Raw genomic sequence first — 409,926 nt, 5'->3', positions numbered from 1 at the left:
ATCTTCGGCGCGCTATTCTGGTTCGCCATCGCGGGCGGTCCAGGCGCGCTAGGGTTCCGGTCTGGCCAACACGCTCGATGCCATGTGGGGCTACCGCACGCCACGCTATTTGCGCTTCGGCTGGGCCGCCGCTCGGCCTTGACGATGTGCTCAACTGGATTCCGCCGCGCCTCACCGCGGCAAGCTATGCCGTGCTCGGCGACACAACACGCACGGGCGCTGCGTTGCTGGCGCGAACAGGCGCCGCGTTGGGACAGTCCGAACGCCGGGCCGGTCATGGCGTCGGGCGCGGGCAGTCTGAAACGTGCTGATCGCGGCCCCGCGATGTATCACGGCGCGCTGGAACACAGGCCCGACGCTCCGGTTTCGGCCACCCGCGAAGGCCACCCATGTCACGCGGCGTTTGATGCTGGTTGAACGGACGGTCATCCTCTGGCTGGCGGTACTGATTGTGCTGGCCTTGCTGAGTGTGCCGTTTCATGGTTGATCGAATGGCGGGTCGCCACGCGTGATACCGGCATCACGCTCCACGACGTGGTCCACGGCGGCAATCTGCACGAAGCGGCAGAACCGTTACGGCATTCCGTACGCGCAATGGCTCGATCTTTCGACGGGTATCAATCCACACGGCTATCCGGTGCCGCCGGTTCCCACCGATGCCTGGCGCCGCCTGCCCGACGAGGGTGACGGTTTTGCCGCCTGTGCCGCGCGTTACTATGGCGCGCCCGGCGCTGCGTATGTGCTGCCCGTAGCAGGAAGCCAGGCAGCGATTCGCGCGCTACCCTCGCTGCTGCCCCGTGCCCAGGTCGGCATCGCGCCGCTCACGTATAGCGAATATGCGCCTGCGTTCGAGCGGACAGGACATGAAGTCGCGCCACTGGATACGTCGTGGGACACCTTGCCCGACGCGCTCATTCATGTGGTCGTCGTGAATCCTAACAATCCGACTGCGGAGTATCTGAGCACCGACAAAACTGCTGCACTGGCATGCGCAACTCGTCGCGCGCCGGTGGCACGCTGTTGATCGACGAGGCTTTCGCCGATGCGATGCCTTCGGCCTCGCTCGCGGCAAGCACCATCTCGATGGGCTGATCGTGTTGCGTTCGCCGGGAAAATTCTTTGGGCTCGCCGGTGTGCGCGCAGGTTTCGTACTCGCTGCGCCGGTTTTGCTCGAAGCATTGCGTCGCAAGCTCGGGGCGTGGACTGTCAGCGGCCCCGGCCCGACATGCGGTCAACGCCGCATTCGCAGACGAAGCGTGGCAACAGCAGATGCGTACGCGGCTCGATGCCGAAAGCGCCCGTCTGGTGAGTCTGTTGCAGGCACACGGTCTCGCCACACACAGCACGCCGCTCTTTGCGTGGACCGACGACGCGCGCGCCGCCGCGCTGCATGAAGCGTTAGCGCAACGCGGCGTGTGGACGCGGCTGTTCGCGGCATCGGGCAGCGTGCGCTTCGGGCTGCCTGCGAGCGACGCCGAATGGACGCGCTTCGAAGAGAGTTTGCGCGAGGCTGTTCGATGATTCGACTCTCGCGCTTCACCATCGTCGCGGCATTGTGCGCGAGCGTACTGCACGCGCACGCCTCCATTACCGTCACCGACGACACCGGCGCAACCGTCACTCTGCCCGCGCCCGCACAGCGCGTCATCAGTCTTGCGCCGCATGCCACCGAACTGCTGTATGCCGCGGGCGGTGGCGCGAAACTGGTCGGCGCCGTGTCCTACAGCGACTATCCGCCAGAAGCGAAGGAACTGCCGCGCGTTGGCGACAACAAGGCGCTCGACCTCGAACGGATCGTCGCATTGAAGCCCGATCTGATCGTCGTCTGGCGGCATGGCAATGCGCAGCGGCAACTCGATCGCCTGCGCGAAATGCATGTGCCGTTATTCTTCAGCGAGCCGCATCATCTCGACGACATTGCCGTGTCGCTGACGAAGCTCGGGCAATTGCTCGGCACTTCGCCGAGCGCCGACGCAGCGGCGGTGGCATACCGTCAGGACATCGCACGATTGCGCGCGCAATACACGAGCCGGCCGACTGTCAGTGTGTTCTATCAGGTGTGGGATCAACCGTTGATGACGCTCAACGGCGACCATATGGTCAGCGACGTAATTGCGTTATGCGGCGGACGCAATGTGTTTGCGAAACTCGAACCGCTGGTGCCGACCGTCTCCACCGAAGCGGTGCTCGCCGCGAATCCGGAAGCGATCTTCACCGCCGCACCTGGCGCGACGCATCCGGATACGCCCCTGCCGCAACTCGATACATGGCGTGCGTGGCCGAGCCTGAAGGCGGTGGCGAACAACAATCTATTTGCGATCGACGGCGATCTGATCAACCGGCCGGCGCCGCGTATTGCGCAAGGGGCGAAGCAGATGTGCGAAGACCTGGATCTCGCGCGCTCGCGAAGGAAAAGCGGCGCGCAGTGACGCCGCTGCGAAGGTTGTGAAGCGGGAAGTGCCGCGTTAGCGTGAGACGGCATCTGCCCGCTTGAACGGCCAGTGCTCGAATTCGGAAAGCCGCAACCGATAGCGCGCGACATTGCCCAGATACAGTTGATCGAGATCGGACTGGATCGCATCGACAAACGAAGATACATCGGCCGCGTCCACCCGATCCTGCGCAAACGTTTCGACCTCGCCGCGCGTGCCGACAAGGCCGGCGCGAATCACTTCCTGCACCACCTGTATCAACGCGTTGCGATACTTGAGACGGAACGCGTCCGGCTCGCCGATCGATTGCCGAATCGCCAGATAACGCTGACACGAGCGCTCGTACGCCCAGATAAAAACATCGCGCAACAACTCGACGCGATTGGTTTCGTACACGCCGAGCGTGCCGTCTACATAGGCTTTTTCGGGAACGTCGATGAACGACAGCGGACACAGATTCTGCCGGATCAGCGGGATATTCGCGGTCAAACGCGAGACCCGCTTGTTGACGTCTTCGAACGGCTGCAAATACGGCAGGTGCACCATGCCGAAGAAGGCCTGCTCGAAGGGATCGTCGATCTGGGCGGCCTTGTTCAGCACCGCCTCGAAGCACTCCGCGATCTGCTGCGGCACGGCGAGCGGAAAAAATACCGTGCCGCTGATCTCCACTTCGCGCGAGCGCAAACGGCCGCTGGAGAACGGGTCGGACATCAGGTTGTCGGAAAGAATCGCATGAAGGTTCAGTACGGTGAACCGGTTGAAGCCCACTTCGTCCGCGCTCTCGACGATCATTTCGATCGCGGCCTTGTGATTCAGGATCATCTGCGTTTCCTGGGCGTCCTTGCCTTCGGCAATGTGCCCTTGCTCGATCAGCCGTACTGTATCGAGCCGCGTGTACGTATTGCCCTCGAGCCGCGACGACGCCCACGACAAATCGATCAGAAGCCGGCTCATGATGTCGCGCGCGTAGGTACCGGCCGGCCGTATATCCGCCGACGTGCGCCCCCACTCATGCAGACGCACACGCTGCGCTTGCGATAAATACATGTCCTGATTCGGACGATAGCGTTCGAGAAACGCGCGGTTATAGCCGACCGGCCGGCGCTCGTGCAGCGGCCTGTTCACTTCCGTACGCACCTCGAGACCCGCACTCGATACGGGTACGTAGGCCTCACCCGAGGTGCTTGCACCAACGATAGCCTGTGCGGGTAAAACAGCCGCGCTGGAAGCGGCAACCTGCTTGTAGGCCACTGCGCGACCCGCGCCTTCCGAGATGATCCGGCCCGCTTCGAGCAATACGTCGAGGCGACGTTGCAGCGTACGGCGCTGCATGGGATGGCAACGCGTGGCAAGTGCCGATGCCAGCGCGCGTATGCTCCGCCCCTCGGCGCTTGCAGCAATAAGCTGCTCGATCAGATCCAATTCTTGCTTGATGCCATTGCTGTTCATGCGCGCCACCCCAAGGTCCATGTGTCGCGATAAATCTTAATCGCGACACTTTCCCTTGAAATTGTGACATAAAACGCGCTAATCGCGACACTATTCATGGCAAAATTTGTCACGATTTCCATTTTCGCGATATATCTTCTGAAAAAGTGTCACGAATAAAACTGGGACTAACGCAATTCAGGGGAGACGGCAAGCGCCAAACCCGGCCCCTCTCACGCATTCCACCTCACCAACGACCACTGCTGCGCCTCCCCCTCCCTGCGCAGCCAGACAATCCCGGTCATGTCCAACGACCAGCGCAGACAGCGTTCCAACGGCACGTCCAGCACCAGCGACGCGATCGCCCGCATGACCCCGGCATGCGTGACCACATAAGCCGGCGACAACTCACGCGTCTGCGCGAACGCGTCGAACCACGCCCGCACCCGTGCGACGAACTGCGCGACGCTTTCACCGCCATGCGCTCGCGCGTGGTCGAAGTTGGCCGCCCAGTCGTCGAGCAACTCACGATCGATCGCGTCCCAGCGCTGCTGCTCCCAATCTCCGAAGTTCATCTCCTTCAGACGATCGTCATAACCGAGCGCGCAGCCGAAATCGTTCGCCATCGCAGCGGCGAGCGCCGAGCAGCGCATCAACGGACTCGATATGAACACGCGCGGCGCCGGCACCTGCAACGTGGCGAGTTTCAATGCAAGCGCGGTCGAGGATACTTCCGCATCCTCGACAAGCGCGACGTCGCTCTGGCCGTAGCACACGCCCGCATCGAGCGCGACGGCGGGATGACGGATCAGTACGATATCCATGCAAGCCCCAGCAGATAGATGCTCAATTCAAGAATCTGTTGTGCGAAGCCCAGGCAATCGCCGGTGTAGCCACCAATACGTCGAACGAAGTAACGGCCCATCACAAACCGCAGCGCGGTGAGCACGGCGAAGGCCGCGCCTGCGAAGCGCCAATCCGGCAAACCGGGACCATTCGGCCAGAGCAGCAACGGCAAACCGAACACCGCTGAGCAGAGCAACGCGGAACCGCTCAAACGTTGCGCAACGGGTTTGGCTTTGCCTTCGGCGCGCGCATAATCGAGCGTCGCCAGATAGCTGATTGCGAATACGCGGCTCGCGGCATGCGCTGCAATCATCAGACTTGCGGCGCCCATCGGCGGCAATGCGGCGAGCGTTTGCCACTTCAGTGCTAGCGCGATCACGAGCGCGATGGCGCCGAAAGCACCGATGCGCGAATCATGCATGATGCGCAACACGTCCTCGCGCGTATAGGCGCCACCGAACGCATCGACGCAATCGGCAAGTCCGTCTTCGTGAAATGCGCCGGTGACCAGGAGCGACGCCGCCATTGACAGCAGAACCGCTACACCCGCTGGAAAGACATACAACGCCGCGAAATAAACCAGCGCGCTCAGTCCGCCGATCAACAAACCGACTAGCGGAAAATAACGCGCTGCCGCATTCAGATAGTGCGGCTCATAGCCGACCCAACGCGGCACCGGCACGCGCGTGAAATAGCCAAGCGCCGTGAAGAAATAGCGCAGCTCCGCGAGCGGGTTCATGAACGAGCCGGGTGCGCGCTTCTGAATGACCGCGCTTCGTATAGGAGATCAAGCATCGCGATTCGCCACACCGGCCGATTCGAAGCTCGCCATTTCGTTGACGAACGCCACCGCCGCGCGCAGCAGCGGCACCGCGAGTACCGCGCCCGTGCCCTCGCCGAGACGCATATCGAGCGCGAGCAACGGCAGCGCGCCGAAATGATCGAGCATGCGCCGATGCCCGGCCTCGTTCGACGCATGCGCGAACACGCAATACCCGCGCACGTTCGGTGCGAACGCGTCAGCCACCAGCAATGCCGACGTCGCGATGAACCCGTCGACGAGGATCGTCATACGCGCCTGGGCCGCGGCGAGATAGGCGCCCGTCATCATGGCGATTTCGAAGCCGCCGAAGGCGGCGAGCACGTTGAGCGGGTTGTTAGAAACAGCGTGATGCGCAAGTGCCGAGGCCAGTACGTTGCGCTTTTTCGCGAGCCCGGCATTGTCGAGACCCGTACCCCGCCCGACGCATTCGTCGATCGGCACACCGCACAGGCGGCTCATCAGGCACGCGGCCGACGACGTATTCGCAATGCCCATTTCACCGAAGCCGATCACATTGGTGCCGAGCGCCGCGTGATGTCGCACGCGAGCCGCGCCCGCTTGCATCGCGGCAAGCGCCTGTTCGTGCGTCATCGCGGGTTCGTGCGCGAAGTTGCGCGTGCCGGCCGCAACCGGAATATCGATGAGGCCTTCAGTGGACGGAAGGGGCGTCGCAATGCCCGAGTTGACCACTTCGAGTTCGACACCGGAGACGCGGCTCAAGGCATTGATCGCCGCGCCGCCCGCGAGAAAGTTCGCGACCATTTGCGCGGTCACGGCTTGCGGATAAGGACTCACGCCTTCATCGGCAATACCGTGGTCGCCGGCGAACACGATCATCGTCGGACGTTCGACCGTGGGGTGCGTCGTACGCTGGATCAACCCCATCTGGCGCGCGAGCGTCTCGAGCCGCCCAAGACTGCCGGGCGGCTTGGTCTTGGTATCGATGATGTGTTGCAGTTCGGCACGCAGCGTTTGATCGAGCGGTTCGACTTCGGTCAATCCCGGCAAACCTGGCAAAGAAGTCATAGACGTTTCTAAAAGAGAGGGTGTTTGATGAAGCGCCTAGCCTGCCGGTGTGTCATCGGCCGCAGGCGATTCGTGACGCGAGCGCGGCGCGGGAATCAACGCCTCATGCTCGCCGTCGCGAATCAGAATCAACGGGTAGCCGAACGCGCGACTCGTCAGCGTGGGCGTCAGCACATCGTGCACCGGTCCGGCATATGCGCCGCCGTTGCCGTCGAGCAGCAGCGCATGCGTCGCGAAGCGGCGCGCGAGGTTCAAATCGTGGCACGAAAACATCACTGTACGCCGAGGCTCGTGCGTCCAGGCAGTCAGCGCCTCCAGGCAGTCGATCTGGTGGTGCAGGTCCAGATGCGAGAGCGGTTCGTCGAGCAGCAACAACGGCGCCTCCTGGCACAGTACCGCCGCCAGCGCCACGCGTTGACGTTCGCCGCCCGAGAGCGATAGCACGTCGCGCGCAGCAAATACGGCGAGGCCCAAACCGTCCAGCGCGGCATGCGCGGCAGCACGATCGGCCTCGCCCTCCCACCCCCAGCCGGTCAGATGCGGAAAGCGGTTCAGCATCACAATGTCGAGCACGCTCGCGCTGAAAGCGTCCGCTGCGCTTTGCGGCATCAGCGCGCGACGCTGTGCAAGCGGCAATGGCTGCCAGTCGGCAAGACGCACGCCGTCGAGTTCGACATGGCCCGCCGACGGTTGCGCCAGACCAGCGAGCGTCGATAACAAGGTCGTCTTGCCTGCGCCGTTCGGTCCGGCGATACACCAGATCTCGCCTGCGTAGAACGTATGCGTAAATGCGTCGAGCAAGGTACGCGTGCCCGCGCGCAAGGTCAGGCGTTGCGCGCTGAGCGCCGCATGCGGTGCGTTGTGTGCGTTCATCATCGGCGCCTGCGCAACAGCATCCACAGAAACACCGGCACGCCGACGATCGACGTGATCACGCCGACCGGCAATTGCGCCGGCGCAATCACGGTCCGTGCGATCAGGTCCGCGCCCATCACCGCGACACCACCGCCGAGCGCCGCGGCCGGCAGCAGCATGCGTTGATCGTTGCCGAACGCGAGCCGCAACATATGCGGCACCACGAGGCCGACAAAACCGACCGTGCCTGCCGTCGTCACCGCAGCAGCAGCGGCGAGTGACGCCACAAGATACACGCGCAAGCGCAGCGGCATCACGGCGACGCCAAGCGCCTGCGCAGCGGCGTCGCCTCGCAGCAGCACGTTCAGACGCGGCGCAGTGGGCACGATCGCCACGAGTACAACGACGAGCGCCGCGAGCGCCGCCCATGGCATCGTGCCGCCGTTCAGATCGCCGGTTAGCCAGAACAGCATGCCGCGCAGCCGGTTGTCCGGCGCGAGGTTGAGCAGCAACGTAATGACAGCGCCCCAACCGGCCGCGATCACCGCGCCGGTCAACAGCAAACGCGGCGACGTATCCTGCGGCTCGCCGCGCCACAACTCGCGGCGTGCGAGGCCGAGCACCAGCAGGATCGACACGAAGGCGCCGGCGAACGCGCTGGCGTCGACGATCCACCACGCGCAACCGGCGATCATCGCGACCAGCGCGAACGTCGCCGCGCCGCCCGACACACCTAATACGTAGGGTTCGGCCAACGGGTTGCGCAACAGCACTTGCAGCAACGCACCGGCGAGCGCAAGCAACGCGCCGCACGCGAAGCCGGCCAGCGCACGCGGCAACCGCAGCCTGCGCACGATCTCACCCGCAAGATCGGCGGACTCAACATGCGCCGCGTGCGACGGCAGCAGCGCCGCCATCACGCGGCCGGGTGCGAGCGACACGCTGCCGAGCGCAAGCGACGCCATCAGCACAGCCAGTGCGATTCCCGCGAGCGCGAGCCAGATCGCGGCCGCGCGCTTCGCGCTCATCACACGCATCATGGTCGTGGGCATCGGACTCGAGCCGCGGTTCATCGACGCGTTCTCATGCAGGGACGTTCGTCACTGCTGCTGCAACCAACCGTGACATACACACCGCGCCGCGGCGAGTTATACGAGTAGACCGTTTCATAGTCCTTGTTCAACAGGTTCTGGATCTGCGCGGCGACGTACCACGCCTTCGTGATCGTCGAAGCTCGGCGCGCGGAACGAATCCGAATAGCTTGCAGTCGCCTTCCAGTGCCCGGTGATGTCGAAGCCGTAGCCAAGATAGTAACTGTTCGCCCCGCCGAAATCGGAATACTGATCGCGCCGAACGTTGGCCTGAATCTGGTTGCGTGCGAAGCGCCCCGTATAACCGACAAAGCCCGAATCCATGTGCCGGTCGGGCGCCGCGAACGTATCCGAGTCGAGGCTCTGCTGCGTCTGCGTGTGATCGCTGCCGCAGCCCACTGAAAAATTGAAGCGCGACGGATGGTCGCCGCCGTCTTTCGTGAAGACCTGTACCACGCCGCCAATTGCACCGCAGCCGTATAACGCGGACACGTTGCCGTTTTCCACTTCGACGTGATCGATCTGGTCGAGCGGAATCTGCGCGACCAACGCCGCGCGCGCGATGGGGGACAGCATGGGATGACATTCCTGTGGATAGCATGCGCGGCCCGCTTCCCCGCGGGCCGACGCGTAACGAGGCACCCGCGCTGTTTTACGTTTGCGTGCGGACGAGCCTCTCCCTCTGGCCGGTATCCGGGCTGACGACACATCGATCCCGCCTTCCCACGCGTGACGCGCAGTGGCACACTCGCGTGTTCAGCTTCAAACACGCGATCGGGATCGACCTGCATGACGAATGCGGTCGCTTACCGTTGCGGGGGCAGCGCAGGTTCGCGCGTTCAGGCGAGGCGCGCCCTGCTTCCCGTTTAACTGCACGCACTGTGGAAAAGTGCGCGCGGGCACCAGAGTGCGTGCAGTTTAGGAGCGGCATTCGGGTCCGTCAAGAATGGTTAATCCGTGCGCAATCTGTTCTGTTAAGTGCAGGTTATTGTCCGATGCGCGGCTTGCTTTTCATCATATGGTCGATAAAAGCCTGCACATTGCGATGTTGTTACGTCTCGAAACGAGACAATTGTCGGAACCTGCGACATTCCGCGCTAAAATGCAATGTCTTTAGAGGACGCAGCAGATGCTCACCGAACTCGAATCACTTTCACAGAATATCGGCAAGCTGATTGCGATCAGCCAACGCCACAATGAAGCGCGGCTCGCGCTCGAAAATCTGCTCGCCCAAACGCGTGCGGAAGCAGAGGCCACGCGCACCGAGCTCGACTTGATGCGCGAGGAGCGCGATGCACTTCAAGCGGAACGCGACGCGCTGTCGGCCAAGATCGACGACGCACAGGTACGCCTGAATGCGATCCTCGAAAAGTTGCCGCGGGCCCGCGCGCACAACGAGCCGGACAATCAGCTCGATCTGCTCGAGGCCGCCCCGCATGAGGTCGAAGCGGAGAGCGACGTCACCCGCCATGGAGAAAATGCATGACCACCAAGCAGATCGAAGTATCGATTCTCGGCGTGCCCTATCGCCTCGCCTGCTCGCCGGAAACTGAAGGCGCGCTGCTTGAAGCGGTGGCACGTGTCGACGCCGAGATGTCGAAGATCCGCAATAGCAGCAACGTGCGCGGCACGGATCGCATTGCCGTCATGGCTGCGCTGTCGCTGGCATCGGAACTGCTTAAGCTGCAAACGAGCGTGCGACACGGAGAAGCATTTCCCGCAGAAGAAATCCGGCGTACAATGCACCAAATGAACGAACAACTGGGCACTGTGATTCAGCAGTACAGCACGCAGTAAGTACCCAGCTGTCTCGAACAATCTCAAGTGGCCGGTCCTGAGATCGGCTGCGAATTCAAGCGTAATGCATGAGCCAAGACTCATGCAAACGATTGAGTTCAATCGGTTTGACCTCCCTGCCTGGTTCGCCAAGGTCATATATTCCTTGAACCAATGCCATGTGCACGGTTGTGGAAATTTGTAGCACGGGTGTGCGCGTCACTCTGTCTGATGTACCCGAAGTGCTGCTAACTGCGACCAATTCTGAACCCCCGGTTCAGGATGCCGGCCTAGCGGCTAAGGCGGGGACCTTCTTCAAGACGGCATCGGACTTCGGTTCGGTGCCGTTTTTCTTTGGGCCTCGATTTTTCTTCTGTATTCTCAAACCTTTAACGTTCTCTTCGATTCATGCGCTACTGGCTAATGAAGTCCGAACCGGACGAAGCAAGCATCGACCATCTCGCCCAGGCACCGCAACACACGTTGCCGTGGACTGGCGTGCGCAACTATCAGGCACGCAATTTCATGCGCGACATGATGCAGGTCGGCGACGGCGTGCTGTTCTATCACTCGAGTTGCCCCGCGCCGGGCATCGCCGGGCTCGCGGAGGTATCGTCCACCGCCTATCCGGACCCGACCCAGTTCGACAAGAAAAGCCCCTACTACGACGCGAAATCGACGCAGGAAACGCCGCGCTGGCTACTCGTCGACGTGGTGTTCAAGAAGAAGATTCCGTTGATTCCGCTCGCCGCGCTGCGCGAGCATGAAGAATTGAAGGACATGCGCGTGCTCGTCAAAGGCAATCGCCTGTCGATCACGCCGGTGACCGAAGCCGAATGGCGCTTCATCACCAAACGTCTTGTTTGACGTTGCCTACGGACATGTGGAGCGTTGTTGCTTGAGTTATGCTCAAATCCGCGCGCGGATGAAGGCAAACGTTGAGCAAACGTCAAATTAGGGAACCAAGCCCAGGTTACAAGCGCCTAACGGACTCGCAAACGTTGTGCCATTGCATAACGTTCGCTCCAATCGTGCACAACCTGTTCTAGCAAGGAGTCCAAGAATGACGAAAAACACCGCACGTGCACTCGCTCTCGCTCTCGTATGCGTCGCCCCTGCCGCGCTCGCGCTGACGCCGGCCATGGCCCGCGCACAAGACGCGGCGCATTATCAGCCGGCGGGCGTGCTGTCGCTGAATGCACAGGCCAGCGCTGAAGTGCCGCAAGACGTCGTCGACATCACGCTGTTCTACGAGCAGGAAGCGAGCGATCCGTCCGCGCTCACCGCCACGCTGAATCAGCGCGCCGATGCGGCGCTGCAAAAAGCCAAGAGCGTGAGCGGCGTCACGGCGCGCACCGGTTCCTTCTCGATCTTCCCGTCTACGGATCGTGACGGCCGCATTTCCGCATGGCGCGGCCGTACGGAAGTCGTGCTCGAATCGCACGACTTCGCCGCGGCGTCGAAACTCGCGGGCCAGATGGCATCGATCATGCAGGTCGGCAACGTGCAGTTCTCGTTATCGCCTGAAGCGCAGCGCGCCGCGGAGCAGAAGCTCACCGGCGAAGCCATCAAGTCGTTCCGCGAGCAGGCCGCTTCGTCGGCGCAGGCGTTCGGCTATAACAGCTATTCGATTCGTGAAGTCAACGTCGGGCACAACGGTGTCATGCCGCGTCCGATGATGATGATGAGCGCGCGCGCCATGGGCGCCGATGCCAAGGCATCCGCGCCGGTGCCGATCGAAGGCGGTACGTCGACCGTGACGGTCAACGTGTCGGGCTCGGTGCAGATGAAGTAACGTGGCTAATGCTTGAATTACCGCTAGCCTGAAGTACGGCAGGCGTGAAGTACCGCTGTAAAGGAAAAAGCCACGGCATGCCGTGGCTTTTTTCATTGGCTGACCACTACGATAAAACGTAGCGCTCAGTTCGCGCCGACCGCGTGCGACGATTGACGCCGCGCACGGCGATAGGACCACACCAGCATGCCGATGCCCGCGAGAATCATTGGCAGCGAGAGCCATTGGCCCATTGAGAGGCCCATTGCGAGCAACCCAAGGAAGTCGTCCGGCTCACGTGCGAATTCCACCGTGAAACGCGCGAGGCCGTAGCCGATCAGGAACACCGCGGAAATCGCGCCCATCGGCTTGGGTTTGCGCGAGAAGAAGATCAGCACGAAAAACAGCGCCACGCCTTCCAGCGCAATTTCATACAACTCCGACGGATGACGCGGCAGCATGTGATATTGCGCGAACACTTCGTTCAGATGCCATTGCGCGGCCAGTTGCGGATGTGCAGCAAGCCAGGTGGCGTCGTCCGGCGCTGCACCTGGAAACAGCATCGCCCACGGCGCCGACGGATCGGTCACACGGCCCCACAACTCGCCATTGATGAAGTTGCCGAGACGCCCGGCCGCGAGCCCGGTTGGCACCATTGGCGCAACGAAATCGGTGACTTGCAGCCACGAGCGTTTGCGCTGGAACGCGAACAGCACCATTGCCAGCGTCACGCCGAGGAAGCCGCCGTGAAACGACATGCCGCCTTCCCACACCTTGAATATGTCGAGCGGATGCGCGAAGTAAAAACTCGCCTTATAGAACAGCACATAGCCGAGCCGGCCGCCGAGAATCGTTCCGAGCACGCCGTAAAACAGCATGTCGTCGATATCTTTAACGGTCCAGCCTTGCGCGGCGACGTACGGCAAACGCAGCCGCAGCCGGCCGACGACGATCGCCGCGATAAACGCAACGAGGTACATCAGTCCATACCAGCGCACTGCGAGCGGCCCCAGATGAATGGCAACGGGGTCGAAATTCGGGTGAATGAGCATCGTGTTGTTATGGGCAGTTCAGGTTCAGAAGCGGATTTCTAGTCGGTTTTCATCATGTAGCAGCCGGCGGTTTGCACACCATGCGGCGCATGCATTGGACGGTTCGATTTGCAATGCGTTCGCGGCGGTGTCAAGACTCGACATGCCGTGCAACGTATTACGCCGCGACGGTGGCCGCATGCGCTCGCACGATCTCGATGAAGCCGGCCAACACCGGGCTCACCTCCGCCGTGCGCCAGACCAGCCCCGTCTCGATCGCCGGCACCGATTCGGAGAGCGGCCGGTACACGACGCCGGTGCGGCGAAGGTTACGCAACGATTGCGGCACCAGTGCGACGCCCATGCCGGCCGACACGAGACTCACGATCGTCTGCATCTGAATCGCCTCCTGGCCGACCCGGGGCGCAAGGCCTGCGACGCCGTAGCAATCCATAATGATGTCATAAAAGCCTGGCGCCAAACGTCTTGGGAAGATCACGAGCGGTTCGTCGGCGACGTCGCGCAGGCTGATCGGCATGTCCAGCCACTCGGCATGCGGGTTAGCATTCGACCCCGCGGCGCTGCTCACGCGCGCCGCCATTTCCGTCGACATCGCGATCACCAGCGGCTCGCGGGCGATCGGCAGCCACGAGAGCTGGGTGGCATGGCGCGACGGCAGCGGCGCGATCACGAGACCCGCATCGATGCGCCCGGCCACCAGTTCGTCGACCTGCACGTCGCTGGTGGCTTCGGTCAGTTCGAGACGCACCCGCGGGTGGCTTGCGCCAAAATCGCGCAGCAACAGCGGCAAAAGTCCGTAATCGGCTGTCGAGACGAAGGCCAGCGAGAGCACCCCCGCCTCGCCTCGCGCGAGGCTTTGCGCCAGCGGCCGTAGGCCCTCGGCGCCCGCCAGCAGGCGCTGAACCTCCGGCAACAGATCGGCGCCCACCGGCGTGAGTTCGACCGAGCGCTTGGTGCGCGCGAACAACTCGACGCCAAGTGTTTCCTCCAGCGCCCGAATCGCTTGCGACAACGGCGGCTGCGTCATGGAAAGGCGCGCGGCCGCGCGCCCGAAGTGTTTTTCTTCGGCGACGGTCACGAAATAGCGCAACTGGCGCAGGTCAGGAATGGCAGGCAACATGATTAATACATTTTACGACCTAATCGAGCCTGAATAATATATTGGACACGCGCTTCGCAAAACTGCATCCTTGCGCGACGCGTCGGAACTACACTGAACTGACGCGCCGGCCGAACCCGCCGGCAACGCATTGGCAGCGTAGGCGCGGCCCCTGCGGCAACACCCGAGCCCCGAACACGCAGCACAGATCAAAACAAAACAGATTGGAGTTCCCCATGGCATACAACCGTCGTTCGAAGAACATCACGCAAGGCGTGGCGCGCTCACCGAACCGCTCGATGTACTACGCACTCGGCTACGAAAAGGCTGACTTCGACAAGCCGATGATCGGCATCGCCAACGGCCACTCGACCATCACGCCGTGCAACGCCGGCCTGCAGCGTCTGGCTGACGCGGCGGTCGCCGCGGTCAAGGGCGCCGATGCGAATCCGCAGATCTTCGGTACGCCGACGATCTCGGACGGCATGTCGATGGGCACCGAGGGCATGAAGTACTCGCTCGTGTCGCGCGAAGTCATCTCCGACTGTATCGAGACGTGCGTGCAGGGCCAGTGGATGGACGGCGTGGTCGTGATCGGCGGCTGCGACAAGAACATGCCGGGCGGCATGATCGGCATGCTGCGCACCAACGTGCCGAGCATCTACGTGTACGGCGGCACGATCCGTCCGGGCAACTGGAAGGGCACCGATCTGACCATCGTGTCGTCGTTCGAAGCCGTGGGCGAATTCACGGCCGGCCGGATGTCGCAGGAAGATTTTGAAGGGGTCGAGAAGAACGCATGCCCGTCCACGGGCTCGTGCGGCGGCATGTACACCGCCAACACGATGAGCTCGTCGTTCGAAGCTCTGGGCATGTCGCTGCTGTATTCGTCGACGATGGCGAACCCCGATCAGGAAAAGGTCGACTCGGCAGCCGAATCGGCACGCGTGCTGGTCGAAGCGGTCAAGAAGGATCTGAAGCCGCGCGACATCGTCACGAAGAAGGCGATCGAAAACGCCGTGGCCGTTCTGATGGCGACCGGCGGCTCGACCAACGCAGTGCTGCACTTCCTGGCGATCGCGCATGCGGCCGAAGTGGAATGGACCATCGAAGACTTCGAGCGCATGCGCAAGAAAGTGCCGGTGATCTGCAACCTGAAGCCGTCGGGCCAGTTCGTCGCGACCGATCTGCACAAGGCGGGCGGCATTCCGCAAGTCATGAAGATTCTGCTCGACGCAGGCCTGCTGCACGGCGATTGCATGACGATCACCGGCAAGACGATCGCCGAAGAACTGAAGGACGTGCCGAGCAAGCCGCGCGCCGACCAACAGGTGATCTTCCCGATCGAACAGGCGCTGTACAAGGAAGGCCACCTCGCGATCCTGAAGGGCAACCTGGCGGTTGACGGCGCGGTCGCCAAGATCACCGGCCTGAAGAATCCGGTCATCACCGGCCCGGCCCGCGTGTTCGACGACGAGCAAAGCGCGCTGGAAGCCATTCTGGCCGACAAGATCGTCGCCGGCGACGTGGTGGTGTTGCGCTACCTCGGTCCGAAGGGCGGCCCCGGCATGCCGGAAATGCTCGCGCCTACGTCCGCGATCATCGGCAAGGGTCTCGGCGAAACCGTCGGCCTGATCACCGACGGCCGCTTCTCGGGCGGCACGTGGGGCATGGTGGTCGGTCACGTCGCGCCGGAAGCGTTCGTGGGCGGCACGATCGCGTTCGTGCAGGAAGGCGACTCGATCACGATCGACGCGCACAAGCTGTTGCTGCAACTGAACGTCGACGACGCCGAGATCGAACGCCGCCGCGCCGCATGGCAAGCACCGAAGCCGCGCTACACGCGTGGCGTGCTGGCGAAGTACTCCGCGCTCGCGCTGCCGGCCAACAAGGGCGCGGTGACGGGCTAAGCGCGCATTGAACACGCGCTGAGCAGGCGCTGATTCGCCGCGGTTCTTCCGGGCGAATCGGAAGCACTGCTCGACGTGACATACGCTGCAGAAGCTACAAAAATTAGCTACGCAAAAACGCAAAGGGGCGCACGGAAAACCGTGCGCCCCTTTCCTTTTATAATGCGTGCACCACGAGTCGGGCACCTGCACCGACGGAGACCATAATGAAATCAATGTCGTATGCAGCGCTTGCGGCCGTCGGCGTGCTGAGCGCTTCGTTTAGCGCCAGCAGTTCGGCCGCGCAAGCGGAGGCCCCCGTCGGCCTCGCGCTTGCCCAGCAGCAGAACTGCATGAGCTGCCACGCGGTGTCGCGTCCATTCATGGGACCGGCGCTGCATGACGTCGCCGCGAAATATGCCGGCCGCGACGATGCCGCCACCTATCTGAAACACAAGATTCTGGATGGCAGCACCGGCGTGTGGGGGAAGGTGCCGATGCCCGCGAATACGCAACTCACGCCCGATCAGGCGGCTATGCTGGCGAGCTGGGTAATGACGCTCAAATGATTGAGGCCGGAAAGAAACTCGAATGAACGCGGCTGGCTGAAAGCGGCAAGCGCACCCGGATAAAGGTGCACCCCCTGCTTTCTGCTGTGCTCAGGCGCTGCCCGAGCGCCGCGCCATCTCCTGATCAACCGCTTCCCTTACCCAGCCGGTCAATTCGGTCTCCAGCGCCAGCGCCACTTCGCGCGTGATCTGGTTGACGAGCCACGAAGTGTGATCCTGCAACGCTTCGCGGCAACGTGCTTCGATGATGCCACGCCCCTCGCCCGTCAGAAAACCCGCGAACCGTCCACGCAGACGTTCGGCGATGACATCCGCATCGAGAGTCGGCTGCGGCCGCGCATGGGCCTCGCGATCGATATCCGGCGGCACGATCGCGCCCGCCTCGATCGGCGCATGCGGTTCAGCGCGATCGAACACGCCCGCTGACGGCGCCACGGCAGGCTGATGGCCGTGCCGGTGGTGATCACCAGCGTGGTGCGCCCTCGATCGTTTTTTCGGATGAGCGGGTTCTTCCGGATGTGCCTGCTCTGACGCATGCGCGGGCTCCGGCGCAAGCGTCGGCTCCTTTTGCGCGGGCGCGGATTCTGGCGCAGGCGCTGGCTCGTGCCTGGTTTGCGGCGCGAAAACCGGTTCTCGCGCGGCCTCGGGATCAGGCACCGGCTGCGTAGCGGGCGCCGTTTCGCCACCCGTCGCATGACGCGCCTGAGCGGGATTGCCCTGCACGAGAACCTCGTGCAGAACCGGGATCGAGTTATCGTTAGGGTCGGACACGCGCACTCTCCGTGTTTGGGTCCAAGCTGAAGCAGGCCGCGCGCGCGTCGAATCCGTACGACAAAACACCACGCGACGCGGGCAAAATGAGACCTAGCTGCCTTGCTTGTAGTTGTTCAAAGCATAGCCGCGATCGCGATAGAAACGATAGCGTTCACGGCCCGCCGCGAGTTCCTCGTGTGCGTTACCGACCACTTCCAGCAATCTTTCGAAGCGCGCGAATTGCGCCGGCACCGTGGCGCCAAGATTGAGCAGCACCTGATGGTGCGGCACATCATCGAGGTTGGACGCCAGCACGATCGGCGTTTGCGCAGCAAGCGGCGAACCCGCCATGCAGTGCGGCACGAAGTCGAGCGGCGAGAACGTCCACAACAGTTCGTCGAACGCCCGCAGGCGCTCGGGCTCGGCCAGCACGATGGTGGGCTGGCCCGCCTGATACGCCTTGCGGATCAGGCGGCACGCATACAGCAACGAATCGCCGACGTTCGAGTGAAAATCGATTCTCGTCATCGGCGGCTCCGTTTTGCGTCTGCCGCGACACCTGCAACCTTACTGCAATGCGTCATTGTGGAGCGCGACCGTCCGCGGCCCTATCGATCAGGAACTGCGCGAGCAAGGGCACCGGGCGGCCGGTCGCGCCCTTCGCCTGGCCGCTCTTCCATGCGGTGCCGGCGATGTCCAGGTGCGCCCACGGATACGCTTCGGTGAAGCGCGACAGGAAGCACGCCGCCGTCACGCTGCCTGCCGGACGGCCGCCGATGTTCGCGAGATCCGCGAAGTTCGACTTGAGCTGATCCTGATACTCGTCGTCGAGCGGCATGCGCCAGGCCGGATCGGACGCTTCACGCGACGCATCCAGCAACTCGCCCGCCAGCGCGTCGTCTTTCGAGAACAGACCGCTGTTGTGATGACCCAGCGCGATGATGCAGGCGCCCGTGAGCGTGGCGATGTCGATCACCGCTGCCGGCTTGAAACGCTCGGCATAGGTCAGCGCGTCGCACAGGATCAGCCGGCCTTCGGCGTCCGTGTTCAGCACTTCGATCGTCAGGCCCTTCATGCTGGTGACGATGTCGCCCGGCTTGGTGGCCGTGGCCGACGGCATGTTCTCCACAGCCGGGATAATGCCGACCACGTTGATTTTCAGGCCCATTTCGGCGACGGCGCGCAACGTGCCCAGCACCGAACCGGCGCCGCACATGTCGTACTTCATCTCGTCCATGCCCTCGCCCGGCTTGAGCGAAATGCCGCCGGTGTCGAACGTGACGCCCTTACCGACCAGCACCACCGGCGCGGCTTTCGCGGCGCCGCCGTGGTACTGCAGCACGATGAACTGGGCCGGTTCGACCGAGCCCGCCGTGACCGACAGGAACGAGCCCATCTTGAGCGCCTCGCACTGTTTCTCGCCGAGCACCTCGACCTTCAGCTTCCAGTCTTTGGCGAGCTTCTTCGCGGTGTTGGCAAGGTAGGTCGGCGTGCAGACGTTGCTCGGCAGGTTGCCGAGGTCGCGCGTCAGATCCATGCCGTTGGCGAGCGCCGCGCCCTGCTTGGCCGCGAGCTTGGTGGCCTTCTCGTCGCCGGTATTGACGCTGAACACGATGCGCTTCAAGGCGCGCGCCGCGTTGTCCGGCTTGCTCTTCATCTGCGTGAACTTGTAGGTCAGCTCGCGCAGCGCGAGGATCGCGGCGCGCACGCCCCAATCGGTCGAGCGTTCGAGGATCGGCAGTTGGGCGAGCGTGAACGTCACCTGGACGATCTTGGTGCCGAGCAATGCGCGCCAGGCGGCCCGCACGGCTTCGCCGTAGGCTTTCTGGCTGAAAGCATCCTGCTTGCCGAGTCCGACCAGCAGCACGCGCGAAGCGCCGATGCCTGAGACTTCGTGCAGGAACAGCGTGGTGCCGGCCTTGCCGTCCATGTCGCCGGCCTTGATGATGCGGGTCAGGAGGCCCTTGGTGGCCGCGTCGATCTCAAGGGCCGCGCCCGAGAGTGTTTGCGACTCGAACACGCCGATTACGATGCAATCGGATTTCCCGGTCAGGAAACCGTTTGACGAGCCTTTGGTCCAATCACAGGCTTTTATGCTAAAGTCCATCGCGCTTGTCCTCGGATAAAATCTGGGCTTAGGATGAAAGCCGCAATTATCCGCTATTTTTCCCGCGGCGGCTGCACCGGAGGCGTGAAGGGAAACAACCCGCGCGTCACTGAGAGCGCCCCCTCTCATCATCAATAATGATCTTCGAACGCTCCCTCCAGCGCGAACTCGCGTATACGGCTGGTGCCGTGTTCATGGTTCTCCTCACGCTCGTGCTGACGACGATGATGATCCGCATCGTCGGCCTCGCCGCCTCGGGCGAGATCGATCCGCGCGACGTGCTGGTCCTGATCGGCCTGACCGTGATCGGCTACCTGGCCATCATGCTCGTCGCGACCCTGTTCGTGTCGATTCTGTTCGTCCTGACCCGCTGGTACAAAGACTCCGAAATGGTCGTCTGGCTCGCCTCGGGTGTCAGTCTGACCCGCTTCATCAAGCCGATCGGTATTTTCGCCACGCCGATCATCATTCTCATCATGTTCTTCGTGTTCGTCGGCTGGCCGTGGTCGAACCAGCAGAGCAAGCTGCTGCGCGCGCGCTTCCAGCAACGCGACGAAGTCTCGCTGCTGGCACCGGGCCAGTTCCGCGAATCGGCGGCCAGCCACCGGGTGTTTTTCATCGAGAAGATGTCGCCCGACCAGGCACGCGTCGAGAACGTGTTTGTGACCAGCACGGAAAACGGCAAGCTCAATGTTGTGGTGTCGAAAACCGGCCACACCGAAACACACAAGAACGGTGACCGCTTCGTCGTGCTGGAAAACGGCCGCCGCTATGACGGCGAACCGGGGCACCCCGATTTCCGCATCATGGAGTTCGAGCGCTACGGCGTGAAGATCCAGAGCCAGCCGGTCGTCAATACGCCGACTACTACCGGCTTGTCCACGTCCACGCTCCTGCGCAACCCGACCAACGACAACCTCGCCGAATTCGCGTGGCGCGCGGGCCTGCCACTGATTGCGATTAACCTCATGCTGCTGGCGATTCCGCTTGCGCATCAAAACCCGCGGCGCAGCCGCACGATCAATCTGGTGATGGCCGTCCTGATCTATCTAACCTATTCGAATCTGTTGAACGTGGTCCAGGCGTGGATCGAGCAAGGCAGGATATCGTTCGCAATTGGACTGGTTGGCCTGCACATTATCGTGGCAGCGATCGTCGTGTTCATCTTCTGGCTACGCGTGCGCAACCGGCCGCTGTTCACGCGGGCGATGTTCAGCCGTTCGCAGGGGGCCTGAGCGATGCGCATCTATGAAAAATACTTCGCGCGTCAGATCTATCTCACGTTCATCTTTATTCTGTTCGCGTTCTCGGGTCTGTTCTTCTTCTTCGACCTGATCAACGAGCTGAACTCCGTCGGCCACGGTAACTACAAGCTCCAGTACGCGGTGCTGCGCGTCGCGCTGCAAACGCCGTCGCGCTTCTACGAAATCATTCCGGTTGCCGCGTTGATCAGCGCGATCTATGTGTTCGCGCAGATGGCGGCGAACTCCGAGTACACGATTTTTCGCGTGTCCGGCCTCGCCACCAATCAGGCGCTGCGCTCGCTCATGAAGATCGGCATTCCGCTGGTGTTCCTGACTTATATCATCGGCGAAGTGGTCGGTCCGTACACGGATCAGTTGTCGGAACGCGTGCGGCTTGAAGCGCTGGGGTCGTCGGTATCGAGCAACTTCGAATCGGGCGTGTGGGTGAAGGACACGCTCACCGCGCGCGCGGACGGCGAACAGGTAACGCGCTTCGTGAATGTCGGCGAATTGAAGCCGGACGCAACGATCAGCAACGTGCGGATTTACGAATTCGATTCGAAGTTCCGTTTGTCCAACGTGCGGATTGCGAAGAGCGGCACGTATCAGCCGCCGGGTCACTGGCAGTTGACTGATGTGACGGACACGCAATTGATCGACGTGCCCCCTCCTCCCGGCACACCGGCCGATGCGTTGAATCCGGTGTATCGCGCGAAGCAGGTGACGGTGCCCGAGTATTCGCTGCGGTCGGAATTGACGCCGCAGATTCTGTCGGTGTTGTTGGTGTCGCCCGACCGGATGTCGATGTTCAACCTGCTCCGCTACATCCAGCATTTGACCGAGAATCATCAGGACACGCAGCGGTATGAAATTGCGCTGTGGCGCAAGCTGCTGTATCCGTTTGCGGTGTTCGTGATGCTGGTGCTGTCGTTGCCGTTTGCGTATCTGCATACGCGCGCCGGCGTGGTCGGTGTGAAGGTTTTTGGCGGGATTATGCTGGGGATGAGTTTCCAGCTGTTCAACACGCTGTTCTCGCATATCGGCACGTTGAATACGTGGCCTGCGCCGTTGACTGCGGCTACGCCTGGGCTCGTTTATCTGGTGCTTGGGCTGGTCGGGTTGAAGTGGGTTGATCGCCATTAGGAGCCTGTGTCATGGCTACGCATGGGATGGTGTTGTTTGGGCATGGCGCGAGGGATGTGCGCTGGCGCGAGCCGTTTGAGAGGCTTGCTGAGAAGTTGCGGGTTGCCCGTGGTTCTGATGCTGGCGCTGGGCCGGTTTTGCTGGCTTTTCTTGAGTTGATGGAGCCGGATTTGCCTACTGCTGTGGATTCTCTGGTCTCCGACGGGTGTTCTGTTGTGACGGTTGTGCCTGTTTTTTTTGGGCAAGGTGGGCATATCAGGAAGGATTTGCCTGCGCTCGTCGAGCGGTGTCGTGGGTTGTATCCTTCTGTTGAGATTAAGTGTGCTGTTGCGGTTGGTGAGGATGAAGGTGTGTTGGACGCTGTTGTTGAGTATTGCCTTCGGCAGGGTTGATTTGTTTTTTTGCCTTTGGCGGCGGCATTGGTTGTGTGCCTGCGGTGTTGGCCTCTTCTTCTCTTCTTAGCCTGCGCGGCGCTTATTTTCTGTGTGCTTGCTGTGTTGGCCTTTCCTTGTTTTCTTAGTGGTCTATTAGCGTCGCCCCTGTGCGGGGCGGCACTTTTCTTTGCCTGCGGTCTATCGGAAAACCAACTACGGCGCTCTGCATTTTCCTCGGTGCCCGACCTGGTGAGCACCATCGAACAGTACGTCGAGAAGCACAACCGTGATCCGAAACCGTTCATCTGGACGGCAAAGGCTTCCGATATCCTGGCGAAAGTCACGCGTGCCAGGAAGAAGCTGAATAAGATGCAATCCGTTTGACGCAGACCACTAGCGGCAGCTAGTGCCCCCTGACGCCGGAATCAGCCGTTGGATCAAATGAAGTCACAATGAGCCTGACGATATCTGGCAGTTTGCCGGATTTCCTCAAAGCATCGGCGACAACACGCGGTTCGAAGAAGGCACGCCAAGCGTCAGCAACAACGCACGGTTTGATGAAGTACCGCGTCGGCGCGCGCAGCGCCGCCGGAAGTATGAGTGCCTTGTCACCAGGGCTGAATGTGCGAGGGCACAGATTCCAGATGCACCACTACCGTGGCTGCGCGGGGGACCCGCTTATGGGCTGGCGGTGTGAGCCGCTTTCTTTTGCCTACTTTTCTTTGCGGCAGGCAAAGAAAAGTAGGTGTGCCGCCCCGCACAGGGGCGACGCTAATAAACCAATAAGAAATCAAGGAAAGGCCAACACCGGAGGCAAACAACCAAAAACGACTGCCAAAGGCAAAAACCAAACCTAAGCCGCGACTAAAAGCCCATCCGCGGAGCGGACAACCTGCTGCCGAGCAGCAAAGGCCTCCCCGATCATCAGAAGACTAGGCTGCGAAACATCAAGCCACTGCTGAGCCTCACCGCAGGCAAGTTCAGAAAGCGTGAGAGTGAGCATCCGCTCACGAGGCGTACTACAGGCTTCGACAATCGCAACGGGAGTCGCGCTATCCCGCCCAGCCTCAATCAACTGTTGAGCGATCTCAGGCCCACTATCCCGCCCCATGTAAAACACGAGCGAATCAGCATTCACCTGCTCGCGAATCGCCTCAGTATCAGCCGCCCGGCTATGCGTAGCCAACGCAACACTACGAGACACACCGCGAAGCGTCAACGATCGCTTCAGGGAAGCCGCACTAGCCAGCGCAGCCGTAATCCCGGGCACCACCTCATACTCGATGCCCGCAGCCTCAAGCGCACGCATCTCCTCATCGGCACGCCCAAACAACATCGGATCGCCACCCTTCAGACGCACCACCACGTCATGCTCCAAAGCCGCATCGACGATCTGCTTGTTGATGAACTGCTGCGCAGTGGAAAGCTGCCCGCACCGCTTGCCCACAGCAATCCGCCGCGCACGTGAAGGCGCATAGTCCAACATCGCAGGCTCGACAAGCGCATCGTGCAACACGACATCAGCCGTACCCAGCAGCCGCGCCCCACGTACCGTGATGAGGTCCGCGGCACCTGGCCCTGCTCCGATCAGATAAACCTTACCCATGTCCTTTAACCTGTTCGTTAGGGTGCCCGCGGTACACAACTACGCTTCGCTCGCTTACGCCGAAAACGCCCGGATCATCCCGGCTGCAACCGTGTGATGCGTCGCTTCATCGATCAGCACGAATGCGCCCGTGCCCTGATGCGAGTCGTACACGTCGCACACCAACGGCTTTTGCAAGGTCAGCGCCACGCGGCCGATATCGTTCATCGCCAGCTCCTTGCGATCGGTTGCCTGCGACAGCGTATGCACATCGAGCACTTCCTTGATCGAACCGATCCGCGCGAACACCGTGTTGGTGGTCTGCTTCAACAGATACTTGCGTTGCGTCGACAGCGGCGTGTCGTCGAACCAGCACAGATCGGCTTCCAGCTTCTTCGCCGGCTCCGGTGCCGCTTCACGCAGCACGAAGGTATCGCCACGCGACACGTCGACGTCTTCGGCCAGACGGATCGTCACGGTTTGACCGGCAAACGCACGGTCCACCGCCGCGGTACCGCCCGTTACCGGCGCGATGATCTCGGCAACCGTCGCTTCGCGGTTTGCCGGCAACACGACGATGGTATCGCCGACCTTCACCTCACCCGCCTCGACACGGCCCATGTAGCCGCGGAAGTCGTCAGCCTGGCTGCCGTCCTGACGCGCCACCCATTGCACCGGAAAACGCAGCGCCTGACCCGTCGGAATATCGACCGGCAAGGCTTCGAGCAAATCGAGCAGCGGCTCGCCTGCGTACCACGGCATGCTTTCGCTAGCCGTCACGATGTTGTCGCCCTTCAGCGCCGACACCGGCACGAAGCGCACGTCGTTCAGACCCAGTTGACGCGCGAGCTCGACATACGCATCGCGAATCTCGTTGAAGCGCGTTTCGCTATAGTCGACGAGGTCCATCTTGTTGATCGCGACAATCGCGTGCTGCAGCCCGAGCAGCTTCACGATCGCGCTATGACGCTTGGTTTGCGGCAGCAGTTGAGCGACGCCGTCTACGAAGGTCACGCGCGTTGCATCGACCAGAATGATCGCTGCGTGCGCCGTCGATGCACCCGTCACCATGTTGCGCGTGTACTGCTCGTGGCCCGGCGTGTCGGCGATGATGAACTTGCGCTTGGCCGTAGCGAAATAGCGGTAAGCAACGTCGATCGTGATGCCCTGCTCGCGTTCGGCTTCGAGGCCGTCGGTCAGCAGCGACAGATCGATTTCGTCGCCCACGGTACGCTTATTCTTTGCGCGCGACAGTGCCGAGAGCTGGTCGCTCAAAACCGCCTTGCTGTCGTACAGCAGGCGGCCGATCAACGTGCTCTTGCCGTCGTCGACGCTGCCCGCAGTGATAAATCGCAGCACGCCGAGGTCTTCTGGTTGACGAATACTCATGATTGCATTGTCCCGGTGTGCTTAGAAATAACCTTGTTTCTTACGCTGTTCCATCGCGGCTTCGGAGACCTGATCGTCCATCCGCGTGGCGCCCCGTTCCGTGATTTCGGTTACGGCCGTTTCGGCGATGATCTTCTCGAGATCGTCGGCATCGCTTTCCACCGGGCACGTGCAGCTGATATCGCCGACGGTGCGGAAACGCACCAGCGCGGTTTCGCTGGTTTCGCCTTCGTGCATCGGCGTGAGCGGCGTGACCGGTACGAGCAGGCCGTTGCGGCGCACGATCTCGCGCTGATGCGCGTAATAGATCGACGGCAGTTCAAGCTGTTCGCGAGCGATGTATTGCCACACGTCGAGTTCGGTCCAGTTCGAGATCGGGAACACGCGCAGGTGTTCGCCGTTGTGCAGACGCGCGTTGTACAGGCTCCACAGTTCCGGGCGCTGCGCCTTGGGATCCCATTGGCCGAATTCGTCGCGGAACGAGAAGATCCGTTCTTTTGCACGGGCCTTTTCTTCGTCACGGCGCGCGCCGCCAATCAGTGCGGTGTACTCATGTTCCGCGATCGTTTCGAGCAGCGTCACGGCTTGCGCGGCGTTGCGCGAATCCAGTTCGCGGCGCAGACGCACCGTGCCGCGCTTGATCGAATCTTCGACGTGGCCCACCACCAGTTCGGCGCCAATCTCTTTCGCGCGGCGATCGCGGAAGTCGATCACTTCGTCGTAGTTGTGGCCGGTGTCGATATGGACGAGCGGGAACGGCAGCACGGTCTTGCGATTCGCGCCAATGCCGAAGGCCTTCAGCGCGAGGTGCAGCACCACCACCGAATCCTTGCCGCCCGAGAACAGCAGCGCAGGCTTGCTGCATTCGGCGACCAGTTCGCGCAGGATATGAATCGATTCGGCTTCGAGCCAATCGAGGTGATCCATCCGGTTCGCGGTGTTGGCAAGCGGTGCATTCACAGTGGATTCGAGCGTGGTGCTCATGTTTGGGTCCTTCGTTGATTCGCGTCGCAAGCGGTTGCCTGCTTCGCGGAAGTATTCAAATCGGTATGTGCGGCGTTCAGATCAGAAACCAAGGCCCGAATCGCCCTAATGCTTGATGTCAAAGCGCTTTAAGCCGAAGCGTTCTCGCTGCTGTTGAAGGGGATCGGCGTAATCGTCGTGATATGCAGGCCACATTCCTTCGTATCGCGCGACTCCCACCACCAGCGCCCTGCCCGGCTGTCTTCACCGGGACGGATCGCGCGGGTACAAGGTTCGCAGCCGATACTCGGATAACCGCGCGCATGCAGCGGATTGACCGGCACGTCCAACGCTTTCAGGTAGTCCCACACTTCAGCTTCGGTCCAGTCCGTCAGCGGATTGAACTTGGCGATGTTACGCGCCGCATCGTGTTCTTCCTCGTGCAGTTCGGCACGCGTCACCGACTGTTCGCGACGCTGGCCCGTCACCCACGCGCTGACATCCGACAGTGCGCGGTTCAACGGTTCAACCTTGCGGATTTCACAGCAGCGCTTGCGCAGATCGACGCTTTCATAGAATGCGTTCAGACCATGCGAGCCGACATATTCCTCAACCGCGGCAGCTTGCGGATGAAACTGCTCGATATCGTAACCGTAGCGCTCTTTCACGCGATCGATCATGCCGAGCGTTTCCGCATGCAGACGGCCCGTGTTCAGCGAGAAGATGCCGATCTTCACGCCACGCGACAAAATCGCGTGCGTGAGCAGCATGTCTTCCGCTGCGAGGCTGCTGGCGAGCTTCACGTTCGCGTGACGCGCGGCGATCGAGTCGAGCAGCGCATCAAGGCGCTCGACCTTCGCGGCGAGTTCCGGCGTAAGCGATTGTGCGCCGCTCATGCCGGGACCTTTGTCAGTTCGCCCGCTTCGCGGCGGCGGAACAGCGGCGACGAGTTCACCGCGCCCTGATAGTTGAAGCTGAATTCGTCGAATGCCTTGAGCGCGTCGTCGAAGTCTTTGTCCGAACGCAACGCGTAAGCGTCGAAACCGCAGCGGAACATGAACGACAACTGGTCGCGCAGCACGTCGCCGATCGCGCGCAGTTCGCCCTTGTAGCCATAACGCTCTCGCAACAGGCGGCCAATGCTGTAGCCGCGGCCGTCGCGGAACACCGGGAAGTCCACGCCGATCAGCGCGACCGTGTCGAAGTCGCCGACAATATCCGCCGGTTCGCTATCCGGCGCGAGCCACACGCCGATTTCAGCGGCGTTGCGCGAAGCGATCAGCGCATCGCGTTCAGCCTGCCACAGCGCGAGCGGCACCAGCACTTTGCCGGCCGGCAAGGCAGCGACTGCGGGCAACGTGCCGTCTTCAGCGGCGCGCACCACCGTCCAGTCATCGTTGACGATCGCGCGGTTCTTGATGATAGAAGCCATCTGTTCAGTATCCTTTTCGCGATTACGCGTGAGCCGGTTGACGCGAAGCGTACACACGTTCCTTGAACGGGGTCATGCCGATGCGGTTGTACGTTTCCACGAAGCGTTCGCCTTCGTGACGGTTTTCCACGAACGTATCGATCACCTTGCTGATCACGTCCGGCATTTCTTCCGCCGAGAACGACGGGCCGATCACGCGGCCGAGATGCGCGCCCGTGGCGCCCGTGCCCTGCTCGCCGCCGAGCGTCACCTGATACCACTCCGAGCCGTCCTTATCGACGCCCAGAATGCCGATGTTGCCGACGTGGTGGTGACCGCAAGCGTTGATACAACCCGAGATGTTCAGCGACACGTCGCCCAGGTCATACACGTAGTCGAGATCGCTGAAACGTTCCTGAATCGCCAGCGCGATCGGAATCGACTTCGCATTCGCGAGCGAGCAGAAATCGCCGCCCGGGCACGCGATGATGTCGGTCAGCAAGCCGATGTTCGGCGTCGCGAAACCTTGCGCCTTGGCCTTTTCCCACAGCGCGAACAGGTCGCGCTTCTTCACGTTCGCGAGAATCAGGTTCTGTTCGTGCGACACGCGGATTTCGCCGAGCGAGTATTCGTCGGCCCAATCGGCGACCGCTTCCATCTGCGCGTCGGTGGCATCGCCCGGGGCAATCGTGGTCGGCTTCAGCGACAACGTGACGGACGAATATCCCTCTACCTTGTGCGGACGCACGTTACGTTCGACCCAGCGTGCAAACGCACGGTTTTCCAGCAAATGCTTTTCGAACGACGTATCCGTGTCGGCCAGCTTTTCATACACCGGCGGCTGGAAGTATTGCGACACACGATCCACTTCGGCTTGCGTGAGCGTCGACGGACCGTCCTTCAAGTGTTGCCATTCTTCTTCGACTTGCGCCGAGAATTTCTCCGGGCTCAACGCCTTCACGAGAATCTTGATGCGCGCCTTGTAGATGTTGTCGCGGCGGCCGTAGCGGTTGTACACGCGCAGCACGGCTTCGCAGTACGTCAGCAGGTGTTGCCACGGCAGATCTTGACGGATGATCGCGCCGATGATCGGCGTACGGCCCATGCCGCCGCCGGCCAGAATGTCGGCCACCAGTTCGCCCTGCCCGTTCTTCTTCAGATACACGCCCATGTCGTGGATCTGCACGGCAGCGCGGTCTTCCTTCGAACCCGACACGGCGATCTTGAACTTACGCGGCAGCCATGCGAATTCCGGGTGGAACGTCGACCATTGACGCAGGATTTCTGCCCAAGGGCGCGGATCGACTACTTCGTCCGGTGCTACGCCCGCGAACTGGTCGGCCGTGATGTTGCGGATACAGTTGCCCGAGGTCTGGATGCCGTGCATTTGCACGGCCGCGAGCTTGCGCAGGATTTCCGGCGTTTCTTCGAGCTTGATCCAGTTGTACTGGATGTTCGAGCGCGTCGAAAAGTGGCCGTAGCCGCGGTCGTGCTCGCGCGCGATCTGGGCCAGCACGCGCATCTGGTCGCTGCGCAGATTGCCGTACGGAATCGCGATGCGGTGCATGTACGCGTGACGCTGCATGTACAGGCCGTTCTGCAGACGCAGCGGACGGAACTCCTCTTCGCTCAATTCGCCCGACAAGCGGCGGCGAACCTGATCGGCGTATTGCGCGACCCGCTCATCGACGATGGTCTGGTCGTACTGATCGTATTGGTACATTCGGGGACCCCAATTTTTTGCGTGACACACGGCAGTCCGGTTCCGCCGCGCCCTAGATATCTCTATTTGTCAGTCCAGCCGAGTCAGGGTTTAGACCCATCTCTCATTTGCTTATGACAAATACAGATATCCATATTGAAAAAGATGGACAGATCGTAATAAACTCGCCTTATATTTCAAACGACTAAAAAATTCTTTTGATATGCGGAGAGGTTATATATGAACCTGCATCAATTCCGCTTCGTCCGCGAGGCTGTGCGGCAGAATTTCAACCTGACCGAAGCGGCCAAAGCCCTGTTTACAAGCCAGCCGGGCGTCTCCAAGGCGATCATCGAGCTGGAAGACGAGCTGGGCGTCGAAATCTTCACGCGGCACGGCAAGCGGGTGCGCTCGCTGACCGAGCCGGGGCGCATCATTCTTCAGTCGGTTGAGCGAATTCTGCAGGAAGTGGAGAGCCTCAAGCGGGTCGGTAAAGATTACGCAGCCCAGGATCAGGGCAATCTGGTGATCGCCGCCACCCACACCCAGGCCCGCTACTCACTTCCGGCCGCCATCGCCGAATTCAAGAAGCGGTTCCCGAAAGTTCACCTTTCCATCTTGCAAGGCAGCCCCACCCAGGTGGCCGAGATGGTGATTCACGACCAGGCCGACCTCGCCATCGCCACCGAAGCGATCGCTAACTATAAGGAACTGGTCTCGCTGCCGTGCTTCCAGTGGCACCACGTCGCCGTGGTGCAGCCGGATCATCCGCTGCTCGACCGCAAACTTTTGTCGTTGGACGATCTGACCCAATATCCGCTGATTACGTACGACAACGCGTTCGCCGGCCGCACCAAGATCAATGAGGCGTTCCGCCTGCGCGGCTTGCATCCGGATATCGTGCTGGAGGCGATCGACGCCGACGTGATCAAAACCTACGTGGAACTGGGACTGGGCGTCGGCATCATGGCGGATATCGCGTTCAACGCCGAGCGCGACCGCCATTTGCGCGCGATGCCGGTCGGCCATCTGTTCGGCAGCAACGTGACACGGGTCGCGCTTAAGCAGGGCGCGTATCTGCGCAGCTATGTGTATACGCTCGTCGAACTGCTGTCGCCGAGCATGAACCGCAAGCTGATCGAACAGGCGCTCAAAGGCGAACACGAAACCTACGAACTTTGAACTGACTACGCTTCCCGCTACGGAGACCCTTGATGACGTCGCATAAAAATAAACTTCGCGGCCTGGCCGCCGCCCTTGGTTTTGGCGCGCTCCTGCTCGCCACCGCAGCACAGGCCGACATCAAGGTCGGCATCGACCTGTCGAGCACCGGCCCCGCCGCCGTGATCGGCATTACGAGCAAGAACGCGATGCTGATGTGGCCGGCCACGATCGCCGGCCAGAAAGCCGACTACATCTTCCTCGACGACGCCTCCGATCCGGGCAACGCGGTGCGCAACATCCGCAAGCTGATCAGCGAAGACCATGTCGACGTGATCGTCGGCCCGAATATCACGCCGGCCGCCATGGCCGCGCTCGATCCGGTCGCGGAAAGCCAGACGCCGATGATCACGCTGATCGGCTCGGCGAGCGTGGTGGAGCCGCAGGAAGGCAAGAAGGTGTGGGCCTACAAGATGGCGCAGACCGACAGCGCGATGGCCGACGTGATGACGCGCTATATGTCGAACCACAACGTGAAGACGGTGGGCTTCATCGGTTTCGCGGACGGTTACGGCGAGAGCTGGCTCAACGAATTCAGCAAGTTCGCGGCCTTGCGGCATATCCAGTTGGTCGCGACGGAGCGCTACAACCGCACCGACGCCAGCGTCACGGGCCAGATCCTCAAGCTGATGGCGGCCAAACCGGATGCGATCCTGATCGCCGGCGCCGGCACGCCGACCGTGCTGCCGCAACGCACGCTGGTCGAACGCGGCTTCAAAGGCCCGATCTATCAGACGCACGGCATCGCCACGCCCGAGTTCATCAAGCTGGGCGGCAAGGACGTGGAAGGCACGCTGTTCCCGACCCAGCCAGTCGTGGTGGCGCGCACGCTGCCGGCCGATCATCCGGCGAAGAAGGCGGCGCTCGCGTTCACCAATGAATACGAAGCGAAGTACGGCCCGGGCAGCGTCACGCAGTTCGCGGGCGACGCGGCAGGCGTGTATCCGCGTTTGCAGGACGCGGTGGCACGCGCGTTGAAGACGGCGCAGCCAGGCACGCTGGCGTTCCGCGTTGCCTTGCGTGACGAACTGGAACACGCGCATGAACTGGTCGTGCCGAATGGTGTGGTCAATACGAGCCCGAAGGACCACGTCGGCCTGGATCAGCGCGCGAGCGTGATGGGCATCATCAGGAACGGCAAGTTCGTTTATTTGAGTCAGTGAGCATGCAAGCTGCGTGTACCATGCTGACGGCCAGCTTTCAGTGAACTGCGGGTTCAGGCTAATTTTGCCGATTCCGTGCGAGATGCGCGGCGCCTTGACACCACAAGGCCGCCGCCTCTCGCCAGCCCGTGAAGTCCGTCAGACCGCGCATGCTAAAAGCCAGAAAACGCATTTTCGTCGCTGCCGTTGTAGCCGTTGTGATCCTCGCCATCGCGGTGGGCCACGCCATCAGGAAGCGTAGCGGCGCCGCTGCCGCCGGCGTCGAGACCCCCGCTTCCGTCGTCGAATTCGCGCCCGACGACCTCACCACCGTCAGCCGCCGCACCCTCTCTGAAACGCTGCCGCTGACCGGCTCGCTGCGCGCCGTCACGCAAGCCGCGGTCAAATCGAAAGTGGCCGGCTCGGCGCTCAACGTCATGGTGCGCGAAGGCGATTCGGTCAAGACCGGCCAGATTCTCGCGAAGATCGATGCCCGCGACTATGTGGCCCGCGCCGAGCAGACGCGCGGCCAGATGGCAGCCATGGCCGGCCAGCTCGACATCGCGAAGCAAACACTCGACAACAACCGCGTGCTGGTCGAAAAAGGCTTCATTTCAAAAAACGCCTTCGACACCGCGCAAAGCCAGTATCAAATCGCCCGCGCGAATCTTGACGCGGCGAAGGCCGCGCTGGCGTCGTCGAATCTGTCTCTGGACGATACCGTCGTGCGCTCGCCGCTCGACGGACAGATCGCCTCGCGCTCGGTTGAACCGGGCGAGAAAGTGGCCGTCGATAGCAAGCTGTTCGACGTAGTCGATCTGCGCACGCTCGAACTGGAAGCGCCGGTGCCGGTCGGCGAGATCGGCCGCGTTCGCATCGACCAGCCGATCCAGATCGCGTTCGACGGGATCGACGCGCCCGTCCAGGGTGCGATCACGCGCATCAATCCGGCCGCGCAAGCCGGCTCGCGTTCGATCATGGTGTATGTGCAGGTTGCCAATCCGTCGGGCACGCTGCGGGTCAGCATGTTCGGCACCGGCACGATCTCGGTCGGCAGCCGGCAAGACGTGCTGGTCGTCCCTGCCACCGCCATCCGCACGGACGGCACGCGCCACAGCGTCTATGCGCTCGTCAACGGCAAGCTGGTCGAGCAAGCGGTGCAAACCGGCGCGACCGGCGACGCCGACGGCGATACATGGACCGAAATCGCCGGCGGCCCGCTCGCGCTCGGCCAGCAGATCGTGAAGAACAATCTCGGCTCATTGCGGATCGGCAGCACCGTGCATGTGGTGCAGCCCGCCCAACCCGGGCAGGCGGCTTCGCAAGCGGCCAGCGTGCCGGGCGCAAGCAGCGCACGCTGACCGGAGCCCTCGCCTATGTGGTTCACCCGCATCAGCATCGGCAACCCGGTGCTCGCCACGATGATGATGATGGCGCTGCTCGTCATCGGTCTGTTTTCTTATCAGCGGCTCAAGGTCGATCAGTTCCCGGACATCGCGTTCCCGGTCGTGGTCGTGCAGACCGCGTATCCGGGGGCGTCGCCGGAATCGGTCGAGTCGGACGTCACGCGCAAGATCGAAGAAGCGGTCAACACGATCAGCGGCATCGACGAAATCACCTCGCGTTCGTACGACGCGCAATCGGTCGTGATCGTGCAATTCGATCTTTCGGTGGATGCGGTGCAGGCCGCCCAGGACGTGCGCGACAAGATCGCGCTGATCCGCCCCGATCTGCGCGACGGCGTGAAGGACCCGCGCGTGCTGCGCTATGACCCGGCGGATATGCCGATCATCACGGTGGCCATCTCGAACGCGCCGGGCGCGTCGCTGTCCACGCGCGATCTCACCACGGTCGCCGATCAGATCGTGCGCAAACGGCTCGAAACGGTGCGCGGCGTCGGCTCAGTCTCGCTGGTGGGCGGCGTGAAACGGCAGGTGCAGATCGACGTGAATCCGCAGAAGCTGCAGGCGCTTTCGATCGGCGTCGATCAGGTGATTCGTGCGGTGCAGAACGAGAATCAGGAGATTCCGGCTGGGCCGCTCACGTCGAGTAATGTCGAGCAGACCGTGCAGGTCAAAGGCCGTTTCGAGAAACCGGACGACTTCAAACGCATCATCGTCGCGCGTCGCGGCGCGCAGTCGGCGATTCCTACTGCTTCATCAGCGACACAGCCCGTCACACTCGATCAGGTCGCTGACGTGGTGGACGGCCAGCGGGAACCCGACAGCATGGCCTTGCTCAACGGCCAGCGCGCGCTGTTCCTGTCGATCATCAAGGCGCAGGGCGAAAACACCGTGGATGTCGCCCACGGCGTGCGTGACGAAGTCACGCGCTTGCAGCCGCAACTGCCACCCGGCGTGCAACTCAGTATTACCGACGATTCCTCGATCAACATCGAACAAAGCGTCAACGAAGTGAAGCGCACCCTGCTCGAAGGCGCGCTGCTGACGGTGCTGATCGTGTTCCTGTTCCTCGGCTCGTGGCGCAGCACGGTGATCACCGGCCTCACGCTGCCGATCGCGCTGATCGGCACCTTCGCGGTGATGTACGCGTGCGGCTTCACGATCAACGTGATCACGCTGATGGCGCTGTCTTTATGCGTCGGCTTGCTGATCGACGACGCGATCGTGGTGCGCGAAAACATCGTGCGGCACGTGCAGCTCGGCGCGGACCATCGAACCGCCGCGCTCGACGGCACCAAGGAAATCGCGCTCGCCGTGCTGGCGACCACCTTCTCGATCGTTGCGGTGTTTCTGCCGGTGGGCTTCATGGGCGGCATCATCGGCCGCTTCTTCCATCAGTTCGGCATCACGGTGGCCGCTGCCGTGCTGATCTCGATGTTCGTGTCGTTCACGCTCGATCCGATGCTGTCCTCGATCTGGCCGGACCCCGATCTGCACGACACGGACACGGGCCGCAAAGGCTATCGCTACGGACGCTTGATCGAACGTTCACTGCATCTGTTCGACAGGCAGATCGACCAGCTCACCGCGTTTTATCAGCGCCTGCTCGGCTGGTCGCTGAAGCATCGCGCGATCACGCTCGTCGTGGCTGCTGCGACGTTCTTCGGCAGCCTGTTTCTGGTGCCGTTTGTCGGCACCGAGTTCGTGCCGAATGCGGACTTCTCCGAAACGCAGATCGGCTTGAACACACCGGTGGGCACTTCGCTCGAGGCCACCTCGGAAAAGGTGAAGCAAGTGCAGGCGATTCTCGCCACCTACCCCGAAGTGCGCTTCAGTTACGCGACGCTCAACTCGGGCAACACACAAGGCAAAAATACCGCGCTGATTACCGTGCGCCTGAAGGACCGGCGCGACCGCACGCGCGGCATGGTCGAATTGAATCAGGTGTTTCGCGCGCGGCTCGCCTCGGTGGCGGGGGTGTCGATTACTGAAATCGGCGTGCCCGACGGCGCCGGCAGTACGAAGGCGATCCAGTTGAGCTTGCAGGGCGACAACATTGACGAACTGCGCCGGCTTTCGGATGCGGCTCAGGCACGGATGGTAAAGATCCCAGGGCTCGTCGATCTCGATTCGAGTCTCAAAGCGGATAAACCGATCGTCGCGATCAATGTGAAGCGCGAACTGGCGTCCGACCTCGGCGTGGGCGTGGCCGATATCGGCACCGCGTTGCGGCCGCTGCTCTCCGGCGACGCCATCAGCACCTGGCGCGCGCCCGATGACCAGGACTACGACGTCAGCGTGCGCTTGCCGCGCGCGCAGCGCCAGGACGTCGATGATCTCGCCAGGCTGATGATCGCGACCAACCGCACCGACGCGAACGGTGCGCCAGTGCTGGTGCCGCTGCGGCAGATCGCGGATATCGTCAAGACGACCGGGCCCGATGTGCTGAACCGGCGCGACCTGCAACGCGAGGTGATGCTGTCGGCGAACGTGAATGGCCGCTCGCCCGGCGAAGTGGCCGCGGACGTCGCGAAGGCGCTCGACGCGATGCATTTGCCGGCGGGCTATCACTATCGATTCGAAGGCTCGACCAAGAGCATGAACGAATCGTTCGTGTATGCGGTGGAGGCGTTGGCGCTCGCCGTGATTTTCATCTACATGATTCTCGCGTCGCAGTTCGCGAGCTTCGCGCAGCCGCTCGCGATCATGGCGTCGCTGCCGCTCACGTTGATCGGCGTGCTGCTCGCGCTGCTGCTGTTCGGCAGTACGCTGAACATGTTTTCGATCATCGGCTTCGTGATGTTGATGGGCCTTGTGACGAAGAACGCGATTCTGTTGATCGACTTCGCGAATCAGGCACGGCGCGGCACTTTGCTCGACGCGTCCGGCAAGGGTCGCATGATGGAGCGGCGTGAAGCGCTGCTCGAAGCGGCGCGCGTGCGTCTGCGGCCGATTCTGATGACGACGCTGGCGATGATCTTCGGCATGCTGCCTCTGGCAGCGGCGCTCGGCGAAGGCGGGGAGCAACGCGGGCCGCTCGGGCAGACGGTGATCGGCGGGGTGATTACGTCGTCGATTCTGACGCTGGTGGTGGTGCCGGTGGTTTATACGGTGCTGGAGGATTGGGCGGAGTGGCTGCGGCGCAGACTCAGAAGCAAGGGTTAAGGTGCTGGGGTTAAGGTGCGGGGCCGCGCAATAAAGCAATTTCGCGCGCCCTGCGCGAAGTTGCTACAGTAGAACTCTTTCCCCCGACCAGCAGTCCCCCATCATGCGTACCACCCGAGCCATCCACGCCGTCGAGCGGCTGAAAACCCGCAGCGGCAATCCGCAGTTCGCGGCGATCAGCCTGTCCGGCGGGCTGTTTTATCTGGTCGACAAATCGAGCGGCACGGACAAGAAAGTCTCCGATCCGCTAACGCTCGACGACTTCGTCAAATTCGTCGACGGTTTCGGACCGCCGAAGCCGCGCAAGGCGAGCAAGCTCGATATTGCTTTTGAAGAGCAGATCAGGAAGAGCAAGGGCGGCTGAGGGACGTGCAACGGCAAAGAAGGGCTTTTAGCGTCAGCAGCGGCGAGCCGTACTGAACCCAAGGCTGGCGGCTCAGCCGCCACGCTCAGCCATTCGCGATCTCGCGCCACTGACCGTCCGCCGCGCTGCTCGCCAACACCGCATCGATAAAACGCAGGCCCGCCACGCCATCATCCACCGTCGTCAACAGCAGGCTTTCGGCGGGCAACGGTTGCCCCGCATTCAACGCTTCGATCTGCAACGCCGCATCCTTGTACAACTGCGCGAACGCTTCCAGATAACCCTCAGGATGCCCCGCCGGCACGCGCGTCGCGTGTGCCGCGAGCGCGCTTTGCACCCGTCCTCGCGTCAGGCGCTCGGCCGAACCACCCAGCGGCGTGAACCACAATTCGTTCGGATTCTCCTGATCGAAACTCAAACCAGCCTTCGTCCCATACACCCGCAGACGCAGCGCATTTTCCGCGCCGCTCGCGACTTGGCTCGCCCAGAGCATGCCGCGCGCGCCGTTCGGATAGCGCAGCATCGCCTGCACGTGGTCGTCAATACGACGACCCGGCACGAAGGTATGCAATTCCGCCAACAGCGACGACGGCGTCATCCCGGTGATGAAGGCCGCGAGATGATACGCGTGCGTGCCGATGTCGCCGAGACAGCCGGCAGGACCCGCTAACGACGGATCCGTACGCCAGCCGGCCTGCTTGTTCGTGCCGTTCGTTTCGATCGGTTCAGCCAGCCAGTCCTGCGCGTATTCGACTTGCACCACGCGTATTTCGCCGAGTTCACCATTCTCGACAAGCTCACGTGCATGCCGCACCAGCGGATAACCGGAATACGTATGCGTCAGCGCGAACAGCTTGTTCTTCTCGCGCGCGAGCTTCGCTAGCGCCTCGCCTTCCGCCAACGAAATCGCCAGCGGCTTGTCGCAGATCACATGGATGCCCGCTTCGAGAAAAGCCGTCGCCACCGGCGCATGCAGATGATTCGGCGTGACGATCGCAACTGCGTCGATACCGTCGTCGCGAGCGGCTTCGGCACGCGCCATCTCACCCCAATCCGCATAGCTGCGCGCGATACCGGACTCGGCCGCGCTCGCTTGCGCGCGCTGCGGATCGGACGACAACGCACCGGCCACCAGTTCGAACCGGTCGTCGAGCCGCGCCGTGATCCGATGCACCGCGCCAATAAACGCGCCTTGCCCGCCGCCGACCATGCCGAGCCTGAGTCTTTTTTTTTGTGGCATAGCCACTACTCCTTTGCGATCTGCTTCAACTCACCTGAAAATCACCGTCAAATGCCAAGCACGCGTTTCAACTGCGCGGCATCCACGCCACTGCCCGCGAAATCGTCGAATGCATGTTCTGCCACACGAATAATGTGGCGGCGAATAAACTCCGCGCCTTCACGCGCGCCGTCCTGTGGATGCTTCAACGCGCACTCCCACTCCAGCACCGCCCAGCCCGGAAAATCGTATTGCGCCATCTTCGAGAAGATCGCGCCGAAATCGATCTGCCCGTCGCCAAGCGAGCGGAAGCGTCCCGCGCGTTCGACCCAGCCGCTATAGCCGCCGTACACACCTTGCTTGCCGTTCGGACGAAACTCCGCGTCCTTCACATGGAACGCCTTGATGCGCGCGTGATAGATGTCGATGAACGCGAGGTAATCCAGTTGCTGCAACACGAAATGGCTTGGGTCGTAGAGGATGTTCGCGCGCGGATGCTGTTTCACCGCGTCCAGAAAACGCTCGAAGGTCACGCCGTCGTGCAGATCCTCGCCCGGATGCAGTTCGTAGCACACGTCCACACCTGCTTCGTCGAATGCATCGAGAATCGGCGTCCAGCGGCGCGCGAGTTCGTCGAAGGCCGTCTCGATCAAACCTGCCGGACGCTGCGGCCACGGATAAAGATAAGGCCACGCCAGCGCCCCGGAAAACGACACGTGGGTATTCAGCCCCAAACGTTGCGACGCTTTTGCCGCCAGCTTCATCTGATCGACCGCCCACTGCGTGCGCGCGGCAGGATTGCCGCGCACATGCTGCGCGGCAAAGCCGTCGAACAAGGTGTCATAGGCCGGGTGCACGGCAACGAGTTGCCCTTGCAGATGCGTCGACAGTTCGGTGATCGTGACGCCCGCATCTTCCGCGATCTCACGCAACTCGTCGCAATAGCTCTGGCTCGCCGCCGCCTGTTCGAGATCGATCAGGCGCGTATCGCACGGCACCTGGATGCCCTTGAAGCCAAGACTCGCCGCCCAGCCCGCAAGATGTGCGAAGTTGTCGAACGGCACCTCGTCGCCCATGAACTGGGCGAGAAAAATCGCCGGCCCTTTGATGGTTTTCATCGTACGGTTCCTCGAACTATGGCGCACCTGTCATGCCTCTGCGACAGAAACACGGCAAGCGCGCGCCGGATGCCCAAGCATCGGAACATCAGAACGGCGAGTCAGGAAAATAGAACTGCTGCGCGTTTTCCTTCGTGATCAGCACCGACGGAATGATCGTGGTCGGCGGCAGTTTGTCGCCCTTCAGGCGCGCTTCGGCGGTGAGCTTGATCGCGTCGTAGATGAATTTCGGCGAGTACGACACGTCGGCCTTGATCATCGGCGCGCCATCCATCACGTTCTTCACCATGCCCTTGGAACCCGCGCCGCCGAACACGATCTTGATGTCGGTACGCTTGGCCTGCTCGATCGCTTTAAGCACGCCAACGGCCATGTCGTCGTCGGCGGCCCAGACGGCGTCGATATGCTTGAAGCGCGTGAGGTAGTCCTGCATCACCTTGAAGGCATCGTCGCGATTCCAGTTCGCGTACTTGCCGTCGAGGATCTTGATGTTCGGATAGGCCTTCAGCACGCCCGTAAACGCGGTCCAGCGTTCGTTGTCGAGCGTGGTCGGAATGCCTCGCAGCGCGACGATGTCGCCCTTGCCGTCGAGCGCTTTCGCCAGATACTCGGCAGGAATCTTGCCGAACGCGGTGTTGTCGCCCGCAACGTAGGCATCCTGCGCACTGGTGTCGGTCAGACCGCGATCCACCACCGTCACGTACACGCCCTTCTTCTTCACCTGAGCAACCGGCTGCGTCAGCGAAGCCGATTCGAACGGGAAAATCACCAGCGCATTGATCTTGTTCACCGTCACCAGATCCTGCAACTGGTTCGCCTGTTCGGGCGCGCCGGCCGCGGTCTTCACGATCACCTTCAGATCGGGATGGGTTTTCTCAAGATCGGCCTTCGCCTTGTTTGCCCACCAGACGATGCCACCCGTAAAGCCGTGATCCGCCGTCGGAATCGCGACGCCCAGCGTGACTTTTTCATCGGCACGCGCGACGCCTGCCGTGCCCAGTATCCCCAACGCCAGCATGCCGGCGCCGATCGCTCGAATGACCTGCTTCATGGTTGTGTCTCCAATTGTGAGGCGTTCATGCGCCCCGATTCTCGAACTCGCCGTTGTATCCCTTGAAGCTCAACGCTCAACACTTACGCCTTACCGTCGTCCGCGCTGTACAAACGCGACGAAGATAATCACGACGCCCTGCACCGCCGCGTTCAGATACACGCTGATGATGCTGGTCAGATTCAGAATGTTGGCGATCACCGAAAGCAGGATCGCGCCGATCACCGTGCCGACCACGCGCCCTTCGCCCCCCTTCAGCGCGGTGCCGCCCACCACCACAGATGCAATCGCTTCCAGCTCCCACAACAAGCCGGTGGTCGGCGTGGCCGAACCGAGCCGCGGCACATACAGCACCGTCGCAACGCCGACGCAGATTCCGAGCAATACGTACGTAACGATCTTCACGGTATCGACGCGAATCGCCGCATAGCGAGCGACCTGTTCGTTCGAACCAATCGCCTGCACGTGACGGCCGAACGCGGTGCGATTGAGGATCAACGCGCCGCCCGCGGCAACCACCAGGAACACCCAGATCGGGACCGGCACGCCGAAGAGACTCGCGTAGTAAGCGGGTCCGTATAGATCGGACAACGAGTTATCCAACGTCAGCGCGCCGCCATCCGCGAGCCACGTCAGCACCGCGCGAAAAATGCCCAACGTCCCCAACGTCACGATGAACGGCTCGATACGTCCCTTGGTAATGAGCAGGCCGTGCGCGCAGCCGAACAACCCGCCGAGCACCAACGCCAACACAATGCCGAGCGTCACGATCAGCAAGGGCGCAAGCGTATGGCCGCCCACACCGGCGGCCAATCCGTTCATCAACCAGATCATGCTGCCCGCGATCAGCGCCGCCATTGACCCGACCGACAGGTCGATGCCCCCCGAAATGATCACGAAGGTCATGCCGACCGCGATGATGCCGATGAACGACGTGCGCGTGAGCACGTTCATCAGGTTGTCGAGCGTCGCGAAATCGCGGTTGAGCAGCGTGCCGACGACGCACAGCGCGATCAGTCCTACCAGCGGCCCGAGCGCATACAGACGATGCGCGAAGCGCAACGCGCGGCCGGATTGGACGGCTTCAGTGGGTGCCGGTCGCATGGGCGATCAACTCCTCTTCGGTCAAGTGCTCAAGCGTGAGCGTGGTTTGCAGGCGTCCCGCGCGCATCACGGCAACGCGATGGCACAAACCAATCAGCTCGATCAGTTCGGATGAAATGACGATCACCGCGCGGCCCTGCGCGGCCAGACGATGAATCAGGAAATAGATATCGCGTTTTGCGCCGACATCGACGCCACGCGTCGGCTCGTCGAGCACGATCACGTTCGGATCGGGCTGCAGGAATTTGGCGAGCGCGAGCTTCTGCTGATTGCCGCCGGAGAGCATGCGCGCGCGGCTCGACAGATCGCCCGTGCGAATGCCGAAGTCGCTCACCGCTTTCGTCAACGCCGCGCGCCCCGCCTTCATATCGAGCAAGGGATGCGCGTAGCGTTCGAGCGTCATCAGCGTGACGTTGTCCTGCAGGCTTAGATTCACATGCAGGCCCTTGCCTTTGCGGTCTTCGCTCAGATACGTGAGGCCGTGGCGCATGGCGTCGCGTGGGCTTTTCAGATCGGCGCTACGGCCGGCGATTTCGATGCGGCCCGCCGTGCGTTTGCGCAATCCGATGATCGCTTCGAACGCTTCCGTGCGACCTGCACCGACGAGGCCTGCAAAGCCCAGTACTTCGCCAGCGCGCACGTCGAAGCTCAAATCTTCGACCCAGTCCGGCACGGCCAGGCCTTCTACTTTCAAAGCAATCGGTGCGTCGGCAGGCACGGTGATTTTGTCGGGGAACATATCGGACACGTCGCGCCCAACCATCAGATTCGCCATCTGCTGGCGCGCGAGCCCCGCGGTTTCGCCGCGCGCCACAAAGCGGCCGTCGCGCATCACGATCACTTCGTCGGTAATGCGCTCGACTTCATCCAGCTTGTGCGAGATGTAGACGATGGTCACGCCGTCGGCTTTCAACTTCAGCATCAGCGTGAAGAGGCGTTCGGTTTCGGACGGCGTGAGCGTGGCGGTCGGTTCGTCCATGATGAGCAGACGCGCGCGGCGCGACAGCGCTTTGGCGATCTCCACCATCTGCTTTTCAGCGACGATCAACTCGCGTACTTTCGTATCCGGCGCTTTCTCGAGACCGACCTGCGCGAGATAGCGCGCGGCTTCAGCGCGCATGGCGGTGTCCTCGACGAACCAGCCGCGCTTTTTTTCGTGGCCGAGATACATGTTCTGCGCGATCGTCAGATGCTCGGCGAGATTGAACTCCTGGTGAATCAGCACGATGCCCGCCGCTTCCGCATCGCGCGACCCGATGAACTGCCGCGCGTGACCGTCGAGCAGCACGGTGCCCGAGGTCGCCGTTTCGTAGCCGGCGAGGATTTTCATGAGCGTCGACTTGCCTGCGCCGTTCTCGCCGAGTAAACCGTAGATGCGCCCAGGCGCCAGCTCGAAGCTCACGCCATGGAGCACGCGCACCGGCCCGAAGTCTTTGCGAATATCGTCGAAGCGAACGGCGAGGCTCATGGCTCACGCGCTCCTGCGAATCACGAGGCGATGCGGCAGCAACACGCCCGGCACGTTCGCCAATGGATTCGCCAGCCGTTGCAGCAGCAGGCGCGCGGCGGTTTCGCCGAGCTCGCGCATCGGCTGTGCGATGGTGGTCAGCGGCGGATCGATCTGCGCAGCAAGCGAGATGTCGTCGAAGCCGACCACTGCCACATCGTCCGGCACGCGCTTGCCGACGTTGCGCAAACCGTGGATCACGCCGATCGCCAGCGTGTCGGAGACGGCGAAGATCGCGCTCGGCGCGTTAGGCTGCTGCATCAGCAAGGCCGCGGCCGATGCGCCCGCCTCGTAGTCGAGACTATTTAGATTCATGCGCCAATGGTCGTCCGGCGTGATGCCCGCTTCGATTAACGCATCCAGATAGCCCTGCTGGCGCTGCCGCGCGTACAGATAGTCAACATCCGAATTGATCAGCCCGATACGCCGATGGCCGCGCGCAAGCAGATGTCGCACTGCGTCGCCCGCCGCCCGATAGTTGTCGATGCCGACGTAGGGCACGCCCGTCGTCGGATCGAACTCGCAGCACGCGACCCACGGCAACTCGCTCGATGCCTCACCGAGCGCCTGCTGGATGGTGGCGGGATCGAGGCAGATCGCGCCGTCCGCGCGGCGGCGGCGCAGCAGATCGAAATAGCTGCGCTCGCGTCCTGGATCGGCGCCCGTGTCGCATAGCAGCATGAAGTAGCCGTGCTGGCGCGCGACGCTGTCGATCCCGCGCACGATCTCCGCGTAGAAGGGGTTGCCGACATCGGGCACCATCGTTAGCAGCAGCCGGCTTTCGGCGGTGCGCAGATTGCGCGCGAGTTCGTTGACGCGATAGCCGCTGGCGTCGACCGCCGCCAAGACCTTGTCGCGCGTGGCGGGCCGCACGTTTTCGTGGCCGTTCAGCACGCGCGACACGGTCGCCACCGAGACCCCCGCCTGCTCCGCCACCTGGGCAATCGAAAGCCCCTCGACCGGACGCGACGGCTGAGCCTCAGGCGGCGGGCGCTTTCTCGCCGCTGGCGACGACAGCGGCGCCGCCGCGGGCGCCGCTTTGGGCAACGACTTGGACACGTGAATTCGCTCAAAAATGTAATCGATTACATTTTTGAGCGATGAAAGCCGGAATCGCAAGGACGGATCGCTAGGGATTAACACGGGGTCGGACGCGCCGTCCCAGGGTAGCGGCCGGACGGCGCACTGCCCACGACGGCGTGGATTCGCGCCGCCATTTGGTACAATCCCACAGTTACCCTGCCGTGGCCTGCATACCGGGTTGTCCCCCGGAGTTGAACCCCGAGGCTGCCGGTCAGCGGCAAAGAATCGCAAACTCGCCAAACCACACTGCCGAATCCACCATGAACATCGAGCAAGCGCGTTTCAACATGATCGAACAGCAGATCCGCCCCTGGGAAGTGCTCGACCAGGACGTGCTGAATCTGCTCTCGATCGTCAAGCGTGAAAACTTCGTCCCCACCGTCTATCGCGATCTGGCCTTCGTCGACTTCGAAGTGCCGCTGCCGGCCGGCCAGCACATGCTGGCGCCGCGCGTCGAAGCGCGTGTGCTGCAGGAACTGGCGGTGAAGAAACACGAAAGCGTGCTCGAAATCGGCGCCGGCTCGGGTTACATGGCCGCCCTGCTCGCGCACCGCGCGCAGCACGTGCTGACGGTCGACATCGAACCGGAACTCGCGGAACTGGCGAAGAACAACCTGATCGCCAACGGCGTGCTGAACGCCGAAGTCGCCACTGGCGACGCCTCGCGCGGCTGGGCCGGCGCGGCGCCGTACGACGTGATCTGCGTCTCGGGCGGCCTGCCGGTGCTGCCGCAGGAAATCCTCGAACACCTCAAAATCGGCGGCCGTCTGGCGGCGTTCGTCGGCGTCGCGCCGGTCATGAAGGCGCAGATCATCACGCGTATCGACGAGAAGCAATACCGTATCGCCGACGTGTTCGAAACCTATGTCGAGCCGCTGACCAACGCCGTGCAGCCGCCGCGTTTCAAGTTTTAATTCGCGCGTTTTATGGACGGCCGGCGCGCCGCCGTCCTCTGAACTGGATGTCCTGTTGATGCAAAATCTGACCGCTCCCGCGCTCGCCGAATGGCTCGCCGATCAATCGCGTCCCGCCCCCGTGCTGCTCGACGTGCGCGAACCGTGGGAAATCCAGACGGCGTCGATCGCCGGCGCCGTATTGATTCCGATGCGTGAGATTCCCGCGCGCAGCGAAGAGCTGGACGACGACGCGCAAATCGTCTGCGTGTGCCATCACGGCGCGCGCAGCGCCCAGGTCGCGATGTTCCTCGAATCGCGCGGCCATACCAACGTCTTCAATCTGCAAGGCGGGATCGACGCGTGGTCGCGTCAGGTCGATCCGTCCGTTCCGACCTATTGATCGCACGGTCGCGATGATCCGCCAGCGGGTGCCGGTCCTCGCGGCCGCTCTGGCGCTTCATTGCGCGGCTCTCGCGTTTCTCCCGATCCCGGCGCACGCCGTCGGCCTCTCCCAGCTTTACGACGAAGCACTCTCGAACGACGCGCAGCTGCAAAGCGCGCGCGCGGCGTTTGCCGCCAATAGCGAAGAGTTGCCGCTCGCCCGCGCCAAACTGCTGCCGCAAGTCTCCGCGTCGCTCACCGCGAACCGCCAGAGCACCGATTTCGGCGGCGGCTTTCCGGCCTCCTACGGCAATAGCAACGGCTATGTGATTTCGCTCACGCAGCCGCTGATTCACGTCGATACCTGGTACGGCTATGCGCAGGGCAAGCTCGCGGTGGATTCGGCGCAGGCGTCGTTTGGGGCTGCGCGGCAGGATCTGATCGTGCGGCTGGGTCAGGCTTACTTCGACGCGCTCGCATCCCAGGACAACCTCGCGATTGTGCGCTCGCAGAAAGCGTCGATCGCGCAGCAGCTCGAATCGGCCAGGCATTCTTTCGAAGTCGGCAACACGACGATCACCGATACCAACGAAGCCCAGGCTAAATACGATCAGGCGATCTCGCAGGAAATTGCCGCGCAGAACGATCTCGCGGTGAAGCTGGCGGCATTGCAGCAGATCGTTGGGCATCCGGTCGAGCATGTGGATGGACTGGCCGCCGGCGCCCCGCTGCCGCCGCCCGTGCCCGCCGACATCAACCAGTGGGTCGATACCGCGAGCGATGCCAACCATCAGGTCGTGCTGAAGCAGATCTCGCTGGCTAATGCACAACGCGAGACGTCGAAAGCCAAGGCCGGCCATCTGCCGACCGTCGACCTGGTTGCAAGTCGTTCGCGTAGCAGTCTCGGTGCGGCCGGTGCGGGTAACTTCGGCGGCAATTTCGGTGGTGGCTTTGGCAGCGGCGCGAACACGCCCGCGCCTGGGACACCGGCGCTTGCTGCTGAACTGGGCAATCTGGGGTCGTCATACACGAATAGCACGATCGGCGTGCAGGTCACCATTCCGATCTTTGCAGGCGGCGCGACGCAAAGCCGTGTGCGTCAGACGCGCGCACTCGAAGACCAAGCCGCCGCCGATCTCGATACGGCCCGGCGCAATGCCGCGCTGTCGGCACGACAAGCGTTTCTCGGCGTGGTGAGCGGGCTGGCGCAAGTGCACGCGTTGCAGACCGCCGAGCGATCGGCGAACACTTCGCTCGAATCGAATCTGCTCGGGTATCAGGTCGGTGTACGAATCAATATCGACGTGCTCAATGCGCAAGATCAGCTGTTTTCAGCACGTCGCGATCTGGCGAAGGCGCATTATGACACGCTGATCAATAGTCTGAAGCTGAAGGCTTCCACGGCGAATCTTACCGATCAGGACGTGCTGCAGATGAGCGCGCTTCTTTCACCCGTCGACGATGGGTCGTTGACCGCGCTGCCACAAGTGCCGACGGTGCCGCATCCGGGTGTCGCCGCCAAAGGCGCTGCTGGGAAGCTTGGGCGGCGGGCTATGCCGAATGCGGCGGCGGTGCAGTAGTAGCACCGATTCACCTCATCGTTTTGTTCCCCGATTGACCCTCTGCCCGCGCAACGTTTCATTCGTTGCACCTTTGGGCTACCTGCTACTCACCGCTGTGTGCTGGCATCCATCGTCTTACGTCGTGCCATGTGTTGCGCTGCGCAACTTAAGACAGCTTGTGACAACCCTGACGCCACGCTTTGAGCCCCTTCCCGTTGCCATCAAGGAAATTTCCTACGGTTTCCTGATCATCCTGCAGGCAACATGCTCCGACCGTATTTCCCCGGAGCAGTGTGATGAAATTACCCTATGCGTAGGATGGCAGCGCATCTTACGTCGTGTGTCGTGAACACTTTCGGGGAGAAAATCAGGGAGCCTCGCACGCTTCTACCCGCTGTATTCAGGGCGAAAATTTTGCGAGACGCACTGACGAAGGCCTCCGTGAAGAAGGTGGTACCCAACACGGGGCCGTTCGTCGCTTTCAAATTGCCAGGTTGTTAATGAGAGGGCCAATGGCACGGGAAGCGCATAACGCGCTCTTCATCTCGCAATCCAACCTTTGGGCTAATCCGTCTCCCTCAGCACCTCAGCCACCGTCCCAAATATCTCCTCAATCTGCGCCTCTTCCACAATTAACGGCGGCGAGAACGCCAAAATATCCCCGGTATAACGCGTCAATACCCCCTTCTCAAAGCACCGCACAAACACATCATAAGCACGCGCCCCAGGCGCCCCGGCACGCGACGCCAGTTCCACCCCACCCACCAGCCCGAGATTGCGCACATCAATGACATGCCGCTCGTCGCGCAGCTTGTGAATCTCGCGCTCGAAGATCGGCGCCATCCGTGCGGCCCGCTCGAAGAGCCGTTCACGCTCATACAGATCGATCGTCGCGCACGCCGCAGCGGCAGCAATCGGATGCCCTGAATACGTATAGCCATGAAACAGCTCGATCCCACCCGGCGCCCCGTTCACAATCGAATCGTGAATCTTCGCGCTTGCAGCGACAGCGCCCATCGGCGCGGCCGCATTGTTAGTACCCTTGGCCATCGTCAACAGATCCGGCGTCACCCCAAAATATTGCGCGGCGAACGGCGCACCCAACCGCCCCCAGCCAGTAATCACTTCATCGAAAATCAGCAGGATGCCGTGCTTGTCGCAAATCTCCCGCAACCGCTGTAAGTAGCCTTGCGGCGGAATCAGCACGCCGGTCGACCCTGCCACCGGCTCCACGATCACCGCGGCAATCGTCGACGCGTCGTGCAGCGTAACGAGCCGCTCCAGTTCGTCAGCGAGATGCGCGCCCCACGCGGGCTGCCCTTTCGAAAACGCCGCCTCCTTGATGTTCAGCGTATGCGGCAAATGATCGACGGCAGGCAACAGTCCGCCCGAAAACGCCTTGCGGTTCGGCGCAATACCGCCCACCGAAATCCCGCCGAAGCCCACGCCGTGATAACCACGCTCGCGTCCGATAAACCTCGCGCGCTGCCCTTCGCCACGCGAACGGTGGTAAGCCAGAGCAATCTTCAGCGCGGTATCCACCGCCTCAGAACCCGAGTTCACAAAGAAGATGTGCTTCAGATCGCCCGGCGTGTGCCGCGCGATTTTTGTTGCGGCTTCGAAAGCCTTCGGGTGGCCCATCTGAAACGTCGGCGCGAAGTCCATTTCGGCCGCCTGCGCCTGCACGGCGGCCACGATCTCGTCGCGGCAATGCCCCGCGTTCACGCACCACAGCCCGGCGGTGCCGTCGAGAATGCGCCGGCCGTCGTGTGACGTGTAGTACATCCCCTTCGCGCTCGACAGCAGCCGCGGCGCGCTCTTGAACTGACGGTTCGCGGTGAAAGGCATCCAGAACGCGGACATATCGGGTGTGTTGACGCTGGCGCGCTCATTCATGTCGTGTCTCCTTGCGTGGGTGGTCTTCCAGTGTAGGCACAGCGCGGCGCATGCACAAAGGCGCGGCGGTCATGCACCGCCGACGCCCCATGGCCGATCGACACGCTTCGTTGCGGCGCGGCACGCACCTGAACGAGGCGCACACCCGGCTCCTGCACCATTTTCGCGCCGCATTACGCATAACTGCCGCGACGCACCACCGCGCCGCAGCACGCAGTAGCACGCAACTCGCGGACTTCAAGTCGAAAGTGCCGCATGGCATGTGCCTTGCAGTACACAAGCGGCAAGTCATGCGGGATAAGCCCTGCTGGCTGAAATCGACGCCCATAAACATTCACCATTCATGGCAAGGGGAAATACATGAAACGTCGTAGTCTGTTGAAGTTCGGCTCCATGTCGAGCGCGCTCGCGCTTGCAGGTCAGGTTCCGTTTGCTCAGGCGCAATCGGGCAGCGGCCCGATTAAAGTAGGCGTTCTACATTCCTTGTCAGGCACGATGGCGATCTCGGAGACATCGCTCAAAGACACCGCGCTGATGACCATCGCGGACATCAACAAGAACGGCGGCGTCATGGGTCGCCAACTGCAGCCGGTGGTCGTGGACCCGGCGTCGAACTGGCCGCTGTTCGCCGAAAAAGCCCGCCAGCTGATCACCCAGGAAAAGTGCGCCGTCGTGTTCGGTTGCTGGACCTCGGTGTCGCGCAAGTCGGTGCTGCCGGTTTTCGAAGAACTGAACGGCCTGCTGTTCTATCCGGTGCAGTACGAAGGCGAAGAAATGTCGCGCAACGTGTTCTACACGGGCGCCGCGCCGAATCAGCAAGCGATTCCGGCAACCGAATACCTGATGAGCGCGGAAGGCGGCGGCGCCAAGCGCTTCTTCCTGCTGGGTACCGACTACGTCTACCCCCGCACGACCAACAAGATCCTGCGCGCGTTCCTCAAGTCGAAAGGCGTGCAGGAAGCCGATATCCAGGAAGTCTACACGCCGTTCGGCCACAGCGACTATCAGACCATCGTCGCGAACATCAAGACCTTCTCGCAGGGCGGCAAGACCGCGGTGATCTCGACCGTCAACGGCGACTCGAACGTGCCGTTCTACAAGGAACTCGGCAACCAGGGGTTGAAGGCGTCCGACGTGCCGGTGGTCGCATTCTCGGTCGGCGAAGAAGAGCTGCGCGGCATCGATACGAAACCGCTGGTCGGCAATCTCGCGGCATGGAACTACTTCATGTCGCTGCGCAACCCGGCCAACGAGAAGTTCAAGAAGCAATGGGCTGCATGGGTCAAGGACAACAACCTGCCGGGCGGCACCAAGCGCGTGACCAATGACCCGATGGAAGCAACTTTCGTCGGCATCCATATGTGGAAGCAGGCGGTCGAAAAAGCGAGGAGCACGGACGTGGACAAGGTACGCGTGGCGATGGTCGGCCAGACGTTTGCCGCACCGTCGGGCTTCACGCTCGAAATGGACGGCAATCACCATCTGCACAAGCCGGTGATGATCGGCGAAGTGCGCGCCGACGGCCAGTTCAACGTGGTGTGGCGTACCAAGACCGCGGTTCGCGCGCAGCCGTGGAGCCCGTACATCGCCGGTAATTCGAGCAAGCCGGATGTGGTCAGTTCGATTCCCGCATTCCTGAAGCGCTCGCGCGTTGCCTGAGTCTGAACCTGGGCAGAGCCGGGGCCGAACCGCTGCTCTGCCCGACACGGACGCTGCAAGACGCAAGACAACGGCGTGGCACCGGTGCAGCACCGCGATGCCGCGCCGCCTCGCCGGTTTTTCTTCAAAGGCCATCATGGCGTTTTCATTTCCGAAATTCGCACGACGCAGCATCGGCGGCCTCGCGCTCGCGCTTATCGTTAGTGCGCCGCTTACCGCCTTTGCGCTCACCCAGGCCGATGTCGCGCCGCTCGCCGGTGACGACTTCGATGCGAAATCCGCGGCAATCGACAAACTGATTGCCAACCACGACAAAGAATCGCTCGCGGTGCTCAAAGCCCTGTCCGAGGACAGCGCGCTCGCCACCGATTCCGGCGCAGTGCTGCTGCAAGACGGCGACACGGCGCGCGATGCCGTCACCGGCAAAACAGTCGCCGCCAGCGACGCGCAACCGGTCACGCTGAACAACCTGCTGCGCTCGAAAGTGGCGGGCGCACTCTCAGGCCTGCAACTCGATTCGCCCGACGCCGCCACACGCGACGCCGCCATCACCTCGCTGCTGCAAAACCCCGATCCGTCGATCAAACCGCTCGTCGATGCGGCGCGCGCAAAGGAAACCAACCCGGCGCTGAAAAAGCGCCTCGACACGCTGTGGGCGATGACCGCGCTGCACGACGCCGACCCGGCCAAGCGCCTGGAAGCCGTGCAACTGGTCGCGGCGCGCCACGATCTCGACATGAACGAACTACTGCGTCCGCTCGTCGCGAAGAAGCCGGACGGCACCTTCAACGAAGCCGACGACCGGGTGCGCGCCGCCGCGCAAAACGGCATCGACGAACTCGATTCGATCCAGCGCCGCAGCCAGATTGCGGGCACGCTGTTCGCGGGCCTGTCGCTCGGCAGCGTCTTGCTGCTCGCCGCATTGGGCCTCGCGATCACGTACGGGCTGATCGGCGTGATCAACATGGCGCACGGCGAATTCCTGATGATCGGCGCCTACGCAACCTACGTCGTGCAGAACCTGTTCCAGCGCTTTGCGCCGGGTGCGTTCGACTGGTATCCGCTGCTTGCCGTGCCCGCGTCATTCGCTGCGGCCGGACTGGTCGGCATCGTGCTCGAACGGCTGGTGTTGAAGCATTTGTACGGCCGTCCGCTCGAAACCTTGCTGACCACCTTTGGCGTCAGCCTGATCCTGATTCAGGCAACACGTATGGTGTTCGGTGCGCAGAACGTTCAGGTGATCAACCCCGCATGGATGAGCGGCGGCGTGACCGTTCTGCCGAATCTGATCCTGCCGTACAACCGGTTGGCGATCCTCGCGTTTTCGCTGATCGTCGTCGGAATTGCCTGGGCTGTCCTAACTAAAACGCGTCTAGGTTTGTTCGTGCGCGCCGTTACGCAAAACCGGCGGATGGCCGCGTGCGTCGGCGTGAAAACCGCGCGCGTCGATTCGTATGCATTCGCGTTTGGCGCGGGCATTGCCGGCCTGGGTGGCTGTGCGCTATCGCAGATCGGCAATGTGGGACCGGACCTCGGCCAGAGCTACATCATCGATTCGTTCATGGCCGTGGTGCTCGGCGGCGTCGGGCAACTCGCCGGCACGGTGATCGGCGGCTTCGGACTCGGGTTGGTCAGCAAGGCGATCGAGCCGTTCTGGGGCGCGGTGCTCGCCAAGATCGCCGTGCTCGTGCTGATCGTGTTGTTCATCCAGAAGCGTCCGCAGGGCATGTTCGCCCTCAAGGGCCGTAGCGCGGAGGCATGAGATGACATCGGCTACCTCATCGGCGCATGTCGGCACGGCGAGCGGTGGCGCCGCTGTCGGACGTGAAGCACAGTCCGGCTTCGCGCTCGGCTTGCCGCCACGTCCCGCGCTGCTGTCACGCCGCGCGTGGCTCGCGCTGATCGCACTGATCATCGTGTTCGGTCTCGGTGTGCCATTCGCGACTCTGGTGGTCCCGGAAACGAGCCCGCTGCATCTGTCCGCGTATGCGATGACGATCACCGGCAAGTTCATGTGCTACGCGATCGCCGCACTGGCACTCGATCTCGTGTGGGGCTACTGCGGCATTCTGAGCCTGGGACACGCGTTGTTCTTTGCATTGGGCGGTTACGCGATCGGCATGTACCTCATGCGTTCGATCGGTCACGAAGGCAAATACGGCAGCGACCTGCCCGACTTCATGGTGTTTCTCGACTGGCACCAACTGCCGTGGTACTGGCAAGGCACGCAGCATCTCGGCTACGCGCTGCTGCTGGTGGTGTTGGTGCCTGCGGTGGTCGCGTGGGTATTCGGCTTCTTCACGTTCCGTTCGCGGGTGAAGGGCGTGTACCTGTCGATCATCACGCAGGCGATGACGTTTGCCGCGATGCTGCTGTTTTACCGCAACGAAACGGGGTTCGGCGGCAATAACGGTTTTACCGACTTCAAGCGTATCGGCGGCTTTCCCATAACGCATCCGGGCACGCGCACTGCCCTCCTGCTGATCACGTTCGCGGTATTGATTCTGGCCTTCATCGGCGCCCGGGCAATCGTCACGTCGAAGCTCGGCCGCGTGGTCACTGCGGTACGTGACGGCGAAACGCGTTTGATGTTCCTCGGCTACAGCCCGCTCGCCTACAAGCTGTTCGTGTGGACCGTATCCGCTATTTTGTGCGGGATTGCCGGCGCGTTGTATGTGCCGCAGGTCGGCATCATCAACCCGGGCGAGATGTCGCCGGGCAACTCGATCGAGATGGCTATCTGGGTTGCGGTGGGTGGACGCGGCACGTTGATCGGACCGATCATCGGCGCGTTCGCGGTGAATGGCGCGAAGAGCTTTTTTACGGCGAACTTCCCTGAATACTGGCTGTTCTTTCTTGGCCTGATTTTCGTGCTGGTCCCGCTGTTGTTGCCGAACGGCGTCATGGGGCTGATCGAAATGGTGACGCGCAAGAGGAACCGTTCATGAACGAAAACCCGATGGTCCCTGACCTTGCCTTACCTGAAGAGCCTGCTGAACGGTTGTTAAGCGGTGTCGCGAGTATGGGGCACGCGGTTGTGCCGGGCGAGATCGATATTTCGCACGGGACGATTCTGTACCTTGACGACGTGACCGTGAGTTTCGACGGGTTTCGCGCATTAAATGCGCTGACTTTATCGATCGACGCGGGTGAGTTGCGTTGCATCATCGGGCCGAATGGCGCGGGCAAGACGACGATGATGGATGTCATTACCGGAAAGACGGAGCCGGATTCGGGCAAAGTTTTTCTGGGGCAGTCGATCGATTTGACCCGGATGAATGAGCCTTCTATTGCGCGCGCCGGGATCGGGCGCAAGTTTCAGAAGCCTACTGTTTTTGAACAGCATCCTGTGTGGGAGAACCTTGAGTTGGCTATGAAGGCCGACAAGGGATGGTGGGCTTCTTTGCGTGCGCGATTGGATCGTGCTGCGCAAGCGCGGATTGAAGAGACGTTGGCTTTGATTGGGTTGGAGAGCGAGGCTCGGCGGCTCGCTGGCGAGCTGTCGCACGGGCAAAAACAGCGGCTCGAGATTGGGATGTTGCTGATGCAGCAGCCGGCGCTGTTGTTGCTCGATGAACCCGCGGCAGGCATGACAGATGACGAGACGATGCAGTTAGCCCAGTTGCTGAATCATTTGCGTGGGACGTGTTCGATGATGGTTGTCGAGCATGATATGGAATTTGTGGCGGCTCTTTCGGGTGAAAAAGGGAAGGTGACGGTGATGGCCGAAGGGCGAGTGCTCGCCCACGGCACGCTTGATGAGGTGAAGAGAGATGAGACGGTGATCGAGTCTTATCTCGGGCGGTAACGGCCACAATCAAACCACGACCGCAAAAACCACCAGAATTCAAGGATCGACCGACATGTTAGAAGTGGAAAACCTGAACCAGTACTACGGCGGCAGCCACATTCTCCGCGACGTGAAACTCACGGTGCCCGACGGCAAACTCACCGTGCTGCTGGGTCGCAACGGCGTCGGCAAAACCACCTTGCTTCGATGCCTGATGGGCGTCGTCCAGACCAAAAGCGGTTCAATCGCCTGGCGCGGCACACCGATCACCAGGCTGCCGACCTACTCGCGTGTGGAAAAAGGTCTGGCCTACGTCCCGCAAGGCCGTGACATCTTCCCGCGATTGACCGTCGAAGAAAACCTCCTGGTAGGCGCGGCCAGCAAGAAAGCCCCGAAGAAAATCCCGGACCGCATCTACGAACTGTTCCCAGTCCTGAAGGACATGCGTAGCCGCCGCGGCGGTGACCTCTCCGGCGGCCAGCAACAGCAACTCGCGATCGGCCGGGCGCTAATGAGCGATCCGCAATTGCTCATCCTCGATGAACCCACCGAAGGCATCCAGCCGTCGATCATTCAGGACATCGGCCGAACGCTGCGTCAGTTGGTCGAAGAAATGGGCATGACCGTGCTGCTCGTCGAACAGTACTACGACTTCGCCAAAGAAATCGCCGATCGCTATTGGGTCATGAGCCGCGGTGAAATCGTCGCGGGTGGCGAAGGGGCGAACATGGATACGGATGGCGTGCGCGCACTGATCGCCGTCTGACCGGCGCAAACGGCGCAAACAGCGCGGCGTGCTATTCTCGCCGCATCCTGTGGCAACGCGGCTCGTCGTTGCCTGACGCGTGCAGGCACACCGCGCATTGACGCGTCTGTTGCCACGTCTGTTACTGTGCCCGATACCGCGCCCAGCCGTTCATTCATTCGCAAGTCCGCTCGCATGTCGCTTCACGAAAACCACGCCGCACTCGCCACTGCGCAACCCATCGCGCACTCGCAATGGCGCGCACGCCTCGAACTCGGTTTCGTCAAAGACGGCGAACGAACCACGCTCAAGCATCGGCTGCATGATGGTCCGTTGCGCGTACAACGACCGCTCTATCCGGAAGGCCATGCGATCTGCCATGCAGTGATCGTGCATCCGCCGGGTGGGATTGCGGGCGGCGATCAACTCGATATCGACGTGGACGTCGGCGACAACGCCCATGCCGTCATCACCACGCCTGGCGCAACGAAGTGGTACAAATCCAATAGCCGTGCGGCACGACAGAATATTGCGGTGCGCGTCGGCCCTCAGGCCAGGCTCGACTGGCTGCCGCAGAACAACATCGTTTTCGATCACGCCAACGCGATGCTGGATTTTTCGCTAACGCTTGGCGAAGGCGCTACTGCGATTGGTTGGGATGCAACTCAGCTTGGGCGGCAAGCGGCTGGTGAGCGATGGTCAAAGGGGCAGTTACGAGCCGTATCGCGAATCGTTGGCGCGAACGGCGAGGCGCTGTGGCTCGAACGTGCGAGTCTTGCCGCGGAGGATCCGTTGCGGGATGCGGCGCAAGGGCTTGCCGGGTTCCCCGCTTATGGAACGCTGTGGGCTGTCGGGGCGGCCTGCAATGATGCACTCGCCGAAGCGCTCACTGCCCAGCTGCCGTTTGATGATTCGTTGCGGGCGGCGGCTTCCTGTGTCACTGAAGGGGTTTTGCTCGTGCGGGCGGTTTCGCGGTCAATGGAGATGCTGCAGCGTGCTTTGACTCAGTGCTGGCTTCAGTTGAGGCCTGTTGTGCACGGGGTTGAGGCTGTGCCGCTTCGCATCTGGTCGACCTGATTCGCGCAGCATACGCACCTGACAGCGCAGCTGGCCTTTCACCTTCGCAAGACGCCGCGAGCACCAATCTGGCGCGCCCGACTGCCCCACGTCGGTGCGTCATCGTGTCTTTTGCCTCGCCAAGCCATATTGCACTGCCATGGCACACACTTTGCATCGAATCTCCCACGATGCTGCCGCGTCCTGACGGCAGCCGACCGCTTCTCGCCACCACCGCTCACCTAACATGACCCGATCGACACTTCGCCCCGCGCGTCGCGCCTGGCTCGCCGCACTGTTGCTCTCGCCCGTCCTCGCCATCCACGCGCCCGCCGCTCACGCGGATACGCTCGATAACATCGCCAAGGCCGGTGTGCTGAAAGTCGCCGTGCCGGAAGACTATCCGCCATTCGGCTCGGTCGGCGCGGATATGAAGCCGCAAGGCTATGACATCGATACCGCCGCCATGCTCGCGAAGTCGATGAACGTGAAGCTCGAACTCGTGCCGGTCAATAGCGCAAACCGCATTCCGTATCTGCAAACAGGTAAGGTCGATCTGGTGATTTCTTCGCTCGGCAAAACGCCTGAGCGCGATAAGGTCATCGATTTTTCGACGGCCTATGCACCGTACTACCAGGGCGTGTTCGGTCCCGCCGACATCAAGGTCACCGGCCCCGCCGATCTCACCGGCAAGACAGTCGGCGCCACCCGCGGCGCGCTCGAGGAAATCAGTCTCACGCAAATGGCGCCGAACGCGACCATCAAGCGCTTCGAAGATAACAACGCGACTATCGCCGCGTTCCTCTCGGGGCAGGTGCAGTTGATCGCTGCCGGTAACATCGTCGCCGCCGCCATCCTCGCCAAGAATCCGCCGCGTCGTCCGGAACCGAAGTTCGTTATCCAGAATTCGCCGTGCTTCGTCGGTATGAACAAGAACGAACCCCGCCTGCAACAGAAGGTCAATGCTGCAATCGCAACGGCCAAGCAGGATGGCACGCTCAATGCGATGTCGAAGAAATGGTTCGGCGCTGCGCTGCCAGCCAATTTGTAAGCGCGTCGTTAGCTGAACTTGATACCGTGGCTGGCTTTAATGGCATTGCACTTGTCATGGACGCATCCCGTGCGCAACGCGCGATCGCGGCCATGACGCGCAAAGCCTGTCACTGTCGCAGCCGGCCCAACCCGGGACCGGCGCAACCCTATGTAGATATTCGATGAAGCTGACACCTCGCGAGAAGGACAAGCTGCTGATTTTCATCGCCGCGCTGCTCGCCGAACGGCGCCGCGCTCGCGGCCTCAAACTGAATTACCCGGAAGCGATCGCCTTCATCTCCGCCGCGCTGATGGAAGCGGCCCGCGACGGCAAGACCGTCGCCGAAGTCATGCACTACGGCACCACGCTTCTGACGCGCGCCGACGTGATGGAAGGCGTGCCGGAAATGATCCCCGACATCCAGGTCGAAGCCACGTTCCCCGACGGCACCAAGCTCGTCACCGTGCATCATCCGATTCCTTAATCACGCAAGGCAGCCCCATGATTCCCGGCGAACTCCTCATCGACGACGGCGAACACGAACTCAACGCGGGCCGCGCCACCGTCACGGTGGTCGTGTCGAATACCGGCGACCGGCCGGTGCAGATCGGCTCGCACTATCACTTCTACGAAGTGAATGAGGCCCTTTCGTTCGATCGCGAAACGGCACACGGCTTTCGCCTGAACATCGCGGCAGGTACCGCCGTGCGCTTCGAGCCCGGCCAGGAACGAACCGTCGAACTGGTCGAACTGGCGGGTGATCGCGTCGTCTGCGGCTTCAACGGCAAGGTGATGGGCAAGCTCTGATGCGCCACTCGCGCGCGCCTGCCCTGACCACCCCGCTCATTTCCGGACCCACACCATGACCTTACGCATTGGCCGCCGCGCATACGCGGAAATGTTCGGCCCCACGACCGGCGACCGCGTTCGCCTCGCCGACACCGAGCTGCTGATCGAAGTCGAACGCGATTTCACGACCTACGGCGAAGAAGTGAAATTCGGCGGCGGCAAAGTGATTCGCGACGGCATGGGCCAGTCGCAACGCGTGCATGCCGACGTGGTCGATACAGTCGTGACGAATGCGGTGATTCTCGATCACTGGGGCATCGTCAAGGCCGACATCGGCATCAAGAACGGCCGTATCGCCGCAATCGGCAAGGCGGGCAATCCCGACATCCAGCCGAACGTGACGATCGCGATCGGCGCATCTACCGAAGTGATCGCGGGCGAAGGCCTGATCGTGACGGCAGGCGGCATCGATACGCACATTCATTTCATCAGCCCGCAGCAGATTGAAGAAGCACTCGCGAGCGGCGTGACGACGATGCTCGGCGGCGGCACGGGTCCCGCAACCGGCACGAACGCGACGACCTGCACGCCAGGTCCGTGGCATCTCGAACGCATGCTGCAAGCCGCCGATGGTTATCCGATGAATCTCGGCTTTCTCGGCAAAGGCAACGTGAGCCGGCCGCAACCGGCGCTGGAACAGATCGCCGCGGGTGCGATCGGTTTGAAGCTGCACGAGGACTGGGGCACCACACCCGCCGCAATCGACAACTGTCTTTCCGTCGCCGACGACACCGACACGCAGGTCGCGATCCACACGGATACGCTGAACGAAGCGGGTTTTGTGGAAGCGACCGTGGCCGCGTTCAAGGGCCGCACCATCCACACGTACCACACGGAAGGCGCGGGCGGCGGTCACGCTCCGGACATCATCAAGGTATGCGGTGAAGCGAACGTGCTGCCCTCCTCGACGAATCCGACGCGCCCTTACACCATCAACACGCTTGAAGAACACCTCGACATGCTGATGGTGTGCCATCACCTGGACCCGTCGATTGCGGAAGATATCGCGTTCGCCGAGTCACGCATTCGTCGCGAGACCATTGCTGCCGAGGATATCCTGCACGATCTCGGCGCGTTGTCGATGCTATCGTCGGATTCGCAGGCGATGGGCCGTGTGGGCGAGGTCATCATCCGCACGTGGCAAACCGCGCACAAGATGAAAGTGCAACGCGGCGCGCTGCCTGAGGACAACGCTCGGCACGACAACTTTCGCGCGAAGCGTTACGTTGCCAAGTACACGATCAACCCGGCCATCACGCACGGTATCTCGCATGAAGTCGGTTCGATCGAGCCAGGCAAGTGGGCCGATCTGGTGTTCTGGGAGCCGGCGTTTTTCGGTATCAAACCGTCGCTGATCCTGAAGGGCGGCATGATCGCGATGGCGCAGATGGGCGACCCGAACGCGTCGATTCCGACGCCGCAACCGGTCCACTATCGCGAGATGTTCGCGACGCGCGGCGGTGCGCTGGGGCGCACGTCGCTAACCTTCGTATCGCAGATGGCCGCCGATGCAGGTGTCGGCGAACGCTATGGTCTGAACAAGCGGATCGTCGCCGTCAAGAACTGCCGCAACATCACGAAGGCCGACATGATTCACAACGCGTGGCGTCCGGCAATCAGCGTCGATCCGGAGACGTATCAGGTGATCGCGGACGGTCAGTTGCTAACGTGCGAACCCGCAACCGTGCTGCCGATGGCGCAACGCTACTTCCTGTTCTAAAGCATGCGCACACTCGACAAACTGATTGCGCCGCATCTGAAGCTGGCACCTGTGCTGGTGAAGCGCGCGCCCACCCTGACGCTCGCTTTCGACGACCGCCGCAAGAGCCGTCTCGCGGCCACGCTCGATAACGGCGAAGAGGTCGCGCTGCTGCTGCCGCGCGGCACGGTGCTACGCGACAGCGATGTTCTGGTCGCCGACGATGGCGGTCTGGTACGCATCGTCGCCGCGCCCGAAGCAGTGCTGGTTGTCCGCGCGAAAGATGCATTGACGTTGACGCGCGCCGCATATCACCTCGGCAATCGTCATACGCCGGTCGAGGTCGGCGCGGATTATCTGAAGCTTGAATACGATCCGGTACTGGCCGATATGCTCAAGCGCATCGGCGCAAGCGTGGATCAGGTGTCGATGCCGTTCCAGCCGGAATCCGGCGCGTACGGCGGCGGTCACAAGCATGGCCACGATGAGACGTTTGCGGAAGACTATGCGTTAGCGCAGCAGGTGTTCGGCGAGCATCATGGGCATGAGCATGCGCAGGGTCACTCGCATGACCATGGCCACGATCATCCCAACGACGATCACGTCCACGACGAATCGTGCGGTCACGGCCATCACCACCACCATGCGCATCGCTGAACTCACGGCGCTGCTACATCTTGCGTCGCCGGCACTGCCGATCGGCGCATTCAGCTACTCGCAAGGTCTCGAAGCCGCAATCGAAGCGCACCTCATCACCGACGCCGATTCCGCCCGCGATTGGATCGCGAGTGGCTTAACCGATGTGCTCGCACGCGGCGAACTGCCGTTTCTCGCGCATCAGATGGAACGCTGGCGCGCACACGACGCAGACGGCTTGAAAGAAGCGAACAGCGAATTCCTGGCAAGCCGCGAGTCCGCAGAATTAAGGCGTGAGACGGAGCAGATGGGCTGGTCGCTACGACAGTTGTGCGTCTCACTGGAATGGGGCGACGCCGAACGGAGCATCACATTGGCATCGCTCAAGCCTTTGGCCCAGCCCACGGCTTTCGCCTTCGCCGCGTACGCCCACGATGCAGCGCCCGACGCCGCGCTCGCGGCCTACGCATTCAGCTGGGTGGAAAACCAGGCCGCCGCCGCATTGAAGGCCGTACCGCTCGGCCAACTCGCAGGCCAGCGAATCATTGTCGCGTTACGCGAGCCGATCGACGCGGCTGTCACGCGAGCATTAGCCACCTCACCCGACGACATCAACACCTTCGCGCCGCAATTGGGCATTCTGTCGGCGCGTCACGAGTCGCAGTACTCGCGGCTCTTTCGCTCATAAAAAGATCCATCATGAACGCACCTCAACACCTCCGCACGAAGAAACTGCCGCCGCTGCGTGTGGGCGTCGGCGGCCCGGTTGGATCGGGCAAGACCACGTTGCTCGAAATGCTCTGCAAGGCGATGCGCGAGCAGTACGACCTCGTCGCGATCACCAATGACATCTATACGAAAGAAGACCAGCGTTTGCTGACCGTGGCGGGCGCGCTGCCGGCCGAGCGAATCATGGGCGTCGAAACGGGTGGCTGCCCGCATACGGCGATTCGTGAAGACGCGTCGATCAATCTCGAAGCCGTCGACCGCATGCTGACGCGTTTTCCCGATGCTGACATCGTGTTCATCGAGTCAGGCGGCGACAACCTGGCAGCGACTTTCAGTCCGGAATTGTCGGACCTGACGATCTACGTGATCGACGTAGCCGGCGGCGAGAAGATTCCGCGCAAAGGCGGACCGGGGATTACGAAGTCGGATCTGCTGGTAATCAACAAGACCGATCTCGCACCGATGGTGGGTGCGAATCTGGAGGTGATGGCATCAGACGCGAAGAAGATGCGCGGCGAGCGGCCCTTCGTGATGTGTAATCTGAAGGCGCTCGACGGATTGGAAGTAGTGGTGAAGTTTATCGAAAAGAAGGGGTTGTTGAAGGCTTAACGCCTTACTCGCCCGGATGGCATTCAAGCAGGAATGCCATCATTTCGGTTCCATCTTTCGATAGATAGAAGCGGACCATCTTTTCGTTGAAATCGCCCGCGCGCTGCGCCGGCACGCTGATCGCGTCGATACCGTTCGACATCAGCACACCATTCATCATGAAGCGCGACGTGCGCTTGTTGCCGTCGAAGAAGAACTGCTGCAACGCGCCGAACAGGAAGAAAGCGCAACCCCGTTCAAATGCATTCGAAACCTGATCGGTCAGTGCGCGTGTGCCCGCGGCAAAAACCCGGTTGAGTTCAGGCGCTCCGGGCAAGGTCGGCAACGGGGTATGCCGCCCAGCCTCACCCAACGCTACGTCGGGCGTGTATCGCGTCTCCTCGCCTTCCCCACGGAATACGCCCCACTCGAGCGCCTCATTACGCGCGACAAGGCGATGCAGGTCGCAAAACGTCGTTTTATCGAGCGCAAACCGACCGTTCTGCACGATAGCAAGCAGATGTTTCGAACTCTCCGCGAGATTAAGGACCTGCTCCTGATCAGAAATCTTGCGTCCACCCACCGTTACACCGTCGAGCAGCGTCTTTACCTCGGGAAAGGTAAACGGATTACCTTCGAGTACGCTCGCATCCCACACGAATTCCGGCAGCATCCGATGAAAGCGAAAGCACACCCGTTTGATCGAATGAGTCGGCAAGTCTTGTCGGATCGCGGCGCGATCCCATTGAAAGCCGAGGTCGGTGAAAAGCGTCATGGCAGGTTGGAAAGAGGCAGTTTGGATCACAGGGCCGTCAACGCTTGAGCCCGGTGTTGGCAGAATATACGATTTATCGGCACGCGAAGCGATAGGGCGCGGCCCGCCTTGGCAACGCTCGAATCCCTATTCCGGCAACAACGCCATCAACACATCAACAGTCCGTGCCGTCGCCCCGCGATGCCGCGCGGCAAACGCCGAGGCCGCGCCGCCCATTGCGAGCCGCGCCGCCTTATCGCCGAAGAGTTCGCGCAATGCCCGCGCCAGATCAGCCGGATCCTGCACCTGCACCGCCGCACCCGCCGCGACGGCATCCGCCGTGGCTTGAGTAAAGTTGAACACGTGCGGCCCAATCAGCACCGGCACGCCAACCGCACAGGCTTCGATCAGATTCTGCCCGCCCAGCGGCAGCAAACTCCCGCCGATAAACGCCAGATCCGAAGCAGCATAGTAAGCGCCCAGCTCGCCCATCGAATCGCCGAGCAGCACGTTCACATCAGCAGGCAAAGCAGGCACACCGCCGCTAGTCGTCGAGGCAGCCGATGCCACCGCCGCGCCCGGCGCCCACGTCGAACGCCGCTCAAGCCGCAAACCGCCCTTCTCCACCAGCGCCGCCACTTCGTTAAACCGTTGCGGATGACGCGGCACCAGAATCAGCAAAGCATCGTCGACGCCCAGCGCTGCGAACGCCTGCAACACCAGTTCCTCTTCGCCTTCGCGTGTACTGGCCGCGACCCACACAGGCCGCGTGCCGATCGCCGCACGCCATGCGTGACCGCGCGCCGCCAATTCCGGCGGCGTATTCATATCGAACTTCAGGTTGCCGAGCACGGCGACGTTACGCGCACCGAGTGCGGTAAGCCGCTCGGCATCCGCCGGACTCTGCGCCAGCACGCGTGCAAAGCCGCCGAACACGTCTTTCGTGGCATGTCCAAACTTGGCCGCGCGCTTATGCGAGCGTGCCGACATCCGCGCATTCGTCAGCACGAGCGGCACATCCGCGCGACGGCATTCGTCGATCAGCGTCGGCCACACTTCGGTTTCCATCACCAGACCGAGCGACGGCCGCCAAGCCCGTAAAAACCGCCGCACCGCGTGCGGCATGTCGTACGGCAGATAGCTGCGCAACACACGGTCGCCGAAAATCTGCTCACCGGTGGCTCGGCCGCTCGGCGTCATATGCGTCAAAAGAATGCGTGCGTCGGGGCGCGCCTTCATCAGCGCGTCGATCAACGGTTGCGCGGCACGCGTCTCGCCTACCGACACCGCATGCACCCAGATCAGCGGCGCATTGTCTTCCGGCAACCGGCCACGCGAGTAACCGAAACGCTCGGCGATATGCTCGCGATAGCCGCGCTCCTTGCGCGAACGGATCAGCAAACGCAGCACGGCAAGCGGCGCGATGATCCACCAGAGCGTGTTATAAATTGCCCTCAGCATCGGGACTCCGCACGCCCGAGTGCGAATCCGGATGCAAGCGCGATTTTCACCGCGCGATCGAACCAGACAGCGGCGCTCAAACCAGCGCCCTGCCCTTCAGGCGCTCGAGAATGCCGAGCGGCGCGCATTCCGGCTGCGCCATCGCCTTAACCGGCAGGAAGAAGGTCTGCTCCAGCATGAACTGGCCGGACATCACCGCGTGCGACGTCTGGTCGGAGAAACACACCCACACGCTACCCGGCGGAAACGGCATGGTCTCCTGCGGGCTCGACTTCTGATACTCGAGATCGGCCTTCATGCCGTCATGCAGATTCAGCATCAGATGGTCGTATTCGCTGCGCGGCGATTTGGTGACGTGCAGCAGGTTCAGCAGCCCACGCCGAGCCCGGCATCTGCGGTTTGATGCGCGGCAGGAAGCGTTTGGCCATATCCTCGAACGGCTCGCCAACGCGCCATACGCGCGGCGCCCCAAGCGGATTGACGTTGGTGAACACGCGCAAAATGCGCTCGCCGTAATTCGGCCGCGACGGAAAGGCATCGACGTGCAACCGGCTATCGTCCTTACGCCAGGATGTCTCGCGCCCTTCCACCTGATGCAGCCGCAGGCTGGTCGGCGCAACGCGCAGCTTGCTGTTGTATTCGGGGAACAGCCCATCTACCAGCGTGCGGGCATTGGCCTGATAGCGCGCGATCAACGCGCGTACCGCCGATTGCGTGACCGCATCGCCAGCCACGCCGTGCAAGGCGCCGCCGTTCGGCTCAAGACTGATGTTCTTGCGGCTCGGATCGGCCAGGGCGGGATCGAGCAGCGCCTGTTCGCCGCCTTCGATCGCAAAGCGCAGGTTCGGGAAATACAGCACTTTGCCGCGTTCGACGCCGGCCAGCAGCATCTCGCGCGGCACGGACAGATTGCGTCCGTGCCAGTCGGCATTCGCTACTTCGATGATCTGGGTTTCGTTCATGGTCGCCCTTGAAAACGGATGGAGCGTAAGGCGAAGCACACCGCATTACAGCGCTACAGCATTAGAGCAGGCCGAAACCGGCCAGTGCGGATTTGACTTCTTGCAGCGTGGGCGGCTTGCCGGCCGTGCCGCGATTGACGACGTTCGGCGACCAGTAGCCGCCGGTCCGCCACGCGGTGGCGAAATTGTACAACTCGACCGTTGGCCGCTTCAGCGCGGCTGCAATGTGAACCAGACCTGTGTCAACGCCGACTGTCGCGGCGGCCCCTTCGATCAGGCCAACCACCGCCGGCAACGACAGCTTGGGTGGCACGATGGCCGCGGCACCGAACTCCTTCGCCAGACGTTCGCTGGTGACGCGTTCTTCCTCGCTGCCCCACGGCAGCACGATCGACGCGCCGCGCCGCACCAGAGACTGACCGAGGTCGATCCACGCGGCATCGGGCCACTGCTTGTCGGCGCGCGAGGTGGCGTGTACGAACACCACGTAAGGCACCGGCAGGTTCAGATTCGCCTCCGACAGAGCCAGCGCCGCGCGGCCGGTGTCGATGCCGAAGTCGATCTCGTCGGTGGGTTGCGGCTGCGGGTCGTTCAGCGCCGCAGCCACCAGTTGGCGCGTACGCTCGACCACATGGGTGCGCGGCTCGATCGGCACCCGTTTACCGTAGAAGAAGCGCACGGGCCATTCGAAGCCCGCGCCGTCGGTACGGTTTGCGAGGCCGACCAGCGGTCCGCGCGCCATGCTCGCGACCCACGCGGTCTTGATGAGCCCCTGGCAGTCGATCACGAGATCGTAGTTCTCGGCGGCGAGCGCGCGGCGAAACGCACCAATCTCGCGCCAGTTGTCGACCGACAGGATGCGCTTGCGCCAACGCCGCAGCGACACGGGAATCGCCCGTCGCACGCCGCTGACGAGCTCCACGAGCCCCACGAAGCTCTCTTCGACGAGCCAGTCGATCTGGGCATCGGGATGGCGGCGTCGGATATCGGCGATCACCGGCATGTTGTGAACGACGTCGCCCAATGACGACACCCTCACGATCAGTATCTTTTGCACGCTCAAGTGTGGGAAAACCGGCTATCCGGCCCGAATATGCATTGAAAGGACCGCAATTCTAGCGCGACACGGGTAAATGGCATGAAAAAACGCGGCGCGGTAAGTGAAACCCGCGCCGCGTTCGACGGCAGCCGCGGTTCACGAAGAACCGCGCCGCCACTGGAGCATTTAGAACGGCAGCTTCGCGTCCGGCTTCTCCGCCATGATCACGCGGCGGAAGTCTTCCTGGATGCGCTTGAGTGCCGCGTCGCTATCGGCCTCGAAACGCATCACCACCACCGGCGTGGTATTCGACGAGCGCGCGAGGCCGAAACCGTCCGGATACTCGACACGCAGGCCGTCGATCTTCACGACGTCATCCGCACCGGTGAAGGTGGCGTTTTGCTGCAAACGCGCGATCAGTTCGAAATTTTCGCCTTCTTCGAGCTTCAATTGCAGTTCCGGCGTGGAATTCGAGTTCGGCAGCGAATTCAGCAGCGCGCTCGGATCGGCCACGCGCGTGAGGATTTCCAGCAGACGCGCGCCCGTGTACAAACCGTCGTCGAAACCGTACCAGCGGTCCTTGAAGAACACGTGGCCGCTCATTTCGCCCGCCAGCGGCGCGCCGGTTTCGCGCAGCTTCGCCTTGACCAACGAGTGGCCGGTCTTCCACATCAGCGGTTCGCCGCCCTTCTCCTTGATCCACTTGCCCAGATTGCGCGTGCACTTCACGTCGTAAATGATCTGCGCGCCCTTGTTGCGCGACAAGACTTCTTCGGCGAACAGCATCAGCTGGCGGTCCGGATAGATGATCTGGCCGTCTTTGGTGACCACGCCGAGCCGGTCGCCATCGCCATCGAACGCGAAACCGATTTCAGCGTCGGTTTCCTTCAGCGCGCGGATCACGTCCTGCAGATTCTCGGGGTGAGCCGGGTCCGGGTGATGATTCGGGAAGTTGCCGTCGATCTCGGTGAACAGTTCGACCAGTTCGCAGCCGAGCTTCTTGAAGAGCATTGGAGCCAGGCCACCTGCCACGCCGTTGCCGGTGTCGACCACGATCTTGATCGGGCGTGCGAGCTTGACGTCGCCGGCGATGCGGTCCAGATAGGCGTCGGCGATATCGTACTCAGTGTACGTGCCGCTACCTTCGGAGAAGTTTTCGTCAACGATGCGCTGATGCAGCGCGAGGATCTGTTCGCCATAAATGGCCGCGCCGCGCAGGACCATCTTGAAGCCGTTGTAGTCGGGCGGATTGTGGCTGCCCGTCACGACGATGCACGAATCGACGCGGCGTTCGCCACCGTCGAGCTGCAACGGCACGCTGGCCGCGAAGTAGCCGACCGGCGTCGGCACCATGCCGACGTTGACCACGTCGACGCCGGCCGCACGCAGGCCGTCCGACAGCGCCTGGATCAGCTCGGGACCCGAGAGGCGTCCGTCACGCGCGACCACCACGGCGTCGCCGCCCTGCGCCCGCACTTCGCTGCCGAAGGCGAGGCCGATCGAACGCGCTGCATCCGCGTCGAGCGTCTTGCCGATTACGCCGCGAATGTCATACGCCTTGAAAATAGATTTGGAGATCATGTTGGCTCACTTGCGTGCAATGGAAAATTTTGACCGACGCATCGCTGAGGAATCGGTAAATTACGCATCAAATTCGTTATTCACCGACGGATATGACATCGCGAAGCGCCCTTGCCGGAAGCGATCCTGTTCCAACTTATAATTGCGCTTTTCGGACCCACCTTATAAACGCCATTCTAATGCTTAGACGCCCTCCATTTGCAACGTTGCCGTTACAAACGGCCGGGTGGGCAGTCGCGCGCATTACGCTTCTCATGTCGCGGGTGCCGCCCATACAAATGACACAATCGACGCAAACCGCACAACAAGCGCCATTGCATCGGCGAGCGGCCACGGGATGCTGACGCTAAAACGCTTCGCCAATCCCGACGTCACGCGCGCCTTCACCAATATCGTCTGGCTCGGGCTGGAGCGGCTCACGCAGATCGGTGTGGCAATCGCGATCAGCGGCATGCTGGCGCGCTACTTCGGGCCGGATACCTTCGGCAAATGGCAGTATGCGAATACGCTGCTGCTGGTGCTTTCGCCGATCACCTGGGTGTGCGGCGCGGAAATTCTGGTTCCCACCATCGTCAGCCGGCCGCCAATCCAGCTGGGCACGGTGCTCGGCAGCGCCTTCGCGCTGCGCTTCTCGGTGTCCGTCGCGGCGCTGCTGCTCACGTGGCTCGGCATCGCGCTGCACTTTTTCGATCCATTGGTGGGCGTGATGCTCGCCGGCCTCGCGGTGACCATGCTGTTTCGCGAGCCGTTCGTCGGCGTGATCAACGCGTGGCTGCAAAGCATGACGTACAGCAAGCCGCAGTTGCTCACCAGCATGAGCACCGCGGTACTGAAAGCCGGCTTCGTCTATCTGCTGGTGCGTGCCATGGCAACACCCGCGCGCTTTGGTTGGCTGTGGGCGGCCGAATCGGCGGTGATCGGCGCGGTTCTGCTGGTCTATTTCACTCGGCGGCATGGCGGCAAGCTCGGCTGGCACCTCGACCGCTCGCTCTTCAGGCACTTCGCCACCGCGGGCACGGTGTTCTGGCTCGGCCTGATCTGTATGTATTTGTTCCTGAAACTGGACAGGCTGATGCTCGAACGGGCGATTTCCTTCGCCGACCTCGGCCGTTATTCCGCCGCTCAGCAGTTGAACGAAAACTGGATCACGCTCGCGCTCATGCTCGCGCAGACGATCGCGCCCGCCTTCGTCTACCGTGTGCAGGACGCCGCGCAGCTTCGACGCAACGTGTGGCGGCTCACCGCCATGACCGCCGCGCTGATGGTGAGCGGCGCGATCGTGCTGGACCTGCTGGCCGGCTTCATCATCCGCCACGTGTTCGGGCCGGATTTTGAAGGCGCGATCGAGATTTTCCGCTGGGCCGTGTGGCTTTCCGTGCCCGCCGGCATCGAAGCGATCGGCAACCTGATCGTGCTGAAATATCAGGCCAAGTTCGTGTTGCTCTCAAAGTGGCTGCTGGCACTGGCTGTGGCGTTCATCGTCAATTTACTGGCGATCCCGCGGCTTGGCGCTTACGGTGCGCTGGTGGGCCTGGCGGCTGGTTATCTCGCCGCCGCGTCAGTTAATCTTTATTACATTCGTTTCAAATTGCGCCCATGACGAACTCATCCGCCACAGCGCTTTCCCTCGATGATGTCGCCGTCCTGATGCCGGCGTACAACGGCCAGGCTGACGTCGATCTCACGCTGGCCTCGTTCAGCGAAAACGCGCCGATCCACGTGCTAATCGTCGACGACGGCAGCACGCCGCCAATCGTCGCGCCGGCGATCCCGAACATGAAGATCGACGTGCTGCGCATGCCGCAGAACGGCGGCATCGAGCGCGCGCTGCAAACCGGCGTCGACGCCCTGGCGCAGCGCGGCTTTCGCTACGCAGCGCGCATCGACGCGGGCGACCGCAGCGTGCCGCAGCGCCTGGCCAAACAACGCGCGTTCATGGAATCGCATCCTCAAGTGGCCGGGCTCGGCATGTGGACGCAGGTCGTCACGCGTGAAGGGAAACCGCTTTTCATGCTGACGCCGCCCGCCGAGCCGGATGCGATCCGGCGCCTGCGCTTCTTCCGTTCATGCCTCGCGCATCCTTCCATGATGCTGCGTATCGAGGCCGTCCGCGCGGTCGGCAACTATCGTGCGGCGTATCCTTCCGCCGAAGACCTGGATCTGTTCGTACGCCTGATGGCACGCTACGACTGCGCGAATCTGCCGGAACTCGGGCTCTATTACGAGTTGAACGAAGGCGGTATTAGCGCGACCAAACGGCGCCGCCAGGTGAACTCCACGTTGCGGCTGCAACTACGCTACTTCAACGCCGCCAATCTGTACGACTGGCTGGGGCTCGCCAAGAATCTGCTGCACCTGGTGACGCCCTACCGCGCCTTGCAACGGGTCAAACGCAGCTTGCTGGCGCCGCGTGCGAGCCATTGATTTCGTTGCTCCGTCATCCACCCTCTCATTCACCGTCGAGCCCGTTCCCGCATGAAGCCTGCCCTGAAGTCGACGCCCGCACTGCGTATTACACTCGTCTGTAACACCGCCTGGGCAATCTATACGTATCGGCAAGGGCTGATTCGCATGCTGGTGGGACGCGGCGTCGACGTGACGGTGCTCGCGCCGCGCGACCGCACGTTCGAACTGCTCACCGCAATGGGGTGCCGTTGCATCGAATTGCCGGTGGCATCGAAAGGCACCAATCCGCGCGACGACCTGCGCACGCTTTTGTCGTTGTATCGTTTGTATCGCAGCATCCGCCCGCACGTGGTGTTCCATTACACGATCAAGCCGAACATTTACGGCTCGGTCGCCGCGAAACTGGCGGGCGTGCAGTCGGTGGCGGTGACCACCGGGCTCGGTTACGTGTTCATCCAGCAGAGCCGCGCTGCACAGGTCGCAAAAAAACTGTACCGTTTCGCCTTCCGTTTCCCGCGCGAAATCTGGTTTCTGAATCGGGACGATCAGGCCGCGTTTGTGGAGCAGAATTTGTTGGTGCATCCTGAGCGTGCGCGTCTCCTGCATGGCGAAGGGGTCGATCTCGAACAGTTCGCCTTCACCCCGCTGCCGGAGCGGGCAGCGTTCAAATTCGTGCTGATCGGGCGGCTCCTGTGGGACAAGGGCGTTGCCGAATATGTCGAAGCCGCGCGACGCTTGCGCGAACGTTATCCCCAGGCGCGGTTCCAGCTGCTCGGGCCGGTCGGTGTCGACAACCCTAGCGCGATCACCCGCGAAGAGGTGGCCGCGTGGGAGCAGGAAGGCATCATCGAGTATCTTGGCGAGGCGCACGACGTGCGGCCCTTCATTGCCGAGGCGGACTGCGTCGTACTGCCGTCTTATCGCGAAGGCGTGCCTCGCACGCTGATGGAAGCATCGGCGATGGGCCGGCCGATCGTGACAACGGACGTGCCCGGCTGCCGCGAAGTGGTGGCGGATGGTGTTAACGGACTGCTGTGCGAAGTGCGCAATGCAGAGAGTCTCGCGGCGAAGCTGGCGCACATGCTCGACATGAGCGGCGCCGAGCGCCGTGCAATGGCTGAACGCGGCCGACAGAAAGTCGCGCAAGAGTTCGACGAACGCGTTGTCGTCGAAACCTATAAGGACCTGGTGCAGAAAATGACGGGCGTTTTACTTTAACGGAGCAACAGCATGACCACGAAGGGTACGATTCTGGTAACGGGCGGTGCAGGATTTATCGGCTCGCACACGTGTGTCGAACTGCTGAACGGCGGTTACGACGTCGTGGTAATCGACAATCTCGTGAACAGCAACCGCGAATCGCTGCGGCGCGTGGAGCAAATCACCGGCAAGCCCGTGACTTTCTACGAAGCCGACGCGCGCGATGAAGCTGCGCTCAACCGTATTTTCGACGCACACCCGATCACCGGCGCGATTCACTTCGCCGCGCTGAAAGCCGTGGGCGAATCGGTCGCCAAGCCAATCGAGTACTACAGCAATAACGTCGGCAGTTTGCTGGCGCTGCTCGGCGTGATGCGCGAACGCAATGTGAAGCAGTTCGTGTTCAGCTCTTCGGCGACGGTGTATGGCGTGCCGAAGAGCTCGCCGATCGATGAATCGTTCCCACTGTCGGCCACCAATCCTTATGGGCAATCGAAGCTGATCGCCGAGCAGGTTTTGCGTGATCTGGAAGTGGCGGATGCGTCATGGCGGATCGCGACGCTGCGATATTTCAATCCGGTTGGCGCGCATGAGAGCGGGTTGATTGGCGAGGACCCGGCTGGCATTCCGAATAACCTGATGCCGTATGTGGCACAGGTTGCCGTCGGTAAGCTGGAAAAGCTGCGAGTATTCGGTGGTGACTATGAAACGCCGGACGGCACCGGAGTGCGGGACTATATCCACGTTGTGGACCTGGCGCGCGGGCATCTGGCCGCGCTGGATGCGCTGGTTACGCGCGATGCCAGCTTTGTCGTGAATCTCGGCACAGGCCAGGGGTATAGCGTTATCGACGTCGTCAAGGCGTTCGAGAAAGCCGCGGGCCGACCGGTGCCGTACGAAATCGTAGCGCGTCGCCCGGGTGACGTGGCTTCGTGTTTTGCGGATCCCGCCGCGGCTCTGGAAGTGATTGGCTGGCGCGCCCAGTTTGGGATCGAGCGGATGTGCGCGGATCACTGGCGGTGGCAGTCGACGAATCCGCACGGATTCGCCTGAATGAAGTAAATGTCGACGGCGGAACGAGTCGCCTGGCAGGGACTCAGCCGCTGTCGATCACCCAGAACCTCGCACTGCGTGCGTTCCATGTCGTGCTGCCTCCAGGCAATCCGCTCAATCTCCGCAATTAGCGAACCTCCCGGCCTTTATATGTCGATCTGACATTCCGCGAGTCCGGCCGAATTCAAATCGTAAAAGACCGTCAATTCAGTTTTATTCCGCCACCTTGCCGCTTTAATTCGCATTCTTTTTGCGGATAGAACCTAATTCATTCGTACCATATTGAGAATACTTTCCCAATCGTTTCGTAGGCCTACATAGTTATATTTTTTCAATGTGCGCTATCACACGGTGCCATTGACCCCGTAAAGACAAGATCAAAGGGCGCTGGGTGCTTCCACCTTATCGAACAGTCCCATCTTGCCTACCAGAATCTCGTCAACGGGAACAGACATATGAAAGACATCGTTCATATCACGGAAGCCTTCGGAGGGGGGGTTCTGTCGATGCTAGTCGAGCTTTCCAATCGCGCTGCGGAGGCCGGGGCCAATGTTTCCGTCATTTATTCATTGCGGCGTGAAACGCCTCATGATTTCGCGCGCCTGTTCCATCCGAAGGTGAAAATGACTTATGTCGCGATGTGCAGAGAGATCAGTTTTTAAGAAAGACTGGTCGAGCCTGCGCGCACTGGTTCAAAACCTGCGCGACCGCAATCCCGAAGTTATCCACCTCCACTCGTCGAAAGCCGGCGCGCTTGGGCGCGCTGCCGCCAAGATTGCGTCTCCTCACGCCAAAGTACTCTATTCGCCGCACGGCCCCGCTTTTCTACGGCGCGATGTATCGCCCACGAAGCAGTTCGCCTATCTGAGCCTTGAGCGATTGGCCAACTATATCGGTGGAACGATCGTCGCATGCTCACGTAGCGAACTTCATGAAATCAAGGGCCGAGTTCACGCGCGCGCCGCCATTCTGATCGAGAACGGGGTCGACGTCAGTGAAATCCCCGCACGGTACCAACGCACCGACGGCAAGATCGTTGTCGGCATGACAGGCCGGGCGTCGTACCAGAAGAATCACGAGGTGTTCATTCAACTCGCGCATGAACTTCAGAATCCCGCTGTCAGCTTTGTCTGGATAGGCGGGAACACAGAGGACGTGCCGGCGTGTTACCAGGGCGACGCGGTGACGTGCAGCGGTTGGGTCACCCGTGCGCGCGCATTGGAATTGATGTCCGAACTCGACGTCTACGTTCAGACGTCCCGCTGGGAGGGCATGCCTCTGGCGCTGATCGAGGCGCAAGTCGCGGGCATTCCTGCGGTCGTCACTAACGTAGTCGGCAATCGGGATGTCGTTATTCACGGCGTAACCGGTTTTGTGGCGACAAACGCCGAGGAAATGGCGATCTATCTTGCTCTTCTCCGTGACAACTTGACGCTTCGGCAGCAAATGGGTGCGGCCGCGAGAAAGCGCGCGATGGAGCGTTTTTCCATGGACGCGATTTTTCGGGAGTGGAGACAGCTTTACGGTCTTGCCGACGAGCGGAATACCAGCAAAGAGCCCTTGATCACTGACATCGCGCTTCCTTACGAAGTCAATCGCCAAATCTGACTTCCGGAGACAACGGTGTGAAGAATATGTACCCGGCTGCACCCACATTCATCTACAACGGTCGCTTCGCCACACAGAAGACGACCGGCGTACAACGCGTTGCACGTGAATTGATCGTTGCGCTTGGGCATTTGCCCGACAACGGCAAGGTAACCGTCGTCGTTCCGCCGCAACAGGATCTTCTCTCAGTGGGCAATACGACTACCGTCAAGATCGGATTTGGAAAAGGCGTGTTCTGGGAGCAGCTCGTTCTCCCCTTGTTCGCCGGCCGTCACCGTATTGTCAATCTCAGCAACTCGGCTTCGATCTTCCGCTTCAACCAGGTTATTTATATGCACGACGCAGCGGTGTTCGATACACCTGCCCATTTCTCCTGGCGTTTCCGGACGTGGTACAGGCTAATGTTCTGGATCCTTGCACGGACTTCAAGTTGCGTGGTCACCAATTCGAATTTCTCGAGGCTGCGTCTTGCTCACCACTGCGGCGTGCCGGCAGCACGAATCAGCGTCGTTCCGCTCGGCGCGGATCATCTCGATGCAATCGTGCCCGATACCAGCGTGCTGCATGAACACGATTTGACCTCGAGGCGTTTCGTGCTGGCGGTCAGCAGCATGAATCCCACGAAGAACTTTGGCCGCATTCTGGAGGCCTTCCGCCAACTTGGCGATCCTGAGATCGATCTGGTCATTGTCGGCATGAAAAACGCGAGCGTGTTCGGCGATGTCGAAGACGTTCAAGGCGTCGCGCCCAACATCAAGGCTGTCGGCTATATCAGCGACGAGAAGCTGAAGGCGCTATATCAGCACGCACACTGCTTTCTCTATCCATCGATCTATGAAGGGTTCGGCATTCCACCGCTCGAAGCGATGCGAAGCGGCTGCCCGGTTATCGTGGGTCGCTTGGCGGCACTACCGGAAACCTGTGGAGATGCCGCGCTCTATTGCGACCCCTACTCGTCAGACGATATTGCAGACCAGTTACGGACGCTACTTCGCTCACCTGAACTCCGGACGACTCTCATAGAGCGAGGTCGTGCGCACGCTGCCAAGTACCTCTGGGACTCAAGCGCCAGGATGCTCACTCAGGTTATCGATCGATCCCGGCGCAGGGTGTGACTTCGCTCACATCGCCTCGCAACCCTCCGCCGGCGATTCGGATCAGGATGATCGGCATGCCCGCAGGCCATACTTCGTTCCAAGGAGAATATCAGTGAGGTTGGGCATCTATTGCGATTCGAGCGTCAACGGTGGCCACGAGGAAATGCTCAAGCGACTCATTCTCGCACTCGTAAAGTGCCCGGGGATTGTCAGCCTCGCTATTCTCGTGCCGGCCGAGAATAAACTCATGTCGGCCTTTGCTAACGATATCGCCAGACGGCATCGTCAGGTCGCGGTCATCTCATTGACATTCACTTCCGAGTCGATTCACCGCAACCCGCTTGCTCTCCTGTCGGCGACGTGGCGCACGGCCGCTCTATTGCGCACGCTTCATCTGTCGAAACTCGTCATCGCTCAGGGAACCATCGTGTCTGCCGTCGCCGGTTTGTTCGCCGCACGACTGACGCGAACGACGGCCGTCAGCTACATCCCTCTGGTTGATGACGATACGGAAGCGGGCGTTCCCGCAACAGAACGAATCAAATCGCTGGTTAAACGTGCGCTGTACCATCTACCGCACCAGTACATCACGCTGAATGATCATCTGCGCGGAAAGCTTTTGAAGCTGGCGCCGGGAACGCCTGCCGCGATTCTCGAAAACTATGTCGACGACAGATTTAGCCAGACTACCCTCACCCGCGACGCGGCACGCAGCGTACTTGCCTTGCCCCAATCCGGAAAGTTCATTTGCGCACACATTGGCCGGATTCACTTACAGCATAAGCGGCAAGATTTCCTGCTCGCTGCCATCGAACGACACCCGGAGGCGTTTGCGAATACGCTTGTGCTCATCGTGGGTGACGGCCCGGACGCCGAGACATTGCGGCAAATGGTGCAAAACAGTGAGATCCTTTCCCGTTGCGTCAGGATCATCGGCGCGCGGTCCGACGTACTGCCTTATATCGTGGCAAGCGATGTTATTGTGTTGCCTTCGGCCTATGAAGGCGTGCCGCTCGTCATGATCGAGGCCATTCTGGCAGGCCGCCCGATCGTGGCGTCGCAGGTATCGGCACTCGGATCGTACTTGCCGGCTGCGCTGCTATTTCCTGCTCACGATCAGGACGCTTTTGTCGAAAGAATATTCTCCGCGCCGACCTATCCACTCACGGGGCTGACCGATTCTTTTCGACTGCGGTTCTCTCGCGAAGTGTTTGACGCTCAAGCCCAGCGCATCCTACTGCAGACCGTGTCGCAACGCCGCCTTGCGGACCATCTTGAGCACAATGCCTCTGATCTCGGCACAAAGTAACGAGCGGTCAAGCAGAAACGTGGCACCGAAAATCACTGCACCGAGCGTAACCTCGGTGACCAGCTTCAGGACATGTCCCATCGAGGAAGCGTCCAGTAATTCCGAAACGACCAGAACGCTTGCCACCATCGGCATCGTCATTCTCAACGGCACGAAACACGCGTTGAAAAACTCTCCAAAGCTTGGACCGAGCACGCGCTTCAGCATGAATTGATACATCGGCAGAAGCATAATCGCTTCGACCGTGAGAAGCGAAATCGCCACGCCCAGCGCGCCGCCCAGATAGGCGCCGACGATGATGGCGGGCAACATCGCGGCCGTCTTTGTCAGGTTGAACAGGAAACTTATTCTGATGTTTGCGGTTGCCATCATCAACGATGCGACCGGGTTTCCGAGGCAGCGGAAGGCCCCTACCAGACAAAGCACTCTCAATACCGGCGTGGCCCAGAGCCATTTTTCGCCAAACATGCACAAGACAAAATCCGGCGCGACGACCATCAGTCCGAACACCAGAGGAAAGTTGAACATCGCGATAAACCCCGTCAGTTTGTAGTAATTTTGACGAAGCTTTGCGATGTCATCCTGAATGATCGAGAAGACGGGAAAGAGTACGCGCGTAAAGAATGGATTGAGTCTCGCCGGAAAATTGACGGCACAGTTGAGCGCCAGGTTATAGCCGCCAAGTGTCGCCGCACCCAGCACCCGACCCGCGACGATGCCGCCAAAATTGACGTTCAGATAGTTCACCATCGAGTCCATTGCCTGGAAGACACCGAAGCTGAGATACGACCTCGTCTCCGAGAACCTGAACCGCAATCCGGGCCTGTGCAGTTTGCGCCCGTTCAGATTGAGCAACACCACGCGGCACACGGCCGCCGTCAACGCACCGATAACCGGGGAATAGGCGCCATAACCTCGCAGTGCGGCGACAAGCGTCGTGATGAATAGCACCATGCTGGATGCCACCTCGATCTTCGACAGCATGTCGAACATCAGTTCACGCGCCATCAGCGATTGGTATAGCAAGCCATGCGGTGAGACGAAGAACATCAATGCAGCGAGGCCCACTAGCGTCTTCAGCTCCGGCTCCGAGAAGAACCATGCTGCCACTCCGCTTCCCGCCAGCAGGAGTCCGCCGAGACCCGCACCGAACAGGACATTGAGCCAGTAAAGCGATGAAAGCTCATTCGGAGCCACGTTCTTGCGCTGTACGATCGCCGTGCTCAGACCCATGTCGAGAAACATGTCGGCAAGCGTCGTCACCAAGGAAACCATACTCGCCAGGCCCAGTTCGCCCGGCCTCAGCAGATGCGCCAATATAGCGACCTGCAAGAACTGGACGCTGACGATCGAGATCATGGATGCTGCAGACCACTTTGCCCCCGAAATCGCCTTTTCACGTAATGACATTACTTTCCTTGCTGTCGTCTGAACTACACAGGGCAAAGCCGCACGCGCATCAGGAAGAAAAAATATCCATCGTGTAGCGGAGAGTGAAGGGTTGATGTCCGGGCCTGATACCGGAGACTTCTCCAGTGTCAGGCGCCGGCGTTTGCATGCGGGATGCGCTTAATAACGTCGGGCGCCGTGCAGCGTGTAGTCGTCACGTTCGCCATATCGTGAGGGAAGAAATCCGTTAAAAATATGCCCCCCCACATTGGCACCGACGTTCGCCAGCCGCTGCAGGGCTTCTTCGACCTGACGTGACCCGGTGTAGTCGGCACGCGACACGAGCAGAACCAGATCGCAACCTTGAGCCGCGATCGACACGGCATCGCTCACAGGAAGAACCGGAGGCGAATCGATCACCACGTAGTCGAAGCGATCACGCAGCTTGTTCAGCATGTCCCGGAACGCGGGACTGCTGAGTAGCTCTGCGGGGTTCGACGGATAAGCTTCACCCGCACCCAGGATCGACAGCCTGGTCCCTCGGATCGCACAATCGCATCATCGAGTTCCGCCGTTCCCTTGAGTACCTCCGCGAGCCCCGGCCTATCCTGATCCGCCCGGAGACGACTCAATTTCCCCTGCCGCATGTCGCCATCGATCAGCAGGACCGATGCCTCGGTCTGCGAAAGCAGATAGGCGAAATTGGACGAAACAAAGCTCTTCCCGACACCCTGCGTCGGACCCGTGAACAGAATCACCTTGTTCTTCAGCCCGCTCCCGGTTCCCGAGAGCAACGTTCTCACGCTGCTCGGCAATGCGCGTAATGCTTCAACGCTCGGATCCCCGGGACTGCTCACCGCCAGCAACTTCACCGGTTCGTCCAGACGACCTCGCGAGTCGACGCCACCGCGAAGCTGCGCCTTGGATCGCGCAACCACAGCGAGGCGCGGCAGATCCGAAATGGTGTTAATTTCTTGCGGCGTACGAAGTTCCTTTCGATTGAGCGACACGAGATGGACTGCAAGCGTGCTGGCAAACAATCCGCCGAGAATCGAACCAAGCAGAATGATTGTCTTACGCGGCCACGAGGGCTTCTCCGACGCGATGGCCCAGTCCATCACGCTTACACCGGACGCGGTACTCGCCGCGGCCACTTCGAGTTGCTGAACATTGGCCAGCACCCCGGTGTAAAGCTGCTTGTTGATCGTGGCATCCGTGGATAGCCTCACATACTCGCGCTGTGTGGCCGGCAGATTCTTCGTCGCTTCGGTGTTCTGCTGAATATCCTGCTTCACCTGATCCAATTGTTGGACCAAGCCCCTATATACCGGGCTATCCGGACCGAATGTCTGCCGCTTGTCGTCGAACTCGAGTCGCAAGGCCCGTTGTTTTTCGGCAAGCGCGTTCATGTTCGAAATGAGCGCTGACCCTTGCTGCTCCATGTCGATCGCCTGATGCTGCGTACGGAAATCGCTAAAGCTGTCTTCCGCACGATGCATCTCTTCCTTCAATTGCGGCAAGCGTGCTCGCAGGGTTTCCAGCTTCAGGCGTGCCTGGTTTGCGCGATCGTCGACATTGCGATTGACGAACGCCTGCACGATGGTGTTGACCATCAGTTGAGCGGTCAGAGGCGAGTTGGATTGATAACTCAACCTCAACATCGACGAATCTCGCACCGATGAATTCTGACTGGAAACAGAGGTTTTCAATTGCGTGCTGATATTCTCGTAAGCCGTTTGCATGGACACCTTGGACAGCGTGAACTCCACGCCCGGCCGAGCGCGCAACACATCGATCTTCAACTGCCCCGGCGCGCTCCCCTCGTCGGTCGCCACCTGGAATGCCACGGCCTCGCCAACTCGGCCCTGCGCAAGCTGATGGCTGTCTTTGTCATATAACGTCCAACTGCCCGCTTCGCCCGTCACCACGCGGAACTTGTCGCCCAGTGCGGCGCCTGGCACCTCGAAGATTCCGGGTTTCAGTTGTTCACCGCCCCAGGCATATCCACTCAGCCCCAGGAACGGCCGCGACAATACGGTGTCGGCCGCATGGCGGGATGCGAGGTAGCGGCCGATCAACGGAAAGTGGCTTTCCGTCTGCACGGTAATATCAGCCCCGGTCTTTGCAATCGCTTCGTCGACTATGGTTCGCGAAGTGAGAACATCGGTTTCGTCGTCGGCGGATTGGTCCGCCGACGTCGTTCCCGATACGTCGGATAGCGCGCTGACTGACGCACCAGGTTTGATCTGTACTCGCAGCAGTGCGTCGGCCCGGTATTGCGGCGTCGCGAGCAGGATGTACAGTCCGCCCATAAAGCAACACGTGCCGAAGATCACTGCGAACAGCAACTTGTGCCGGGCAATATTTCGCCAAAGACCGGTAAGCCCGTCGTTTTGGGCCGGAATAATGCCGACCGCCGATTGTCCGATGAATGAACTCATTTCATTTCCCGCGATAAAGGACGAAGGGGAACCCGTAAGTACACAAGCTTCCAGCTATCGAACATGCTCAATTGAATCTGCTGAAACACGTTCGCTCTACGCCGCCTTCGCGGCTACAGGCGAAACGCTGACGAACACCGGGCCACGCGCTTCAGGAACTGCAAGTACGCCGTTCGCGATCAGATCCCTGCCAGACATGTCAGTGATCCTCGCATGCCCCGCAATATGCGAAGCGTCCAAGTCCAGTGTATTTCCGTCGCCGTAAGACCAGATCACATATCTGAGCTCACCCGATTTCATACTCAACTTCAGGACAACATATTTCTGCTTCTCGTCGATGTAGTACTTCGCACTATTTGTGTTTGCCGTAAACGAAAACAGATACTTCGATGCGTTATAAGCCGGCAGCTTGTGATTGTTCACGTCCAGCAGACCGAAGTTGTGTTCCGGATTCGTCGGATCTTTACCGTCGTCGCGCATGTCGTAATAGGCTGTGAGCCCAACGCCCGCTATCCAGTCGACCAGAAATCGCCGTACCGTGTACTTGGCCTGAAGTGCCAGCGCCACCGGTGAATGCCCATTGGGTGTCGTGCTTACATAGCGGTAACCGTAACTCGGGTAAGACCATTCCGTCGTCCAGATTGCCGGCGCATGCTTATACGTGGACAAGTCCTCACGCAACGATCGGTAGTCCGCAAATACCGACTCCGGATATTCCTGGCGGTATGCGTGCACACTGATCGCGTCCGGGCCACGTTCGGTCGCACTGGAAATATCGCCAACCGATCGGATGAAGCCGAGGTCCATTTCCTGGACGCCTCCCGAAGCAATCGTCACATTCGGATCGGCTGCCCGGGCTGCCTTCACTGCGGTCACCAACAGGTTCCGATATTTCGATGGAGACGGTTTGGCGAGCCAGTACGTCGGGTGATTCTCTTCGTTCCACACCTCGTACCTGACGTTGTCCCGGCTGTATCGATGCACGGACTGATACACATAGGTGTAGAACGCTCCAAGCTGAGATGGGGTGGTTGGTGGCTGATCCGGGCTGTACAAAAAATGCTTGTAACCGAGGATAAAAAGCGCTCCCAACTTTCTCTGCGCGAGATTGGATACCAGCGTGTCGAAGTCCCCGAAATGCCAGCCGTCATTCTTCTGAACGTCTTCCCAGAAAAGATCCGTGCGAACAAAGGAGAAACCCACGTCTCTCACCGCATCCAGCAATTGCGCATCCTGGATGTCGTGAATTGCCACGCCAGTATCAGCTCGCGCCTCGGCAAACGAAGGTAGCGCGACGTAGGGCACTTCGTCGGATTGCGTCGATCCGTTCAGAACGACCATCGGCGTTGTCGGCATGGCAAAGGCGCGAATGACGAACACCCCCGCCAGTGCAAGGACCACGCCCACGCACCCTGCGACGGCAATAAGCCGACCGAATCCCCAGTTTTGCTGAGCCTTCATCTACTGCCCCCAAGCCGGTACAGTTAGTACACCGCGCACCGTTAGTGTCAGATCTTCCGCAGCTTCCTGAATTGCCGCATCACAGCATCGACTTTCGTTCTCTCACGGACATCACAGGACCGGGATTCAACCGAAAGCGCTGCCCTTCCGCGTCTAGCCATAGAGACTTCGCCGCGGCGCCAAAGAACAGCAGGCAGCCAAGCGATTCGAAGATGTCCGTGGTAATGCCGCTAATCAGCAGAAACAACAACATGGTCCATGCAAATCTATCTTTTGACTCACCAACGAAAAACAGTCTCGACAACAGCGTCCCGAAGATAATCACACCGAGTACGCCAAAGTTCGCGATGACATACAACGCACCGTTGTCCGCATAACCCACGTTGAAACCAAAGTTTCCGTGGTAGTAGGTAGTCGCCGCGCCAAACCCGCCCGGACCGATTCCGAACCAGATCATGTTTTCCCGAATCAGGCCCTGCAGCAGGAGCGGCCACGTATTCTCGAATCGATCCTGAAACGAAGAAAGCGTGCCGCCGCCGATCACCGAGTGATTGATCGCCGCCGTTATCGCAAACGAAGCGAGCGGCAACAGAAGCACAGAAGCCGCTGCCCAGATGGCGGCTCTCCTGATCGTGTCCAGTTTCCCGAACCGCTCTATGCCCAGGACGATTGCAAGCGCAACCAGCGCTGTCTTGTTGGTCGTTGCCCAGATAGAGAGTGCCGCTACCGCGAGCATCATCGACGCGAACGTGAGCGAGCGGAATCTGGGCAGCAACCATATCGACAGCAAACCGATCATTAACCCTGTAGCAGCGCTGTCACGTCCGAACCCCGGCAAACGCGGCGTTTCCCCAACAAAGTTCGAGCTCGTGACGTGTACCGCCGTCCCATCAATCACCGTGCTTGCCCCGACCCACGGCAGCGGGGTGAAGTAGCCGGCATAATTCACCAGCACGCCTAACATGCACACCACGGCGACCGCCACGAGCGCAATCCGGGCGCGTGGCCGCCCCAGGATTTCGATCGCTTCGGGCGGCGCCAATATGGCGAAGAACATCGGTAAGACGGTCCACGCCCAGAAAGCCACTGCGCTTGGACCGACGCCATTGAAAAGCGATACGCATGCCTGCATGGCGAGGTACAGCAAGACCAGCAGGTGGCTCACCTTCGGTCTATACGAAACGATCAGCACAATGCATGCCGCCATCATCAGCTTAGGCAAATAGATGGCCTGCGGCGCCCCTGCCAGCGACGTGTAATAGCGGATCGCCCCTGACATGACATCGCTCAGTATTCCGATGAAAAAGGTCAGTACCCAGAGTCCGCCCATCATGCGTTCCCAGCGTCGATTGGCACGCGATTTTCGTCACGTCCGGACGACGCGAATGGATCATCCCGTGCCAGGTTTTCCCGTGATGCATCAGAGTCGGCAACAACTGAGAATTTCCGAATCACGTTGTCGGTAATCTGCGAAACAATGGCGTGACTGCTCGCGCCGCTATCGCCTAGAATCCGCGGCCAATCTGTCGTGCCGCAATTGAACACCATCCCTTGATTCGAGCCGCCACCCAGATCCGCCTTAAACGTACCCATCGCACCGGCGCCGCCGACTTCCCAGCCTACGAGGCTCGCCGTATTGGCAAGCGTCGTGAACCCGTTCGAATCCGGCGGCACGCCGTCGGCTTCATAGCCGACCAGATGATCTTCCGCGCCGAAGGTCTGCCCGTCTTTGAGGTGGGTGCCGGCGAATGCCCAATGGTCTGCACGTTGTACGGTGAAGCCGATCGGTTCGCGCCCGGTTTTCACCCATTTTCGTCTGAACCGGCCCCAGACACCGTACGTTCCCCCACCATAGCCGTAACTTAAGCCGATCAGATCGCTTTCATTGAAGTCCGGCCAGGAGTCGCCGAGTCGATTCATTTCCTTGATGGTCTGCGGATCCTCGTTCGCACCGAAATCGATCGGCCGGTAGCAGGTATTCCCGCTGAACACCGCCAGATTGCCCCCGCCGGCAATGAAGCGCGCGACGTGGTCGCGCATCTGCTGACTCCAGTACTCGTGGTGACCGACGCTCAGCATGCAACGGTATTGGGTCAGATCGAGGTCTGTCCCACGATGCAGGTCCACGTCGGTGTAGAAGTCGCATGCGAAGTGACGATCGCGTAGCCAGCGGATAAACTTCGCGTCCCAGTGCGTGAAATGCTGCCGGGGGGAGCGCCTGTCATACGGATCTTCGGCATGGCCGATCTGAATACCGAGCCCGCCGCCCGGCCGGAGAAGGCTCACCTTCAGCGCCGGGTGTGTGCGATAAATGGGATCGCCGTAAAAGCAGCCACCGCCAATCGAGTTGTAGGCATGATAGGTGGCGATCGGCACCACGTATGCGATGGATGCGGCCGGTGAACGCGGCCGGATGACAATGAGCGCCATGCTGTCGCTGTCCGGCGGCCCGGCGTAGACCGGCAAACGTGCCGCGCAACGGCGCCCCAGGTCCGTCAGCGGTTCACCGTTCGGCCCGACCTCGTAAGCAATCGCTGCATAAGCACCGCTTTCCAGTTCTTCCGTCTCCGGCTTCACGGTAATCGTCGACCAGTTCCAATCGCTGTCGAATCGAACCGGCTTGCGCTCGCGCGACGACTCAAACACATACTTACCGTCGATCAGCGTCGCCGTCACATCCCGCGTGCCGGTCGCAATCACCCCGCCTACGCTGATCAACGATTCTTCATTCTGCTGCTGATAGATCGCGATCGAGAACCTGCAGCGCGGCTGCACCGCCAGGTCAAGATGCTCGCCGGCTGTGAAAGATGTATGAAGTGGATAGAGTTGCATGCCTCGTGCGCCTCGAAAAGTCACTTGTCGGTTGCCGGCTCAAGGATGGTTGTCCAATCCACGAGAATCGACACGGCGCGGGGCTGCTACGGGAGGCCGCAGTTCCAGGCCCAGCGTGCGCTTGATCAACCCCTTCACCTGAAACACGCGACGGTTGACCGATATCTGTGTGCGAAAGCGCAACGCAGGCAACTGCTCCCGGTGCTTTTTGGCGAAGGTTCGATACTTCGCTGCCGTCGCCTCGACAAGCGTCATTGCTTCGGGAAGCACGGACGCGTCGACACGGGAAGTCAAAAAGCACTGGTTAGCGAAAAATTTATTGAAGAGCGCGAGCCAATAAACTCTTTCATCTTCCCTCTCGCTCTTCTCAAGCGCGTCCGCCGCAAAGTGAGCAACGCATTGGACTGACCATAGCGTTGTTGTCTGCGTAATGCTCCCAGCACGCCGGCGATAGTAGTAGAGCTGATCACGAATGCCGTACAGCGTCCGAGCGCGCTTATACACCAGCGGAATGGCAAAGCAGTCTTCATACACACGGCCGACAGGAAACTCGATACCGTCCCACAACTCACGGCGATAGACACGCGCGCCGGAATGCACCTGGCAAATGCGTGCGAACTCCAACAGCATGGCCGTACTGTTGGTGCGTAGGCCCAAGGTGGCATCGTCCACCATTCGCAGCTCGCTGACGATGCGTCCTGTCGAATCCACTATACCGACATTGAATTCAATGATGTCCGCCATGTCTGCATCGAGCAACGGCATGATGACGTCCGAGAAATTCGCCGCGAATTCGTCGTCGGAATCGAGAAAACCGATATAGCGGGATTTCGCACGTGCGATGCCTGCATTGCGAGCGGCGCTGACGCCCTGGTTCTCCTGATGAATCACTGTGATCTTGTGTCCGCCCGCGCCTTCCTTGACCTGAAGGATTTCATTCAGCGTGCCATCCGTCGACCCATCGTCGACCACAATCAACTCGATCTCTTCTGATCTGGGTTGAGTGAGGACCGATTTGAGTGCTACGCCGATGTAGTGCTCGACGTTGAAGGCTGGAATTACCACGGACAAAATTGTCTCGCCGCTACGTCTATCCACTGGTTTCATAGGATGGGTGACTCTTCAAAATCGACGTCGACTCGTCTGACGCGGACCACGCGAATATTTCGGCACGCCCCCTGTACGCCTGCATATTGCGGTGCGGCGAGGATCTAGTACGTTCGGAAACACACAGTGCAGGGACACACGCTCGGCGGTCCGATCAGGCAACCATGCGTGGAAAGTGCAGACAATTAACACCGCATTGCCGTCATGGCAGACGGCAAGGGGATTCCGGGGAGTTCCACGAGACGTTCGATTCTCGCGGTGGATTCAGGTGTTCAGAGCGAACGCGGAAATGTGACATATCGCACCGACCGGCAAACACCGAGTCGCTACGGTGGTCCACTGAAAAAATGTGCGTGCCAGTGCGCAAGCATCGCGCAACTCACGTTACAGCAATCGCAGTCCGACACCTCAATCTCCGGGCGCCATCTATGTCAATGCCAAAAGTAAGCGTTCTGCTGCCAATCTACAACGTCGAGCCTTACGTTGAAGCTTGCCTTCAGTCGCTTTTGTCGCAGACCTGTACGGACTTTGAGATCATCGCCGTCGACGACTGCAGCCCGGACCGGTCCGGCGAAATCACGGATCGCGTGCTGAGTTCGCAGAACAAAGTGGCATGGAAGCTGGTGACGAACGAACGCAATCAGGGGCTTGCCGAAACGCGCCGAATTGCTGCCATGGAAGCAAGCGGCGACTATGTGCTATGCGTCGACAGCGATGACTACGTTCATCCAAATTTGATAGAGAGAGTCATTGAAGAGGCGCTGGAGCATGACGCTGACGTTGTGATCTTTGCGGCCACTAACGTCAATTCCGATGGCACGGTGAATTATCAGATTGAAAGCGACGACAAGGTGATCAGCGGGGTCGAGGCTGTTGAAGGAATCATGGATCTGAAGCTCCAGGCCTACTGTTGGAACAAGCTTGTGCGGCGTTCGATCTTTGTCGGCGTCCACCATCCGAGCGGACTCATTTACGAAGACATCTGCGTGTCGGTCCAGACCTTGGGCAGATCGAAGACTGTGCGCCTGATACCGGACTGCTTGTATTTCTACGTGCTTCGCGATAGTGGCATCTCGACCCGGTTCAATCCAAAGATTGTCGACCTCTTCACCATCATGGACCTCGTGGAGAAGACCACGGCATCACTGCCGATCAAGAACAGGGAACGGCGTCTTTTCAGGTTGAAATACATCTATGGCTTTAGAACGGTCGCTTTCCAGGTGGCAATGAGAGCCCCCACGTATCGACTGGCCAGCCCGATCCTGCAAACGGTTTCCGAGAGGTTGCACCTGCAACACCTCTATCGCATGGTTGCGGATAGCCGTCCGAAATTGTCGTTCGTGATGTTCCTGCTCAAAATTCATCCGAGAATTTTTTACAGCTTCGTACGGCGTTTCTCCGAACGGTAAAGTCTTTGTAAAGCGTAAAAATTCGGCCGATCTCCAATCCGAGACACTGTGCCTCGGATTGGAGATCGGCCGCTATGCGTACGCGAAACAGCTCAAAAGAAGCGCACAAGCCACGCGCACTCAGTGCATCCCAAATCGGAACCGTGAGCGTGACCTGCCGGATCATCAGAGCCGGTTGCGCGCGCCGCGCACAACCGGGTCATTGACCTGCTTACTTCGTCGCCGCGATTGCCGTTTTCAGCGTGGTGTAAATGGGCTTCTTGGCTGCGCTGCTCGTCATGATCCCGTACTGTCCGGTAGGGTCGTCGTACAGTTCGTACCAGTTGAGGCCGATCACGTTGTACGTGGCTTTCGCCGCGACGAGTTCAGGAATCGTCTTGTTGATGTACGTCTGCGCCTGCGCCGTGGTGAAATCGGTGTTGATGCCGATTTCAGTGAACATGATCGGGAGGTTGTACGCGTCGTGCAGGGACTTGAGAACGTTGTAGTTCGTGCCCGTCACACCCCACGTATTCTCCGGATCACCACCGTCAGAGTACCAGTGCAACTGAATGATGTCGGTCTTCACCACAGGATGTCCGGTCGAACCATCAGGCTGGGTGCCGGTCAGCATACCTTTGTACCAACCCAGGTGCAGGAAACCCGATGACGCGGTGTTGATGATCTTCGTCGTGCCTGCCGTATCGACCGAACGCCATCCATCATAGTAACCGCGCAGCGCCCCGCGCCAGATCGGCCAATAGTTGTTGTCATAGTCGGAGACGTTGGCGCCGTCGTTGGCCACCGGTTGGTTGTGGCTATCGAGATCGTATTCGTTGCCGAATTCGACTGCCGGTACGCCCTTAAACTTGGTCGCTGCGTAAGCCGCCATCGAGTAGGCGTATGCGTAAGCGCTCGCCTCGGTCGGCGTTTGTCCGTTCAGCGATGGGTCATCCCACGGATAGGCATCGATCATGGGCATGATCGTGACGTTCGAGCCCATGCCAGGAATGACCGTATTCGCCACGGTATCGATCTGATCGTAGCTGTGAATATCCTGCCGATTCCCCGGCATTCCGAGGTCGACCAAGGCAGCAGCCTGGGTGGCCAGCGGGACCGACGTGTAGATGCCGCCGTAGTTGTAGTGCTCGTTCACGCCGAAGAACGGGATGGCCGCAGACGTCGCCGGAGGCGTGGGTGTCGCGGGCGTGCTCGACGCGGGGCTGGAACCAGAACCCGAGCTGGAAGCAGGACGCGGATCAGCCGATGCGACCCAGTTGCTGTTCTGCCAGACCCACCATTGATTGTCGACGTTTTCCTGATACATCTTGCCGGCATACCAGAGCAGCAACGTGACGTTCATCGTAAAGCCCGCCTTCACACCCGCGCGATAGGCCACGCCACTCTTCACCGACCAGACTGCGCCCGACGAATCGTTGATCGACGTGGACGGCGGAATCGCGGTGCCACTGACAGACGCGGGGTGCTTGAGGACATTCACGACGGACACGGGATCAACGGCGTTGGCGGCAACGCTAGTGGGGTCACTCCCTCCGCCGCTTCCACCACCGCACGCGGCAAAAATTGGGAGAACTAAATAGATTGAATGGTTTAGTAAGGATCGAAGTTTCATTTGCTTGTCATCTGAGCTTGTGTCGGCCCTGATTCAGGCAAAAGCTCGCCCAGGCGTCCTCATGGGAAACCTTTAGCGACTGAATCAGGATGAAAGAAGGCAGGACGGCCTATGCACCCCGCTAAACCGGGCGCAACTACACAACATGCGTACCGCCTGGACAGAACGATCGTTTGATCTGACCTGTAGGAGCCGCAATGTTACACAGATGAAACGTTTTTAACGAGATTTGAACCGTAACAACGTGTAACGTATGACTATTTAGCGGTAATTTTCACTTTTATATTAATAATATAAATAGGTGAGCTATAAAAATGTCTTACTGGGTTTCTATCGAATAAACGCCCAGCGACGAGCAACCGGCGAACGATAGTGACCGGGGCAAGACTGTGAAAGCAGGTCATTCAACTGCACTGGTGCACCGGAGAACGGCAGCGTCCTGATTGATTAGGTAGCCTTATAATCTGAGATGTTGCACGACAGTGATGCACCTCTGCAGTTGCGGAAATCAATCGAGGCTGCCTCACTGTCCGCCTTCATTGATGCATCTCGAGCCGGAACACCGCGACCGCATCGCGCAGCACCGTCGCTTGCTCTTCCAGCGATTTGGCCGCCGCAGCGGCCTCTTCTACGAGAGCCGCATTGTGCTGCGTGACTTCGTCGATCTGTGAGACTGCCTTGTTGACCTGCTCGATCCCGTCGCTCTGTTCGAGCGCCGACGCCTCGATTTCATTCATGACGCCCGTGACGCGTTGAACCGCGTCCATGGCTTCGTGAATTGTCTTCTGTGCGTCGGACACGAGCGATGCACCCTGCTCCACCTTCGCGGCCGATTCGCCGATCAGTTCCTTGATTTCCTTCGCTGCCGCGCCGGAGCGCTGCGCGAGGCTGCGCACCTCGGAGGCCACCACCGCGAAGCCACGCCCCTGCTCGCCCGCCCGCGCCGCCTCCACTGCTGCGTTTAACGCGAGAATGTTGGTCTGAAACGCGATCCCCTCGATCATGCCGATGATCTCGGCCACCTTGCGCGACGATTCAGTGATTCCGTCCATCGTCTCGGTGACGCGCGACACCACAGCGCCGCCACGCGTCACCGTGTCCAACGCCCCCTGCGCCAATCGGTTCGCCTGCTTCGCGTTGTCGGCGTTCTGCTTCACCGTCGCCGAAAGCTGCTCCATGCTTGCCGCTGTCTGCTGAAGTGCCGCAGCCTGCTGCTCGGTGCGCGACGACAGATCGGCGTTGCCCGAGGCGATCTCGTTTGCGCCTTGCGTGATCGCCGTGGTACTACCGCGGACCTTCGCCACCGTCTCGACGAGTCCGTCTCGCATCTTCGTCAATGCGCTCAATAACTGGCCCATCTCGTTGCGCGATTTGCTTTTGATTGCGATCGTCAGATCGCCCGCAGCAATGCGCTCGAAGTGTTTGATCGTTGCATTGACCGGCTTGATCACCGCCGCCGATAGACCGACTCGCGCCATCACGCCGATCACGATGGAAATTGCGCCGATCGCGGCAAACAGCAACGTCGCCACCTGGAAGCGCTGCGCCGCCGTCTCGGCTTGCTTGCGCTGACTGTCCATCTGCAATCGCTCGAGCGCACCGATGGATTTCGAATAGGCTGCGTAAAGGGCGTTCGCCGTTTCGCCCTGGATGTTGCGGAAGGTATTGAAGTCGAAGTCGGTCAGCGCCTTGAACTCAGGTTCAATGGCCTTATCGACGAGCGCATTGCGTGCCTGCTCGACGGCCTGCGCGAATTTCTTCTCATCCTCGCTCGCGAACGGGCCGGCCATGTAGCTGCCGAAGTCTTTGTGCGATTCGACCAGCACCTTATGCGCGGCCGGCAACAGGTCGTCCGTTTGCTTGCCGACGCTGAAGAGCGTCTGATAGGAGCCGAGCGCGAGTTGCACCTGCAGCAGCTTCTCGGAGCTTGCCTTCAGATGAGACAGTGCCACGGCACTGTGCTGCGTTTCATCGAGGCTGCTATTCGCGAGCTTCAGCGCACCGTAGCCGACGCCGATTACGGTCAGCAGGAACGCAACGAACACGCTGATCACTAGCGTCAGGCCGCCACGAATGGTGATGTTGTTAAGCATTGGGTCTCCGGAACGTCTGATGGATCGGCGGCGAACCCCGCGCTGCGTCGGCGATCATCTTTTTCGCCTGCAACTTACACTTCGCCGCAACCAGGTTAACGGCCTTCCGCAGACCTCGTTAAATAGGTGAAATCCATGACAGGCTTGGGTTTGCGGCCGGTTAAAGCTTCACTATCTGGGATTTTCCGCGCACGTGGTGCAAACACTGCTTTTCAGGACGGTATGCGTTTCGTTTGTATAATTCGGCGTCTTCGCTCAGGCCCACTTTCATGCTTAGTTTTGCGCTCGGCTTTCTCGTTTCACTGCTGATCACGCTGTTGATCGTGCGCTATGCGCATTTGCATGAAAAATTCTCGACCGATACCGATCTGGCCGGCGTGCAGAAATTCCATGTGCGTCCCGTGCCGCGTATCGGCGGCGCCGGGATTCTGATCGGGCTGATCGTGTCTGCCGTGCAGTTGCATCATGCATATCCCGCCGTGTCGGGTGGCATTCTGGGGCTCATCGCGTGCGGCATGCCGGCGTTCGTCTCGGGCCTGGTCGAGGATCTGACCAAGCGCGTGCCGCCGCTCGCGCGGCTCGTCTGTACGATGGCGGCTGCCGCCCTCGCCTACTTCCTGCTGGATATCGCCGTCACGCGCATCAGCGTGCCGCCGCTCGATTTTCTGCTCTCGTACGCGGTGATCTCCTGCGCGGTCACTGTGCTGGCCGTGGCGGCGCTCGCCAACGCGATCAATATCATCGACGGCTTCAATGGCCTCGCGTCGATGGTCGCGTTCATGATGTTCGCGTCGCTCGCCTACGTGGCGTTCCAGGTGTCCGATCCGATCGTGCTGTCGGCGTCGTTCATGATGATGGGCGCGGTGCTTGGCTTCTTCATCTGGAATTTTCCGGCGGGGCTGATTTTTCTCGGCGATGGTGGCGCGTATTTCATCGGCTTCATGCTCGCCGAACTGTCGATCATGCTGGTGATGCGCAACCGCGAAGTGTCGGCGTGGTATCCGGTGCTGTTGTTCATGTATCCGATCTTTGAGACGTGCTTTTCGATCTACCGGAAGAAGTTTATTCGCGGGATGTCGCCTGGGATTCCCGATGGCGTACATCTGCATATGCTGGTTTATAAGCGGTTGATGCGGTGGGCGGTGGGAGCTAGGACGGCGCGGGAGTTGACGCGACGGAATTCGTTAACTTCGCCGTATCTGTGGCTGCTATGTCTGATTGCAGTCGTGCCGGCGACGTTGTTCTGGCGGCATACGCTGCATCTGTTTTGTTTTGTGGTGGTGTTCGCCGCGACTTATGTGTGGCTTTACGTGAGCATCGTGCGGTTTAAGTCGCCGCGGTGGATGGTGGTGAGGAAGGGGAAGCAGTAGCAAAAAGGCGCTGAAGCGCATAATGCTGTTCAGTTAGAGGGTGTTAGGTACTTTTGTTAAGGGTTGCGAAGTGGACAAGCATAAGCACGGCGAATACGACGAAGTGCAAAGCAGCCAAGGTTTCGGGCAATCGCTCGTAGTCTCTGGCCAGTCGGCGGAAGCGGTTAAGCCAGCCGAAGCTGCGCTCGACCACCCAGCGGCGCGGCAACAGCACGAAGCCCTTTTTCGCCTCCGACAGCTTGATTACCTGAAGCTCGATTCCTTCGTCGAGTGCCGCCTGCGCAGGCTCTTCGCCGGCATATCCCTGATCGGCGAACGCCACCTTGACCGTCTGGCCCGTGGCCTGCTGAACCTGACGTGCCAGTTCTCCGACCTGCGCGCGCTCCTGTTCGTTGGCCGGCGTAACATGCACAGCAAGCAATTGCCCCAAAGTATCAACCGCCATGTGGACCTTGCTACCGCGTTTGCGTTTGTAGCCGTCGTAACCGGCGCGAGGTCCACTTTCGCAGGTCGACTGCAGCGTGCGCCCATCGAGGATGACCGCGCTGGGCTGGCCCTGTCGGCCCTGCGCGACCCGGATGATCGAACGCAGCTCGTTCACCATGGCCTCGAAGCAACCCGCCTGAATCCAGCGTTGCGTCTGCTGGTAAACAAGCTCCCACGGCGGAAAATCATTTGGCAACAGACGCCACGGAGCACCCGCGCGTACGATCCAGCGCAGCGCGTTGAACATCTCGCGCAGTTCATAGCGGTGCTGCGGTGCGTCCTTGTTCATCAAGCTCAGGTACGGAGCGGCGAAGTACCACTCTTCATCCAATACATCCGTCGGGTATGGCCTGCGTTTTTTCATCCTGCCAGGATACCAGGTCCGGCAAAAAGTGCCTAACACCCTCTCTAAGGCTTTTTTCGAGACGCCAGTAGGCGCATGGAATGCTGCATGAGTTCGAAAAATTTAGAAATAGAACGTCTTCGCGCAGTGGCCGTGCTCTTGGTAGTGTATGCCCATGCGCCGTTCAACAGATTGTTTACACCTTACCTATATTCGACGTTCACCGGGGTCGACCTTTTTTTTGTCATTTCGGGCTTTGTCGTCTCCCGTTCATTCATGCGTTCGATACCGGACTTTGGCGGTCTGGACCTGACAACGCGAATCTCCCAAAGCCGGAATCAGGTTGTCACCTTTTATCTCCGCCGTGTATTCCGAATTCTGCCATCGGCCTCGTTTTATATGATGATTGCCATTCTGGTCTCAGGTTTGCTACATCGAGACGGCAGTAATTCTTCCTTTGCTTACCCCGCGAACATATTTCGAGAAATCGTCTCCATATATGGAGGGATTTATAACTACGCCCTAGCAGCGGGCGCAGTAACCGATAATCTTGCCCCGTATTGGTCATTGGCTGTAGAAGAGCATTTCTATCTGTTCACTCCGATCCTGCTTGTTTTGTGTGCGCGGCGACAGCAGCGAATTGCAGCCTTACTTGCAGGTATTGCCATTGTTCTCGCTGTATTTAGACCGTTGACTTCCGGGAATATCATCAACGTTTCACATACCCGTTTCGACGCACTTTTCTACGGCGTGCTTATCTCGGTAATTTTTGAGCGCCCTCCAAAAGCACATATAAGTAACTTAGAACATATGCAAAGCGTGAGCGCAGTGTTACGAACAAGACTGCAGGCGACGCTTGCCTCCAATCGACTTCAAACCACGCTAAAGACCACAATCGCATTCAGCGCTTGCGCATTGCTAGCGCTCTTGCCAGGCGTAACGAATACCGCTCTACTCGACGGCACTGCCTCGTCAAACTTCGACACCTCGTCGGCTGCACTTCTGTCTTATGAGCTGGTATCCGTGGCACTCGTTCTGCTTGCCTCACTAAATCGAGGATGGATATTTGAAATTCCATTGCTTCGCTCGTTGCTGGAATACATTGGATCACGCTCCTACGCTGTGTACCTCGCTCACTGGGTTGTCGTTCAGATTTACAACGATCTATTTTTCCGTTATTACGAAAATATTCCAGAATTTCTTAAATTGACAAGAATGGGATATGGCATTCAGTTCACTGCTTATGTGGCGATTTCTTTCTTGGTGGCGGAGGCATCCTATCGCCTTATCGAAAGGCCATTTATTGGAGTGGGAAACCTGTTTCTTACGTCCACACCGCCCCAAAGCAAAAGGGTCGGCATATCGGAAACCGGCTGACGCCTGCCATCGCCAATCATCTCTCCGTGGTCATCGACGCCATTTCCTAGAAATATCCACCAGGCAGGCAATGATGCATTTCTATCGACAAGTGGTTTCGCTGTCGTACGTGTGAACCAACTATCGAGACGACCTTCCATCATGCCCAAAATATTCACTGAAAGATGTCACGCACTCCTTCGAACTCACTGCGCGGTATCGCGTTGCTGTTGATTTCCCAATTTTTACTTGTCTCGATGGACGCGACCGCGAAAAAGCTTTCGCTGACCATTTCCGTCCCGCTGCTCGTGTGGGCACGGTACACAGTGCACTTGGCACTGATGGTGCTCTTCTTTGTGCCATCCCGCGGCCGCTCCGTGCTTGCTACCAAGAGTCTGCCCACACAGATATGTCGCGGACTGCTTTTGCTTGCAACAAGCATTTTCGGCCTTGTAGCTCTGCACATCTTGCCGATGGCAGAGACGGCCGGTCTGGCGTTCATGTCGCCCTTGATTGCCACAATATTGGCCGGCCCTTGGCTGGGCGAACGAGTGGGGCGTGTTGGCTGGTGCGCAATCTCGGTAGGAGCATTAGGCGCGATTCTCATCTCACGCCCGAGCAGCCACTTACCAATAGAGGGAGTATTGCTCGTATTGGCATCCGCCGTCTCATTCAGTTTCTATCAGATACTAACGAGAAAGCTGAGTCAGACCGAGGACAGCGTGACAATGCTTTTTTACACTGCGTTAGTGGGAACCGTTTGCCTTAGTGTCGCGCTCCCTTGGTTCCGGCAAGGAGCGACGCCAACGTGGACGCAGACCCTTGCGATTTTGTCGCTAGGCGTGTACGCAGGTCTCGGTCATTTCTGCGTCATCCGCGCATTCCGATACGCGCCGGTTTCCACGCTAACACCATTTATGTACGTGCAGTTGGTATGGGCCGCACTGCTGGGATGGATCATATTTGGTCATTTCCCGGACGGCTTGAGCATCGTCGGCATATTCATCGTTGTAGGTGGTGGATTGCTGCTGTCGTTTACGCGGCGCACGCAGATCGCTGTAAGCATCCAGTCTCCCGGCGAACTAAACGCGCGCGTGATTCGACAAACGAATTAAATAACGGACTCAAGTTATCTGCGAACGGACCGTCAATAGATCTTTCGAAAAACGATGCCCGCAGCTGTCCAACTTAAAGAGGGGTGGTTCACCAAGAGCGCATTTTGCACATGCTTCCCTGAGACTCGCAACTCGTTACACCGCGCGAGGAACCCCAGTCACGCTCTGTAGCGCAGGGGCAGTAGCCGGCTGATACTCCGGCACCCAGCGCCGCAAGTCACGTCGAACCTCCTGATCGCTTGGCACACGATGCTGCATCAACCAGGGAAGCAGTTCGTCCAGCAGATTATCGGGCACCTCGCGTGCCTGCGCGATGCGCAGCTTGGGATGTGGCGTTCGCGTGGTCGCTTCGTCGTCGGCCAGCAGTTCTTCGTACAACTTCTCGCCCGGTCGCAAGCCGGTAAATACAATTCGGATATGCTCTTCGCTGAATCCGTAAAGCCGGATCAAGTCTCTGGCCAGATCGACGATTTTTACGGGCTCGCCCATATCGAGAATGAAAATCTCGCCGCCCTGCCCCATGCTAGACGCTTGCAGCACAAGCTGCGAAGCCTCAGGAATCGTCATGAAGAAACGCGTGATCTCCGGGTGCGTGACCGTCACCGGGCCGCCTTTCGCGATCTGCTGTTGAAACTTTGGAATGACGCTTCCCGCGCTGCCCAGCACGTTTCCGAAACGCACCGTTTCGAACTGCGTGCGCGTGCTGGTCTGCTGCAACGCCTGACACGCCATCTCAGCGAGACGCTTGCTTGCACCCATTACGTTAGTTGGATTCACGGCCTTGTCTGTCGAGATCAGCACGAAATGCTTTACGTCGTGACGAATCGCTGCCCGTGCCACCCGATACGTGCCCAATACGTTGTTGCGCACGGCCTGCCACGCGTTGAGCTCTTCCATCAACGGCACGTGCTTGTAGGCAGCAGCATGAAACAAGATGTGCGGCGTGTAGCGAGACAACACCTGATCGAGCAGCAGCGAATCTTTGGCATCGCCGATCACGGGAATGACCGACAGCTTCGGAAATCGCTCGTGCAATTCTTCCGTCAGGCGATACATCGCATATTCAGAAAGATCGAATGCTACAAGCTGAGCCGGTTCGAAGCGCAGAATCTGGCGACATAGCTCCGAACCAATCGAGCCGCCGGCGCCCGTCACCATCACAACACGACCGCGCAATAGCGCTTCGACGTGCGGCATGTCGATCTTCACCGGTTGACGGCCCAGAAGGTCCTCCAGGTCGATCTGACGCACGCGCGACAGAAACGCCTGGCCCTGCGTCAGAGCGGTTAACGCCGGCAACACCATAGCTCGCACCCCAGCACGCACGCACATCGTCGCAACTCGCCGTTGCGCCTCCACCGATGCCGACGGAATCGCAATGATCGCGTGCTCGACCTTCATGTCCGTTGCCCAACGCTGTAGATCGCTGATTGGGCCCAATACCTTGTGTCCGTATATCTCGCGGCCTTGCTTGGCGGGATCGTCGTCCAGCAAGCCGACCAGCCGCCATTCGCTCGAACGCGACAGTTCGCGAGCAAGGTTTGCACCGGAGTTGCCGGCGCCGAGCACAACGACCGGCTTCCCCTGGCCGATCAAGCCGCCGTAAAGATAAAACTCTTTTGATGCGCGATATAGCGCGCGCGAACCACCCATGATGAGGAACAGGAGTAAGGGGGACACGAGCAGCACTGAGCGCGGAACGCTTGGATGCGGCTGAACCATCGCCGCCACCATCATCATTGCGAAGGCGCCGGCCAGCACCGCCTTCGCGATGCGCATGAGGTCTGGCAAGCTGGCGAACACCCACATACCACGGTAAAGCCCAAACACACGGAACATCAGCGCGTAGACCGGAAGGGTCCAGACGAGCGTTCTGACGGCGCCGGTCCAGAATTCGGCCGGGACGGAGCCGTTGAAGCGGATCAAATACGCGGCAAGCCAGGTTCCGGCGACCGCGCACAGGTCAAACAGGAAGGCGCTAAAAGATAGCCATGAAGCTTTGTGCCGAAACATCCGCGTCGCACCTCAGGTTATTCGAAAGTTGCGGAGTTAAAACGACGCCATCTCGAATCGACGCCGATCCCGATCAACGCTAGCACGCCTACCCAAACGCCAACGCTACACCATTGAAGCCTTGATGGCCATCCTAGAGACAGATTAGCAAGGATTATGCCACTCAGCATGACCACGTACCAGACACAAGCGGTCTTCGAGTGTCCCAAGCCATATCGCACCATGCGCTGATAGTAATGATCGCGGTGTGCTTGCCAGATTTTCTCTCCACGACGCATGCGCCGTAGCAGTGTCACCGAAGCATCGCCAATGAATGGCGAAAAGACCAGCGCGGGAAACCAGATCGGCCACACGTCTTCGCGCCATCCCCAGTAACCGAACGCGCCGGCCAGAAACCCCATCGGAATCGAGCCAGCGTCGCCCAGGAAGATCCTGGCAGGATGAAAGTTAAAAATCAGGAAACCGGCGGCTGCCCCCGCCACCGCAGTGGCGGCCAAGGCCAGTTCCGGCGAAGGGTGCACGCTAATCGAAGCGCCAACGGCGTAGCCCGCAAAGCCTAGTAGCGTCATGCCGCCAGCGAGACCGTCGGCACCGTCCATGAAGTTATACAAATTGATCAGCCACACCATCAGAAACGCGATGATCGCGAGCAGCAATACCGGGACATGGGCCGGATAGACGGTGACGACCGCGATCACGACAACCAGGTGCGCAGCAAACCGCACGCGGGCAGGCAGGCCCCGACGATCGTCGACCTGCGAGACGGCCGCCACCAACAGCATCCCAGCGGCAATCAACCACAACGACGGTGCGAAAAGGGCAATGGCGATCGCAACCACTGGGACGATGCCCCACCCGCCAATGCGCGGCGTCGGTCGGGTATGCAGCGAGCGGTCGTTAGGAATATCCGTGGCGAGCCACCACGCAATCCCCGTTACAAGGAGAAACCAAAGGATGCCCGCACAGGCGACCGCCGCTCCAGCTCCGACGAGCGGCTCGAAGAACCACGGCAAAACCGCGTTGTGTTGTATCACGTTGTGTTGTATCAACATCCATACGCCTCAATGCGTTGACCGATACCACTCAGCTGTCGCAGCCAACCCTTCGTCGGTCGAATAGGGTGGCTGCCAGCCGAGTACAGTCTGAATGCGCGACGTGTCGACGCGCAAATCGCTGACCAGCCGGTCGACAGATTCGGTGCGCCCCGTCAGCCGGCCCGCTGCACGCAGCCAACTGGTCGGCATGGGTACGAGGCGGGCCGGCTTGTGCAGGTGCCGACCGATGGACCGCGCCAGCCCGGCGACCGTGGGGGCGTCGCGGTCAGCGACATGAAAACAGCCTGGCGCGGCACGCGGATCCGTTGCGCATTGCGCGAGCGCCTGCGCGAGGTTCCCGACATACACTATGCTGCGAAGCGCGCCGATCGAACCAAGCGGCAGGGGAACACCCCGCGCGATCGCCGTCATCAGGCTGAGGAAGTTGGCGCGCACTTCCGGCCCGTACACGAGCGGAGGCCGGACAGTGACGATATCCAGACCCGTACGCGCGCCAAAGCTCGCCAGCGCCTGTTCCGCCTCAAGTTTTGAGCGGCCGTAGGCATCTTGCGGGGACGTCGGATCATCCTCGCGCAAAGGCTGACCGGCATCTGTTTCCGCAACGGCCTTGATGCTGCTGACAAAAACCATCCGGTGCGCGCCGTGCCGGTACGCCGCTTCGGCTACACGTTGTGAGCCGTCCACATTTGTGGCACGAAACTCGGCAAGCGGGTCCAACGCTTCGTCGTGCGTCACATGGACGCGCGCCGCCGTATGCACCACACAGTCGACCGAAAGTCCTTGCGGCCAATCAGCGCCGAGCCCCGAGAAGTCTTTGCTGTCATGCACCCATTCCTGCACGCCGTCGACGCAACTGTCAGCGCTCCTGACGAGCCCGGTGACAGCGTGCCCATTGCGAAGCAATTCCCGGCAAACAACCCGGCCGACGAAACCATTTGCGCCAGTGACAAGAATTCTGCTCACAGCCATTTCCAGCCGAATCGGTTGAAGAACTTGAAGGCGGAAGCGGCAAACATCTTGATATGCGCCCAACCCTTGCGCGACGCGCCTCCGCCATGGTGCAGCACACGCACACCGGGCACGTACGCAACACGCGTGATGTCATGCGCACGCAGGCTGAGATCGTAGTCCTCGAAGTAGAGGAAGTATCGCGGATCGAAACCAGCGAGGCGCTTCAGCAGATCCGTGCGGAACAACATGAAACAGCCGCTTACGATGGGCGGATCCCAGACCACGTCGCGCTCATTGATCACATCGCGCATTTCGTAGCGCGCCAGACGCCGCCGGAAATGCCGTTGCACGCCGTACGGCAGGAACCCGCGCACGAAAAGATCAAATAGCGTTGGATAGCGGCGACACAGGTACTGTAGCCCGCCGTTCTCATCTCCGATGCGCGGCGTCAATAAACCGACTTCCGGATGTTGCTCGAAGAACGTCAGCGCCTCAACAAGCGACGTCGGATCGAGGTCGATATCGGGATTCAGCACCAAATGGTAGCCGCTTGCGGCGTGCCCAATGGCAAGATTATGTCCACGCCCATAGCCGACATTGCCATGGCCGCTGAGGACGCTGCAGCAGACGCCCTGCCCCTTCAACAGGTCCATGCTGATTGGCGCGCTTTCGCCCCCACCATTGTCGACAAGGCAGACTTCGATCGCCAGATCCGGGCGTTCGCGACGCAACTCGCTGGTAGCCGTGGCTAAACTGGCAAGCGTCCGTGCCAGCAACTCCGCATCAGGCCAATAGACTACAATCGATACAGATAATCCGTCAGTGTTGCGCTGCTGCACAGTTGTAACATTCATATAGAAGAGTAACGGATCGCGCCTTTCCGACGTTCTTTTGATAAAACCGGGAACTGATCGCAACGGCTCGCAAGTGTGCGCAAATTTGTTCTTCCAGGCAAGCGATTCTCGCCCGATATTCCGGCGCGCCGATCCGACCGTCCTTCCTTCCCGGACCGGCATTCCTGGCCCGATGCTTGCACAGGCTGGCCTACCACTTGGACGCACCCGAACCGATCAAGCGCCGAAAGCGCTTCAATGCGTGCGCCATCGCGCTCGGACGGGGTTGACTGGAAAGAAAAGTCACTGTGTATAATCTTCGTTTTACAGTGCTGGTTTTGCCGGTCTACCCTACTGCCAGCATCCTAAAGTCCTACAAACCTGTCGCTTATTATGAATGAAGCGTCAAGGGACTGAAAGAATGACGCAAAAGGCAGACGGACAATCATTCTATGTACGGATCGAGCAAATTGACGTTTTTTAAAAGAGCCACTCTTGCATTGGCTGAATATCAATCACAGCATGGACCCGCTGCCCGAGCCCTTGTGAGACACGTGTCAGCGTCGGTCATTCCGGCCTGCCTGTCGTACTGATGGCTGCTAGGCGGGCGCTTAATAAACGACAGACGGCCAATCTGTCGATCCTGCGGGTTCGCTGAATGCCCCGGCGAAGCTTCATCTGGTCTTGCGTTCGGACCTCGCAGCGGCGCCAGACTATCAAATTTCACAGATCTGGCACAACACCGACCCCCGATCCGGTAAAGAGGACGCAATTTAAATGAAAGCAGTGTTGCTCGCTGGTGGCTTGGGCACCCGAATTTCCGAGGAAACCTATCTGAAGCCAAAGCCGATGATCGAAATCGGCGGCCGCCCCATCCTCTGGCACATCATGAAGACGTATTCCGCCCATGGCGTCAACGACTTCATCGTGTGCTGCGGGTATAAGGGTTACGTTATCAAGGAATACTTCGCGAACTACTTCCTGCACATGTCCGACGTCACGTTCAACATGTCCGACAACACAATGGAAGTTCACCAGAACAACGCGGAGTCGTGGCGCGTCACGCTAATCGATACCGGCGAGCAAACCCAGACCGGTGGCCGCCTGAAGCGCGTCGCGCAGTACCTCGGCGGCGAAGATTTCTGCTTTACCTATGGCGATGGTGTCGGCAACGTCGACATCACAAAGTTGATTGAATTCCACCGTGCAGGCGGCAAGCTCGCCACGCTGACCGCAACACAGCCTCCCGGCCGTTTCGGCGCGCTAGATGTGCAGGAAAACCTCATTCGCAGCTTTCAGGAAAAGCCGCACGGCGACGGCGCGTGGATCAACGGTGGTTTCTTCGTGCTGTCACCCAAGGTGATCGAATACATCGACGGCGACGACACGATCTGGGAACGCGGCCCCATGGAGCGGCTTGCGCGCGAAGGACAGATGCAGGCATGGTTCCATAGCGGTTTCTGGCAACCCATGGATACCTTGCGCGACAAGAATCACCTTGAAGATCTTTGGAACTCGAACCAGGCACCGTGGAAAGTGTGGGCATGAACGAGCAATTCTGGCGAGGCAAACGCGTTCTCGTAACCGGCCACACGGGCTTCAAGGGTGGCTGGCTTTGCTTGTGGCTGCAACAACTCGGAGCCGAGGTGACCGGTTATGCACTTGCTGCGCCGACCAAGCCGAGCCTGTTTGACACCGCGCGCGTCGGCGAAGGCATGAGGTCGATTATCGGCGACATCCGCGATCTCGATCATCTGGTGCGCGTCTTCGATGAAAACCAGCCAGAGATCGTGATTCACATGGCGGCCCAGCCGCTTGTGCGTCTGTCATACAAAGAACCAGTTGAAACCTACTCCACCAACGTGATGGGCACGGTACTTCTGCTCGAGGCGGTGCGTCGCACGTCATCGGTACGTGCAGTCGTGAACGTCACGAGTGACAAGTGTTATGAAAATCGCGAGTGGGTGTGGGGCTATCGGGAAACCGAGCCGATGGGCGGCTTCGATCCGTACAGCAACAGCAAGGGCTGCGCTGAACTGGTCACCGACGCGTACCGGAATTCGTATTTCAATCCGCATGCGTTCGCTGAACACCGTGTCGCTCTCGCCAGCGGTCGCGCCGGCAATGTGATCGGTGGCGGCGACTGGGCGGGCGACCGCCTGATTCCCGACATGATGCGTGCAGTCAGCGCCTGTGTGCCCGTGCAGATCCGCAATCCTCATGCGATCCGGCCATGGCAGCACGTCCTCGAACCGTTAAGTGGTTATCTGCTATTGGCCGAAAAACTCCATACGGAGGGCACAAAGTTCACCGGCGGCTGGAATTTCGGCCCGAACGATTCTGACACGCAACCCGTGCAATGGATCGTCGAACATCTGGTGTCCCGCTGGGGCGACGGTGCCGCCTGGCAGCGCGATGCCGCACCGCAGCCTCACGAGGCGACCTATCTGAAACTCGATTGCTCGAAGGCAAAGAACCTGCTCGGCTGGTCGCCGCGCTGGACGCTTTCCGAAGCGATCGACCACATCGTCGAGTGGCATCAGGCTTTCCTGCGAAATGCCGATATGCGCGCGCTGTCCCTTTCACAAATCAATGCCTACCAAGTCAAATGAATCCCAGTAAAGAGCAGCTCAGAGAGCAAATTATTCAGTTGGTCGGCCAGTTCGGCGAACTCGCCACGCGCGCACCCGACTTCGAAGCCGGCGTCACGGTGATTCCGCCGTCAGGCAAGGTCATCGGCGCGCGCGAACTGGAGCTGATGGTCGACGCATCGCTAGACGGCTGGCTCACCACGGGACGCTTTAACGAACAGTTCGAGCAACGTCTCGCGAAGTTCATCGGTGTGCAGCACCTGATCACGGTCAACTCGGGTTCGTCGGCGAATCTAGTTGCGTTCTCGACGCTGACTTCGCCGAAGCTCGGCGACCGCGCGATCAAGCCGGGTGACGAAGTCATCGGCGTCGCCGCTGGCTTCCCGACGACCGTGAACCCGATCCTGCAATTCGGCGCGGTGCCGGTGTTCGTCGACGTCGAACTGGGCACGTACAATATCGACGCGTCGAAGATCGAAGCTGCGATCAGCCCGAAGACCAAGGCGATCATGCTGGCCCATACACTGGGCAATCCTTACAACCTCGACGTGATCGTCGCGCTGTGCAAAAAGCACAACCTGTGGCTGATCGAAGACTGCTGCGACGCGCTCGGTTCGACTTACAACGGCAAGATGGTCGGCACGTTCGGCGATATCGGCACGCTAAGCTTCTACCCGGCCCACCACATCACGATGGGCGAAGGCGGCGCGGTGTTCACGAACGATCCGGACCTGCGTCTGATCGCCGAATCGTTCCGCGACTGGGGCCGCGACTGCTATTGCCCGCCTGGTAAGGACAACACCTGCGGCAAGCGCTTCTGCTGGAAGCTCGGCAACCTGCCGGAAGGCTACGACCACAAGTACACGTACTCGCACCTCGGTTACAACCTGAAGATCACCGACATGCAGGCCGCCTGTGGCCTCGCGCAGCTCGACCGCGCGGCCGAGTTCGTCGAAGCGCGCCGCCGTAACTTCGCGTACCTGAAAGACCGTCTGAGCAGTTGCGCCGAATTCCTGATCCTGCCGGAAGCGACACCGAATTCGGACCCGTCGTGGTTCGGTTTTCCCATCACGCTGAAGCCGGAAGCAGGCCTGCGCCGCGTCGATCTGCTGACCTATCTCGACCAGAACAAGATCGGTACACGCCTTCTGTTCGCGGGCAATCTGACGCGCCAGCCGTACATGATCGGCCGCAATTACCGCGTGAGCGGCGAACTGACCAATACCGACGTGATCATGAACGACACGTTCTGGGTCGGCACATTCCCCGGTCTGAAGCAGCCGCAGCTCGACTACATCGCCGAGAAGATCGAAACCTTCCTCGGCGTGAATTTCTAAGCGGCCGGGCAAAATGAACGGAACGACTCTGTGAAAGGCAGCAAGCTAACATGCTGAACAAGCTGAAAGCGGTATTCACCGGCGACCGGGAATCGCGCAAGAAGATGTTGCGCTACCTGCTCGTGGGCGGCCTCAACACCGCCTTCGGCTACTTCGCGACCGTCGGTTTGTACTATGCGTTGCGGCCGCATCTGCACATCGTTGTGATTGGTGTGATCGCCAACGTGATCTGCATCACCGAGTCGTTCATTACGTACAAGCTCTTCGTGTTCAACTCGCGCGCCCCGTGGCTGCGCGAATATCTGCGCTGCTATGTCGTGTACGGCAGCAGCGCACTCATTGGCATCGCCGGATTATGGTTGCTCGTGAACGTCCTCGGCATTCCGTTCTGGCTTGCTCAGGGCATGCTCATGGGCGTCAGCGTGGCCATTTCCTACGCGGGTCACGACCGGTTCACTTTCAAGAAAGTACAGCGCGGATGAGCGACAAGAAACTAATTAGTATCGTTGCCGGCTGCTTCAACGAGCGCGACAACATCGCCGAACTCCATCAGCGCATTACTGCTGTGATGGCGCAGGTGCCACATCTCGACTACGAAATCCTGCTGATCGACAATGCGTCGACCGACGGCACCGTTGAAGTCATCCGGGAAATCGCCGCACAAGACAAGCGTCTGAAGGCGATCGTCAACGTCCGCAACTTTGGCCACATCCGCTCGCCGTATCACGCGCTGCTGCTCGCGCAAGGCGACGCCGTGATCGGCATGGCGTCGGACCTCGAAGATCCGCCTGAACTGATCCTCGATTTCATCCGCAAGTGGGAAGAAGGTTTCAAGGTGGCGATCGGCGTGCGCCGTAAGCACGAAGAGCGCGGCCTGATGCCGCTGATGCGCAAGGCCTACTACGCGCTGATCACGCGCATTTCGGAAGTCGAACAGGTGCAGAACTTCACCGGCTTCGGTCTGTACGACAAGGCAGTAATGGACATTCTGCGCAAGATCGAAGACCCGTATCCGTATTTCCGCGGCCTGATCTGCGAAATCGGCTACGCACGCGCCGAAGTGCCGTTCGACAAGCCGGTGCGCAAGCGCGGCATTTCGAAGGGGACGTTCCTCGTCTATCTCGACAGTGCGCTGCTCGGCATTGTCAACCACTCGAAAGCGCCGCTGCGTCTTGCGACGATGATCGGCATTGCGATGAGCGGCCTCAGCTTCCTGACCGGCATCTACTACTTCGTGCGCAAGCTGCTGGCGTGGAGCGAATTCCAGATGGGTATCGCGCCGCTCGCGATCGGCTTGTTCTTCTTCATGGGCATGTTGTTCCTGCTGATGGGGCTGCTCGGCGAATACGTTGGCCTGCTGGTCACCCACACAGTGAAGCGGCCGATGGTGGTCGAGCGCGAACGCATCAACTTTGACTGAGAGTTTTATGGAGCACACGATTCCGAGCGGCCACACACTGTTCCAACGCGATCTGGAACATGTCGCCGCCCAACTGGAAGACGATCTGGCGCAGTTGCGCGATGCCCATCTGTTCATCACGGGCGGCACTGGCTTCTTCGGCATCTGGCTGCTCGAGAGCCTGCTGTGGGCAAATGAGAAGCACGCGCTGAACCTGCGCGTCACGGTGCTGAGCCGATCACCGGAGAAATTCCTCGAACAACGCGCACCGCATCTGCGCGGTCGCGCGGGACTGAACTTCATCGCCGGCAGCCTGACCGATTTCGAAGCGCCCACTGACGCGTGCAGCCACATTCTGCATGCGGCGTCGGAGACGAACCTCGAACAGTCCGGCGACTGGGCGCAGCGCCACCTGAATGCGGCGATCGACGGCACGCGCCGCCTGCTCGACATGGCCGTTGCGCATCGTACGGAGGCTGTGCTGATCACGACCTCTGGCGCGGTCTATTCGCCGATGGATTCGGTCGTCGACAACCTCTGTGTCGAAGGGCCGGCCGGCGTCGCCGACTATGCGTCCGAGCGGATCGTCTACGGTCAGTCGAAGCGCATGATGGAAATAATAACGTCGGTAGCCGCGCAGCAGCACGGCTACCGCGCGCTGATCGCCCGCTGCTTCGCGTTCGTCGGCCCGTACCTCGCGCTCGACAGCAACTACGCGATCGGCAACTTCATTCGCGACGCGCTTGCGGGCCGCGAAATCGTGGTCGGCGGCGACGGCACGCCGCAGCGCTCGTACCTGTACGCGGCGGACCTGGTCGTGTGGTTGATTCGTGTGCTGACGCGCGGCCGCTCGGGCGTGCCGTACAACGTCGGCGGCAATGAGATCGTATCGATCGGCGAGCTGGCGCGCACGGTCGCGAAGGTCGCCGGCCGGCCGGACACGGTGGTGATCAAAGGCACGCCGGTGCCGGGCGCGAAGCCGTCGGCGTATGTGCCGTCGCTGCAGCGCGCCGCGGCCGAACTGGATTTGCAGGTCTCGATTCCGCTTGAAGAAGCGATCCGGCGCACGATGGACTGGCATCGCGCGCGAGGCAGCAAGGTAGTGTGATGAGCGGTGAAACGACGGCGTCCAGACGCCGTCCGTCAATAGATCGTAGAGAAGGCTTCGTCAACCTCGAAGCTTTGTAATTACATTTTTAGGCAAAAAAGAATGGCAATCAGTGTCTCGGATTATGTGTTCCAGCGAGTCGCAGAGGCTGGAGTCAAGGACGTGTTCATGGTGTCGGGCGGCGGCATCATGTACCTGACGGATGCGTTGAACCGGTCGAAAGATCTGCGCTACTGGTGCAACTATCACGAACAGGCATGCGCGATCGCCGCGGAAGGCTATGCACGCACCACGGAAAACCTCGGCGTTTGCCTCGTCACCACCGGTCCGGGCAGCACCAACGCGCTGAGCGGCGTCGCGGGCGCGTTCGTCGATTCGATCCCGGTGCTGGTGATTTCCGGCCAGGTGCGCACCGGCATCATGGCCGACTACAGCTACCAGCGTCAGGTCGGTCCGCAGGAAATCAACATCACGCCGATGGCCGAGCCGGTTACGAAGCACTGCGTGACGGTGACCAAGCCCGAAGACCTACGCTACGAACTGGAAAAGTGCCTGTACCTGACGCGTGCCGGACGCCCGGGCCCGGTCTGGCTGAATCTGCCGCTCGACATCCAGTCGGCGATGATCGAACCGGATCAGCAGCGCTCGTTCGTTCCGGAAGGAAAAGCCACGCCGGAACTCGACCCGGCCGCTCTCGGCCAGATCGCCGAGTTGCTGCTGGCCTCGAAGCGCCCGGTCATCATCGGTGGCAACGGCATCGTGCTCGGTCACGCGCGCAAGGCATTCCGCGAACTCGTCGCGAAGCTGCAGATCCCGGCACTATCGACGATCAGCGGCATGGACATCCTCGCGGAAGATAACCCGTTGTTCCAGGGCCGCATCGGCCCGGGCGGACAGCGCCGCGCGAACTTCGCGCTGCAGAACTCCGACCTAGTGCTCGCGCTCGGCACGAGCCTGTCGATCTCGGCCATCGGCTTCAGCGACAAGTTCGCGCCGAAGGCCAAGAAGGTGCTCGTCAACATCGACGCCGGCGACCTGAAAAAGAAGAACATCACGATCGAATACCCGGTCCTCGCGGACGTGAAGGAATTCATCGAAGGTCTGCTGAAACGCGTCGAAGCGCACACCTACCAGCCGACGCAGCGCTGGCTCGACGCCTGCGCAATGTGGAAGCGCGAATACCCGCCGATGCCGGCGCCGGAGCATCTGCAAAAGTCTCACGTCGACATCTACGCGGCGTATGACGAACTGTCGCGTCAACTCGACAATACGGACGTGGTCGTCAGCGGCAATTCGCTCGACGGCTGCATCATCGCGTATCAGAACCATCGCGTGAAGGACGGCCAGGTCGCGTTCACGAGCGCGTGCATGGGCGCGATGGGTTGGGATCTTCCCGCGCTCGTCGGCGCGTGCATCGCAGACGACCAGAAGCGCCGCGGCGTGCTGGTGACGGGCGACGGCAGCGTGCTGTTCAACATCCAGGAACTGATGTTCCTCGCGCAGAACCGCCTGAACGCGAAGCTGTTCATCAGCAACAACGACGGCTATCAGAGTATGCGCAACACGCAACGTCGCTTCTTCGACGGCCGCGAAATCGGTACCGACAAGCTGTCCGGCGTGGGCAACCCCGACTTCAGGAAGCTGGCGGAAGCCTTCGGCCTGAAGTACATGCTGATCGAAACCAACGACCAGTTGCCGGACGCGATCAAGACCGTGTTCGCCGACAAGGACCCGTGGATCGTGGAAATGCTGGTCTCGCAGGAACAGCAACGCTTCCGCGCCAATTCGTACCGCAAGCCGGACGGCACGATCGCATCGCGTCCGATGGAAGATATGGACCCGCTGCTGCCGCGTGAAGAGTTGGAACGCAACATGACGATGTTCGACAACGACGATTAACCGTACGATGCCGGCGTCCGTCTTATTCGGACGCACGGTGTTCCAATGTCGCTCGACATGTTGTTCGGATCGACGCTCGGGCATGGCGCCCGAGCGTCGCCGATCGCGGGGATAACAGTGGTTCACCTTGCACGGTGCATCACCATTGAACGCTGCTGAACAGGAGTTGTACTTCGCCGGCCCTTGCTGCTCAGCAAATCCGCCGCGCCACGCATGTCAAGTTGTTCCTCACTTCCCATATCACCGGCCTAGTCTGATTGATGTCCAATGTACGCAACCGCCCTTCAATCGATGCTCTGACCAGTTTGCGCGGTGTCGCAGCGTTACTGGTCGTTGTGCATCATATGGGTCTCCTGATGCTGCCGCTCAGAGCAACGAGCGTCGAGCCCGCCCTCGCAAAATTTGGCGTGCTCGGCATGACGACCTTTTTCGTGCTGAGCGGGTTCGTCATACATTACAACTACTCTGATCGGCTTGCCGGCGAGCGCGAGCGCGGCGTCATCGCGTTTCTGTTCGCTCGCTTCGCGCGTCTCTATCCGCTGTATTTGCCGGTGATTCTGCTCAACTACCTGGCCAATCTGACGTATGCGGCATACCAAGGCAGACAACTGGCAGCCAACGTCTACTCCGCGTCGTTTCCTGTCTATCTGGCGGGGATGCAGTCATGGTTCTATTCGACGTTCAACGGATTCAATTTGTCGATTTCACAAGAATTCGCCAATAATTCCTGGTCAATCAGCGTCGAATTTTTCCTCTACCTGCTGTTCATTCCGCTCGCGCTTTACGGCGGCTTCAAGCGTCATTCGTTGTGGCGCGGAATTTTGCTGGCACTGGCAGCGATGGCTTGCCGGACCGTTTTTATCCGGATGGCATCCACCGACGAAGTGGTGAACGGTATTTCGCGGATCTGGGGTACAGCGCAAGGTGTCGATCCGACTCATTGGCTCGTCTACTACTCGCCGTACGGCCGTGTTTTCGAGTTCCTCGCCGGCGTCGGAATTGCGGAAATCTGGCTCTCGCGGGGTGGCCACGCCGAATCGGGACCGGCACGTCTAGTGGCGCGGCTAGCGGGTGTGATTGGCATCCTGTACATCGGAGCGTCACTGCTCGACGGCAGCCTCTACGACGCACCACGTCTTTTTGGCGGATATCGCCTTTACAGCGGGTACGCGATTGCCGTTCCTGCCGCAATCTATGCCATATGCCGAAGCAGGAAATGGTTGGGCAAACTTGCATGCACCGCACCATTAATGTTCATCGGTGAGATCAGCTACTCGCTGTACTTGCTGCATGGGAATCTGTTCCCATTTTTCATGGTCAAATCCAGAGGCGATCTCAGTGCGCAAGTACCCGAGATGATCTGGAAATCAGCAGCATTCCTTGCGATCCTGCTCGCGGTCTCGTGGCTCGCCTACCGATTCCTGGAAATGCCCGCACGCCGCTGGGTCATGAACTTTTATAGAAACGGCATGATGCAGCCCGCGTTAGCTTCAGCTTCAAAAACGCCGGAACGTTGAAACGAGCGTCTGTCCCCGCTTCGCCCGCCTCGATCGGCAATGTAAAGTAACACTCGCCGCAACACATTAGAAAAGGAACACGATGTCTGCCAAGAAACGAATCCTCGTCACCGGTGCCGATGGCTTTATTGGTTCGCACCTGACGGAATACCTGGTGAGGGCCGGATACGACGTCCGCGCCTTCGTTCTGTATAACTCATTCAATTCGTGGGGCTGGCTCGACCGCGCCCCGGCGGACATCAAGTCGTCGCTCGACGTATTTGCCGGCGATATCCGCGACCCGCACGGCGTGCGCAAAGCCGTAGAAGGCTGCGATACCGTGCTGCATCTCGCCGCGCTGATCGCGATTCCGTACTCGTACCATTCGCCTGACACCTACGTCGACACGAACGTCAAAGGCACGCTGAACATCGTTCAGGCGGCGCGCGACCTCGGAGCGCGCGTGGTCCATACGTCCACGAGCGAAGTCTACGGCACGGCGCGCACTGTTCCGATCGCCGAAACCCATCCGCTGCAAGGTCAATCGCCGTATTCGGCCTCGAAAATCGGTGCCGATCAGATCGCGCTGTCGTTCTACATGTCGTTCGAAACACCGGTCGCCGTACTCCGCCCATTCAACACGTACGGACCGCGCCAGTCGGCGCGCGCAGTGATTCCGAGCATCATCACGCAGATCGCGAACGGGCAACGCAATCTGAAACTGGGTTCGCTGCATCCGACGCGCGACTTCAACTTCGTGACCGACACGGTCCGTGCGTTCGAAGCCGTGATGAATAGCGATCAGGCGCTCGGCCAGGTGCTCAACGCCGGAAGCGGCTTCGAAGTTAGCATCGGCGATACTGTCCGGATGATCGCTGAGACGATGGGTGCCGAAGTGACGATCGAAACCGACGAGCAGCGTCTGCGTCCGGAAAAGAGCGAAGTCGAACGACTGCTTGCGGACAACAGCCGCCTGCGCGAGCTGACCGGCTGGGCGCCGGAATTCGGCGGCGTGGACGGCTTCCGCAAGGGCCTTGCCAAAACGGTCGAGTGGTTCACGGACCCGGCCAACCTGGCTAGCTACAAGGCCGATCGTTACAACGTCTGATCAACTCTATCGAACCATGAGCCGAGCCTCCTCCATCGTGCAGACCGTTCGGGACGTGTACAGCCCCGACGGGTTTCTGCCACTGCATGCCCCCATCTTCAACGGCAACGAAAGCGCCTATGTGCAGGCGACGATCGAATCGACGTTCGTATCGTCCGTCGGCGCCTATGTCGACCAGTTCGAATCAATGCTGCGGGACATCACCGGCGCATCGCATGTCATTGCGACGACCAACGGTACCACCGCACTGCATATGTCGTTGCTGCTCGCCGGCGTCAACCGGGACGATCTGGTGATTACGCAGTCGCTCAGCTTTGTTGCGACCGCGAATTCGATCGCACACGCCGGCGCGATGCCCGCCTTCGTCGATGTGGACGCGGACTCGTACGGCCTCTCGCCTACCGCGCTCGAAGCGTTCCTCCACGACGCGTGCGAGCTGACAGATGCAGGCTGCATCCATCGCGCCACCGGTCGCCGAGTCGCTGCCTGCGTACCGATGCACTCGTTCGGCCTGCCTGCCCGCATCGAACAGATCGTCGAGGTATGCACCGCGTGGCGCATTCCTGTCATCGAAGACGCAGCGGAAGCGTTGGGCAGCCGGATCGGATCACGGCATTGCGGCACGTATGGCCTGCTCGGCACGCTCAGCTTCAACGGCAACAAGATCGTCACCACCGGCGGAGGTGGCGCGATCATGACTAATGACCCGGAACTGGCGAAACGAGCGAAGCATCTGACGACCACAGCCAAGGTCCCACATCGCTGGCGTTTCGAGCACGATGCAATCGGATTCAATTTCCGCCTGCCCAACCTGAACGCTGCGCTCGGCTGCGCACAGCTCGAACAGCTCGAAGCGTTCGTCGCATTCAAGCGCGATCTCGCTCAACGTTACAGCGAAGCGTTCGCGAAGGTCGGCATTCCGTTCGTGACCGAACGTCCTGGCACGTCGTCAAACTACTGGCTGTGCGCGATCCTGCTGAACGATCGCGCACAGCGCGACGAGTGCCTTGAAATCACCAACGAAGCTGGCGTGATGACACGGCCCATCTGGGAACCGCTCCATACGCTGCCGATGTTCTCGTCGGCGCCGCGCGACGCGCTGACGGTCACACAGGATATTGCCGGCCGCCTGATCAACATCCCAAGCGGCGTGCTGCGCCAACCGGCCTGAGCATGGGCATCCTGCTATTCGGCGGCGGCGGCCACTGCAAGGCCGTCATCGACGTGATTGAAGCAGAAGGCAACTGGCGAATCGCGGGCATCGTCGAGGCGCCCGGCAGCACAGCTCGCGACGTGCTCGGCTACCCAGTCGTCGGGTACGACGACAATCTCGCAGATTTGTTGCGGCTTTGCCCAAACGCGCTTGTGACCGTCGGTCAGATCAAGTCGCCGTCGATCCGGCAGCGAATCTTCACGCGGCTCAGCGAAGCCGGTTTCGCGCTGCCGTCAATCGTCTCGCCGCTCGCACGGGTAGCTCGCAGTGCACGCCTCGGCGCTGGTTCGATCGTCATGCATTACGCGCAGGTCGGCCCCGACGCGAGCGTCGGCGTTAATACAATCATCAACACACGTGCGCTTATCGAACATGACGCCGTCGTCGGCGATCACTGCCACGTTGCAACCGCCGCAGTGCTGAACGGCCAGGTCGTGGTGCGCGATGGCACGCTGATCGGCAGCGGAACGATCTGTCGCGAGGGCATCACAATCGGCGCGAACTGCCTGATCGCGATGGGTTCCCGCGTACGCAAGCCGGTGATGGACGGCACCTTCTACTTCGGAGACAAATCTCGATGAACAAGCATTGCACGGTGATAGCTGAAGCCGGCGTCAACCACAACGGCTCGCTCGATCTGGCCTATCAGTTGATCGACGCAGCGGCGGCGGCAGGCGCCGATTACGTAAAGTTCCAGACATTTCGCGCCGAGTCGCTCGTCACGCGCGCCGCGCCGAAGGCTGAATATCAGAAAGCCACCACAGGCAACGCCGAGTCGCAATTCGAGATGCTGAAGCGCCTCGAGTTGCCTCAGGAAGCTTTCGCCGAACTGGCGAAATACTGCACGAAGAAAAACATCGAATTTATGTCGACGCCGTTCGACGTCGAAGCGGCGCGCATGCTTGCCGACCTCGGCATGAGCACATTCAAGGTGTCTTCGGGCGATCTGACCAACGTGCCATTCCTGCGTGAAATCGGAAAGATCGGCCGGCCAGTCATCCTCTCGTCTGGCATGGCGACGCTCGGCGAAATCGAAGATGCTGTCATGGCGTTGCACGGCGTCGGCACGCCGATCGAAAAGATCACGCTGCTGCACTGCACGACCGAATATCCGGCCCCTGTGGAGGAGGTCAACCTGCTCGCGATGAACACGATGCGCGCTGCTTTTCCGGGTGCCACGATCGGTTACTCCGATCACACCCAAGGCATAGACATTCCGATTGCGGCCACTGCGCTCGGCGCCCAAGTGATTGAAAAGCATTTCACGCTCGATCGCACGATGACAGGCCCAGACCACAAAGCGAGCCTCGAACCGGCCGAACTGACAGCCATGGTCACATCGATCCGGCGCGTGAGCCTTGCACTAGGCAATGGACGAAAACAGCCCACCGCATCGGAAATTCCTAACCGGCTGATCGCGCGCAAAAGTATCGTCGCAGCGCGTCCGATTTCGCGAGGCGAGACTCTTTCGACTGAGAATCTCGCAGTGCGGCGCCCTGGCAGTGGCCTATCGCCAGCACGATGGGATGAGGTAGTCGGCAAACCGGCCACGCGCGACTATGCGCAGGACGATCTGATCTAAGGCATCTGCTTTCGCGACGTCCAGGTGTGTAATCGAAGCGGCAAGCGTGCTTGACATGCCGCGCAACAACAGGTTTGCAAGGAAGTCTATGCGTATTCTCATAGTCGGATATGGTTCGATCGGCGCGCGCCATAGCCGGATCGCGGCGTCGCTCGGCATGCAAGTCGCCTGCGTGTCTGCCAACGCGGATTGCCCATTCCCACGCTTCGAAAACGTGGCTGACGCGATCTTAACTTTCGCACCGGACCGCGTCGTCGTCGCGAATCCTACGGCGCGGCATGCGGACACCATTAGCGAACTGGCACGCACCGGTTTCGATGGTGGAGTGCTGATCGAAAAACCCGTCTACAGCTTTCCGGAAGAAACGCCAGAGCTGGGCAATATGCGAGCGTATGTCGCCTATAACTTGCGGTTTCATCCACTCATCCAGGCGCTGCGCGCGCGTCTCGAACACGTACCGGCGCTCTACTCGGCGTCCTTTCGGGCCGGCCAGCATCTGTCGCAATGGCGCCCGGGCACCGACTACCGGCAATCGTATTCGGCGAGTGTCGAATTGGGCGGCGGCGTGTTGCGCGATCTCTCGCACGAGATCGATCTCGCTCTGTGGCTATGCGGGCCCGCTCGCCGTGTTGCCGCGCTCGGTGGCCATTTCAGCGACCTCGATATCCGGAGTGATGACGTGTTTTCGACGTTGTCGGTCAACCAGTGCTGCCCCGCGGTGTCGATTGGAATCAACTACCTCGACCGGATGCCGCAGCGCTCGATCAACCTGAATGGCCCTGACCTGACGGCGATCCTCGATCTGGTGAACGGATCGCTGACGGTCAACGGCGAGCTCACGCGTGTCGAAGCCGAGCGGGATGTCACGTACATCGCCCAACTCGAAGCTTTCGTTCGCGACGATACGTCCACGCTGTGCACGCTCGACGAAGGCGTCGACGTGGTCCGCTTCATCGGCGCGGCCGAAAAGGCCGCTACCGGCAGCACGTGGATTCAACTCTAAACCTACTTTTTACCCATCCATCATGCGTCGAATCGAAGAACTCATGTCGCTCGCCGGCAAGACCGCGGTCATCACCGGCGGCGCCGGGCATCTAGGTGCTGCGATGGCCGAAGCGCTAGCGGAAGCGCACGCCACTGTCGTACTGGTCGACCGTCAGGGACCGCAACTCGAAGAAGCTGCGCAAGCGATCCGCTCACGAACATCGGCGCGCGTCGAAACGTTCCAACTCGAACTCGCCGACGAAACCGCTGTGCGCGCGCTGCCCGACCAGGTCGCGCAATTGTGCGGCGGGTTCGACGTGCTAGTGAACTGCGCCGCCTTCGTCGGCACGTCTCAACTGGAAGGTTGGGCGGTGCCGTTCGAACAGCAGAAAACGCCGGCTTGGCGCGCGGCGTTCGAAGTCAATGTGACATCCGTGTTTGAACTGGTCCAAGCCGCATTGCCGCACCTCAAGCGCTCCGGCAAAGGATCGGTTATCAATATCGCGTCCCTCTACGGTATCGTCGGTCCGGATTGGAGACTCTACGACGGTACGTCGATGGGCAATCCCGCAGCCTATGGTGCGAGCAAGGGTGCGCTGATCCAGCTCACCAACTGGCTGTCGACCACACTTGCACCGCACGTGCGCGTCAACACAATCAGCCCCGGCGGCGTCTGGCGCAACCAGCCGGAAGAATTCACGAAACGCTACGTCGAGCGCACGCCACTTGGCCGGATGGCGATTGAAGAGGACTTCAAGGGCGCAGCGCTGTTCCTCGCCAGCGACCTTTCGGCGTACGTGACCGGGCAAAATATTATCGTAGACGGTGGTTGGTGCGCCTGGTGACAGGACGCCCATCATTGAACCAAAGCACACTCCAATAACTAGACGGAAAACTGTTGGATGAAGAAGTTAAATCTCTGGGCGAGACACTTACCCATTTTCTTGCTGGCGATTTTCGGGGGAACTGCGCTCATCGCTTGCAATCCCGGCTATTTTTGGGACGACTGGGTCTGGCTCTTCCAGGATTCAACGAACAGCATCCGGATTGGCAGAGAACTCGGCGTCTGGTGGGCTGGCTATCTAACGAACGCGATCAATCATCTCGCTGCGCCTTCATTGACGTTGCGTGCGGTCGCGCTGATCTCGTGGGTTATCACCGGGGCCGCAATTGCATTCGTCTTGCGGCGGCGAGACTACATTTCGTCACGCGAAGCCGTGCAGTTGTTCCTGATCTACTGCGCGACACACGTAGTACCCGTGCGCTTCCTGACCAGCGTCGCGATGTACAACGTTTATATCGCGGCGTTCTGGATTGGCTGCGCGTTGCTGATTGCCGGTCCGCGATCGTTTAAGCTGCGCCTGGCAAGTCTGTTGTTCCTCTTCTTCTCGTTTTACCTGAACTCGCTGCTCGTTCTCTACGCTCTGCTGATAGCGTTGCTCGCGCTTGATGAATTGAGCCAGAACGTTACGGTGTACACGAGGCCGACATGGAAGCTTGCCGGTCTGCGTCCCGAGGTGGGCGCGATCATCGCCAAGTCGATCCCGCCGCTGAAGGCGTTCGCGTTGAGGCATATTTCGTTTCTCGCGCTTCCGTTGATATTCCTCGCGGTCAAGAAGTTCACGACGATCCCTTCGCCGCTATACGGGACCTACAACGACGTCGATCACCGGTTCATCTTCTCGGCGATCACAGACTCGTTCACGCTCATCCGGCCTGTGCTGCGCGACTTCTTCGCGACGGCAGCGCGTACCGTGGCACCTGTGGCGCTCGTCATCGCAGCAGTAATCTGCTTTCTGCTGTTGCGTTTGCTGCCGCGAGGCGCGACACGGACATCGATGCGCGTCGCGATCATTCAGCTTGTTCTTGGTCTGCTCATCTTCGCCGCAGCCGTCTATCCGTACATCATCGTCGCCAAGACACCAGACCTGATGAGCTTCTACGACGCACGCAACATCATGCCGGCGGTGGCAGGTCTCGACCTCATCCTGCTTGCACTTCTGAACGTGCTCGATCGCGGCTTTGCGTATGTGCCGATCCTGCGATCTTACGGAAGGGACCTCGTACTGGGTTATATCCTCGGCGCGTCGATCTGCGCAGGTTTCGTGAGCGGCGTTGGGCTTTGGCACGACTGGATCAGACAAAGCGCAGGAATGTACTATCTTGCGATGCACCGCAATGAGGTCCGCGACGCGCGCACTTTCGTGTTCAACGACATGTCGACGGACAGCCGGTATCGCGATCGCACTGTGCTGAACTACGAATACACCGGCAACCTGATCGCCGTGTTCGGTGAACGTAGCCGCTTCGGGATATCGGTGAGCGAGTATTTCAGCCTGCCCCCGAACGTTCCTCTTCTGACAAATACCTATGTACGGCAACGCTTCAATATCGGCGACTATGACTTCAGGAAACCACATGTAATCGTCACGATCCGGGACGGCGTGCTGGCACTGAACACCAAGCGCACGCTCTCCGTGGTGTGGTCGTACCTGCAAGGCGAGAATTGGCAGGCAAGTTTGCACAATTACTTCTACGTCGATCTTGCCCGGGAGTTCGTCGAAACGGATCCGCGTGTCGATGAAATGTATCAGATGGCGAAAGCCTTGGCAGCTTACCGGTTGGAGCACGGCGTGTTCCCGACAAAGGTGCAGGTCGAACCAGGCCAATTGCCCGCCCAGGAAATTTCGGCGACTGGGCAGGTGACGCCGACTGTCATCACCGGGGACATTCCGGGGTTGTTTCCCGCCTACATGCCTCGCCTAGCGACAATGCAGCCGCACCCCGTCAATGAGCCGAACTATCTGTACATTTCAGATGGCGTAGATTACAAGCTGGTCTATTCGAACGCACGGGATCAAGCGTATGCGAAGCAGAGTCACCCGGCCCTGTTCGATCCGGTGCATGGTGGATACGGCGTATGGACATCCAACGCACGCTTCTGGTAATCACAGCCGACCTGAAATTGGAGGAAGTATGAGCAGAACGATCTGCTTTTTTACAGGCACGCGCGCTGAATATGGCCTGCTCAGACCGCTGATGAAAGCGGTAGCGTCGACGCCGGGTGCGGTACTGAACACATTCGTGACCGGAACGCACCTCGCGGAATCGTCCGGAGCGACGTGGCGGGAAATAGCCGCCGACGGACTGCCAATCGACGAGCGCGTTGAAGTGCTGCTCGACAGCGGCACCGACGAGAGCATCTGCACATCGATTGGCCTCGGCGTGATGCGTTACGGCGAGGCGCTGAAGCGCTTGGCTCCCGACATGCTCGTGATACTGGGGCGACCGCTTTGAGGCCATCGCAGTGGCCGTGGCAGCTACAGTTTGCAAGATTCCGATCGTGCATATCCACGGTGGCGAATTGACGCTCGGCGCGATGGATGATGCATTCCGGCACGCGATCACCAAGATGAGCCACCTGCATTTCACTAGCACGGAAGCTTATCGGCAACGCGTCATCCAACTCGGCGAAGAACCTGCTCGAGTTCACAACGTCGGCGCACTCGGTGTAGAAAACATCCGCACGTTGCCGCTGCTGGATCACACCGAAGTCGAACGCCGGCTGGACATCGCCGCAGGCCAGCCTTACTTCCTGGTGACATTTCATCCGGCGACACTTGATCGGCAGGCGCCTGAAATTCAGTTGAAGGCGCTGCTTGAAGCGCTGGAGGCTTTTCCCGATCGCCTAATCGTGTTCACCGGTGCAAACGCGGATCCGGGGGGCGCGGGACTCAACCGACTGCTGGCCGAACATTCGCAGAAGCACGCTGGACGTTTTCGCTTTTCGATGTCGCTCGGCGCGACGCTGTATCTATCCGCAGCACGAGCGGCCGACGCAGTAGTTGGCAATTCGTCAAGCGGGATCATCGAGGTGCCGAGCTTCGGTATCCCTACAATCGATATCGGCAGTCGTCAGCAGGGCAGAATACGCAGCGAAAGCGTACTCACGTGCGCTGCCGAAACGGAGGCGATTAAGGCAGCAATCTCAGAAGCGCTCACACCGGAATTTCGTGCTCGGGCAGCGGCGGCCGCCAACCCTTACGAACAGGCGGCAACGACCGAACGGATCGTTCAAACGCTAATGACATGGGATCACAAGGCCGCGTTGCTCAAACCTTTCCATGATCTGCCGCCAATTTTCAGGGCTTGAGCGCCTAGCGGCGCCAAACGTACGTGATATCATGGAGGAATTAGTGGTTTGCGAAGGAGGTCATAACAGCGCGTGCGTCGGTTATATTGTCGCGATGCGTTACTCCACGCTTCGTAGCGGCCACCTGCGCCTGACTGCCTCCTGTAAGCCCCCCTACCGCCGATGACTGGTCTGCAATTTGCTGCTCAAGCCATGTGTTTCAAAGTTCAATTTGCTTATCTTTGCTGTGTACTAATATGACGGCTCTCGACGAACTCGCTCATTTGAAAGTAACGCTTGATTCGAAGATATCAGACGTTATCGCGTGCATCCAGGAGAGCGGCCCGGTTGCGTGCGCGTTGCTCTACGATGAGAAGGGCCAATTCGTCAACATCATCACTGATGGCGATGTCCGCCGCGCCTTTCTCGAAGGTCACAAGCTTGACGACCTGACTCTCGAGATTCAAAAGATCAAAGCACGCAGCGCGCGCCCTGCTCCCATTACGGCGAAAGTGACGGCCAACGCCGAAGAACGCGAATCGCTATTTCATAAGTACTCGCTACGTCAACTGGTGCTGGTCGACGCAAAAGGCATGCCGGTATCGATCATCGATCACCATGCGGTTAATCATGCGCCGAATTACATCGACCGCAGTTTTACGGCGGTCGTGATGGCAGGCGGCTTCGGCACGCGTCTGCGTCCGCTGACCGAGGACATGCCGAAACCTATGCTGCGCGTGAATGGCCGACCGATGCTCGAGATCAGCATCGAAAAACTCATCAGCCACGGTGCAAGCCGAATTTTCATCTCGACGCACTATTTGCCTGAAAAAATTACCGAACACTTTGGCAATGGTGAAAAATTCGGCGTTGAGATTCAGTACGTGCACGAGACGACTCCGCTCGGCACGGGGGGCGCGCTCTCGCTCGTGCCGTTTCACGACGAGAACACGCTCGTTTTCAACGGCGACATTCTGACAAATCTTGACATCGGAATGTTCCTTGCATTTCACCTGCGCAGCAATTCGGCCATGACCATTGCTGCAACGCAGTACAGCTTCCAGGTTCCGTTCGGCGTAATCAGCGCAACCGATTCGCTTGTTACGCATATCGAAGAAAAGCCTAGCTTTAGCTTCCTCGTAAATAGTGGCATCTACTTCCTGTCGAAGCGCGTGTTCGACACGCTTCCGGCGTCGGGCCACTACAACATGACGGATGTCGCTCACAACCTGATCAAGTCGTCGCTCCCGGTTTCGTGCTTCCCGATCTTCGAACATTGGCTCGATGTCGGCCGGCCCAGCGATTATGAGCTCGCTTCGAAGATCTTCTAGGCGAAAGACCGATATGTGCTTCACGACCGACGTCGAACAGCGAGCGCGGCGCCGGTGAGCAGCGTGTCACTGCGCCTGCCGTCCATTTCGCGCGATCTTGCCCTCGTCCTGTCGCTGCGGCTCTGGCAAGCCGGTGCCGGCTTGCTGACCACGATCCTCGCGGTGCATTTCCTGTCGCCAGAAACGCAGGGCTGGTACTACAGTTTCATCAGCGTCGCCGCGCTCTATACGCTGTTTGACCTCGGCCTGTCGATGGTACTCGTGCAGGTATCGGCGCACGCGTTCACCGGACTGCATTGGAAGCCCGACGGCAGTGTCGAAGGCGACGGCACGCCCTACTTCCACGCGCTCGTACAAAGCGCATTGCGCTGGTACGCGCTGACCGCACTGGTCTTTGCAGTCATGATCGTGCCTGGCGGCATACTGTTCTTCGGCTCCAAATATTCGACGACCATTCACTGGGTCGCACCGTGGCTCGTGCTGTGCGGACTGACCGCAGCCGGTCTGCTCATCACACCGTTTCTATCGATTCTCGAAGGCGCTGGGCAGATTAGCCGCGTGTACGCGTTGCGGCTGTCGCTCGCGGTCTGCGGATCGATTGCGTGCTGGGCGACACTGGCCGGCGGCGCGGGCCTGTGGGCGACGGTGATGGTACCTGCGGCGACGCTGCTGATCCCGCTGGTGTGGCTGGTCCGCTACCGGCGCGGACTGCTGCAGATCGCATCAAACAGCGCGGGACACGGTTTCGACTGGCGGCATGAGGTCTGGCCGCTGCAATGGCGGCTCGGCATTGGCCTGCTGTGCGGCTATCTGCTCACGCAGATCAACATTCCGATCCTGTTCCATACGCAAGGCGCGGTGATCGCCGGTCAGCTTGGCCTGTCGTTCGCGATCGTCAACACGCTCGGACTCGTCGCGCAATCGTGGATCACGCGCCGCGTGCCGTTGATGGCGCGGGCCGCCGCGATGCGCGACTGGCCTACTCTTGATCGCATGTTCAAGCGCGACTTCACAACGTCTTCGGCTATTTTCGTCGTGATGGCGTTCGGCGTGCTCGCGATGGACCTGCTGTTCGTTGACGCGAAATACGCGCACCGAGTGCTGCCGTTCTGGCAACTAGCCGGCCTGCTCGTGTTCGTGTTCAGCAACCAGTTGATCGGTGGACTCGCCGCGCATCTGCGCAGCTTCCGCCGCGAGCCGTTCATGTCCACACTCGCGACTACCACCCTCTTCACACTACCGCTCATCGTGTGGGCGGCGGCGCATTATTCGTCGGCGGGACTCGTGACCGTCCTCGCAGCGGTCAATCTATTCCTGAACTTACCCACTGCCTTCTTCATTTGGTACCGGTGCAACCGGACCTGGAGACATGATTCGTGACCGTTGAAGCTTCACCTCTGCTGACCATCGCCATTCCGACTTTCACGCGGGCGAATTATCTCGAGCTGAATTTGCGGAGTCTCGTCGAAGAGTCGCGTTCGCTCGAACGCGGCGTGCTCGAAGTGATCGTATCCGACAATCATTCGACCGACGCGACGCCCGACGTCGTCGAGAACGCAATCGCGCAAGGCCTGTCGATCCGCTATATCCGAAACAAGATTGATATCGGTTCCGACGCGAACATCGCACAGTGCTTCAACGAAGCGCGCGGCCACTACGTGCAGATCATGGGCGACGACGACATTTACGTCGCCGGCACGCTGTTGTATCTGATCGATCATTTGCAGAAGGCGGAGTACGGCGTGGTCTGCCTGCGTCCGTTCGGCTATGAAGTGGACCCTATCGCGGAGCATCCGGGCGGCGACGCCCGCGTCGAACAGTACGATCAGGTCGGCGATTTCCTCGCCGCTATCGGGCCGTACATCACGTTCATCTCGTCGTGCGTGATCAATCGGCGTGTCCAGCAGGATATCGACGCGCGCCAGTTCTGCGGCAGCAATCTGGTACAGGTGCACCTGGTCGTCAACGCGGCGCTGCAGGTCGGCCGGAACGCGTACCTGAAGCGCTATATTCTCGCGTGCAAGCGCGCCAACTCGGGCGGCTACGATTTTTCCGAGGTGTTCGTCGAACGGCTTGGACGCATCCTGGATTCCTACCGTGCCGCGGGCCTCAGCGCGCATGCGATTGAGCAGTTCGAAACGCGGATGCTCAAGTCATATCACCCGTTTAATCTGGTTCGGCAACGGCTCGCACGGCAGGGCGACCTGCGCGAGACGTACCGGCGCTTCTCGGCACGCTTCGGCAAGCGGTTGCTGTTTCGCTTCTGGGTCGCGCCGATCATCCGGTGGCCGCGTCCGTTCGCGCTGGCCTGGGGCATGATGGCGACACTGGTCGGTCGGCTCGCGAACGGCGACCTGCGCCGAGGCGCGCATTTTATGTGGAACAAGCTGCGCCGGCGCAATCCGCCGGCGTCGTAACGGCGGTACGCGCGAGCTGCAACGACACGGGTTGCGCACAGAAGGAGAACGGAGCGCCTCGCTGCAACAGTCCCGCCTGGCGGTAAATCACATGAGTCATAAAAACCTCGAAATCGAGCGGTTGCGTGCAGTCGCGGTGCTGCTCACGATCATCGTTCATGCGCCGTTCAAGCAACTGTTCAGCCCGTATCTGTACTCGCCGTTCACCGGCGTGGATCTGTTTTTCGTGATCTCCGGATTCGTCGTTTCGCGCTCGTTCCTCGCGACACTGCCAGACGCGCTCGGCGCGTCGCCCGTCGAGCGTCTCGAACGCAGCAAGCAGCAGATCATCGCGTTCTATCTGCGGCGGGTTTTCCGGATCGCGCCGTCCGCGTTCTTCTATATTTTTCTTTACTGGATCGTCGCGGTCGTGATGAAGGCGACGGGCAGCATTGCGATTTTCGCGCGGCCCGCCGATATCTTTCGCGAAGGCATCGCGTTCGCGGGAGGCATTTACAACTACGCGATGGTGTACAGCGGCATTCCGACCAACATGTCGCACTACTATAGCCTGTCGATCGAAGAGCATTTCTACCTGATCGCACCGTTGCTTCTCGTGCTATGCGGCCGCACGTCTTATCGGTTAGCGGCGTTGGCGATCGGCGTTTGTCTGGTGCTGTTCGTCGCACGGCCGATGACTGCAGTCAGTATCGCCGATCTGTCGCATACGCGTTTCGACGAACTGCTGTATGGCGTGATCATCGCGCTGCTGGTCGATCAATACCGGCATTTGCCGCTGTGGCGATTCCAGACCATCGCAGATGCAAGCGCGGACCGCCCGTCCGCGCTGATCGACACGCTGCGCAATCCGCGCGTGCGCGCGGTGCTCAAGACGCTGGTCGGCGTTGCGTTTTGCGCGCTGCTCGCCCTGCTGCCGGGTGTACTAAACACCGATATCGGCGGCGGCTCGTCAAACCAGTTCTTTTCCTCGAGCGCGGCGTTTTGCGGCTATGCGCTGGTGTCGGTGGCACTCGTGACCTTCGCATCGCTCGAACGCGGCTGGATCCTGAACATTCCCGGCCTGACCGGCGTGCTCGAATACATCGGTGCGCGTTCGTATTCGATCTACCTCGGCCACGTTCTGTTGATCCTCGTCTACAACGATCTCTACTTCCGCTACTACGAACGGATTCCCTATTTTCTCAAGCTGACTCGCACCGGCTATGCGTTGCAGTTCGTGCTGTTGTTGGCGATTGTGTTGGCGCTCGCAGAGACCACCTACCGGCTCGTCGAGAAGCCGTGCATAAGCGTCGGCAAACGGGTCATCGGTTCATTCATGGAGGCGCGGGCATGAGCCATCGCATCAGATTCGTAGCCACTGCGCTGCTATTCGTATCGCTGTCGGGATTCGCGCAATACGACTACAACGACGACTTCACGAAGGCCGTTGCCGCGCACTATCCGCCGCTGGTGCGCCTACTGATCACGAAAGGTGGGAAACAGAATGTGCAGGACGCGGCCGGCGACACGCCGTTGATGCAGGCGATCCGCTCGCACGACCGTGAAATCGCCGATCTGCTGATGCACTATCAGCCAGACCTGTTACTGCTGAACACCGGCAATCACTCGGCCGCCACGGAAGCCGTTCTCGCGGATGACGCTGATAGCCTGCCCGCCGTGCTGGTGCGCGACGATCCGTTGCAAGTCGCGCAATCGCTCGGTCTTGCGACGAAGCTCAACAAGCGCCGCGTGCTGAACCGTTTCGCCGACTTGCTCGGCGTGCCGGCAGTCGACGAAATTGGCCACGGTTTCCTGAGCTCGCCGCTCACGTATGTCGAACCGGGCAGCCGGGTCGCGTATGCGTTTTCGCCTGCGGAAGACCGTCCGGACGTCTGTGCGAAGCCCGCGACGAAGCTGTTGCTGCAGGGGAAGATCTGCAAGGTGGACGGCAATATGGTCAGCGTTGAATGGCAATTGCTGTCGAACCTCGACAACGAAGACATGCACTGCTCGCCGCAAAAACGCCTGCATTTCGCGCGCAAACCGGACGCCGGCTGGAGTGCGAAATTTTTCGGCTCATGCGGCGTGTCTCCCGAGTATTTTTCGAATCTGCCGACGTCGTTCGACTACCACCAGTTCATCGTCCCTGAACTCCGCTGACGCGCGGCGTGTGCTTCACGCCTAGTGGAACAAATGAAGCGCCGCGTGCTGGAGCAGCATGATCGTCTTCGCATCGGTGATCTCGCCGCTGACGATCATGCCGAGCGCACGGTCGATCGTCAGTTCGACGACCGCGATATCCTCGCCTTCGTCGATAAGTCCGCCACCCGCGTCGATCCGGTCGGCCGCGGTGTAGGGTGCGACGAAACCATGCACGACATGCGTCACGCAGCCCGGAATCATCAGCGCTTCGAACACCTTGCGCATCTCGCCGACGCGATAGCCGGCTTCCTCGGCAACCTCGTCGCGCGCGCGCACTTCTGGCGCCGAGCCGTCGAGAAAACCGGCGGGCGTCTCCAGCACCCAGCCGCTCTCACCGCGCAGATATGCGGGTAATCTGAACTGATTCACGAGGATCACTGTGCGCCGCGCAAGGTCATACAGCAGCGCGGTCGCGCCGTCGCCGACATGGTAGATCTCGCGGCTCAGTACCTGCCTGCTGCCGTCGTCACGTTCGTACTCGAAGGTCTGAAAGTCGAGTCGTTGCCGCTTGCTGGACAACGCCTCCACTGACAGCATTCGGATGCGCTCACGCTTTGACATCGTAGTTCTCCTTGCTCAGCGAAACGGGAATGACCCTGGCGCTGATCAACGGCCTTCGAGGCACAAGCGCAGGGCGTCACGCCAGTCCGGCGCGCGAAGCCCGAACGCGGCAGCCAACCTGTCGTTCGACAGCGCCGAATTGGCTGGCCGCGCGGCGGGCGTCGGATAAGAAGCTGCGGGAATCGGCTTGACCAGTGGACACTTGCCGTCGCCCGCCATTTCGAAGATCGCCTCAGCGAAACCGTGCCACGAGGTCGCACCGGACGCGGTCAGATGATAGACGCCCGAATGCCTGCGCCACCAGTCACGAACCTCGTTTGCACCGCCCGCGATGGATTCCGCGAGCACATTCGACGTCAAGGACGCGATCGTGTTCGCCCACGTCGGGGCGCCATGCTGATCGGCGACGACACTCAGTTCGTCGCGCTCCGCGCCGAGGCGCAGCATTGTCAGCAGGAAGTTCTTGCCACGCATGCCATACACCCAGCTTGTGCGCAGGATCAAATGATCGCAGCCGGTGTCGGCAATCGCCGCCTCGCCCGCGAGCTTGGTCCGGCCATACACGTTTTGTGGACCGGTCTGATCGCCCTCGACGTACGCGCCGTGCTTCGTGCCGTCGAACACGTAATCAGTGGAGTAGTGGACGAGCGCGGCGCCTATGCGCTTTGCTTCCTCTGCGAATACGCGCGGCGCGTCAACGTTGAGCTGCGTAGCACCCACGACGTCGGTTTCCGCCGCGTCAACCGCGGTATACGCAGCCGGATTGACGATCACCGCCGGTTTAGTCGCGCGTACAACGTCGCGAATTTGCTGCGGATCGCGCAGATCCAGCCGGCTGCGATCGAGCGCAACGATTTTGCCCAGCCCCTGCAAACTGCGTTGCAATTCGAAACCGACCTGACCGTTAATGCCGGTCAACAACACGACGCGCTGCTCGTTCATGATTCGCCCCTTCAATCCGGCAATTCGGCATCGGCCAGGTGCGGCGCGGCCGCGTCTTTCGCGGCCAACAGCGGCTCGCCCTCGAGCGGCCATTCGATGCCGATCCGCGAATCGTTCCACAGCATGCAACGCTCATGTTCGGCAAACCAGTAATCGGTCGTCTTGTACAGAAACTCGGCCTGCTCCGACAACACAGCGAAGCCGTGCGCGAAGCCGGCCGGAATCCACATCTGCCGCTTGTTTTCCGCGCTCAGCCGCTCGCCCGCCCATTGACCGAACGTCGGCGAACCCTTGCGGATATCGACCGCGACGTCGAACACTTCGCCCGACACGACGCGCACGAGCTTGCCCTGCGGCCGCACGAGCTGATAGTGCAAGCCGCGTACGACGTTCTTCGCGGACAACGAGTGGTTGTCCTGCACAAACTCGGCATTGACGCCGAGCGCTTCCGCGAATTCTTTCGCGTTGAAGCTTTCGAAGAAAAACCCGCGAGCATCCGCAAACACCTTAGGTTCGACGATTTTCACTTCCGGGAGCGAGGTCGGAATGACGTTGAGTTTCATGCGAGAGGATCCGAAACGAGCTTGAGCAGATATTTGCCGTAGGCGTTCTTCGCGAGAGGCCTGGCGAGCCGTTCGACCTGTTCCGCGTCGATCCAGCGCTGACGAAACGCCACCTCCTCAGGGCACGCAACCACGAGGCCTTGGCGTTTCTGCAAGGTCGCGATAAAAGTCGCCGCATCGATCAGTGAATCGTGCGTGCCAGTATCGAGCCATGCGTAGCCGCGCCCCATTAGCTCGACGCTCAGATTGCCGGTCTTCAGGTACGTCGAATTGACGTCGGTGATTTCAAGCTCGCCACGCGCGGAGGGCTTGATGTCGGCGGCAATGTTGCAGACGTCTCGGTCGTAGAAGTAAAGACCAGTGACCGCGTAATTCGAACGCGGTGTGAGCGGCTTTTCTTCGATCGACAGCGCGCGAAAATCCTTGTCGAACTCGACCACGCCGTATCGTTCGGGATCCTGCACGTGATATGCGAATACGGTCGCGCCATCAGTGCGCTGGTTCGCGTGGCTGAGTTGGCTCGCGAGATCATGGCCATAGAAAATGTTGTCACCGAGAATCAACGCCGATGTCTCGTTGCCAATGAAGTCGCGACCGATCACGAAGGCCTGTGCGAGCCCGTCCGGCGACGGCTGTACTGCGTACTGGAAATTCATTCCCCACTGGCTGCCGTCGCCGAGCATCGCCGTGAAACGCGGCGTGTCCTCGGGGGTCGAGATAATCAGCACATCGCGAATGCCGGCGATCATCAGCGTTGACAGCGGATAGTAGATCATCGGTTTGTCGTACACCGGCAGGAGTTGCTTCGATACAACCTGCGTAATCGGGTACAGGCGAGTGCCGGAACCGCCAGCGAGAATAATGCCTTTGCGCGCCATCTCGAATCCCTTATGAACGTTGGGAGTAATTCGTCTCGACCCACTTCCTATATTCACCGGAAGCCACTTCGTCGACCCACGTCTGATGCTCGAGATACCAACGAACCGTTTTCGCGAGTCCGGTCTCGAAGGTTTCCGCGGGCGTCCAGCCGAGTTCGCGTTCAAGCTTGCGCGCGTCGATCGCATAACGACGATCGTGGCCCGGACGATCCTTCACGTAGGTGATCTGGTCGCGGTACGAAGCACTCGCCTTCGGACGCAATTGATCGAGCAAGTCGCACAGCGTATGCACAACGTCGAGGTTCTTCTTTTCGTTCCAGCCGCCGATGTTGTACGTCTCGCCCGGCGTGCCGCGCGCGAGCACTTCGCGGATCGCGCTGCAATGGTCGCCGACATACAACCAGTCGCGCACGTTCTGACCGTCGCCGTAAACCGGCAGCGCCTTGCCGCCGAGCGCATTGGCGATCATCAGTGGAATCAGCTTCTCGGGGAACTGGTACGGGCCGTAGTTGTTCGAGCAGTTCGTGGTGAGCACCGGCAGGCCATACGTGTGATGGTAAGCACGCACTAGATGGTCGGAACCCGCCTTGGTGGCCGAATAGGGGCTATTCGGCGCGTACGGCGTGGTTTCGGAGAATTGCGGATCGGTAGCGGACAGCGAGCCGAACACTTCGTCGGTTGAGACGTGCAGGAAACGGAACGCGGCCTTGTCGGCTTCGCCGAGCGTATTCCAGTACTGACGGGTGGCTTCGAGCAGCGTAAAAGTGCCGACCACGTTGGTCTGCACAAAATCTGCCGGGCCGTGGATCGAACGGTCCACGTGGCTTTCAGCGGCAAAGTGCAGCACGGCACGCGGCTTGTGCTCGGCGAAGAGCGCGTCGAGCACGGCGCGATCGCAGATATCGGCTCGCACGAACACATGTCGAGGATTGGCCTGTTGTGACTTGAGCGTACCCAGATTGCCGGCGTAGGTCAGCTTGTCTACGTTCAACACCGCTTCGTCCGATGTATCCAGCAAGTCGAGCACGAAATTGGCACCGATAAATCCGGCACCGCCCGTTACCAGGATCATGAAATTTCCTTCTAGATGGTAGTGGCGGACCAACTCGGCCTGCTGGTCCGCTCACCTCGCGTTGTCGTGTTCACTGTGTGTCGACGTCCGCGGCAACCCCTGCCCCTCGTGGACAGACGCTGAAACGCCGATTTTATTAAGCCCCGATTATAGAGCCGAGCCGGTCAAAATCCGTACCCGAACAACCTGAAAAAGCCTGATCACACCGGTCTGCTGAATGGTGGGAACAGGACAGTTGGACACAAAGCGTCACAAATTCCCCTAAGCCGCCAACATCCACCGCAACGTATCCATAAACGAAATCGCCTCGACCTCCGGCACCAGCGAGCGCAGCTTGGCCGGCGACCCGGCCAGCACCTTCACGTCGGTTTGTCGCACGAAAGCGGGATTGACCTGAATCTCGATCTCATGCCCGGTCAAATCGCTCGCCGCCGAGAGAATCTCTCGCAGTGTATAAGGCGTGCCGGTACAGACATTGACCGTCTCCGACGCAGCGGCCTCCGACTCAAGCAAAGCCTCATAAGCGCTCGCCACATACCGGACGTCCGAAAAATCACGCGCCACGTCGATATTACCGAGCTCAATAGCTGGCGCGCGCCGCGCGAAATGCTCGACGATCTTCGGCACAAGAAAGTTCGATGTCTGCCCACGGCCGGTGTAGTTGAACGGCCGTACGATCAAAATTGGCAGCCGGTCGAACCAGGTCCGCACCATTGTTTCCATCGCCGCCTTGCTGGCGGCATAGTGGTTCACCGGCGTGACCGGGAAGGTTTCGTCGATGGCGTCGCTCGTCACGTTGCCGTAAACATTCGCGCTGCTTGCGATCAGCAGCTTGCGGGGCGTATGGCCAACAGCCGCACAGGCTTCCAGCAGATTCAGCGTGCCGATCACGTTGACGCGGTAAAAGTCGAGCGGATCGTTATGTCCCACGAAGCTGATCGCCGCCAGATGCACGACGTAGTCGGGCCGCACCGTTTCGATCACGCGCCGGCACGCATCGGGCGACGTAATGTCGAGCCTGAGGCGCGTCGGCGTTTCAGGCTCGTCGCGCCCGCCCACCGTTTCGATCACGGTATGGCCACGGCCGAGCAGATTGTCGACCAGATAGCGGCCAGTGAAGCCACTCGCCCCAGTGACGAGCGTGCGGATAGGTTGCTGCGCATGAGAAGACGACATGCTTTCTCCGTTCACGAGGGTCATCCTGTTGTGGTGCAATATCGCGCGTGCCGGCAACAGTACACCGGACAACATCCCGGCCGTGCCGGTTGCTGGCGGCTCCTGGAGGCGCATGCCGCGATATCCATGCTTCAAGGGGTTATTATGTCACGCTAACTTGCTGCACCGCCCAACACGGCACGCCTTGTTCGTAACCGCGTGTATCGAACTGCACCGACTTCCCGATGACATCCTCCACCGCTTCCATCGCCACCTCTACTGCCGTCGCGTCGCCGCACCCGCTACCTCTCGCTTTCGGCGACCTGCAAGGCTGCCGCACGTCGTTCCAGCAGTTGCTGGCCAAGGCCGCCCCGCCCGAAGACACACCGCTATGGTTCGCGGGCGACCTGATCAATCGCGGGTCCGAATCGCTCGCCACGCTGCGCGACATCATTGCGTTGGGAGACCGCGCGGTGCCGGTGCTGGGCAATCACGACCTGCATTTGCTGTCGGTGTCGGCGGGAATTCGCAAATCGAAGAAAGGCGACACGATCGACGACATTCTCGCCGCGCCAGATGCCGCCGATCTGCTCGAATGGGTCCGCCACCGTCCGCTCGCGCATTTCGACAACGGCATGCTGATGGTGCATGCGGGCGTGCTGCCGCAATGGGACGCCACCCTGACGATGGAACTCGCCGACGAATTGCATCGGGCGCTGCGCGCGCCGGACTGGAAGGAAACGCTTGCGGGGCTCTATGGCAACGAGCCGAATCGCTGGAAGCCAGGCATCAAGGGGATCGAGCGTCTGCGTCTGACGTGCAGCGCATTGACGCGCATCCGCTTCTGCAATGCCGAAGGCGCGATGGATTTCAGCAGCAGCGGCGGCCTGAATTCAGCCCCGCCGGGCAGCATGCCGTGGTTCGACGTGCCGTCGCGCAAAACCGCCGATATCACCGTGGTGTTCGGCCATTGGGCTGCACTCGGTTTGACCTTGCGCAACAACCTGATCGGTCTGGATTCCGGCTGCGTATGGGGCGAAAAACTTTCCGTCGTGCGCCTTGCACAAGATCCCGCGGAGCGCACGCTGACCCAGGTCGACTGCGAGGCCTGCCGCGAGCCAGGCGGCGGTAACTAAGCCGACCGGCCTGACTGATCAGCAGGTTCGATCAGCGCCGGCGAGGTATCGGCAGCGTCAGCGGCACTGAGTGATGAAATCGACGCCGCAATCGCAGCACCGGACCTCGTCAAGCCACTCTGCATCTCCCGCAACGCCGCAGTAATCACCCCTTCCGCCTCCGCCGCCAGCGTGCGTCGATCCGCGCCCGGCGCGAGCGGCCCGCCGACATACACGTGCGCGGTCAACGGCCCGCCGCTCAACAACATATTCAGCGAATCAGCCAGCGTCAGATCGTCGATATACGCAGGCGCGGTGGATTGCCGGCCCTGCGCGTCTTCATACATGATGCACAACGGCTGCACCGGCACCGAGGCCGACACGGCGGCCTGGAACATATTCGCGTGAAACGGCAGCAGCGTCAGGCCGTTTGACGTCGTCCCTTCGGGAAACACGCACATCAGTTCGCCCGCGCCCAGGCGGTCGGACAGTTCGTGCATGATCCGCTTCGCATCGCTGCGCTTCTCGCGCTGGATGAACACCGTGCCCAGTTGCTGCGCCAGCCAGCCGACCACCGGCCACTGCCGGATCTCGGCCTTCGAAACGAACGGCGTGGGCCGCCACGCATTGATCACGTAGATGTCGATCCACGAGATGTGATTGGCGACCACGAGCGCGCCGCGGTCGAGCCGTGCGCTGTCGTTATGCACGACGAGCCGCATGCCGCATAGACGCAGCATTTTCAGTGACCATTCGCGGTTGAGCGTCTGCCGCCCATCCGCACCTGCCTTGGAAAAGCGCGTCGCAACGATCCACATGCCGTGCAGCAGATGGGCGACGAGACGGGCCTTGCGTAACGCGAGCTTCATTGTCAGAGCTTTCCGTAACTGGGCAGTGCCGCGAATATTAGCGCTGTTCGAACGCAACGTGACCGGACACGATGGTCGCCCGCACGCGCGCAGGCAGTTCGTAGCCGAGGAACGGCGTGTTGTGCCCCTGGCTCTTCAATGCACGCGGCTCGACGCGCCAATACGCGTGGCGGTCGAACACGCAGAGATCGGCGACGGCGCCCACGGCGATGCGGCCTGCCGCCTCGAGCTTCAGCACATCGGCCGGCGCCGTGGTGATGCGGTTCAGCGCCTTGGCCAACGGCGTGCGCGTTTCGTCGGCCCATTTGACTGTTAGCGACAGGAACAACTCGAGCCCCGTCGCGCCCGGCGTGGCTTCACCGAACGGCAGAAGCTTTTCGTCGTCGTCGACGGGCGTGTGGTCGGAGCAGATCGCGTCGATCGTGCCGTCGACGAGACCCGCGCGTATCGCTTCGCGATCGCGCTGCTGGCGCAACGGCGGATCGAGCCGGAATTGCGCGTCGAAGTAGCCGATGTCAAGGTCGATCAGATGCACATGATTCACAGTGACGTCGCACGACACGGGCAAACCTTCGGCCTTGGCCGCGCGCATCAACTCAATGCCCGCCGCCGACGACACATGCGACAGATGCACCCGTGCGCCGGTCACGCGGACGAGTTCGAAAATCGTGTGCAGCGCGATCGTCTCAGCCGAGACCGGCACGCCCGACAGCCCAAGGCGGGACGCCAGCGCGCCGCTCGCGGCCACGCCTCCCTTGCCGAGATATGCGTCGACCGGACGCAACCACACGGTGTAGCCGTAGGTCTTCGCGTACTGCAACGCACGCATCAATACCTGCGTGTCGACCACCGGCACGTCGGCCTGCGAAAAGCCGATACAGCCCGCCTCGGTCAGCTCGACCATCTCGGTGATGACCTGCCCTTTCAGGCCGACGGTCAACGCGCCAAGCGGATACACATGCGCCTGATCCAGATTGCGCGCACGGAACTTGAGCATCTCGACGAGGCCCGGTTCATCGAGCGTCGGATCGGTGTCCGGCGGACACACGAGACTCGTCACGCCACCGGCAAGCGCCGCGGCCATTTCGGATTCGAGCGTCGCCTTGTGTTCGTAGCCGGGTTCGCGCAAACGCGCGGACAGGTCGACAAGGCCCGGTGCGATCGACAAGCCTTTGGCGTCGATCGTCTTCTCTGCGTGGAAATCAGCAGGCGCATTGCCAATGGCGACGATCTTGCCGTCTGCGATAAAAATGTCCTGCTGCTGTTCGGTGCCCGCTGCCGGATCGATCAGCGTGCCACCTTGAATATAAATCTTCATGCGCTGCCTTAATTTTTAGCCAAGCGTTCAGCTAAGTTCTGCGTGACGTGTCGCGTGTGTTGGTGCGCGCCGTGGGGAGATCAATCGTGATTGCCCGCGACGATTCCCATCACCGCCATACGCACCGCGATACCGAACGTGACCTGGTTCAGAATCACCGATTGCGGACCGTCGGCCACCTGCGAATCGATTTCGACGCCGCGGTTCATCGGACCCGGGTGCATCACGATCGCATCGGGTTTGGCGAGCGCGAGGCGCTCCGGCGTCAAACCCCAGCTCTTGAAATACTCCTGCGCCGAAGGCAGCAACGGGCCGCTCATCCGCTCATTTTGCAAACGCAGCATGATGATCACGTCGACGTCTTTCAGACCTTCGTCGAGGTTGTGGAAAACGCGCACGCCCATCTGCTCCAGACCGCCCGGCAGCAGCGTACGCGGTCCGATCGCGCGCACTTCCGGCACGCCGAGCGTGGTCAGCGCGTGAATGTCCGAACGCGCGACGCGCGAATGCAGAATGTCGCCGACGATCGCCACGCGCAGATTCGTGAAATCCTTCTTGTAGTGGCGGATCGTGTACATGTCGAGCAGACCCTGGGTCGGGTGTGCGTGACGGCCGTCGCCGGCATTGATCACGTGCACGTGCGGCGCACAGTGCTGGGCGATCAGGTACGGCGCGCCGCTCGATGCATGACGCACGACAAACATATCGGCGTGCATCGCCGAGAGGTTGTTGATCGTGTCGAGCAGCGACTCACCCTTGCTCGTCGACGAAGCATTGATGTTCAGATTCAGCACGTCTGCCGACAAACGCGTGGCGGCGATCTCGAAGGTGGTGCGAGTGCGCGTCGAGTTCTCGAAGAACAGATTGAACACCGACTTGCCGCGCAACAGCGGCACCTTCTTCACTTCGCGATCGGTCACGCTGACGAACTGGTCGGCGGTATCGAGAATCTGATTGACGATCGCCTTCGGCAAGCCTTCGATCGACAACAGATGCTTGAGCTCGCCGTTTTTCGTGAGCTGCGGATTGCCCTTCAGGAAGCCGTAACGGAAACGCTCGGTGGCGCTGTCGGCTGAAGCCTGGGAGGTTTGGGTGGCGGTGTTCATGATGTACCTGCTTATTGCTAAATACGGCTTAATGCGGCTCGATGCGCAAAGCCGCGTTCAATCGACGCGGGCTTCGGTGTGAAAGGTGAAACGCTGATGGCCGCCGACATCGCCGTCACCGCCCTCTTCGCGGCTCAGCACGAGCGTCGCCTCGGCGGGCACTTGCACCACGCCGCCGACGAAGCGCGCCGCCACCGGCAGCTCGCGTCCGCCGCGATCGGCCAGCACCGCCAGTTCGACCGACGCCGGCCGGCCGTAGTCGTACAACTCGTTCAACGCCGCGCGAATCGTGCGGCCGGTGTAGAGCACATCGTCCACCAGCACAATGCGGCGCTTGTCCACGGAAAACGGCAGCGAGGTCGGGCTCGCCTGCGAGTGCAGGCCTTTTTTCGCGTAGTCGTCGCGATGCAGCGCAACGTTCACCACGCCGAAGCTCGGCAAATGCAGGTCGCGCGCGAGACGTTCGGCGAGCCACGCGCCGCCGCTGTAGATACCGGCCAGCACGGCACCTTCTGCGCTGTCCTGCGCGGCGCCGAGCTTGTCACCATAGGCGACACGAATCTGTTCGAGCAAAGCGCTGTAGAGCGCTTCGGCGTCAATGGAACTCATGATCGTCGGAAAGTCCGTCTAGATATTGCTGGAGGATGATGCTGGCGGCTTCGGCGTCAAGCATGTCGGCGCGGCCGTTGCCGGCGCGGATTTCCGCCTTCGCCTCGACCGACGAATAGCGCTCGTCGATCCACGTTACCGGTAGATTGAAGCGGCCGTTCAGCTGATTGCCGAAGCGCTTCGCGAGTTGGGTCATTTCGTGCGGCGTGCCGTCCGGGTGCATGGGCAACCCGACCACCAGCGCGTCCGGCTTCCACTCGGAGATCAGCTTGCCGATCGCCTCGAAACGATATTCGCGGCTGCGGTTCTGCACGATCACGAGCGCCCGTGCGCTGCGGGTGAGCGAATTGCCCACCGCCACGCCGATCCGCTTTTCACCATAGTCGAACGCAAGCAGCGTCGCCTCACGTCCGGCCGGCAGGTTCATGCGTGACCTGCTTCGCCCGACAGCATCGACAGCGAAATTCCGAGCAGCGCAAGCGCGGCTTCCAGGCGCTCTTCGGCGGGCACGTCGAAAACGATTTTCGGGTCGGCTTCGACCGTGAGCCAGCCGTTCTTCGAAATCTCTTCTTCGAGCTGACCCGCACCCCAGCCGGCGTGGCCGAGCGTAAGCAGGAAGCGCTCCGGACCGGTGCCGCTCGCGACGGCTTCGAGCACATCTTTCGAGGTGGTCATCTCGAGCCCGCCCGGCACCGACATGGACGACGTATACGCATTGCCGTCTTTCGGATCGTGCAGCACGAAGCCGCGCTCGGTTTGCACCGGGCCGCCAAAATACACGGGCACATGAAGAAGGGGTTCGATCTCGAGTTTGAGATCGATGCGACTGAAGAGCGCTTCCAGATCGATGTCGGTCGGCCGGTTGATCACGAGGCCGAGCGCACCGCGCTCACTGTGATCGCAAAGGTAGACCACCGTTCCTGAAAACGTGGGATCCGCCATGCTCGGCATGGCGATCAGGAACTGGTTGGTCAGATTGATGCGATCGGTACTCTTGGACATAGTTCGGATTTTAGCAAAGACGATGCAGGATGGCGGGCTTTGAGCGCGGAACCGCGACGTGCGCGATGAAATGCGCCGCGAGCCATCGACGGCGAATCAAGTTGCACTCTATCACGCACGCAGGCCTTGTCCATGGCGCGGTTAGCGGTGTTTTCGACACGCATATCGCGTGCCTCCGCGGTCGACCTTGGTCCTCGCCGCGGCTGGCTGAGGATGCCTGCCGGCGCGCAGAACATGCTGCTGATGCTGATTGCGCAGCCGTTCAGGCGCCGCCCTGCTCGATCGCGCGCGTCAATGCGGCCAGTGCGGCGCTGCTGCCTGCCGGTGCGACGCCCGCAGCGACTTTATGCAACATGGCGCGCAACGCTTCGGCAGCCTGCTCGAGCGTGCTCGCCGCCGGCGCACCGACGACGACATGGGAGCGCACCGCCGGCGTCGATACACCGGCGTGCGCGCGGCGGCGCCAGGCAAGCCCGAGCGCATCGGCCACCAGCGCCACGTGGCCGAGGCCCAGCGCGGACGCGGCGGCGCCGAGCCGGTAAGCGGCGTCACCCGCCTGCAGCGCTTCGCTCGGATCGGCTTTCTCGGGCTGATCGGCCGCGCGGGCATGCTCGGTCAGCGCCGAAATCGAGGCATCCGCCGTCTGCAGGAAATCTTCATAAGCATGCGAGTTGACGGTCAACACGCCCAACTCACGTGTCAGCGCCGTACGGGTCACGCTGATCGTCTGCGCCTGGACGGCGTCGGCCTCCCAAAGCATTTCGGATGCCTGGGTGCCCGCGACGTGCCAATCGACCGTCAAGCCATAGTCGTGCAGCACCTCGACCTGGTCGGCATCTTCCGCCGCAGCGCCGAACAACGCGTAATCGCGCCAGAGCAGCGCCAGAGTTGCGCGCACCAGGGAACGCGGCGCGCGCTCGATGCCGTGCGCGTGATCGGCCAGTGTAAGGTTGCAGCGCGCATAAAAGCGGCGCGCGTCGGCTCCTCCGGTCGCACGGCCGCTAACGCGCAGCGCCTTGGCGCAGGCTTTGGCGAGGCGCCAGAAATCGTAGGGGTCCGGGCCGGCGAGTTCGGCCAGGACGGTGTCCAGTTCGTCGAGCGCCGCGTTCGTGAACGCCAACGCGGCGCCGCTGTTGTCGGGCTGCGACCGCAACACGGGCAGCAGCGCGCGCTCATAGCGCGCCCGCAAATGGGCGAGTTGATCCGCGGACTGGGCGTGCAGCGACACCGGCGGCACCGGGCGCCCGCTCAGCGCGAGGTCTTCGAAAGCGACGGTCGAACCGGGCGTGTGCTCCGACAGATGAGTGCAAAGCACGCGATAGTGGTTGAACAGACTGGGCGAGCAGGACAGCTCGTGCAGATTGTGGCGTTCGAGCGCCGCGCGGAAATCGCGCAGCGCCGCGCCGAACGCGGGTCGCGCACTGTTCGTGTCAGCCGGGCTAACCTGGTGAGTCGGGTGAGTCGAGTCACCCTCGTCGGCCAAAGGCGAAAGCCGCACCAGCGCGTCCGCGAAGCGCTGCGCGCTCAGCCAGCCGGCTTCGCGCAACGCGTGCGACGCACGCAGCAGCGCCGACGTGCTCTCGCTGTGTTGTTCGAACGCTAGCAGCGCCTCGGCCAGCGCCAGTTCCGCCGAACGGACAGCGCCGCCGCGTGGATTCGGCAATGCATCGAAGGGATCGGGTGCAGCGGATCGAAGAGTCATGGGCAGGCGACAGGAAGCTGACGGGCCGCCACTCAGCGCCGCGCGAGAGACTGATCGGCTAATGCGCGAGCTGGTGACAGGACAATGGCAGACTACCGTTGCGACACGGCGCAACCGGGGACGTTCCGCGTCGACGCGTTGGACCTCAGATCTGGACCATCTCGAAGTCTTCCTTGCGCGCTCCGCATTCCGGGCAGGTCCAGTTGATGGGAACGTGCTCCCAGCGGGTGCCCGGCGCAATGCCTTCGTCCGGCAAACCGGCTTCTTCGTCGTAAATCCAGCCGCAAATCAGGCACATCCAGCTTTGATATTCCATTCTTGTGTCGCGAAGTAGAGTCCGTGGAAGCGGGAGCCATGATGGTACCGTGTTGCCGCCCCAATGCCTAGCAATCAGAAACGCGCAATCCTTGCGCGCGGCGGCCTTTGGCGATGCAGGCCGCGTTGGTTTGCCGAAGAATGCGAAAAAACGCCTTCACAACAGTTTAGGCCGCATAATTGAGCCGATTGCGCACCGTCTGCGCCTAAATACAGCTCCTTTTTGCAAATTTTCATGCCCAGCGATACGCCTCCGATCGTCCTCACCTTCGGCCTTTCCGATCCCACCGGCGGCTCCGGCCTGCAGGCCGACCTGATGACCCTTGCCAGCATGGGTTGCCATGGCGTCTCCGTGCTCACCGGCTATACCGTGCGCGACTCGGCAAGCTGCGACGAAGTCACCGGGCTCGACCCTGAAGTGGTCGCGACTCAGGCCCGGATGCTGCTCGAAGACATGCCGATCGCCGCGTTCAAGGTCGGCGCGTGCACACGCGCGGAAGTGGTGAGCGCGATTGCCGAGGTGGTCGCCGATTACGACGACATCCCGCTGATCCTCGCCCCCGATTTCACGCTCGACGACGAACACGTGCTCGCCGCCGACGAACTGCGCGAAGCGATCGCCGACCTGCTGGCGCCACAAACCACTTTGCTGGTCGCCGATTCGGCCACGCTGCTCGCCCTCGCCCAGCCAGATGGCGACGCCGAAGCGCCGAGCCTCGACGCAGCGATCTCGCATCTGCTGTCGCAAGGCTGCGAGTACATTTTGTCGACGGAAACCGGCACGCACCGGCTGGTCAATACGCTGTTCAGCGAAGACGGCCAGTTGCGCCAGGATATGTGGGACCGCGGCAGCCATCGGATCATGGGCATTACGGATACGCTCGGTTCCGCGATTGCTGCCTTGCTGGCCAACGGCCAGGAACCCGCGGAAGCGGTGCGCGAGGCGCAAGAGTATTTGTATCAGGCGGTGCGCAACGCATTCCGCCCGGGAATGGGTGTGTATATGCCGGACCGTTTCTTCTGGGCCCGCAGCAGCGATGACGACACGCCGCCCGCAGCCGGCAAGGACGCGGCGCCGGGTGAGGCGCGGCATTGAGTATTCGAGGCAAAGCGTCTGCTGTATAAGCGGTAGGCGCCCAGCAAGCGCTTCCGCTTTGGCTTGTGCTTCGGCCAAACAGCGCCCATAAAAAAACCCGCATTTCTGCGGGTTTTTTCTTTTGGAAAGCACGCCTCGCAGCGCACTTTCCCATGTGTTTCGAACTGAGCCTCTAACAAGAGAGGCCCAATCGAAATTACATGTCCATGCCCATGCCGCCCATGCCGCCGGGCATACCGCCGCCCATGGGAGCATCTTCCTTCGGCAGTTCGCAAACAGCTGCGTCGGTGGTCAACAGGAGACCCGCAACCGAAGCTGCGTTTTGCAGCGCCGTGCGCGTCACCTTCGTCGGGTCCACGACACCTGCGTCAACCAGGTCGACGTACTCGCCGGTTGCTGCGTTGTAGCCGTAGTTGCCCGTGCCAGCTGCAACAGCTGCCACCACGACGCTGGCTTCTTCGCCGCCGTTCGTGACGATCTGGCGCAGCGGCTCTTCCATCGCGCGCAGCACGATCTTGATACCTGCGTCCTGATCGGCGTTAGCGCCCTTCAGACCAGCGATTGCCGTACGTGCACGGATCAGAGCGACGCCGCCGCCAGCCACGATGCCTTCTTCCACAGCTGCGCGCGTTGCGTGCAGTGCGTCTTCGACACGTGCCTTCTTTTCCTTCATTTCGACTTCGGTCGCAGCGCCAACCTTGATCACTGCAACGCCGCCTGCCAGCTTGGCAACGCGTTCTTGCAGCTTTTCACGGTCGTAGTCCGACGTTGCTTCTTCGATCTGCGTGCGCACTTGCTTCACGCGCGCTTCGATCGTTGCTGCTTCGCCAGCGCCGTCGATGATCGTCGTGTTTTCCTTGCCCACTTCGATACGCTTCGCTTGACCCAGTTCGACCAGCGTTGCCTTTTCGAGCGTCAGGCCGGTTTCTTCAGCGATAACTTGACCGCCGGTCAGGATCGCGATGTCTTCCAGCATGGCCTTACGACGATCGCCGAAGCCCGGAGCCTTGACAGCAACCGTCTTCAGGATGCCGCGGATGTTGTTCACAACCAGCGTAGCCAGCGCTTCGCCTTCGACGTCTTCTGCGATGATCAGCAGCGGACGGCCAGCCTTGGCGACTTGTTCCAGGACCGGGAGGAGGTCACGAATGTTCGAAACCTTCTTGTCGTGCAGCAGCACGAACGGGTTTTCGAGCACAGCAACTTGCTTGTCCGGGTTGTTGATGAAGTACGGCGACAGGTAGCCGCGGTCGAATTGCATACCTTCAACCACGTCCAGCTCGTCTTGCAGCGACTTGCCGTCTTCAACCGTGATCACGCCTTCCTTGCCGACCTTGTCCATCGCTTCAGCGATACGGTCGCCGATCGACGAATCGCTGTTTGCCGAAATCGCGCCAACTTGAGCGATTTCCTTGTTGGTCGTGCACGGCTTGCTGATCTTGCGCAGTTCTTCGATCGCGGCCGTCACAGCCTTGTCGATACCGCGCTTCAGGTCCATCGGGTTCATGCCCGATGCAACGTACTTCATGCCTTCGCGGACGATCGACTGAGCCAGAACCGTTGCGGTCGTGGTGCCGTCACCTGCGTTGTCGCTGGTCTTGGAAGCAACTTCCTTGACCATTTGCGCGCCCATGTTCTGGAGCTTGTCTTTCAGTTCGATCTCTTTCGCGACCGAAACACCATCCTTCGTGACCGTCGGGCCGCCGAAGCTGCGTTCCAGGACAACGTTGCGACCCTTCGGGCCCAGCGTGACCTTCACAGCGTTCGCGAGGATGTTCACGCCTTCTACCATCTTGGCACGGGCGGAATCACCGAATACGACGTCTTTAGCTGCCATCTTCTAACTCCTTTAATTCTCTGGGATATGACCTGGAAAAGTAGCGACCAGCGCTTACTTCTGCACCACGGCCATGATGTCTTCTTCGCGCATCACGAGCAGTTCGTTGCCGTCGACCTTAACGGTCTGGCCTGCGTACTTGCCGAACAGGACGCGGTCACCAACCTTCACGTCGAGTGCGATTTGTGCACCCTTGTCGTCACGCTTGCCCGGGCCGACTGCCAGGATTTCGCCTTGATCCGGCTTTTCCGCTGCGGCTTCGGGGATCACGATGCCCGACGCAGTCTTGGTTTCTTGATCCAGACGTTTGACGATCACGCGATCATGCAAAGGACGAAGGTTCATACATACTCCTCTCTTGATTGAGACTGAAGAACGCTGAGAAAACCCAGCTGACTGAGCCAACTGGCAATATTGTTAGCACTCTCGTGCAGCGAGTGCTAATTATATGGACGGGTGGTGACAAATTCAAGAAGGGATGTGGACATTGATGTCGAGATTCTGTCGGTACGCAGAAAAACTGGGCAATCTGGCGCGGAAAAAGCTGGCAGAAGGCTTCGCAGCATCGGAAGACGGCCGGAAAACGGCATGAAATTCGGGTATACACCTATCCATCTTGGGCGAAAGCGCTGTTTCCAGCCTATCCTGGATGCCCAATCGTAGAGCTGGCTGCCCGGTCGGGCACGAGGTGGATCGGCTGGCTAGGGTACGTTTCATCCACGCACAACGACAACGGCCTAGCGCGCAGGGGACATCGAACGCTCAAGCCGGTCCGATATCAAGGCAAGAAGTGCCGCCATGTCGTGGCGCCCGACCCAGTCCAGCGTCTCATCCTGCGCCGCCCTGCTGCTGGTACTACAGAGTCCCGAAATCGCCTTGAGTGCCGCTACAGCCTGGCACATGTCCCATTCCCGGTCACACTGCCGGTCCAGTTCATCGTCGAGTTGTCCGGATGCCTCGTCGGGAACAGAGTCACCGATTACCTGCTCACGTCTATGGTCCATATCGCACCCCACCATTTTCAAGTGCTTCCCCGCGGGTTCGTTTTTCATTTCTGCCGCCTTCTATGCCAGCCGGCGCGACGGCACGTTTATCTGCCGCACATTCGGCCACGACAAGAGCGGCAGGTCATCAAGCTTCAGGATCTAGCGCAGTAGTGACGCAAAGCGCCGATCATCCAGACCGGAGAGCCGCCGCGCCGCGATGTTCCCCTCGCGGTTCAGATCGCCATAAACCTGCATGGGACTGCGCTTTTCCATCCCCTGTCCCCGGTGCGGCGCGCGATGATACGCGTTCACCTCTTCGGCAAGCACCTTGCGGAACATCGACAGCGGGACAGCCTCCTTCGCATCCCATTCTTCGGGCCGAGCTTCAGGCTTGTGGCCGCAATATGCGCCCTGGAACTCCGGACGCGGCTCAGTCCGCTCCTTGATTGTGCCGGAGGCGCGTTCGATCGGTTTCGACTGGCCATGCGCCGTCATCGCCCATGTAATCTGCACACCGAGCATCGGGAACAGACCAATAATCTCGTCCTCTTTGACCTTGCCACGACGACGCCACGGCGCACCACCGGAAATCTCTTTCGCCGCGTTTTCCATGCCGTTGTCCATTAAAACGCCGCGTGGGATTACCCGATTCGTTCGTGTCATCGCGCTGAGAAACGCTTGTCGAACGACATCGGCATCGAGCGACGCAGAGATCGCATAGCCGAGAATGACGCGTGTGCGAACTTCCTGGATGCCGAGGACGTATGGACGCAGCACGCGCCCCTTCACGCCGAGACTACCGTCGTCATCACGGACCATCAGGTCAATTTTTCTGCCGTCGAGACACCACAATTCGTGCAGGCTAAGCGACGTGTAGTCGCGGCGCTGTGTGGGCGACAGGGCTTTCAGTGCGGTCCCGCCGCTCTTAAGCAAAGTGCGGACGTCTTCCCGCAAACGAAGGAAATCGCGTTTTGCCGTGTCGTAGGACGGAATCGACCAGCCCAGCGGATCGCCTTTATCCCGAGTTCGCGCCCACGCCGAGCGAACTTTTGCGCCCGGCGTCATCGCTGCCGACAGGTAGAACTCCCATGCGCCCGGTGTCCATTCAGCCTTCTTCGCGTTGTCGATTCGATAGTCTGGACACAGCAGGGCAAGCCAGTGTTCGCGTGGATGCCCCTGAACCGATTTCAGCCAGCGATTTAACGCCATACGGCCGATCCCATGATCACGCTGAATTTCCGCATAAGCGGTCATCCGACTCACGCCCGCCTGAACTGCATCAAACCACGACAGCACCGCGACAAGATTACGCTCAGCACGAGTCTTGAGCTTGTCGGAAGCATCCTCGAATCGCCGCCACAACTCATTGTCTGTCTCACCCGGCTCACGCCTCTCACTGTCAGGCGAATGGCCGCCGTCAAGCCTAAAGCGTGCAGCGTAGTATTGCGCTTGGACGTCAGGAGGAAGGCTATCGAGCCGAATTCGATATTGCGCCCCACCATTTCCCGGAATCGTGTGTGCGACATATAGGCGCGCGTCAATGCGGCGCTTAATCGTGCTCTTGTTGACACCAAGAAGCGCAACAGCTTCTTGAGTCGTTATCCAGGCGTCGTTACTCACGGAGAATCCTCATCTATCTGCGTCTTCGGGGAGCGTTGCAGACGAATTTCGGGTTCCGGTCTGTGCAACACCGTCGAGCTGGCAGCTGTTGCGCTCGCGACCACTTAACTCCCTCCCCTCAACCCGCACTGCCCCATTTTGATCCGATCTGCCAAAGCGGCACGCCACGCGACCACCGATTACCGTATGCACTCCTGACTTACAATGGCGGTCTGTAGCCGCCTTCCGAACTGACACTAAGTACACGCGGGATAGTCTTTCCTCGACGGGCTCATGACGAGCGGCGGTAGAATCGTTCGATTGAATTACCGGCCCGGCAATGTGCTCGTTACGAGCACAAATATAGGATACGATTCATACACATGTCAAGCAGCGCGGATCAGAGCTCGTCCAAGGGCACCCGAGAATCGATATGGGCGAAACTGCGTAAGGAGTCGGGCGCGAGGCTTCGCGAAGAAAGAATGCGTCTCAAGCTTTCGCAGGAGGCGTTCGCAGAAAGGGTAGGCGTCCATCGCCGAACGCAAGTTAATTACGAGGCAGGAGAGCGAGAGCCCGACGTAGCGTATTACGAAGCGGCGGCTTCTTTAGGGATTGATCTGCCCTACGTCCTGGAAGGCGATAGAATCGAAAAGCTGCCCGCTCTCGCGGCGAAAGTTGCGGCAAGGCTTTTTGGCGGTGACATCAGCCCTGCGGGAGCCAGTGTGCAAGCTCTTGAGAACCTTTTCTATCTATTTGCGCTGGATGAGGTACAGAGTGCCTCTCAATCTGGTGCGCTTTCCATCGGCAAGGCGCAGGCGGAAGCGCTCGTTCGAACAGCAGTGGAGAAAAGCGACGAGTTTGAAGAGGCGTTCGACGCGATTTGTAGATATGCGGGACGACTCGGGAGCCTCTCGGGGAGCGACCTTGCCAACCTTGTATTCGAGACGCTACAGCGGCACGGCAGCGCCGTTTTTTCCGGCAAACACCCGCGTGCGCGATAAGATCCGCTTGATCGCCGACGACGTCATCGAAGAACACCGAGCAAAGTTGGCTCGCTGACGGCATCTATCTCCACAACCATTTCCTTGTTGCTCCACCTTTGACGTACCGATTGACGCGGGTGCAAACCAGCAGCGATGTCGGTTGGCTGCTCGCTTCAGGCCTGCTCGGTTTTTTTGCGTGAAGTGCCGGTTGTTCGTTCGTTTTGCCATTTTCATCTGAGCATCAGCAACCGCTGGCGGGCCGTCTGGCAAGGATTCACACGAATTTCGTTCTTGCGTATCAATGCTCGTTCTGGGTGCTTCCCCACAAGATTCACTTAACTTTGAACTTTGTTCACTTAAGTTTGAGCTCGCAACCTACATCCGGACGCCGAGTCGGCGCGCTTTTCACATAAAAAACAATTACTTAGAATGGAAATTTCCGTTCTGCATTGTGGTGCGTGGAGTACGATACTTAGTCTTTTTTCTGGCGAAATCTGCCTGCAAATCTTGATAGCCGACGGCAACACTAGGGTAAATCCCGGAACAGATCACACCCTCAAGTCACGCTCGCGGAATTCGAAAAAACACGACACGACCGGCGACCGCCATCCTATAGCTCTCCGTGACCAGCGGTTCCTGTGTTATGCGACCTCCCAGCTGCGACGGTCGGCTTGCCCCGCCCTCCAGTGCGCGCACGACACGGTAAGGGCGTGCTTTGCTTGCGCTTTCGGCGCCTCGCCTGAGTTTCTCTTCCGTGACGACCACCTTGTCGTTGTCCACCAGCACTTTTACTTCATCTGTTGCAGGAGGCGCGGCCGCTCCTTGCGCTGTGGCAGCGCTCGCGCTGAAGCTTGTCAACAGTAGCGCAACGACCGGGAGTGAGACGAAATAACAGACTGGTTTGTTCACGGCAAACCTACCCACGGGGGGATCCCCGGAAAATTGCCGAACACGGCAGGCGACGCGAAGTACGCAAAGTGTCTCGCCAATTGGCGGACGACTGAGGGTGCGTTCGTCGGCGGAACGCTCGCAAGTCACCGCTACGCTCCTGTTTCTGTCGCAACACGGTATCCGGCAGACGTTCTAAACCGAAGTTCCCCCATCCACCCAAGCCACCAAGCGGGTGCAAGCCCCCGTGTTTCAAGGCATCCGCGCTTTCGAAGCCCTTCCTGTGGATTACAAAAGGTAGTCACTAAAATTTCTTGAAATCTACGCAATATTACCTATATTTGTTCTATGGCAAGCAGGACTGGAACCGCTCACGTCGTCACCACAACGCGCACTTACAAGGGCACGGTGTACCGCACGCACCTGCTGCGACGTAGCTACCGCGAGGACGGCAAGGTCAAGAACGAGACGCTGGGCAACCTCTCGCATCTGCCCGAGCCGCTGATCGAGATCATTCGGCGCTCGCTGCAGGGCGAGACGTTCGTCCCGCTGGGCCAGGCGTTCGAAGTCACCGGCTCCCTCGCTCACGGCCATGTGCAGGCCGTTGAGTTGGCGATGCAGCGCCTGGACTTCGCGTCGCTGCTGGGCAGCAAGCCCTCACCTGAGCGCGAACGGGTGCTGGCGATGGTGGCCGCGCGCATCGTGGCGCCGCACACAAAGCTGGCCACCACGCGCTGGTGGCACACCACCACGCTGGCGACGGACTTCGGCGTGGCCGACGCGAACGAGGACGATCTGTACGCGGCGATGGACTGGCTGCTCGCGCGCCAGGACGCGATCCAGAAGAAGCTCGCCGCGCGGCATTTGAGCGCCGGCGGCCTGGTGCTGTACGACCTGAGTTCGAGCTACTTCGAGGGCACCACCTGCCCGCTGGCCCGGCTGGGCCACAACCGCGACGGCAAGAAGGGACTGCTGCAGGTCAATTACGGACTGCTCACCGATGCGCGGGGCTGCCCGGTGGCGGTGTCGGTGTATGAAGGCAACGTGGCCGACAGCAGCACCTTCCTGCCCGAGGTGCAGCGCCTGCGCGAGAGCTTCGGCGTCGGGCAGCTGGTGATGGTCGGCGATCGCGGCATGATCTCCAGCAAGGCCATCGACGAGCTGCGCGAGACGCAGGGCATCGACTGGATCACGGCCTTGAAGAGTGCATCGATCCGCGCACTGGTCGAGCAGGGCCAACTGCAGCTGGGGCTGTTCGATGAGCACAACCTCATGGAGATCGCCTCGCCGGAGTATCCCGGCGAGCGGCTGGTGGCGTGTCGCAATCCGCAGCTCGCGACGCTGCGAGCGCACAAGCGGCAGGACCTGCTCGCTGCTACCGAAAAGAACCTGCAGCAGATCAAGGAACGCGTGGAAGCGGGCAGACTCAAGGGCGCCGATGCGATTGGGCTGCGCGTGGGCAAGGTGGTCAACCAGTACAAGGTGGCCAAACACTTTGAACTGCAGATCAGCGACGGGAGCTTCTCGTTTACGCGCAAGCACGAGGCGATCGCCGCGGAGGCCGCGCTGGACGGCATCTACATCATCCGTACTTCGGTCGAGGCCACGCGCATGGAGGCGGCCGAGTGCGTGCGCAACTACAAGGCGCTGGCCAACGTCGAGCGGGCCTTCCGCAGCCTCAAGACGGTGGACCTGAAGGTGCGCCCAATCCACCATCGCACGGCTGCTCGGGTGCGCGCGCACATTCTGCTGTGCATGCTCGCCTACTACGTGGAATGGCACATGCTCGAAGCCTGGCGCGAACTGATGTTCGCCGACACCGACCTGGCGGCCAAGGCCACGCGCGACCCGGTGGCGCCGGCGCAGCGCTCGCAGCAGGCGCAGGAGAAGGTGGTGAGTCGCACCGTGGCGGATGGCTCGCCCGTCCACAGCTTCTCCACGCTGATGGCCGAGCTGGGCAGCATTGTGCGCAACACCTGCCGCACACCAGGAGCTGGCCCCGAGGCGCCGACGTTCGACATCATCACCACGCCCAATGTGACGCAGCGTCACGCACTCGATCTGATCAGACAGATCCACCCGTAGACAGAAACCGGATCTCCGAATTTATGCCGGTGCCTGTGGCACGGGGGCAAACTCGCCCGGCCAATACTGGAACTTCGGTCTAAAGGCCTGACGGCATGAGCGCCGTCGTCTGAAAGCGTAGCGCACGGTCGTTGGCTAATTGCTGACGACCGTGCCTGAAGAGGACGTTGCCTGTTTAAAGCTGGCGAAATCATCTGCGGCGGCCAACGTGGCTTCGATAGCTCGATCGATGCCAATGTCCGCATCGTGAAGCGCTCCGGACATCTGCTTTCGGGAAAGGCGACCGGTTACTCCCGTCGCCGTTCAAGTCAGCTTTCTAGTGACAGCAACCGCAGCCACCTTGATGCCTGAAGCCATAGGCCCCTTCTTCCGCCGGCATTTTCCCGGCGCGCTGCGCCAGCAGCACCGTCGAACCGCTGACGATGCGCGGCGATAACAGCCCGCACTCCGGGCACGACATTCGCTCATCACGCATGGAAACCGGGCGGATGGCATCGAACGTCCCGCATGCGTCGCAGGCATACTCATAGATTGGCATGGCGTTCTACCAGTGACCGCCCAGTTCGCCGCGCGCGACAAACTGTCCCTGACCGGTCCGTCCGACCCAGTCGCCGTTGTCGATCAGCAACTCCCCCCGTAGCAGCACTTTTTTCACCCGGCCCGTGACCGTGCGACCTTCGAACAGCGTGAAGTCGCAATCGCCGTGTTGCGAGTCCGCGCTGATCATGTGCTGCTCGTTCGGATCGAACAGGACGATATCGGCGTCGCTGCCGATCGCGAGTGTTCCCTTCTTCGGGAACAGGCCGAAAAGCCTGGCTGGCGCAGTCGACATCAACTCGACGAAGCGATTGAGCGTGATGCGGCCGCCTCGCACGCCACCGTCGTAGACCACCGTCATACGTGTTTCGACACCAGGCACGCCATTCGGGATCTTCGAAAAATCATCGCGTCCAAGCGGCTTCTGGTTGACATTGCCGCGGTGACCCTCCTTCATGCAATACGGACAGTGATCGGTCGAGATCAGTTGCAGATCGTCGGTCTTGAGCGCGGTCCAGAGCGCGTTCTGCGCCTCTTTCGAGCGCAATGGCGGACTCATCACGTAACGCGCGAGTTCGAAGCTGTCGTCGGCGTACGCCGATTCATCGAAGAACAGATAGTGCGGACAGGTCTCCGCGAACACCGGAATGCCCAGGTCGCGCGCTTCGATCACATGCTTCAATGCCTCTTTCGCCGAAAGATGTACGAAATAAACCGGTGCTTCGGCGAGTTCGGCGAGCTTGATGCCGCGATGTGTCGCTTCGCCCTCCATGATCGCAGGGCGCGTCAGCGCGTGATAACGCGGCGCGGTATGGCCCTGCGCGAGCGCCTCGCGAATCAGCAGGTCGATGACCGTGCCGTTTTCGGCATGCAACGCGATCATGCCGCCGTGCTGGCCGACCATCCGCATCGCCTGAAAAATAGCGGCGTCGTCCGACATGACCGTGCCGGGATAGGCCATGAACATCTTGAAGCTCGAGACACCTTCGTGACGAATCGCGTATTGCATGTCGCCAAGCACGCGCTCATCCACCTGCGTCACGATCACGTGAAAACCGTAGTCGATGCTCGCGGCCGATGCCGCCTTCGATTGCGCCCGCGAGATCGCGTCGAGAGGGCTCGTGCCGGCGGTTTGCAATGCGAAGTCGATAATCGTCGTCGTTCCGCCGAAGGCCGCTGAACGCGTGCCCGACGCAAAGTTGTCGCAGGTCACCGAGGCCCCGAAGGTGTTCTCCATGTGCGTATGGCAATCGACGCCTCCGGGAAACACGAGCAGCCCTGCCGCATCGATCACGCGTGCATCCGGTCCACCGTCGAGATTCAGTCCGATGCTGACGATGCGCTCGCCTTCGACGAGGATGTCGGCGACGTAGTCGTCAACGGCCGTAATGATGCGGCCGCCTTTGACGAGGGTTGGGGTCGGGCTCATGAATCACTCCGTTGAGTGTCGGTTGCAATGGCGAGCGCGTCTTCGAGACGCGTCAGCTCCGCATGGGAAAGCGGCGAGATCGGCGGGCGCATCGAGGGATGCGGAAAGTGGCCCAGCAAGTGCAGGCAGGCTTTCAGGCGCGCATTGGCATACGAGCCGGGCGCGGTTCCGTAGATAGCCTTCGCAAGCGGATAGATGCGCTCATGAAGCTGCTGCGCGCGGCCGAGATCGCCGTGTTCGACAGCGCGATACAGCGCCACGACCAGTTCAGGCACGACGGCCGCAAGGCTGACGAGGCTGCCTTCGGTACCGATCGCAAAACAGGTGAACAGGTGTTCGTCGCCGGAAGCCATCACGGCTACATGCGGCGCGATCGATTTGACGAGCCGGCGGTTCGCTTCGTACGCGGCAGTCTCCCAACTGCCTTCCTTGATGGCTACGACCTCGGGCAAGCCGACGAGCGCGGCAAGCATCTGCGGCGTGTAGGCCATGCCGCCCGTGGCGACGCCGGCCTGGTAAAGCATCATGGGCAGGCGGGCCTCGGCGTTGGCGATCCGGTGGTGCGTCACAACGGTATCGAGATCGGTCGACAGCGCCCATGAGAACGGCGGAAACAGCAGCATGGCATCGGCGCCGGCCTGTCTTGCGTCATTGGCGTGGGCCTGCGCCTCATAGCTGTCCTCAGCATTCACGCCGGCGACGATGATCGAGCGATCGCCGCAGACCGCATGCGCAATTTCCACGACGCGCCGCTTGTCCGCCGCCGGGAGCGTGAAGTTCTCGCCGGCATGGCCGTTCACCAGAAGCCCGGCAATGCCGTCGACGCTCGCCACCGCTTCGATATGCCGTTCGAGCGCCACTTCGTCCACGTGTCGCCCATCCGCGTCGAGGGGGCAGAGCGTGGAGGCGTAGACGCCGTTGAATGGGTCGGCATGCGTAGGGATCATTCTGTCTTTTCCCGATGAAGTTGGGCGGGCGCATCGTCATGAACGACGAGCCGCGCTGGATCGAAGAGGGGCAACTCGGGTTCTTCGCCGAGGATGCTCTGGGCAAGCAGCTTGCCCATGTAGGGACCGCTGGTGTAACCGGAGTGCGCACAACCGATCACCCACGCATCGGGGGAACCGGGGAGCGCGCCGATCATCGGCATGGCGTCAGCGGTTTCGGCTTCGAGGCCGAGCCAGATGCGAGCCACGCGCGCCTTGGCGAGCGCGGGGATCACATGCTGCGCGAGCCGGAGATTGCCGATCAGGTTGTCCGGCACTGTTTCCACGCCACCCCGCGCGCGATCGCCGATACCTTGCCAGCCGCCGCCTATCAGGACACTGCCGTTGGCGAACTGCTTCATCGATAGCAGCCCGTTCGCAATGCTCAGCACCGACTTCATCACGGGCGGCATGCGTTCAGTGACGATCAACTGGTTGACGAGCGTCTTGACGGGGATGCGGATGCCGAGCATCGCGAGCAGGGGCTCCAGCCACACGCCGCCCGCCATCACCAGACGCGTCGCACCGATACGGATCGCGTCGTCCGGGCCGTACACCTGATACATCCCCGCGACGCGCTCGATGCGCGTTACCGGTGTCTGCTCGAAAACATGGACGCCCGCTTCACGCAACGCCGCATGGAAGGCGCGGCCCGTGAGATAGGCACTGGCGAAACCGTCGGTTGCGCAGTACGCGGCTTGCAGCATCGCGGGATTCAGGCCTGGCTCGACGGCGAGCGCGGCATCCCGGTCGAGCAGATCGATCTGCGCGCCGTACTCGCGCCTCGCCGCCGCGCGTTGCTGCAGCAGCACTTTCTCGGATTCCGTGAAGGCAAGCGCAAGGCCGGGCGCCGGCGTGGCGAGCACACCGTGGCTTAGCCACGTGTCGGTGTTCATCCACATTGTCCACCCGCGGATCGCATAGGGAACGAGCGCGGCACGCGTCATATGCAGCGTCAGCGTGCCGGCGTTGACGCCCGACGCGCCACGGCACAGCGCATCGCGTTCGATCACCGCCACTCGCATGCCGGCTCGCGCCAGAAAGAGTGCGGTGGTGCATCCCATCACGCCGCCGCCAAGCACGGCGACATCGAATGCGATCGTCGTCGGCTGGTTCATAACGGCGCAGCCTTCGGGATCGGGATGTCGTCGTAGCTGAATTCTCCAGTCAGCGCTTCAACCGTTACGGGCCGCAGCGGCGTGCGGGCAGAAAAACAGCCCGCGCGTTCGCGCGAGCCGCCGCATGCGCGTGCCGCAAGCAGTTCCGCCGCCACGTCCCCGCACGTGCGGCCCTGGCACGGTCCCATGCCGCAGCGCGTCCAGGCCTTGAGCTGGTTCACGTCGTGCGCGCCGGCGTCGCAAGCGGCATCGATCTCGGCGCGCGTCACGTCCTCGCATCGACAGACGATGGTTTGCGGCCCAATGCTGTCGGTGTGACCGGCTCGTAGCGCCATCAATTGCGCCATCGCGCGACCGAAGCGCGCCGCCTTGAGGTGCGCCCGACGCGTGGACGACAGGCGTGACCGCAGCCGCGCGATGTCCGCGCCGCCAAGCTCGATGGCGCAGGCGAGTCCGGCGAGCGTGCCGTGGTGGCTCGCCGCGGCTGCACCGGCGATACCTGCGCCGTCGCCCGTCACGTAGAGCCGGGGACGCGAGGTTCGGCAGTCCTCGTCGGTGATGGCGATCCACCCGCCCGCCTGCCGCGAGTACCGGTGCTCCGCGCGCAGGAGACGCGTGATTTCGCTTGACGGGGTCAGCCCATGACCGACCGCGATGCAGTCGGCGTCCACGCCGATGCGCTCCCCTGAGACGGGCCGCCCCGCTGCGTCGCACGGCGCTAGCGTCGCGTGCAGCCGATCGCCGGCGGGCTCGACTTTGACTATCGTGTGCCGCGAATGAATCGGCACGCCTGCGTGGCAAATCTCGCGCCACCAGTGGAAACCCTCGCGCATCAGATCGGGGCGCGACGCCGTGGCGGGGAGCGCATGGGCCCAGTCGCCAAGGCTCGCGATATCGGCGATTGCTTCGACCTTGCCACCGCTTGCTATCGTCTTCGCCGCGACGGCCGCCAGCAACGGCCCGCAACCTGCGACTAGCGTCGAGCGGCCCGGCAGGATGCCTTGCGATTTGAGGAGGATCGTGGCGGCGGCGAGCCCAATGACACCGGGCGTGGTCCACCCGTCGAAGGGCACGACACGTTCCGTGGTTCCCGCTGCGACGATCAGCGCGCGACCGGTGCAATGCACGGGGCCAGCGGGACCCGCGGCATCGACGCGATAGTCGGCGGTGACGGCCCAGACCACGTGATTGAAGTAGGTGGTGACCTTACTTTCGGCGAGTTCGTGCCGTAGAGCGTCGCCCGCTTGCCAGTCCGCACCCGGCGGAACAGCGGCGTTGACCGGTGCCCGATAGACCTGCCCGCCGGCCGCCGGATTCTCATCGAACAGCGCAACCTTAAGACCTGCCGCCGACGCGGCCAGCGCCGCGTTCACGCCGGCCGGGCCGCCGCCGAGCACGAGGACATCGAAGTCAGACGTCAAGGCCGATCTCCGGTACTTTGTCGACGCGCATTCCTTCAATGACTGTCGTCCGGCATGCAAGCGCGCGGCGACCATCGACTATGACGAGACACTCCTGACAAGACCCCATCAAACAGAACATGCCGCGCGGCGCATCATTGCGCGGACTCGCCCGTAGCGTCTTCGTACCTGAGGCGAACAGCGCAACCGCCACGCTTTCGCCTTGGCAAGCCCGCACCGGCCGGCCGTCGAAGAGAAATCTCACAGTAGCCGCGCCACCTGTCCTGTCGATGCGCATGGTCTTCTCACCCAGCATGAGACATGCTCCCTTGACAACTAATTTCATCGATGTTTTTATCTTATCGTATACGTTTCGTATACACAAAATGGCCAAAATAAAGGCGGTCCGGGAAGCGTCCGAACCGTGCACGAGAACGGTCAGCACTCGCCCCCGAACCTATTACGGAGTCGCCGCATGAAATCCTCGATCCTCCTCACCCGCATGCTCGCCGTGGGTATTGCCGCCTGCGCGTTGCTCGGCTCGTTCGACGCCAGTGCCCGCACGCTCGACGAAATCATCGCGTCGAAGAAGATCGTGTTCGGCATCAACCCGAACCTGCCGCCGCTCGGCATTTACGACGCGAAAAAACAACATCGACGGCTTCGATGTCAGCATTGCCAAGAAGATTGCCGACTCACTCGGCGTGAAGCTTGAAATCGTTCCGGTTGGCTCGAACGATCGCGTACCGTTTCTGATGACCGACAAGATCGACGCGGTGATGGGCGGCATGACGCGCAACGCGGATCGCCTGAAGGTGGTTGATTTCACCGACCCGGTCAACACCGAAGTGCTAGGTGTCCTGACGACACAGGCGACGTCCTATTCAGACTGGACCCAGTTGAACGATCCGGCGGTACGCCTCGTTCAGGTACGCGGCACGACGCCTATCCAGCTGATCCATGACAAACTGCCCAAGGCGCAGCTTCTGATCCTCGACAACTATCCGGATGCGGTTCGCGCGATTGCCCAGGGCCGCGCCGATGCATTGATCGACGTGCTCGACTTCATGCTGAGCTACACGAAGAACTATCCGACGAAATGGCGTGTGGTGGATGCGCCGATCGAAGTGGACTACGACTGCATCGGCGTGCAAAAGGGCAATATGGCACTGACGCAGCGTCTGAACAAGGAAATCGGCACGTTGCAGAAGAACGGCTTTGTTGCCGCAAGCTGGAAGAAGTGGTTCGGCAGCGCCATGCTGCACGATCCAACCGCCTCGCCCACGCCTGTTGCAGCCGCGCAGTAAGGGAAACTGGCGACAGCGCTCGTCGCCGTGACGGACGAGCACTGCGCATCCGGCGGGAGCCACGATTCGATGACCCTACATTTCGAGCCCATCCTCCAGCAGTGGCCTTATCTGCTTGCCGGCGCATGGCTCAGCCTGCAGATCGCCGTGCTCGCGTTTGGGTTCGGCATGATCATCGGCCTCGTCTGTGCTTCCGTATTGCGCTATGGGCCGGCGTTTTTGCGCAAGGTGGTGATGGCTTATGTGATATTCGCGACCAACACGCCGCAACTCGTGCAGATCTTTTTCCTGTTCTTCGCACTGCCTGAGATCGGTGTGACCCTTTCGCCGTTCACGGCGGTGCTGATCGGGGCGACATTCAATGCGGGTGCATATCTGTGCGAGATCCAGCGCGCGGGTTTCAATTCGGTCCGGCTGATGGAGATCGAAGCCGCTGAGGTGCTCGGCTTCTCCACGCCACAGATCGTGCGGCACGTGATTTTGCCGCACGTGCTGAAGGTGATGTTCCCGCCGCTGTCGAACCAGTTCATCGTCATGACGCTCGGCACGTCGATGGCGTCGATCTTCGGCGTCGAGGAACTGACAGGGCGCACGTATAACCTCAGTTCGCAAACCTACCTTTCGGTCGAGGCGTTCAGCGTGGCCGGCGTTCTGTACGTCGCCGTTACGCTGATCGCGACTTTCGCGCTGGCGATGATCGGGCGTTATGTCTGTCGCGCCAAAATCAAGGTGTTTTGATGTTCGCTTCCTCACAGGCCGAAATCGCACAACTGTTTTCTTTCTACAACCTGCTCCTGCTGGTGGAAGGCCTTGCTGCAACCTTCGTGCTGTCGGCGGCCGGCTGCTTTACGGGCTTTCTGGCGGGCTTTGTCATAGCGATTGTCCGTGTCACGCATTCCCGCACGATGGCACCTTTGCGCGCCCTTGCCTTTGTCTATTGCTTCCTGTTTCGCCGCATCCCGTTTCTGGTCACACTGATACTTGTGTTCTTCGCGAGCCAAACGTCGAAAGCAAATCTCTCGACGTTTGCCGTCGCGTCGCTGAGCGTCTGTCTGATCGCTTCCGCCTTCCTCGGCGAGATCATTCGAAGCGGACTCGAATCGGTCCATAAGAATCAATGGGAAGCCGCGCAGACGCTGAATTTTTCGTACTTCGAATCGCTGCGCTTCGTCATCGTGCCGCAGGCGTGGCGCGTGATAGTGCCGCCCACGTTCGGGTTCTTCGTCATGTTCATCAAGGACACGGCACTTGCCTCGCAGATCGGGGTGATGGAACTAACGTCGGCGGGCAAGGTGCTGACCAACAAGGGCTTTTCCTCGTGGCTCGTGTACGGCACGGTGTTAGTGCTTTATTTTGTGATGTCGTACCCGTTGTCGCGCTTGGGTAAGCGCCTGGAGAAGAAACTTGCCGCAACTCGAAATCGTTGATCTGAAGGCGTCGTATGGGCCGCACACGGTCTTCGAACGTATCAACCTCTCGGTCGAGAAAGGTGAAATCGTCAGCCTGATCGGACCGTCCGGATCGGGTAAAAGCACGTTGCTGCGCGTTTTACTGGGACTGTTGCCGCCGGAGCACGGCAGCGTGCGGCTGAACGGCGATCTCGTGAACTATGCGGACAAGGCGGCCGTACGGTCGTTGCGCTCGGAAATCGCGATCGTCTTTCAACAATACAACCTGTTCCAGAACATGACCGTGCTGGACAACGTGATGATCACGCCTACCCGGATCAAGGGGTGGCCGCGCAAGCAGGTGGAAGAGGATGCCATCCGGCTGCTGACGCGCGTGGGCCTGGAGCACAGGCTGAAAGCGTATCCGGACGAGTTGTCAGGTGGTCAGCAGCAGCGTGTGGCAATCGCCCGCGCGCTGGCGTTGAAGCCAAACGTGCTCTTTCTTGATGAAGTCACCGCGGCGCTCGACCCCGAACTCGTCACCGAGGTGCTCGATACGATTCGCGCCCTGGCGTTGGAGGGCATCACCATGTTTATCGTGTCGCACGAGATGAGCTTCGTGCGCGAGGTGTCGTCGAAAGTCGTGTTCATGGCCGGCGGCCACGTGATCGAGACAGGCTCACCGCAGCAGATTTTCGATGCTCCGCAGGAAGTCCGCACGCGCGAATTCGTCGGCAAGATCCTGCGCCATTGATGGATTCGATGGGGCCGCAAGTCGCTAGCGGGGCGCATGGCGCATTGCCACCTAAACGATCGCGCTCGCACTCGCCGATCTGCTGGTGCGAGCCTGATCCGGCAGATCCGGCTCAGGGACTGCTGCCTTCAAGACGGTTAAGCACGAAGCGGCGCAGGTTCTGCAGGTGCGTGCGAACGGCGGCGCGTGCGGCATCTGCGTCGTCGGCAGCGTACGCTTCGAGGATCGCGAGGTGCTCGGCACGATCCTCCTCGATTCGATTGAAAGGTGTCGTGAGTTCGAACAGCCGGCTGTTCGTGCGCACCACTTCGATCATCCGCGCAAGCACTTCGTTGCCGCTTGCATGTGCCATCATCGTGTGAACCTGATCGTCGATCTGCCAGTGTTCCTGCTCCTGCTGTCCACTGCGCAAAGCCTTGATCTTCTTTATCAGTTGCTGGATCTGCTTTTTGTCGATCTTGCCGATGGCAAGGCCGACGGCCTCCGCTTCAAGCAGCTCGCGCACCTTCATCGCCTGTAAATATTCCTGCGCGCTGACGAAGCGCACCGAATAGGAGCGGGCCCCCGCGCGCGTCAACAGCCCCTCGCCTTCAAGCCGCAGCAATGCTTCGCGCATGGGCGTGCGGGAAATGTTGAGCTCCTCGGCCAACCGCCCTTCGACGACAGCGCCGCCGCTGCGTAATGCCTTGTCGAGGATCATTCGCCGCAAAGTCTGATAGGCCAGTTCCCCCAGTTTTTCCGGGGTTGTCAGGGAAGATGCTGTCACGTCGTCTCACTCACTTCAGATGCACGGTATACGCATTGTATGCGATCGAACCTGCATCTTCGCTTCGCGCATTAGTCTTGCGCTCACGTTCACGTCGCCAGCCGTGTGAAGCCGTCCGCGCTCCAGGCTTCCGAATTCACGCCTTGATGAACGAAGAACAGGTCATCGGGATCGTATCGCTGCTTCACCGACCTTAGCCTGTCGTAATGCTTCCCCCAATACGCATGTTGCCAGTCGGATTGAAAAAAACTGCTTTCGGATACGTATGCACCTGCATTCGGCACCATGCGTCGTAAGACGTCCGCCGCTTGCCGGATCTTCACCGAAGTCTGCCGGGCGCGCTCAGGATCGGGGCCGTGCCCAGGCATTCCGATGAAGGCAGGAGCGCCCTCACCCGCGATAATCGCGAGCGCAAAGGCGTCGAGTACAGCCGGGTTCATCGCCGTGTCCGCTGTCCTGTGGCGTGCCTCAGCCGATCCTCCGGCGAGTCCTTTGTTGAAGTGCAAACCGACCGACCAGTGACGGGTGGCTTCGAAAAGCGCATCTGCGAGTCGCGCTTGCGCAGGCTGCGTCAGCAGCGACGCTGGCAGCCACGCGGATTCGTAGCCATGGAGGAACTGTCCGGCCTCTCCTCGATTAGCAGACCAGAATACATCGCCGGCAGCAGCACCGGGCCTGTCGTCGGCCATCATCGCGCCCGGCAGGTGCTGCATGACAAAGATGGGATCCCAAAAGCGCTGTGCGGGAGCTGCCAGAATCTGCGGCTCGGAGGACACCGAACATCCTGAGCCAGGACTGGTTACCCAGTCGAAGAATGGCTGCCATATGCCCGCAGCCTGATCGCGGCTCAGCCCCTGAAACAGCATCGAGATTCGCAGGGTCCCGTCGGGGCGCAGCGACACCGTTTCACCCCAATGTTCGTTCAGCAGGCTCTCTGCGTAGAACGCAATGATTCTCGCGATCAGCTGCCTGAACGCTTCCGGCGAATGCGCGTTGACGTTCGCAAAGACCGCGCCGAAGTACTCGGGCAATGGATGGGTTTCGAGCGTCACGCTCGCGACAGCACCAAAGCTTCCACCGCCGCCGCCTTTGAGCGCCCAGAACAGGTCCGGTTCGCGGTAAGCATTGACGACCCTGACGACGCCGTCGGCCGTCACCACTTCGGCCTGCAGGAGCGATCCAGCGGCGTTCCCGTAGCGCTTTGAGAAACTTCCAAAGCCCCCGCCTAGCAAGAGTCCGGCGACGCCGACCGTCGCGCAGCCGCCCCCCTGGACGTACCGACCGCCGCGCGTGGTCACGGCGTCGTAGACATGCATCCAGATGGCACCTGCGCCCACCGTGACGGCCTGTCGAGCCGATTGCCGGCCCTCGCCGCCCCGAGGGATGAATCCGTCGTGCATGTCGATCCCACGCATGCGTCGCGTCCAGATCAACAGGGAGTCAGGCGCATTGGACGTCCCCTGGTAGCTATGTCCTCCACCTTTGATCACCAACCGCAGATCACGCTCGCGAGCGAAATTGACCGCCTCTGCAACGTCCCGTGAATCGATGGCCGAGACCGCATAGGCGCTCGGCGTGGACATCCAGGCGTCGATCCAGCCCGACGTCTGAGTCAGCGCCGGTTCGTCTCCGAGGTAATACGGGTTCTCGAGTTGGCGAAGCACAGCTTGGCAAGCCGCGCTGTCGGGTGTCTGTCGACACGCAGAGAGCGGCGTGGACAATCGGCTCAACCGGCCGCCAACTCGATCATTGAGCGCGGCCCAGTCGCTCTCCGTCGGCCAGTCCGGATCCGACGGACGCCGCCGCATCGCCCTATTCCCAGCGGCGACGGTATTCGTCGTGCACGCTGACAGTGCGGGGATAGCCGTAGTCGCCGCGGCGCTTGCCGCAATCTTAAGTAGATCCCTTCGACTGAATGCACTCATGTCGTCGCGCCTCCACGATACGGTCATTCGTAGCGTGTCAAGTTTTCGGATCGTTCGTAAAGCAATCGTTTTGCATAATTAGCGGAAAAATATACGCTTCGCTAACAGCCGATACTAAACAAATCGGAAATTTCTCGCTGTCATTTTTTGCGCAAAGTTGAAGCAAAAAGGTATTGGACGACTAGAAGAACTTATTGGGAAATACGACAAAGGAAGCCACGGATTCGTTAATCGTATTGTAAGAAATTCTGGCATGACGGTTGACCCCTACGGGTACGCGCATCGCGTGCGGCGCCGTTGTAAAGATTCTTTATTGCACCAGAATGACAATGCGATGGGCGGATATGAGGCAGTTTCAAGACAAATTCTCAATAGAATCCTGCCCCCAAATTGTTAAATATTGCAATGCCCCGATATGGCTCAGGCTTTCTGTAGACAAATGAAAAGTCTTATGAGAAAGTTCCCGCGAGCACATAACTTTCTTTTTGTTACACGATTTGCGGATGTGAAACACCGCGTCCAATCCAGAACAGATCGACCGTCGTCTCACATAGTGCTCATGATGTTGCAAGAAAAAACGGCGCTTGTCGCGTGGCATGAACTGTTTGCCAGCTATGTGCCGACGAAACGTACGTGACGCGCTACAGAGGGGACTGGTAACGATGAGTATTCCTGGCGAAAAAGAGTCGAGCGCTGGCTCGGCGAAAGAAGAACATCAGTCCGGCAGGCAATTGGCGCTCCGCCGCGCAATCGCCGTCGCTATGCCGCGCCCTTTCGGACCTTCATAACCGGCAATCCATCCATCGTCCCGGCGCTCAGCTCGCTGAAAAACAGCTTATCTGACCGACCCTCGTCGTTTCTCTAGCCATGCGAATTCCTTCGTCAGAAGGGGTTTTCGTTCGCGCTAAAAAAACGTCGCTCACCGAGGGCGAAAGCAACGTGCCGCGGCTCCAACGCTGAATCAACGCGCGCCGCAGCGAGACGCTTTAAGCATCATAAATAGGCATCCTGAATAATTTTGATGCATGCACACGCTTGTGTTTCTGAACTTCACATTGGCAATTACTTATATTGAGGCAACGACATGAACAAGGCGTATCGGACTATCTGGAACAAGGCGCTGGGCGCCTTCGTAGCTGCTTCGGAATTGGACACGTCGCGCGGCAAGGGGAAGTCGGGGGCGGCTGCCTCTGTATGCGATGGGCGCAGCGGTGAGCAAGGTGAATATCGTGCTTCGGCACTGCACGGTTCCAGTCCGCGGATTCTGACCGTGCTGCTGCTGATCGGCGTGGGCGGATGGGGCACGCAGGCGCAGGCGCAGGTGAGCTGCGCCACGGCACCGTACAACTTCTATAGTGGCAGCACGACGTGTGTGGGTTTTACATCCACAGCCTCTGGCGGCGGAGCCACGGCGGTAGGTTATGGCGCCAGCAGTACGGGACTTAATGCCTTGTCCTTTGGCTTTCAAGCCATTGCCTCTGCTACCAACGCCATCTACATGGGCGCGCGCACCGCTCCGGGTACCGGCGCGACCGCGCAGTCGGCGATTGCTATCGGTACGGATGTCGCCTCCAGCGGCTCATCGGCCATCGGTATTGGCGCTGACGTCGTCTCGAGCGGCAATCTGTCGACTGCCGTCGGCCCCTTGGCGAAAACAACGGGAGACAACGGCGTTGCACTGGGTGCGAACGCCAGCGCGGCCGCGTCGGGCGCGGTCGCACTGGGCAGCGGAGCCACAGGTTCGCAAACCAACGGTATAGCCGTTGGTTCGGGAGCAAGTGCCACCGGTGCCAATACCATTTATCTGGGCGCGCGCACCGCCGCGGGCACGGGTTCGACCGGGACCTCGTCCATTGCCATTGGCACCGACGTGACCTCGACGGGAGACTATGCCACCGCCTTTGGCTTCCAGGCGGTGGGGAGCGGGGCTGCGGCCGTCGCGTTGGGCTATATCGCCAACGGCTCCGGGACGCATGCCGTCGCTGTCGGCTTTCAGTCCATCGCCAGCGGCCTCAACGCCGTGTATCTGGGAGCGCGTACCACCGCGGGCACGGGCGCGACGGCGGCGGGCGCAATTGCCGTTGGCACGGATGTCAAGTCCACCGGCCCGTCTTCGCTAGCTGCGGGCACGGTTGCGGTTGCCTCGGCGCAGAATGCAGTGGCGCTGGGAGCGGGGGCCGCCGCCACCGGCGTGAACGCGCTCGGCATGATGGCCGGCTCCAACGCCAGCGGCGCCAACGCGATAGCGTTGGGTGCGTCCGATTCCATCGCGGAAGGCGGTTCATCCGCACCAGCGGCAGTGTCGGGCGCCGCGGCGTCGGGCATTCGCGGCGTTGCGATTGGCGCCGGCGCCAACTCGGCTGGTTCCTCGTCCATTGCTATAGGCGATTCGGCCCAGACGGGAGCCAATACGAATGCCATCGCCATGGGTACGAATGCGACGACCTCGGGAAGCAGCGCCATCGCGTTGGGCAACCAGGCGGTTGCGGGCAATGGCAATTCGACAGCAGTTGGCTTTACGTCGCAAGCCCTCGCCGCTTCGACCGTCGCCATCGGCGACACCAACACCGTCGCTGCCGCAGCCGGCACGGGTTCGTTCGCCGGCGGACACAACTCTCAGGTGCTGAGCGGGACGGGTGCAGTGGCGCTCGGTCAGGCGCAGACAGCCAGCGGTAATGGCGCCGTCGCGATCGGCGATCCCAATAGCGCGAACGGCAATGGCGCGACCGCGGTCGGCGCCAACAACACGGCGACCGGCAACGGCGCGGTGGCGCAGGGCAATGGGAACACCGCGAACGGCCAGGGTGCCGTCGCACTGGGTAACGCGAGCAACGCGACTGGCGCGAGCGCGCTGGCATTCGGCGACACGGCAGTGGCGAATCAGGCCGGCGCGATCGCGCTGGGCGCCGGCGCGTCGGCCGTCAATGCCAACGCGGTGGCGCTCGGCTCGGGCAGCACCACCACCGCGGCAGTCGACACGCCCAGCGTCACGGTGGGCGGCGTCACGCACGCGGTGCAAGGCACGACACCGGGCAGCACGGTGAGCGTGGGTTCAGCGGGCAATGAGCGCACGCTGACCAACCTCGCCGCTGGCCGCGTGAACGCAACCAGCACGGATGCGGTGAACGGCAGCGAACTGTATGCGACCAACCAGGCAGTCGACAGCCTGACGACCGGCACCGTCGGCCCGTTCGTCTCCAATAACTCGGTGACGTCGACACAACCGGTTTCCTCCGGTGCGAACGCGGCGGCCGGCGGCTTCGGCGCATCGGCGACGGGCGCGGACTCGCTGGTGGTTGGCAATCAGGCGACGGACAACGGCGTGGCCAATTCGACGGTGCTCGGCCAGGGCGCGACGATCGCCAGCGGGGTAACCGGCTCGAACGTAGCGCTGGGCCAGGGCGCGTCGGTAACCTCCGCTGCCGTGCCGACAACCGGCGACACCATCAACGGGACCGCATTCACCTACGCGGGCGGCACACCTGCCGGCGTGGTCAGCGTCGGCACGGCGACCGCGCCGCGGCAGATCACCAATGTGGCGGCCGGCCGCGTGAGCGGGACGAGCACCGATGCCGTCAACGGCTCGCAACTGTTCGCCGCGGATACCGCGATCACGGCAGTGGGTTCAAAAGTGACGAACCTGGGCAACACCATCGCATCGAGCCTCGGCGGCGGCACCACTTATAACAGCACCACCGGCGCGCTGACCACCACCCTGAACTACGGCGGCAACACGTATTCGTCCGTGCAGAATCTCGTCAATGCCATCACCGGCGGCGGCACCGCGCCGGGGATCAAGTACTTCCACGCGAACTCGACGGCAACGGACAGCCAGGCGGTGGGCACCGACAGCGTTGCGATCGGACCGAACGCGGTCGCCAACAACGCGGGCGACGTCGCGCTGGGCTCCGGTTCGCAGACCGGCACCGCAACGCCGACCGCGAGCACAACGATCAACGGTACGGTCTACAACTTTGCCGGCACCAATCCGACGAGTGTGGTGAGCGTGGGCGCGGCAGGCGCGGAGCGCCAGATCCAGAATGTGGCGGCGGGTAGTCTGAGCGCAAGCAGCACGGATGCGGTGAATGGTTCCCAGCTATATCAGACCAACCAGGCGATCGACGGTCTCGCGACGACCGTCGCCGCCGACAGGACGCACTACTACAGCGTCAACGACGGCGGCACGCAAGGCGCCAACTACAACAACACCGGCGCGACCGGCCTCAATGCGCTTGCCGCGGGCGTAGCGGCAACGGCGACTGGCGCGAGCAGCTTCGCCGGCGGCAATGGCGCCTCCGCACTCGCTGACAACACGGTGGCGCTGGGCGCTCTGTCGAGCGCATCGGTGGCGGGCGGTGTCGCGATCGGCGCCGGTTCAGTGTCGGACCGCGCAGTGCTTTCAGGCGTCGGCTCGATTGCCAACGGCACCCACGCGATCCCGTTCAACACGGCGGACCAGACGTTGCTCGGCGCGGTGTCGTTCGGCAGCGCGAGTGGCAACACCTATCGCCAGCTGACGAACGTCGCCGACGGCACGCAGCAGCACGATGCGGTCACCATCCGGCAACTGGCTGGCGCGCTGTCGTCGTTTGCGGTGACCGGCCAGATGTACTTTCATGCGAACTCGACGGCAGCGGACTCGCTGGCGGTCGGCGCCGAGTCGATCGCCGTCGGGCCAACGACGGTGGTCAACGGCGACAACGGCGTGGGCATGGGCAACGGGGCGATTGTCGACGCGACGGCGCCGGGTGGCGTCGCGATTGGCCAGGCCGCGAATTCGGCGCAGGCGGATGCAATTGCGGTGGGCAGCGGCGCCATCGCGAGCGGTGCGCAGTCGATCGCGCAGGGTGCGAATGCAAGCGCGGCCAACGCTGGATCCATTGCCATTGGCTCGGGTTCGAGCAGCAGCGCAATCGATGGGCTAGCACTGGGCGCGGGTGCGAGCGCATCGTCTGCGAACAGTGTCGCGCTGGGCTCCGGTTCGCAGACCGGCACCGCAACACCGACCCCGAGCACGACGATCAACGGTACGGTCTACAACTTCGCCGGCATTAATCCGACGAGTGTGGTGAGCGTCGGCGCGGCAGGCGCGGAGCGCCAGATCCAGAATGTGGCGGCGGGCAGTCTGAGCGCAAGCAGCACGGATGCGGTGAATGGTTCCCAGCTATATCAGACCAACCAGGCGATCGACGGTCTCGCGACGACCGTCGCCGCCGACAGGACGCATTACTTCAGCGTCAACGATGGGGGCACGCAAGGCGCCAACTACAACGACAACGGCGCGACCGGCCTCAATGCACTGGCCGCGGGCGTGGCGGCAACGGCGACCGGCGCGAACAGCACCGCGCTGGGCCAAGGCGCGACGGCGAACAACGCGAACGACGTGGCGCTCGGCAGCGGTTCGACGACCGCCGTCGCCGTGGCGACCCTGGGCGGCACCATCAACGGCACGGCCTACACGTATGCCGGTACCGCGCCCACGAGCACGGTCAGCATTGGCAGCCTGGGTCACGAGCGCACGCTGACCAATGTCGCGGCGGGCCAGGTCAACGCGAGCAGCACCGATGCCGTGAACGGCTCCCAGCTATACGCCACCAATCAGGCAGTCGATAGCCTGGCCAGCACAGTGACGGCCAGCGAGAAGCACTACTACAGCGTCAACGACGGCGGCACGCAGGGCGCCAACTACACCAACAACGGTGCGACCGGCCTCAATGCGCTTGCCGCGGGCGTAGCGGCAACGGCGACTGGCGCGAGCAGCTTCGCCGGCGGCAATGGCGCCTCCGCACTCGCTGACAACACGGTGGCGCTGGGCGCTCTGTCGAGCGCATCGGTGGCGGGCGGTGTCGCGATCGGCGCCGGTTCAGTGTCGGACCGCGCAGTGCTTTCAGGCGTCGGCTCGATTGCCAACGGCACCCACGCGATCCCGTTCAACACGGCGGACCAGACGTTGCTCGGCGCGGTGTCGTTCGGCAGCGCGAGTGGCAACACCTATCGCCAGCTGACGAACGTCGCCGACGGCACGCAGCAGCACGACGCTGTCACGATCCGGCAACTGGCCGGCGCGCTGTCGTCGTTTGCGGTGACGGGCCAGATGTACTTTCATGCGAACTCGACGGCGGCGGATTCGCTGGCGGTGGGCGCGGAATCAATCGCCGTCGGGCCGACGACGGTGGTCAACGGCGACAACGGCGTTGGCATGGGCAACGGGGCGATTGTCGACGCGACGGCGCCGGGTGGCGTCGCGATTGGCCAGGCCGCGAATTCGGCGCAGGCGGATGCGATTGCGGTGGGCAGCGGCGCCGTCGCGAGCGGTGCGCAGTCGATCGCGCAAGGTGCGAATGCAAGTGCGGCCAACGCCGGATCCATTGCGATCGGCTCGGGTTCGAGCAGCAGCGCAATCGATGGGCTCGCACTGGGCGCAGGCGCAAGCGCATCGTCTGCGAACAGTGTCGCGCTCGGCGCCGGATCGGTTACGACGGTCGGCGCGTTGAGCAATTACATCGCGTACGGGTTGAGCAGTCCGCAGTCGTCGGCGGGCGAGGTCAACATCGGCAATCGGCAGATCACCGGCCTGGCCGCCGGCAAAGCCGGCACTGACGCCGTGAACGTATCGCAGCTCGATGCGGTGGCAAGCCGGTTGTCCACGCTGATCAACCAGCAGACCACCAACAACGGCGGCAGCTTCTCGTCCTCGCCGGGCTCGCCGACGCCGCCGACGCCCTCCGGAACGAATTCGTCGGCGGGCGGCCAGGGGGCCGTGGCTTCCGGCAATAACAGCTCGGCGGTGGGTAACGGCTCGACGGCCTCAGGCAGCGGTTCCACCGCGGTGGGAGCCGGGGCAACGTCGTCGGGCAGCGGCTCGATGGCGCTTGGCGCGAACAGTAACGACGGCGGCCGCACGAATGTGGTGGCAGTCGGCTCCGCCTCATCGAACCGGCAGGTCATCAACGTCGCAGCCGGCACGGACCCTACTGACGCGGTCAACGTCGGACAGTTGAACGCCGCGCTTTCCCAGGCGAACGCATACACCGATGCACGCGTGAACGACCTGCAGAACGGCATCAACTCGACAGCGCGCAATGCGTATTCGGGCATCGCGGCGGCAACCGCGCTGACGATGATTCCGGAAGTTGACAAGGACAAAACGCTGTCGCTCGGTATCGGCACTGCGGGCTTTCGAGGTTATCAGGCCGTGGCGGTCGGCGGCACAGCGCGCCTGACGGAGAACCTCAAGATGAAAGCCGGCGTGGGCATGAGTCCGGGAGGCACGACGGTCGGCGTCGGCGCGGCAATGCAATGGTAAGTCGTGAGAGCGGGGCCGCAGCCGCGCGTCCCGCATTCTCCGCCACATACAGTCTATGGAGCACCTGATGAATCGACTCTTTTTCGCAAGCCTTTTCTGTACTGCCGTGCTTGCCGTGACCGGATGCACGGCAGGAAGTGGTCCAACCTTCAACGCCTATTCGGCCGACGCGAGCAACGGCGTCAGGACATACCGGGCCGAGTGCCACGGGCTGCTCGAGAGCGCGTCGACCTGCATGAAGGTGGCGCAACGCATCTGCGGCGACAAGGCGGTGCAGCCGATCGACAGAATCGACCGGGTTCGCGCCGCTGACGACAATCGGAACGACCCTCGCGTTCTGCTGTTCAGTTGCGGCCAGGAGGCTGGCAGCAGCACGCCGGCAGAAGCGGGCCCCGTCGTGGCAGAAGCGGCCACGATCGAGGACTTCGCGGTGCAAGCCGATGCGCTGTTCCCGTTCGACAGGTCGGCGCCCGAGTCGATGCTGCCGGCCGCAAAGGCGCAGCTTGACCAGATCGCCGAACGCATCCGCAAGCATGCGCAGGTCAGCGCAATCACGGTTGTCGGTCATACCGACAGGCTCGGTCGTGAATCCATCAACGGACCGCTGTCGCTTGCCCGGGCCAACACCGTGCGGAGCTATCTGGTTGCTCGCGGACTGGACGGCAGCTTCATTCACGCGAAGGGCGTGGGATCGAGCGAGCCGCGAACGCACTGTGCGGATGGCGACGCCCGTGCGCTGATCGCATGCCTGCAACCGGACCGGTATGTATCGATCACGGTTCAGGGGCGCGACTGATGTGAGCCTGCAGGCCGGCGCCGGAAAGGCTCGCGATTGGCGGGTTGAAACCGGCGCCGGGTCGGCGCGTCAGCAGGCGTGTGTTGGTCGACGCCTGCTTCCTACGTCACCGCCTGCGCCAGCTCGCGACAGTAGTCAGCAACCTCGCTGGCGACTCTCGCGACCGGAATGCTATTGATATCCTGCGCAGAGAAAACTGGGCGCATCTTTGATTTCGAATGGAGCCGCCACTCTGGCTTTATTTCACAAAAGATCGCGACGCCTGGCTTTCCTAGCGCGGCTGCAATATGCATCAATCCCCCGTCCGCACCGATAAAAAACGAACTCCGCTGTATCAGTTGGGCCGCTACCGCAATGCTTGGCAGGTTCATGTGGGATTCGACGTGATCGCAATCCAGATTGTCACGAACCGCTTTTTCAGTGTCGATCGCCGTGTCACCTGTACCAATCAAGATGAATTTCGGACTCTGAACCTCTTTAGGCCAGCTCGACAAAATCAGCCTGATAACCTCCGCCCAGTTCTCGTACCTGCGGCGCTTGTCGCCGCCGCCCACTGCGACCGAAATGGTAAATCGCTGTGATCGCTCCGCCCCTTGGTCCGGGATCGTCAATGCGGGTTCGATCGGGCCAGATTCGCGTGATTTAAAAACGCGCGCAATCTGTTCATAGGCGAGCTGAATCCTCGAAAAACGCTCGCCCCTCTCGTGCGCCATGATCGCAAGCCACGGTGTAAACGGATGGTATTGCAGCTTTTTGAAAATGGTTTTCGTCGTCAAGCTTTGAACTATAACCATGTCGTATCGCGCGTCGCAATCATCCAGTGAGCGAAACGCGCGACGGAACCGATCGTCTCCGACGAAAAGCTCTATCGGACCGTATGGCATGCATAGATCGATAGATACGCGCGGGTCGATCAGAAACCTTTGTGACAGGTCCATGATGGCGTCGCCGATAGTGGCCCAATCGTAATACCACAGTATTTTTCTAGCTTTCTGGGGCGCAGCGTTTGCTATCAAAAGCTGCTGACCACTGAGAAGCATTAGCGCCTTTCGCCTGATAGACGACACGGACAACGCCCGCCGAGCGAACAACATCTTTTTGAGTCCCCTGCACCCGCCGCGCACCATTGAGTCCCCGCAAGAGGTAAGTTGTCTTGATTTTGTAATTTTCGAGATTATAGCGGAGACGCATCCTTCGCTGTACAAGGCTGTACGAGCGACGCCCGCTAAAAACGATGGTTTTTTACCGTCTGGCGAAGGCGCTCACTCTTGATTGTCAACGCGCCGAGCCAGGCAGTCGAATGACCCTTGGTGGCCGAACCCTGTCCGATGGCGGACATCCGTGGTCGACCCGTTTGAGGCATTCACGGTGCTGCATAACGGGAGTTCCGACGTCGATCTTGTCCCGGCCAAACTATCGTTTCGCTTCAGCGTTCTCGGCATGCGCCACATGAAGCGCAAAAGTCCGGCCTGGCTGGCAGCGCAATGATGCCTTTGAGCACTTTGATGCACCGGTTGGCAGGAATGCTCACATAACGCCCGGTTTCATCGTTCGGCACGAAGTGCGTGCTCTAGGACCCACTGCGAATTGACTTGCATCCCGGTCAAATACTGTATAAATTCACAGTACTGTTCATATATACAGGATCGGTCATGAACCAGCTCATCCGCATCTTGAACGACGCTGACCGCGAAACGCTTGCGTGGTTGTGCAAGCATGTCGGAGAGGTGCGCGTGGCTGCTGCTGCGCGACATCTGGGAGGCAACGGCAAACCGTACGTGTCCGCGGTGTGCCGCTATCTCGGCGTACGTCCACCAACGCCTCATCAACATAGCCGGCCTGTTGAAGACTGCACGGTCGGTGATAACTATCTTGCCCAGATCCGTCAGTTGCTGGCACAGCGAAACCAGGCGTTGTTGAAACATCAACTTTGATGCTGCGAGTGGCCGCGAGTCCTCAGGGAGAAAACAATATGATTGACGATTCTGCTCTTGATAGGGATGTCCACGACATCAATCCTGTCGCCCTTGAACGCGCACTCCGCAGCGCGTCGCTTGACCTCCAGCAGATCATTGCCACGGTCGCAGGTCGTCACCTCGACAATGGTCGTCGCCGTTACTCAAGTGGCGCGCAATTGCCGACCTGGCGCACGCTGCTGACAATCGACGAACTGGTCTTTGAGAATCGGGGCTTCCTGGCGAGGCACAACGAGACAGTACGTGCGACGTTTATCCGGTTTGGCGACAGTCGTTTGTCCGGGATGGATCTCGACGAACCCGTCGACTGGCGACGTGACGACGACAACTTGCCAGCCGTGTACCTGCTCGTGCGTGCACTGGTACAGGCCGACGCTACCGATATGGCCACTCAGGACTAATGCACCGATATCGGCCGTTGGCCGTTATCGTTTTGGGCGCGCTCCGGATAGTTCGAAGTTAAGTGAACCGTGGGTTCCGAGTTGGCTGGGCGGCGCGCCGCGGAAGCCTTATCCAAGCGGCATGGCCAGTTCAAAGTTTGAACTCGCGACCTGCGTCCGGACACCGCGGTGGCGCGCACTTTCCATAAAACGATGACTTAGAAGCTGCGTCGCAGTGCTACAGGGTTGCGCGGGCTGCCACGACACCTAACCGGTTCTGACGACGTCGCCTGGCAAAACTTAGCGATCGACAGCCACACAAAGAGGTTCGTTGTGGCGATCGACGCGTGGCCTAAGTTGTCGCGCACGAGCCGTAGATCAATATCGTCGTCGGCCGTGTGGGTACCGGCGCTGTGACGCAGCCAGTGCTGCCGATGCTCGCTTGAGCTGGTCAGCGCGGTCAATTGGGCCAATCTTACCGATCTGGAATGCGGACTTTTCCGTCATCGTTCAATTACGGACGTGCTGCTCATCAATTCCATCCCCGAATTCTCCGTACGATCGCCCGCCCAAGGAAATCCACTCGCACCCGGGCATACCTCTACACCCCTTCAATCTCGTCGCATCCAAAGCGAATCGGGGTTGACGAGATATTTGAACATAGTACAATTTTGACCCATGTTCAAATTTCTCGAAGCATATGACCGCCACCAACATGACTGGACTTAGGGCGCGCAAACGTCAAAGCATGCTGGAACGCGTGGCGAGTCTTGCCGGAGATTTATTTCAACGCGACGGCTTCGAGTCGGTGACGATGGAACAAATCGCGCAGGTAGCCGACATCGCGCGGGGAACGCTATACAACCACTTCCCAACCAAGGAAGCCGTGCTGGCATCCTGGATACATCAGGAACTTGCGCGAGATTTGCAAGACTTTGCGCTTGGCATGAACGCAGACGTGGAATTTGCGGACGGAGTCCCTCCCCTGCTGGATCTATCCGCCCAGTGGTGCACAGCGCACAGGGAATTGTTGCTGCCATATTTGAAATTCTGTTTTTTAGATATTCAGGCATCCATAACAACTAACGAAGGTAATGGCGATGGCCTTGTAGCGCTGTACGCATTGATGATCCGAAACAGCCAGCATGTCGGAAAAATCCGCTCCGACCTAAGCGCCGCGCATCTCGCCACACTATTCCATCATCTTTATCTGGGCGCGCTGATGCGTTGGTTAGCACTGCCGGATCTTGAACTACGCCATGAGTTCGCCTTGGCGATCGATGTCTTCCTGCAAGGCAGCGCCCGCACACCGGGCTGACAATAAAAGGGATCTGGATGAAACTCCTGGCAGTGACCTACGGCACCGAAGGTGACACGAGACCTCTGGCTGTACTGTGCCGCGCCCTGATGGATGCGGGACATGAAGTCACGCTGCTCGCCGATCAGACAACACTGGGGAGCGCCCGCGCCCTGAGCGTTCCCCATGCAGCGTTGAGCGGAAACATCCGAGACGAGTTGGGCGCTCTGGTATCCAGCGGCAAGGGCGTCAACGCTACAGCGGCCGGTTTGGCACAAATCGCAAACGCCAGGACGCACAGCTGGATGCAACAGATCGCCCAAGCGGCCATAGGCTGCGACGGCTTGATCGTATCGGGCCTGGCCGCCTTCGTGGGCTTATCGGTCGGTGAGCATCTTGGCATACGCGTGATCGGCGCCGGCCTGATACCCATCTCCCCGACACATGCATTCGCCTCGCCGTTCCTACCTGCTCGCTGGATCCCTGGGGTGTTGAATCGGATCAGCCATCAGGCTGTGAACTGGCTGCTTTGGCACGCTTTCCGCAACGCGACAAATCAGGCGAGACAGAGCGTGCTAAAACTGCCGCCGCGTCAGAAAGTATGGACGTCGCACCCGATGCTGTACGGCGTCTCCCCCGCTCTGGTACCCGAACCGCGAGACTGGCCCGCGCACACGAGGCTATGCGGGCAATGGCTGACTCCTGAGGATTCCTGGGCTCCGCCAGCCTCTCTTAAAGCATTTCTGGACGCGGGCAAACCGCCAATCTATCTGGGATTCGGCAGCATGGTCGGGTTCGACCAGAACGCCATGCTCGATGTTTTCATGGACGCAGCAGAAGGGCGCCGGGTGCTCCTGTATCCAGGCTGGTCCGGCACGCCTGAGAAGGCGCTGCCCGACAACTTCTTCCTCATCGAAGAAACACCGCATCAATGGCTATTCCCACGTACGTCGCTGGTCATCCATCACGGTGGTAGCGGTACAACCCATTCGGCGTGCCGCGCAGGGGTGCCATCGGTCGTGTTGCCTTTTGCGGGAGATCAGTTCTTCTGGGCTCATCAACTGAACCGTTTGGGCGTAGCGGACCACGCAGTATCGACACGCAAGCTGAACGTCGATAAGCTTAAACAGGCGATCAGATTTGCGCAGCGCGCAGAGACCAGGCAGCGGGCTTCGACACTAGGAAACCAAATGGCTCAGAAAACCGGAACAGCAACCGCCGTTGTGGAGATAGAAACCATCCTGAGCCGATGAACCGATTCGGAGTCGGGTCGCGACTCAGCTCCGCGTACTTCCAGCATTTATCGTATTGGAAATAGAAAACACGTTTTCGCCGTAATTAACGAAGTCCCGTTTCATTTCGACGTGCCACTTCAGGAAATTGAGGCTGCTTGATTCACGCGGCAGCATCCAGTCATGCAATTCGATAATAACCAGTGGAAACTGGTCCAGTTCCGCGGCATGGCGTGAAAACAAATCCGACTCGGCGCCCTCGATGTCAATCTTGAGAATGAACGGCGTGCCGCTCGATTTAGCCAATACCTGTTCCAGCGTCATTGCTTCAACCGCGTTGGACCGTTCACCAGGCTGCTCCGCTGTGCGATAGCCCCAGGCGCCCACGCCCGGATCGTTCAGATAAAGCGTTCCGCTATGTGCCGCAATAGCCGCATTCAGCGGCACGACGGAGGGAAACGAAGCCGCGTTACGGGTGAGCAAACCGTAGTTCGCGGCGTCCGGCTCAACGGCCAGCACCTTGGCTTTGGGGTAAGTGAGCGCGAACCAGACCGCAGCGGCGCCCATGTTGGCGCCCGCGTCGACGATGATGGGATCGGGACAGGTCTCGTAGAAATCACCGATCTCTTTCGCGCGGGCCAGATGATCCGTCGCATAGTCCCGGCTAAAGAAAATCTGCTCGCAGACCATGCGGTCCGCCGTCGAAGGACGATAGATGAAACGTCTGCCGCCCGGCAGATGCAATCCACGCAGACCATATCTTGCACCGCCCCAGACGTCGGCGTGCCGCCGTTTCGGTCGAAGCGCGCGCAGCAGCGCGGGAGGCATCACGGATTTAAGCGTAACCTTCAAGAGATCGTGCAAGTCCGTTCTCCTTCTTCAGATCGTGCTGCAGGGAAAGGCGCCACGCGCGGAACACCCAGACGAATCCGCAGCGCCAAAATTCAACCAGAAACAAAATATTCTGGGCATCGCCCGAAGTACAGCGAATGTCGAAGAATGGCGCATTGGGCCTGAAATCCGTCCGAAGCCCGTGATAAGGGTCTTCACCCAGGCCTCGGCCGGCTACGTGCGCAAGCGCACCGACAATCCCTTCGTGATATCGCGTAATAGCGCCAAATTCCAAGTCTAAAAACCATCGTACGGCCAAGGCATTGGAAAAGCCCCCGCGGCAAATGCAATGAATTGCCGCAAGGATAGAGAGACAAATAAAGTGGACTTCAAAATGCATCCAGTCGATTTCGGCGGACATTTCGGTTGGCTTTACGAACCAGCGCCACGACCTGATGAAAACGGGAAATTAGGCATCGTGCTCTGCGGACCGCTCGGGCACGAGGCTTTGTGGCTGCATCAAACCCTGCGGTCGCTCGCCGACCGTCTTGCAGACCAGGGGTTTGCGGTACTGAGATTCGACTATGCCGGCACCGGCGACTCCGTCGACACCGGTGCGCTCGTCGAGCCGAACAAATGGGTGGACGAAGCCATCGAAGCCGCGGGTTTCCTGCGGCGAACCACCGGCGTCGAGCGCGTCGCGCTTGTCGGGTTCCGCTTTGGCGCGATGGTTGCCGCGCAGGCTGCGCGCGCGGCGCTAGTCGATACCGTCGTGATGATCGCGCCGGTTGTTGTCGGGCGGCTGTTCGTGCGCGAAATGAATGTTCTGCAGCGAACGTGGCTGGACAAGACGGCTGACCACGTGCGCAGCGATGAAGCGCCCGCCGACGCATTTGACGTGCTAGGGCATCGCTTCAGCCGGGCGTCGATCGACGTCATCATGAAACGTGATCTGCGCCGGGTGACATCGGCGCCGGCAAGCAGGCTGTTGATCGTTCACGCCGCCAATCAGGGACCTAGTTACGAACTGGCGAACCTCTACAGCACGCTCGGCGCGCAGGTCGACTCCCTGCCGTTTCCCGAATACACGGAGGCCATGCAGCCCTCGTGGCTAGCCGTACTGCCCCAGGCGACATTGAGCGCCGTCGAGGCATGGTTCGTCCGCGAAGCGGCGCGATCACCCGCACCGTTTCCTTCCGCTGCATTCGACGTGGCGGCGCCCTCAGCCCCTTCCCGGCGCGCGATCGGATTACACGGCATTGTGGAGACGCCGGTCGAGCTCGCCGATGGACGTTTGTTCGCCATGCTATGCGAACCGGAAGACCGCTCGGTGCGCTCGCCGCTTGTCGTCATCGCCAACACCGCGGCAACCCATCATGTCGGCGACGGCCGCTTTAACGTCGAGCTTGCCCGCTCACTGGCACAAGCGGGCATCGCATCCCTGCGCGTCGACGCGCACGGTATCGGCGACAGCCGCGGCGCCGGAACGGTCGCAAATCCGTCGCTGCTCAGCTACGACCAACTCGCCGCCGATACGTCGTTGGCAGTCGATTGGGCGGTCGACCGAGGGCATCCGCGTGTCGCCGTGTTCGGCATCTGTTCCGGCGCTTATCTGGGGCTTCACGCAGCCACAAAAAATCCTGCCGTAGCGGCGCTATTGCTGGTCAATCTTCAGGGATTCGACTTTCCAGTCGGCTTCAGGATGTGCGATGCCGCGACTATCGGTGCGGGCTCGACGCGCGCCCATTTTCGAGCGATGTTTCGCGCACAGAAATGGTCCCAGGTGATGCGCGGAGAAGTCAGCCTGCGGCCTGTGTTGCGAACGCTCTCTCGCTATGCCGTTGACACGGTCGTGAGTGCCGCCACATCGTGGACCGGTGACGCGAACCGCAATGCGGTGAATAAGGGTGCACGCGCCCGGCGGAGAATGATGGATCTCGACGCGCGAGGAGTCCGTGTGCGGCTCTTATTCAGCCCGCTGGATCATGGCCTGGACGAACTGCGCATGCACTTCGGCCGGGATGGAAAGCGGCTCAACAAGTTGGCGCACGCGAGCACGATGATCATCCCGAACATGGACCATGAAGTGTTGAATCCTGCGGCACGGCAACGGGTTGCCGCGTTGTGCGAGACATTCTTCAGGCAAGCATTCGCGCCCGAATAAAGCGGGCGGAACGTCTTGTCCGCTGAATCAGCCGGCGTGCGAAAACCGCGAGTGAAGCATTCAAAACACCTCGCCCGCCGACGCTGGCCACATCAACACGTCAGCTGTGTGACCGGGCGCACAAACGCCAGCAATTCGCAGACCTGCTATCGCCGCCATCGGCTATCTTCTTTAAGTGGACGCCCGGAAGCTGCGCTCACGTGTATCGCCAAAATGGGGATGCCTAAGTGAGCGAAGGCTGTCGATACCGGGATCGCCCACGTTGTCCACTGACTGTCGTACCGGAAGCATTCTTGAAAGCGCGTGGTTAGCAAAGCGCCTCCCCGTTTATCAGACATACACAGAGACCACTGCCAGCGCCGGATCAAAACTAGAATGAACACGCGCCCACATTCTACCGAACACACACCTATTCGAACGTTCACTCGACGTGCTTTGCTGCGTGGCATTGCATCGGCGACGATAGCCACGGTGTCGCCCCGCCTATTCGCGCAACATGCAGGGATGGGGGTCGTCAACCCACCGATTCGACTCGACGATGTCTGGTTAATCGATCAGACCGGCAGGAAGCAACGGCTGAACGACTTGCTGAGTCAGCACGTAACCGCGCTGCAGACCATCTACACCGGGTGCAGTTCGGTATGCCCTCTGCAGGGCGCACTATTCAGCGCGGTTCAGGAACGGATGGCAGACATGCACGCGCGTCATCCGGTTCAATTGTTGTCGATCGGGATCGATCCGCTTTCCGATTCGCCATCCGCCTTGCACGAATGGCTCATGCGCTTTCAGGCCGGCCCGGCCTGGAATGCGGCCGTGCCGACATTGGGCGACGTCGACCGGATACGCACGGCGCTCTCGGGCAGTTCGTTACCCCTCGGGAACATCGCCGATCATTCAACACAGATCTACTGCTTCGACGCGAATGCAATGTTGCGCTGGCGCAGTGCCGACCTTCCGCGTGCGGACGAAATCTGCGACGTGCTCAATGCGCTGGGGCGCGTGTAGTCCGATGCCAAAGGAGACCAAAGCCATGGCACCAATCCCTTCCGCAAGGATCTTCTCGCGCTCACTCGACAGGTGTATGAAAGCCCTGTTCCTGATCGCATTTACGTCGACCTTTGCCACCCTGTCCGGACCCGCCGAAGCGCAAACCTCGTCATCGATCGGCCTGAGCGGATCGAGCTTGTGTGTGGACGTCGATTCGCAATCGCTATCGCCGGGCGCGGCCGTGCTGGCCTGGACGTGCAACGGCGGCGCCAATCAGAACTGGCTGCCGTCAGCTTCGGGAAGCCAATACAAGTTCATCAATCAGAACAGCAATCTGTGCATGGACGTGTCGGGTGCAAGCAAGAGCGCCGGTGCGCCCATCATCCAGTGGACCTGCAATAGCGGCACAAACCAACGCTTCACGCTGAAGCCGCAGGGCACTGGCTACGCGATCGTCGCGGGGAACAGCGGCATGTGTCTCGCAGCAGCGAGCCAGACCACGCCGGGTCCGCAGATCCTCCAGCAGGTCTGCAACGGGAGCGCTTTGCAAACCTGGCAGGTCAACGGTCTGCCGCTAGCGGGGCTGCCATCGAAGTGGACCGCGCCGACCAAGCTGCCACTCATCCCGGTGGCGGCAGCCAATCTGCCCGACGGGACCGTCCTGGTTTGGTCGGCCGATAGCCAGTTGAATTTCACGCCTGGGGAGGTCACGCCGGGCAAGACGTACACGGCGATCTTCGATCCTGCAACCGGAACCAGCAAACAGACGGTGGTCACCAATACCGGGCACGATATGTTCTGCCCGGGCATTGTCAATCTCCCGGATGGACGCGTGTATGTGACCGGCGGATCAAGCAGCGACAAGACCAGTCTTTACTCGCCTTCAACCCACGCATGGACCTCAGGCGACCCGATGAATATTCCGCGCGCCTACCAGGGCAGCGTCACGTTGAGCAACGGCAGTGTGTTCCTGGTGGGAGGCTCATGGAATGGGCCGCTGGGAGGCAAGACCGGTGAAACCTGGACCTCCGGTTCGGGTTGGCAAGTGAATAGCGCGATACTCGACAACTACATCCTCACGAATGACGCGGGTGGCATATTCCGCGCCGACAATCACGCATGGTTGTTCGCGCTGGCCAATGGTCGTGTCTTCCACGCGGGGCCCAGCCAGGCCATGCACTGGTTCGATACGGCGGGCGGCGGCAGCGTGACCCAGGCCGGAAATCGCGGCAGCGACACCGATGCGATGAATGGCAATGCCGTCATGTACGACGTCGGCAAGATTCTCGCGGTGGGCGGGGCACCAAGCTACGATTCGTCCCCCGCTACGTCGGATGCCACGCTCATCGATATCAGCAGCGGCACGGCGGTCACCACGACGATCCATCCGATGAGCTATCAGCGTGCATTCAACAACAGTGTCGTGCTGCCGAACGGACAAGTCGTGGTGGTGGGCGGGCAAACCTTCGCGCAACCTTTTTCGGACGATACAGCGGTGCTGACGCCGGAGTTGTGGGACCCGACAAAGCAAACCTTCTCGCCGCTCGCGGCCCAGGCTGTGCCGCGCGTTTATCACAGCTTTGCATTGCTGTTGCCGGATGGGCGCGTGCTGAGCGGCGGTGGCGGACTGTGCGGCAGCTGTTCGACTAACCATCCCAACGTCGAAATACTGACCCCACCCTATCTGCTCAATGCGAACGGCACGGCGGCAACACGTCCAACCATTTCTTCGGCGCCGACTCAGGCGCAACTCGGCACCTCGATCGCCGTGACCGCCAGCAGTGGAATAAAAGCGTTTGCGCTGATGCGCCTGTCGTCCGCGACGCATTCCGTCAACAACGAGCAGCGGCGCATACCGGTGAGTTTCACGGTGGGCACGGGCGGCGAATATATGGTGACCATTCCGTCCGATCCTGGCGTTGTGATTGCGGGGTACTACATGCTCTTCGCCCTGAACGCGAACGGCGTGCCGAGCGTTTCACGCACGCTGCAGATCCCGTGATGGCATCGCCGTCTCAACGCTCGGCGGCACGCGCATGGATCGGCCTCGCACTGCTCGTCGCGATGCATCTGGCCCATGCCGCCGAGCCGTGCGACCCCGCCGATCTGGGGTGCTCGATCTTCAACGGGCAGCAAGCGATCCCAGCGCATCTGCGCGACGACGATCGTCCGTTGCCGGCCTGGACCACGCGATGCGTCAACTGCCACACTCAAACGGACCCGTCGGCCGCCTTCGCCCCGCCCTTGACTTCCGCCACTCTGCTCGATGCGATAAACCGTCGAGGGGGTCCGCCCAGCCGCTATGACCCGACGAGCTTCTGTCGCGTACTCAAGGACGGCGTCGATCCGGCAGGCGTCGTGCTGCGCAAGTCCATGCCCCACTACCAGATCACCGGCGCCGAGTGCGCGGCGCTCTGGCGTTTCGTCACGAACCATTGAGCCGCCTGTGAGCAGCAATTTTCAGGAACAGGCAGAAATCCAGGTATTTCCCCTGGCCTTATGCACAGTTTCGCGCGCGTTTAGCTCGATCTGTCTTGATTCGACTGCAGGATGGCGGTTTCACGCGCTATCCGATGCATTCCGAAGACAGTGCGCGGTGTTACGCTCAAGAGAGGAGCCTTCGCGGCAGTGAACCGCCGTTCAGCGGCAAAATCAGCAAGCACGAGAACATACTGCGAAGCGCCATTGCCTGCGAACGGCGAAACATCGCTGCGGGAGCGACTGCGATGGAATTCAAAACATATATTGCATTGACGATAGGGGTGTTTAGCAGTGCTGCCTTCGCATGGCAGCCGCTCACCTATCCGATCCGAAGTCAAAGCGCTTATCAGCGCAGCATCGACACTGCGATGTGCTATGCCACGGCGAACAGAGAGACCAAGGTCAACATCGCCCACGAATCGCAGCTTCCGCCGCGCCAGCCCGCGGTAACCAAAGGGACATCGACCGGCGCACCGTCGCGGCCACCCCTGCCTTCCAGCAGCTTTTCGGCCATGCCGTTTGGCGCGAGCATGCCTGCTGCTGCCTCCGCGCCTGCCGCAAGCGGGACCGCTGTGACCACGGCGAACAACGCCACGGCGATGAAGGCCGCGAGCGCACCCGCGGCGGCGACAGCGGCATCAGCATCAGCGGCAACGACCACGGCGGCATCCGCATCGGCGGGTTCGGCGGCCGTCGCGGGTAACGGTGCTTCGGAAACAGCGGCAAACGGCGCGTCGCAGCCCACCGCAGGGTCTGACGTCAAGCTGCCGCCACTGCCCGCGCCGGAGCCGCCTATGACCCGGTATTGGGCCGCCTATGGTGCGTGCATGCAAGCGCGTGGCTATGTTGTCGCTCAGTAACCCCGGCACCCGGTTGCAGACCCCAGTGCCGTGCCCTGGTTTTTTGATTGTGGCGCCGGCATCTGACGTCCGTTTTCGACATGGCAATGCTTAGCGACTTCACACCCGATGAGCACGATTCCCCCCAATGCGGGCACTGCGGTGCGCCGCTCGCCGGTCGCTTTACGCCCTGTCCCTCATGCAATGCGCGCCCGCCCGCTTCACTGGGCGCGCGCACCGCGCCTCCACCGCCCCTGAACATCCCGCTGGCTGACAGCGAAGCGCTGTTTGAGCCACAGTTGCCGGTGCGCAAGATCTGGAAGCCATTCACGCACCCCCTCGCCAATCCCTACGATGTCGTCGATGAACCGCAACTCGCCGCGCCGGTCACCCAGAAACTGCGCCGGCCGCTCGTGATCGGCGCGTCATTGGTCGTGGTGACATCCGCGGTGTACCTGGGCTTCCTCCACACCGACGACGAGGAAATCACCCCCCCGATCGCGGTATCCGGCAAAGTGACGACACAGAACGCCAAGCCGCCCGTGCCCATTACCCTCGCTCACCGATCCGCGCCTGTTTTCGCCGCACAGCGGCCGGCGCCTGTCGAAACCGCTTCGGGCACGGCGCCCGTGCGCTCGCCGCCTGGCCCGCCGCCAGCCGCGCCTATGGCTTCGCGCCGCGTGACGGTCGCATCCTCAGGCCAGAAGCACACCCCCGGCAGCCCGCCGGACAAACCTCGCGTGGATGTCTCAAGGCAGCTCAGAGCCGCCCGCGCCAATCTGCAGCAGAACAATTTGTCGGCGACAAAGACACGGCTCGCGGCGGCGATTGCCGCACAGCCGGATAACCGCGACGCGCTGAACATGCGCACCACGCTTACCGAACGCGAGCAGGAGCGCGACGCGCTGCTGAGCCTGGCGCGAGGCTGCGGCTATATCGCGCGATGGGGATGCACCTGGCACAATGCCGCCAACGCGCTGCTGCTCGATTCGAGCAGCAAGGAAGCACAGAATCTCGTCTCGCTTGCGACGCGCGAATCCGAACTGGCGAACGCGTCGCCACCGGCACCGGCACCGGCGTCCGAGACGACATCCGACGAGCACAGCCCGCCTGTCTATCATCATTGAGCGCATGGCACGCCGCGGCGTGCCGCGGCGTGCCATCCACGGCCAGAGCGAACTAGCGAGCCTAACGAGCGGTCACGGCCAGTTGACGACTACTCACCTGATGCGCGATCGCCCGATAGCGGGCCGCCGTATCCCTGAGCGTCAGGCCGGCAAGCGAGCGTTGCGCCCGCGCCTGCCCCAGCGCCGCGATCACGGCATCCGCATAGCTCGGCACATTGTCCGTATCGACCAGTTGCACGCCGGGAAATCCGTTCGCAAACGCAAACGACGGTATCCTGCTCGCGACGATCGGGATACCGGAGGCCAGCGCTTCGAGAAACGCCACGCTGTGCCCCTCGGAGCGCGAGGGCATCACGAACACATTCGACTCCGACAGCACGCTCGCCACATCCGTGCGCGGCCCGGCCACCACGACGCGGTCCGCGAGCCCCAACTCCCGCACGAGGCGGATAACCGCGTGCTGGTAATCCGGATCTTCGACCACGCCGTGCAGCACGAGGCGCGCATCTGTCACCTGCTCGACCACCTCGCCGAAGGCGCGCACCGTCTGAAGCTGATTTTTCACCGGCGCATAGCGCCCGATCTGCACGAGCTGAGGCGCACCGCCGTTGCGCCCGGCACCGTCGGTGAACGCGAAGCGCCGGAGGTCGACACCGTTGGGCACCACGGTCATGGCAGGATGCGGTCCGATAGCCTGCGCGTAGTCGGTCAGGCCCTGCTGGGATACGCCGATCACCACACGGGCACGCCCCGACAGGATGTGCTCGACGCGCCGGAACAGTGGCCGCTCGAAGTCGTTGGTCGCCGAATGCATGACGTAGACAACCGGCACGCGCACCGGCAACGCACGCGCATAAAACGACGGAATCGTGGCGTGCGCGAAAATCACGTCTGGGCGAAACCGACGCACCGCGAGAAACAGGTTCCACAATTTGCCGGCGATGCGCTTGCGCCGCGGCGGAAACCAGCATTCCACCCCGTGTTTCTGCAGTTCATCCTGCAAGGGCAGGAATTCGACATGCGCGGGTAGCAGCGAGGCTACACAGACCGCCATGCCGTCAGCGCTCTGCTCGATAGCGAGATCCTTCGCGAGGACTTCGGCGCCCGACAAACGCGGCGCCAGCACCAGATGTAAAACACGCATCATGGAGTCCTTGCAGTCAACGTCCTGAACAGCATCCACGCCGCGGCACAGCCAAGGCCCACGGTCATGGACCAGGCAATGCCCGTCACACCCCACCAATGAACCGCCGGCGGCACGCTGACCAGTAGCACGACCACCTGAATCAGCGACGCATGCACGGTCGCCCTCGCATCGCCCACCGCGCGCAGATAAGCGACCAGCACGGCGATCAACGCGCCGATCGCCATATTGATCACCAGAATTCTGAACAGCGGCACCGCAGGCAACCAGGCCGAGCCGAGAATCAGCGAGAAGAGCGGCTCGGCGATCAGTCTCAATACCTCGACAAAGACTGCCAGCCCGATCGCGATCGCGAGCAGGTAAATCTTGATGAGCCGCGACGCCGACTGCGGATTCCGTCGATGATGCGCGGCAAAGGTGGGGAACAGGTATTGCGACATGGCGATCGCGGCGTCGGCGAGCAGCATCTGCGCGAGCCGTGAGGACATCTGATAGCCGCCGAGTTGTGCCGGGCCGAGCAGTTTGCCGACCACGACCTTGTCGAACTGGTTGAGCAGCAGATTGACTACACTGCTCGCCCAGATCCAGCGGCTGAAGCCCACGTACTGACCGATGCCCGACCAGACGGCGCGGATCGGCGGGCGCGGGTTCATGGTCGACCAGGTCAGGATGCTTTTCAGGCTTTCGCCGGCCACGAGGCCGATCAGCACCGAGGCCGCACCGGCGCCGAAATACGCGAGCGTGAGCCCGACCGAACAATCGATAAATGCCGCCGCAATCTCGACGCCGGCAATATGCTGGAAGCGCCGCTCGCGCTGCACGAGGTAGTAAGTGGGCGAGGCCAGCCCGCGCAACAGCGGCAGCAGCGCGGCAAGCTGAATCAGCACCAGCGAGCCATTCAGATGGAACTGGTTGCTCAGCAACGGCGCGAGCCCGACCAGCAGCAGTGAGATGAGCACGCCGCGCGCTGTGAGCGTGGTCCACACCGCGCCGAGCTGCGAACGCGTCGGCGGATGTTCGCCTTGAATGACCGCTTGCGCGAGACCCGTATCGGATAGCGCCTCGGCAATCGCCACCGCGAGCAAGGCCACGCTCACGCTGCCGATCGCCGCCGGTCCGAGCATCCGGCCAATCGCAAGAAACTTGACTGCTACGAGTCCACGCACGGCGAACTGCTGCAACAGCACCCACGTCGCCGCGCTCGCGCCGAAGCTGGCCGCTATCGAGAGCGCCGGAAGCCTGATCGCCCGCAAGCTGTATCTCCGTCGAATCGGAACGCCGTTGACTCGGCCACGCACAGCGATTCAATGCATCGCTGCGATAGGCCGCCGGCGCATAAATAGTTAGGTCGCACCAGCAAGCTGGCGAGCTTATTCATCGAATGCTATGCACGACCTTACCGCGAGAGGATCGGCAACAACCGCCATCTGCTAGGCCAGTTCAGCCGAACCCATTGCAAGCTGGTACGTTTACCCACAGAACGGGTCAAATAGAGCGGTCCATTCACTACGCCGGTGCTAACGTTGATCAGTTAATACGCGTGGATAGCCAGCGTGACTGTGCTTGTCCATAACGTATTTCCGATCACTAAAGATCACTGAAGACCACTGAAGACCACTGAATCGATGGAACAAGACTACGTCCTGATTGTGGAGCCCAACCTCACAGGCCATCGCTGGCGCTATGTCGAGTGGACCATGCAGGCCTGCACGGAAGCGGGCTATCCCTGCATCCTCGCAACCGAATCCGCCAACGAAGACCATAGGCTCGCGAGGCAGATCGTCGCCGCGAACCGCGCGGATCTGCAGATCGCGTTCGTCGACCCCGAGGAGCGGCCACGCGGGCTGCTGCGCCAGTCGAACCAGTACTCGCGCTTTCATCGCTATTTCAAGCGCGTGCATAGAATCGTCAGCCATGCGCAACCGATCAGGCTGGTGGTCGTGCCCTATGTCGATTACTTCTTCTATGGATTGCCGTTTCTCGGCACGCCGTTTCGCAGAACCCCGTGGATCGGCATCACGATGCGATCGACCTTCCATCATCACAAGGTCGGCATCAAGTCGCCCGATCGGCCGATCGTGAATGCGATCAAGGCGCTGCTGTTCAAGCGTGCGATCCAGTGCCCCGGCTTGCGCACGCTGCTGACGATCGACCCGACGCTGCCTGAGTGGTCGGCGCGCAACGCCTCGAAGAGCAGTGCGGCCATCGCCTACGTCGCCGACCCGTTTCCCGACGAGCAAGCGGAAAACCCGGTACTGGCCCGCGAACGGCTCGGGCTCGACCCCACGCAGCGTTATCTGCTGGTGTACGGCTCGATCACCGAACGCAAAGGCATCTACGAACTCGTCCACGCGCTGACCCGCCTGGAGCATGCCCCTACGCTGATCGTCGCGGGTGAGCAGGACGCGGGCACGCGCCATTTCATGCGCAATCATGTGCGCAGCCTCACGCCCGCGCCGCTGATCCTCGACTCGTTCATTGCGAACGACGTCGAGCGCGATCTGTTCTCCGCGTGCGACGCGGTCTGGCTAGGCTACAAGGGGCACTATGGAATGAGCGGTGTGCTGGTGCAGGCTTACCGCTTCGGCAAGCCCGTGATTGCAACGGAAGACGGCTTGATCGGCTGGTTCAGCCGGCGCTGCGAACTGGGGCCGATTCTGAGCGACCTGAGCTCTGCTTCGATCGGCCGGGCGATCACCGAGACCATGACCTCCTGGCCGCACGCGCCGCAAGCCGTGCCGGCGGGAGGCGAAGATCTGCTGTCCCGGCATACGCTCGGGCAATTCAAGCGAACCCTGCTTCAACAGATGGCCTGATCCGGCCATCTCCTCCGAAGGTCAGGACAACTGGCCACCCGCAACAGGCACTTCCTCGCGCACCGAACTGTTGCGCTTTGCCGGGAACAGCGCGTTGCGCATCAGCAGGAACGGATATTCAATGGCGCGCGTGGTCGCATAGCCGATCGCAATCGCGAACGCGAACTGCGCCGTGATCGCCATAATCCAGATCAGGCTCGGCGCAAGACCCATGGCGGTCGCTTTGCGAATCAGCATGTCACCTGGGGCAAGCGCAAGCGAATGCCACAGATAGATGCCGTACGAATAAAGGCCGATCCAGGCAATGCCGCGATACACCCACGTCGAACGCAGCGATCCGGAATACTCCAGCACGAACACGATCAGCGCGGCGAAACCAAGCGCCTGAATCGTATAACCGATGCTTTCGTCGAGCGCGAGGTGTGGCGTCGCAAACGCGAGCCACGCGCACAGCACCACGATGCTGGCGACCAGCAGCCACTTGCGCTTCGCGATCTGATGATAGACACCCGGTTTCATCCAGTAGATCGCGGACAGAATCACGCCCACCAGCAAACTGTCGATACGGTATTGCGTGTACGCGAATGCCCCTTCCAGATTGCCGCTCGCCACCGCGAAGCAGCGCGCGGTGAATACCACGGCGCAGATGCCGGTGAGCGCGCCGACAATCGTCCATGCGCCAAGACGCCAGCGCGCGAACAGCAACAGCAGCGCCGGAAGGACGAGATAAAAGTGTTCTTCGACCGCGAGACTCCAGGTCTGTGTAATCGAGGTGCCCAGATAGTTCTGCAGGTGGGTCAGGTTCTGGATCAGGAACGTATTCCACGGATGGCGCCCGGCCAGCACATGAAACGCGATCAGCACGTAATACGCGGGCCAGATACGGAAAATCCGCCGGATGATAAAGCGCTTTGCGTCGACATTACCTGTTTCGGCGTACTGTCTAAGCAGCAACCCGCCAACCAGAAAACCGCTCAGCGTAAAGAACAGATTGACGCCTTCACGCCCGAAGCTCTTCAGGGGGTATTCGATGATCTGGATCAGGAAGTTGCCGGTATGAACGGCATGAAAGTGAAAGCCCATCACCATGATAATGGCAATGCCGCGCACAAAATCCAGCTCGATGGCCCGGCCGGCTGTTACGGATTTCGCCCCGCCGAATAATTTCATATTGTTCTCCCCTGTCACCATTCCTGGGCGCATGTCCCTTTTTGCATCTTCGGTGGCCGCACGCGTGCGTGCGCGCCAACATCAAGGCATTGGCCGACAACATAAGCAAGTGTGCGCGCGTCTTGCAGTGGCCGCCCTTGCCACTGTCGCCAGAACCCAGGCCATGGGCGACTAAACCGGGTGTGGGGAATTTGCGGGCGGGATTATTCCCGCACAATGACCCGATGCGAGACTGTCCGCTATGCACCGACGGCATCGACAGCACGGGGAGGGATCAGTAATGCGCCACCAGTACGCGACGCTCTGGCTATGGTTTTTTCTGTTACCGCTTGCACTCGACTATAAGGCGACCGACGCCAACGTAGGCCACTTCGCGCAGACCGCGCTCGTGGTTCCGGCCGTCGCCGCGGGGCTCGCCCTCCTGCTGATTGCGCCCCGCTTTCACGACCGCTCGCGCCTGCGCTCGATTGTCACCTTCAGTGTGCTGCTGTGTGTGCTCGGCAGCGTCGTCGCCCAGTTCGTCCAGGATAACGACACCGGCAATTATCTCCGCGTGCTACTGCCGTTCGCGCTGTTCGCGCTCGGCTATCTCGTGGCTTGCCGCCCGTGGAGCGAATACAGAATTGCTCAGTTCGAGAGAGCGCTGTTCGTCGCCAACGTGATCAGTCTTGTGTTCACCCTGATCTATGGCATGGCGACGGGAGGCGATCTCGACGACGTCCGCTACCGCATCATTTCGGTGACGTTGCTCGGGCTGCAAGGCGTGCTGCTGCATGAATTCATCGTTGCCAAGCGCTTTTCCTTTTTCACCATCGCCGTGTTCGCCGTCAGCGTGATCGTCGAATTGCTGAGCGTTACGCGCAGTTTGCTGGTCGGCACCATCTTGCTGTTTCTGGTTGCCATGGCGCTGTCCGCGCCATCGATCCAGCAAGTGTGGCGCGCGGTCGCCCGTACCGTGATCGTCGGCGCGGTGCTGGCCGGTGTGGCCGGCATCGCTGCACTGAGCTTTCCGACCGTTGCCGAGCACTGGACGCAACGCATATTCGCGTCGGAAGAAACCGTCACCGGCAAGGATCCGACCACGATCACCCGGCTCGCCGAGATGCGCGATCAGTATGACCAGGTAACGGCGTCGCCGGAAACGCTGTTGTTCGGCGCAGGCTACGGGCACTACTATCGCTATTCCCCCGCTTACCTGCCGGACCTCGCCGGCCAGATCAGCGAGAAAGACTTCTACGCGATCAACGAATGGGCCGCGGGTCACAACTTCTGGATTTATCAATTGTTCGCGGGCGGACTGCTGTTCGGCGTCGCCATGCCATTAGCGACCCTGGCTGCTCTCGCGATCTGCTTCTTCTCGTATCGCTACTGGCGCTCGGTGGTTCCCGATGCGCCCATGCTTCCGGTGCTAGGCCGCGCCATCATGCTGTTTGCCGCGCTGCCGGCCACCTCGATCGGCGGCAATCCGCTCGGGCCGCGTTTCTCCGGGTTGATATTCGGCATTGCCCTCGGCCTGATGATCGCCACGCACGCGCGATTGCAGCGCGCGCTGCCGGCGCGTGTCAAACGCGCGCCCACGCCGCCGCGTTTGCGCCCGGCCGCCGTGCCTGACTTGCCGGGCAGAATCCGTCCCGGCATGGGTCGCGCCGATCTCGCGGAGACCCTCGGCATGTCGCGCGCCGCAAGCACCGCACCCGGCTCCGGCCAGTTCGGCGCCCTCGTGTCGCGCACCGCGTCGACGCGCAGCGCCAATCGACCAAAATTCGTCCGATGAAAATTCTCCATCTGCTTGCCAGCGTCGATCCGCGCGCCGGCGGCCCGGTTGAAGGCGTTCGCCGCAGCGGCGTGGCGATGCAGGACGCCGGGCACGAAATCGAAGTGGCCACCTGCGACGCGCCGGGCGATGCTTACCTCGCGGCGTTCCCGTTTCCGGTCCACGCGTTCGGCCCCGTCAACAGCCGCTACAGCTACAGCGCGCAACTCGCGCCGTGGCTCGCCGCCAACGCAAACCGGTTTGACGCGGTAATCGTGCACGGCTTGTGGCAATACCACGGCTTCGCGGCATGGAAGGCGCTGCACCGGAGCAACGCGCCTTACTACGTGTACGTGCACGGCATGCTCGACCCGTGGTTCAAAGAGACTTACCCGCTCAAGCATCTGAAGAAGTGGCTGTACTGGCCGTGGGCCGAATACCGCGTGCTGCGCGACGCGCGCGCCGTCATCTTCACGACGGAAGAAGAGCGCACGCGCGCGCGTCAATCGTTCTGGCTATACCGGGCGCAAGAACGGATCGTGCCGTTCGGTACGACGGTGCCGCCGCTCGACGCCGCTTCCCTGCGCGAAGCGTTCCTGCAAGCCGTGCCCGGTCTGTATGGCAAACGCATCGTGCTGTTTCTCGGCCGCGTGCATGCGAAGAAAGGTTGCGATCTGCTGATCGACGCGTTCGCGCGCGTTGCCGGCCGCGATCAGTCGCTGCATCTCGTGATCGCGGGTCCCGACGAGACCGGCTGGGTGGCGAGTCTGCGCGCCCAGGCCGAGGCCGTGGGCATCGCGCATCGCATCAGCCTGCCGGGCATGCTGCAGGGCGATCTCAAGTGGGGCGCGTTCCATGCGAGCGACGTGTTCGTTCTGCCCTCGCACCAGGAGAACTTCGGCGTGGCGGTAGCTGAGGCGCTCGGCTGCGGACTGCCGGCGCTGATCTCCGACAAGGTCAACGTATGGCGCGAGATCGAAGCGGATGGCGCGGGGATGGTTGCCGCCGACACGGGCGACGGCACGGAAAAGAATCTCGTGCGCTGGCTCGAACTCGACGACAGCGCGCGCGCCACCATGCGCGCTCAGGCGGCCCGCACGTTCGAAGCCCGCTTCCGGATCGAGACCATGGTCAGCGCATTGACCGCTCTGCTGGAAAGCAGGGGCAACACCGTCGAAACACGCGACAACACACTCGCTACGCTGCGCGAAGCCACGCAATCGAACCGGTGACGGTACGCCGTCACCGGTTGTTCTCTACTGCTCCTTCATCAACGGCGTCAAGCTCGAAGCTGCGATCGGCAGGGTGTCGACTTGCGACGGCTGCGTCTGAAGCGACAACAGGGAACTGTTAGCGGCGTCGCCCCGGGTATTGCCGACGATATCCGGGACATCGAGTCGCCGCACCAGATGACCCGCGAGACGTAGCGCAAGCGCGGTGATCGTGATGGTCGGAAAGTTGGCGCCGACGGTTGGAAACACCGAACTCCCCGCCACATAAAGATTGCTGATCCCATGCACCTTGCAATCGCGATCGACCACGCCTTCGCGTGGCGAATCGTGCATACGCGTGGTGCCCATGTGGTGCCACGTGCCCTCCAGCTTCGCCGGCCACGGCCGGCCTTCGAGCGGCGCGTCGAGTTCCACGTCCGCGATGTTGGCCATCCGCAACTCCTGCGCAAGCAACGCGAACGTTCTGTCGAAGGTGCGCTGCACCTGTTCGCCCAGGCGCCACTCCACCTTCACGCGCGGCATGCCGAACCGGTCGCGCTTATCGGCCGACAACGTAACGCGGCTATCGGGATCGGGCACGGCTTCGACGATGGCCTGCAAGGTCACGTCGGTGATCAGTGCCGGCCATTGCAGCAGCCGCGTCAAGCCGTAGCCCACGGTATGCAGCGGGTGCGCGATCATCGTCGCGATATCGGTTTTCAGGCTGCGGCCCGGCTGGTCCTTCTGCATCAGCGCTTCCTTGCAGTGGATCAGCGCCTCGGACCCCGCAGTGCCTTCCCCATACCAGCGCGAATAAAGCCACACGCGCGAATTCAGCAGCTTCTCGCGCCCCATCAGTTCCTGCTTCGGCGCGAACTGCGAGGATATCTTCGTACCATGCGCCGACACCGCGGCATTCTGATAGTGATACTTGATGTCATACAGTTTGTTGCGCGCGTTGCCCGGGCGAAAACGCACTTTGCCCGACATCATCCGCGGATGATCCATGAAGTAGCGGCCCACCAGATCGTTGGCATTGCCCAGGCCCGCCGCGTGCACATCGTTCGAGGCGAGCAGGAGGCGCGCGTTCTCGATGCCGCCCGTGGCCAGCACGAAGATCCTCGCGCTCACGGTCATCTTGCGTCCACTGATGGTCGACACCTGGAGCCGCGAAATGGAGGTGCCTTGCGCGTCGGCGTCGATGTTCTGGACATTCGCATACAGAAACACGCGCACCCGCGACGAACGCGAGAGCTCGTCGCGATACGCCTTGCCGAAACGCACAGGCGGGCTGAACTGCGCGACGGTATCGCGCATATCGCCGGTTGCGAGCGGGATGCGGCGCACGTCGTGGCGCCCGATCTCGCGCTCCCAGTAGGCTGGGTCGAAATTCTGCGGGCCGAGCTTCAGCAGCTCATGCGTACGCGCATAGTACGGCGCCAGTTCGTCGAGTCCGAACGGCCAGCCGCTATGCGGGATCCAGTCGCGCTTCTCGAAGTCCCACGGATCGAGCGGACGGCACCAGCCACCCCAGCAGTTGCTGCTGCCGCCGAAATAGCGGCTGCGCGAGCCGTCCGCGAAAGTATAGGGAAGCCCTACGTTGTCGCCGCGATAAAGATCGCGCGTTTCGTCATCCGGCCCGAAGCCCCCGCTTTCGAGCATGCAGGCGTCGACCCCGGCCCTCGACAATTCCCGCGCAAGCGTAATGCCGGCGACACCTCCGCCGATGATGCAGACCGTTGTTTCAATAACCGTGTTGGGTTGAACAGTGCGAGTATCGATAAACATCCCTACTCCCCATTTTCCTCATGCAGTTCTGAGTGCGTCAATCCGGCTACTCATCCAACCGGGGCTGGCAAGCAAACCACGCACGCGTCGTTACCGAAGACATCACCGGCATTGCCGCGGGCGTCGATCAAAGGGTTCGACCGACAATCCCATTGCGGCCGCCGACATTCCGGCTTGTCAACGACTGGCCTCCTCAGCGTAAATACGCTGCGGTTATCTATCTGTGCTTCAGGTCACGGAATCGAAACGGTTCCGGATAAAACGGCATGGATTGCCGCCGTACACACCTTCAGGGTCGAGCGAACGATGCACGACGGACAACGGCGTCACCACGGCCGACCGGCCGACCGTCACACCCATCTGCACGACGCATTTCGACGTGATCCAGACACCGTCCTCGATGACGATCGGCGCCACGCGCAAATCCATCGTGGTACTCATGTCGTGCGACCCTGCGCAGAGGAACGTACCCTGCGAAATGCACACATTCGATCCGATGTGGATCGGCGCCTGGTTGTAGATCCAGACGTCGACGCCGAACCAGCAGTGATTGCCCACCTCCAGATTCCACGGCGCCTTCACTCGCAATGGATGCACGAACCGGCAACCCGTACCGATCTTCGCGCCGAACAGGCGTAATAGCGCAACCCGAACCGACGAGAGAGGGAGCAGCTTGTTGTTGATCACGCAAGCCTCGACAACAAACCAGATGATCTCGATCAGGGCACCGCGCTTCGCGCGATAGTTGCCCTTTCCAGCGAGACTCAGATCGATGACGCGGCCTTTCTCGCCAGCGCCTTCGGCTTGCGGCACACGCCCGATTTGCGGATCGTCGGCAACGTTACCCATCAGTTTTCTCCGGACCACAAACGGGATTCAACATACCCATGCATCCTGGTTACATTATGTTTCGACTCCTTACTGAATCCGGCTTCATGGCCGTCCGGGCAAGCGTTTTGGCGGCTGCGCGCGTGCAGGTTGGCGCACGATAGCTCTATTGAGACCGCATCTCCCTGGGGCACACGATGATCATCTCGTTCCGGCATACCACCACCTCGCTGTTTCTCGCCATCGCCGCGTATGCCGCACCGGCGCTCGCGCAGAACGCAGCACCTGCGCCCGCTGCGCCGGCCCTTGCCGCGACGGCGTCGACCAGCTACAGCACGCCTGCTCCCGCAGCGCGCGCCAACCCCGGCGCGGCGCATCGCAACAGCGAAGCGCAGTTGCTCGGCGCCCCACGCGAATACGGCACACCAGGCGCGCAGCAAGGCAATACCGCCGACGCCCAGCAGGCTGCGCTGCTCGACGAACAACGCATGACCGTGTTGGGAGGACAAGGCGGTCAACCGGCAGTGGGCAAAGGCCAGCGCAACAACAAGGCGCCTGCCGCTGCCAACGGCAAGGTACGCGTAGCGGGCCAGCCAGGCGCCCCGAATGCGGCCGCTAGCCTGATGCCAGAAGGCGCGGCGAAAGCCGCGTACGCCGATCCGTACGATCCGGGCAAGCACGCTGTCTACCGGTCCCCATGGTGAGTTTGCATTCATGAAATGGCCGCGTGCCGGATCAATCCGGCGCGGCTTCCTCCGTGGTAGCCGGCTTGTGCTGCCGGGCCGCAGCGGGTGACGGCCTCGGGCTGCCGAAATACGGCGTCTCCACTTTCGCGCGCTTGCCACGTGACTCGCGAACCAGCGTCACGAGACGCTCTTCGAAAGTACCCATCGTCGACTCCGGCGAAAGCGCGAACTCCGCATAGTCGCGCGCGGCCTGGCCAAGCGCCGCGCGCCGTTCTGGATCGCTCGCCAGCATCGTGATCGCCGCGGCCAGCGCCTTGACGTTATCCGGCGGCACGACCACGCCGCGCGGCGACACGGCGTCGTAGAGACCCGTGCCGCTCCGCGCCATGGCCACCACGGCGCGCCCGCTGGCAAACATGCCGGTGAGTTTCGACGGCATCACCAGATCGGCGGCGTCGCCGCGTTGCGGCAGAACGTGGATGTCGGCGAGATTGAGCAGTTCGTTCAGCTGTTCCGCCGGTTGCAGCGGAATGAAAACGCAGTTCTTCAATCTCGCGCAGCGCTCGAGCAAACCCTCTTTCGCGGCGCCGCTGCCGCAGAAAACGAAGGTGACGTCGGCACGCGCGGCAAGCAAGGCAGCCGCATCGGCGAGCGTTTCGATACCCTGCTTCGCGCCCATGTTGCCCGAGTACAGCACCACCTTCTGGTCGACCGGAATGCCCAGCAGACCCCGGAAACTGCTCGCACGCGTCAGCGGAAAGATGCTCGACACATCGACCCAATTGGGCAGGCACACGACCCGCGCAGGCTCGACACCCTTCTGCACCACACGCGAACTCATCTGCGGCGTAATCGACGACACCGTATCGAAGCGCCTCAGCAGCATGCCTTCGAGCCAGCGTGCCATGCGGGCTGCGCGCGAACTTTTCAAAAGACCCAGATCGAACGCCGCGTCGACTTCGAAGTCCTGGATATGCACCCACGCACTCGCGCCCGCGAGACGCGCGAGCGCCAGCGTAGCGGGCGCGCACATCAGGGTCGGTGCGATCAGCATCGCCGCATCGGGACGCCATAGCACCTGCCGGGCGAGCAGCGGCAACGAGCTCACCGCGAAGCTTGTCAGATGCAGCATCCGCTTCAGGCCGTTGGGGCGCGCGGGCACCCACAGCGGCGCGCGCCAGATCGTCACGCCGTCGCGCATCTCGCGCTGATACCGCCAGGACACATAGTCCGCGGCAACGTGCCATTCCGGGTAGTAAGGCGGCGCGCACACGACGCGAACCTCATGGCCACGGCTGGCCAGAAGCACAGCCATTTCCGCCGTGTACTTCCCCACTCCCGTCAGTTCAGGCGCGTAATTGAGGCCGTAGATGAGGATCTTCATTGTGGCTGCCAGAACGAGTTATAGCTTTTTCGCATGCGCGACAGGGCCGCGCCGCGCGTCAGTCGCTCAGCATCAGCGCGCAGCCACGAGCGATATTGGCGGCGGCAGAAGGTGGATCGAATCGGCGAATCACATCCATGCACCGGCGCGCCGTGCGGCCTGCGTCGGCGAACGCCTCTATCGCCTTGAGCATGGTGCGCTGCAAGCCGGCGACGTCGCCCGCCGTGAAGGCATAGCCGCTCACGCCGTCGATCACCAGTTCCGGCACGCAACCGCAACTCTCGCTGACCACCGCCGGGCAGCCATGCGCGAGCGCCTCGTTGACAACGAGTCCCCACGGCTCGCTGTAGCTCGGCAGCACCATGCAGGTCGCACCGTAGTATTCCCGGGTGAGCGGCTCGTCCTGCAAACTGCCGGCGAAGATCACCGCGTCGCCCAGTTCGAGGTCGGCCACCTTCGCATGCAGCATGTCCGCCATCGGCCCCGTGCCGACAATGCGCAGCTTCGCCGCTGGAATACGGCGCCGCAAACCCGCGAACGCTTCGATCAACGTGCCGATGCCCTTCTCTTCCGAAAGACGGCCGACGTAGAGAAAAATTGGAGGATTGCCGGCGCGTGCCGCAACCCGCCCGACCAGCGCGCGCTCCGGCGAAAACGATCCAGGCATTGCCGCGGCCTGACACGGCACGAAGATCTTGTCGCGCTTCGCGCCGAGTGACAGCAGATACTCGCGGCTGCGCTCGCCGAAACCGAAATAGCCGTCGCAGAGCGAGAAGAACACGCGCTTCGGAATCGACGTCAGCAGCTTCTTGGGCCGGTCGCGCGCGGTCGAATCGCAGAACACCGCGCGCCGCTTGCCGGTCACGATGCACGCCGCCAGCATCGCCCAGTATTCCGGACGGTGGTAGCCCGGCAGAACGATCAGATCCGACTTGGTCCGCAACACTTCCCAGGTGAGCCGCGCGATCATCTTCATCGTCGGCACATCTTCGTAGCAACCGTCGAACAGCTTCTGCATCGGGTAGCGATGGTATGAATAATCGACGTCCGAAAAACCGACACGGTCGTGCTCGGTATCCGCGATCTGCACCATCGAGTAGCGAATCGCTCCGGATGACGAAATGTTATGCAAAGCGGAGAACACGACACCCTTGTGGCGCGACCACACGACGTTGTGGAAGATCGTGACTGACGCTGTCATTTTTATGCCACTCCTCGAATAATCGTCCCTGCGGGCGTTGCACGCTAATCTCGCGAAACGCCCACCTGTCCCCTCAATTCCGAAACCGCGCTCAACGGCCTTTCAGTGCGCGCCTAAGCCTGCATGGCGGCGGCGGTCGAGCCGGCGTGCAATTCGACGAATTCACGATACGTGGACGCGATGCCCTCTTCGAGGCCAATGGTCGCGTGCCAGCCCATTTGTGCGAGCCGCGATACGTCGAGCAGCTTGCGCGGCGTGCCGTCGGGTTTGGACGCGTCGAACACGAGTTCACCCTCGAAGCCCGCCACCTTGCAGATGCATTCGGCCAGCTCGCGAATCGACAGGTCTTCACCCACTCCGACGTTGAACAGGCCTTCTGTCACGTTATGCTCGAGCACGAAGAGCGTCGCCGCGGCGAGATCGTCGACGTGCAGAAACTCGCGGCGCGGCGTGCCCGAGCCCCACACCGTCAGGGTCGCGGAGCCGTTCACTTTCGCTTCGTGCGCCTTCCTCAGCAGCGCCGGTAAAACATGGCTGCTGTTCAGGTCGTAGTTGTCATTGGGGCCGTACAGGTTGGTCGGCATCAACGAGACGTACTGTGTGTTGTATTCACGGTTGTACGCCTCGCACAGCTTGAGGCCCGCGATCTTGGCGATCGCGTAAGCGTCGTTGGTCGGTTCGAGCGGCGAGGTCAACAGATACTCCTCGCGAATCGGCTGCGGACATTGCTTCGGATAAATGCACGACGAACCGAAAAACACCAGCCGTTCCACCCGCGCGCGGTACGCGGCATGAATCACATTGGTTTCGATCGTCAGGTTTTCATAGATGAACTCGCCCGGCTGCGACGCATTGGCCAGAATGCCGCCCACCCGCGCAGCCGCGAGCAACACCACCTCGATCTTTTCATGCTCGAAGAAGGCGTTCACGGCAGCCTGATCCGTGAGATCGAGCTCCGCCCTCGAACGCATGACGACGTTGCGGTAACCCTCGGCATTGAGCCGCCGGACCAGCGAGGAGCCGACCATGCCGCGGTGGCCCGCGACGAAGATGCGTGCTTGCTTATTCATTGTCGTTACTCGTGATGTTCCAGCGCCGTGAAACCGGCCAGCGTGACCAGCGCGTCACGTCTCGCGATCTGATAGTCGGCCCGCACCATTTCCTTGACGAGCGAGGCGAACGACGTGGTGGGTTTCCAGCCGAGCTTCGCATGGGCCTTCGACGGATCGCCCAGCAGCGTCTCGACTTCGGCAGGCCGGAAATAGCGCGGATCGACCCGCACGATCACGTCGCCGGGCGACATCTTGATCTCGCGCCCTTCCACCTTCTCAACGATGCCGACTTCATCCACGCCGATGCCTTCGAAGCGCACCGTGACACCCAGCTCAGCGGCGGCATGCTGAACGAACTCACGCACGCTGTACTGCACGCCGGTGGCGATGACGTAGTCCTCCGGCTGCTCCTGCTGCAGCATGCGCCATTGCATTTCCACGTAGTCGCGCGCGTGACCCCAGTCGCGCAACGCCGACAGATTGCCGAGATACAAGGTTTTCTGCATGCCCACCGCGATACGCGCCACGGCGCGCGTGATCTTGCGCGTGACGAAAGTCTCGCCGCGCACCGGCGATTCGTGGTTGAACAGAATCCCGTTGCAGGCATAGAGCCCATAAGCTTCGCGGTAATTGACCGTGGTCCAGTACGCAAACAGCTTGGCGACCGCATACGGGCTGCGCGGATAGAACGGCGTGGTCTCGGACTGCGGCACCTGTTGTACGAGGCCGTACAGCTCCGAGGTGGACGCCTGATAAAAGCGGGTCTTGTCCTGAAGGTCGAGAATCCGGATCGCTTCGAGAATCCGCAGGGCGCCGAGACCATCCGCATTCGCCGTGTATTCCGGCTCCTCGAAGGAGACCGCCACGTGGCTCTGCGCGGCGAGGTTGTAAATCTCGTCGGGCTCCACGCGCTGAATCACGCGCAGGATGCTGGTTGAGTCGGTCAGGTCGGCGTGATGCAGATAGAGTCGCTGGTCCGGATCGTGCGGGTCGCGATAGAGATGATCGATCCGGTCTGTGTTGAACAGGGACGACCGGCGTTTGATGCCATGCACGTCGTAATCCTTACTGAGCAGCAACTCGGCAAGATACGACCCGTCCTGTCCAGTAATGCCGGTGATCAGCGCGACCTTGCGTTTCATGAAGCTCTCCTCTCGTTGAACTTTTCGATGCCGGTGCCCCGGCATGATCGGGCGACCGGCCCCGTGACGGAGCCGCCGCCTCGCAATCCTCAGCCCTCATCCCTCATCCCTCAGCCGGCGATGCTGTCGTATCCGTAATAACCGCCTTGATAGCCGGAACCGAGGAATGCCCCTTCCTGAGGCACATCGGTGAGCAACACGCCTCTGAGCGATACGCCGCCGTTGAACAGGCGCTTGGCCGTCTCGGCGATTTCGTTCAGCGGATGGCGGCCGTGGCGCACCACCAGCAGCGTCGTGCCCGCGTACTTGCCGATCACCGTCGAGTCGGTCACGGCCAGCACCGGCGGCGTGTCGACGATCACGATGTCGTAGTGCGATTTCAACTCGTCGAGCATCGTTTCGAAGCGCTTGCTCATCAGCAATTCGGACGGATGCGAGGGCAGCGTGCCCTTGGCGAGCACGTCGAGTCCGGGCAGCACGTCGCGCTGGATCATCGACGCGAGATCGCCGCCGCTCAGCACGTCCGAGAGCCCCGGCTGATGGCCGATGCCGAAATGCGAATGGACATCGCCGCGCCGCATGTCGCCGTCGATAATCAGCACCCGCTTGTTCGCCGATGCCACCAGTGCCGCCAGATTCACCGACAGGAACGACTTGCCGGTGTCGGGACGCGAACCCGTGATCATCACGACGTTGTTCTCGGCGTGATCGAGCGACAACTGCAGCGAGGTCCGCAGATTGCGCACGCCTTCCACCGCGATGTCTTCCGGCGCCTGCTGCGCGAGCACGTGAAGCCCGCGACGGCGCAGCATGACGTTTTCCTGCAAGCGCAACTGCGTCTGGCTGCGCGGCACGATCGCGAACACCGGCACGCCGAGCACCGCTTCGAGTTCGTCCGGACGTTCCACGCCGCCGTACATCGCGCGCTTGAAGAAGGTCAGCATGATGCCGATCACCAAGCCGCCGCCAAGCGCGATCAGGATCGCCAGCACGCGCTTCGGACGCACCGGATCATCAGGCGTTTCGGCGAAGTCCACCACGCGCACGTTGCCCACCTGGCCGGCTTTCGCCACCCGCAGTTGCTGCGCGCTATTCAACAGATTGGTATAGAGCTCCGTGTCGACGTGCACGTCGCGCAACAGGCGCAATGCGGTCTGCTCGGTATCCGGCATCACGGCAACGCTGCGGTTCATGCTGGCCGCCGCGTTCTGCAAGGCGGCGATCTGCGCGTCGAGCGCAGCCACTGCCGGGTGATTCGCCGTGAAGCGCTGCGACATCTCCGCGCGTTGCTGCTGCAGATCGAGCAGCTTGGTCTTGTTGTCGACCACCTGTTGCAGCAGCAGGCGGCTTTCTTCACCGAGATCGACCGTGCCGTGCTGGTTGCGGAACTTGTTATAGCGTTGCTCGGCGTCGTCGAGTTCCTTGCGCAAGCCGGGCAGTTGCTGATCGAGGAAGGCCAGCATGTGCTCCGCTTCGGTTGAACGGCTCTCCACATCCTGACGCACGAATTCGCGCGCCATGCTGTTGACGATCGCCGCGGTCAGCGCGGGGTCGCCACCTTCGAGACTCGTGCGAATCACGCCGGACTGCAACGTGGTTTCGGCGACCACCAGGGCCTTTTGCAAGCGCTCCACCGTCCCCAGCGTCGAGGCGCGCTGCAACTCGAAACGCGAGCCGGCCGCACCGGTCAGCTTATCCACATGCAACGCGATCGGACCGTCGGCCGTGTCGGTTTCCACGGTCTCGCCGACATGGCCGGAGAGAATCGCGATACCGTTCTTGTCGCGCAGCACGTACGACCCACCCTCGCCCGCAATCAGCGTGAAGCTCGTGTCGTAGAGTTCCTGCGACGTGTCGAAACGCGACACCGCAATGCTCTCGTTACCCCATGCGTAGCCCGACAGATTGATGAACGACGGCAACTTGAAGCCCCATTGCCCGTTCACCAACCCCGCGATCATGCCGCCGATGAACGGCAAGGTGCGCGGCGCAGCCGAAATGTCGAGGTGCAGCTTCTTGACCGTTTCCTCCGTGACGAGACGCGACTTCAGCAACTCGATCTCTGCCGCCGTGGAGGGCTTGGTGTCGAACATGCCGGTGAGCGGCGGCAAGGAATCCTTGCCGTTCGCATTGGCATTAGCCGTTTTGTCCTCGACGTGGAACAGCACATCTGCGCGATACGTCGGCGGAGCGAGAAACGCGTACGCGCACCCCAGCGCGAGCGCGATCAGGGTCACCACCGCGATCGTGCGCCAACCCCTCACGATCGTGCGCAGATAGTCCGACAGATGCAGCTCGTCGGCTGCGGACACGTCGGTGTAGCGGTTTTCGAAGTTGATTGCCATTTTGTTCACCCAACAAAGCCCGGCGGTTCATGGTCACGTTGCACGCTTGTTATCGCGGTAGTTATCACGCTTGTTATCGCGCTTGTTATTTCGCAAGAACGGCACCCGTCACAGCCGCATTGATCGCCGGCAGCAGCAGGTTCAACACACGGTTGAAGCGAACCAGCCCGCCTTGACCGACGTACACGACGTCCTTCGGCTCGAGCTCGAACTGATTGGCAAGCACCATGGACACCGGCGAGGTCGCATCGAGGTGGTAGACCTGCGGCGCATCGCTTGTCGAATTGCGGATCACGAACAACTGCCGGGGCGCGGACGTGTTCGAATCGAAGCTGCCGCTATCGGAAATGGCCTGCGAAAGCGTGAGCGTTCCGTTGCGCATCGGCAGGATGGTCGCCGGCTTGTTGACTTCGCCCATCACATACACGCCGCTGTCTTCGCGCGAAGACACACGTACGATGTCGCCCGGTTGCAGGTAGATATCCGAAGGATTGCGGCCGCGCTTGATCAGATCGTCCACGTTGAGCGGATACGTCACGCCATTGCGGATCAGATCGACGCGGCTGCGGTCCGCGTTGGCGCTGAAGCCGCCGCCCTGATTGATCGCGCTCGTCAACGACATCGGGATGTCGTTGATCGACTGAGCCCCAGGTGTCCGCACTTCCCCATCCACGTAGACCTGCGCGTTCCGGAACGACGCCACCCGCACTGTCACCTCGGGCTTCTGATACACGTTGCTCAGACGCTTATGCAATTCCCGCTGGATCGATGCGACGTCTTTGCCCGCCACATGCACGTTGCCCGCGTACGGGAACTGCACGTCGCCGTTTTCGTCGATCAGAAAACCGGGCGCGGCATCCGATGTTTTCGCGTTCTGCGCAGGCTGGCCAAGCGCGGCGGCGAGTTCCGGGTGATCCCACACGACGATCTGCAGCACGTCGCCAGGACCGACCTTGTAAGCCGTCGGCTTGCCGAACAGCGCGACCGTCTGCTGCGGCAGTGCCGCGGACGTCTGCGCCGAGTTCATCTTGCGCAGCAGCGCGAGGTTGATATCGGTGATCTGTATCTGCTGTTGCTGCGACGCTTCCGTGCTGTAATCCCCACCCGTGTCCTGAATCGCGGCTGGCGTAATCATCCGTTGACCCGGTACGGCCCCGCATCCGGAAAGCAGTACAGTAGCTGTGAAAATCACGAGACTTCCCGTGCGTATACCAAGCGAGCTCATGGTGTTTCCTCCTTGTGCCAGGGACCTGTCCTCGGGGGAGGGCGTGCCCGGCGTGCTTGTTAACTACTTAGTAAGCGTTTCGATGCACCAGTCCGGCGACAATCGTCGCGCCGATAATCCGCATATCGAGCGCGAACGACCAATGCCCCAGGTAGTACAGGTCATGTTCGACGCGACGCTCCATCTTCTCGATGCGGTCGGTTTCGCCACGAAAGCCGTTGATCTGCGCCCAACCGGTAATGCCCGGCTTGATCCGATAGCGATTGATGTAGCCGGCGACCACTTTCTGATAGAGGTCGTCGTGCTCGAGTGCATGGGGACGCGGTCCAACGACCGACATGTCGCCACGCAGCACGTTGAAAAATTGCGGCAGTTCGTCGAGGCTCGTGCGGCGTAGAAATGCGCCGACTTTCGTGACGCGCGCATCGTTGCGCGTCGCCTGCCTGAGCGTGCCTTTCTCCTCGGTATGCAGTCGCATCGAGCGGAATTTGTAGATCGTGAAGACGCGGCCGTCCGCGCCTTTACGCTTCTGCTTGAAGAGAACCGGGCCGCGCGACGAGAGCTTCACCGCGATCGCAATGGCGAGCAGGATCGGCGCGAGACCAATCAACGCCGTCGCGGCGAACAGGCGGTCGAAGATTTCCTTCTTCAGCATCGAACTCGCCGAGAGCGGCGAGGCGACCAGGTTGATTGCCGGCACGCCGAGCAGATCGATCACGCCGCTACCTTCAAAGAGCGCAAGGCTGCGCACGTCCGGCATGAAGCGGATATTCACCAGGTCGCAGCGGAACTCGCCGATCAGTGAACAGATCAGCGGCTCCTCGGTGAGCGAGAGCATCAGCCAGAGTTCGTGCACGTCGTTGGTGCGGATATAGCCCGCGAGCGCGTCCACTGTGTCGAACACCGGTACGCGCGAACTGATGACAGGCGACACGTCCGGGTGCGTGTTGTAGACGGCGATGGCCCGAAAACCGGTGGTCGGCGCCGACTCGATCCGGCGGATGATGTCGTCGCACTGCGTGCCGCTGCCGACAATCGCGACCTGATGCAAATTCATCCCGGCGCCGCGAGCACGCGCCAGCACCGCGTGCGTGATCAGGCGGTAGGAGATCATCAGGCCGCCCGTCATCGCGGTCCAGTAGGAGAACCAGAGTCGCGACACGAAGTCGCTGCGATGCAGCGAATACATCAGCACCAGCGCACAGCCCTGCACCATCAGCCACGCGAGCGACACCTGGCCGGCCAGCGAGAGCTTGGAACGGCCGCGCCAGGATTCATAGACACCGAACGCCGGAAAGATCGCCAGCGCGAAGGCAGCGGAAAACATCACGAGCGCCCAATAGAATCCGGATTGGGCGAGGTAGTCGAAACGGATCTGCGACGCAACCGCCGCCCCCGCGAGCACCAACGCGACATCGAACACTCGCGCGAGTAAATCCTGAAACTTGCGCATTTTGCTTTCCTCGTTCTGGCTGTTCGTTCTTTTCCGCAAATCATCCCTGGCGCGCTGTTAGGAGCAGCGGCCGTAGTTGTCGTTGAACCTCACAATGTCGTCTTCACCGAGATAGGTGCCGGACTGGATTTCAATAATTTCGAGCGGCACCTTCCCCGGGTTCTCGAGCCGGTGACGTGTGCCGAGCGGAATGTAGGTCGATTCGTTTTCGCTGAGCAGGAACTGCTCTTCGCCGCGCGTGACGAGCGCCGTACCGCGCACGACGACCCAGTGCTCGGCCCGGTGGTGGTGCAGTTGCAGCGACAGCTTCGCGCCCGGCGTGACGACGATGCGCTTCACCTGGAAGCGTTCGCCATGGTCGATGGAATCGTAGAAACCCCAGGGGCGGCGCACCTTGCGATGCACGTCGGCCTCGGGGGCGTGCTGCGCCTTGATGCGCGACACCAGGCCCTTGACGTCCTGCACATGTGAACGGTCGACCACCAGCACGGCGTCGGCCGTTTCGACGACCACCACATTGGTCGTGCCGACACAGGCGACCAGCCGGCCTTCGGAATGCGCATAGCTCGACACCGCGCCTTCGAACGTCACGCGGCCGCGCCCGGCGTTGCCGTTGACGTCCTTCTCCATCGCGGCCCAGACGGCGTCCCAGGAACCGAGATCCGACCAGCCGGCATCGAGGCGGACCACCACGCCGGACGGATTCGCACCGGATACGCGCGGGTCTGTGCCGCGGGGTGCGGGTGCCTCGTTCGCAGCGCTGACGTCGCTCGCGTTACTTACATCGCTCTCATCAGTCAGACGCTCCATCACCGCGTAGTCGATCGAGTCCGCGGGCGAACTCAGAAATGCGTCTGCCAGCGGACGGAAATACGCGCCTTCGCTGCGGCCGTCCGCGAATGCCCGTTCGCAGGCCGCATGCATCTCGGGCTGCAGGCGTTTCAGCGTATCGAGCCACACACGTGCCCGTACGACGAAGATCCCTGCGTTCCACCAATACGTGCCCGCCGCGACGTACTGCGCGGCGATTTCCTCAGCCGGTTTCTCGACGAAGCCGTCGATCGCATGCGCGCCCTCAGTCAACGGCGCGCCGATGCGGATATAGCCGAAGCCCGTATCGGGGCGCGTGGGCGGCACGCCCAGCGTAGCGATCGAACCCTGTTCCGCGTACCGCGCCGCACGTTCCAGCGCGCCTTGCAGCGCGGGCACATCCGCGATCGAATGGTCGGCGGGCATCACGATCAGAATCGCGTCGTTGCCGTCCGCGCACGCGAGCGACGCCGCAAGCGTCAACGCCGGCGCCGTGTCGCGCCGTGCCGGCTCGACAACCAGACGCGCGTTCACGCCGTTTTCAAGAAGCTGCTCCGCAATCACGAACCGGTGTTCTTCGCCGCATACGATGATCGGCGACACGTCCACATTCCAGCCGGCGGGAAAGCCGTCCATCCGGCGCGCGGTCGCCTGCAACAGCGAGTCGGAGCCGACGACGTCGATCAGTTGCTTCGGATAGTTTTCGCGCGACACCGGCCACAGCCGCGTGCCCGAACCACCGGCAAGGATGACCGGGACGATGCGCGCGCAACGCGCACCGGTGGTCCCGGCAAGTGCGCCGTCCGGGTTCACCGACGCAGCGCTCACATCTCCCTTAATCAACATATTCGCATTCCTTATAATTCTGTTAGACAACGAACGATTTGCTGAAACACTACGTGATAGGCGCGGTCAGCCCCTCCGCGCGCGCGTTATCCCTTATCCCTATCCTCCGACCATGCGGCGGCTTTGAATCCGGAACTCAGTGGGGGAAATTCTCATCCGCTTGCGGAAGACCTTGGCAAGCCGGTCACCGTTACCCATTCCGGTGCGCCGGGCGATTTTGTCTACCGGCAATTCCGACTCGGTCAGCAGGCTGCAGGTCACCGCGAGGCGCTCATGCAACAGAAAACTCGAGGGCGTGATACCCATTTCCATCTTGAAGCGGCGCAGGAAGTTGCGCTCGCTCATCGCGGCGAACTGCGCCGCATCGGCAATCGAAATCGACTGCTGGCAGTTTTCTTGCAGCCAGCGGGCCGCCGCGCGCACTTTGTCACCGGGGCTCAAGCCGCCGTCTTCGCCAAGCAGCGGCGCGAGATTCGAGCACGAATCGGCGAGCAGTCGCTCGGCCACCGTGCGGGCGGTCGCGCTGCCGAGATCGCGCTTGATCATGGCGAGCGCGCTTCGCATCGATTCGAGCCGGTCGCCCGCATCGCCGTTCTGTTCGGCCTGGCGCGACGGCATCGACTGCGGCTCGTGGAAATCGCCACTGTCCTTGCTGTCCGGCACATAGGCGGCCTCGAGCAGCACGCGCCCTTCGGCGATCGGCCGGATCATGCCGGTATTGCGGCGAATGCGTCGTAACCAGGCAATCAGCCGCTCGTCGCCGGCTGCGGCGAACGCACCTTTGCCACCGGCGACATACAACGCGTCGAAGCCGCCGTAATGCCGCGCATCGAGTCCGTCGGTCCACACCCGCAGCGCGGATGACGAGGTCACCATGCCGCCGTCGGCCGACAGGAAGGAAACGTCATACAACGAGCCGCCCGATCCGGACGACGCCAGTTCGTTTGCAGCCTGGAATACTTCGGCAACCACGCCCGCGCCCTGCAACGAGCAGTCGTTGAACATCAGTATTGCGATGCGACGCATTCCCTTGCTCGGTGCGTGCACCCAGCGCAGCATTGCTGACTCGAGACTCGCGCAGGTCATAGTCATCCTCTCACCAAAAAACGGATAAACGGAGCTACTTTTCAACCTTGATCGCCGGCACGGAGGCATGCTCAGTGCAGTGCATCATAGCCATCCGCAATCAAGCATTTAGCCGCCATGACCGAAAGTGCAGACATGTTGGCGCTTGAATATGATGGCTGGCCAGTGATTTTCGGAACATTTTTTCCATCACTGATTTTTCATCGAATTAAATACCGATTCTGCATATGAATGAATTTACGTTTCGCGAATCTTAATGCTAATTAATGCGATTATTTGTGCGTTAGCCAACATACAATCGCTACTCGAAATGCTTGAGTTGTAATTTGATCCACCCGCCATTCCGCAGATTTGAAGTGACTTCTTTCCATCACGTCGCCGGAATGAGCGCAGCCGCCTTGCCCGCACCCGTCATTACTCTTACCAGATGCCACAGGGGCTTTCTTCTGACGATATTTTCGGTTGGCAGAGACATGAAAAGCAGTGTCCAATATAAACAACTTTCAAGAGAAAAAATTATTTAATTCGTTGTTATAGGGCCTGGCGAATATAAGCACGACGATTAATGTTTCAAACGTGAAACACAACAATAATTGAGCTTTAGCCCGTCCGGCAATAGACGGGCCAATGGCGGATTCTGTCGGATGAGAGCCGGTACGATTCCGCCATCGAATTGCGGAAATAGACTATGTGGTTTCCGCAACAGATCGCGATGCGAGGTGGGCTGAGGCGGGTCCGACCTGGTCAACTAGCACTTCGACGACGTTCTATAGTCGGAACATAGCCGTCGAACGACACGGGGAACACATGTCGAATGTACGTGAAAATCAAGCGCTGCGACCACGCGAAAGAGCCCCTGCCGCCCACGCGTTGGCGCTACACGCTGCTGCCTCGGCGGCGGCATTTATCCTGCTGGGCATGGCGGCTTCATCGTGTCGTGCGGCAGGGCCTTCAACGGGGTCGGACAGCGCGAGCAATGCCAAACTGAGCGTCGACGGAAGAAAGTGGGCACCGTGCGCGGCGGAATACGGCACCTGCCGGTTCAGCGGTACGCGTGACGTGCTGTACGGCACGCCCGAGCAACACGTCGTCAAAACGTTCTCGAACAGTGCCGAGTGCAATAACGGTGTGTTCGGCGATCCGGCACCAGGGGTAGAGAAGCGTTGCGCGGTCGCACTCACGGCGGCTGATTCGAGCGCGGCGGCAAAGGCGGCTGCGGCTGCGGCTGCGACCACAGACACCGCGCCGGAATCGGCGCCCACCGTGCCCACTGCATTAAAGGCGCCGCCCGGACAGGGCCTGCGCTGCGCCGCGCCCTCTTCACAGATGCGCGCAGCGGCAAACGGCGATCTGCTGGAAGCGGACACGCCGAGCGACGGCACGCGCCTGTTCGCAGCGGACAAACCGTTCGCTCTCGTCTTCACCACGCGACCGGCACAAAACGACACGCTCAACTGGCAAATCCGCGACAGCTGGGATGCCGTGCGCGCAAGCGGGCGCTTTCCCGTTGCAGCGGGCGCCATGCTATCAACCCTCAGTTGCGCGTCGAGCATTGCCGGCTACTTCGCCGTCTCGGCTTCGCTGGAACGCGCACACGGCCAGCTCGAATCGCGCGGCACACGTCCTGCGGGCATCGCCACCTTTGGCGTACTGCCCGACACCTCCGCGGCCTTACCCGCCGTACGCGTTCCCTACGAGGACCTGCATCGATTCGGCGGACAGGGCACCGCCTACCTTGCGCCAGGACAGCATTGCTGCGACGGCGACGGCTACCGGCCGGTCTATACGGCGCTCGGCCTTTCGTGGGCAAACGACAACCGCAACTGGTACATGGAAGAGCCTAAAAAGGCGGGCACGTTCGATCCCGCGAGCAAGCAGTTACTCCCCTACTTCCGGCGCGGCGACATCATGCGCCTGATCCAGCTCGACGGCATTCCTCAGTGGGCCAGCCCAACGGGCAAAGAGACGCACAGCTACGTGCCCACCTCGCTCGCGCAAATGAAGGACTACATGGCAAAAGTCGGCGCCGAATCCAACCGCACGCGAATGACCTACTTCCCCACACAACGCGACAACTACTATCAGGTGACATGGGAACCGGACGCCGATGGTGGACTGCCGTGGCGCGATACCGACGCGAATTTTGTCGCGATGTATAAGGCCGTCTGGGAGGGCATTCATCAGACGGACCCGCATGCCGTGGTGATGGGTGTGACGTACGCTTCGGTGCAGGCGAATGTCAGTTGGATGCGCCGTCTCGGTCCGCTCGGAATCGGCCGCTATATGGACGGTATGACGATTCACGGTTATTACGACATCGGCACGACGCCATCGCATCCCCCCGAGCGTGTAGCCGACCCGGGCAATCTCGGCACCGTGCAGGGCGCGCTGCCCGCCGCGATGCGAGCGCTGCGCCATGAGATGCATCAGTACCTGAAACCCGGCGCACCGCTGTTCGTGACCGAAACCGGTATCAGCTACGACATCGGGCAGGCCTACGGCAAAAACTACCCGGACGCGAACGTGCTGTATGCGCAAGCCGCGGTCGTGGCGCGCACGCATCTCATCCTGCTCGGCGAGGGCGCCGACATGACCTATGTGTTCTACCTCGCGGACATGCCGGACGCCGCACCAGGCTACGGGATCTTCTTCGAGCTCGATCATCCGAATGGCGCCTATGGCCCCACGCATATCAGCCCCAAACCCGCCGCGCTCGCGGTGGCGGCGATGACGCGGATCATCGACGGAACGGAGACGCTCGGGCCGCTCAAGGGAACGCCCAAAGGCGTCTACGCGTATGCATTCCGCCGGCTCGGCGACGGCAAGATCGTGACCGCGCTGTGGACACACGACAACGACGCGTGGAACGCCAAAACCGGCTTCAACGCGAGCCAAAGCGCGGATTATCGTCTGCGGGTCGACGCGCCCGGCACGTCGGGCGAAGTGACCGCGTTCGACATGATGGGCAACGCATCGAGCTTGCCCTATCGCGACGGCGTTGCGACCCTCAAGCTGTCGCCATCGCCCATCTATGTGGTCTCCGCCAACGCCGGCGTGTTCAAGGACGCGGTCACGACTCCGGAGGGTTACGTTCCTCGGTAGCTGTGCCGAGCATGGTGCGGATGTTGCATGGTGTGGCCGTGCCGGCGCCTGGATGAACACGGCTCGGTGTCGCGATGCGCCGATATTTCGGCGTGTTGTGACAGGGCCAGTCGCTGTTTGCGCACGTAGAATCCAGGCGGATGCTGCTCTGCATGCCTAACAACACGCTGGAGTCAGGAGATGAATGGCCTCGCATGGACAATGCTAGTGCTAGCTGCGGCAGTCGGGGCATTTCTCTTCGCCACGATCGGCGCGATTCTGGTCGCACTACTGCTCGCGAGTGTCTCAAATCGTCTCGCCAGGACCGATGAGCATCGTCAAGATTACTAGCTTACTGGCTTACTAGCAGCGGCTTCAGCTTCGCTTCAGGTTTCCCCACGATCACCCCTCGCTCAATTGCCGCACGGCCCATTGGAGATGACATGCTGACCGAGATCGATTTCCTCGACGTAGTGCGTCTGACGCCGCTGGTCTCAATCGATCTGATCGTCAGCGACGCCGAGGGCCGCGTGTTGATCGGCTGTCGGCGCAATCGCCCCGCGCGCGGCACCTGGTTCGTTCCTGGCGGGCGTATTCATAAGGACGAAACACTCGACGCCGCGTTCACACGCATTGCCGACGCCGAATTGGGCATAGCAAGACTGGTGCGCTCGACTGGGCGCTTCGAGGGCGTTTTCGAGCACCACTACCCCGACAATTTCGCCGCCGAGCCGGACGTGTCGACGCACTACATCGTGCTGGCGTATGCGCTGCAGTTCACCAGCACCGTCTCGGTCGGCCGGCTTGACCAGCACAGCGAATATCTCTGGCTCGCGCCCGCGGAGCTGCTCGCGCGTGCCGATGTTCACGAGAACACCAAGGCTTATTTCCGCTAGTGCTGGCGGTAGCGCGAGTGTTGAAGGTGCCGATGCCGGCATGATCGATCGCCGGCTGGCAAAAGTAGTGCCCACTGTGAGTTCGCCAACTTGGCGGCCCACGCCGATACAGTATGATCGAGCTAACAATCAGGGCTCGAATCAACATGCGATCATCGGCAACCAGGCTCGTTCGCGATTCATCCATTGCCTTCCTGGCGTTTCTTTTCTTCGCTCTCTTTCCCGGTCCGGCGCGCGCGGCGGATTGCGGGGCCGGTACGCTGGTCACCGTCGTCGCCCACCTCGATGACGATCTGCTTTTCGTGGACCCCGCCATCAGCGAACGGCTCGACGCCGGCTGGTGCATCACCACCGTGCATCTGATCGGCGGCGCCAACGGTGCGAATTTCGCTTACGTGCTGACCCGCGAGCGGGCTTCACGGCTCGCTTATGCGCGTATGGCGGGCGTGCCTAACGAATGGAACGAGACGAATATTCCAATTGCCGGCAAGCTCGTGCATGAGATGGTGCTGAAAGCGAAGCCGCGGGTCCGTCTGCTCGAACTCCGCCTGCCCGGCGGCGCCGTGCGCGGCGGCCGCGAACCGCTCGGTCTCCTGTGGGAGCAGCACGCCACGCTCTCCACCTATCCGATGAACGCCGACGGTTCCGTGCGTGTGCAATACGACCGGACCTCGCTATCGGCCACGCTAAAGGCGATACTCGCCGAGGCGTCGGAGATCTACACACTCAATCCGGACACGGTGCCGTTTCTCGAGCACCCCGACCATATCTACGCCGCGCGCATCACGCGCCACGTCGCCCTGACGCTGAACAAAAGCGTGCCGATCGAATACCACATCACCTATCCAACCGGCGACTGGCCCGGCAACGTGCCGGCGGCTGAAGTTCAGCGCAAGCGCGACATTGTCGCCAGCTATTTCTCTGTGGACGGCAGCGAGTATTCGCACGTATTCGGCGAGTTTCAATGGAATGGCAATTGGGTCGCGCGCCGCTATGCATTCGCCGATCGTAGCGATCGCCACGTCGCGGATTTCCAGTCGCATCCCATCCAGCTATTCAATGCGGCGGCGACCCGTTGCCTGACCGCTGCGGGCAGCGGCCAGGCGCCGACGCTTGCCGCGTGCACGGGCTCGACGGCCCAGCAATGGCGCTGGGATCCGCTGACCGTGTATCCCGGCAACACGCGCAACGCCGCGCTCGTCAGCGTCGCGACTTCACAATGCATCGCCGAACGCGACGGCTATCTGATCTCCGAGACCTGCGATCAATGGGACATGGCGCAGCGCTGGACACCGTGGGACTTCGGCCTCGTCTATACGCCGCTGCGGCACTGTCTCGGCGAAAACGACGGCAAGCTCACCATGCGCGGCTGCACCCTCCTCACCACACGTTTCCGTTGGGCGACCACGCAACACACCCAGGCAACCGATCTGCGGCTCGCTACCGCGATGGTTGGCGACATTGCCGGCACGGGCGACCAGGCCGCTGTCTATGTGCAGCGACAGCACGGCGGGCCCGGATTCAACGTGTATGCGGCGTCGCTCGTCAAAGCGTCGCCGCCCGCGCTTTGGTACGCGAGCACCGTTCCGTTCGATCCCGTCGCCACGGCGCCAAGTTGCTCGGATGACACGTTGTGCTTCGACAGCGCGCGCTTTCTGCTCGGCGACTTCGATGGCGATGGCAAAGCGGACGTGATGGTGATCACCGCCCGCCACGGCGGCACGGCGTTCTGGTTGCTTCGCAGTACAGGCGATCGCTTGGAGGCCCCACGTCTCTGGCTCCAGACCGGCAATGCGTTCAGACCCGATCTGACGCAGCAATATGTGGCGGCGGATTTCAGCGGAACGGGACGTGCCGGCGTGCTGATCGCACAAAAACGGACCGATAGCGGGCTCGACCTCTGGCTGGCGTCTTCCACGGGCTCAACCGGCGCGGCGCCGATACTCATGGCACAGGCCAAAACCCTGGAGCGAAGCGCCAATCTTCTGCCGGTCCGGGTTTCAGGATCACGCGCGTCACTGGTCGCGGTGGAGGGTGCGGACGGTCGGGTCGCGCTCACGCAAATCGTCAACGACGGCGCACGCATGACCGTCGGCGAACGCAGACAATTGCCGGCGAATTTCCTGCCCGATTTCGTCAAGGTGACGGTCGGGGCCGTGCGCGGCAAAGCGAGCAATACGCTGATTCTTCTGACGCCACATTTCGATGGGACAACTGAGGACGCGGTCATCGATGTTGCCACGCTCGACACGGCGGACGCGCGGAGTACGCCGGTCCAGGCAGCGACGTTGCGCGGCATGTCGTGGGCGGATGTCTTTCCGCTTTTCGTGCGCGACAAGCGCAATGCGGCGCTCGTGCTTTACCGGAGAGTCGACGCGACGCTCGGCGATTTCTATTTCACCGGCGGCGCACCGGCGCTGACGCGCTACCCGGTAGGCGACGGCTTTGCGCTGGGCGCAGCCCAGGATCTCGGTGAATTGCCGGGACTATTCTCGGAGACGGTGCGCATCGACCGATTGGCGCAGTAGCGCGAGCCTCTCGATCCGGCGCGGTTCAGGCCGACACCTGCAGCGTCCGGACGAACTGCCGCGCGATCGTCATGTAGCGATCCGCGGTGTCATGCAACGTGTATCCCGCCAGTTGCCGGTTCGCGCGCGGCATGTCGAGCGCACGGAGCAAGGCGCGGCTGTAGGCCTCAGGATCGGCTGTATCCACGAGACTGACGCCGGCAAATCCACTGGCAAAGCCGAACGACGGAATCCGGCTCGCCACGACAGGAATGCCCGAGGCAAGCGCCTCCAGAAAACCGATGCTCTGCGCTTCGAACTGCGAAGGCATGGCGAAAACACGCGAGGCGCGCAGGATCGCGGCGACATCCGAGCGCGGCCCGCATACCGTCACGCGGCTTTCCAACCCGAGTTGATGAACGAGCGACACGACCGCCTCGTGATAAGCGACTTCTTCGACGACACCACACAGCAGCAGGCGCGCCTCGGGCTCGCTCTGCACCACACGCTCGAACGCGCGGATCGTGTGCAACTGGCTCTTGCCTTCTATATAGCGGCCTAGCTGAACGATCTGCTTCGCAGGCACGGCCATATCCGGTACCGATGCGCCGCTGTCCTGCGCAAACAGCGATGCATCCACGCCGTTCGGGATCACGACCATCGCCGGATGTTTGCCGATCTCTCTCAGGTAGTCGTCGATATTTTGCTGCGACACACCGATGATCGCCCTCGCCCGTCGTGACAGCAGGCGCTCGGCCTGCTTGAGCGCGCCGTTCTCGAAGTCGTTCACGCCGGAGTGCATCACCCAGGCAATCGGCGTATGCACGGGCAGAAGACGCACATAGAGTGCGGCGAGCGTGGCGTGAGCCACGATGAAGTCGGGACGGAACTCACGCACCACCCGATACAGGTGCAGCAGTTTTCCCACCCGGCCGTGGTGGATGGTCGGGAACAGACAGGTGACGCCCGCGGCCTCGAGCTCCGCGCGAATTGCAACGAAATCGTCCTGCTGTGGAAGCAGCGACGCCATGCAGACCTCATGGCCATCGCGCTGATGATGAATGGCGAGCCCCTTGACCAGTACTTCCGCCCCGGATAGTCGCGGTGCGTGAACCAACTGAAGAATTCTCACGATTTATCTCTCTGGATAACCGCCCTTTTTGCGCAGCGGATGGACATGCCGACCAGCAAGTACCGGTCCCTAAAAAAACGACATCCCATCATTGATTATCTGACGCGCCCCTTTTTTCAGAACGCGGTCTCGTCTTTCACAAAACAGCGACAGGTCCGCCGCGAAGTCACGGTCGCGAAGAAACGTTACACCGAAGGCCCAGCACTTTTCCGCCATCTCCAAGGCTCCTTCGGCTATGGAATGAGCGCTATCGCCCATTGCACCGCGGTTTACGCCAATTCTCATCGTTGGTTATCCGTTTCAAATCTTTTCGACCCCACTTTTGTCTGGCGGATAAAGACGAGTCTCGCCATCCGTATTTTTTGATGCGATCAAAGCAATTAGTACTGCACTATTGTTCATATGTAACGACTCGTTACTTCTTTTAAGCATACTAATGCGTATTGTTGCGGTCGATTCGCCTTATCAAAAGCCACTCTTTCTTACAGGACAGTAAAAAGTTCATTGAGCAGCGCCATGAACTCGAGCACTGTGATGTGAACTGCGTTGTTCCTCAAGACATTGGTTGTTTTCGTCGCACCTTCCCTGGTCGTCCGATTCCGCCAAATCCGCCATGACGAGCGGCACGGATTCGTACGACATTAATTTCTGTTCACTCCGTCTCCCGACGCGCGTTGCGCGAAGAGGTGAATGAACGTTCTGCTCATGCATTGGTAGAGATTGATGAAATCGCAACTCCTTCTACTCTCGACACTTTCTTTGGCGCTAGCCGGTTGCGGCGGCGGCGGTGGCAGCTCCACCAGCAGCGCGGCAACCCAGGCCAACGGCACCGCCAGCCCATCCAGCTCGTCTGCCTCGACCGCGGCAGGCAACAGCAGCACCGGCGGCACCGCCACGGTGAATGGCGCGGGCAACGTCGTCGCGGCACTGAGCTGCGCGTCGCCGGCCATCTCGGCAGGCTCCGGCAGCGCCACCCTTTCCGCCGACACGCCGAGCGCTGACGGCACACGCATCTTCGCCGCAGGCAGCACGTTCCAGCTCGCCTTCAGCACCAATGTGCCGAACGCCGACACGTTGAACTGGGCCGTCACGGACACCGTCGGCCGCGTTGCGGCGAGCGGCAGCACCGCCGTGCCGAGCGGTTCGAAAACCATCACGCTCAACTGCACCTCGACGCTCGCGGGCTATTTCGCGGCGTCCGGCACGCTCGCGCAGAACGGCGGCCAGTTGCCGCAAGCCGGCACGCGTCCGGTTGGGATCGCCACCTTCGGTGTGTTGCCGAACCTGTCTGGCGTCGTACCTGCGGTCACCTACGCACGTCAGGAACAGCATCGCTTCGGCATGCAAGGCGCGAACGACAACGGCCCCCTGCTCGCCGCCCTCGGCATTTCGTCGACGATCGACGACCGCCAGATGTCGACGATGGAGCCGAACGGAGCGAACACGTTCATTCCTTCGGCCAGCAATCTCGATCCGTTCTACAAGACCGGCAACGTGATGCGCCTGATCCGTCTCGACGGCATTCCCGCGTGGGCGAGCAGCACCGGTGCGTTCCAGGACGACACGAGCGTGCCGACCAATCTTTCGTATTACCAGAGCTACATGAGCCGCGTGGGCACGGAATCGAATGCGATTCGCGCGGCGTATTTCCCGACCCAGTCGGCGAACTACTATCAGGTGACGTGGGAGCCCAACCAGTTCTGGAGCGACACCGACGCCAACTTCATCGCGCTGTATCAGTCCGTCTATCAAGGCATTCACTCGACTGATCCGAGCGCGGTGGTAATGGGCCCGACCGATGCGTTCCCGAGCCTGACCACGACACGCCTGAAGCGTCTCGCGCCGCTCGGCTTCGGCCAGTACATCGACGCTGTCGCCACGCACGGTTACTACGACGCGGGCACCTCGCCGTCGCACCCGCCGGAGCGTTACGACGCCGACCCGTCGACCGCCGAAGGTTCCCTGCGCGGCCAGATGCGCGATCTGCGCGCGGAAATGGCCAAGGATTACCGTTCGGGCATGAAGCTGTTCTCGACGGAAGCCGGCATCAGCTACGACCTCGGCACCTCGTACGGCCCGAACTATCCGACCGCGAACGTGCTGTATGCACAAGCGGCGGTTGCCGCGCGCATGCACATCATTACGCTGGGCGAAGGCGCGGATCAGACCTACGTGTTCTACGGCGCGGACTATCCGGGTGAAGTCGGCTATGGCACGTTCTTCGATCTGAACGACGCACAAGGTGCATTCGGCGCATCGAACATCAGCCCGAAACCGGTCGCGATGGCCATCAGCGCCATGACGCATACGCTCGACGGCACCCATACGCTCGGTCCGGTGAACGGCACGCCGACCGGTGTCTATGCCTATGCGTTCCAGCAGGTGGGCAACGGCGCGGTGATCACCGCCTTGTGGGCACACAACAACAATGTGTGGAGCGCAAGCGCCGGGTTCAGCTCGAGCTACAGCGTGCCGTACACCCTCACGGTGGACGCACCGGGCACGAGCGGCACCGTGAAGGTCGTCGACATGATGGGCAATGCGTCGAGCGCGAATTACAGCAATGGCACGCTGACGCTCAACCTGACCGAATCGCCGGTGTATGTGGTGTCGAACAACGCGTCAGTTGCGAAGAGCAATTCGACGGTTCCGGTGGGGTATGCGGGTATTTGACCGACGACCGACACATCATGCGGCAGATGTAAAAACGTCAGCCGGCTTCAGAGCCGGCTGACGTTATTTTATTCAGACATGAACGGAATGGCGGCAACGAGCCGCACATTCGCAGAGACTCACCCCTCCCCCAACTGCCCCTCCATCCCGCTAAGCTCCTGCTCACGCTCCTTCGACACCTTTCCAATCGGCGGCCCCGCAAAGCTCTTGCGCACGCCCGCGCCGTACCAGATCGCCAGCAACACCGCGAGCAATCCAACGATCACATACACCACTTTCTGATTCGGCGGCTGCATGCCGACATAGGCGAGCACGAGTGCGCCAAACACCGCCGCCACCGCGAACGGCTTCGACAGCATGCCTAACTGGAACGGGCCCTTCTCTTTCCAGGTACGACCCTCGGCAAAAATCCCGGCCGCAATCGGCATGCCGTACGAAATGAACAGGAACACCGCGCTACCCGCGCTCAGCACCGTGAAGGCATCGCCGTACAACGTCACCACGATCGCCAGCACCGCCGAGGTCCAGATCGCGGCGCCCGGCGTGCGGTGTGCCGCATTCACTTTGCGCAGCCACTTCGAGCCGGGCAAGCCGCCGTCGCGGGCAAACGCGAACATCATGCGCGAGGTCGACGTGACCGCTGCGAGACCGCAGACGTAGTTGATGAAGAACATCAGCAACTCGATCAGGATGCGCAGCGGTCCCGGAATCGGCGCGAGAATCGCTTCGAAGAATCCGGTGCCCTGCTTCACCCCTGCGCCAATGTCCGGCATCACCAGCACGAACGCGCACACCATCACATAGCCGAAGGTGGTCGACCAGAATACGGAGCCGACAATGCCGCGCGGCACATTGCGCGCCGCCTGATGCGTCTCTTCCGATGTATGCGCGGAAGCGTCGAAGCCCGTGATCGTATAAGCGGTCAGCAACAGACCGGACAGAAACGCCATCGCGATCGTCTGCTTGGGCCACGCGCCGCCATCGACACCGGTGAAGTTGGTGAACGTATAGAGCCGCGACAGATCGATCTTGACCGGCGAATACACCAGCAGCGAAACCACCAGCATGATCGTCACCACAAAGATCAGGTATCCCGACAAATCCGTAATCTTGCTGGTAATGCGAATGCCACGATGATTCAGGAACGCTTGCGACGCGGTGATCGCGCTCAGAAAGAGCGTCTGCTGCCACCAGCCGAGCGAATCGGGACTCACACCGAACATCGGCGCGATCAGTGTGCGAAAGAACGGATCATAGGTGCCGTAATTGATCGCGGCGACGACGAACACGAGACCGAGCAGGTTCAGCCACGCGGTGAGCCAGCCCCACATTTTGCCGCCGAGAATCGAACTCCAGTGATAGAGACCGCCGGCCGTCGGATACGACGAGGCGATCTGCGCCATCGCCGCCGCCACGACCAGCGCGAACAGCGAGCCGAGCGGCCAGCCGAGTCCGATCGATGCCCCGCCCGCCGCCGACAAGCCCATCTGGAACGACGTGATGCCGCCCGATAGAATGCAGATCAGCGAGAACGACACCGCGAAGTTCGAGAACGCCCCCATGCGCCGGGACAGTTCCTGCGCGTAGCCCATCTTGTGCAACAGCTTGACGTCGTTATCGGCGGACTCCGCCGACGGCACGGCCGTGTTGATGTCCATGACGCGATCCTTTGAACAGGGTTATGACGAATCGGCTAAGCCGATAGTGGGGCGTGAACTCGCGACGAAGGACCGGCTCACGCGGCCGTAAAGCAGTTATCCACGTACAGGTGCGCGCCGTTGACGAAACTGGCGTCGTCGCTGGCGAGAAAGAGCGCGGCGCGCGCGACTTCTTCCGGCGCGCACAGACGGCCCTGCTGCACCGACAGCGCCGCCTCGCTTGCATCAAAACCATACTTGGCGAGCGCGCTGATTTCGCGCCGCCCGTGCGGCGTATCGATGAAGCCGGGGCACACGGCATTGCAGCGAATGCCACGGTCGCGATACTCGACGGCAATCGACCGCGCGAACATGGCGCACGCGCCTTTGGTCGTGCAGTACAGCACTTCGAGCGGCGTGGCCGCCACCGACGAAATCGACGCCGTGCACACGATCGACCCACCGCCCGCGGCGAGCATGTGCGGCAGCACCGCGCGCGTCATCATGAACATGCTTTTTACGTTGACGTTCATGAGCCAGTCGTAGTCTTCGTCGGTGGTATCGATGAACGGCTTCACGACGATGCTGCCGGCGTGGTTGAACAGCACGTCGATACGTCCAAAGCGCGCCATGATGTTCGCCACGGCGGCGTCCACCGGTGCGCGCTTCGACACATCGGCGGCAAACAGTTCGGCCGTGCCGCCTGCCGCGCGAATGCGCGTCACGACTTCCTCGCCCGCGTCGGTATTGATATCGACCACGGCGACCTGCGCGCCTTCCTGCGCGAATAGCAGCGACGCCGCGCCGCCCGCGCCGGTTGCACCGCCTGACACGATTGCGGTCTTGCCTTCCAGCCTGCCTGCCGATCTGCTCATGCGCGACTCCCGTTCCATGTCTGATGCATTGCATTGCGCTACGTTGTGCACAAAGTAGGGGCGGCAAAAAAACGGCGACTATCCAAAATTGGCAAAAAGTAAAAATCCCGTAAAAATCCGACTTGCTGACAAATGCATTACACGCACAGTTTCGAGCGTGCCGGCGCGAGCGCGAACGGCCTGAGCCACGGGTGCGGCGCGATTTTTTTTTCGCATACACTGATTGGCACGAGGCTTTCGGGGAGCGCCACCAGAATCGGGAGAAGCTATGCAGCCGGTCAATCAGACAAGCGCCGTCGAGATTCACTGTTGCCGGAACATTGACGAGCAGGCGATGTTGCTCGACGCGTGGAATCAGAGCTATTGCCAGATTTCGCGCGGCGCCTTCGACGGCTCGGTGAGTTCGTTCGCCGCGGGCGGCGTGCGGGTGTTGGTGGAACGCCTGAACCGCACGGTCTATCAACGCGGTCAGGTGGCACGATCAAAGCTGGCCGTGGGCATTCCATTTCAACTGGAAGGGCATGCACTGCTGTGCGGACAGACGAGCCATCGTGACGGTCTGCACGTGTTTTCCGGCGATGGCGGGTTCGAGTTCTTATCGCCCGACAAGCACGTCGTGGTGAATCTGGAGATTGAGCCTGGCGCGATCGACGATGACCTGGTGCGATCGCAACTCGATGAAATTACGCCGCTGCTGGGCGCGAAGCCTGGCGTATTGAACATCGATCCTGTGAGGTTGCAGGGCTTTCGCGAAGTGCTCAAGCAGTTACTCGACGCGGTGGCTGCGACGCCGACTTTGCTCGATGACGTGGGGGTGGCGGCGTCGTTCGAGAAATCGGTGATATTCGGTCTTGCCGAGGCATTTCAGAGCAGGCAGGATGCGGACCCGCACGGGAATGTCGAAGCGCGTACCGCGCGGAACTGGCAACTCGTGCGTGGCGTTCGCGAGGTTGTGGAAGAGTCGCCGGATTGTCCGCTGTCAGTGGCGGAGTTATGTGCGCGGTTTCGCGCGAGTCGGCGAACGTTGCAGTATGCGTTTGAGGACTCCCTCGGGGTGAATCCGTCGGCTTATATGCGTGCGGTCCGGCTTGATCATGTGCGACGTGAATTGCAAAGTGCCGGGTCGGTTACCGAGGTCGCTACGCGGTGGGGGTTTTGGCATTTCGGGAATTTCTCGAATGAGTATCGCGGGCAGTTTGGGGAGTTGCCGTCGGAGACCTGGCGGAGGGGGAAGGGGCGGTAAGGTTAGGTTTTTGGGGTTTTGCCTGCGCGGCGCTTTGGTTGTCTGTGTTTTTATGGTGTTGGGCTTTTCTTGATCTGGAATCTTTGGGCTTTTCTTGATTTGTTAGTGGTTCGTTAGCGTCTGGCAGCCTGCGGGGTTGGCCTTTCCTTGTTTTGTTAGTGGTTTATTAGCGTTGCCCCGCACAGGGGCAACGCTAATAAACCACTAACAAAACACTAACAAAGCAAGGAAAGGCCAACACCACAAGCACACAGGCAAACAACAATCCCCCCATAAACACAAAAATCAGCGCACACTACTGCACTGCTCCCTTTCGGAGCGATAAAAGCCAACTGGGGAGCCCATCATGGCCAAGGGTCAAATGCGCAGTAACCGCGAAGTGAAAAAACCGAAGCAGGACAAAAAACCAAAACCGGCCACTTCACCCTCTGGCGCGCCGCCGATCCGCGTAGCGCCGAGCGGATCGACGACACAGAAGAAAAACTAACAAAGCCCTAAACGAGCAAACCCGCCCCGCCAGGCGGGCCTCACCCCCGTCCAGCCACTACTTCGAAATATCCTCCAACGCGACATCCCGCGTCTTCGGCCCAAGCGTCCCGATCGCCAGCATGACGATCACCATCGCGCCCGAAATAAACACGAACACCCCGTTCACGCCAAAGCGGCTCAAACACCCCGCAATCACAAACGCGGAAAACATCGCCGAAATCCGGCTCCACGAATAAACAAATCCCACCGCCCTCGCCCGAATACTCGTCGGAAACAGCTCGGCCTGATATGCGTGGTAGCTATACGAAATGATGTTGCCCGCCAGCACAAGGCACACACCCAAACTCACGAGCAACACCGTCTCCCGCGCCTGGCTGAACAGTAACCCGCACACCACATTCACCGCCGCCATGCAGATAATCACCGTCTTACGCTCGAAGCGGTCGGCAATCAGCATTCCCAGCAACGGCCCAAGCGGCGCAGCAATTGCAATGATGCTCGCGTACATCAAACTCGTCGTGACCGTTATGCCCTGTTTGATCAGCAACGTCGGAATCCAGTTCGCGAAGCCGTAATAACCCATCGTCTGGAACACGTGAAAAATGATCAGCATCAGCGTGCGTCTGCGATACGGCGGCACCAGCAGATCGCGAAACGCCGCGCGCGCACGCACCGGTTCGGGCAAGGCCGGCTCCGGCAAGGGGCGTCCATATTCCCGTTCGACGCGCGCTTCGAGTCGCGTCATCACCGCGTCGGCTTCCTCGATACGGCCTTTCTGCGCGAGCCAGCGTGGGCTCTCCGGCAAACGCAGACGAATCCACCACACCACAATTGCACCCACTACACCGGTCAGCACGACCAGACGCCAGCCGTCGAGACCGAAGTAACGGTGCGGCACCAGCAAGTACGATAGAAACGCAACGATCGGCACCGCGCAGAATCCGACCGCCTGCGAAAACGCCGACGCGCGGCCGCGCACATGCTTCGGCACGAGCTCGGAGATGTACGTTCCGATCGTCACGATCTCCACGCCAATGCCGATCCCCGCGATGAAGCGCCAGAGATTGAGCCCAAGCGCCGTGTCCTGGAACGCCATGATGACGTTGGCCGCCGTGTACCACAGCAGCGACCATGTGAAGATCGCACGCCGCCCGAAACGGTCGGCGAGAAATCCGCATGCTGCCGTGCCGATAAACAGCCCTGCGAATAACGCCGCGATGAAACTCGCCACGCCGCTGGTGCCGAACAAGCCATGCGTCGTCGCGGTGAGGATGCCGCTGCGCACGAGGCCCGGCGCGATGTAGCCGGAAAACATCAGGTCGTACAGTTCGAAGAAGAGGCCGAGGCTCAATAGCATCACCAGTTGCCAGATCGAACGCGTGGCAGGCAAACGGTCGAGGCGCGCGGAAATGCGCGCACCATCCAGCGCGATCTCTTCAGCGCGGCCACCCGCCGACGCGCCTGCGCCTGAGGGCAAACCACCGAGCGCGCCGGCATCGCCCACCGCTGTCGCATACATCGATTGATTCGACGATTTCATCGTCTGTCTCCATGAATTCCGGTCTGACGCCGGATGAGATTGTTTGACTACGCTCGACGCGTCGAACACCCACAAGCAAGGTCGCTACGCCCAAGCGTTCGCGCGGGATGCCTCACGGGTCCGTTGTGCCCTGACAGCTTTGCGTGACGCCTCATGAGTCAGTACGCTTACGCAGCTTCTCGCGGCACGCTCGCCACATCGCCGCCCAACGCCGTGATCTGCGCTTCGTCGTAGCCCAGACCGCGCAGCACATCGGTAGTGTGCTCACCGATCTTTGCGATCGGCTGACGCGGTTGCAGACGCGCACCGTCCATCGAAATCGGCAGCAAGGGCATCGCGGTTTCGCTTCCGTCGTCGAGCGTCAATCGCGCAAGGCCTCCGCTCTCGTTCAGATGCGGATCGTCGAACAGGTCCTCGGGTTTCGTGATCGACGCGAAGGGAATGTGGTCGCGTTCGAACAGCGGCGCGAGCGCCGCGCCTTCGAAACGGCTCAAGGTTTCGCCAAGCGTCTGCAGCAACCACTCGCGCGCCAGCACGCGGTCGTTGTTGGTCGCGAGGCGCGGATCGGCCAGCAGGTCGGCGCGGCCGAGAATCGCGCACAGCGCGCGCCATTGTCCGTCGCCGGTCGCGGCGATAAACATCTGTTCGTCGTTGGCAAGCCGGAATACGTCGTAGACGGCCCATGCGCTGATGCGCTCGGGCATCGGCGCAGCAGGCACGCCGGTCGCGGCGAACTGCTGCATATGCTGCGCGGAAAGCAGCACGCAGTTTTCGAACAGCGCGCTCTGCACTTCCTTGCCGCGTCCGCTCGTATGCCGTTCGTGCAACGCGGCAAGCACGCCGATCGCGCCGAACATGCCGCCCATGATGTCGTTGACGGAACTGCCCGCACGCAACGGACGGCCCACCGGTCCGGTCATGTAAGCGAGGCCAGCCATCATCTGCACGACTTCGTCCAGAGCGAGACGGTGTTCGTACGGACCGTTCAGAAAGCCTTTGTGCGAGACGTAGATCAGCCTGGGATTGCGTTCGCGCAGCGACGCGTAATCGAGACCCAGGCTCGCCATGCGGCCCGGCTTGAAGTTCTCGACGAATACATCCGCGGTATCGACCAGCTTGTGCAGCGCGGCCAGTCCTGCTTCGCTATCGAGGTCGAGTGCGACACTCTTCTTGTTGCGATTGAAGGTGCGGAAAAAGCCTGCACCGGTGCCGAGCAAACGGCGCGTACCGTCGCCGCGCGGTGGCTCGACCTTGATGACTTCGGCGCCGAGGTCGCCAAGAATCATCCCGCATGTCGGCCCCATCACCATATGCGATAGCTCGACTACGCGAATCCCCGCGAGCGGCAACGCACCCGCTTGCTCCGCCGAAGCAGCAGGTGCGGAGGAAGCCGAAGAGGCAGACGTAGAAGCAAATGAAGTCATTGCAGCACCTGTGATTCGGAAGGGTCAATACGTTGACGTTGATGTTGAGCGGAGGCACCGAACTGCTTCGGCAAACCGGCCCGCGCCAGATAGCCGTACAGCGGTTCGCCGGGCAGCGCCTCAGCGAGCACGTCGCGCGACGCGATGAGCCTGGCGAGGTCGATGCCGGTGTCGTAGCCCATGCTGTCGAGCATGAATACGAGGTCTTCGGTGTTCACGTTGCCGGTCGCCCCCGGCGCATGCGGACAGCCGCCGAGGCCGGCCAGCGAGGCGTCGAATTCACGGATGCCGTGCTGCAGCGCGATCAACGTATTCGCGAGACCAAGGCCACGCGTGTCGTGGAAATGAAGCGAGCGCAGCTTGTTGCCCGCGACCTCTCGCACCAGGTCGATAATTTCGCCGACCTGGCGCGGCGTCGCTTCACCGGTGGTGTCGCCGAGCGCGATGACATCGGCGCCCGCCTGCAACGCGGCGCGCGCAATCGCGGCAATATCGGCATAAGGCACCGCGCCTTGCAGTGTGCAACCGAACACCGTCGACAATCCGGCGATCAATTCGACGCGCCGCGTGCCAGCACTAGCGCTTTCACCAGCCGCGTCATCGATCAGCTCGCGCATCGCGGCAAACGACTCGATCATCTCGGCAGGCGTCTTGCGAACATTGGCGAAGCTATGCGCCGTGCTCACCGAAATCGGCGCGACGATCCGATGCACGCCGCACTCGAGCGCACGTTGCGCGCCCCTCAGATTCGGCACCAACGCCGTCACGATCAGATCGTCGTAAGTGAGCGCGTGGGCGATCACTTCGTCGGCATCCGCCATTTGCGGCAGCAGCTTTGCCGGCACGAACGACGCGACTTCCATATGCCGCACGCCGGCGGCATAAGCGGTGTCGATCCAGCGCCGTTTGAACTCGGTGGGCATCGTGCGCGCGATGCTTTGCAAGCCGTCGCGCATGCCGACTTCGGTCACGACAACGCGTTCCTGGGTGTCGCTCATGGTCTTGAATCCCGGTCTTGAACTGTGCGTGGAAAGCAGGGGGAGAAGCAGCTGGGTGACAGCGTGCCCGCCAGTGAGCGCACGGCAAAGTCTGCGTTGACGACGCACTCCATCGCCGCTCGCGATGGCGGCGAAGGCAAGCAGGACGGGCGTGCGCCGTCGCAAAGGGGAAACCCTTAAGGGCTTTTCAGGGGCAGCCGGCGCTCAGGTCGAGCGCAGCAAGTGGTCGAGCAGATGCGCTGCCGTCAGCGTCAGCGCCTTACGATCGCGCATGCAGATCACGAAGCGCCGCTCTGCCCACGCCTCGCGCAACGGCACGGCGACGATGCCGTATTCGTCCGCTGCATGCTTTGGCAGCGCCTCGCTCGGCAGGATCGCCACGGCAAGGCCCGCCTGGATAAAACGAAAGGCGGCGTCGAAGGTCGAGACATAGGTTCGATAGTTGAGCTCGCTGCCTTTTTCGACCGCAATGCGCTGCATCAGCGCGTTCACCGACGCGTTCGATGCGAGCCCAAGATGGTCGAACGCCAGGGTCTGCTCAAAGCCGACGGCGGCCTCACCGGCCAGCGGATGATCCCGCGGAACGATCAGCGCGAGATGGTCCGCGCGATACTGCAATACATCGAGACTGCCCATCGGCACCACATCGCGGCAAATGCCGAGGTCGGCCACACCCTCTTCGAGACCGCGCACGATCTCGGCGCTGACGCGCTCTTCGACGTCGACACGAATCTGCGCATTGGCCTTCAGAAACACCGACAGCGCCTCGGGCAGAAACTCGACCATCGACGACACGTTCGCCAGCACCCGCACATGGCCGCGTGCGCCGGCCGCGTATTCGCTGAGTTCCGCCTGCAGCCGTTCGTGGCCGCGCATGATGAGCCGCGCGTGCTTGAGCAACGCCTCGCCGGCGGCGGTCGCGCGCACGCCGCGCTGGCTGCGCGAGAGCAGCGCGACGTCGACCAGCGCTTCCAGATCCGCGAGCCGCTTGCTGACCGCGGAAGGCGCGATGAACTCGCGCTCGGCCGCACGCGCGATCGTGCCTTCCTCGCAGACGGCGATGAACAAGCGCAATGTCACCTGATCGATTTGCCACATGAACGGGCGTGCCCACGGTGTTTGAAGTGAGAAAATTATGCCCGAGGAAGGCGCTGGCCGAGTCCATTCCAGGGTATCCACGGCCAGCGCACCGGTTTGCGCCGTCAATCGCATGCGAAGTTGAGAATGCGGATCGTGTGTCAAACTGCGCAGATTAACGCGGTGCGGCCCCGCGACCGCCGATCGCGTACAGAACAACCCATAAAGGATTTCCCATGTCCACCGCCAGTCTCTTCGTCACCTCCGCCGGTGTCGGCCTCGCGATTGCCGCACCGGTCGGCCCGATGGGCATGTTGTGCATTCGCCGCACGCTGACGGGCGGTCCGCGCGCGGGGCTCGCAATCGGCTTCGGCATTGCGACCGGCGATGCGGTTTATGGCCTGATCGCGGCACTCGGCCTGGTCGGCATTTCGCAGTTCATGCTCGCCTACGACCGGCCCTTGCATCTGCTCGCCGGTCTGTTCCTGCTGTATCTCGGCGTGCGTACCTTGCTGCAGAAAGCGCCCGCCGACGCTAACGGGAACGGGAACGGGAACGGCAATGGCAGCAGCGACGCCAATGGCAAGCTCGCGCAGGTGGGCCGCGCGGGCGCGCTGCGCGCGTACGCGAGTTCGTTGCTGCTTACGCTGACCAACCCGCAAACCGTCATCATGTTCGCCGCGCTGTTCACGACGCTCGCGCCGCGTGGGGCGTTTTCGTCGAGCATCGCATTGACCACGGTCGGTGGCGTGTTTTGCGGCTCGATCGCGTGGTGGTGTTTCCTCGTGACCGTGGTGTCGCTCGCGCGTCATGCGATCGGCAGCAAGTTGCGCGTGGCGATCGACCGGGTCGTCGGAATCACGCTGGCGGCGTTCGGTATCGTCGAGATTCGCCGCGCGCTTTGAACGAGGTTTAGCGGCGCCGCGCGGGCGGCGCTCAAAGCCGCCGCGCCGCGCTTAGTACGCAAGCGCGGCAGTTTTGCGACAATAGCGGTTTTCGCCGCGCCGCCGCGGGCCTGTCGCCAACGTTCGCTCATGCTCGAAGGCAGGTGCGCACCGGCCTTGCCTCCCCGAACCCATCCAACCCACCCGACCGTCAGCGGTCTGCTCAATGTCTCTTCCCCACATCGATCTGCTGTACTCCGTCTCCGGCCTGTTTGTCGGCTTTCTGGTCGGACTGACGGGCGTCGGCGGCGGCTCGCTGATGACGCCGATCCTGGTTCTGCTGTTCAACGTGCATCCGGCCACCGCGGTCGGCACCGATCTGCTGTACGCAGCCGCCACCAAGGCGACCGGCACGCTGGTGCACGGTCTGAAAGGCTCCGTCGACTGGCAGATCACCTTGCGTCTCGCAGCGGGCAGCGTGCCGGCCGCGACCCTCACCTTGATCCTGCTGCATCGATATGGGATGGACACGCCGGGCACGAGCCGGCTGATCCAGATCGTGCTCGGCGTCGCGCTGCTGGTGACCGCCGTGGCGCTGGTCTTCCGCCCGCAACTCGCGGCGCTCGGCGCGCGCCACCAGCGCGCGCCCAGGCAAAGCCGCACGCTCGCGCTCACCATGCTGACCGGCGCAGTGCTGGGCGTGCTGGTGTCGCTGACGTCGGTGGGCGCGGGCGCCATCGGCGTGACCGTGTTGTTGCTGCTGTATCCGTTGCTGCCGACCACCCGCATCGTCGGCTCCGATATCGCGCATGCGGTGCCGCTCACGCTGCTGGCGGGCGCGGGTCATTGGCTACTGGGTTCGGTCGACTGGCCGATGCTGCTGTCGCTGCTGGTGGGGTCGTTGCCGGGCATCGCGGTCGGCAGTTATCTGTCGTCGCGCGCGCCGGACGCCCTGCTGCGCAACGTACTCGCCGCGACGCTCACGCTGGTTGGCGTGCGCCTCGTGCTGGCATGAAGCGGCGGTAAAGCGGTGACCGAGCGGTGGAAAAAACGCCACCGCACCCAAGCCGCGTTATTTGAAAAACCTGCAGGTCAGATCGGTCTCGAACTGCCTGACCCACTGGCCCTGGTGGTCGTGATACGACTGCGCCCAGCCGCCCCGCCGCACTGTGACGAGGCGCTCGTGCGCGGCATCGTCCGGATCCGGGCGGGCGCTGATGTCGAAATGCGCCGGCGCGAATCCGTGCCGCGCGCAGACCAGTTCGAAAGCCGCCCGATCGCTGATCGGCAGATCGGTATAGCGCAAAAGCGAGATGTCCATGGCATAGGCTCCGGTTCCCCTCGCATCACAGTACGCTTCACGACGCGTCAGTTGTGTGTCACGGCGCACAGACGGGCCGTTGCGGTGCCGGCGTTCGGCCAGGCACGGGTCTGAGTCATCATCACCGCTTCAAAAATCGCCACCAGGAAAAATAAATCAAAAAAAAGGGCTCCGGCTATTCGCCGGAACCCTCGCACTGGCATGCATCACAATGGGGCATTGCGATATCGAATCGCATGCCGCTTCGGATACAGCCTTGCGCGCTTGCTGCAAGCCGCTCGTGCCAGGCCGCTCAATGCGGCCGGCCCATCGCAGCCGTCTTACTGTTGAACCACGGTCAGCTTGTTCGACACCGACGTCACGCCGGCAACGCCCTTGGCCGCTTCGCCGGCAGCGTCGATCTGGCCTTGGTCAGGCACCGAGCCCGTCAGGGTCACCGCGCCGCCGCGAGCACGCACGGCGATGTTCGAGACGTCGACACCTTGCGCCTTGGCGAGCGCGCTGCGCACCTTGCGACCCAGCTGGCTATTGGCCTTCTTGACGGCCTTGGTGTTGGCAGCCGGCGCTGCGGTCGTGCCGGTCGCCGTTGCATCGCTTGCCTGAGCGTACACATTGCACGCCACCACCATTGCCACGACCGAACCCAGCGTTTTCAGAAAACCGACCGATTTCATAGTTTCTTTTCTCCTTAGCTACACATTGGACCGCATATAACAAGCGGCTTCGTTACGACTACGGGCAGCCATGCTTCAGACGCGGCAAGGCGCGGCTCAGCGACGGCCGACTATGGCTGCAACACGGTGTGCGAGAGGCGAGAGAGGCCGGCCGCCGTTAGTCGCATGCGATGCCACGCATGCCATGCGGTACGGGAGCCGGCAAGCCGCGAAGTCCGCCGGCGCGCCCGGTTCTTGTCTGTCGTGCCGGGTCACGCCGCGCAAACGTCTTGTTCGCGACAGCGATGCACAATTTAATCTAGCCACGCCAGAAGCGCAAAGGGTTTAGTCGTCCCTCGGGGTGTCTGCGGGTTGTCATGAGCGTATAGATCGTGTTTTATTCATGCGCAATTCATATTTTGGCGTAGGGGTGGTTCACTGGCGGTTCATGAAGCGTTCACGCGCTATTCACGCGTCGTTCACGAATTGTTACGGCTTTGACGATGTCCCCTCCAACCGGACGATGGGTCGACGGGCGATTCTCAGGTACCATCGGCGCGACGTGCGCTGCCGCGCGGCGCGTGCGTCTTTCGCGGCAGCCAGCCCGGCATGGCGCGAGCACCTCGCCCCGGTTCGCGCGCCGCAGAGCGCCACCACCCTGTTCACTTTCGACCGTAGCCGTCACGTCACCTGATGAAGCCAGCCACCGGCCGCAAACGCCCTCCCCGTCTCGTCGCCCGTTTCGTGGCGATCTCCTGGCGCGATCTGGCGGTCTCGTTCGGGCCGATCCTGCTGATCGCCGCCGCGGCAATCTGGGTCGCCGTGCGCCTGATCCAGCCCGCTCCGCCCAATACGCTGACGATCAGCGCCGGACCTGAAGGCAGCACCTTCTGGAATGCCGCGCAGAAGTACAAGGCGATTCTGGCGCGCAACCGTATCACTCTGAACGTATTGCCCTCGGAAGGCTCGCTGCAGAATCTCAAGCGGCTCTCCGACCCGAAGTCGAACGTGGACGTTGCTTTCGTGCAGGACGGCGTCGCGCCCGGCCCGGCAAGCGAGGGGCTGATGTCGCTCGGCAGCGTGGCCTATGTGCCGCTGGCGATCTTCTATCACGGGCCGACGGTCGCGCGGCTCTCCGAGTTCAAGGGCTTGCGCCTCGCGGTCGGCGCCGAGGGCAGTGGCACGCGCGAACTGGCGCTCGCGCTGCTCAAGGCCAACGGCATCGAGCCGGGCGGACCGACCAAACTGCTGCCGCTCTCGGGTGACGCCGCCGCCCAGGCACTCGTCGCCGGCAAAGTCGACGCGGCTTTTCTGGCCGGCGATTCGGCGCAGCCGGCGGTGATGGGCAAGCTCTATCGCACGCCGAATGTGCAGTTCTACGACTTCACGCAGGCCGATGCCTACACCCGCCGCTTTCCGTATCTAACGCAGCTCGAGATGCCGATGGGCGCGTTCGACCTCGGCAAGAACCTGCCGTCCGCGCCGATTCATATGGTGGCGCCGACCGCCGAACTGGTGGCGCGCGATTCGCTGCACCCCGCGCTATCCGATCTGCTGATCGAAGCGGCGCGCGAGGTCCACGGCAAGGCGAACGTCATGCAACGCGCCGGCGAATTCCCCGCGCCGCTCGCCCACGATTTTCCGATCAGCGACGACGCCGCCCGTTACTACAAGTCCGGCAAGAGCTTCCTCTACCGGATCCTGCCGTTCTGGCTGGCGAGTCTCGCAGACCGGCTGCTGGTGGTCGTGGTGCCGCTGATCGTGCTGCTGATTCCGGCCCTGCGCGTGGTGCCGTCGCTGTATGCGTGGCGGGTGAAATCGCGCATCTACCGCTGGTACGGCGCGCTGATCGCAATCGAGCGAAGCGCGCTCAGCGAGCATTCCGCCGCCGAACGCACCTCGCTGATCGAGCGGCTCGATTCGATCGAAGAATCGGTAAACGGGCTGAAAATGCCGCTCGCCTACGCAGATCAGTTCTATGTGCTGCGCGAGCATATCGGCTTTGTTCGCCGGCGGCTCGCCCATAGCCGCGACGCTCAGCGCGACGAAGCGGGTGAGTCGGACGAATCGGGTGAATCGGACGACGGGCCCGAGCCGGGTTCGACGTCCGCCGAGCCGGCCACCGCGGACCCGAAGCCATATTGACCGGTGCAAGTAGCGCCTGCACCGCGTAAGATCATTACAATTCCGACGATCCGGCAGACAACATCGTTCGGACCAGGCAATCCGGGAGACATTCATGACCGTTGGCATCGACGCCAGGCAACCGCTGTGGCTTTACGATTTTGTCTCGCCGTTCACCTACCTGTTGCTCGAGCAACACGACAAATGGCCGGGCTTCGACTTCGCGTTCACGCCGGTCGTGCTTAACGAGCTATATCACCACTGGGGTCAGCGGCCCGCTTACAGCGTACCCGCGAAACGCACCTTCATGTACCGCCACGCGCTGTTTCGCGCGGACCAACTTGGCATTCCGTTCAAGATGCCGCCGACCCATCCGTTCGACTCGATGAAACCGCTCCTGCTCGCCACCGCGGTGAAGGGCGATATCGGCTTCGTGCGCGATATTTTCCGGTTCATCTGGCGCGAAGGCCGCGATCCGTCGAGCGATGCGGCATTCGCCGAACTATGCGAGCGCGTCGGCGTGCCGGATGGCCCGGAACTCATCAAGAGCGAAGACGTGAAAGCGCAGTTGCAGCGCAACACCACGGATGCGATCGGTCTGGGCGTCTATGGCGTGCCGACCTTCCGTCTGAACAATCAATTGTTCTGGGGCGAAGACGCGTTGCCCATGGTGCTGTATTGCGCTCGCACGCCGAACTGGCTCGACTCGAAGGAAGTGAAGCGGATCAGTTCTTTGCCGTCAGGTCTGGCGGACGTCTGAACGAAGGCAAATCGTAAGATTGGTGCAAACAGGTGTCCCGTTTCGGAGTGATCGCGGCAAAAAGGCTGTCCTGATGCCGGCCATACCGCGCCCGCTATGGCCGTCACACCGCAAACGGGCCTAAGGTTATAACCTTTGTGCCCCGCTCTCGCGATCCGGCTCGCGGGCGGCTCCGTACGACGCTTCATCCGGGCCCGACCTGCTTGCACCGCCTCGCCTAAACCATGGACGACTCCGCCGCCTCCCTCGATATCTGGCTCGTGCGCGTGCTGCGCACGCTGATCGTCGAGCGCAGCGTCACGCAAACCGCGCTGCGTCTGAACCAGACCCAGCCCGCCATCAGCACCGCGCTGCGCAAACTGCGCGAAACGCTGAACGACCCGATCCTCGTGCGCGGCAAGTCGGGCATGGTGCCGACCGAATACGGCGAATCGTTGCTGGCCTCGACGCAACGCGTGCTGCGCGAAGTCGATTTCGTGGCGACGCCGCACGGCGACTTCGATCCGGGGCGCTCGCGCCGCACCTTCCGCGTGGCCGCGCCGGATTATCTGAACGACTTCTTCATGCCCACCGTGATCGCGCAGTTTCGCGAGGCGGCGCCGCATGCGCGTCTGGAGATCGATTCGCTGAGCCCGATGCTCGACCATTCGGCAGCGCTCGATGCGGGCGAACTCGACCTGGTGATCGGCAACTGGCCGAAGCCGGATCCGCGTTTCGAGCGCCGCGACCTGTTCTCAGATACGGTGGTGTGCCTGATGCGCGCCGACCATCCGCTCGCACGCGCGCCGCTCACACGCGAAGCGTATCTCGCCGCGCCGCATCTCGCGCCGACGCCTTATAGCGGCGCGGGCGGCGGCGCCGTCGACATCGGATTCGCACGGGCTCGCGCCGAGCGGCGCATCGTCGCCACGCTGCCGTATTTCGGCCTCGTGCCACAAACGCTGCTGCAGTCGGATCTGATTTTCACGACGACGCGCCGGTTCGCGACGCACTACGCGAGCATCCTGCCGCTCGCGGTGGTCGACGTGCCGATTCCGTTTCCCCGCATCAAGTGTTATCAGTTGTGGCATCCGCAGCCGGATCGGCCGAGCGATGTCGGCTGGCTGCGTACGTTGATGTCGCAAGTGTCGGACGCGCTGGTCGCGCAGAAGGCGCGGCGTGCGAAACGGCCGCCGCAAAAGGAAACGTCAGCCGCGGTGGACTGACGTTGTGGTTTGGTGTTTGGGGGCGTGTGCGCTTTATGGTGGGCGCCTTGTGTTGTGGGTCTCGCGTTGAACCTCGTACGCTAAGCGCCCCACCCGCTCACACGCTCGCGCAGAGCTTCTGCGTCACCGCTTGCGCCCGCGCCTCGCGCCCACGAATCTGCAGCAACTCGGCACACACCGCGACTGCGATCGACGCGGGCGCCTTATCGACAATCCCGCCCACGCCGATCGGGCACGTCATCTCCACCAGCCGATCCAGCTCCACGCCTCGATCCAGCAAACGACGCTCGAATTTCACGCGTTTTGTCTTGGACCCGATCATACCGAAGTAGGTGAAATCGCGCCGCCGCATGATGCGCGCGGCGAGCGAAAAAATCGAGTGCGTGGTTATGCGTCATCACCAGAAAATACGCGCCGGGCGGCGCCGTATCGACGATTGCATCAGGCGTATCGGTTGCTTCGACTTGCACGTTGGCCGGCGTTTCGTCGGGGAACAGTTCGTCGCGCTCGTCGACCCACTGGACGACGCACGGCAAGCTGCCGAGCAGCCTGACGAGCGCATGGCCGACATGTCCCGCGCCGAACAGCACGATGTGCATGGGCGCCGGACGCGCCGCTTCCACGGTGCCGCGCCGGCCGATCTGAACGGAAGAAAAATCGTTCATGGCGATCAATCCAGTTGGTTTCGATATTTGCACGATTACTCTGCCCGGCGGTTTCTAACGGCTGCTCGCGGCAGTTGGCCGCCGGCTGCACCGAAGGTTCTAGCGGCGACCGCCAGTTCCTCCGCAATCTCCGGCGTGGCGCCGCGCTTACGCCAGCGTCACGCGTTCATCGCAACGCCTACTGCCGCGCCGCCACGGTTGCTGCCCGCACCGCGCCGACTGCCTTGAGGATTTCCTCGCTGGTCGCGGGCGCATTCAGCGGCGGATTGACCTTATGGTCGCCCACTGCCGAGACCGCATCGCGCACGGCAAAGAACACCGAGAACGGCAGCAGCAGCGGCGGCTCGCCGGTCGCCTTCGAACGATGGATGCTGTCCTCCGCATTGCGATTCTTGAACAGGCGCACGCGGAAATCAGGCGGCGTATCGTTGACCGTCGGAATCTTGTAGGTGGACGGCGCGTGCGTCATCAGCTTGCCGCCGGCGTTCCACCACAGTTCTTCGGTCGTGAGCCAGCCCATGCCCTGGATGAACGCGCCTTCCACCTGGCCGACGTCGAGCGCCGGGTTCAGTGACGCGCCCACGTCATGCAAAGCGTCCGCGCGCAGCACGCGCATTTCGCCGGTCAGCGTATCGATCACCACTTCCGACACAGCCGCGCCGTACGAGTAGTAATAGAACGGCCGGCCTTGCAGCTTCGATTGATCCCAGTAGAGCTTCGGCGTTGCGTAGAAGCCGTCCGACCAGAGCTGGACACGCGCGACGTAGGCCTTCGCGATCACTTCTTCGAACGGCACGATCATCTCGCCGACCACTACGCGGTCATGCACGAAACGCACTTCCGAGGCGGCCACCTGCCCTGCGCCGAAACGCTCGGCAGCAAAGACCGACAGACGTTCGCGCAACTGGCGCGCGGCATCCTGCGCCGCTTTGCCGTTCAGGTCCGAACCGGTCGACGCGGCCGTCGCAGACGTATTGGCGATCTTGCTTGTGTCCGTTGCCGTGACGCGGATGCGGTTAAAGCCGATCCCCAGTTCATGCGCGACGACCTGGGCGACCTTCGTGTTCAACCCTTGGCCCATTTCGGTGCCACCGTGGTTCACCAGCACCGAACCGTCGGTGTAGATATGCACCAGCGCGCCGGCCTGGTTGAAGTGGGTCACGTTGAACGCGATGCCGAACTTGACCGGCGTGAGCGCGAGACCCTTCTTCAGCACCTCGTTGTTCGCATTGAACTCGTTGATCGCCGCGCGCCGCGCGCGATATTCGCTGGTCGCCTCGAGTTCGTCGATCAGCTCGTGAATCACGTTGTCTTCGACCACCTGACCATACGGCGTCTGGTTGCGCTCGGTCTTGCCATACAGATTGCGACGGCGCACATCGAGCGAATCTTCGCCCACCGAACGCGCGACGTTGTCCATGATGTACTCGATCGCGAACGCGCCTTGCGGACCGCCGAAGCCACGGAACGCGGTGTTCGACTGCGTGTTGGTCTTGCCGCAGAAGCCGTCGATCGATACGTCGGACAACCAGTACGCGTTGTCGAAGTGGCACAGCGCACGCGTCATCACCGGACCGGACAGGTCGGCGGAGAAGCCGCAACGCGAGGTCATGTCGACGCTCACGCCGTCGATCACGCCCTTGTCGTCGTAGCCCACTTCATACGTGTAGTGGAAATCGTGACGCTTGCCGGTGACCATCATGTCGTCGTCGCGGTCCGGACGCAGTTTCACCGGGCACAGCAGCTTCCATGCGGCGAGCGCCGCGCAGCACGCGAACAGACCCGATTGCGACTCCTTGCCGCCGAATCCGCCGCCCATGCGGCGGCATTCGATCAACACGTTTGTGCGACGCCACGCCCAAAGCGTGCGCGACCATGTGCTGCATTTCGGTCGGGTGCTGCGTCGAACAATAGACGTGCATGCCGTCGTCGTCCTTCGGCACCGCGTACGAAATCTGGCCTTCCAGATAGAACTGTTCCTGGCCGCCAAGCAGCATCTCACCAGCTTCGCGACGCGCCGCACGGGCGATCTTTGTGCCCGCTTCGCCGCGCGCGAGCTTCATCGGCGGCAGGACGTGCTGATTTGCTGCGCGAGCCTGTTGCGCGGTGAGAATGGCGGGCAACTCTTCGTAGACGACTTCAGCGCGGCGCGCGGCGAGGCGCGCGATTTCATGCGAGGTCGCGACCACGATGAACATCGGCTGGCCGACATACTGCACGAGACCGTCGGCGAGAATCGGATCGTCGCCGTGGATGATCGGGCCGACGTCGTTCACGCCGGGGATATCGTCCGCGGTGAAGATCGCGACCACGCCGGGCGTGGCGCGCACTTTGTCGAGCGACATCGAGACGATCTTCGCGTGCGCTTTCGGCGACAGGCCGAGCGCGGCGTGCAGCGTGCCGGCGAGCGTCGGGATGTCGTCGGTGTAAGTGGCGCGGCCGCTGACGTGCAAATGCGCGGACTCGTGCGGACGCGAGATGTGGACCTGGGTAAAGTCGTCGAGATCCTGAAGGTCTTTCAGGAACGGTTCGGCATGCTGATTCATTCTTGTGTTCTCCGTATTCTTGCCGCGTTCAGGCGTTCGCGCCGGCCGGGGCGCAGGCGGCGGCAACCGCGCGAACATCCAGTGCGCCCTTGGGCAGCGGATTGTTCGGACGCGTTTCGAGCCAGAAGCGGTACAACGTGTTCTTCGCCGCTTCGAGGCGATAGTTGCTGGTCGCGCGCATGTCGGACAGCGGCGCGTAGTCGTTGCCGAGCGCGAGCATCGCGGCCTGCGCGGTAGCTTCGTGCCATTCGGCGTGGCGCAACACGGCTTCAGCGTGCGTCGCGCGCTTCGAGGTGGCGGCCATGCCGCCGAATGCAATGCGCGGCTCGCGGATCACGTTGCCGTCGGCGATGAAGGAGAACGCGGCGCACACGGCCGAGATGTCCGAGTCGAAACGCTTCGACAGTTTGTAGGTGCGGAACTGCAGGTTCTTGCGCGCGCCGGTGCGGGTCGGCACCTTGAGTCCGACCACGAACTCATGCTCCGCCATGTCCTTCTTCTGATAAGCGAGGTACAGGTCTTCAAGCGGCATTTCGCGTTCGATCTCGCCGCCGCGCACGATCACATGGGCGCCGAGCGCGATCAGGCCAGGCATCGAATCGCCGATCGGCGAACCGTTGGCGATGTTGCCGCCGAGCGTGCCCGCATTGCGGATCGGCAGCGACGCGAAGCGTTGCCACATTTCCGTGAGTTCCGGATATTGCTTCGCAATTTCCGCGTAGGCCTTTTCGACGGTCACGCCCGCGCCGACCTCGATCCACTCGTCATTGGTTTCGAGCTTTTGCAGTTCGGCGATCTGACCGAGGTAGACGATGTTGCCGAGTTCGCGCATCTGCTTGGTCACCCACAAGCCGATGTCCGTGCTGCCGGCGAGGATGCGGGTAGCCGGTTCGGCTTCCTTGATTTTCGCGAGCGCGGCGACGGTGCGCGGCGCGTCGAACTGCTGGCCGGCGTGCTGATAGTGGAAGGTGTCCTTGCGCTCGATCGTGGCAAGCGTTTTCGAGAGCGCCTCGACATTGACCGGCGCTTTCGGCGCGGGTGCTTCGAACATGCGCACAGCCGCGTCGACGATCGGACGGTAGCCTGTGCAGCGGCACAGATTGCCGGTCAGCGCGTTGCTGATCGCGTCGCGCGACGGCACGGTCTTGTTCGCGCAGCTATGTTCGTGGCCGTGCTTCTCATAGAGCGACCACATCGACATCACAAAACCCGGCGTGCAGAAACCGCACTGCGAACCGTGGCACTCGACCATTGCTTCCTGCACCGGGTGCAGCGAGCCGTCCGGCTGACGCAGGTCCTCGACGGTGTAGAGCGCCTTGCCGTCCAACGTCGGCACAAACTGGATGCAGGCGTTGACCGCCTTGAAATCGACGCCGCCCGCCTCGTTGCGCTCGCCGATCACGACCGTGCACGCGCCGCAATCGCCTTCGGCGCAACCTTCCTTGGTGCCGGTGCAATGCGCGTCCTCGCGCAAATACTGCAGGACGGTGCGGGTGACGGGCGCATCCTTGATCTCACGGATCGCGTTGCGATGGTAGAAGCGAATCGGCTCAGTCATGTCTCGTTACTCTCAATGTTCTGTGTCCGTTGGGACGTGCTGCGATGATGGTTCGAAAACTATCACCATCAATAAATACAACCCATAGCGGGGATCGCATGCGGGACATATCCGCGAAACGATATAGAGATGGGTTTGAGGGTCGGTTGGCTTATGTTGATATGGCCGTTTTACCGCATTTTTATAAATATTGTTGATATATTGCCAATATCGATTGAAGCGTCCAGGCTCGCTTCGCATGAAAACACCGCTCGCGCGGGGTGAAAACCAACCACTATATGACTCCGGCACCTTTTTTTAGTCGCCGAAATTATTAAGCAACTCCTGCAAGGGAATCGGTTCCATGGGAAAATCACGCCTTCCCGCCGTTTTCAAGTCTCGTTTTCCCCATGTCTACCGACTCAGCGACACCTCGCAGCGAATTTTCGACGACCATGCAGATCATTCCGGTCGTCTTTTTCACGTTTCTTTGCTATCTGACGATCGGAATTCCGCTCGCGGTGCTGCCGGGCTACGTCCACGACGACCTGGGTTACAGCGCGATCCTGGCTGGCGCGGCGATCAGCGTGCAGTACCTGGCGACGCTCGCCTCGCGGCCGCTCGCCGGCCGCTCAGCGGATACGCTGGGGCCGAAGCGGACGGTCTCCATCGGCTTGCTGGGTTGCGGCGCGAGCGGGATCTTGTTGCTGGCGGCCGTGTTGTGCGGGCGCTGGCCGGTGTTGAGCCTGGGGCTGCTGGTGTGCAGCCGCCTTGTGCTTGGGTTCGGCGAAAGCCTGTGCGGCACCGGGGCGATTCTGTGGGGCATCGGCCGCGTGGGCACCAGCAACAACGCCCGGGTGATTTCGTGGAACGGCATCGCGACTTATGGCGCGCTCGCGGTTGGCGCGCCGCTCGGGGTGGCGATTGCGCACTCGGTCGGGTTCGCCGCGTTGGGCATTCTGGTGATTCTGCTGGCGGGGCTCGGTTTTTATCTGGCGCGGCTTATTGCGCCGGTGCCGGTTGTGCATGGCGAGCGGATGTCGTACCGGAGCGTGTTGACGCGGGTGCTGCCACATGGGATCGGGTTGGCGCTGGGCTCGGCCGGCTTTGGATCGATTGCGACGTTCATCACGCTGTTTTATGCCGCTCGGCATTGGCCTAATGCGGCTTTGTCGTTGACGGTTTTCGGCACGCTGTTTATCGGTGCGCGTTTGTTGTTCGCCAATACGATCAAGGTCTATGGTGGGTTTCGCGTTGCGATTGCTTCGTTTTCGTTTGAGTGCGCCGGGTTGTTGATGTTGTGGCTCGCGCCTGAGCCGCATATTGCCCTCGCTGGGGCGGCGTTGACCGGGTTTGGGTTTGCTTTGGTGTTCCCGGCTCTCGGTGTTGAAGCGGTTGGACTGGTGCCGCCTGCTAGTCGTGGGGCGGCGTTGTCGGCTTATTCTGTGTTTCTTGATCTCTCGTTGGGGATTACTGGGCCGTTGGCCGGGTATATCGCTGGAGAATTCGGCTACGCGCAGGTGTTTCTTTTTGCAGCGGTGGCTTCGGCACTGGCTGTCGTGCTGTCGACGATGATGTATTTGCGGAATTCGAGGGCGCCTAATGCGCCTGCGGCGACCTGAGGTTTTTTGCCTGCTCGGCGCTTTGTTTGTCTGTGTTTTTGTGGTGTTGGCCTTTCCTTGATCTGGAATCTTTGGCCTCTCCTTGTTTTGTTAGTGGTCTATAAGCGTCGCCCCTGTGCGGGGCAATGCTCTCAACTTAAGCCTTAAAGGGCTTGTAAACGAGGCATTGCCCCTGTAAACTTCATCGCATAACTCACTGATAAATCAACGATATGAACTCAAATACCAGCGTCCTCGCGGTTTCTGGCTGAGTTCTCCGATTTCCTGCTCGATCCGGCGCTCGCCGATCGCGTGCGTCGTTCTCCCACCGCCTTTACCCGCAATCGCAGACTGACCTTGCCGCGCATGGCCGCGCTGATGATGTCTGGCATGTGCGCCAGCGTGCAGACCGAACTTGACGCGCTATTCGGCGCACTGGGAAGCGGCGGACGCACCCGCGCTGTCAGCGCACAGGCCTTCAGCAAGGCGCGACAGGGACTGTCTGCCGAACTGTTCGAACTGGCCCGCACCCGCCTGATTTCACTGGCCCAACCCCATATCGATTCGATGCGCTGGAACGGGCTGAGACTGGTCGCAGCGGACGGTAGTCGCCTGCGTGTAGGCACGCGTCGCGGCCATGAACTGCGCGCCGATCACTACGCGTTTGCGCTGTTCCTGCCGGGCTCCGAACTGACCCTGCACGCCGCACTTCATCCCGCCGACGGCGGCGAGCGGCAGATGCTGTTCGAAGCCCTCGATGTACTGCAGCCGCGCACCGACCTGCTGCTGCTCGATCGCGGCTATATCGGCAACGCGATGGTGGCGGCGCTCGCGCAGCGCGAGATCCCGTTCTGCATGCGCGTGGATGCGCGTAACTGGAAGTGCGTCACCGTCTTTGCCCGCAGCGGTAAAGCCGAGCGCGTCGTGACACTGGAGGCGCCCAGCGAACTGGATGCCCGCGACTATGAACTGGCGCGTACGCCGACGACCGTGCGGCTGATCCGCGACGTCACGCCAGGCGGGCGCGTGCGTGTGCTGATGACCTCGCTGCTCGATGGCGAGCGTTATCCGGCCGCATCGTTCGGCGCGCTCTATCACCAGCGCTGGCGGGTCGAGGAGGCGTTCAAACGACTCAAGCACCGTCTCAGGCTGGAAGCCGTTACAGGCCTCGATTACCTGGCATTGCAGCAGGACTTCGGTGCAAAAATCCTCGCCGACAACCTGTGTACATTGCTCAGCGATCTCGATGCGCCGCACGACGACAGACATGCCAGCCGTCCTAACCGGGTGTACGCACTGGGCGCACTAAAGCCCATCCTCGGCGCGTGCCTTCTGCGCATCCGGCGCTGTCTGGACGGCCTTGCCGGTGTGCTGGAAATGATCCACCAGACCCGATGCCGGATACAGCCCTCACGCTCCTATCCAAGGCCACCCAGAAAAGCCAAGCCCCACTTCCATCTCGCGTACAAACTCGCCTGATGCAGTGGGGCTTAAGTTGAGAGCATTGCCCCGCACAGGGGCGACACTAATAGACCACTAAGAAAACAAGGAAAGGCCAACACCACAAGCAAACAACCCAAAAGCGCCGACCAGGCAAAAACCTTTACTTCCCTTCCGACAACCCACGCTCAAGCGCCGCCACCCCAGCCGGCAACTCAACCTTAACCCCCAGATCCACCATCGTCCGCCCAAGCGCATGCAATGTCCGGAACAGGTTGTGCTCCCGGCACTGCTCCCCCATCTGCCCAATCCGCACGATTGGCAAACCAAACGAACCCGATATTTCCACCTGGTGCTGCCGAGAAATATGGCCGCAAATATCGGCAGGACTCAAGCGTTCCGGCACAACGATCCCAACCACCGAGTTCAACCGGCAATGCGCCGGCGCATAAAGCTGCAAACCCAGCGCCGTAATCCCAGCCTGAAGCGCCACCGAGCACTTCAAATGCCGCGCGAAGCGCTTCTCAAGCGTCTCAGCGCACACAAGCCGCAAAGCCTCGTGCAACGCCAGCACACCCGACACGGGCGCCGTGTAGTGATACCCCGCGTTGTGCCAGAAATTCTCCGCAAGCGAAGCGTCGAGACACCAATGCGCGTTCGGCGCCGTCCGGCCTTTCACCCGCGCCCATGCCTCATCCGAAAACGCGATCAGCGAAACACCCGGGATCGAAGACAAACCCTTCTGCCCGCCCGTAATCACCGCGTCGATCCCCCACGCGTCCATCTCCAGCGGCATCGTGCTCAATGTACACACGGCGTCGACAATAACCAGCGCACCGGCTGCTTTCGCGAGCGCCGCAATGTCCTTCAAATGATGGTTCCACACGGTGTTGGACGTCTCGCCCTGCACCACCGTGACAATCTCCGGCCGCTCGCGGCGAATCGCCTCGGCAACCTTTTCGAGGCTCGCCACCGCGCCGTCTTCTACATCGAGCATGACGACGTGTGCGCCGACGCGCCGACCCATCTCCGCCATCCGCTCGCTGAAAAAACCATTCTTGATGCTCAGCACCCGCGTGCCTTCCCACGCGAGGTTGGAGATCGCCATTTCCATCGCGGCGGAACCCGGTCCCGCTACGCCCAGCACCCACTTCGAATTTGTCTGAAATACGTAGCGCGCCATGGTCTTCACCTGGCCGATCACCTTCACCATCGTGCTGCCCAGGTGATTGATCACCACCGTATTGGCCTTGGCCACCGCCGCAGGAATCGGCACGGGGCCGGCACCCATCATCAGCAACGGCTCTTCAGGAAGAATGGCGTCGAGCGATTCGACAACCGGACAGGGCACAGCGTAGGAAACGGGTTCGGTAGTGGCGGATGAAGTCGGCATGATCAGTACGTGAATGTCAGAACGCAAAGGAACAAGCGGCCCCGCCAGCAATGGCACTGGCGGGGCCGCTTGTCCGATCATTCACCGATCCGCGCGATTGCGCAAGGTTTTTGTCAACGCACGTTCACTTCACCTTGGACTTATCGAGCTTCTTGCCGGTTGCCGCGTTGGGCTCTGGTGCAAATGGCTGGTCAGGCCGAGATTTTTCCAATAGATATGGATACCTTATCGATTGAACAGGACAGCATTCCAGACAGCGAGCGCAGCTGTATCTCTAAGCCCGAGCATGGAGAAGTTGAACTGACCCTTGCGAATGCGATGCATCAATTCGATGCCTGAAATCGTGGTCACGGCATTCCTGAATCGTTTGAAACCGAGCATCACGTTCGTTCTGGACTTGATGTTTCGATGGTCCTGCTCGATCAGATTGTTCAGGTACTTCGAGGACCGGATATTCGTGTCCTCAGGCAGCAGGCCATCGGCCTTCATCTCGCGCACGGCGCGGTGCGAGGCGGCATACCCATCGAGCGTGATCGTCTCCGGCGGCTGGCCCTGATGTTTGATTGCCTTGCTGAAAAAGGCTTTGGCCGCGGCCACGTCGCGCTTTGCTCTGAGCATGAAGTCTACCGTCTGGCCGGCTCGATCTACTGCACGGTACAGATAAACCCATTTGCCACGAACCTTCAGGTAGGTTTCGTCAACACGCCATGACGGCCCTGTGGGTATGCCAAAACGATTCCAACGCTTGACGAACTCCGGCGTGAAGCGCTTCACCCAACGCATGATCGTGGTGTGCACCAGCGACAAACCGCGCTCGGCCATCATCTCGACGATATCGCGCAGGCTGAGCTTGTAGCGAAGGTACCAGCGCACGCAGAGAATGATGACCTCCCGATCAAAATGCCGCCCATCAAACAACGCCTCCAGGCCTTTGCGCTTGCTCATCACCGACCACCAGATTGTTAGGCTGGATACTTTAACCCGAAGTTCCAGTATTGGCCGGGCGAGTTTGCCCCCGTGCCACAGGCACCGGCATAAATTCGGAGATCCGGTTTCTGTCTACGGGTGGATCCGTCTGATCAGATCGAGTGCGTGACGCTGCGTCACATTGGGCGTGGTGATGATGTCGAACGTCGGCGCCTCGGGGCCAGCTCCTGGTGTGCGGCAGGTGTTGCGCACAATGCTGCCCAGCTCGGCCATCAGCGTGGAGAAGCTGTGGACGGGCGAGCCATCCGCCACGGTGCGACTCACCACCTTCTCCTGCGCCTGCTGCGAGCGCTGCGCCGGCGCCACCGGGTCGCGCGTGGCCTTGGCCGCCAGGTCGGTGTCGGCGAACATCAGTTCGCGCCAGGCTTCGAGCATGTGCCATTCCACGTAGTAGGCGAGCATGCACAGCAGAATGTGCGCGCGCACCCGAGCAGCCGTGCGATGGTGGATTGGGCGCACCTTCAGGTCCACCGTCTTGAGGCTGCGGAAGGCCCGCTCGACGTTGGCCAGCGCCTTGTAGTTGCGCACGCACTCGGCCGCCTCCATGCGCGTGGCCTCGACCGAAGTACGGATGATGTAGATGCCGTCCAGCGCGGCCTCCGCGGCGATCGCCTCGTGCTTGCGCGTAAACGAGAAGCTCCCGTCGCTGATCTGCAGTTCAAAGTGTTTGGCCACCTTGTACTGGTTGACCACCTTGCCCACGCGCAGCCCAATCGCATCGGCGCCCTTGAGTCTGCCCGCTTCCACGCGTTCCTTGATCTGCTGCAGGTTCTTTTCGGTAGCAGCGAGCAGGTCCTGCCGCTTGTGCGCTCGCAGCGTCGCGAGCTGCGGATTGCGACACGCCACCAGCCGCTCGCCGGGATACTCCGGCGAGGCGATCTCCATGAGGTTGTGCTCATCGAACAGCCCCAGCTGCAGTTGGCCCTGCTCGACCAGTGCGCGGATCGATGCACTCTTCAAGGCCGTGATCCAGTCGATGCCCTGCGTCTCGCGCAGCTCGTCGATGGCCTTGCTGGAGATCATGCCGCGATCGCCGACCATCACCAGCTGCCCGACGCCGAAGCTCTCGCGCAGGCGCTGCACCTCGGGCAGGAAGGTGCTGCTGTCGGCCACGTTGCCTTCATACACCGACACCGCCACCGGGCAGCCCCGCGCATCGGTGAGCAGTCCGTAATTGACCTGCAGCAGTCCCTTCTTGCCGTCGCGGTTGTGGCCCAGCCGGGCCAGCGGGCAGGTGGTGCCCTCGAAGTAGCTCGAACTCAGGTCGTACAGCACCAGGCCGCCGGCGCTCAAATGCCGCGCGGCGAGCTTCTTCTGGATCGCGTCCTGGCGCGCGAGCAGCCAGTCCATCGCCGCGTACAGATCGTCCTCGTTCGCGTCGGCCACGCCGAAGTCCGTCGCCAGCGTGGTGGTGTGCCACCAGCGCGTGGTGGCCAGCTTTGTGTGCGGCGCCACGATGCGCGCGGCCACCATCGCCAGCACCCGTTCGCGCTCAGGTGAGGGCTTGCTGCCCAGCAGCGACGCGAAGTCCAGGCGCTGCATCGCCAACTCAACGGCCTGCACATGGCCGTGAGCGAGGGAGCCGGTGACTTCGAACGCCTGGCCCAGCGGGACGAACGTCTCGCCCTGCAGCGAGCGCCGAATGATCTCGATCAGCGGCTCGGGCAGATGCGAGAGGTTGCCCAGCGTCTCGTTCTTGACCTTGCCGTCCTCGCGGTAGCTACGTCGCAGCAGGTGCGTGCGGTACACCGTGCCCTTGTAAGTGCGCGTTGTGGTGACGACGTGAGCGGTTCCAGTCCTGCTTGCCATAGAACAAATATAGGTAATATTGCGTAGATTTCAAGAAATTTTAGTGACTACATTTTGTAATCCACAGGAAGGGCTTCGAAAGCGCGGATGCCTTGAAACACGGGGGCTTGCACCCGCTTGGTGGCTTGGGTGGATGGGGGAACTTCGGTTTAACCGATTCGCCGAGCCTATTTGCACCAGAACCGCCTGGCGGATCTTGATGGGCGTCTCACGCTCAGTATTCACGGCATGTAGCCCGGCCAGATTGGCACCGCTCCTGTCGATGGTTACGGTTTCAGGGGCGCCATTCTGATCGATGGCCTTCTCGAAGTACCGTCGGGCCGCCTGCTTGTCCCGCTTGGCTCGCAGCAGGAAGTCAACTGTGTTGCCGGCCTTGTCGACGGCGCGGTAGAGATACTTCCATGTGCCACGGACCTTCACATAGGTTTCGTCCATCCGCCAGCTCTTGCCGACCGGGCGCTTGCAGCGACGGAACGCCTTTTCAAGCACCGGCGGAAGCTTGATGGACCAGCGGTGCACGGTCGAATGATCGACCGCGATCCCCCGTTCGGCCATCATTTCCTCAAGATTGCGCAAGCTGAGCGGGTAGGCCACGTACCAACGCACGCACACCAACATTATCTCGAGCGGATAGTGCAACCGCTTCAGCACTTTGGCTACCGTCGGACTCAGCGCTTTCATTGTCGTTCACATCATTCCGTAAGGTCCCGCAGCATACCAGCCTCCGCTATTGCAACAGAACCTTCGCGAGCGGCTTGTGGGCCGATCTGAGAGGTTGATTTTTCCGCTTGCTGATTGCAAAAGCCATGAAGCGACTTTTTCAACAGTATCGGCCAGCAGGCGACATTCGAGCTCGCGAGTAATCAGACCGTCGAACGTCCGCAAGTAAGCCGATCGCGATCATCCATCTTTGGAAGTCGATTGGCCAAACGGTGGTGTCGGCCAAACCTGCTAGGCGGTGGCAGTTGTTAGCTCCCGGACGCCGTGGTTTGGCAATCGCAACCGAATACGTCGTGACGAAAGTTGCAGATCGATCGTCCTTGCGTTTCGCGACTGCCAATATTGTATCCACAGCACCGCCCGGCACATCATGCGAAGTCGCCCGTCTACATCGTCAAAATTATCTTTCCGACATTGGCAGACGATTCCATGCGCCGATGTGCGTCGGCTGCGCGCGCCAGCTCGAAGGTGCTGTCCACAACGGGCTCCAGACTCGCCCCGCCTTCAAACCGTTCGAGCCAGTGCTCGCGGAAACGGCGCACCATGGCGTGCTTTTCCTCTTGCGGACGCGATTTCATCACCGTCCCCATGATCTGCAGGTGGCGATAAAGAATCTGCTCCAACTCGACGCCCACATTGCCGCCGCCACCGAGGATGCCGACCTGGACCAGGCGGCCGCCGTTGGCGAGAGAGGCAATATTGCGGGCGAAATACGGTGCGCCGACGAAATCGATCACTACATCGACGCCGCGTCCGTTGGTCACCTTCGCAACGACTTCGGCAAAATCCTGCGTGTGATAGTCGATGGTCACATCCGCGCCAAGCTGCGAGACACGCTCGAGCTTGCTCGCCTCGGCGGTGGCGAAGATCGATGCCCCCGTCGCATAAGCAAGCTGAACGGCGGCCGAACCGACCCCGCCAGCCGCCGCGTGAATCAGGACCGAATCGCCGCGCGTCAGGCGCCCGAGATGCAGCATGGCCTCGTGAGCCGTGACAAACACTTCGGGAATGGCTGCGGCGTGCGCGTAGTCGAGCGCAGCTGGAATGGGCATCGCCATGCGATAGTCGATACGCGCAAGCTCCGCATACGCGCCGCCCCCTACCACGCCCATCACGCGGTCGCCCACCTTGAATCCACTCGTCTCGCTCCCCGTTTCGATCACTTCTCCCGCGATTTCGAGGCCCATGATGGTCGAATCGCCGAAGTTGGGACGGTCATAACCGCCGCGGCGGTGCGTGAGGTCGGCGCGATTCACGCCGGCCGCGTGCACGCGCACCAGAAGATCCGTCGGACGCACTTCGGGTGCGGGTACTTCGGTGAGCTTGAGTACGTCGGCTTCGCCGAAATCGTTGAATGTGATGGCTTTCATGCTTGCGATCCCTTCGTTTCGTTGAGCGTGGCTTGAGCGACTGCTGAAGCCGAGATGGCGGCCGGAAAACCGGCATAGAACGCGAGATGCGTAATAGCGGCAGAGAGTTCGTCGCGCGTGACGCCGTTGGCGAGCGCACGGCGCAGATGCGCAGGCAACTCGTCCAGATGGCCGCCCGCAATAAGCGCAGCCACCGTAATCAGACTGCGGTCGCGTAGCGCGAGCGCCGGGTCGCTCCATATCTGCGGATACAGCGTGTCGTCGACGAATGCTGCGAGCTTCGGTGTGAACGCGCGCGCGGCTTCCCGCGGGCTGCTGATATTTGCGTGGGACATGATCGCCTCCGTTTCAGATCTGGCTGATGAACTTGCTGGTGAGATAGAACCCGATACCTTCGGTACCGCCTTCCGAGCCATGGCCGCTTTCCTTCATGCCGCCGAACGGCAGTTCCGTCGAAACAATGCGGTACTGATTGATACCGATCATGCCGGCTTCGAGACCATCCGCCACATCGATCGCCGTGCGCGCATTGCTCGTGAATGCGTAGGCTGACAGACCATAAGGGAGCCGGTTCGCTTCTGCGAGGCCATCGGCGAGCGTGTCGAACGGCATCAGCACGGCGATAGGACCGAAGGGCTCTTCGTGCATGACTCGTGCATCCATCGGCACGTCGGCGAGCACGGTGGGTTCGAAGAAGAAGCCGTCGCCTTCGATGCGCTTGCCGCCCACGAGCACTCGCGCCCCTCGGGCGACCGCGTCGGCCACCAGTTCTTCCATCTTCGCGAGTTGGCGCGGATTGGCGAGCGGTCCGACCTGCGTGCCCGGCTGCATGCCATCGCCCACCTTCATCGCGCGCGTGGCGCCCACGAAGTGCTCGACGAATTCATCATAGGCGTCGCGTTGGATCAGGAAGCGCGTCGAAGAGATACAAACCTGACCGGTGCCGCGGAACCGGTTGGCGGCGCCTTCGACGGCTGCCTTCCGCACGTCCGCGTCGTCGAACACGAGCACGGGACCGTGGCCGCCGAGTTCGAGCGTGATGGGCTTGACGCCTTCCGCTGCGCGAGCCGAGAGCAGGCGTCCAATCGGAACCGAGCCTGTGAACGTCACCTTGCGGATGATCGGCGAGGCGATCAGGTGCTTCGAGACCTCGTCCGGCACACCGAAGACGACCTGCAACACGCCCTTGGGCAGACCGGCATCATCGAGAGCGCGCGCCAGCGCAAGCGCCGTGGCGGGACTTTCCTCGCCGGGCTTGATGACGACGCTACAGCCTGCCGCAAGCGCTGCCGAGAGCTTGCGAGCCGGGGTAATGGCGGGAAAATTCCACGGGGTGAAAGCGGCGACCGGGCCGATCGCCTGGCGCTTGACGAGCTGCTGCACGCCGGGACGGTTCGACGGCACGACGCGACCGTCGATGCGGCGGGCTTCTTCGGCGAACCATTCGAAGTAGTCGGCCGCCCGCAGCACTTCATCGCTGCTCTCGGCAAGCGGCTTGCCTTCTTCCAACGTCATGAGCGTCGCGATATGGGCGGCGCGCTCGCGCATGAGGTCAGCAGCGCGTTTGAGAATACGTGCACGCTCGGCCGGTACGGTATGGCGCCAGACGTCAAAGGCACGCTGCGCCACCTCGAGCGCATGGTCCAGATCGGCCGCGGTGGCAAGCGGCACGCGGCCAAGTTCACGTTGCGTGGCGGGATTGATGACAGAAACGGTGTCGCGACCGTCAGCTTCGAGCCACTCGCCGTCGATGAAAAGATAGAGCGGGTCGTACGATGCGTTCATGACAATGACCTCCAAGTGATGTTCCAGACTTCCTGAAAGGCGGTTCTCGATTCGCCGGACGGCGCCGAGTGCCGGGTACGGAACAGAGTCTAGGAGGGGCAGGCGCGTCGATTTAGAGGGGGGCGGGGGAAACATTCTTGTTTCCAGCAGCAAAATCGCCGGACCGGGATGGCTTGCGTCAAAAAGGTGCCAGATTCATCATGCAAAATTGAGGCGCGTGAGAGTGGCCCGCCAACCCGGAGCGCCGACCGAGACGGATGGGACGCTCCAGATGTGCCGCACAGACCGGCGGCCACGGCCGCAGAGCCAATTGGAAAGCTAACGGGATGGCCTGAATGGACAAGTTCTACAACATGTCGGTGTTTGCGAAAGTCGTGGAGATGGGCAGCTTTACGGCGGTGGCCAACCATCTTGACTCGACGGTGGGCAATGTCTCCCGCGCGGTCTCCACACTCGAAGAGGCGTTAGACACCCGGTTGCTGCAGCGCTCCACGCGGCGCCTTGTCGTGACCGATGCGGGACGGCGCTTTTATGAGCGCTGCGCGGCTATCCTCGCCGATGTCGAACAGGCAGAATCCGAGGCGCGCGACGCCCTTCTCGACCCGCGTGGCACGCTTAGGGTCCACTCCGTGCCGGGCCTCGGGCGCCAACTTGTGACGCGGACGGTCCTGGCCTATCGCAAGGAATACCCACAGGTCTCGGTCGACCTGCTGCTCTCCCAGCGCATGCCGAACCTGCTGGAAGATCAACTGGATGTCTCGGTTGTCATTGCACGGACCTTGCCCGACTCGGCTTACGTTAGTCAGAAGATCGGCAGCAGCCATTGCGTGCTGGCCGCCTCGCCTGCCTACCTCGAACAGCATCCGGCGCCCACAAGGCCGGAAGACCTTGCCGACCACGCATGTGTTTTGCTGGCCACGGTCGACTACGCGCGTGACGAATGGCAACTTGCAAGCCAGGCGGCCAATCTGACTTTCCGGCCGTTAGGACCGCACTATTGCGTGAACGACATGGAGGCCATGAGTGTCGCTTTGCGTGAGGGCGCAGGCATAGGTTTGCTGGCGGGTTTCTCCGCCATCGAATATCTGCGCAATGGAACACTCGTGCGCGTGCTGCCGGACTATCACACCCATTCGCGCAATGTCTATGCGCTATATTCGTCCCGTCAGTTCGTGGATGCCAAGATCAAGCGGTTTGTCGACGCGCTGAAAACCCATGTGGGTAGCGAGCTCGGTGCGCTTGCACGCGAACTCGCCATAGAAACGGCGGATGCGGTTTAGGCCCACCCGTTTCTTGCTTGCCCCGCGGCGGGCCGAAAACGATCCAATCGCGGATCCCTATAAGACTGATTGGTCCTCCAAACCAGCCGTTAACGCTGCGAGACCTCGAGGGGCCGCTGTGGGTCGACTCGGGCCAATCGCCGGCGGCCCGGGTCCGGCCAGGAAGAGACAGTCGACATCGTGGCCTAGCTCGTTGACAATCGCCGTGGATTGAACGATCCAGAGTCCAAACGCACAACCAAGAATTGAACAATCGGGCAACGCAAGAATGACATCCCAAGCAGAAGTCTATTTGCAAGATTTTCACCGGCGTCGGGCAGGAGCAACGCGCCGGGCCTTTGGCAATCTTCCTGCGCGGTCGACGCATGCAGAATACCCGTCTTCCTATCATGCGCTGGCAAAACGGGTGCCGAATGATGGTATGTCGCGCACCGAGCTCGATCTGGCATGTGGTGATGGGCCACTGCTGCAAATTCTGAACGATCGGCGCAACGCAGGAACGAAGTTGATCGGCCTCGACATGAGCGAGGGCGAGCTGAGCGCTGCTCGGGCGGTGCTGCCGCCGGACGTTCGATTGATCAATGAGCGCGCGCAAGAGTTGTCGCTCGATACCGACTCGGTCGACTATGTTCTGTCGCACATGGCTTTGATGTTGATGGACGACATAGAGCAAGTCATTCGTGAAATTCGTCGGGTATTGCGTGAAGGCGGTAGTTTCTCAGCTGTCGTCGGGCGTGCCTTTCTGACCGAGGAAGTCGGGGAGGTCTTTTTAGACGTATTCAAGCCAATTGCGAAGGCGAACCTGACGCACCTACCGCTCGGTGACGCGCGCACACGCAGCGAAACCGGTTGGAGCGAACTACTCCAGCATTGTTTCGTTAATGTAGCCTTCGAAAACATCGAAATTGACTGGACGCCTACGCCTGAGCAGTTATGGTTGGACATGTTGGACACTTACGATGCAGACAGGATGTCGGAAGCAACGCGCGCACAGTTCAAGGGCGAACTATTGTCGGCGTTCGCGCCCATGCAGCGCGAAGACGGAACGCTAAAGACGGGATGGGGGCTGCGTCTTGTCCAGGCCAGTGCTGCCTAACGGCCAGGTTCGGCCGTTCGACATCGACGTATGAACCGTCGACAATTCGGTTCGTCGCCTATATCGACATTAGCCTGGCCATCCAGTCAATGACGGGTACGAATCCAGGAGGAGTCTTCTGTGGCATGCGCTCGATGCGAGGACCTATGCGTTCGATATGCGATCAGGCATCCGCGCGAGCTACGTAAAGCGATACAGATTGCAGCGGAGAACGTCGCGGATAGAACAGTTGTAGAAGTAATTCCCGACAGCCCTTGCGTCTCCGTCTCATTCGACAAACTCGCGGCGGGTGCCGCATGGGACGACTACGTCGAGTACCATTTTCGCTGCCTGCATTGCAATGAAGCTTTCTGGTTGCACGCGGAAACGTATCACGGCAGCGGTGGCTACTGGGAACCGAAAGACGAAGCGTCGATACGTGACAACATCACCAACTAGTCGCGAACGATCACTGGGAGACAATCGACAGCGGTGGCGAGATCGTTACAATCGACCTTCCACAGACCCGGTACTTGGCACGGACACGGACGCTTGCGATGACTGAAAAATATCGACTCAGACTCATGTTCGAGTGGGGCGGTGGTTGTATTTGGGTGGGAGACGACGCTACTCGCAGCGCATACGGGGTGGGTCCGATTGAGGACTCGCTGCCGCTGGCTGACGAGACGCGCAGAAAGCTTGCGGAAATGACTGCGTGGCATGACCTATCGCTCAACTGGGAATACCCTCCAGACCCCGGACCGTGGGACGCGTACGAGTACGAGCGCTTTGACGCGACCGCGGCCGCGATGCGTGATCATCTTCAACAGGAACTGGGGGACTGCTTCGCTATCGTCTACGAGAGATTGGGGGTTCATGAGGGACGCTCCAAGGATCGGTAGCCTGGGAGCAGGCTGGACCGGAAGCTCGCCTTTCCGCGAATGACCGCTTCAGAGAAGGGCGGCTGTCCCTTTTGGGTCGCGTGCTGTCGGTCGCCGACAGGCAGGGGCCGGCCACAAACGGTCGTTCATGGTCGTTTGGCGAGCGTCTCTTGATGAACAAGAAGTCGCCAGTCGGCGAAGCGGCGGCGACTAGCGATTCGTCACGCAAGCCAGCTTCATTTCGAAGCGATGTGTGCGGCAACTGAGACTTGGATGGCCATTTAGGCCGCTCCCACAAATCTAATGATTTTGGCGCTGCAGTAATGGAAATTCGCGTTCAGCTTGCTCACTTCCTAATGAGGAAAGGGATTCGTTCAATCCCACGTTGACCTTCAGGAGCCGCTGCCGAATCCGTTTTTCTCGAACACGACGGGAGGCATCACCGCTTCGTTGACATGCAGACGGAAGATATCCGGACGCGAGTAGTGACCCGCCACGTCAAAGTCATATTTCGCCCGGGCGAGGTCGTTGAGGTCGAGGTCGGCCACGAGCAATGCGTCTTGCTCAAAGATGGGGCCGACAATGAACTCGCCAAGCGGGCCGACGATGCAGCTTCCACCGCTCATCAGCACAGTGGACGGATCGTTACCCTGGATTGCGGCATAGTCGGTTGGGCAATCCGATCGGCGCAGGTGCTGGCAGGCCGATAACACAAAGCAACGCCCCTCCAAGGCAACATGCTGCATGGAGGAAGCCCATGTCGGCCGGCTGTCAGCGGTGGGGGCGCAGTAAATCTGAACACCCTTGGCGTACATGGCCATACGCATTAATGGCATGTAGTTTTCCCAGCAAATGACTGCGCCAAGTCTGCCGAACGGCGTGTCGAAAACCGGGAGCGTCGACCCATCGCCATAGCCCCAGATCAGCCTCTCGCCGGCGGTTGGCATCAGCTTGCGATGTTTGCCGAGCATGATACCGTCCGGACCATAAAACAACGCAGTGCAATACAACGTGCCATGGTCCCGCTCGATTACGCCGATCACGATGTATTGTTTATGGTCGGCGGCAATCTCGCCCAACCGGCGGGTGCCGGGACTCGGCACCTCGACCGCGCTTTCGTAGTAACGGCGATAGTCGTCGCGCCCAGCAACGGTTCGTCCACCAATCGTCGAGCCGAAATCAAGCCCCTTTGGATAGGCTGAGACGAATGCTTCAGGAAATACAATAAGTTGAGTGTCTTGTCGTGCGGCGTCGACGGCGAAAGTCGCGACTTTGTCGATGGTTCTGTCCGCATCGAAGACGACGGATCCCGATTGCACAACCGCAGCACGTAATTTCTGTTGCATCAGAATTCTCCATTGATGTACGGGCTTGCAATCGAAAATGCTTAGGCTTGCTCGCAGATAGCTGTCGCACTCATGGCGAACTCAGTGCCTGATGCCGACGATCTACTACAGGTATCTCGACCATATTTGTATTTCGCCGTGAACGATGGTGCACGAGTCGATGTTGCTTGACGTTAGAGGGTAGTACTCGTTACTTCGCAGTCTCAGGCGCAGGTGGCTGCTTTGACCCCGTGGCTTCAGGGCCGGTGGTGTGCTGGTTTGGCATTGCTCCACCCGCATGGTGGTCCGCCCGGATTTCGGCATTCTTGGCGTTCATGGGACCGACGACCAGTTTCTGGGCCGCGACTTCGCTATCTGTCGGCGCGAAGACATTGACCTCTTCTTGCGAGTAGGCGTTCGCAAGCGTGCTATACATGAATGCCGCGGCCACTATCGGCAACGCAATGACGAATTGCATATCACCTCCACTCCAGGTACATCGCCATAGCCTCCGTTTTTACATTGAGGCCACCAGTAGAAAAATAGCGCGGGGGTGGGTACCGGGCGATGCAGGACGGTGCGCAATAGATGCGCCGGCGACAGGGACGGTAGGTCCGTTATCCAGGACCGTGCTAAAGCTATGTTATAGGCCTCCCGGTCGGCGATTGACAGCACAATCGCGAGGGATATCTGGCTGAATGTTCGGTGGCGTTCCGCCCTCTGGCAGACGCCTGCTCCGTAAAAAAAGTACTGCGACTGCACCGGAGGTCCGAGCGGCAAATGAACATTTCAATGCTCACTTGTGCGGAGTGCAGGCGTATTCTTCTTACAATTTCGGCTTGCGAATGGACCAGATTCCGGTTCCTGACCGCAGAGACTCCTGTGCCTTCACGCATGTCTTGTTCTGCAAACACAATTACGAACGTTTTATCGCACCCTACGGCAGCGTGGCGGCTGGACTCCTGCTGGCTGCAGGCGTTTTGCTGTCTGAAGTTCGCATTATCGTCGCTGACGAAGAAGGTGAGCCGCTTCTCGGCGGGTGATCATGAGGCTACTGTTCAGCCTGGATGAGGGGTGGAAAGCGTAGCCTCCAACGGCCGCTTGGAGAAAGCTGAAGGACGGCGTGCCTCGAGTTAAGCTTTTTGCACGAGAGCCTCACCCCAGCCTTCTATCGCCGGGCTTCGTTGTAGGGCTGTGGTCGGCCAGATTGAGACGTTCGACGGAACCGCGCGAATTCGCAACAATCTTGATGCCATTATTTGATTGGGGTGCTGAACACCCCAGAGCGGTTAATATGCGATTTCTTCGACCGCAAGGAATTCATCTTGAATTTAGCAAAGCGCGTTATGTACGGTTTCGCCGGAGTGGTTTTCCTTGGCTTCCTGGCAATACTAGCGCTGCACCACAATGGATCGATTGAGACAGAGAACTTGATTGACAGTTCGCCTCAGACGGTGTGGACGGTCCTCACGGCGACCGACGATTACCCGTTGTGGAATCCGGAGATTTCACGACTACGCGGGCAGCTTCGCGAGGGCAACGTCATCGAGTTTGTTGAGGGGACGGGGCCGGACGCAATGGTGTTTCATCCAAAGATTCTGGCGGTGCAGGCTGTTCGAGAATTGCGATGGAAAGGGTATGTATGGTTTCCAGGTATTTTTGACGGCGAGCACCGCTTCATTCTCGAACCCGTGGGCAATAAAACGCGCTTTATCCAGGGTGAAACATTCACCGGCATTCTTGCTGGCACCCTGACTCAGAGCGTCCTAAGGGACACGGTTTTTAGCATGCATGCGATGAATGACGCGTTGAAAAAGCGAGCCGAACTAGCGTCTGGTCAACCGCCGAAATAGTCGGCTGGAGCACTTGGGCAACTCGCTGCTGACTGATACCAAACGGCCGCTGATGAGAACGGCCACCGACCGCTCCGGGTCGCGTGCGGCCGACCGGCGTCAGGCAGAGGTCGGCCACAAGCGTTCATGCGAGGATCGAGGCCAAATCGTAGCGCTTAAACCCGTGCAGGGGGCAGCGCATACCTTAGACTATCGCTCCGATAGCCGTTTGACCGGTTCGAAGCCCACCGCCCCGCTTCCCTCGCGTGGGAAAACATCGTGAGCGTTCATTTTAACGGCACTGAACGCACCTCGAAAAAATCCACCGAAATGGTCGCGCGGCTGCTGCAAGGCTGGTCGTCCTTGGCGGCGAAGTCGACTAAAACACTATAAAAATCCTGAAAGCGTCATATGGCAATCAAGTTGTCGTTTGAAGTCCTGGAAGTATTGGACACCATCGAGCGGACCGGCACGTTCGCCAAGGCGGCCGAACTGTTGCATAGAGTTCCGTCGTCGATCACGTACCTCGTCCAGAAAGTTGAAAGCGACATAGACGTTGAACTGTTCGACCGTAGGGGCAGGCGGGCGACACTTACGCAAGCCGGCCGCGCCGTCGTTGATGAGGGCCGTCGACTTCTGAGAGCGGCGCGGCGTCTCGAAGTTACAGCGAAGGGCATTAGCGACGGCTGGGAGTCGGAACTGCGATTGTGCTTTGACGAAATCCTGCCTGCCAAATTCTTGTGGTCATACGTGGACGGATTTTATGATCTGAAAATACCGACTCAACTGCGTCTGTCTACTGAAGTGCTTGGAGGAGTCTGGGATGCTCTAATTTCGAGGCGTGTCGATTTGGCGGTCGGAACCGTCGGGGAGCCGCCGCTCGATCCGAACATCATCGCGCGCCCGATTGGAACGCTCAACCATGTATTCGTTACGGCACCGGATCATCCACTTGCGGGTATCCCTGAGCCACTGGAGAGCGAGACGATTGCGCGATATCGAGGTGTAGTCATGAGCGACACGTCCCGTGAGCTGGATCCCCAAGCCGTAGCTATCCACGAGGGACAGCCGCTCATCTTTGTGTCGACTCGCGAAGCCAAACTCGAAGCACTCTGCGAAGGTATCGCGGTCGGCATGCTGCCCGAGCCGTTGGCCGAAGGGCTGGTGCGCAAAGGGAAGCTAGTTGTGCGCCGCATCGTACGCGAATACTCAAATTGCTATCTCGCTTGGCGCAGAGACAAGACCGGGAACGCATTGAACTGGTGGATCGGCCAGCTTGACCACGCCGATCTGATAGGCCGGATAACGTAGCGATATCGAGCGGTTACGACTTTCACCGCATGAGCGTCCGCTTCGGAGTAGCTCGAAGGTCGGTTCAGGGTCGCATGCCGCCGATCGAGACCGGCGGTCTTCAGCCCCGCCGAAGTTTGCTGTGGGACCGGGTTCGGCCAGGAAGCGACGTTCGGCGCTGCGGCCAAGATCGTCAACAATGTTGCAGCATGCCGATGAGGAATGGCAGTGCCGAAAATTGCGGGTCTCACGGTCCATTGACGTAACCTATCGTTTTCGCGCCCTCTCATGCGCGACTGGAGCGACCGTGTGACGACAACCGAAGTGGTGAAACTGTACGGCGCCGCATGGAGTGTGTATGTGCGGATCGCTCGCCTGGCTCTGGAGGAGAAGCAGATCAAATACAGTTTGGTTGAGGTAGATATATTCGCAGAAACCGGCGTTCCACAGGAGCACTTGAAGCGTCACCCGTTCGGTCGCATTCCGGCCTTCGAGCATGGCGATTTCCATGTTTACGAGACAGGCGCTATCGTTCGCTACATCGACGACGCTTTCTCCGGGTGCAAGCTGCAACCGACAGATCCGAAAACTCGCGCCAAGGTAAACCAGATTGTTGGAATACTGGATGCCTATGCGTATCGCACGCTTGTTTGGGACATATACGTTGAACGCGTGGTTTCAACTCGCGAAGGCCGGTTAGCAAATGAGCATACGATCGCCGCCGCGCTGCCGCGTGCCGCTGTATGTTTATCTGAGTTGAACCGTCTGTCCGATGACCGGGGGTTCCTGATCGGCGATGGCGTGACACTTGCGGATCTGTACGCCGCTCCAATCTTCGCGTGCTTCATGCAGGCTCCTGAAGCCGTTTCACTAATGGAAGGATGCGAAAAACTGATCTACTGGTGGCAACGATTCGCCATCCGCGACAGCATGTCCCGGACGCAGCCGTGATCAACCGCGTGCGGCACGCAACGGCCAATTTGAGACATCCGACACACCCCGCAGAATCGGCGACAATCACGACGAGCTAAGCATATTCCACGCGATCATGTCCAATGACCAAAGAAACGTTTGCGAGCGATTCGGTGCAGAATACAGGCCGCCCGAGGCGAGCCAAAAGGTAGGAATTTCGCTTGCGTCCCTTGAAAATGTGCCGCTTCACGCGGTTCGGCTATCCCCGGAAAACGGTACGTGCGGTTGGTATATTTATGGTGGCGAATACTCAACGGATGCGGACTTCTATCAACCGCTTCATGTCGCCCACTTGGTCGAGCGCTGTCCGAACATCGTCCCTTACTTGGCACTGCCGCCGGGATGGCGTGTATTGCTTGCGCCGGACTATGAGGACGTCTGGTTCGATGGTGAACTGCTGAAGGACGTCACTGATAGCCTGTAACGGCCACTTTCGGACGGTCGACATGGATGTCTAACTCGTCGACAATCTATGAGATTGGCAGAGCAATTACAACGGATTATGGGGCGAATATGGGGTTGCGGAGCTTGCTGCTGAAGTGCATCGTCATCAGTGTTGTCGGCGTAATTACAGTCCTTTTAGTCGCGCACGACGATCGTAGCGCCCATGCTGACGTTCTTATCGATCGGCCCGCTGCCGATGTCTGGAAGGTTATTTCGAACAGCGCCGCGTATCCCGATTGGAATCCCTTCATTACTCGGGTTGATGGCGACTTCAGGGAAGGAGCAACAATCCGCATTGTGCTAGGCACTGGATCGGATTCGATGGTGTTCAAGCCGACGGTCCTGCTCGTTCGTCCGGAACAAGACCTTTGCTGGCGTGGCAGCGTCTGGATTCGCGGCGTCTTCGACGGTACGCACTGCATTCACCTGACGACCGTAACCGGCGGCACCCACCTTGAGCAAACGGAGTCTTTCTCTGGATTGCTTGTTGGGCGGCTGACGAAAGACGTAATCGAGGAAACGCAGCGAAACTTTCAGGCGATGAATGTTGCAGTCAAGCAGCGCGCAGAATTGAAAACGCCCTGAACGCTTACTTCTCGTGCGATTCGAACGGAATCGTCGGCAGCAGTCGCTGTCCGGCCAAAAGCGGTCCTTCGCGATGAGCACCAAACTCGACGATAATGAACGGTGTTCACGTCAAGTGAGGGTACCCACATGGTCCTCTCCTCCGAACTCAGAACGCAGATCCTGCGTCACTACCACGTTGAGAAATGGCGCCCTGGCACCATCGCCCGGCAATTGCATATTCACCGCGACACGGTCCAGCGCGTACTCGCGCAAGCGGGTCTACCCAAGATCGGCGCTCCGCCACGGCCGTCGCAGATCGATGCCTACCTGCCGTTCATCCAACAGACGCTGCTGAGGTTTCCAACACTCACTGCGAATCGTCTCTATGCGATGGTGTACGAACGAGGCTATCGGGGTAGTCCGCGTCACTTCCGCCATCTGATCTCGTTGTATCGTCCACGGTCCATTACTGAGGCTTTCCAAGACGTGCGTCCGAGATTTGATGCGTTCGGGTGGATGCTTGCCGTGCTTCAGAAGAAGGTGGCCGTACAAGAGTTGAAGTACCAAACGGATGATCTCCCAGATTTAGAAGTTCTTCTCAATCGACTTTACGTGGGAAAGCTTTCAGATAGAAATAAAGCACTTGCAATCATTGCGTGGCGACGCGGCCTAACAGGGCGAACAATTTGTGGCTTTCTCGGAATATCCAGCAGCACGTACAACGTGTACAAGCGGACTTTTACTGAAGGTGGCAGCCAAGCGCTATTTTCTCGAAAATCTCCCCCCAGAAAAAGTGAGAACGAGACGCTCAAGGCTATGATTTTCAGGGTTCTCCACGAGCCACCGAGTAACTATGATATTAACCGTACCACTTGGACCATGCATCTGCTTAGGAAGGTTCTTGGCGAGAACGGTAACGCCGCGTGCCCCGAGGTTATCAGGGCAATCACAAGGGCTGCAGGGTATCGCTGGCGCAAAGCGCGCATTGTGCTGACGTCCGCTGACCCCGACTATTCAGAAAAACTTGATCACATTCGCTCAATCCTAGCCAATCTGAAATCCGACGAAGCTTTCTTTTCCATCGACGAATATGGCCCCTTCGTTATAAAGATGTACAGCGGATGCAGACTGTCCTCTCCCGGCGAACAACCGGTTGTCCCTCAATGGCAAAAATCGCGCGGCAGCCTGATCGTGACCGCAGCGCTCGAACTTTCTAGTAACCAGATTACTCACTTCTACAGTGACAGCAAGAACACCGATGAAATGATCAGGATGATGAATGTTCTGGTCGTCAAGTACTCTGACCGGCGCAAGATTTATCTCTCCTGGGACGCCGCATCTTGGCACATCGCCAAAAGGTTGAACGAAAATATCAAAGAGCATAACGCCTCTGTTACTACAAGCGGCAGAGTTGTTGTAGAAACCGCTCCATTGCCAGCCGGCGCGCAATTCCTCAACGTAATTGAATCGGTCTTCAGCGGAATGTCTCGGGCGATCATTCAGAATAGCGACTATCCGTCGCTTGATGATGCGAAAAGAGCTATCGATCGGTACTTTGATGAGCGAAACTATCAATTTCAGAAACATCCCCGACGAGCGGGTAGAAAAATATGGGGCAAAGAGCGATCGCTAGCCACGTTTTCAGATTCGAACAACTGCAAAGACCCACGCTACCGATGAACTTCGCGCCGAAAGAGCGGTCGGGACCATATGATGGAAAAGCGCTCGCACGGGTGCCAGATGACACACATGTCGACCGTGGCTGTACCGATCTATCGGCGATTACGAACTTAGAGGATTGGTCGCTGGCTGGCTTTCGCGAATGACGGCTATCGAGAAAGTTGAGCGTCCGCTGAGGGTCGACTACGGTCCGACGCGAGTCGATCCCTTTCGAGCACCGTATCCAATCAGCATCGGACCGTGATCGGCCAACTCCGGCCGTTCATCTATGCCGTTGCGCAGACATTTTGACGTCCGTATTACCGCTGACGGCGGCCCTTCGTTGGACCATGCCATCAACAGACACTGACGGTCATTCCTTACGGCCTGTCCGCTGCTCCGATGCTGCAGGATATATCGCAGCGACGTGCTGGAGCGAGCCTTCGCGTTAGCCCTGATCGCCGCCACCGACAGGCAGCACCGTACCGGTGATATACGAAGCTTCATCTGAAGCCAAGAACAGAATCGCACTCACCTGCTCGCCGATTGTTCCGTACCGATGCATCAGGCTGGACGCGATCGTCTGGTCGACGATGCCTTGATACCACCCGGCCTCCTGGTCGCTTTGCCTTTCGGCATTGCGTGGTACTTTGCGCGGAGGCGCTTCTGTGCCGCCGGTAGCGACGGCGTTCACGCGAATACGATCCTGCGCATGCTCGAATGCGAGACTCGCGGTCAATGCATTGACGCCGCCCTTGGATGCTGCATACGGCGCACGATAGATGCTGCGCGTCGCGATAGAGGATACATTGACGATCGCACCGCGCTGCTGCGCGATCATGGCTGGTAAAACGGCACGGCAGCACCACAGCGTCGGAAAGAGCGAGCGTCGAACTTCCGCCTCGATCTGTGCTTCCTCGTAGTGCTCGTACGGCTTGGCCCAGATGGTGCCGCCGACGTTGTTCACCAGAACATCGATGCGCTCGTAAGTTTCAAGCGCCGCCTGCATCAACAGGCTTGCACCCGCGTAGGTTTCAAGGTCCGCGATGACAGGTAGGCACCGTGCACCTCGCGCGTAGATTTCCGCGGCGGCCTCATGCACCAGCTCCGAACGGTCGCACAGCACAACTGCGGCACCTTCTTCCGCAGCAGCGAGGGCGACGCCGCGCCCGATCCCCTGGGCCGCACCCGTTACGACGACAACTTTGTCCTGAAATCGATGGTTCTTGGTCATGCTTGTCATGCAACGTTGTTTGTTGAGAACTTCTCGTAGTAGAAACGTGCGTGTGTCACACCGGTGTCGCGCAGGCTATTGCCTCGGACTGCTTCGGTAACTAATGCGATCCGGGGATCGAATAGATTGTTGGACAGATTGATCGATCTTGCAGAAAACGCGAACACGAGTGCCGGGAAGAACGTTGCGCAGCGCTTAAGCTTGCAGCAACGTCCGGTGAACGGTAGATCAATGCGCTACGACAAGATCGCTCTCGGCCACGCGCGCCGTCGTGCGAATCGCGATGACGGCAAGCATCGCTGCCGCAAGAGGTACGGCCAACGCCAGATAAAATCCGCTCGGGCCTCCGTGCGTAAGGACCGTACCGCCTACAGCGGAACCCGCGATCGCACCAACCCGGCCCATTCCGATCGCCCACCCGGTCGCCGTTGCGCGCAGGGTCGTCGGATAGGCGCCCACCACCAGATAGTTCAGCGCGATCTGCTGACCGCCGATACCAAGCCCTGCCGCCCCCGCAAGCGCAAAGACCAGGCCCCACGCAGTTCCGGCATAAGCAAGCCCGGCGGAAATCGCAATGCCGAGTCCTAGCAGTACCATCAGCAAACGGCGGGTGTTCACTTTGGGAAGAAGCATCGAGAGGGGAATGGCGCAAACGATGAACACTGCATTCACCATGACCGTACCCATCGGCGCTTGCGAAGCGAGCAGGCCCGCAGCCTTCAGCACGGTGGGCAGCCACGAAAGGAACATGAACCACGCAACCCAGTTGCACAGATATACGGCCCAGATAGCAATTGTGTTACGCGCATTGCCATTGCTGAACAGTGCGGTAACGCTGGCGCGTGCGGCCGTCCCTGGAACCTGAAATATCGCGTCGGCCGGCAACGCGACGGTCATGATGCGACGCAGCGTGTTGCGCACACGCTGCGCGCTGTCGTTGCCTGATCGACTAACCAGATATTGGAGAGACTCCGGCAACGCGAAATACAACACGACGAGGAGCAGCAGCGGCGCGCCTCCGCCGACAACGAACACGCCCTGCCATCCGATCACCGGCATCATCCGCGCCGCCAGCAGTCCACCCAGCATCGCTCCCGCTGGCAGGCCCAGCAGAACACCCGTCATAATCGCGCCTCGGTGGCGCGCCGAGCCGTACTCCGCGGCAAGGGCGAGCAGAACCGGTGTACAGCCGCCCATGCCGAGTCCGGCGATGAATCGCAAAGCCAGAATCTGCGCGGTGCTACTCGCGCAGGCCGTCAGCAGCGACGCAACGCTGAACACCGCGACGCCAACGAGCAGCGCCGGACGGCGGCCTACCCTGTCGCCGATCAGACCCAACGTCATCGCGCCGATCGTCATGCCGAGCGTCCCGGCGATCAGGATGGGCGCAAGATCGCCCGGGCGCAAGCCGAACGTCGCGACAATCGCCGGGCCCGTAAAAGCGATGGCTTGCGTGTCGAAACCGTCGAACACTGCGGTTGTAAAGCAAAGAAGGAAGATGCCCCACTGATAGAGCCGAAGTGGCTCGCGATCAATGAGCGATGCGATGTCGAGAGGCTTATTCAAGATGTCTCCGTGCGTGTGCGACGGCGTCGCTTTTGTTTCATATCGGTCTCGGTAACGGGCCTCAGGTTATGCGAACCCGCATTATTCCGCCAATACCGATTGGGACTGCCTCCATACCGTCAGAGCATGGAAGTGCTGGTGATCCAGGGGCCGTATCGCGTGATTTGTTGATTTGCGCGGAGTCCTGAGCTAGTCCGGCCCGACTACACGAATGACCGCCAAACCATTGGAAACGGTCGTCGTGCCAACGCCGGCACGTAAGTCTGCGTCGGGTCGAACAGAGACAAATGCAGTACCGAGACCAACGGTTTATCGCAGCGAAAGTCCTGTGCATTTTCCGAGCCCGCTTGATCTTATAACTCTTCAGGTAAAGCGCTCCCGGAGTTCGAATTTGATTGCGAACGGGATGGTACCCGCGTAGCCGGAACCGGTGTTCGCGGCAATGACGTCCCGTTCCGGCGAATAGCATTGCTGCGAACCACCAGATCGCGTTTGCAGGTGGACATCACTGCCGTACGAGAGTGGTCTCTGTCGGCCTTCTTGGACCAAGGATCGCTCCACCCAACGTGAGATAGTGGTCAAGATCACGGGCCTTTAGATGTGCATTCTTCCTCGGTTTCGGCGCAATCTGACCTACGGCATCGTCGTATTGATTCTTGTGGGAAGAACTGTCGTAGGGCTGACCACCGGGCACGAACCTCTTCAGCAGCTCCTCCGCCTCCGGCATCAACTTATCCAAAGCCTTGGAAATCGTAAGGCGGTCGCCATTCTCATCAGGATGCGTCAGGTCCCACATCCACAGGCCGTACAGGCGGCTCTGATACTGGTTCGTCTCACTAAGCAGGAAGGTACGCTCATCAAAATTGCGCATGAATAGCGAGTTATCAAATTCCGGGCTACTCACATTGGCATAGCAACCAACAGTGTCGATGAACGCTTCCCGCAGTATTGCGCGGAAATCACGCCAGGCGGCATCGATCTGGGTTGGCGTCCTGTCTGTGGGAACCGCAAGAACCAGATGATTTTTCAGTTCAACGCCGTTCGCGACAATGCGGTGTTGATTGTGGCCAAAGATCCCCACGTTTGACGGAGGCCGCTTCGGCACGAACGCGTGCTCACAGACGATGCTGCACATTTCCTCGTCAAGTTCAGCCTCTTCGGTGAAGAGCCAATAATTCTCACGACCTACGACCTTGGCCCACGGATACGCCTTGTACATCCCGCTCTTCGCGGCTAGGAGTCCGCGCGGCAGACAGAATTTTGGTTCTGGTGCAAATAGGCTCGGCGAATCGGTTAAAGTATCCAGCCTAACAATCTGGTGGTCGGTGATGAGCAAGCGCAAAGGCCTGGAGGCGTTGTTTGATGGGCGGCATTTTGATCGGGAGGTCATCATTCTCTGCGTGCGCTGGTACCTTCGCTACAAGCTCAGCCTGCGCGATATCGTCGAGATGATGGCCGAGCGCGGTTTGTCGCTGGTGCACACCACGATCATGCGTTGGGTGAAGCGCTTCACGCCGGAGTTCGTCAAGCGTTGGAATCGTTTTGGCATACCCACAGGACCGTCATGGCGTGTTGACGAAACCTACCTGAAGGTTCGTGGCAAATGGGTTTATCTGTACCGTGCAGTAGATCGAGCCGGCCAGACGGTAGACTTCATGCTCAGAGCGAAGCGCGACGTGGCCGCGGCCAAAGCCTTTTTCAGCAAGGCAATCAAACATCAGGGCCAGCCGCCGGAGACGATCACGCTCGATGGGTATGCCGCCTCGCACCGCGCCGTGCGCGAGATGAAGGCCGATGGCCTGCTGCCTGAGGACACGAATATCCGGTCCTCGAAATACCTGAACAATCTGATCGAGCAGGACCATCGAAACATCAAGTCCAGAACGAACGTGATGCTCGGTTTCAAACGATTCAGGAATGCCGTGACCACGATTTCAGGCATCGAATTGATGCATCGCATTCGCGAGGGTCAGTTCAACTTCTCCATGCTCGGGCTTAAAGATACAGCTGCGCTCGCTGTCTGGAATGCTGTCCTGTTCAATCGATAAGGTATCCATATCTATTGGAAAAATCTCGGCCTGACCAGCCATTTGCACCAGAGCCCGCCAGGCCAAGTATCTGAACAATATCGTGGAACAAGACCATCGGGCGATCAAGCGCCGTACCCGGCCCATGTTGGGATTCCATGATTTTCGTTGTGCCCGCATCTTGTTGAGTGGCATCGAACTCATGCATATGATCGCCGAAGGGCAGATGAAAGACGCACGCAAACTCAAGCCATCGGCCGCCCGGCAATTCTACTCGCTGGTAATGTAAGCAATCCTTATCATATCGATATCGTTTGCCCAAATCGCCTTACCGCGACAGAACCGTTCCGACTGGGATACTCATCGTTACTCCCCCTCCGTAGCCTTTTGCAACGCTTCCTCGGCTCGTGGCACGACAACTAATCTTGCGTCCGCCACACGCAATGTTTTTTTCTTTCTCGCAACGCATTGAGCACTATGTGAGACGAAGGCCGCCGACCTATTCGCATGGAATGCGGTAGCTCCCTTTATTTGAGTCATGTAAGTGTTGCTGGTAAACGCGTTTGAATTTTGTTAACTTCGGCGAACCCATTGCGCCGGAGTCCAGATGAAGTGTGTTGTAGAGCTGAGCGAAGCCGAGGAAAAGACCTTGCGACAGATGTCGTTGAACCACCAGCATCGCGACATGCGCATCCGGGCCGCGGGCGTGATGATGCTCGGCCGCAAGATCAAACTGACTGAAGTGGCTGCGCAGCTCAGCGTGAGCGGGCAGTCGGTCTACAACTGGGCGCGCGCGTGGCGGGAATCCGGCATATGTGGGCTGCTGGTCGGTCATAAAGGCGGACGTCCCCGTTCGTTGTCTGAAGCCATGATCGCCACCGCCATCGAGGCGGCCAGCGTCGAATTGATGACGCTCAGACAGATTGCGCAGCGCGTTGAAGAAGCTCATGGTGTGCAGTTTCCCTGCCGCCTGGATACCTTGTCGACTGCGCTCAAACGAGCGGGGTTTTCCTACAAGCGTGGTCGCTATTCGCTCAAAAAAAGCGTAACCCCGAGGAGTTCGCCGTGAAGGCCTCCACCCTCGCGAAGCTACAGCAGGCCGCACTCGACGGTGCGTGCCAGCTGTTCTACTTCGATCAATCGGGGTTCAGTGCTTCGCCCCCGGTGCAGCGCGGCTGGTCGCCCATCGGCGAACCGCATCGTGTGTTCCCGCAACCGCACTGCAAACGCTCCGTCCTTGGTGCACTGGATTTCGGCGCCAACCTGCTGACGTATCACACCAGCAAGACCACGATCAAACGCCCCGATGTCGTGCAATTCCTTGAGCAGATCGCGCGGAAAAGCACGCCCGGTCTGACGACCGTAGTGGTGCTCGACAACGCCTCGATCCATCACAACATCGATCAGGAAACAATCGACCGATGGTTTCTCGAACATCGCATGGTGCTGTTCTATCTGCCGCCCTACAGCCTCCGAGTAGACGGGGACGTTACCGCCCCCATCCCTCACAGATCCGGACGAGCCCAATTAAGGCATCCGGTTCTTCATTGCACAGATTCGCTCACTTATTTATGGGTATAGCAGTGCACAATTCGAGCGGGTGGCAAGGGAAACCTCGTGAGTATCTCTTTGAATGCGGCCCATGGAATGGTGCTTTTGGACGATCTGCTCGATAGCCACTTGCGCCAACAGTGGGCGGCGAAATATCTTAGCCTCCCGATGCGCTTGGCGTTACCGCTGATGCCAAAGTAGGCGTAATGCCCCTTGAGCATCCTGCCGAGCTTCTGATGCTGATCCCTGATCGGCCAGTGCCGCATGGCGCGACACTGCTGGTTGATCTCCTTCAGGGCGCGAGCCAAGCGATCCTTGGCCGTCAGTTGCCCTGGCATCGGCCCTCCCTTCCTCGATTTCACCCAGACATGCGTGAACCCGAGGAAGTTAAAACTCGTCGCTAGCGCCTTATCGTCCTCTTCCTTCGCAGACTTCGGCCTGTAGCGGAAATCGACCATGGCGGTCTTGTCCGGGTGAAGCTCCAGCCCGTATTTCCCAAGCCGCTTACCCAGCACCTCCAGCACTCGCTGCGCGTCATCCTTATATGCAAATAGCATGACAAAGTCATCCGCGAAACGCACCAGCGTGCTCGGCCCTCTCAAGCGTGGCTGCACCTCATTGCTGAACCATTCGTCGAGCACATAGTGCAGGAATACATTGGATAACAATGGGGAAGCAACACCGCCTTGAGGCGCGCCCGTTTCGGAAAAGGACAACTGTCCACCTTCCATTACACCCGCCTTCAACCACTTATCGATCAGCCTTCTGACTATCCCGTCAGTGACCCGTCGGGCTAAAAACTCCCTCAGTTTTGCGTGCGAGATGCTGTCGAAGAATTTCCGAACATCCACATCTAACACCCATCGCCCACCATTCTTGGTGATCCCGCTTCTGATCGCTTGCAGCGCGTCGTGCGCGCTGCGTCCACGGCGGTAGCCGAAGGAACTGTCGCTAAAGTCGATCTCATAGACCGGCTCCATCAGCAGAACGATGGCACGCTGTGCCACCTTGTCCTCAAAAGAAGGAATTCCAAGACCGCGTTGACCGCTGCCATCTGCCTTGTCGATGTAATGACGGCGAACCGGCGGCGCACGGTAGCTGCCCGATTTGAGCCGGTCGATCAGGCTGGTCAGATTCTGCTCCAGATTGGCAGCGTAATCTTCTCCGGTCTGACCGTCGACTCCCACCGCGCCATCCTTGCGCGTGCAGTCGTATGCATACCTGACCCATTCATAGTCGATGTGATGGGCCAAGGTGGTCAATGTCATCGCCGGGTTGTTTCTCGCCAGCTCGGCTATTCGTTCCTGTTTCGTTGACACGCTTTCAGGCTTCAATGTTCCTCCGTGTTTCTCATGAACGATTCTGTACAACGACGCCTCCCTTTCCTCGACCGGGTCCGCCCGAGCGGCGTTCCCCGGCGTCATCAGTACTATGAAGGCGCTAAGACTTCCTGTGCCGAATACGAGGTCGCTTATGGATTCGCTTGCTCGCTCCAATCCTTCCTCTCCTCGTTTTGCTCCTTGCGGCGGAGAGCCCCGCAAGGTGTGGCCCGGTTTATATCGCCCCGTGCCTCAGGGCCCTACAAGATCGGTCGAACACAGGACCTCCCAGGTTCCTGGGGAATCCATCCTCGCACCTTTGCCCTGCTCTCGGACCCCGGTCGGTCTGGCGAGCCTCACCATTACGGCTCGCACAGTGCTGTCCCCAGTGTTCGGAAAGTGAAGACACCAACAGTTGATTATCTCGAGGCTCAATCACATGGCTTCGGTACCTGCTGCCTACGCTTCAAGTAGTGCGTCACCGCACTCGCATGCAAGGCTCGCTTCCGGCTGGTGGCTAGCCTTTACCGGGAGGGAGTCGAACCCTCTGGATTCCAATGACTGGTTTCCGCAATACACACTTCCTCCAATCCCAGGCTTCGCCTGGCGCTACCGAACTGAATCTCATCGAAATCCTCTGGAAGCACGCCAAGTATCACTGGCGCGGCTTCGTCACCTGGACCAAGGAAACCATCGATGCCGAGGTCAAAAAACTGCTCGACGGATTCGGCTCAGATTTTCAAATCAGATTTTCGTGAACACTTAATAAAAAGAAAGATGAGTGCCCGCGGGGGCTTTCTCATAGGTATTTTAATTTGTCTACAAAAAGCTTCTGACGACATCCGGGTATTGCGGGATCTAACAAATAGATTCCATTAACTATTGGCCACTCCGAAAGTAGGTCAGGATTTCCTGACATCTCTTTCAGGATATCTGTAATTTTTTCTCTATTTTTTAAAGTCAACTTCATGTAGCGACACGTATTAAAAAAGTGCAATCCGATTCATCCAAATGAAATGGGAATCGGTTCGGCAGGCCGTCTTGCCAGACACTTCTATTTCTTCCATGTCTGCCCGCTGCTGCAGCACAAGTGCGAGCAGCGGGACACACCCAGGTTACTTACCAGCGGTAGCCAACGCCTGCGCCAGCACCCACGGACCCGTGGCCGGAAACGCCCGTCGTGACCGAGCCTTTGACCATCCACTTTTGCGTCGCGACCGAGAGACCCACAGCCATCGCGGACTGCCCGCCGTAGTTGCCGGCCGCGAGTGCTACAACCTTCTCACCCGGCAACACCGCTTGCGGCAAGTTCGCCATGGCGATTGCGGATGCTGTACCCGCGCTCGCGTCACGGCGATATTTCTGCATGTCATCGCGAACGCTGTTGATTGCGCCATTCAACTGTCGCACATTGACGACATCAGTCGGAGCCGTACCGTCTGCAACGTTGGTAATCTGACGCTCAGCGCCCGGCGCACCAACAGAAACCGTGTTGTCCCGGTCTGCAACTGAATTTGCACCCAGGGCAACCGAATTGTTCGCGGTGGCCTGGCTGCTGGTGCCGATGGCGGTCGAGTCCGTGCCCGTGACTTTGGAATTCGTGCCAATGGCGGTTGCACGCGCGGCGGTGACTGTCGCGTTCGTGCCGATTGCCGTTCCGTCTTGACCCGAAACGTTCGAACCGCTGCCCACGGCGGTTCCGTTCGATACTGACACGACCGTATTTTTACCTACCGCCGTATCAGTCGGGTCTGCAACCGTGCCGTTCGCGCCGCTTGTCGAGATCGTGTCGACTGTCGCGGCCACTGTGCTCACCTTGGTCGACAGAGCCGAGACTTGTGAAGCAATCGAGAAAAGTTGCGAGCCGTTCACTGCGTCCGTACTCGTTGCGCTAATCTGCCCGGCGGCGACATTTTGCAACTGATGCTCCTGACCGACCGCGCCGAAACTCACCACGCCGGTCGGCGTCGCGCCGGCGAAGCCACCGAAGGTGACGCCGTTCAGCGTGACGCTGCTCACGTTGGTTGCCGCGCGCGTGACCGCGCCGGAACCGAGCGCCGTCGAATCAGCGGTCGAAGCCGCGGCTGCGTTACCGATCGCAATTGAATTGGCGCCTGTCGCCTGTGCGAGACCGCCCAGTGCAACCGTACCCGCTACTGCTGCGTTGGCGCTCACGCCCATGGATACGGAGCCGTTACCCTGCGCAAAAGCGCCATTTCCGAGGGCGACGGCTTCGCCGTTTAGTGCTTGGGCGCCCGGGCCGATCGCGATCGGCGAGGCAGGCGTAGTCGACGTTGCAGTAGCGTTTGCTCCAATCGCAATTGCGGAGTTATAGGATGCACCACCGTTTGCGACTGCGCCCACCCCTGCTGCAAATGCACCGTTACCAGTTGCAGAAGCGTGATTACCTAGCGCGGTTGAATTTGCTCCAGTGACCGATGCTTGTGCGCCCAAGGCGGTCGCGCCCGATCCGACCGCACTCGCGCCACCGCCATATGCCACGGCGTTATTTCCGCTTGCGACCGAATTAGCGCCAACGGCCGTGGCATTCTGGCCGCTTGCAGTTACCGTATCACCCAGCGCGGTTGCGGCTCCGCCATTTGCGGCGACATTGATCCCGACCGCTGTATTCTGACTCGTGTTGTTCGCGTCACCGGCTACAGCGGGAAGGGTCCCGCCTGTACTCGCGGACGGAGCCGTAGCTCCCCCAATCGTTGCAGTCGTCCCGCCGATCTCACCGCCAACTGCCAGGTTATCTGCATATGCATATCCAGCCGAGAGCGTGAGCGCCGTGAGCACAGCGAGTGCTACTTTCGACCTCAGGGGACGACCGACCTGCCCCATTTCCGCTTGCCCTGCTTCACCCTGTACGCCGCGCTGCGTCTCGGCTGCCGCGACCAGCGCGCCAAATCGGCGATTCCAAACCAACTTAAATCGGTTCTTGTTCATTACGTTCCGCTCTCACTTGTCTGATAGTCAATAAGGGGATTCATTTCTGGTCTCCGTCACGCTGTGCCGAGGGAGTCACGACACTGAGGCCATGCGGGATTATTGGCAGCGTTATTGCGGGAATCGTTTTGCTGGAGGGACGAAATGCTTTGACGGAGGGAAAATTCTTTGCCATGCGTGTGAAAACCGCTCGATTTAAATTGAATTAACAATCTGGTACGCTTCACGGCTTTATGCTGGCGACCGATCCCCGCGAGCCCCAAGCTCCGTAATCAGCCGCCGTTAACAGGAACGTTTCCCGTCAGATCCTTTCGCCTACACGATGCCGCCCCGAAACACCACCCTCACGGATGCCCATCTTCTTGTGGTAGACGATCAGCCTGATCAGCTGCGATTGTTGATTGACGTATTGCGCAACGCTGGATGCCGGATCAGCGTCGGATTCGACGGGTCACAGGCGTATCAACGAGCACTGGCGAATTCACCCGACCTCATCCTGATGGACGTGCGGATGCCGCGGATGGATGGATTCGCTGCCTGCCGGCTGCTTGCCGCGGACCCCCGCACCTCTGCGATTCCGGTTATCTTTCTCACCGTGGCTGGGGACCTTCACGATCGGATCAACGGTCTGGAAATCGGGGGCGTGGACTACGTGCTTAAGCCTTTCGAGCCGCACGAGGTACTTGCACGGATTCGCGTTCACCTCGCCCGGACACGCGGCAATCGGCAAACCGAAGATGAAGTATTCGCCTCGGACTTCACAGGCAACGGCGTCATTGTTCGCGCGGCCATTCGGCATTTGTCGCAGAAGCTGAGCGACGCGCCAACGGCCGAACAGCTCGCGCGCCTGGTGGGGACCAATGAAAAACGGCTGTCGCGTGCGTTCCGGGACAACCTTGGCAAGACCGTATTCGAGTATGTCCGGGACGAGCGCCTGCGGATTGCACAGAGGCTGTTGAGCAGCACGTCATTGAGTATCGCCAGCATCGCTGAAGAAATTGGCTTTTCCAGTGCCGCGAACTTTGCCACGGCGTTTCGCGAACGATTCGGTATGCCCCCGTCGACCTATCGGGGGGAATTTCGCAGCAGGGATCTGGCTGACACTGTGGAATCCGCCCTCGAGGCAGAGTGATGACGTCATGACTACGACCCGGTGGCTCCGCTTACTGTTCTTGTTTCTGTGCTGGTGGACCACCCATTCTTTTGCCGTTGATCTCGACACCACTGGGGCACGGACACAAGGGATTCCCGCCCTGGACCAGGCGCAGGTATTCGAAGACACCTCGGGCAAGCTGAGCCTGGACGACATCCTCATGCTGTCCGCGGGAGCCACGCAAGGCTTTCGTCCCATGCAGCAGAGTCGGCTGAAACCGGGTTTCACTCACTCGGCGTGGTGGCTCCGCGTGGCGGTGAGCAACCACGGTTCAGCAGCCCTCCCGCTCGTGCTCGTGTTCCAGGACGCACGCCTCCAGAAAGTGGACTTTTACACCGGTTATAGCGGCCACTGGACACATGACGGCATCGATCCCGTCCGCCCCGCGTCCCAGTCGTTTTCGTCGCGGTATCCGTTGGTCGATTTCACGCTTGCTCCCGGCGAACAACGCCTTTTTCTCATCCGGGTAGCCAGCGATACCGCGCTCACGCTGCAACCAAAGCTGTATTCCGCAGCGGCATACGACGCGCTGGAGAAACGCGCAGCGCTCTGGGACGGCGGATTGATTGGCGGAACGCTCGCACTGGCGTGGTGCGCGCTGCTCATCGCCTATTTTTCCCGCAGTGTCTCGTTTCTTGTACTATCTGCGCTGTGCGCGATGACAGCGCTGTTCGAAGCCGCGGATCGCGGCTATACGAAGCAATACCTGTGGCCTCTCGCGACTGAATGGAGCGCGAGAAGCGTGACGGTGCTCGGATGTACTGCCGTGCTGCTGTTCATTGCCTTTATCTTGCGCATCTCGCGCAGCGAAAAGGCAAACCTGCCCGCACACTACGTACTGTTCGGCTTTGCGTTGCTGGAGTGCGTTGCAGCAATAGGCGCCGCATTCGGCAATCTGTTCGTGTTCGCGCAAGTCGGCGTATATGTCAATGCGCTGTTCGGCGTCTTCACGGTGATTATCGCTGCACACCTCGCGCGTCAGGCGACCCCCACCGCGCGGATCATGCTGCTCGTCATGATCTTTTCGCTGTTCAGCTTTGCGTTGCGCATGGTCGAAACGCTTGGCTCCTTGCCGACAGTGCTCGTCTGGTTGAAGTCCGACATTCATCCGGACCCCGTCGTTGCAATCATTGGTTTGGCCACCAACCTCATTGTGCTTGCAGCGTGGATAAACCACATCGGAAAGCAGCGAATCGCGGCAAGAACCGAACTCGCAGACTGGCAAAGAACCGAACACGACCGCCTACGCGAACAGGTTGCGCAGCGCACATTGGAGTTGAACGAGGCATTGCTCTACGCCGAGAAGAAAAATCAGCAACTGATCGAAACCTTGGGTTATGTTAGTCACGACCTCCGTGCGCCGCTTGCTACGATCACGGGTTATGCCGGACAGTTGCGGGAGCTCGCGGATTCCAGGCAGGTGAGACCGATCCAGGCAATCGAGCGCAGCGTGAACTATCAACTCGGCCTGATCGACGAACTGGTCGGGTACGCGAAAACTGAGTTGCAGCCGCTGGAGATCGCCCCGGTCGCAACCAACCTGCCTGCACTTCTCGATGACATTGCCGAATACGCGGTCGCACTTTGCGCGCAGCTAAACAACCAGTTCAAGTATCGGGCACTGACGTCGCTGCCCCGTCAGCTGACGATCGACGGACGCCGGTTGCAGCAGGTACTGCTCAATCTGCTCTCGAATGCATCCAAGTTCACCCGCGACGGCTTCGTCACAATGACGGTGAGCGCGCGCCTGCAGCACGATCAATGGCACATGAGTTTTGAAGTCGCTGATACCGGCATCGGCATTGACATCGAAGCGCAGTCGAAACTCTTTACGGCTTTTCGCCAGATACAGGCTGTGAACGGTAGCACGGGGCTTGGCCTTATTATTGCGCAGCGCATTGTCAACACCATGGGCGGCGACTTGCGCGTGTCAAGTGCGCCGCATCGCGGCACCTCGTTTACCTTCGAACTCATCGTTCCATCTGCGGCAGATGAGGATGCGTTGCCGTCGAACATCGTAGAGCATTCTTCCGGCGGTTCCGCTCCTATTCGCTCACAACGCAAACACGCATTCGCCGTTGCCGTTCCTCCAGAGAGCGATCGTCGGGAACTGGCCGTTCTTGCGAAGGACGGACGCCTGACTGACATAGAGCGATGGATAGAAAAAATGATCACCGCTCACCCCACATGTACCGCGTTTCTGACTGACATGCGACATTGCCTCGAAGCGTTGGATTTCGCAGGCATCGAGGCTCTTGCTCTCGCACCGCACGAAACATACGACGTCTCGCGCGCCTGCTAACGTAGCCTGGCTGTTTTCAAGCTGGTGCAACTTTCGGCCGATATCCTCGAAACACTCGTGCGCAATGCAACGAAGTGAGACACACCACTGAAGCGTGCGACGCTCACCGGGGACAAATGAGGCGGCGGCCGGACGGCTGTCGCTCTTTGACAAACGGGCCGGCCGAGCAGGCTGCCAAGAAAACGGAGCAGCAGAAGATGGTGTGGACAACGGGCACGAGGCAGCGTGCGATCACAGTGACAGTCAAGGGCATATTTTGCGCAGCAACTGCGGGCCATGCGTACGCGCAGGTGTCACAACCAGCGAACGACACGCAAGCGACAAGCGTCGCGGTACAGGCCGATGTGAAACCCGACGTCACGCTGTCGGAGATCAAAGTGAAAGACGCGGCAAACGCGGCATCAGTCGGGCTCGTCGGCAAACGGGCTCTGGTGCAAATGGCTGGTCAGGCCGAGATTTTTCCAATAGATATGGATACCTTATCGATTGAACAGGACAGCATTCCAGACAGCGAGCGCAGCTGTATCTTTAAGCCCGAGCATGGAGAAGTTGAACTGACCCTCGCGAATGCGATGCATCAATTCGATGCCTGAAATCGTGGTCACGGCATTCCTGAATCGTTTGAAACCGAGCATCACGTTCGTTCTGGACTTGATGTTTCGATGGTCCTGCTCGATCAGATTGTTCAGGTATTTCGAGGACCGGATATTCGTGTCCTCAGGCAGCAGGCCATCGGCCTTCATCTCGCGCACGGCGCGGTGCGAGGCGGCATACCCATCGAGCGTGATCGTCTCCGGCGGCTGGCCCTGATGTTTGATTGCCTTGCTGAAAAAGGCTTTGGCCGCGGCCACGTCGCGCTTTGCTCTGAGCATGAAGTCTACCGTCTGGCCGGCTCGATCTACTGCACGGTACAGATAAACCCATTTGCCACGAACCTTCAGGTAGGTTTCGTCAACACGCCATGACGGTCCTGTGGGTATGCCAAAACGATTCCAACGCTTGACGAACTCCGGCGTGAAGCGCTTCACCCAACGCATGATCGTGGTGTGCACCAGCGACAAACCGCGCTCGGCCATCATCTCGACGATATCGCGCAGGCTGAGCTTGTAGCGAAGGTACCAGCGCACGCAGAGAATGATGACCTCCCGATCAAAATGCCGCCCATCAAACAACGCCTCCAGGCCTTTGCGCTTGCTCATCACCGACCACCAGATTGTTAGGCTGGATACTTTAACCGATTCGCCGAGCCTATTTGCACCAGAACCCAAGCCGCGATGATTACCATAAAGGGCCGATATACTGAACTGCTCGCATGCCACGCCGTAAGCCCGCATTCGCCGTACCAGTACGCACCCTTCGGAGCCATTCATGCGCATAATCCTGTTCAGCAGTCGCCAATACGACAACGACACGTTCGCCGAGGCTAACGGCACGCATCGCTATGAACTGCACTTCCAGGAATCGCATCTCGATGTCGAAACCGCGATCCTCGCGCACGGCTATGAAGTGGTCTGCCCGTTCGTCAACGACAACGTCGACGCCGCCGTCCTGGAACGCCTCCATGTCGGCGGCACACACATGATCGCGCTGCGCTCGGCGGGTTTCAATCACGTCGACCTGGCCACGGCCGAGCGGCTCGGCATGACGGTTGCACGCGTGCCGGCTTACTCGCCGCACGCGGTCGCCGAACATGCGGCCGGTCTGATTCTCGCGCTGAACCGACGCTTGCCGCGCGCACCCGTGAAGGCGATTTCTCGCTGCATGGGCTGCTCGGCTTCGACCTGCACGGCAAGACTGCGGGCGTGATCGGCACCGGCATGATCGGCCGCGTGTTCGGCCGCATCATGGCGGGCTTCGGCATGCAGGTACTGGCCCACGATCCCGGCACACCGGCTGAGGATCTGCTCGCGCTCGGCGCGCGCTACGTGCCACTCGACACGCTGCTGGCCGAAAGCGACATCGTCAGCCTGCATTGTCCGTTGGTGCCCGCCACGTACCATCTGATCGACGGCCCTGCGCTCGCGAAAATGAAGCGTGGCGCGATGCTGATCAATACCGGGCGCGGCGGCCTGGTTGAAGCCAATGCGCTGATCGGTGCGCTGAAGGACGGCCAGCTCGGCCATCTCGGGCTCGACGTGTACGAGGAAGAAGGCGGCCTCTTTTTCGAGGACCATTCGAACCTGCCCTTGCAGGACGATGTGCTGGCCCGTCTGCTGATGTTCCCGAACGTGATCGTCACCGCGCACCAGGCATTCTTCACGCGTGAGGCGATGAACGAGATCGCGCAGACCACGCTCGATAACGTCGCGGCATGGCAGGCCGGCACGCCGCGCAATGTCGTGCAATGTCGTGCAATGTCGTGCAATGTCGTGCAGGCGCGAAGTTAGGCGTTGCTGCCGCCGCCATCCACCGTGGTCGGGCGAATCGCGGTGCGCGCGTCGTCCGGTGCGCCGCAGATCTCGCGCAGCAAGGCCGCCTCGCGCTCATGCACTTCAACCGGAAACCAGCGCGCGCCCGCATCGGCCAGATAGCGCGCGCGATGCTGCCCGTTGCGGAACGCCACGACGCCTTCGCGCTCGAGACCAGTCCAGCCCAGCAGACCCGGCGCACGACGCGTCGAGATCGTCACGTAGGGCATCGGCGGAATGCGCGGATTGTCCGGATCGAGAAACTCGCGGATGCCGCGCACCTTGCCCGAATGCCATTCGGCAACCGGCTTCAGCACGTAATCGGTGTTGTCGCGATCCGCGCACTCCAGCAACTTGCGCGCGTCGACCATGACCACTTGATGGCGCGTGCCGTCAGTCACGAAGACGCGTCTCAGGCGCACATGGTCGTACCATGGATGGTCGTGCAAGGGCACGGTCCAGATCGTCTCGGCAGAGGCCTGCGCGGCTGCGGGCGATGAATTTGATAAGGGCAAAGGCAGGCTCGATGAGCTAGTTAAAAAACGCCAGCGCGTTAAAAGAGCGCTAACGCTACGAGCCGATTGTGAAAGAAACATGACAACCAACGGTATTAGTCAGCGTGCATGAGCACACTGCATGAGCACCCGGCATCAGCGGCCGGACGCGAACCTTTACGGACACAACGATGATAATCCCGCAATATCTGAATGAACACGTGCGCATCGAAGCCGACGAGGATACCGGTGTTGCCACCATCGTGCTCGAACGGCCCCTGCGGCGTAATGCCGTCGACCGTCCTACCGCGGAAGCGCTCAGCGCCGCCTTCCTGCGCTTTGAAGCCGAGCCGGCATGGCGCGCGGCCGTGTTGTTCGGGGCGGGCGGCACCTTCTGCGCCGGCGCGGATCTCACCGCGCTCGCCGACGGGACCCGCCGCAATGAACTGCACGCCGACGGCAGCGGTCCCGGCCCGATGGGGCCGACGCGCATGAACTTCAGCAAGCCGGTGATCGCCGCGATCGCCGGGTATGCGGTCGCGGGCGGCCTCGAACTGGCCGCAATGTGCGATCTGCGCGTTGTCGAAGAAGACGCCGTGCTCGGCGTGTTCTGCCGGCGCGTCGGGATTCCGCTGATCGATGGCGGCACGATCCGCTTGCCGCGTCTGATCGGGCTGTCGCGGGCGCTCGACCTGATTCTGACCGGTCGCGCGGTGGAGGCGCAGGAAGCGCTCAGCATCGGTCTCGCCAACCGCGTCGTGAAAAAGGGCGAGGCACGCGCGGCGGCGGAACAACTGGCCGCCGAACTGGCGGCCTTTCCGCAGGCGGCGCTGCTGGCGGACCACCACTCCGCATTGGCAAACAGCACGCTGGAGGATCTCGCCCTGGCGCTGCAGCGCGAAGGCGCGGGCGGCTATCAGGCGGTATTCGACGAGGGCGTGGCAGGCGCCGCACGTTTCGCCGAAGGTGCCGGCCGTCACGGCAACACTTTCAGGTCAGACGAAAGCAAGCAATAAAACGGCGCCATTCCGCTGGAAACACACGACGAAGCGGCACGGCGAAGCGGCATGCCAAAGCGCGCGCCCAGATGGCATTCAGCAAAAAACAACAGCCCGTTTGACGCTCAGCAAGGCTGTTTTGACTTAGGTAGAATCCCCTACTGTTTTCCCCTCGCATGGCGCATGCGTTCTCGCCCCGAAAAATGCGCGCCTGCCGCACGACGCTTCCCGTCGCGCCGATTCACGCTCCGTCATCATGCCTTTACCCCTGCTCGCCCTTGCCATTGCCGCTTTTGGAATCGGTACCACTGAATTCGTGATCATGGGCCTGCTGCCCGATGTCGCCCGCGATCTGTCCGTATCGATCCCGGCGGCCGGCATGCTGGTGTCCGCTTACGCGCTCGGCGTCACCATCGGCGCGCCGATCGTCGCAATCGCCGTGGCCAACATGCCGCGCAAGAAGGCGTTGATGAGCCTGATCGGAGTCTTCATCGTCGGCAATCTGCTGTGCGCGATCGCGCCGGGCTACGCGGTGCTGATGGCCGCGCGCATCGTCACGGCGTTTTGCCATGGCGCGTTCTTCGGCATCGGTTCGGTAGTCGCGGCCGGTCTGGTTGCGCCGAACCGCCGCGCGCAGGCCATTGCGCTGATGTTCACCGGCTTGACGCTCGCCAACGTGCTCGGCGTGCCGCTCGGCACCGCGCTCGGTCAGGCGGTGGGCTGGCGCGCGACCTTCTGGGCCGTCACCGGCATCGGCATTCTCGCTGCGGCCGCGCTCGCGGTATGCCTGCCGGCGAAGATCGAGATGCAGAAGGCGAGCCTCGTACGCGAATTCAGCGTGCTGAAGAACCCGCAAGTGCTGATGGTGCTCGGCATCAGCGTGCTCGCGTCGGCCAGTCTGTTTTCCACCTTCACCTACATCACGCCGATTCTCGAAGACGTGAGCGGTTTCACGCCGCACGCGGTCACCTTCGTGTTGTTGCTGTTCGGCCTCGGCCTGACGGTGGGCAGCACGCTTGGCGGCAAGCTCGCGGACTGGCGGTTGATGCCCTCGCTGGTCGCGTTTCTGCTGGCGATCGTCGTGATCCTGACCATTTTCACCGGCACGATGCACGCCGAGATTCCGGCCATGATCACGATCTTCGTGTGGGGTATTCTGGCCTTCGCGATCGTGCCGCCGCTGCAAATGCTGATCGTCGACCGTGCGAGTCATGCGCCGAATCTGGCATCGACTCTGAACCAAGGTGCGTTCAACCTTGGCAATGCAACGGGCGCGTGGCTAGGTGGCATGGCGATCGGCGCGGGCGCACCGCTCACTACGCTGCCGTGGGTCGGCGTGGCAACTTCGATCGGTGCGCTGGCGCTGACGCTGTGGTCGGTGTCGATCGACCGGCGCGCGCAACGGATGGCGGTGGCCGGGTAACCCAATCCGCACACAGGTGCGAATGACGCGAGGCCGTAGTAGCATCTCGGCCGATGAAAGTCATCTTCACACGCGATTTCCTCGCGCTGATCCTGAGCGTTGCTGTCGTCGGACTCGGCAGTGGCGCCACGCTGCCCCTCACCGCCCTTGCGCTAACGCAAGCCGGCTATGGCACCGACGTGGTCGGTTTGCTGACCGCCGCGCAAGCGGGCGGTGGCCTGATCGTCGTGCCGTTGGCCGGTTGGGTCGCGGCGCGCTTCGGTGGCCGCCAGGTGATCGTCGGCGCGGTGCTGGTGGTTGGGCTCGCCACCGCGCTGATGCAGCTCACCGCGAACCTGTGGCTATGGGCGGTGTTGCGCGTCCTCTGCGGCGCGGCGCTGATGCTGCTCTTCACGATCAGCGAAGCATGGGTCAACCAGCTCGCCGATGATGCCACCCGCGGGCGGGTCATCGCCATCTATGCGACCAATTTCACGCTGTTCCAGATGTCGGGTCCGGTGCTGGTGAGCCAGATCGCCGATTTCATGCACTGGCGCTTTCTGATTTGCGGCGCGCTTTTCCTGCTGGCTTTGCCGGCGCTTGCCAGCATCCGCAAGACGCCGCGAGCGTCGGAAGATGAACACGCGGCGCACGGTAGCTGGCGCCATGTGCTGCCGCAGATGCCGGCGCTCGTCATCGGTACGGGTTTTTTTGCGTTGTTCGACACGATCGCGCTGTCATTGCTGCCGCTCTTCGCGATGGCGCACGGCGTTACTAGCGAGGTGGCTGTGCTGTTTGCGTCGGCCCTGCTGCTCGGTGACACGACCATGCAGTTTCCGATTGGCTGGCTCGCGGACAGGCTTGGGCGCGAGCGTGTGCATGTTGGCTGCGGTGTGATCGTTGTGGTGTTGCTGCCGTTGCTGCCTTGGGCGATGAATTCGCCGTGGTTGTGCTGGCCTTTGCTGTATGTGCTCGGCGCTGCGGCCGGGGCGATTTATACGCTGTCGCTGGTTGCGTGTGGCGAGCGGTTTCGTGGCGTCGCGCTGGTGTCGGCGAGTTCACTCGTGGGGGCGTCTTGGAGCGCGGCCAGTTTTGGTGGGCCGCTTGTGGCCGGTGCCTTGATGAAGGGGGCCGGGAATGATGCGATGGTTGGGGTGCTTCTGGTTGCTGCGTTTGCGTTTCTTGGTGCTGCGTGGTGGGAAAGGCGGCGTGCGCCGGTGCGGGTTGTTGGGTCGTGAGTTTTGTTACCGGTTGCGGCGGTGTTGGCCTTTCCTTGATTTCTTAGTGGTCTATCAGCGTTGCCCCTGTGCGGGGCGGCACTCACTTCTCTTTGCCGGCCGCAAAGAGAAGTAAGCAAGAGAAAGCGGCTCAAACCGCTAATTCTTAAGCGGCTCCCCCGCACAGTTGCGGTAGTGGTGCATCTGGAATCTGTGCCCTCACACACTCGGCGTGAGTGACAAGGGCGTCTTACTTCCCGCCTCGCACTGCGTGCTCGCCGGAACGGTCCATCCCTCCCCTCGGCCGAGGGGTTCGGTCCGCGTTATTTCTGTGCCGGCAGAATTTCCCCCACGCACGTGCCGAAACCGACGCGGTACCCGTTGCCCTGGCACCAGCCGGCGAGCGTCAGTTCGTCGCCGTCTTCGATAAACCCTCGTGTGCCGCCTTCCTTCAATTCCAACGGATTCTTGCCGTTCCATGTGGACTCAAGCAGGCTGCCGCATGAGTCGGCAGTCGGGCCGCTGATCGTGCCCGAACCCATTAGATCGCCAACCCGCGTATTGCAGCCCGATACCGTGTGATGCGCAAGCTGCTGCGCCATCGTCCAGTACATGTGCTTGTAGTTGGTCCGCGAGATCGTGGTTGCCTGTTTGGCGCTTTGCGGGCGCAGCGTTACTTCCAGCGAGATGTCGAATGCGTGCTTGCCGTTGTGGCGCAAGTACGCCAACGGTTGCGGCTCCTGCGACGGCTGCTCGACGCGGAACGGTTCGAGCGCGTCGAGCGTCACGATCCACGGCGAGATGGTGGTCGCGAACCCCTTGGAGTTGAACGGACCAAGCGGCACGTATTCCCATTGCTGAATATCCCGCGCACTCCAGTCGTTCAGCAACACCATGCCGAAGATGTGCGCTTCCGCATCGTCACAGGCAATCGGCTCGCCCAATGCGTTGCCGCTGCCGATCACGAAACCCATCTCCAGTTCGATATCCAGCTTGCGGCATGCGCCGAACACGGGACGCTCCTGATCCGGCAGTTTCAACTGGCCGTTAGGACGCCGCACCGGCGTCCCGCTCACCACCACCGACGATGCGCGTCCGTTGTAGCCGATCGGCATCTCCGACCAGTTCGGCAACAGCGCATTCTTCGGATCGCGAAACATCGAACCGACGTTCGTCGCGTGCTCCTTCGACGAGTAGAAATCGGTATAGCCCGGAATCTGCACCGGCAGATGCAGTTGCGCATCGGCCTGACGCACCAAGGCTTTCGAACGCAAATCGGCGTTGTCGCGCAAGGTCGCCGTGTCGCGCTTCAACAGATCGCTCAACTGAATGCGCACGCTGCGCCATGCGTCGCGGCCGAGCGAGATGAAATCGTTGAGAGTGTCCTGCTCGAATACCTGATCTTTCACTGCAACGAATTGATCGGCCGAGGCGATCGGGAGCTTGAGCAAGCCTGCGGATTTGAGCACGCTTAGATCGACGATCTCGTCGCCGATCGCCACACCCACGCGGCGCGTGGCGTTGGCCTTGTCGCTGAAAATGCCGAAAGGCAGGTTCTGGATCGAAAAATCGTGGGTCGACTCGTTAGCCGACTCGATCCAGCTCTTGCGCGACGGATCGAGCGTCGCCTGAAGATCGCTCAATGCGTTCATCGTTGCTCCGGGTTGAAGTGTTTCTTGAGACCTTGCCAGCACTCGTAGTAATTCGCCTGCAGTTGTGCCGTTTCGAGCGCGAAGCGGGTCGGCTTGATCAGCGTGCGCGTTTCGAACATAAAGGCCATCGTGTCGCCGACTTTCTTCGGCGTCGACGTATCGCCATGCGACGCTTTCTCGAAGGTGTCCGCGTCCGGGCCGTGACCCGACATGCAGTTGTGCAGACTCGCGCCGCCCGGCACGAAGCCCTCGGCTTTCGCGTCGTACACACCGTGCACGAGGCCCATGAATTCGCTCGCGACGTTGCGGTGGAACCAGGGCGGGCGGAACGTATCTTCGGCCGCGAGCCAGCGCGGCGGGAAAATCACGAAGTCGATCGTGTCGACGCCCGGCGTATCGCTTTGCGCTTGCAACACCAGAAAGATCGACGGGTCCGGATGGTCGAAGCTGATCGAACCGATCGTGTTGAAGCGACGCAGATCGTATTTGTACGGCGCGTAATTGCCGTGCCACGCGATCACGTCGAGCGGCGAATGGTCGATATCCGCGCGCCACAAGTTGCCGTTCATCTTGGCGACGAGTTCGAAGTCGCCTTCGCGGTCTTCATACGCGGCATGCGGCGTGAGGAAATCGCGCGGATTGGCGAGGCCGTTCGAGCCGATCGGGCCGAGATCCGGCAAACGCAGCAACGCGCCGAAGTTCTCGCAGATATAGCCGCGCGCGGCGCCGTCCGGCAGGCTCACCGCGAAGCGCACGCCACGCGGAATCACCGCGATTTCGAACGGCTCGACGTCGAGTCGCCCCATCTCTGTAGCGATATGCAGGCGGCCTTCCTGCGGCACGATCAGCAATTCACCGTCGGCGTTGTAGAAGAAGCGATCCTTCATCGAGCGGTTCGCTGCGTACAGGTGGATCGCGCAGCCGTTCATTGCTTCAGCTGAACCGTTGCCCGCCATCGTCACCCAGCCGTCGATGAAGTCCGTCGGCTCGGTGGGCATCGGCAATGCGTCCCAGCGCAGCTGGTTCGGCGGCGTCGGCGGCACCTCGGCGAAGTTCGCAACGAGCCGCTCCGACGGCAGTTGCGTGAAGGGCCTGTGGACCGCCGCCGGACGAATCCGGTACAGCCACGAACGGCGGTTATGCCCGCGCGGCGCAGTGAATGCCGTGCCCGACAGTTGTTCGGCGTACAAGCCATAGGCTGCGCGCTGCGGCGAATTGCGACCTTCAGGTAGCGCGCCCGGCAAGGCCTCCGTGGCGAATTCGTTCGCGAATCCCGACTGATAGCCCGGCTCGATCTCGAGCCGCGAACTGGCGGTATTCGGCGTGCGGGTTTGGGTATCCATGCAAGTTTCTCCGTTGAAACGCATACGCAACTGCCCTCGCAGCCGCGCCACAATTTACGTATGGTAAAACTAATTACGTATAGTGAAATTAACGTATACCCTGAAAGCCACCCACAAAAACCCCGGCAGCCTGTGGTGACAAGCGTTTGCCCGATATCGTTATCAGCATTTTGTTCAAGTGCGCGCGGCGCGGACTGCTACCATCAGGGCATGCGGCAACGAGTCGCGTTGCCGAGCGCCGAGCGCGCACCTATCGCCATTCATTCGCCTACATGATTCCGCCGACCATCCCCAACCTGATTGCCCGCGCCGCCGATCACCCGTTTCTTGGCGAACATCTGGTGATGGGAACAGGCGTGCATAGCGACATCGCGCTGGCACAGTTCGACGGCGTCGAGCTCGCCAGTGCCTATGAGCCGATCTTCGATATCAGCGTGCACGCGTTGGCGCAGTCGTTGTCGTCGGGCGCCGAAGGCGTGGATCGTTTCGGCGACGAGCTCGGGTTTCAGGCGGTCACGCAACGCCTCGACGGCGCGCCCTTTGATGTCTTCGATCCCTTCGAACGTATCGCCGACGATCAGGAACTGGTCGCGCTCGACCGCATGTCGCGCGCGCTGCACGCGATCAATTTCTTCGGCGCGCAGCGTCACGGGCTTCTGTTTCTGCGCGTGCACGAGCGCCTGCTCAAGAGCGTCAAGTACGACCACGGACGGCATTTTTCGAGCGTGCTGGTGTCGTTTGGACTGAACCCGTCGCGCGTGGTGATCGAGTTGCCGGCGGCGGCGGTCGCGCATAAGACATTCCTGGGCTATCTGACCAAGAGTTATCAGCGCTACGGCTTCAAGGTGGCGGGGAATCTATCGAATGCGGGGCAGATTCTGTCGGTGTCGGAAACGGCGCGGCTCGACTTCATCAAGATGGATGCGGCGATCGCGTTGCGCGATGCGATGGTGAAGCCGCTAGTCGGCTATGCGAGCCGGCTGCGGATTCCGCTGATCTTCAATCGGGTAGTGGATGAGCCGCAGTTCCTCGCGCTGCAGCAGTACGACGTGCGCTTCGTGCAAGGGCCGTTGTTCACCGCGCATTATCACGATCGGGCGACGTGATTCAATTAGTTTGAGCTTGAGTTCGACCAGCAGGATCTGGCCTGGTTGGCATGTGCTTCAACCGGTATCACCCAAACGGCGTGCTAGCGCCTTCAGACGCGGCGCCACGGTTTCCCGAAACATCGCCTCTCCCATCGACGACGCCGGCCCGCTGCAACTCAGCACCAGCCAGCGGCCTTCGCGCGGTTCGCGAAACGGCACCGCGACCGCGTTCACGTCGTCATGCCACGCGCGGAACGAATAGCAGCAGCGTTCCTGCGCGAAGGTTTCGATTTCCTTTTCGGCATCTGCCACCAACGCAGCGCCCTCTTCGCCAGCGGCTTTCTTAAGCTCGGCCAGCAGCGCGGCGCGCACGCCCAACGGCTGCACTGCCAGATACGCGCGCCCCATCGAACTCGTCAGCATCGACAGTTTCGAACCGGAGGCGAGTCCGAGCGTCAGCGCGGTTTCGCTGCGGATCGTCTCCAGATAAATCATGTCGAGGCCGTCACGACATCCGAGCGACACAGCCGCACCCACTTCGCGCGCGAAGGTACGCATGTGCGGGCGCGCGAGTTCGAGCGTGTCGGTGCCCGAAAGCAGCGCGAAACCTAGCGACAGCACGCCGGCGTCGAGCGCATATTTACCCAGGGTTTCGTCGAGCCGCAGATAGCCGAGCACGGTCAGCGTGTAGGCCAAACGGTTGACGGTTGCCTTCGGCAAACCCGTGCGTTCGACGAAATCGCGATTGCCAAGCATCGTTTCGCCCGGCTTGAACGCACGCAGCAGGTCCAGCCCACGTGCAAGGGCGACGACGAATTTGCGTTCGTCGAGCGGGTCGGAAAGTGTAGATGTGGGCATCATGGGGTGATACACTCAGGCGAAGTTTGCAAAACATTGTTTCGCATAGCGGAACTCGTGTCAAGCTTTACCTCAAGCTCAAACCCGTTTTAGCCAAGTAGAGAATCAGGAGATACGTCATGGCAGAGGCCGCGCAGTTTCACTGGGAAGACCCGTTGCTGCTGGATCAGCAGCTCACTGAAGACGAACGCATGGTGCGCGACGCCGCCGCCGCTTACGCGCAGGACAAGCTGCAACCGCGCGTGCTCGAAGCGTTCCGTCACGAGAAGACCGACATCGAGATCTTCCGCGAGATGGGCGAGCTCGGCCTGCTCGGCCCGACGATTCCTGAGCAATACGGCGGTCCCGGTCTGAACTACGTGGCGTACGGTCTGATCGCGCGGGAAGTGGAGCGCGTCGATTCCGGCTACCGGTCGATGATGTCGGTGCAGTCGTCGCTCGTGATGGTGCCGATCTACGAATTCGGCTCGGAAGCGCAAAAGCAGAAGTACCTGCCGAAGCTCGTCACTGGCGAATGGATCGGCTGCTTCGGCCTGACCGAACCGAACCACGGCTCCGATCCGGGCAGCATGATCACGCGAGCCAAGAAAGTCGACGGCGGCTATTCGCTGTCGGGCTCGAAGATGTGGATCACCAATTCGCCGATCGCGGACGTGTTCGTCGTGTGGGCAAAGCTCGAAGAGGACGGCAAGGACGCGATCCGCGGCTTCATTCTCGAGAAGGGATGGAAGGGGCTGTCGGCGCCGACGATCCATAGCAAGGTGGGCTTGCGCGCGTCGATCACGGGCGAGATCGTGCTCGACGACGTGTTCGTGCCGGAAGAGAACCGCTTCCCCGAAGTCAGCGGCTTGCGCGGTCCCTTCACGTGCCTGAACTCGGCGCGCTACGGGATTGCCTGGGGCGCGCTCGGCGCGGCTGAAGCATGCTGGCACACGGCGCGTCAGTACGTGCTGGATCGCAAGCAGTTCGGCCGGCCGCTCGCCGCGAACCAGTTGATTCAGAAAAAGCTCGCCGACATGCAAACCGAGATCACGCTTGGCCTGCAAGGCGTGTTGCGTCTCGGCCGCATGAAAGACGAAGGCACAGCCGCCGTCGAAATTACATCGATCATGAAGCGCAATTCGTGCGGCAAGGCACTGGACATTGCACGGCTCGCGCGTGACATGCTCGGCGGCAACGGCATCTCGGACGAGTTCGGCATCGCGCGGCATCTGGTCAATCTGGAAGTCGTGAACACGTACGAAGGCACGCACGACATTCACGCGCTGATCCTCGGGCGCGCGCAAACGGGGATTCAGGCGTTTTTCTGACCCGCCGATTGGTTTACTGGTTTGATAGCGGCATTTCGTCCTGGCCACTGAAATAGAAAATCGAAACGTAGATGGCAAAAAGGCCGGTTCATTTGAACCGGCCTTTTTTCGTTGCGCCACCGCGTTGAAGCTAACGGCGCGCTTCGTGAAGCATCCGCTGCCTACTTGCTTACTTGTTCGGCTGCGGCGTCATACGCAGGTACGGGCGCAGTGCCTTGTAGCCCTTCGGAAATTTCTGCTTGATGATTTCTTCGTCTTTCAACGACGGCACGATCACCACGTCATCGCCCTGCTTCCAGTTGCCGGGCGTGGCAACCGAGTGGTGGTCGGTGAGTTGCAGCGAGTCGATCACGCGCAGCACTTCGTCGAAATTGCGCCCGGTGCTGGCCGGGTAGGTAATGATCAAACGCACCTTCTTCTTCGGATCGATCACGAACAGCGACCTGACCGTGAGGGTCTCATTGGCGTTCGGGTGGATCATGTCGTACAGCTCGGAGACCTTGCGATCGCCGTCGGCGAGAATCGGGAAGCCGACATTGGCGGCTTGCGTCTCGTTGATGTCCCTGATCCATTCCTTGTGCGACTCGGCGTTGTCAACTGACAGCGCGATCGTCTTCACATTGCGTTTCTCGAATTCGCCGGCCAGTTTCGCCGTCAAACCCAGCTCGGTCGTGCAGACCGGCGTGAAATCAGCAGGGTGCGAGAACAGCACGCCCCAACTATCGCCCAGCCATTCGTGGAACTTGATGCGGCCAACACTCGACTCCTGTTCGAAATCCGGTGCGGTATCGCCAAGACGTAGACTCATGAAGCAGCTCCTTGATTGTATTCGGACATTCCGCGCGAGCATTCGCCCGCGACGCCATGCTAAAGCGCGCCTGGCAAAACTACAGCATACGGGAGCGACGGTACACGACGAACCAACATCGCGTCACAACTTTATGCGTTTTTGTAATTTTCGCCGATTTAGTGGAAACTTTGCGGGACAGATCAACTCCATCTTTGGCAAACTTTGCCACGCGATGCTGCAAAGTGAAGTTTTAAGGTTTTGCTTCAACCGGGAACGGTTCGTGCGTTCGTTTTCATGAACTGAGCGCTGCGCTCGCCAGCAGCCGTTTCTTTGGTTACGATTCACGCGTGGCGTGAGACGAAGGGAGCTGTCAATGTCGGAAGTCAACAAGGAGAGATTGATGTCGGATATCAAAACCGTCCTCGCGGACGCTGAAGATTTGCTGAAACAGGCCGCGAGCGCCACCGGCGAGCGCGCTTCGGAACTGCGTGAAACGGCGCTTACGCGCCTGAAGCAGGCTAAGGAAAAGGCGGCTGACGTACAGGTCGTGGTGGTCGAGAAAGGTAAGAAGGCCGCACGCGCTACCGACGATTACGTGCACGAGCATCCGTGGGCATCCATCGGCATTGCCGCGGGCGTCGGCGTACTGCTGGGGCTGTTGATCAACCGCAAATAATACTGGTGACACTGCCGGAGCCAATCGCGCCCGGCACACCAGCGAATCAAGTTGACCGGCGCACTTCTGGCCGGTCCGCTTCTCTTGGCGCGCTCGTTTTTGCGCGCCAGTTAGCCCTTCACGCGCAACGCCCAAAGCCATGACGATCGAAACACAATCGCAGCACGGCGAACATAGTCCGTTGCGCCGTATCATCGGATCCGTGTTTGCCATTCTGCAAACGCGGCTTGAACTGGTCGGTATCGAACTCGCCGAAGAAAAAGATCGTCTGCTTGGCGTGCTGTTCCTCGGCCTCGCCGCCATGATGCTCGCGACAATGGCCTTGATCGCATTGACGGCGCTGATCGCCATCGCGTTCTGGGACACCTACCGATTGCAGGCACTTGCCGGCATCACGGTGGTTTATGCCATTGCGGGGATAGCCTGTGCACTGAAAGCGCGCAGCGGTTTGCGCAATGCCCCAATGGTGTTCGAAGCCACCCTTGCCGAGTTTGAAAAGGACCGCGAGGTGTTTCGCAAACCGTGATACGGCAGGCGTAGTGGGCTCACGGGCGCGCCTCAAGCGCGGTACGCCTTTTTGCAGATACTTCGCCAACGCCTCGAGCGATTTGCAGCACTGATTTACCGCCCCACTTCCACTGCCGCCGACACGCCATGAGCCAATCCCACTCCGATAACGCATTTCGCAACAAACGCTACCAGGCTAAAGATCTGAGCGCGCCGCATCTGCGAGCGCTGCGCAAGGAATTGCTGCTGGTGCGCGCGGATGTCGAGCGCATGGAACTCGCCCAGGCAACCATCGAATTGCGGCGAGCCGTCACGCACTTCAGCTGGCTCAAATTCATTCTGCCGGGCTTCGGCGGCATGCGCATGGGTAGCAGATCGAAGGCGGGCATCCTCAATGCAGGGAGCATTGGCGCGCTTCTCAAACAGTACCCGCTCATCAGTTCGATCGCTTCGATTCTGTTGGCCAAGCCGCTGCGCGCGACTATCGTAGCGGGCGCAAAACCCACGCTCAAATGGGGTAGTCTTGCGCTGGCCGGGTGGGAAGCGTATCGAATCTGGAAGCAGATGAAGAATGATTCCGCCAAGTCGACCAGGGGCAAGAAAGAGCCTGTTGATAGCGGGTATTGAAACGCGGTGCAAAAACAGGCTATTTGTTTGCCGTTGCGCTTTGATCCTCGGGTCGGCTCGTTCCCAGTAGCGCTTCCTGGCGTGTATTCCAGTGCTCCCTAGCTCGTATTCCAGCACTCGCTGCCTGGCGGCGCTGTAGCGTTTGCGCTGCTTCGGTTGCCCCGCACCCCTGTCGCATCCAGTGTGAAGGTGCCGCATGCATCGTCGCGCATCGGGCCGAATTCGATCGGCGTTGCCTCTACCGAATAGCCACCGTTTGCGTCGTCCGCCGGCAGCACTTGCAACCGGTAGAGTGGCGTGCCGAATTGCGGCGCCTGATCCAGACCCGGTGGCAGTGTTGCGGTCCCATTGCCTGCCGCTCCCTCGACGAATTGCGCTGCCCGATAAAGAGCGGATGCCGCGTCAATCCTGTGTGTTCGCGCGACATGGCTCCGGTATGACGGCACGGCAAACACGACCAGCGCCGCGGCTATTGCCAGCGCGATCATCAATTCAAGCAGCGTAAATGCGGATGTGCGCGGCCTCGTCATAAACCTCCCGTCAAAATGGGCGTGCGGCGACGCGACGCCAATGGCGCTCGATCTGCCCGCCTGCGATCACGAGCTCCATCTGCAACCACACCTGCGACTCTTTGGTCCGACCGAAGCCACGCGTAGTCAACAAATACGCTCTGGCATCGGCGCGCGTGCCCAGACGCCAGGCTTCGATCAGACATTGCGGCGCACGCAACGATCCGGGCCATTGCGCGACCGGCACGACGGCACCGGCCTCAAAGGCGGCTTCGTGCTTCCATTGCGTCGGCTCGCCGGATGAGAGCGGCGCCACCGGCTGCGGCTCGAAAGCCGTCGCGGCGACAGCGTTCCGGGCGCACAAGGTCAGCGCCGAATCCGCTGCATGAAATGCCTGCAAATAGTCGCGCACATTGTTGGCGCTGCGCGCGATGTTGCGAACCAGGCCGCGGAGGTGGTCAACATCATCGCGGAAATCAGCAGGACGATCGGCAGGACGATACCGCGATGGCGAACACGCGATCGACGACCAGTACGGATAAGACGTGTCAATCGTTTCGATGAAACGCGGAGCGTTGGGTTACAAAGGCCTCCGGTCACAGGGCGTCCGCCGCGTGATTGCGTATCGCCACCCGCCTCGAGAAAGCCTGCCGCGCCCGCATGTCGACGCCAGGAACGCTCGCGCCGTCGCAATCGACATAGCGCACACGCCGTCCTTGCGGCGCGCCGCGGACGAGCACGCAGAGATCGACGGCGACGATCTTCGCCCATTGAGCGGCCGTCACCCCCGACGCGTCTATTGCGCCCAACCCGCCGACCGGCCAGTACTTGAGTCGCACGCGCTCGACGCCTTCTACCAACGGCTGCGCGGACCCCGCCTTGCCATTGCCTTCACAGTAAAGTTCCGGCTCGCCCGTCGACCCGCTGATCCTGGCGAAGTATCGGTTGACCACCAACACACCCTGCCCATTGAGTGCCGCATTGTTGCTCGCTACAGCCTTGCCGAGGCAGTCGGTCGATTGGCCGGTCGTTGACGCCCACGTCGAGACGTTGTCCCCGACATAACGAACCACGATGCCGTCGGAGCGGCTTGCCAGCGCCTCGCAGACAAGGTTGTCGTCCGCACCGGTCGGGCGTCCTCCCGAACAACCGAATAAGGGTGGCGGACTATTGAACCTCACGACGTCCGCGGGCACGAAGCCGGCCATTTGAAGTTGCTGACCCATCAGCGTCAGCGCGCTCAGGCCGGCTTCGCGGATTCGCATCGCATCGCCCGCGCGCTCGAACACATTACGCTGCGTTGTATAGAGCGAAACCACGCCTGCGGTCACCACCAGCCCAAGCGCAATTGCGATCACAAATTCGACGAGCGTATGACCGCGTGTGCTGTCTATACGGCGCTTCATTTCGCGAACGCCAGCGCGACGCATGAGGCGCTTGTTGGAACCTCCGCACCACCACACGACTCGGGTTTGTCGATGACATCGTTGGCGCGTGGCGTGTCACGCAGCGCCGTCCATGTGACACGTGCGAGCAACACGCCGCCGCTTTCCCCTACCGACGCTTCGCCCCGCGGCAACAGGGCGGTTGCTCGCGCGCTCCATTGCCTGACCGACGAATCGCCTGCCGAGGGCTCGCGCATCGCTTCGGCAACGGAATCGGCAATCCACGCCGCGTGCTCGCGCATCGCCGTCGCGCGGGCCTCGCGCGCAGTCCACAATTGACCGGCGATCAATCCGAGCGCCGTCACTGCCATCAGGGCAATGGCCAGCATCACTTCGATCAGCGAACTGCCCGCATGCCTTGTTGAACGCCTTGACGAGCACCTTGTGGAGGGCCTTGGTGGGCACCTTGCCGGGACGTTACGCGCCCATAGGTTCGAAGGATGTCGGCTCATGACGCCGCTCCACACGCGCTCTCGACAATCCGCGCACGACCTCCCGCCGCGACGCGGATGCAACGCCGCCACTTGTCCCCCTTAGTCGCTTTCGACGGCACGCGTGGCGCGATATCAAAGCTGCGAAAGGTGCCGATCAACTGCCCCGCCGGCGGCGCAAACGTGAGATTTGTCTGCGTCCCGGTGATGCTGACCGCTGCAAGCAAAGGATGCGCGCGCAATAGCGAGACCGTGCCACCTCGTTCGACCAGGACGGCCCAGCCGCACGACCAGTCGGTGACGCCATTGCCGCACGCTTGCCCTACGGCAAGACAATGCCGCGCCGCGTCGATTCGGCATACGGTGACGCGAGCACCGCGGCGCAATGCTTCGCTGCGCGCATAGGCGAGCGTCGAAGCAGGCGCTTTCGCGCGTGCGTCAACCTGATCCCGCACGTGCCATGCAACGAACGATGGCGTCGCCATCACCGCGATGACCGCCTGCAGCGCGACAACCGCCAGCGTTTCGACAAGCGTAAAGCCGCGGCGTGGCCTCAAACAGACTGCATCCCAATTCATCTGCATCCCTGATCGTTTCAAAGAATACAGTCAATCTAGCGATTCGCAAACGGGTCGACAATCGGCCGAATGGCCAGGTGGCACTCAGACGCTATCCCGCGCAAAAATGCACGCGTAACGAACCATAACGGGAGCGGAGATGCAGAAGCGCGAACCTACGCAGCGGAGAACAGAAACTGGGGCGCAACTTCAGGCGCGACAGCAATCAGCGCTTGCGGGGCGGCTTGGGAGGAGAAGAGGCACGGCGAAATTCCTCGATCACGTCCTCGAATTCGGAGACGTCTTCGAAGCGCCGGTAGACAGAGGCGAAACGAACATAGGCAATGGTATCGAGCGCACGCAACTCGTTCATCACGAGTTCGCCGAGGCGCTCGCTGCGCACCTCACGCTCGCCGCTGCCGAGCAGTTGATACTCGATGCGGGCGACTGCCGCGTCGATCGCGTCCGCCGCAACCGGGCGCTTGCGCAGCGCCAGTTGCATGCTTGCGACGATCTTGCGGCGGTCGAATTCCGTGCGGCTGCCATCCTTCTTGACGACCGACGGCAACGCCAGCTCGACCCGCTCATACGTCGTGAAACGTTTGTCGCAGGCCGGGCAGCGGCGGCGCCGGCGAATCGTCGCACCGTCTTCGGATACGCGGGAATCCACAACTTGCGTATCGGCGTGACGGCAGAAGGGGCAATGCATGGCGGCTTAGCCGTAGACCGGGAAGCGCCGGGTCAGCTCGGCGACTTGCGCACGCACACGTTCAATCGTGGCTGCGTCTTCCGGGTTGTCCAGCACGTCGGCGATCAGGTTACCCACCTGCTCCGCTTCCTTGACGCCAAAGCCGCGCGTGGTCATGGCGGGCGAGCCGAGGCGCACACCGCTCGTGACGAACGGCTTTTCCGGGTCATTCGGAATCGCGTTCTTGTTGACCGTGATGTGCGCCGCGCCGAGCGCAGCTTCCGCTGCCTTGCCGGTGATCTTCTTCGCGCGCAGGTCAACCAGCATCACGTGGCTTTCGGTGCGGCCCGAGACGATGCGCAGACCGCGCTTGACCAGCGTTTCCGCCAGCACGCGCGCGTTCTCGACGACTTGCTGCTGATACACCTTGAACTCCGGCGACAGTGCTTCCTTGAACGCAACGGCCTTGCCGGCAATCACGTGCATCAGCGGACCACCTTGAATGCCCGGGAAAATTGCCGAGTTGATCTGCTTTTCGAACTCGGCCTTCATCAGGATCACGCCGCCGCGCGGGCCGCGCAGGCTCTTGTGCGTGGTGGTGGTGACGAAGTCGGCGTGCGGCACCGGGTTCGGGTAGACGCCCGCGGCGATCAGGCCGGCATAGTGCGCCATGTCGACCATGAAATACGCGCCAACCGACTTGGCGATCTTCGACAGGCGTTCGAAATCGATACGCAGCGCGAATGCGGAAGCGCCCGCCACGATCAGCTTCGGCTTATGTTCCTGAGCCAGTTTTTCAGCGGCGTCGTAGTCGATGTCTTCGGCTTCGTTCAGGCCGTAGCTCACCACGTTGAACCACTTGCCCGACATGTTGACCGGCGAACCGTGCGTCAGGTGACCACCGTGCGCGAGGCTCATGCCCATGATGGTGTCGCCCGGCTTGAGCATGGCGAAGAACACGCCCTGGTTCGCCTGCGAGCCGGAGTTCGGCTGCACGTTGGCGGCTTCGGCGCCGAACAGTTGTTTGACGCGGTCGATCGCGAGCTGCTCGGCGACGTCGACGTATTCGCAGCCGCCGTAGTAGCGCTTGCCCGGATACCCTTCGGCGTACTTGTTGGTGAGTTGCGAGCCCTGCGCAGCCATCACGGCCGGGCTCGTGTAGTTTTCCGACGCGATCAGTTCGATATGCTCTTCCTGACGGCGGTTTTCCTGCTCGATGACCTTCCAGAGTTCAGGATCGACGTTGGCGATGGTGCTTTGGGCTCTGTCAAACATACGGATTCCGTTGAGTGTGTTCAGGTTGACCGGATCGTGCGCCGAATCTTGCGTAGAGGGTACGCAACGCTGCTGGCGGCTGGGCCAGCCCTGACGTGGCGGATAGAGAGTCGCCGCACACGCGAGGCAGGACAGCCACCGCCAGCGCAGATCAATGCGCGCGGATCACGGCTGCCCAGGCGAACGGCAAAACGGCACCCTGCGCTTCACGGTGGGTTGTTCCACCTTGAGCCCGATTGCTTGAACCGGTTCTATCGCCAGTCACGCAGGGTTGAGCGCGTTAGTTTATTGGAAGAGGATCGAATAGGCAACCGGCTTGCTGGCGGGCCCGCGGACGCTCGCGAAGCCGGCCATGGTGCTGCCGGGAGCGGCGCCCAAACATCTGAAGAAAACGCGCCCGGAACCCGCTCAGCCTCCCTGCCCCAGCCGTTTGTGCGGCTGGTTCATCCTTGCCGCAGCGCCGCATTGGAAGTAGGCTTGGGACCTTTCTCTTTTACCAACCAGGGAACTGCAATGATCGTGTTCGTCACCGGAGCGTCCGCGGGATTCGGCGCCGCTATCGCCCGCGCTTTCGTCAAGGGCGGCCATCGCGTCGTCGCCACCGCGCGCCGCAAGGATCGCCTGCAGGCACTCGCCGACGAACTTGGCGACGCACTTCTGCCGTATGAGCTCGACGTGCGCGACCGCGCCGCCGTCGAAGCCGTGCCGGCCTCGCTGCCCGCCGATTTCGCCGCGCTCGACGTGCTCGTCAATAACGCCGGTCTTGCGCTCGGCATCGAGCCCGCGCAAAAGGCGAGCCTCGACGAATGGAACACCATGATCGAGACCAACTGCACGGGCCTCGTGCAGGTCACGCACGCACTCCTGCCCGGCATGGTGGAGCGCAACCGCGGCCACATTTTCAATCTGGGTTCGGCGGCCGGCAACTGGCCGTATGCGGGCGGCAACGTCTATGGCGCCACCAAGGCATTCGTGCGCCAGTTCAGTCTGAACCTGCGCGCCGATCTGGCCGGCACGGCATTGCGCGTGACCGACATCGAACCGGGGCTGTGCGGCGGCACCGAGTTCTCGAACGTGCGTTTCCGCGGGAATGACGAAAAAGCAGCCAAAATGTACGAGAACGTACAAGCGCTCACACCCGAAGATATCGCCGACTCGATCTACTGGATCGCCACCCGTCCCGCTCACGTCAACATCAACACGATCGAACTGATGCCGGTGGCCCAATCGTTCTCCGCTTTGTCGGTTCATCGCGGCTGAAAATCCGGCTGAGGCCCGCCAGACGGGGCACACATCTTGAAACAGACCTCGTGGTGTGCGTTCCGGTAAAATGCGCGGCATGAATATGTCGACCAGCCAGCCCGGCACGGAAATCGGCTTCACGTGGCCAATCCGCGTGTATTACGAAGATACCGACGCCGGCGGCATCGTGTTTTACGCGAACTACCTGAAGTTTTTTGAGCGGGCGCGCACTGAATGGCTGCGCGCGTGTGGCGTCGACCAGAATCGGCTCGCCGACGAAACGGATACGATCTTCATCGTCCGCAGCACAGCAGTCGACTATCGGGCGCCGGCCAGGCTCGACGATGTCGTCAGCGTGGTAAGCCGAATCGAGCGTCTTGGCCGCGCATCCGTCGATTTTGCGCAGGAAGCGTGGCGTGACGGTACGCTGCTTGCCACCGGCGCCATCCGGGTCGGCTGTGTCGACCGCGTTGCGCTGCGGCCGGCCGCGATTCCTCCACCGGTTCTCGCCGCGCTGCGGCGCGGGCCGGGTGTGAACGGCGGCGGTATGTCAACGGACAACGACTGAACCCCGTTGTTACGGGGCCAGTGAACTCATATCGATCAAGCAACACAAAGCATGGTTCGGCTTGCAATATCGCCGATGCTTCCGTTTTGCTCACGGCAAGCTTCGAGTGACCTTGCAGCCGGACGCCCCCTTCCGGGACGTTAAAACGAACCTTTATGAACACTACACAAGATCTGTCGATCGTTTCTCTCGTACTTAATGCGAGCCTGCTGGCGCAAGCCGTCATGGCGCTGCTGCTTCTGCTGTCCCTTTTGTCGTGGACTTTCATCTTCCGCAAGTGGTTTGCGATCCGCCGGGCGCGCGCGCAAACTGAACGCTTCGAACGCGATTTCTGGTCGGGCGGCGACCTGCAGGCGCTCTATCAGAGCGCTGCGAACAATCGCCACACGATCGGCGCACTGGAACGGATTTTCGAGTCCGGCATGCGTGAATTCCTGAAGGGTAAGGAAAAGCGCCTGAACGATTCAGGCGCGATTCTCGACGGCGCACGCCGTGCCATGCGCGCCGCGTTCCAGCGTGAAATGGACGTGCTCGAGGCAAATCTGGCGTTTCTCGCGTCGGTTGGCTCGGTCAGCCCGTATATCGGCCTGTTCGGCACGGTGTGGGGGATCATGAACGCCTTCCGCGGCCTCGCCAACGTGCAGCAGGCTACGCTTGCGAACGTCGCGCCGGGCATTGCCGAAGCACTGACCGCCACCGCAATCGGCCTGTTCGCCGCGATTCCGGCCGTGGTCGCCTACAACCGCTACGCGCACGACATCGACCGTCTGGCGATCCGCTTCGAGACCTTCATCGAAGAGTTCTCGAACATTTTGCAGCGTCAGGCACAGTAAGGAGTCCACGATGGCAGGCTCTTCTTCCAGCATGCGCGGCAGCCGTTCGCGCCGCGCGATGGCCGACATCAACGTCGTGCCGTACATCGACGTGATGCTCGTGCTGCTCGTGATCTTCATGGTGACCGCGCCACTCGTCGCCCCGTCGATCGTCAATCTGCCGACCGTTGGTGGCGCTGCACCCCAGCAGCAAACGCCGCCCGTGATCGTGAACATTCGCGCGGACGGCAATATGAGCGTCAAATACAAGGACGATTCCGGCGCGCAGCAGCAGGAAGACATGAGCAAGGCCGATCTGCGCGGCTTTATCGCCGACCGTGCGCAATCGCATCCTGACCAGCCGGTCGTGATCGCCGCCGACAAGACCGTGAAGTACGAGGTCGTGATGAATGTGATGTCCGAGCTGAAAGCTCAGGGTGTCAAGCGCGTTGGACTGCTCGTCAAATCGCAATGATCCGCAAGCATTCCGAATACCCGCTCCAGCCTCCGCGTGAACGCGGCACCGGGCGAGCCTTTGCGTTCGCGCTGGTGATGCATGCGCTGCTCGGATTCTTTCTGTACCACGGCATTCAGTGGCAGAACAGCACGCCGGCCGGCGCGGAAGCCGAACTGTGGACCGAGGTGCCCGATACGGCCATCCCGCGCCTGCCTCCTCCGCCGCCCGTGCCTGTCGCCCCTGCCCCGCCGCTGCCGGACGAACAGGCCGATATCGCGCTGCAGGAAAAGAAACGCCAGCAACAGGAAGCGGCCCGCCTCGCGCAACTGGCAGAGCAGCAGCGTCTGCAGAAGCTGCAAGCCCAGCAGGAAGCCGAGGCGAAGCGCCAGCAGCAACTGGCGGCCGATCAGGCAGCGCAGCTCGCCGCGCAAAAAGCGGCGGCGGCCAAGCAGAAACAGCTGCAACAACAGCAGCAACAACAGGCCGAGAAACTGAGGCAGCAGCAATTGGCCGACCAGCAAAAGCAGCAGCAGGATCAGCAAAAACAGGCTGAAGCTGACGCGCAGAAGAAGGCCGACGCGCAGAAAGCGGCGAAGGCCAAGGCTCAGGCCGATGCGGCGGCGCAGACCAAGAAGCTGGATGCGGAACGTCGTGCGCGGCTTGCCCAGATGCAAGGGTCGGCGGGCGGCGAAGGCTCGAGCGGCAATGGGCTTGCGAAGAGCGGCACGGGTAGCGGTTCGGGTGGCACGGCGACATCGCCGGGTTACGCGGACAAGGTGCGTCGTGTGGTCCGCCCGAACATCTCGTGGGGTGGCGAAACGGAAGGTCTGGAGACCGTCATCTCCGTACGCTGCTCGCCGACAGGCACGCTGCTCGACGCGCAGATCGCGCGCAGCAGCGGCAACTCGGCGTGGGACGACGCGGCACTGCGGGCCGTTCAGCGTTCCAATCCGATGCCTCAGGACATCGACGGGAAAACGCCGACCAGCTTCAAGATTACGTTGCGCCCAGCAGGTTGATTGCAACAGTTTGACAGTCAGTTGACAGCAGACGCCGCGCCCCGTCCAGCGGGGCGCGCCCGGGAACGAATTAGCTATTCGCGGGTCTCTCTGCTGTCATGAAGTGTTAGTAAAACCGTTTTTGGGGAAACCATTCAGCATGAGTTTGATGACCAAGCTAGGCCTGCGGACACTTGTAGCGTCGTGCCTGATCGCCGTGGGCGGCGCCGCCAACGCACAACTCAACGTCCTCGTGACGGGCGTCGGGTCCACCCAGTTTCCGATCGCAACGGCGAATTTCGCCAATGAAGCGAACTCGCCGCAACAGGTCAGCACAATCGTGCGTCAGGATCTGCAACGCAGCGGGAAATTCACGAATATCGACGCGGGCAGCACGCCGGTCGCAGAAACCGATTCCGTTGACCTCGGCAGCTGGAAGGCCAAGGGTGCCAACGCGTTCGTGTCGGGCAGCGTCAACCGTCTGCCGAACGGCCAGTATGAAGTGCGTTTCAAACTGTACGACACCGTCAAGGGCGAAAGCCTCGGCGGCCTCGTGCTGGTCAGTCCGGAAAGCGGGCTGCGCATGAGCGCGCACAAGGTCGCGGACTACATCTACGCGAAGCTGATGGGCGGCCGCGGCGTGTTCGCCACGCGCCTCTCGTACGTCATCAAGACCGGCGGCCGTTATCAATTGCAGATTTCCGATTCGGACGGCCAGGACGCGCACATTGCGCTGTCGAGCCCCGAGCCGATCATCTCGCCGGCATGGTCGCCTGACGGCACCAAGGTCGCTTACGTTTCGTTCGAAAAGAAGAAGCCGATCGTCTACATCCACGATCTGCCTACGGGCCGTCGCGTGGTCGTATCGGACCAGAAGGGTAACAATAGCGCACCGGCGTGGTCGCCGGACGGACGCACGCTGGCCGTCGCGCTCTCACGCACCGGCAACACGCAGATTTTCTCCGTCAACGCGGACGGCAGCGGCCTGCGGCGCCTGACGCAAAGCAGCTCGATCGACACTGAGCCGTGCTTCTCTCCTGACGGCCAGTCGATCTATTTCACCAGCGACCGTGGCGGCCAACCGCAGATCTACAAGATGTCGGCCCAGGGCGAGAACGCCGGCGCCGCGCAACGCGTGACCTTCACGGGCAGCTACAACACCAGCCCGCGCATCAGCCCGGACGGCAAGCAACTCGCTTACATCTCGCGCGTCGGCGGCGGGTTCAAGCTGTACATCCAGGACCTGCAAGGCAATACGGCCACGGGCCTGACGGACACCACACATGACGAATCGCCGAGCTTCGCGGCGAACGGTCAGTACATTCTTTACGCCACACAGGTGAACGGCCGTGGCGTGTTGGCCGCAGTATCGACCGACGGTCGCACTCGGCAGGTCCTGTCCGTTCAGGGCGGCAGCGTACGCGAGCCATCCTGGGGCCCGTTTATGCAGTAACGTTGATGCAATAACACAAGGAGAGTAACAAAATGATGTCCAAACTTCGTTTCGCATTTGCCGTATTGATGCTCGGTGCGCTGGCCGCATGTCACTCGGGCGTCAAGCTCGACGAAAACGCTAACAAGGGTGGTGCAGTTTCGACGCAACCGAATCCGACCGATGTCGCTCAGGTCAACGTCGATCCGCTGAACGATCCGAACAGCCCGCTCGCCAAGCGCAGCATTTACTTCGACTTCGACAGCTATTCGGTCAAGGACGACTATCAATCGCTGCTGCAACAACACGCGCAATACCTGAAGAGCCATCCGCAACGTCACGTCCTGATCCAGGGCAACACCGACGAACGCGGCACCAGCGAGTACAACCTGGCACTCGGCCAGAAGCGTGCTGAAGCTGTGCGCCGTTCGCTGTCGCTGATGGGCGTGACGGACTCGCAAATGGAAGCCGTGAGCCTCGGCAAGGAAAAGCCGCAAGCTACGGGTCATGACGAATCGTCGTGGGCACAAAACCGCCGCGCCGACCTCGTGTACCAACAGTAAGTAACGGGTGATGAGCCGAATGACGCATCGTTTCTCCTGGCTGCGGTTTGCCGCAGCGGCCTGTGTCGCGGGCACGGTCTTCACGGCTGTGCCCGCGCATGCGGGCATGTTCGACGACGATCAGGCCCGTCAGGCCATTCTCGACCTGCGTTCGAAGACCGATAGCCTGTCGAGCCAACTGTCGGCCGCACAACGCACGATCCTCGATCAGTCCAACCGCCTCGACCAGCTGAATCAGCAGGTCGCGACGTTGCGTGGGCAGAACGAGGATATGGGCAACCAGCTCGCCACGCTGCAAAAACAGCAGAAGGACTACTACACCGATCTGGACACGCGGCTGAAGAAATTCGAGCCGCAGCAACAGACGGTGGACGGCGTCCAGGGCGAGGTGCAGCCGGGTGAAACCGATTCGTTCAATGCGGCTTCACAGTTGTTCCGCAACGGCGACTTCAAGAATGCGGCGACGGCGTTCCGCAGCTTCATCTCCAAGTATCCGAACAGCCCCTATCAGCCGACCGCGCAGTATTGGCTCGGCAACGCGTTGTATGCGCTGCGCGACTACAAGGGTTCGACGGCGACCTGGCAAGGTGTGGTGAAGAACTACCCGCAGCATCCGCGTGCGCCGGAAGCGCTGCTCGCGATTGCGAACAATCAGCTCGAGCAAGGTCAGAAGGCTGCGGCCAAGAAGACCCTGGAGCAGATCGTCGCGCAGTACGGCGGCTCGGACGTCGCGCAATCGGCTCAGAGCAAGCTGTCGCAGATCAAGTAGCCGTTCAGGGTTGAGCAATTGATGTAACGCGCAGTGGCTGCGCAGTCTCCAAATCAACGGCCACGCGCGCCTCTCGCCGGGAAGCCCGGGGTAGTGATACCCCGGGCTTTTCACTATCTGAAGTGCGGATAACTCGACGACCCCCTATAGGTTGACAGTCCATGGGGCTATCGCTATAATTTCGCTTCTCTTTTGGGTCGTTAGCTCAGCTGGTAGAGCAGCGGACTTTTAATCCGTTGGTCACAGGTTCGAATCCCGTACGGCCTACCAAGAATTGTTTTGATGAATCAAGGAACTACGCCGCTTCTTCAAGCGGCGTTTTTTCTTTCTGCTCCCCGGAGATTGACCAAAACTTGACCGTGCCAGCATGTTCGGCCAGGTGACTCGGGGCGAGATTGGCATACTTCTGGACCATCTCGATGGTTTCCCATCCCCCAAGCTCTTTCAGCACCATCAGCGGCGTGCCGCGCTGAATGTGCCAGCTGGCCCAGGTATGGCGAAGATCGTGCCAATGGAAGTCCTTGATTCCGATGATCCGGCAAGCCCGCTCGAAGTCCCGGGCATCGACCTGCGTGATACGTCTTGCAGAACCTTCCGCGCGGGTGAACACGAAGCGCTTTGCGGTTTTCAGGCGACGTTCGAGAATACCGATCGCGTCCTCGTTGAGCGGCACGGGGCGCGCACGTTTTGACTTCGCGCCTTCATGCGTCACCCAGGCATTGTGCTGAGCCAGATCCACCTGGGATGGGGTCGAGGACATGCTCGCACGGTTCTCGCAGAAATGGGCGGCGGCGGGTGCGATCTTCAGACGGCAACGCTACGGCGAGCCGTCGTTCATTGCGTTCGGGCTTGCATCCCACGTTGAACTGCTCGACGAACTCGCCGATCTCCATCTGCAACTGGACGCACTGCTGAACCGCCAGGCCTTCATTCTCGGCCAGCTCGGCGCAACGGGCACCGAAACCGAAATGGAACCGGTCGTCGACGACTGACATGACTTCAAGCATACAAGGAGGGCTGCCATGGACAAGGGAACTTACGTCCTTTCGGGCTCGCTGCCCGTGCACGACGATCTGGAGGCGGAGCAGATCGAACGGATCAGGCAACACCTCGGTGGCATCGCCACCGTGTATCTGGCGCACGACCAGACCGCGCATGCCGTATCGCTGCATATCTCCGGCATGATGCTTCGGGATGACGCCCGCATCATCGAGAAACGGATCGAGAAATTCGCCGAAGAAAACGGCACCGCTGGCGCCATCCTCCTGAGCGAATGGAACGGCCTGTCGGACTGGATCATGGTCGGGTTGAACTGGCATGTGCAGTGTCTCCTCAAGCTCGATGCCGTGCAGGAACAGTTTGCAAGGCTTGTGGAACGCGACTTCGATTTCCTTGTGCGACTTGAACCATCCAACGGGAATGCGGCCCGTGAGGGCCGGCCGTTGATGTGCGTTTCGGTCGCGACGTGATAACCCAGCCGTCGACCGAAATTCCCAACTCATTAACGGGCGGGCCTCCTGAAATTGGCAGTGTCTCGCCCTGGCGACCCGGGGCAGAATCGCCCTGACATGCAACGTCCGGTGCGCGCGGCATGCATCTTCGCAGCAACCTGCGAACGGGCCCTGACGGAAACCGGACATGCCGTCAACGCCCAACGGGCCCAGCCATTGCACCGGGAACAAGGGAGGCACCATGCATGCGGTCCTTGCGAGATCATTCGGCGGCCTGTCGCCGCGATACTACGTCCGCCAGTTCCTGTTCGGACTCTTCTTTCCCGTGTTTCTTCTCCTCGTCTCGACGCACGGCAAAGGGTTGCTAGCGCTGCCAGTCCACCTGCAGGTGGTCATCGCGGTGGATACGCTTCTCTACCCCTACTCGCGCTTCGTCTACGAAAGCGTGGCCGGTTACATCGTGGGCGATACAGTTCTCGTCTTTCCCGCCCTCCTCTACGGCGCGGCAAAACTCTTCACGATGCTGTTCTGCTGGGGCTTCGCCATCTTCATCGCGCCCATCAGTCTTGTCTGGCTGTATTTCCGCAGCGGCCGATAATATCTGCCCATTGGCGGATGTGGTGCCGACAAGGCCGGCGCCCGGTCACGCAATCCGTCTGTGCCAGAACGTCTCAATCAACCGGGTTGCGGAGATGTTCCCGGGCCGCGCGCTGGTAAGCCGGTACCTGCCCCGCGGATGCCGGTGACGATTTCCGTCGCGTACCACTCCCATCGTAGATACGGCCGCCGGGCCGACCCGGACCTCGCCCCGCACCGACGAGCGTTCTGAGCGCTTTCACCGCGCTGCGGGAAGCATAGCCCGCGACAAAGGCACCAAACCCCGACATCGTCGCTCCACCGGCGAGCCCCGATGCGACTGAAGGCAGTTGCCATCCGATTGCCGCAAGCAACAGTCCGGTAACCAGCATGCCCAGCGCAGCGGCGGCCGGCGCACCTGCATCGAGCGCGGCATGCACCGCTGCGAGAAGTGCCGCCGCATTCGCATCCGGCGCCGAAGTGGTGACCTGGAAAGGCGCGAGATCGGCGGAAAACGCCGTCAGCGCAAGCCCCAGAAAGCCGGCCACCAGCACCTGGAGTAGCGCGTAGTTTGCGATCTTCGCTGTCCATGCCTCGAAGAAACGCGCCGTGGGTCCGAATGCGGCGCACGCAATGAATATGGGACCGAGAGCCAGAACCAGATCGAGCAGCATCCTCGCCATCAAAACCTCAACGGCGAGAACAACGAGGAAAATCGCGCCGCCCAGGCCCGCCAGCCAGCCGTCGACCACGTCACAGATACCCGCGACGATACCGGCGATGCTCATCCCTTCGTGCGTCGCCTTTTCGGCATAGGCGTCCACCACCAGATCGACCTGCCGGTCGTAACAGTCCAGCGTCCGGTAGATTGCCGAAGCATTTGTGCCCGTCACGCTGCCCGCGCCAACCGACCCGCAGCCCGCGTTGCCCGCGCCGGCATTGGCGGCAGCCGTCTGGATCGTCCCGGCCAGGCCAGTCGTTGCGCCCTCAACGGCCTTTACAACCTGTTCCTGGTACAGGCCCGCGCCCAATGCGAATGACAGTATCGCCGCGACTTTCAGTCCACGCCATGCAAACGCGGGCACCGACTCGTGGGCCTCACCGCGTATCACCGCAAAACCGTACGCAATGACCCAGATCGTGACGGCCGTGGTCACCACCGGCACGATGGCGCTGGAAAGGGCCGACGAGACGCTGTTCACGAACGTCGACATGCCGTTCTCGATCGTGCCGCCCACGGCGGTAAAGAGGCCGCTCATCGGGCACCTCCCGTCGCCCACGTGAGGAGAGCGTGCTTCGCCCCGACTGACTGTTCAGGATGAAGTCCAATCGGGGCGAAACCGGGCTCGCGAGTCAGAATCATCAGCGCCCGTGACCGGCCGCGGTTCCAGCCGCCAGGCAGTCGGTGCCTGTGTCGAACAGTGAGTGACCTCATGTCAGCCTCCGTCTACATGAGACCCGGATATCGACGAGGCAGGAAGATGCTGTCCGTCACAACATCGGGCAGCTCTGCTGGGTAGTCCACCAGCGAGAAAACCGGAATCCGGAAAGCCGAAAGCCTGCTTGCGCAGGCTTTCGTGTGTTGCGTTACGGCGCGTGCATGCGCACGTCAATACCACGGGCCGCTAACGCGTACTCGGTCGTGTATCGCACGTTGACCGGATCAGGTTTTGCTTCCCTTTATAGACCAGTTTCGCTCAATGGACAAGGAACTGATCGCGCTATACACAGCGCGCCTGATCTACGATTCAGGCCCGTCGGGCAATTGCTCCGGTTAGGGCTTCGGCTGCGGCTGTTGCGGCTCACTGACCATGCGCTGCAGTTGTACAGACCGGGCTTTCTGCTCCGCGCGCAGCAGTTCCTCCTGCTGCGCCTGCAGGGGCATCAGGTTCAGCCACCGCGCCTCCAGTGCCGCGTCCCGAAACCGGACGTCCAGACGGTGTTCGACGGACAGCATGACCGTCCTTTCCAGAAAATCTTCACTGCCCAGTGGGTCGATGCCAGGCCCGAACTTCTGGCGCGCGAGAAGCAAGCCCGCGAGCATGATCTCCAATTCCGCGTCAGTGGAGTGGAGCACTACGGCCCAACCTTCGTCAGTGAACTGTCGCTCGCCCCGCCGCACGTAGACCGGCCGGGCTTTTCCCTACAGTTGCTACGGTCCCCCTTTTGCGGACGAAGTCCACAACGGCCTGACCTGCGGACTGGTCTTGCCCGATGCCATCGCCACCGCTACGCAGAAGTGGATGGCCTGGAAGATCGGCAGGAAGACCAGCCCGCTTACCACCAGTCCGTAACATGCCCTGACGAGCCGCCGCACGGCGAGCCACTCGAATGACGTGAGCGCGGCGTCGAGCCGTTACCGCTGTTCACGTGCCACGACCGCCGTCGCCCCCGCGAGCCGGTTTCCGGAAACACACGCGAGCCGGTTCGCCGCCCGCTGCGTGAGCGCAGCCAGCGCCTCATCGTTCAGCGCCGCAAGCGCGGCCCGGTAGCGCGCCTCGTGCTCGGCGGTCATCTTCTCCGCCAATGTGATCGTTTCCTTGCAGCGTGCGAGCGCGTCGCGATGCTGCGCCATCAGCGCCCGCATCGAGGCTAAGCGTTTGCGAACCGTACGGTTCGAATGGCGCTACGCGACCCATTCCTGCCTCTCGGTTAGCTCCTGCGAATGTCACCACCGAGTTCCAAAGCGGCCGTTTGCCGTACGCCGCCGATGTTGGACGTAACTGGAGACCGCCGGTTCGCGTTCGCCCTCATCCACGCTCACGAGGGACTATTCGGCACACGTTGCACTGGCAGGTCGCCGACGCATCCGCGACTCCTCGAGGCTTTTGGCGACGCTAGGTTTTCCCCGATTGAAAGATCGTTCGCGTGTCCGACGCACACCTGTCGACGGTGCGCAATGGATGCACGCTGTCGTTTGTGTAATGTGAAGACTGGTTGCGTTGGATAGCAGTGCATAGTGACCGCCGATAGTCCGAGAAGCAGAGCACTAGCGGCTTTGGGGCACACGCCCCCCTGCCGGACGGCGACTGCGCTTGCGACCGGCGGCTTCGTCCTCCTCTGCCGCCGCTGCGCTTAGCGCAAGTTTGAGCGCCTTCTGGTCCCGTTCAAGCTGCATTCTCATGTGCCGCATGAACTGCCTCGCAGTTTCCGTGAGTGGGGTGCCGGGGCGAAACACCAGTACTCCTGTGAACATGACCTCGACGTCAATCGGCTTCACGACAAGACCTCGCTCCTCGAAGTCCAGCGTCACGAGCGGATGAGCGATGCCTATGCCCACTCCCGCGAGCGCCAGTGCGCATACGGTGTGCGAATACGGCGTCTCTACGACCGGCTTGAGGCGGATCTCGCGTGCTGTGAGCTGTGTTTCCAGGCGCAGCCTCGTGCTGTCTTCGGGATTCAGTGCGATGAAGGGAAATTCAGGCAGATCCGCGACGGCGATGAAAGGGCGCGCGGCTAAAGGGTGATGCCGGTTCATCACGGCTACAGCCGGCATACGCACGAATACCGAGTGCTCCAGGCCAGCCATCGACATCTCGTCGGACATCAGGCCGAAATCCACCTGGCCCGCCGCGACCTTCTCATGCACTTCCCGCGAGCTCATCACCTGCAGCGATATTTGCACGTTTCTGGACGGAGCATCGAACGCCGCGATGACGCGAGGCAGAAAGCCTGTGCCGAGTGCCGGCTGACAGGCGATCGCCAGCCGCCCCAATCCGTAGGATCGCAAACTACGGATTCGATGCTCGATGACCTCGAAACCTCGGAAGTACTGGTCTACCTCCCGCATCAGCGCGACGGCTTCCTGGGTGGGAACGAGCCGACTGCGTACGCGCTCGAACAGCCCGAAATCCGCCATGGTCTCCAGACGCCTGATGGCCTGGCTCACAGCCGGTTGCGAAATGCCGAGCAGGGCCGCCGCTTTGCTCGTGCTTCCCGCGTTCATGACCGCCCTGAACACCTCAATATCCCGGATCCTCATAACCTGCGCTTATTGACCTAATTATTTCCGATGTTGATGCAAAGCCGGGCGAAAGTAAACTGCAGTCGTCGATACCCCACCACGCAATCACCGAGAGCATGATGACAAGTCATACCCAGAAAGCGCCGCAGCCGTTCCGCAGCCTCTCGCCCGCCGTCATGCGGGCATCCACGGTCGTATTCGATTCTCTGGCCGAATTTACGCGCCGTAAGGAGCGGCAACCGGACGGCTACAGCTATGGCATCACCGGGACGCCAACGGCTCGCGAACTGGAGCATCGCATCGCCGAACTTGAAGGCGGTGCGCATTGCGTGGTGACGCCCTCCGGTCAGTCCGCGCTGATGACGACCGTCATGGGTTTCGTGCGCGGTGGTGATCACCTGCTCGTGTCTGCTGCCTGCTACGGCGCGCTGAAGACGTTCGCGGAGAAGTGGCTGGCGCACTTCAACGTCGAGATCGAAATGTATCCGCCTGCGATCGGGACTGAGATTAGTCAGTACATCAAGCCCAACACGCGCATGATCTGCCTGGAGTCGCCGGGCACGGTGACAATGGAGATGCCCGACATCCCGGCGATCGTCGAAGTCGCGAAACGTCATGGCGTATTGACGATGATGGACAACACCTGGGCAAGCCCGCTCGCTTTCAAGCCGCTCGAACACGGTGTGGACTTCAGCATCGAAGCAGCGACGAAATTTTTCGGCGGCCATTCTGATCTGCTGATGGGCTGCATCAGCATGAACGACGCGGATTACTACGCGAGCGTGCGCGAGACGCAGAGCATTCTCGGCCAGCAGACTAGTCCCGACGACTGCTTCCTCGTGATGCGCGGTCTGGCAACCCTGAAGCTCCGCTTCGCCGCCCAGAGCGCCTCGACGCTGCAGATTGCGAGGAAACTCGAACGCCACCCGGAGGTGAGCAAGGTGCTGTTCCCGGCGCTACAGTCCGACACCGGCCACGCCATCTGGAAGCGGGACTTTTTGAGCAGCGGGTGTCTCTTCTCCCTGATTCTCCAGCCCGCGCCAGCGGCCGCGTTCAGCGCGTTCTTCGATGCGCTCCAGCATTTCGCCATCGGTGCGAGTTGGGGAGGCGTGCATAGCCTCGCTGCCTTCTATCCGGCCCCGTTGCAGGCCGAGCGCACATTCCCGCTGACCGATCAGGCTGTTGTGCGCCTCTCGATCGGGTTGGAGGATCCGGCGATGCTACTTGAAGACCTGTTTGCCGGTCTCGACGCATTCAAACGAACCCGCATAGCTGGTACCTAGTATTTTTCCGTTCAACTTACCTGGATTAGTGAGTACGAGATGAAAACAATCAATGGATGGAGACGCGCTCTCACCGCAGTGAGTTTCGTGGCACTTTGCACGGCGTTCAGCTTTCCCGCTACTGTGCAAGCGGCAGACCTGCTTGCGCAGGCGAAGGCGAGCGGCACACTGCGCGTGGCCAACACTCAGAGCAGTCCGCCGTGGAGCATGCTTGACGAAAGCAATCTTCCTGTCGGCTATGACGTCGCGATTGCAAAGGAAGTCGGCAAGCGCATTGGCGTGCCGAATGTAGTATTCGTCGCCGATTCGTTCAAGAACTTTGTGGAGGGGTTAAAGACGGGCAAGTATGACCTCGTCATGAACGATCTCACGCCTACACCTGAACGCGAGCAACAGGTTGATTTCGGCGATCCATACGGCGTGGAGGATTTCCGTATTTTCGTACCTGCCGGCAACACGGACATCAAGGGCAAAGACACGCTTAAAGGCAAGCGGGTGGGCGTGGTCACCGGCTCGAGCAATGAAACATGGGCACGAGCACACCTGAAAGACTCCGATATCCGTTCCTACGACAATGGGGCGCTCATCTTCAACGATCTGGGCAGTGGGCGGATCGACGCGGTAATTATTTCTCACTTCGGCGGCATGAAGTACGCCAACGTCAATCACTTACCCGTGAAGGAAGTGGGCGACCCCTTGATCTATCAGCTGTCAGCGCCGGCTATCGTGAAAGGCCAACCGGCCCTGCGCGCAGCAGTCAATAAGGCGGTCGCCGAAATGATGGCTGACGGGACGATTCAGGCCATTGCGAAGAAGTGGGTTGGAAGCGATTACGATATGGCCGGCATGATCGCCAAAGCCAAGGCGCAAAAGGAGTAGTCATGACCGAACTTTTCATGCGCTCGCTGCCCCTGTTGAGGAGCGCGGTGCTGATGACGATCTTTCTCGGCTTAACGTCGTTCGTGCTTGGCTCGACGCTGGGGTTGCTCGTCGCGCTGGCCCGTGTCTCGAGCATGAGCGTACTGCGCGCGCTCGCATTCGCATACGTTTCCATCTTCCGTGGCACGCCGCTGCTCGTGCAGATACTACTGATTTATTTCGGCTTGCCCCGGTACGGTCTGACACTTGATCCGGTTCCTGCCGCGCTCCTCGCGCTGACGCTGTTCTCGGCAGCGTATCTGAGCGAGAACTTCCGTTCCGGCATCAACGCAGTGGACAAGGGCCAGTGGGAAGCTGCGATGTCGCTGGGCATGGGTTACTGGAAAGCCATGTCGCGGGTTATCCTCCCGCAGGGTCTGCGCGTCGCCATTCCGCCCGTCGGCAGCCGCCTGATTGCACTAATCAAAGATACGTCGCTCGCTTCGACCATCACGGTGGTGGAACTGACCCGCGTGGCCGACCAGGTCGGCGCATCCACCTTCCGCTACATGGAAATGTTCCTGATGGTCGGCATCATCTACTGGGGCATCAACCAGATTCTCACGATAGTCCAGACGGTGCTCGAGAATCGCTTGTCGAGGCGTTTTGTATGAATACGGATAGCAGGACAATCGAAGTTCGTGGGCTTTCGAAGGCCTTCGGCGACAACCAGGTGTTGCGCGGCGTCGACTTCAGCGTATCGACAGGCGAAGTTGTCGTGGTGATGGGGCCGTCCGGGTCGGGCAAGACCACGCTGCTGCGCTCACTGAATTTCCTCGAAATGCCGGATGCCGGTACCGTGACTGTGTGCGGCATTGATGTCGAATGCACCGGTTCATCGAAACCGTCACGCCAGCATCAAAAGAAGATCCGCGCAATCCGCCAGCGCACGGCAATGGTGTTCCAGTCGTTCAACCTGTTTCCGCACAGGACAGCACTGGAAAACGTGATGGAAGGTCCGGTTAGCGTCAAGGGCGTTCCCCGCGCGCAGGCATCGGAGCGTGCAATGCACCTGCTGACACAGGTTGGCCTGGCGGCAAAAGCCAACGAGTATCCAGGACGGCTGTCCGGCGGCCAGAAGCAGCGCGTAGCGATCGCGCGTGCGCTCGCGATGGATCCGGAAGTCATACTCTTCGACGAGCCCACGTCCGCTCTCGATCCAGCGCTACGAGAGGATGTCCTGAACGTAATGCGCGATGTCGCAAAACTGGGCATGACGATGCTGATCGTCACTCACGAAGTGCGGTTTGCGCGAGATGTTGCGGATCGGGTCGTTTTCATGGACGGCGGCGTGGTTGCCGAAGACACGACACCGCAAGCCTTCTTTGGTGAGGGCTGCAGTCCACGCGCAAAGCAGTTCCTTCATCTGATCGAGACCTGAGCGTTGAGTACGCCGAGATAAATCGTCCCTGCGTACTGCGGGTCGCGCAGCGTTTCCATCCTGATAGCCCGAGGTGCAGGGACGGATTTCTCGAGCTGAAGGCGTCGTCCGCGAGAATCTCCATTTGAATCTAAGCCGCCGTACAAAGCGCGTGAAAACGAAGTTGGCTCGGCCGATGAATCGAAGGCCGCCGTCGCTTTACCAAATGGCGACTTGTCGCTTATCAGGAGACATTCGCCATGCGACTGCGAAAGACTGTTTATGGCCGAGGCCGGTCCGAACTGTCTGTCGTCATTTTTGTCGAGAGATTTAGTTGCGCTCGTGCGGATTCAATTCCAGCAGTTGGCGTGCTAGCCGACTGGTGATCACCGGGCCGCATTTGGCGCAAACTCCGTTGTTGGTTGCCTTGCCGCAGCAAGGACAAAACCATCTACCCAGATTGAACCGTGTCAAATTGTAGGATAAAGCGGGGGCCTTCAACGTGAGCGTCTCGAATTGCTCCCGAACGGAGATGCTAAATAATGAGCCCGCCAATGAGCATCGGAGCTCTCCCCCGGTGGCTTCAACGAGCTGTGCGGAACAGTAGGGACAGTGCATAGGCTGGAGTGTGTCGGTCCGATTGATTGTTGACGATCTTGGGGGAGATGTCGAGCGTCTGAAATTGGCCGACAGAGGTCAAGCAATTCGACAGGCCATTGAAACCTTTGGGTGGTTCACTTCTGCCGCTGCTGCCAGTGTTTCTCGTACGCCTGGCCGGTCGGCGCGCGACGCGAGTCCGATGCCAACCGATAGTGCCTCGCCCTCGACCAGCGACCTGTAGACGACGCCTGCCCGCTTCAAAGCGGTGAACGATTTCGGCAGCAGGGCTACACCACGTCCGTTCGCGACGTCACCCAGTAGAACGTGATGGTCCGATGGCTCCCTCAGTTTTGACGGGGCGAACCCATGGCGTGAGAAAACCGCCTGGCAGTGGTCGTAGAACGCGGGCTGTCGCGCCCGCTCGAACCAGAAGACCTTTTCACGTGCCAGGTCCGCGAGACCTACTGTTCTGCGCTTCGCCAGATGATGGGTTGATGGTATCGCCACGACCATCGGCAGTCGGTCGAGCTCCAGGACATCCAGCCCATGCGCGTCCGTCGGCAGCGCTATGAAGGCTGCATCCAGTTTGCCGGCGCGAAGCTGACGAATGAGCCGCGGTGATGTATCGGAGAAGGTCGACACGACCGTTCCGGGATGAGTTGCTTGCACTCGTTGTGCCAGCCCGCGAAACCAGGCCGGTTCCACGGCACTGGTTAGGCCTAACCGAAGGTTGGCCGGTAAGCCTTGGGTCGTGAGCGCTGCTTCGGCCTCGCGAAGCAATTTCGCAATATTGCGTGCATAGGGAAGCAGCTTTTCTCCAGCGGCGGTGAGCGTCACGCCCATCGTGTTGCGGTCGAACAGCCGCGCTCCCAACCGCTCCTCGAGTTCTCGAATCGCCCGACTCAATGGCGGTTGAGAAAGGTGCAGCGTCTCGGCCGCCTGGCGGAAGCTCAGCGCATCCGCAACGGTAAGGAAGAGCAAAAGGGATCGGGAATCGAGGTGATCAGACATATCAAAAAGGTATCACGAACTTGGTCATTTCGCATGTCGAGGACTGGCTCTACAGTTGCCGCATCAACATTTCTGGAGAACACCATGAACCTTGCTCACAATGCTGCCCTGGCCCGAATTGTTCGGCGAGATCGTAAAGGAGGTGGCCAATGAGCGCTGAACGTTACGAGCGCGGCTCAAAGATGCTGGCTGCAGTGGATGGCGTGACCGGTATCCAGGTGGTCGAAGCGCTGGCAAAATCGTTTCCGGACTTTGCGCGCTATGTGGTTGAGTTCTCGTTCGGCGACATCTACGCGCGGGAAGGGCTTGGCTTGCGTGAACGGGAACTGGCAACAGTCGCAGCGCTATGCGCACTTGGAAATGCGCTACCCCAGCTTCGTGTGCATGTTCATGCCGCATTGCACGTCGGCTGCAAACCAGGCGAGGTGGTGGAAGTTGTGATGCAGATGGCGGTCTACGCGGGATTTCCGGCGGCGCTGAACGGATTGTCCGTCGTACGCGAGGTATTCGCAGAGTCTGGGATACAGCTACCACTCGATTGAGGTCCCGGGGCCGGGGCGGGAATAGCCGGTCTCTGGCCTCGGCCGCGCGGGTACCAGAGGCAGCTACCGACCCGGAACGGACTGTCAGGTTGCAGCAACATCGATGGCACTTCTTGAGGCAAAGGAGACGCTCAGAATGCTGACGACAGACGCCAGACTGAGCGGAATGCGGAAGCTGGCGTCTGTCGCGCGAAGGCGTGGTGCTGATTGGAGATCGGGACACATTTTCCGCGCATCACCTGTCCAGACACATGCGCAACTTTCGTGCGAGACGATCTGCTTCACGCGCATCGGCGATATTCGCGAAGCCCATCACGAGGCCGCGCGGCGTGCGCCGCGTGTGGCCGTTCGCGTACCAGATCGAAAGCGGCAGCACCGCGAGCCCCGCCTCGCGCGCGCGCGCGGCGACGGCGACGTCGTCGACGGGGTCATCGGGGCCTTCGGCAAACTGCGCCGCGAACTGGATTCCACCTGCCGGCAAGTCGACAACCAGTCGTTTGCCGAACGCCTGCTCCAGCGCGTGCACGATCAGCGTGCGCCGCTCGCTATACAACGCACGCATCCGCTTCAGATGCCGCGCAAAATGCCCCAGTTCAATGAAGTCCGCCACGGTCGCCTGCAATAGCGTCGGCGAACCGGCATTCATGCTGTGCGCCACCCGTCCCACGCGCTCGACGGCCCGCTCCGGCACTACCGTATAGGCGAGCCGCAAACCGGGAAACAGCACCTTGCTGAACGTGCCGCAATAGATCACGTGATCGCGCCTGTCGAGGCTTTTCAACGCCTGCAATGGCCGACCCAGATAACGAAACTCGCTGTCGTAGTCGTCTTCGATGATCCAACTGGATGCTTTCTCTGCCCAGTCCAGCAGCGCCATGCGTCTTGTGGGCGACAACGTATGGCCGAGTGGGCTCTGATGCGACGGCGTGACCAGTGCGAAGCGCGCCTGCGCATCCAGCAGCTTGCCGCGCTCGACGTTGATCCCCTCGCCGTCCACCGGCACCGGCACCAGTTGCACACCGGTCTCGGCTAGAAAACCGCGCGCGAACAAATAGCCGGGATCCTCGAACCACACGCTATCGTTCGGGCGGGCGAGACTACGCAACACGAGTTCAAGCGTCGCACGGTAGCCACCAGTAACGAACACCTGTTCCGGCAGGCAGGTCACGCCGCGCGATAGCCCGAGGTAGGTGGCGATATGTTCGCGCAGCGGCCGGTAGCCGGCCGGGTCGGGGTACGCGAACATCGCAAGTTCGCCGCTGCGCGCGCGACGCGAAACGAGCCGGTTCCATACCTTGCCTGGAAACGCGTCGAGCGCGGGCAGCCCTGGTTGCAACGGCCGCGGCTCGCCGCTCATGGCGACCGCGATGGCCAACCGACGCGGCGGCGCCGGTTGACTGCCGCGCGAATCGCCAGGCGCCTCCGGCGTGCCAGTTCCTTCGGCGCTCTGGCTATCGTGTGTGTCCTGAACACCTTGCGCACGCAACGAGTGCATCACCGATGCCGGCAGCGACGGCGATACGAACGTGCCTGCCGCACCGCGCATTTGCAGGTAACCCTCGTCGACGAGGATCGTGTAGGCCAGCTCCACCGTGCCGCGTGCCGTGTTCAGTTGCGTGGCGAGGCTGCGCAGCGCGGGCACGCGATCGCCGGACCGTAAATGCCCCGCGGCGATCGCGGTCCTGAAACGCTCGCAGATCTGCAGATAGATCGGCAATTGCTGCTGCCGGTCGATTTCGATGGTCAATGAGAGAGTCGGCACGGTCATGGCAGTCTCGCGGGCAAGCGGCACGGAACCGACTTGGACTAGTCGGTTCGACGATTCTTGTCACTTTTCGCTAGAACATGATTCTTCCACAATAGTCTCTCGCGATGCGACGGCGGCGAACACTTTCACGCAATACGAGACCCGCCAGCGCACCGCACGTTCAATTACTTACATCTGGAGAATCTGCAATGAAGATCGTCGTGATTGGAGGTTCCGGCCTGATCGGCTCACGTGTGGTCAAGCTGCTCAGCGAGGCGGGCCATGAGGCGCTTGCTGCGTCTCCGCGTACCGGTGTGAACGCTGTGACGGGCGAGGGCCTGAACCGTGCGCTGGCGGGCGCGGACGTCGTAGTGGATGTGACGAACGCGCCGTCATGGGAGCCGCAGGCGGTGCTCGACTTCTTCCGCACCTCGGCGCGCAACCTCGGCAAGGCCGAAGTGGCTGCAGGGGTGCGCCATCACGTCGCGCTATCAATCGTCGGCTGCGACCGCACGGAGGAGAACGCGTATTTCACTGCCAAGGTCGCGCAGGAAGAGGTAATCGAAGCGGCGGGCGTGCCGTACACGATCGTGCGCGCGACTCAGTTCATGGAGTTCATTGGCGGCATCGCGGATTTCGGCACGGACGGCGGCACGGTGCGCATCGGCGACGGGCTGTTTCAACCGATCGCCGCGGACGACGTCGCGGCGAACCTCGCGCAAGTCGCGCTCGCCGCGCCGTTGAACGGCACGGTCGAGATCGCCGGCCCGGACCGCGCGCCCTTCGCGGAGATCGTCACGCGCTATCTGAAATCGGTAGGCGACCCACGCCCGGTGGTGATGGATCGCGAAGCGCGGTACTACGGTGGCCGTGTCGAGGAACAGTCGCTCGTGCCGCTTGGCGACGCGCGGATCGGCCGCGTCAGTCTCGACCAATGGCTGGCACAGGCCAAAAAGGGTTGACTGCCTGTTGATGCGAAACCTGAATCATTGCCACTGCATTTTCCTTCAAGAGTTCATGGAATCACGCTTTGCACGCGTCCCAATCCTCTTCGCGCGAAATCTATGTCCGATGCGCAATACCAGGTTGTTCCTTCTTCAGTCTACGGCGTGAACATGTCTGGGCACCGGCATTGGGTGTGTCCGGTGAAGGGCCGTTATACGCGATCTAACCGACGTCCCAATGTTGCGCAACGGTTGGGATGGGGGGCTGCTTCTGGCCGGGTGCTGCCTGATACGTCGGGCTCATTTCGACCCACTTCTGCCGTTCGACCCTTCGCGGCCTGAACGGCCGCTTCCAAACTGGAGTGGACGTCCGTCTAGGCGCCCCATCCACCCGAACTGCCAAACAACTGCATCACCAGTCCCCGCAACCAACGATTTCCCGCTTCCTGGTGATATCGCGCGTGCCAGTGCTGCCGTACGGCAAAGCTCTCCACTGGAACCGGGCAGGCATGGATTGCCAGATTGTTCACCCTGGCAAGCGTCTCGCCAATGTGTCGCGGCAGCGTGGCAATCAGGTCGGTGCTCTTGATGATTGCCCCAAGACCAAGGAACCCCGGCAACTCCAGCACCACGTCCCGCTCGATGTGTTCGCGCACCAGCGCCTGCTCCAGCAATTGCGCGCCCGTCCCCGCAGTAATCGCGACATGTCCCTCTGCGCGGTAGTGCTTCATTCCGAGTTTTGCGCGCAATCGCGGATGGTCGCGATTCGATAGACAGACCCAATCCTGCATGTATAGCTGTTGCTGATAAATACCACCGCCAAGCCAGGGGGCGTGGCCAATCGCAAGGTCAGCCTCGCCGGATTCCAGCGCGCGTTCGGTATTGCCATCCATTCGCGCGGCTTCCAGGCGTATACCCGGCGCCTGTGCGCGCACATGCGCAAGCATGCGAGGAAGCAGCGTGATATGGCTTGCATCAGTCATACAAATACGGAACCGCCGCTTCGCAGTGGCAGGATCGAACGCAATTTCCCATGCAGCAAAGCGCCGCAGCGATTCGAGGATTTCACGGCACGGCCCGATTAGCGCATCGGCTTGCGGCGTCGGCGCCATGCCGCCCGGCGTGCGGATGAACAGCGGGTCTCGCAGATGCTCACGCAATCGACCTAACCAGATGCTGATGGTTGGCTGACTCTGCCCCAGTTGCTCGGCCACGCGCGTGACGCTGCGGACATCGTAAAGAAGGTCGAAGAGTTGCAGCAATTTCAGATCGGGGAGTTCTGACGTTTCCATAGCATTATTGTCCAGCGCAATGATGCCATTGTAGCCATTGCATTGCCGACATGAACACCGAATCGTATTGTGGTCTCCATATCAAGGAGACAGCAGTGAAGATTGCGATTCTAGGAGCAGGCGCACTGGGCTGTGCCATCGGCGCGGCGCTGACCGAAGCAGGCAACGATGTCTGGTTGCTGAACCGCTCGGCGGCGCATATCCAGGCGATGGCGCGCAATGGTCTGCGGGTGGACGATGGGGGCGGCTCGCGACACGTGCAGGTCCGCACAGCGACCCGTGCCGCTGAGGCAGGCGCGGTCGATCTGGTGGTCGTACTGGTCAAATCGTTTCATACCGATGCAGCGATGCGCGGCGCGCTCGAACTGATCGGGCCGGAAACGCTGGTCCTGTCTTTGCAGAACGGCCTTGGGCACGAAGATGTGCTCGCCGACATCGTGGGCCACGAGCGCGTGCTGGCCGGCAAGACCTACGTAGGCTGTGTGATGCGCAATCCGGGCCACATCGAGTCCGGCGTCGCCGGCAAAGCGACCTACATTGGCGAACTCGACGGCCGGATCACCGCGCGTGTCGCGGCGATCGCCAAGACCTTCAATGCCGCCGGGCTGATCACCGAGGTCAGCGACAACATCGTCGGCACGATGTGGGACAAGTTGCTGGTCAATGTCGCGACCGGCGCGCTAACGGGCACCACCGGCCTGACCTACGGCCAACTCTACGACGAACCGCTTCTGAAGGCGACTGCGCTTGCGGCTATCGCCGAGGCGATAGCGGTCGCGCAGGCCGCCGGCGTGACGCTCTCCGCGAGCGACCCCGAACGTCCCTGGACGCTTGCCGGAGAAGGACTCTCACCTGCCTTCAAGACCTCGATGCTGCAAAGCCTCGAGAAAGGCTCCGTCACCGAAATCGACTTTATCAACGGCGCGGTCGTGCGCTGGGGACTTCGACACAGCGTGCCGACGCCGGTCAACGCGACGCTGGTGGCGTGCATCAAGGGCATCGAGCGCGCCATGATCGACCGGAAAAAACAGGAGATAACCGCATGAACGGCAGCAAAGCCTATCTGGAGCATGTCGCCATCTGGGTGAAGGACATCCACTGGCACATCCGTTTTTTCGAAGACGTGCTTGGCATGACGATGCGCGAAGTGGACGGCTCGGTCGACGAACCTCGTCAGTACTGGACGCTTGGCGGCCTGCAATTCATCCATAACCCGAACTACGATGCACCTGAAGGCCGCCTCGGCCATCTTGGCGTGATGTGCGAAGACATGGAGGCGGCGCTGGCCGCCGCGCAACGGTATGACGCCAGCGAGATGTCGCAGGGGCGCAACTGGCTGCGTCTGCCGGACGGCCTCGCCGTCGAACTGATCCAGGCGAAGCCCGCCTCGTGTGTGGCGCGGGCACTGGACATTAACCCGCGTGCGGAGGTGTGAAATGACGATCGTCGATAAATATTGGGACGACGCCCACGAGGGTGACGAATGCGTGAGCCCGACCTACACGGTGACCAAAGAGCGCATTCTGGCCTACGCCGATCTCACAGGCGATCACACACCCGTCCACGTGGACGACGAATACGCAAACGCGAGCCACTTTGGTTGCATCGTCGCGCACGGTCTGTTCGGCTTGTCTATCGCTGACGGCCTGAAGACCCAAAGCGAATACCGCTTCCTGCCGGGGATGTCGCTCGGCTGGACGTGGGACTTTCACCTGCCGATCAAAGTCAACGACGTGCTGCACGTGAAATTCCGCGTCGGCGCGATGCGGGCAAGCAAAAGCCGTCCTGACTGGGGCATCGTCGTACTGCCTTCTGATCTGATCAATCAGGACCGCCAGGTCGTCCAGCATGGCGAGCATCGTTTGATGGTGCCGCGCCGTCCGGGAGCGTTCTGATGCAAGCCCGTCCTCTCGAAGGTATTCGTGTCGTCGATTACAGTCACTTCCTGGCCGGCCCGTACGTGGGGCGCTGCCTGGCAGCGCTCGGCGCGGAAGTCATCAAGGTCGAACGGCCCGGCAGCGGCGACGCCGGACGTCAGCACGCCACCGTGCTCGACGACGAACAGAGCGGCTATTTCCTGCAACTCAACATGGGCAAGCGCGGTGTCAGCGTCAATATGCGCGACCCGCGCGGCAAGGAATTCATGCAGCGGCTGTGCGATTCGGCCGATGTATTCGTTGAGAACTATCGCCCCGGCGCGCTGAACAAGCTCGGCCTGGGTTATGACGAGTTGTCCGCGCGCAATCCGCGGCTCGTCTATTGCTCGATCTCGGCGTACGGCCATACCGGGCCGGATGCGCATCGCGCCGGTTTTGGCCTGATCGCCGAAGCGAGGAGCGGGATCATGCAGATGATCGGCAATCCCGGCGAGCCGCCGCCGTTGATGCGCATCTCGCTCGGCGACATGTACACGGGCATTCACGCGGTCGCCGCAATCAATGCCGCGCTGCTCGGACGCGTGACGAGCGGCCGGGGCCAACACATCGATATGGCGCTATACGACACGCTGGTGTCGATGCACGAATACGCAGTGCAGTGCTACACCATGCAAGGCATCGTGCCCGAGCAAACCGGTCATGACATGCCAACGTCGACGCTCTATGGCGTGTTCCGCGCAGCCGACGGCGATCTCGTTATCGCGGCCCAGGTCGACGACGCGTGGAAGCGGTTCGCCGCGCTTGTCGAGGCACAGGGAGGCCCAGCCGGATTCAGCACCGACGAGCGTTTCTACACGCTCGATGGACGTAACGCCAATCGCCTGGACATTCTGTCCGTCGTCCGGCCGTGGGTTGCGAGCCGACCGGTCGCACAGGTGCTCGACCTGCTCGACAGTATCGACGTGCCATGCGCGAAGGTGCAACGCATCGACGAAGTGCTCGCCGATCCGCAGATCGTCGCGCGAGGCATGGTGGTCGATCAGGAGCATCCGCGCTACGGCAAGTTGCGCTTGCCGAATCTGCCGTTCCGCTTCTCCGATTGCGACACGACGATCCGCGAGGTCGCACCCGATCTCGGACAACACAACGCTGAAGTCGCAGAGTCGCTGGGATTCGGCGCCGCTGAAATCGACGCGATGCAAACCGACGGCGTCCTGTATTCGAAGCGGAGGCCATGATGACCGACCGGTATGCAGTGATCGGAAACCCGATCGGCCACACCAAATCCCCGCTAATTCATGGGTCATTCGCTCAGGAGACGCGGCAGGACCTCTCCTACACCGCCATAGAAGGCCCGCTGGAACCGCAAGACGCATTCGCCGCGACCGTGCGCGCTTTCATCGCCGATGGCGGGAAAGGCATGAACGTGACCGCGCCGTTCAAGCTGAAGGCCTTCGCGATGGCGGACGTTCGCAGCGAGCGCGCGGCACTCGCCGGAGCGGCCAACGCGCTGAGCTTCCAGGACGGCAGGATCGTCGCGGAGAACTTCGATGGCGTCGGCCTCGTGCGCGACATCGAGATCAATCTCAACCTGCCGATGGCTGACAAGCGCGTGCTGGTGCTCGGCGCGGGCGGGGCGGTGCGCGGCGCCCTGCTGCCCTTCATCGCGGCACGGGCCGCCGAACTGGTCGTTGCGAACCGGAACCTTGCGAAGGTCGAGTTGCTGGTCGAACAGGTTGCCGCCAGCGGCGGTGCGCTACTCGCTTGCGGGTATGGAGAGCTCGAAGCGATGGGACGCTTCGACCTGGTGGTCAACGCGACCTCGGCGAGCCTGACAGGCGAGTTGCCACCGGTTCCGTCGAGCGTTTTCAGCCCCACCGGCGCGGCCTACGAGCTCGCCTATGGCAAGCGTCTCACGCCCTTCCTGCGAGTCGCGCGCGACGCGGGTGTGCTGGGTATCGCGGACGGCGTCGGCATGCTGGTCGAGCAGGCCGCCGAGGCCTTTGCGTGGTGGCGCGGCGTGCGGCCCGAGACGCGCGCCGTCATCGACCGCTTGACGATCCCCCTTGATTGAAGGCCTGAAGGAGATACATATGAAGAAGATCCTGATGCTGCACGGCATCAATCACAACATGTTCGGCAAGCGCGATCCGGTGCAATACGGAACGATCACGCTAGGAGAGATAGACGCTCGGTTGCAGGATCTCGGCCATGAACTGGCCGTACAGGTCGAGTCCTTCCAGACCAACAGCGAAGCGTCAATGTGCGAGCGCATCCATCATGCGTTCGAAGAAAACGTTGATGCGGTGCTGATCAACGCAGGCGCGTGGACACACTACAGCTACGGAATCCGCGATGCACTGGCGATCCTGGTTTGCCCGGTGGTCGAGTTGCACATGTCCAACATTCATGCGCGCGAGCCGTTCAGGCATCACTCCGTTTTCGCCGAAATCGTCAAAGGACAGATTTGCGGTTTCGGCATCCAGAGCTATCTGCTCGCGTTACGCGCGGCCGTTGCCGAGATCGAGCAGAAATAGCGGATTGGCGTGCCCAGGTTTCAACATCAGGAGGCTGGAGATGACACCCGAAACGTATCGTCACTGCCGCTATGAAGTCGACGGGCCGTTGCTCACGTTGACGATCGACCGGCCTGAAGTACTCAACGCGATGCATCCCGACGCTCATCGCGAATTCGCCAACGCGTTCGACCGCTATGCCGCCGACCCGTCGCTGCGAGTCGCGATCGTAACGGGTGCAGGTGAGCGGGCGTTCTGCGTCGGCACAGACCTGAAAGCACTCGATGCAACGGGCGATCACACCAAGCCGTCGACGGGATTTGCCGGCATCACACACCGTTTTGATCTCTGGAAGCCGTTGATTGCAGCAGTGAACGGGCTGTGTCTCGGCGGTGGCATGGAAATTCTTGCGGCATGCGACCTCGGCATCGCGGCCGATCACGCGCAATTCGGGCTGCCGGAACCGCGTGTCGGATTGGCTGCGTTGGGCGGTGGCCTGTTGCAGCGCCTGCCGCGGCAGATAGGCATGAAAGACGCAATGGCTCTCGTACTCACCGGCAACCGGCTTTCGGCCCACGACGCATACCGCGTCGGTTTGCTAAACGAGGTTGTTCCCGCGGCCGAGTTAATGGGCCGTGCGCGAGCGCTGGCATACAACATTCTTGCTTGCGCGCCACTCGCCGTGCAGGCATCGAAACAGGTGATGCTGCAAAGCCTCGCTCACGCGAATCTCGCGACGACGATGCACGAAAACTATCCGCTCGCACAACGCATGCTTGCGAGCCACGACGCTCGCGAAGGCCCAAAGGCGTTCACGCAGAAACGTCCGCCGAACTGGACCGGACGTTAATCAGGAACCGAAGCGCCGAATACATCCACAACCCGTGACTCGGTCCGGGCGACGACGATGCGATCAGGAGACAAAAAATGAATACCCGAAGAGAAACGTTGGAGCACGACGCCGGTTTGCAGCCTGCGTCGGAAGAGATGCAGATGGCCAACCGGGCGGCATTAAGCAGTATTGCGGGTTCGGCCCTGGAGTGGCTCGATTTCGCCGCCTACGGTGCAATTGCCGCAACCGTATTGCCACAATTGTTCTTCTCGAAGACCGATCCGACCACGGCTGCGCTCGCGGCCTTCGCGACGTTCTCGGTGGGCTTCATCGCCCGACCGCTTGGCGGAGTCGTTTGCGGGTATCTCGGCGATCGCGTTGGCCGCCGCAACATGCTGGTCTTCACGTTTCTGCTAATGGGTATCTGCTCGTTCCTGATCGGCGTGCTGCCTACTTACGGCTCCATCGGCGTGATGGCACCCGTCGCCCTCGTCATATTGCGATTCATGCAGGGTTTCGCGCTGGGCGGCGAGGTGACGGGCAGTCAATTGCTGACGATGGAACATGCACCGAAAAACCGGCGCGGATTCTATAGTTCCTTCATCGCAATGGGCTCACCGCTCGCGCAAGTGCTGGCCAATGCATTGCTGTTCGCTGTCGCGGCGCTTCTGACGAACGAACAGTTCCTCAGCTTTGGATGGCGTGTGCCGTTTCTCTTCAGCTTCCTGCTGGTGGCGATCGGCCTGTTCATCCGGATGCGCATCTCCGAGACGCCGACGTTCAGGACGGAAATGCAGAAGAGGCGCTTGGGCGGCGCTCGGCCTGGCGTTGCTTTTCGCTCGTATGGCACAACCGTTCTTCGTTTGACGGTTGTTTGGGCGGCGGTCTCTGTTGCTTATTTCATCTCGACCGTGTTCATTCTCTCGTTCGTCACCAATAAACTAGGCGTGTCAAAACAGACGGCCTTTGCCATTCTGATCCTCGCGCACATTTGCTCGATGTTCGCGATGGGATTCGGTGGAGCACTGTGCGACCGTATTGGACGCCGCCCCGCGATGCTGGTGGGATCGCGCACCATGTTGATCGCGTTCCTGGCTTTCTTCCCCCTCATCCTGAGCGGACACATAATCGTGATCGCGGTGGCCGTTGTCTTTTTGCTTTGCGCAGCGCAGTTTCATGCCGGGGTCCAGCCCGCCTATTTTGCCGAAGCCTTCCCGACCGAAATCCGCTACCGTGGTTCTGCGGTTGCGTATAACCTGGCCGTCGTGGTGGGCAGTAGCGCACCGTTCGCGGCGACATTGATTCAAGCAAACACCCATGGCGCGATCTGGCCGATTGTGTGCCTCGGAATCGGCTTTAATCTGCTCTCAATGTGGGCGATTCATGCAGGTCCGGAAAACTGTGGAGAACCCGTTTGACGCGCTGGCCCGGTTAGCTCATGCCCATGACTTCCATGGTGCCTTCCGTACATGATCGGGAGTGCATGAGGACGTCCAGCGCGAAGACCTCGAGCACGCGAATTTTCTTGGCAGATGGAAACCGAGAACGGAATGACGATGATCAGTGGAGATGGCGCAGACCTCAGCATCTCCGTAGGAAACTTCAAGGCCGGTTCCATCACTGACCTTCAGGACGCCAGCGACGCGGGGAAATGGGATATAACCAATACATTCCAGTCGGGCTGGACCAGCGAAGTGGTGATCGACCGAAATACCGGTGATTTCAACTATCACCGGTTCAAAACCAGCAGTGAGCTCTCCAAGGACGCAACTGGGACTTGCGAAAAGGTAAAGCTTTCCGCGCGGGAATTCTGAGACGCCGCAACCTGACGCGCATCTCGGACACTGAACTTTTATTCGATGACGAGCGTTGGTCCTTTACGATTCTATGGCCGGTTACGGGGTGTAGCCGACACTTGAACGTCTGAGCGACGCCGCATGTGAACGGCGGCTTGTGGCCGAACACGGTCCGATTCTGAATAGATGCGAGCCGTCGATGCTCAGCCTGCGTCCGGCTCAGTTCGACCCACACCGGACATAGCGCCGTCGATATTTAGCGCCGCAAAGCAGTCATCGGCGAGGTCAGCGCCGCAACCGAAGCGAAATGACAGCCACGCACGCGTAGGCGCTTTTATGGCGGTGCCTTTGGCAGAGCCGGATCTGAGCAGCCCCGGCCCCACTGCGGATGAACCCCGTTCCACCCGGACGTCCCGGACGTAGTAGTTGAGGAAGGCCTGCGCAATCGTCTGGCAGTTAGTGATGTACCTCGGCTCGCAGAGTCTCGCTGGCCAGCATGGCCTTCGCTCTGGATGGTGGTGGCGGGCGCGGTCTACGTTACCAACGGACATTGGCAGGGCCGGCGAGGAAGCGTAAAACAGAAAGGGCCGCCCAGGCAATGAGCTTGACGACTATGAGGGTGGTGAACTGGCATGGGATGCTGGGCCGCGAAGCACCCCTCAGCCACTTTGCATAACTCATGAATCAGTGGGTCAGCTTTGCCGCTTTGCCGGCGAATGGCTACGTAACGTCAGCGTCGCGTCTGCAGCACTCCATTGACAAATCTCGCTATCGGGACCATTGAATAGTGCAGAGTGCGTTTAGGCCATCATCCAAAAAGAGATTAGATATTAGCGCCTGAACCCTTGACGAAACACGCTGTGCCCAGTCAGCTTAACTGTCCCACGGAGGGCTTTCAGGATGAAAATAACGAACCAAATAATCGGCGAATACCTAAATTGTAAGTACAAGGCATATTTGCTGGCTACGGAGGTTGCGAGCGAACCTTCTGACTATGAGGCGCTCATGCGTCATCGAGAGGAACAGTACGCACGAGCGGCGACCAGTGCGCTGTTCAGTCCAAATAATTTAGACTTTGGCATGCGCAACAAGCCGATCACCACCAAGGACTTAAAGGACGGCACCGCCAACATCGCCGGCGTCTTTATAGAGAATGAGTCGTTGGCCCTCAAACTGCATGGAATCAAACGGGTCCCTGGGGATTCGTTACTGGGTCCGTTCCACTACGAACCTGTTCTCTTTTCCAGTCTCGACAGGCCTAGCGACAAAACCCACAGACTGCTACTTTCCATGGGCGGCCTCGCCCTTGAAAAGCTGCAACACGTTTGGCCAGCACACGGAACACTTGTACGTGGGGCCACATATAAACCACACCGCATCGACCTCAACGGGGCACGAATCGAGGCTGAGAAATTCGAAGGCGAACTGCACGATATTCTAACCGGAACTGCGCGACCATCACTTCGGCTTAATGAGCACTGTCGCGTCTGCGGATACCAGTATCGCTGCAAAGCCGAAGCTCAACGAACTGACGATCTAAGCCTATTGCGGAGGATGAGCGAGCGAGAGATTCGCTCGTACAGTCGAAAAGGAATCACGACCGTTGGTCAGTTGTCTCATACATTTCGCTTTCGAAAGCGTGGGAAAAGAGTCAAGGCGCGAGGTAGGCCCCATTCCTTTCCACTGCAGGCGTTGGCCATACGAGAAAAAAGCGTCTTTGTTGTTTCCAGACCAGCGGTACCGAAGGCGCCTACTTTTATATACGTCGATATGGAGGGAAGTCCGTCCGGCGATTTCGTCTACCTGTTGGGAATGCTGATAGTTGAATCAGGGATATCGAAATATCAGTTCTTTTGGGCCGACAACGAAAATGACGAAAAGAAAATGTTTAGCGACTTTTGTGAATTCATCGAGCGTTTCGATAACGCGCATTTATTTTATTATGGAAGCTACGAAGCCCGCGTTTTCAAGCGGCTCATCACTCTATTCCAAGGCGGGTCGGCGAACGATATTTTCACAACGTGTTCAACAAACGTCCTGTCGCTGATCTATGCAAACATCTACTTTCCGACCTACTCAAACGAACTGAAAGAGATAGCCAAGTATTTGGGTTTTGAATGGTCGTCACCTTCTGCCACGGGACTTGACTCAATAGTCTGGAGGGCCAAGTGGGAAATTTCTCATGAGAGTGTAACCAAGGATCTCCTTCTCACGTACAACAAAGACGACTGCCTAGCATTGAGGAAGGTAACCGATTTCTTGTCAGCCTTACCAGAATTGGATGACAGTACCGATTCGAATGAAGGTGGAATTCGGTTTGTAGAGCAGATCAAACAAGAGGACAACGTTGGCAAATTTGGCAAGAAACCATTTGCGATGAACGAATTTTCTGAAATTAACGAACGCGCATATTTCGACTATCAGCGCGACAAGGTCTAAGTGTTGCTGGTAAACGCGTTTGAATTTTGTTAACTTCGGCGAACCCATTGCGCCGGAGTCCAGATGAAGTGTGTTGTAGAGCTGAGCGAAGCCGAGGAAAAGACCTTGCAACAGATGTCGTTGAACCACCAGCATCGCGACATGCGCATCCGGGCCGCGGGCGTGATGATGCTCGGCCGCAAGATCAAACTGACTGAAGTGGCTGCGCAGCTCAGCGTGAGCGGGCAGTCGGTCTACAACTGGGCGCGCGCGTGGCGGGAATCCGGCATATGTGGGCTGCTGGTCGGTCATAAAGGCGGACGTCCCCGTTCGTTGTCTGAAGCCATGATCGCCACCGCCATCGAGGCGGCCAGCGCCGAATTGATGACGCTCAGACAGATTGCGCAGCGCGTTGAAGAAGCTCATGGTGTGCCGTTTCCCTGCCGCCTGGATACCTTGTCGACTGCGCTCAAACGAGCGGGGTTTTCCTACAAGCGTGGTCGCTATTCGCTCAAAAAAAGCGTAACCCCGAGGAGTTCGCCGTGAAGGCCTCCACCCTCGCGAAGCTACAGCAGGCCGCACTCGACGGTGCGTGCCAGCTGTTCTACTTCGATCAATCGGGGTTCAGTGCTTCGCCCCCGGTGCAGCGCGGCTGGTCGCCCATCGGCGAACCGCATCGTGTGTTCCCGCAACCGCACTGCAAACGCTCCGTCCTTGGTGCACTGGATTTCGGCGCCAACCTGCTGACGTATCACACCAGCAAGACCACGATCAAACGCCCCGATGTCGTGCAATTCCTTGAGCAGATCGCGCGGAAAAGCACGCCCGGTCTGACGACCGTAGTGGTGCTCGACAACGCCTCGATCCATCACAACATCGATCAGGAAACAATCGACCGATGGTTTCTCGAACATCGCATGGTGCTGTTCTATCTGCCGCCCTACAGCCCCGAACTGAATCTCATCGAAATCCTCTGGAAGCACGCCAAGTATCACTGGCGCGGCTTCGTCACCTGGACCAAGGAAACCATCGATGCCGAGGTCAAAAAACTGCTCGACGGATTCGGCTCAGATTTTCAAATCAGATTTTCGTGAACACTTACATTAGAACCAATACCAATTTTAAGTCAATTCAGCGTCGGAAACGACGAATTGAGAAGCAGCAATCTAGCCTTCGACCCAATAAGGTCATTAATCTAAGGGCGGTTGTATGTCCGCGTTGCAGGGGAAAATGTATCTCCCGGGATTTATCGAAATTTTATACTCGAGACTTACTTGACTTACGAATTTCGACTGGCGGCATAAGAAGATGGGTAATTCATTACCGGACACCCCTACATCACTGCATCGATTGCGACAAACCATTTGTCCCACGGACCTTCAAGGAAAAACCACGCTTCGGCCATGGTTTAATGTCGTGGGCAATTGATCAGCACATCGGAAATCGAATCACATACCAGAATCTCGAGAAAACCGTTAAGGATTATTTTTCGCTTCCAGTTGACTTCAACGGTTTTTATTATCTCAAGACCCGCGCCGCAGAATATTATTCGATAACATACGACAATTTAAGATGCAAGCTGGTTCAGGGGCCCATGATTCACGTGGACGAAACCAAAATAGATTTGCAAAAAGGGAGCGGATACGTTTGGGTTATTACGAATATGGAGGAGGTGTTTTATCTGTATAGAAATGGAAGAGAAGCCAATTTTTTGCATGAACTGCTTGACGGTTTTAATGGAGTGCTAATTTCTGATTTCTATGCGGGATATGACTCACTACCATGTCGCCAGCAAAAATTCCTTATACATCTAATCAGGGACATTAATGAAGATCTCCTAAAATATCCTTTTGACCACGAGCTAAAAGACATCGCAACACCTTTCGGAAAATTGGTCAGATCAATAATAGGAACAGTCGATCGCTTCGGACTAAAAAGCAGTCATTTATGCAAACACAAGGACGCGGTGGACGCATACATGGACTCACTCAAGGAAAAGACGTGCAAGTCGGATATTGCCGGGAAGTATTCCAAGAGGATACTGAAATATCGATCGAAGCTGTTTACATTCTTAGATTTTGATGGGGTGCCATGGAATAACAACAATGCGGAGCACGCCATTAAGCCATTCGCGAAGTATCGAAGGATAACGAATGGCAAAGTAACTGAACCAGGATTAAGAAGTTACCTCGTGTTAATGAGTCTATACCAAACATGCAAGTACAAGGAGATACCTTTTCTGGATTTCATGCTCTCTAAGGCGCGGGACATCGACAGCTTCGCGGCACGACGCTGAGTTTTTCCTTCCGGTCGCGATGGCCAGTCAAACGAGCACAAGCAGCAAGGTCTCGCCCCGAATCTGGTTCCTCGAAAACAGACAGCCGCGAACGAATGAAAGTGGCCGATTTCAGCCCACTGTCCGGGCGCCTTGCTAGCAACATTCGACCATCAAGGTAACTTTGCATCACGACCATGAACGCACGGCAGACCGCTGCTACTGGTACATCTGGCATGTCCACTCCCGTGGCGCAGCCATCGCCGTCGCGCTATTTTCACCGCTTCGTTTCGGTCATGACCGGCGGTGACCCGGTGTCGGCTATCGAAGCTGACTTCTTTAAAGCGGAAAGGCGTAGTGCAAATCAGAATGGGCGGGTCGAGTGGCCCGAGGGACCTGCCCCCTCAGGCTCTCACAGATCCGTACGTGAATCTCTCGATTCATACGGCTCCTCTTGTCCGCCGTTCTTCGAAACAGAAATCCCAGTGCGCGAACAGCTGGGGAAGACTTTCCCGACATCGTTTGAGCCACGCCCAAGATCGTCGTTTGTGTCCTCTCAGTCGCTTGTACTTATTTCGCGCCCACCCGCCAAGCCGCAAGTCTATTCTGACCAAGAACCGTTTCAACGGCTCCGGATAGAAGGCACCGTAGTAATTCACCCATCCCCTGACCATCGGGTTTATGCGCCGCGCCAGTTCGGACAGCGTCAATGAGGTACTTCGATTGAGACTCAGGCTTCGAATGGCCAGAGACATTCGCGTTAGCGCCTTTTGACTTACCGCAGGTCCGAATCCGGTGAACAGGTTTCCCGCTCGGTCTTGGACTGTCCGAGCATGAAAGCTGAAACCAAGGAAATCGAACTTGGTGTGGGTATGTTCCCCTCGACGCCGGCCATCTTTGCAGTAAACTAGGCGCGTCTTTTCCGGATGTAGCAAAAGCCCACATGCGGTAAGCCGCTCCCGCAAGGCAGACAAAAACTTTTCCGCCTGCTGCTTCGTCCTGCAATGACAGACAACATCGTCGGCATACCGTTCAAACGGCACATCCGGATGCTCAGTCTGAACCCATCGATCAAACGCGTAGTGAAGAAAGAGGTTAGCCAATAGCGGACTGATCACTCCACCTTGCGGAGTGCCTCGATCCCGAGCAACCAGCTCCCCGGTTTGCTTCTGTACCGGACTCTCTAGCCAGCGTCTGATGTAGAGTCGTGCCCATGGCTCCGAAACGTGCTTTTCGACCGCACGTCTGAGAAGCCCGTGGTCGATGGTGTCAAAGAAGGATTTCAAGTCAATATCGACTACCCAGTCGTAGCGCCAACAGTTCCTTCTCGCTTGCGCCACAGCTTGCTTCGCCGATTTGTTAGGACGATAGCCGAACGATGATGAATGAAATATCGCATCGATTCCCGGCTCAACCAGTAACTTGACTGCCATCTGAGCCACTCGGTCAGTGATGGTCGGTACCCCGAGAGGACGAAACCCGTCCCCCTTCGGAATCAGCACCTCCTTGACCGGTTGAGGAAAGTAACTCCCCGAACTCATTCGATTCCACAGAGCGTACAAATTTCTCGCCAAACGATTGCGGAAGGTTTCAATACTCTCCCGGTCCACGCCCGGACCGCCTTGATTGGCAGCCACGCGTTTCCAGGCTTCCCAGATCAATCGCTTGGGTATCTCGAACGACTTGGCGTCAACCCCGGAATCATCCCGCGTCGCAGTTGTTCCATGATCTCCACCAGACAAGGTCATGCCTTCGCTCCGGAAGTCATTACAACCCCTTCAACGCTACTACGCATGACTCCGCCCCTGTGCCTCGCATCGGTACTCTCACTCTCACGGGTTCTCCGCTTGAGTTTCTCCCTTGACATCGAGACGACAGGTTCCCAAGTTCCATATCCACGCCTGCAGAAAGGTCGCGCCACCTCTATGCCGGATGCCGTCAAACCCACCTTCAGGTTGCCGTTTGACTGATCCCGAGGCGTTGTCGAGTCCTCGGTTTTGACATCATTGCAATTATCGACACTTCTTCGATGGTTCACTTTCGTTCGCCTCCTTACTGCACACCTGACGGGATTCATCCCGCCTTTTCCACAGACGCTCACCACACCCGCTCTTAACGAGTGCAGCTCTGGGTGGTTTGGTATCACCGCCTGATCGGCGACACCGAGGGGCCGGCCCTCATCACGGATACAGCATGTACAGCGACGTACTGTCGCTTTCCTTCTTGGCACACCGACAATTATCTTGGCCGGTCGTTGACGATTGTTTTGGCCGGTGGTGAGGAGTCGGAGGCGGCGTAGCCGCCGGAGACGACGAACCACCGGCGGCGCCGCGTCGGCGGGGCTTTAGGATGGGCTGATCGAAGCTTTAAGAAGAAGCCGTCAGCTCATGTCTGGAACCCGCATTACCGACCAACAGGTTCGTCTTTACATGACCAAGCGCAAACACCATCCGCAGGAAGTCGCGGCCGCCAAGGCCGGAATAAGCGTGCGTTCCGCACGCCGCATCGAGCGTGACGCGACTCTGCCATCCCAGAAGCCTCGGCGCTCCTGGCGCACCCGTCCCGATCAGTTCGCCGATGTCTGGGATAGCGAAGTTTTACCGCTACTGCGTAACGCTCCCCATCTGATGGGCATTACGATCCTGCGCAAGCTGCAGGAGGATCACCCGGAGCGCTATCCCGACAGCATGCGCCGCACGCTGGAGCGACGCATTCATCAATGGCGGGCGCTTGAGGGCCCCAGTCAGGAGATCTTCTTCCCCCAGGAGCATCAGCCCGGCGTGCGTGGGCTGTCGGACTTCACCGATATGAGCAAGCTGTGCGTGACGATTGGCGGCGCACCGTTCGCGCACCGGCTGTACCACTTCGTGCTGGCGTTCTCACGCTGGGAGTATGCCTACGTAGTCGAGGGCGGCGAGGGCGCTGTCAGGTTAGCGGACCGGCGGCGGTAGAATGATGCAATGAAGAAGATGAAATCGCTTTATCACGGCCACCGGTTCCCCGCTGTCGTCATCAGCTGTGCTGTTCGCTGGTATTTCCGGTTCAGCCTGAGCCTGCGCGACATCGAGGAATTGCTGCTCGAGCGCGGTGTCGTAGTCACATACGAAACGATCCGTTGCTGGTGCGACAAATTCGGTGCCGGATTCGCTCAGCGCGCCAGGGCGGTGCGGCGCAAAACGGGTAGCACGTGGCACCTCGACGAGATGTTCGTGGCGCTGCGCGGGGAGCCGTATCTGTTGTGGCGTGCGGTCGACGAACATGGCGCCGAACTGGATGTGCTGGTGCAAAAGCGGCGCGACAAGGCTGCGGCAAAGCGCTTTTTCCGGCGGGTGCTGCGTTCGAACCCGGTGCCGCGCAGGATCGTTACGGACCAGTTGCGCAGTTACCCGGCAGCGAAGGCTGATATTCCCGAACTCGCCCAGGTGAAGCACGTATTCGTCAAGGCGGCGGCACGCGTGAACAATCGCGCCGAGAACAGCCATCAGCCGACCCGCAGGCGCGAACGACACATGTGCGGCTTTCGCGATGCACGTCGCACGCAGGCGTTTCTCTCATGCTTTGGCCCGATCCGGCAGCACTTCGCCTTGCCCAGACATCAGATGAGCGCGGCATGTCATCGCGCCATACTCAAGAAACGCCTCGCCGTTTGGCATGGTTGGACCGTCGATGCTAAAGTCGAGCCTGCTATCTGATCAGGATACCTACGTTTAGATAGGGGCATAGCCTGTGCTCGTCAAGTTGACAAAGCCCCTCAGCTTCATACATGCCCGCAAACAGGCCGTTCATCTTCGCCAACGCCGCGTTGGCCATCTTGCGAATCGCGCGCAGCGGGTGATCGGCCGGAACAAAGTCTTCCAGCTTACGCAGGGTGAACAAACTCTCGGTGAAGGTGTCGGCGCCGCGCATCATTTCTCAGGGTAGTGGCTTCCTCAGCATAACGTTTCGACCCGCTCATCCGCTGACTTGCTGTCGTCGGTATTTCCGCAACCTGCTAACGGAAGCCATAGACCAAGACCTTTTCCCCGGCGGCCGCTTCCAAAGTTCAACGGTCATTCTTGAGTTGTCTCAGCCGTCGGGTGATTCGGCCGAACCCAGAAGCTCGGCGTGTGCAACAGTTACCGGCGCGCGGCGCGCCACAACTTTCGCGTTTCCTCCGGACGTCCGCGGAATATCGATCCGATCTTCCCTCAAACGCAGGTTTGCGGTCGCCGCCACAGTCAGAAAGTCGATTCGGGATCTCCGGGACGATATTTTTTCGGATTCCAAAAACTCCCTTTTCTAACCTCGCTCTCCGGATTTTCCCGGCTATGCATATCACCGCGTTTGCGTTCATGAGAATCTAGTTTGTCGCGTTAACAGCGACTCTGCCGCTTCGAAAGCGACAGACTTTTTTCTCATTTATCTACGAGGTTGAAATGGACCGCATCGATTCAGTCGTTTTGTCGCAAAATACGGGTTATACGTCGCTCGGAGAACGCTTTAATCAGGGCACCGTAAAGAAAACGGAAAGGTTGCCGTTTACGATAAAGGTGGTAAGTAATCTGGCGGACCTCGACCAGGCCGTCGAGATGCGCCGCGCGGCCTATCGGCGCCACTTGCCGGAATTCGCCGTGACCATGGGCGTCGAAGCGTTGGATGGCGCGCCCGGCACGGCCGTGCTGCTCGCGCAGTCGCGGCTGGATGGCGGCCCGCTCGGCACCATGCGGGTCCAGACGAATGCATTCAGTCCGCTTGCCGTCGAACAATCGGTCCGCCTGCCGGACTGGCTGGGGCAGGCGCGCCTCGCCGAGGCGACGCGGCTCGGCGTCGCGCGCGGTGCGATCGGCCGGATGGTGAAGGTGGCGCTGTGCAAGGCGTTTTTCATGTTTTGCGCGCAGAACGGGGTCGACTGGATGTTAATTACGGCGCGTTCACCGCTCGATCGGGAATACGAAGCGATGCTGTTCGGTGATGTATACGGCCAGAACGAATTCCTGCCGATGGCGCACGTTGGCGGGTTGCCACATCGGGTGATGGCGAAACCGGTTGCTTTAGTCCGTCAGCGCTGGGAGAAGGTCAACCATCCGTTCGTCGGATTCTTTTTTGAAACGAATCACCCCGACATCGACGTCAGCGTTGCATCGAAGCAGGGTGAAACCGGCCACGGCACTCAGTGCGACGGCCCGCCGAGCAGCGCCTCAGGCCGCCTGCGGTCGCTGAGCGAAGCGTAAAACAAGATGTCCACCCGAAGGCATTCGGGCGGACAAGAGTCGGTGGCATCAGCGCAGTCGTGCTTTCGCCGCTGACTATCGCAGCATCGCAATGAAATCGAGAATGAAGTCATTGGGAAAGGGCAGCAAATGACAAGCGTAAAGTGGACGTTTCGGGACCGACTAACCGGCTGGGCATTCCAGCGGTTCTCAGTATACGTAGCGCCATTTGTGATTGTGCTTGGCAGCGCCGCAGTCATGCTCTGGGCGCCGCGCCAATTCGATACTACGGGAACGGTCACGCTCAGCTTTCCTGTGATTGCGGATCCGTCGGCGACGCTGTCACCCGCCATCGCCATCGCCCGCCTGCGCGACACCGCGCCCACGGCACGTTTCAGCACCCATCTCGCGGAAACGCCCTTCTGGTTCATGCTCACCGCGCCTGCTCTCGCCGGTGAAGGCCCCACATTCATCGACCTGCCGTCGCGGCACGCGCAGACGCTTTCCTGCTGGCGGACCGGCCCCGTCCTGACGCTGCTCGGCGCGGCCGACCGCCACGGCACGAGCGGCGAGATGCGCGCCAACAAGGCCGGCTTTGCGCTCAGGCTCGACGAGCACGCCCCCCAGACGCAGATCCTGTGCCGAGGCACCTTCTCCGGACCCGCGTATATCACCGCATCCGCAACGAATTCCGACAGGCTCGAGGTATCCGCCCTCGACTTCAACCAGAGCGCGTCGCTGATCACCGGCGGCCTGCTGACGCTCGCGATCTTCGTGTTTGTTACGGCAATCATCAATCGCGAATGGACTTACGTGATCTTTGCCGCCTGGCTCGTCGGCAATCTCCGGTTGAGCGCCAACGCAATGGGCTTCGATACCGAATGGATGGGCTGGCTCATCCCGCCCGACCATATCGCGTTTTTGCGGGAATTCACGTTCGCTTCCTATTACGTGCTGACCACGACGCTCTTTGTGGAGCTGTTCCGCCGCGAACTGAAAGCAATCGGCCTGCGCTGGAGCCTGCACGCCGTGCGGTATGGCGGCTGCCTGCTGATGGTCGCCGCATTTACGCTGAGTTACGCGCACTTCATTCCGGTGCTGTGGGCATGCGCCAGCTTCTGCATACTGGTGCTGACCTACTTCCTCGTACAGTTGTTCATCAAGGCGCGCTCGCGCACCGTGCTCTGGTATGTCGCGTCAATGGCCATCGTGCTGTTCGCGACGCTGTCGCAAGTGCTCGCTGCCGCGTTAGGCGTGAAAGCGCTGGCGGGCGAGCTGAGCCCCGTAGTGACGGCGCTGTCGTCGAGCATGCTTTGCGCGTTCGCTATTGCGGAACGTATGCGCGAAGAGCGCGAGCGCCGCCGGCAAATGCAGATCGAGCTGCGCAACACGTATGACGTCACGCCTATCGGTCTCTTCACGCTGAACGGCGACAGCGCCTTCGTGCGCGCCAATCCGGCGCTGCACTCGATGCTGGGCCTGCCTCAACAGCATCACGGCGCGCAACGCTGGGCCGACTATTTCGCTCCGGGCGCCGAGCGTGCGCTGGTTGAACTCCTGGAGCGCGACGACTCGGCGTCGATCGAAATCGAGGGCACAGCCGGTACGAAGACAGAGACGCGGCGCTACTCGCTGCGGGCAATTCGTGCGAACGGCTTCATCGAAGGCTCGCTCGAGGACGTGACGGACCGTTCGAAAGCGGTGGAGCGGTTGCACTTCCTGGCCGAGCACGACCCACTCACCGGCCTCCTGAACCGTCGCGGCATCGAGCATGCAATCGGCGGGCAGAGCGGCGAAAGCGGCCCGTGGGCACTCGCGTATCTCGATCTCGACCGCTTCAAGCTGCTAAACGACCTGTTCGGCCACGGGACCGGCGACGAAATACTGCGGCACGTCGCTGCGCGCCTCGTCGAGCGTCTCGGCTCCGACGTGCCGATCGGGCGCATCGGTGGTGACGAATTCGTGTGCGTGCTCGCGAACATGGCGATCGACGATGCAATCGCGCGCTGCCGTGAACTCGTCACGGCGTTGAACTCCGCACCGGTTCATGTCGACACGCGAGCGTTCCAGATCAGAGGATCGATCGGCGTAGTCGAGTGCTCGCAAGGTGAGCGCGTCCTCGACGCCCTCGCCTATGCCGACCGCGCGTGTCGCGCCGCGAAACGCGGCGGCAATGCGCGGCTCGTCGCACTGCGCAAGGGCGCGCCGGCCTTCGAGGAGCGCGCCGCCGAGATCAGTCTGATCGAGGCGCTGGGACAGAGCCGGCTGCCCGAGGGGCTGTTCCTCGTGATGCAACCGATCATGTCGATGCGCGGACCGGCAGAAGCGCTCGACTTCGAAGTGCTGCTGCGTCTGCGCATGCCGAACGGCGCGGTGGCGACCGCCGCGAAGCTGATCGCCGCCGCGGAGGACTCCGGCACCATCACCGCGATCGACCGCTGGGTGCTCTCGACGACGCTCGCATGGCTCAGGGACAACCGCGCGTCGCTCTCCAGCACTCGCTTCGTGTGCGTGAACCTGAGCGGTGGTTCGCTCAACGACGAGCAATTCCTCGATGAACTGTTCGCGCTGTTCTCGCGTCACGAGGACGTTATCCATTACCTGTGCATCGAAATCACCGAAAGCGTCGCGCTGCACGATCTCGAGCATACAGAGCGCTTCATCGCACGCGTCCACGACATGGGTGCAAAGATCGCGATCGACGATTTCGGCGCGGGTCAGACCTCGTTACGCTACCTGAAGAAGCTGTCGGCCGATGCACTAAAGATCGACGGTGAGTTTGTGCGCACGATGTGTAACCATCCGGCCGACATCGCGATCGTCGAGGCGATCATTACCCTCGCACGCAATCTCGGCATGCGCAGTATTGCGGAATGGGTGGAAGACCTCGAGACCCTGCGCGCGCTGAATGAACTGGGCGTCGATTACGTACAGGGCTTCGTGATAGCGAAACCGCAAGAGGCCAAGGACATTCTTGTGGCCTCCTCCGCCGCGAGCTTCGTGACTAACGCCGAGCTCACACGCTATCTGAAGGCACAGCAGACGCTGCGCCGCGCCGCTGGTGACCAGCGCATAGAGCGCGAAAGCTCAGTCTGACGCGGCTCACCGCGCGCGAGTGCAGTCAAAACCGGGGGCAGCGCTAGCAGGGTGCGGAAATACCCGAAGCAATCAGGAGCGGCATTCCTCCCGAAGGGGAAGCTGGAGTCGTTTTTTCCACCATCCGGGAATTGATTGCCCGATCCCCGCCTCTGGTGGCTAATCGGTGCCGTTTTTAGCCCCGATTTAGCTTATTGCGCCACCTGCGCACGGATTTGTCCCAAGGTGCGCATGCGAACCAGGTTGTACGCTGCCATCGTCAGCACAAACATCTGATCCACTTTCTTCAAACCACGCACCATCACCTGACGCATGCCGCCAACCGTCTTGGCCCAACCGAAGCCTTGTTCGATCAGTTTGCGCTTTTGCTGCGAGACGGCCTAGCCCGCGCTTCTGGCGATCGCCTCCGGCACCGCCGAATCGCGTCCTGAATTGTTCTGCGCCACATGCGGCGTGACCTTCATGTCCACACAGGCGTCCACGAATTCCTGCGCGTCATAGCCCTTGTCAGCGCCGAGCGTGATCTCACGCGCCGGGTCATCAAGCGCCTGTCTCGCATCGCATCGTTAATCATGGCCTTGGCGGCTTCGCGTTCGGCATAACCGTCAGCAATCGTCACCACGGCATTGGCCACCAGACCGTGGCGGTTGTCGCTCAAGGTATGGCCCATGTAGCGCAATTCACTGGCCGTGCCGCCTTTACGATAGAGCCGTGCATCAGCATCGGTCTTCGACTCATGGGTGTCGTTGCTGCGCTTCTCGCCTTTGAAGTTGCCCCCATCGCCGTTGGCCTGGTCGTCATCGTCACGGCGCACAAAGCTCTTATGCCCGGCCCAGGCCTGGATCAGCGTACCGTCAACACTGAAGTGTTCTCCTGATAGCCAGGCCTTCTGCTGCGCAATGGCCAGCACCTCGTTGAAGAACTCAATGACCGCGTCATGTTTAATCAGCCGTTCCCGGTTCCTGGTGAACACGGTCGGCACCCACACGCTATCGTCCATCGACAGCCCAATGAACCAGCGGAACAGCAGGTTATATTGGACCTGCTCCATCAATTGCCGCTCGGAGCGCACGCTGTACAGCACTTGCAACAACATCGCCCGCAACAATTTCTCCGGCGCTACGCTCGGCCGGCCGCCTTTGACCTCAGCTTCATACATGCCCGCAAACAGGCCGTTCATCTTCGCCAACGCCGCGTTGGCCATCTTGCGAATCGCGCGCAGCGGGTGATCGGCCGGAACAAAGTCTTCCAGCTTACGCAGGGTGAACAAACTCTCGGTGAAGGTGTCGGCGCCGCGCATCATTTCTCAGGGTAGTGGCTTCCTCAGCATAACGTTTCGACCCGCTCATCCGCTGACTTGCTGTCGTCGGTATTTCCGCAACCTGCTAACGTTGGCAAGCCGCTTCGTGTCTGATGGAAGATGGTCGAATGCCGCCGTCAAGCGTTAATGGTTGCCTCTGCCCGCCCGACGCTTGCCAGCACATCGCTCAATTCCGGAACATCATCGAAGATCATGCCCGTCATGGCAGTGTAGTCACGTTGCAGCACGTCAAGCATTCCTGCAGACGGCAGGAGAGTGAATGTGCCGTGGCTTGCCGTGTCCAGCCCCAGATCGGCGCTACCGAAGAACAGCCGCGCATGGCGGGCGCAATCCGCCGCCAGCTCACGGTCTTTCATCCACCGCGCGGAATCAGGGGCGGCAAGAAGCCGGTAGACATCGTAGTAGTGCCGCGATACCCGCTGACCACCATGGCGAAGCTCTCCGCGACGCTCAAACCATTGCCGCAGGCCATGCAGGATGACGATTTTGTCCCAGAACGTCCGTTCCGGCTGAACGGTTGTGACGTTCGCCACGCTTAGGTCAAGGTGAGGCAAGTCGTCTGCAACATAGGGCTTGATGATCGCCATCGTGTGAGGGTCCAACGCTGATTTCGCCCCGGACTCAATCTTGACGGCAGAGCGAATGTACTCGTCCTGCCGGGCCGTCGCCGCCGGGTACCAGAAAAGGAGACTCTGCCCGTCGGCGTCATCAAGGTCCGGTTCGAGCGTAAAGCCTTGAGGAATAAATTCCTCAGCGCGTGCGCGCAATCCGGCTTGGAAATCCCCTTGAATGAAGTCTTGGCAAGCCGCCCGTATTGCATCGAGGCGAATGCGACGCTGCTTGCCGCTCAGCACCTCAAGGTCTGCCGGTTCGACGTGCTGGCCGAGGTCATCGCGAAATACAGTGATATCGATGTCTTCCGAAAAGCGGGAGATCAGCCCGAACCCCTTCGACAGCGAGGTGCCGCCTTTGAAGAGAAGGCGGGGACCGCCCGCAGGCAAGCCGTTAAACAAAGCATCCAGAACCCAGCAAACCCAGAAGTCTTTCTCGACGTTTTGCACTGCCGTGCCGAGGCGCGTTGCTGTGCCGACAAACAGGTCTCGACGGTCATTCTCGCTGGCCGCAATGATTTCGCGGTAAGCATCGTTCATCGCGGACCTCCATCAGCATCGTCCCTGACCGGAGCAACGGGCGCTTGGCCTGAACTCGCGTATGCCCGTGGAGAAGAAGAGGCGACAAGTCCGGGATCAAAAGCTGGAACAGACCGCAGGAACTCCTGCATCCAAGTTGGCAGGTGCGCGAAACCCTGCGCAAGGTCAAAGGCAATCGACTTGCCGTGCTTTGGGTCCGCGAGGACCGACTGAAGGCGCGCGCGGACCCGATCTCCGTCCACCGGCAAGGTGTCTTTCAGCCAGTGAAGCGCCTGCACGACACGCATGCCGGGGCGTCCCGCCCAGTAAAGGCGGCTGGGCGCTGTCTGCTTGAAGTCGATAAGCAGATTGTCCAGTTGGACGGCACGGCGACGGGCGTCAGTGTGAATGGTCACGCGGGCAGGTACGGCGTCCGTCAGGCCGAGGTCGTTGGCCGCCGTCATTCCATCGACCAGCAGCCGCAATTGATCACGACGAGCAATTGCATCGAGCACGGCCCGATAATCCGGGGCTGTCGGTCGACGCGTCAGCTTGTTGGTCGCTGGCAGGTCATAGAGACCTCGGTCTATCCGTCGAAGTTGGCCGCTGGAGACCAATCGCTGCAATGTCTTGTCAATCACGTCGCGAGAGCCCAAGTGCGCGAAATCGGCAGGTACCCAGACGGAGCCGGGGGCTGCCGCGCTGATGATGGAAATTATCTGTGTACCGATATCTGACATGAAAACTCCTTGTCCGAAATTTGTATACTTTTTTCGGACAAGAGTCAACGTCAAAAATGTCCGATATTTGTATGCAAATTTCGGACATTTGCATTTACCTCATTCCCACCCTTCAAGGATCAAACAAAATGCTGCGAGCCGCACCTTCCTGGGGGTCATCAACGTGCAGCCGCTTCGACATTGGGCTTTCGCTCGACGATTCTGACGATAGGAGGATCGCGCAAGCTGTGGATGGACCGTGAACGGTTAAAATGCACGCTGAAACGCGGGCGAATTCACCACTTTCTCATTCAATCTGATTTGCGATGGCGCGCTCGAGATGCTGCATAGGGCGGTATGGTATGCCATTGGAAAGACAGTCTCGGATGCCGCGACGCGATCTTCTGACCCGGAAGAATTTTGGAAACAATTTTCCCTGTACTCCCGCGAGATGGCCAAGATGATGCGCTGCGAAACTTGGCCCATTTTTGAGACTCCTGCCGGAAATTTGCCGGAAATGACTGGTGAGTCCAAGGAATCTCCGGTGATCGTCAATCAACAAATTCCTTGTAAATTCAAGTGATTGGCTATAACCTAAAAGCTGCTTGATCTGGCTTTTAATCCGTTGGTCACAGGTTCGAATCCCGTACGGCCTACCAAAAGATTCGAGGGCTTACATGCGAATGCATGTAAGCCCTTTTCCTTTTGTGCCACCCGTGTAGGCGCAGTGCAGGCATTTTCGGGCGACGTCGATCCGTTTCGATGCATACGCCGCCGCTCAACGCCGCATCAAGGACCACAACAGCAGCGCCAGCAACAGCACCACGACCACCTGCCAGAACAGCACCGGATCGCTCTCGAGCAAAGGCTTGCGCCGCATCGGCGTCATCGCGTCCCGCCCGGTCGAAAAACGTTCGAGATCAGCGCAGACTTCGAGCACGTCCTGATACCTGCGCGCCGGATCGGGCTGCAGCGCTTTCTCCAGCACCAGGTCAAGCCATAGTGGCGCGTCGGGACGGTACTGATAGAGCGGCACACGGCCATTGAAGCCGTAGGGCAGCTTGCCGCCGCTAAACAGCCGGTACAGGGTCACGCCATACGCGAACACCTCGGAGCGCGCATCACCCTGTGCGCCCTTCATCAACTCAGGCGCCATATACGCGGGCGAGCCCGGTGCGGTGTGGGGGCCCGGCACCTGCATACCCGGCATATAAGCGAAACCAAGATCGAGCAGGCGCGTGCTATCGCCCGGCATGATCAGCACGTTCTCGGGTTTGATATCGCGATGGAAAATATCGCGGCGATTCAGCGCGTCGATCGAATGGCCCAACTGCCGCGCGATTTTGAACGCACGTGGCAACGCCACGGGCTGAGGCGCCGCCAGCAGTTTTTCGAGCGTGACACCTGCGCCGAGCGGCATCACCACATAGAGCCGGGTTTGCCGGTCGGCATCGACCGGCATCGGCGCGAGCACGCCTTCGTCGCCGATCTTGCCGGCCAGCCATCGCTCGCGCACGATCGACTGGCGCACGTTCTCATCCTGCTCGACACGCGGCTTGGGAAACTTGAGCGCCAGCGGCGTGTTCGGATCGGCCAGATCGTAGCCGGCGAAAATCCGCGAATAGAAGCCGTCGCTCAACACGCTCTTGAGCAGATATCCATCGACCACATCGCCGGCGTCGGGCACGGCCGGAATCGGCAAGGCGCCGACCACTCGCTCCAGGTAACCGACATCGAGCAGGGGCAGGCTGCCCACATCGAGCACCGCGCTCGTCACGTCGTCCTGCGAGCCACGCGTCACCGCCAGCGCGCCGAGCCGGCGTGCAGTGTCGAGCGCACCGCTGCGCGCCGCCAGCACCGTCTGCAGCTCGCGCATCGGCACGCGGCGATAGAGCCCGTCGGAGCACATCAGCAGGCGGTCGCCCTCGCGCAGTTCAAGCGTTTCGATGCGGGTCACCAGCGTCGGCAGCATGCCGACCGCATGCGCCACATAAGAACCGAAGGCGACCGGCACGACGTCGTCGTCGCCGAGCTGGGTCAGTTGACCATCGCGCAGCAGATAGAGGCGCACATCGCCGGCCGCCACCAGATACGCAGTAGCGCGGCGCACGATCAGCGCCGCAAAGGACGCGGCCATCTGCGTCAGTGCGGGATCGACTCGACCGATCTGATGCAGCCAGCCATGTATTGCCTCGAGCGCGCGCGCAGCCGCCACGCCGGGCTGCAAGGTGTCGGGGAGCGCGTAATAGGCGTCGATAAAGGTTCGCACCGAGAGTTCGGCCGCGACCCGCCCAGCCTTGCTGCCGCTCACGCCATCGGCGAGAGCGATCACGCTGCCACGCGCGGCGCGCGCGGCCAGATCGCCGAGCATTACGCCGACGTAGTCTTCGTTGATGTGATCCTGCCCGCGGGCGCGGGCAGGGCTAGAAACACAACCGATCTCGAGCGCGGCGCACTCGCCGAGCTCCGGCCGCAACTGCAGGTCGATTTCCTGACCGCCCGTTCCGCGACGGCTAGCGGGCCTTCCCTCTGGATCGCCTGGCATCCGGCCGCTGTTCGGTGCGGACAAGCTTTCCGGTGAGAAGGGTTCACTCATTTACTTTTTGCCGTGGGTCATCACGTCGCTTGTTTCCAGATCGTGTTCGATCTTCTCGAGCACCTGCGGCGAGCGCTTCTTGAGCACCAACAACCAGACTGCGCCAACCAGCATATACGCAATGAACAGATAGGGCAGGATGTTATACGGATAGTCGGGCACCGGATACACGCTGCCGATTACCGCGCCGACCATCGCCAGTGCGCCGAGCACGCCCCACACGACGTTGATCGTCTTGAGCTCGCCCTGCTTCTTCAGATAGACCGGTGCCGCGATTGCGACCAGGAAATAAACGACCAGGAAACCGAAGGTGGCAAACGTACTGGTATAGCCGAAGGTGTTGAGCGGACCCGTGCCGAGCATCGCAATGCACACCACGAAGGTCACGATCGAGGAAAACGCCACGGCCAGGTACGGCGTCTGGTGCGTGCGGTGAACCATGCCCATCGAGCGGTGCACGAACTGGTAGCGGCCCATCGAATACAGCAGACGGCTGGACGAGTTGATGCACGCAAGCACGCACGAGAACGCGCTGACCGAGGCAATCAGATAAAACACCGGACCGAGCGGCGAGGCGCCGACGCTCGTGAGCAGGGTGCTGAGCACAGCCGAATCGGCACCGAGCTTGGCCGTATCGCCGTGGTACGCGATCGTCATCGAATAGGCCACGAACATGAAGAACAGGCCCGACAGGATCACGCACCAGATCACCGCGCGCGGAATCACGCGCAGCGGATTCCTGGTTTCCTGGCCGAGCGAGGCCGCGCTTTCGAAACCCACGTACGAGAAGATGCCGAGCACCATGCCCTGCGCCATGCCCTTGCCGCTCACGCCCTGCAGCCCCAGTTGCGTATGGTCGACGATATGGTCGGGATGCAGTGCGAGCACATAGATCAGCACACCGCCCACGATCACCACCGAAGCGGCTTCGATTCCCAGCGACAGGCGCGAGGAGAGCTTCACGTCCCGCGCAGAGAAGAACCAGGCCAGGCCGACGAAGATCGTGTAGACCGCCCACGACGCGATATTGATACCCCAGGCCGAAAAAGCGTTCTGCACGAACACCACGCCAGCGGCACCCACCCCCATTGCAGTGCCCACGTAAGCCGCGATCAAACCCCAGCCGGCAATGCCGCCCGCCATCGGCCCAAGCGCGCGCGAGATATAGATAAAGAACGAACCCGCCGACGCGATCCGGCTCGAGAGCGCAATGATGCTCATGCTCACCAGCAGGAGCCCGAGCGTCGAAAGACCATAAATCAACCAGGTCCCCGCGCCGGCCAGCGCCGCAATCGCGGTCACGTTGATCGACGGCGTGAAGGTCGGCGAAAGGTTCGCGATGGATTGACCAATGACCTCGGGAAAACCTAACGTACCGGCGCGCAGACCGCCGGATGGTGCTGGCGCTGCTGGCGCGACTTGCGTGCTGCTTTGCGGAATGCTCATGTTGGGCTCCTAAAAGATTGGTGAATCAAGGTTGAATGCGCTCAACTTTTCCACAGTCAAAAATCTCGAAACAACTCAATTCACCGGGTCCATCCGGGAATCCACGAGGTACCCGCGAGCGGAATGCGCGCCATCGCCGCTGCCTCGACCGTCAGCGCGACCAGATCCTCCGGTTCGAGGTGATGGACGTTCTGCTTGCCGCACGCACGCGCAATCGTCGTCAGTTCCATGTTCAGCGTCTTCAGGTAGTTGCGCACGCGGCGCGACCCTTCATCCGGCTGGACACGTTGTTCGAGAACCGCGTCCTGCGTGGTTACGCCGACCGGACACTTGCCCGTGTGGCAGTGATGGCAGAAACCCGGCGACGTGTTCAGCGCCGCGTAGTCCGCTGCCGCCGAATGCAACGCACCGCTCTGAAAGTACGTATCGCTGTTGCACCCGAGCGCCATCAGCATGCCCTGCCCGATCGCCACCGCGTCCGCACCGAGCGCCAATGCCTTCGCCACGTCCGCGCCGGTGCGGATGCCGCCCGAAACGATCAGTTGTACCTGGCCTTTCATATTCAGATCTTCGAGCGCGTCCACCGCCTGGCGAACCGCGGCCAGCGTCGGAATGCCGACGTTCTCGATGAAGCAGGTCTGCGTCGCTGCGGTACCGCCCTGCATGCCATCGATCACGACCACGTCCGCGCCCGCATGCACTGCGAGCTTCACGTCGTTGAACGTGCGGGTTGCGCCGACCTTCACGTAGATCGGTTTTTCCCAATCTGTGATTTCGCGCAATTCCTGAATCTTGATCGCCAGATCGTCCGGGCCGGTCCAGTCCGGATGACGGCTCGCCGAACGCTGATCGACTCCGGCCGGCAACGTGCGCATCGACGCGACGCGCGGATTGACCTTCTGCCCGAGCAGCATGCCGCCGCCACCCGGTTTCGCGCCCTGGCCGATTACGATTTCGATCGCGTCGGCACGGCGCACGTCGTCCGGGTTGAAGCCATAGCGCGACGGCAGGCACTGATAGACCAGCGTCTTCGACGAGCGGCGCTCCTCCTGCGTCATGCCGCCGTCGCCAGTAGTGGTCGAGGTGCCCATCGCGGTCGCGGCCTGGCCGAGCGCTTCCTTCACGTTCGCAGACAATGCGCCGAAGCTCATGCCGGCAATCGTGATCGGAATGTCGAGCACCACCGGCTTTCTGGCGAAGCGCGTGCCGAGCACTGTCTGCGTCGCGCATTTCTCGCGATACCCTTCGAGCGGATAGCGTGACAGCGAGGCGCCGAGAAACAGCAGATCGTCGAAATGCGGCACGCGGCGTTTCGCGCCCAGACCGCGAATTTCGTAGAGGCCACGTTGCGCGGCCGAGTGGATATAGTCGATCGTCTTGCGGTCGTAGCCTTGCGACTCTTCCTGTTGCAAGCGGGCGAAGTGAACGGGTTTGGCTTCCATGAGGACCTTCTTCAAGAGCGTGTGTTCAATATTCCTGGTTCGCGTCGGCGTTCCAGCGATAGAGCGTGCGAGCGGAGGCGATCCGTTTGAATGACGCGGGGTCGTGGTCCATGCCGGCAGCGGTGAGCAATGCGCGCACGGCGTCGAGATCGGCTTGTGTCATCGGTTCGTATTGCGCGTCCGCGCCAAGCGATTTCACTTCGCCACGCACATACAGCACCGCTTCGTAAAGCGAGTCGCCAAGCGCGTCGCCTGCATCACCGCAGATCACCATGCGCCCGGCCTGAGCCATGAATGCAGAAAAGCTGCCCACCGAGCCGCCCACCACAATGTCGCCGCCCTTCAGCGAAATACCGCAACGCAGACCCGCATCGCCGTCGATCACCAGCAGGCCGCCGTGTGCCGAAGCGCCCGCGCCGTTCGATGCAAAACCCTTCACGTGCACCTTGCCGCTCATCATGTTTTCCGCGACGCCAGTGCCCGCGCTGCCGTCGATCTCGATCGTCGCGTGTTTGTTCATGCCGCCCGTGTAATAGCCGGCGTGTCCGGCGATCTTCACTTTCACCGGCGCATCCACACCCACTGCAAGGTTATGCGCGCCGTTCGGTGCGACCACGGCGACCACATGCCCTTCCAGTTCGCTAGCCGGTTTGTGCAAAAACTGATTCAGCTCACGGACCGTCGTATGCTCCAGATCGAAAGTCAGGCTTTCCATACATACATCTCCTCAGGTGCGGGTTCGAAGACCCTGGCGTTCTTGATGTCGGGCAGATGCGCGAGCGAGCGGAACTCGGACGCGATCGCGACGTAGTCGTCGTTTTCCGCGACCACCGCCGGCTTGCACGCGAACGGGTCGCGAATCAATGCAAGTTCGGTCGAGGTGCCCATCAGGAAGGTGTAAAAGCCGTCGAGTTCTTCGAAACCCTTCTGCAAGGCGACCGGCAGCGTGTCGCCTTCACGCAGCCGCCACTCGAGAAAACGGCAGGCGGCTTCGGTATCGTTGTCGGTGTCGAAGTGAATGCCTTGCGGTTCGAGCTTGCGGCGCACGCCGTGCGCGTTCGACAGCGAACCGTTGTGCACCAGACAGAAGTCGTCGCCCGCCGTGAACGGATGCGCGCGGTCGGGCGTCACCGCCGACTCCGTCGCCATGCGCGTGTGCCCGACCAGATGCGAGCCCTTCAGGTTCGCGAAGTCATAACGCTCAGCGACTTGCGACGGCGAGCCGATATCCTTGTACAGATCGATCGAACGGCCGCTTGAGAGCAGATACAGCTTCGGATAACGTTCGCGAAGCCACGTCTTCACGCGCTCGACGTTGCCTTGCACCGTCAGCACCGCGTGATTGCCCTTTGCGTCGATGCGCGCGGTGACGTCCATCGCCGCGTTCAGTGTCTCCTGCAACGGTTGCCACGCGAAATCCGCGCCTTCTTCGGTGAAACCGGCGTAAATGCTCAGCTTGCGCTGGCTGGCATCGACCGGGTTGCCGAATACCGCGAGTCCCGCCGAATCCGGCCCACGCTCGGTCATGCCGATCAGCATCGGCACCATCAGTTCGCCGAGCCGCTCGCGCAGTGCCGGCGTTTTCACCAGCAAGCCTACGATTCCGCACATGGTGGTTCTCCTTAGAAAAATTCGAGGTAAGTCTTCAGCTCCCAGTCGGAAACGTGGCGCATGTATTCGAGCCACTCCATCCGTTTGAGCTTGAGGAATTCATCGGCAAGCGGGCCGAGTGCATCGCAGATCACGCGATCGCTTTCGAGCGCGTCGAGCGCCTGCTCGAGGTTTTGCGGCAGCACGCCGATACCGTGTTCGGCGAGTTTCGCGGGCGACCACTCGTACAGGTTCTCGTTGGCCGGTTCGCCCGGCGACATGCCGCGGTCGATGCCGTCCAGTCCCGCGGCAATCACCGCGGCCGTCGCGAGATAGGGATTGCATGCGCCATCCGGCAGGCGCAGTTCGATGCGCTCGCCGGGCATGCGAACCATCGTCGAGCGGTTGTTGTCGCCGTAGCTGACGTAGGCCGGCGCCCACGTCGCGCCCGTCAGCGAGCGGCCGACCACGAGGCGCTTGTACGAATTCACCGTGGGATTGCACAGCGCGGTCAGCGCGGGGGCGTGCGCGAGGAGGCCGGCCGTGAACTGGTAGCCGAGCGATGAGAGTCCCATGCCGAGCCTGTCACTTTTGTCCGAGAACAGATTGCGTTCGCCGTCGCCGATCGACATATGCATATGCATGCCGTTGCCCGGACGGTTCGCGAACGGCTTCGGCATGAACGAGCAGATCATGCCGAGTTCATTGGCGATCTCGGAGGCCGCCATCTTGAAGAACACGTAGTGATCGCACGACGTCAGGCAATCGGTATATGTGTAGTTGATTTCGAACTGACCGTTCGCGTCTTCGTGATCGATCTGATAGACGTCGATACCGACCGCGCGCATCGACTCGGTGAGTTTTTCCAGAAAGACGCGCGTACGCGACAGACCCTTGTAGTCATAGCACGGCTTGGCGAGCGTATCGCTCGGATCGCACGGCTCCAACGTGCCCGACGCCGAACGGCGCAGCAGCGAGAATTCCGGCTCCAGACCCGTGAACAGCGTCCAGTTGCGCTCGGTCATCCGGGCGACCTGTTTCTTCAAGGTCACGCGCGAATCGTATTGCCACGCTTCGCCGTCGACATGACCGTCGCAGACGATCCGTGCGAGGCCCGGCTGCCACGGCACCGGCGTGAGTGTCGCCAGATCGCCGACGGCCATATAGTCCGGACCGTTCGGCTCGATGCCGACACCCCAGATCGCAAAGCCCGCGAAACCGGCGCCCGCTTTCAACACGCTTTTCAGGTGCGCAACCGGCACCGACTTCGCTTTCGCCACGCCGTGAATATCGACAAACTGCGCCAGCACGTACTTCACGCCCTGCTGCGTCAGATAGGCTTGCGCCTCTTCCGCCGAGCCGAAGCGGGGCACGCATCCGAGTTCGTTGACCGGCAGCTTGCTCGCATCGTTCAGGTTCATCGCCACTCCTTGCAACAACATCCTTCGGAGGTTTGGAAAAGCCACACGCAACGCATGTGACCAGGCCATACAACACGCTTTCGAGCGCCGGTTGCGGCGCGCTTCAAGCTCGTCTTCCATCAAACGGGAGCTTTATTGGGGAGTAACAAAGATTCTCCTGGTGAAACTCTTCGCGCACGACTCGGCGCTGCAATCTGCTACGCTTTTCTTTTCCGTGAGGCCTACATGCAAACCGGTGAAGACAATAAAACGCCGCTTGAACGCTACCTCGGCATCACCATCCGCGAACTACGCCAGCGCCACGGCCTGACGATCGCCCAGGTCTCCGAGCAGGCCGGCATCAGCCGCGGCATGCTTTCGAAGATCGAGAACGCGCAAACCTCCGCAGGCCTCGATGTGCTCAACCGCATCGCTCAGGCGCTCGGCGTTTCGCTCTCCACACTGTTCCGCAATTTCGACGTGCCGCAAGGCGGCGCACAGCTCGTCAAAAAAGGCGGCGGCATGGAGGTGGTCCGCAAAGGCACCAAACGCGGGCACACCTATCACCTGCTTGCTTACGACCAGGGTCCGCGCAAGCTCTTCGAACCCTTCCTGATCACGATGGAGGACGAAGCCGAACGCTTTCCCGTGTTCGAGCATCCGGGCACCGAATTCATCCATATGCTTAAAGGCGTGATCGAATACCGCCACGGGCAGCAGACCTACATCCTTCACCCCGGCGACACGCTCACCTTCCAGGGTGAGATCCCGCACGGTCCCGAGCGTCTGATCAAGACGCCCATTCAATTTCTGTCGATCTTTGTGTATCCGCAGTCGAGTGCGGATTGATCGGTTATTGCTACCGGTCACGACCGACCGGGTAAACCAATGCAACGTTTGTGCCATGTTTATCCATGTGAATCAAAAATTCCCATCAATAAACGCTTTGCGCGCAACGGGTTCGCGGCGCAATTCAGACTGAAACACACGCTGGCTTGACTACGGTGCATATCGTCGTTGTGGCTGGTGCGACCTTGCACAACAACGAGGTGTGCGGTTAAACAGCGTCAGAAGCAACGCTTATAAAAACGGGCGCTATAGCGCCTGAATCAGCGCAACGCGTCGTCTGGCAAATCGGGCAGCGCACGCGCCAGCGACGGCTGAATTGCGTTATCCAGCAGGCCGCGCGTCAGCATGGCGATGTCGCTCGCGAATCGATCCCATTCACCCTGGCGGTGCAGCAGAAAGAAATCGCGCCGCCCGAGACGGCTCGGCGGCAACGGCATCACCGCGATATCGTCCAGATAGTGGCGGGCCTGCCACAAACACAAGGGCGTCGAGATCGCAAAACCTACGCGCGCGGCCACCAGACTCAGCAGCGGGTCGGTCGCGTCGAACTCGTAACGCCGCGGACTGTTGATGCCCAGGTGCCGCGCGAAACGTTCGATCTGCTGACCGATCACCGAGCGCGCGGTATAGCGGATCAGCGGCATTTCCGATGCGAGCGTGCGCCAGTCGATATTACGGCGCCCGCTCACATGGCTGCGCGCGACCACGACGACAAACGCCTCGGAAAACAACGGCACTTCGACAATGCGTGCGTCGTTCAGTGTGGTTTGCGTGCAGACCGCCATATCCAGTTCGCGATCGTGCAGTTGTTTGCTCAGGCCCGGCGTCAGGCCGGACCACATCGAAATCTGCCGCTCCGAATTCGACACCGCGCGAATCAATTCGGGGCCGACGGTCGCTGCAAACGAGTCGACACAGCCCAGCCGCACCGGCATCTTGCCCGTATGCGACGCATCGCCGATACGGGCGCTGACCATCTGCGCATGCTCGATCAACGGGCCCGCCAGTTCGAGCAGTGCGCGCCCCGCTACGTTCGGCCGCGGCGGGCGGCTCTCGCGGTCGAACAGCGTCAGGCCCTGGTCGCGCTCCAACGCGGCGATCGACTGGCTCACCGCGCTCTGGCTCACGCCCAGCTGCTTTGCGGCGCCCGTCATCGAACCGCTGTCGCACACGGCGACGAAAGCCTGCAGCGCGCGCAGATCGATCGGGGTCGGGGTTCGTCTCATGGAAAGCTCCGCTCGCGTTGGTGACTTGCCGGTCATCCTGTGCGGCACGAAAGCATAGTGCCGAGGTTTGCGGGACCGGTGTTCAGGATGAGAAATTGCATTAGGTCGCCATAAGTTTGCCTAATACAAAATTGCCGCGCCGGGTGTGTTCCTAGAATTCGCCTCATTGCCCATACAGAGGTCCATATGAGCCACTACGATTTCATCGTGATCGGCGCGGGTGTCATCGGTACGTCGGTCGCCCATCATCTCGCCGCGCAAGGCGCGCAGAGCGTGCTGGTGATCGAGCAGGGCACGATCGGCGCGGGCACCACCTCGCAGTCGTCCGGCCTGCTGCGCACGCATTACTCCGTGCGCCAGAATGTGGAGCTCGCGCGCTCGTCGTGGTGGGCGTTCAATAATTTCGCCGAATATGTCGGCGACGACGAAGCATCCTGCGGCCTCGTCAAATGCGGTTATCTGATCTGCTCGCCCGAGGGCGACAAGCTGGAGCCGCTGCACGCCTCGCTCGCCGCGCAGCAGGATATGGGCATCGAGGTGCGGTTGCTCGACAAGGGCGAGGCGCACGAGCGCCTGCCGATCGCGAGCTTTGACGACGCCGCGCTGATCGGCTTCGAGCCGGAAGCGGGCTTTGCCGACGCTTATCTGGTCGCGACGGGTTTTGCCCGTTCGGCGCGCCGGCGCGGCGTCAGGATCATGGAAGGCGTCAAGGTAACGGACGTTGTCCGCGAAGGACGCCGGGTCACCGGCGTCGCAACCAGCGCGGGCAACTTCAGCTGCGGCACGCTGATCAGCACGCAGAACATCTGGACGCCGGAACTCGCCGGCTGGATCGGCGTGCCGCTGCCGGTCAAGCCGGAGCGTCACACCGTGCTCGCGCTCGAATGCGAGGGCGCCGCCTACTCGTTCAAGATGCCGGCGTTCAAGGACCTGGGCTCGGCCGGCATGCTCTATTACCGCAGCTACGGCGGCAGCCAGATGCTCGTGTCCGAAGGCGTGGTCGGCGAGACGCTTAACTCGCCGGAAACGGAACAGGGCGATATCTCGCTCGACTATGTCGCCGAGGTCGGCGCGCAGGTCGCCGAACGCTTCCCCGCTTACGAAATCGCAGGGCTGGCTTCGTCGTGGACCGGCGTTTACGACGTGACGCCGGACTGGAATCCGGTGTTGGGCAAAGTCGCCGATATCGAAGGGCTCGTGGTCGGTTTCGGCTTCTCCGGGCACGGCTTCAAGCTGTCGCCTGGCATCGGCAAGATCCTCGCGCAGCACGCGCTCGGTCAGCCCACCGATGTTTCTCTCGCGCCCTACGCGCTCGACCGGTTCGCCAGCGGCGCGCTGCTGGTGGGCAAATATGGCTCCGGCGCGGTCTCCTGATTTCCGATCGAAGGATGCTTCAATCATGACAATCAACATTCTGGTTCCAGTCACGCGCGTGGTGGACGCCAACGTGCGCGTGCGGGTCGCCGCGAACGGTTCGATCGATACCACCGGCCTCAAGATGTCGCTCAATCCGTTCGACGAATGCGCGCTCGAAAAGGCATTGCAACTGAGGGAAGCCGGCGCGGCATCGAAGGTCACGGTGATCACCTGCGGCACGCAAACCAGCCAGGACGTCCTGCGCACCGCCCTGGCGATGGGCGCGGACGATGCCATGCTGATCGATACCTCCGCGGCGACTTCCACGCTGGATTCGCTGGCCGTCGCACGCCTGCTGAACGCCCATATGGCGAGTCGCGCATACGGCCTCGTGCTGTGCGGCAAGCAGGCGATCGACGGCGATATCGGCGGCGTCGCCGCGATGCTCGCCGCCCTGCTCGACTGGCCGCAGGCGTTGAATTCCTGCGCACTCTCAGTGGATAGCACAGGCTGGTCCGTCACTTGCGGCGACGACGCCGGCACGACGACGTGGCTGCTCGAGGGGCCGGCTGTCGTCAGCGCCGATCTGCGCCTCGCCGACCCGCGCCGCGTAACCTTGCCGAGCATCGTCAAGGCGAAGCAGAAGCCGCTTGCGATTGTGGACGCCGCCACGCTGGCCGTCGACCTGACGCCCCGGAGCCAGATCGTCAGGCTCAGCGATCCGCCGGTTCGCCAAGCTGGCATCAAGTTCGCCGACAGCGCCGCGCTAATCTCCGCGCTCACGGAACGGTGCGTGTTCGATCAAGCAGGAGTCCCCGCATGAGAAGCCTTGTCGTAGCTGAAAGCGAAAATGGCCGCGTTGCCGATGCGACGCTTCGCGTCATCACCGCGGTCGTGCAACGCGGATTGCCGGTCGATGTGTTCTTACCGGATGCCGCGCTTGCATCCTCGGTCGAAAAGATTGCCGGAGTGGAGCGCGTTCTGGTGATGGCAAGCGCCGCGAGCGAGTGCTTTGTGCCTGAAATACTCGCCGCGCAATTGCACGCGGTGCACGCGACGCACGGACCGTATTCGCTGATCGCAGCGAGCCATCGGACGCTCGGCCGCAGCGCCTTGCCGCGCGCCGCCGCGCTGGCCGGCGGCGCGTTCATTCCGGATGTAATCGCAGTGGAAGGCGATAGCTCCTATATGCGCAGCCTCTACGCGGGAAGTGTCGTCGCCAATGTGGCCTCGGCCAGCGCCGTGACGTTCTCGACGATTCGGCCATCGTCGTTCGCGCCCGCGACCGACAGCGGTGGCAACGGTCACCGCGTGACGCTCGAACCCATTACTGGCTTTAGCAGGACGCGGCTCGTTGAACGCCAGGCATCGGCACAGGCCGGCCGCGAGCTGGCTGACGCGCGAATTGTCGTCGCGGGCGGGCGCGGTCTGGCATCGAAAGACAACATGGACCGGCTCGGCAAACTCGCCGAAAGCTTGGGCGCGGCGCTCGGCGCCTCGCGCGCCGCTGTAGATGCCGGCTATGCCCCGAATACGGCGCAGGTTGGGCAAACCGGCAAGATGGTCGCCCCCGACGTCTACCTGGCATTCGGGATCTCCGGCGCGATTCAGCATCTGGCCGGCATGAAGGACTCGAAGACCATTGTCGCGATCAATAAAGATCCGGACGCGCCGATCTTCTCGGTAGCGGACATTGGGTTTGTGGGCGACCTGTTCGAAGTAGTCGATGCGCTCGAAACGCAAGTCAGCGCAGGGAGCGCGAGCCAATGACGCCCGATTCGTAGGCAAACGGCGGCGGTGTCACTTGAACCATCGCGCGCGGCGTGCAGCGACGACGACGGAGCGTCGCAACATTCTCACAGATTCTCACAGCGAGATTCATCACGCCCCACGCATGCACGGTGACATTCTTACGTCACACTTCTTCGACACCGAACATATACAACGGACTCCGAACATTGTTATTTATTGAGACATAAAGACGTGCAATGATCGCCGCCGATTCTGCGAATCACGCTGTTGCTCTGCGTGAGCAAACGCTCTGGCAACGCCGCAGATCCCTGCGCTTTCATTCCGTCACTATGACCAATTTTCTGTTCGGCTTTGTCTCGAACCTTGCCTTGCTGGCTATCGTGCTAAGCGCGTGTCAACTGTGCAACCGGTTCGTGCCCGGCGCCGCGCTCAATGGCGCGCACATTTTCGTCGCGCTGGCATCAGCCGCGCTGCTGCTCGATGCCGCGCTGACCTTTCTCGTCTTCGCCGATGCGCAGAACCGCTATGGCAAGTTCAGTACGTCGGGGGCATTCTTCGAACGCGCCAGCGCGTACATGCTGGCAGCAGTCGCCGCATTGGCGTGGCAGTTCGCGGCACGTCGTGCGCGTCGTGTGCGTCCCGCCAAACCGAACGCCAACACGCTGGTCATTCGCACGTCCCCGTATTCCGAATCGCATCTGCCGATGTAAGCCCACGCGGCCCATTTTCTCCTCTTGACGCAATCCGCATCATCAGGAACGGACCTTGCGTATGGGCGCGCCGTCGCGTATAACTTCCGAAGATCAAGAGTTACCATCTGCACCCGCCACTGGGCATTCGCCGCTGTATTGCACTCCCGCCGTTCAATCAGTCGAAGGCAACTTAACCAGCGAGGAACATCTTGGATCTCGAAACCGTACGCGCATTCATCATGACCCGAGGCATCGACATCGGCACCAAGGTACTCGGTGCGATCGTCTTGTGGATCGTCGGCCGCTGGGTCATTGGCCTGATCACCGGCCTGCTTCGCAAACTGCTGGCAAAAAACGGCCGCGTCGATCCCACACTCGCTCATTACCTCGGTTCGATTCTCGGCGCATTGCTGAACCTGCTGCTGATCCTCGCTATCCTGCAGGTGTTCGGCGTCCAGACGACCTCGTTCGCCGCCTTGCTCGCCGGCCTCGGCCTTGCGATCGGCACTGCGTGGGGCGGCTTGCTCGCCCACTTCGCGGCAGGCATCTTCATGCAGGTGCTGCGGCCGTTCAAGGTGGGTGATTTTGTTACCGCGGGCGGCGTAACCGGCACGGTCTCCGAGTTGGGGCTGTTCGGCACGACCATCGTGACGCCGGACAACGTGACGACCATCGTCGGCAACAACAAGATCTTCTCCGACACGATCTCGAACTACAGCATATTGCCCGTGCGGCGCGTCGAGTTGACAGCGAAGATTGCCAACGGCGTCGACCCGACGGATGCGATGAGTCGGCTAAAGGCGGCTGTCACGAAGATTCCGAACGTGGCGGAAAGCCCCGCGCCGGATATCGAAGTGCTGAGCTTCACGCCGGAGGGACCGTTGTTGTGCGTGCGGCCCTATACAAACAACGAGCATTACTGGCAGGTCTACTTCGACACCAATCGCGCGATCGTTCAGACCTTCAAGGAAGCCGGCTATCCAACACCGGAAACGCCGCTTGCGCCGCGCGCGGTGACGTAAAAGAAAACGGCGTCGCGAATCTCGCGACGCCGTTTTTTCGTCTTGCTCCGTACTAGCTGAAGCGTTAGCGGCCACCCGCCTTGTATGCGTTTTTGCGCGTCATCTTCCACAGCGCGCCAAGCACCACCGGCACCACGGCCGCGCCGATACCCACCAGCACGATCACGTTCAGATATTGACGGATGAACGGAATGTTGCCGAAAAAGTAGCCGAGCAACACCAGCAGCAATACCCACAACAGCGCGCCGAGGATGTTGAAAAGCTGGAACCGGCTCACCGTCATCTCCGAGGCACCGGCGACGAACGGCGCGAAGGTACGCACCACCGGAATGAAACGCGCCAGCACGATGGTCTTGCCGCCATGCTTTTCATAGAAGTTATGGGTCTTCTGCAGCGCGGTCCGATCGAGAAAGCGCTCAAGAAAAGGGATGTGCGAATTGAACACCCGTGGTCCGATGGCCCGCCCAATCATGTAGTTGACCGTATTGCCGGTGACCGCGGCAACCAGCAGCAGAACGATCAGCAGCCCGAGATTCATTTCACCGCTTGCGCAAAAAGCGCCGCCGATGAACAGCAGCGAATCGCCCGGCAGAAAGGGCAGAATGACCAGCCCGGTTTCACAGAACACGATAAGAAACAGCACCGCATAGACCCAGGTGCCGTACACGTGGATGAAGTCGCCCAGAAACTTGTCGATATGCAAGACAAGGTTGACGAAGTGTAGCAACGTGTCCAAAAAGCGTCCTTTATTAAACGAATGTGACCGTAGCGGGAGCGGCCGCGCGAACAGCCTCGCGGGCGATGAGCGGCGAGCGCGCGTGCTCGCTGCCGGAAATTGACCGCGTCATCATACCGAAAGTGCCCGGGTGCGATTAAAAAACTGCTCGCGCCGAATCGCTATAATTTCGCCATGTCAGAATTCTCCGAAACGCCTGCCGGCACCGCCGACGCGGCCGCAGTTCCCGCCGCGGCGCCCGTCCCACGCCCGTTGCGGGCGATCCAGCCCCTGCCCGATCAGTTGATCAGCCAGATTGCCGCCGGCGAAGTGGTCGAGCGGCCGGCCTCGGTGGTCAAGGAATTGCTGGAAAATGCACTCGATGCCGGCGCGCAGACGTTGCGCATCCTGCTCGACGAAGGCGGCGTCAAACGCATTTCGATCACTGACGACGGCTGTGGCATCCCCGAAAACGAACTCGCGCTCGCGCTGATGCGCCACGCGACCAGCAAGATCCGCTCGCTCGCCGAACTGGAAGCGGTCGCCACGCTCGGGTTTCGCGGCGAAGCGCTGGCGTCGATTGCGTCGGTCGCGCAGATGAGCATCACGAGCCGCACGGCCGAGGCGCCGCACGCCGTGCGCGTCGACGCGCATACGGGCGTGCTGAGTCCCGCCGCCGGCACCCAGGGCACCACGATCGAAGTCCGCGAGCTGTACTTCAATACGCCCGCGCGCCGCAAATTCCTGAAAAGCGAGCAGACCGAACTCGGCCATTGCCTCGAACAGATTCGCCGCGCCGCGCTGGCGCGGCCGGATGTGGCGATTTCCGTCCTGCATAACGGTAAGGCAGTCGAACACTGGAACGCCAGCGAACCGCCCGCGCGGGTCGCGAAGATTCTTGGCGAAACCTTTGCGACGGCGCATTTGCCGCTCGACGAATCCGCCGGGCCACTCGCCGTCTACGGCTGCGCCGGCCTGCCGACCGCGAGCCGTGGACGCGCCGATCAGCAGTATTTCTTCGTCAATGGCCGGTTCGTGCGCGACAAGCTGCTCACGCACGCCGTGCGCGCCGCCTACGAAGACGTGCTGCATGGCGACCGCTATCCGTCCTACGTGCTGTTTCTCGACCTGCCGCCAGAAGCGGTCGATGTGAACGTGCATCCGTCCAAAATCGAAGTGCGCTTTCGCGATTCCCGCTCGATTCACCAGTTCGTGTTCCATGCCGTGCAGCGTGCGTTGGCACGGCACGCGGGCGCGTCGCCGGAAACAACGGCCGGCGGGCATGCAGCGCATCTGGAAGCATGGACGGGTGGGCCGGCTTCGTTCGGCGCAACGCCGCTGGGAGGTGCGCGTGCTGGAAGCGGCGGCTTTGGTGGCGACGCAGGCAGCCCCGGCGGTGGGATGAACAGCGGCATGGGCAACGGATTCGGCTCCTCGCAACCCGGCAACATCTGGATGCGCCAGGCGCGAATGACGCAAGGCACGCTGCCGGTCGCACAGCCGCTGGCGTTCTACGACGCGCTTTTCGGTCGCAGAGACACGAACGCCGGCACAGCGGAAGGTGCGACGCTGTTCGAAGCGCGCGACTCGGCGGCGGAAGCGCCCTCGCCGTACAACACCTCGGCACCATACGCATCGCCCGCGTTCAACGCTGCGGACGAGCAGCCGCTCGGCTTCGCGCTCGGCCAGATTCACGGCATCTATGTGCTCGCGCAGAACGCGCACGGACTCGTGATTGTCGACATGCACGCCGCGCACGAACGCATCCTGTACGAGCAGTTCAAGAACGCCCTGGCCGATCGCACGATCGCCGTGCAGCCGTTGCTGATCCCGCAAACGATGCAGGCCGATCCGATCGAAATCGGCACGGTCGAAGAAGAACGCGACACGCTGGACGCACTCGGTTTCGATCTCGCCGTGCTGTCGCCGACTACGCTCGCGATCCGCGCCGTGCCCGCGTTGCTGAAAGACGCCGATTTGCAGGTGCTGGCACGCGCGGTCCTCTCCGACCTGCATGCGTTCGGCGGTTCTCGCGTGTTGACCGAGCGCCAGCACGAGCTGCTCGGCACGCTCGCCTGCCATCACGCGGTGCGCGCGAACCGGCGTCTGACGCTCGACGAAATGAATGCGTTGCTGCGCCAGATGGAGGCGACCGAGCGCGCCGACCAATGCAATCACGGGCGTCCGACGTGGTATCAATTGACGCTTTCCGATCTCGATCGGCTGTTCATGCGTGGGCAATGACGGTGCGCCTGATTACGCTAATTTGGCGCGCACGGTCTTGCCTATGACGTCACACATTCCCGCACCGATCCCTTGCCTGCTCGGCCCGACCGCATCCGGTAAAACCGCTGCAGCCCTAGCGCTGGCCGCACGGCGGCCGGTGGAAATCATCAGTGTCGATTCGGCGCTGGTTTATCGCGAGATGGATATCGGCACCGCCAAGCCGACGCCGGAAGAACGCGCAGTGGCGCCGCACCACCTGATCGATATCGTCGATCCGGCCGACGCATATTCAGCGGCCGAATTCCGCAGCGACGCGTTGCGCCTGATCGGCGAGATCAGTGCGCGCGGGCGGCTACCCTTGCTGGTCGGCGGAACCATGCTGTACTACAAGGCGCTCACGCAGGGCCTGAACGACCTGCCCGCCGCCGATGCCGACGTGCGCGCAACGCTCGATGCCGACGCCGCATGCGAAGGCTGGCCGGCGCTGCACGCACGGCTCGCCGCCGTCGATCCCGTTACGGCTGCGCGCCTCGCGCCAAACGATTCGCAGCGAATTCAGCGGGCGCTCGAGGTTTTCATGCTGACGGGGCAAGCAATGTCCACTTTGCTGGCCGCGCCCGCTCGAACGGATGACGCCGCTCTGGCGTGGCGTTTCGTGCCTATCGCGCTCGAGCCATCCGAGCGGAGCGTGCTGCATACGCGCATCGAAAAAACGCTTCGACGCCATGCTGGCCAACGGTTTTATCGACGAAGTCGTGACATTGCGCGAGCGCGGGGATTTATTGCCCGAGATGCCGTCCATGCGCTGCGTGGGATACCGGCAGGTCTGGGAATATCTCGACGGAACCGTCGACTACCCGACCATGCGCGATAAAGGGGTCTTTGCCACCCGGCAATTGTGCAAGCGGCAACTCACGTGGTTGCGCAGCATGACGGAGCGGGTGGTGGTTGATTGCTGCGATCCCGGCGCGACTGCGCAGGTCGTCAGCTTGATTGAAGCGATGAAGTGAGGTTTTTACCCGCGCGGCGCTTACCTTCCGTACGCCGCGCAGGCAAACCAGCCTGTGGTCAAACTGGCTGGTTAGATGACGACCGTCTGAGCTTCGCCGGCCGCGCTCTCGCGAATCACGCCGATTTTCCAGACCTGCTCGCCAGCCGCCGACAAAGACGCGATCGCAGCGTCGGCATCGGCCGCGGAAACAACCACCGCCATGCCGATCCCGCAGTTGAACACGCGGTGCATTTCCGCATCCGCCACGCCACCGTGCTTCTGCAGCCACGAGAACAGCGGCGGCATCGGCCAGCCGCGGTGATCCAGCTCGGCCGTCAGACCTTCGCGCAGAACACGCGGAATATTCTCGACCAGCCCGCCGCCGGTGATGTGCGCCATACCCTTGACGGCGATCTGCTGCATCAAGGCCAGCAAAGGCTTCACGTAAATATGCGTAGGCGCCATCAACGCGTCAGCGAGCGTTCGGCCATCGAAATCCGCATTCAGATCAGGTTGTGCACGCTCGATGATTTTGCGCACCAGCGAAAAACCGTTCGAATGGACGCCGCTCGAAGCCAAGCCCAGCACCACGTCGCCCGGGGCGATCGTGCTGCCGTCGATAATCTTGCTCTTTTCCACCGCGCCGACCGCAAAACCGGCCAGATCGTATTCGCCGTCCGGATACATGCCTGGCATTTCGGCCGTCTCGCCGCCGATCAGCGCGCAGCCCGACAGTTCGCAGCCATGCGCGATACCCTTCACGACCGTTGCCGCGGTACCGACGTCCAGCTTGCCGCAAGCAAAATAATCGAGGAAGAACAGCGGCTCGGCACCCTGAACCAGAATGTCGTTCACGCTCATCGCCACCAGATCCTGGCCGACCGTGTCGTGTTTGTTCAGCTGGAACGCGAGGCGCAGCTTGGTGCCGACGCCGTCGGTGCCCGAAACCAGCACCGGCTCCTTGTACTTCTTCGGCACTTCGAACAGCGCGCCAAACCCGCCGATGCCACCCAGCACGCCGTCGCGCATCGTCTTTTTGGCAAAGGGCTTGATCGCGTCGACAAGGGCGTCGCCCGCGTCGATGTCCACGCCGGCGTCGCGATACGACAAACCTTGGGCCGAATCAGTTGAATGCTGGGCGGATTTCGGTTGATTCATGGGGAAGAGCTCGAAGGTCGGTAAAATGCGATTTTACCCGATGCCGGCCGTCCGGCTGGAATTTGAATCGTCCGGTTCTGACGACACCTGGGAAACAACTTTGCAACAGAACTCCTCCATCCTGACACCTGTACAGCGCCGCGCGTTCATCTGGCTGGCGATTGCGCTGGTTGTCGGCATTCTGCTCTGGCTACTGAGTCCCGTCCTCACGCCCTTCCTGCTCGGCGCCATTCTCGCGTACATTCTGCAACCGGGCGTCGCGTGGATGGTGCGCCGGCGCGTGCCGCGCGGACTCGCCGCCTTACTGATGATGCTGTTGTTTTCGTTGCTGATGACGATGCTCGTACTGCTGGTGCTGGCCGTCATCCAGAAAGAAGGGCCGCAGCTGAAGCAGCAAGTGCCCGTGCTGTTTGCGCACGTGAGCGCCTGGCTGCAGCCCAAGCTTGCGATGCTGGGCCTCGCCGACTCGCTCGATTTCGCCAGTATCCGCGATCTCGTGATGGGGCAGCTCGAAGGCAGCGCACAGCAGGTCGCGCTTTATGCATGGACCTCGATCCGCACCAGCGGCAACGTGATGATGACGGTGGTCGGCAACCTCGTGATGGTGCCGCTCGTGCTGTTTTATCTGTTGTACGACTGGAACCGCATGCTCGCTCGCCTGCAGATCGTAGTGCCGCGCCGCTGGCTCGACAAAACGCTGCAGCTCGCGCGCGACATGGACCAGATGCTGTCGCAATACCTGCGCGGCCAGTTGCTCGTGATGGGGGTCCTCGCGGTCTACTATGCGATTGCGCTGACGATCGCGGGCTTCGAGATCGCGCTGCCGGTGGGTATTTTCACGGGCCTCGCCGTGTTCATCCCGTACATCGGCTTTGCAACCGGGCTCGCACTGGCGCTGCTCGCGGCACTGCTACAGTTCGGCGACTGGTACGGCTTCGGCGCGGTCGCGCTGATTTACGGCGTCGGCCAGATCGTGGAGAGCTTTTATCTCACGCCGCGCCTCGTCGGCGAACGGATCGGCCTGCACCCGCTCGCGGTCATCTTCGCGTTGCTCGCGTTCGGTCAGCTGTTCGGCTTTTTCGGCGTGCTGCTGGCGCTGCCGGTCAGCGCGATTCTGTCGGTCGCGATGCGCGAGTTGCGTCAGAGCTATCTGACGAGCACGCTTTACAACAACTGAGTCACTGACGTTCATTGACTGCTCGTTGACCGCTCGTTGACTTTTTATTGACGTTTTAGGGCCCGAGGTCCGGGCCATTTGCAGCCTAAGCCTCATTTTCGGCATTAACCTACTGTGCTTCGTCAACTGACGCTCGATCTCGGCACCCCGCCGCCATCGACATTCGACAATTTCTTCGCCGGCGCCAACGCCGAGCTGGTCACGCGCCTGCGCGAGCTCGACAACGCGCTCGCGGCCGGGCCAGTGGCCGATCGCACCTTCTACATCTGGGGCGAAACCGGCAGCGGTCGCACGCATCTGCTGCAGGCGCTGGTCCACGAAGCGCCGCCGGGCCATGCGCGCTTTGCCAGTCCGCAGAGCAGCCTCGCCGCCTTCACATTCGACCCGCGCGTCGCGCTGTATGCGATCGACGATTGCGACGGCCTGTCCGCCGCGCAGCAGATTGCCGTGTTCAACCTGTTCAACGAAGTGCGCGCGCATCCCACCAGCGCGCTCGTCGCCGCAGGCAATGCGCCGCCGATCGGCATGACGGTGCGCGAAGATCTGCGCACACGCCTCGGCTGGGGCCTCGTGTTCCACCTCGCCCCACTGCCGGACGAAGGCAAGGCCGCCGTGCTGAAACACGCGGCGCGCGAGCGCGGCATCATGCTGGCCGACGACGTCCCCGCCTACCTGTTGACGCATTTTCGCCGCGACATGCCGAGCCTGATGGCGTTGCTCGACGCGCTCGACCGCTTCTCGCTCGAACAGAAACGCGCGGTCACGCTGCCGCTTTTACGCACCATGCTGGCCTCGCCTGACGCCGACGATCGGCGAACCGCACCCGCCTCGTCCGGGTCACCCGCCGCTTCATCCACGTCCCCCGCCGCCGCCGCTTCAAGTAAAATAGGCCCCCATGGCTAACCTCGCACTCTTCGACCTCGACCACACCCTCATTCCCACCGACAGCGACCACGAATGGGGCCGCTTCATGGTGAAACAAGGCATGGTCGACGCGGAAAATTTCGCCCGTGAAAACGACCGCTTTTTCGCCGACTACAAAGCCGGCAAGCTGGACATTCACGCGTATCTGATCGCCATGCTCACGCCGCTCTCGAAGTACACGCGCGCTCAGCTTGCCGACCTTCACGCGCAGTACATGCATGAAGTGATCAAGCCGGCGATCTTCCCGGTCGCACTGGAACTGGTCAGGGAGCACCGCGAAGCCGGCGATCTTTGCTGCGTGGTCACCGCAACCAACGAATTCATCACCCGCCCGATCGCTCAGGCGTTCGGTGTCGACGCGCTGATCGCCTGCGAAGCGGAAACCGTGGACGGCCAGCCGCATTCGCCGTATACCGGCCGCCCCACCGGCACGCCGAGCTACAAGGAAGGCAAGATCATCCGTACCGAGGCGTGGCTGGCTTCGCTCGGCAAGACCTGGAGCGACTTCGAGCACAGCTATTTCTATAGCGACTCGCACAACGACATCCCGCTGCTCGAAAAGGTCACCGATCCGATCGCGACCAATCCCGACGACACATTGCGCGCCCATGCGCAGGCCAAAGGCTGGCGCATCCTCGAACTCTTTCAACCCTCGTGATCAAAAAACTTATCCGCAAGCTATTCGGCCAGGACTCGGCGCCCGCTGACGACACCCCGCCGGCCGAAGCCGAAGCCGAAGCAGACGAAGCCGGCTCCGCGCCGGCACGCAACGCGTCCAGCGCCAGCAAAGCGCGCCGCAAACCGGCACGCCCAGCGGCCAAAGCCGTGCGTGACCCCGACGTGCCGGTCATCATTCCGCACGACGTGCATGGCATCGATCAATCGCTGATCTCGAGGAACGCGATTCGCGTTACCGAAGGCCTGCAGGAGGCGGGGCACCGCGCGTTTATCGTCGGCGGTGCGGTGCGCGATCTCCTGCTCGGAATCAAGCCGAAAGACTTCGACGTCGCGACCGACGCCACCCCCGAACAGGTGCAGAAGCTGTTCCGCCGCGCGCGCATCATCGGTCGCCGGTTCCAGATCGTGCATGTGCAGTTCGGCCAGGAAATCATCGAAACCTCGACGTTCCGTGCGCTGGTCGATCCGCCCGCGGCCGACGCAGCGCCGCCGCGCCGCCTGAAGCGCGACGAGCTCGACCGCCGCACGCATGCGGTGGACGCCAGCGGCCGCGTGCTGCGCGACAACGTCTGGGGCGAACAGCACGAAGACGCCACGCGCCGCGATTTCACGATCAACGCGATGTACTACGATCCGGCCACGCAAACCGTGCTGGACTATCACAACGGCATGGCCGACATGCGCGCGCGTCTGTTGCGCATGATCGGCGACCCGGCCACGCGTTATCGCGAGGATCCGGTACGCATGCTGCGCGTGGTGCGCTTTGCCGCCAAGCTCGACTTCGAGATCGAAGACACGACCCGCGCGCCGATCGCCAAAATGGCCGATCTGATCAACAACGTGCCGGCCGCGCGTCTGTTCGACGAGATGCTCAAGCTGATGCTGTCGGGCCACGCGCTTGCCTGTTTGAAGCGTCTGCGCCAGGAAGGCCTGCATCATGGCCTGCTGCCGCTGCTCGACGTGGTGCTGGAGCAGCCGATCGGCGAGAAATTCATCACGCTCGCGCTGTCCAATACGGACGCCCGCGTGCGCGCCGGCAAGCCGGTTTCGCCGGGCTTCCTGTTCGCCACACTGCTGTGGCACGACGTCCAGACGCGCTCGCAGCAATTTGAAGCGAACGGCGAATATCCGGTGCCGGCCCTGCATCACGCGATGGACGACGTCCTCGACATGCAAACCGAGAAACTCGCGATCCACAAGCGCTTTTCGTCGGATATGCGCGAGATCTGGGGCCTGCAGCTGCGCCTCGAGAAACGCTCGGGTAGAAGTGCGCTCAAGCTGCTGGAACACCAAAGATTTAGAGCGGGGTATGATTTCCTCCTGTTGCGCTGCGAATCGGGCGAACTCGACGAGTCGGTCGGTGCGTGGTGGACGGAGTTCATCGAAGGAGACGTCGCTGCGCGTGAGACCTTGCTCACGCAAGGCGGGAAGGACCGAAGCCCCAGAAAACGACGGCGGCGCAGCAGTGGCGCCAGGACCCGCAAACCGGGCGACGGAATGGAGGGCGGCACGCCAGAACGCACAGCCAACGACGCGGGCCATGACGGCTCGCACGAAGACTGACACGGCGTTGGCGGTTGCCGTCGAACGATAGTTGCAGGAAGTTATGCCATGACGGTTGCTTATCTCGGCCTCGGCGCGAATCTCGGGGACGCGCGCCAGACCCTGAAAGACGCGGTGGTGTGCCTGGCCCAACAGCACACCATCACCGTGCTCGCCAAGTCGAGCCTGTATCGCACCGCCCCGATCGACGCGGGTGGTGACGATTATTTCAACTGTGTCGTGAAGGTCGATACGACACTCCCCGTGCGGCATCTGCTCGCGCTGTGCCACAAGATCGAGCATCAGTTCGGCCGTGAACGGCCGTTTCGCAACGCCCCGCGCACGCTCGATCTGGACATCCTGCTGTTCGGCGATCAATCGATCGACGAAGCCGATCTGATCGTGCCGCATCCGCGTTTGATCGAACGCGCCTTTGCACTCGTGCCGCTCGTCGAGATCGACGCGGCGCTGATCATCCCGCAATACGGCCGTGCCGAGACCTTGCTTGACGGCGTGAGCGATCAACGTATCGAGAAGGTCAAGGGCTCCTGCCAGTGTCCAATGCTCAATGCATTGCCTGGCGGCGCCCCTGCAGGCGACAAGGGCCATTGCGAATGAATTCACCACCGCTCACCGTCACCGCACCGCAACTGCGCCCGCCCTTCGGCTATCTTGCGATTGAAGGTCCAATCGGCGTCGGCAAGACATCGCTCGCGCGGCGGCTCGCTCAGCGTTGGTCGATGCAGGAACTGTTCGAGCGGCCACAGGACAATCCCTTTCTCGAGCGCTTTTATCGCGACACCGCGCGTTACGCGCTGCCCGCGCAATTGCACTTCGCCTTGCAGCGCGCGCAGCAGGCCCAGGACGTGGCGGCCGCGCACGTGGCGGGCACACCGCTGATCGCCGATTTCATGACGCAGAAGAACGACATCTTCGCGCGTCTGACCCTGCAGGAAGACGAGTGGCATCTGTATCGCGCCCTCGCCGCGCGAATCGACGTGAGCGCGCCGGCGCCAGATTTCGTGGTCTACCTGCAAGCCAGTCCCGAAGTGCTGTTCGCACGCATCCAGAAACGCGCCGTGCCAATGGAACTGCAGATTTCCGATGCATATCTGCACGCGCTCTGCGACGCCTACAACGAATTTTTCTATCATTACGACCGCACGCCCGTGCTGACGGTCAATGCCGAACATCTGAATCCGCTCGACTCGGACGCGGACCTTGCGCTACTCGCCGAACGCATCGAAACCATGCGTGGCCGCAAGGAATTCTTTGTTAAAGGCACGTCGCTTTAAGCGGCGCGCCTCCTCTTTTTCCAACGGATTTTCCCCATGACCTATTTGCAGGAAGCGAGCCGGAACGCCATCACCGTGCCGAAACTGCAGGCAATGCGCGACGCCGGCGAAAGGATCGCCATGCTGACCTGTTACGACGCGAGCTTTGCCGCGCTGCTGGATCGCGCGGGTGTCGACGTGCTGTTGATCGGTGACTCGCTCGGCAACGTGCTGCAAGGCCAGACTACGACGCTGCCGGTAACGCTTACCGAGATCGCGTATCACACGGCAAGCGTCGCGCGGGCGCGGCCCTCGGCGCTGGTGGTCGCCGACCTGCCGTTCGGCACCTACGGCACGCCGGAGGACGCCTTCAGGAGCTCGGTGGAACTCATGCGCACCGGCGCGCAGATGGTGAAGCTCGAGGGCGGTGAGTGGCTCGCGGATACGGTGCGTTTTCTGGTCGAACGGTCGATTCCGGTGTGTGCGCACGTCGGTCTCACACCGCAATCGGTGCATGCGTTTGGCGGCTTCAAGGTGCAGGGCAAGACCGAGGCCGGCGCGAGCCAGTTGTTGCGTGACTCGCTCGCCGTGCAGAATGCGGGCGCCCAACTGATCGTCATGGAAGCGATCCCAACGCTGCTCGCAAGTGAAGTCACGAAGCAATTGCGGATTCCGACAATCGGCATCGGCGCGGGCGTTGAGTGCTCGGGTCAGGTGCTCGTGCTGCATGACATGCTGGGGATTTTCCCCGGCAAGCGGCCGCGCTTTGTGAAGGATTTCCTGCAGGGGCAGCCGAACATCCAGGCCGCCGTGGAAGCGTATGTGCATGCGGTGAAGGACGGCTCGTTTCCGGGGCCGGAGCACACGTTTTAAGCACCCGGTCTGCTGGCGGATCACATCAAATGGGCCCATTCGCGTCTGTTTTGGGACCCGTCTGATATCACCTTGAAACCTGGTCGTCTATCTTCGTCTACCTTGTTAACGCGGCTCTGCCGCTTGCCGAAGAGAGATGACCATGAGCCCCTTTTGCCTGATCGACGTAGCGGGAATCCGCAAACACGCCACCGCACCGCATGACGGGCGGGAATCCACGTTGCACGCACGCCTGTTCGCCTGGGTGGCCCGCCTGCTGCGTGTTCGCCACAGTTGAGCAGCTGGCTGCGGCACGCAACGCCTAAAGCCCCTAACGCCCCTAACGCCCCTAAAGCCCGCAGCGCATTGGCCCTACCCTAGCCCAGCACGTGCGCCTGTATCGCCCCTCGCAGTGCGTTGCACACCAGAAGCGCTTCGGCATTTAGCACATCGACTCGATTCAGCACGCGTTCAGCCGCGTGACGATCGGGATCCTCAAGCAGCACACCCCGCATGATCCCGGGCAGTACGCCTGACGTTAATGGTGGCGTCCACCACCGCCCTTCCAGCTTCACAAACACATTCGACCGGCCGCCTTCGGTCAACTCGCCGCGTTCATTAAAAAACAGCGTGTCGAAAGCACCCTTCGCTTCCGCTTCGCGCCAGCCGCGATCGAATTCGGTGCGGCGTGTGGTTTTGTGCAGCAGCAGCGGATCATCGGCCTGCATCGCGGGGAACGCGTGGTCCGGCCCGAGCAGCACTCCGACGGTCTCGCCGGCCAGCGGCGCCAGCACTGCGGCTGCTATTTGCACCGCGCCGTTTTTGCTCAATGCGAGGCGCATACGGTGCGGGGTTTGCGTCGGCAAGGCCGCACATTTCTCCGCGATTTGCGCGCGAATTTCGTTTTCGCTGTCGAGTTTGAAACCCAGCGTCGCGGCGCTCGCCGAGAGTCGTGCGAGATGGCGCGACAAATAGCGCACGCCTGCTTCTTGCGTCGCATACATCGTCTCGAAGAGCTCGAAACCCGGCTCCGCGCCGGTCAGAAAGCTGGCCTTCAATTGGCACTCCGCATATTCGTCGGCGGCGACGCTGTCGAGCACGATGCCTGCGCCAACGCCCATCTTGCCTTGCAGCTCACCCGGCTGCGCGGCCGGGCTTAAAGTCAACGTACGGATCGCAACGGACAGGCAGAAGTCGCCGCAGCCGTCTTCGCTGGTGGCCGTCGAGGGTGCATCAAGCCAGCCGATTGCGCCCGTGTAGAGTCCACGCAGCGTGCTTTCGAGCGCGTCGATCAATTGCATTGTGCGGTGCTTGGGCGCACCGGTGATCGAGCCGCATGGAAAGAGCGCGCGCATGATCTCGGCGAAAGACGTGCCGGCGCGCAACGTCGAATGCACCGTCGACGTCATTTGCCAGACCGACGCATACGGCTCGACCGAAAACAGCGCCGGCACGTGAACCGAGCCCGTCTGCGCCACGCGCGACAGATCGTTGCGCAACAGGTCGACGATCATCACGTTCTCGGCGCGATTCTTCGGGTCGTTTGCGAGGAATTCGGCCGCATGACGATCGGCCACGGGATCGGCTGATCGCGGCGCCGTGCCTTTCATCGGCCGGGCGCGCAACATGGGGCCCTCCTTCTCGACGAACAACTCCGGCGAGCACGACAGGACCCACGCGTCTCCCGGCAACGCGATCAACGCACCGTACGGCACCGGCTGACGGACCCGCAGGCGCCGATAAAGCGCGGTCGGCGAGCCGAATACATCGAAACCAAGTCGATACGTGTAGTTGACCTGATAAGAATCGCCCGCGCGCAGAGCGGCATGGATCGCGTCGATCGCTTCGTTGAATTGCTTGGGATCGACGCTCGCGCGCACGTTCGCCGTGCCCGCCACCGACGCCTCGGTCGCGCCACCGTCGCGTCCCACGAGCCACGCATCGACGTCGTCGCGCGACAGTTTCTCGCAACGTTCAAACAATAAAAAACGCAGCGTGGCATCGCCACGCTGCGTTTCTTTCAATGCCCGGTGAGAATGGTCGCCGCCGAGAAGACGCCGGCCAAACTCGTAGTCAGCAAGCACGACGGCATGCAGACCACGCCGCGTATCCGCGGCCACGGTCTCGCACACGACTTCAAGCTGCGCGGCGTCCGCGCAAACCCGTTCATGCACAAAACCCATGTACAGACGACTCGAACGGCGCGCCGCCGTCGCGTCGCAATCGTCGAGCAACGCGAACACTGCGTCGCGCTCATCTGCCCTCATGCTTACCGCCAAATCAAACCGCGATTAATCGAAGAAGCTCTTCACCCGATCGAACCAGCTCTTGCTCTGCGGGCTGTGCCGCGCGCCGCCCTCTACAAGTGCCTTCTCGAATTGTTGAAGCAACTCGCGCTGCGGCTCGGTGAGCTTGACAGGCGTTTCGACTTGCACGTGCACGTACAGATCGCCGGCAATGCTCGAACGCAGCCCCTTGATACCCTTGCCACGCAGACGGAAGGTCTTGCCCGACTGCGTGCCTTCCGGCACCGTGAAGCTCGCGCGGCCCGCGAGGGTCGGCACTTCGATTTCGCCGCCGAGCGCCGCCGTGGTGAACGGAATCGGCATCTGGCAATGCAGGTCGTCGCCGTCGCGCTCGAACACCGAGTGTTGCTTGATGTGAATCTCGACGTACAGATCGCCCGACGGACCGCCGTTGATACCCGGCTCACCGTTGCCGGCCGAGCGGATACGCATGCCGTCGTCGATACCTGCCGGGATTTTCACTTCCAGCGTCTTGGTTTCCTTCACCTTGCCCGCGCCGTGGCAGTGGCCGCACGGATCGGGGATATAGGTGCCCGTGCCGTGGCACTTCGGGCAGGTCTGCTGGATGCTGAAGAAGCCCTGCGACATCCGCACCGAACCCGAGCCGCTACAGGTCGGGCAAGTTTCCGGCTTGGTGCCGGGCTTCGCGCCCGAACCGTGACAGATTTCGCACGACACCCAGCTCGGCACGCGAATCTGCGTGTCGTAGCCGTGCGCGGCCTGTTCCAGCGTGATTTCCATGCTGTAGCGCAGGTCGGCGCCGCGATACACCTGCGGGCCTGCACGGCCGCCGCCGCGTGCGGCACCGCCGGCCGCCTGGCCGAAGATGTCGCCGAAAATATCGCCGAACGCATCGGCAAAACCGCCGAAGCCTTGCGCACCGGCTCCGCCCATGTTCGGATCGACGCCCGCGTGGCCGTACTGATCGTACGCAGCACGCTTTTGCGAGTCCGACAGCATTTCATAGGCTTCCTTCACCTCTTTGAAATGCTCTTCCGCATCCTTGTTGCCCGGATTGCGGTCGGGGTGGTGCTTCATCGCAAGCTTGCGATAAGCCTTCTTGATTTCGTCGTCGCTCGCGTTCTTTGCGACGCCCAGAACCTCGTAGTAATCCCGTTTCGCCATATCGGTTCAACGCCACTCGCGCAATGCGACGCGGTGGCTCCTCTTGAATGCTGGAGTCTTGCGACTCGTCCGGCCGTTGTTCACACCGCTTTCAGGCGGTTCAAACAACGCCCTCCATAAAACAAATGTGCCCGGAGAGCCGCAAAGGCTCGCCAGGCGTGATAACCGCTCTTGCACGTTCCTGCTGCCCGAATGGACGCAGTCCCCAGTGCAGCCGGGCCGCACACAGAGTTGTGTGCGGCTTTACGGTCGAAATGCGACCTGGCTTTAGTCTTTCTTGACTTCCTTGAACTCGGCGTCAACCACGTCGTCTTGCGGCTGGCTCGCGCCGTTCGCCGATGCGCCCGCACCTGCCGCGCCCGCTGCCGCTGCCGCTGCTTCGGCACCTTGCGCTGCCTGCATGTCGGCGTACATCTTCTCGCCCATCTTCTGCGAGGCGGTCGCCACCACTTCGATCTTGGCTTCGATCGCGGCCTTGTCGCTCGAACCGCTCTTCAGCGTGTCTTCGAGGTCCTTCAGCGCGGTTTCGATCGTTTCCTTCTCGCCGGCGTCGAGCTTGTCGCCGTATTCGGTGAGCGCCTTCTTCGTGCTGTGGACCAGCGCGTCGCCCTGGTTGCGGGCATCAGCCAGCTCACGCAGCTTGTGATCTTCTTCCGCGTTCGCTTCGGCGTCCTTCACCATCTTTTCGATTTCGGCTTCGGACAGACCCGAGTTCGCCTTGATCGTGATGCGGTTTTCCTTGCCGGTCGCCTTGTCTTTCGCGCCGACGTGCAGAATGCCGTTCGCGTCGATGTCGAAGCTCACTTCGATCTGCGGCGTGCCGCGCGGTGCCGGCGGAATGCCTTCGAGGTTGAACTCGCCCAGCAGCTTGTTGCCCGCTGCCATTTCGCGTTCGCCCTGGAACACCTTGATCGTCACGGCGCCCTGATTGTCGTCAGCCGTCGAGTAGACCTGTGCGTGCTTGGTCGGGATCGTCGTGTTCTTGTTGATCATCTTCGTCATCACGCCGCCGAGCGTTTCGATGCCGAGCGACAGCGGGGTCACGTCGAGCAGCAGAACGTCCGTGCGGTCGCCCGACAGAACCTGGCCTTGAATCGCGGCGCCAACGGCGACGGCTTCGTCCGGGTTCACGTCACGGCGCGGATCCTTGCCGAAGAATTCCTTAACCTTGTCCTGCACCTTCGGCATACGGGTCATACCGCCGACCAGAATCACGTCGTCGATCTCGCCGACCTTCACGCCTGCGTCCTTGATCGCCGTGCGGCACGGTTCGATGGTGCGTTCGATCAGCTCTTCAACCAGCGCTTCCAGCTTGGCGCGCGTGATTTTCAGGTTCAAGTGCTTCGGACCCGACGCGTCGGCCGTGATGTACGGCAGGTTGATTTCGGTTTGCTGGCTCGACGACAGTTCGATCTTCGCCTTTTCAGCCGATTCCTTCAGGCGTTGCAGTGCGAGCACGTCTTTCGACAGGTCGACGCCTTGCTCCTTCTTGAACTCGCCGATGATGTAATCGATGATGCGCTGGTCGAAGTCTTCACCGCCGAGGAACGTGTCGCCGTTCGTGGACAGCACTTCGAACTGCATTTCACCGTCAACATCGGCGATTTCGATGATCGAAATGTCGAAGGTGCCGCCGCCCAGGTCGAACACGGCGATCTTGCGGTCACCCTTTTCAGCCTTGTCCAGACCGAATGCCAATGCCGCTGCGGTCGGTTCGTTGATGATCCGCTTCACTTCCAGACCGGCGATGCGGCCTGCGTCTTTGGTTGCCTGACGCTGGCTGTCGTTGAAGTACGCGGGAACCGTAATCACAGCTTCCGTGACCGGCTCGCCGAGGTAATCTTCAGCGGTCTTCTTCATCTTGCGCAGCGTTTCCGCAGAGATTTGCGGCGGTGCGAGCTTCTGGTCGCGCACTTCGATCCATGCGTCGCCGTTGTCGGCCTTCATGATCTTGTACGGCATCAGACCGATGTCTTTCTGCACTTCTTTTTCTTCGAAGCGGCGGCCGATCAGGCGCTTGACGGCGTACAGCGTGTTCCGCGGGTTCGTGACCGACTGACGCTTAGCCGGCGCGCCGACGAGAATTTCGCCGTCTTCCATGTAAGCGATGATCGACGGCGTGGTGCGCGCACCTTCCGAGTTCTCGATCACCTTGACCGAATTGCCTTCCATGATCGCCACGCACGAGTTGGTCGTACCGAGGTCGATGCCGATGATTTTGCCCATTTTTACTAATCTCCTGACTTTGATCGCTGCGGGAATCGCCGTTTTTGCCCATCTGGCGGTACGGCGATCCGCTCTCAATTCCTACCTGCACTCAACATAAGTGCGTCCGCATCGTTTTCAAGACCTCTTTTACGATGCGGTCTTTAATTTTTTTCAATCGGTCGAACTTTTGCCGCTTTTTTCACCACTTGCCGTGCTACCGACCACATTGGCCGCCCGGATCTCGTCTCGCGCGGCCGCGAACGCCGGCTCGAATTGCCCAAAGACGCGCCAGCCGGTTGCCTGGCCGAGGCGCTTGCCCTGTGAATCAAAAACCATTCGGCCAGCCAGGCGCCGAATTACCCGGCGCTGAACTCCTGCATGCCGAAGACGGCGAACGCAGTGGCGCCGACGGGAATATTGGCCATCACGGGGCCTGTCAGGCGGAACGGCTGAAATTCGGCTTGAGACGCGGCGTGCGACGCGAGCTTGTGCTGCGGCTCGCGATGCTTACTTCGGCGCCGCGACGGTCACGAGGGCCGGACGCAGCACGCGGTCGGCGATCACGAAGCCTTTTTGCAGCACGGCGACAACGGTGTTCGGCTCCTGGTCGGCCGGCACCATCGAAATAGCCTGGTGACGGTGCGGATCGAACTTCTCGCCGACCGGGTTCAGCGCAACGACGCGGCCCTTCTCCAGCGCGCCGGAGAGCTGGCGCAGCGTGAGTTCGACGCCTTCACGAACCTTTTGCAGGTCGTCGGACGAGTGGGCAACGGCCGCTTCGAGGCTGTCGACCACCGGCAGCAAATGCTCAGCGAAGCTTTCGATCGCGAATTTGTGGGCCTTGGCGACATCTTCCTGGGCGCGGCGGCGCACGTTCTCAGTCTCAGCCTTCGCCCGCAGGAAGCTCTCCTGCAGGTCGGCGATCTTCGCCTCCGCTTCGGCCAATGCAGTTTCAGCACCGCTTGCCGGTGCTTCAGGAGCAGCGTTTGCCGCCGCTTCCTGCTGGGGCGCCGCGGCCTCGGCGGCCTGGCGCGCGGTTTCGTCGGCGGGCGTGGGATTCTGGCTCGTCGGGTTCTCTTGCGTGTTTTCCATGTCGCTGAAAGTCGTAAAAAAAGTTAAAGCTAACGGTGGCGGCAACGCGTCTAAGCTAGCGCCATTTGTGCGTTGCAAAATTGCGACAGACAACCTGGCGCACAACCTGACGCGTCAGCGCGGATCGAAACGGGAGATGGGGCCGGAAAGACCCATTTCAAGCGCCTCTCGCGGAACTTTTCGCGCCGAGCGCGCGTGACAGAAATGCCCGGTTACAACCATTATTGCGTCGCAATCAGATTGAGATTGAGTGCGCTCCACAAGTGGCCTATCCTCCAATAAAGCATCGGAAAAGACGCGTTAACCCTAATCTAACGTAAACCTTACCGACATTTTTCAATTCCACCTGATTCGCCCGTTTTCATTCTGAATCTTCCCAAGGGGAGCACCGTGAAACTGACCTTTGCAATATCAGTGGTCGCATTGGTACTGATCGCGGGCACCACGACCATCTGCATGTCCGGGGCCGTCAACGATCACACCACCGAGTACGGCGGTGTGCATGCGACGATGGAACAATTGTTCAATCCCCACCTGAAAGTTTGTCGATAGTGCGCCGGTCGCGCTTGGTCGGCCTGCCGTGTAAAGCGGCGGCCGGCTCGCGGTACGTCTTGCGCCGCTCCTGTTCGACCTGCCGCTTCACCCTGCTCTCTTCGGTTTCCGCGTAAAGCGTCTGCGCCACGCTGGCTGGGCCACGCACGTCGCACACGCCCAGTACCGCCACCTGCCACACAATCCGCTCGATCTCGATCTCGACCAGGTCGCCGACGCGTACGTCTTTCGCCGGCTTGACGCTGGCGCCGCCGATCCGCACATGTCCTTTGTCGACGGCATCCGCCGCGAGCGAGCGGGTCTTGAAGAAGCGCGCCGCCCAAAGCCATTTGTCGATGCGCAGCTTCGCGCCCGGTTCGGTAGAAATCCTGTAATTCATGAGCCTGCTTACGCCCCAGTCGTGTACGGCACCGGCACCGCCTGCACGGGCCAGCCCTGCAGATTCTGAGCGACGATTTCGCCCAGCGCGGCGATCCACGGCTGCGAGGCGTTCACGCAGGGAATCCGATGAAACTCTTTGCCACCCGCATGCAGGAACTCGTCGCGGACTTCCATGCCAATTTCTTCAATCGTTTCAAGGCAATCGGCGGTAAAGCCCGGACAGAACACGTCGGCACGCCGCACGCCCGCCGAGCCCAATTCCTTCAGCGTGGGGGCGGTGTATGGCTGCAGCCATTCGGCCTTGCCGAACCGGGACTGAAACGTCATGCGGCATTCCACCTGCGTCAATCCCAGCGCCTGCATCAACAATGCGCCGGTCTGCTGACATTGCTCGTGGTACGGATCGCCGAGATCCATCGTGCGCTTGGGTACGCCGTGAAAACTCAGCACCAGCTTGTCCCCTGCCGCGAAATCCGGCCGGCCGTGCTGATGCCAGTAGTGATGCACCTGAGCGGCAAGCGCGGCGATATACGCCGGATGATCGGCGTACTGCCGCACTGTGCGGATTTCCGGCTGATTGCGCATGCGCCGGAGAGCCGAAAAGGCGTCGTCGAAGGCCGTGGCCGTGGTCGACGACGAGTATTGCGGATACATGGGCACCAGCAACACCCGCTCGGCGCCCGCCAGCTTGAGCTGGTTCAGCATGGCCGGAATGCCGGGCGTGCCATAGCGCATGGCATAGTCAACCAGCACCGTATAGTCGTTCAATTGCAGCAGATGGCGCAAACCTTCTACCTGCTTCGCCGTGAAGACTCGCAGCGGCGAGCCTTCCGGCATCCACACAGCCGCGTATTTCTTCGCCGACGCACGGCTGCGGAACGGCAAAATCAGCACCTGCAGCATCACCTGCCAGAGCAGCGCCGGAATTTCGACCACGCGGGGATCGGACAAGAACTGCGCAAGATAGCGACGGACCGCGCGCGGCGTCGGCGCGTCGGGCGTGCCGAGATTGATCAGCAGCACGGCGACACGGTGTGACGTGGCGTTCTGTGAAGGCCGCTCGAGGTCGAAGCGCATAGGCAACAGAGATAACCGCTTGGGGCGGAGAGTCGGTTCAGGTGGAATTCATTATAGCGGCGCGGTCCGTTGCGAGGTCCGCCAGGGACCCCTGGCCATTCGGCCAATTGGCAAGCCGCGCGCGGTCGCGCATCATTTGCTGCATGGAGTGCCGCAGCCAGCGGTGAGCGGGAGCGACTGCCGGCTGCTACTGGATTGCTGGGTTACTGCTGACTCAGCGTGAGGGAAAGCAGCCGCGCGGTGATGTCGACAATCGGAATCACGCGGTTGTAGGCCATGCGGGTCGGCCCGATCACGCCGAGCGTGCCGACTATCTTGCCGTTCACCTCGTAAGGCGCGGTCACCACGCTCATTTCCTCGATCGGCACGAGATTCGACTCGCCGCCGATAAAAATCTGCACGCCCGCGGCGTGACTCGACACGTCGAGCAACTGAAGGAGACTGGTCTTTTGGTCGAACACATCGAACAGCTTGCGCAAGCGCGCCATGTCCGACGAAAGGTCGGCAACTTCGAGCAGGTTGCGCTCGCCGGAAATCAGCACGGTCTCGCCGGTATCGGATTCATCCGTGCTGGCCGTGACCGCAGCGTGCATCAGCGTGGTCATATCGCCGCGCAACTCGTCGATTTCTTCGCGCAAGCGGCGGCGCACGTCGTCGAACGAAAGGCCCGCGAAGTGCGCGTTGATGTAATTGGAGGCCTCCACCAGCTGCGAAGGCGAGAAGTCGCGCTGGGTCGCCATGATGCGGTTCTGCACGTCGCCCTCGGGCGTCACGATGATCAGCAGGATGCGCTTGTCCGACAGGCGCATGAATTCGATCTGCTTGAACACGTGGCTGCGGCGCGGCGTAAGCACCACACCGGCGAACTGCGACAGATTGGACAGCACGCTGGCCGCCGCGGCGACGACTTTCTGCGGTTCGCCCGCCTGCAGCGTTGTCTTGACGATACGCATCACCGCTTCTTCGTCCGCGGCGGATTCCACCGTCAGCATGGTATCCACGAACAGCCGGTAGCCACGCGGCGTCGGAATGCGGCCCGCTGACGTATGCGGACTGATCACGAGCCCCAGGTCCTCGAGGTCGGACATCACGTTGCGGATCGTCGCCGGGCTCAGTTCGAGGCCGGAATAACGAGACAACGTGCGCGAGCCGACCGGCTGACCTTCGGCGATGTAGCGCTCGATCAGCGTTTTGAGGAGGGTTTGTGCGCGGGGATCTAGCATGACGGAAAATTTTAGCTCAATGACACGACTACAGCGAGCGCTAACGGCGCCACCCCCTGACTATCGCGCCGCCGGACTAGATCCGGCGCGCATGTCATCAAGATTTCACCATTCTAACGATAATCGCCCAAGCCGCTGGCGCCCGCTTGAGCAGGCTCGCTACCGGGTCTGTCTGCGGTTCTTTTCAGGCCCTACCTATGGTGTAATGCCGGCATGCAAGTGACTAGCCAGTTCAAGACCGTCGCGCTCGTCGGGCGCAACAATACGCCGGGCATTGGCGAGCCGCTGACCGAGCTCGCCTCGTGCATCGCGAGGCGCGGCTTCGAGGTCGTGTTCGAAGCCGACACCGCCGCCGAAATCGGCGTCACCGACTATCCGGCGCTGCGTCCCGCCGAGATCGGCGCGCGTGCCGACGTTGCGGTGGTGCTGGGCGGCGACGGCACGATGCTGGGCATTGGCCGCCAGCTTGCGCCCTACCGCACGCCGCTGATCGGCATCAACCACGGGCGGCTCGGCTTCATTACCGACATTCCGATCTCCGACATGCGCGAGATCGTGCCGCAAATGCTCTCCGGCAACTTCGAGCGCGAAGAGCGCATGCTGCTTGAAGCGCGCATCATGCGCGACGGCAACCCGATCTATCACGCGCTTGCCTTCAACGACGTAGTGGTCAACCGCAGCGGTTTCTCGGGCATGGCGGAACTGCATGTCTCGGTGGACGGGCGATTCATGTACAACCAGCGCTCGGACGGCCTGATCGTCGCCACGCCTACGGGTTCAACCGCCTACGCGCTGTCTTCGCAGGGGCCCATCCTGCACCCGCAATTGCAAGGCATCGTGCTGGTGCCGATCGCGCCGCATGCGCTGTCGAACCGGCCAATCGTGCTGCCGGACGACTCGAAGGTAAGCATCCAGATCGTTTCGGGCCGCGAAGTGAACGTCAATTTCGACATGCAGTCGTTCACCTCGCTGGAATTGGGCGACACGATCGAAGTGCGCCGCTCGCGTCATACGGTGCCGATGCTGCACCCGGTCGGCTACAGCCACTACGCCACGCTGCGCAAAAAGCTGCACTGGAACGAATACCCGTCGCACGAAGAAGATACCAAGCCCTGAGCGGCCCGGACGGGCCGCCGGAACGCCGGAACGCCAGACGGCCGGAAGATCGGAACACGAACGCCGCCGCTGCCGAACCCTGAAATTCAAGCTCACCAGACGACCTCCATGCTTCGCCACCTCTCGATACGCGACTTCGTCATCGTCGCCGCGCTCGATCTCGAATTCGACAGCGGCTTTACCGTTTTCTCCGGCGAAACAGGCGCCGGCAAGTCGATCCTGATCGACGCGCTAGCGCTAGCGCTCGGCGCCCGTGCCGATGCGAACGTGGTGCGCACCGGCGAGAGCCGCGCCGACGTCACTGCGGAGTTCGACACGCATGCGCAGGTCGATCAATGGCTCGACGAGCAGGCGCTCGGCGTGACCGCCGACGAAGGCCATCATGGCGGCACGGTGATGCTGCGTCGCGTGGTAGATGCGAACGGCCGCTCGCGGGCGTTCATCAACGGCACGGTGGCGACGCTCGCGCAGTTGCGCGAAGTCGGCGAGATGCTGGTGGATATTCACGGGCAACACGCGCACCAGTTGCTGATGCGCCCGGACGCGCAACGCGAACTGTTCGACACCCATGCCGGCCTCACGGAAACCGCGGCAGCCGTCACTCGTGCATGGCGGTCATGGCGGGAAAAGGTTCAGGCCGTCGAGCATGCGCAAACACGCGACCGCGAACTGCAGCTGGAGCGCGAGCGCCTCGCCTGGCAGCTCACCGAACTGGACAAACTTTCGCCGCAACCGGGCGAATGGGAAGAGGTCAACACCGAGCATCGGCGCCTGTCGCATTCAGCCAATCTGATCGACGGCGTTCAAGGGGCGCTCGGCGCGCTGTCCGAATCGGACGAGGCGATGATCACGCATCTCGCCTCGATCGTCTCGAAGGTGCGCGACCTCGCTGAGATCGACCCGGCGCTGAACGATGTGCTGGCGGCGCTTGAACCGGCCGAGATCCAGTTGCAGGAAGCGGCCTATTCGCTCAGCCACTACGCGCAGAAGCTCGAACTGGATCCCGACCGGCTCGCCCAGGTCGAAAAGCGTCTCGACGCGCTGCACTCGGCCGCACGCAAATTCCGCTTGAAGCCGGAAACGCTGCCGGAGGAACACGAGGCGCGCCGCGCGCAACTCGCCGCGCTCGACGCCGCAGCGGATCTCGACAGCCTGCACGCAGCGGTTGCCAAAGCAAAAGAAACTTTCCTCACCGAAGCAAAAAAACTGTCGAAGGCGCGCGCCAAGGCCGGCAAATCTCTAGGCGCCGCCGTGACCACCGGCATGCAGGAACTGTCAATGAAAGGCGGCAGCTTCGAAGTGGCGTTGGTGCAACTGCCGGAAGGCGGCGCACATGGGCTGGAGCAGATCGAATTCCGCGTCGCCGGTCATGCCGGCGTGCCGTTGCGGCCACTCGCGAAAGTTGCCTCAGGTGGAGAACTGGCGCGGATCAGTCTCGCCCTGGCGGTCATTGCGAGTGCCGCGAGTCCGACACCAACCCTGATCTTCGACGAAGTGGATACGGGGATCGGCGGCGGTGTCGCTGAAGTGGTTGGACGGTTGCTGCATCAACTGGGGCAGGCGCGTCAGGTGCTGTGCGTCACGCACTTGCCGCAGGTTGCCGCGCGTGGCGACCATCATTTCCAGGTGGCGAAAGCGGGTAACGGCAAGGGCGGCACGGTGAGCAGCGTGACCTCGCTCGACCGCGCGAGCCGCGTCGAAGAAGTCGCGCGAATGCTCGGCGGGCTGGAGATCACCGCGACCACCCGCAAGCACGCGAAGGAAATGCTGGCGGCTTAGATCAGCCAAACACCCGCGTCCAAAGCCCCAATACCGCCTCTCGCTGAGTCACCACCAGCTCCGGATCGACGCGCGCCTTCTCCATCCCGTCCAGCCGCAGCTTGTGCTGCAACTTCCGGTAAATCCGGTAAGCGGCGCCGAGCGTCTCCGCTTCCGCCTCGCTCATCAGGCCGAAGCGCGACACCTCACGCAGCAACGCAATGTTGCCGGTATTGCGGATCAGTTCAGGATCGCTCGCCGCATGCAGCAGCACCCAGTACTGCACGGTGAATTCGATATCGACCATGCCTCCGCGATCATGCTTCAGGTCGAACAGCGCCGTATGGTTCGGATGCCCCGCCTCGACGCGTTCGCGCATCTCGACGATTTCCTTCGCGAGCGGCCCGGCTTCACGCGGCGTGGTCAGCACCTGTTCGCGAATCTGCTCGAATTTCGCGCCGATTTCGGCGTCGCCCGCGCAGTAACGCGCGCGGCTCAACGCCTGATGCTCCCACACCCAGGCGGTATTGGCGGCATCGCCTTCGCGCAGTTGATAACGGCGGAACGCGTCCAGATCGGTCACGAGCAGGCCCGACTCGCCGTTCGGCCGCAGCCGCAAGTCGACGTCGAACAAGGTGCCCGCGCCGGTCGCCGTCGTGAGCCAGGTGATGAGACGGCGCGTGTAGGTGGCATAAACGTCGGCGGCGGCATCGTCCGGATCGTCGTAGAGGAAGATGACGTCGAGATCGGACGCGTAGCCGAGCTCCTTGCCGCCCAGCTTGCCGTACGCGATCACCGCAAACTTCGGCACCTCGCGGTGGCGTTTGGCCAATTGATTCCAGACGGCTTCGAGCGTGACGTCGAGCACAGCGTCGGCAAGTTCGGACAGACGGTCGCTCACATGCTCGACACTCAGCCTGCCGGCCAGATCGATCAACAGAATGCGGAACACCTCGGCCTGGTGCGCGTGACGCAGCAGATCCATTTGCTGCTCGACGCCGTCCGCTGCGGCCAGCCGCAAGCGCAGCGTGCGCTTGAACTCAGGCCAATCGAACGGACTGTCCATCGCCTCGTCGTCGAGGAGTTCGTCAAGCAATTGCGGGTGGCGGATCAGATAGCCGGCGGCCCAGCGCGAACCGCCCAGCACCGACAGCACCCGATGCAGCGCCTGCGGATATTCCGTCAGCAGTGCAAGGTACGCGCCACGCCGGCTCACGGCTTCGAGCAGGTCGAAGAAGCGCGCCACCGTATCGCCGCGCCGTTCAGGCGGCTCCAGCGTACGCGCGGCTTCCAGCGCACGCTGCGCGACGATGTCGAAGCGCTGCCGGCTACGCTCGGCAAGCCCTGCGTAACGCGACGACTGCCAGACCGCGCGCAGGCGCGTCAGCAACTCGCCCGGCCCGGACACACCCAGTTCGACCAGGCGCGCCTGAAGCGCGTCGTCAGCGCTGTCGTCGGCGAGCGCGCTGCTCCAGACCCACGCCGCCGCGCCGTCTTCCGGTGCGCCGCAACCGTCGCGGCCGCTCACCTTGTCGGCAAAAATCTGGTCGAACTGCTGCTCGACCAACTCGCGATGCGCGTCGAGCTTGAGTATCAACGCGGCATAGTCGTCGCAACCCATGGCGTGCGCGAGTGCCGCACGTTCCTCAGGATCGACCGGCATCGCGTGGGTTTGCGCGTCGTTGCGGTATTGCAGGCGGTGCTCGAGTTCGCGCAGGAAGCGGTACGCCTGTGAAAGCTTCACGCAGACCGAGGTATCGATCAGCCCATGCGTGGCCGCGTGGCGCAACACGGCGAGCGTCGGACGCACCCGGAAGCCGGCATCCTGGCCGCCCCGGATCAGCTGAAAGACCTGAGCGCTGAATTCGATTTCGCGGATGCCGCCGCGACCCAGCTTGATGTCGTCGGCCTTGTCGGGCCGCATCGAGGCGCGCCGCTGCGCTTCCTGGCGAATCTGCAAATGCAGCGCGCGAATCGCGCTGATCACGCCGAAGTCGAGATAACGCCGATAGACGAACGGCGTGACGATCGCGTCGAGCTGCTTCTGCAGCCGCACTGCCGCCTCGCTCGCGCATTCGGACACGAGCCGGCCCTTGATCCATGCATAGCGCTCCCACTCGCGGCCCTGCACGTAGAAATACTCTTCGAGCATGCCGAGGCTGCACACGAGCGGCCCCGAATCGCCGTTCGGCCGCAAGCGCATATCGACCCGGAACACGTAACCGTCGGCGGTCACCTCGGCCAACGCGCCGATCAGGCGTTTGCCCAGACGCGTGAAAAAGTCCTGAGTGGCGATCGGCGAACGCTGACCGCCCGCAGTCTCACCGTCTTCTTCATACACGAAGATGAGGTCGATATCCGACGAAACATTCAATTCGCGTCCGCCCAGCTTGCCCATCCCGACCACGCCAAGCGCGAGGCGCTCGCCCTGTGGTCCGCGCGGCTCGCCGTAAAGCGTTTCGAGCTCGGCGGACACCACGGCCAAGGCCCGCTGGATCGTCGTCTCCGCCAGATCGGTCATCGCGCCGGTGACTTCGGCGACATCCGCCTCGCCCGCCAGGTCGCGCTCCATCACGGCGCAAAAAACCTCTGTGCGCAATTGGCGCAAGGCGCGTTTGAGCGCATCCTCGCTCAACGGGCCGCCGCCCGCGCCTGCTGCCTCGGCGCATAACACGTCAAAGCGCGCGTCGATCCGTTCGCGGCTAAGGGGTGCGGACGCGAGCGCCGCCACGTGCGCCACGATTTGCGGACGGGCCGCCGCGGCGCGCGCCGCGTAATGCGAATAGCTGGAACTCAGGAGTGTGGCGTCAGTCATCAAGGGTCTGGCTCGCTCGTTGCCTGATCGGCGTTGTTCGGTTCGCTGCAACACACGGGTCCGGCGGCCTCGCGCAGCTCGCGAGACGGCATGCACAAAGGGTTTGCCGGAAGTTCGCCGACGCTTTCCCGTGTGTTACATTTCGTCGTTAATTCGCAAAACTACCATACGCCCACCCGCCGCAGCATGTCCGAGCGAAACGAATCCGCCGACCCGCACGAAACCAGGCAGGTCCGGCCCGCGAGCGGAAGCGCCCACGTGGTGCTGCATCGGACGTCCCATGTGCTGCTGGCGTTCGCACTCGCCTTTTACTTCATCGCGGCGGCGCTCTTTCTTGGCTTGCGTTACGTGGTGCTGCCGCGCGTCGACTCGTTCCGCCCGCGCATCGAAGCCACGGTCTCCGAGAAGCTGCACACGCAGTTCACCATCGGCAAGCTGGCGCCGCATTGGAGCGGTTTTCAACCGGGCCTCGACGTCACCGATATCGTCATCCGCGACCATGAAGGCAAAGCGGCACTGACTATTCCGCACGCCACCGCCTCGCTTTCGTGGAAGTCGCTCTGGCAATTCCATCCCGCGCTTTCCAGCCTGATCGTCGATCAGCCCGACGTGCTGGTGTCGCGCAGCAGCGACGGCGTGATTTCGGTGGCGGGCGTGCCGGTGCCCACCCGGCACAGCGGCAACGACACGCTGTCCACCTGGCTCTTGCGCCAACAGGCGATCGTCGTGCGTGGCGGGGTGCTGCGCTGGCGCGATGCCCAGCATGACGCGCCGGAACTCGCCCTGCGCGACATCCGGATCGCGATTCTCAACGACGGCTACGATCACCGGCTCGCGTTGCAAGCGCCCGCCGACGGCCAGGTCCTGCACGGGCCGATCGACTTCCGCACGCATTTCAAACACGCCCGGCTCTCCGCGATCGGCAAGCCGGTCAACTGGGCCGGCCAGGTCTATATGTCGACCGGTCCGGTCGATCTGCCGACCCTCGCGCGTTACATCAATTTCCCGATCGAGACGTTCGCCGGCCGCATCGACAATGCGATCTGGGCTGACTTCGCCGATGGCCACATGACGTCGGCAAGCGGCAAGCTGGCCGGCACGGACGTCTCGATGCGGGTGCGCCCGACCCAGCCCAAGCTGGTGGTGCCGATCGCCAGTTTCTCATGGCGTGTCGAGGTCAACCAGGGCGACTACACGCTGCAACTGAAGAACTTGCACGCCGAACTCGGCCAGCCGCCGCTCGACGACGGTACGCCGCTCACCCGCACCCTCGCGCTAACCACGCTGAACGGCCACTATCGGACCGCCTCGCTGCAGCATGGGCAACTCGTCAGCGTCAATGGCGACCGCGTCGACCTGGGCATCCTCGCCGAATTCGCCCGCGCGCTGCCGTTCCCGCGCCCCTTGCTGAACAATCTGGTGCGCTTCAATCCGCGTGGCATGGTGGCGAACTACGTGATCGAAATCGAACGCGGCAAACCCGAATCCGGCGAAGCGGGCAGTGACCACCGGCCGAGCGGCGCCGAGCCGATCGAGCGCTATCGCTTCAAGGGCGACCTGCGGGGCATCAGCATCGCCGCGCAGGAACCGCCGCCGGGGCTCACCCCGCTGAATCACCCGCGCGCCGGCATTCCCGGCATCGAAAACCTGTGGGGCACGGTCGACGCCGACGAAAACCACGGCACCGCCACGCTCGACACTTCCAACGTCGCGATTACGCTGCCGGGCGTGTTCGACGACCCGCGCCTGAAGCTCGACCGCATGCACGGCCGGGCCGACTGGACCATCTCGCCGAAAGCGCCGGGCGAAAATCACCGTGCGTTCGCCGTCAAACTGGCCGACTTCGGCATCTCGAACGCGGACGCCGACGCCACCGCCACCGCCGATTACAGCAACCCGGGCCATGGGCGCGGCTCGCTCGATCTGAAGGCCGACTTCCACCGGGCGCAAGTCGCGCGCATCGTCCGCTATCTGCCGACCAGCATCAGCGAAAAGCTGCGCATCTATCTCGGCCATGGGCTGCAAGCCGGCGTATCGCACGGCGCGACGATCGAAATCCACGGCGATCTGACCAAATTCCCCTACTCCCGCGCCCCGGAAGCCGGGATCTTCCATATCGTCGCGCCGTTCAAGGGCGGCAAGTTCGACCCTTCGCCGTACCCGCCGCGCAAGATGAAGAACGGCACGCCGAACGTGTGGCCGCCGCTGGATGGCATCGACGGCGTGTTCGAGCTCAAGCAGAACGTGCTGCGCTTCGATGTCGACCGCGCCCGTTACAAGCAGGTCGCCTTGAACAAGGTGAACGGCAGGATCGACGACCTCGGCACCAAGGCGTCCGACCTCGTCATCACGGGTAACGGTCGCGGGCCGCTTGCGGACATGCTCGACTACGTCAACGAAAGCTCGCTCGGCATCATGTCCAAACATGCGACCGAGAAAGTGCACGCCGAAGGCCCCGCCGCGCTGGCGCTCAAACTGACCGTGCCGCGCACGCCGAAGCCGCATATCGGCGTGGAAGGCGCGGTGGGCTTCCAGAACAATCGTTTGACTGTCGATAACGTGCCGCCGTTGTCGCAACTGAACGGCAAGGTGCGCTTTACCGAACATACGGCGCAGCTCGACCGGCTCTCGGGCCAGTTCCTCGGCGGCGACGTGCATGCGAATGGTGGCCTGAAGCAGGACGGCACGTATGCACTCGCCCTCGGCGGCCACATCGCCGCCGATGCCGCGCGCGGCCTGAATCTGCATGGCCCGGCCGCCCAGGTGCTGACACGCATGAGCGGCACCGCGCCCTACGCGCTCAATGTGCGCGGCGCCAAGGGGCGGTTGCCGGAGGTCACGGCGAACTCCGATCTGAGCGGCCTTGCGCTCGATTTCCCCGCGCCGTTCGACAAACCGGTCGGCACGCCGATGCCGCTGCACTTCGCGGTCCGCCCTTCCACCGACGCGAGCGAAGCCGGTCTGGAACGCACCGATCTCACCTTTGGCCCGATCGCCGCCACCTACCTGCTGCGTTACCAGCCCAAAACACCGCCGACGGTCGTGAGCGGCGCGATCGGCGTCAACAAGCCCGCCGATTTGCCGTCCGATGGCGTGATCGCCGCCGTCGACCTCGAAACGTTCGACGCCGACGCCTGGCGCGCGCTCATCACGCAGATGCGCAACAAGGAAGCGCCAACGCCCGCGCCCAGCGCCACGGCAGCGCCGGCTGCGCCGAACCCGACCCTCGCGCAATTCCTGCCGAACCGCTTCGCGCTGCACATCGGGACCCTGACGCTGCTCAAGCGGCATTGGGACAGCGTGATCGTCGGCGCGTCGCATGCGGACAGCAAATGGCAAGCCAATATCGCGTCGAACCAGGTGTCGGGCCACGTTTCCTGGCTGCCGGGCGCCAATAAGGAATCGCCGGGCACGCTGCAGGCACGCTTTGCCCGCGTGGTGATTCCCTCGGCCACGGACAAGGATCTGCTTGGCCAGGCCATGTCCGCGCCGGCTCAGAACATGCCGTCGATCGATCTGGTGGTCAACGAGTTGATCGTGCGGGATCGCAACATTGGCCGGCTCGAGGTCGACGCGCACAACTTCGAAGAAGACGGCGTGCCGGTCTGGCAACTCGACAAACTCGACATCACCAACCCCGCTGCCACGCTGACCGCGACCGCGAACTGGCGCACGTCGACGGGCCTTGGCAATACGGCCGACGAAGCGACGCCGCGCCGTACCGTGTTCGATTTCAAACTCGACATCAAGGACGCCGGCGGGCTGCTGGAGCGCTTCGGCCAGCCGCACACGATCAAGGCCGGCAGCGGCACGCTGTCGGGCAAGGTCGTGTGGCGCGGCGGCCCCACCGCCATCGACTACCCGACGCTCAACGGCAATCTGGCCGTCGATCTGCGCCATGGGCAGATTCTCAAGGTCGACCCGGGCGTCGCGAAACTGCTGGGCGTGCTCAGCCTGCAAAGCCTCGCGCGCTTCGCCACGCTCAATTTCCGCGACGTGATCGGCGAAGGGCTGCCTTTCGAGCACGTCACCGGCACGGGCGAGATCCACAACGGCATTGGCCGCACCGAGAACTTCGAGATGGTGACGGCGCCGGCCCGCGCTGAAATGAAGGGCTCGGTGGATCTGGCGCAGGAAACCCAGGATCTGCACGTGCAGATCGTGCCGACCATCAGCGCCGGCGCCGCCGTGATCGCCGCGACCGTGATCAATCCGTTCCTCGGGCTTGGCGCGCTGGTGGCCGACCTGGCCTTCAGCAAATCGGTCTCCACGGCGTTTGCGCGCGAGTACGCGATCACCGGTTCGTGGTCGAAACCGCACATCGAGCGGGTGAAGGGCGATCGCGGTAAGATGGACGCTCCGGCTTCGACCGTGGAAGCGAATTGAGCCCAATCCGATCTGTTGTTTGATCAGAAGAGCGCCGCACCATGGACCCCAGCCAGCCTTGAACGACGTATGCGGCGCCAGCGGTTCGCGCCGCCGCCTTGCCGGGAGTTTTTCGAAACGCTCATGAGCGAAACACACGTCTCTCCATCCTCCTCCACCGCGTCGCCCATTGCGGCGTCCAGCGGATCTTCCGAAAGCGCCTTCCGCGTTGCGGCGCTGCAAATGGTGAGCACGCCGGATCGCGAGCGCAATCTGGCCGAAGCGGAACGCCTGATCGCCGAAGCCGCCGCCGACGGCGCGCAACTCGTCTTGCTGCCCGAGTACTTCTGCTTCATGGGCTTCAAGGACACCGACAAGCTCGCCGTGCGCGAGCCCTACCAGGACGGCCCGATCCAGCGCTTTCTCGCCGATGCCGCGCGCCGCCACAAGGTGTGGGTGATCGGCGGCACCTTGCCCTTGATGTCGCAGGAACCGGCGCGCGTGCTGAACACCACGCTGGTGTTCGACCCGCAGGGCCGCGAGGCCGCGCGCTACGACAAGATCCATCTGTTCAACTTCGAAAAGGCCGAGGAATCGTTCGACGAGGCCCGCACCATCTGCCCCGGCGGAGAAGTCCGCACCTTCGAGGCGCCGTTCGGCCGGGTCGGCCTGTCGGTCTGCTACGATCTGCGCTTTCCGGAGCTGTACCGGCGCATGGGCGACTGCGCGCTGATCGTGGTGCCCTCGGCGTTCACTTACACCACCGGCCGCGCGCATTGGGAGATGCTGCTACGCGCCCGGGCGGTCGAAAACCAGTGTTACGTGCTGGCAGCCGCGCAAGGCGGCAAACATGAAAATGGCCGCCGGACATGGGGCCACAGCATGCTGATCGACCCGTGGGGCGACATCGTCGCGGTGCGCGACGAAGGCCCCGGCGTGGTGGCCGGCAACCTCGAGCGTGCGCGCATCGACGAAGTCCGGCAGAGCCTGCCGGCCTGGCGTCACCGCGTGCTGAGCTGCTGATGTATTAGCTGACATTGAAAGTGCGGCGCGCGTCACTCATATAGTGGTGATGCAAGCGCTAACCGAATCCTTCGTATCGAGCAGAACATACTTCGCATGAACATCATCGAACCCGGTATCCGTAATCTCGCCACCGCCAAGGACATCCTCCTGACGCCCTACGGTCTCGACGAATCCCTGCTCACCCGCACGCTCGCCGAAATCTTCACGCACAAGATCGACTACGCCGACCTGTACTTCCAGTACACGCGCAGCGAAGCGTGGAGTCTCGAGGAAGGCATCGTGAAGTCGGGCAGCTTCAGTATCGACCAGGGTGTCGGCGTGCGCGCCGTGTCAGGCGACCGCACGGCCTTCGCCTATTCGGACGACCTGTCGCCCGAAGCGATCCGTCAGGCGGCGCTCGCCACCCGTTCGATTGCCAAGGCGGGCGGCGGCAAGCAGAAGATCAAGGTGGCCACGTCGCTGACCGGCATTGCCGGGCGCGATCTGTACCTGCCTGCCGATCCGCTGCACTCGCTCGACGCGACCGCCAAGGTCAAGCTGCTCGAGCGCATCGAACAGATCGCGCGCGGCCGCGATCCGCGCATCCAGCAAGTCATGGCGGGCCTCGCCGGTGAATACGACGTGGTGCTGGTCGCGCGCAGCGACGGCGGCTTTGCGGCCGATATCCGGCCGCTCGTGCGCGTGTCGGTCACGGTGATCGCCGAGCAGAATGGCCGCCGCGAAATCGGCAGCGGCGGCGGCGGTGGCCGCTTCGACTATGGCTATTTCACTGACGAAGTACTGTCGAGCTATGTCGACGACGCTGTGCATGCGGCGCTGGTGAACCTCGACGCCCGTCCGGCTCCGGCCGGCGCGATGTCTGTGGTACTTGGACCGGGCTGGCCCGGCGTGCTGCTGCACGAAGCGATCGGCCACGGCCTCGAAGGCGACTTCAACCGCAAGGGATCGTCGGCGTTCGCGGGTCAAATCGGCGAGCGGGTTGCGGCGAAGGGCGTGACGGTGGTCGACGACGGCACGCTGCCGAATCGCCGCGGCTCGTTGAATATCGACGACGAAGGCAATCCGACCCAGTGCACGACGCTGATCGAAGACGGTATTCTGAAGGGTTACATCCAGGACACGCTGAACGCGCGCCTGATGAAAATGCCGGTCACGGGTAACGCGCGCCGCGAATCGTACGCCGCCCTGCCGATGCCGCGTATGACCAACACGTACATGCTCAACGGCGACAAAGACCCGCAAGAAATCATCGCGTCCGTGAAGAGCGGCTTGTACGCGGTGAACTTCGGTGGCGGCCAGGTCGACATCACGAACGGCAAGTTCGTGTTCTCGGCCTCCGAGGCGTACATGATCGAAAACGGCAAGATCACCTACCCGGTCAAGGGCGCGACGCTGGTCGGCAGCGGCCCGGAATCGCTCAAGTACGTCAGCATGATCGGCAACGACATGAAGCTCGATTCGGGCGTTGGCGTATGTGGCAAGGAAGGCCAGAGCGTGCCGGTGGGCGTCGGTCAGCCGACGCTGCGCATCGACCGGATGACGGTGGGCGGCACGGCCTGATTGAGATGTAGACGCATACTTCGTGCATACAATGCTCTAAGTATGCGGATTTACCGCATTTTTAACCCCTACAGCTTGTCAGCCGAGCTTGCACGGGTTATAAAGTCACTCACCCTTTTTGACCAGCGACCTATTTCGCCATGTCCGCCAAGTTTTACTTTTACTTTTTTTGGCATCTCAGACCGCTGGCGGATCGAGAGGGGTGTTAGTGCACGCAAGACACCCAGAATTCACGAAAACCGCCAGCTAGCCTGGCGGTTTTTTTTTCGCCTCACGCCTTTGAACCTTTTGCCGTTGAAATCTTTTTGATTGTTGTCCGCCCTGGCATCGCTGCCTGATTGCTGTCCGATCGCAGCCTTCGTTGCCCGCGCGAACACGCTACGACCCGATTCAGGAGAACAAGCATGCCCCCGCACAACACCGACGATGTCCGTATCCGCGAATTGAAAGAACTCACGCCGCCCGCTCACCTGATCCGCGAATTCGCGTGCGACGAAACGGTGTCGGACGTGATCTACAACTCGCGCAACGCAATGCATCGCATCCTGCACGGCATGGAAGACCGTCTGATCGTCATCATCGGACCGTGCTCGATTCACGATACGAAGGCGGCGATGGAATACGCCGGGCGTCTCGTCGGACAGCGCAAGCGCTTCGCCGGCGAGCTCGAAATCGTGATGCGGGTGTACTTCGAAAAGCCGCGTACGACGGTGGGCTGGAAGGGTCTCATCAACGACCCGCACATGGACAACAGCTTCAAGATCAACGACGGCCTGCGCACCGCGCGCGAGTTGCTGCTGCGTATCAACGAACTCGGGCTGCCGGCCGGGACCGAATACCTCGACATGATCAGCCCGCAGTACATCGCCGATCTGATCTCGTGGGGTGCAATCGGCGCGCGCACGACCGAATCGCAAGTGCATCGCGAACTGGCGTCGGGACTGTCGTGCCCGGTCGGCTTCAAGAACGGCACGGACGGCAACGTCAAGATCGCCGTCGACGCGATCAAGGCCGCATCGCAACCGCACCATTTCCTGTCCGTCACAAAGGGCGGCCACTCGGCGATCGTCTCGACCGCCGGCAATGAGGACTGCCACATCATCCTGCGCGGCGGCAAGACGCCGAACTACGATGCCGACAGCGTCAATGCGGCGTGTGCCGACATCGGCAAGGCAGGTCTCGCGGCGCGTCTGATGATCGACGCGAGCCACGCGAACAGCTCGAAGAAGCACGAGAACCAGATTCCGGTGTGCGCGGACATCGGCCGCCAGATTGCTTCGGGCGACGAACGGATTGTCGGCGTGATGGTGGAATCGCACCTGATCGCGGGCCGCCAGGATCTGCAGGAAGGCTGCGCGCTGACGTACGGCCAGAGCATCACCGATGCCTGCATCGGCTGGGACGAAAGTGTCGCCGTGCTGGAGGGTCTCGCTGAAGCAGTCAAGCAACGGCGTGTGACGCGCGGCAGCGGCAATTAAATTCCGCTTCGCGCACGTGCGCGATTGCTATAGCAGCTTCATCGAAAAACCCGGCTCGACGAGCCGGGTTTTTTTTATTAGCCGAACGGACGAATGGTGCTTCACGCGCCGCCTCTGTACCGTAACAACTCGTTGCCGGGTCGAATGGGACTTGACCGGGTTGAGAGTCGCGTATAAGATTTTGTACATGAAAGGCGGCTATGGAGCAGGAAAAAGAAATTCGCTGGATGGGCTCCAGCTATCACGATTTACTCGCCTTTCCCGAAGAGCCGCGTCGCCGGGCCGGATTTCAGCTTGGCAAGATTCAGGCAGGACTAGACCCCGACGACTGGAAGCCCTTTGATTGGATCGGCGCTGGAACGCGCGAGTTTCGCATCAGAGAAGCTGACGGCATTTACCGCGTGATGTATGTCACCAAGTTCGTGGAAGCGCTTTATGTGCTGCATTGTTTCCAGAAGAAAACCCAGAAGCCAGGGCCGCAGGATAGAAAGATTGCCGAGATGCGGTACCGCGCCATCATTAATGACAGGAAAACTTAACAAATGACGATCGACACGAAAATCCGTCACGTAACCAGGCCCGGCGCAAACCTGTTCCTCGAACTCGGTTTTTCCGCCGAAGAGGCGAAGCGCTTGCACGCCGCGTCGCAAAAACAGATCAACGACACGCGGCTGCTCAAGGAGCAATTGATGACCGAGCTGTCCAGCTGGATCGAACAGCATCATCTGAAGCAGGCCGAGGCAGCCGAGATTCTGATGGTGTCGCGTCCGCGCGTGTCAGACGTGGTCAACAAGAAGACCACCAAGTTCACGATCGACACCCTGGTCGAAATGATGAGCCGGATCGGCAAACCGGTCACGCTGGCGATTGGGTAAGACGCACGGCACGCCTTCGTGTGCATTCACTCGTAGCTCGCCATGCGCCCTTGTTTCACTGCACCGCGCCTGAACCGAACACTTCGGTGTGAATTCGCGCCGCATCGACCCCAAGCGAGGCCAATGCGTCGCATTGCGCGCGCATGAACGGCACCGGCCCGCAGATGTAGTAATCGGCATCGGAAACCATCACCTTGCCGGCGATTTTCGCGAGGTCGAGGCGGCCTTCGAAATCGTAGTCCACGCCGGCGCGATCACTCGCCTCAATGGCTTCGTAGAACACCGCGCGCGTAACGTTGGGATGCGCTGCGACCGTATCGTTGAGCCACTGCCGGAACGCATGCACACGGCCATTGCGGCAGGCATGCACGAAGGTCACGCTGCGCTCGCTCCGGTCGGCGAGCAACGTGGACAGCATCGAGGTCATCGGCGTCACGCCCACGCCGCCGCTTATCAGCACCACGGGCGTCGTCTTCTTGCGGTCCAGCGTGAAATCGCCCGTGGGTGCGCTGACGTGCACCACCGTGCCCACTTCCACACCGGCGTGCAGAAGGTTCGATACATGGCCTGGCGCCATATCTTCGCCGCCAGCCTCGCGCTTCACCGAAATACGCAGCCAGTTTCCGTTCGGTGCATCCGACAAGCTGTACTGCCGCGGCTGATCTACGCCGAGTTCATCCACGAAACGCTTCACGCTCAGATATTGGCCGGGCTCGAAGCCGCAGGCCGGCGAACCATCGGCGGGCGTCAGATAGAACGACGTGATTTCATCGCTCTCCACTTCCTTGCGCGCAACCTTGAACGGCCGGAAGCCACTCCACGCGGCGCCTTCGTAGAGCTTGACCTCCGTGCCGATGAAGATATTCGCGAGCTGCCCATAAGCGGCTTCCCATGCGCCAAGCGTCTCCTGATCGACCGCATCGCCAAGCACATCAACGATTGCACCCAACAGATGCCGGCCCACGATCGGATACTGCTCCGGCCGGATATTCAGACTCACGTGCTTGTGAGCGATTCGCGAAACGGTCGGGCCCAGCGCGCCGAGGTTGTCGATATTGGCGGCATACGCATACACCGCCTTCGCGAGCGTTTCCGGCTGATTGCCGCTCTTCTGGTGAGTCTGGTTGAACACGTTCTTCAACTCAGGATGATGCGCGAACATGCGCTTGTAGAAGTGTTTGGTGATGGTTGTGCCGTGTACGGCGAGCACGGGCACGGTGGCTTTGACGCGGGCGATCTGGTCGGCGGTGAGCGTGGTCATAACTACTTCTCCTTAAAGATGCATTTACAATACATTTTTAAAGACAAGTTTTGACCCGGGCAGATTGTCGCACCGCTTGAAGGAGCTAAAACGCGGGGTTAGCCGGCGCGCTACGATCGTGCTGCCACAGCACGTCGCTGCCGCCGTCCGCGCGATTAAGCACGCGTGCGAGCACGAACAGCAGGTCGGACAAACGGTTCACATACTGGCGCGGCGCCTCGTTGATCGCCTCGCTTTCACCCAGCGCGACGATCGACCGCTCGGCGCGCCGGCACACCGTACGGCACACGTGCGCTACCGCGGCCGCGCGCGAGCCCGCCGGAAGAATGAATTCCTTCAAGGGCGGCAGGGCAGCGTTGTAGTCGGCCAGCCAGTCGTCGAGCTGGCCGAGCTGTTTGTCGGTGATCATCGTGTGACCGGGGATGCAAAGCTCACCGCCGAGATCGAACAGATCATGCTGAATCGCAACCAGCGCCGCCCGCACGGTGTCAGGCAGCGTTTCGCACAGCAACACGCCGAGGTTCGAGTTCAGTTCATCGACGTCGCCGATCGCGGCAATGCGCGCGCTGTCTTTGCGCACGCGGCGGCCGTCGCCGAGACCGGTGGTGCCGTCGTCGCCCGTACGAGTGGCGATCTTGCTCAAGCGGTTGCCCATGATGTCTCCCATGCATTCATTCAGTGACGATGCGTCAACGCGGCGCCGGTGATTCCATAAGGCGAATCGGGTTAATAAGCCACCCTATTAGCCGCCCCATTTACCACCCTATTCACCACCCTATTCACCACCGCGTTTATCCATATTGCGCGCATCGTGAGGCCACCGCCATTATAGGAGCGGCAGCCACCCCCGACGCCGGCCCACGGGCGATCGGCGTAAAATGAAGCACAAGCTGCAGAACAGCTCTGCCGCAATATCAGGAGACATGCGTGAATCATCCCGTGCCGCCGGCGCCGCTGCGCCGACCGTTTCCCGCCGAGTTGCTGAGCGCCCTCAAAGCCGCTTTCGGCGAACGCGTGTCCACGGCAGAAGCCGTGCGTACCCACCATGGCCGCGACGAATCACCCTTCGATCCCCAACTTCCCGACGCCGTCGTATTCGCGCGCAATACGGAAGACGTGCAAGCCATCGTCAAGCTGTGCGGCCAATACAACGTACCGGTCATTCCCTATGGCAACGGTTCGTCGCTCGAAGGACATCTGCTGGCGGTCCAGGGCGGCGTATCGATCGACCTGTCGGAAATGAACCGCGTGTTGTCGATCAACGCCGAAGACCTGACCGTCACCGTCGAACCCGGCATCTCGCGCAAGCAGTTGAACGAAGCGCTACGCGACACCGGCCTGTTTTTTCCCGATCGACCCGGGTGCTGACGCGAGCATCGGCGGCATGTCGGCCACGCGCGCCTCGGGCACCAATGCCGTGCGCTACGGCACGATGCGCGAAAACGTACTCGGGCTGACGGTGGTCCTCGCCGACGGCCGCGTGATCAAAACCGGCACGCGAGCGCGCAAGTCGTCGGCGGGTTACGACCTCACGCGTCTGTTCGTCGGCTCCGAGGGCACGCTCGGCGTGATGACCGAAATCACCGTCCGGCTCTATCCGCAGCCGGAAGCAGTTTCGGCCGCGGTATGCACGTTCCCATCGATGGGCGATGCGGTGCGTGCCGTCATCGAAACGATTCAGATGGGCGTGCCGATCGCCCGCGTCGAATTCGTCGACTCGCTCGCGATCCGCTCGATCAATCGCCATTCGAATCTCACGTTGCGTGAGGCGCCTACGCTCTTCTTCGAATTCCACGGCACCGAAGCCGGTGTGAAAGAGCAAGCGGAACTGGTGCAGGAGATCGCCGCGCAGAATGCCGGCGAAGGCTTCGAATGGGCGACCCGGCCGGAAGACCGCAGCCGCCTGTGGAACGCGCGCCACAACGCCTATTTCGCGATGCTGCAACTGAAGCCCGGCTGCCGCGCCGTCACGACCGATGTCTGCGTGCCGATCTCGCGTCTCGCGGAATGCGTGGTGGACACTGAGCAGGATCTGAATGCGTCGCCGCTGCCCTGCCCGATCGTCGGCCATGTGGGCGACGGCAATTTCCACGTCGCGATCCTGATCGATCCGAACAAGCCGGAGGAGCTCGTCGAAGCCGAGCGCTTGAATCATCGTATCGTGCAACGCGCGCTGCGCATGGACGGCACCTGCACCGGCGAGCACGGCGTGGGTCTGCACAAGATGAACTTCCTGCTCGAAGAACACGGCGAAGTCGCCGTCGATACGATGCGCTCCATCAAGCACGCGCTCGATCCGCGTAATCTGATGAACCCGGGCAAGATCTTTTCCTGGGCAGCTTGAGGCGTCATCAGCACCCGGTTGCGGCAGCGGCCATGCCCGCTGCCGGACAACCAGGCCAGACCGGGCACGCAGTGTGAAAGACACCAGGAGAGAAGTCATATGAACGCACCCGTCGAACTGACGGCCGAAGTTCTCGCCCAGCGCCAGCGCGAAGTCGTGCAGGCGCTGATGGCCGTGCTGCCGAACCACTGTCTGCTGTATCGCGAAGAAGACACCGTCGCCTACGACTGCGACGGCCTTGCTGCCTACCGGCGTCTGCCGCTCGCGGTCGCCTTGCCGGAGACGGAATCGCAGGTGCAGCGCATCGTGCAAATCTGTCACCGGCTCGACGTGCCGATCGTGCCGCGCGGCGCGGGCACTGGCCTGTCCGGAGGGGCGATGCCGATTCGTCACGGCGTGGTGGTGTCGCTCGCGCGCTTTCGCAAGATCGTCGAGGTCGACTCGTACGCCCGGACCGCCACGGTGCAACCGGGTGTGCGCAATCTGTCGATTTCCGAAGCCGCCGCGCCCTACGGGCTTTACTACGCGCCCGATCCGTCGTCGCAGATTGCCTGCACGATCGGCGGCAACGTCTCCGAGAATTCGGGCGGCGTGCACTGTCTCAAATACGGCCTCACCGTGCACAACGTGCTGCGCGTGCGCGCCGTGACGATGGAAGGCGAAATCGTCGAATTCGGTTCGCTCGCGCCGGACGCGCCGGGGCTCGACCTGCTCGCGGTGCTGATCGGCAGCGAAGGCATGTTCGCGATCGTCACGGAGGTCACCGTCAAGCTGATCCCGAAACCGCAGACGGCGCAGGTCATCATGGCCAGTTTCGACGACGTCGTGAAAGGCGGCGACGCGGTCGCCGGCATCATTGCGGCGGGCATCATTCCGGCCGGCTTGGAGATGATGGACAAACCGGCCACGCGCGCCGTCGAAGAGTTCGTCAACGCGGGCTACGACCTCGACGCGGCGGCAATCCTGCTGTGCGAATCGGATGGCACGCCGGAAGAAGTGGCCGACGAAATCGTCCGCATGACGGCAGTGCTGCGTGAACAGGGCGCAACCCGCATCCAGATTTCACGCTCGGAAGCCGAACGGCTGCGCTTCTGGTCCGGGCGCAAGAACGCGTTCCCGGCGGCCGGCCGCATTTCACCCGACTACTACTGCATGGACGGCACCGTGCCGCGTCGCAGTATCGGGCCGTTGCTGGCGCGCATCGAGGTCATGGAGAAGAAATATGGCTTGCGCTGCATCAACGTATTCCATGCCGGCGACGGCAATATGCACCCGCTGATCCTCTTCAACGGCAACGACCAGGACGAGTGGCACCGGGCCGAGGCGTTCGGTTGCGACATTCTCGAAACGTGCGTCGAACTGGGCGGCACGGTGACTGGCGAGCATGGCGTGGGCATCGAGAAAATCAATTCGATGTGCGTGCAGTTTTCGCCCGAAGAGCGCGATACATTCCACGCGGTCAAGCGCGCTTTTGACGCGCCGGGCTTGCTCAATCCCGACAAGGGCATTCCCACCCGCGCGCGTTGCGCAGAGTACGGCAAGATGCATGTGCGCGGCGGCTTGCTGCCGCATCCGGACTTGCCGCGGTTTTAAGACTTAAGACCGTTTGTGACGCTGCCGGCCCAAGGCGGGCACGCAGCGTCACATGGTGCAGTCGCCGCGCGGCTCCGCCTGTCCACATAGCGGCCCCCCCCACCTCACCAGCCCGCTTCCCAGCCAGCTGCTCCCGCCGACGCATCCCGCATGTCCCGCGCCCACGGCGCTTCCCGGTTCCCACCCTGATTACCCGATGCGGGTCCGCTCCGGGTTGCCAGCGAGCCGCCGCCCGGTACAATCGATCGAAACACAACGAAGCAGGACACCATGGAAGAGGACGACATCGTCGCCGTTTGGTCTGAACGCGTGCGTTCAGCCAGCGCCGAAGGGCGCACATTGCGCATCCGTGGCGGCGGCACCAAAGACTGGTACGGTCAGACGCTGGAAGGTGAGATCCTCGACACGCGCGCTTATCGCGGCATCATCGCTTACGATCCGGCCGAACTGGTTATTACGGCGCGCGCGGGCACGCCCCTGCTGGAGATCGAAGCCGCACTCGCCGAGCGCGACCAGATGCTCGCCTTCGAGCCGCCGCACTTCGGGCCGCAGGCCACCTTCGGCGGCTGCATCGCGGCGGGCATTGCCGGTCCACGGCGCCCGGCCGCCGGTGCGGCGCGCGACTTCGTGCTCGGCGCCGTCATCATGAACGGCCAGGGCCAGAAGTTGCATTTCGGCGGCCAGGTGGTGAAGAACGTCGCCGGTTATGACGTCTCCCGTTTGATGGCGGGCTCGCTCGGCACCCTTGGGCTGATCCTCGAGTTGTCTATCAAGGTGCTGCCGCTGCCGCAGGCCGAAACCACGCTCAAATTCGATATGAACGGCACGGACGCGGTCCGCAAGCTCAACGAATGGGGCGGCAGGCCGTTGCCGATCACGGCAAGCGCATGGCGTCACGGCACGCTGGCCGTGCGGATGGCCGGCGCGGAAGCCGCGGTCAAGTCGGCACGCACGGCGCTTGGCGGCGAAGTGGTCGACGCCGTCGAGGCGGAGCGCTTCTGGGCCGGCCTGCGTGAACAAACAGACTCGTTCTTTGCGGGCATCCCGCCAAAGGCCGCACTGTGGCGCCTCGCCCTGCCGTCGATCACCGAGCCGATGCAATTACCCGGCGCGCAACTGATGGAATGGGGCGGCAGCCAGCGCTGGTGGATCACTGATACCGACGCGCAAACCGTGCGGATCAGCGCGAAACAGGCCGGCGGCCACGCCACCATCTTCCGGACCGGCCACGGCTACGATCGCAGCGCCGGGGTGTTCACGCCGCTGCCCGCGCCACTGATGAAAATCCATCGGGGCCTGAAAACCGCCTTCGACCCAGCCCGCATTTTCAATCGCGGCCGTCTCTACCCCGACTTCTGAGCGACGCGATGCAAACCAACCTTGCGGACTTCATTCGCAACACGCCCGATGGCGACGAAGCCGACGCCATCCTGCGCAATTGCGTGCATTGCGGTTTCTGCACGGCGACCTGCCCGACCTATCAGATACTCGGCGACGAACTCGACGGCCCACGCGGACGCATCTATCTGATCAAGCAGATGGTGGAAGGCGCGGCGGTCACGCGCAGCACCCAGGTCCATCTGGACCGCTGCCTCACTTGCCGCAACTGCGAGACCACCTGCCCGTCCGGCGTGCAATACGGCAGGCTGGTCGAGATCGGCCGCAAGATCACCGAAGAAAAAGTCACGCGTCCGCTCGGTCAGCGAATGGTGCGCCGGCTGCTCGCGAGCTTCGTGCCGAACAGCGCGCTGTTCACGCCGACCATGCGCCTCGGTCAGCATATTCGTCCGCTCCTGCCCAAAAAACTGCGCGACAAAGTGCCCGCGCGGCAGCGTCCGCTCGAATGGCCGACCGCGAAACATCCGCGCAAAATGCTGATGCTCGCGGGCTGCGTGCAACCGTCGATGATGCCGAATGTCAACATCGCCACGGCCCGCGTGCTCGACGCGCTCGGCGTGGAAACGCTGATTGCGCCCGAAGCAGGCTGTTGCGGTGCGATCCGTCTGCACCTGGGTTACAACGACGAAGCGCTCGACGACCTGCGCGCCAACATCGACGCGTGGTGGCCGTATATCGAGCAAGGTGTGGAAGCAATCGTGATGAACGCGTCCGGCTGCGGCGCGACGGTCAAGGAATACGCGCATCTGCTGCGCAACGATCCCGCGTATGCGGAGAAGGCGCGCCGCGTGACCGAGCTGACCCGCGACGTCGCGGAGATTCTGCCGGAGTTCGAAGAGGCGCTCGTCGCCGTGACGCGCCGCCGCGCGATCCATACGGTGGCGTTCCATCCGCCGTGCACGTTGCAGCATGGTCAGCAGGTGCGCGGCAAGGTCGAACATCTGCTGACAGCCCTCGGCGTGGAAGTGCGCCTGCCGGCCGACAATCATCTTTGCTGCGGCTCGGCCGGCACTTATTCGCTGACGCAGCCCAAGCTCTCGTACGCACTGCGCGATCAGAAGCTCGAACGGCTGCAGGCGCAGGAGCCGCAGGTGATCGTGTCGGCGAACGTCGGCTGCATTGCACATCTGCAAAGCGGTACGTCCACGCCGGTCGCGCATTGGATCGAACTGGTCGAGCATATGCTGTCCGCTTGAGGTGATCGAATCTGACGCGAAGCGCGGCACGTGGTTTGCTTGACATCACCGCACGCGCTTTCACGTGTCGGGTGGCGGCATGTGACATGCATGAGGCGGTGGCGTCCGTATAATTCGATCATTGCCTTTCGCCGGACTTCCGGTTTCGCTCCATGCCCGATCTGATCCACAATCTCGAAGCGGTGCAACAGCGCATCGCCCTCGCCGCGCATCTGGCCGGACGCGACGCGCGTTCGATCACCCTGCTCGCGGTCTCGAAGACCTTCCCCGCCGAAGACGTGCGCGCCGCCCACGCAGCCGGTCAGCGCGCGTTCGGTGAGAACTACGTGCAGGAAGCCATCACCAAAATCGAAGCGCTGGCCGATCTGCGGGCAGCGCTCGAATGGCACTTCATCGGACCCTTGCAATCGAACAAGACGCGGCCGGTTGCCGAGAATTTCGACTGGGTGCATTCGGTCGACCGCCTGAAGATTGCGCAGCGGCTGTCGGAACAGCGCCCGGATAACCTGCCGCCGTTGAACGTCTGCCTGCAGATCAACATTAGCGGCGAGGCGTCGAAAAGCGGCGTGAGCATTTCCGAGGCCGTGGAAGTCGCGCAGGCAATCGCCGCGCTGCCGAAGCTGACTCTACGCGGGTTGATGGCGATTCCGGAACCGGCCGGCAGCATCGAAGAACAGCGCGTGCCGCATCGGCAACTACGCGAACTGTTCGAACGCCTGCGCAACGACGGCCTCGCACTCGATACGCTCTCCATGGGCATGTCGAGCGACCTCGAAGCCGCCGTGCTGGAAGGCGCGACGATCGTGCGCGTCGGCACTGCGATCTTCGGCGCGCGAGATTACTCTCACTGACCGTTTCGCCTCTTTGTGGGCTCTCACGGAACCTCTTTCGGAACATCATGAAAATTGCTTTTATCGGCGGTGGCAACATGGCCGCCGCGTTGATCGGCGGTCTCATCAAACGCGGCGTCGCGCCGGCTGACCTCTACGCAATCGACCCCAACGAAGACGCGCGCAAGCGCAATGAGCAGCAATTCGGCATCAAGACCGGCGCCGCCGCGGACGCCGCGCTCGCGTCGTACGACGCCGTCGTGCTGGCGGTGAAACCGCAGATTCTGAAGAGCGTCGCCGAGTCCCTGGCGACGCATCTGCAGCCCTCGCAACTGGCCATCAGCATCGTCGCGGGCATTCGCATGGATGACATGTCGCGCTGGCTGAACGGCCATGCCCGCGTCGTGCGCGTGATGCCGAATACGCCGGCGTTAATCGGCATGGGCGTAACGGGCCTCGTTGCGACCCGCAGCGTCGACGAATCCGGCCGCGCGCTTGCGTCGCAGGTGCTGGGCGCAGTCGGCGAAACCGTCTGGTTCGATGACGAAGCCAAGATCGACGCCGTCACCGCGATCTCGGGCAGTGGTCCCGCTTACGTGTTTTATTTCATCGAAGCGTTGCAAGAGGCCGCGCGCCAGCTCGGCATGGATGAAGCGCAAGGCCGCGCGCTGGCAGTCGCGACCTTCACAGGCGCGGCGCAACTGGCCGCGAACTCGGACGAGCCGCCGAGCGTGTTGCGCGAACGTGTGACCTCGAAGGGCGGCACGACGGCGGCTGCGCTGGCGTCGTTCGAGGCGAGCGGGATCAAGGACGCGATCGTACGTGGCGTGCTCGCCGCCGATGCGCGCGCCAAGGAAATGGGCGACGAGTTCGGCAAGCTGTAAGCGCGATCTGAAGCCCGCGCTCAGCAGTCAGGAGCAGCGTGACGCCGAAGGACGCACCGCCTCGAATCGCACCGGGGCGGCGTCCGACGCGCAAGAGAACGGCAGAAGAAACGCGAAAGAATTAAAACAAAGCAGCCGCGTAATGTGCGGCGATGCCGGCAAACAACGCGCCGCCCAACCAGTTGTTGTGACGGAACGCCGCGAAGCATGCCATCCGCTCGCGATTGCGGATCAGCGTGTAGTGATAGATCGCGCAGCCCACCGCCGCCGCCCATCCCAGCCAATACAACACGCCGAAGCCGAGCATGACGCCGATGCCGACATAAATTCCCAGCGTCACCGCATAGCACAGCATGATCGCCGCCACGTCGAAGCGGCCGAAGGTCAGCGCCGAGGTGCGGATGCCGATCTTGATGTCATCGTCGCGATCGACCATCGCGTATTCCGTGTCGTACGCAACCGACCAGAATACGTTGGCCAGCAGCATGACCCAGGCGAGCATCGGCACGTGATCCTGAATCGCGGCAAACGCCATCGGAATGCCGAAGCCGAACGCGATACCCAGGTATGCCTGCGGAATCGCGAAGAAACGTTTCGTGAACGGATACGAACCGGCGACGAACAGCGCCGCCACCGATAGCTCCTTGGTCAGCGTATTCAGCGGCAGGATCAGCAGAAACGCCAGCAGCGACAAACCGGCCGCCAGCGCCACTGCTTCCCATGCCTTGATCTTGCCTGACGTGATCGGACGGTTTTCCGTGCGCTTCACATAGCGATCGAAGTCGCGATCCGCGTAGTCGTTGATCGCACAACCCGCCGAGCGCATCAGCACTGTCCCCACGGTGAAGATGACCAGAAGCGGCCACGAAGGATGACCGTCGGACGCAATCCACAGCGCATTGAGCGTCGGCCACAGCAGCAGCAGGCTGCCGATCGGCTTGTCCATGCGGACGAGGCGCAGATACAGAGGAAGTCGGGCGAACATGGGCGGATTCGGTGAAGTGCAGACGGTACCGCTATTTTACGGGATGCGGGCGGTGGGTAACCTTCAGGCCGGCAGGGCTGACAGACTGAGCGGCGAAACCGCGGCAGTGTCCTGAGCTAACGCTGAATCCAGATCCGGCGCCGCAAAAAACAAAGCCTCCCGCAAAGGGAGGCTTCGTTTGTGTTGCCGTTCAACGCAACGCTCAAGCGCTGCGCTGATATCCCGGGCACAACGCCCGGAACGCCAAAGCTTTTAAGCCAGCATCGAGCGCAGCATCCACGCAGTCTTTTCGTGCGTTTGCATGCGTTGCGTCAGCAGGTCGGCGGTCGGCTCGTCGTTGGCGGCTTCGGTCGATGGGAAAATCGCACGCGCGGTACGCACCACGGCTTCCTGGCCTTCGACCAACTGGCGGATCATTTCTTCCGCTGCCGGCACGCCGTCCGCTTCCGGAATCGACGACAGCTTCGCGAATTCCTTGTAGCTGCCCGGCGCATGCACGCCCAGCGCGCGAATACGTTCAGCGATCGAATCGACCGCGAGCGACAACTCGTTGTACTGCGTTTCGAACATCAGATGCAGCGTGTTGAACATCGGACCCGTCACGTTCCAGTGGAAGTTGTGGGTCTTCAGGTACAGCGTGTAGGTGTCGGCGAGCAGTCGCGACAATCCTTCTGCAATCTTCTTGCGATCCTTGTCGCTGATCCCGATATTGACGTGTTGTACGGCTTCTTTCCTGGCCATGATGACTCCTTTGAAGAGTGATACGAACCGGTCGGCAAAGTGACAGTGCGTGACTACCAAACCCGGCACTTCGAACGCCCGCCAGTTTAGCTTAGAAAGCTGCTGCGCTCGTGTGACGCGTGGTCGCTTGCCGCACCCACGGCCTCATGCTCAGTCATGCGCTCAGTCATGCGCTCAGTCATCCGCTCAGTCACGCTATCGATCACGCACCCAGCGCGTGCTGCACGGCTTGCACAACGATCACCGCCAGTCCGCTCGAGACGATCGCGAATCCCGCCAACTTGCGCAGCATCAACGCTTGCCGATGTTGCGCGCCGCGTGCGGCAGACGAGCCGCCAGCGGTGGCCCCGCCAGTGGTGGCCCCGCCAATAGTGGACAACATCATCTGGATCATGATCGTGCTTCCTCGATTCGTATCGTTACCGGCGGGGCGCCGATGCACCCCGCCATGCTGCATCAATTCACTTCAACTGCTTACTTCTTGCTGCCTTCAGCGAGCCTGGCGATCGCCGCGATCACGCCTTCCGCATAGGCCGGATCGGCACGGCGGAAATGCTCGATCTGGCGCGCGACGATCTCTTGCGGCACACCGTTGATATGGCGCGCGATGTTGCCGAACAGACGCTCGCGTTGCGCCGTATCGAAGAGCGCAAACAACATACCCGGCTGCGTGTAGTAGTCCTCGTCCAGGCGATGGTCGTAACGGTCGACCGTACCCGCCGCGAGCGGCGGCTCCGATGCATTCGTGTCCTGCGCGAAGTCACCGAAGCGATTCGGCTCGTAATTCACGTTGCCGCCGAGATTGCCGTCCGCGCGCATCGCGCCGTCGCGATGGAACGAATGGTGGACCGGGCAGCGCGGCGCATTCACCGGAATCTGATGGTGATTGACACCGAGGCGATAGCGCTGCGTGTCGCCATACGAGAACAAACGGCCCTGCAACAGACGATCCGGCGAGAAACCAATACCCGGCACCACGTTGGCCGGCGTGAACGCTGCCTGCTCCACGTCCGCGAAATAGTTCGCCGCGTTGCGGTTCAATTCGATCGTGCCGACGTCGATCAGCGGGTAGTCTTTCTGCGACCACACCTTCGTGATGTCGAACGGGTTGAAGCGATAGTTCGCGGCTTCCGCTTCCGGCATCACCTGAATGGCAAAACGCCATGTCGGGAAGTTGCCTGCATCGATGCTCGTCAGCAGATCGTGTTGCGCGCTTTCACGGTTCTGCGCGACCACTTGCCCCGCTTCGGCATCGGTAAAGTTCTCAATGCCCTGCATCGACTTGAAGTGGAACTTCACCCAGAAACGCTCGTTGCTCGCGTTGATGAACGAGTACGTGTGCGAGCCGAAGCCGTGCATCTGGCGGAAGTTTTTCGGAATGCCGCGGTCGCTCATCAGGATGGTGACCTGATGCAACGACTCCGGATGACGCGCCCAGAAATCCCACGCCGCAATATTGCTGCGCATGTTGGTGTACGGATCGCGCTTTTGCGTGTGGATGAAGTCCGGGAACTTCAGCGGATCGCGGATGAAGAACACCGGCGTGTTGTTGCCGACCACGTCCCAGTTGCCTTCTTCCGTGTAGAACTTGATGGAGAAACCACGCACGTCGCGTTCCGCGTCGGCGGCGCCGCGTTCGCCCGCCACGGTCGAAAAGCGCATGAAAAGCGGTGTGTCCTTGCCGACCTGGGCGAACACCTTCGCCTTCGTATAACGCGAGATGTCATGCGTGACTTTCAAAGTGCCGAATGCGCCCGAACCTTTGGCGTGAACACGGCGTTCCGGAATCACTTCGCGGTCGAAATGGGCGAGTTTTTCGAGCAGCCACACGTCTTGCAGGACGACCGGACCGCGCGCGCCGGCGGTCATCGAATTCTGGTTGTCGGCGATAGGTGCGCCGGCTGCATTGGTGAGCTTACGTTCGGACATGCGTGACTCCTGAGTGACTTTGATCGGAAACAGAATGTGGGGGGAGGGACGGCGTACCGATGCCTGCGGCTTAGGCGGACAAGGCCCGATCGACCAGCAAGGACAGCGCAACCGTGCGCACCGAGGCGGCGAAGGTGCCGAAGGTGCCGGTGGTTACACGGGCGAAATGAGGCGCGGCGGCTTGGACTGGCTGCGAGTTCGGTTGCGTCATGATTTCCTCCGGGTCTTATGGGATCGGGCGATCCATGGAGGAAACTATAACAATACTATCGAATTATCGTGTTTAATTAATTTTATCTATTCGATAGGGATGACGGCTATCGCCACTTTGGGCAGCCGCCCGACCGCCCGCCGGGATGCGCGACGTTCGGTCTGGGCGCAGCGTGGCGCTGCCTAGCTGACAGGGACGGGCAGATCGAGCTTTTTGACGCCCGCCAGGTCGCAGGCGTTGATGGCGTCGCAGATGGCGTCGATCGCGGGCATCCGCGTGAAGCTCTTGCGCCAGGCAAGCACAACGCGGCGATCCGGCACCGGCTCGTCGAAAGCGACGTAGCTGAGCAGGCCCGCGTCGATACCGCCGGCGTGCGGCTTGACCTCATGCACCGACATGCGCGGCAACACCGTAATGCCGACGCCGCTCGCCACCATATGACGGATGGTTTCCAGCGACGACCCTTCGAAGGTCTTCTGGATGCCGTCCGCGTTCTGCGAGAAGCGCATCAGCTCAGGGCAGACGCCCAGCACGTGGTCGCGGAAGCAATGGCCGCTGCCGAGCAGAAGCATGGTTTCCTGCTTGAGATCCTCGGCATCGATCTTTACGCGGTTTTCCCAAGCGTGACCGGACGGCAGCGCGACGACAAACGGCTCGTCATAAAGCGCGCGCTGCATCAGACCCGTTTCCGGGAACGGCAGCGCCATGATGGCGACGTCGATCTCGCCCTGCTTGAGCAGTTCGATCAGCTTGAGCGTGTAATTTTCCTGCAGCATCAGCGGCATCTGCGGGACGCGCTTGATCATCTGCTTGACGAGCGTAGGCAGCAGATACGGCCCGATCGTATAGATGACGCCAAGGCGCAGTGGCCCGACCAGCGGGTCTTTGCCCTGTTTTGCGATCTCTTTGATGGCCAGGGTTTGTTCGAGGACGCGCTGGGCCTGCGTGACGATCTGTTCGCCGATCGGCGTGACACTGACTTCACTGGTGCCGCGCTCGAAAATCTGGACGTTGAGCTCGTCTTCGAGCTTTTTGATGGCCACGGACAGGGTCGGCTGGCTAACGAAACACGCTTCGGCGGCCCGGCCGAAGTGCCGTTCGCGGGCAACCGCGACGATGTATTTCAATTCGGTAAGCGTCATTGGGGGACCAATCAGTGCAATGAATTCGATAGGTTCTAGTTATACACCTATAGGGTCGGTTCGCCAACCTTTTGGTCCTTTTGGTCTATCACCCGCCGGGCAGAGACGTGCGCGTCCGCCCGCAAAGACACACCCTCAAGCCTTCAGATACTGCTCCCGCGCCCCAAGCCAGCGGGCCAGGTGCTGCAACACCACCTCGGGATACTTCTCGAGCAAAGCCGCGGCGGCCTCTCTGGCCGGCTCGATAAGCCACTGATCGTTCTGGAGATCGGCAAACCTCAGCATGGCCGCACCCGACTGCCGGGCGCCCAGAAATTCTCCCGGACCGCGAATCTCGAGGTCGCGCCGGGCAATTTCGAACCCGTCAGTCGTCTCGCGCATGGTCTGCAAGCGTGCCCGCGCCGTCATCGAGAGCGGCCCGGTATACAGCAACACGCAAACCGAAGCCGCGCTCCCGCGCCCCACCCGTCCGCGCAACTGGTGCAACTGCGCGAGACCGAAGCGCTCGGCATGCTCGATCACCATCAGCGAGGCGTTCGGCACGTCGACACCCACTTCGATCACCGTCGTCGCCACCAGCAATTGCACCTCGTTGCGTGTGAAGGCATCCATGACGGCAGCCTTCTCCGCCGGCGCGAGCCGTCCGTGCACCAGACCGACGTTCAATTCGGGCAATGCGGCCACCAGCGTCTCATAGGTCTCGACCGCGGTCTGCAACTGCAAGGTCTCGCTTTCCTCGATCAGCGGACATACCCAGTAAACCTGCCGCCCCGTCAGCGCGGCCTCGCGCACACGGCCGATCACCTCTTCGCGCCGCGCGTCGGAGACCAGCTTGGTCAGAATCGGCGTGCGTCCAGGCGGCAGTTCGTCGATGGTCGACACGTCGAGGTCGGCGTAATAGGTCATGGCCAGCGTGCGCGGAATGGGCGTCGCGGACATCATCAGCTGATGCGGCTGGAAGTCCTGCGCGCCGTCCGCCGCGTTTCGCGCCTTCGCGCGCAACGCAAGCCGCTGCGCCACGCCGAAGCGATGTTGTTCGTCGACGATCACCAACCCCAGCCGTGCAAACTCGACCGCGTCCTGGATGATCGCGTGTGTACCGATCACGAGTTGCGCGGTGCCCAGGGCCGCCGCTTCGATCGCGGCGCGCTTTTCCTTGGTTTTCAGGCTGCCCGCGAGCCACGCGACGCTCACGCCCAACGGTTCCAGCCAGCCGCGCAATTTGCGCGCGTGCTGTTCGGCGAGGATTTCAGTCGGCGCCATCAGCGCGGCCTGGTAGCCGGCGTCGATTGCCTGCGCCGCAGCCAGCGCGGCGACGATCGTCTTGCCGCTGCCAACATCGCCTTGCAGCAGGCGCTGCATCGGATGCGGCTGGGTCAGATCGAGCGCGATCTCGCCGCCCACGCGCGCCTGCGCGGCCGTCAGCGAAAACGGCAGCGCCTTCAGCAAACGCGCCACCAGCGCCGCTTCATCGCCCAGCTTCCGGCGCGGCATGGCCGGCGCCGCGCGCGTGCGGCGCTCGTCATGGGCACGCTTCAACGACATCTGCTGTGCCAGCAATTCTTCGAACTTGATCCGCACCCACGCGGGATGCGTGCCGTCGATCAACGCGGTCTCATCGGATTGCACGCCCGGATGATGCAGCGTACGCACGGCGTCCATCAGCGTCGGCACGCCGAGCGGCTGCATATAAGCTTGCGCGATCGGCGCGGGCAGCAGCTCCGGCAACGACGTGCGCGACAACGCGTTATCGATCGACTTGCGCAAATACGCCTGCGTGACGCCCGCAGTGCTCGGATACACCGGCGTCAGCGCCTGCGGCAGCGGCGTGTCTTCGTCGACCACGCGCACCGCCGGGTGCACCATCTCCATGCCGAAGAAGCCGCCGCGTACGTCGCCGCGCACGCGCAGCCGCGCGCCGATCGCCATCTGCTTGACCTGCGAGCCGTAGAAATTCAGAAAGCGCAGGACGAGTTCGTCGCCGGCGTCGTCGCGGAGTTTCACGAGCAACTGCCGGCGCGGGCGATAAGCGATTTCGTTGTCGAACACCACGCCCTCGGTCTGCGAGATGCCGCCCGGCAGCAGATGTCCGATCGGCGTCAACGAGGTCTCGTCTTCGTAGCGCATCGGCAGATGCAGGACCAGATCGATGTCGCGCGTGAGGCCGAGTTTGGCGAGCTTGTCGACGGGTTTGGCCGCGGGTTTGGCAGTGTCCTTGGCAGCCGGCTTCCCAGTGGCTTTGCCCGCGGGTTTGCCGGCAGGCTTGTCACCGAATGGGTCAACCATTTCGCCTTCACGCGCGGCCTTGCCGCTCTCTGAGGCGACACCCGCGCCGAGGTCGTTTAAGTCCGCCGTCGCTGCTTTGCCCCGCGCGACGCGGCGCTTCGGCTCGGCGCTCACTTCATCGGTAGCGGAGGGCAATCGGCGTTCGGACAAAGGCATGGGTTGCTTCGCAAGTACAATATCGGCTGTCAAAGGTGTCGCGCGCCAATCAGCGCGCGGGTTCGCGGGCCGCTCTGGCGTCCCGCAATCATAGCCGCCCGGCCCCGGCTTCGGCTCAATTCAGTCCCAATTCGCTTCCAGTCGTCCGCATGTTTACGCTTTCCGATTTCGATTTCGATCTGCCACCCGAGCTGATCGCGCAAGTTGCGCTGCCCGAGCGCAGCGCCAGCCGTCTGCTCGAAGTGGCCAACACGGCCGATGCCACCGACACCGCGCGCCTGATCGACCGCCGCTTTGCCGAGCTGCCCGAGTGCATCGAGGCCGGCGACCTGCTGGTCTTCAACGATACCAAAGTCCTGAAAGCGCGCTTCCTCGGCCAGAAGGCCAGTGGCGGCAAGATCGAAGTGCTGGTAGAGCGCCTGACGGGTGAGCGCACGGCGCTGGCGCAGATTCGCGCGAGCAAGAGCCCGCAGCCGGGCACCACGATCCGTCTCGCCGACGCGTTCGACGTGACGGTCGGCGAACGCGTCGAGCCGTTCTACACGCTGCATTTCCCCGACGACTGCCTGACGCTGATCGAGCAATTCGGCCGCCTGCCGCTGCCGCCGTACATCGAGCACGACCCCGACGCGACCGACGAAACCCGCTATCAGACGGTGTTCGCGCAGAATCCGGGCGCGGTGGCGGCGCCCACCGCCGGCCTGCACTTCGACGACGCGCTGCTCGCGCGGCTCGAGGCCCGCGGCGTGGAGCACGCGACGCTGACGCTGCACGTCGGCGCGGGCACCTTCCAGCCGGTGCGGGTGGAAAATCTGGCCGAGCACAGGATGCACAGCGAGTGGTATCACCTGCCGCAATCGCTCGCCGACAGGATCGCGGCGACGCGCGCGCGCGGCAACCGCGTGATCGCGGTGGGCACGACATCGATGCGCGCACTCGAGGCCGCCGCGCGCGACGCGGACGCCGCCGGACTCCCGCTCGGCGCAGCCAGCACGGAAACCGACATTTTCATCACGCCCGGCTATAAATTCCGCGTGGTGGACCGGCTGGTGACCAATTTCCACTTGCCGAAGTCGACGTTGCTGATGCTGGTATCGGCGTTCGCAGGCGTCGAGACGATTCGCGAGGCGTATCGCCACGCGATTGAACAGCGTTACCGCTTTTTCAGCTATGGCGATGCGATGCTGCTGACGCGCCGCGACGTCTGAAGCACGCTTTACCCAATCTGGAATTTGCCGTTCCCCAAACCGCCGCGAAATCTTCCGGCGGTATTCACAAATTGCGCCGGACTGTTCTCCGGTAGCACAGGAGTTATCAATGACCAACGGTCATACTCACGACCCAAGCGGTACCTGCAACACCTGCGCGAGTCACGACGAAAGCACCGCCTCGCGCCCCGAAAACGGCCTCAAATTCGAACTGCTCGGCACCGACGGCCAGGCGCGGCGCGGTCGCGTCACGCTGAATCATGGCGTGGTCGAAACACCGATCTTCATGCCGGTCGGCACCTACGGCACCGTGAAGGCGGTGCAGCCGCGCGAGCTGGAAGAAATGCACGCGCAGATCATCCTCGGCAATACGTTCCATCTGTGGCTGCGCCCGGGCCTGGAAACGATCGAGGCACACGGCGGCCTGCATGACTTCATGGGCTGGAAGAAGCCGATCCTGACGGACTCCGGCGGTTTTCAAGTGTTTTCGCTGGGCGATCTGCGCAAGATTACCGAAGATGGCGTCACGTTCGCATCGCCGATCAACGGCGACAAGCTCTTCCTGTCGCCCGAAGTGTCGATGCAGATCCAGAAGGTGCTGAACTCGGACATCGTCATGCAGTTCGACGAGTGCACGCCGTACGCGACCAACAACGTGCCGACTTCACATCAGGAAGCCGCCGATTCGATGCGTATGTCGATGCGCTGGGCCAAACGCTCGATCGACGAATTCAACCGCCTCGGCAATCCGAACGCCCTCTTCGGCATCGTCCAGGGCGGCATGTTCGAGGACCTGCGCGACGAATCGCTGGCGGGTCTCGCGGAGATGGATTTCCACGGTCTCGCGATCGGCGGCCTGTCGGTCGGCGAACCGAAAGAAGACATGATGCGCGTGCTGAACCATATCGGCCCGAAGCTGCCGGCCGACAAGCCGCACTACCTGATGGGCGTCGGCACGCCGGAAGACCTGGTAGCGGGCGTGGCCGCCGGCGTCGACATGTTCGACTGCGTGATGCCGACCCGCAACGCGCGCAACGGCTGGCTCTTCACCCGTTTCGGCGACATCAAGATCCGCAACGCCGCGCATAAGAACTCGCTGCGCCCGCTCGACGAGCAATGCGGCTGCTACACCTGTCGAAATTTCACCCGGGGCTACCTGCACCATCTGCATCGAGTAGGGGAAATCCTCGGTGCGCAGTTGAACACGATTCACAACCTGCACTACTACCTCGAATTGATGCAGGAAATGCGCGACGCGATCGACGCAAAACTGTTCGAGCCCTTCCGCAAGCGCTTCCACGAGAACCGCGCGCGCGGCATCGATTAGCCGGCAATCGGGAATCAGCTGACAAATTGCCGGACAGATCCGCTGGCTTCATGCGGAAAACCTTACAATCAACTTTCGTGTGCGGCAAAAAGGCTTTAAACGGTTGATCGGAAAGCCGATTCGCCGCGCCGACCCCTGTCAGGCCAGTGGTAGAATAACCGGCTGATTTTTTTGATCGTTTTGATTTATAACGGAGAGACCAACGTGTCGTTCATTTCCAATGCCTTCGCCCAAGGCACAGCAACTGGTGGCATTGAATCGAACCTGATGAGCTTCCTGCCGCTGATCCTGATGTTCGGCGTGCTGTACTTCATCATGATTCGCCCGCAAATGAAGCGCCAGAAAGAACATCGCAACATGCTCGCCGCCATGGCCAAGGGCGACGAAGTGGTGACGAATGGCGGCATCGTCGGCAAGGTGACCAAGGTGGGTGAAGCTTACGTCGGCGTCGAAATTTCGGAAGGCACGGAAATCACCGTGCAAAAAGCGTCGGTCACGACGATTCTCCCGAAGGGCACGATCAAGTCGCTGTAAGGCCTGCTCTCTCGCGTCCGGCGCGGCCTCGCCGGCGGTTCTCGCGGAACAACGCTGAACTGCCCGCGCTCATCGCCGGGCGCATCGCTTCCAAGCCAACCTTCCCGTTGGACCACTCATGAATCGTTACCCCCTCTGGAAATATGCCGTGATGCTGGTGGCTCTGGTCATCGGCCTCGTGTACACGCTGCCCAATCTGTTCGGCGAAGCGCCGGCGGTGCAGGTGTCGAGCGGCAAGGCAACAGTCAAGCTCGACTCGACCACGCTGTCGGCAGTC

The 409,926-nt window shown here is 61.2% G+C and carries 356 protein-coding genes, 1 tRNA gene, 1 other RNA gene, 17 pseudogenes and 2 riboswitches (1 of these 377 only partly in view); of the genes and pseudogenes, 207 read left to right on the top strand and 168 right to left on the bottom strand.

Annotated elements, in window-relative coordinates; genetic code table 11:
• The 3 genes and pseudogenes from B0G76_RS39150 to B0G76_RS39140 form a co-directional block, all read left to right on the top strand.
• Window positions 1-487: pseudogene (locus B0G76_RS39150) on the top strand (cobalamin biosynthesis protein); the annotation flags it as partial.
• A 32-nt stretch (window positions 488-519) separates the two neighbouring features.
• Window positions 520-1,521: pseudogene (gene cobD, locus B0G76_RS39145) on the top strand (threonine-phosphate decarboxylase CobD).
• Window positions 1,518-2,429 carry a cobalamin-binding protein gene (locus tag B0G76_RS39140; RefSeq protein WP_120297997.1) on the top strand — a complete coding sequence of 304 codons (912 nt, stop codon included), beginning with the start codon at window positions 1,518-1,520 and terminating at the stop codon, window positions 2,427-2,429. The pseudogene cobD and the gene B0G76_RS39140 overlap by 4 nt, the downstream one beginning before the upstream one ends.
• A 36-nt stretch (window positions 2,430-2,465) precedes the next feature.
• Here B0G76_RS39140 and B0G76_RS39135 read toward each other — a convergent pair whose 3' ends face one another.
• From B0G76_RS39135 to B0G76_RS39105, 7 genes and pseudogenes are all read right to left on the bottom strand, one after another.
• Window positions 2,466-3,881: a Fic family protein gene (locus B0G76_RS39135; protein WP_120298112.1), complete on the bottom strand. Its 1,416-nt coding sequence runs from the start codon at window positions 3,879-3,881 to the stop codon at window positions 2,466-2,468.
• A 212-nt stretch (window positions 3,882-4,093) separates the two neighbouring features.
• Window positions 4,094-4,684 (bottom strand): alpha-ribazole phosphatase, encoded by a 591-nt coding sequence (gene cobC, locus B0G76_RS39130; RefSeq protein WP_120297996.1) that lies wholly within the window; start codon window positions 4,682-4,684, stop codon window positions 4,094-4,096.
• Window positions 4,669-5,445, bottom strand: a complete 777-nt coding sequence (locus tag B0G76_RS39125) for an adenosylcobinamide-GDP ribazoletransferase (protein ID WP_120297995.1) — start codon at window positions 5,443-5,445, stop codon at window positions 4,669-4,671. Before B0G76_RS39125 ends, cobC begins: the two co-directional genes overlap by 16 nt.
• A 48-nt stretch (window positions 5,446-5,493) precedes the next feature.
• Window positions 5,494-6,555 (bottom strand): nicotinate-nucleotide--dimethylbenzimidazole phosphoribosyltransferase, encoded by a 1,062-nt coding sequence (gene cobT, locus B0G76_RS39120; RefSeq protein ID WP_120297994.1) that lies wholly within the window; start codon window positions 6,553-6,555, stop codon window positions 5,494-5,496.
• Window positions 6,556-6,591: 36 nt separating this feature from the next.
• Window positions 6,592-7,431, bottom strand: a complete 840-nt coding sequence (locus B0G76_RS39115) for an ABC transporter ATP-binding protein (protein ID WP_120298111.1) — start codon at window positions 7,429-7,431, stop codon at window positions 6,592-6,594.
• Window positions 7,428-8,462 carry a FecCD family ABC transporter permease gene (locus tag B0G76_RS39110; RefSeq protein WP_409076776.1) on the bottom strand — a complete coding sequence of 345 codons (1,035 nt, stop codon included), beginning with the start codon at window positions 8,460-8,462 and terminating at the stop codon, window positions 7,428-7,430. The genes B0G76_RS39115 and B0G76_RS39110 overlap by 4 nt, the downstream gene beginning before the upstream one ends.
• Before the next feature lie 171 nt (window positions 8,463-8,633).
• A pseudogene (locus B0G76_RS39105) lies at window positions 8,634-9,047 on the bottom strand (TonB-dependent receptor); the annotation flags it as partial.
• A 120-nt stretch (window positions 9,048-9,167) separates the two neighbouring features.
• Window positions 9,168-9,423: riboswitch (cobalamin riboswitch) on the bottom strand.
• Window positions 9,424-9,630: 207 nt separating this feature from the next.
• On the opposite strand from B0G76_RS39105, the gene B0G76_RS39100 reads away from it, so the two are divergent.
• The 5 genes from B0G76_RS39100 to B0G76_RS39080 all read left to right on the top strand — a co-directional run bounded on the left by B0G76_RS39100 (window position 9,631) and on the right by B0G76_RS39080 (window position 12,072).
• Window positions 9,631-9,987, top strand: a complete 357-nt coding sequence (locus tag B0G76_RS39100; protein ID WP_120297992.1) for an ATPase — start codon at window positions 9,631-9,633, stop codon at window positions 9,985-9,987.
• Window positions 9,984-10,298, top strand: a complete 315-nt coding sequence (locus B0G76_RS39095; RefSeq protein WP_120297991.1) for a cell division protein ZapA — start codon at window positions 9,984-9,986, stop codon at window positions 10,296-10,298. Before B0G76_RS39100 ends, B0G76_RS39095 begins: the two co-directional genes overlap by 4 nt.
• A gap of 110 nt (window positions 10,299-10,408) precedes the next feature.
• Window positions 10,409-10,590, top strand: a non-coding RNA gene (gene ssrS, locus B0G76_RS39090) — 6S RNA.
• Between the two features lie 95 nt (window positions 10,591-10,685).
• Window positions 10,686-11,144, top strand: a complete 459-nt coding sequence (locus B0G76_RS39085) for an EVE domain-containing protein (RefSeq protein WP_120297990.1) — start codon at window positions 10,686-10,688, stop codon at window positions 11,142-11,144.
• Window positions 11,145-11,340: 196 nt separating this feature from the next.
• Window positions 11,341-12,072 (top strand): SIMPL domain-containing protein, encoded by a 732-nt coding sequence (locus B0G76_RS39080; RefSeq protein WP_120297989.1) that lies wholly within the window; start codon window positions 11,341-11,343, stop codon window positions 12,070-12,072.
• A gap of 125 nt (window positions 12,073-12,197) precedes the next feature.
• On the opposite strand, the gene lgt is transcribed toward B0G76_RS39080, so the two are convergent.
• Together lgt and B0G76_RS39070 are read right to left on the bottom strand one after the other, a co-directional pair.
• Entirely contained in the window at window positions 12,198-13,103 is a 906-nt protein-coding gene (gene lgt / locus B0G76_RS39075) for a prolipoprotein diacylglyceryl transferase (RefSeq protein ID WP_120297988.1), read from the bottom strand.
• Window positions 13,104-13,260: 157 nt separating this feature from the next.
• The gene (locus tag B0G76_RS39070; RefSeq protein ID WP_120297987.1) at window positions 13,261-14,223 is read right to left on the bottom strand and encodes a LysR family transcriptional regulator; all 963 of its coding nucleotides are present in this window, start codon (window positions 14,221-14,223) and stop codon (window positions 13,261-13,263) included.
• Window positions 14,224-14,438: 215 nt separating this feature from the next.
• Between B0G76_RS39070 and ilvD the strand changes: the two genes are divergently transcribed.
• Together ilvD and B0G76_RS39060 are read left to right on the top strand one after the other, a co-directional pair.
• Window positions 14,439-16,112 carry a dihydroxy-acid dehydratase gene (ilvD, locus tag B0G76_RS39065; RefSeq protein WP_120297986.1) on the top strand — a complete coding sequence of 558 codons (1,674 nt, stop codon included), beginning with the start codon at window positions 14,439-14,441 and terminating at the stop codon, window positions 16,110-16,112.
• A 206-nt stretch (window positions 16,113-16,318) separates the two neighbouring features.
• Entirely contained in the window at window positions 16,319-16,660 is a 342-nt protein-coding gene (locus B0G76_RS39060; RefSeq protein ID WP_120297985.1) for a c-type cytochrome, read from the top strand.
• A gap of 90 nt (window positions 16,661-16,750) precedes the next feature.
• On the opposite strand, the gene B0G76_RS39055 is transcribed toward B0G76_RS39060, so the two are convergent.
• The 3 genes from B0G76_RS39055 to B0G76_RS39045 form a co-directional block, all read right to left on the bottom strand.
• The gene (locus tag B0G76_RS39055) at window positions 16,751-17,431 is read right to left on the bottom strand and encodes a DUF2486 family protein (RefSeq protein WP_120298110.1); all 681 of its coding nucleotides are present in this window, start codon (window positions 17,429-17,431) and stop codon (window positions 16,751-16,753) included.
• 93 nt (window positions 17,432-17,524) lie between these two features.
• Entirely contained in the window at window positions 17,525-17,941 is a 417-nt protein-coding gene (locus B0G76_RS39050; protein ID WP_120297984.1) for a DNA polymerase III subunit chi, read from the bottom strand.
• Window positions 17,942-17,993: 52 nt separating this feature from the next.
• Complete coding sequence (locus B0G76_RS39045) at window positions 17,994-19,520, bottom strand: leucyl aminopeptidase (protein ID WP_120297983.1); 1,527 nt, start codon at window positions 19,518-19,520, stop codon at window positions 17,994-17,996.
• A 137-nt stretch (window positions 19,521-19,657) separates the two neighbouring features.
• On the opposite strand from B0G76_RS39045, the gene lptF reads away from it, so the two are divergent.
• The 5 genes and pseudogenes from lptF (at window position 19,658) to B0G76_RS42655 (ending at window position 23,138) form a co-directional block, all read left to right on the top strand.
• Window positions 19,658-20,755, top strand: a complete 1,098-nt coding sequence (lptF, locus tag B0G76_RS39040) for an LPS export ABC transporter permease LptF (RefSeq protein WP_120297982.1) — start codon at window positions 19,658-19,660, stop codon at window positions 20,753-20,755.
• Between the two features lie 3 nt (window positions 20,756-20,758).
• Window positions 20,759-21,907 carry an LPS export ABC transporter permease LptG gene (gene lptG, locus B0G76_RS39035; protein ID WP_120297981.1) on the top strand — a complete coding sequence of 383 codons (1,149 nt, stop codon included), beginning with the start codon at window positions 20,759-20,761 and terminating at the stop codon, window positions 21,905-21,907.
• Window positions 21,908-21,918: 11 nt separating this feature from the next.
• Entirely contained in the window at window positions 21,919-22,299 is a 381-nt protein-coding gene (locus tag B0G76_RS39030) for a sirohydrochlorin chelatase (RefSeq protein ID WP_120297980.1), read from the top strand.
• A gap of 180 nt (window positions 22,300-22,479) precedes the next feature.
• Window positions 22,480-22,665: pseudogene (locus B0G76_RS39025) on the top strand (IS630 family transposase); the annotation flags it as partial.
• 68 nt (window positions 22,666-22,733) lie between these two features.
• Window positions 22,734-23,138, top strand: a complete 405-nt coding sequence (locus B0G76_RS42655) for a hypothetical protein (protein ID WP_147394150.1) — start codon at window positions 22,734-22,736, stop codon at window positions 23,136-23,138.
• Here B0G76_RS42655 and cobA read toward each other — a convergent pair.
• The 6 genes from cobA to B0G76_RS38995 form a co-directional block, all read right to left on the bottom strand.
• Entirely contained in the window at window positions 23,135-23,887 is a 753-nt protein-coding gene (gene cobA / locus B0G76_RS39020) for a uroporphyrinogen-III C-methyltransferase (protein WP_120298109.1), read from the bottom strand. The two genes, B0G76_RS42655 and cobA, sit on opposite strands and share 4 nt — an antisense overlap.
• A 54-nt stretch (window positions 23,888-23,941) precedes the next feature.
• A complete protein-coding gene (locus tag B0G76_RS39015; RefSeq protein WP_120297979.1) occupies window positions 23,942-25,255 on the bottom strand; it encodes a sulfate adenylyltransferase subunit 1 in 1,314 nt (437 codons plus the stop codon).
• Between the two features lie 21 nt (window positions 25,256-25,276).
• A complete protein-coding gene (cysD, locus tag B0G76_RS39010; RefSeq protein WP_120297978.1) occupies window positions 25,277-26,239 on the bottom strand; it encodes a sulfate adenylyltransferase subunit CysD in 963 nt (320 codons plus the stop codon).
• A 128-nt stretch (window positions 26,240-26,367) separates the two neighbouring features.
• On the bottom strand, window positions 26,368-27,114 hold the full coding sequence (locus B0G76_RS39005; RefSeq protein ID WP_120297977.1) for a phosphoadenylyl-sulfate reductase: 747 nt from the start codon (window positions 27,112-27,114) through the stop codon (window positions 26,368-26,370).
• Window positions 27,111-27,650 carry a DUF934 domain-containing protein gene (locus B0G76_RS39000; RefSeq protein WP_120297976.1) on the bottom strand — a complete coding sequence of 180 codons (540 nt, stop codon included), beginning with the start codon at window positions 27,648-27,650 and terminating at the stop codon, window positions 27,111-27,113. The genes B0G76_RS39005 and B0G76_RS39000 overlap by 4 nt, the downstream gene beginning before the upstream one ends.
• 22 nt (window positions 27,651-27,672) lie before the next feature.
• Complete coding sequence (locus tag B0G76_RS38995) at window positions 27,673-29,352, bottom strand: nitrite/sulfite reductase (RefSeq protein ID WP_120297975.1); 1,680 nt, start codon at window positions 29,350-29,352, stop codon at window positions 27,673-27,675.
• A 219-nt stretch (window positions 29,353-29,571) separates the two neighbouring features.
• Here B0G76_RS38995 and B0G76_RS38990 point away from each other — a divergent pair, with 219 nt between their 5' ends.
• The 5 genes from B0G76_RS38990 (at window position 29,572) to B0G76_RS38970 (ending at window position 36,626) form a co-directional block, all read left to right on the top strand.
• Window positions 29,572-30,513 carry a CysB family HTH-type transcriptional regulator gene (locus B0G76_RS38990; protein ID WP_120297974.1) on the top strand — a complete coding sequence of 314 codons (942 nt, stop codon included), beginning with the start codon at window positions 29,572-29,574 and terminating at the stop codon, window positions 30,511-30,513.
• A gap of 32 nt (window positions 30,514-30,545) precedes the next feature.
• Window positions 30,546-31,715 (top strand): ABC transporter substrate-binding protein, encoded by a 1,170-nt coding sequence (locus B0G76_RS38985; RefSeq protein WP_120297973.1) that lies wholly within the window; start codon window positions 30,546-30,548, stop codon window positions 31,713-31,715.
• A 149-nt stretch (window positions 31,716-31,864) separates the two neighbouring features.
• Window positions 31,865-33,055, top strand: coding sequence for an efflux RND transporter periplasmic adaptor subunit (locus B0G76_RS38980; protein WP_120297972.1), 1,191 nt, complete (start codon window positions 31,865-31,867; stop codon window positions 33,053-33,055).
• A gap of 15 nt (window positions 33,056-33,070) precedes the next feature.
• Window positions 33,071-36,262, top strand: coding sequence for an efflux RND transporter permease subunit (locus B0G76_RS38975; RefSeq protein WP_120297971.1), 3,192 nt, complete (start codon window positions 33,071-33,073; stop codon window positions 36,260-36,262).
• Window positions 36,263-36,365: 103 nt separating this feature from the next.
• Entirely contained in the window at window positions 36,366-36,626 is a 261-nt protein-coding gene (locus tag B0G76_RS38970; RefSeq protein ID WP_120297970.1) for a hypothetical protein, read from the top strand.
• A gap of 85 nt (window positions 36,627-36,711) precedes the next feature.
• Here the strand turns inward: B0G76_RS38970 and B0G76_RS38965 are convergent, their stop codons facing one another.
• From B0G76_RS38965 to B0G76_RS38940, 6 genes are all read right to left on the bottom strand, one after another.
• Complete coding sequence (locus B0G76_RS38965; protein ID WP_120297969.1) at window positions 36,712-37,866, bottom strand: Gfo/Idh/MocA family protein; 1,155 nt, start codon at window positions 37,864-37,866, stop codon at window positions 36,712-36,714.
• 47 nt (window positions 37,867-37,913) lie between these two features.
• Window positions 37,914-38,963 (bottom strand): sugar phosphate isomerase/epimerase, encoded by a 1,050-nt coding sequence (locus B0G76_RS38960; RefSeq protein WP_120297968.1) that lies wholly within the window; start codon window positions 38,961-38,963, stop codon window positions 37,914-37,916.
• A gap of 88 nt (window positions 38,964-39,051) precedes the next feature.
• Entirely contained in the window at window positions 39,052-40,014 is a 963-nt protein-coding gene (locus B0G76_RS38955) for a substrate-binding domain-containing protein (protein WP_120297967.1), read from the bottom strand.
• Between the two features lie 90 nt (window positions 40,015-40,104).
• Window positions 40,105-41,118, bottom strand: coding sequence for an ABC transporter permease (locus B0G76_RS38950; RefSeq protein WP_120297966.1), 1,014 nt, complete (start codon window positions 41,116-41,118; stop codon window positions 40,105-40,107).
• Window positions 41,099-42,586 (bottom strand): sugar ABC transporter ATP-binding protein, encoded by a 1,488-nt coding sequence (locus B0G76_RS38945; protein WP_120297965.1) that lies wholly within the window; start codon window positions 42,584-42,586, stop codon window positions 41,099-41,101. The genes B0G76_RS38950 and B0G76_RS38945 overlap by 20 nt, the downstream gene beginning before the upstream one ends.
• Window positions 42,587-42,589: 3 nt before the next feature.
• Entirely contained in the window at window positions 42,590-43,642 is a 1,053-nt protein-coding gene (locus B0G76_RS38940; protein ID WP_259460971.1) for a LacI family DNA-binding transcriptional regulator, read from the bottom strand.
• Between the two features lie 326 nt (window positions 43,643-43,968).
• On the opposite strand from B0G76_RS38940, the gene B0G76_RS38935 reads away from it, so the two are divergent.
• The 3 genes from B0G76_RS38935 to B0G76_RS38925 are packed head-to-tail and all read left to right on the top strand — an operon-like array spanning window position 43,969 to window position 46,565.
• Window positions 43,969-44,622, top strand: coding sequence for a protein-L-isoaspartate O-methyltransferase (locus tag B0G76_RS38935; protein WP_120297963.1), 654 nt, complete (start codon window positions 43,969-43,971; stop codon window positions 44,620-44,622).
• A 58-nt stretch (window positions 44,623-44,680) separates the two neighbouring features.
• Complete coding sequence (locus tag B0G76_RS38930) at window positions 44,681-45,004, top strand: rhodanese-like domain-containing protein (RefSeq protein WP_120297962.1); 324 nt, start codon at window positions 44,681-44,683, stop codon at window positions 45,002-45,004.
• 13 nt (window positions 45,005-45,017) lie between these two features.
• Entirely contained in the window at window positions 45,018-46,565 is a 1,548-nt protein-coding gene (locus B0G76_RS38925) for a TolC family outer membrane protein (protein WP_120297961.1), read from the top strand.
• 546 nt (window positions 46,566-47,111) lie between these two features.
• Here B0G76_RS38925 and B0G76_RS38920 read toward each other — a convergent pair.
• A complete protein-coding gene (locus B0G76_RS38920; protein ID WP_120297960.1) occupies window positions 47,112-48,443 on the bottom strand; it encodes an aspartate aminotransferase family protein in 1,332 nt (443 codons plus the stop codon).
• 360 nt (window positions 48,444-48,803) lie between these two features.
• Here B0G76_RS38920 and urtA point away from each other — a divergent pair, with 360 nt between their 5' ends.
• The 13 genes from urtA to ureG all read left to right on the top strand — a co-directional run bounded on the left by urtA (window position 48,804) and on the right by ureG (window position 61,248).
• Entirely contained in the window at window positions 48,804-50,102 is a 1,299-nt protein-coding gene (gene urtA, locus B0G76_RS38915; RefSeq protein WP_120297959.1) for an urea ABC transporter substrate-binding protein, read from the top strand.
• 136 nt (window positions 50,103-50,238) lie between these two features.
• Window positions 50,239-51,864 (top strand): urea ABC transporter permease subunit UrtB, encoded by a 1,626-nt coding sequence (gene urtB, locus B0G76_RS38910; protein WP_409076780.1) that lies wholly within the window; start codon window positions 50,239-50,241, stop codon window positions 51,862-51,864.
• A 1-nt stretch (window position 51,865) separates the two neighbouring features.
• Complete coding sequence (gene urtC, locus B0G76_RS38905) at window positions 51,866-53,050, top strand: urea ABC transporter permease subunit UrtC (protein ID WP_120297957.1); 1,185 nt, start codon at window positions 51,866-51,868, stop codon at window positions 53,048-53,050.
• Window positions 53,047-53,910, top strand: coding sequence for an urea ABC transporter ATP-binding protein UrtD (gene urtD / locus B0G76_RS38900; RefSeq protein ID WP_120297956.1), 864 nt, complete (start codon window positions 53,047-53,049; stop codon window positions 53,908-53,910). The genes urtC and urtD overlap by 4 nt, the downstream gene beginning before the upstream one ends.
• Before the next feature lie 55 nt (window positions 53,911-53,965).
• Complete coding sequence (gene urtE / locus B0G76_RS38895) at window positions 53,966-54,658, top strand: urea ABC transporter ATP-binding subunit UrtE (RefSeq protein ID WP_120297955.1); 693 nt, start codon at window positions 53,966-53,968, stop codon at window positions 54,656-54,658.
• 174 nt (window positions 54,659-54,832) lie between these two features.
• A complete protein-coding gene (locus tag B0G76_RS38890; protein ID WP_120297954.1) occupies window positions 54,833-55,714 on the top strand; it encodes an urease accessory protein UreD in 882 nt (293 codons plus the stop codon).
• Window positions 55,715-55,940: 226 nt separating this feature from the next.
• Entirely contained in the window at window positions 55,941-56,744 is an 804-nt protein-coding gene (locus B0G76_RS38885) for a transporter substrate-binding domain-containing protein (RefSeq protein WP_120297953.1), read from the top strand.
• A gap of 163 nt (window positions 56,745-56,907) precedes the next feature.
• Window positions 56,908-57,210, top strand: coding sequence for an urease subunit gamma (gene ureA / locus B0G76_RS38880; protein ID WP_120297952.1), 303 nt, complete (start codon window positions 56,908-56,910; stop codon window positions 57,208-57,210).
• Between the two features lie 17 nt (window positions 57,211-57,227).
• Entirely contained in the window at window positions 57,228-57,533 is a 306-nt protein-coding gene (locus tag B0G76_RS38875) for an urease subunit beta (protein ID WP_120297951.1), read from the top strand.
• Window positions 57,534-57,588: 55 nt separating this feature from the next.
• Window positions 57,589-59,295 carry an urease subunit alpha gene (gene ureC, locus B0G76_RS38870; protein WP_120297950.1) on the top strand — a complete coding sequence of 569 codons (1,707 nt, stop codon included), beginning with the start codon at window positions 57,589-57,591 and terminating at the stop codon, window positions 59,293-59,295.
• A 3-nt stretch (window positions 59,296-59,298) separates the two neighbouring features.
• Window positions 59,299-59,931 (top strand): urease accessory protein UreE, encoded by a 633-nt coding sequence (gene ureE, locus B0G76_RS38865; protein ID WP_120297949.1) that lies wholly within the window; start codon window positions 59,299-59,301, stop codon window positions 59,929-59,931.
• Window positions 59,918-60,598, top strand: a complete 681-nt coding sequence (locus tag B0G76_RS38860; protein WP_120297948.1) for an urease accessory protein UreF — start codon at window positions 59,918-59,920, stop codon at window positions 60,596-60,598. The genes ureE and B0G76_RS38860 overlap by 14 nt, the downstream gene beginning before the upstream one ends.
• Before the next feature lie 11 nt (window positions 60,599-60,609).
• Entirely contained in the window at window positions 60,610-61,248 is a 639-nt protein-coding gene (gene ureG, locus B0G76_RS38855; protein ID WP_120297947.1) for an urease accessory protein UreG, read from the top strand.
• A 4-nt stretch (window positions 61,249-61,252) separates the two neighbouring features.
• Here ureG and B0G76_RS38850 read toward each other — a convergent pair whose 3' ends face one another.
• The 5 genes and pseudogenes from B0G76_RS38850 to B0G76_RS38830 all read right to left on the bottom strand — a co-directional run bounded on the left by B0G76_RS38850 (window position 61,253) and on the right by B0G76_RS38830 (window position 67,024).
• Window positions 61,253-62,002: a Fic family protein gene (locus tag B0G76_RS38850; protein ID WP_120297946.1), complete on the bottom strand. Its 750-nt coding sequence runs from the start codon at window positions 62,000-62,002 to the stop codon at window positions 61,253-61,255.
• 126 nt (window positions 62,003-62,128) lie between these two features.
• Window positions 62,129-63,442: a lipid IV(A) 3-deoxy-D-manno-octulosonic acid transferase gene (waaA, locus tag B0G76_RS38845; protein ID WP_120297945.1), complete on the bottom strand. Its 1,314-nt coding sequence runs from the start codon at window positions 63,440-63,442 to the stop codon at window positions 62,129-62,131.
• A gap of 76 nt (window positions 63,443-63,518) precedes the next feature.
• Window positions 63,519-64,404, bottom strand: a pseudogene (locus B0G76_RS38840) (Kdo hydroxylase family protein).
• Window positions 64,405-64,465: 61 nt separating this feature from the next.
• Window positions 64,466-65,467 (bottom strand): lipopolysaccharide heptosyltransferase I, encoded by a 1,002-nt coding sequence (gene waaC / locus B0G76_RS38835; protein WP_120297944.1) that lies wholly within the window; start codon window positions 65,465-65,467, stop codon window positions 64,466-64,468.
• 162 nt (window positions 65,468-65,629) lie between these two features.
• Window positions 65,630-67,024 carry a phosphomannomutase/phosphoglucomutase gene (locus B0G76_RS38830; protein ID WP_120297943.1) on the bottom strand — a complete coding sequence of 465 codons (1,395 nt, stop codon included), beginning with the start codon at window positions 67,022-67,024 and terminating at the stop codon, window positions 65,630-65,632.
• A gap of 337 nt (window positions 67,025-67,361) precedes the next feature.
• On the opposite strand from B0G76_RS38830, the gene B0G76_RS38825 reads away from it, so the two are divergent.
• From B0G76_RS38825 to B0G76_RS38795, 7 genes and pseudogenes are all read left to right on the top strand, one after another.
• A complete protein-coding gene (locus B0G76_RS38825) occupies window positions 67,362-68,624 on the top strand; it encodes an oligosaccharide flippase family protein (protein ID WP_120297942.1) in 1,263 nt (420 codons plus the stop codon).
• Entirely contained in the window at window positions 68,621-69,448 is an 828-nt protein-coding gene (locus B0G76_RS38820; protein WP_120297941.1) for a glycosyltransferase, read from the top strand. Before B0G76_RS38825 ends, B0G76_RS38820 begins: the two co-directional genes overlap by 4 nt.
• A 51-nt stretch (window positions 69,449-69,499) precedes the next feature.
• Window positions 69,500-70,648, top strand: coding sequence for a glycosyltransferase family 4 protein (locus B0G76_RS38815; RefSeq protein WP_120297940.1), 1,149 nt, complete (start codon window positions 69,500-69,502; stop codon window positions 70,646-70,648).
• Window positions 70,649-70,660: 12 nt separating this feature from the next.
• Complete coding sequence (gene galE / locus B0G76_RS38810) at window positions 70,661-71,683, top strand: UDP-glucose 4-epimerase GalE (RefSeq protein ID WP_120297939.1); 1,023 nt, start codon at window positions 70,661-70,663, stop codon at window positions 71,681-71,683.
• 455 nt (window positions 71,684-72,138) lie between these two features.
• Window positions 72,139-73,291 (top strand): annotated as a pseudogene (locus B0G76_RS38805) (glycosyltransferase).
• A 26-nt stretch (window positions 73,292-73,317) separates the two neighbouring features.
• A complete protein-coding gene (locus tag B0G76_RS38800; RefSeq protein ID WP_120297938.1) occupies window positions 73,318-74,406 on the top strand; it encodes a glycosyltransferase family 1 protein in 1,089 nt (362 codons plus the stop codon).
• A gap of 94 nt (window positions 74,407-74,500) precedes the next feature.
• Complete coding sequence (locus B0G76_RS38795) at window positions 74,501-75,697, top strand: glycosyltransferase (RefSeq protein ID WP_120297937.1); 1,197 nt, start codon at window positions 74,501-74,503, stop codon at window positions 75,695-75,697.
• Here B0G76_RS38795 and B0G76_RS38790 read toward each other — a convergent pair.
• From B0G76_RS38790 to B0G76_RS38760, 7 genes are all read right to left on the bottom strand, one after another.
• Window positions 75,623-77,107, bottom strand: a complete 1,485-nt coding sequence (locus tag B0G76_RS38790) for an MOP flippase family protein (RefSeq protein WP_120297936.1) — start codon at window positions 77,105-77,107, stop codon at window positions 75,623-75,625. The genes B0G76_RS38795 and B0G76_RS38790 overlap by 75 nt on opposite strands.
• A 159-nt stretch (window positions 77,108-77,266) precedes the next feature.
• Window positions 77,267-77,542: a hypothetical protein gene (locus B0G76_RS38785; RefSeq protein WP_120297935.1), complete on the bottom strand. Its 276-nt coding sequence runs from the start codon at window positions 77,540-77,542 to the stop codon at window positions 77,267-77,269.
• A complete protein-coding gene (locus tag B0G76_RS38780) occupies window positions 77,536-79,527 on the bottom strand; it encodes a GNVR domain-containing protein (RefSeq protein WP_120297934.1) in 1,992 nt (663 codons plus the stop codon). The genes B0G76_RS38785 and B0G76_RS38780 overlap by 7 nt, the downstream gene beginning before the upstream one ends.
• 96 nt (window positions 79,528-79,623) lie before the next feature.
• Window positions 79,624-80,988, bottom strand: coding sequence for a cellulase family glycosylhydrolase (locus tag B0G76_RS38775; protein WP_120297933.1), 1,365 nt, complete (start codon window positions 80,986-80,988; stop codon window positions 79,624-79,626).
• Between the two features lie 79 nt (window positions 80,989-81,067).
• The gene (locus tag B0G76_RS38770) at window positions 81,068-82,267 is read right to left on the bottom strand and encodes a hypothetical protein (RefSeq protein ID WP_147394149.1); all 1,200 of its coding nucleotides are present in this window, start codon (window positions 82,265-82,267) and stop codon (window positions 81,068-81,070) included.
• 50 nt (window positions 82,268-82,317) lie between these two features.
• A complete protein-coding gene (locus B0G76_RS38765) occupies window positions 82,318-83,820 on the bottom strand; it encodes a N,N-dimethylformamidase beta subunit family domain-containing protein (protein WP_120297931.1) in 1,503 nt (500 codons plus the stop codon).
• A gap of 39 nt (window positions 83,821-83,859) precedes the next feature.
• Window positions 83,860-84,927: a glycosyltransferase family 2 protein gene (locus tag B0G76_RS38760; protein ID WP_120297930.1), complete on the bottom strand. Its 1,068-nt coding sequence runs from the start codon at window positions 84,925-84,927 to the stop codon at window positions 83,860-83,862.
• Window positions 84,928-85,355: 428 nt separating this feature from the next.
• On the opposite strand from B0G76_RS38760, the gene B0G76_RS38755 reads away from it, so the two are divergent.
• On the top strand, window positions 85,356-86,336 hold the full coding sequence (locus B0G76_RS38755; RefSeq protein WP_120297929.1) for a glycosyltransferase family 2 protein: 981 nt from the start codon (window positions 85,356-85,358) through the stop codon (window positions 86,334-86,336).
• 211 nt (window positions 86,337-86,547) lie between these two features.
• Here B0G76_RS38755 and B0G76_RS38750 read toward each other — a convergent pair whose 3' ends face one another.
• Both B0G76_RS38750 and B0G76_RS38745 read right to left on the bottom strand, forming a co-directional pair.
• The gene (locus B0G76_RS38750) at window positions 86,548-87,816 is read right to left on the bottom strand and encodes a glycosyl hydrolase (protein WP_259460953.1); all 1,269 of its coding nucleotides are present in this window, start codon (window positions 87,814-87,816) and stop codon (window positions 86,548-86,550) included.
• Between the two features lie 668 nt (window positions 87,817-88,484).
• A complete protein-coding gene (locus B0G76_RS38745) occupies window positions 88,485-90,041 on the bottom strand; it encodes a methyl-accepting chemotaxis protein (RefSeq protein WP_120297927.1) in 1,557 nt (518 codons plus the stop codon).
• Window positions 90,042-90,310: 269 nt separating this feature from the next.
• Between B0G76_RS38745 and B0G76_RS38740 the strand changes: the two genes are divergently transcribed.
• Window positions 90,311-91,411: a glycosyltransferase gene (locus B0G76_RS38740; RefSeq protein ID WP_120297926.1), complete on the top strand. Its 1,101-nt coding sequence runs from the start codon at window positions 90,311-90,313 to the stop codon at window positions 91,409-91,411.
• A 43-nt stretch (window positions 91,412-91,454) separates the two neighbouring features.
• Here the strand turns inward: B0G76_RS38740 and B0G76_RS38735 are convergent, their stop codons facing one another.
• Window positions 91,455-92,261 (bottom strand): IS5 family transposase, encoded by an 807-nt coding sequence (locus B0G76_RS38735; RefSeq protein ID WP_120297925.1) that lies wholly within the window; start codon window positions 92,259-92,261, stop codon window positions 91,455-91,457.
• Between the two features lie 87 nt (window positions 92,262-92,348).
• Between B0G76_RS38735 and B0G76_RS38730 the strand changes: the two genes are divergently transcribed.
• Window positions 92,349-93,617, top strand: coding sequence for an acyltransferase (locus tag B0G76_RS38730; RefSeq protein ID WP_183082303.1), 1,269 nt, complete (start codon window positions 92,349-92,351; stop codon window positions 93,615-93,617).
• 164 nt (window positions 93,618-93,781) lie between these two features.
• Entirely contained in the window at window positions 93,782-94,711 is a 930-nt protein-coding gene (locus B0G76_RS38725; RefSeq protein ID WP_120297923.1) for a DMT family transporter, read from the top strand.
• Between the two features lie 135 nt (window positions 94,712-94,846).
• Here B0G76_RS38725 and B0G76_RS38720 read toward each other — a convergent pair whose 3' ends face one another.
• The 4 genes from B0G76_RS38720 to B0G76_RS38705 are packed head-to-tail and all read right to left on the bottom strand — an operon-like array spanning window position 94,847 to window position 99,584.
• Window positions 94,847-96,724 carry a nucleoside-diphosphate sugar epimerase/dehydratase gene (locus B0G76_RS38720; RefSeq protein ID WP_120297922.1) on the bottom strand — a complete coding sequence of 626 codons (1,878 nt, stop codon included), beginning with the start codon at window positions 96,722-96,724 and terminating at the stop codon, window positions 94,847-94,849.
• 17 nt (window positions 96,725-96,741) lie between these two features.
• Window positions 96,742-97,776, bottom strand: a complete 1,035-nt coding sequence (locus tag B0G76_RS38715) for a glycosyltransferase family 4 protein (RefSeq protein WP_120297921.1) — start codon at window positions 97,774-97,776, stop codon at window positions 96,742-96,744.
• A gap of 9 nt (window positions 97,777-97,785) precedes the next feature.
• Window positions 97,786-98,742 (bottom strand): SDR family oxidoreductase, encoded by a 957-nt coding sequence (locus B0G76_RS38710; protein WP_120298108.1) that lies wholly within the window; start codon window positions 98,740-98,742, stop codon window positions 97,786-97,788.
• A complete protein-coding gene (locus tag B0G76_RS38705; protein WP_120297920.1) occupies window positions 98,739-99,584 on the bottom strand; it encodes a glycosyltransferase family 2 protein in 846 nt (281 codons plus the stop codon). The genes B0G76_RS38710 and B0G76_RS38705 overlap by 4 nt, the downstream gene beginning before the upstream one ends.
• 756 nt (window positions 99,585-100,340) lie before the next feature.
• Between B0G76_RS38705 and rfbF the strand changes: the two genes are divergently transcribed.
• The 22 genes from rfbF (at window position 100,341) to B0G76_RS38600 (ending at window position 124,299) form a co-directional block, all read left to right on the top strand.
• Window positions 100,341-101,111 carry a glucose-1-phosphate cytidylyltransferase gene (rfbF, locus tag B0G76_RS38700; RefSeq protein WP_120297919.1) on the top strand — a complete coding sequence of 257 codons (771 nt, stop codon included), beginning with the start codon at window positions 100,341-100,343 and terminating at the stop codon, window positions 101,109-101,111.
• Complete coding sequence (gene rfbG / locus B0G76_RS38695; protein ID WP_183082302.1) at window positions 101,108-102,175, top strand: CDP-glucose 4,6-dehydratase; 1,068 nt, start codon at window positions 101,108-101,110, stop codon at window positions 102,173-102,175. Before rfbF ends, rfbG begins: the two co-directional genes overlap by 4 nt.
• Window positions 102,172-103,491 carry a lipopolysaccharide biosynthesis protein RfbH gene (rfbH, locus tag B0G76_RS38690; protein WP_120297917.1) on the top strand — a complete coding sequence of 440 codons (1,320 nt, stop codon included), beginning with the start codon at window positions 102,172-102,174 and terminating at the stop codon, window positions 103,489-103,491. The genes rfbG and rfbH overlap by 4 nt, the downstream gene beginning before the upstream one ends.
• Window positions 103,492-103,541: 50 nt before the next feature.
• Window positions 103,542-103,973 (top strand): GtrA family protein, encoded by a 432-nt coding sequence (locus tag B0G76_RS38685; protein WP_120297916.1) that lies wholly within the window; start codon window positions 103,542-103,544, stop codon window positions 103,971-103,973.
• A complete protein-coding gene (locus B0G76_RS38680; protein ID WP_120297915.1) occupies window positions 103,970-104,911 on the top strand; it encodes a glycosyltransferase family 2 protein in 942 nt (313 codons plus the stop codon). Before B0G76_RS38685 ends, B0G76_RS38680 begins: the two co-directional genes overlap by 4 nt.
• Window positions 104,912-104,918: 7 nt before the next feature.
• Window positions 104,919-105,998 (top strand): NAD(P)-dependent oxidoreductase, encoded by a 1,080-nt coding sequence (locus B0G76_RS38675; RefSeq protein ID WP_120297914.1) that lies wholly within the window; start codon window positions 104,919-104,921, stop codon window positions 105,996-105,998.
• Between the two features lie 102 nt (window positions 105,999-106,100).
• Window positions 106,101-107,897, top strand: a complete 1,797-nt coding sequence (locus B0G76_RS38670; protein WP_120297913.1) for a thiamine pyrophosphate-binding protein — start codon at window positions 106,101-106,103, stop codon at window positions 107,895-107,897.
• A 260-nt stretch (window positions 107,898-108,157) separates the two neighbouring features.
• On the top strand, window positions 108,158-109,414 hold the full coding sequence (locus B0G76_RS38665; protein WP_120297912.1) for an acyltransferase: 1,257 nt from the start codon (window positions 108,158-108,160) through the stop codon (window positions 109,412-109,414).
• Between the two features lie 82 nt (window positions 109,415-109,496).
• Complete coding sequence (locus tag B0G76_RS38660; RefSeq protein WP_120297911.1) at window positions 109,497-110,501, top strand: NAD-dependent 4,6-dehydratase LegB; 1,005 nt, start codon at window positions 109,497-109,499, stop codon at window positions 110,499-110,501.
• A gap of 16 nt (window positions 110,502-110,517) precedes the next feature.
• Window positions 110,518-111,672: a LegC family aminotransferase gene (locus B0G76_RS38655; RefSeq protein WP_120297910.1), complete on the top strand. Its 1,155-nt coding sequence runs from the start codon at window positions 110,518-110,520 to the stop codon at window positions 111,670-111,672.
• Between the two features lie 2 nt (window positions 111,673-111,674).
• Window positions 111,675-112,295 (top strand): acetyltransferase, encoded by a 621-nt coding sequence (locus B0G76_RS38650; protein WP_220700817.1) that lies wholly within the window; start codon window positions 111,675-111,677, stop codon window positions 112,293-112,295.
• The gene (gene neuB, locus B0G76_RS38645) at window positions 112,292-113,296 is read left to right on the top strand and encodes an N-acetylneuraminate synthase (protein WP_120297908.1); all 1,005 of its coding nucleotides are present in this window, start codon (window positions 112,292-112,294) and stop codon (window positions 113,294-113,296) included. The genes B0G76_RS38650 and neuB overlap by 4 nt, the downstream gene beginning before the upstream one ends.
• A gap of 88 nt (window positions 113,297-113,384) precedes the next feature.
• A complete protein-coding gene (locus tag B0G76_RS38640; RefSeq protein ID WP_120297907.1) occupies window positions 113,385-114,299 on the top strand; it encodes a Gfo/Idh/MocA family protein in 915 nt (304 codons plus the stop codon).
• Window positions 114,300-114,321: 22 nt separating this feature from the next.
• Window positions 114,322-115,125, top strand: coding sequence for an SDR family oxidoreductase (locus B0G76_RS38635; protein WP_120297906.1), 804 nt, complete (start codon window positions 114,322-114,324; stop codon window positions 115,123-115,125).
• Between the two features lie 57 nt (window positions 115,126-115,182).
• Window positions 115,183-117,228: a hypothetical protein gene (locus B0G76_RS38630; protein ID WP_147394148.1), complete on the top strand. Its 2,046-nt coding sequence runs from the start codon at window positions 115,183-115,185 to the stop codon at window positions 117,226-117,228.
• 28 nt (window positions 117,229-117,256) lie between these two features.
• On the top strand, window positions 117,257-117,577 hold the full coding sequence (locus tag B0G76_RS43395) for a UDP-N-acetylglucosamine 2-epimerase (protein WP_220700816.1): 321 nt from the start codon (window positions 117,257-117,259) through the stop codon (window positions 117,575-117,577).
• A gap of 10 nt (window positions 117,578-117,587) precedes the next feature.
• Window positions 117,588-118,433 (top strand): UDP-N-acetylglucosamine 2-epimerase, encoded by an 846-nt coding sequence (gene neuC / locus B0G76_RS38625; protein WP_310793973.1) that lies wholly within the window; start codon window positions 117,588-117,590, stop codon window positions 118,431-118,433.
• Between the two features lie 236 nt (window positions 118,434-118,669).
• Window positions 118,670-119,743, top strand: a complete 1,074-nt coding sequence (locus tag B0G76_RS38620; protein WP_120297904.1) for a nucleotidyltransferase family protein — start codon at window positions 118,670-118,672, stop codon at window positions 119,741-119,743.
• A 54-nt stretch (window positions 119,744-119,797) separates the two neighbouring features.
• Window positions 119,798-121,123: a hypothetical protein gene (locus tag B0G76_RS38615; protein ID WP_147394147.1), complete on the top strand. Its 1,326-nt coding sequence runs from the start codon at window positions 119,798-119,800 to the stop codon at window positions 121,121-121,123.
• A complete protein-coding gene (locus B0G76_RS38610; protein WP_120297902.1) occupies window positions 121,120-122,160 on the top strand; it encodes a glycosyltransferase family 2 protein in 1,041 nt (346 codons plus the stop codon). The genes B0G76_RS38615 and B0G76_RS38610 overlap by 4 nt, the downstream gene beginning before the upstream one ends.
• 91 nt (window positions 122,161-122,251) lie before the next feature.
• Window positions 122,252-123,493, top strand: coding sequence for an acyltransferase (locus tag B0G76_RS38605; protein WP_120297901.1), 1,242 nt, complete (start codon window positions 122,252-122,254; stop codon window positions 123,491-123,493).
• Window positions 123,490-124,299: an ankyrin repeat domain-containing protein gene (locus B0G76_RS38600; RefSeq protein WP_120297900.1), complete on the top strand. Its 810-nt coding sequence runs from the start codon at window positions 123,490-123,492 to the stop codon at window positions 124,297-124,299. Before B0G76_RS38605 ends, B0G76_RS38600 begins: the two co-directional genes overlap by 4 nt.
• A gap of 21 nt (window positions 124,300-124,320) precedes the next feature.
• Here B0G76_RS38600 and B0G76_RS38595 read toward each other — a convergent pair whose 3' ends face one another.
• The 6 genes from B0G76_RS38595 to B0G76_RS38570 form a co-directional block, all read right to left on the bottom strand.
• On the bottom strand, window positions 124,321-124,902 hold the full coding sequence (locus B0G76_RS38595) for a GDP-mannose pyrophosphatase (protein WP_120297899.1): 582 nt from the start codon (window positions 124,900-124,902) through the stop codon (window positions 124,321-124,323).
• Window positions 124,903-124,947: 45 nt separating this feature from the next.
• On the bottom strand, window positions 124,948-125,844 hold the full coding sequence (gene rfbD, locus B0G76_RS38590; RefSeq protein WP_120297898.1) for a dTDP-4-dehydrorhamnose reductase: 897 nt from the start codon (window positions 125,842-125,844) through the stop codon (window positions 124,948-124,950).
• An 11-nt stretch (window positions 125,845-125,855) separates the two neighbouring features.
• On the bottom strand, window positions 125,856-126,407 hold the full coding sequence (rfbC, locus tag B0G76_RS38585) for a dTDP-4-dehydrorhamnose 3,5-epimerase (protein ID WP_120297897.1): 552 nt from the start codon (window positions 126,405-126,407) through the stop codon (window positions 125,856-125,858).
• The gene (rfbA, locus tag B0G76_RS38580) at window positions 126,404-127,285 is read right to left on the bottom strand and encodes a glucose-1-phosphate thymidylyltransferase RfbA (protein ID WP_120297896.1); all 882 of its coding nucleotides are present in this window, start codon (window positions 127,283-127,285) and stop codon (window positions 126,404-126,406) included. Before rfbA ends, rfbC begins: the two co-directional genes overlap by 4 nt.
• A 10-nt stretch (window positions 127,286-127,295) precedes the next feature.
• On the bottom strand, window positions 127,296-128,357 hold the full coding sequence (gene rfbB, locus B0G76_RS38575) for a dTDP-glucose 4,6-dehydratase (protein ID WP_120297895.1): 1,062 nt from the start codon (window positions 128,355-128,357) through the stop codon (window positions 127,296-127,298).
• Between the two features lie 261 nt (window positions 128,358-128,618).
• Window positions 128,619-129,533 (bottom strand): GDP-mannose 4,6-dehydratase, encoded by a 915-nt coding sequence (locus B0G76_RS38570; protein ID WP_120298107.1) that lies wholly within the window; start codon window positions 129,531-129,533, stop codon window positions 128,619-128,621.
• 224 nt (window positions 129,534-129,757) lie between these two features.
• On the opposite strand from B0G76_RS38570, the gene B0G76_RS38565 reads away from it, so the two are divergent.
• A complete protein-coding gene (locus tag B0G76_RS38565) occupies window positions 129,758-130,648 on the top strand; it encodes a symmetrical bis(5'-nucleosyl)-tetraphosphatase (RefSeq protein ID WP_120297894.1) in 891 nt (296 codons plus the stop codon).
• On the opposite strand, the gene B0G76_RS38560 is transcribed toward B0G76_RS38565, so the two are convergent.
• The 8 genes from B0G76_RS38560 to B0G76_RS38525 all read right to left on the bottom strand — a co-directional run bounded on the left by B0G76_RS38560 (window position 130,645) and on the right by B0G76_RS38525 (window position 137,549).
• Window positions 130,645-131,496, bottom strand: coding sequence for a 1-acyl-sn-glycerol-3-phosphate acyltransferase (locus tag B0G76_RS38560; protein WP_120297893.1), 852 nt, complete (start codon window positions 131,494-131,496; stop codon window positions 130,645-130,647). The genes B0G76_RS38565 and B0G76_RS38560 overlap by 4 nt on opposite strands.
• Before the next feature lie 37 nt (window positions 131,497-131,533).
• Window positions 131,534-132,814, bottom strand: coding sequence for a dihydroorotase (locus B0G76_RS38555; RefSeq protein WP_120297892.1), 1,281 nt, complete (start codon window positions 132,812-132,814; stop codon window positions 131,534-131,536).
• Window positions 132,815-132,894: 80 nt separating this feature from the next.
• Window positions 132,895-133,920 (bottom strand): aspartate carbamoyltransferase catalytic subunit, encoded by a 1,026-nt coding sequence (locus B0G76_RS38550; protein WP_120297891.1) that lies wholly within the window; start codon window positions 133,918-133,920, stop codon window positions 132,895-132,897.
• A 57-nt stretch (window positions 133,921-133,977) separates the two neighbouring features.
• Window positions 133,978-134,529 (bottom strand): bifunctional pyr operon transcriptional regulator/uracil phosphoribosyltransferase PyrR, encoded by a 552-nt coding sequence (pyrR, locus tag B0G76_RS38545; RefSeq protein WP_120297890.1) that lies wholly within the window; start codon window positions 134,527-134,529, stop codon window positions 133,978-133,980.
• Entirely contained in the window at window positions 134,516-134,956 is a 441-nt protein-coding gene (gene ruvX / locus B0G76_RS38540) for a Holliday junction resolvase RuvX (RefSeq protein WP_120297889.1), read from the bottom strand. The genes pyrR and ruvX overlap by 14 nt, the downstream gene beginning before the upstream one ends.
• A complete protein-coding gene (locus B0G76_RS38535) occupies window positions 134,953-135,531 on the bottom strand; it encodes a YqgE/AlgH family protein (protein WP_054041678.1) in 579 nt (192 codons plus the stop codon). Before B0G76_RS38535 ends, ruvX begins: the two co-directional genes overlap by 4 nt.
• Window positions 135,532-135,793: 262 nt before the next feature.
• Complete coding sequence (locus B0G76_RS38530) at window positions 135,794-137,233, bottom strand: hypothetical protein (protein ID WP_120297888.1); 1,440 nt, start codon at window positions 137,231-137,233, stop codon at window positions 135,794-135,796.
• Window positions 137,234-137,378: 145 nt separating this feature from the next.
• Complete coding sequence (locus B0G76_RS38525; RefSeq protein ID WP_120297887.1) at window positions 137,379-137,549, bottom strand: rubredoxin; 171 nt, start codon at window positions 137,547-137,549, stop codon at window positions 137,379-137,381.
• A gap of 234 nt (window positions 137,550-137,783) precedes the next feature.
• Here B0G76_RS38525 and B0G76_RS38520 point away from each other — a divergent pair, with 234 nt between their 5' ends.
• Window positions 137,784-138,644 carry a hydroxymethylpyrimidine/phosphomethylpyrimidine kinase gene (locus B0G76_RS38520; RefSeq protein ID WP_120297886.1) on the top strand — a complete coding sequence of 287 codons (861 nt, stop codon included), beginning with the start codon at window positions 137,784-137,786 and terminating at the stop codon, window positions 138,642-138,644.
• Window positions 138,645-138,840: 196 nt separating this feature from the next.
• Here the strand turns inward: B0G76_RS38520 and groL are convergent, their stop codons facing one another.
• From groL to B0G76_RS38500, 4 genes are all read right to left on the bottom strand, one after another.
• The gene (groL, locus tag B0G76_RS38515) at window positions 138,841-140,481 is read right to left on the bottom strand and encodes a chaperonin GroEL (RefSeq protein WP_120297885.1); all 1,641 of its coding nucleotides are present in this window, start codon (window positions 140,479-140,481) and stop codon (window positions 138,841-138,843) included.
• A 54-nt stretch (window positions 140,482-140,535) separates the two neighbouring features.
• Window positions 140,536-140,826: a co-chaperone GroES gene (gene groES, locus B0G76_RS38510; protein ID WP_007178996.1), complete on the bottom strand. Its 291-nt coding sequence runs from the start codon at window positions 140,824-140,826 to the stop codon at window positions 140,536-140,538.
• A 392-nt stretch (window positions 140,827-141,218) separates the two neighbouring features.
• Complete coding sequence (locus B0G76_RS38505) at window positions 141,219-141,533, bottom strand: hypothetical protein (RefSeq protein WP_120297884.1); 315 nt, start codon at window positions 141,531-141,533, stop codon at window positions 141,219-141,221.
• Window positions 141,534-141,626: 93 nt separating this feature from the next.
• The gene (locus tag B0G76_RS38500) at window positions 141,627-143,087 is read right to left on the bottom strand and encodes a transposase domain-containing protein (protein ID WP_147394146.1); all 1,461 of its coding nucleotides are present in this window, start codon (window positions 143,085-143,087) and stop codon (window positions 141,627-141,629) included.
• Window positions 143,088-143,497: 410 nt separating this feature from the next.
• Here B0G76_RS38500 and B0G76_RS38495 point away from each other — a divergent pair, with 410 nt between their 5' ends.
• A complete protein-coding gene (locus tag B0G76_RS38495) occupies window positions 143,498-144,067 on the top strand; it encodes a helix-turn-helix transcriptional regulator (protein WP_310793976.1) in 570 nt (189 codons plus the stop codon).
• Between the two features lie 1,218 nt (window positions 144,068-145,285).
• Window positions 145,286-147,022, top strand: coding sequence for an IS1634 family transposase (locus B0G76_RS38490; RefSeq protein WP_120290289.1), 1,737 nt, complete (start codon window positions 145,286-145,288; stop codon window positions 147,020-147,022).
• A gap of 316 nt (window positions 147,023-147,338) precedes the next feature.
• Here B0G76_RS38490 and B0G76_RS38485 read toward each other — a convergent pair whose 3' ends face one another.
• From B0G76_RS38485 to B0G76_RS38460, 6 genes are read right to left on the bottom strand one after another with little or no spacing between them, the layout of a single operon-like run.
• Window positions 147,339-147,560 (bottom strand): zinc ribbon domain-containing protein, encoded by a 222-nt coding sequence (locus B0G76_RS38485; protein WP_120297881.1) that lies wholly within the window; start codon window positions 147,558-147,560, stop codon window positions 147,339-147,341.
• Between the two features lie 6 nt (window positions 147,561-147,566).
• Window positions 147,567-148,988, bottom strand: coding sequence for a dihydropyrimidinase (gene hydA / locus B0G76_RS38480; RefSeq protein ID WP_120297880.1), 1,422 nt, complete (start codon window positions 148,986-148,988; stop codon window positions 147,567-147,569).
• On the bottom strand, window positions 148,985-149,935 hold the full coding sequence (locus B0G76_RS38475; RefSeq protein ID WP_120297879.1) for a dihydrodipicolinate synthase family protein: 951 nt from the start codon (window positions 149,933-149,935) through the stop codon (window positions 148,985-148,987). The genes hydA and B0G76_RS38475 overlap by 4 nt, the downstream gene beginning before the upstream one ends.
• Entirely contained in the window at window positions 149,932-151,092 is a 1,161-nt protein-coding gene (locus B0G76_RS38470; protein WP_120297878.1) for an FAD-binding oxidoreductase, read from the bottom strand. Before B0G76_RS38470 ends, B0G76_RS38475 begins: the two co-directional genes overlap by 4 nt.
• The gene (locus B0G76_RS38465) at window positions 151,089-152,513 is read right to left on the bottom strand and encodes an NAD(P)/FAD-dependent oxidoreductase (RefSeq protein ID WP_259460952.1); all 1,425 of its coding nucleotides are present in this window, start codon (window positions 152,511-152,513) and stop codon (window positions 151,089-151,091) included. Before B0G76_RS38465 ends, B0G76_RS38470 begins: the two co-directional genes overlap by 4 nt.
• Entirely contained in the window at window positions 152,503-152,937 is a 435-nt protein-coding gene (locus tag B0G76_RS38460) for a (2Fe-2S)-binding protein (RefSeq protein WP_259460951.1), read from the bottom strand. The genes B0G76_RS38465 and B0G76_RS38460 overlap by 11 nt, the downstream gene beginning before the upstream one ends.
• A gap of 30 nt (window positions 152,938-152,967) precedes the next feature.
• Between B0G76_RS38460 and B0G76_RS44445 the strand changes: the two genes are divergently transcribed.
• The 5 genes from B0G76_RS44445 (at window position 152,968) to B0G76_RS38440 (ending at window position 155,941) form a co-directional block, all read left to right on the top strand.
• Window positions 152,968-153,207, top strand: a complete 240-nt coding sequence (locus B0G76_RS44445) for a hypothetical protein (RefSeq protein WP_259460972.1) — start codon at window positions 152,968-152,970, stop codon at window positions 153,205-153,207.
• Window positions 153,146-153,799, top strand: coding sequence for a transporter substrate-binding domain-containing protein (locus tag B0G76_RS38455; protein ID WP_259460968.1), 654 nt, complete (start codon window positions 153,146-153,148; stop codon window positions 153,797-153,799). Before B0G76_RS44445 ends, B0G76_RS38455 begins: the two co-directional genes overlap by 62 nt.
• 69 nt (window positions 153,800-153,868) lie before the next feature.
• Window positions 153,869-154,537, top strand: a complete 669-nt coding sequence (locus B0G76_RS38450) for an amino acid ABC transporter permease (RefSeq protein WP_120297876.1) — start codon at window positions 153,869-153,871, stop codon at window positions 154,535-154,537.
• Window positions 154,537-155,226, top strand: a complete 690-nt coding sequence (locus tag B0G76_RS38445) for an amino acid ABC transporter permease (RefSeq protein WP_120297875.1) — start codon at window positions 154,537-154,539, stop codon at window positions 155,224-155,226. The genes B0G76_RS38450 and B0G76_RS38445 overlap by 1 nt, the downstream gene beginning before the upstream one ends.
• On the top strand, window positions 155,204-155,941 hold the full coding sequence (locus B0G76_RS38440) for an amino acid ABC transporter ATP-binding protein (protein ID WP_120297874.1): 738 nt from the start codon (window positions 155,204-155,206) through the stop codon (window positions 155,939-155,941). The genes B0G76_RS38445 and B0G76_RS38440 overlap by 23 nt, the downstream gene beginning before the upstream one ends.
• A 112-nt stretch (window positions 155,942-156,053) precedes the next feature.
• Here B0G76_RS38440 and B0G76_RS38435 read toward each other — a convergent pair whose 3' ends face one another.
• The gene (locus tag B0G76_RS38435) at window positions 156,054-156,707 is read right to left on the bottom strand and encodes a GntR family transcriptional regulator (RefSeq protein ID WP_259460950.1); all 654 of its coding nucleotides are present in this window, start codon (window positions 156,705-156,707) and stop codon (window positions 156,054-156,056) included.
• 89 nt (window positions 156,708-156,796) lie between these two features.
• A complete protein-coding gene (locus B0G76_RS38430; RefSeq protein ID WP_259460949.1) occupies window positions 156,797-158,371 on the bottom strand; it encodes an FAD-binding oxidoreductase in 1,575 nt (524 codons plus the stop codon).
• Window positions 158,372-159,716: 1,345 nt separating this feature from the next.
• Between B0G76_RS38430 and B0G76_RS38425 the strand changes: the two genes are divergently transcribed.
• Window positions 159,717-165,938 (top strand): ESPR-type extended signal peptide-containing protein, encoded by a 6,222-nt coding sequence (locus B0G76_RS38425; protein ID WP_120297872.1) that lies wholly within the window; start codon window positions 159,717-159,719, stop codon window positions 165,936-165,938.
• Between the two features lie 67 nt (window positions 165,939-166,005).
• Entirely contained in the window at window positions 166,006-166,734 is a 729-nt protein-coding gene (locus tag B0G76_RS38420) for an OmpA family protein (RefSeq protein ID WP_120298104.1), read from the top strand.
• A gap of 101 nt (window positions 166,735-166,835) precedes the next feature.
• On the opposite strand, the gene B0G76_RS38415 is transcribed toward B0G76_RS38420, so the two are convergent.
• Window positions 166,836-167,774, bottom strand: a complete 939-nt coding sequence (locus B0G76_RS38415) for a glycosyltransferase family 9 protein (protein ID WP_183082301.1) — start codon at window positions 167,772-167,774, stop codon at window positions 166,836-166,838.
• Window positions 167,775-168,075: 301 nt separating this feature from the next.
• Between B0G76_RS38415 and B0G76_RS43200 the strand changes: the two genes are divergently transcribed.
• From B0G76_RS43200 to B0G76_RS38405, 3 genes are all read left to right on the top strand, one after another.
• Window positions 168,076-168,222: a hypothetical protein gene (locus tag B0G76_RS43200; RefSeq protein ID WP_183082300.1), complete on the top strand. Its 147-nt coding sequence runs from the start codon at window positions 168,076-168,078 to the stop codon at window positions 168,220-168,222.
• 164 nt (window positions 168,223-168,386) lie between these two features.
• Entirely contained in the window at window positions 168,387-168,668 is a 282-nt protein-coding gene (locus B0G76_RS38410) for a hypothetical protein (protein WP_120297870.1), read from the top strand.
• A 38-nt stretch (window positions 168,669-168,706) separates the two neighbouring features.
• Complete coding sequence (locus tag B0G76_RS38405) at window positions 168,707-169,111, top strand: DUF2471 domain-containing protein (protein ID WP_120298103.1); 405 nt, start codon at window positions 168,707-168,709, stop codon at window positions 169,109-169,111.
• A gap of 197 nt (window positions 169,112-169,308) precedes the next feature.
• On the opposite strand, the pseudogene B0G76_RS38400 reads toward B0G76_RS38405, so the two are convergent.
• Window positions 169,309-169,549, bottom strand: a pseudogene (locus B0G76_RS38400) (tyrosine-type recombinase/integrase); the annotation flags it as partial.
• A gap of 241 nt (window positions 169,550-169,790) precedes the next feature.
• Between B0G76_RS38400 and B0G76_RS38395 the strand changes: the two are divergent.
• Window positions 169,791-170,408 (top strand): TetR/AcrR family transcriptional regulator, encoded by a 618-nt coding sequence (locus B0G76_RS38395; protein WP_259460948.1) that lies wholly within the window; start codon window positions 169,791-169,793, stop codon window positions 170,406-170,408.
• Between the two features lie 17 nt (window positions 170,409-170,425).
• A complete protein-coding gene (locus B0G76_RS38390) occupies window positions 170,426-171,640 on the top strand; it encodes a glycosyltransferase (RefSeq protein WP_120297868.1) in 1,215 nt (404 codons plus the stop codon).
• Between the two features lie 24 nt (window positions 171,641-171,664).
• Here the strand turns inward: B0G76_RS38390 and B0G76_RS38385 are convergent, their stop codons facing one another.
• Entirely contained in the window at window positions 171,665-172,363 is a 699-nt protein-coding gene (locus B0G76_RS38385; protein ID WP_259460947.1) for an FkbM family methyltransferase, read from the bottom strand.
• Between the two features lie 91 nt (window positions 172,364-172,454).
• Window positions 172,455-172,871 (bottom strand): hypothetical protein, encoded by a 417-nt coding sequence (locus B0G76_RS42650; protein WP_183082299.1) that lies wholly within the window; start codon window positions 172,869-172,871, stop codon window positions 172,455-172,457.
• Window positions 172,872-172,928: 57 nt separating this feature from the next.
• Here B0G76_RS42650 and B0G76_RS38375 point away from each other — a divergent pair, with 57 nt between their 5' ends.
• The 6 genes from B0G76_RS38375 (at window position 172,929) to B0G76_RS38350 (ending at window position 180,048) form a co-directional block, all read left to right on the top strand.
• Window positions 172,929-174,614, top strand: coding sequence for an alpha/beta fold hydrolase (locus tag B0G76_RS38375; RefSeq protein ID WP_183082298.1), 1,686 nt, complete (start codon window positions 172,929-172,931; stop codon window positions 174,612-174,614).
• Between the two features lie 504 nt (window positions 174,615-175,118).
• Entirely contained in the window at window positions 175,119-175,619 is a 501-nt protein-coding gene (locus B0G76_RS38370; RefSeq protein WP_310793972.1) for an SCO family protein, read from the top strand.
• Between the two features lie 76 nt (window positions 175,620-175,695).
• Entirely contained in the window at window positions 175,696-177,603 is a 1,908-nt protein-coding gene (locus B0G76_RS38365; RefSeq protein WP_259460946.1) for an RICIN domain-containing protein, read from the top strand.
• Window positions 177,603-178,040 (top strand): hypothetical protein, encoded by a 438-nt coding sequence (locus B0G76_RS38360; protein ID WP_120297864.1) that lies wholly within the window; start codon window positions 177,603-177,605, stop codon window positions 178,038-178,040. Before B0G76_RS38365 ends, B0G76_RS38360 begins: the two co-directional genes overlap by 1 nt.
• A 287-nt stretch (window positions 178,041-178,327) precedes the next feature.
• Complete coding sequence (locus B0G76_RS44440) at window positions 178,328-178,942, top strand: hypothetical protein (RefSeq protein WP_120298099.1); 615 nt, start codon at window positions 178,328-178,330, stop codon at window positions 178,940-178,942.
• Window positions 178,943-179,022: 80 nt separating this feature from the next.
• Complete coding sequence (locus tag B0G76_RS38350) at window positions 179,023-180,048, top strand: zinc ribbon domain-containing protein (protein WP_120297863.1); 1,026 nt, start codon at window positions 179,023-179,025, stop codon at window positions 180,046-180,048.
• Window positions 180,049-180,109: 61 nt separating this feature from the next.
• Here the strand turns inward: B0G76_RS38350 and B0G76_RS38345 are convergent, their stop codons facing one another.
• On the bottom strand, window positions 180,110-181,192 hold the full coding sequence (locus tag B0G76_RS38345; RefSeq protein ID WP_120298098.1) for a glycosyltransferase: 1,083 nt from the start codon (window positions 181,190-181,192) through the stop codon (window positions 180,110-180,112).
• Complete coding sequence (locus tag B0G76_RS38340) at window positions 181,192-182,445, bottom strand: oligosaccharide flippase family protein (RefSeq protein WP_120297862.1); 1,254 nt, start codon at window positions 182,443-182,445, stop codon at window positions 181,192-181,194. The genes B0G76_RS38345 and B0G76_RS38340 overlap by 1 nt, the downstream gene beginning before the upstream one ends.
• Before the next feature lie 372 nt (window positions 182,446-182,817).
• On the opposite strand from B0G76_RS38340, the gene B0G76_RS38335 reads away from it, so the two are divergent.
• Window positions 182,818-184,008 carry a glycosyltransferase gene (locus tag B0G76_RS38335; RefSeq protein WP_120297861.1) on the top strand — a complete coding sequence of 397 codons (1,191 nt, stop codon included), beginning with the start codon at window positions 182,818-182,820 and terminating at the stop codon, window positions 184,006-184,008.
• A gap of 21 nt (window positions 184,009-184,029) precedes the next feature.
• On the opposite strand, the gene B0G76_RS38330 is transcribed toward B0G76_RS38335, so the two are convergent.
• A complete protein-coding gene (locus tag B0G76_RS38330) occupies window positions 184,030-185,178 on the bottom strand; it encodes an acyltransferase (protein WP_120297860.1) in 1,149 nt (382 codons plus the stop codon).
• A gap of 280 nt (window positions 185,179-185,458) precedes the next feature.
• Between B0G76_RS38330 and B0G76_RS38325 the strand changes: the two genes are divergently transcribed.
• Both B0G76_RS38325 and B0G76_RS38320 read left to right on the top strand, forming a co-directional pair.
• On the top strand, window positions 185,459-186,952 hold the full coding sequence (locus B0G76_RS38325; protein WP_120297859.1) for an O-antigen ligase: 1,494 nt from the start codon (window positions 185,459-185,461) through the stop codon (window positions 186,950-186,952).
• Window positions 186,949-188,163, top strand: a complete 1,215-nt coding sequence (locus B0G76_RS38320; RefSeq protein ID WP_120297858.1) for a glycosyltransferase — start codon at window positions 186,949-186,951, stop codon at window positions 188,161-188,163. Before B0G76_RS38325 ends, B0G76_RS38320 begins: the two co-directional genes overlap by 4 nt.
• 24 nt (window positions 188,164-188,187) lie before the next feature.
• Here the strand turns inward: B0G76_RS38320 and B0G76_RS38315 are convergent, their stop codons facing one another.
• Both B0G76_RS38315 and B0G76_RS38310 read right to left on the bottom strand, forming a co-directional pair.
• Window positions 188,188-189,930, bottom strand: coding sequence for an FAD-dependent oxidoreductase (locus B0G76_RS38315; protein WP_120297857.1), 1,743 nt, complete (start codon window positions 189,928-189,930; stop codon window positions 188,188-188,190).
• A gap of 228 nt (window positions 189,931-190,158) precedes the next feature.
• On the bottom strand, window positions 190,159-190,779 hold the full coding sequence (locus B0G76_RS38310) for a putative colanic acid biosynthesis acetyltransferase (protein WP_120297856.1): 621 nt from the start codon (window positions 190,777-190,779) through the stop codon (window positions 190,159-190,161).
• A gap of 176 nt (window positions 190,780-190,955) precedes the next feature.
• Between B0G76_RS38310 and B0G76_RS38305 the strand changes: the two genes are divergently transcribed.
• Window positions 190,956-191,462, top strand: coding sequence for a hypothetical protein (locus tag B0G76_RS38305; RefSeq protein WP_120297855.1), 507 nt, complete (start codon window positions 190,956-190,958; stop codon window positions 191,460-191,462).
• Window positions 191,463-191,493: 31 nt separating this feature from the next.
• Here the strand turns inward: B0G76_RS38305 and B0G76_RS38300 are convergent, their stop codons facing one another.
• The 9 genes from B0G76_RS38300 to B0G76_RS38260 all read right to left on the bottom strand — a co-directional run bounded on the left by B0G76_RS38300 (window position 191,494) and on the right by B0G76_RS38260 (window position 203,988).
• On the bottom strand, window positions 191,494-192,828 hold the full coding sequence (locus tag B0G76_RS38300) for a glycosyltransferase WbuB (protein WP_120297854.1): 1,335 nt from the start codon (window positions 192,826-192,828) through the stop codon (window positions 191,494-191,496).
• A 58-nt stretch (window positions 192,829-192,886) separates the two neighbouring features.
• Window positions 192,887-194,029, bottom strand: a complete 1,143-nt coding sequence (locus B0G76_RS38295; protein ID WP_120297853.1) for a glycosyltransferase family 4 protein — start codon at window positions 194,027-194,029, stop codon at window positions 192,887-192,889.
• Window positions 194,030-194,142: 113 nt separating this feature from the next.
• Entirely contained in the window at window positions 194,143-195,099 is a 957-nt protein-coding gene (locus tag B0G76_RS38290) for a GDP-L-fucose synthase (protein WP_120297852.1), read from the bottom strand.
• Window positions 195,100-195,104: 5 nt separating this feature from the next.
• On the bottom strand, window positions 195,105-196,223 hold the full coding sequence (gene gmd, locus B0G76_RS38285; RefSeq protein ID WP_120297851.1) for a GDP-mannose 4,6-dehydratase: 1,119 nt from the start codon (window positions 196,221-196,223) through the stop codon (window positions 195,105-195,107).
• 110 nt (window positions 196,224-196,333) lie between these two features.
• Window positions 196,334-198,568, bottom strand: coding sequence for a polysaccharide biosynthesis tyrosine autokinase (locus tag B0G76_RS38280; protein ID WP_120297850.1), 2,235 nt, complete (start codon window positions 198,566-198,568; stop codon window positions 196,334-196,336).
• Window positions 198,569-198,653: 85 nt separating this feature from the next.
• Entirely contained in the window at window positions 198,654-199,793 is a 1,140-nt protein-coding gene (locus B0G76_RS38275) for a polysaccharide biosynthesis/export family protein (RefSeq protein WP_120297849.1), read from the bottom strand.
• Between the two features lie 67 nt (window positions 199,794-199,860).
• Window positions 199,861-201,246 (bottom strand): undecaprenyl-phosphate glucose phosphotransferase, encoded by a 1,386-nt coding sequence (locus B0G76_RS38270; protein WP_120297848.1) that lies wholly within the window; start codon window positions 201,244-201,246, stop codon window positions 199,861-199,863.
• A gap of 57 nt (window positions 201,247-201,303) precedes the next feature.
• A complete protein-coding gene (locus B0G76_RS38265) occupies window positions 201,304-202,902 on the bottom strand; it encodes a sugar phosphate nucleotidyltransferase (RefSeq protein WP_120297847.1) in 1,599 nt (532 codons plus the stop codon).
• Between the two features lie 99 nt (window positions 202,903-203,001).
• Window positions 203,002-203,988 carry a helix-turn-helix domain-containing protein gene (locus B0G76_RS38260; RefSeq protein WP_120297846.1) on the bottom strand — a complete coding sequence of 329 codons (987 nt, stop codon included), beginning with the start codon at window positions 203,986-203,988 and terminating at the stop codon, window positions 203,002-203,004.
• An 807-nt stretch (window positions 203,989-204,795) separates the two neighbouring features.
• Here B0G76_RS38260 and B0G76_RS38255 point away from each other — a divergent pair.
• The 3 genes from B0G76_RS38255 (at window position 204,796) to B0G76_RS38245 (ending at window position 210,493) form a co-directional block, all read left to right on the top strand.
• Complete coding sequence (locus tag B0G76_RS38255; protein ID WP_120297845.1) at window positions 204,796-207,090, top strand: hypothetical protein; 2,295 nt, start codon at window positions 204,796-204,798, stop codon at window positions 207,088-207,090.
• Between the two features lie 422 nt (window positions 207,091-207,512).
• Window positions 207,513-207,965: a GDP-mannose mannosyl hydrolase gene (locus B0G76_RS38250; protein ID WP_120297844.1), complete on the top strand. Its 453-nt coding sequence runs from the start codon at window positions 207,513-207,515 to the stop codon at window positions 207,963-207,965.
• Window positions 207,966-208,111: 146 nt separating this feature from the next.
• Complete coding sequence (locus B0G76_RS38245) at window positions 208,112-210,493, top strand: PIG-L family deacetylase (protein WP_120297843.1); 2,382 nt, start codon at window positions 208,112-208,114, stop codon at window positions 210,491-210,493.
• 25 nt (window positions 210,494-210,518) lie between these two features.
• Here the strand turns inward: B0G76_RS38245 and B0G76_RS38240 are convergent, their stop codons facing one another.
• Entirely contained in the window at window positions 210,519-211,604 is a 1,086-nt protein-coding gene (locus B0G76_RS38240) for a glycosyltransferase family 4 protein (RefSeq protein ID WP_120297842.1), read from the bottom strand.
• On the opposite strand from B0G76_RS38240, the gene B0G76_RS42645 reads away from it, so the two are divergent.
• The gene (locus B0G76_RS42645; protein WP_147394144.1) at window positions 211,581-211,970 is read left to right on the top strand and encodes a hypothetical protein; all 390 of its coding nucleotides are present in this window, start codon (window positions 211,581-211,583) and stop codon (window positions 211,968-211,970) included. The two genes, B0G76_RS38240 and B0G76_RS42645, sit on opposite strands and share 24 nt — an antisense overlap.
• 275 nt (window positions 211,971-212,245) lie before the next feature.
• Here B0G76_RS42645 and B0G76_RS44435 read toward each other — a convergent pair whose 3' ends face one another.
• Entirely contained in the window at window positions 212,246-212,695 is a 450-nt protein-coding gene (locus B0G76_RS44435; RefSeq protein WP_259460945.1) for a hypothetical protein, read from the bottom strand.
• Between B0G76_RS44435 and B0G76_RS38230 the strand changes: the two genes are divergently transcribed.
• Window positions 212,679-214,277 (top strand): hypothetical protein, encoded by a 1,599-nt coding sequence (locus tag B0G76_RS38230; RefSeq protein WP_259460944.1) that lies wholly within the window; start codon window positions 212,679-212,681, stop codon window positions 214,275-214,277. The genes B0G76_RS44435 and B0G76_RS38230 overlap by 17 nt on opposite strands.
• A 119-nt stretch (window positions 214,278-214,396) precedes the next feature.
• Here B0G76_RS38230 and B0G76_RS38225 read toward each other — a convergent pair whose 3' ends face one another.
• Window positions 214,397-215,935, bottom strand: a complete 1,539-nt coding sequence (locus tag B0G76_RS38225) for an amino acid permease (RefSeq protein ID WP_120297839.1) — start codon at window positions 215,933-215,935, stop codon at window positions 214,397-214,399.
• 77 nt (window positions 215,936-216,012) lie between these two features.
• Window positions 216,013-216,789 (bottom strand): SDR family NAD(P)-dependent oxidoreductase, encoded by a 777-nt coding sequence (locus B0G76_RS38220; protein WP_120298097.1) that lies wholly within the window; start codon window positions 216,787-216,789, stop codon window positions 216,013-216,015.
• 268 nt (window positions 216,790-217,057) lie between these two features.
• Here B0G76_RS38220 and B0G76_RS38215 point away from each other — a divergent pair, with 268 nt between their 5' ends.
• Window positions 217,058-218,032 (top strand): helix-turn-helix domain-containing protein, encoded by a 975-nt coding sequence (locus B0G76_RS38215; RefSeq protein ID WP_120297838.1) that lies wholly within the window; start codon window positions 217,058-217,060, stop codon window positions 218,030-218,032.
• 346 nt (window positions 218,033-218,378) lie between these two features.
• Entirely contained in the window at window positions 218,379-218,519 is a 141-nt protein-coding gene (locus B0G76_RS43190; protein WP_183082296.1) for a hypothetical protein, read from the top strand.
• 57 nt (window positions 218,520-218,576) lie between these two features.
• On the opposite strand, the gene B0G76_RS38210 is transcribed toward B0G76_RS43190, so the two are convergent.
• The 4 genes from B0G76_RS38210 to B0G76_RS38195 all read right to left on the bottom strand — a co-directional run bounded on the left by B0G76_RS38210 (window position 218,577) and on the right by B0G76_RS38195 (window position 223,581).
• A complete protein-coding gene (locus tag B0G76_RS38210; protein ID WP_120297837.1) occupies window positions 218,577-220,061 on the bottom strand; it encodes an MFS transporter in 1,485 nt (494 codons plus the stop codon).
• A 167-nt stretch (window positions 220,062-220,228) separates the two neighbouring features.
• Window positions 220,229-221,485 (bottom strand): CaiB/BaiF CoA-transferase family protein, encoded by a 1,257-nt coding sequence (locus B0G76_RS38205; RefSeq protein WP_120297836.1) that lies wholly within the window; start codon window positions 221,483-221,485, stop codon window positions 220,229-220,231.
• On the bottom strand, window positions 221,482-222,483 hold the full coding sequence (locus tag B0G76_RS38200) for a hydroxymethylglutaryl-CoA lyase (protein WP_120297835.1): 1,002 nt from the start codon (window positions 222,481-222,483) through the stop codon (window positions 221,482-221,484). The genes B0G76_RS38205 and B0G76_RS38200 overlap by 4 nt, the downstream gene beginning before the upstream one ends.
• A gap of 204 nt (window positions 222,484-222,687) precedes the next feature.
• Entirely contained in the window at window positions 222,688-223,581 is an 894-nt protein-coding gene (locus B0G76_RS38195; protein ID WP_120297834.1) for a LysR substrate-binding domain-containing protein, read from the bottom strand.
• Between the two features lie 215 nt (window positions 223,582-223,796).
• Here B0G76_RS38195 and B0G76_RS38190 point away from each other — a divergent pair, with 215 nt between their 5' ends.
• On the top strand, window positions 223,797-224,465 hold the full coding sequence (locus B0G76_RS38190; RefSeq protein ID WP_120297833.1) for a LysE family translocator: 669 nt from the start codon (window positions 223,797-223,799) through the stop codon (window positions 224,463-224,465).
• Between the two features lie 205 nt (window positions 224,466-224,670).
• Complete coding sequence (locus B0G76_RS38185; RefSeq protein ID WP_120297832.1) at window positions 224,671-225,459, top strand: sulfite exporter TauE/SafE family protein; 789 nt, start codon at window positions 224,671-224,673, stop codon at window positions 225,457-225,459.
• A gap of 57 nt (window positions 225,460-225,516) precedes the next feature.
• Here the strand turns inward: B0G76_RS38185 and B0G76_RS38180 are convergent, their stop codons facing one another.
• Both B0G76_RS38180 and B0G76_RS38175 read right to left on the bottom strand, forming a co-directional pair.
• On the bottom strand, window positions 225,517-225,765 hold the full coding sequence (locus B0G76_RS38180; protein WP_120297831.1) for a hypothetical protein: 249 nt from the start codon (window positions 225,763-225,765) through the stop codon (window positions 225,517-225,519).
• A 320-nt stretch (window positions 225,766-226,085) separates the two neighbouring features.
• On the bottom strand, window positions 226,086-226,439 hold the full coding sequence (locus tag B0G76_RS38175) for a BON domain-containing protein (RefSeq protein WP_120297830.1): 354 nt from the start codon (window positions 226,437-226,439) through the stop codon (window positions 226,086-226,088).
• 427 nt (window positions 226,440-226,866) lie between these two features.
• On the opposite strand from B0G76_RS38175, the gene B0G76_RS42640 reads away from it, so the two are divergent.
• From B0G76_RS42640 to B0G76_RS38160, 4 genes are all read left to right on the top strand, one after another.
• Window positions 226,867-227,112 (top strand): hypothetical protein, encoded by a 246-nt coding sequence (locus B0G76_RS42640; RefSeq protein WP_147394143.1) that lies wholly within the window; start codon window positions 226,867-226,869, stop codon window positions 227,110-227,112.
• Window positions 227,112-228,563 carry a TAXI family TRAP transporter solute-binding subunit gene (locus B0G76_RS38170; protein ID WP_120297829.1) on the top strand — a complete coding sequence of 484 codons (1,452 nt, stop codon included), beginning with the start codon at window positions 227,112-227,114 and terminating at the stop codon, window positions 228,561-228,563. Before B0G76_RS42640 ends, B0G76_RS38170 begins: the two co-directional genes overlap by 1 nt.
• 94 nt (window positions 228,564-228,657) lie before the next feature.
• Window positions 228,658-229,302, top strand: coding sequence for a 2-hydroxychromene-2-carboxylate isomerase (locus B0G76_RS38165; protein ID WP_120297828.1), 645 nt, complete (start codon window positions 228,658-228,660; stop codon window positions 229,300-229,302).
• A gap of 224 nt (window positions 229,303-229,526) precedes the next feature.
• Window positions 229,527-230,507: a LysR substrate-binding domain-containing protein gene (locus tag B0G76_RS38160; RefSeq protein ID WP_120297827.1), complete on the top strand. Its 981-nt coding sequence runs from the start codon at window positions 229,527-229,529 to the stop codon at window positions 230,505-230,507.
• Between the two features lie 97 nt (window positions 230,508-230,604).
• Here the strand turns inward: B0G76_RS38160 and xdhC are convergent.
• From xdhC to xdhA, 3 genes and pseudogenes are all read right to left on the bottom strand, one after another.
• Window positions 230,605-231,172: pseudogene (gene xdhC / locus B0G76_RS38155) on the bottom strand (xanthine dehydrogenase accessory protein XdhC).
• A gap of 178 nt (window positions 231,173-231,350) precedes the next feature.
• A pseudogene (gene xdhB / locus B0G76_RS38150) lies at window positions 231,351-233,718 on the bottom strand (xanthine dehydrogenase molybdopterin binding subunit).
• A gap of 28 nt (window positions 233,719-233,746) precedes the next feature.
• A complete protein-coding gene (gene xdhA / locus B0G76_RS38145) occupies window positions 233,747-235,276 on the bottom strand; it encodes a xanthine dehydrogenase small subunit (protein WP_120297826.1) in 1,530 nt (509 codons plus the stop codon).
• Window positions 235,277-235,665: 389 nt separating this feature from the next.
• Between xdhA and B0G76_RS38140 the strand changes: the two genes are divergently transcribed.
• Together B0G76_RS38140 and B0G76_RS38135 are read left to right on the top strand one after the other, a co-directional pair.
• The gene (locus B0G76_RS38140; RefSeq protein ID WP_120297825.1) at window positions 235,666-236,877 is read left to right on the top strand and encodes an MFS transporter; all 1,212 of its coding nucleotides are present in this window, start codon (window positions 235,666-235,668) and stop codon (window positions 236,875-236,877) included.
• A 222-nt stretch (window positions 236,878-237,099) separates the two neighbouring features.
• Complete coding sequence (locus tag B0G76_RS38135) at window positions 237,100-238,335, top strand: IS4 family transposase (RefSeq protein WP_310793961.1); 1,236 nt, start codon at window positions 237,100-237,102, stop codon at window positions 238,333-238,335.
• A 124-nt stretch (window positions 238,336-238,459) separates the two neighbouring features.
• Here the strand turns inward: B0G76_RS38135 and B0G76_RS38130 are convergent, their stop codons facing one another.
• From B0G76_RS38130 to B0G76_RS38100, 7 genes and pseudogenes are all read right to left on the bottom strand, one after another.
• Window positions 238,460-239,689, bottom strand: a complete 1,230-nt coding sequence (locus B0G76_RS38130) for an alanine--glyoxylate aminotransferase family protein (RefSeq protein ID WP_120298096.1) — start codon at window positions 239,687-239,689, stop codon at window positions 238,460-238,462.
• Between the two features lie 225 nt (window positions 239,690-239,914).
• Window positions 239,915-240,634: an IS6 family transposase gene (locus tag B0G76_RS38125; protein ID WP_120297824.1), complete on the bottom strand. Its 720-nt coding sequence runs from the start codon at window positions 240,632-240,634 to the stop codon at window positions 239,915-239,917.
• Window positions 240,635-240,748: 114 nt separating this feature from the next.
• Window positions 240,749-242,485 (bottom strand): IS1634 family transposase, encoded by a 1,737-nt coding sequence (locus tag B0G76_RS38120; protein WP_120290496.1) that lies wholly within the window; start codon window positions 242,483-242,485, stop codon window positions 240,749-240,751.
• A gap of 186 nt (window positions 242,486-242,671) precedes the next feature.
• Window positions 242,672-243,166: pseudogene (locus B0G76_RS38115) on the bottom strand (IS6 family transposase); the annotation flags it as partial.
• 425 nt (window positions 243,167-243,591) lie between these two features.
• Entirely contained in the window at window positions 243,592-244,575 is a 984-nt protein-coding gene (locus B0G76_RS38110) for an NAD(P)H-quinone oxidoreductase (RefSeq protein WP_120297823.1), read from the bottom strand.
• Window positions 244,572-244,910, bottom strand: coding sequence for a carboxymuconolactone decarboxylase family protein (locus tag B0G76_RS38105; protein WP_120297822.1), 339 nt, complete (start codon window positions 244,908-244,910; stop codon window positions 244,572-244,574). Before B0G76_RS38105 ends, B0G76_RS38110 begins: the two co-directional genes overlap by 4 nt.
• A gap of 13 nt (window positions 244,911-244,923) precedes the next feature.
• The gene (locus tag B0G76_RS38100; RefSeq protein ID WP_120297821.1) at window positions 244,924-246,360 is read right to left on the bottom strand and encodes an NAD-dependent succinate-semialdehyde dehydrogenase; all 1,437 of its coding nucleotides are present in this window, start codon (window positions 246,358-246,360) and stop codon (window positions 244,924-244,926) included.
• A 335-nt stretch (window positions 246,361-246,695) separates the two neighbouring features.
• On the opposite strand from B0G76_RS38100, the gene B0G76_RS38095 reads away from it, so the two are divergent.
• The 3 genes from B0G76_RS38095 (at window position 246,696) to B0G76_RS38080 (ending at window position 249,617) form a co-directional block, all read left to right on the top strand.
• Complete coding sequence (locus tag B0G76_RS38095; RefSeq protein WP_120297820.1) at window positions 246,696-247,640, top strand: LysR family transcriptional regulator; 945 nt, start codon at window positions 246,696-246,698, stop codon at window positions 247,638-247,640.
• A gap of 268 nt (window positions 247,641-247,908) precedes the next feature.
• Complete coding sequence (locus tag B0G76_RS38090) at window positions 247,909-248,736, top strand: class I SAM-dependent methyltransferase (RefSeq protein ID WP_120297819.1); 828 nt, start codon at window positions 247,909-247,911, stop codon at window positions 248,734-248,736.
• Between the two features lie 536 nt (window positions 248,737-249,272).
• Window positions 249,273-249,617: a hypothetical protein gene (locus tag B0G76_RS38080; protein ID WP_183082295.1), complete on the top strand. Its 345-nt coding sequence runs from the start codon at window positions 249,273-249,275 to the stop codon at window positions 249,615-249,617.
• 371 nt (window positions 249,618-249,988) lie between these two features.
• Here B0G76_RS38080 and B0G76_RS38075 read toward each other — a convergent pair whose 3' ends face one another.
• Both B0G76_RS38075 and B0G76_RS38070 read right to left on the bottom strand, forming a co-directional pair.
• Window positions 249,989-250,942 (bottom strand): carbon-nitrogen hydrolase family protein, encoded by a 954-nt coding sequence (locus B0G76_RS38075; RefSeq protein ID WP_120297816.1) that lies wholly within the window; start codon window positions 250,940-250,942, stop codon window positions 249,989-249,991.
• A gap of 190 nt (window positions 250,943-251,132) precedes the next feature.
• On the bottom strand, window positions 251,133-251,399 hold the full coding sequence (locus tag B0G76_RS38070) for a hypothetical protein (RefSeq protein WP_120297815.1): 267 nt from the start codon (window positions 251,397-251,399) through the stop codon (window positions 251,133-251,135).
• A 367-nt stretch (window positions 251,400-251,766) separates the two neighbouring features.
• Between B0G76_RS38070 and B0G76_RS38065 the strand changes: the two genes are divergently transcribed.
• The 7 genes from B0G76_RS38065 (at window position 251,767) to B0G76_RS38030 (ending at window position 257,706) form a co-directional block, all read left to right on the top strand.
• Complete coding sequence (locus B0G76_RS38065; RefSeq protein WP_120297814.1) at window positions 251,767-251,964, top strand: hypothetical protein; 198 nt, start codon at window positions 251,767-251,769, stop codon at window positions 251,962-251,964.
• A 282-nt stretch (window positions 251,965-252,246) separates the two neighbouring features.
• On the top strand, window positions 252,247-252,774 hold the full coding sequence (locus B0G76_RS38060; protein ID WP_147394142.1) for an SRPBCC domain-containing protein: 528 nt from the start codon (window positions 252,247-252,249) through the stop codon (window positions 252,772-252,774).
• Window positions 252,775-253,164: 390 nt separating this feature from the next.
• The gene (locus B0G76_RS38055) at window positions 253,165-254,064 is read left to right on the top strand and encodes a LysR family transcriptional regulator (RefSeq protein WP_120297812.1); all 900 of its coding nucleotides are present in this window, start codon (window positions 253,165-253,167) and stop codon (window positions 254,062-254,064) included.
• Window positions 254,065-254,352: 288 nt separating this feature from the next.
• The gene (locus tag B0G76_RS38050) at window positions 254,353-254,994 is read left to right on the top strand and encodes a glutathione S-transferase family protein (RefSeq protein ID WP_259460943.1); all 642 of its coding nucleotides are present in this window, start codon (window positions 254,353-254,355) and stop codon (window positions 254,992-254,994) included.
• 97 nt (window positions 254,995-255,091) lie between these two features.
• Complete coding sequence (locus B0G76_RS38045) at window positions 255,092-255,439, top strand: hypothetical protein (protein WP_120297810.1); 348 nt, start codon at window positions 255,092-255,094, stop codon at window positions 255,437-255,439.
• 26 nt (window positions 255,440-255,465) lie between these two features.
• The gene (locus B0G76_RS38040; protein ID WP_120297809.1) at window positions 255,466-256,044 is read left to right on the top strand and encodes an SRPBCC domain-containing protein; all 579 of its coding nucleotides are present in this window, start codon (window positions 255,466-255,468) and stop codon (window positions 256,042-256,044) included.
• A gap of 129 nt (window positions 256,045-256,173) precedes the next feature.
• The gene (locus B0G76_RS38030) at window positions 256,174-257,706 is read left to right on the top strand and encodes an IS630 family transposase (RefSeq protein WP_220700814.1); all 1,533 of its coding nucleotides are present in this window, start codon (window positions 256,174-256,176) and stop codon (window positions 257,704-257,706) included.
• Window positions 257,707-258,133: 427 nt separating this feature from the next.
• On the opposite strand, the gene B0G76_RS38025 is transcribed toward B0G76_RS38030, so the two are convergent.
• From B0G76_RS38025 to B0G76_RS38015, 3 genes are all read right to left on the bottom strand, one after another.
• Window positions 258,134-258,919: a 1,6-dihydroxycyclohexa-2,4-diene-1-carboxylate dehydrogenase gene (locus B0G76_RS38025; RefSeq protein ID WP_120298094.1), complete on the bottom strand. Its 786-nt coding sequence runs from the start codon at window positions 258,917-258,919 to the stop codon at window positions 258,134-258,136.
• Between the two features lie 228 nt (window positions 258,920-259,147).
• Window positions 259,148-260,485, bottom strand: coding sequence for an MFS transporter (locus tag B0G76_RS38020; RefSeq protein WP_120297808.1), 1,338 nt, complete (start codon window positions 260,483-260,485; stop codon window positions 259,148-259,150).
• 505 nt (window positions 260,486-260,990) lie between these two features.
• Window positions 260,991-261,821 (bottom strand): hypothetical protein, encoded by an 831-nt coding sequence (locus B0G76_RS38015; protein ID WP_147394141.1) that lies wholly within the window; start codon window positions 261,819-261,821, stop codon window positions 260,991-260,993.
• Here B0G76_RS38015 and B0G76_RS38010 point away from each other — a divergent pair.
• The 4 genes and pseudogenes from B0G76_RS38010 (at window position 261,814) to B0G76_RS43390 (ending at window position 264,093) form a co-directional block, all read left to right on the top strand.
• Window positions 261,814-262,533 (top strand): IS6 family transposase, encoded by a 720-nt coding sequence (locus tag B0G76_RS38010; RefSeq protein WP_120297803.1) that lies wholly within the window; start codon window positions 261,814-261,816, stop codon window positions 262,531-262,533. The two genes, B0G76_RS38015 and B0G76_RS38010, sit on opposite strands and share 8 nt — an antisense overlap.
• Window positions 262,534-262,582: 49 nt before the next feature.
• A pseudogene (locus B0G76_RS38005) lies at window positions 262,583-262,801 on the top strand (DDE-type integrase/transposase/recombinase); the annotation flags it as partial.
• Window positions 262,802-263,119: 318 nt separating this feature from the next.
• Window positions 263,120-263,581 carry a helix-turn-helix domain-containing protein gene (locus tag B0G76_RS38000; protein WP_259460942.1) on the top strand — a complete coding sequence of 154 codons (462 nt, stop codon included), beginning with the start codon at window positions 263,120-263,122 and terminating at the stop codon, window positions 263,579-263,581.
• Window positions 263,578-264,093, top strand: a complete 516-nt coding sequence (locus B0G76_RS43390) for a transposase (RefSeq protein ID WP_220700746.1) — start codon at window positions 263,578-263,580, stop codon at window positions 264,091-264,093. The genes B0G76_RS38000 and B0G76_RS43390 overlap by 4 nt, the downstream gene beginning before the upstream one ends.
• Here the strand turns inward: B0G76_RS43390 and ltrA (B0G76_RS37990) are convergent.
• Window positions 264,078-265,397 carry a group II intron reverse transcriptase/maturase gene (gene ltrA / locus B0G76_RS37990; RefSeq protein ID WP_220700747.1) on the bottom strand — a complete coding sequence of 440 codons (1,320 nt, stop codon included), beginning with the start codon at window positions 265,395-265,397 and terminating at the stop codon, window positions 264,078-264,080. The genes B0G76_RS43390 and ltrA (B0G76_RS37990) overlap by 16 nt on opposite strands.
• 542 nt (window positions 265,398-265,939) lie before the next feature.
• On the opposite strand from ltrA (B0G76_RS37990), the gene B0G76_RS37985 reads away from it, so the two are divergent.
• Entirely contained in the window at window positions 265,940-266,140 is a 201-nt protein-coding gene (locus B0G76_RS37985; protein WP_120292536.1) for a hypothetical protein, read from the top strand.
• Window positions 266,141-266,501: 361 nt separating this feature from the next.
• Here B0G76_RS37985 and B0G76_RS37980 read toward each other — a convergent pair whose 3' ends face one another.
• A complete protein-coding gene (locus B0G76_RS37980) occupies window positions 266,502-268,331 on the bottom strand; it encodes a YadA family autotransporter adhesin (protein ID WP_120297806.1) in 1,830 nt (609 codons plus the stop codon).
• A 322-nt stretch (window positions 268,332-268,653) separates the two neighbouring features.
• Here B0G76_RS37980 and B0G76_RS37975 point away from each other — a divergent pair, with 322 nt between their 5' ends.
• Window positions 268,654-269,463, top strand: coding sequence for a response regulator (locus B0G76_RS37975; protein ID WP_120297805.1), 810 nt, complete (start codon window positions 268,654-268,656; stop codon window positions 269,461-269,463).
• Between the two features lie 7 nt (window positions 269,464-269,470).
• Entirely contained in the window at window positions 269,471-271,786 is a 2,316-nt protein-coding gene (locus B0G76_RS37970; protein ID WP_120297804.1) for a sensor histidine kinase, read from the top strand.
• Window positions 271,787-272,265: 479 nt separating this feature from the next.
• On the opposite strand, the gene B0G76_RS37960 is transcribed toward B0G76_RS37970, so the two are convergent.
• Window positions 272,266-272,985, bottom strand: a complete 720-nt coding sequence (locus B0G76_RS37960; RefSeq protein ID WP_120297803.1) for an IS6 family transposase — start codon at window positions 272,983-272,985, stop codon at window positions 272,266-272,268.
• 169 nt (window positions 272,986-273,154) lie between these two features.
• Between B0G76_RS37960 and B0G76_RS44430 the strand changes: the two genes are divergently transcribed.
• Window positions 273,155-273,592 (top strand): hypothetical protein, encoded by a 438-nt coding sequence (locus B0G76_RS44430; protein ID WP_259460941.1) that lies wholly within the window; start codon window positions 273,155-273,157, stop codon window positions 273,590-273,592.
• Window positions 273,544-274,173: an NAD(P)-dependent oxidoreductase gene (locus B0G76_RS44425; protein WP_310793975.1), complete on the top strand. Its 630-nt coding sequence runs from the start codon at window positions 273,544-273,546 to the stop codon at window positions 274,171-274,173. Before B0G76_RS44430 ends, B0G76_RS44425 begins: the two co-directional genes overlap by 49 nt.
• On the opposite strand, the gene B0G76_RS37950 is transcribed toward B0G76_RS44425, so the two are convergent.
• Window positions 274,170-274,790 carry a plasmid fertility inhibition factor family protein gene (locus B0G76_RS37950; RefSeq protein ID WP_120297802.1) on the bottom strand — a complete coding sequence of 207 codons (621 nt, stop codon included), beginning with the start codon at window positions 274,788-274,790 and terminating at the stop codon, window positions 274,170-274,172. The genes B0G76_RS44425 and B0G76_RS37950 overlap by 4 nt on opposite strands.
• A gap of 89 nt (window positions 274,791-274,879) precedes the next feature.
• On the opposite strand from B0G76_RS37950, the gene B0G76_RS37945 reads away from it, so the two are divergent.
• The 3 genes from B0G76_RS37945 to B0G76_RS37935 all read left to right on the top strand — a co-directional run bounded on the left by B0G76_RS37945 (window position 274,880) and on the right by B0G76_RS37935 (window position 278,326).
• Window positions 274,880-275,704 (top strand): crotonase/enoyl-CoA hydratase family protein, encoded by an 825-nt coding sequence (locus tag B0G76_RS37945; protein WP_120297801.1) that lies wholly within the window; start codon window positions 274,880-274,882, stop codon window positions 275,702-275,704.
• 238 nt (window positions 275,705-275,942) lie between these two features.
• Window positions 275,943-277,109, top strand: a complete 1,167-nt coding sequence (locus B0G76_RS37940) for an MFS transporter (RefSeq protein ID WP_120297800.1) — start codon at window positions 275,943-275,945, stop codon at window positions 277,107-277,109.
• Window positions 277,110-277,162: 53 nt separating this feature from the next.
• A complete protein-coding gene (locus tag B0G76_RS37935; protein WP_120297799.1) occupies window positions 277,163-278,326 on the top strand; it encodes an MFS transporter in 1,164 nt (387 codons plus the stop codon).
• A gap of 302 nt (window positions 278,327-278,628) precedes the next feature.
• On the opposite strand, the gene fahA is transcribed toward B0G76_RS37935, so the two are convergent.
• Both fahA and hmgA read right to left on the bottom strand, forming a co-directional pair.
• Complete coding sequence (gene fahA / locus B0G76_RS37930) at window positions 278,629-279,957, bottom strand: fumarylacetoacetase (protein WP_120297798.1); 1,329 nt, start codon at window positions 279,955-279,957, stop codon at window positions 278,629-278,631.
• The gene (gene hmgA, locus B0G76_RS37925) at window positions 279,954-281,300 is read right to left on the bottom strand and encodes a homogentisate 1,2-dioxygenase (protein ID WP_120297797.1); all 1,347 of its coding nucleotides are present in this window, start codon (window positions 281,298-281,300) and stop codon (window positions 279,954-279,956) included. The genes fahA and hmgA overlap by 4 nt, the downstream gene beginning before the upstream one ends.
• A 272-nt stretch (window positions 281,301-281,572) precedes the next feature.
• Here hmgA and B0G76_RS37920 point away from each other — a divergent pair, with 272 nt between their 5' ends.
• The gene (locus tag B0G76_RS37920; protein ID WP_120297796.1) at window positions 281,573-282,406 is read left to right on the top strand and encodes an EAL domain-containing protein; all 834 of its coding nucleotides are present in this window, start codon (window positions 281,573-281,575) and stop codon (window positions 282,404-282,406) included.
• A gap of 57 nt (window positions 282,407-282,463) precedes the next feature.
• Here the strand turns inward: B0G76_RS37920 and B0G76_RS37915 are convergent, their stop codons facing one another.
• Window positions 282,464-283,249: an IclR family transcriptional regulator gene (locus tag B0G76_RS37915; protein ID WP_120297795.1), complete on the bottom strand. Its 786-nt coding sequence runs from the start codon at window positions 283,247-283,249 to the stop codon at window positions 282,464-282,466.
• A 116-nt stretch (window positions 283,250-283,365) separates the two neighbouring features.
• Between B0G76_RS37915 and B0G76_RS37910 the strand changes: the two genes are divergently transcribed.
• Window positions 283,366-284,556: an acyl-CoA dehydrogenase gene (locus tag B0G76_RS37910; protein ID WP_120297794.1), complete on the top strand. Its 1,191-nt coding sequence runs from the start codon at window positions 283,366-283,368 to the stop codon at window positions 284,554-284,556.
• 169 nt (window positions 284,557-284,725) lie between these two features.
• On the opposite strand, the gene B0G76_RS37905 is transcribed toward B0G76_RS37910, so the two are convergent.
• On the bottom strand, window positions 284,726-285,364 hold the full coding sequence (locus tag B0G76_RS37905) for a peroxiredoxin (protein ID WP_120297793.1): 639 nt from the start codon (window positions 285,362-285,364) through the stop codon (window positions 284,726-284,728).
• Between the two features lie 355 nt (window positions 285,365-285,719).
• On the opposite strand from B0G76_RS37905, the gene B0G76_RS37900 reads away from it, so the two are divergent.
• The 3 genes from B0G76_RS37900 (at window position 285,720) to B0G76_RS37890 (ending at window position 287,156) form a co-directional block, all read left to right on the top strand.
• Window positions 285,720-286,022, top strand: coding sequence for a YqjD family protein (locus B0G76_RS37900; protein ID WP_094780836.1), 303 nt, complete (start codon window positions 285,720-285,722; stop codon window positions 286,020-286,022).
• A 139-nt stretch (window positions 286,023-286,161) separates the two neighbouring features.
• Window positions 286,162-286,548, top strand: coding sequence for a phage holin family protein (locus B0G76_RS37895; protein WP_120297792.1), 387 nt, complete (start codon window positions 286,162-286,164; stop codon window positions 286,546-286,548).
• 128 nt (window positions 286,549-286,676) lie between these two features.
• Window positions 286,677-287,156 (top strand): DUF3318 domain-containing protein, encoded by a 480-nt coding sequence (locus B0G76_RS37890; RefSeq protein WP_120297791.1) that lies wholly within the window; start codon window positions 286,677-286,679, stop codon window positions 287,154-287,156.
• 98 nt (window positions 287,157-287,254) lie between these two features.
• Here B0G76_RS37890 and B0G76_RS37885 read toward each other — a convergent pair whose 3' ends face one another.
• The 7 genes from B0G76_RS37885 to glyA form a co-directional block, all read right to left on the bottom strand.
• Window positions 287,255-287,686: a type IV pilin protein gene (locus B0G76_RS37885; protein ID WP_120297790.1), complete on the bottom strand. Its 432-nt coding sequence runs from the start codon at window positions 287,684-287,686 to the stop codon at window positions 287,255-287,257.
• A 10-nt stretch (window positions 287,687-287,696) separates the two neighbouring features.
• Window positions 287,697-288,077: a hypothetical protein gene (locus B0G76_RS37880; protein ID WP_310793971.1), complete on the bottom strand. Its 381-nt coding sequence runs from the start codon at window positions 288,075-288,077 to the stop codon at window positions 287,697-287,699.
• 184 nt (window positions 288,078-288,261) lie between these two features.
• Window positions 288,262-289,071 carry a PilW family protein gene (locus B0G76_RS37875; RefSeq protein WP_120298092.1) on the bottom strand — a complete coding sequence of 270 codons (810 nt, stop codon included), beginning with the start codon at window positions 289,069-289,071 and terminating at the stop codon, window positions 288,262-288,264.
• Window positions 289,068-289,439, bottom strand: coding sequence for a hypothetical protein (locus B0G76_RS37870; protein ID WP_259460940.1), 372 nt, complete (start codon window positions 289,437-289,439; stop codon window positions 289,068-289,070). The genes B0G76_RS37875 and B0G76_RS37870 overlap by 4 nt, the downstream gene beginning before the upstream one ends.
• A 119-nt stretch (window positions 289,440-289,558) precedes the next feature.
• Window positions 289,559-290,119 carry a GspH/FimT family pseudopilin gene (locus tag B0G76_RS37865; protein WP_120298091.1) on the bottom strand — a complete coding sequence of 187 codons (561 nt, stop codon included), beginning with the start codon at window positions 290,117-290,119 and terminating at the stop codon, window positions 289,559-289,561.
• A 205-nt stretch (window positions 290,120-290,324) separates the two neighbouring features.
• Entirely contained in the window at window positions 290,325-290,807 is a 483-nt protein-coding gene (gene nrdR / locus B0G76_RS37860; RefSeq protein WP_091796645.1) for a transcriptional regulator NrdR, read from the bottom strand.
• Between the two features lie 6 nt (window positions 290,808-290,813).
• Window positions 290,814-292,061, bottom strand: coding sequence for a serine hydroxymethyltransferase (gene glyA, locus B0G76_RS37855; RefSeq protein WP_120297788.1), 1,248 nt, complete (start codon window positions 292,059-292,061; stop codon window positions 290,814-290,816).
• A 166-nt stretch (window positions 292,062-292,227) separates the two neighbouring features.
• Window positions 292,228-292,336: riboswitch (ZMP/ZTP riboswitch) on the bottom strand.
• 238 nt (window positions 292,337-292,574) lie between these two features.
• Here glyA and ydfG point away from each other — a divergent pair.
• From ydfG to B0G76_RS37805, 9 genes are all read left to right on the top strand, one after another.
• Complete coding sequence (gene ydfG / locus B0G76_RS37845) at window positions 292,575-293,321, top strand: bifunctional NADP-dependent 3-hydroxy acid dehydrogenase/3-hydroxypropionate dehydrogenase YdfG (protein ID WP_120297787.1); 747 nt, start codon at window positions 292,575-292,577, stop codon at window positions 293,319-293,321.
• A 70-nt stretch (window positions 293,322-293,391) separates the two neighbouring features.
• The gene (ybgC, locus tag B0G76_RS37840) at window positions 293,392-293,871 is read left to right on the top strand and encodes a tol-pal system-associated acyl-CoA thioesterase (RefSeq protein ID WP_120297786.1); all 480 of its coding nucleotides are present in this window, start codon (window positions 293,392-293,394) and stop codon (window positions 293,869-293,871) included.
• Between the two features lie 155 nt (window positions 293,872-294,026).
• Window positions 294,027-294,704 carry a protein TolQ gene (gene tolQ / locus B0G76_RS37835; RefSeq protein WP_012431821.1) on the top strand — a complete coding sequence of 226 codons (678 nt, stop codon included), beginning with the start codon at window positions 294,027-294,029 and terminating at the stop codon, window positions 294,702-294,704.
• A gap of 10 nt (window positions 294,705-294,714) precedes the next feature.
• Entirely contained in the window at window positions 294,715-295,158 is a 444-nt protein-coding gene (gene tolR, locus B0G76_RS37830) for a protein TolR (RefSeq protein ID WP_120297785.1), read from the top strand.
• Window positions 295,155-296,159 (top strand): cell envelope integrity protein TolA, encoded by a 1,005-nt coding sequence (gene tolA / locus B0G76_RS37825; protein WP_120297784.1) that lies wholly within the window; start codon window positions 295,155-295,157, stop codon window positions 296,157-296,159. Before tolR ends, tolA begins: the two co-directional genes overlap by 4 nt.
• Before the next feature lie 139 nt (window positions 296,160-296,298).
• Complete coding sequence (tolB, locus tag B0G76_RS37820; RefSeq protein WP_120297783.1) at window positions 296,299-297,591, top strand: Tol-Pal system beta propeller repeat protein TolB; 1,293 nt, start codon at window positions 296,299-296,301, stop codon at window positions 297,589-297,591.
• A gap of 32 nt (window positions 297,592-297,623) precedes the next feature.
• Entirely contained in the window at window positions 297,624-298,133 is a 510-nt protein-coding gene (gene pal, locus B0G76_RS37815) for a peptidoglycan-associated lipoprotein Pal (RefSeq protein WP_120297782.1), read from the top strand.
• A gap of 19 nt (window positions 298,134-298,152) precedes the next feature.
• Window positions 298,153-298,902 carry a tol-pal system protein YbgF gene (gene ybgF, locus B0G76_RS37810; RefSeq protein ID WP_120297781.1) on the top strand — a complete coding sequence of 250 codons (750 nt, stop codon included), beginning with the start codon at window positions 298,153-298,155 and terminating at the stop codon, window positions 298,900-298,902.
• A 194-nt stretch (window positions 298,903-299,096) separates the two neighbouring features.
• A tRNA-Lys gene (locus tag B0G76_RS37805) sits at window positions 299,097-299,172 on the top strand.
• Window positions 299,173-299,197: 25 nt separating this feature from the next.
• On the opposite strand, the gene B0G76_RS37800 is transcribed toward B0G76_RS37805, so the two are convergent.
• Entirely contained in the window at window positions 299,198-299,662 is a 465-nt protein-coding gene (locus B0G76_RS37800; RefSeq protein WP_120297780.1) for a site-specific integrase, read from the bottom strand.
• Here B0G76_RS37800 and B0G76_RS37795 point away from each other — a divergent pair.
• From B0G76_RS37795 to B0G76_RS37785, 3 genes are all read left to right on the top strand, one after another.
• Window positions 299,661-299,894, top strand: coding sequence for a hypothetical protein (locus B0G76_RS37795; protein WP_183082294.1), 234 nt, complete (start codon window positions 299,661-299,663; stop codon window positions 299,892-299,894). The genes B0G76_RS37800 and B0G76_RS37795 overlap by 2 nt on opposite strands.
• A gap of 30 nt (window positions 299,895-299,924) precedes the next feature.
• Complete coding sequence (locus B0G76_RS37790; RefSeq protein WP_120297779.1) at window positions 299,925-300,371, top strand: hypothetical protein; 447 nt, start codon at window positions 299,925-299,927, stop codon at window positions 300,369-300,371.
• A gap of 223 nt (window positions 300,372-300,594) precedes the next feature.
• Window positions 300,595-300,951, top strand: a complete 357-nt coding sequence (locus B0G76_RS37785; RefSeq protein WP_120297778.1) for a hypothetical protein — start codon at window positions 300,595-300,597, stop codon at window positions 300,949-300,951.
• A gap of 73 nt (window positions 300,952-301,024) precedes the next feature.
• Here B0G76_RS37785 and B0G76_RS37780 read toward each other — a convergent pair whose 3' ends face one another.
• The 4 genes and pseudogenes from B0G76_RS37780 to B0G76_RS37765 form a co-directional block, all read right to left on the bottom strand.
• Window positions 301,025-302,188, bottom strand: coding sequence for a type IV secretion system protein (locus tag B0G76_RS37780; RefSeq protein WP_120297777.1), 1,164 nt, complete (start codon window positions 302,186-302,188; stop codon window positions 301,025-301,027).
• A 515-nt stretch (window positions 302,189-302,703) separates the two neighbouring features.
• Entirely contained in the window at window positions 302,704-303,051 is a 348-nt protein-coding gene (locus B0G76_RS37775) for an LPD7 domain-containing protein (RefSeq protein WP_120297776.1), read from the bottom strand.
• 30 nt (window positions 303,052-303,081) lie between these two features.
• Window positions 303,082-303,522: pseudogene (locus tag B0G76_RS37770) on the bottom strand (hypothetical protein); the annotation flags it as partial.
• A 396-nt stretch (window positions 303,523-303,918) separates the two neighbouring features.
• On the bottom strand, window positions 303,919-304,911 hold the full coding sequence (locus tag B0G76_RS37765; RefSeq protein WP_259460939.1) for a LysR substrate-binding domain-containing protein: 993 nt from the start codon (window positions 304,909-304,911) through the stop codon (window positions 303,919-303,921).
• Window positions 304,912-305,012: 101 nt separating this feature from the next.
• On the opposite strand from B0G76_RS37765, the gene metC reads away from it, so the two are divergent.
• From metC to B0G76_RS37745, 4 genes are read left to right on the top strand one after another with little or no spacing between them, the layout of a single operon-like run.
• A complete protein-coding gene (metC, locus tag B0G76_RS37760; protein WP_120298090.1) occupies window positions 305,013-306,176 on the top strand; it encodes a cystathionine beta-lyase in 1,164 nt (387 codons plus the stop codon).
• A gap of 39 nt (window positions 306,177-306,215) precedes the next feature.
• The gene (locus B0G76_RS37755; RefSeq protein ID WP_120297775.1) at window positions 306,216-307,055 is read left to right on the top strand and encodes an ABC transporter substrate-binding protein; all 840 of its coding nucleotides are present in this window, start codon (window positions 306,216-306,218) and stop codon (window positions 307,053-307,055) included.
• A gap of 2 nt (window positions 307,056-307,057) precedes the next feature.
• The gene (locus B0G76_RS37750) at window positions 307,058-307,708 is read left to right on the top strand and encodes an amino acid ABC transporter permease (protein WP_120297774.1); all 651 of its coding nucleotides are present in this window, start codon (window positions 307,058-307,060) and stop codon (window positions 307,706-307,708) included.
• Entirely contained in the window at window positions 307,705-308,475 is a 771-nt protein-coding gene (locus B0G76_RS37745) for an amino acid ABC transporter ATP-binding protein (protein WP_120297773.1), read from the top strand. The genes B0G76_RS37750 and B0G76_RS37745 overlap by 4 nt, the downstream gene beginning before the upstream one ends.
• 675 nt (window positions 308,476-309,150) lie before the next feature.
• Here B0G76_RS37745 and B0G76_RS37740 read toward each other — a convergent pair.
• Window positions 309,151-310,065, bottom strand: coding sequence for a LysR family transcriptional regulator (locus B0G76_RS37740; protein WP_120297772.1), 915 nt, complete (start codon window positions 310,063-310,065; stop codon window positions 309,151-309,153).
• A 149-nt stretch (window positions 310,066-310,214) separates the two neighbouring features.
• Here B0G76_RS37740 and B0G76_RS37735 point away from each other — a divergent pair, with 149 nt between their 5' ends.
• Window positions 310,215-310,607 carry a carboxymuconolactone decarboxylase family protein gene (locus B0G76_RS37735; RefSeq protein WP_120297771.1) on the top strand — a complete coding sequence of 131 codons (393 nt, stop codon included), beginning with the start codon at window positions 310,215-310,217 and terminating at the stop codon, window positions 310,605-310,607.
• Window positions 310,608-310,842: 235 nt separating this feature from the next.
• Here B0G76_RS37735 and B0G76_RS37730 read toward each other — a convergent pair whose 3' ends face one another.
• Window positions 310,843-312,375, bottom strand: a complete 1,533-nt coding sequence (locus B0G76_RS37730) for a PLP-dependent aminotransferase family protein (RefSeq protein ID WP_120297770.1) — start codon at window positions 312,373-312,375, stop codon at window positions 310,843-310,845.
• 188 nt (window positions 312,376-312,563) lie between these two features.
• Here B0G76_RS37730 and B0G76_RS37725 point away from each other — a divergent pair, with 188 nt between their 5' ends.
• Complete coding sequence (locus B0G76_RS37725) at window positions 312,564-313,316, top strand: SDR family oxidoreductase (protein ID WP_120297769.1); 753 nt, start codon at window positions 312,564-312,566, stop codon at window positions 313,314-313,316.
• A 356-nt stretch (window positions 313,317-313,672) separates the two neighbouring features.
• Here the strand turns inward: B0G76_RS37725 and B0G76_RS37720 are convergent, their stop codons facing one another.
• Entirely contained in the window at window positions 313,673-314,590 is a 918-nt protein-coding gene (locus tag B0G76_RS37720) for a LysR family transcriptional regulator (RefSeq protein WP_120297768.1), read from the bottom strand.
• 95 nt (window positions 314,591-314,685) lie between these two features.
• On the opposite strand from B0G76_RS37720, the gene B0G76_RS37715 reads away from it, so the two are divergent.
• The 13 genes from B0G76_RS37715 to B0G76_RS37655 all read left to right on the top strand — a co-directional run bounded on the left by B0G76_RS37715 (window position 314,686) and on the right by B0G76_RS37655 (window position 326,325).
• Window positions 314,686-315,636 carry a ketopantoate reductase family protein gene (locus tag B0G76_RS37715; protein ID WP_120298089.1) on the top strand — a complete coding sequence of 317 codons (951 nt, stop codon included), beginning with the start codon at window positions 314,686-314,688 and terminating at the stop codon, window positions 315,634-315,636.
• Window positions 315,633-316,025, top strand: coding sequence for a VOC family protein (locus B0G76_RS37710; RefSeq protein ID WP_120297767.1), 393 nt, complete (start codon window positions 315,633-315,635; stop codon window positions 316,023-316,025). The genes B0G76_RS37715 and B0G76_RS37710 overlap by 4 nt, the downstream gene beginning before the upstream one ends.
• A gap of 1 nt (window position 316,026) precedes the next feature.
• A complete protein-coding gene (locus B0G76_RS37705; RefSeq protein WP_120297766.1) occupies window positions 316,027-316,485 on the top strand; it encodes a MaoC family dehydratase in 459 nt (152 codons plus the stop codon).
• The gene (locus tag B0G76_RS37700) at window positions 316,485-317,705 is read left to right on the top strand and encodes a CaiB/BaiF CoA-transferase family protein (RefSeq protein WP_120297765.1); all 1,221 of its coding nucleotides are present in this window, start codon (window positions 316,485-316,487) and stop codon (window positions 317,703-317,705) included. Before B0G76_RS37705 ends, B0G76_RS37700 begins: the two co-directional genes overlap by 1 nt.
• Window positions 317,705-318,541: a shikimate dehydrogenase gene (gene aroE / locus B0G76_RS37695; RefSeq protein WP_120298088.1), complete on the top strand. Its 837-nt coding sequence runs from the start codon at window positions 317,705-317,707 to the stop codon at window positions 318,539-318,541. Before B0G76_RS37700 ends, aroE begins: the two co-directional genes overlap by 1 nt.
• A gap of 19 nt (window positions 318,542-318,560) precedes the next feature.
• A complete protein-coding gene (aroQ, locus tag B0G76_RS37690; RefSeq protein WP_120297764.1) occupies window positions 318,561-319,004 on the top strand; it encodes a type II 3-dehydroquinate dehydratase in 444 nt (147 codons plus the stop codon).
• A 40-nt stretch (window positions 319,005-319,044) separates the two neighbouring features.
• Window positions 319,045-319,833 (top strand): enoyl-CoA hydratase-related protein, encoded by a 789-nt coding sequence (locus B0G76_RS37685; protein ID WP_120297763.1) that lies wholly within the window; start codon window positions 319,045-319,047, stop codon window positions 319,831-319,833.
• Window positions 319,834-319,931: 98 nt separating this feature from the next.
• Complete coding sequence (locus tag B0G76_RS37680; protein WP_183082293.1) at window positions 319,932-321,233, top strand: MFS transporter; 1,302 nt, start codon at window positions 319,932-319,934, stop codon at window positions 321,231-321,233.
• A 132-nt stretch (window positions 321,234-321,365) separates the two neighbouring features.
• Complete coding sequence (locus B0G76_RS37675; RefSeq protein WP_147394139.1) at window positions 321,366-321,629, top strand: hypothetical protein; 264 nt, start codon at window positions 321,366-321,368, stop codon at window positions 321,627-321,629.
• 882 nt (window positions 321,630-322,511) lie between these two features.
• Window positions 322,512-324,050, top strand: coding sequence for a TM0106 family RecB-like putative nuclease (locus tag B0G76_RS37670; RefSeq protein WP_120297760.1), 1,539 nt, complete (start codon window positions 322,512-322,514; stop codon window positions 324,048-324,050).
• Between the two features lie 63 nt (window positions 324,051-324,113).
• Window positions 324,114-324,575 (top strand): helix-turn-helix domain-containing protein, encoded by a 462-nt coding sequence (locus B0G76_RS37665; protein ID WP_259460486.1) that lies wholly within the window; start codon window positions 324,114-324,116, stop codon window positions 324,573-324,575.
• Window positions 324,572-325,123 (top strand): IS630 family transposase, encoded by a 552-nt coding sequence (locus B0G76_RS37660; RefSeq protein ID WP_120289909.1) that lies wholly within the window; start codon window positions 324,572-324,574, stop codon window positions 325,121-325,123. Before B0G76_RS37665 ends, B0G76_RS37660 begins: the two co-directional genes overlap by 4 nt.
• Window positions 325,120-326,325, top strand: a complete 1,206-nt coding sequence (locus B0G76_RS37655; protein WP_259460938.1) for a transposase — start codon at window positions 325,120-325,122, stop codon at window positions 326,323-326,325. The genes B0G76_RS37660 and B0G76_RS37655 overlap by 4 nt, the downstream gene beginning before the upstream one ends.
• Before the next feature lie 419 nt (window positions 326,326-326,744).
• Here the strand turns inward: B0G76_RS37655 and ltrA (B0G76_RS37650) are convergent, their stop codons facing one another.
• A complete protein-coding gene (gene ltrA, locus B0G76_RS37650) occupies window positions 326,745-328,052 on the bottom strand; it encodes a group II intron reverse transcriptase/maturase (RefSeq protein WP_120293190.1) in 1,308 nt (435 codons plus the stop codon).
• 639 nt (window positions 328,053-328,691) lie between these two features.
• Between ltrA (B0G76_RS37650) and B0G76_RS37640 the strand changes: the two are divergent.
• Window positions 328,692-329,240 (top strand): annotated as a pseudogene (locus tag B0G76_RS37640) (IS21 family transposase); the annotation flags it as partial.
• Between the two features lie 24 nt (window positions 329,241-329,264).
• Entirely contained in the window at window positions 329,265-329,996 is a 732-nt protein-coding gene (locus tag B0G76_RS37635) for an IS6 family transposase (protein WP_120297758.1), read from the top strand.
• Window positions 329,997-330,054: 58 nt separating this feature from the next.
• On the opposite strand, the pseudogene B0G76_RS37630 reads toward B0G76_RS37635, so the two are convergent.
• A pseudogene (locus B0G76_RS37630) lies at window positions 330,055-330,210 on the bottom strand (IS5/IS1182 family transposase); the annotation flags it as partial.
• A gap of 509 nt (window positions 330,211-330,719) precedes the next feature.
• Here B0G76_RS37630 and B0G76_RS37625 point away from each other — a divergent pair.
• Window positions 330,720-331,514: a hypothetical protein gene (locus B0G76_RS37625; RefSeq protein WP_120297757.1), complete on the top strand. Its 795-nt coding sequence runs from the start codon at window positions 330,720-330,722 to the stop codon at window positions 331,512-331,514.
• 129 nt (window positions 331,515-331,643) lie between these two features.
• A complete protein-coding gene (locus B0G76_RS37620) occupies window positions 331,644-334,589 on the top strand; it encodes a bifunctional diguanylate cyclase/phosphodiesterase (protein ID WP_120297756.1) in 2,946 nt (981 codons plus the stop codon).
• Window positions 334,590-334,780: 191 nt separating this feature from the next.
• Here B0G76_RS37620 and B0G76_RS37615 read toward each other — a convergent pair.
• The 3 genes and pseudogenes from B0G76_RS37615 to B0G76_RS37605 all read right to left on the bottom strand — a co-directional run bounded on the left by B0G76_RS37615 (window position 334,781) and on the right by B0G76_RS37605 (window position 337,780).
• Window positions 334,781-335,889, bottom strand: a pseudogene (locus B0G76_RS37615) (IS5 family transposase).
• Window positions 335,890-336,026: 137 nt separating this feature from the next.
• Complete coding sequence (locus B0G76_RS37610; protein ID WP_120297755.1) at window positions 336,027-337,061, bottom strand: nucleotidyl transferase AbiEii/AbiGii toxin family protein; 1,035 nt, start codon at window positions 337,059-337,061, stop codon at window positions 336,027-336,029.
• Window positions 337,058-337,780: a DUF6088 family protein gene (locus tag B0G76_RS37605; protein WP_220700813.1), complete on the bottom strand. Its 723-nt coding sequence runs from the start codon at window positions 337,778-337,780 to the stop codon at window positions 337,058-337,060. The genes B0G76_RS37610 and B0G76_RS37605 overlap by 4 nt, the downstream gene beginning before the upstream one ends.
• Before the next feature lie 319 nt (window positions 337,781-338,099).
• Here B0G76_RS37605 and B0G76_RS37600 point away from each other — a divergent pair, with 319 nt between their 5' ends.
• On the top strand, window positions 338,100-338,342 hold the full coding sequence (locus B0G76_RS37600) for a hypothetical protein (protein WP_120297754.1): 243 nt from the start codon (window positions 338,100-338,102) through the stop codon (window positions 338,340-338,342).
• Window positions 338,343-338,537: 195 nt separating this feature from the next.
• On the opposite strand, the gene B0G76_RS37595 is transcribed toward B0G76_RS37600, so the two are convergent.
• The 6 genes from B0G76_RS37595 to glnT form a co-directional block, all read right to left on the bottom strand.
• Entirely contained in the window at window positions 338,538-340,355 is a 1,818-nt protein-coding gene (locus B0G76_RS37595) for a bifunctional protein-serine/threonine kinase/phosphatase (protein ID WP_120297753.1), read from the bottom strand.
• Window positions 340,356-341,801, bottom strand: coding sequence for an APC family permease (locus B0G76_RS37590; RefSeq protein ID WP_120297752.1), 1,446 nt, complete (start codon window positions 341,799-341,801; stop codon window positions 340,356-340,358).
• Between the two features lie 80 nt (window positions 341,802-341,881).
• The gene (locus B0G76_RS37585; protein WP_120297751.1) at window positions 341,882-343,243 is read right to left on the bottom strand and encodes an FMN-binding glutamate synthase family protein; all 1,362 of its coding nucleotides are present in this window, start codon (window positions 343,241-343,243) and stop codon (window positions 341,882-341,884) included.
• A gap of 25 nt (window positions 343,244-343,268) precedes the next feature.
• On the bottom strand, window positions 343,269-343,958 hold the full coding sequence (locus B0G76_RS37580) for a protein glxC (RefSeq protein ID WP_120297750.1): 690 nt from the start codon (window positions 343,956-343,958) through the stop codon (window positions 343,269-343,271).
• Window positions 343,946-344,854 (bottom strand): glutamine amidotransferase family protein, encoded by a 909-nt coding sequence (locus tag B0G76_RS37575; RefSeq protein WP_120297749.1) that lies wholly within the window; start codon window positions 344,852-344,854, stop codon window positions 343,946-343,948. The genes B0G76_RS37580 and B0G76_RS37575 overlap by 13 nt, the downstream gene beginning before the upstream one ends.
• Window positions 344,855-344,865: 11 nt before the next feature.
• Window positions 344,866-346,254: a type III glutamate--ammonia ligase gene (glnT, locus tag B0G76_RS37570; RefSeq protein ID WP_183082292.1), complete on the bottom strand. Its 1,389-nt coding sequence runs from the start codon at window positions 346,252-346,254 to the stop codon at window positions 344,866-344,868.
• Between the two features lie 225 nt (window positions 346,255-346,479).
• Here glnT and B0G76_RS37565 point away from each other — a divergent pair, with 225 nt between their 5' ends.
• On the top strand, window positions 346,480-347,082 hold the full coding sequence (locus B0G76_RS37565) for a helix-turn-helix domain-containing protein (protein ID WP_120297748.1): 603 nt from the start codon (window positions 346,480-346,482) through the stop codon (window positions 347,080-347,082).
• A gap of 260 nt (window positions 347,083-347,342) precedes the next feature.
• On the opposite strand, the gene B0G76_RS37560 is transcribed toward B0G76_RS37565, so the two are convergent.
• Window positions 347,343-348,308, bottom strand: coding sequence for a LysR family transcriptional regulator (locus B0G76_RS37560; RefSeq protein WP_120297747.1), 966 nt, complete (start codon window positions 348,306-348,308; stop codon window positions 347,343-347,345).
• A 186-nt stretch (window positions 348,309-348,494) separates the two neighbouring features.
• On the opposite strand from B0G76_RS37560, the gene B0G76_RS37555 reads away from it, so the two are divergent.
• From B0G76_RS37555 to B0G76_RS37535, 5 genes are all read left to right on the top strand, one after another.
• Window positions 348,495-349,682, top strand: a complete 1,188-nt coding sequence (locus B0G76_RS37555) for an FAD-binding oxidoreductase (RefSeq protein ID WP_120297746.1) — start codon at window positions 348,495-348,497, stop codon at window positions 349,680-349,682.
• Between the two features lie 31 nt (window positions 349,683-349,713).
• Entirely contained in the window at window positions 349,714-350,487 is a 774-nt protein-coding gene (locus B0G76_RS37550) for an electron transfer flavoprotein subunit beta/FixA family protein (protein WP_120298086.1), read from the top strand.
• A complete protein-coding gene (locus B0G76_RS44675; RefSeq protein ID WP_120297745.1) occupies window positions 350,484-351,434 on the top strand; it encodes an electron transfer flavoprotein subunit alpha/FixB family protein in 951 nt (316 codons plus the stop codon). Before B0G76_RS37550 ends, B0G76_RS44675 begins: the two co-directional genes overlap by 4 nt.
• Window positions 351,435-351,745: 311 nt before the next feature.
• The gene (locus B0G76_RS37540) at window positions 351,746-352,126 is read left to right on the top strand and encodes a hypothetical protein (RefSeq protein WP_120298085.1); all 381 of its coding nucleotides are present in this window, start codon (window positions 351,746-351,748) and stop codon (window positions 352,124-352,126) included.
• 191 nt (window positions 352,127-352,317) lie between these two features.
• Window positions 352,318-353,130, top strand: coding sequence for a mechanosensitive ion channel family protein (locus B0G76_RS37535; protein WP_120297744.1), 813 nt, complete (start codon window positions 352,318-352,320; stop codon window positions 353,128-353,130).
• Between the two features lie 64 nt (window positions 353,131-353,194).
• On the opposite strand, the gene B0G76_RS37530 is transcribed toward B0G76_RS37535, so the two are convergent.
• Window positions 353,195-353,866: a DedA family protein gene (locus B0G76_RS37530; RefSeq protein ID WP_120297743.1), complete on the bottom strand. Its 672-nt coding sequence runs from the start codon at window positions 353,864-353,866 to the stop codon at window positions 353,195-353,197.
• A 174-nt stretch (window positions 353,867-354,040) separates the two neighbouring features.
• Between B0G76_RS37530 and mutL the strand changes: the two genes are divergently transcribed.
• Both mutL and miaA read left to right on the top strand, forming a co-directional pair.
• Entirely contained in the window at window positions 354,041-356,089 is a 2,049-nt protein-coding gene (gene mutL, locus B0G76_RS37525; protein ID WP_120297742.1) for a DNA mismatch repair endonuclease MutL, read from the top strand.
• A gap of 43 nt (window positions 356,090-356,132) precedes the next feature.
• Window positions 356,133-357,081, top strand: a pseudogene (gene miaA / locus B0G76_RS37520) (tRNA (adenosine(37)-N6)-dimethylallyltransferase MiaA).
• 71 nt (window positions 357,082-357,152) lie between these two features.
• On the opposite strand, the gene purM reads toward miaA, so the two are convergent.
• Complete coding sequence (purM, locus tag B0G76_RS37515; RefSeq protein ID WP_120297741.1) at window positions 357,153-358,220, bottom strand: phosphoribosylformylglycinamidine cyclo-ligase; 1,068 nt, start codon at window positions 358,218-358,220, stop codon at window positions 357,153-357,155.
• 100 nt (window positions 358,221-358,320) lie between these two features.
• Between purM and B0G76_RS37510 the strand changes: the two genes are divergently transcribed.
• From B0G76_RS37510 to B0G76_RS44410, 8 genes are all read left to right on the top strand, one after another.
• Window positions 358,321-359,397 carry an AI-2E family transporter gene (locus B0G76_RS37510; RefSeq protein WP_120298084.1) on the top strand — a complete coding sequence of 359 codons (1,077 nt, stop codon included), beginning with the start codon at window positions 358,321-358,323 and terminating at the stop codon, window positions 359,395-359,397.
• Window positions 359,398-359,511: 114 nt separating this feature from the next.
• Window positions 359,512-360,300, top strand: coding sequence for a DnaA regulatory inactivator Hda (gene hda / locus B0G76_RS37505; RefSeq protein WP_120297740.1), 789 nt, complete (start codon window positions 359,512-359,514; stop codon window positions 360,298-360,300).
• Window positions 360,293-360,979 (top strand): HAD family phosphatase, encoded by a 687-nt coding sequence (locus B0G76_RS37500; protein ID WP_120297739.1) that lies wholly within the window; start codon window positions 360,293-360,295, stop codon window positions 360,977-360,979. Before hda ends, B0G76_RS37500 begins: the two co-directional genes overlap by 8 nt.
• Window positions 360,976-362,562: a polynucleotide adenylyltransferase PcnB gene (pcnB, locus tag B0G76_RS37495; RefSeq protein WP_120297738.1), complete on the top strand. Its 1,587-nt coding sequence runs from the start codon at window positions 360,976-360,978 to the stop codon at window positions 362,560-362,562. Before B0G76_RS37500 ends, pcnB begins: the two co-directional genes overlap by 4 nt.
• A gap of 48 nt (window positions 362,563-362,610) precedes the next feature.
• The gene (gene folK, locus B0G76_RS37490; RefSeq protein ID WP_120297737.1) at window positions 362,611-363,159 is read left to right on the top strand and encodes a 2-amino-4-hydroxy-6-hydroxymethyldihydropteridine diphosphokinase; all 549 of its coding nucleotides are present in this window, start codon (window positions 362,611-362,613) and stop codon (window positions 363,157-363,159) included.
• On the top strand, window positions 363,156-363,836 hold the full coding sequence (locus B0G76_RS37485; protein WP_120297736.1) for a deoxynucleoside kinase: 681 nt from the start codon (window positions 363,156-363,158) through the stop codon (window positions 363,834-363,836). The genes folK and B0G76_RS37485 overlap by 4 nt, the downstream gene beginning before the upstream one ends.
• Before the next feature lie 36 nt (window positions 363,837-363,872).
• Window positions 363,873-364,688 (top strand): 3-methyl-2-oxobutanoate hydroxymethyltransferase, encoded by an 816-nt coding sequence (gene panB / locus B0G76_RS37480; protein WP_120297735.1) that lies wholly within the window; start codon window positions 363,873-363,875, stop codon window positions 364,686-364,688.
• Window positions 364,689-364,830: 142 nt separating this feature from the next.
• Entirely contained in the window at window positions 364,831-364,965 is a 135-nt protein-coding gene (locus B0G76_RS44410) for a hypothetical protein (protein WP_259460936.1), read from the top strand.
• A 79-nt stretch (window positions 364,966-365,044) separates the two neighbouring features.
• Here the strand turns inward: B0G76_RS44410 and pabB are convergent, their stop codons facing one another.
• From pabB to hrcA, 8 genes are all read right to left on the bottom strand, one after another.
• Window positions 365,045-366,934 (bottom strand): aminodeoxychorismate synthase component I, encoded by a 1,890-nt coding sequence (pabB, locus tag B0G76_RS37475; protein WP_120297734.1) that lies wholly within the window; start codon window positions 366,932-366,934, stop codon window positions 365,045-365,047.
• Between the two features lie 24 nt (window positions 366,935-366,958).
• Window positions 366,959-368,098 (bottom strand): molecular chaperone DnaJ, encoded by a 1,140-nt coding sequence (dnaJ, locus tag B0G76_RS37470; protein ID WP_120297733.1) that lies wholly within the window; start codon window positions 368,096-368,098, stop codon window positions 366,959-366,961.
• A 267-nt stretch (window positions 368,099-368,365) separates the two neighbouring features.
• Window positions 368,366-370,324, bottom strand: a complete 1,959-nt coding sequence (gene dnaK, locus B0G76_RS37465) for a molecular chaperone DnaK (RefSeq protein WP_120297732.1) — start codon at window positions 370,322-370,324, stop codon at window positions 368,366-368,368.
• Window positions 370,325-370,477: 153 nt separating this feature from the next.
• The gene (locus B0G76_RS44670) at window positions 370,478-370,642 is read right to left on the bottom strand and encodes a hypothetical protein (protein ID WP_310793970.1); all 165 of its coding nucleotides are present in this window, start codon (window positions 370,640-370,642) and stop codon (window positions 370,478-370,480) included.
• 171 nt (window positions 370,643-370,813) lie between these two features.
• Complete coding sequence (grpE, locus tag B0G76_RS37455; protein ID WP_120297731.1) at window positions 370,814-371,398, bottom strand: nucleotide exchange factor GrpE; 585 nt, start codon at window positions 371,396-371,398, stop codon at window positions 370,814-370,816.
• 523 nt (window positions 371,399-371,921) lie between these two features.
• Window positions 371,922-372,329, bottom strand: coding sequence for an RNA-binding S4 domain-containing protein (locus B0G76_RS37450; protein ID WP_120297730.1), 408 nt, complete (start codon window positions 372,327-372,329; stop codon window positions 371,922-371,924).
• An 8-nt stretch (window positions 372,330-372,337) separates the two neighbouring features.
• Window positions 372,338-373,408, bottom strand: coding sequence for a ferrochelatase (gene hemH / locus B0G76_RS37445; RefSeq protein ID WP_120297729.1), 1,071 nt, complete (start codon window positions 373,406-373,408; stop codon window positions 372,338-372,340).
• Between the two features lie 203 nt (window positions 373,409-373,611).
• On the bottom strand, window positions 373,612-374,631 hold the full coding sequence (hrcA, locus tag B0G76_RS37440; protein ID WP_054040981.1) for a heat-inducible transcriptional repressor HrcA: 1,020 nt from the start codon (window positions 374,629-374,631) through the stop codon (window positions 373,612-373,614).
• Between the two features lie 213 nt (window positions 374,632-374,844).
• Here hrcA and B0G76_RS37435 point away from each other — a divergent pair, with 213 nt between their 5' ends.
• Window positions 374,845-375,747 (top strand): NAD kinase, encoded by a 903-nt coding sequence (locus tag B0G76_RS37435; protein ID WP_120297728.1) that lies wholly within the window; start codon window positions 374,845-374,847, stop codon window positions 375,745-375,747.
• A 108-nt stretch (window positions 375,748-375,855) separates the two neighbouring features.
• Window positions 375,856-377,526, top strand: a complete 1,671-nt coding sequence (gene recN, locus B0G76_RS37430) for a DNA repair protein RecN (protein ID WP_120297727.1) — start codon at window positions 375,856-375,858, stop codon at window positions 377,524-377,526.
• Between the two features lies 1 nt (window position 377,527).
• Here recN and glnE read toward each other — a convergent pair whose 3' ends face one another.
• Window positions 377,528-380,374, bottom strand: a complete 2,847-nt coding sequence (glnE, locus tag B0G76_RS37425; RefSeq protein WP_120298082.1) for a bifunctional [glutamate--ammonia ligase]-adenylyl-L-tyrosine phosphorylase/[glutamate--ammonia-ligase] adenylyltransferase — start codon at window positions 380,372-380,374, stop codon at window positions 377,528-377,530.
• Between the two features lie 132 nt (window positions 380,375-380,506).
• On the opposite strand from glnE, the gene B0G76_RS37420 reads away from it, so the two are divergent.
• The 6 genes from B0G76_RS37420 to B0G76_RS37395 all read left to right on the top strand — a co-directional run bounded on the left by B0G76_RS37420 (window position 380,507) and on the right by B0G76_RS37395 (window position 389,624).
• Window positions 380,507-384,706, top strand: coding sequence for a YhdP family protein (locus tag B0G76_RS37420; RefSeq protein ID WP_259460935.1), 4,200 nt, complete (start codon window positions 380,507-380,509; stop codon window positions 384,704-384,706).
• Window positions 384,707-384,829: 123 nt separating this feature from the next.
• Window positions 384,830-385,708, top strand: a complete 879-nt coding sequence (locus B0G76_RS37415) for a carbon-nitrogen hydrolase family protein (RefSeq protein WP_120298081.1) — start codon at window positions 384,830-384,832, stop codon at window positions 385,706-385,708.
• Window positions 385,709-385,804: 96 nt separating this feature from the next.
• Window positions 385,805-387,271, top strand: a complete 1,467-nt coding sequence (gene tldD / locus B0G76_RS37410) for a metalloprotease TldD (RefSeq protein ID WP_120297726.1) — start codon at window positions 385,805-385,807, stop codon at window positions 387,269-387,271.
• A 404-nt stretch (window positions 387,272-387,675) separates the two neighbouring features.
• Complete coding sequence (gene aroG, locus B0G76_RS37405; protein ID WP_120297725.1) at window positions 387,676-388,749, top strand: 3-deoxy-7-phosphoheptulonate synthase AroG; 1,074 nt, start codon at window positions 387,676-387,678, stop codon at window positions 388,747-388,749.
• Between the two features lie 200 nt (window positions 388,750-388,949).
• A complete protein-coding gene (locus tag B0G76_RS37400; RefSeq protein ID WP_120297724.1) occupies window positions 388,950-389,288 on the top strand; it encodes a type II toxin-antitoxin system RelE/ParE family toxin in 339 nt (112 codons plus the stop codon).
• Between the two features lie 3 nt (window positions 389,289-389,291).
• Complete coding sequence (locus B0G76_RS37395; protein ID WP_120297723.1) at window positions 389,292-389,624, top strand: helix-turn-helix domain-containing protein; 333 nt, start codon at window positions 389,292-389,294, stop codon at window positions 389,622-389,624.
• A gap of 55 nt (window positions 389,625-389,679) precedes the next feature.
• On the opposite strand, the gene hmpA is transcribed toward B0G76_RS37395, so the two are convergent.
• Window positions 389,680-390,885, bottom strand: a complete 1,206-nt coding sequence (hmpA, locus tag B0G76_RS37390) for an NO-inducible flavohemoprotein (RefSeq protein ID WP_120297722.1) — start codon at window positions 390,883-390,885, stop codon at window positions 389,680-389,682.
• Between the two features lie 85 nt (window positions 390,886-390,970).
• Window positions 390,971-391,540: a cob(I)yrinic acid a,c-diamide adenosyltransferase gene (locus B0G76_RS37385; protein WP_120297721.1), complete on the bottom strand. Its 570-nt coding sequence runs from the start codon at window positions 391,538-391,540 to the stop codon at window positions 390,971-390,973.
• Window positions 391,541-391,812: 272 nt separating this feature from the next.
• On the opposite strand from B0G76_RS37385, the pseudogene B0G76_RS37380 reads away from it, so the two are divergent.
• From B0G76_RS37380 to proC, 6 genes and pseudogenes are all read left to right on the top strand, one after another.
• A pseudogene (locus tag B0G76_RS37380) lies at window positions 391,813-393,229 on the top strand (FAD-linked oxidase C-terminal domain-containing protein).
• Between the two features lie 99 nt (window positions 393,230-393,328).
• A complete protein-coding gene (locus B0G76_RS37375; RefSeq protein ID WP_120297720.1) occupies window positions 393,329-394,822 on the top strand; it encodes an FAD-linked oxidase C-terminal domain-containing protein in 1,494 nt (497 codons plus the stop codon).
• Between the two features lie 270 nt (window positions 394,823-395,092).
• On the top strand, window positions 395,093-396,181 hold the full coding sequence (gene glcE / locus B0G76_RS37370; RefSeq protein ID WP_120297719.1) for a glycolate oxidase subunit GlcE: 1,089 nt from the start codon (window positions 395,093-395,095) through the stop codon (window positions 396,179-396,181).
• An 8-nt stretch (window positions 396,182-396,189) separates the two neighbouring features.
• Window positions 396,190-397,416, top strand: a complete 1,227-nt coding sequence (gene glcF / locus B0G76_RS37365; protein ID WP_120297718.1) for a glycolate oxidase subunit GlcF — start codon at window positions 396,190-396,192, stop codon at window positions 397,414-397,416.
• A gap of 152 nt (window positions 397,417-397,568) precedes the next feature.
• Window positions 397,569-398,267, top strand: coding sequence for a YggS family pyridoxal phosphate-dependent enzyme (locus B0G76_RS37360; RefSeq protein ID WP_120297717.1), 699 nt, complete (start codon window positions 397,569-397,571; stop codon window positions 398,265-398,267).
• 47 nt (window positions 398,268-398,314) lie between these two features.
• Window positions 398,315-399,130 carry a pyrroline-5-carboxylate reductase gene (gene proC / locus B0G76_RS37355; protein ID WP_120297716.1) on the top strand — a complete coding sequence of 272 codons (816 nt, stop codon included), beginning with the start codon at window positions 398,315-398,317 and terminating at the stop codon, window positions 399,128-399,130.
• A 121-nt stretch (window positions 399,131-399,251) separates the two neighbouring features.
• On the opposite strand, the gene ubiA is transcribed toward proC, so the two are convergent.
• From ubiA to recG, 7 genes are all read right to left on the bottom strand, one after another.
• Complete coding sequence (gene ubiA, locus B0G76_RS37350; RefSeq protein ID WP_120297715.1) at window positions 399,252-400,115, bottom strand: 4-hydroxybenzoate octaprenyltransferase; 864 nt, start codon at window positions 400,113-400,115, stop codon at window positions 399,252-399,254.
• 252 nt (window positions 400,116-400,367) lie between these two features.
• Complete coding sequence (locus tag B0G76_RS37345; protein ID WP_120297714.1) at window positions 400,368-400,856, bottom strand: Dps family protein; 489 nt, start codon at window positions 400,854-400,856, stop codon at window positions 400,368-400,370.
• Window positions 400,857-401,058: 202 nt separating this feature from the next.
• Window positions 401,059-401,250 (bottom strand): hypothetical protein, encoded by a 192-nt coding sequence (locus tag B0G76_RS37340; RefSeq protein WP_120298080.1) that lies wholly within the window; start codon window positions 401,248-401,250, stop codon window positions 401,059-401,061.
• An 80-nt stretch (window positions 401,251-401,330) separates the two neighbouring features.
• Entirely contained in the window at window positions 401,331-402,785 is a 1,455-nt protein-coding gene (locus B0G76_RS37335) for a catalase (protein WP_120297713.1), read from the bottom strand.
• A 70-nt stretch (window positions 402,786-402,855) separates the two neighbouring features.
• Complete coding sequence (locus tag B0G76_RS43185) at window positions 402,856-402,996, bottom strand: hypothetical protein (RefSeq protein WP_183082290.1); 141 nt, start codon at window positions 402,994-402,996, stop codon at window positions 402,856-402,858.
• A 182-nt stretch (window positions 402,997-403,178) separates the two neighbouring features.
• Window positions 403,179-404,138: a hydrogen peroxide-inducible genes activator gene (locus B0G76_RS37330; protein ID WP_120297712.1), complete on the bottom strand. Its 960-nt coding sequence runs from the start codon at window positions 404,136-404,138 to the stop codon at window positions 403,179-403,181.
• Window positions 404,139-404,273: 135 nt separating this feature from the next.
• A complete protein-coding gene (recG, locus tag B0G76_RS37325) occupies window positions 404,274-406,580 on the bottom strand; it encodes an ATP-dependent DNA helicase RecG (RefSeq protein WP_120297711.1) in 2,307 nt (768 codons plus the stop codon).
• A 149-nt stretch (window positions 406,581-406,729) separates the two neighbouring features.
• On the opposite strand from recG, the gene queA reads away from it, so the two are divergent.
• From queA to secD, 4 genes are all read left to right on the top strand, one after another.
• Window positions 406,730-407,788: a tRNA preQ1(34) S-adenosylmethionine ribosyltransferase-isomerase QueA gene (queA, locus tag B0G76_RS37320; RefSeq protein WP_120297710.1), complete on the top strand. Its 1,059-nt coding sequence runs from the start codon at window positions 406,730-406,732 to the stop codon at window positions 407,786-407,788.
• A gap of 109 nt (window positions 407,789-407,897) precedes the next feature.
• Complete coding sequence (gene tgt / locus B0G76_RS37315; protein WP_259460934.1) at window positions 407,898-409,115, top strand: tRNA guanosine(34) transglycosylase Tgt; 1,218 nt, start codon at window positions 407,898-407,900, stop codon at window positions 409,113-409,115.
• A 204-nt stretch (window positions 409,116-409,319) separates the two neighbouring features.
• The gene (yajC, locus tag B0G76_RS37310) at window positions 409,320-409,649 is read left to right on the top strand and encodes a preprotein translocase subunit YajC (protein ID WP_007179286.1); all 330 of its coding nucleotides are present in this window, start codon (window positions 409,320-409,322) and stop codon (window positions 409,647-409,649) included.
• A 118-nt stretch (window positions 409,650-409,767) separates the two neighbouring features.
• Window positions 409,768-409,926: the 5' end (the start) of a protein translocase subunit SecD gene (gene secD, locus B0G76_RS37305; protein WP_120297709.1), read on the top strand. 1,881 nt of this gene lie beyond the right edge of the window; only the first 159 of its 2,040 coding nucleotides appear in the window; the start codon lies at window positions 409,768-409,770; the stop codon falls past the right edge of the window.

Origin of the sequence: Paraburkholderia sp. BL23I1N1 (genome assembly GCF_003610295.1) — a bacterium.
Classification (GTDB): domain Bacteria; phylum Pseudomonadota; class Gammaproteobacteria; order Burkholderiales; family Burkholderiaceae; genus Paraburkholderia.
This window is presented reverse-complemented; position numbering and strand designations above follow the sequence as displayed.

Bases quoted from the DNA above. Each gene is read 5' to 3' on its own strand.
- B0G76_RS39140 (WP_120297997.1), top strand. From the start codon at position 1,518: ATGATTCGACTCTCGCGCTTCACCATCGTCGCGGCATTGTGCGCGAGC.
- B0G76_RS39135 (WP_120298112.1), bottom strand. From the start codon at position 3,881: ATGAACAGCAATGGCATCAAGCAAGAATTGGATCTGATCGAGCAGCTT.
- cobC (WP_120297996.1), bottom strand. From the start codon at position 4,684: ATGGATATCGTACTGATCCGTCATCCCGCCGTCGCGCTCGATGCGGGC.
- B0G76_RS39125 (WP_120297995.1), bottom strand. From the start codon at position 5,445: ATGAACCCGCTCGCGGAGCTGCGCTATTTCTTCACGGCGCTTGGCTAT.
- cobT (WP_120297994.1), bottom strand. From the start codon at position 6,555: ATGACTTCTTTGCCAGGTTTGCCGGGATTGACCGAAGTCGAACCGCTC.
- B0G76_RS39115 (WP_120298111.1), bottom strand. From the start codon at position 7,431: ATGATGAACGCACACAACGCACCGCATGCGGCGCTCAGCGCGCAACGC.
- B0G76_RS39110 (WP_409076776.1), bottom strand. From the start codon at position 8,462: ATGCCCACGACCATGATGCGTGTGATGAGCGCGAAGCGCGCGGCCGCG.
- B0G76_RS39100 (WP_120297992.1), top strand. From the start codon at position 9,631: ATGCTCACCGAACTCGAATCACTTTCACAGAATATCGGCAAGCTGATT.
- B0G76_RS39095 (WP_120297991.1), top strand. From the start codon at position 9,984: ATGACCACCAAGCAGATCGAAGTATCGATTCTCGGCGTGCCCTATCGC.
- B0G76_RS39085 (WP_120297990.1), top strand. From the start codon at position 10,686: ATGCGCTACTGGCTAATGAAGTCCGAACCGGACGAAGCAAGCATCGAC.
- B0G76_RS39080 (WP_120297989.1), top strand. From the start codon at position 11,341: ATGACGAAAAACACCGCACGTGCACTCGCTCTCGCTCTCGTATGCGTC.
- lgt (WP_120297988.1), bottom strand. From the start codon at position 13,103: ATGCTCATTCACCCGAATTTCGACCCCGTTGCCATTCATCTGGGGCCG.
- B0G76_RS39070 (WP_120297987.1), bottom strand. From the start codon at position 14,223: ATGTTGCCTGCCATTCCTGACCTGCGCCAGTTGCGCTATTTCGTGACC.
- ilvD (WP_120297986.1), top strand. From the start codon at position 14,439: ATGGCATACAACCGTCGTTCGAAGAACATCACGCAAGGCGTGGCGCGC.
- B0G76_RS39060 (WP_120297985.1), top strand. From the start codon at position 16,319: ATGAAATCAATGTCGTATGCAGCGCTTGCGGCCGTCGGCGTGCTGAGC.
- B0G76_RS39050 (WP_120297984.1), bottom strand. From the start codon at position 17,941: ATGACGAGAATCGATTTTCACTCGAACGTCGGCGATTCGTTGCTGTAT.
- B0G76_RS39045 (WP_120297983.1), bottom strand. From the start codon at position 19,520: ATGGACTTTAGCATAAAAGCCTGTGATTGGACCAAAGGCTCGTCAAAC.
- lptF (WP_120297982.1), top strand. From the start codon at position 19,658: ATGATCTTCGAACGCTCCCTCCAGCGCGAACTCGCGTATACGGCTGGT.
- lptG (WP_120297981.1), top strand. From the start codon at position 20,759: ATGCGCATCTATGAAAAATACTTCGCGCGTCAGATCTATCTCACGTTC.
- B0G76_RS39030 (WP_120297980.1), top strand. From the start codon at position 21,919: ATGGCTACGCATGGGATGGTGTTGTTTGGGCATGGCGCGAGGGATGTG.
- B0G76_RS42655 (WP_147394150.1), top strand. From the start codon at position 22,734: ATGAGCCTGACGATATCTGGCAGTTTGCCGGATTTCCTCAAAGCATCG.
- cobA (WP_120298109.1), bottom strand. From the start codon at position 23,887: ATGGGTAAGGTTTATCTGATCGGAGCAGGGCCAGGTGCCGCGGACCTC.
- B0G76_RS39015 (WP_120297979.1), bottom strand. From the start codon at position 25,255: ATGAGTATTCGTCAACCAGAAGACCTCGGCGTGCTGCGATTTATCACT.
- cysD (WP_120297978.1), bottom strand. From the start codon at position 26,239: ATGAGCACCACGCTCGAATCCACTGTGAATGCACCGCTTGCCAACACC.
- B0G76_RS39005 (WP_120297977.1), bottom strand. From the start codon at position 27,114: ATGAGCGGCGCACAATCGCTTACGCCGGAACTCGCCGCGAAGGTCGAG.
- B0G76_RS39000 (WP_120297976.1), bottom strand. From the start codon at position 27,650: ATGGCTTCTATCATCAAGAACCGCGCGATCGTCAACGATGACTGGACG.
- B0G76_RS38995 (WP_120297975.1), bottom strand. From the start codon at position 29,352: ATGTACCAATACGATCAGTACGACCAGACCATCGTCGATGAGCGGGTC.
- B0G76_RS38990 (WP_120297974.1), top strand. From the start codon at position 29,572: ATGAACCTGCATCAATTCCGCTTCGTCCGCGAGGCTGTGCGGCAGAAT.
- B0G76_RS38985 (WP_120297973.1), top strand. From the start codon at position 30,546: ATGACGTCGCATAAAAATAAACTTCGCGGCCTGGCCGCCGCCCTTGGT.
- B0G76_RS38980 (WP_120297972.1), top strand. From the start codon at position 31,865: ATGCTAAAAGCCAGAAAACGCATTTTCGTCGCTGCCGTTGTAGCCGTT.
- B0G76_RS38975 (WP_120297971.1), top strand. From the start codon at position 33,071: ATGTGGTTCACCCGCATCAGCATCGGCAACCCGGTGCTCGCCACGATG.
- B0G76_RS38970 (WP_120297970.1), top strand. From the start codon at position 36,366: ATGCGTACCACCCGAGCCATCCACGCCGTCGAGCGGCTGAAAACCCGC.
- B0G76_RS38965 (WP_120297969.1), bottom strand. From the start codon at position 37,866: ATGCCACAAAAAAAAAGACTCAGGCTCGGCATGGTCGGCGGCGGGCAA.
- B0G76_RS38960 (WP_120297968.1), bottom strand. From the start codon at position 38,963: ATGAAAACCATCAAAGGGCCGGCGATTTTTCTCGCCCAGTTCATGGGC.
- B0G76_RS38955 (WP_120297967.1), bottom strand. From the start codon at position 40,014: ATGAAGCAGGTCATTCGAGCGATCGGCGCCGGCATGCTGGCGTTGGGG.
- B0G76_RS38950 (WP_120297966.1), bottom strand. From the start codon at position 41,118: ATGCGACCGGCACCCACTGAAGCCGTCCAATCCGGCCGCGCGTTGCGC.
- B0G76_RS38945 (WP_120297965.1), bottom strand. From the start codon at position 42,586: ATGAGCCTCGCCGTTCGCTTCGACGATATTCGCAAAGACTTCGGGCCG.
- B0G76_RS38935 (WP_120297963.1), top strand. From the start codon at position 43,969: ATGAACATCGAGCAAGCGCGTTTCAACATGATCGAACAGCAGATCCGC.
- B0G76_RS38930 (WP_120297962.1), top strand. From the start codon at position 44,681: ATGCAAAATCTGACCGCTCCCGCGCTCGCCGAATGGCTCGCCGATCAA.
- B0G76_RS38925 (WP_120297961.1), top strand. From the start codon at position 45,018: ATGATCCGCCAGCGGGTGCCGGTCCTCGCGGCCGCTCTGGCGCTTCAT.
- B0G76_RS38920 (WP_120297960.1), bottom strand. From the start codon at position 48,443: ATGAATGAGCGCGCCAGCGTCAACACACCCGATATGTCCGCGTTCTGG.
- urtA (WP_120297959.1), top strand. From the start codon at position 48,804: ATGAAACGTCGTAGTCTGTTGAAGTTCGGCTCCATGTCGAGCGCGCTC.
- urtB (WP_409076780.1), top strand. From the start codon at position 50,239: ATGGCGTTTTCATTTCCGAAATTCGCACGACGCAGCATCGGCGGCCTC.
- urtC (WP_120297957.1), top strand. From the start codon at position 51,866: ATGACATCGGCTACCTCATCGGCGCATGTCGGCACGGCGAGCGGTGGC.
- urtD (WP_120297956.1), top strand. From the start codon at position 53,047: ATGAACGAAAACCCGATGGTCCCTGACCTTGCCTTACCTGAAGAGCCT.
- urtE (WP_120297955.1), top strand. From the start codon at position 53,966: ATGTTAGAAGTGGAAAACCTGAACCAGTACTACGGCGGCAGCCACATT.
- B0G76_RS38890 (WP_120297954.1), top strand. From the start codon at position 54,833: ATGTCGCTTCACGAAAACCACGCCGCACTCGCCACTGCGCAACCCATC.
- B0G76_RS38885 (WP_120297953.1), top strand. From the start codon at position 55,941: ATGACCCGATCGACACTTCGCCCCGCGCGTCGCGCCTGGCTCGCCGCA.
- ureA (WP_120297952.1), top strand. From the start codon at position 56,908: ATGAAGCTGACACCTCGCGAGAAGGACAAGCTGCTGATTTTCATCGCC.
- B0G76_RS38875 (WP_120297951.1), top strand. From the start codon at position 57,228: ATGATTCCCGGCGAACTCCTCATCGACGACGGCGAACACGAACTCAAC.
- ureC (WP_120297950.1), top strand. From the start codon at position 57,589: ATGACCTTACGCATTGGCCGCCGCGCATACGCGGAAATGTTCGGCCCC.
- ureE (WP_120297949.1), top strand. From the start codon at position 59,299: ATGCGCACACTCGACAAACTGATTGCGCCGCATCTGAAGCTGGCACCT.
- B0G76_RS38860 (WP_120297948.1), top strand. From the start codon at position 59,918: ATGCGCATCGCTGAACTCACGGCGCTGCTACATCTTGCGTCGCCGGCA.
- ureG (WP_120297947.1), top strand. From the start codon at position 60,610: ATGAACGCACCTCAACACCTCCGCACGAAGAAACTGCCGCCGCTGCGT.
- B0G76_RS38850 (WP_120297946.1), bottom strand. From the start codon at position 62,002: ATGACGCTTTTCACCGACCTCGGCTTTCAATGGGATCGCGCCGCGATC.
- waaA (WP_120297945.1), bottom strand. From the start codon at position 63,442: ATGCTGAGGGCAATTTATAACACGCTCTGGTGGATCATCGCGCCGCTT.
- B0G76_RS38830 (WP_120297943.1), bottom strand. From the start codon at position 67,024: ATGATCTCCAAATCTATTTTCAAGGCGTATGACATTCGCGGCGTAATC.
- B0G76_RS38825 (WP_120297942.1), top strand. From the start codon at position 67,362: ATGCTGACGCTAAAACGCTTCGCCAATCCCGACGTCACGCGCGCCTTC.
- B0G76_RS38820 (WP_120297941.1), top strand. From the start codon at position 68,621: ATGACGAACTCATCCGCCACAGCGCTTTCCCTCGATGATGTCGCCGTC.
- B0G76_RS38815 (WP_120297940.1), top strand. From the start codon at position 69,500: ATGAAGCCTGCCCTGAAGTCGACGCCCGCACTGCGTATTACACTCGTC.
- galE (WP_120297939.1), top strand. From the start codon at position 70,661: ATGACCACGAAGGGTACGATTCTGGTAACGGGCGGTGCAGGATTTATC.
- B0G76_RS38800 (WP_120297938.1), top strand. From the start codon at position 73,318: ATGTACCCGGCTGCACCCACATTCATCTACAACGGTCGCTTCGCCACA.
- B0G76_RS38790 (WP_120297936.1), bottom strand. From the start codon at position 77,107: ATGTCATTACGTGAAAAGGCGATTTCGGGGGCAAAGTGGTCTGCAGCA.
- B0G76_RS38785 (WP_120297935.1), bottom strand. From the start codon at position 77,542: ATGCTGAACAAGCTGCGTGATCGCTTCGACTACGTGGTGATCGATTCG.
- B0G76_RS38780 (WP_120297934.1), bottom strand. From the start codon at position 79,527: ATGAGTTCATTCATCGGACAATCGGCGGTCGGCATTATTCCGGCCCAA.
- B0G76_RS38775 (WP_120297933.1), bottom strand. From the start codon at position 80,988: ATGAAGGCTCAGCAAAACTGGGGATTCGGTCGGCTTATTGCCGTCGCA.
- B0G76_RS38770 (WP_147394149.1), bottom strand. From the start codon at position 82,267: ATGTCAGGGGCGATCCGCTATTACACGTCGCTGGCAGGGGCGCCGCAG.
- B0G76_RS38765 (WP_120297931.1), bottom strand. From the start codon at position 83,820: ATGCAACTCTATCCACTTCATACATCTTTCACAGCCGGCGAGCATCTT.
- B0G76_RS38760 (WP_120297930.1), bottom strand. From the start codon at position 84,927: ATGAAACCAGTGGATAGACGTAGCGGCGAGACAATTTTGTCCGTGGTA.
- B0G76_RS38755 (WP_120297929.1), top strand. From the start codon at position 85,356: ATGTCAATGCCAAAAGTAAGCGTTCTGCTGCCAATCTACAACGTCGAG.
- B0G76_RS38745 (WP_120297927.1), bottom strand. From the start codon at position 90,041: ATGCTTAACAACATCACCATTCGTGGCGGCCTGACGCTAGTGATCAGC.
- B0G76_RS38740 (WP_120297926.1), top strand. From the start codon at position 90,311: ATGCTTAGTTTTGCGCTCGGCTTTCTCGTTTCACTGCTGATCACGCTG.
- B0G76_RS38735 (WP_120297925.1), bottom strand. From the start codon at position 92,261: ATGAAAAAACGCAGGCCATACCCGACGGATGTATTGGATGAAGAGTGG.
- B0G76_RS38730 (WP_183082303.1), top strand. From the start codon at position 92,349: ATGAGTTCGAAAAATTTAGAAATAGAACGTCTTCGCGCAGTGGCCGTG.
- B0G76_RS38725 (WP_120297923.1), top strand. From the start codon at position 93,782: ATGTCACGCACTCCTTCGAACTCACTGCGCGGTATCGCGTTGCTGTTG.
- B0G76_RS38720 (WP_120297922.1), bottom strand. From the start codon at position 96,724: ATGTTTCGGCACAAAGCTTCATGGCTATCTTTTAGCGCCTTCCTGTTT.
- B0G76_RS38715 (WP_120297921.1), bottom strand. From the start codon at position 97,776: ATGTTGATACAACACAACGTGATACAACACAACGCGGTTTTGCCGTGG.
- B0G76_RS38705 (WP_120297920.1), bottom strand. From the start codon at position 99,584: ATGAATGTTACAACTGTGCAGCAGCGCAACACTGACGGATTATCTGTA.
- rfbF (WP_120297919.1), top strand. From the start codon at position 100,341: ATGAAAGCAGTGTTGCTCGCTGGTGGCTTGGGCACCCGAATTTCCGAG.
- rfbG (WP_183082302.1), top strand. From the start codon at position 101,108: ATGAACGAGCAATTCTGGCGAGGCAAACGCGTTCTCGTAACCGGCCAC.
- rfbH (WP_120297917.1), top strand. From the start codon at position 102,172: ATGAATCCCAGTAAAGAGCAGCTCAGAGAGCAAATTATTCAGTTGGTC.
- B0G76_RS38685 (WP_120297916.1), top strand. From the start codon at position 103,542: ATGCTGAACAAGCTGAAAGCGGTATTCACCGGCGACCGGGAATCGCGC.
- B0G76_RS38680 (WP_120297915.1), top strand. From the start codon at position 103,970: ATGAGCGACAAGAAACTAATTAGTATCGTTGCCGGCTGCTTCAACGAG.
- B0G76_RS38675 (WP_120297914.1), top strand. From the start codon at position 104,919: ATGGAGCACACGATTCCGAGCGGCCACACACTGTTCCAACGCGATCTG.
- B0G76_RS38670 (WP_120297913.1), top strand. From the start codon at position 106,101: ATGGCAATCAGTGTCTCGGATTATGTGTTCCAGCGAGTCGCAGAGGCT.
- B0G76_RS38665 (WP_120297912.1), top strand. From the start codon at position 108,158: ATGTCCAATGTACGCAACCGCCCTTCAATCGATGCTCTGACCAGTTTG.
- B0G76_RS38660 (WP_120297911.1), top strand. From the start codon at position 109,497: ATGTCTGCCAAGAAACGAATCCTCGTCACCGGTGCCGATGGCTTTATT.
- B0G76_RS38655 (WP_120297910.1), top strand. From the start codon at position 110,518: ATGAGCCGAGCCTCCTCCATCGTGCAGACCGTTCGGGACGTGTACAGC.
- B0G76_RS38650 (WP_220700817.1), top strand. From the start codon at position 111,675: ATGGGCATCCTGCTATTCGGCGGCGGCGGCCACTGCAAGGCCGTCATC.
- neuB (WP_120297908.1), top strand. From the start codon at position 112,292: ATGAACAAGCATTGCACGGTGATAGCTGAAGCCGGCGTCAACCACAAC.
- B0G76_RS38640 (WP_120297907.1), top strand. From the start codon at position 113,385: ATGCGTATTCTCATAGTCGGATATGGTTCGATCGGCGCGCGCCATAGC.
- B0G76_RS38635 (WP_120297906.1), top strand. From the start codon at position 114,322: ATGCGTCGAATCGAAGAACTCATGTCGCTCGCCGGCAAGACCGCGGTC.
- B0G76_RS38630 (WP_147394148.1), top strand. From the start codon at position 115,183: ATGAAGAAGTTAAATCTCTGGGCGAGACACTTACCCATTTTCTTGCTG.
- B0G76_RS43395 (WP_220700816.1), top strand. From the start codon at position 117,257: ATGAGCAGAACGATCTGCTTTTTTACAGGCACGCGCGCTGAATATGGC.
- B0G76_RS38620 (WP_120297904.1), top strand. From the start codon at position 118,670: ATGACGGCTCTCGACGAACTCGCTCATTTGAAAGTAACGCTTGATTCG.
- B0G76_RS38605 (WP_120297901.1), top strand. From the start codon at position 122,252: ATGAGTCATAAAAACCTCGAAATCGAGCGGTTGCGTGCAGTCGCGGTG.
- B0G76_RS38600 (WP_120297900.1), top strand. From the start codon at position 123,490: ATGAGCCATCGCATCAGATTCGTAGCCACTGCGCTGCTATTCGTATCG.
- B0G76_RS38595 (WP_120297899.1), bottom strand. From the start codon at position 124,902: ATGTCAAAGCGTGAGCGCATCCGAATGCTGTCAGTGGAGGCGTTGTCC.
- rfbD (WP_120297898.1), bottom strand. From the start codon at position 125,844: ATGAACGAGCAGCGCGTCGTGTTGTTGACCGGCATTAACGGTCAGGTC.
- rfbC (WP_120297897.1), bottom strand. From the start codon at position 126,407: ATGAAACTCAACGTCATTCCGACCTCGCTCCCGGAAGTGAAAATCGTC.
- rfbA (WP_120297896.1), bottom strand. From the start codon at position 127,285: ATGGCGCGCAAAGGCATTATTCTCGCTGGCGGTTCCGGCACTCGCCTG.
- rfbB (WP_120297895.1), bottom strand. From the start codon at position 128,357: ATGATCCTGGTAACGGGCGGTGCCGGATTTATCGGTGCCAATTTCGTG.
- B0G76_RS38570 (WP_120298107.1), bottom strand. From the start codon at position 129,533: ATGTCGTCTTCTCATGCGCAGCAACCTATCCGCACGCTCGTCACTGGG.
- B0G76_RS38565 (WP_120297894.1), top strand. From the start codon at position 129,758: ATGACATCCTCCACCGCTTCCATCGCCACCTCTACTGCCGTCGCGTCG.
- B0G76_RS38560 (WP_120297893.1), bottom strand. From the start codon at position 131,496: ATGAAGCTCGCGTTACGCAAGGCCCGTCTCGTCGCCCATCTGCTGCAC.
- B0G76_RS38555 (WP_120297892.1), bottom strand. From the start codon at position 132,814: ATGAAGATTTATATTCAAGGTGGCACGCTGATCGATCCGGCAGCGGGC.
- B0G76_RS38550 (WP_120297891.1), bottom strand. From the start codon at position 133,920: ATGAACACCGCCACCCAAACCTCCCAGGCTTCAGCCGACAGCGCCACC.
- pyrR (WP_120297890.1), bottom strand. From the start codon at position 134,529: ATGAGTTCCATTGACGCCGAAGCGCTCTACAGCGCTTTGCTCGAACAG.
- ruvX (WP_120297889.1), bottom strand. From the start codon at position 134,956: ATGAACCTGCCGGCCGGACGTGAGGCGACGCTGCTTGCGTTCGACTAT.
- B0G76_RS38535 (WP_054041678.1), bottom strand. From the start codon at position 135,531: ATGTCCAAGAGTACCGATCGCATCAATCTGACCAACCAGTTCCTGATC.
- B0G76_RS38530 (WP_120297888.1), bottom strand. From the start codon at position 137,233: ATGACTCTTCGATCCGCTGCACCCGATCCCTTCGATGCATTGCCGAAT.
- B0G76_RS38525 (WP_120297887.1), bottom strand. From the start codon at position 137,549: ATGGAATATCAAAGCTGGATGTGCCTGATTTGCGGCTGGATTTACGAC.
- B0G76_RS38520 (WP_120297886.1), top strand. From the start codon at position 137,784: ATGCCCAGCGATACGCCTCCGATCGTCCTCACCTTCGGCCTTTCCGAT.
- groL (WP_120297885.1), bottom strand. From the start codon at position 140,481: ATGGCAGCTAAAGACGTCGTATTCGGTGATTCCGCCCGTGCCAAGATG.
- groES (WP_007178996.1), bottom strand. From the start codon at position 140,826: ATGAACCTTCGTCCTTTGCATGATCGCGTGATCGTCAAACGTCTGGAT.
- B0G76_RS38505 (WP_120297884.1), bottom strand. From the start codon at position 141,533: ATGAAAAACGAACCCGCGGGGAAGCACTTGAAAATGGTGGGGTGCGAT.
- B0G76_RS38490 (WP_120290289.1), top strand. From the start codon at position 145,286: ATGGCAAGCAGGACTGGAACCGCTCACGTCGTCACCACAACGCGCACT.
- B0G76_RS38485 (WP_120297881.1), bottom strand. From the start codon at position 147,560: ATGCCAATCTATGAGTATGCCTGCGACGCATGCGGGACGTTCGATGCC.
- hydA (WP_120297880.1), bottom strand. From the start codon at position 148,988: ATGAGCCCGACCCCAACCCTCGTCAAAGGCGGCCGCATCATTACGGCC.
- B0G76_RS38475 (WP_120297879.1), bottom strand. From the start codon at position 149,935: ATGATCCCTACGCATGCCGACCCATTCAACGGCGTCTACGCCTCCACG.
- B0G76_RS38470 (WP_120297878.1), bottom strand. From the start codon at position 151,092: ATGAACCAGCCGACGACGATCGCATTCGATGTCGCCGTGCTTGGCGGC.
- B0G76_RS44445 (WP_259460972.1), top strand. From the start codon at position 152,968: ATGAAATCCTCGATCCTCCTCACCCGCATGCTCGCCGTGGGTATTGCC.
- B0G76_RS38450 (WP_120297876.1), top strand. From the start codon at position 153,869: ATGACCCTACATTTCGAGCCCATCCTCCAGCAGTGGCCTTATCTGCTT.
- B0G76_RS38445 (WP_120297875.1), top strand. From the start codon at position 154,537: ATGTTCGCTTCCTCACAGGCCGAAATCGCACAACTGTTTTCTTTCTAC.
- B0G76_RS38425 (WP_120297872.1), top strand. From the start codon at position 159,717: ATGAACAAGGCGTATCGGACTATCTGGAACAAGGCGCTGGGCGCCTTC.
- B0G76_RS38420 (WP_120298104.1), top strand. From the start codon at position 166,006: ATGAATCGACTCTTTTTCGCAAGCCTTTTCTGTACTGCCGTGCTTGCC.
- B0G76_RS38415 (WP_183082301.1), bottom strand. From the start codon at position 167,774: ATGCTTCTCAGTGGTCAGCAGCTTTTGATAGCAAACGCTGCGCCCCAG.
- B0G76_RS38410 (WP_120297870.1), top strand. From the start codon at position 168,387: ATGAACCAGCTCATCCGCATCTTGAACGACGCTGACCGCGAAACGCTT.
- B0G76_RS38405 (WP_120298103.1), top strand. From the start codon at position 168,707: ATGATTGACGATTCTGCTCTTGATAGGGATGTCCACGACATCAATCCT.
- B0G76_RS38395 (WP_259460948.1), top strand. From the start codon at position 169,791: ATGACCGCCACCAACATGACTGGACTTAGGGCGCGCAAACGTCAAAGC.
- B0G76_RS38390 (WP_120297868.1), top strand. From the start codon at position 170,426: ATGAAACTCCTGGCAGTGACCTACGGCACCGAAGGTGACACGAGACCT.
- B0G76_RS42650 (WP_183082299.1), bottom strand. From the start codon at position 172,871: ATGTCCGCCGAAATCGACTGGATGCATTTTGAAGTCCACTTTATTTGT.
- B0G76_RS38370 (WP_310793972.1), top strand. From the start codon at position 175,119: ATGGGGGTCGTCAACCCACCGATTCGACTCGACGATGTCTGGTTAATC.
- B0G76_RS38365 (WP_259460946.1), top strand. From the start codon at position 175,696: ATGAAAGCCCTGTTCCTGATCGCATTTACGTCGACCTTTGCCACCCTG.
- B0G76_RS38360 (WP_120297864.1), top strand. From the start codon at position 177,603: ATGGCATCGCCGTCTCAACGCTCGGCGGCACGCGCATGGATCGGCCTC.
- B0G76_RS44440 (WP_120298099.1), top strand. From the start codon at position 178,328: ATGGAATTCAAAACATATATTGCATTGACGATAGGGGTGTTTAGCAGT.
- B0G76_RS38350 (WP_120297863.1), top strand. From the start codon at position 179,023: ATGGCAATGCTTAGCGACTTCACACCCGATGAGCACGATTCCCCCCAA.
- B0G76_RS38345 (WP_120298098.1), bottom strand. From the start codon at position 181,192: ATGCGTGTTTTACATCTGGTGCTGGCGCCGCGTTTGTCGGGCGCCGAA.
- B0G76_RS38335 (WP_120297861.1), top strand. From the start codon at position 182,818: ATGGAACAAGACTACGTCCTGATTGTGGAGCCCAACCTCACAGGCCAT.
- B0G76_RS38330 (WP_120297860.1), bottom strand. From the start codon at position 185,178: ATGAAATTATTCGGCGGGGCGAAATCCGTAACAGCCGGCCGGGCCATC.
- B0G76_RS38325 (WP_120297859.1), top strand. From the start codon at position 185,459: ATGCGCCACCAGTACGCGACGCTCTGGCTATGGTTTTTTCTGTTACCG.
- B0G76_RS38320 (WP_120297858.1), top strand. From the start codon at position 186,949: ATGAAAATTCTCCATCTGCTTGCCAGCGTCGATCCGCGCGCCGGCGGC.
- B0G76_RS38315 (WP_120297857.1), bottom strand. From the start codon at position 189,930: ATGTTTATCGATACTCGCACTGTTCAACCCAACACGGTTATTGAAACA.
- B0G76_RS38310 (WP_120297856.1), bottom strand. From the start codon at position 190,779: ATGGGTAACGTTGCCGACGATCCGCAAATCGGGCGTGTGCCGCAAGCC.
- B0G76_RS38305 (WP_120297855.1), top strand. From the start codon at position 190,956: ATGATCATCTCGTTCCGGCATACCACCACCTCGCTGTTTCTCGCCATC.
- B0G76_RS38300 (WP_120297854.1), bottom strand. From the start codon at position 192,828: ATGAAGATCCTCATCTACGGCCTCAATTACGCGCCTGAACTGACGGGA.
- B0G76_RS38295 (WP_120297853.1), bottom strand. From the start codon at position 194,029: ATGACAGCGTCAGTCACGATCTTCCACAACGTCGTGTGGTCGCGCCAC.
- B0G76_RS38290 (WP_120297852.1), bottom strand. From the start codon at position 195,099: ATGAATAAGCAAGCACGCATCTTCGTCGCGGGCCACCGCGGCATGGTC.
- gmd (WP_120297851.1), bottom strand. From the start codon at position 196,223: ATGAAACGCAAGGTCGCGCTGATCACCGGCATTACTGGACAGGACGGG.
- B0G76_RS38280 (WP_120297850.1), bottom strand. From the start codon at position 198,568: ATGGCAATCAACTTCGAAAACCGCTACACCGACGTGTCCGCAGCCGAC.
- B0G76_RS38275 (WP_120297849.1), bottom strand. From the start codon at position 199,793: ATGAGCTCGCTTGGTATACGCACGGGAAGTCTCGTGATTTTCACAGCT.
- B0G76_RS38270 (WP_120297848.1), bottom strand. From the start codon at position 201,246: ATGCGCAAGTTTCAGGATTTACTCGCGCGAGTGTTCGATGTCGCGTTG.
- B0G76_RS38265 (WP_120297847.1), bottom strand. From the start codon at position 202,902: ATGTTGATTAAGGGAGATGTGAGCGCTGCGTCGGTGAACCCGGACGGC.
- B0G76_RS38260 (WP_120297846.1), bottom strand. From the start codon at position 203,988: ATGACCTGCGCGAGTCTCGAGTCAGCAATGCTGCGCTGGGTGCACGCA.
- B0G76_RS38255 (WP_120297845.1), top strand. From the start codon at position 204,796: ATGTCGAATGTACGTGAAAATCAAGCGCTGCGACCACGCGAAAGAGCC.
- B0G76_RS38250 (WP_120297844.1), top strand. From the start codon at position 207,513: ATGCTGACCGAGATCGATTTCCTCGACGTAGTGCGTCTGACGCCGCTG.
- B0G76_RS38245 (WP_120297843.1), top strand. From the start codon at position 208,112: ATGCGATCATCGGCAACCAGGCTCGTTCGCGATTCATCCATTGCCTTC.
- B0G76_RS38225 (WP_120297839.1), bottom strand. From the start codon at position 215,935: ATGGACATCAACACGGCCGTGCCGTCGGCGGAGTCCGCCGATAACGAC.
- B0G76_RS38220 (WP_120298097.1), bottom strand. From the start codon at position 216,789: ATGAGCAGATCGGCAGGCAGGCTGGAAGGCAAGACCGCAATCGTGTCA.
- B0G76_RS38215 (WP_120297838.1), top strand. From the start codon at position 217,058: ATGCAGCCGGTCAATCAGACAAGCGCCGTCGAGATTCACTGTTGCCGG.
- B0G76_RS43190 (WP_183082296.1), top strand. From the start codon at position 218,379: ATGGCCAAGGGTCAAATGCGCAGTAACCGCGAAGTGAAAAAACCGAAG.
- B0G76_RS38210 (WP_120297837.1), bottom strand. From the start codon at position 220,061: ATGAAATCGTCGAATCAATCGATGTATGCGACAGCGGTGGGCGATGCC.
- B0G76_RS38205 (WP_120297836.1), bottom strand. From the start codon at position 221,485: ATGACTTCATTTGCTTCTACGTCTGCCTCTTCGGCTTCCTCCGCACCT.
- B0G76_RS38200 (WP_120297835.1), bottom strand. From the start codon at position 222,483: ATGAGCGACACCCAGGAACGCGTTGTCGTGACCGAAGTCGGCATGCGC.
- B0G76_RS38195 (WP_120297834.1), bottom strand. From the start codon at position 223,581: ATGTGGCAAATCGATCAGGTGACATTGCGCTTGTTCATCGCCGTCTGC.
- B0G76_RS38190 (WP_120297833.1), top strand. From the start codon at position 223,797: ATGTCCACCGCCAGTCTCTTCGTCACCTCCGCCGGTGTCGGCCTCGCG.
- B0G76_RS38185 (WP_120297832.1), top strand. From the start codon at position 224,671: ATGTCTCTTCCCCACATCGATCTGCTGTACTCCGTCTCCGGCCTGTTT.
- B0G76_RS38180 (WP_120297831.1), bottom strand. From the start codon at position 225,765: ATGGACATCTCGCTTTTGCGCTATACCGATCTGCCGATCAGCGATCGG.
- B0G76_RS38175 (WP_120297830.1), bottom strand. From the start codon at position 226,439: ATGAAATCGGTCGGTTTTCTGAAAACGCTGGGTTCGGTCGTGGCAATG.
- B0G76_RS42640 (WP_147394143.1), top strand. From the start codon at position 226,867: ATGAAGCGTTCACGCGCTATTCACGCGTCGTTCACGAATTGTTACGGC.
- B0G76_RS38170 (WP_120297829.1), top strand. From the start codon at position 227,112: ATGAAGCCAGCCACCGGCCGCAAACGCCCTCCCCGTCTCGTCGCCCGT.
- B0G76_RS38165 (WP_120297828.1), top strand. From the start codon at position 228,658: ATGACCGTTGGCATCGACGCCAGGCAACCGCTGTGGCTTTACGATTTT.
- B0G76_RS38160 (WP_120297827.1), top strand. From the start codon at position 229,527: ATGGACGACTCCGCCGCCTCCCTCGATATCTGGCTCGTGCGCGTGCTG.
- xdhA (WP_120297826.1), bottom strand. From the start codon at position 235,276: ATGACTGAGCCGATTCGCTTCTACCATCGCAACGCGATCCGTGAGATC.
- B0G76_RS38140 (WP_120297825.1), top strand. From the start codon at position 235,666: ATGTCTACCGACTCAGCGACACCTCGCAGCGAATTTTCGACGACCATG.
- B0G76_RS38130 (WP_120298096.1), bottom strand. From the start codon at position 239,689: ATGCCGACTTCATCCGCCACTACCGAACCCGTTTCCTACGCTGTGCCC.
- B0G76_RS38125 (WP_120297824.1), bottom strand. From the start codon at position 240,634: ATGAGCAAGCGCAAAGGCCTGGAGGCGTTGTTTGATGGGCGGCATTTT.
- B0G76_RS38120 (WP_120290496.1), bottom strand. From the start codon at position 242,485: ATGGCAAGCAGGACTGGAACCGCTCACGTCGTCACCACAACGCGCACT.
- B0G76_RS38110 (WP_120297823.1), bottom strand. From the start codon at position 244,575: ATGAAAGCCATCACATTCAACGATTTCGGCGAAGCCGACGTACTCAAG.
- B0G76_RS38105 (WP_120297822.1), bottom strand. From the start codon at position 244,910: ATGTCCCACGCAAATATCAGCAGCCCGCGGGAAGCCGCGCGCGCGTTC.
- B0G76_RS38100 (WP_120297821.1), bottom strand. From the start codon at position 246,360: ATGAACGCATCGTACGACCCGCTCTATCTTTTCATCGACGGCGAGTGG.
- B0G76_RS38095 (WP_120297820.1), top strand. From the start codon at position 246,696: ATGGACAAGTTCTACAACATGTCGGTGTTTGCGAAAGTCGTGGAGATG.
- B0G76_RS38090 (WP_120297819.1), top strand. From the start codon at position 247,909: ATGACATCCCAAGCAGAAGTCTATTTGCAAGATTTTCACCGGCGTCGG.
- B0G76_RS38080 (WP_183082295.1), top strand. From the start codon at position 249,273: ATGACTGAAAAATATCGACTCAGACTCATGTTCGAGTGGGGCGGTGGT.
- B0G76_RS38075 (WP_120297816.1), bottom strand. From the start codon at position 250,942: ATGCAACAGAAATTACGTGCTGCGGTTGTGCAATCGGGATCCGTCGTC.
- B0G76_RS38070 (WP_120297815.1), bottom strand. From the start codon at position 251,399: ATGCAATTCGTCATTGCGTTGCCGATAGTGGCCGCGGCATTCATGTAT.
- B0G76_RS38065 (WP_120297814.1), top strand. From the start codon at position 251,767: ATGGACCAGATTCCGGTTCCTGACCGCAGAGACTCCTGTGCCTTCACG.
- B0G76_RS38055 (WP_120297812.1), top strand. From the start codon at position 253,165: ATGGCAATCAAGTTGTCGTTTGAAGTCCTGGAAGTATTGGACACCATC.
- B0G76_RS38045 (WP_120297810.1), top strand. From the start codon at position 255,092: ATGTCCAATGACCAAAGAAACGTTTGCGAGCGATTCGGTGCAGAATAC.
- B0G76_RS38040 (WP_120297809.1), top strand. From the start codon at position 255,466: ATGTCTAACTCGTCGACAATCTATGAGATTGGCAGAGCAATTACAACG.
- B0G76_RS38030 (WP_220700814.1), top strand. From the start codon at position 256,174: ATGGTCCTCTCCTCCGAACTCAGAACGCAGATCCTGCGTCACTACCAC.
- B0G76_RS38025 (WP_120298094.1), bottom strand. From the start codon at position 258,919: ATGACCAAGAACCATCGATTTCAGGACAAAGTTGTCGTCGTAACGGGT.
- B0G76_RS38010 (WP_120297803.1), top strand. From the start codon at position 261,814: ATGAGCAAGCGCAAAGGCCTGGAGGCGTTGTTTGATGGGCGGCATTTT.
- B0G76_RS38000 (WP_259460942.1), top strand. From the start codon at position 263,120: ATGAAGTGTGTTGTAGAGCTGAGCGAAGCCGAGGAAAAGACCTTGCGA.
- B0G76_RS37985 (WP_120292536.1), top strand. From the start codon at position 265,940: ATGACTGGTTTCCGCAATACACACTTCCTCCAATCCCAGGCTTCGCCT.
- B0G76_RS37980 (WP_120297806.1), bottom strand. From the start codon at position 268,331: ATGAACAAGAACCGATTTAAGTTGGTTTGGAATCGCCGATTTGGCGCG.
- B0G76_RS37975 (WP_120297805.1), top strand. From the start codon at position 268,654: ATGCCGCCCCGAAACACCACCCTCACGGATGCCCATCTTCTTGTGGTA.
- B0G76_RS37970 (WP_120297804.1), top strand. From the start codon at position 269,471: ATGACTACGACCCGGTGGCTCCGCTTACTGTTCTTGTTTCTGTGCTGG.
- B0G76_RS37960 (WP_120297803.1), bottom strand. From the start codon at position 272,985: ATGAGCAAGCGCAAAGGCCTGGAGGCGTTGTTTGATGGGCGGCATTTT.
- B0G76_RS44430 (WP_259460941.1), top strand. From the start codon at position 273,155: ATGCGCATAATCCTGTTCAGCAGTCGCCAATACGACAACGACACGTTC.
- B0G76_RS37950 (WP_120297802.1), bottom strand. From the start codon at position 274,790: ATGTTTCTTTCACAATCGGCTCGTAGCGTTAGCGCTCTTTTAACGCGC.
- B0G76_RS37945 (WP_120297801.1), top strand. From the start codon at position 274,880: ATGATAATCCCGCAATATCTGAATGAACACGTGCGCATCGAAGCCGAC.
- B0G76_RS37940 (WP_120297800.1), top strand. From the start codon at position 275,943: ATGCCTTTACCCCTGCTCGCCCTTGCCATTGCCGCTTTTGGAATCGGT.
- B0G76_RS37935 (WP_120297799.1), top strand. From the start codon at position 277,163: ATGAAAGTCATCTTCACACGCGATTTCCTCGCGCTGATCCTGAGCGTT.
- fahA (WP_120297798.1), bottom strand. From the start codon at position 279,957: ATGAACGCATTGAGCGATCTTCAGGCGACGCTCGATCCGTCGCGCAAG.
- hmgA (WP_120297797.1), bottom strand. From the start codon at position 281,300: ATGGATACCCAAACCCGCACGCCGAATACCGCCAGTTCGCGGCTCGAG.
- B0G76_RS37920 (WP_120297796.1), top strand. From the start codon at position 281,573: ATGATTCCGCCGACCATCCCCAACCTGATTGCCCGCGCCGCCGATCAC.
- B0G76_RS37915 (WP_120297795.1), bottom strand. From the start codon at position 283,249: ATGATGCCCACATCTACACTTTCCGACCCGCTCGACGAACGCAAATTC.
- B0G76_RS37910 (WP_120297794.1), top strand. From the start codon at position 283,366: ATGGCAGAGGCCGCGCAGTTTCACTGGGAAGACCCGTTGCTGCTGGAT.
- B0G76_RS37905 (WP_120297793.1), bottom strand. From the start codon at position 285,364: ATGAGTCTACGTCTTGGCGATACCGCACCGGATTTCGAACAGGAGTCG.
- B0G76_RS37900 (WP_094780836.1), top strand. From the start codon at position 285,720: ATGTCGGAAGTCAACAAGGAGAGATTGATGTCGGATATCAAAACCGTC.
- B0G76_RS37895 (WP_120297792.1), top strand. From the start codon at position 286,162: ATGACGATCGAAACACAATCGCAGCACGGCGAACATAGTCCGTTGCGC.
- B0G76_RS37890 (WP_120297791.1), top strand. From the start codon at position 286,677: ATGAGCCAATCCCACTCCGATAACGCATTTCGCAACAAACGCTACCAG.
- B0G76_RS37885 (WP_120297790.1), bottom strand. From the start codon at position 287,686: ATGACGAGGCCGCGCACATCCGCATTTACGCTGCTTGAATTGATGATC.
- B0G76_RS37875 (WP_120298092.1), bottom strand. From the start codon at position 289,071: ATGAAGCGCCGTATAGACAGCACACGCGGTCATACGCTCGTCGAATTT.
- B0G76_RS37870 (WP_259460940.1), bottom strand. From the start codon at position 289,439: ATGCTGGCCATTGCCCTGATGGCAGTGACGGCGCTCGGATTGATCGCC.
- B0G76_RS37865 (WP_120298091.1), bottom strand. From the start codon at position 290,119: ATGAATTGGGATGCAGTCTGTTTGAGGCCACGCCGCGGCTTTACGCTT.
- nrdR (WP_091796645.1), bottom strand. From the start codon at position 290,807: ATGCATTGCCCCTTCTGCCGTCACGCCGATACGCAAGTTGTGGATTCC.
- glyA (WP_120297788.1), bottom strand. From the start codon at position 292,061: ATGTTTGACAGAGCCCAAAGCACCATCGCCAACGTCGATCCTGAACTC.
- ydfG (WP_120297787.1), top strand. From the start codon at position 292,575: ATGATCGTGTTCGTCACCGGAGCGTCCGCGGGATTCGGCGCCGCTATC.
- ybgC (WP_120297786.1), top strand. From the start codon at position 293,392: ATGCGCGGCATGAATATGTCGACCAGCCAGCCCGGCACGGAAATCGGC.
- tolQ (WP_012431821.1), top strand. From the start codon at position 294,027: ATGAACACTACACAAGATCTGTCGATCGTTTCTCTCGTACTTAATGCG.
- tolR (WP_120297785.1), top strand. From the start codon at position 294,715: ATGGCAGGCTCTTCTTCCAGCATGCGCGGCAGCCGTTCGCGCCGCGCG.
- tolA (WP_120297784.1), top strand. From the start codon at position 295,155: ATGATCCGCAAGCATTCCGAATACCCGCTCCAGCCTCCGCGTGAACGC.
- tolB (WP_120297783.1), top strand. From the start codon at position 296,299: ATGAGTTTGATGACCAAGCTAGGCCTGCGGACACTTGTAGCGTCGTGC.
- pal (WP_120297782.1), top strand. From the start codon at position 297,624: ATGATGTCCAAACTTCGTTTCGCATTTGCCGTATTGATGCTCGGTGCG.
- ybgF (WP_120297781.1), top strand. From the start codon at position 298,153: ATGACGCATCGTTTCTCCTGGCTGCGGTTTGCCGCAGCGGCCTGTGTC.
- B0G76_RS37795 (WP_183082294.1), top strand. From the start codon at position 299,661: ATGCTCGCACGGTTCTCGCAGAAATGGGCGGCGGCGGGTGCGATCTTC.
- B0G76_RS37800 (WP_120297780.1), bottom strand. From the start codon at position 299,662: ATGTCCTCGACCCCATCCCAGGTGGATCTGGCTCAGCACAATGCCTGG.
- B0G76_RS37790 (WP_120297779.1), top strand. From the start codon at position 299,925: ATGGACAAGGGAACTTACGTCCTTTCGGGCTCGCTGCCCGTGCACGAC.
- B0G76_RS37785 (WP_120297778.1), top strand. From the start codon at position 300,595: ATGCATGCGGTCCTTGCGAGATCATTCGGCGGCCTGTCGCCGCGATAC.
- B0G76_RS37780 (WP_120297777.1), bottom strand. From the start codon at position 302,188: ATGAGCGGCCTCTTTACCGCCGTGGGCGGCACGATCGAGAACGGCATG.
- B0G76_RS37765 (WP_259460939.1), bottom strand. From the start codon at position 304,911: ATGAGGATCCGGGATATTGAGGTGTTCAGGGCGGTCATGAACGCGGGA.
- metC (WP_120298090.1), top strand. From the start codon at position 305,013: ATGACAAGTCATACCCAGAAAGCGCCGCAGCCGTTCCGCAGCCTCTCG.
- B0G76_RS37755 (WP_120297775.1), top strand. From the start codon at position 306,216: ATGAAAACAATCAATGGATGGAGACGCGCTCTCACCGCAGTGAGTTTC.
- B0G76_RS37750 (WP_120297774.1), top strand. From the start codon at position 307,058: ATGACCGAACTTTTCATGCGCTCGCTGCCCCTGTTGAGGAGCGCGGTG.
- B0G76_RS37745 (WP_120297773.1), top strand. From the start codon at position 307,705: ATGAATACGGATAGCAGGACAATCGAAGTTCGTGGGCTTTCGAAGGCC.
- B0G76_RS37740 (WP_120297772.1), bottom strand. From the start codon at position 310,065: ATGTCTGATCACCTCGATTCCCGATCCCTTTTGCTCTTCCTTACCGTT.
- B0G76_RS37735 (WP_120297771.1), top strand. From the start codon at position 310,215: ATGAGCGCTGAACGTTACGAGCGCGGCTCAAAGATGCTGGCTGCAGTG.
- B0G76_RS37730 (WP_120297770.1), bottom strand. From the start codon at position 312,375: ATGACCGTGCCGACTCTCTCATTGACCATCGAAATCGACCGGCAGCAG.
- B0G76_RS37725 (WP_120297769.1), top strand. From the start codon at position 312,564: ATGAAGATCGTCGTGATTGGAGGTTCCGGCCTGATCGGCTCACGTGTG.
- B0G76_RS37720 (WP_120297768.1), bottom strand. From the start codon at position 314,590: ATGGAAACGTCAGAACTCCCCGATCTGAAATTGCTGCAACTCTTCGAC.
- B0G76_RS37710 (WP_120297767.1), top strand. From the start codon at position 315,633: ATGAACGGCAGCAAAGCCTATCTGGAGCATGTCGCCATCTGGGTGAAG.
- B0G76_RS37705 (WP_120297766.1), top strand. From the start codon at position 316,027: ATGACGATCGTCGATAAATATTGGGACGACGCCCACGAGGGTGACGAA.
- B0G76_RS37700 (WP_120297765.1), top strand. From the start codon at position 316,485: ATGCAAGCCCGTCCTCTCGAAGGTATTCGTGTCGTCGATTACAGTCAC.
- aroE (WP_120298088.1), top strand. From the start codon at position 317,705: ATGACCGACCGGTATGCAGTGATCGGAAACCCGATCGGCCACACCAAA.
- aroQ (WP_120297764.1), top strand. From the start codon at position 318,561: ATGAAGAAGATCCTGATGCTGCACGGCATCAATCACAACATGTTCGGC.
- B0G76_RS37685 (WP_120297763.1), top strand. From the start codon at position 319,045: ATGACACCCGAAACGTATCGTCACTGCCGCTATGAAGTCGACGGGCCG.
- B0G76_RS37675 (WP_147394139.1), top strand. From the start codon at position 321,366: ATGACGATGATCAGTGGAGATGGCGCAGACCTCAGCATCTCCGTAGGA.
- B0G76_RS37670 (WP_120297760.1), top strand. From the start codon at position 322,512: ATGAAAATAACGAACCAAATAATCGGCGAATACCTAAATTGTAAGTAC.
- B0G76_RS37665 (WP_259460486.1), top strand. From the start codon at position 324,114: ATGAAGTGTGTTGTAGAGCTGAGCGAAGCCGAGGAAAAGACCTTGCAA.
- ltrA (WP_120293190.1), bottom strand. From the start codon at position 328,052: ATGACCTTGTCTGGTGGAGATCATGGAACAACTGCGACGCGGGATGAT.
- B0G76_RS37635 (WP_120297758.1), top strand. From the start codon at position 329,265: ATGAAGAAGATGAAATCGCTTTATCACGGCCACCGGTTCCCCGCTGTC.
- B0G76_RS37625 (WP_120297757.1), top strand. From the start codon at position 330,720: ATGGACCGCATCGATTCAGTCGTTTTGTCGCAAAATACGGGTTATACG.
- B0G76_RS37620 (WP_120297756.1), top strand. From the start codon at position 331,644: ATGACAAGCGTAAAGTGGACGTTTCGGGACCGACTAACCGGCTGGGCA.
- B0G76_RS37610 (WP_120297755.1), bottom strand. From the start codon at position 337,061: ATGAACGATGCTTACCGCGAAATCATTGCGGCCAGCGAGAATGACCGT.
- B0G76_RS37605 (WP_220700813.1), bottom strand. From the start codon at position 337,780: ATGTCAGATATCGGTACACAGATAATTTCCATCATCAGCGCGGCAGCC.
- B0G76_RS37600 (WP_120297754.1), top strand. From the start codon at position 338,100: ATGCTGCATAGGGCGGTATGGTATGCCATTGGAAAGACAGTCTCGGAT.
- B0G76_RS37595 (WP_120297753.1), bottom strand. From the start codon at position 340,355: ATGAGTGAACCCTTCTCACCGGAAAGCTTGTCCGCACCGAACAGCGGC.
- B0G76_RS37590 (WP_120297752.1), bottom strand. From the start codon at position 341,801: ATGAGCATTCCGCAAAGCAGCACGCAAGTCGCGCCAGCAGCGCCAGCA.
- B0G76_RS37585 (WP_120297751.1), bottom strand. From the start codon at position 343,243: ATGGAAGCCAAACCCGTTCACTTCGCCCGCTTGCAACAGGAAGAGTCG.
- B0G76_RS37580 (WP_120297750.1), bottom strand. From the start codon at position 343,958: ATGGAAAGCCTGACTTTCGATCTGGAGCATACGACGGTCCGTGAGCTG.
- B0G76_RS37575 (WP_120297749.1), bottom strand. From the start codon at position 344,854: ATGTGCGGAATCGTAGGCTTGCTGGTGAAAACGCCGGCACTGCGCGAG.
- glnT (WP_183082292.1), bottom strand. From the start codon at position 346,254: ATGAACCTGAACGATGCGAGCAAGCTGCCGGTCAACGAACTCGGATGC.
- B0G76_RS37565 (WP_120297748.1), top strand. From the start codon at position 346,480: ATGCAAACCGGTGAAGACAATAAAACGCCGCTTGAACGCTACCTCGGC.
- B0G76_RS37560 (WP_120297747.1), bottom strand. From the start codon at position 348,308: ATGAGACGAACCCCGACCCCGATCGATCTGCGCGCGCTGCAGGCTTTC.
- B0G76_RS37555 (WP_120297746.1), top strand. From the start codon at position 348,495: ATGAGCCACTACGATTTCATCGTGATCGGCGCGGGTGTCATCGGTACG.
- B0G76_RS44675 (WP_120297745.1), top strand. From the start codon at position 350,484: ATGAGAAGCCTTGTCGTAGCTGAAAGCGAAAATGGCCGCGTTGCCGAT.
- B0G76_RS37540 (WP_120298085.1), top strand. From the start codon at position 351,746: ATGACCAATTTTCTGTTCGGCTTTGTCTCGAACCTTGCCTTGCTGGCT.
- mutL (WP_120297742.1), top strand. From the start codon at position 354,041: ATGTCAGAATTCTCCGAAACGCCTGCCGGCACCGCCGACGCGGCCGCA.
- purM (WP_120297741.1), bottom strand. From the start codon at position 358,220: ATGAATCAACCGAAATCCGCCCAGCATTCAACTGATTCGGCCCAAGGT.
- B0G76_RS37500 (WP_120297739.1), top strand. From the start codon at position 360,293: ATGGCTAACCTCGCACTCTTCGACCTCGACCACACCCTCATTCCCACC.
- folK (WP_120297737.1), top strand. From the start codon at position 362,611: ATGACGGTTGCTTATCTCGGCCTCGGCGCGAATCTCGGGGACGCGCGC.
- B0G76_RS37485 (WP_120297736.1), top strand. From the start codon at position 363,156: ATGAATTCACCACCGCTCACCGTCACCGCACCGCAACTGCGCCCGCCC.
- panB (WP_120297735.1), top strand. From the start codon at position 363,873: ATGACCTATTTGCAGGAAGCGAGCCGGAACGCCATCACCGTGCCGAAA.
- B0G76_RS44410 (WP_259460936.1), top strand. From the start codon at position 364,831: ATGAGCCCCTTTTGCCTGATCGACGTAGCGGGAATCCGCAAACACGCC.
- pabB (WP_120297734.1), bottom strand. From the start codon at position 366,934: ATGAGGGCAGATGAGCGCGACGCAGTGTTCGCGTTGCTCGACGATTGC.
- dnaJ (WP_120297733.1), bottom strand. From the start codon at position 368,098: ATGGCGAAACGGGATTACTACGAGGTTCTGGGCGTCGCAAAGAACGCG.
- dnaK (WP_120297732.1), bottom strand. From the start codon at position 370,324: ATGGGCAAAATCATCGGCATCGACCTCGGTACGACCAACTCGTGCGTG.
- B0G76_RS44670 (WP_310793970.1), bottom strand. From the start codon at position 370,642: ATGGTTTTTGATTCACAGGGCAAGCGCCTCGGCCAGGCAACCGGCTGG.
- grpE (WP_120297731.1), bottom strand. From the start codon at position 371,398: ATGGAAAACACGCAAGAGAACCCGACGAGCCAGAATCCCACGCCCGCC.
- B0G76_RS37450 (WP_120297730.1), bottom strand. From the start codon at position 372,329: ATGAATTACAGGATTTCTACCGAACCGGGCGCGAAGCTGCGCATCGAC.
- hemH (WP_120297729.1), bottom strand. From the start codon at position 373,408: ATGCGCTTCGACCTCGAGCGGCCTTCACAGAACGCCACGTCACACCGT.
- hrcA (WP_054040981.1), bottom strand. From the start codon at position 374,631: ATGCTAGATCCCCGCGCACAAACCCTCCTCAAAACGCTGATCGAGCGC.
- B0G76_RS37435 (WP_120297728.1), top strand. From the start codon at position 374,845: ATGCAAGTGACTAGCCAGTTCAAGACCGTCGCGCTCGTCGGGCGCAAC.
- recN (WP_120297727.1), top strand. From the start codon at position 375,856: ATGCTTCGCCACCTCTCGATACGCGACTTCGTCATCGTCGCCGCGCTC.
- B0G76_RS37420 (WP_259460935.1), top strand. From the start codon at position 380,507: ATGTCCGAGCGAAACGAATCCGCCGACCCGCACGAAACCAGGCAGGTC.
- B0G76_RS37415 (WP_120298081.1), top strand. From the start codon at position 384,830: ATGAGCGAAACACACGTCTCTCCATCCTCCTCCACCGCGTCGCCCATT.
- tldD (WP_120297726.1), top strand. From the start codon at position 385,805: ATGAACATCATCGAACCCGGTATCCGTAATCTCGCCACCGCCAAGGAC.
- aroG (WP_120297725.1), top strand. From the start codon at position 387,676: ATGCCCCCGCACAACACCGACGATGTCCGTATCCGCGAATTGAAAGAA.
- B0G76_RS37400 (WP_120297724.1), top strand. From the start codon at position 388,950: ATGGAGCAGGAAAAAGAAATTCGCTGGATGGGCTCCAGCTATCACGAT.
- B0G76_RS37395 (WP_120297723.1), top strand. From the start codon at position 389,292: ATGACGATCGACACGAAAATCCGTCACGTAACCAGGCCCGGCGCAAAC.
- hmpA (WP_120297722.1), bottom strand. From the start codon at position 390,885: ATGACCACGCTCACCGCCGACCAGATCGCCCGCGTCAAAGCCACCGTG.
- B0G76_RS37385 (WP_120297721.1), bottom strand. From the start codon at position 391,540: ATGGGCAACCGCTTGAGCAAGATCGCCACTCGTACGGGCGACGACGGC.
- B0G76_RS37375 (WP_120297720.1), top strand. From the start codon at position 393,329: ATGAACGCACCCGTCGAACTGACGGCCGAAGTTCTCGCCCAGCGCCAG.
- glcE (WP_120297719.1), top strand. From the start codon at position 395,093: ATGGAAGAGGACGACATCGTCGCCGTTTGGTCTGAACGCGTGCGTTCA.
- glcF (WP_120297718.1), top strand. From the start codon at position 396,190: ATGCAAACCAACCTTGCGGACTTCATTCGCAACACGCCCGATGGCGAC.
- B0G76_RS37360 (WP_120297717.1), top strand. From the start codon at position 397,569: ATGCCCGATCTGATCCACAATCTCGAAGCGGTGCAACAGCGCATCGCC.
- proC (WP_120297716.1), top strand. From the start codon at position 398,315: ATGAAAATTGCTTTTATCGGCGGTGGCAACATGGCCGCCGCGTTGATC.
- ubiA (WP_120297715.1), bottom strand. From the start codon at position 400,115: ATGTTCGCCCGACTTCCTCTGTATCTGCGCCTCGTCCGCATGGACAAG.
- B0G76_RS37345 (WP_120297714.1), bottom strand. From the start codon at position 400,856: ATGGCCAGGAAAGAAGCCGTACAACACGTCAATATCGGGATCAGCGAC.
- B0G76_RS37340 (WP_120298080.1), bottom strand. From the start codon at position 401,250: ATGATCCAGATGATGTTGTCCACTATTGGCGGGGCCACCACTGGCGGG.
- B0G76_RS37335 (WP_120297713.1), bottom strand. From the start codon at position 402,785: ATGTCCGAACGTAAGCTCACCAATGCAGCCGGCGCACCTATCGCCGAC.
- B0G76_RS43185 (WP_183082290.1), bottom strand. From the start codon at position 402,996: ATGACGCAACCGAACTCGCAGCCAGTCCAAGCCGCCGCGCCTCATTTC.
- B0G76_RS37330 (WP_120297712.1), bottom strand. From the start codon at position 404,138: ATGACGCTTACCGAATTGAAATACATCGTCGCGGTTGCCCGCGAACGG.
- recG (WP_120297711.1), bottom strand. From the start codon at position 406,580: ATGCCTTTGTCCGAACGCCGATTGCCCTCCGCTACCGATGAAGTGAGC.
- queA (WP_120297710.1), top strand. From the start codon at position 406,730: ATGTTTACGCTTTCCGATTTCGATTTCGATCTGCCACCCGAGCTGATC.
- tgt (WP_259460934.1), top strand. From the start codon at position 407,898: ATGACCAACGGTCATACTCACGACCCAAGCGGTACCTGCAACACCTGC.